Origin of the sequence: Microbacterium gorillae, from assembly GCF_050990725.1 — a bacterium.
Lineage (GTDB): Bacteria > Actinomycetota > Actinomycetes > Actinomycetales > Microbacteriaceae > Microbacterium > Microbacterium gorillae_A.
Window position 1 is genome coordinate 3,989,128 of sequence record NZ_CP158844.1, and the last position, 461,373, is coordinate 4,450,500.

A 461,373-nucleotide genomic window follows, 5' to 3' on the forward strand; every position below is an offset into this window, starting at 1 on the left:
CATCGCGTGTGTGGCGGCGAAGCTCACGGCGGAGTGCGCGGCGTCGATGGTCCAGGTGCCGGCGATGGTGTCGAACGCAGGAAGTGTCATATCAGGTACCCCTCAGGTGGAAGTTCGTGTGCGCGCGAGCAGCGCGTCACTGGGTGTGAACGAGGCTACGCGAACATCTATTCCCTCGCATGCAATTTTCCTGATTCTCTCCGACGGTTCATCGGATTCACCCCTATACGTCACAGGGCCACCCCGGTGCGGGGTGGCCCTGTGACGTATGTCGAGCACGGGTTACGCCGTGAGCTGCTCCAGCGTCATCCCACCGGTGAGCTCGTCGAGGATGTCGTCACCCGGACGAGCCTCCTCAAACGGAGCCGCGATCTCGGCGCGCTCCAGCAGTTCGGTGATACGACGCTTGCGCGCGCGCGTGATCAGCGTCACGACACGACCGGCGTTGCCGGCTCGACCGGTACGACCGGAGCGGTGCAGATAGGTCTTGTACTCGTCGGGCGCATCCGCCTGAACCACCAGATCGATGTCGTCCACGTGGATTCCGCGCGCGGCCACGTCAGTGGCCACCAGGACGTTCGCCCGACCCGAGGACATCTTCTGCAGATTGCGAGTGCGCTTGGCCTGGTTGAGGTCACCGTGCAACGCCACCGCCGAGATTCCCGCATCCTCGAACTGCTCGGCGAGCATCTCCGCGTAGGCGCGCGTACGCGTGAACACGATCGTCTTGCCCTCGCGGTCAACCAGCTCCGTCAGGATGTCGGCCTTGTCGCGGTGCTCGATCACCAGCACGCGGTGCTCGATCGTTCCAGAGTTCTGATCCTCACCGGCGACTTCGTACACGGCGGGGTTCACGAGGAACTCATTGACGAGAGCCTCCACCTCAGTGTCGAGGGTGGCAGAGAACATGAGCTTCTGGGCACCGTCAGCCACCTGGCGCAGGATGCGCTGCACCGGCTCGAGGAAGCCCAGCTCGCACATGTGGTCAGCCTCATCGAGAACCGCCACCTGCACCTGGGAGAGATCCAGCTTGCCCTGGTTCACCAGGTCCTCAATACGACCAGGCGTGCCGATGATGATGTCGACACCCTTCTTCAGCGCACCCACCTGGCGCGCCTGCGGAACACCGCCGTAGATCTGCGTGGTGAACAGGCCCACCGAGCGCGCGATCGGCTGGATGGTGCGGTCGATCTGCAGCGCAAGTTCGCGCGTGGGAGCGAGGATGAGCGCCGACGGCGCACGACCGAACTCGCGCTTCACGCCGGCCTTCGCCCGCAACACCGACTCGACGAGCGGGGCACCGAATGCGATGGTCTTGCCCGAGCCCGTTCGACCACGACCCAGAGTGTCGCGTCCCTCAATGATCACGGGAATCGTGGCCGCCTGAATCGGGAACGGACGCTCCGCGCCCAGTTCGCCGAGCACGCGCACGATGTTCTGGCCGAGACCCAGGCTGTCGAAGGTGACGTCAGCCACATCATCTGCCGTCACGGTCTCCGCGTTCAGACGCTCGCGGACGACGTCCTCGCTGTCCTGGAACGGGGCCTTCTTCGCGTCGGCGTTCCAATCCGAGCGGTTGTTGGAGGTGCGCTGCGGACGCTCGTCGAAGGAACGACGCGGACGGTCATCGAACGACCGCGCGGGCCGCCCGTCACGCTGCGGACGCTCATCGCGCGAGAAGCGGTCGCCGGAGCGCTCGTCCCGCGAGAAGCGCGGAGCGCGATCGTCACGCTGCGGACGCTCATCGCGGTTGAAGCGGGAGCCGCGATCCTCGAAGGACCGCGCCGGGCGCTCGGTGCGCGAGAAGCGGTCCTCCGAGCGAGGAGCGCGGTCGTCGCGGTTGAAGCGGGCACCACGGTCATCACGGGACGGACGCTCGTCACGAGAGAAGCGTGAACCACGATCCTCGAAGGACCGCGCCGGGCGCTCATCACGGGACGGACGAGTACCCCGGTCCTCGAACGAACGCGTCGGGCGCTCGGTGCGCGAGAAGCGGTCACCCGAACGAGCCGGGCGCTCATCATGAGAGAAACGGTCACTCGAGCGAGCCGGACGCTCATCGCGCGAAAAGCGGTCACCGGCACGAGCACCACGGTCATCACGCGAGAAACGGTCACCCGAACGAGCACCACGGTCGTCACGAGAGAAACGATCACCGGCACGAGCACTCCGGTCGTCACGCGAAAAGCGGTCACCGGCACGAACACCACGGTCGTCACGAGAGAAACGGTCACCCGAACGAGCACCACGGTCGTCACGAGAGAAACGATCACCGGCACGAGCACTCCGGTCGTCACGAGCGAAACGGTCACCCGAACGAGCACTCCGATCGTCACGCGAGAAACGGTCACCCGAACGAGCACCACGGTCATCACGCGAGAAACGGTCACCCGAGCGGTTGTCGCCGCCACGGTTGCCGCGGAAGTCGTCGTCGCGGCGAGCACGGTCGCTGCCGGAGTACCCGTCGCGGAGGTCACCGCGGGGCGTACGGTCATCGCGCCCCGTGCTGATCCGGGCGGCCTCGTCGCGGCCTGCCTTCTCGGCGGAGCTCCAGCGACGCTTGCCGGTGGCCTCAGCGGGATCGGAGTAGCCGCGGTGACCTCGACCGATCGTCTTGGCACCCTTGGACGCCTTGGCGCGATCGCCGTAACGCGGGTCGAAGTTCTTGGGGGCGCGTCCGCCCTGTCGGGTGTTCTTGGGCATGCGTGATTGACCTGTTTCGTAAGTATCGCCAGCGGAGTGGGGCGTCACCATAAGACGCTCACCATCGGCCACCGAAGCTCACACAGATCCGTGCAGACGGGGCACGGTGCTCGAAGCCGACGTTCCAGGGTACATGCACGTCCTGAACGACACCTGTGGCCCCCATCCTCTCGCGCGGCACGATCCGAAGGGGTCCCGAACTTTCGACAGCTCTCGGCCCGCCGCAACCACCGCGACCTTTACGCGCGCCGAAAGCGAAATGAATCGTGTCATCCGCCGTTGCCCCGCGCGACGCTCCCCTAACATGGGGCGGGTGAGCCTTGACCCCACCGGTACCCAGATCCACCTCAGCATCGAGCGTGACGGCCGTGTCGTCACGGCGGACATCGGACAGGTGGGTGCCGTGCTGCGCGGAGTCACCGTCGACGGCGTCGATCTCGTTGCACGCTTCCCCGAGGGAACGCCCGCGCCGAGCTGCTCGGGAACCGTGCTGGTGCCGTGGCCGAACCGCATCCGCGATGGAAAGTGGACGCACGAGGGTGAGGCGCACCAGCTCGCGATCACCGAGCCGAAGCTGAACAACGCGATCCACGGCCTGCTCCGCTACACGGCTTATGTCGTGAGTGAGTCGGATTCCTCTGTCACCCTGCGCGCCAACGTGGTCCCGCAGATCGGCTACCCCTTCCTCCTCGAGACGGCTGTCACCTACGCCCTCACGGCCGAGGGCGTCACGGTCACTCACGTCATCCGCAATTCCGGCACCGAGAGCGCACCGATCGCGATCGGAACCCACCCGTTCATCACCGTGGGCAACGCGCCCGCCACCCAGCTGACCGTGACCTCCACCGGGGCCGAGCACATCGTCGTCGACGAGCGTCTGCTGCCGGTCGAGACGGCGCCGGTCACGCCGGAGCTGGATCTTCGCGGCGGACGCATCCTCGCAGACCTGCACCTGGACACCGCCTACGCGTCGCTCGCCTTCGATGAGGACGGTCGTTCACGCCACCGCATCACCGACGCGGTCGGCAACTCCACCGTGCTGTGGCAGGACGAGCATTTCGGATACGTGCAGTTCTACACCGGTCGGGACTACCCGGGTCAAGACGTCGCGCTGGCCTGCGAGCCGATGACCGCCCCCGCCGACGCCTTCAACTCCGGCGAAGGCCTCATCTGGCTTGCCCCGGGCGAGACGTTCACGGGCTCCTGGGGCATCTCCTACGAGCCCGCAGCCTGATCTGGATCGAGACAGAGTTGGAAAACGCCGCTCCGAGGTGACTCGGGGCGGCGTTTTCCATCTCTTACGGGCTACTCGCCGCGAGCTCGGCGTTCACGACGCGTCAGCGGGTGGTCCTCATCGGCGGGTTCCTGACCGGTCAGACGCAGGTTGGCGGCCTCCGAGGCCGGAACCGTGTGGCCCGCCTCCTCAGCGGTCTCTATCGCGGAATCGACCGTGGTGGTCACCGCGCCGGTGCGCATCGGGCCACTCGGCTCGACATCGACGGCAACGCCCTCCCGCTTCGCACGGCGACGTTCCTTCGCACCTTCGACGAGGTTGTACAGCGTCGGCAGCACCAGCAGCGTCAGCACGGTGGAGGACACCAGGCCACCGATCACCACAATCGCGAGCGGCTGCGAGATGAATCCGCCGTGACCCGTGATGCCGAGCGCCATCGGCGTGAGCGCGAAGATCGTCGCCAGGGCCGTCATCAGGATCGGGCGCAGACGCATCGACGAACCGGTCAGGGTCGCGTCATGGGTGCTCAGTCCGCGCGTGCGGTACTGGTTCACCAGGTCCACGAGCACGATGGCGTTCGTCACCACGATACCGATGAGCATCAGCACACCGATCAGCGACGCCGCACCGAGCGGCACGCCCGTGGCCAGCTGAAGCAGCACGGCACCGGTCGCCGAGAACGGCACCGAGATCAGCAGCAGCAGCGGCTGGCGCAGTGACTTGAAGGTCGCGACCATCACGATGTAGACGATGAGGATGGCCGCCAGCATCGCGAGCCCCAGCTGGGAGAACGTGGTGGTCAACTGCTCCGTGGCACCGCCGATCGAGTACGCCGCGCCGTCGGGCAGCGACACGTCTTCGAGGGCCTTCGCCACGGCACCACCGGCGGCGTTGAGGTCATCGCCGGACGGTGTGACACTGACCGTCGCGGTGCGCTCGCCGCGGGCGGTGGTGATGGACGCCGGACCGTCGGCCTGATCCACCGCCGCCAGCGTCGACAGCGCCACGGGACCCATCACGGTGGGAACCAGCGTGTTGCGCAGTTCCTCGATGGTGACCGGCGGGTTGCTCGCTGCGACGTACACGGTGACCGTGCTGCCGTCGATCTCGACGCTGCCGGCCTGCTGCGGGCGCATCAGACTCGAGACGATACCGCCGACGGCCGCCTCGCTGAGTCCCGCGGCCGCCGCCTTGTCGCGGTCGACGGTCACGGCGATGTACGGCATCGAGGCAGCGAGATCACTCGTGACCTGGCCCACGCCGTCCACGCCCTGCAGCTTCGCCACGACCGCGTCGGACGCCTCCTGCAGCGTGCCGGCGTCGGGCGCGGTGATCTCCACCGTGATGTCGGAGGAGCCGATGCCCTGCGATGCCGTCATGCTGATCTCGCCGACGTCGCTCAGGCCGTCGACGGCCTTCTGCACGTCAGCTCGGACCTTCTCCTGGTCGGCGTCGGAATCAGTCGTGATCGAGTAGGTCACACCGCCCGACCCGCCGGAGAACGCGTCGCGCAGGGCCGAGCCGGAGGAGCCGATCGACACCTGCACCGTCTTCACACCGGCGACGTCGATGACGGCCTGCTCCACCTTCTCGGCCGCGGCCTGCTGCACGTCGAGGCTGGCCGCCGTGCCGACCTTCTGCGACATCGTGAAGGTGTTCTGGCCGGAGTCGCCGAACGTGGTGAGCTTCATCAGCGGCGCGAGGGCGAACGTGCCGCCCATGACCAGCACCGCGATGAGCAGGGTCACCCCGGAGTGCTTCAGCGTCCAGCTCAGGATCGGCAGGTATGCCTTCTGCAGGCGCGACGGCGGCGCCGCGGGATCCTCCGGATCGATGGGAGCGCCGTGCTCGTCCAGCACGGGCTTACCGGGCTTCATGAACCAGTACGCCAGCACGGGAACGATGGTCAGCGCCACGAACAGCGAGGACAGCATCGCGATGGTGATGGTCATGGCGAACGGGCGGAAGATCTCGCCGATCATGTCGCCGACGAACGCCACCGGCAGGAAGACGGCGACGGTGGTGATCGTGGACGCGGTGATCGCGCCCGCGACCTCGCGCACCGCCAGCAGGATCGATTTCGTGCGGTCCGCGTCGCCCACGAAGTGCCGCTTGATGTTCTCGATCACCACGATCGAGTCGTCCACCACGCGACCGATCGCCATCGTCAGAGCACCGAGGGTCAGGATGTTCAGCGAGTAGCCGAACGCCTGGATCCCGATGAAGGTGACGAGCACGCTGGTGGGGATGGAGATCGCGGTGACCAGCGTCGAGCGCACCGAGAACAGGAACAGCAGGATGATGAGCACCGCGAACACCAGGCCCAGCAGGCCCTCCTGCGCCAGCGACTCGATCGACTGCGTGATGTAGGGCGCCTGATCGAAAATGACGGTGAACTTCGCGCCGCCGAGCTGCTGCTCCAGATCCGCCAGCGCGCCGTTCACGGCCTTCGAGACGTCGACGGTGTTGGCCGACGGCAGCTTGCTGATGGCGATGGTCAGTGCGCTCTGACCGTCAACGCGCGACAGCGAGGTGACGGGGTCCGTGGCTTCCACGACCGTGGCGACATCGGCGATGGTCTTGGTGCCCGCGGCGATCTGCTCCGCCGAGGTGGGAACCAGCGGCAGGGCGGCGATGTCCTCGACAGAGGTCAGCTTCGCACCCGACTGCACCGTGAGGGTCTGACCGTTCTCGGTGATGTCACCGCCGGGGAACAACGTGCCGTTCTGCTTGAGGGCATCCGTGATCGCCTGCTGCGAGTAGCCCGCCTGGGCCAACAGCGCCGGGTCCGGAGTGATCGTGACGCGCTGGCCGGATCCACCCACGATGGAGGCCGAGGCCACGCCATCCAGCTGCTCAAGCTTCGGCACGGCGATGGCGCTGAGCTGATCCTGCAGCTTGGCGGCGTCCTGACCGTCGGTGCCGACCGCAAGCTGAATGACCGGAAGATCATCGAAGGAGATGGACAGCACCTGCGGCTGCACGCCGGTGGGCAGCTGCGATGAGATGCGGTTGACCGCCTGCTGCACCTTCTGTTCGGCGGTGCCCAGGTCGGTGCCGTAGGTGAACGACAGCTGGACCATCGACGCGTTTGTGGTGCTCGTCGCCGTGCTGGACTCCAGCCCGGGCACCGATTGCACGGCGGTCTCGATCGGGGTGGAGACGTCGGCACTCACCACGTCCGGGGATGCGCCGGGGTAGGTGCTGGCCACCAGCAGCGCGGGCAGCTGTACCGACGGGAACAGTTCCTGCTTCAGATTGACCAGTGCGAGCCCGCCGAAGACCGCCGCCACGATCGTGATCAGGGCGATGAGCGCGCGGTTGTACAGGCTGAGGACGGCGAGTTTCGACACGGACTCTCCCTGAGAGGGCCCACGCCGTCAGCACGGCGGGGGCGATTATCGGGTCGCGCGAGCGCGCGGTGTCAGTATCCCATGGGGATCGTGCACGATTCCCAGTCGCACCACAGCCTCAGAGCGCCCCGGTGACGGCAAGGCCGGCGGCCGCGGCGCCGAGACAGAGCACGAAGGTTCCGATGGTGTTGCCGGCAGCGGCGATCCATCGCTGGGTGTTCAGCATCGACGCGGCCGCCGCGCTCACGGAACTGAAGGTGGTGTAGCCACCGAGAAGTCCGGTCCCGAGGATCCAGCCGGCCTCAGTCGAGCCGAACAGACCGGTCACGATTCCCAACACGAACGACCCGCTGACGTTGACGACAAGGATCCCCCACGGGAATCCGCGGCTCCATGGCATCGTCAGCGCTTCGATGATCCAGCGCAGCACCGCACCCACGCCGCCGGCGAGACCGATGAGAAGCAGCAACAGCGCGCTCACGAGCCCCTCCCGCCCCGCCCGAGCCGCAGCCCGGCGAACGCCGCAAGCACGCCGAGCACGACGGTGAGCACGGCCGTCCAGAACCACAGCGGGCTCGCTGCGTGGACCGCGAGCGCGCTGTACGTGGTGAACCCGCCGAGCAGACCGGTGCCGAGCAGCAGGCGCAGCCGACGATCGCGTTCATTGGAGGCACGACGCAGCATCACGCCGGTGAGCAGGCCGAGGGCGAGCGCACCGACAACGTTCACCACGAGCAGACCCCAGGTCTGCCACCACGGTGCGGTCGGCAGCAATAGCAGTGTGCGCAGCACCGTACCGACCGCACCACCGACGAAGACCAGCGCGGCATCCGTCCAGGAGAGCGCGGGGCGTGGCATGTCCCCACGGTACTTCCTCCCGTTTCATCGTGCGCGGACCCGAGGAGGCCCGCCCGGGTCCACGCACGTTCAGGAGAGGTTGGCGCGAACGTACTCGCGGAGCGCGTCGCGCACGAAGGTCGCGCCGGCCTCTCCGCCGTAGTTGGCGCCGAAGCGCGGGTCGGCAACGTACATGTCGCCGAGACCACTCAGATATCCGGCGAGGTCTCCGCCTTCGGCCGCCGGGGTGCCCGGGATCGAGGTGAGCCAGGCGACGTGGCGAGCGGCCAGTGCCTGCGCCACCGCGGAGGTGGGCTCCTCCCCCGCTTCAGCTGCCGCGATCCAGTCGCTGCCGAGCTGAGCCGCACGCTCCTGCCAGGCCGCGCGGTCGTCGGCGCTCATACCGCGCCACCACCGGTCCGAGGAGGCGTACGCGTCCTTTCCCCATCGCTCCTCGACCTCGTCGCGATACTGCGTGTGGTCGAATCCGTCCAAGGCTTTTTCAGCCATCAGGGTCTTTCCTTCCTGTCGGGCATGGATCGTGGTCTGCACCGCCCGGATCTGCCGGTCCAGTCGCTCGCGCTCCGCCTCGAGCAGTTCGAGGTGCGCGCTGAGCGCGGCGTGCTCCGGCACGTCGCGGTCCAGCACGTCTGCGATCTGCGGCAGCCCGAGTCCGAGCTGGCGCAGCAGCAGAATGCGCTGGAGCCGCACGAGCGCGTCCTCGTCGTAGTGCCGGTATCCGTTGGCGGCGATGCGCGTCGGCGGCAGCAGCCCGATGTCGTCGTAGTGACGCAGCGTTCTGCTGGTGGTACCGGCGAGCTTCGCCAGGTGCTGAATCGACCAGTCCATGCGTGTTCTTCCTTCCGCATACGACGGTAAAAGCTTCCGTTGCGTCAATGTCAAGCGAACTCAGCCTGAGAATTCTCCGATCGGATGCAAACTCGCGATATATCGTGTTACTGTTCCAACACGCGATATATCGCGAACAGATTCAAGGAGAACATCATGGCCGAGAAGTGGCTCATCCAGCCGGGTCAGACGCGCGTGATCGACGTCGCCGCGGAACCCCGCATCAAGATCGGACTCGTCGGAGGACAGGTCGACGTCGTGGCACACGACGAGCCCACCGTGCGCATCGAGGTGCACGACGTGACCGTCAAGGACCTGCGCATCGAGGTGACGGACGGTCTGATCGAGATCGATCACCCGCAGCTGCGCTGGGACAACTTCCTCGAGGTTTTCCGCAACTTCGGCAGCGGCGGACCGAAGGCGGAGGTCTCCGTGGCAGTGCCTCGCGACATCGCCCTGACACTCGGCGTGGTCAGCGCCGGAGCACTTGTCACCGGCCTCGTGCGCGACGCGAAGGTCAACACCGTGACGGGCGACATGCTCGTGGACGGCCACGACGGCAACCTGACGGCCAACGCCGTGTCCGGCGAGATCCAGGTGCGCGGGCTCAACGGCGACTTCGGCGCGAACAGCGTCTCGGGTGACGTCGCCGTCACCGGACGCCTCCGCAAGGTGCTCGTCGACACGGTCTCCGGCGATGTCTCGATCGACGGCGAGGGCGAGCTCTACACGGTGAACGCCAACACCGTCTCCGGCAATGTCACCGTGCGCCTGGACGAGGGACGGCCCGCCAACTTCGTCACCCGCACCGTCAGCGGACGCGTGCAGATCGACGGCGTGCTGCGCTCGAAGTCGGGCCCCTCGAACGTCACCGATTCGGTCGGCGACCTCAGCGGATCGTTCCTGGATCTCAACACGAACACGGTGTCGGGAGACATCACCGTGCTGCGGCGTCGCGTCGACACAGCGGCGTTCCCCGACGCGGGCTCTCACGCCCGTCACGACATCCCGACGGGTGAGCCGTTCCGCGCCAGCGAGGCGGACGCTGCGGTGATCGGCTCTTCCGCCGGCGCCGACACCGACTCCGCAGCCGGCGACGATTCGCCCGCCAGCACCAACTCCCCCACCAGCACCGACGGCGAGGTCCGCTGATGTCCCCGGTGTTCTCACACGGCGACCTGCGCCTATACCTGCTGCGCCTGCTGGACGAGGAGCCGCGTCACGGCTACGACCTGATCCAGGCACTGACGGATCGGACCGGCGGCACCTACACGCCCAGCGCTGGCACGATCTATCCGCGCCTCGCGAAGCTCGAGGACGAGGGCCTGGTCACCAAGACGGTCGACGGTCGCAAGACCGTCTACGCGATCACGGACGCCGGTCGTGCCGAGGTCGCCGCTCGCGCGAATGACCTCGAAGACATCGAGTCCGGTCTCGCCGACTCGGTGCGGCTGATCGCCGACGGCGTCCGCGCCAGCGTCAAGGAGGCGATGCGGAGTCTCAACGCCGACCTCGCCGCGGCAGCCCGCAGCGAACGTGAGCAGGCTCAGTCGGCACCGCCCGCGCCGGGCTCCCGTGGCGAGAGCCGCCAGCAACTGCAGCGGCTGGACGCCGTGGTGAACGAGTTCCGCGGCCGCGTGCGCGCCGAGACCCGGACCTTCGTCGCCCGCGGCGGCGTGCTGGATTCCGCGGTAGTCGATCAGCTCGCGGCGTCCCTCGACGTCGCGACGCACGACATCATCCGCGCCCTCCACCGCTGAGCCACCCCGGTTCCTGAGCGCACTTCGTGTCGTCCCGTGGTGAGAGGCGAAGTGCTCGCTCGGGGCCGGCCCCGGCGCCAAGGCTCGGGTCAGGCCTCCGGAACCAGGGGCTGGTCTGCGGGGATGGGCTTCGCGTTGGGCACGACGAGGATGCTGCGCGACTGCCGATGGCTGAGCCGGGCCGCGACCGAGCCGTTGAAGAACTCACGCAGCGACTCGCCGAGCCCCGGTCGGCGGGTGCCGACCACGATCAGCGAAGCGTCGAGGTCATCCGCCAACCCCGCGATCGCGAGGGCGGGGTCTCCGGAGAGCTGTCGCACCGTCCATGTGACGTCATGATCGACGAGAACATTGGCGCACTCCAACTCGACCGCTTCCGCGTCAGCCGCCACGGCAGCGGACGCGAGTTCGATGTTAGCTGTCGGCACCATGCCGGTCGGATCATCGAAACCGAGGTATCGACCGACGTCGACCGTGACCACCACGAGCGGAACACGGAACAGCTCGGCGAATCGCGCGGCTTCCTTTACGACACGCGGCTGCTGGCCCGCGACCAGACCGACGACAACCGCGCCGCGCAACTCTGCGTCGCTACGCTCCCCAATAGGACGGTTCTCATTCATCGTTCCTCCTCCTTCCGCCGGAAGGATGCCTCCGGCAGCGGTTCGGACGGTGCAACCGCCGGGGGCGGCGGCGCCGCGTGATATCCTGGATTTTACTCTTACCGGTCCAGTAACCGGTCCTGTGAAACCGTCGGACAAGTCAAATCTGTCCGCATTTGACTCGTGAGGGGGTCTCGCATGGGGCGTGGCCGTCAGAAGGCAAAGCACACGAAGCTTGCCCGCGAACTGAAGTCGTTCAGCCCATCGGTGAACTATGCCGCGCTAGAGCGTGAGCTGGGCGCCGAGCACGACTCCGAACCGGAGTACGTGGACAAGTGGGCCGACCAGTACGAAGACGAAGAGGAAGACGAACTCGAGAAGGCCTAGCCTTCCGTGTCTTCCACGCCGAGTGGCGCTCCTCGCGAGCGTCCACTCGGCCTTTCGTGTATCGAGGCGCGCTCGGGTACGGCGTGGTCTCACTTTCCGCACCGAGACCCCGTTTGCGGGACATCTGCTGAGACCACCTCAGGGTCTGGTCTCAACAGATGAGCCGAGGTGGTCGCCGCACAGCGCCTTCTGAGACCAAGGCTCAGAAGGCGCGACGAAGCGGGATCAGCCCTCGGTGACCGGCGGCTTGGCCGACCACGGGAACGCGATCCAGCGATCCGTGGTCTTCCACGTGTAGTCGGGCTTGATCACCGAGGTCGGCTTGGTGAACAGCACCACCGAGCGCGCGTCCACGGCCAGGCGCTCGGCAGCGACACCGTCGCCGTCCGCATCCACCGGGATGCCCTGCGTGCGGATCATTCGCATCACAAGGTCGAGCGTCTTGCCGGAGTCCGCGACATCGTCAACGACGAGCACGCGCTTGCCCGGAAGCTCGGATGTGTCCATCAGCGGCGGGAGAATCACCGGCTCGACGAGCGTCTCGCCCACGCCGGTGTAGAACTCCACGTTGAGAGTCCCCATGGCCTTGATGCCCAGGGCATAACCGAGCGCACCCGCCGGCAGCAGTCCCCCGCGCGCGATGGCGATCACCAGGTCGGGCATCCATCCGGACGCCACCACCGTGCGCGCGAGATCGCGTGCCGCCTCACCGAATCCGTCCCAGGTGAGGACTTCCAGTTCACGATCCGCCGCGACGTCATCGAATGCCATGGGTCAATCGTAGTCGCCGCTGCTCAGCGCCCGATTTCCGTCAGTCTGGCCTGCACGATCGATCGGATCGCCTCGGGCGGCAGCGGCGCGTCAAGCGCGAAATGGAGTGAGCCCTTCGTCGAGCCGATCACGCCGGGAAGATCACCATCCGCCAGCACACGTGCGACGACGTCGGCCGAATAGGGATAGACGCCGATGTGCTCCTTCGTGTGCATGATGCTGATCACGCCCTTGCCGTCGAGCGCGAGCGCCGGCATGCCGTACTTCAGCGTCTCCACGGCGTCGGGCACGCTATCGCGGACGACCGCGTACGCGTCGCGAATCAGCTCACGCGCCGGCGACGGCAAGCCCGCGACGTAGTCCTCGACTGTTCCCATGCGCCCCATGGTGGCACGCGAGTGCAGCGCGGGACCATGGAAACCCTGACGTGCCAGCGCAAGAACCGCACGACAACGCCTCCCGGCGCACGGTGCGTTCCGAACACGGTCACCCCTGCCACCGCGACTGGCCGACCGGTACGCTTTCGATCATGGTGACTGCCACTCTGATCGCGCACCTCGACGGACTGGACCCGAATAGGGCCGTAGTCGCTCATCACGACGGACTTCACGCCTTCGATGGACAGGTCCTCCGGCACTGGGACGTCAGCGGCGAGGTCCATCATCGTGACGTCGCGGCGCCGGGAGCAAAGCTCCTCGCCGTTCGCGAGGACACTGCCGTGCTCAGCGATGACACGGGGACGATCCTCGACCGTGCGGGCTCCGACTCGGTCCGTGTTCCCGTCCATCCGGATGCGGCCGTACCCATCGGCGACGGCTGGCTTCTCACCGAGCCACGCGACCGCGACGCATCGGGATGGTCGCAATCCCACGCCATCCTCTGGGTGGACGCCGCGGGTCAGGTTCGCGCCGAGCACAGCGTAGACGTGTTCGGTGCCCACCCGTCCGGCACCGCACATCCCTCCGAGCCCGCCGCTCTCGTCGAGTTCCCGATGGGACAGGATTGCACCCTGCTCGCGGCGGTGCGCGTGGTGGGCGATGAACTGCAGGTCACCGAACTCCTCGCGGACGAGGATCCGGTGATCGGCGGGTTCTCTCCAGACGGATCCACCTTCCTCGTGCTCCCCTACCCGTCTGATCCGGAGACGGCATCGATCGCATCCTGGCCGTCGGGGGATGTCGTCGCCCAGCTGGACGCGGCGGACCTCGACCTCGATCAGGGATTCGATCTCAGCGGTGGCTACCTGGGAGCGAATCGCGTCCTGCTGCTGGCGACAGAGATGGGTCCGGTGGTCGCGACCGGCGATCTGTCGGATGCCAGTCTGATCGAACTGAACGGCTGGGACGAAGTCGCCGACGAGGAGGCCTGGATCTCACAAGTGTTCCCCCTCGGTGAGGACACATTCGTGGTCGGAGTCACCGAGGGACGCGAGGCCACCGCCACACTGTGGCGGATCAACTGATGACGATCAGCCGCCAGGAACGGGCGGCAGCTCGATGATCTCGTCCACCCGCGTGTAGCGCGGACCGGCCAGACGCCCGATCGGATGAACGCGGTCGTGCAGGATGCGGTCACCGCCCCAGACGTCATCGCGCACGTGCCAGCCCACCACCGTTCCGACGACGAAGTTGCCGCCGGTCGGCGAGAACTGCATCACACGATCCAGACGGCACTCCATCGCAACCGGGACATCGGCCAGCCGCGGCACAGACACGGCCACACTCGGGGTGAGCGGAAGACCCAGCTGCTCCGGTTCTCCGATCTCGGCGGCGAACCCCTCCGAACTGGCGTGAAGCACCTGCAGCATCGACTCGTCGGCGATGTTGACCACGTACTCGCCCGTGGCACGGATGTTGTGAAGAGTGTCCTTGTCGCGCGTGGAGCCGTCGGCAACGCGCTGCTGGATCGTCACACCCAGCATCGGTGGATCGATGCTCACCCACGTGAACGCGCTGAAGGGCGCAAGGTTGACCGGATCAGTGCCGGAGGTGATCCACGCGATCGGTCGCGGCATCACCGACCCGACGAGCAGCCGATACCCACCGCCTCGCGGGAGTTTCGTCGCATCGATGTACACGTGACAGCCCTTCGTCGATTCCCGCCCCGTACAGCTGCCGCGCCCTCGAAGGTCAGCTGGACTTGGAGGCTTCGACCCAACTGAGGTACTCGTCAGTGACGTCGTCGGTCACGTACTCGCCGTTGAAGCAGCTGAGGTCGAGCTGGGTGATGTCGGAACCTTCGAGGATCGCGTCGCGCAGGTCGTCGACCTCCTGGTACACGAGGTAGTCGCAGCCGAGCTCCTCGGCGATCTCCGGAATGGTACGGCCGTGGGCGATCAGCTCCTGCCGCGACGGAATGTTGATGCCGTACACGTTGGGGTGGCGAACCGGAGGCGCAGCAGAGGCGAAAGTCACCGACTTGGCACCGGCGTCGCGTGCCATCTGGATGATCTCCTTGCTCGTCGTGCCGCGCACGATCGAGTCGTCGATGAGGAGGACGTTCTTGCCGGCGAACTCGCTCGGCATCGCGTTGAGCTTCTGCCGCACGCTCTTCTTGCGAACCGCCTGCCCCGGCATGATGAAGGTACGACCCACGTAACGGTTCTTGTAGAAGCCCTCGCGATACTCGATCCCCAGCTTCCGCGCGACCTCCATCGCGGACGGACGGGAGGAGTCCGGGATCGGCATGACCACGTCGATCAGACCCTCGGGAACGTGACGCGCAATGGTGTCGGCCAGCTTGTCGCCCATGCGCAGGCGCGATTCGTACACGGCGATGCCGTTCATCACCGAGTCGGGACGCGCGAGGTAGACGTACTCGAACGCGCACGGTGCCAGCTGCGTGTGAGTCGCGCACTGCTGCGAGAACAGGTTGCCGTCCTGGTCGATGAAGACCGCTTCACCCGGGGCGACGTCGCGCACCACGTCGTAGTCGCCGTTGTCGAGCACGAGGGATTCGCTGGTGACCACCCACTCGTCCTGGTCGCCGGCGCGGCGCTTGCCCAGGATGAGCGGACGAATGCCGTACGGGTCGCGGAAGGCGAGCAGACCGTAGCCGGCGATCACGGCGATCGCCGCGTACGACCCGCGCACACGCTCGTGCACGCGACTGACGGCGTCGAAGATCTGCGTGGCGTCCAGTTCGGGCCCGGACTTGGTGTTCTGCAGCTCACTGGCCAGCACGTTCACCAGCATCTCGGTGTCGCTGGAGGTGTTGAGGTGGCGGCGGTCGCTCTGGAAGATCTCCTGCTCGAGCTCACGCGTGTTGGTGAGGTTGCCGTTGTGCACCAGCACGATGCCGTACGGCGCGTTCACGTAGAACGGCTGGGCCTCCTGCTCGTTGCTGGCCGCGCCCATCGTGGCGTAGCGAACATGGCCGAGGCCGATGTTCCCCAGCAGCGTGCGCATGTCGCGAGTGCGGTATCCCTCGCGGACCATGCCCCGCAGCTTGTGCACGTGCACGTGTCCGCCGGTTTCTGCGGTCGCGATGCCGGTGGAGTCCTGGCCGCGGTGCTGCAGCAGCAGCAACGCGTCGTAGATGTCTTGGTTGACGGGGCCTGCTCCGACGACGCCGACGATGCCGCACATTTTCCGGGGGGTTTCCTTACTTCGTTACTCAGCGGGCGTAGGAGCCGACCAGGCGCACTGCGCCTCCGTCGACGCCCTTGGCGCCCTGTTCGAACTCGCCCGCCGGGCGGTTCGTGGTGTGCACCGTTCCGACCTGCCAGGCGGCGATGCCGGTGGCCTCGATCGTGCGGATGGCCTCGGCGGCGCGCGATGCGTCGACGACGGCGAAGAAGCCGACCCCGAGGTTCCAGGTCCCCTCGGTGGACTCCAGCGAGGTGCCGGCGATCTCGTTGAGAACACGGAAGACCGGCGACGGCGACCACGTGGAGCGGTCGACCTCGGTCCAGGAACCCAGCGGCAGAACGCGCGCCAGGTTGGCGGCAAGACCGCCACCGGTGACGTGGCTGAGCGCGTGCACGCCGTCGCCGATCGCGTCGATGAGGCCGAGGAGCGGGGTGGTGTACAGGCGCGTGGGCTCCAGCAGTGCTTCGCCCCAGGTGGTACCGAGCTCGGCGGAGTTGTCGCCGTAGGAGATGCCTGCGCCGGTGATGATGTGGCGCACCAGCGAGAAGCCGTTCGAGTGCAGACCCGACGATGCGAGCGCGAGAATCACGTCACCGTCGCGCACGCGCTCGGCGCCGAGCACGCGGTCGGCCTCGACCACACCGGTCGCGGCACCGGCCATGTCGTAGTCGTCGGCGCCGAGGAGACCCGGGTGCTCCGCGGTCTCGCCGCCGACCAGGGCTGTTCCCGTGGCCGCGCACGCCTCGGCGACGCCGCGAACGATCTCCGCGATCCGCTCCGGGAACACCTTGCCGCAGGCGATGTAGTCGGTCATGAACAGCGGCTTGGCACCCACCACGACGATGTCGTCGACGACCATTCCGACCAGGTCCTGCCCGACGGTGTCGTGCTTGTCGATCGCCTGCGCGATGGCCACCTTCGTGCCGACGCCGTCGGTCGAGGTCGCGAGCAGCGGACGGCGATAGCCGAGCAGAGCCGATGCGTCGAACAGGCCTGCGAATCCACCGACCCCACCCAGCACCTCGGGCCCGTGCGTGGCGCGAACGGCCGACTTCATGAGTTCGACCGCGAGGTCTCCGGCAGCGGTGTCGACACCGGCTGCGGCGTAGGAGTTGGGGGTGGAGGACGAGGAGGGTTCGGCGGTTTCTGCGGCCACGAGCCAAGTCTAACGGGAGGTGAACGCGCCGCGGACCGCGGGTGAGCGAGCGCACTGAGCCTGCGTGCTCAGATGAGCAGCATGCTGTGCGACGGCGCATGGAAGACTCCCTTCGGAGGGAAAATGCCGATCTTCACCGATGCCGATCTCGCGGGTCTGTTCGATGACTCCGCCTACGGGTTCGAGAAGTACACCGAAGCGTCGCCGACCGACGAGCTCGTGGCGGAGGTCGAGGCGGAGCTGGGATATCGGCTCCCCGCCGCCTACGTGGAACTCGCCCGCGTCCGAAACGGCGGAACGCTGGCGCGCAACTGCTTCCCCACCACCGGTGTGCACGTGTGGGCCGACGACCATGTCGCCGTCACCGGCCTGTACGCCATCGGCCGCACGGCCACCTGGTCGCTTCTGGGAGACCTCGGCTCCCCCTTCATGCAGGCGGAGTGGGGCTATCCCGACATCGGCATCTGCTTCGCCGACACCCCGACCGCCGGGCACAGCGAGTTCATGTTCGACTATCGCGCGTGCGGGCCGCAGGGCGAGCCGGCGGTCGTGATCGTCGACCAGGAGGACGACTACCGCATCTCGTTCATCGCGCCCGACTTCCAGACGTTCATCCGCGGCCTGGTGCCCGAGGACGACTTCCTCGACGACCCGGACGAGACCCTCGCCCACGAGCTCGAGACGGTCGACAACGGCACCTTCTCCCCCATCGTGCAGCGCGGTATCGCAGCTCTCGGCCCGGTGCTGAAGGACGCGGACGCCAGCATTCGCGCGATCGGTCGGCGCATCGTGCGCGAGAAGGGCTTCTTCGCGCTGCATGCCGACGGCGAGTCGCACCTCATGTACGCGACGATGTTCCTGCTGTACTCGGCTCTCACCACGGCGACCTCGATGGAGGACTTCCTCGACGAAGATCCGGACGATCGCACCTACGATCACCCGTGTTACGTGATGATGATCCCGTCCTCCTACGTCAGGGAACGGTACGGCTTCACCACCGGCGGCTGGGCGCGCGATTTCGTCGTGGACTGGTGGAACGCGCAGGTGCAATCCGGCGCAATCGTGGAAACCGCCGAGGGATATCGATTCTCCGAGGAGACGGAGCGCGGGCTCGTGCGCCTGCTCAACATCTACACCGCACTGTGATCAGTACGGGCTGTGAGCGTCAGTCCTCGGTGAAGGTCTCTCGCTCGATGGTGACAGTGTGCGTGCGCCGACCGACCACCTTGTCGAGGATGAGGGCGACGATCGCGCCGACCGCCACGCCGCACACCGCGCAGAACAGCGCGAGGAAACCGAACACCGCGCCGGGCGAGTAGGTCACACCGATGGCGCTCGGCGTGCTGGTGCCGTCGAACGCGAACGTGAGGATCGCCGCCGTGATGAGTCCGAGTCCGCCCCCGAGCACCAGGAACACGCCGTACTTCGGAACCCGTCGGATGCGGGCCTCAGACACAGCGGGAGGAGTGCGATCGGCGGACATGCCTCCATTCTGGCACCGTGCACCTGTGCGTTAGCTTCGCCCTTTCGAGACGGCATGTCCGCAAACGCCGGAAGGCGGGGGATCGCTCCCCCGCCTTCCGTTTTCCGTTCGGGATCAGACCGAAGCGACCGCCAGACGACGGCGCACGATCACGCCGGCACCCAGGGCGATGAACCCGAGCGCGGCCCAGAGCAGAGCCGTCGGAGCCTCCGAACCGGTCACGGCCAGCGACGCGTCCGTAGACGAGTCGCACGGGACCTCTGCGCCGAGCGAGAACGAGAACGACACGGGGTCGAGCGCGTCACCGGCGTTGTAGAAGCCCATGAAGGCCGCGGCACCGGCAGCGGTCAACGTCGCGGGGGCGCCGTCCCAGCTGAGGCCGGACGAGCTCGCAGCGGACAGGTTCAGAGTCGCGAAGGCGACACCCGACTGGTTCACCGCGGCCTTGCCGCCGTAGCCGGCCGACACCACATCCACGTACAGGGTCGCCGACGAGGCGCCGTTCAGCACGATGCGCGGGTTCGACAGGGTCAGATCCAGCAGGCCGCTGTGGCCCGTGAAGCTGGCGGAACCGGAGTAGCTCACACGGCCGCGGTCGTCCTTGGCGTTGTAGGCGCCCGAGGCCGAGCCCCATCCGATCGAGGAGGAGCCCTTCGCGATCGAGCCGTTGATGTAGTTCACGAAGCTGGCCTTCACTCCCCACTCGAAGCTGCCACCGGTGATCTCCTGCGCCGTGCATACCGGAGCGGCCGGAGTGGTCGCCTCGGGCGCCGGGGTCGGCTGAACCGCGGCCGCCACGGTGATGGTGGAGCGCTTCTCGATGTCTCCCGAGGTGACGATCACGGTGTGCTCGCCCGCCGGGAAGTCGGCCGGGAGGGTGCCGGTCACGCTGAACGCGCCCGCCTCGTCAGCCGTGGTGGTGCCGAGCGTGAACGGCTCGGAGTGGATGGTCACCGTGATGGGCGCGCCGGCCGGGAAGCCGACACCGGAGACGGTCAGCTCACCTCCGGGCTTGACCACGGCGGCACCCACGCGGACCGCCGGCTCCAGGGCGACATCCTGGATCTCGACCGCAGCGAAGGCGTCCAACGAGCGGTTCGTGATCGACAGGGCGTGAGCGGCCGACGTCGCGAACTGGTAGCTCGCCTTCGGGTCGAAGGTTCCCGCCGGCACCGTGAAGGTGGCGGTGAAGGAGCCGCCCGTGACCTGCTGCGGGGTGATCCACTGCACGTCCAGCCAGCCGTCCTGCGGGAAGGCCGTCTCACCCTGCCAGAGCGAGGTCTCACCCAGACCGATGTAGACGCCGTTCGCCGCGGCCGCACCGGTGTAGCCGGTCCCCGTCACCGTGATGACGTTCTCGACGTTGGGATCCAGGGCGCCCGCGGGCGCCACGCTCAGCTCCGGGCCGTCCGTGCTCGGCGCGGTGGGCGTCGGGGTCGGCGTTGGCGTGGTGGGGCCGGGCGTGGGCTGCGGGGTGGACCCGGACTTCACGGACACCGCGGTGCGGGTGTCCAGCGTGCGATCCGTGACCGACAGGCCGTGAGCCGCAGACGTGCCCACGATGTAGGACTTGCCTGATTCGAGGGCCCCGGCCGGAACCGTCAGCGTGGTCGTGAACGAGCCGTTCTTCAGCTGGGAGGGCATCACCCAGGCGAGGGCCAGCCAGCCGTCCGCCGGGAACGCACCCGACGTCCAGTTGGAGGCTTCCCCGAGACCGAGGTACACGCCGTTGGCTGCACCGGCACCGGTGAACCCGGTTCCAGAGACGGTGACGACGTTCTCCACGGCCGGGTCGAGGTCGGTCGACGGCGACAGGATGACCTGGGGCCCGTCGGTCGGCGTCGTCGGCGTGGGAGTCGGCGTCGGGGTGGTCGGCGTGGGCGTGGGCTCCGGCGTGGAGCCGGACTTCACCGACACGGCCGTGCGGGTGTCGAGGCTGCGATCCGTGACCGACAGACCGTGCGCCGCCGAGGTGCCCACGATGTACGACGTTCCCGCCGTCAGCGCACCGGCCGGAACCGTGAGGGTCGTGGTGAATGCGCCGTTCTTCAGCTGCGACGGCATCACCCAGCCCAGTGCTACCCAACCGTCGGCCGGGAAGGCGCCCGAGGTCCAGTTCGACGCCTCACCCAGCGCGAGGTAGACACCGTTGGCGGCACCGGCACCGGTGAACCCGGTTCCGGACACGGTGACGACGTTCTCGACAGCGGGGTCGAGCGGTGCCAGCGGCGTGATGATCACGGCGGGCTTGGTGCCCGGCGTGGTCGGCGTCGTCGGCGTGGGGGTGGGCTCCGGAGTGGTCGGAGTGGGCGTCGGCTCCGGCGTGGAACCGGTCTTGACCGACACCGCGGTGCGGGTGTCGAGGCTGCGGTCGGTGACCGACAGACCGTGTGCCGCCGACGTTCCGACGATGTAGGACGTTCCCGCCGTGAGGGCTCCGGCCGGAACCTTCAGCGTCGTGGTGAACGCGCCGTTCTTCAGCTGCGCCGGCATCACCCAGCCGAGCGAGACCCAGCCGTCCGCCGGGAAGGCACCCGACGTCCAGTTGGAGGCCTCACCCAGCGCCAGGTACACGCCGTTCGCGGCACCTGCGCCGGTGAATCCGGTACCGGACACCGTGACGACGTTCTCGACCGATGGGTCGAGGTTCGACGCCGGCGAGACCGTCACGGAAGGCTTCGCGCCCGGAGTCGTCGGCTTCGTGGGCGTCGGAGTCGGAGTCGTCGTGGGGGTGGCCGTCGGAGTGGGGGTCGGAGTGGTGACCGCCTTCACCGTGACGGGGGTGCGGGTGTCGAGCGTGCGGTCCGTGACCGACAGGCCGTGCGCCGCGGACGTGCCCACGATGTACGAGGTTCCCACCGTCAACGCACCGGCCGGAACCGTGAGGGTCGTGGTGAACGCGCCGTTCTTCAGCTGCGACGGCATCACCCAGCCGAGCGACTCCCAACCGTCCGCTGGGAAGGCACCCGACGTCCAGTTGGACGCCTCACCGAGGGCGAGGTAGACACCGTTCGCCGCGCCGGCCCCGGTGAACCCGGTACCCGAGACCGTGACGACGTTCTCGACCGACGGGTCGAGGTTCGACGCGGGCGAGACCGTCACGCGAGGCTTCGCGGTCGGCTGCGTCGGTGTCGCGCTCGGCGTGGGGGTCGCGGTCGGCGTGGGGGTCGCGGTCGGCGTGGGGGTCGGCGTCGGCGTTGCCGTCGGGGTGGCCGTCGGCGTGGCCGTGGGCTCCGGGGTCTTCGCACCGCGGTAGTCGACGGCGACGGAGAGCTCCTGCGCGGCGTTCACCACGCCACCGGCGGCGTAGGCGTAGACGCCCCAGTTCCCGCCCGCGAGCGCGGTGTCGAACTTCTGCGCGGTCAGCGTCAGCGAGAAGTCACCGGTGGACGACACGATGGCCGCCTGCGCCTCGACCGTGGCCCGATACTGCGCCGGGACGGTGTCCAGCACCGCCTGCGACATGGCCCAGCGCTGGTCGGCGATCTTGCGTGCGCTCGACGGCGCGGATGCGGACGGCTTCCAGTCGGAGAGGAAGGAGCCGAGCACCACATAGGTGCCCTGCGGACCGACGGGCAGCGGTGCACCGCGTCCGCCGACGTTGCCGTTGGGGTCGAAGCCACTGCCGCGGACGACGAGCGCGTCGCCGTCGTAGAGGGGCTGACCGGTGTACGGCGTGGTGCCGTCGGCGAGGAACACGGAGATCTTCGGCTCGTAGACCGGCGTCACCGGCTTGGCCGTGACCTCGATGGTCGCGGCAGCGGAGTCGGACGGCAGGAACGCCGTGGCGTCCTCGGGAGCGAAGGACGCCGCGAAGGTGTGGGTTCCGACAGCCGGTGCGACGGTGAAGACGGCGACGCCGTTGCTGACCGCCGTGCTCTGACCGTCGCTGAGGGTCACGGTGCCGGCTGCGGCCGGAGTGACGGTGGCCGTCAGCGTGGCGCTGGCGCCCTCGACGATCGACGCGGCGCTCGCGACGAGCGTGGTCTGCGTGGCCTCAGCGGGCTTCGGGAACAGCGCGTCCCAGTCGATCGCCACGTCGGTGCGCGAGTACAGGGTCGCCGCCGTGGGCAGCGAGCGGGACGGCCAGGTGATGACCTCGTACGCCTGAGCGCGATCCAGCGATGCCGCGTCCTGCGAGAGCGTGCCCGAGATGGTCCCGTCGGGCGCGATGTTGGCCGAGATGTTCGGCACCGAGCCGCCCATGTCGATGCTCGCCAGATCCGAGCCCTTGACGATGAGCGCGGCGTACAGGTGCGGCGATGCCTGGCCCGGCAGGGCCTTGATGTCCTCATACCCGGTACCGGACACGGCAACGTCGATGCGGGTGTCGGGGACCTCCGTCGCCACGGCGGTGAGCGTGCGGTTGTCAGCCGCGGCCGACGCCGGGGTGGCGAGACCGATGACGGCGGCCGCGGCCACCATCGCGCCGGTCAGCGCTGTCGCGAGCGCCCGCATGACAGGCACCCTTCTCCTGGTCTTCACGTCAGGACCTTTCTCTTCTGGTGCTCCCGCGTGCTGCGCGCAGGGTCGGGGTATTCATCAGACTTTTGTTAGCCTAACCTAACTAATCGGTCAGGTGAAGCGAAGTGTCAGGCGTGACGACGCGGCAGGATGATCGGTCGGCCCGTATCGGGATCCGCCATCGAGCGCACCGGGGCGCCGTAGACCTCGGCCACGCGCTGCTCGGTGAAGACCTCATCGGGGCTCCCGTGCGCGACGATCACGCCGCCTGCGAGCATCGCCACCTCGTCCGCATAGGCGGCCGCCACGGAGAGGTCGTGGAGCACCACCACCACCGCGCGGCCGGTCGCGGCCAGGTCTCGCGCGATGCGGAGCACGTCCTCCTGGTGTCGGAGATCCAGCGCCGCGGTGGGCTCATCGAGCAGCACGATCGCGGTGTTCTGCGCGAGCACCCGCGCCAGCGACACCCGCGCCTTCTCGCCGCCGGACAGCGCGGGAAACGGTCGGTCCACGAGGTGCGCGGCATCCACGCGGGCAACGGCCTCGTCGATGATCGCGGTGTCGTTGTCGGACGCCGGCCACGGCGCACGCCCCATCTCGACCACCTCGCGGGCGGTGAAGGAGAACGTCACCTGGTTGGCCTGCATGAGGACCGCACGCGTGCGGGCCAGCTCCTTCGCCGCCCAGGTGCCGAGCGGGCGATCATCGAGCAGAACCTCACCCGCTTGCGGGCGCACATCCCCGGTGAGCACGCCCAGCAGCGTCGATTTGCCTGCGCCGTTGGGGCCGACGAGGGCGAGCACCCGACCGTAGGGCACGTCGAGGTCGACGCCGTCGAGCACCGCGGCGCCCCCGAGGAGCACGCGGACACCACGTACCGTGATCGCGCTCATGCCCAGCCTCCCGCCCGGCGGCGGTTGCGACGGATCAGCCAGTAGAAGAACGGTCCGCCCACGAGCGAGGTGAGCACGCCGATCGGCAGATCCGTGGCAGGCACCAGGGTGCGTGCCAGCAGGTCGGCGAGCACCAGGAGCGCCGCGCCGAGCAACGCGGACGCACCGATCAGCAGGCGGTTCGAGGGACCGAGGATCATCCGCACGATGTGCGGGACGACAAGCCCCACGAAGGAGATGATGCCGACGAACGCCACCGCGGCTCCGGTGAGCAGCGCCACCAGCACGATCGACAGGATGCGCAGACGCTCGACGCGGACGCCGAGGTGCGCCGCGGTGCGGTCGCCCAGCGCGAGCAGGTCGTACTGCCGCGCCAGCAGGAGCGCCGCGATCACCGCTACCCCGCCCACCAGCGCGGAGACGCCCACTTCACCCCAGCGCGAGCCGTTCATCGATCCGAGCTGCCAGAACACGATCTGCTCGCGCGATCCGGAGTCTCCCACCGTCATGAGAAGCGCGAGTCCGGCACCGGCGAAGGCGTTGACGGCGATGCCCGTGAGCACCAGGGTCACCGATTCGGTGCGCCCCTGCGCTCGAGCGGTCGAGTACACGACGACGGTGGCCACGAGCCCTCCTGCGAACGCGAAGACCGCGGTGGTCCATCCGCCGAGGAACGTGAGGCCGAACGCGATCGATGCGGCAGCCCCCAGTGCGGCACCCGAGGACACGCCGACGACGCCGGGTTCGGCGAGCGGGTTCGCGAACACCGCCTGCATGACCGCGCCCGCGACGGCGAGGAGCGCACCCACCAGCAGCGACATCGCCACGCGCGGGAGGCGGATCTGCCACAGCGTCTGCTCGATGAGCGCGTCGTCGGGCGCCCACCCGTTCGGGACTCCGATGCCCCGCAGCAGCGAGCCGATCACCTCGGTGGGTGCGATCGCCAGCTGTCCGAGACCGGCCGAGAGCACGATTCCCGCGAGCAGCAGGGCGGCGGACACCGTGAACAGCACGACGATCCGCGACTGCCGGCGTGCGACGAGACTCGGAGCGCTCACGATGCGTCCGGGGCGTAGATCGCACGCGCCAGCGCATCCAGCACCTCGGCCGAGCGGGGGCCGAAGGAGAGGATCTCGCCGTCGGCCATATCCACGATGCGCTTGTGCTGTCCGGCCGTGGTGAGGGCGATCGCCGGTTTGGCCTGCAGCAGCCCGTCTACGCCGCCGACCGAATCCAGGCCGCTCGTCATCACGAGGATGAGGTCGGGGTCCGCGGAGACCATCGCCTCATCGGTGAGGGGACGCATGCCGCCCCAGCCGAGCTCGCCCGCGACGTCCACGCCGCCGAGTGCCTCGATGAGCTGGTCGGCACCGGACTCGGAACCGAAGAGGTAGTAGACGCCCGATGCTCCACGCAGGTAGAGGAACACCATGCGGAGGCGGTCACCCTCGGCCTGGGGCGCGAGCGCCGCGATGTCCGCGCGCGTTGCGTCGAGCGCATCGGCGGTGCGCTGCGCGAGCGCTTCACCCGCCTCCGTCGCCCCGTAGACGGCAGCGACGGCGCGCGCCATCTCGATCGCGCCGTCGTAGGAGGCGGTGTCCTCGAGGAAGACCACCGGGATTCCGACGTCGCGCAGTTGCGTCACCACATCGTTCGGTCCGATCGACCCGTCGGTGATCACCAGCGTGGGACGCAGGGCGATGACCGCCTCGGTGTTGATCGTGTGACCGCTGCCGGTGATCACCGGGAGCTCCTCGACGCCGGGGAAGGTGGAGGAGATGTCGCGACCGACGAGCGTGTCGCCGAACCCCAGCCCCCACACGGTGGCGGCGAGAGAGCCGGCGATGTCCATCGCGATGACGCGGGACGTGTCGGTGACGGTCACATCGACATCGCCGGATCGATCGTGCGAGACCACGGTGGTGGGCAGGCTCTGGGCGGGAGCCTCCATCACGGGCTCGATCGCAGAGTCAGGGAGGCGCGCCGTGCTGGCGCCTTCATACGCCTTCGGATCGGCGAGCGGGGTCACGTCCGCGAGCGGCACGCGCTCTGCCGCCGTGGCGGCGCCGGTGGCATCGGCATCGGCGCCCGCTGCCGGGGTGCACGCGGCGAGGGAGAGTACCAGCGCGACGGCGGCGAGAACGGTGACAAAGCGACGCATCAGCGCTGGTCGCCCCCATCGGCGGAGTTCGCGCTGCGTCGGCGCACGACAAGCGTTGTTCCGACGGCGGCGAGCACCACGACGACGCCACCGCCGACGGCCCACGGCACCCAGCCGGTGTCGGCCGCCGCGTCGGTCACGGGCGTGGCGGTCGGGGACGCTTCGGTTGCTGCCGTGGGCTCAGCGGTCGGCGTTGCTTCAGCCTCCTCCTCGGCCGGCGCGCATGTCGCGTGCACGGTCAGCGCGATCGGGTCGAACGCTGTACCGGCGTCGTAGTTGCCGAACGCCGCGAAGCCTTCCGGCGTGATCGCGGTGGGAAGCTCCGTGCCGGCGATCGTGACGTCCGCATCGGTGCGCGTGACCGTGGCAGACGAGAGGTCGATGTCCACGAACGGAACCTGCGTCGCCGTGTGCACGGTGTTGTCGCCCGCGAGCGCCTGCTCCATCGGAACGCTGGAGATATCGAGCAGGAGTCGCGCGGTGCCCGCACCAGTGATCTGCAGAGTCGGTGCGGACACGCTGGTCTGCAGTAGGCCTTCATGACCGGTGAAGTGGATCGCGCCGGGGAAGGCGACGTTCCCCGTGGCGGCGTCGGGGTCGTAGGTTCCAGTGCCGCCCGTGAACGAGAAGTTCGGGGTGGTGTAGCTCGCGCCGCCCTCCGTCTGCCACTCGCCGTTGGCGATCGTCCCCGAGATGTAAGAGCGGAACGACTCCTTGAAGCCCCAGGTGATGTCTGCCGCGTCGACCGTGCACGCGCCTGCGGTGACCACGGCCGTCGCGGGGGATGCCGTGACGACCGATCCCGCGCCGATGCCCAGAGCTGCCGCCAGCAGGAGCGCGGGAATCGCGCGCCTTCCCGTGGTGCGAGGGCGCGAGGGAACAGCGGCGAGCGAGCGCATGACGACTCCGAATCGGGATGGGGGATCTTCATAAGACTAAGGCATGCCTAACCTTTGCTCGAATCGCCCATGTCGGTGGGCGGGGCTAGCGTGGCAGTATGCCGACCCCGAAAATCGAGACGACCATCGGCCGTCGCGCGCTCGCTGCCGTCATGGACGGCTCAACGGCACGCACGGATCGCGCCACCGCTGTGCGCTATCTGCTGCAGCTGCTCGTCGAGAAGGCCCCCGGAAACTCCGTCGAGGTGCGCGTTCCCCCGTTCGGCGCGGTCCAGGTGATCGAGGGTCCGCGGCACACGCGAGGAACGCCGCCCAACGTGGTGGAGACGGATGCCGACACCTGGATCGCGCTGGCCACCGGCGCCCAGTCCTGGGGCGAGCTGTACGGTCAGGGGCTCATCAGCGCGTCCGGCGTGCGCGCCGACCTCTCGCCCCTGCTTCCGCTGCGACCCTGAGGTTCACGGGCGGTAACGCGCGACAGGTCGCCGGATAGGCTGGGACGCGTGAAGATCCTGGTGCTTGGTTCCGGTGCTCGTGAGCACGCCATCGTCCTCGCTCTGCGTGCGGAGAGCACCGAGCACGAGCTGTTCGCCGCCCCCGGCAATGCGGGCATTGCGCGCGACGCCGCTGTCGTCCCTGTGGACGCGAACGATCCGGTCTCGGTCACCGATTTCGCGCAGACCCACAGCATCGACCTGGTGGTCGTCGGCCCCGAGGCGCCCCTCATCGCAGGCGTGGCCGATCGCCTCCGTGCCACCGGCATCCCCGTGTTCGGGCCGAGCAAGGCCGCGGCGGCGCTGGAGGGATCCAAGGCGTTTGCGAAGCGGATCATGGAGGCCGCGGGCGTTCCCACCGGACGCGCCGTGCGCGCCGCATCCGCCACCGAGGTGACCGCGGCACTCGACGAGTTCGGTGCCCCGTACGTGGTGAAGGCCGACGGACTCGCGGCGGGCAAGGGCGTCATCGTGACGACGGATCGCGATGCCGCCGTCGCGCACGCCGAGGCGTACCTGCCGGGTGGCCCCGTCCTGATCGAGGAGTTCCTGTCCGGTCCCGAGGTCTCCCTGTTCTTCCTGTCGGACGGCGACACGGTTCGTCCGCTCAGCCCGGCGCAGGACTTCAAGCGCGCCGAAGACGGCGACGCCGGCCCCAACACCGGCGGCATGGGCGCGTACTCGCCGCTGCCGTGGCTCACTGAGCAGTTCGGCTCGGAAGCCGCGTTCGTCGACGAGGTCGAGAAGACCGTCGCCCTCCCCGTCATCCGCGAGATGGACCGCAGCGGGACCCCGTTCATCGGGCTGTTGTACGCGGGCCTCATCCTCACCGACGCCGGCATCAAGGTGATCGAGTTCAACGCACGATTCGGCGACCCGGAGACCCAGGTGGTCCTCCCCCGCCTCACCACTCCCCTGTCGCGACTGCTGTTCGCGGCCGCGACCGGCACCCTCGAAGACGAGCCACGTCCGGAGTTCTCCGATCGCAAGGCCGTCACCGTCGTCCTCGCGAGCGAGGGGTATCCGGTGAACCCGGTCACCGGTCGGCCGATCACCGGCCTCGCCGATGCCGAGAGCGTCGCCGATGTGCACATCGCGCACGCCGCCACCAATGACTCCGGCGGAGCGCTGACGGCCACCGGCGGTCGCGTTCTCAACGTGGTGGCCACCGGCGACTCGTTCTCCGCCGCCCGCGCCGCCGCCTATGCCGCGATCGAGCGCATCGGCCTGGAGGGTTCGCACTACCGCCACGACATCGCCGCCCGCGTCGCCGGCGACTGACACCCGAGAAACCCATGCAAGTCCGAGACACCCTGCGTTGCGGGGTTTCTCGGACTTGCTTGGGTGTTTCGCGGGCTACGAGCGCGCGGCAGGGATCGACGACGGACGCTGCATGAAGCACACCGCGACGACACCGATCAACAGCACGAACGCCGGCAGCAGGATCGTCTGCGACATTGCCGTGGCGAAGGGCTCCGCAACGGCCGGCGGGATCGCTCCGGTGGACGTTCCGAAGCCGCTCTCCGATGCTCCGGGCAGGTTCGCCTCGAGTCGAGCCTGCATCAGTGCGGCGATCGCGGCCGAGCCGATGACGGAGCCGATCTGGCGCGTGGTGTTGTAGACGCCCGATCCGGCGCCCGCGAGCGCGCGCGGCAGGTTGCGGTTGGCGGTGGTGGCCAGCGGCCCCCACATACCTGCCTGGCCCACGCCCATCACGCCGGCGATGATCAGGTACACCCACAGCGGGGTGTCGACACCCATGGTCATCGAGTAGGCGAAGATCGCGATCGCCACCAGCAGCAGTCCCGGGATGAGCAGGACGCGGGGGTCGGTACGATCCAGCAGCTTTCCGGCGAAGGGCGCGAGCACACCCGAGACGACGGCCATCGGGATCATCAGCAGCGCGGCCTGTGTGGGGTCGAGCCCCCGGGCCACCTGGATGAAGAACATCAGCGGCACGACCATGCTGGTGACGGTGAAGCCGACCGTGGTGATCGCGAGGTTCGCCACCGAGAAGTTGCGGTCCCGGAACAGTCCGAGCGGGACGAGCGGCTCGTTCTTGGTACGCGCCTGCATGATCACGAAGACCACGAGCAGCGCGACGCCGACGAGGATCATCGCCCAGACCCAGCCGTCCCACGACATCTTCTCGCCCTCCTGCAGTCCGAAGACCAGCAGGAACAGGCCGACGCCGGAGACGATGACACCAGGGATGTCGAAGGAGTGCGCGTGGCGCTCCAGCTTGGGCACGAGGATCCACGCGGCGATGAAGGCGATGACACCCACCGGGAGGTTCACGAAGAAGATCCACTCCCAGCCCCAGCTGTCCACCAGCAGACCGCCGGCGATCGGGCCCACCAGCGAGGCGACACCGGCGGTGGCGCCCCAGAGTCCCATGGCGGCGCCGCGCTGCTGCGGCGGGAAGAGGCGGGTGATGACGGTCATCGTCTGCGGCGTCATCAGCGCGGCGCCCAGACCCTGCACCGCGCGCGCGGCGATCAGCATGCCGAGCGACTCGGACAGACCACACCACAGCGAGGCGAGGGTGAAGACCACGAGCCCCGAGAGGTAGAGGTTCTTCGGCCCGAAGCGGTCGCCCATGCGGCCCGTGACCAACAGCGGGACGGCGTACGCGAGGAGATACGCGCTGGTGACCCACACCACGTTGTCGAGGTTGTTGGTGTCGGGATCCAGGGCGGTCTTGATGGCGGGGTTGGCCACCGAGACGATGGTGGTGTCCACCAGGATCATGAAGAATCCGATGACCAGGGCCCAGAGGGCCGGCCACGGCTTGACCACGCGGTTGGAGCCGGTGGTCACGGGTGCGGACGCGGTCATGCGTCGTCCTTTCCAGCGATGAAGTGTGTCGATGTGCGATGTGCTTCCGACGGCGCGCCCCAGTGCAGGACACCCGACGCGAGATCCGCGCACAGGGATTCGGTGAATTCGATGTCAGCATTCAGCAGGGCGATGGCTCGCTGAAGTTCGACGAGATACTGCCGGTCGACGGGTTTCGCCAGGGCACCGGTGAAGCCGCCCTGGTACTCGTCACGCAGCGTGGTGAGTTGGTCGATGCGCTGCCTCAGCAGGACGACGACCTCCTCGCGCGGCAGGTTGTGAGCCTCCGCCAGTGCCACGGCGAACTCGTCGGGGCGATCGGTGGATCCCAGGCGCTCGCGCACCCAGTTCACGATCTCCGCGGCGCCCGCGGGCAGCAGCGTGTACGTGGTGCGTTCGGGCCGGTTTCCTTCGCGGTCGGTTCCCGCCTCGGTGATCCATCCGTCGCGCACCAGCCCGGCGATCTGGTTGTAGAAGGTGCCGTTCTGGATGGACACCAGCCGGTTCTCCCGGCGATGGCGCAGCAGCCGCATCATCTCGTACGGGTGCATGTCCCTCTCGCCCAGCAGCGCGAGGATCATGATCCCGAGCGGGCGGACGGGTCGTGTGCTCATCGTCTGATCGCCTCCAATTAGTACAGATGGAATAGTACACCTGTAATTCTTCCGAGGAACCACCCTCTCGAAAGTTAGGTGACCCTAAGCTGGATGCATGACCGATGTTCAGCCGCGTTTTCACCGCGAAGTCACCCGATACGACCTCGTCAGCCGATCCCTCACCGTGTCGCGTGTCGAGCGCGTCGCCCCCGACATGATCCGCGTGACGCTCTCCGGAGCGGAGCTCGCCGGATTCGCCAGCACGGGGCCTGCGGATCACGTCAAGGTGTTCTTCCCCGACGCCGACGGCGTCTTCCACACGCGGCGCCCGGACGCCGAGCCCACGGGACCCGTGATCCTGCGCGATTTCACGCCGCTCCCTCATGACGGCGAGCTCGCACTCGACTTCTACACGCATGCCGATCCGGGTCCGGCGGCGGCGTGGGCGCAGTCGGTGAGCGTCGGTGATGCCGCGCGCATCGCCGGCCCGCGCGGCTCGCGGGGCGTTCCCGCCGACGTCTCGCGGGTCATCCTGTTCGCCGATGAGACCGCTGTGCCCGCTGTATCACGGTGGCTGGAACTGCTTCCGGCATCCGTTTCGGTCGAGGTCATCGCGATGGTCGGCGACGGAGATTGGGTGGCCGACTACCTCGGGGCGACCACCGCGTCGGTGAATGTCGTGGGTCGCGACGCGGACACCGCCCTGGCCGCTCTGTCCGCCCTCGCCCCGATCGACGAGTCCACGTTCGTCTGGGCCGCCGGCGAAGCCACGCAGCTCATCCCGATCCGCCGCCACCTCCGCCGCGAGCTCGGCCTGCCCAAGGAGCAGGTGGTCGTCGACGGCTACTGGCGCCGCGGCGCCGCCGACTTCGACCACCACGCCCCTCTCGACCCCACCGACCCCGAGGAGTGAGTAACCGCGAGACTTCCATCTGTGGGCGACAATCCACGCGTTGCGCCGATTCTCGCCCACAGACGCAAGTCTCGCGGGCTATGGGTACACGCGTAGGATCGACGCAGCCGGATCGTCGCGATCGGATCGTCGCGATCGGATCGTCGCGATCGGATCGTCGCGATCGGATCGTCGCGATCGGATCGCGGGCATTGCGGCGACTCGCATGGCTCGCAACACGGGCATCGTTCTGGACGAAGGCGCGGTATCGGTGCCAGGGTGTCGATCACGTCGATGTCAGCGCCGGTCGCACAGACAACCACCAACGACAACGAGGGGAGGCGTGATGGCACGCCGACCCACGGTGTACGACGTCGCGAAGCTCGCGGGGGTGTCGACAGCGACGGTGTCCTTCGCGTTCCGACGCCCCGACGAGGTCCGCGACAGCACGCGGGAAGCGGTGCTGCAGGCTGCGCGCGAACTTGGCTACGTGCCGAGCGGAGCCGCGCGGGGCCTCGCGCGCGGCGGGACCGGAGTCCTCGGACTGCAGTCGTTCGACCTGCTCACCGAGTCCGACATCCTGTCTCCGGAGGCGCAGCACCCCAACGATGGCCCGCCCGACCCCCGCGTCTTTCCGCTCTACGTCGACGAGGTCCAGCGGGGGTTCGAGTTGGAGTGTCGACAGCGCGGACGATCCGTGCACATCAGCAATGACCCGCGCACGCCCCAGGACGTCACCGATCACGCAGGACGCGTCGACGGGCTCGCGGTCTTCCCCAGTCGAGCCGGGCTGAGCGGTGTGGCCGGCGTGCTCGAGTCGGTCGTCCGCACGGTGCCGATCGTGCTGTTCAGCATGGGCGGAGTCAGCGCCGACGACGCGTTCCACCGCGTGCAGGCCGACAACGATGGCGGTGCCCGCGCGCTGATCGCTCACCTCGTCGATCATCACGACGCGCGCCGCCTCACTTTTCTCGGCGACCTCGCCGCCCCGGACTATCAGGAGCGATTCACCGCGATCACCGACGAGCTCGCGACTCGCGGGCTCGCGCCACCCGCTGCTCCCCTCACCACATCTCCTCACACCGCGACAGGTGACCACACCGCGACCGACGACACTGCCTCGGAAGGTCTCCCTGCCGCGAACGACGCCGCCGATATCGCGGCGATCATCACGGACATCTCGGTGACGGACCTTCCCGACGCCTTCGTGTGCGCGAGCGACCAGATCGCCATCGCGCTCATCGAGCAACTCACCCGACGCGGCGTCTCGGTGCCGGCCGATGTGATCGTCACGGGGTTCGACGGCATCCTCGCCAGCCGAGTCCTGCACCCCACACTCACCACCGTGCGCCAGCCGATGGCCGACATGGGACGAACCGCCGCGCGGATCCTCATCGAGGAGGCCGAGAAGCGCAGCGGCAGCGGGCGAACCGTGATCCTGCCCACCGCGCTCGTGCTCGGCGAGTCGTGTGGCTGCGAATCGATCACGGCCGCCTGACCGACCAGCCAGCGGATCGACGGGCCACCGGATCTCGTGACCCGCTTGCATCAGCCGCAGGATCGGGCGATACTCAAGAGGATCTAAGCGCGTAGATACCTGGGGATCGCATCTCGACATTCCCGCGCGAGACGCGCACCGATGCCCCTCGCGAGCGTCGAGACCCGTTCTTGAAAGGACTCCCGTGACCTCCTTCCCCGACTCCTTCCTCTGGGGAGCAGCGACTGCCGCTCACCAGACCGAGGGCAACAACATCGGCTCCGACTGGTGGGAGATGGAGAACTCCCCCCGGATGCACATCGCCGAGCGCAGCGGTGACGCCGCGGACAGCCTGCACCGCTACCGCGAGGACATGCAACTGCTCGCCGACCGCGGGTTCGACATGTACCGCTTCAGCATCGAGTGGGCGCGCATCGAGCCGGAGGACGGCCAGTTCTCGGGGGCGATGCTGCAGCACTATCGCCGCATGATCGAGACAGCGTTGGAGCTTGGCCTCACCCCCAACGTGACCCTGCACCACTTCACCAACCCGCGCTGGTTCGCCCACGGCGGCGGCTGGCATCGCGACGACGCCCCCGAGATCTTCCTGCGCTACGCCACACGCGCCGCCGAGATCCTCGACGGTGTCGAGTGGGTGGTCACCATCAACGAGCCGAACATGGTGGCGGTCATTCATGACTTCGAAGCCCCGAACACGTCCGACGAGCCACCGGCTCCGGACGCGGTGGTGACGCAGAACCTGATCCGCGCCCACCACCTCACCGGGGCCATGCTGCGCGAGCGCGGTCACAAGGTGGGATGGACCATCGCCAACCAGGCGTATCACGCGGTTCCCGGTTACGAGGCCGAGACGCTCGCCTACCAGTACCCGCGCGAGGACATCTTCCTGGAGGCCGCACGCGGCGACGACTGGCTGGGCGTGCAGGCCTACCTCCGCACCTTCATCGGCGAGGGCGGCCGACCGCAGCCCATCCCGGAGGGTGTGGAGCGCACGCTGACCGGATGGGAGTACTTCCCCGAGGCGCTGGGGATCGCGATCCGACACAGCGCGGAGGTGGTGGGCGACGTGCCCATCATCGTCACGGAGAACGGCATGGCAACAGCGGACGACCAGCGTCGTATCGACTACACCACCGTGGCGCTGCGTGATGTCGCTTCCGCGATCGCAGACGGCATCGACGTGCGCGGCTACCTGCACTGGTCGCTGCTGGACAACTACGAGTGGGGATCGTTCCGCCCCACCTTCGGCCTTGTCGCCTTCGACCCGGTGACCTTCGAGCGGCTGCCGAAGCCCAGCCTGGACTGGCTGGCCGGCGTCGCCCGCACGGGCCGGATCGACTGACCTGACGTCGGGGGTTTCGTGCGCCGCCGGTGCGGCGTACGATCCCCGGCATGGCTCACGAGCGCGCGCACGAGATCTTCGACGGCCTGACTCCGCAGTTCACGTCGCTGCCCGACGTGGCGCTCGGGCGCATGTTCGGCACCGTGGGGCTGGGTGTGCGCGGCAAGATCTTCGCGTTCGTCAGCAGCGGCGGCGATCTGGTTGTCAAAGTGAGTGAGCAGCGCGCGGAAGAGCTCGTCGCCGACGGCACGGCGGAGCGGATGAAGATGCGCGGTCGGGAGATGCGGGAATGGCTTCGCCTCCGCATCGAGCAGGACGAACTGTGGGCACCACTGATGAGCGAGGCCCACGACTTCGTGGACAGCATCACGCCACGCTGATCAACGACTCACACCAAGGTCACCAGGCCAGCAGCTTCGCGGGTCGCAGGACGATGAGGGCTGAGAAGCTCTCGATGATGTCGTCCAGCGGCATGCCGTAGTCCGCGATCGCCTCGCGGTACTTCGCCTCGTATGCCTCTCGACGTGCCGCCATCCACGCGCCGGTTCCACCCTCACGCAACTCCACTTCGCCACTGAGAATCACCACATCGTCACCGAACGGACCACCCGCGTTGAGGTGGAACTGCGCAGCCGAGCCCGCCCGCAGGTGTTTCGCCTTCGCCGTATCCGGGCGAGTGATGATGGTCAGCTCGCCGCCCTCCCAGAAGAACCACACCGGAACCGAGCGCGGCGCCCCCGCCCGGTCCACCGTCGAGATCCACCCGACCAGCTCCCGCTCCAGTGCCGCCAGCGCCTTCGCGTGCACCGGATCCGTCTTGTCCCACACCAGTTCGCTCATGTCATCGCCTCCGTGGCCCACGATACGAGGGGGCACTGACAGTGGCACGGTCGGAAGACGGGATAATGGTGGCGTGAGCACCGCGCGCGAGATCCCCGGCTGGAAGCACGTCTACTCCGGAAAGGTCCGGGACCTCTACGAGCCCGCCGACGGCCCGGCCGACCGGATGCTGGTGGTCGCCTCCGACCGCGTCAGCGCCTTCGACTTCGTGCTCTCCCCCGCCATCCCGGAGAAGGGCGCCCTCCTGACGAGTCTCAGCGGCTGGTGGTTCGACCAGCTCGCGGGTGCCGATGGCGGCACGCCCGTCGCCAACCACCTCACCGGCGAGGAGCCCCCGGCCGAGGTCGCAGGTCGCGCGATGGTTGCGAAGAAGCTCACGATGATCCCGATCGAGTGCGTCGTGCGCGGGTACCTCACCGGCTCCGGCTGGAAGGAATACCAGCAGAGCGGCTCCATCTGCGGCGTCGCGCTCCCCGCGGGACTGAGCGACGGCGACCGCCTCCCCGAGCCGATCTTCACGCCGGCGTACAAGGCTCCCCTCGGCGAGCACGACGAGAACATCACGTTCGAGCAGGTGGAGGAGATCGTCGGCGAAGAACTCGCGGCCGATCTGCGTGACCTCTCCCTGGAGATCTACCGCCGGGCCGCGGCCACCGCGGAGGCGCACGGGCTGATCCTGGCCGACACCAAGTTCGAGTTCGGCCACGATGCCGACGGCGCGCTCACGCTGGGCGACGAGGTGCTCACCAGCGATTCGTCGCGCTACTGGGACCGCGCGGCCTGGGAGAACGGAACGACACCGGCCGAGCGGATGGCGAGTTTCGACAAGCAGATCGTGCGCGACTGGCTGGCCACCCACTGGGACAAGGCCGGCACCCCGCCCGAGCTGCCGGCCGACATCGTCGCCGAGACCGCAGCACGCTACGGCGAGCTGCTCACCCGCCTGCAGGCCTGATTCTCACTCGATGAGCGCGAGTGCCGTCTCGATGCTGCGCGCGGCCTCGACAGCATCCACCCGCGCGAGCGCGAAGCCCGCGATCATCAGCCCCGTGACGGCGTCCGCGAGCTGCGGGACCTCCGGTGCATCACCGCGCGCTGCGCGCAGACCGCGAACAACGGCGTCGTGGAGCTCTGCGCGATAGTCAGCGATCACCCGTGAGACCTCCGGGTCGCCGGCGATCGGCGCACCCGCGGTGTTGATGAGAAGGCAGCCGCTCGTGGCGGGCATCGAGCCGAGATTCTGGAACGCCGCACGCAACCCGGTGAGGTAGTCCGCGAGCGCGCGCGGTTCGACCTCCGCTACCGTCAACGGCCGCAGGCGCGGCCGCACCACTTCGGTCAGATAGCTGTCGACGGCGGCGTCGAACAACCCCCGCTTCGACCCGAACGCGTTGTAGATGCTGGACCGACTCAGCCCGGTCGCCGCCTCGAGTTCGGGGATCGAGGTGCTCTCGTATCCGCCCCGCCAGAACAATGCCCGAGCCGCGCGCACGGCCGTATCGCGATCGAAGTTCTGCGTGCGTGCCATGCGTTCCCACCTTTTGTAACGACCTGTCCAGTATATACTGAACAGGTCGTTACAGAATCGACCCGACAGAAGGAGTCCCCATGGTGATCGCAGGCTTGATCCTCGCCGGCATCGCAGCGCTCGTCCACGTCTACATCTTCGTGATGGAGTCGCTGACCTGGACAACGCCGCGCGTCCGCGCCACCTTCGGCCTGACCGAGCAGCAGGCTCACGCCACCAAGGAGATGGCGTTCAACCAAGGCTTCTACAACCTGTTCCTGGCGATCATCGCTGTCATCGGCGTCATCGCCTTCCTGCTCGGTGCCTCGGCGCTGGGCGCCGGGCTCGTGTTCGCGGGCGTCGGTTCGATGGCGGCTGCCGCACTCGTTCTCCTGCTGTCGAGCCCCGACAAGCGAGGCGCCGCCCTCAAGCAGGGAGTGATCCCCGCCGTTGCCGTGGTCCTGCTGGCCATCGGTATCGCGCTCTGATCACCGCCAGCTCCATCAAGAAAGAGAGTTCCATGTCCACTGCGCTCAGCACCCAGATCCGTCTCGCGAAGCGACCCGTCGGCTGGCCGACGCACGAGGATTTCGAGATCGCCGAGGTCACGTACGACAGCCCGGCAGCCGGCGAGGTGCGGGTGCGCAACGAGTTCGTGTCCGTCGACCCCTACATGCGCGGTCGGATGAACGACGTCCGCAGCTACGTCGCCCCGTACGCCCTCGGCGAGACGATCCTCGGCGGCGCGATCGGTCGCGTGGTGGAGTCGAATGCTCCCGAACTCGCGGTCGGCACGCTGGTGTCGCACCAGCACGGCTGGAGCGATGTGGTACAGGCGCCGGCAGCCACGTTCCGTCCGGCACCGGAGCTGGACGGCGTCCCGTCCTCGGTCCGACTGCACATTCTCGGGATGACCGGACTCACCGCCTACGTCGGCCTCACGGCGATCGCCGGGATGAAGCCCGGCGACACGGTGTTCGTCTCCGGTGCGGCGGGGGCCGTGGGCACGGCGGTCGGCCAGATTGCGAAGCTCTTGGGAGCGGGGCGCGTGATCGGCTCCGCCGGAAGTGCGGAGAAGGTGGCGCTGCTCACCGAGAAGTACGGCTACGACGCGGCGTTCAACTACAAGGACGGCGATGTGCGCGCTCAGCTCGCGGCAGCGGCACCCGAGGGGATCGACGTGTTCTTCGACAACGTCGGCGGCGATCACCTCGAGGCCGCGCTGGACGCGTTCAACGACGGCGGACGCGCGGCGCTCTGCGGCGCGATCGCCGAATACAACACGACGGGTCGCGTTCCCGGCCCCGACAACATGGCCAACATCATCACCCGCGGTCTCACGCTCACCGGATTCACCCTCGCGAACTACCTCGGCGTCGCACCGGAGTTCTACGACAAGATGGGCGGCTGGTTCGCGGCCGGCCAGATCGCGTACGACGAGACGATCGTCGACGGCATCGAGAACACCGTCGACGCCTTCCTCAACATGATGCGCGGCGCGAACACGGGCAAGATGCTGGTGCGCGTCGCCCCGGCCGACAACGCCTGACCAAACCGGCCGACGCCTCACCGGCGTCGGCCGTCCCGTCACTCCGGCACGCGGATCATTCGAGCTGCCGTACCCAGAGGATCGCTGAGAAGGGCTTCGGCATCCTCCGGTTCAGTCGCAGTTCGCGCAGATGCCCGTCGCAGGAAGCACCATGAAGCAGGTGGGGCAGAACGCATCCTGACGCTCCACTTTCGCCACACGGGGCGCGCGGGACTCGGCGGCGGCACGCGGTACGCGAGGCTCCGCCGCACGCGAGGACGACGAGCCCCCGCCGCGGATCGGTGCCAGCGCGGTCACGGGCGCGCTCTCCCGTACCGGCAGCTCGATGCCGCGCGGGCGGCCGTCCTCTTCGCGGTACGCGATGTAACCGCGGCCGATGAGGTGCGGCGGCTTTCCCGAGCGCGGCTTGGCGCCGATGTATGCGCGGCTCGCGGGGATGAAGAACTCACGGTAGTTGCGGTTCACGAGGAACTCGCGAACGGCGGGAAGGTTCTCCACGGGGATCGGGAAGCGCGCGAGCGCGGCGTCGAAGGTGGGGAACGTCTCGGCCGTCTTGGCGTCATCCGGTGTGGTCACGACGTAGCCGAGCGCGCCCAGCTGGCCGCCCGCGCCGTTCAGCCCGGCGGTCACCTGGCGGCTGGTCAGCGGCTCACCGTGCTGGTGTCCGTAGGCGCTGGCGAACAGCGCGCGCGTGTCGTAGCGACCGGCGCCCACGATCACGAACGACTCGTTGACCTCCGGAAACCCGTACTTCAGCAGGAACAGCTCCCGACCCAGGGACGTGAACTCGGCGATCGCCGCTTCGACGGCGGCCCGGTCGGTGAGAGAGGAATAGGAGGGCATAAGAAAACGCTAACGCGTCCCGCGACCCTCGAGATCGTCGGGCGGTGCCTCCTACCCGCCCACCCGTCGCGTACAGGCAATCTTCAGGTTCGGTAAAGTGAGGCAGCGGTTCCGTCCTTCACCCCTGAGGAGTCCCTCCATGCCCCTGTGGTCCGTCTACGGCAACGGTCGCACCGTCGCACCCGGCGATGTCGTCAAGCCCGAACAGCGCCTGAGCTGGCCCGCCACGATCGCCATGGGCGGCCAGCACGTCCTCGCGATGTTCGGTGCCACCTTCACGGTCCCGATCCTCACCGGTTTCCCGGTGGCGACCACCCTGCTCTTCAGCGGCATCGGCACGATCCTCTTCCTGCTGCTCACGCGCAACAAGCTGCCCAGCTACCTCGGTTCGTCCTTCGCGTTCCTCGCCCCGGTCATGGCCTTCAACGGCGGCGGACGCCTGGAGACTCCGGAGCAGATCGCGATGGCCCTGGTCGGCATCGTGGTCGCCGGTGTGGTACTGGCGGGTATCGGCTTCCTGATCCAGGCGGTGGGAGTGAAGTGGATCGATCGCTTCATGCCCCCGATGGTCGCGGGAACGATCGTCGCCCTCATCGGCCTCAACCTCGCGGGTGCCGCGTGGAACAACTTCAAGGTGGCCCCGCTCACCGCCGTGATCACGCTGGCCGCCATCGTGCTCTTCAGCGTGGTGTTCCGCGGGTTCCTGGGCCGCATCTCCATCTTCCTCGGCGTGATCGTCGGCTACATCGCCGCGGTGATTCAGGGCGAGGTGGACTTCGAGACGGTCGCAGCAGCGGACTGGGTGGGCCTTCCGCAGTTCCACCTGCCGGCCTTCACCGAACCCGCCGCGTGGTCGGGTGTGCTGATGTTCCTGCCCGTGGTGCTCGTGCTGATCGCCGAGAACGTCGGCCACGTGCGCGGCGTCGCCGCCATGACCGAGGACCCGTCGATCAACCAGTCCACCGGCAAGGCGCTCTCCGCCGACGGCATCTCGACCGCCATCGCCGGTATGTTCGGCGGCTCCGGCACCACCACCTACGGCGAGAACATCGGCGTCATGGCGGCCACGCGCGTCTACTCCACCGCCGTGTACTGGGTGGCTGGTCTCGTCGCCATCGTGCTGGCACTGTCGCCGAAGATCGGCGCTCTGTTCAACACCATTCCGAGCGGCGTGCTCGGTGGCGCCACGACCGCTCTGTACGGCCTCATCGGCGTGATCGGCATCAAGATCTGGGTGGACAACCGCGTGGACCTGTCTCGTCCGGTGAACCAGCTGACCGCGGCCGTCGGCCTCATCGTCTCCATCGGCGGCTTCTCCGCGGTGTTCGGCGGCATCGAGTTCGGTGCGATCATCCTCGCGACGGTGGCGGTGCTCGCGATCTACCACCTCGGCAACCTCATCGCCCGCGCCCGCAAGACCGGCGCCGACGATGGCGGTCCGATTCCCGCGGTCGGTCCCCTCGGCGGCGACCCCGAGAACTGACGCCTCAGACCAGAGAACGACCCCGACGAGACTGCTCGTCGGGGTCGTTCCGCTTAGTCTTCGTCGAAGCCCTGACACCCTAGTCTGGATCGGTGACCGACCTCCTCGCCGCGTACGACGCCCATCTGCGCACCGCCGCCGAAGTTCTGGGTGCCACCTCCGTGGAACGCTTCGGCCCGCTCTGGGTGGCCCGCTATGAGGGCGGGCGACTGTTCGTGACCTACGCGGAACTGGATGCCCCGGCTGCGCGGGTGGCTGAGGTCGCCGCACTCATCGCGAGTGACGCGTCGATCACGCAGGCCGAGTGGAAGACACGAACGCACGACGATGCTCCGGGTCTCGAAGACGCCCTCACACGCGCCGGCTTCGTGGCCGACGAGGTCGAGTCCGTGATGCTCGGCGACGCCGGCACACTCATCGATGTCGCCGCTCCCGCGGGTGTGATCGTGCGGCAGATGACAACGCCCACCGATATCCGTGCTGCACTCGACATGCAGGACGAGGTGTTCGGCGGCACCCCCTATGCCGAGCGGCTGCTGCCCGAGATCCTCGAGCGCCAGGCTCGCGGCGAGGCCGTGGAGGTGTGGGCCGCGGAGGTCGATGGTCGAATCGTCAGCGTGGGGCGCATCGACCCGATCCCCGGCACGGCCTTCGCTGGGATCTGGGGCGGGGCCACGCGTCCCGAGTACCGCGGTCGCGGCATCTACCGCGCCCTCACCGCCGCCCGCGCCCGTTCCGCGATCAGCCACGGCGTGCGCTGGATCCACTCCGACTCCACCGAGTTCTCGCGTCCGATCCTGGAGCGCGCGGGCCTCGTGAAAGTGACGGAGACCGTCCCATGGACGTGGGAGCGCACCCCCGCCGCCTCCTGACTCGCCCGCCTCAGACGGAGTCGCGGACCACGAGCTCCAGCTCCACGAAGCTGGCCCGCGGCGGGCGCTCCCCGGCGAGCAGCTCGATCAGCCGCTGCGCCACCAGATCGCCGAACACCGGCTGGCGGATCGTCGTGAGCTTCGGCGTCATCTGCGCGGCGACGGGAGCGTCGTCGAAACCGATCACGGCTACGTCCTGCGGGATGCGCAATCCGGCCTCGTGGAGCACGGTCACGGCACCCTTGGCCATCAGATCGCTGGCCGCGAAGACCGCATCGGGCGTTCCGGCGGCGAGGATCTCGCGCATCGCGGCTTCACCCCCGCGCTCTGAGAAGTCGCCGAAGGCGACCGTGCCCTCGGCGAGCCCCGCGTCGGTGAGCGCCTGTCGGTATCCGCTCAGTCGGTCGATACCGGCGGGCATGTCGGCGGGGCCCGCGATCGTGGCGATGCGGCGATGACCGCGCTCGATCAGGTGCGCCGTGGCGAGGCGACCACCCTCGACGTTGTCCGCGTCCACGTAGTAGTCCGCCGCATCCGCGCGCTTGTGCGTGGGCCGCCCGCCGAACACCACCGGCACCACGTCGGCGATGCGGTCCACGAAGGCGTCACGGGAGTGGTGCGACACCACGATGACTCCGTCGACGCTGCCGCCGCGGAGATAGGCGATCGTCCGCTCAGCGGTGTTCTCGCCCGCGAGCACCATGGTCAGCACATAGTCGGACTCCGTGAGCCGGCGATGCACGTCGGCCACCACCGCGGCGATGAAGGGGTCGCCGAAGAATCGCGACACGTCTTCCGGCACGACCAGGGCGATCGCCTTCGTCTGCCGGCTGGCCAGCGAGCGCGCCAGCTGATTGGGAACGTACTTCAGCTGCGCGATGGCGGCGCGCACGCGCTCCTCCGCTGCGGCGCTCACCGACGGGGAGCCATTCACCACACGGGAGACCGTCGATCGCGAGACGCCGGCCGCGGCCGCAACCTCCTCGATGGTCGCGGGAGTCGACGGTTCCGCCACGTGGGCCTCTTTCAGCTCAGAAGGTAGGGCGGAACACCGGTCGGCGTGGGGACATCGATCGATCGTTCCGCAATGATGCGACGATACTCCAGCGCGCTGTCCTTCAACGCCCGCTCCTGGGTCTCGTAGTCCACGCGGACGATGCCGAACCGCTTCTCGTACCCCCACGCCCACTCGTAATTGTCAAGCAGCGACCAGTAGAAGTAGCCGCGCACATCGACCCCTGCATCGCGTGCATCCAGGATCGCCGCCACGTGCCGACGTAGGAACTCCACACGTTCCGCGTCGTGCACGCGCGTGACGCCGTCCTCGACGACAGCCTCGTCGTCGTAGGCGGCACCGTTCTCCGTGACGAAGAGCGTTGTGTCGGTGGGCTGGGCGTACTCATCCCACACCCGGTGCAGCAGACGGGTGAGTCCCTCCGGCTGCACCTCCCAGCCCTGCCCAGTACGCGCAAGGCCCCGGTCCACGTGGAAGATGTTCCCGTCCGCGGGGAACGGCGACCGCGTCTCGCGAGACGTCGGCGCTTCGTTCTCCGGTGCCGGGTTGTCGGTCGGATCACCCGAGACGAACTCGCCGTGGTAGTAGTTCACGCCGAGCGTGGTCAGAGTGGCAGCGATGGTGTCGAGGTCACCGGGCTGCACCGCTGCCTCGAATCGTGCCACGGCGTCCGCATCGACACCGCGAACATCCTCCACGATGTCCGCCGGGTATGCGCCGCGGAACACCGGATCCAGGAACCAGCGGTTGAACTGCCCGTCGATGCGGCGCGCGGCATCGCGGTCGGCGTCGCTGTGCGGGTCGAGAGGATCGGCCACCGTGAGGTTCAGGGTGATGCCGAGGTTGAGCGACTCGTCCCGCCGACGCAGTTCGCGAACCACCTGACCGTGCCCGAGCAGCAGGTGGTGAGAGGCGAGGAGCCCCTCCGCAATGGACGTGTGGCCGGGAGCGTGCGCCCCCGCGGTGTAAGAGAGGAAGGACGAGCACCACGGCTCGTTCAGCGTGGTCCACACTTTCACCCGATCACCCAGGGCGTCATGCATCGTGAGCGCGTACTCGGTGAACAGCTCACTGGACTCGCGAACTGTCCAGCCACCACGGTCCTGGATCGCCTGCGGCATATCCCAGTGGTACAGCGTGAGCCACGGCAGAATGTCGGCGTCCAGGAGCTCGTCCACGAGGCGCTTATAGAAGTCGAGGCCGGCCTCGTTCACCGCGCCGCCGTCCGGCCGCACGCGCGACCACGACGTGGAGAAGCGGTACGTCTGCAGACCGAGCTCCTTCATCAGCGCGACGTCCTGCGGGTAGCGGTGGTAGTGATCGCACGCCACGTCGCCGTTCTCCGCGTTGATGACGGCGCCGGGAACCCGCGAGAACGCGTCCCAGATGGACGCGGTACGACCGTCTTCGAAGGCAGCCCCCTCGATCTGGTACGCGGCGGTGGCGGCACCGAACAGGAAGTCGTCCGGGAAGGAACGAGCGGCAGTGGACATGAAACCCCCGGAGAGATCGAAACGGCGACAGCTGTGGCACGCGCTGGGAGCGCTCCCATATCCTCTCATGGCAGGCCGGAACCGCAACAGCCGACCCGATGCCCGCGGTCGAACGCGTCCGAGCCCGCGGGTAGACTGGTGACGACCGCCGTTCGCGTCCACCTCGGAGCCACAATGCCCACCATCGTCGTCGACGTCATGCCGAAGCCCGAACTCCTCGACCCGCAGGGCAAGGCGGTGAGCGGTGCCTTCGCCCGTCTCGACGTCGACGCCTTCACCGGTGTGCGCATCGGCAAGCGATTCGAGCTGACCGTCGAGGGTGAGGTGACCGAGGAGATCCTCGCCACCGCCCGCAAGGTCGCCGAAGACGTGCTCAGCAACGCCGTGATCGAGGACGTCGTGGGCATCGAGGTGGTCGAGTGACCGCTCGCATCGGGGTCGTCACCTTCCCCGGCTCGCTGGACGACCGCGACGCGCAGCGCGCGATTCGCCTCGTCGGCGCCGAGCCGGTGGCCCTGTGGCACGCCGACCACGACCTGCAGAACGTCGACGCGGTCGTCCTTCCGGGCGGCTTCAGCTATGGCGACTACCTGCGCGCCGGCGCGATCGCGGCCCTCGCGCCGATCATGACCGAGATCAAGGACGCCGCCGGCAAGGGAATGCCCGTGCTCGGCATCTGCAACGGCTTCCAGATGCTGGTGGAGGCCCACCTGCTTCCCGGCGGTCTGATCCGCAACGCCCACCAGCAGTTCATCCGTCGCGACCAGCGACTGCGTGTCGAGAACGCCGACACCGCCTGGACCAACGCCTTCTCCGCGGGCGATGAGATCATCATCCCGCTGAAGAACGCCGACGGCGGCTACATCGCCGACGAGGAGACCCTGAAGCGCCTGGAGGGTGAGGGTCGGGTGGCGTTCCGCTACACCGGCATCAACCCCAACGGATCCCTCAACGACATCGCCGGTCTCACCAACGAGGCGGGCAACGTGGTGGGCCTCATGCCGCACCCGGAACATGCTGTGGAGCCGGGCTTCGGCCCGAACACCCCCGCGGCCATGCGCTCCGGCGAGGACGGCATCAAGTTCTTCGAATCCGCGATCGCAGCGATCGCCCGCGTCGCGGCCTGATACCGAACGACGAACGGCCCTGCTTCGGCAGGGCCGTTCGTCGTTTCAGAGCGCGTCGTGTCAGACAGTGCCTGCCGGAGGCCAGACGCCGATGATCACGGCCATGACCACCACCGTGACCAGCTCGTGCGCCACGTTCATGAGCGTGAGCGCCGGCGGGCGCCTCTCGAAGGCGTCGTGGGTGATGAAGCGGGCGGCCGTGAAACCCGCCCACAGCAGCACTCCCGTCACAAGAGCCGACACGAGGTAGCTGCCCTCGTAGAAGTGCCAGGCGATCGTGGTGGAGCCGGCCAGCACCCAGGACGTGATGAAGCTCACCACGACGGTCACGAGGATCGGCATCACGGCACTCGCCCCCTCGCGATGCGGATCGACCTTGGCCAGCGCCATCCATTTCGTGCCGAACACCTTCGGCGTGTACCAGACGCTGCCGACGATCATGGTCGACAGCGTCGCCAGGATGACGGTCCAGTAGTTGATTTCAGGGACCATGCTCGTTCTCCTCGGGTCGGGATGACGCGAGCATAGCGATCCCCGGGTGCTGATGGGGGTCGAATCGGAATAGGGTCGAACCATGTCGAAGCTGAGCGTGTCCGTGCCCACCGAACGACTCGAGCGGGACGTGCACGCACGCCTCACTCCGGAGCAGCTCGAGTCGATCGATCTGTTCCTGTGGGACATGACCGACCCGACACCCCGCCAGCGCATCGATATCGTGGTTCCGCCCTACATGACGGCGCGCAAGGCGCTCCCCCGCCTCGCGGATGTCACGACGCAGCTCGTGCAGAGCCAGTCCATCGGCTGGGACGATGTCCCGAACCACCTTCCCGCGGGTCACGTGTTCGCCAACGCGGCCAGCGTGCACGAGACGGCGACCGCAGAGCTGGCCCTCGCGCTGACGCTCGCGGTGCAGCGACGCCTGCCGCAGTACGTGCGGCAGCAGGATGCGCATGAGTGGCAGGGTCGGTTCGCGAACGGGCTCGCGGACTGCCGCGTGCTGCTCCTCGGCTACGGCGGCGTGGGTAAGGCCACGGCCGCGCGACTGGATCCATTCGAGGTGGAGGTCATCCCGGTCGCGTCGTCGGCACGAACCGAGGACGGTCGCGAGGTGCACGCGATGAGCGAGCTGCCCGATCTCCTGCCGACGGCGGACATCCTCATCGCGACCCTGCCCGACACCCCCGACACCCGCGGCCTCATCGACGACGCGGTCCTGTCGGCGCTGCCCGACGGCGCGCTGGTGGTCAACGTCGGACGCGGACCGATCATCGACACCGATGCGCTCGTGGACCACCTGCGGCGCGAGCGGATCCTCGCGGCGCTCGACGTCACCGATCCGGAGCCGCTGCCGGCCGACCACCCGCTGTGGTCCGCGCCCGGCGTGCTAATCTCCCCCCACGTGGGTGGCGCGTCCGCGGCCATGCAGCCGCGCATCGCCAAGCTCGTCGCCGACCAGATCACCCGCATGCTGGACGGCGAGGAGCCGCGCAACGTGGTGTACTCCAGCTGACGTGAGCACCTACGTCCCGTTCGAGTGGTCCGAGGCCGGCACCACCGTGTGGATCACTCGCGGCGGGAAGCTCGTGACGGTCGTGGGCGGGGCCGACGCCCGCCGTCTCCTGGCGCGCCTGGGTGCCTCGGATGAGAGCGATCAGGCCCTGTTGCAGCGTGCGACGGGGAACTACAAGCGAGGCAACGAGCGCTGATCGCGTTCCTCTGCGCGCGCTATGAGTGCGTGATGGATCCGTCACGGAGAGCGAATTTCCGAGCCGATTCTGGGGATTCGAGCGTGACCATGTCGGAATGACCGCAACGACCACCCTCGCCCACCTCTTACAGGAAGCGCGAGAACAGCGCCTCGGGTGCCACCCGCGGGCCCGTGAAGAATGGGATCTCCTCGCGCACGTGGCGGCGCGCGCCGGTGGCGCGCAGCTCGCGCATGAGGTCGACGATGCGCACGAGCTCGTCGGCCTCGAACGAGAGCAGCCACTCGTAGTCGCCGAGTCCGAAGGACGCCACAGTGTTGGCGAGGACGTCGCCGTAGTCGCGCGCCGCGGCACCGTGCTCGCGCAGCAGGCCCGCCCGCTCGGCGTCGGGAAGCAGGTACCACTCATACGAGCGCACGAACGGATAGAGGCAGATGTAGCCGCGCGGGGCGTCGCCGGCGAGGAAGGCAGGCACGTGCCCGCGGTTGAATTCCGCGGTGCGATGCACACCCACGACCGACCAGACCGACTCGAGCCCACCGTCCGCAGCGTCGATGACGGCGCGGTATGCGGCCTGAAGATTCTCGACCGTCGGCCCGTGCCACCAGATGAGAACGTCAGCGTCGGCACGGAAGCCCGAAACGTCATACGTTCCGCGCAACGTGACGTCGTGCGCCGAGGACTCCAACGCCTGCACCACGGCCGCCGATGCCCCCTCACCGGAGCGGGTGGCGCGGAACACCGCGTACATCGTGAACACGGTGGACGCGTTGACCGCGTCGGCAACGGCCGAATGGTCGACCACGGGACGGACGGGGGCGCTGTTGTCGCTCATGAAATCTCCTGCAGGCTCAGTCTTCGACACGCGTGAGCACCTGCCCAACCTATCATCAGATGAAGCCGTTCATCTGATGATCCGGCGTCCTTCAGTCACCCTGTAGGTGTGGTTGAATCGCGGGAGGAGGTACCCATGTCACAGCCGTCCGGCAGTGCTCTCGCGCGCCAGACTCTCGCACGCCTGAAAGCGCGGATCTCGTCCGGCGAGTGGCCCGTGGGATCCCGCATTCCCACGGAGCCGGAGCTCACCGAGGAGCTGAACGTCGGTCGATCGACCGTGCGCGAGGCCGTGCGGTCCCTCGCCACGCTCGGCATGGTCGAGACGCTCACCGCGCGCGGCACGTTCGTCCGCTCGCTGACTCCGGCACCTTCTCTCCTGCTCGACGCCCTGGCGGCGTATCACCCTGCGGAGCTGATCGGAATCCGACGCGCGCTCGACGTCGAAGCCGCGCAGACGGCTGCCGCCAACTGGACGGCACCCCTGCTGGAGACGATGGAATCCACCATCTCGGCGGAGATGGAAACGGTGCGCGAGGGCAAGGGATCGGTGCGCTGCTCGCTGTTTCACGGCGTGATCGCGCAGGCGTCCGGCAATCGTCTTCTCTTTGACCTGGTCCAGAACCTCTCGATGGCACTCGACTCCTCCGGCCTCGGCGATCGAATCGCGGGCGACGTGGATCCGGTGGTGATGCTGGCTGATCACGACCGCCTGCTCACCGCGATCCGCGCGCGCGACGTCGCCGCGGCCGCACACCTCATGGCGCTGCACGTCGACACTCAACTGCGCACTCTGCAGGAGTCGCCGGTGATGACGGAGCTCGCCTCGCTGCGCTCCGAGGACTGAACCACCCTCATCGCGTGAAACTGGCTCCTCTCCGCGACGGAGAGGAGCCAGTGTCACGCTCGGGAGGATCAGCCGCCGTAGTACGCTCCGAAGCTCAGCAGGCCGAGAGCCCCGCTGATGCCACCACTGATTGCGCCGAGAACGACGAAGATGCCCGTGACGATCCACGCGATCTTCCGATTCTCCAGGTAGCCGTACAGCGGCGCACCCTGCTTGTCGCGCTGCGATCCGACCAGCGTGATGATGAGGTCGATGAGCCACCACAGGCCGAGACCGCCGAAGGTGATCAGCTTGAGGATTCCGGTGCCGATCTTGCCGAGGTAGAACCGGTCGATGCCGAGACCGCCGAGCAGCCACGACAACAGCCAGGTGACGACGAAGGACTTCTGGCCGGGGTATTGAGGGGCAGACATGGGGTGTCCGATCGTGCGTGGGCCCCGAGACTGTGCGCGGGCCCGTGGCAGATGCACAGCACCGCGAGTGTACAGCCCACGCGGGGCCGTTCATAGCACCGCGATCAGGCGAAGACGGCGTGCACCGACTTCTCGCCGAGCGCAGCGCGCCCGCCCAGACCCTCGATCTCCAGCAGCACGGCCGTGCCGGCGACGACGCCGCCGAGCTGCTCGACCACACCGTGCGCCGCATGCAGCGTGCCGCCGGTGGCAAGCACGTCGTCCACGACCAGCACGCGTGCGCCCGCGGGGATGTCGGCACCGACCTCGATGGTCGCCGTGCCGTACTCCAGGTCGTAGGTCACCTGCGCGGCCGGCTTCGGCGTCTTACCCGCCTTGCGGATCGGCAGCACGCCGGTGCCCGCGATGGCCGCGGCGGCACCCGCGAGCACGAAACCACGCGCCTCGACTCCCGCGACCAGGTCGAACTGTCCGGTGAACGGCTCGATCAGTGCGTCGATGGTCGCTCGGAACGCCTGCGCGTCCGCAAGGAGCGGAGCGATGTCACGGAAGAGGATGCCCGGCTGGGGAAAGTCCTGCGTGAGGCGGATGAGGGAGAACGCGCGGTCCAGTTCGACGGAAGTCACGTCCAACCACGATACTCGCTGCACCTGGGAAGCACGCCTCGATTCCGCACCGTGACGCGAGCCGTGATCGAATCGATTCGAGATCTGGGAGCGGCGACGCCTCATTTCCGGGGTGCGTGCACTACGGTGGTGCGCATGAGCACCACGCCCGAGCACGTCGCCACCGGTTCCGAGTGGTGGCGCACCGCCGTCATCTATCAGATCTATCCGCGCTCCTTCGCCGACGCGTCCGGCGACGGCATCGGCGACCTGCCCGGCATCGAGAGTCGTATGGACGCACTCGCTCAGCTGGGTGTGGACGCCCTGTGGCTGAGCCCGTTCATGGTCAGCCCCCAGCGCGATGCCGGCTACGACGTGGCCGACTACCGCGATGTCGACCCGCTGTTCGGCACCCTCGCCGACTTCGACGCGATGCTGGCCGCCGCCCACGAGCGCGGGATCAAGCTGATCGTCGACCTCGTCCCGAACCACTCGTCCTCGGATCACGCGTGGTTCCAGGCGGCGCTGGCTGCGGCACCGGGCTCTGCCGAGCGCGCGCGCTACATCTTCCGCGATGGCAATGGTGAGAACGGCGAACTCCCACCGAACAACTGGGAGTCGGTGTTCGGCGGTCGCGCCTGGACCCGGGTCACCGAAGCAGACGGAACGCCGGGCCAGTGGTACCTCCACATCTTCGACAGCAGCCAGCCCGACTTCGACTGGAGCAACGAGGAGGTGCGTGAGGAGTTCCGCGGCGTGCTGCGCTTCTGGCTGGACCGCGGTGCCGACGGCTTCCGCGTCGACGTCGCGCACGGACTCGTCAAGGCCGACGGACTCCCCGACTACACCCCGCCGGCCGATGGCGACTCGATGGGCGGCCAGGAGCCGGTTCCGTACTGGGGCCAGGAGGGCGTCCACGACATCTACCGCGACTGGCACAACGTGCTCGCGGAGTACGAGGGTGACCGCGTGCTCTGCGCCGAGGCCTGGCTTCCCACGCTCGACGAGACCGCCCTGTGGGTGCGCAACGACGAGATGCACCAGGCGTTCAACTTCCTCTACATGTACGCCGGCTGGAATGCCGATGCCCAGCGTGAGGTGATCAGCGAGTCGCTGCGGGCGTTCAACGCCGTCGGCGCCCCCTCAACGTGGGTGCTGTCCAACCACGACGTGGTGCGCCACGCCACGCGTCTGGCTGTCGAGTTCGAGAACGCGCAGGGCGCGGGAATCGGCCCGAACACCCCTGGCCCGCGTCCGGATGCCGCCCTCGGCCTCCGTCGTGCGCGTGCCGCCACGACACTGATGCTCGCCCTTCCCGGCTCCGCCTATCTGTACCAGGGTGAGGAGCTCGGGCTTCCCGAGGCGATCGATCTGCCCGACGAGGCCCGTCAGGACCCGTCGTTCTTCCGCACCAACGGCGAGCGCTACGGTCGCGACGGCTGCCGCGTGCCGATCCCGTGGGAGCCCGAGGCGCCCGCGTTCGGGTTCAACACCACGGGCGAGAGCTGGCTGCCGCAGCCCTCGGAGTACGCCGACTTCGCACGGTCCGTCGAGGAGAAGGATGACGCCTCGACGCTGGAGCTCTACAAGAACCTGCTCACCGAGCGCCGCGCGCACGGCCTCGGCTCGGGCACGCTGACGTGGAAGGACACCAGCAGCGCCACGCTGCTGGCGCTCACGAACGCCGACGTCGAGGTGATCGTGAACTTCGGTGCAGACGAGATCCTCGTCGACGCCGATCGTGTGATCCTCTCGTCGGAGCCGCTGCTGGTCAGCTCGGAGAACCAGGCGAAGGTCCCCGCCGACGTCACGGTCTGGCTCCACGCCTGAGCCGGCCCGAAGCGCCCGTCGCTAGAACCCGCCCTGGGGACGACGGGCGCTTCGTCGTTTCGGGTGCCGCCCTGTGAGCGCATGAACATGCGCCGAACCCATGACCACTTCTGGCGATCGCTCTTGGATTCGGCCCACCCTCATGCGTTCGCAGCACGATAGTGTGACGCGAACGACGAACCCCGATCCTCGGAGCGCCATGACCACCGATATCGAGTCTCTGCTGCGGATCCATGCGCTGGTTGACAGTCAGGATCGCCGCATCGCGGTCGCGCCGACGCCGTCACGCGACTTCTCCCTGCACTGCAACGGGGATTTCATCGGCGGCATCTACGACGATGTGCTGTGCGTCGTCGCCACTCCCGCGGCGAGTGCGCTCCTGGATGATCCGGCACCGGTGCTCCGCGGCTCGTCGCCCACCGCACGTCATCGGATGCTGGAGGTACCGCCGGAGCACGCCGCGGCAGTCATCGATGCCGCCTGGAACGATGGGCATGGCGGCACGACCGTGCTGTGGGACATCGAGGGCATATTCGAGGCGGAGTCGATGAATCGCGACGTCGTCGTCCGACTCTACGACCAGTGTCGCGAGTTCCTGACGCTCTGCTTCGACCACGGGCTTCTGCGGCGGTCACCGACTGATGCCGAGGGCCGCCTGATCCGCCTGCGGATCCGACAAGCCGACCTAACCCCACGCGGCGCCGTCGTGTTCGACGACCTGCTCGATCGCTTCCTGGCATTCCTTGATCGCGGCGGCAAAAGCGCCCTCCCGCCCATGGTCGGCAAGTGGGTCCGACAGCTCACGCTTTCAGACTAGAGACCGAGGGCCCGCGCCGACATGTTCATGGGCGTGAGCTGATCCGTACGCGACGATGCCCGCCCCGGAAACGGGGCGGGCATCGTGCTTCAGCGGATCAGTACGCGCGGGCGACGATCGCGACCAGATCCGTCTCGGGGTTGTGCGGGTCGGGCATGTTGCCGTCGCGGGTCTGCAGGCAGCGCACCGTGATGGCGTCCTTGTTCAGCTCCTTCTCGCCGGCCTCGCCGAGCACGGCCCAGTCGATGACCGCGAAGCCGGTCTGCGCGGCCTCGCGCGCCTCCTCGATCGTCGACACGTGCTTCGTGCGCTCGTCCAGGCGCTTCTGCGCCGCGGCGAACATGTCGGCCTGGATCTCGTCGAGCAGAGCGGGCAGGCGCGTGGCCACCTCGGCGAGCGGAAGCTGCTGCTTGCCGCCCTGGTCGCGGCGAGCGAACGTGATCTGCTCGGCGTCAAGGTCGCGAGGGCCCACCTCCACACGGACCGGGACGCCCTTGAGCTCCCATTCCGTGGCGCGACGGCCGAAGCCCGTCTGCGTGCGGTCGTCGAGCTTCGCGCGGACGCCCGCGGCGGTGAGATCGGCCACGATGGTGCGGGCCGCCTCGATGGTGCGCTCGTCGTCCTTCACGACGATGACGACCACCTGATGCGGCGCGATGCGCGGCGGCAGCACAAGTCCGGCGTCGTCGCCGTGCGACATGATGAGGCCACCCATCATGCGCGTGGACGAACCCCACGACGTGGTCCATGCGGTCTGCGCGGCACCGTCGGTGTCGGAGAACGTGATCCCGAACGCGTTGGCGAAGTTCTGACCCAGCTCGTGCGACGTGGCCATCTGCAGCGCCTTGCCGTCGCCCATCATGGCCTCGCAGGTCATGGTGTTGATGGCGCCGGCGAAACGCTCGGACGCGGTCTTGAAGCCGGGGAGCACCGGGATCGCGAGCACGTTCTCCAGGAAGTCCTTGTAGACGTCGAGGTGGATGCGACGCGCATAGTTCGCAGCGTCCTCACGCGTGGCGTGCGCGGTGTGGCCCTCCTGCCAGAGGAACTCCGTGGTGCGCAGGAACACGCGCGGGCGCATCTCCCAGCGGACGACGTTGGCCCACTGGTTCAGCAGCATCGGCAGATCGCGGTGCGACTGGATCCACTTGGCCATCACCTCACCGAACAGCGTCTCGCTGGTGGGGCGGACGACGACGGGTTCGGTCAGCTCCTTGCCACCGGCGTGGGTGACCACCGCGAGCTCGGGGCTGAAGCCTTCGACGTGCTCGGCCTCGCGCTCCAGGTACGACTGCGGGATGAACAGTGGCAGGTAGACGTTCTCCGCACCCGTGGCCTTGATGCGCGCATCCATCGCGGACTGCATGCCCTCCCACATCGCGTAGGAGTACGGTCGCATGACCATGGTGCCGCGCACCGGGCCGTTGTCCGCGAGCTGCGCCTTCTCGAGGATGTCCTGGTACCACTGGGGAAAGTCGTTCTCGATCGACGCGAGAATCTTCTGTCGTTCAGCCACCTACCCAGGGTACCGGTGCACCGCCCGCGCCCCACATTCCGGGGATCAGAGAATCACGACGCCGGTGGGGGCGTCGAAGCCGCGGAGGCGGGCGTAATCGTCGATGCTACGCACCACCGCGCGGGCGACGACCGCGCTGGATCGCGGCCGCTCGGGCGAGGGCTCGTTGGTCACCGTGACGCTGACCTCCCCCAGCCCGCCCGACGCGTGAATCGTGTGGCGCGTGCGCACGGCGGTGGGATCCGCCACGACCCGTGCCGTCGCGATGTCCCAGGCGTCGGCTGCGAGCGCGACCGCAGCGGCGACGTTGGCGGATGCCGGGAAGCGCCGGGTCACGGCGGTGGCGAGATCGTCGTCCAGCACGATCTCTTCCGTCCCCGACTGCAGACGCTGACGCAGCGCGACGTCCATCCAGGGCTGCACGAGCGTACCGGGCAGCTTCCTGCTCTCGACGCTCACCCGATCCAGCACACCGCCGACTCGAAGCGCGCGCACCTGATCGAGCCCGCCGATCGCTCCGGTGCAGACGATGAGTCGGCCGGAACCACCGGCAAGTCGCTGTCGGAGGCCCGGATCGGCCAGCGCACCCACGGACAGCAGCAGCACGTCCGTACCGCGCTCGAGGACGGCGGGTACACGTTCCGCGACAGCGGTCTGTGTGGCCGCTTCGATGAGCAGGTCTATCCCGTCGGGGATCACATCCGCACGACCGAACGCCCCGACCACCTCGTACGGTCGCGAAGCCAGCTCACCCCGCACCGTGCAGGTAATGTTCCCGTCGCCGAGGAATCCGATCCGCATGCGCGTCATGTCCCCATCCTCACCCACCCACAACGAACCAGTGAAGCGCCAGCGGACATCACCTCACAACACCCGAACACAGGAGTCCCATGCTTCACGCCCTCGCCGCCGTCGCGATCGCTGCCACAGCACTCACCCCCACAGCACTCACCGAGCCGCCCGCCACGGAACACTGCGCGGTGGAGATCATCGCCACAGCGGATGAATCAGTGTCCGCTGAGGACGTCGTGTGCTTCGACACCGAAGCCGAGCGCGACGACTACGTCTCCGCTCAGACCGCGTCGCCACTGAGCCGCGCAGGTTCGGTGAAACTCGGAACTGCCTACAAGGGCACGAACCTCACGGGGTCGAGCCTGGCGTTCTGGGGAACCGGCACCTGCGCGAGTGCCACCTACGGGTTCGCAACGCTGGCATCAGACTGGGTCACGGGGATGCGATCGATCACGGGCTCGGGATGCAGCGTGTGGGTGTACAGCGCCGCGAACTACGGCGGCAGCAGCATCACCTGCCTGCCGACCTGCAATTCGCTGGGCTCGGTGACGGGTACGGCGAAGTCACTGGTATTCCGCCCCTAGTGAACTCAGCGTGGCCCCGTCGTGGCTGCGACGGGTGCCAACTGGAGCGCCGTACAGATCTCGGGCGCATCGGACGGCACGACGACGGCCGTGCCGTCAGGGGCGACGCACACCGTCAGCGGAGGCACCGGGAAGGGGTCCTCCGGCGGCACCGACAAGGGGTCGAAGTCCGGTTCGAATGCGCCTTGCTCCCACATCAACGTGCACAGCTCCAGCGCGTCGGTAGGCACTCCCGGGTTGAACGGCTCCGACATCGCCACCGCAGTGCCGTCGAACCCTCCGTCGGCGTTCCGTCTCGCCTCGCTGGCGCACATGGCGATCGACGTGTCGACGACCTCTGCCGGAGCCAGCACCCGTAGTCCGGCGATGGCGACACCGCCGACGGCGACCAGCGAAAGCACCGAACCGATGAGGACACGGCGGCGGCGCGTGCGGTGCGCACGGACGGGCTCGGAGGCGACGTGCTCGGCGAGCGCGTCGCGCATCGCGTTCAGTCGGGCGGGAGAGATGTCCCTCTCATCGTTCATCCGCATCCTCCTCTCTCCAAGGTATGTCCGCAGGAGCCAGGATGGTTCGCAATCGACCCCGCGCACGGTACAGCCGCGATTTCACGGTCCCGACGGGAAGCCCGAGTGCCGTCGCCGCGTCAGCGACGGTGTACCCCTCCAGCATCACGAGCTGAACCACCACCTGGTCACGCGCGTCCAGCGATGCGAGGGCCTGCCGCACGCGTCGCCGGGTCTCCTCGCGGGCGATGTCCTCGCCGACGCCATCGGCCACGTCGGGCTCGTCGGCGCCCGGCGGCAGCTTCGCCAGCATCACGCTGTAGCGACGCTTGGCGCGCGTGAGGTTACGGCACACGTTCGTGGTGACGACGAACAGCCAGGGCAGCAGCGAATCATCGACTATCCGCACCTTCTTGCGCAGTCGCCACAGCTCAAGGAAAACGACCGCGGTCGCTTCCTCCGCCAGATCGAAGGAGTCGGTCTGGCGGAAAGCGGCTGCCAGCACGCGCTTGCGGTAGCGGTCGAAGATCTCGACGAAGGCTCGTTGAGATCCCGATGTCGCTGCCAGCCACAGCGCCGCGTCCGAATCCCCCTGCACCGATCCAGCGTACGAACGGCCCTACGGGGAAGCAAATGACGCCGCGTCGCGCCGACGACGGCCCGGCAGCGCGAGAAGAAGCCCGAGCACCAGCACCACCGCACCGAAGCCCGCCGCGACGGCCGCCGATTCGGGCGGGATGTCGAGGTACACGGTGATGCCCAGGATCCGCGCGAGACCCCAGGGCAGGAGCCCCAGTTGGTCGTTCCAGACCGTCAGCGCCTGTTCCAGGCCGACCATCGCGATGATGGCCGCGGGAACCGCGAGCGCCGCGCCGATTCCGGAGAGCACCACACCGGTGGATCGCCGCGACCCGAGAGAGTGCGCCAGCGCGATGGCCGCGGTGACGAACACCCAGACGAACAGCGCGAAGGCCACGGTGATGTAGGCGGTGCGCCGGGTCGGATCCGTCCAGAACGCGAACCAGTACCCGCCGGGTCCGGTGACCGCCAACGCCGCCAGCGCCAGCACGCAGCGCGCGATGATCACACCGCCGACCGCGGCGATCATCGGCCACGCGCTGCGCCGAGCCAGAAGCAGCAGCACGCCGCAGAACAGCGCCCACGCACCGAGGATGAGAAGCAGGTGAACTCCGGCGAGCAACGAAGTCTGCACCGCCCGCGTGGCCACGAGCAGCACGGCAGGTACCACCACCAGCCACCAGCGAGTGCCGCTTGACAGCCCGGCAGCGAGGTCCGCCGCCCGCCAGGGTGTGATGGCCGCTCGAAGCTGCACGGCCGGGGCCGAACGACGACGCACCAGCGCCACGAGCAGCCAGGCGGCGCCAGCCGCGAGCAGCACACGCGCCGCCCACGACATCGCGAGGTCACGATCCGCGCGCTCCACACCCAGCGCCGCCGCTTCCAGGTTGAAGGCCGGGTAGTCGACGGACGTGCCGTACTGCGCCAGGTGCGCGGCGGCGATGTCCTCGTACTCATCGCGAGCTTGTTCCCACGCGGCGTACTCGTCCGGGGAGAGGGTGTCGTGCCAGGCGGCCTGATGCAGGAACATGCTCCGGTAGGCACCGAGGAGCTCCAGCGTGCTGCGCTCATAGGCCAGAGTGTCGACGAAACGCTCGCGCAGGTCCGGGTCGCGCCACGTACCGGCGTCCGTGCCGGTGACCAGATCCTGCATCTGCGTCACGGTATCGAGCGCATCGGCACCGCCGTCGATGGCGGTCGTGAGATCGTCCCGCGCGATCGCGTAGATCACATCCAGGGCCGCGGAATCTCCGGTCAGGATGTCCCACTCGAAGATCCACATCATGGGCGGCGGCTCCAGCCCGATCGCGAAAACGCGCTTCTCCGCGAAGGGCTCGATGTACATCCCCGTCTTGATCGCGTCGCGCGAGAGAGCCATGGCCTGCACGATGGCGGCGACCGTGTCGGGATCATCCGAGAACCACTCCCGCGCCCACCCCGCCGTGATCGCGGAGGGATCGGTGTCGGGGTCGCGCGCCAGCCGCACGGCCAGCCGGGAGTTGAGGTCGGCGAGCTGCCAGAAACCGGCCTTCTGCACCAGGATCATCGGCCCCGCACGCCAGGGCCCGCCGTCCTGTTCCCACACCCAGACGCCCTCGATCCGCGGGTTGCCGGCCAGCAGCCGCTGCAGTGCCCACTGGTACTCGGCCCCGAGGTCGTTCGGGAAGGCGCCGTTGTTCTCGAACTCGCGGCGGCTCTGGAACTCCACGATCCGCCGCTGCTCCCCGCCGAGCAGTGTGTCGTTGAGCGGAAGCCAGCTGTAGAAGTCGCCGAGGGTGTACTTGGTCGAGACGATCAGCGCGGGAGAATCGATCCCGGCCAGCACCTCGTCGTAGGAGTCCACGTTGGTGTGCATGTCGCCCACGGCACCGACGCCCACGCTCCAGGTGCGGAAGATGACCTCCCGTCCGGATTCCTCCGCCTGGCCCGAGAGGGCGGTGAGCATGGCGCGGACCCCGTCGACGGTGGTCACGGCGAGCGCGGAGTAGTAGTCCCAGCCCGGCAGGTCGTAGATGCGCCCCGCCTCGCCGATGCGGATCAAGACGCCGTCGAGGGCGGGCGCGGCCTCGTACAGCTCGTCCAGCGCGGCGGTGTAGACCTCCCAGAGCTCGGGGTTGGCCACGTCGAGCGATCCGAACCGCTCCCGCAGGTACTGCTCCAGCGGCTCGGTGAGGGTGAGCATGTCGGTGCGGAGGAACACCTTCACGCCGAGTTCGGCGGCACGATCCCACAGCGGGACGAAGGCGTTGCGGATCGCGATCGCCCGATCGACGTGCGGGTCGCCCGCGGGATAGACCGGATCACCCTCCAGACCCGCGAAGGTGACGAACTCGATCAGTCCGGGGAAGGCGATGGCGTTGTACCCCTCCGACACGATGCGGGTGAGGTACTCGTCGAAATCGGTGGTGGCCCGTGCGAGCGCCTCGGTGTCGACATAGGGAGCATCGGCGCGGAATACGTCGGCGAACGCCTTCGACGCGTGCGAGTAGTCGGTGCCGCCCTCCCACTGCGCGGGATCCGCCACCACGCCGACGGCACCCAGATCGGCCATGCGGAGGGGCAACCGGGAAGTCACGTCGTGTCCCGTCATCGACGCGATGTCCCGCCCCTCGCGGACCGCCGCGGCGAGGTCATAGATGCCGCGGGCGGCACCTGCCTCGCCGGCCGCGGTGAGGCTGAGCGCCGCGGGATCACCGTCGATGCGATAGGACTCGTCGGCGGGATCGGAGCCGACGCTCAACTGGAGGGTCGCCTCCCCTGCGGTCGCGCGATCCTGGAATGCGTCGTCCAGCGCTGCCGCCGCGGCGGTGAGTCGCGGACCGGCGACGGCTGTTGTGATGCGAATCACGGGCGGCACGGTGGCAGTGACAACCGGGTCGGTGCGCGCCGCTTCCTGCATCGGCTCAGAAGGCTCGGTGCGGATGCCGAGCGCATCGCCGACACCGAAGGCGACCGCCCCGCCGATCAGCAGGGCGACGAGAAACGCACCGATGACCCCGATCGCGCGGAAGCGTCCCCTCGACTGTCGCGTCTTCGCTCGCACAGCAGCACCCTAGCGGCGACGGTGCGGCTGAGAACAGATGCTCACGCCCGTGGAATCCGCAGCGTGCGCACCTCGAAGGGCGCGAGCGACAGCGACGAACTCGTGCGGGGATTCACGAGTTCGTCCTCAATCAGACTGATCTCACGCACGCCCGCATGCGCGAACGAGACGCGGATCTCACCGGTGGTGCGTTCGCCCAGCGCCTCGTAGACGCGCACGATCACGTCGCCGGAGCGGTCGGCGGCCAGCTTCACGGACGACACGACGATGCCGCGACCCGTGACGGTGACGAGCGGTTCGACCGGGCCGGCGCCTGACACGGTCGTGGCCGGGGCGTTCAGCTCGATCCCCGCGGCGGTCGCCGATTCGGCGTCGGCACCGATGACGAGGCCCGTGGTGATCACGTGCAGACCGTGGTCGGTGTCAGGGTCGGGGAATCGCGGCGCGCGCAGCAGTGAAAGGCGCACGGTGGTGGTGACGCCGGACTCGTCGGAATCGCGCGTGGTGTCGTAGCCGTAGAGCGAATCGTTCACCACCGCCGCGCCGAAGCCACGCTCCTGCACCAGCACGAAGCGGTGCATCGACGTCTCGAACTTCGCCGCCTCCCACGATGTGTTCACGTGCGTGACGCGCGACTGGTAGCCGTACTGGGTCTCGGCGTCGGTGGTCTGCGCCTGGATCGCGAGCGGGAAGGACTGCTTGAGCAGCTTCTCGGTCTCTCGCCAGTCGATCTCGTTGCGGATCAGGAGCGTGCGCGAGCCCGGTGCCAGCGTGATGACCTGCGTGATCGAGGATTCCGAGAAGCGCCGGTGCAGGCGCACCGTCGGGTGTCCGTGATCGCCGAGTCCCCAGGTGAACGTGACGACGTCCCGCAGCTCCGTGGCGGTGTTGCGGTAGTACCGGTCGATGTCCCACGCGTCCCACTTGTTGGGGAAGTCCTGGTGCAGCTGCAGCAGGTTCGCGGGCTGACCCGACGGAATCGTCTCGCGCCCGGTGACCAGATCCACGGCGGAGACGATGAGCCCCTCACGGGAGATGAGCACGCGCACGAGGTCGTTGCTGAGCTCCACCACCTCGTCCTCTTCGCCGTACCCGATCGCGACTCGCCCGGCGGGGCCCGTCGCTGGTGCGGCCGCGAGCGCCTCCGCACCCACGCGATACGGCGTGAACACGAGCGTGACGTCGCCTGTTCCCGCAAGAGCGGTGCGTGCAGCGTCGGCGAGTGCCGTCGCCTCCGCCACGACGTCGGTGAGAACGGCGACCGCCTCCCGATGCACCCACGCGATCGAGGTGCCCGGCAGGATGTCGTGGAATTCATGCAGCAGCACGGTCTCCCAGAGCCGGTCCAGAGCGTCATAGGGGTAGTCGGCGAGGCCCCGAACCGCCGCGGTGCTCGCCCAGAGTTCGACATCGAGCAGGGCGTGCTCGGCGCGTCGGTGGAGGGCTTTGGTCTGGTGCTGGCTGGTGAGCGTTCCGCGGTGCAGCTCGAGATACAGCTCGCCGACCCAGACCGCCGGGTTCGCGAGTTCCGCACGCGCCTGCTCGAAGAACACGTCGGGCGACTCCCATCGCACCGTCGCGGAACCCTCGAGGTTCGCGAGTCGCTGCTGCTTGCCGACCATCTCCCGCGTGGTGCCGCCACCGCCATCACCCCAGCCCACGGGTGCGAGCGAGCGAGTCGCGACCCGGTTCTCCTTGAACTGCCGCGAAGCCTTGGCCACCTCCTCTCCGCTGAGTTCGGAGTTGTAGGTGTCCATCGGAGGGAAGTGCGTGAACATCCGCGATCCGTCGATGCCCTCCCAGAGGAACGTGTGATGCGGGAAGACGTTGCGCTGATTCCAGGAGATCTTCTGCGTGAAGAACCACTCGAAGCCGGCGCGACGCATCAGCTGCGGCAGCGCCGGCGAGTAGCCGAAGGAGTCGGGCAGCCACACGCCCTTCGAGCGCACGCCGAACTCGCTCTGGAAGAAGCGCTGGCCGTAGAGGAACTGGCGAGCCAGCGACTCGCCGCTCGGCATCACGGTGTCGGATTCCACCCACATGCCGCCGAGCGGCAGGAACCGCCCCGCGGCGACGGCGGCTCGGACCCGCTCATACACCTCGGGACGATGCTCCTTGATCCACTTGTACTGCTGCGCGGAACTCATGCCGTAGACGAACTCGTCGGTCTCGTCGATGAGGTGCGCCATGGTGGACGTGGTGCGCGCCACCTTGCGAATCGTCTCGCGCACCGGCCACAGCCAGGCGGAGTCGATGTGGGCATGACCGATCGCCGAGATGTGGTGCGCGCTCGCATGCGCGGGACGCGCGAGCACGTCCGCGAGCCGGGCTCGCGCTTCCGTCGCCGTTTCGGAGATGCGCTGCAGATCCAGCGCGTCGAGCGCATCGTCGAGGGCTTGCAGGATGCGCATCCGGCGCGGTTCGGTGGCCGGAAGCTGCGCCTGCAGGTCGAGGAGGACCTCCAGATCCAGCGCCAGCTCGAAGACCTCGGGTTCGAAGACGGCGAGGTCCATGGTGCGCAGGTGATACAGCGGACGCGTCGACGTGGTCAGCACGTCGCCATCCCGAGTGGGGAGGAAGGGGTGGTAGTCCAGCAGCACGGGGTTTGAGGCGGCTTCGAGGAAGAGAGTGATCTGCTCGTCGCCGTGGGCCTCCGAGGCGATGGGAACCCACTGGTTGCGGGGGTTGAGGGACTTCACCGGGGTCAGATCCGGGCGGTACACCAGCGCCTCCTGCTGGAATCCCGTCATGTTGACGTCGAAACCCAGATCGAGATGTGCTTCGACCCGCTTGCCAGCCCAGTCCGCGGGGACCGTGCCGCTGACCTTGAACCACGTCGTCCCCCACGCCGGCCCCCAGGCGCTGCCGACCTCGTGCGGCGCGAACGGCAGGGCGAGACCCTCGGCCGGGGCGATCGGCTCACTCGGCAGGGTGTGCGCCTCGACCGTCAGTGGCACGCGAGCGGAGTAGATCGCGGGGCGAACCCGCTCGTCGAGCACGCGGGTCACCCGCCCCACGGTGAGCGAGGTCTCGTCGTGCATGTCTTCCTCTCGACAGCGTTGGCGTGGAGCGCGATGCGGGCCCGTCGGCTCGCTAAACCGATCAAGTACAGTGATCCTATGGCAGCCGCGAAGCGCGTGACCATCACGGATATCGCCCGAATCGCGGGGGTTTCACCGGGGGCTGTCTCGTTCGCACTCAACGGCAAGCCCGGTGTCAGCGAGGAGACCCGCGAGCGGATTCTGCAGGTCGCGCGGGAGCAGCACTGGCAGCCGTCTCAAGTGGCCCGCTCCCTGGTGGGCGCGCGGGCGAACGCGGTGGGTCTGGCGCTCAATCGACCGGCACGCTCGCTCGGCACCGAGGCGTTCTTCACCGACCTGATCGCCGGGATCCAGGCGGGGTTGAGCGATGTTCGGATCGGCCTGCAGCTGCAGCTGGTGTCGAGCCTGGAGGAAGAGCTCGAGATCCACCGGCAGTGGCATGCCGCGCGCCAGGTGGACGGGGTGCTCGTCATCGATCCGCTGGGTGACGATCCTCGCATCGATGCGCTGCGCGAGCTGCAGCTGCCGACGGTTCTCGTGGGCTCGCACGTCGCGACTCCTTCCGCGCTGTGGGTGGATGACACGGAAACCGCGGCCACCCTGTTCGGCCACCTCCGCGGATTCGGGCACTCGCGCATCGCATATGTTGCCGGGCCCGCGGTGCTCCAGCACACGCAGCTGCGCGCGAGCGTGCTCGGAGGTTGGGTGATCCACACGGACTTCTCTCCTGTCGCTGCCGGAGAGGTGACCCGAGGGCTGCTGAACGCGCATGGTCGCCCCACCGCCATCGTGTACGACAACGATGTGATGGCCGTCGCGGGCCTCCGCGCGGTGCAGGAGATGGGGATGGGCGTTCCCGACGACGTGTCGCTCGCGAGCTTCGATGACTCGGTCATCGCGGGGCTGGTGCGGCCGTCGATCACCGCGATGACCCGAGACACCTTCGAACTCGGCGAGCGCTCCGCGCGGCTGCTGCTGCGGCAGATCGAAAGCGACGTGACACTGGCGGGAGAGGCGGGGCCGGCACCGGTGCTCACGGTGCGGGAGAGCACGGGGCACCCGCGGGCCTGAGTCGGTTCAGCGCGGGAACGGGCCCCACTGATCGCGCAGGATCTCCGGGTCGTGCGCCCAGACGGCTCGCGTGGCTTCCCGCCAGGTGCCGTTCGTCCCGTCGGCGGGAGGCGCGGGAACGGCATAGTCATCCGAGAGATGGTGACGGACGACGGCGACCGGAACATGAAGTGCTGCCGCCGTTTCCTCCGTGGCCAGCCCGTCCTCGTCGGCTGTGAGGATGGCGAGATGCAGGACCCGCTCCTCCAGCGACGCAGCGACCTCTGCTCGCTCGCGGGCGACACGATGGGCGACGACCATGCTACGAACGCCGACTCCTCGCTCACTCCGGAAGCTCCCAGAGCTCGATGGGCAGACCCTCCGGATCGTGCAGGCGGGCGAATCGCCCGAACTCCGTCGCCCATTCATCTCGCGTCTCCACCTCGATGCCCGCGGCGGCCAGGCGACCCACCAGCGTGGACAGATCGGTCACGCGGAGGTTGAGCATGAACGGCTGGGTGGGGTCGAAGTAATCACTGTCCTGCGGGAACGGCGCGAATACGGTCATGCCGGCCTGCTGGGTCCACACCGCGTCCTCGCCGGCATCGATGCCGAGGTGCTCGCGATACCAGGCGGCGCGGGCCTGAGGGTCGCGGCTGCGGAAGAACAGGCCACCGATTCCTGTCACTGTCATGGCGTCATGGTAGCGCCGCGGGGCCCCGGTCGCGACGTACACAGATGCGGATCTCAAGTTATCCACATCCGTTCTATTTCGTACTTTTGTTCTACGGGTTGCGAGATCATTGGGGTATGACGTTAGAACTGATAGCGGGTCCCCCGGCAGAGGCAGGTTCCTCCGGAACGCGGGCCGACCCAACCTACGCACGCATACGACGGCACGTGCCACCCGATGAGGCAGATGTGCAGGTGAAGCGCGCCTACGTCGACGCGATCGTGGCCGTGACCCGCTCGCGGGCGGCCACCGATGCACTGGAGGCCGCGCTGCTCGCCGACCTCGTCACGCTCTCCGGGGCTTCCGGTGCGTCGTCCCATTCCGACCTGGAACTGCGGTCGCTCGCAGCCGAGGTCGGCGCGGCGATCCATGTGAGCGATCGCACGATTCAGCGCCGCATGTCGGACGCCTATGGACTGGTCCACGACTTTCCCGATATCCACACGGCGCTCGCAGAGGGGGAGATCACCGCAGCCAACGCGCGGGTCGTGGTCGACGTCGGAGCACCGATCGAGGCGGGCGAGGCACGCGACCGCTATGTGGCGCGAGCTCTGCCGCTGGCGCGGGTGGAGTCGCCCAACCGGCTACGTGCGATGTTGGCGCGCATCGCGGAAGAGGTGCGGGAAGTCGGAATCACCGAGCGTCACCGGACCGCGTGCGACGCACGCGTCGTGTGGGTCACCGATGACCCGGACGGCATGTCGACTCTGCACGCATACCTCCCGTCCGTGCTGGCGCACGCCGTGAAGAGCCGCCTCGACCAGATGGCCCATGAACTCCGCGACGCCCGGCGTCGGCCAGCGCGCGGTGGTGAGGGCGCTGGTATCGGTGGCGTGGGTGCTGCGGCGGCGGCGGCCGGCGAGGCTCTCGCGGGTGCCGCTGGCGCAACGGGTGCCACTGATTCCGCCGGCGTTACTGGCGGCACTGGTGCTGCTGGTGCCGCTGGCGCCGCTGCGATCGACGCCGTCGATGAGCGCACCGTGCACCAGATTCGGGCTGACCTCCTTGCAGACCTCCTGCTCACCGCCACGCCTACGACCGAGAACTCCGCGCTCGGGTCGATTCGCGCGACGATCGCCGTCACGATTCCGGTGCTCACCCTCGCCGGCCGAAGCGACGACGGCGCGGAGCTCGACGGCGCCATTCCGATCGACGCCGACACCGCTCGAATCCTCGCTGGGGGCGAGCCGGGATTCGACCGGGTGCTCACTCACCCCATCACCGGCGCCGTGTTGGCGACCGATCGGTACCGCCCCACGGCGCAAATGAAACGCTTCCTCACCCACCGCGACCAGCACTGCCGACACCCCGGATGCCGGGTTCCGATCCGAAACACCGACATCGACCACAACGAGGAGTGGGCCGACGGCGGCAAGACCGACATCAACAATCTCGCCCCGCTGTGTCGCCGCCATCACACGCTGAAGACGAGCGCCGGGTGGAAGATCACCCCTCACGCGGACGGTGTCCTCGAGTTCCTCACTGCGCTGAAGTACCGCCACGTCGAGCTGCCCGAGCCCCGTTCGGTGGCGTTCGTGGCGAGCCCGGCTCAGGTACCCGAGGACAAGGCCAGCGACGACGGTGAACCTCCGTGGTGAGTGCGGCAACCGGAATCGCGTTCCCGACTGCATCGTGATCGACCACGCCGGCGGCGGCACTCCCGCGGAATGGGGAGAGGCGGTCGAGGTCGGACGCCACCTGCGCCCCGGAGCCGACTACACGATGACCGCGACCGCCGGAAGCTACGAAGTAGCCTGCCTCCGACGATGACGGCGCACTACGATTCCTCGTAGCAGCCGCGGACGAGAACAGGGAGCTCCGGAGATGACCGACGTTCGAGAGGTGGCCGGCCTCGACGCCGCACAGGCGCGCGAGCTCACCGAACTCACCATCAGCGCCCGTGACATCGATCCCGCCAAGCCGGTGACCTCGCTCACCGGTTTCGGCGCCCTGCCGCAGCTGCGGCGGCTCGAAGTGTGGGGGCTGGGCTTGGAGTCCCTCGACCTGACAGGCGCGGATGCGCTCGAAGAACTCGTCGCGAGCGACAATGCGCTCACCCGGATCGACCTCACCGCGACGCCGCGTCTCACCTCCCTCGCCATCGGACGCAACCCGCTGGGCACGATCGATCTGCGTCCCGTGCGGGAGCTTCGCGAGTTGCGCTGCGACAGCAACGGCCTCACCGAACTCGACCTGTCCGCCGTACCGGAGCTGCGTGATCTGCGGTGCTTCGGCAACCGCCTGACCTCCCTGGACCTCACCGCGGTGCCGGAACTGCGACGACTGCACTGCGAGGACAATCTCCTCACCGAGCTCGACCTCTCTGTCCTCCCGCATCTTGAACACGCCGGCTACAGCGGCAACCCGATCACCCCGGTCACCGTGAAGCTCGGGCGGGCGGGGACGTTCTCATCGCTCTGCGGCGCGGACTTCGAACGCACCCGCCGCATCGACGGCAGGAACGTGTTGATCACGGTCGCGACGTCCGACCCGGCGGTGGTGGAGGGCTTGCGCGACACTGTCAGTCGCGCGATGGGCGCGCTCACCGACCTCACAACCCAGGCGCGACTTCTGCTCGCCGGCTCCCACCCCGACGACGACACCGGCATCCCCCTCGCCAGCATCGCCTTCCGCACCGACGGATCCGTGCAGCTGGGCTTCGATGCGGGCGAATCTCCGGCGGGCGAACTCGAGATCGGCGTCGTGTTCGATCGCGACCTGCAGCGCGACAGCGAACTCGTCTACGAGGTCTACTGAGCGAACCCCGGACGGTTTCCGGATCGCGGGCCCGCGCGGAGCGAATCCGGTTCACGCGCATCCACGAGCGGCCGGCCCATCAGGAGTCCGGGAAGTCCGCGGCCATCCGTCGTGAACGTGAGAACGAACGTCACCACCCAGAACGCGCCGGAGAGCAGCTCGCCCGCCCCCGGGACCAGCGCCAGCAGCGCGGCGCCCGAGATGCCGGACAGCAGCCGCAGCACGCGCGCCGGGAACTCCTTGCCCGCACCGCGGTACGCCAGCTGCACGCTGTGGTCTCCCACGGATCGGCCGGTCGCGAGGATGAGAACAGTCCAGATCACCAGCGGCAGCAAATTCGCGACGGTGGATGAGATCAGCGTCTGCTGCTCCGTAGGACGTCCACCGGAGAACAGCGAGAAGGCGAGCTGCATCACGACGGCAGCGCCCGCGCCGATCACCCAGAATGACAGCGCGTCGCAGACCATCGCCAGCAGTCGACGCCCCCGGGTCACGGGTCGCGGTTGATCCGCACCCGGCAGCTCCTTACCACCGCGCAGTCGAGCCGGAATCACCAGGCCGATCACGGCGCCCATGAACGCGCCCGCGGTGTTGGTGATCAGATCCGAGACATCGAAGAACCGGTAGGCGCAGGCGTAGATCCCCCAGACACCGGTCAATTGGGTCAACTCGATGAAGAGCGACACCGCGAACCCGACGGTGGTGGCCAGCACGATTCCGCGACCGGCCAGCGCCCGGATGAAGAATCCGAGCGGGACGAACAGCAGCACGTTCAGTGCCAACTGCAGCACCGCTGCGCTGAGCAGCACGTTGCCGCCCTCCCCGATCGCCTTCTGCACATCGTGCACCGCGTCCATCGGATTCAGGATCGCTCCGGCGCAGTACTCGATCGGCCCGTCGGGCAGCGGCAGCAGCGTGTAGGTCCAGATCGCCCAGAAATACACCAGCGCTGCCGACCAGAGCAGGAACATCCCTGCCGTCAGACGCCCCCGACGGCGGTACACCCGTGCGACGAACGGGACGAAGAGGAGGATGCCGAGCAGTCCGCCCGCCCCCAGCGCGATGATTCCGGACAGAAGTTGATTGCTCATGACACCTCTATCCTCCCCGCCCCGCCTCGGCGACCGCGTCGCCCGTGCGAGGTAACCGCCTCATTCCCTCGACGTATCCCCGCACGCACATCCCCCGCCCCCACGACGGATCGGCCGGGCGTCAGGATCTCGTGAGGATTCCCGGAAATACGCATCACGAACTGTCAGGAACGCGTAGGTTCTACCTCCGTGGTCAATGACACTCGCGATCCCGCCAGTCCCAGACCCAGCGCCAAGCGCTGGATCCTCGGGGAGCCGCTGACGTCCAAGCAGGCGGACGATCAGCTGCTGCCGAAGAAGCTCGCGCTGCCCATCTTCGCCTCCGATGCGCTGAGCTCGGTCGCGTATGCGCCGCAGGAGATCATGATGATCCTCCTCCTCGGCGGCGCGGCCTTCCTCACCTTCGCGCCGTGGGTCGCCGCGGCCGTCGTCCTGCTGCTCATCGTCGTCGTGCTCAGCTACCGTCAGCTGATCCGCGCGTACCCCTCGGGCGGCGGCGACTACGAGGTGGCATCGAAGAACCTCGGCGAGAAGGCAGGCGTCGTGGTGGCCGCGGCTCTGCTGGTCGACTACGTCCTGACGGTGGCGGTGTCGGTCGCTTCCGGTGTGGACAACATCATCTCCGCCCTCCCGGCGCTCAACCCCTGGCGAGTGGAGATCGCGATCGGCTTCGTTGTGCTGATCATCCTGATGAACCTCCGCGGCGTGCGTGAGGCCTCCTCGGTGTTCGCGGTGCCCACCTACGTGTTCATCGGATCGGTCGGAGTGATGATCATCGTCGGCCTCGCCCGCACCGTCCTCGGCGATGCGCCGGTCGCGTCCAGCGCCGACTACACGTCGCAGGTGCATTCGCTGACCAACGCGGCCGTGGTCCTGCTGGTGCTGCGCGCCTTCTCGTCGGGCTGTTCGGCCCTCACCGGGGTGGAGGCCGTATCCAACGGCGTGCAGGCCTTCCGTCGCCCCAAGATCCGCAACGCCCAGACCACGCTCGCCATCATGGGGACGATCGCGGCCTGCCTGTTCGCGGGCCTCGTCGCGCTCGCCCTCATCAGCGGCATCCACTACGCGGAGAATCCCTGCGATCTGCAGGGCTTCGACTGCACGCAGCCGCAACCGAGCCTCATCGCGCAGCTGGCCGCCGCGGTGTTCGGCGGCGGATCGATTCCGTTCTTCATCATCCAGGCGGCCACCGCGTGCGTGCTTCTCCTCGCCGCCAACACGGCGTTCAACGGCTTCCCACTGCTCGGCGCGGTGCTCGCCCGCGACGGCTACGCGCCGAAGGCGCTGAACACCCGCGGCGACCGCCTCGTGTTCAGCAACGGCATGATCCTCCTCGGCATCGGTGCGATCGCCATCCTCCTGGTGTTCCAGGCCAACCTGACCACGCTGATCCAGCTCTACATCATCGGCGTGTTCGTGTCGTTCACCCTCGGTCAGATCGGAATGGTGCGGCACTGGCGCCGCGTGCTGCGCGAGATGCGCGAAGAGCTTCCGGAAGGCAGCGAACACCAGCGCAGCACCGACTTCACCCGGCACGAGGCCGTCAAGGGACTGATCATCAACTCCGCCGGCGCGACGATGACCACGCTCGTGCTGATCATCGTGACCGTCACGAAGTTCACCCACGGGGCGTGGCTGGTGTTCCTCGCCATCCCCGTGCTCACCCTCCTGATGATCGGCGTGAATCGCTACTACCGCGACGTGGAGGCGGAGATCGCCGTCACCGACGTGCCCCACTTCGGAGCGCAAGGGGACGTCGCGATCGTCCTGGTCAACCGCGTGCAGAAGCCGGTGCTCAAAGCTCTCGACTACGCGCTCGCCGCCAACCACCGCACGCTGCTCGCCGTCCATGTCTCCGCGGACGCCACCGAGACCGACACGCTGATCACCGAGTGGGAGCGCATGCGCATGCCCGTGCCCCTCACCGTGATCGAGTCGCCGTACCGTTTCTACGCCGCCCCGGTCGCGAAGTTCATCAAGCAGTTCCGCGAGAAGCACGGCCCGTCCGTCGTGACCGTGTATCTGCCGCAGTACATCGTCGGGCACTGGTGGGAGAGCGTGCTCCACAACCGCAGGGCGAAGCGCATGGCCCAGCAGCTGATGCTGGTCCACGGCGTCACGATCACCCTCGTGCCGTGGCTGCTGGACTCGTCGGAGATCATCTACGGCCGGAGGTCCCGCGTGCTGCCCGGACAGGAGCGCTCCGGTCAGCCCTACCCCGCTGCCACGCCGCGTCGCGCCACACGCGCGGGTGGGCCGCCGGAACAGAGCTGAGCTGGTCTCGCACGTTTGGTCCCTGAACAGCGCCACATCGCGTTCGTGAACAGCGCTAGTTGCCTGATGCTGACGCATACCCGAAACTCACCGCCACGTTCGTGAACCTTGTCACATCGCGTTCGTGAACAACGTCGCTTGCCCGACGCTCACGGACACTCGAAACTCATCATCGCGTTCGTGAACCTTTTGCGTGCGGGCGGACATCTCATCCACAGGGGGTCGCTTTTCCGAGGATGAGGACAGGACATGGCACGCGCCCTTCGCCACCCCGCAACGATGATGGTGCTCGCTGGACTCGCGGTCCTCGGCCTCGCACTGTGCTGTCTGGGTGGAAGCGTCGCCTTCACGGCGATCGCGTCGGATGCAACTGTCAACGAGCCGCCCGCGGCGGCGATCGTCTGCGTGATCATCGGCGCCGTCGCCTTCGCTGTCGGAGTGATCGGCGCGTGTATCGCCGCGGTGGCGTCACGGCGGGCAGCAAGGCCCACGCATGAGCTCGCGCCAGAGCGCGGAATGTCGGAACCCTCTGCGTAGGATGTGAGCGTCAGAGGCGAAGGGGATCGCAATGATGCCGCATCAGGGAGCACCGGCACCGGGGTTCTCTCCCGGCGCGCCTGTCGATCCGCGCGGCAGCCATCAGCGCCCGCTGATCTTCGGTGGGCCCGGCCTGTTGTCCGCTCCGGTGAAGCGGCGCGGACCTCGTGGGTCCACGGTCGCGACGGCGATCGGCACCGTTCTCCTCGTGCTGGCGGGATGCGGCGGCATGTGGGCGGCATCCGCCACCGCACGTGCCAACATGCTGCCCGGTGCCCCCGTCGAAGAAGTCGCGACCACCCTCGGCGAGCATCTCGATGCCGACGATGACGCGTGGACGGATGACCTCGTGCCGACGCTGGCCGCGCAGTTCACCGCGGCGGGTTCGCGGCCCGGCGTCGGGGATGAAGCAGCGCTGGATGCGCTCGGCGTCACACGCAGCACCGAGATCACCGTGGCCCCGTGGCGCGCGGACGGAGATCTGCTCGACAAAGACCGACCCGCCGACGTCTCCGACGCGTACCTCGCCACGACACTCACGTTTGCCGACGGATCGAGCACCGTCCTCAATGCCCAGGGCCTGTTCGTTCGGGCGTTCTTCTACGACGGATCCTCGACGCCCGAGCAATCCCGCGTCGGCGAAGACCCGACCGCGGTAGCCCCATGGGCGCTGGGGTCCCTGGTCGCCTCGCATCCGCAGTCATCTGTCGTCACCGAGAACGAGAGCTGCACCGATCCGATGAGGGCCATGGTGGCGCTCTCGACGGTGGCACGCACGACCGGAACCCTCGCGTCGACCTGCGCGCTGGGCGGATCCGACGTTGCCGTCGCGGCGGGATTGGACGCCGCCGCTGTCGCAGCTTCCTTCCCGGTGCTCGGCGACTACTCCGAACTGGCCCAGATCCCGGCGCTGCCGGGGGATCCCGAAGACGTCGGGCTCGTGCAGTATCGGTTCACGGCCGGAGAGCAGAACCTCGTGGCGGTGCTCGTCAGCACTCGCGACGCCGGCTGGGCGTTCGTGGGTATCGCGGGAGCGCAATCGTGAGGGGCGGCGCGAAGGTCGTCTGGGCGGGTGCCGGCATCGTGGCGTTGGCCATCGCCGGTGCGTTCACCGCCATCACCTGGCCGCACGAGGTGAAGGTCGGCACTGTTGCCGAAGTCCCGGGCATCGTCGCCTCACAGCCACCGCTGCTCCCCGATCGCGATTCGTCGGGAGACGGACAGCACCAGAGCATCTGGGACGGGATGAACCAGGCGCTGCTGGCGAAAGACCGGGCCGCCTTCTTGTCGCACACCACCGGCGATGCCACCGCGCAGCTGGCCACCTGGTGGGACGGCACCAGCACCATCGGTTGGGACGTGGCCGCGATCTCGCCCTGGGATGACTACACCGTGATCCTCGGCGCCCAGCTCGCCTTCGCCGCGCACCCGGAGCGCGGGAGCGGTGCAGAAGACGCCGGACTCCAACTGATCCAGGGGTTCTACTACGACGTCGAGTGGGAGGGCAACCTGATCTCGTCGATCACGCCCTACCTGGAGCCGATGCCGTGGGACGAAGGGCCGCTGTATGCGGTGCGTTCCGAGCACGTGGTGCTGTTCGGCGCGGCCGACGAACAGGGGCTCGTCGACGCCAACCTCGCACAGGCCGAAGCCTCCGCGCAGCTGGCTCTGGATGAAGTGCGCAAGCTCGGCGGCGACGTTCCCATGGACGGATTCGTGGCCGCGATCACCGACGACTCCTCACGACTGTCGCGCTGGCAGTTCGGTGCGGGGCAGCAGTGGGACATGGACGTGGCCGGGTTCGCCATGCCCACCTTTCGTCCGCCGTCCGCCGCACCCTGGCTGGATCCGCGCATCGCCACCGGAGACGCCAGCAGCGGCACCATCGTGGCGGTCGGCCCGCTGAGCGTCGACCAGCGTCCCGAGACCTTCACCCACGAGTTCCTGCACGCCCTGCACCTGACGGCAGCTCCCACCAGCGCGAGCCAACCGTCGATCGCGGTCATGGAGGGATTCGCCGAGTGGGCCACCGCCGATGCCGGCGCCGGCGAATTCACCTACCGCATTCCCGACGTCAAGGACGCCGTCGCGCGCGCCGGAACGGGTGCCTTCTCGGACGAGGCCCTGCGGGCATCCGACGCCTGGCTGGGCTACGGCGCAGCCGGCTCTGTCTACGGTTTCGTGCAGGCGAGTGGCGGCGACGCCTGGCGGCTCGCCGTCGATGCGCAGCGATCGGGCGAGGATCTGTTCACCGTGGCTCAACGGCAGAACCCCGCGCTCACCCCGGAAGCCTGGCAGGCCTGGGTCGCCGCCCAGTAGGACCACCGAAGCAGGCAGGACCCGCCGCCACCGAAGCAGGCAGGACCCGCCGCCACCGAAGCAGGTAGGAAGGCCTCCGGAACCGGAAGCCCGCGTCGCGTGAGGGCGGCGTCAGGGAACCGTGCGCCGCTGTGTGGATTCCGTGAGGGCCCCGTGCACCGTGCATGAGCGGGCGGAAGCATCGAAGCATCCGTTCCGATTCGAAGGAAGATCATGCTCGATGTCTTCTCCGTCCTGCTGACGATCGCGTGCTTCGCGCTCGTCGCTCTGATCGCGCGACTGGTGGAGAAACGATGATCGCCCTCACGGTGATCGCCGCCGTCCTCGCCGTCGCCTCGCTCGTCTACCTCGTCGTCGCGCTGTGGAAGCCGGAGCGCTTCTGATGCTGACCCCCGCCCCGGTTCCCCTGTTCTTCCCTACGGAGCTCGCCTGATGCCCGCCACCGTCGCCGCGATTCTGCAGGCGCTCGCCCTCGTCCTTCTGCTCGTCGTCGTCCACCGTCCCATGGGAGATCTGCTCGCGCGGGTGTACACGGGCCGCCGCCACCTGCCCATCGAGCGCGGCACCTACAGGTTGCTCGGGGTGGACGGGGACGCTCAGCAGTCCTGGCCGATGTACCTGCGCGGGGTACTGGCCTTCTCCGTCGTCGGCATGCTGCTGGTCTACCTGCTGCAGCGGACGCAGCAGTGGCTCCCGGCATCGCTCGGCCTGCCCGCCGTGTCGGAACCCGTCGCCTTCAACACCGCCGCCTCGTTCGTCGCCAACACGAACTGGCAGTCCTACTCGCCCGAAGCCACCGTCGGATTCGTCGTCCAGGCATGCGGCCTCGCCGTTCAGAACTTCGTATCGGCGGCCGTCGGCATCGCCGTGGCGGTCGCACTCGTGCGTGGATTCGCCGCACGCGGCACCGGCGTGATCGGCAACTTCTGGGTTGACCTGATCCGCGGCACCTACCGAGTGCTGTTGCCGATCTCCGTGATCGGCGCCACCATCCTCATCGCGGGCGGCGTGATCGAGAACCTCACTGAGGTCACGACAGCGCAGACGCTCGCCGGTGCGACCCAGTCCATCCCGGGCGGTCCGGTCGCCTCGCAGGAGGTCATCAAGCTCCTCGGCACCAACGGCGGCGGCTTCTTCAATGCCAACTCCGCCCATCCGTTCGAGAACCCGGCACCGTGGACCAACCTCTTCCAGTGCTTCCTGATCCTCCTCATCCCCTTCTCACTTCCCCGCACCTTCGGCGTGATGGTCGGCGACCGTCGCCAGGGCTACGCGATCACGGCCGCCATGGCCACGATCTTCGTGGTCTCGCTGGTCGCGCTCTCGCTGCTGGAGGCCGGCGCCGCCGGCACCGCCCCGCAGCTCGCCGGCGGTGCTATGGAGGGCAAGGAGACGCGGTTCGGCATCTTCGGCTCGGCGCTGTTCACCTCCGCCTCAACCCTGACGTCCACGGGTGCGGTCAACGCGATGCACGACTCGTACACGGCCCTCGGCGGCATGATGCCGATGCTGAACATGATGCTCGGAGAGATCGCACCGGGCGGCGTCGGATCGGGCCTGTACGGCATGCTCGTAATCGCCGTGATCGCCGTGTTCGTCGGCGGACTGCTCATCGGGCGCACGCCGGAGTACCTCGGCAAGCGCCTCGGGCCGCAGGAGGTCACCCTCGCGAGCCTCTACATCCTGGTCGTCCCGACACTCGTCCTCGTCGGAACCGCGCTCAGCTACGCGATCCCCGGCGTGCGCGAGGAGATCACCGGCTCGGCAGTCCTGAACCCCGGTCCGCACGGCCTCAGCGAGGTGCTGTACGCGTTCACCTCCGCGGCCAACAACAACGGATCCGCGTTCGCCGGACTCACCGCATCCGGGCCCTGGCTCGCCAACGCGCTCGGCGTCGCGATGTTGCTCGGCAGGTTCATCCCGATTGTGTTCGTGCTTGCTCTCGCCGGCGCGCTCGCCACGCAGACACCCGCTCCCGCAACCGTCGGGACCCTGCCGACCCATCGTCCGCTCTTCGTGGGCCTGCTGATCGGTGTGGCCGTGATCGTCACCGCGCTCACCTACTTCCCCGTGCTCGCACTGGGACCGCTGGCAGAAGGACTCGCCTGATATGACGTGTTGTCCGGTTTCGCCGCAGATCATTCCCTCGCGAGAACACTCGCCTGACATGACGTGCTGTCTCGCTCCCGCTGCTACACACACTCCCCTCGTAGAAGGACTCTCCTGACATGGCTGTGGTCACCGATCACCCCACCGCAACGCCTCACGCGGCGCCGGCACGAACGTTCAGCGTGCAGCAGCTGCGCGCCGCGCTCCCCGGCACCTTCCGACGACTCGACCCGCGCACACAGTGGCGCAACCCCGTGCTGATGCTGGTGTGGGTCGGCGCCGCCTTCACCACCGTGCTGGCCATCGCCGAACCGTTCCTCGGCGGCGACGGACCCGCGGGCTTCACAGCCGGGATCGCGGTCTGGCTCTGGCTGACCGTGCTGTTCGCGAATCTCGCCGAGTCGGTCGCCGAGGGCCGCGGCAAGGCTCAGGCCGACAGCCTGCGACGCACCCGCGCCACCACCACCGCTCGACGCGTGGTGTCGCCGGATGCCACCGACCCCGGCGCCTTCGCTACCACGATCACGGAGGTGGCGTCCACCGATCTTCGCGTGGGTGACCGCGTGGTCGTCGAGGCGGGCGAGCTGATCCCCGGCGACGGCGATGTGGAGTGGGGCATCGCGACCGTCGACGAGTCCGCGATCACCGGCGAATCCGCGCCGGTCGTGCGCGAATCCGGCGGCGACCGCTCCGCCGTGACCGGCGGCACCCGCGTCCTCAGCGACCGCATCGTCGTGCGCATCACCGCGCAGCCCGGCGAGACCTTCGTCGATCGGATGATCGCGCTCGTCGAAGGTGCCGCGCGCCAGCGCACCCCCAACGAGATCGCGCTGAACATCCTGCTCGCGAGCCTCTCGTTCGTGTTCGTGGTGGTGGTCGTGACGCTGAATCCGATCGCGTCCGCCGTCACCTCTCCCGTGTCGCTCGCGGTGCTGATCGCGCTGCTCGTCTGCCTCATCCCCACGACCATCGGCGCGCTGCTGAGCGCCATCGGCATCGCCGGAATGGACCGCCTGGTCCAGCGCAACGTGCTGGCCATGTCGGGGCGCGCGGTCGAGGCAGCCGGCGACGTCACCACGCTGCTGCTCGACAAGACGGGCACGATCACCTACGGCAACCGCCGTGCCGTGCGATTCCTCCCGCTGCCTGGCATCGCGGAGGACGATCTCATCCGCACCGCCGCGCTCAGCTCTCTCGCCGACCCCACCCCCGAAGGCTCGTCGGTGGTCACGCTCGCAGAGCAACTGGGTGTGCGGGCCGAGGAAGACGATGCCGCCGTGATCGTCCCGTTCACCGCGCAGACCCGCATGAGCGGCCTGGACCTGCCCGACGGCACCCGCATTCGCAAGGGCGCCGGATCCGCGGTGCGCACCTGGCTGACGACCGAGGGCGTGACGCTCTCCACCACGGCGGACTCGGCACTCACCGAGCACACCGACGCGATCGCCTCCGATGGTGGCACCCCGCTGGCCGTCGCCGTGCTGCGCGCGGACGGCTCGGGCGATGTGCTCGGTGTGATCCACCTGAAGGACGTCGTGAAGGAAGGACTGCGCGAGCGGTTCGACGAGCTGCGCGCCATGGGCATCCGCACCGTCATGGTCACGGGCGACAACCCGCTCACCGCGCGCGCCATCGCACGCGAGGCCGGCGTCGACGACGTGCTCGCCGAGGCGACACCCGAGAACAAGCTGGAGCTGATCCGCAAGGAGCAGCAGGGCGGCCGCATGGTGGCGATGACGGGAGACGGCACCAACGACGCCCCCGCACTCGCCCAGGCGGACGTCGGCGTGGCGATGAACACCGGCACCTCGGCGGCGAAGGAGGCGGGCAACATGATCGACCTGGACTCCGACCCCACCAAGCTCATCGACATCGTCCGCATCGGCAAGCAGCTGCTGATCACCCGCGGCGCACTCACCACGTTCTCGCTGGCCAACGACATCGCGAAGTACTTCGCGATCATCCCCGCGCTGTTCATGACGGCGTTCCCCGGCCTCGCCGCGTTGAACATCATGGGGCTGCATTCGCCGGCCTCCGCCGTGCTGTCGGCGATCATCTTCAACGCGATCATCATCGTGATCCTGATCCCGCTGGCCCTGCGCGGCGTGCGGTATCGGCCCGCGAGCGCCGCCTCCCTCCTCGGCCGGAACCTGCTGGTGTACGGGCTCGGCGGGCTGATCGCGCCGTTCATCGGGATCAAGCTGATCGACCTCGTCGTCAGCCTCATCCCCGGCTTCTGACCCCCGTCATCTTCACCGTCAACATCCCTCACTTCTGACACGGAGATTCACTCATGTCTGTTCGCACCAGCATCCGCACTCATGCCACCGCCGTTCGCGCGATGCTCGTTCTCACCGTGATCCTCGGACTCGCCTATCCCGCCCTCATGCTGCTGGTCGGACTGGCGATGCCGGCGCAGGCGAACGGCTCGCTCGTACGCGACGAGGACGGCACGGTCGTCGGATCCGCCCTCATCGGTCAGTCCTTCACCGACGAATCGGGGCAGCCGCTGCCGCAGTACTTCCAGTCGCGGCCATCCGCGTCCGACTACGACGCGCTCGCGTCGGGCGGCAGCAACCTCGGCCCAGAGAATCCGGAGCTCGTCGACGCGATCACCGAACGACAGGCGGCCGGGGCGAGCACGACCGACGCGCTGACGGCATCGGGATCCGGCCTCGACCCCGATATCTCGCCGGAGAACGCGCTGTCCCAGGTGCCGACGGTCGCCGCCGCGCGGGGGCTCTACGAGTCGGTCGTGCGCGACCTCGTGCGGTCTATGATCAGGCCGAGGGACCTCGGATTCCTCGGCGAGGAGCGCGTGAACGTGCTCGAGCTCAACCGGGCGCTGGACGCGTCGGCACGATAGCGGAGGACGACGGATGAAGCGGGGAACCCAGCGGGTCCTGCTCGGACCGGCCGCCGGCATCGAGCACGGTCCGGGGGCGCGAGCGGAGGCGACACGATGAAACGCGGGAACCTGCGCGTGCTGCTGGGTAGTCTCCAGCAGACGACACCAGCGCGAGCGGAGGCGACCCGATGAAACGCGGAAACCTGCGCGTGCTGCTGGGTAGTCTCCAGCAGACGACACCAGCGCGAGCGGAGGCGACACGATGAAACGCGGGAACCTGCGCGTGCTGCTGGGCGCTGCTCCTGGTGTCGGCAAGACGGTCGAGATGCTGACCGAGGGGGCTCGTCTGCGCGACGAGGGTCGCGACGTGGTCATCGGCATCGTGGAGACGCACGGCCGCGCGATGACCACGGCCCGCACCGAGGGGATCGAGCAGATTCCCCGCGCGCGTGTGGAGCACCGGGGCGTCGCCCTGGACGAGCTGGACCTCGCGGCGGTGCTGCGGCGTCGCCCTGAGGTCGCCCTCATCGACGAGCTCGCCCACACCAACGCTCCCGGGTCGACCAACGCCAAGCGCTGGCAGGACGTGGAGGACCTGCGCGACGCGGGCATCGACGTGATCACCACCGTCAACGTCCAGCACATCGAATCGCTCGGCGACGTGGTGCGCCGGATCACCGGCGTCTCGCAGGCCGAGACGGTCCCCGATGCGGTCGTGCGCGGCGCCGATCAGATCGAGGTCATCGACGTGGCGCCGCAGGCGCTGCGCGATCGTCTCTCCGCCGGATTCGTCTACCCCGCCGAGCGCATCGACGCGGCCCTGTCGAACTACTTCCGCCTCGGCAACCTCACCGCCCTGCGGGAACTGGCACTGCTCTGGCTGGCCGACGAGGTGGAGAGCTCCCTCGCCCAGTACCGCGAGCAGCAGGGCATCGACGCGCCCTGGCAGACCCGCGAGCGAGTTGTGGTCGCGCTCACCGGCGGGCCCGAGGGTGACACCCTGCTGCGCCGCGGCGCACGCATTGCCGCACGCGGTGCCGGCGGTGAACTGATCGCGGTGCACGTTTCGGGTCAGGACGGGCTGTCCGCGTCGGATCCGACGCTGCTGGCCGCACAGCGCACCCTGGTGGAGAGTCTCGGCGGCACTTTCCACACGGTGGTGGGCGACGATATCCCCCGCGCCCTCGTGTCCTTCGCGCGCTCGGTCGAAGCCACGCAGCTCGTGCTGGGCGCGAGTCGACGGGGTCGCCTGGCTGCAGCTCTCACCGGCCCAGGCATCGGAGCCGCCGTCATCCGCGAATCGGGCGAGATCGACGTCCACATGGTCACCCATGGTGAGGCCAACGGCGCGACTCGGCTCCCCCGAATGGCGCGCGGAGCGCTCAGTCGCCGCCGCGTCACGCTGGGATTCATCGTCGCGCTCATCGGCGGACCGGTGCTCAGCTGGCTGCTCACCGCGTTCCACACCGAGGCGGCGATCACGTCGGAGGTGCTCGGCTATCAGCTGCTGGTGGTGGTGGTCGCGCTCATCGGCGGGATCTGGCCCGCGCTGTTCGCGGCTGTGCTCTCCGGTGTCACCCTGGACTTCCTGTTCGTCGCGCCGCTGTACAAGGTGACCGTCGCTGATCCGCTGCACGCCCTGGCCCTGGGTCTCTACGTCGTCATCGCGATCCTGGTGAGCGCGATCGTCGACCAGGCCGCTCGCCGGCTGCGATCCGCGAAGCGATCGGCTGCCGAATCAGAGCTGCTGGCAACCGTCGCCGGCTCTGTCCTCCGTGGCGAGAGCGCGGTCCCCGCCCTGGTCTCGCGCACCCGTGAAGCTCTCGGTGCCGCAGGCGTCCGGCTGGTCTCCCCCGAAGGTGCCGTCCTTGCCACCGACGGCGAGCCGGTTCGCGGAACGGAGGAGCCGGACGTCCGCGTGCAGATCGGCTCCGGCCCCCAGGCCGTGCTGGAGGTACACGGCGCACGGTTGGACGCGTCCGAGCAGCGCCTGCTCGGTGCCATCGCCGCGCAGCTGTCGGGAGCGCTGGAGAACGCGGAACTCACCGAGCAGGCACGCCGGGCCGGCGCGATCGAAGCGGCCGATCAGGTGCGCTCCGCGCTCCTCTCCGCGGTGAGTCACGATGTGCGTCGGCCCCTCGCCGCAGCCGTCGCGGCCGTCGGCGGACTGCGCGCAGCGGGTGAGCGCCTGGAGCCCGCGGATCGCGCCGAGCTGCTGGAGACCGCCGAGGAGAGCCTCGGCACGCTGTCTTCGCTCGTCACCGATCTCCTCGACGTCTCGCGCGTGCAGGCCGGTGCACTCGCGGTGCGACTCGAGCCGACCGACGTCAGCTCGGTCATCCTCGCCTCCCTCGACGAGCTGCAGATCACGCCAGCAGACCTCGAACTGCTGCTCGATCCGGCGCTTCCCCCGGTGGCGGCCGACGCCGTGCTGCTGAAGCGCGTGCTCGTCAACGTGCTCGCCAACGCGCAGCGTCACACACCCGGCGGCACGCGGATCGCGCTCAGCACCAGCGAGCTGCGCGGGACGGTGGAGGTGCGCGTCATCGACCACGGCCCCGGAGTTCCCGCCGATCGACTCGGCGACATCTTCCTGCCGTTCCAGCGCCACGGAGACACCGACAACAGCAGCGGACTCGGGCTCGGGCTCGCGCTGTCCCGTGGATTCACGGAGGGCATGGGGGGCATGCTCACTGCCGAAGCCACCCCGGGTGGCGGGCTCACGATGGTGGTCTCGCTTCCGGCAGCAGACACAACACGCACTGTGACCGATTCACCGACCTCACCGGAGCACGCATGAAACTTCTCATCGCCGACGACGACCCCCAGCTCGTCCGGGCTCTGCGCATCACCCTCGGAGCGCAGGGCTACGACGTGGTGACCGCCGCAGACGGCGAGGAGGCGGTGGCGCAGGCCGTGGCCGAGCATCCCGACATCGTGATGCTGGACCTCGGCATGCCGCACCTGGACGGAGTGCAGGTCATCCATGCTCTCCGCGGCTGGATGACGGCCCCGATCATCGTGGTCTCCGGTCGCACCGGATCTGCCGACAAGGTCGATGCCCTCGACGCGGGCGCGGACGATTACGTCACGAAGCCGTTCCAGATGGACGAACTGCTCGCGCGTCTGCGTGCCGTGTCCCGCCGCGCTCAACCTGCGCTCACACCGACCGATCCCGTCGTGCGATTCGGTGCCGTGGAGGTCGACCTGGCCGCCCACGTGGTCACCCGCGACGGCGGTGCGGTGCACCTCACCCCCACCGAGTGGCGGATGCTCGAGTTCCTCGCCCGTCACCCGGGTGCTCTCGTCACCCGCCAGGCGCTGCTGAAGGAGCTCTGGGGCACGGATCAGGTGAGCGATACCGGCTACCTCCGCCTGTACATCTCGCAGCTGCGCAAGAAGCTGGAGCGCGACCCGTCGAACCCGGTCCACCTGCTCACCGAGTCGGGGATGGGGTACCGGCTGATCCTCGACGCAGCGTGATCCGGGACGCGGGCTGGACCGGGACGGAGTCTGGACCGGGACGAAGTCCGAACCGGGACGGAGTCTGACACGGAACGAAGTCTGAACCGGGACGAAGTCCGAACCGGGACAAAAGTCTGAACCGGACGATGCGTGATGACGGACGCGGGCTGATTCGGGACGGGGCTCAGCTTGACGCTGGTGAGTGGGTCGGTGCCACGCGTATGAATCTGCGGGCGGCCCGCTCGCCAGCGTCCGCGAGCGCCGCTCCCAGTGCGGCGTGGAAGCCTTGCGTGGAGTGACGATCGGCGGCCAGCTCCGCCGCCGCTGCCGTGTTGTCGACGATCGCGGTCCAGTCGGTCGCGACGCGTTTCAGCGCTGTGGCGAGAGCAGTCACATCGTCGGGTTCGATTGCAACCGCCGTGGGGACTCCCGCGATCGCCTCGCGCAGCCCCGCTCGCGCGGCGACGATCACCGGGCGTCGAGCCAGCACAGCCTCCACCGCCACGTTGCCGAAGCCCTCATCGAGTCGTGACGGCACAACGAGCACGTCGATGTCGGCCAGGCTGGAGGCGATATCGGAGCGGAACCCGAGGAAGCGAACCCGGCCAGCGATCCCGAGCTCGGCTGCCGAGTCGCGCAGCTCCCGCTCATACCACTCGTACCCGGGGAACACGGCACCGACGAGGTCCAGTCGAGCGTCCAGACCGTCATCGATCAGTGCCGGAAGCGCGCGCAGCAGCAGGTCCACGCCCTTTCGCGGCGAGAGTCTGCCCAGGTAGCCGATACGCAGCGCCCCGCGGAGCTCCGATCGCGGCGGAACGACGGTCGAGGGCGCTGGCACCGGGTTGAGCACCACCCGTGCCCGTAAGGCCAGTGCGGGTTCGCACTGCAGGAGTGCATCGCGCGTGAACCGGCTGTTGCAGACGATCACGTCGGCAGCACGTGCCGGGAACGCCAGGGTCCGACGCACCAATGTTCCAGCCGCCGTCTCAGCTTCGTGCAGATGCAGGGCGACGGCGGAGCGACGCCGAGCCAGCAGGCTCCACAGCGGAAGCGTGATGGTGGACACGTAGACCAGCTCGGCCCGCTGCTCGGCGATCTCGCGCCGAACCCGTCGAAGGTCGCTCCGCGCCAGGCGCAGCAGGGTCGGCCATCCCGACGGCTTCATGAGCGCTTTGCGCAGCACGAGCATGTCGCATACGCGAACGTCGGCACCGGCCGCACGCAGCTCTTCGGACAGCGGACCATCCTGCGGCAGCAGCACCCGGACGGCGGCGCCACTCGCGAGCATCCCCCGGATTGCTTCCGCGAAGACACGGTCCGAACCGTACTGCTCCGCGCCCGGGTGAACGGCAAGGATTCGGGTGGGCAGGCGAGACGAGGGCATCGGGACAGGATCGCAGGATCGGCCGGACGAGAACGAAACACATCCACAGCCAAACCTATGAACGTGGAGTCAATAGTTGACTTTTCGAACTGTCCACGCAATGATGTTTCAGACGGAAGGATCAGGACGATGCTCAACACGACGAACACCGAGGACGCGCGGTTCCCCGCGGCACAGTCCGCGGGAGAAATCGCCGTGATGAGCGGAATGTTGGCCCTGCTGGAGGCGGAGCGACGCGTGCGGGTGCAGATGCACACAGCGCTGAAGCTGTCTTCGGGTGAGCTGGCGGCGATGCAGACGGTACTCCTCGCGGAGCCGCGCGGCGTCGTCCTCCGTCAACGCGAGCTCGCCGAGCTCCTCGGAATGAAGCACAGCGCGATGAGCACGATGATCGATCGGCTGGTGGGTCGCGGCGACATGGTTCGCGACGCCCACCCGGACGATCGTCGGTCCATCGCGCTGCGCATCACCGAGCAGGGCGCAGAACGCGTCGCGCGGACGATGGGAGAGGTGCAAAACGCCATCCTGTCGCGTGCGAGCGAGCTCACGGAGGAGGAGCAGCAGGTCGTTGCTCGCTTCCTCCACTCCGTCGCGGAAGATCTGACCGATCTTCGCGCGTGATCACATCATCGGGAAAGGGACATCATGGGATTCATCGCTTGGATCATTCTGGGTTTCATCGGCGGCGCCATCGGTAAGGCGATCGTCGGAAAGTCGATGGGCTGGATCGGCACCCTCATCTGCGGTCTCCTCGGTGGCGTCGTGGGTGGCTGGATCGTCGGCTTGATCACCGACAGCGACAACGTCATGACGAGCTTCTTCTCGCCGTGGTCGTGGCTGGCGTCGATCCTCGGATCCGTCATCGTCGTCTGGATCGTGTCGCTGATGACCGGCAAGAGCCGCAAGGAGGCCTGACGCCCTCGTCGGAGAATTTCGGAAACGCGGTGCCGCGGGTGAGCCTCACCCGCGGCACCGCCGTGTTTGGGCAGATCCATCTGCGTGCCGCCGCGAACCACGGCCACGACGAGGCGCATCACGGCCCCGTGTCCTGACAAGACCGGCGCCGCTCTCACGCCTGCACGACCACCCGGTCACGCAGCCGTCTGTTGTGAACGGAGGAAATTGTCGCCAAACGAGGACGAATTCCTGCCGAAGGAGTCAGTCTCGCAGCTTCGTCCTAAGCTCACGGCATCAGAAGCCCACACGAGCGTCGGGCAAGAGAACTACTCTGCTGACACATCCGCCCTCTGCACCCAGCCGCAAACCACGTCCACGGCGGAACGGACCAACGCTACTTCTCCGCGGCCGAACGCCGTCACTGAGCACGACCGACCACCCGGTCACCGAGCCGTCTGTTGTGAACGGAGGAAATTGTCGCCAAACGAGGACGGATTCCGGCTGAAGGAGTCCTTCTCGCGACTTCGTCCTCATTCTCGCGACATCGTCCTGCGTGTGCGTCGAGTGAACGAACGGGGCCGGCGAATCGCTCCTCCGAGCGAACCACCAGCCCCGTCTCGCGTGTCAGGCCCGCGAACGACGCCGAGCGACCAGCACCAGGCCGGCGAGAGCGGCACCCACGCCGACCCACAGTGGCAGCAGATCGAGCGCGGAACCGGTTCGTGGCAGGCTGGCGCTCACACTCACGGTCGGGGTGCTGGACGTCGCCGGGGACGTCGGCTTCACGACCGGAGCAGCCGTCACTATGACCGGCACGGTTCCGGCTGCCTCGCCGTCAACCAGCACGACGATACGGTGACTGCCGACCGGGATCCCAGCGGGAATCACGGCGTCCAGCGTGAACGATCCGTCGACGCTCGTCGTCACGGTGCCGAGAACCACGGGGTCGGAGTGGAGCTCGACGGTGGCAAGCACATGCGGAGCAAAGCCGATACCCGACACCGTGATCGCACCGCCCGGGATCAGGTCGCCGGAGACGGTCACCGAGGCTGCGCCCGGGGTGGGCTCCGGGGACACGGTGATGGTCGGCGCCGGGGAGGTGGTGGCACTGGGCGAAGCGGTGGGCTCCGGCGTCGCCGTGGGACTGGGAGAAGCAGTGGGCTGAGGCGACGACGTCGGGCTGGGCGAGACGGTCGGCCCCGGAGACGATGTCGGGGTCGGCTCAGGCGAGGACGTCGGGCTGGGCGAAGCGGTCGGCTCCGAAGTGCTCGTCGGCGTCGGCGTGCCCGTCGGTTCCGGAGAACCCGTCGGCGTCGGCGTCGCAGTCGGCGTGCCCGTCGGAGTCGGAGATGCGGTCGGCTCGGGCGATCCGGTCGGCTCCGGAGAACCCGTCGGCTCCGGAGAACCCGTCGGCTCCGGAGAACCCGTCGGCTCCGGAGAACCCGTCGGCTCCGGAGAACCCGTCGGCTCTGGTGAACTCGTCGGCGTCGGCGTCGCTGTCGGCGTACCCGTCGGCTCCGGGGTCACCGGGTGCGCGAGGCGGTACTCCGTCATGTACGCGAGCTTGCCCGGCTTCGCCTCGCTGTACGGCTGGGAGAGCTTGGCCCACTCGCCCTTCGTCTCCTTCTTGCCGTCGTTCCACTCCGCGAGGACGCTGAGGTCCCCCGCCGTGTACCCGGACTGCGGGTCGACAACCGCATCCGTTCCGAGCGCCACCTGCGCCTCGCTGATCTGACGCACGAGCGCAAGGGAGGCAGCCCAGTCGTCCTGGTTCCATCCCGCCACGTCGATGTCGGTGCGGGTGCGCAGCCAGGTGCCCCAGTAGAACTCCTGGAACGGCACGGCTCCGTCGGCGGTGTAGCCGATGTCGCGCGCGAAGTAGAGGATCGACCGATAGCGATCGTCCTGGAAGTTGGCGAGTCCCACGTTGGCGGGGAGCTGGGCGGGGGTGATCGCGTTGCCGTTCACATCGCGCAGCCACGTCCACTTGTTGTCCTGCATCGCCTGCCAGAAGTCCGCCTCCGACAGCCCCGAGAGATTCCCGAGCACCCGCAGCCGAACGTGCACGTCAGGGCCTGCGTTCTCCTGGAACGAGGTGAGCGTGTGGTGGCCGTCGGTCAGGTACAGCGTGCCGCCGGGGCCGATCACGACCGTCTTCATCGGCTCGATGGTCGCGGTTGTCTCCGACCCGACCGGCACCGTGCAGGTGAAGGTGCTGGGATCCAGCAGCGTGGCGTCGGGCTCAGCGGAGGCCGCGTCCTCCTGACCGTTGGCCTCACACCAGTCGGCGAAGCGCTTGTTGACCGCGTCCTTGCCGATCGCGGAGTCGTATCGTCCGAGCTTGTAGAACACCTCGTCGTAGCCGAGGGAGGGCTGGGTCGGGTGGACGTCGCCGACTCGAACGTCGAGCAGCGTGTCCAGCTCAGCGCAGAGCGCGCGCGGATCGCCGACAGCGCACGACGAATCCTTGACGTCGGTGGGGGCGTCGACGGCGTGGGCGGGGGACACGGGGAAGCCGAGAAGCACGGCGGCCGCGACAACGGCACCTGCTCCGAGCGCGGCGAGGGGACGGGCGATCTTCACTCCTCGATGCTGTCCACCTCACGTGAGCGCCGGATGTCCCCCTGGTGAACTCCTGGTGTCGGGGACGCGCATCTCGCAGCTATGCGTTGCCTATGCTCAGAGGAGTGGCACTGCGCCGCCCGCACCCGAGAAAGCTCCGTCGATGAACCGTACCCGCCCGCTGCTCGTCGTCGCCCTCATCAGCGCGACGCTCACTCTCCCCGCCTGCTCGGCAACGACCGAGTCGCTGCCCGTTGCCGAGGCGACACCGATCGTCGCCGAAACAACGCCAACGCCAACGCCAACGCCGGAGGCCCCACTCAGCCTCGTCGGGGAATGGAAGACCACGAACTCCGCCTCCGAGACGTCATGGCAGACCGCAGTGATCACCGACACGACGATCACGATCACGTGGGTGAGCGATGGGGGAAGCACCACCGCGCTGTACTGGGCGGGGAGCTATCTTCCGCCTTCGGATGCGACGACCACGTACTCCTGGGAGTCCGCAAACGACACCGCGCAGACGTCGTCCGCGCTGATGGCATCCTCCGATCCTGCGAAGTCCTTTCACTACGACAACGGTGTGCTGAGCTACGAGGCATCCGCGCTCGGCGTCACGAAGACCGTCACCATGGAGCGCGTCGGCTGAGCGAGAAACGCCCGGGTTTCTCGCCCGGGAACGGGTGCGGGAGAATCGAAGGACCATGACTTCTGCGCCGTTGGATCCTTCCGCCCTCCGCACCGACGGCGCCGCCCCCGAACCCGACGCGGTGTACGAGGCGTTCGTCACCTGGGCGGAGTCGACCGGGCTCTCCCTCTACCCGGCGCAGGACGAGGCGATCATCGAGATCGTCTCGGGCAACAACCTGATTCTGTCGACGCCCACCGGCACCGGAAAGTCGCTCGTCGCGATCGGCGCGCACTTCGCCGCACTCGCCGACGGCCGCCGCACCTACTACACCGCCCCGATCAAGGCCCTCGTCAGCGAGAAGTTCTTCGCCCTGGTCGACGTCTTCGGTGCCGAGAATGTGGGCATGGTCACCGGCGACTCCTCGGTGAACGCCGAAGCTCCCATCATCTGCTGCACGGCGGAGATCCTCGCCAACCTTGCGCTGCGCGGCGGTGCCGACGCCGAGGTGGGGCAGGTCGTGATGGACGAGTTCCACTTCTATGCCGACCCCGATCGCGGCTGGGCATGGCAGGTGCCGATCCTGGAGCTGCCGCAGGCGCAGTTCGTGCTGCTGTCGGCCACGCTCGGCGACGTCACCGATCTCGCCGCCGACCTCACGCGTCGCACCGGACGCGAGACGGCCGTCGTCACCGGCGTGGAGCGCCCGGTCCCCCTGCACTTCTTCTACGAGACCGCGCCGATTCACGAGACCATCGACGAGCTGCTGCACACCGATCGCGCCCCGGTGTACATCGTCCACTTCTCCCAGGCAGCCGCGATGGAGCGGGCACAGGCACTGCTGTCGGCGAAGATCGCCAGCCGCGAGGAGCGCGACGCCATCGGTGAGCTGATCGCCGGCTTCCGCTTCACGACGAGCTTCGGCAAGACGCTGAACAAGTTCCTCCGCGCCGGCATCGGCGTGCACCACGCCGGCATGCTGCCCAAGTACCGCCGCCTCGTGGAGCAGCTCGCGCAGCGCGGACTGCTGAAGGTGATCTGCGGCACCGACACGCTCGGCGTCGGGATCAACGTGCCGATCCGCACGGTGCTGCTCACGGCGCTGACCAAGTATGACGGCACGCGGATGCGTCAGCTGAACGCGCGCGAGTTCCACCAGATCGCCGGACGTGCGGGCCGCGCGGGGTACGACACGGCGGGCACCGTGATGGTGCAGGCTCCCGAGCACGAGACCGAGAACCTCGCGGCCATCAAGAAGGCGGGCGACGACCCGAAGAAGAAGCGCAAGGTCGTGCGCAAGAAGGCTCCCGAGGGATTCGTGTCCTGGGGCGAGCCGTCGTTCCAGAAGCTCATCGGCTCCGAGCCGGAGACGCTCGGCAGCAGCATGCAGATCACCAGCGCCATGCTGCTGAACGTGATCGGCCGCGGCGGGGATGTGGTGGGTGCGGTGCGCTCCCTCGTCTTCGACAATCACGAACCACGACACCGCCAGTACGAGCTCGCGCGTCGCGCGCTCGGCATCTACCGCACGCTCCGGGAATCGGAGGTGGTGGAGGCCGGTCCCGACGGCCAGCCCCGCCTCACCGTCGATCTGCAGCCGAACTTTGCGTTGAACCAGCCCTTGTCCCCCTACGCCCTCGCCGCGTTCTCGCTGCTGGATCCGGAGTCGGCGACGTACGCGCTAGACATGATCTCGATCGTCGAGTCCACGCTGGACGACCCGCGCGCGATCCTGAATCAGCAGGAGTTCCGCGCGCGTGGAGAAGCTGTCGCGGCGATGAAGGCCGAGGGCATCGAGTACGAGGAGCGGATGGAGCTGCTCGAGCAGATCACCTACCCGAAGCCGCTCGAAGAGCTGCTGGAGGCGACCTTCGAGACGTTCGCATCGGCACAGCCCTGGGTGCGCGATTTCGAGCTGCATCCCAAGTCGGTCGTGCGCGACATGTACGAACGCGCGATGTCGTTCGGTGAGTATGTCGCGTTCTACCAGATCGCCCGCAGCGAGGGGGTGGTCCTCCGCTACCTCTCCGACGCGTATCGCGCCGCCCGGCAGACGATCCCCGACGAGCTCAAGAACGACGAGTTGTGGGACATCATCGAGTGGCTCGGCGAACTGGTGCGTCAGGTCGACTCATCGCTGCTGGACGAATGGGAGCAGCTCGTCTCCCCCACCGCGTCCGATGGCGACGACGACGCCCCGATCGTCCCACCGGCACCGAAGCGGCTCACGGCGAACACGCGCGCGTTCCGAATTCTGGTGCGCAACGAGCTGTTCCGTCGCGTGCAGCTGGCGGCGCGGGAGGACATGACCGCGCTGGCGGAACTGGATCCGGGTTTCGACTGGGAGGGCGCCCTCGACGCGTACTACGCCGAGCACGACACCATCGGAACCGGTCCCGACGCGCGCAGCGTCGCGATGCTGCTGTTCGAGGAAGGGCCCACCGAGTGGCGCGTGCGGCAGATCCTCGAAGACCCCGCGGGCGACCACGACTGGGGCATCTCGGCCGTGGTTGATCTCGCCGAATCGGACGAGGCCGGCGCCGCCGTCCTCCGCCTCACCTCCGTCAACCGCCTCTAGCAGCGGTGGCGTCAAGAAGACGCACTCTTCACGTCCAACGTGACATTGGATTCACCTTGCCGCGGTCCACGGCCAGCAGACTCCGGATTCTTGCCGATCCTCATAAACTGCGCCCTGTTTTGCCGTCGAACATCGCTCCAGACCCGCGCCGGCGGCGGGATCCTGGAAGGGATTCAACCGCGGGACGTGCCGACGAAGGCGCGTACGCGGGCCACGCCACACCGCAGGAGCCACACATGGACCGCAGCACCACCACCTTCGACGCCGACGCCCTCGACTTCGCCGCCACGCCGGCCTGGTACGACCGTCACCCCTCGCAGGCCGAGGGCGCCGACTTCTGAGTCGCCCCCACGACGTAGCGCCCGTCACCTCCTCGGAGGTGACGGGCGCTTTTCAGTTACACCGGGAAACGCCGAGGGCGGCAGCCGGATGACTGCCGCCCTCGGTGTGTGATCTCAGTCGATCAGGCCTTCGAGCCCTGGCGACGGATGATCATGAGCGCACCGGCGCCGAGCAGGAGCAGCAGGGCCGCTCCGCCCACCAGGCCGCTGACATCGGGCGCACCCGTGGTCGGCAGCGTGGCGCCGCAGGCCGCGGTGCGGAACTTCGTTGCCGGACCCTCGATGCCGTCGCGGGTCTGCGTCGCCGAGTAGTCGGTGTTGCAGGCCAGCTTCGAGATGTTGATGCTCCAGGCACCCTTCTCGTCGACGGTGCCGCTGGCGACCTTCTTGCCGTCCTTGTCGCGGATGGTGACGGTCGCGGTGGCCTCACCCTTTCCCGACACCGTCTCCTTGGTCACCTCGGTGACGGTCGGGGCGGTGGGGACGCTCGGAACCACGGCGCAGTCAGCGGTGGTGATGGTGGTTGGGGCGCTCTCGACACCGTCCACGATCTGCACGACCGCGTAGGTGGTGCCGCACTCCAGGCCGTCAACCGACCAGGTGCCGTCAGCGCCGGCCGTGGTCGTAGCCACGACCTTGCCGTCGCCGTCGCGGACCTCGATGACAGCCTCCGGGAGGCCGACGCCCTCAGCGCCGTCGTCGGTGATGGTGGTCACCAGCGGGGCACCCGGCACGCCGGGCTCGACGCAGTCAGCGGTGGTGAAGGGCGTCTCGGCGCTGTCCACGCCGTCGACGATCTGCACGGCGGTGTAGTCCGTGCCGCACTCCAGACCGGAAACCGTCCAGGTGCCATCGGCAGCGACCACGACCGTACCGACGACCTTGCCGTCAGCATCGCGAACCTCAACCGTGGCGGCCGGCGTACCGGTACCCGCAACAGCGGTTTCGGTGGTCGACGTCACGGCCGGAGCGGCCGGGGTCACGACGCAGTCAGCGGTGGTGAAGGGCGTCTCAGCGCTGTCCACACCATCCACAATCTGGACCACGGTGTAGTCCGTGCCGCACTCCAGACCGGAAACGGTCCACGTGCCGTCAGCAGCAACCACGACCGTACCGACGACGTTGCCGTCAGCGTCACGAACCTCAACGGTCGCCTCCGGCGTACCCGTTCCGTTCGCAGCGGTCTCGGTGGTGTCCGTCACGACCGGAGCCGTCGGAGCAACCACGCAGTCAGCGGTGGTGAACGGCGTCTCAGCGCTGTCCACACCATCCACAACCTGCACCACGGTGTAGTCCGTGCCGCACTCCAGACCATCAACGGTCCACGTGCCATCGGCAGCAACCACGACCGTACCGACGACGTTGCCGTCAGCGTCACGAACCTCAACGGTCGCCTCCGGCGTACCCGTTCCGTTCGCAGCGGTCTCGGTGGTGTCAGTCACGACCGGAGCCGTCGGAGCAACCACGCAGTCAGCGGTGGTGAACGGCGTCTCAGCGCTGTCCACACCATCCACAACCTGCACCACGGTGTAGTCCGTGCCGCACTCCAGACCATCAACGGTCCACGTGCCGTCAGCAGCAACCACAGCCGTACCGACGACGTTGCCGTCAGCGTCACGAACCTCAACGGTCGCCTCCGGCGTACCCGTTCCGTTCGCAGCGGTCTCGGTGGTGTCAGTCACGACCGGAGCCGTCGGAGCAACCACGCAGTCAGCGGTGGTGAACGGCGTCTCAGCGCTGTCCACACCATCGACAACCTGCACCACGGTGTAGTCCGTGCCGCACTCCAGACCGTCCACGGTCCAGGTGCCGTCAGCAGCAACCACAGCCGTACCGACAACGTTGCCGTCAGCGTCACGAACCTCAACAGTGGCCGCGGGCTCGCCCGTGCCCTCTGCGGTCGTCTCCGTGGTCGTGGTCACGACCGGAGCGGCCGGGGCGACGACGATGTTCTGGTCGATGCTCGAGTACTGCGAGGTGTAGCCGTTGGCGTCCACCGTCTGCACGCGGAGGTAACCCGACGTGTGCGCGGTGTCGACCGTGACCTTCTGCCCGGCGGTGACATTGTCGACCGAACCGAGGTACTCCTCGGCGTGGTCATCGGCCGTCCAGTACACGTGCAGCGTGACCGGGCCGACGGCGGGGTTGTTGCCCACCTCGGGTGCCGGCTGCGTCGCCGTGAAGGTCGCCGTGGAGCCGTTGTAGATCACGCTCTCAGCGCGGAAGGTCTGCACACGGTTGTTTGCCAGTGCGCCGTTGTTCCACATGAACCAGTAGCCGAGGTTCTCGGTCTCCGGGTCGAAGCTGCCGCGGGTGTTCGGGCCGAAGGTGTTACCCGTAATCAGGGTCTTGCCGACCGCGTTGTCCGTGATCGGCGCCTGGGTCGGGATGTTCGGGTTACCGCCGAAGCCATCGATGTGGTTGTTCAGCACGCTCCAGCCGACGGTGGCGTCGGGAGTTGCCTCGCCCGCGAAGCCCCACACGTACACGGCCCAGTGGTTGGCCATGTTCGCCGGAAGGTCGACGTTGTCGCCGCGCTCCAGGTGCTGGATCAGCTCGTTGTCACGCACCACGTTGTTGGTACCGGGAGCGATCAGCGCGATGGCCGACTTGCTGATGTCCGCGTGGAAGTCGTGGATCTTGTTGTTCTCGATCACGACGTTCTCGGCGTTGGAGCCCTGGACGCGGATGCCGTCATCTGACCACGGTGTGTCGAAGAAGTTGTTCGACACCGTGACATCCGTCATGACGGACGCGCCGGAGAGGCCGAGGCTCAGTGCGCCGCCGTTCGGCTCGCGCACCTCGGTGAACGTGTTCCCGTCGAACAGCGCATCCGTGACAGTGCCGTTCATGAGGATTCCACGCGTGAAGGACGAGGTGTTGTTGGTGTACTCCAGACCGGTCCACGTACCGCTGTTCGCGCCGATGATGCGGGAGAGCGGCTGCAGACGCGAGATGCCCGTGAAGGTGTTGCCGTCGAACACGGTGTCGGTGAACGACGATGTGTTGCCTGCACCGCCCTCGAACATCACCACGTTGCGCTCCGGACCCGTACCCTGCGTCATCGTGTTGTTGCTGAACGTCAGCCCCGTGGTGGTGACGGCCGGGTTGAAGTAGAACGTCGGCGTGGTGAAGATCTCGTCCGCGCTGCCGAAGTCGCTGTTCGTGACGGAGAGACCGTTGACGATCGCGCCGTCCTCGATGTCGATGTGCCCGTAGGCGGACTCGACTCCACGGCTGGTGATGTTGTCGATCGTGATGTTGGTCACGGTCGTCGGGTTCGCCTGCGATCCGTCGATCAGGATCGAGGACCACCACTGGCTTGCGAACGTGCTGTTGGTGATGCTCACGTCCGTTGCCCCGTTGAGGAGAGCAACACCCACCTCGGCAATGGCGCTGTCCGTGTCAGCGAAGGTGACGTTGTCGACCGACACGTTGGTGCCGTCGATCGCAAGTCCCGCGGACCCAGCCTTCAGCTTGCTCAGGTTGGAGAGCGTGACGTTGTCCGAGTGGACGTAGATGCCTGCGAAGTTGGCATCGACGTTGGTGTCGATGCCGTCCAGGTTGGTGAAGTCGATGGTGACTGGAACGTCGGCGTCGATGAGATAGCGAGCGCCAAGCGGACCCGCCAGCTCGTTACCCACGCCGATCGGCTGATCCCACATCTTGCACACGAAGCCCGGGTGCGTGATCGGGCCGGTGCCAGCGAGGGCAGCCGCGAATTCGATCTTGACGCCGTCCGGGTTGGTCGAAGCGTTCGCTGCGGCGAGAGCCGCACCGAATGACCCGGGGTCCTGACAGTTGGTGAGGTTCGTGACCGTGATCACGTCTTCCGCGGCGCTCGCCGCGGTCACGGGAAGGACGACGCCGGCGATGACAGTGGCGAAGCCGGCAGCGGCCGCACCAGTCCTCTTCAGAATCGTGCGGCGCCCCCGCGCTCGCTCTCTTTTCGGGACCCGGTGGCTCACTTGCGCTTCCTTTCGATGCGCGCGTCGCCACGACCCACTCCACGCGCACGCGCGTGGAGCTATTGAGGTTTCAGAGCCCTGGACCGACAACTGTCGCAGGGTGAGGGGTGCGGGGACACGCTGGGGTAATTCGAGTTGTCTCACATGAATTTTGCAGAGTCCCACGTCACCGCGTGTACAGACCACAACCGATTGACCCCAACATAGGGGTCATACACATCACCACGGGTGGGGCTTGTAGTCCTTCAGGAACACGCCGTACAGATCCTCACCTGCGACCCCCCGCACGACCGGGTCGTACACGCGCGCGGCACCGTCCACGAGATCGAGCGGGGCGTGGAATCCCTCCTCTGCGAGGCGCACCTTGGTGTAGTGCGGGCGCTCGTCGGTGATCCACCCGGTGTCCACCGCCGTCATGAGGATCCCGTCCGTCTCGAACATCTCCCCCGCCGAGGTGCGGGTCAGCATGTTCAGTGCGGCCTTCGCCATATTGGTGTGCGGGTGCCCCGGCCCCTTGTACCGGCGGGCGAACTGGCCCTCCATCGCCGACACGTTCACCACGTACGACCGCCCGGCCGCCGCCATCGCGGGCCGGAGGCGGTTGATGAGGATGAACGGTGCCGTGGTGTTGCACAGCTGCACCTCGAGCATCTCCAGCGGATCGACGTCGCCGATGTTCTGCACCCACGTGTTCACGCGCTCCACGTCGGGAACGAGGCCACCGGCATCGATCGCGGTGCCGTCGTGGTGCTTCGCGAGCGATGACGAACCGGGGGCCATCGCGAGGCGGGTGAGCTCGTCGGCGGTGATCGCCGGAGCTCCCACTCCCACGGTGCCCGCGAGCGAGGCCACGGACAGCAGCGGATGCTCGGCGACCGATGCCTGCAACGCGTGCGGGTGCAGGTCGTTCGTGTGACCGAAGGTCTCCATCTCGGGCAGCGGGCCGTCTGGCAGCGGCTGCAGCTCGGCATCCGCGAGGAGCGAGTAGGCTCCCGGCGAACGACGAACCGTCTGTGCGGCGTTGTTGATCAGGATGTCAAGGTTGCCCTGCGCCGCCACGGAGTCGGCCAGCCCCATCACCTGCGCGGGGTCACGCAGGTCGATGCCCACGACACGAAGCCGGTGCAGCCAGTCGGCGGAGTCCTCCAGCGCCGAGAAGCGCCGCACGGCATCGCGAGGGAAGCGGGTGGTGATCGTCAGGTGAGCACCGTCGCGCAGCAGGCGCAGCGCGATGTGCATCCCGATCTTGGCGCGACCGCCCGTGAGCAGCGCGCGCTTGCCGGTGAGGTCCGTACGCGCGTCCCGACGGCTGTGGTTGAACGCCGCGCACTCGGGGCACAGCTGGTGATAGAACGCGTCGACCCGCGTGTAGGGCTGCTTGCAGATGTAGCAGTTGCGGGGCTTGCGCAGCTCGCCGGCCGACGGCGCGGCAGTGCGCGTGGAGATGTCGATCCCGCGGGTCTCATCGTCGATGCGATCCGGCGACCCGGTTGCCGTCGCCGCGACGACGGCACGATCGGCTTCCGCGATGGACTCCCGGATCTCCTTGCGACGCGCGCGCTTGTGCGCCCGGAACATTCCGGCAGTGGCGCGGCGGACGCGGATGAAATCGGGGTGCGTCGGGTCGAGCTCGGTGGTCTGCGCGAGCACGCGCAGCGCGATCTCCAGCTCTTCGGGGTCGAGACCCGGCTCGAGGGCGCGCTCGGACGCGGCGGAATCAGGGGTGGACACCCGTCGATTCTAGGCGGGGAGCCTGAACGAACGTCCGTCGCCGCGACGCCAAGAATATGCACAACGCACACTTGGGTGAACGCGGCGTGAACATCCCGAGGCGATCCTCGGAAATCGCCTCGGGCGCCTCCAACGGAGGAGAACACTTGCCGACGTGACTGCCGAATTACTGATCCTGATCCTTGTGATCATCACCGCCGTGGGCTTCGATTTCACCAACGGCTTCCACGACACGGGCAACGCGATGGCGACCTCGATCGCGACGGGTGCACTGAAGCCCAAGGTAGCTGTGACGCTCTCCGCGATCCTCAACCTGGTGGGTGCGTTCCTGTCCGTGGAGGTGGCAGCCACCATCACCAAGGACGTGCTGACGATTCAGACGCCCGAAGGATCGCTGGTGCCTGGCCTGTCCGCAGAGACCGCGATGATCATCATCTTCGCGGGCCTCGTGGGCGGAATCCTCTGGAACCTGCTGACCTGGCTGCTGGGTCTGCCGTCGAGCTCGTCGCACGCCCTCTTCGGCGGCCTGATCGGTGCGGGCATCGCGGGTGCCGCCACCGTCAACTGGGCGGGCATCCTCGGCAAGATCATCATCCCAGCGTTCCTCTCGCCGGTGATCGCCTGCACGGTCGCGGCCGTCGGAACGTGGCTGATCTACGCGATCACCTCGCGCGTTCACGCCAAGCACCGCGAGGTCGGATTCCGCTGGGGTCAGATCGGCACCGCATCGCTCGTCTCGCTCGCGCACGGCACCGGGGATGCGCAGAAGACGATGGGCGTGATCGCCCTCGCCCTCATCGCGCACGGCGCACTCACCACCGAGCAGATCCACGCGGAGGGTCTGCCCATCTGGATCATCTTCGTCTGCGGCGTCGCGATCGCCCTCGGCACCTATATGGGCGGCTGGCGCATCATCCGCACGCTCGGCAAGGGCCTCGTGGAGATCGACTCCCCGCAGGGCATGGCTGCCGAGGCGGCGTCCGCGTCGATCATCCTCACCTCGTCCGCGATGGGCATGGCGCTGTCGACTACGCACGTCGCCACCGGCTCGATCCTCGGCTCTGGAGTGGGCAAGCCCGGTGCCACCGTGCGCTGGGGCGTCGCCGGCCGGATGGCGACCGCGTGGCTCATCACGATGCCGGCCGCCGCCATCGTCGGCGCGATCTGCTACTTCATCGCCGCCGGTATCGGTGGCCTCCCGGGCGCGCTCGTGGTGTTCGCCCTGCTGCTGGCCGGTGCCGGTGCCATGTTCGTGCGCAGCCGCCGCCAGAAGGTGGACCACAACAACGTCAACGCGGAGTGGGACGGCAAGGTCGTTCCCGACGCCGCTCCGGCCGCCCGCTGACCCGCATTCGAAAGAGAGACGACATGAGCATCGATATCGCTGAGATGGGGATGGCGGCGCTGCGCGTGCTGGCGCTGGGTCTGGTCTTCGGTGCGGGCCTTCCCGCGCTGTTCGCGGTGGGCATGCGCCTGCAGTCCGCCGGCACCGGCGAGGTCGACGGCGAAGCGCCCGGTGCCCGCCGCCCGGCGCTGCTCGTGAGCGGCTACGCGATCTTCGCGATCGTGGTGCTGGTGGCCCTGGCCGCGGTGCTGTGGATCACGCGCCTGAGCATCTACCACTACTTCGGCATCTCCCTCTTCGGAGCGGGGCAGTGAGCACCGGCCTGCTGTCGCAGGTGCTCGGCTGGCTGCGCGCCGGCTACCCGGAGGGCGTGCCACCGAAGGACTACACACCGCTGCTGGCGCTGCTGCGGCGGACGCTGTCGAACGAGGAGTTCGCAGAGGTCCTCGTGGCCTTGGAGCGGGCGGATCAGGACCCGGTGCGGCTGTCCCACATCCGCGAGGCCATCACCCGCGTCACGCGGGAGGAGGCGGCGGAGGATGACGTGCGGACCGTCGCCGCACGCTTGGCCGCCGCCGGCTGGCCGCTCAGCAACGGCGCGATGCGCGAGGCTGCGGCCGCAGCCGCGTCCGACGCGGAGCCGGAGGAGAGCGTCCTCGCGCAGGTGCTGCGCTGGCTGAGCGCGGGCTACCCGCAGGGTGTGCCGCCGGTGGATCGGATCCCGGTGCTGGCGCTGCTGCGTCCGCGGCTCACCGACGCCGAGATCCAGATGGTCTGCGACGTGCTGATCGCGCAGGCGGACCCGGGCGAGCAGCTGTCGACGGTGGACGCGCAGGTGCTGCTGTCGAAGTCGCTCAACGAGCTGCCCTCCGACGAGGACATCGAACGAGTGCGCACCCGGCTCGACGCCGTCGGCTGGTCCCTGGTCTGAACAGGCGCGCGAGTCAGCTCACGCCGCGCATCGCCTTCAGCACCGGCTTGGCACCGAGCGCGAGGCAGACGCCGATGACGATGGCGATGAGTCCGAGGGTGAGGAAGTACGGCGTCTCGTTGTCCACGTCGTAGAACTGCGCCAGCCACCCTGCCACCGCGGTCCCGAGCGAGACCGACAGGAAGAACAGCGCCACCATCTGCGTCTGGAACGCCGCAGGCGCCAGCTTCGTAGCCACCGACAGGCCGATGGGTGAGAGCAGCAGTTCGGCGACGGTGAAGACGAACAGGATCCCGATCATCGCGAGCAGAGGCGTCGAGTTCGCCCCGCCACCGGCGAAGGGCAGGAAGAGCAGGAACGCCGCACCCATGATGAGGGTGCCGAGGGCGAACTTCACCGGCGTCGACGGCTGACGCGTACCAAGCTTGGTCCACAGCACCGCGAACACGCCGGAGAGCAGGATGATGAAGATCGGGTTGATCGACTGCACCCACGACACCGGCATCGTCCAGCCGAAGAGGCTCCGATCCAGCTTCTGGTCGGAGTAGATCGTCAGCACGGTGAACTGCTGCTGGTAGAGCGACCAGAACGCCACGCTCGCGATGAACAGCGGGATGAAGGCGACTACCCGCGAGCGCTCCTCACGCTGAACGCGACGGCTGGAGAGCATCAGTGCGAAGTACGCGACCGTGGCGACCACGACGGTCACGATCACCGTGAGCGACAGGTTGTCGACGCGGATCACGCCCAGCAGCACCAGCGCGACGATCAGCACGATCGCTCCGGCAGCGATCAGTGCCCACAGCCCGTAGCGGTTGCGCGGCAGCGGGTTCGGCACGTGGCGAGCGGCGTCGGGCAGGGCGCGCCGGCCGAACGAGTACTGCAGCAGTCCCACGGCCATCCCCACGGCGGCGAGACCGAAGCCCCAGTGGAAGCCGAGCGTGCTCTGCAGCAGCCCCGTCAGCAGCGGACCGAGGAATCCGCCGAGGTTGATGCCGAGGTAGAAGAGGGAGAACCCGCCATCTCGACGGGTGTCGCCCGCGGAGTAGAGGGTTCCGACCACGCTCGTCGCGTTGGCCTTCAGCCCGCCGGAGCCGAGCGCGACGAGCACGAGACCGATGCCCACGCCCCACACGCCGGGGATGAGTGCCAGCGCGATGTGGCCTGCCATGATCACGATGGCACTGGTGAACAGGACGCGTTCGGCACCGACCACGCGATCGGCGAGCCACGCCCCGACGATCGTCGAGAGGTACACGAACCCGCCGTACGCGCCGACGATGCCGGCAGCGACGCCCTGCGGGATACCGAGCCCGCCGTCGGCCACCGCGTAGTACAGGTAGATGAGCAGGATGCCCTGCATGCCGTAGAAGCTGAACCGCTCCCACATCTCCACGCCGAAGATGTTCATCAGCGCGAGGGGCTGGCCGAAGAAGCGCGTGTCGTTCTGCCGCGGCTGCGTGGGGGCGGAATTGTCAGGCATCATTCCAGGCTACGCCTGACATGCACGGTGCAGAACAGCGCCCGTGGCGGGATCCCCGTCAGGCCGCGATGCCTCGGAGCAGCATGCGCACCGTCGTGTCCACACTTTCGGCACTGACCGGCGTGCCGAGGAGGGCGGCATAGCTCGCCAGCGCGACGAACTGGTCCGCCACGACGGCCGCGTCCACCCCCGGACGCAGCTGCCCGACGTCCTGCGCCAGCGTCAGTCGGCGATCCACCCACGCACGAATCGGAGCAGCGAGCCGCTCGTTGAGACGGAGCCCCAGAGCGGCATCGGTTGCGGTCACGACGATGAGTGCGCGGGCGAGTTCGGTGCTGGCCGCGTCGGCCTGCTGCGAGTACATGGTGGCGAACCAGGTGTGCAGGTCGGCCTCGAGATCGTCCGTCATCGGCACGGCGACTTCCATGCCGGGGATCTCACCTTCCAACAGCGCCTCACCGAGGATCGCTGCCTTCGACGGCCACCAGCGGTAGATGGTCTGCTTCGCGACTTCGGCCTCCTGTGCCAGGCCCTCGATGGTCACCGCAGCGTATCCCTCGGCGGCGAGCGCGCGACGCATCGCGGCCAGAACCGCCTGACGGGCTTTTTCACTGCGAGGACGAGGCACTTGCCCAGACTACTGGGCGTACTCTTGAATAAGTAGACGCACCGTTGCGTTATCGCTCTCGAGCAAGGAGACATCATGGCTTTGACCGCACACTCCACCATCGGGGACTGGCTGAACGACTCCGTCGGCGGCCCCCTCGTCCGCGCGCTGTTCGAGCAGAGCGGCACCGACGTCGCCCAGCTCACCCCGGTGCTGTCGCTTCCGCTGCAGCAGCTGGTCGCGATGAGCCAGGGCGCGATGCCGCAGTCGGTCGTCGACGACCTGGTGCGCGCCGCCAACGGTGGCGAGCTTCCCGAGGAGGCTGCGGACGCGGGTCCGCAGTTCACACCCGGACGCTTCGCGGGTAAGACCGTCATCGTCACGGGTGCGGCCTCCGGGATCGGCCGCGCAACGGCGGAGCGCATCGCGCGCGAGGGGGGCCGTGTGATCGCCTCGGACATCGCCGCCGACAAACTCGACGCCCTGAAGTCCGACCTCGCCGACGCGGATATCGTCACCGTCGCGGGCGATCTCACCCAGCAGGACGCGATCGACGCCGTCATCGCGGCCGCGGGTGAGCGGATCGACGCGCTCGCCAACATCGCCGGCATCAACGACGACTTCTCCCCCGCGGGTGAGACCAGCGACGCCGTCTGGGACCGCGTGATCGCCATCAACTTGACCGCGCCGTTCAAGCTCATGCGCGCCGTGCTGCCGATCATGGCGGCCGCGGGTCGCGGCTCCGTGCTCAACGTCTCCAGCGAAGCAGGATTGCGCGGCAACGCCTCCGGAAACGCCTACACCGCCAGCAAGCACGGGATCATCGGCGTCACCAAGTCGGCGGCGTTCATGTACGGCCCGCAGGGGATCCGCGTGAACTCCGTCGCCCCCGGCGGCGTGGCCACCGGCATCCCGATGCCCCCGAACATGTCCGAGTACGGTTCGGGCCGCCTCGCCCCGTTCCAGCAGGCGATCCCCACGGTCGCCACCGCCGAGCAGCTCGCCGCCTCGATCACCTTCCTCCTCAGCGACGACGGCGTGAACATCAACGGCGCCATCCTCACCTCCGACGGCGGCTGGTCCGTCCAGTAAACGCGGCCCGTTCCGGATCGACCCGCACCCCCACCCTCCGCTCCCTGAGCGAGCATCAGCGAGACGAAGGGCCTCCGCTGGCGCGCATTCTCATCCGCCCGCCAGCCGTCGCTTCGTGTACGCGGTGGCGATGTGGGTGTGCGGGTCCTCCGGCCACGGATGCTTCGGATACCGCCCGCGCATCTCCGCGCGCACCTGCGCGTACGGTCCGGCCCAGAACGAAGCGAGGTCGGCGGTCACCGCCAGCGGACGTCCGGCCGGCGACAACAAGTGAAACAGCACCGGCACGCGACCGTCCACAACGCGCGGCGTCTGCGTCAGCCCGAACATCTCCTGCAGCTTCACCGACGCCACGGGCTGCCCCGCGGGATCATCCGGCGCCGGGTAGACCAGACGCACACTGGATCCCGACGGCACGCCGATGCGCTCGGGCACCAGTTCATCAAGCCGTCCCGCCTCTGGCCACGGAAGCAGGCGTCGGAGCGCGGGCAGCACATCGACGCGCGACGCCGACGCCCCGGACGCCAACGCCGTGATCTCCGGCGCGAGCCAGCCTCGTGCTGTCGCTGCGAGCGCGGCGTCCGACACGTCGGGCCAGGGCGAGCCGAGTTCCCGATGCAGCAGCGCCAGCCGTCCGCGGAACGAGACGGCGGCATCCGACCAGGTCAGCGCGGCGAGCCCGTCCCGCTCCAGCACCCGCAGCACCGCGGCGCGGGTATCGTCATCGGCGCGCGCCTTCATCGGCGTGCTCGACAGCACGATGTCGCCGAGCCGCTTGTCGCGGCGTACCACGACCCGCCCGTCCACGAAGCTCGCCTCGATGCGATCCGTGAGCAACGTGGCACCGGCGACCAGCGCGATCTCCTCGTCGATCGCCGCAGCCGAGCGGATGACAGCTCCCGTCCCCGCCGCCGCTCTGCCCTGCGCTCGGCCGACCTCCGCGACAGCCAACCAGGGCGCGGAGGCCAAGGCACCCGTCACTCCCGCGCGCGTCCCCAACGCGAGCTGAAACACCGCCCCGCCGTCCGCATCGCCCACGCGTCGAGCAATGCGTTCCGGATACGCGAGCGCCACGACAGTGCCCACCGCGATGTCGAGAGAGGTCGAAGAAGCGTTTGCGCCGGGGGCCACCTCGACCAATCCACGGAAGCGCCGCGTCTCCCGCTGCCATTCTCGCGTCCGCGGATGCCGTCCGTCCCGCAGCGCCCGCAGCGTGGCCGACAGGTCAGCATCGTCCACACGGATCTCCCCCGCGATGAGGGCGATGATCTCGGCCGCGGTCTGTGCGCCGACCAGATCTGCCCCGTCGAAGAGCGCCCGCGCCAACCGTGGGTCGGCGGGAACACGCGCGAGGCGTTCGCCGCGGTCCGTGGCCCGTCCGTCGGCGGTGACCGCGCCGAGCGATTCCAACGTGCGCTGCGCATCCCGCACGGCATCTGCGGGCAGCGCGTCGGGCATCCGCAGGCCGCGGCCACCCGGCGATCCCCAGCACGCCAACAGCAGGCAGGCCTCGGTGAGATCGCTGGTCAGGACCTCCGGTGTGGGGAAGGCGGGAGCCGCAGCGTAGGTCCGCTCGTCCACGCAGCGGATCACCGTTCCGGGTCCGAGTCGCGCCGCTCGACCGGCCCGCTGCACGGCCGCCGCACGCGACGTGGGAACCGTGACGAGACCGGTCATCCCCCGGGCGGCATCACGCCGAGGAACCCGCGACAGACACGTGTCGACGACGACGGTCACACCGGGAACCGTGAGCGAGGATTCCGCGATCGACGTCGCCACGATGATGCGCGGTCGATCCCCCGCCGCGCGCCCCGCGACGGCTCGATCCTGTTCCGACGCGCTCACCTGCGCGTGGAGCTGAAGAACCTCGGTCTCCGGGGCGAGCGCCGCCGCCTCGCGAGCGATAACGCTGACCTCAAGCGCACCCGGGGCGAACACCAGCACATCCGCCGACGGATCCCGCGACAGCGCGCGCGTGTGCTCCGCGACCGCGGTCGTCGCCACATGGTGCAGGAACGCCGGAGTGACGCCCCGCTGATCCAGCCGATCTGCTCGCGCGGGTGCCCACCGCTCCTCCAGCGGATACGCCACCGCCGCGTGCGAGACCACGGGTGCCGGTGAGTCGCCGCCCAGCAGCGTGGCGAAGCGATCCGCGTCCAGCGTCGCAGACATCGCGACGAGCACGAGGTCCTCCCGCAGCTCGCGCACCTCACCGAGGAGCCCGATCAGCAGGTCCGTGTCGAGGGCGCGCTCGTGCACCTCGTCGAGGATGACGGCATCGACGCCGTCGAGTTCCGGATCGGCGAGCAAGCGACGCAGCAGGATCCCCGGCGTCACCATCTCGATCCGCGTCGCAGCACCCACATGACGCTCGCCGCGGACGGTGAACCCGACGCGTTCGCCCAGCCCGCTGCCGTCCAGAAACGCCAGCCGACGCGCCGCCGAGCGTGCAGCGACGCGACGCGGCTGCGTCACGATCACGCGGCCCGATACACGGTTCGCCACCAGCGGTGGCACGAGCGTCGTCTTCCCCGAACCCGGCGCAGCGGAGACGACCAGAGCGTGCGATTCGTCAAGGACGGTGGAGATCTCGGACGCCGCAGTGACGAACGCCAGTCCCGCACCGATCCTCGAGATGTCGAACGCCCGCATCCCCTCATCCTCCCAGCACCCGTCACGTGCGATCCTGAACCCACCACACCGAGGCACGACACGACAGCAAGGCGGCTCCCATGCAGTATCTGTTCGGCAACGTCGTCGCGGTCGTCGTGACCATCGCGATCGCCGCCGTCGTCGGCGCGGTGCTGCGCCGCGTTCTGGACGGGCAGCCGGCGCGGTGGCGGAGCTTCCTCGTCGCCCTCATAGCCCTGCTTGTCGTTGCCGGCGTTGCGGAGCCTGTCGCCGTGCAACTCGGCGTCACCGCGAGCGCGACGCCCACTACCCAGGCCGTGCTGTGGTGGCTGTTCATCATGCTTCTCGTGGTGCTGGGCATCGGCGTCGGCGCGTTGGGCGTGCTGGTGATGGGCGAAGCGCTGCTGCCGACCGGACGCTACGGCACCTTCGCCGACATCGCGCGGTCTCTGGCGGGTGGCGCGCGCCGCTCGGTGCGCTACCTCTCCCTGCTGCGCGTCACCGCGGCCAGTCGGCTCTGGCGCTCCGCGCGAAACGGTCCCGACTCCCCCGAGTTCGCCGCCGCCATCACGCGCACTCTGAGCGATGCCGGTCCCACCTTCGTGAAGATCGGACAGGTGCTCTCCACGCGCCCGGAGCTGGTCTCCCCGGCCCTCGCCGAGAGCCTGGCCACCTTGCAGTCCGATGCGCCCGCCCTCCCCGTCGACGTCGTCGAAGCGGAGCTGACGCGCGCGTGGGGTCGCGCGCCCGGCACCGTGCTCGCCGAGCTGGATCGCGTCCCCTTCGCGGCCGCCTCTCTGGCGCAGGTCCACACCGGACGGATGCCAGATGGCACGGAGGTGGTGGTGAAGGTCCGCCGCCCCGGGGCCGTGCAGCAGGTGACCGTCGACACGTCGATTCTGCGGCGCTTCGCCGTCAGCGCCGAGCAGCGGTTCGGCTGGGCGCGCGACGTCGGTGCCGTTGCTCTCGCGGAGGGGCTGGGTCGATCTCTCCTCGGCGAACTGGACTACCGCTCGGAGGCCCGGAACGCGCGAGCGTGCGGCGCGGCTCTCACCGGCGACCCCCTGATCACCGCACCCACGGTCATCGCCGATCTCACCCGCGAGAACGTGCTGGTGATGGAGCGATTCCACGGCACGAAGCTCGCCGAGGCAGCTCACACGCTAACCGATGAGCGTCGTGCTGACCTCGCCGACGCCCTGCTGTCGCGAGTGGCCACGAGCATCTTCGTCGACGGCGTGTTCCACGCCGATCTGCACCCGGGCAACCTGCTGCTGCTGGACGATGGTCGCATCGGCATGCTCGATTTCGGGGCCATCGGCGTGATCGATCCGGAGACCCGCCGCCAGCTCTCGCTCCTGCTGCTGGCCCTGCTCACCGGCGACGACCTCGCCGCGGCGACAGCGCTGACCCTCGCCTTCGATCTCGGCCCCCGGCAGCAGCGCGGCTCGGCCGACACGATGCGGCGCGAGCTGGGTCGGCTCATGACGCTGCACCTCGCCGGCTCTCCGGACTTCACCGCTCTCGTCGCCGACCTGGTCCGATTCCTCTCGCGCAACGGGATCGTCGTCCCGGGTGATGTCGCCGGCGCCTTCCGCACGCTCGCCTCGCTCCAGGGCACCCTGCACGCCCTCGTTCCGGGATTCGATGAGATCGCCGCGATGCGCTCCATCCTGCCGACCCTCATCCACCGCTCACTGGATCCGATGCTGCTGGCCCAGCATGGGGCGATCGAAGCGGCGCTCGCGCTGTCGATCGCCCGCCGACTCCCGGAGCGCATCGAGCGCGTCTCCGACGACCTCGCCAGCGGTCGTCTGGTGGTGCGCACCCGCGCGTTCGCAGACTCCGACGATCGTCACTTCGCCGCCTCCCTCGTGACGGATGCGGTGTCGGGAATTCTAGCCGCGGTGCTGATCGGCGTCGGCGCCGGCCTGTTCACCGTGGCCGATGGTCCCCAGATCGGTCCCGGCATCGGCCTGCTCCCGCTCGTCGGCGCGATCGTGGGCACGGCCGGCACAGCGCTGGCGTTCCGGCTCCTCGTGCGCCTGTTCCGCCGCCGTTCCTGAACCCCCTGCGCCCACCAGATTCACCCACCTGCCCGCGGTATCCTGGAAGGCCGTGCGGTGCACCCGGTGCCGCGCGGATTTCGGCCGAGGGGGAGCAGCGATGAGCGACATCACCGCTGAGCTCGCCCGCATCTCCGCGGCCACCCAGAGCCCCACGCTCCGGCTGCTGCGCACGAAGCGCGCGCCGTTCGTGCTCACCGTCTTCCGCGAGGTGTTCGACCAGTCGGCGAAGTCCGTGAAGGCCGACCGCGTACACGTGCGCGTGGACGCGTTCCTCGCCGAAGCGCGGGAAGGCGGCTACGACGTCCCGCAGGGCGACGGCCGTTCCCTCTGCACCGCCTGGATGAACGCCCGCTGGATCAATCGGGTTCATGACGACGACAACGATGAGGCGTACGAGCTCACCTCCGCGGCGCTCGGCGCACAGCGCGTCGTGGAGAGCCTGACGGCCGATCGCGCGCTGCTGAGCGAATCGCGACTCACGATGATCGTCGACGGTGTTCGCCGCCTCGCCGGTGAGGCGAACCCCGACCGCGACGCCCGCATCACCGCGCTCGACAAGGAGATCGCCGCCCTCACCGCGGAGCGCAACCGCCTCCAGGCCGGCGGCGAGCTGCACCGCGCCGGTGACGGGCGCATGCTCGAGGGCTACCTCAACATGCGCGATCTCCTCGGCCAGCTGCCGCGCGACTTCCGCCGGGTGGAGGAGTCTCTCGACGCGATGCGTCGTGACCTGATCAAGCAGTTCCGGGCCGAGGATCGTCCCAAGGGCGAGGTGCTGGAGGAGTATCTCAATCGCAGCGCCCAGCTCTCCCAGGAGACCGAGGAGGGGCGGGCGTTCGAGGGCGCGTTGGCGATTCTCAACGATCGAGAGCTGCTGCGCGCGTTCCAGGACGATCTGGCCACCATCCTCGATCACCCCTTCGCCGGCGAGGTCCGTGCCGAGGACGCTCGCGTGTTCCGCCGCTCCACCGATGTGCTCCGCCGCGGACTGCGCGACGTGCAGCACACGCGCACCCGGCTGCACCGCGTGCTCGGCGAGCACATCACCAGTCACGATTCCGCCCAGGACCGCGAGGTGACCCGCCTCCTCGCTGCCCTGCACGATGAGCTCTCCGTGTGGATGGACACCGCCCGCGTGCGCGACACCGTTCCGGCGCTGTGGGAGCAGCCCGGACGCCTCGATGTCGATCACGTCAAGGAGAACTTCCACTCGCCGGCGCACGATCGGCCGGTCGCGCGACTCGACCCCGACGCGGGCGAGGCGCCCGAAGGTCCCGACTTCGCCGACGTCCGCCTCCAGGGTGGTCCGCTCACCGCCGAAGTGCGGGCGGCACTAGCCGAGGGTCTTGCGGACGGCGCCGCGACCATCGGCGAGGCGTTCAACACCCTGCCCGCCGACCTCAGCCGACCGGTCGAGCTGTTCGGCCTGATGCAGATGACGGCCGATCTCGGCCGCGACGACGACACGGAGACGGTGCGCACGCACCGCCCCGACGGAACACCCCAGACGTTCGCCATCCCCCGCATCACGGCGGACGCGAGCGCACTGCACGCCGAGGAGGACGCATGAGCGACGACACCCGCGTGGACATGTGGACAGACGAAGACACGTCCGTGGACGACGTGCCCGATATGGCGGAGGGCTTCGCCCCGGCACCAGACGCCGACCCGGATGTCGCCGACGCCTCCGCCTTCGAAGGGACGGACTCGCTGGAGGATGCGGCGCTGGAGGGTCGCTCCGCCCTGTGGGACGGCGATTCCGGCATGCTCACGATCGCCCAGCGCCGCGCCCTGGTCCGCATTCTGAAGAAGCCGACGATCACCGCCACCGCCGATCCCGAAGCCTGGGCCGTGCTGCGGGAGGATGAAGCGCTCATTCGCTCCCGCCTCAACGATCTGTTCCTCGATCTGCGCATCGACCCCAACGGCGTCGCCTTCAAGTTCCAGATCCGTTCCGAGACCGACTCGCCGGTGCCTCCGCTGCTGCACGAGGCCACCTACACGCGCGAGGAGACGGTGCTGCTGCTGCACCTGCGCCAGCGTCAGCTCACCGAGCGGGCGAACGGCGTCGAGCATGTCTCGGTCGGCGCCGAGGAACTGCTCGAGCAGATCGCGCTCTATCGCCCGCAGGACGCCGGAGACAAGGCGGGCGACCGCAACCGCGCGCAGAAGGCGATCGAATCCGCCGTGCGCCTCGGCGCTCTCGCTCGTACGACGGATCCCGACCGCTATCTCATCACGGCCGTCATCGAATCCGTGCTGCCGGCCCAGAAGCTGCCCGCCCTCCTGGCCTGGTTCCGCGAGGAGAACCGGCCCGGTGCCCACGAACACGATGACGCGCCCGAGTCGGCAGCACCCACCGAGGAGGACGCCGAGTGAGCACCCCTGCACTTTTCGAGGGCTTCGACGACGCCACCGCGCAGTGGCGGCTCACCACGCTGCAGCTGGTGAACTGGGGCGGTTTCCACGGCCACCACAGCATCGATTTCGGCCATGACGCCACGCTCATCTCCGGCGGCTCCGGCACCGGTAAGAGCACCATCCTCGACGCGTACCTCGCGCTGATGATGCCCACGAACGTCCCCTTCAACGGGGCCTCGAACGACGCCACCACGGGACGCGCCCGTAGCGCGACCCAGCGCAACGTCCTCAGCTACCTGCGCGGGAAGATCGACTCCACCCGGCAGGGCGACGAGATCACCGACACGGTGCTGCGCGGCGGCGACGCCCCGATCTGGGGCGCCATCGCTGCCACCTTCACCGACGACTCAGAGCGCATCCTCACGGTGCTGCGCACGTTCATCGCGCCCGCAGGTGCCACGAACGCGGCCGATGTCCGCATGCGCATGTTCACCGTCGCGGCCGACGTGGACCTGTCCGAGCTGGATCGGTACGCCGAGACCCGCTTCGACGTGCGACGCATGCGTGAGACGCTGCCGAGCATCGAGACGCACGAGACGCCGGGCAAGTTCCTGGAGTACGTCACCACGCGACTCGGCATCGGCGGTGTTGACAGCGGCGACAACGCGCTGCGCCTCCTCGCCCGCGTGCAGGCGGGTCACCAGGTGCGCACGGTCGACCGGCTGTTCAAGGAGCTCGTACTGGAGCGACCGGCCACCTTCGGCGCGGCCGATCGCGCGCTCGAACAGTTCCGCGCCTTGAACCAGACCTACGAGGACATCCGCATCGCGGAGGAGAAGCAGCGGGTGCTCTCCCCCATCCGCGAGCTGTTCGCCGAGCGACGCGATGCTCTCGCACGCACCGAGCGGCTCGATCGTCTCGGCGTGAACGCGCATGAATCGGCGTTCGGGCTCTGGAGCCTGCTCACCGAGCGCGATCTGCTGGATCGCGATGAGAGCCGCACGCGCATCGAGAAGGAGCGTGCTCAGGCCGAGAAGGCTGCCGCGGACGCGCGCATCTCCGCGCTGAACGCGCAGCTGGAGGTCATCGACCAGGAGATCCGCGACAACGGCGGTAACGCGATGCAGGTGCTGGAGTCGCAGCTCGAGCAGGCTCGCGCCGATCTCGCGCGCAAGCAGCTGAAGAGATCCGAGTTCCTCGACAAGGTGCAGGCGCTGTCCCTGGAAACACTTGACGCCGACTCCTTCGCCGAGCTGCGCGCCGTCGCGCAGGCGCACACCGGATCGTCCTCCGACTCGTTCATGGCTCTGCAGTCGGAGCGCGACCGCGTGGTCGCCGCCCGTGGTCGCGTGGAGGCGCGACTGCAGGCGTTGAAGGAGGAACGGGCTTCCCTCGGATCCCGCGCGGGCCGCGTGCCGGTGGAGCACGATGAGGCCCGCCGTCGCATCGCGGCCGCAGCGGGGGTGGATCCGCGGGATCTCCCCTTCGCCGCCGAGCTGATGGACATCGCTCCGGAGTTCGCCGAGTGGCGTCGCGCCGCGGAGGACACGCTGCGCGGAGTCGGGCTCACCATGCTCATCGACGAGCGTCGTGCGCCGCAGATCCGTCGCGTGATGGACACGTTCGTCGCCGGTCAGGCCGGGGAGCTCGGCTTGCGCCTGCAGAACCAGGCCGTCCCCGTCGACGTCCCGTTCCGCCGCCCCACGGACACCCGATACGTCTCCGGTCGTCTGGTGTTCCAGGAGGGGCCGTTCACCGGGTGGCTCGCCGAACACGTCGCGAGCGATGCGATCGATCACCTGTGCGTGCAGGACGCGGCCGATCTCGAGGCGGAGGAGCCGACGGTCACGATCAACGGGCAGACGCGCCGCGGCTCTCGCGGTGCGCACGGTCGCGCGCTGCGCCAGCGCGACGTCCTGGGGTTCTCCGGCGAGGCCCGCATGTCGGAGATCGCCGAGGAGGCGGTCGCCCTCGACGGCGAACGCACCGCGCTGGCTGCGCAGCTACAGGAGTGCGACGAGCGTCTCGACGCACACAACCGCCGCTCGGCGGCATTCGGCATCGTGCTGTCCACCGCGTGGGACGACATCGACGCGGCGACCGTTGCAGAGCAGGTGGCGGGCCTGCGTGAGCAGTACGAGGCGCTGACCACCGACTCCGACGCGCTCCAGCAGTTGCAGGCACGCCGTGCGGAGCTCGTCGCGGAGCGCGAGGACCAGCGCGCGGTGTCGGTCATCGCCGGCAAGTCCGCGATCGAGCTCGACGCGGAGTGGGGTCGCGTCGTCGACCGCAAGGACGATGTGGCCACACTGCTCGACGCAATCGAGCGTCGGGAATCGGCAACTCTTGACGAGGCAGACCGCGCTTCTCTCGCCGCGGAGTCCGCGCGCTTGGGCGGCGACTTCACGCGTGCCGATCTGCCGCGCGTCATCGCGTTGGTTCGCGAGGCCGTCTCGACGGATCTTGCCGCTGCAGAGCAGGCGGCGGCTCGTGCCGAGCAGGCCCTGATCCGCAGTTTCGAGATGTTCGACTCCCGCTGGCCCGACCTGAACCGCGGATCGGGGGTCGAGGCGTTCGAGGAGTATGAGGCGATCCTGGATGAGATCGTGCGCAACGGTCTGCCGCAGCGCCTGGAGGCGTTCCGTCGAAGCTTCCAGAAGTGGTCGGGCGACGATCTGAAGCTGCTGAGCGACCAGTACCAGCGCGCTCTCGATGCGATCGATGAGCGACTCGATCCGATCAACGACATCCTCCGCGGCACCCCGTTCGGCGCCGGCGGGCAGGACCGGCTGCGCATCGAGGTGCGCCACTCCACGCCCGAGTATCTCGCGCGCTTCCGCCGCCAGCTCGATCGCCTGAGCTCCGCCTCCCTCGAATGGAGCGACGCAGAGGCCGAGGCGCGATTCGTCGAGCTCCGCGACTTCATGACCCAGATCGATGTCGGCGTGAACGGCTCCACGCTGGAGCGCGATCGCCTCCTCGACGTGCGACAGCACATCGAGATCTCCGCCTCGCGCGTCTCCTCCGACGGGCGCATCGTGTCGACGTACACGGACATCGCCGGCAAATCCGGTGGCGAGACGCAGGAGCTGGTGGCGTTCATCGTCGGCTCGGCCCTGCGCTACCAGCTGGGCGACGAGCGCCGCGCCAAGCCCCGCTTCGCCACCGTCATCCTCGACGAGGGCTTCGTGAAGTCGGACTCCGAGTTCGCCGGCCGCGCGGTCACCGCCTGGCGCGACCTCGGCTTCCAACTCATCATCGCCGCCCCGCTCGACAAGGTCACCGGCCTCGAACCCCACGTCGACGTGATGTGGTCGGTCACGAAGTCCGCCGAGATGAAGTCCTACATCACCCCCTTCCGCCGCGTCACGGTGTAAGTACAGGCGATATCCGCAGCCTGGGCCGGGATCGTCCGTATGCGAGCGCTCACCACCACCCTTGGCCAGACCAGATGATGGGCACCAAGACGCACAGCACGACCTCGGCAAGAACACAGGCAATGACAAGTACCCAGGCCGTGATGAGTGGACCTCGCGGCTGAGCCTTTCGTGCGTGTCGGCGTGCGATTCCCGCAGCGACTGCCAACGGAACGGAGACGACAGCGAATGGCGCGAGCAACGCCGCCGACCACGCGAAGCTGATCCATGGAACACGCTGTCGTGGAGCGTCGTTCCACTCTTCCAATCGCTTCACGGTCTCACCAAGCTTGACCCATGCCACGTCCAGAAGCGGCGCTGTATACCGATGGTCCGGCCGAGGGATCGCAACACTCAACACGGCGATGATCGCTGGCAATGGGACGGCAAGACCAACGAGAAGGGCTTGTGAAATGGCGTTCGGAGCGGACTGCACAGCACCCACCGCAACTGTCGCGCCGAGAAAGACACTGAGCAGCATCGGCAGTACGAGAAGGCTCAACACGTCCAACGCCTTGAGGCTAACGATGGCTCGCCCGAGGTCCGGGCTGGAGCCGAAGAAGGCGATGACGACGAAAGTCGCCGCGATCGCGTAGAGCAACCCCGTCGCAAACTGATCCGCAGCATAACCCGCCGCAACGCTGAGAATACTCACTGCGACCCCGGCGACACTGCAGCCCTGCCACCAGAGTGCCCTCATGGGATGTTCGCGGTGCCGCCCGCGGATACGCGCGCGCTGAAGGCGTGCAAGCAGGATCTGTTGAGCACGACGTTCTCGATACAGATCGAATCGCTGCGCATCAATGTCGGCGATTGCAGAGGCGTCTACCGCCAGTACCAGTGTGATGAGCGCGCCGATCGGAACCCCCAGAAGATCCACCAGAGTCGCAGGGTGTCCGCCACCCAATCCTTGGAGCGCGGATGAGATCGCGTTCATCCCGACGAACACCGCGCCAGCCCCCACCAGTGAGGCGATAGAGCCCCAGAACTGGCGTTGGGCGATCAATTGGGCAGGCCGGAGAGCTTCCGGGTCTCGAGGCATACGCACCAGAACTTGGAGGCCCAGCGAGATAGGTAGCAGAGCCAGCAATGCGGCACCGGCCGAATCCGCTGAGATCCACGTGAAATCAATCGAATTCTCGCTACCTTGTATCCAGCTCACAAGAATCAGGAGTCCCATGCTTGCCCAGCCGATTATGCCCGCGAATCCTGACTGGCGCGCAGCCTGCAGCAGTTGCGCCTCATATCGGTCGGATTCGCGCAATACTTCGCGAGCGGTTGGGCTCTTCTCGTCTTGAGCGCTTCGCGAACGGCGAAACCAATTTCTGAATGCCATACCGTCACACTATGGCTCACAACGAAGTCCGCGGTTCGATCTCCCCAGCGATGAGCAAGTACACCGGTGCGAACAGAAGAATACCCTGAGAAGCACGCCCATTCTGTCGCCCAGCGCGGCCAGACTTGCATTACCCATAAATTAGATGCGTATGAGAGTCTGCTCGGATCCGTGAGAAATTTTCAATTTCGCATCGCTCCTCACCGCGCAGATGACCGACGCCGTGTAGATGTGACCGTTCCTCCCCGGTCGAGCGCTGTGGAGAGCCCTGTCCCGACACCCGCGAGTGCGTCTAACTTGAGAGCATGCTGTCTCTCCCCCGCTCCTGGATTCACGCCGCGGCATGCATCACTGTGGCGGCGTTGGCACTCGCCGGGTGTAGCGCCGAAGCGACGACTGCGCCGACACTTGCTGCAATCACCCCGACCTATCACCCGTCGACGCCCACGCCAGTGTCCGATGCGGATGCGGAAGCGGCGATCGCTGCGTACATGGCGTACATAGACATGGGAAACGCAGTTGACGCCGGAACGGCTACGCGAGAGGACGTCCTTGAACTAACGACCGGTCACCAAAAGCAATTTGAAGTTGACCTCCAGGATGCACTCGACAGTCGCGGCTGGAAAATCTCGGGGACGTCTGAGGTGGCGTTAGCAACCCTCAATACGAGGGAATCGCCGCTCGATGGCACTGTCTATCTCGATGTGTGTCTAGACAGCCGCAACGTGCATGCATACGATTCCGGCGGCAATGAAGTCGTGCTCGATCGACCGCCCGGGATGCTCGCCATCACTGCCGAGCTGACCTCACAGAACTCCGGCCCGTGGCTTCTCAGCAATAGCGAACCGCGAGAGGAAGGGCCCTCATGCGAGTAAACATGGGCCTCGCAATCGTCGCGTTGGCCACAGCGACATGGCTGTCACCGACGAGCGGTTCCGCAACTTGCGGGCAGGGAGTCTGCTTCGACTACAACCCCGGCGATGACGGCAATGGGGTCGACGTCGGAGGAGTCACCACACCTGATGACCCCGGTGAGCCTGTCTCCGCCCCCGACACCGATACGGACGATGGGACTGGTGATGGTGATGGCACGCCCGCGGACCCCGTGCCGGCCCCGCCCGGGCCCGGCGACCTCTGCTGGGACAACCTCAGCCCGCTCGCCTGCCCGAACCCGGGAATTCCCGAGCCCACGCCCGAACAACCCACCTACCCCGACACCATCTACAACACTGACCTCATCACCTTCACCCCGCACGACCCCACGGCCACCGCCCCCAACGAAGCCATGGCTCTCGCCAACACACCCCTGCCGATGACGCTCACCACGACAACCCACACCGTCACCGGATCTCTCCTTGGCCATCCCGTCAGTGTCACCTTCATCCCCGCCGGCTACACGCTCGACCACGGTGACAACACCGCCCCCACCTACACCGCCGACAACCCAGCGACGATCACTCACACGTACACGACCCGCGGCATCTACCCCACGACCATCGCCACCCACTACACCGCCACCGTCACGTTCCCCGACAACATCCCCAGACCGGTCCACGGCATCATCACCACCACAACCCTCGGGCCCACCGCCCACATCCTCACTGCCCGCACCGCACCCGTCCGCACCACCTGCAACACCGCCCCCGCTGCGCCCGGTTGCTAACGCCCGACACCGAACTGCTCTTACGAACCGCAGCGCCCCGCTCCTTGATCAGCGTCCTTTGAGACCAGCCCCCCCCTGAGCCCTGAGCCCGAGCCCGAGCCCCGAACCCCGAACCCCGAACCCCGAACCCCGAACCCCGAACCAGGGTGGCCTCCCCGAAGAACGACGAAGCGCCGGCCCTCGAGAGGACCGGCGCTTCGCATGCGGGTCAGATCACTCGCGCGGGGCGGTGACCGAGATCAGCGCCGCGGTGTCATTCTGCATCGACTTCTTCACCGAGATCACGGTGCCGTAGCCCACGCCCGAATCGGCGGGGTTGCCGGTGCCGAGGGTGGTGAAGCCGAGGTCGAGGCCGTAAACACCGGTGGCGGGCGAGCCATCGGGGTTCACCACGCGCGTCGTGTACGGCGCGTCGCCGACCGACGGGACAACCACCGACGCATCACGCATGCGGTTGTACAGCTGACCGTCGCGCAGCTCGAGACCGGCAACCCAGCCCTTGTCGTCGGTGAAGGTGCTCACCGCGGGCAGCGGGCCGAAGTCGGTGCAGGCCTCGTTGTAGTTCGCATCCACCAGGCAGTCGCGCAGCGGATAGGTCGCCTGCACACCGAAGGCAGCGTTGGACGACTGGGCGCGGCTGGAGATGTTCTTCAGCAGCGACGGGTCGAGCGCCGCTTCGGCACCGGTGCGGCGCAGCGGATCGAAGTGGCTGTCCACGAGGAGCAGACCGCCCTTGGCGCCGTAGCTGGGCAGCGCGGTGAGGTTCGCGGTGACCTGGTTGGAGCTGCCGTAGGTGGTGTCGCGGTACCAGACCAGCGCGCCAGGCGCGTTGTAGGCGACTTTCTCCACCTTCCAGGCATCGTCGCTGTACACGGTGGTGTAGCCGTACTTCAGACCCTTGTCGAAGCCATCGAGGTTACGCCACTCCACCAGGTAGTACTGCGCCTTGATCTGCGTACCGGTGTCGCGGACCCACCCAGCACCCGTGGTGTCCGTGAAGGTGCCACCGGCAGCCGTCCACCCGTTGTCTCCCGACTCGACGTCGTCGCTCCAGAGCGTGGTGCCCCCGGCGGTCAGCGAGAAGTCGTCGGAGAACCAACCGCGATCCATGTACGCGGCATCCGTTGCGTACCGCAGACGGATCTGGATGTTCTGCCCCGCGAAGGCGGAGAGATCCACGTTGTCGTGACGCCAGCCGTCGGTGGTACCCGTGAGGCCGTACTTCTTGCCGCCGAAGTCGGCCATGCGACCGTTCGGGTCGGAGTAGCCGTCGTCGGTAGAGACGAGGTTGCCGTTGTCGTCGTAGACCTTCTGCTCGCTCCAGGTGCTGCCACCATCGGTGGACACCTCGACGAAGCCGTAGTCCCAGTCCTCCTCGATGACGAAGTTGTTCCACATCGAGAACGTCGCACCCGCCGGAACGCTGTCGATCGAGCGCGCCAGCGTGACATCGGCCCACGCCTGATCAGCGTTCGAGTACCACATCTCGGAACCGCTGTGCGGCTCCGCCAGCACGATCTGCTTGTCGGGCAGGTTCACCTTGATGCCATCCTTGGTGCCCTTCGCGGGACGCGAAGTCTGACCGACCTTGATGGTCTTCGTGCCGTCTCCTGGGTTGACCTCCTCGAGATCCACCCATCCGAGCACCCACTTGTCCCAGATGCCCATGTGGGTGGGCATCGACTGGAAGATGGGGCCGGAGTGCGAACCCGAGCTCATCAGATCCCAGAAGTCGATGTCGGAGTTGCCCGCGTTCGAGGTGTCGTACAGGTCAGGGAGACCGAGATCGTGACCGTACTCGTGCGCGAAAACGCCCACGCCCGAGTTCTCCGGCTGGACGATGTAGTTCTGGATCTTCAGATCCGTTCCCGGGATCGGTGCGCCGCCGGTCACGTCGGACGAGTGCGCCCAGATGGCGTACGTGCCTTCGGCACCGCCACCACCGGACTTGTCCTCGCCCGCGTGGACGAGAACGACGTGGTCGATGATCCCGTCCGGCTCGTTCACGTTCCCGTCGCCATCGAGGTCGCCCTGGTCTTCGATGTCGTAGTCAGCCCACGGGAAGTCGGGGCTCTGCGCGGCCAGTGCCGCAACGGCGTCGATGGGCAGCTGTCCCGGGCCCAGCGGGTTGTCGGGGTGGCCCTGCATGTCCTGCATCGGGCCGGCCTCATACTCACCGGTCTCGGGGTTCAGATGGCAGACGGTGGCACCGTAGTACCCCTCCGAGTGCGGCACCTTGACCCATGCCGTGGCCTGTCCCGTGACGGTGTACGCGCCGCGAGACATCTCCTCGTACATGTTCTTCATCGTGTAGCCGGAGATGTCGAAGCCGGGCTTGCCGTCGGGACCGGTCAGATCCGTCCGCACGCGGTCCGTGATGCCGGTGCTGGAGAAGAGCATCTTATTGAAGTGCTCGCTCGAGAAGTCGGGCACCCACATCGTGTTGTTGTCGGGGTGCGAGGCATCTGCCGGGTTCGGAATGCCGTTGTGCAGGGTCGGTCCCTGCACATCACCGGCCTTGCAGTCCGTCGCCCCGAAACTCGTCGGCACTTGGAGGTCGGAGAAGTCGTCGGTGCCATCGAACTCGACCAGGATGGTGAGCAGCTTCGCCTGCTGGGTGGTCTTCGACTGCTTCAGATTCTTCGGGCTCTTGCCGGTCTTGACCGCTTTCGCCTCCGTGGCCGCGAGCTGACGAGCCGCGACGGGGTTGCCCTGTGCGTGCTTCTGATCGTTCTCCTTGGCACGCTCGATGGCGGAGGCGCTCACGGCACCACGAACGTTGCCGTTCTGGTCGGCCACGACGTGATCGTCGGAGGCGTCGAACGCTCCCTCCACGCGCGGTTCGACGTAGTTGATGTAGTGATCGTCAAAGCCGTCGCCGGTGACCGCGGCCGAGCCGGTCGCTGTCGAGGCAGGCGCGGGGTCTGGTGCTGGCGCAGCATGCGCTGGCACTGCTCCAAACGCCGCCATACCGGCGACGGTGAGCGCGAACGTCGACGCCGTTGCCGCGACACGTCGTCGTGTCCGAGCTGTCTGTTCAGACATTGCTTCTCCCTTCAGGCACCGTCGCGCAGGTGGCGCAGCGGTACGGGTGTTGCGCGCCGATCAGGCACGCAGAAACAACAAATACCGCTGAAACCCTGTGCGTGAGAATAGGGTTCGCTGAAGATGAAAAGACCCTAACGTTGGCGTGCGCAGTGCACACGGCCACGACGCACCCGGAGAAGGTGCCCGGGTACGACGAAAGCCCTGACCGGCGTTGGTCAGGGCTTTCGTCATTTAAAGGGAGTCCGGCGGTGTCCTACTCTCCCACAGGGTCCCCCCTGCAGTACCATCGGCGCTGAGAGGCTTAGCTTCTGGGTTCGGAATGTGACCAGGCGTTTCCCTCTCGCTATGGCCGCCGAAACACTATTGATGTTTCAATCAGCACAACGAGTCATTCGTTGTGTGTTCTCGACCGTACATCGAGAACCACTCAGTGGACGCAAGCAAGTTCATGCCACCCACCCACGGATGGGGGGTGTTTATCAAGTCATCGGCTTATTAGTACCAGTCAGCTACACGCATTACTGCGCTTCCACATCTGGCCTATCAACCCAGTAGTCTGGCTGGGAGCCTCTCACCCGAAGGTATGGAAATCTCATCTTGAGGCCGGCTTCCCGCTTAGATGCTTTCAGCGGTTATCCATCCCGAACGTAGCTAACCAGCGGTGCTCTTGGCAGAACAACTGGCACACCAGAGGTTCGTCCAACCCGGTCCTCTCGTACTAGGGTCAGATCCTCTCAAATTTCCTACGCGCGCAGCGGATAGGGACCGAACTGTCTCACGACGTTCTAAACCCAGCTCGCGTACCGCTTTAATGGGCGAACAGCCCAACCCTTGGGACCTACTCCAGCCCCAGGATGCGACGAGCCGACATCGAGGTGCCAAACCATGCCGTCGATATGGACTCTTGGGCAAGATCAGCCTGTTATCCCCGAGGTACCTTTTATCCGTTGAGCGACAGCGCTTCCACAAGCCACTGCCGGATCACTAGTCCCGACTTTCGTCCCTGCTCGACTTGTCAGTCTCACAGTCAAGCTCCCTTGTGCACTTACACTCGACACCTGATTGCCAACCAGGTTGAGGGAACCTTTGGGCGCCTCCGTTACTTTTTGGGAGGCAACCGCCCCAGTTAAACTACCCACCAGGCACTGTCCCTGAACCGGATTACGGTCCGAAGTTAGATATCCAGAGTGACCAGAGTGGTATTTCAACAACGACTCCACACCCACTAGCGTGAATGCTTCACAGTCTCCCACCTATCCTACACAAGCCACACCAAACACCAATACCAAGCTGTAGTAAAGGTCACGGGGTCTTTCCGTCCTGCTGCGCGTAACGAGCATCTTTACTCGTATTGCAATTTCGCCGAGTTCGCGGTTGAGACAGTTGGGAAGTCGTTACGCCATTCGTGCAGGTCGGAACTTACCCGACAAGGAATTTCGCTACCTTAGGATGGTTATAGTTACCACCGCCGTTTACTGGGGCTTAAATTCTCAGCTTCGCCTTACGGCTAACCGGTCCTCTTAACCTTCCAGCACCGGGCAGGCGTCAGTCCGTATACATCGTCTTGCGACTTAGCACGGACCTGTGTTTTTAGTAAACAGTCGCTACCCACTAGTCTCTGCGGCCACCAAACGCTTTCGGAGCAAGTCCTAATACGCCGATGGCCCCCCTTCTCCCGAAGTTACGGGGGCATTTTGCCGAGTTCCTTAACCACGATTCTCTCGATCTCCTTGGTATTCTCTACCTGACCACCTGAGTCGGTTTGGGGTACGGGCAGCTAGAACCTCGCGTCGATGCTTTTCTCGGCAGCATAGGATCACCCACTTGATACGCATCGTGTCTCAGCCTGTATAAGTGACGGATTTGCCTATCACTCAGCCTACGCACTTGCACAGCGACAACCATCGCGCTGCTGGGCTACCTTCCTGCGTCACACCTGTTAATACGCTAACCGCACCAGAACGGGGTCGTACGCTAGGCCTCCAGCCATCACCCGAAGGATCCGGTCAAGAGGATTCAGATACTTAGCACTACTGGATTAGCTTGGGCGGTTCTTCGCCGGTACGGGAATATCAACCCGTTGTCCATCGACTACGCCTGTCGGCCTCGCCTTAGGTCCCGACTTACCCAGGGAAGATTAGCTTGACCCTGGAACCCTTGGTCTTTCGGAGGACGTGTTTCTCACACGTCATTCGCTACTCATGCCTGCATTCTCACTCGTGTAGCGTCCACGGCTGGATCACTCCGCCGCTTCACTCGCCACACGACGCTCTCCTACCCATCAACACGGCTGGACCACGAAGGCCTACCAAAAATGTCAATGCCACAACTTCGGTGGCGTGCTTGAGCCCCGTTACATTGTCGGCGCGGAATCACTTGACCAGTGAGCTATTACGCACTCTTTCAAGGGTGGCTGCTTCTAAGCCAACCTCCTGGTTGTCACAGCAACTCCACATCCTTTTCCACTTAGCACGCGCTTAGGGACCTTAGATGGTGGTCTGGGTTGTTTCCCTCTCGACTATGAAGCTTATCCCCCACAGTCTCACTGCTGCGCTCTCACTTACCGGCATTCGGAGTTTGGCTGACGTCAGTAACCTTGTAGGGCCCATCGGCCATCCAGTAGCTCTACCTCCGGCAAGAAACACGCAACGCTGCACCTAAATGCATTTCGGAGAGAACCAGCTATCACGAAGTTTGATTGGCCTTTCACCCCTATCCACAGCTCATCCCCTCAGTTTTCAACCTAAGTGGGTTCGGTCCTCCACGACGTCTTACCGTCGCTTCAACCTGGCCATGGATAGATCACTTCGCTTCGGGTCTAGGACACGCGACTCAATCGCCCTATTCAGACTCGCTTTCGCTACGGCTACCCCACACGGGTTAACCTCGCCACGTATCACTAACTCGCAGGCTCATTCTTCAAAAGGCACGCTGTCACACCTACCAGGGGTGCTCCAACGGTTTGTAAGCAAACGGTTTCAGGTACTATTTCACTCCCCTCCCGGGGTACTTTTCACCTTTCCCTCACGGTACTTGTCCGCTATCGGTCATCTGGGAGTATTTAGGCTTATCAGGTGGTCCTGACAGATTCACACGGGATTTCTCGGGCCCCGTGCTACTTGGGATACTCTCCACGCCAATACACGCATTTCGACTACGGGGTTGGCACCCTCTATGACTGGCCTTTCAAAACCATTCGTCTATACGCTACTGTCACGTCGAAGTCTCGGCAGAAACTTCCGGTGAGTCCCACAACCCCCAACGTGCAACACCTGCCGGCTATCACACACGCAAGGTTTAGCCTGATCCGGTTTCGCTCGCCACTACTAACGGAATCGCGGTTGCTTTCTCTTCCTGTGGGTACTGAGATGTTTCACTTCCCCACGTTCCCTCTACCCGCCCTATATATTCAGGCGGGAGTCACTAGGTCGGCACGCCGCCCAGCGGGGTTTCCCCATTCGGACACCCTCGGATCAAAACTTGCTTATCAGTTCCCCGAGGCTTATCGCAGATTGCTACGTCCTTCTTCGGCTCCAGATGCCAAGGCATCCACCGTTTGCTCTTAAAGACTTGAATACATGAGTTAAGAAATGATCAGATCCAAAGATCTGACACTTTCAAAAAACAATCCACACGGGCCGAAACCCATACGGATCATCTTTAAGATGCTCGCGTCCACTGTGTAGTTCTCAAAGTACGGGCGGTACTCCCACCTCCCCCGACACACGGTCAGAATCAGCAGAAGCCCAGAGGAATGAAGCAATCCATACGGATCACATCCGGTCCCTCAGGACCCAACAGCGTGCAGCCGCCTGCTAGCATCCCCCACCGTTCCAGATCCGAAGACCGTACTAACTGGAGTCAGCTGCGCTGACGGCATGTCAAATGTTCCACCCATGAGCTCCCAGCGAGAAACATTCGCTCTCGATCTGGGTTCTGGAGGACCGGAGTCCTCAGATGCTCCTTAGAAAGGAGGTGATCCAGCCGCACCTTCCGGTACGGCTACCTTGTTACGACTTAGTCCTAATTACCGATCCCACCTTCGACGGCTCCCTCCACAAGGGTTAGGCCACCGGCTTCAGGTGTTACCGACTTTCATGACTTGACGGGCGGTGTGTACAAGACCCGGGAACGTATTCACCGCAGCGTTGCTGATCTGCGATTACTAGCGACTCCGACTTCATGAGGTCGAGTTGCAGACCTCAATCCGAACTGGGACCGGCTTTTTGGGATTCGCTCCACCTCACGGTATTGCAGCCCTTTGTACCGGCCATTGTAGCATGCGTGAAGCCCAAGACATAAGGGGCATGATGATTTGACGTCATCCCCACCTTCCTCCGAGTTGACCCCGGCGGTATCCCATGAGTTCCCACCATAACGTGCTGGCAACATAGAACGAGGGTTGCGCTCGTTGCGGGACTTAACCCAACATCTCACGACACGAGCTGACGACAACCATGCACCACCTGTATACGAGTGTCCAAAGAGTCCTCTGTTTCCAGAGTGTTCTCGTATATGTCAAGCCTTGGTAAGGTTCTTCGCGTTGCATCGAATTAATCCGCATGCTCCGCCGCTTGTGCGGGTCCCCGTCAATTCCTTTGAGTTTTAGCCTTGCGGCCGTACTCCCCAGGCGGGGAACTTAATGCGTTAGCTGCGTCACGGAATCCGTGGAATGGACCCCACAACTAGTTCCCAACGTTTACGGGGTGGACTACCAGGGTATCTAAGCCTGTTTGCTCCCCACCCTTTCGCTCCTCAGCGTCAGTTACGGCCCAGAGATCTGCCTTCGCCATCGGTGTTCCTCCTGATATCTGCGCATTCCACCGCTACACCAGGAATTCCAATCTCCCCTACCGCACTCTAGTCTGCCCGTACCCACTGCAGGCCCGAGGTTGAGCCTCGGGATTTCACAGCAGACGCGACAAACCGCCTACGAGCTCTTTACGCCCAATAATTCCGGATAACGCTTGCGCCCTACGTATTACCGCGGCTGCTGGCACGTAGTTAGCCGGCGCTTTTTCTGCAGGTACCGTCACTCTCGCTTCTTCCCTGCTAAAAGAGGTTTACAACCCGAAGGCCGTCATCCCTCACGCGGCGTTGCTGCATCAGGCTTTCGCCCATTGTGCAATATTCCCCACTGCTGCCTCCCGTAGGAGTCTGGGCCGTGTCTCAGTCCCAGTGTGGCCGGTCACCCTCTCAGGCCGGCTACCCGTCGACGCCTTGGTGAGCCATTACCTCACCAACAAGCTGATAGGCCGCGAGCCCATCCCAGACCAAAAAATCTTTCCAGACAATGACGATGCCGTCTTGTCTCGTATCCGGTATTAGACGCCGTTTCCAGCGCTTATCCCAGAGTCCGGGGCAGGTTGCTCACGTGTTACTCACCCGTTCGCCACTGATCCACAGAGCAAGCTCTGCTTCACCGTTCGACTTGCATGTGTTAAGCACGCCGCCAGCGTTCATCCTGAGCCAGGATCAAACTCTCCGTGAAAAAACAGCTGCAACACCCCAACCGGAAAAAGGCCGGAAGCATTGCGAGTTTGAAACTGACCAAAAAAGGATGTCAAAACTGACAACCATAAATTGATCCAAAGGAATCTCACCCGGCCGAACAAAAAGCTCGACCGACGAGGTTATTTGGCATTTGACAAGTGCACGCTGTTGAGTTCTCAAGGATCGGATACTCCCACACACCACCCTTCCGGGCTTCGCTGCGGGGCAACTTCTCTAACCTAGACCAGAACCAGCAACACGTCAAACCGACACGCCGCAAGCCACAGTCCAGGCAACCACCCACAACAACAACCCCGACACAACAGCGCCAGGATCATCATCGAAGGGGATCGTTCACCAGCTTGAGGGGAGCCGGACCCGAAGGCCCTCCGCTCTACCCTGTGGGGCGAACAAGAACTAACCTACGCGGAACCCACGCACACGACAAATCCCGATGAACAACGGGCGTGTCGCGCACCGGCTCAGGACGCGAACCGATCACAGGCCGCGCGCAGCGCGCGACGCGTGCCGGGTTCAGCGGCCGAGTGACCGGCATCCGGAACCACGATGAACTCCGCCTCCGGCATCGCCTCACGCAGAGCCCATGCCGTCATCATCGGCGTGCACATGTCGTAGCGCCCCTGCACGATCACCGTAGGGATGTGTCGGATGTGTGCGGCGTCATCGATGAGCTGGTTCTCGCGAAACCATCCGCCGTGCATGAAGAAGTGGTTCTCGATACGCGCGAACGCTACCGCTCGGGCCGCATCAGCCATGTCGTCAACGGCGTCCTGGTCTCGGAGGAGGTTGACGGTGCCGGCCTCCCACTGCGACCACGCCACCGCCGCGGGCAGATGCACCGCCGGGTCCGAGTCGAAGAGTCGGCGGTGGTAGGCCTCGATCATGCGGTTGCGCTCCACCGGAGGGATCTGCTCCTCGTATGCGCGCCAGTAGTCGGGAAACACCGCAGCGGCGCCACCCTCGTAGAACCACTCCAGCTCCTCACGCCGCAGCGTGAAGATCCCCCGGAGCACCAGCTCAGTCACCGCATCGGGGTGTGTCTGCGCGTAGGCGAGGGCAAGGGCGGATCCCCAGGACCCACCGAACACCTGCCACGCAGCGATTCCGAGGTTCTTGCGCAGCAGCTCCATGTCCGCCACCAGGTGCCACGTGGTGTTGTGACGCATGTCGGCGCTGGGATCACTCGCGTGCGGTGTGGACTTACCGGCACCGCGCTGGTCGAACAGCACGATGCGATACTTCTCCGGGTCGAAGAAGCGTCGCTGCCACGGCGAGGTACCGGATCCCGGGCCGCCGTGGACGAATACCACGGGCTTTCCCTCGGGATTGCCGCTCTGCTCCCAGTAGATGCGATGGCCGTCGCCCACCAGCAGCTGACCCGTCTCATACGGCTCGATCGCCGGGTAGAGGTCTTCGTCGAAGCCCTGCTCGTCAGTCATGTCGTTCCCCCACTGGTGCGCTGTCGGCGCGCACCGGTCATCGTCGCTCCTCGGAGCGGTGCTCTCAGAGCGGGCCGTCGAAAGTGTCGCAGGCGTTGATGCCCTGCTGGTATCCCGTCCAGAACCAGGTCTGGCGCTGCTCGCTGGAACCGTGCGTCCAGGTGTCCGGGTTCACGTACCCGCTGCGGCTCTGAATGTTGTTATCTCCCACGGCTGCGGCAGCGTCCAGCGCGTCCTTGATCTGCGCCTCGGTGGGCTCCAGGAAGTAGGGCTCGCCGTTCTTGTCCTTCGTCAGCGTGAGGTCCTTGATCCACCCGCCGGCGAAGCAGTCCGCCTGCAATTCTGTGCGCACGCTGTTGCTGTCGGCACCGGTGCCGTTGTTCGGATACTGCTCCATGATGCCGATGAGGTTCTGCACGTGGTGGCCGTACTCGTGACCCAGAACGTAGACCTGAGCGAGGTCCCCAGCGCCGGCGCCGAACTGCTGGCGCATGATCTCGAAGAACGACGGATCGATGTAGACGCCCTGATCCGGCGGGCAGTAGAACGGGCCCATCTGATTGCTGGCGGTGCCGCACGCCGACTCCGTCGTGCCCTCGTAGATCACCGCGGTGGGCTTGACGTAGCCGTCCATGTTGGCAGCCCAGAACTTGTCGAGTGACAGGGTGGAAGCAGCGAGGCGGCAGTCGTCATTCGCGTTGGCATCGGCACCCGTCTTGCAGTCGGCGATAGCACCAACCGTGGGTGCCGCTTCCTGCTGCTGGGTCTGCCCACCCGTGCCGACGATCCCACTGAGATCCACCTGACCGTTCGTGAGGATCGCCACCAGCGCCACCACGATGGCTCCGAGGCCGACTGCTCCGCCTCCCACCACCATGCCGGTACGACGGCCACCGCCGCGACGCTGCGCGGTGTTGTCGCTGACATCAGCATTGGGGTTGAACGTCATGGGTCAAAGGTACTCGCCCGAGGCCCCATCGCACGGAACGATGCACACACATTCTGCGCCGGCACGAGGCGGTTCCCGCCACGAGCGCCCCTCTAAACTGAAGAGGTCGGCGTGTGCGATGCCCTTTCCGCAGACGCCTCGGGAGGAGGGTCCACATGTTCACGCCCCTGTCCAACTTCCCCGAGATCGACCATCTCATCCCCTTGTTCGCTCAGATCGATCTCGACCTGACGATCATCCTCGTCGTCGCGGGGATCCTGATCATCGCGCTGGTGACGGCGCTGGCACCGAAGGTGGGCGTCGCCGGACCTCTCGTGCTGGTCGCGCTCGGCATCGGGATCACGCTGATTCCGGGGACTCCGAATCTGTACCTGCCGCCGGACTGGATCCTCATCGGCATCCTGCCGCCTCTCCTGTACGCCGCCGCCGTGTCTCTTCCCGCGATGGAGTTCCGCCGAGATTTCAGTGCGATCGGCGGACTCTCGGTCCTGCTGGTGCTGCTTTCGTCTTTGGTACTCGGACTCGTCTTCAGCCTCCTGATCCCTGACGTCGGGTTCGCGGTCGGCGTGGCGCTCGGTGCCGTGCTGAGTCCGACGGATGCCGTCGCCACCTCGATCGTGAAGAAGCTCGGCACCTCGCCCCGTGTGGTGACGATGCTGGAGGGCGAGAGCCTGCTCAACGACGCCACCGCGCTCGTGCTCCTCAAGACGGCGATCGCCGCTGCCGCCGCGCCGTTCGCACTCTGGGGCAGCATCGGAACGTTCAGCTGGGCTGTGGTGATCGCCGTCGGAATCGGTGGAATCGTCGGCTGGGTGAACCTGCGGGTTCGCGCGTGGATCCCGTCGACCACGGCCGCCACCGCCATCAGCTTCGTGGTCCCGTACGTCGCCTACCTCCCGAGCGAGCACCTCGGTGGCTCGGGCCTCGTCGCCGCCGTGGTGGCCGGCATCGTCACGGGTCAGGGCGCCGCTCGATACTTCACCGCCGAGCAGCGACTGAGCGACCGCGTGAACTGGCGCACGATCGAGCTGATGCTCGAGGGAGCGGTCTTCCTCATCATGGGCCTGGAGCTCAGCTCCGTGATCAACAGCGGTGACGAGGACATCCTCGGCAACGCCGCCTTCCTCGCGTTGCTCGCCTTCCTCGTAATCATGGGGATGCGAACCCTCTACGTGATTCCGCTGGTGTGGTTGCAGGGACGGCGAGCGAAGCGCGGTGAGACGATCCGCCCGCATCTGGAACAGGCCCGCGATCGGTTCCAGAACGTCACGGTCGAGCAGGTCGCCGAGCGCGGGGCCCGGAATCCCGAGCGCCGCCTGGCGAGCTTCCGCCGGCGCATCTCCCGATCGCTCGGCGATATCGCGTACCTCGAGTCGTCCCAGCTGGGCTGGCGTGAGGGCACGCTCATCGTCTGGGCGGGGATGCGCGGCGCGGTGACCCTGGCAGCGGCGCAGACGCTGCCGCAGGACACCCCGAACCGCAGCCTGCTCATCCTGATCGCCTTCCTGGTGGCCGTCGGCACGCTCCTCGTGCAGGGTTCCACGATCAAACCGCTCATTCGGGCCCTGGGGCTGACCGGAGCAAGGGATGACGCAGACTACGCCGAGCGGCTCGCCGAGCTGAACGCTTCCCTGCGTGAGGCGGCATCGAAGGCGCTCGCGAACCCCGACCTGCATCGTGAGGACGGCCGTCCGTTCGACCCCGAGCTGTTGGCCGCGGCGCGTGAGCGCATGGTCGCCCCGCCCAATGAGGCGGAGGGCGCCACCATGGATGAGCTGCGCGCGATCCGTCTCGTGATCATTCAGGCGCAGCGGCAGCGGCTCACGTCAGCACGTTCGAACGGTCGCTACAGCACGGCGATGCTGCGGCGGGTGCTGGAGGGATTGGACGCCGAGGAGCTCAGCATCCGCGCGCACCTCCCGGAGGGATGACGACAGGGGCGCCCCGGCTCCGACGCTTCACCCCGGGTGCAATGTCGGTGGTGTCAGGCACAATGGGAGCACACGACGAACGACGGAGAAGGACATGACGGACGGCGCGACGGCGGGCACGGACTTCGGCAACGACACGGGGCTGATTCCGGTGGCGCACACGGCTGCGGAGTGTCCCAAGTGCTTCTCGGAACTGCAGTCGGACAGCACGTGGTGGCGGGCTCGCCCCGAAGGGTCACGACTGGTGGGGCTCGTGGTGGTGCGTGACGACATGCCTTCCCTCATCGACCAGCGCGAAGACCTCTCCCGTTTCGGCGTGCCCATCGAGGGATTCCGACACCCGGCTCCGGAGACGCTGGAGTCCTGGGAGCAGCGGCTCACCCGGTTCTTCGGTACCCTCCGACGCGGTGACGTCCTGGTGATCTCCTCAGTTCACGCGCTCGGTCGCGATCTCTCCGAGGAACAGCGGACGATGGCGGAACTGCGTCGCCGCGGCATCATCATCAAGGTGCTCAGCCACGGGGCGAAGCACCTCGCGGACGCCGTTCGGTAGATCGCGGGCTGCCGAAACGCCTCGCCGCTCCCGTTCAGGGCGCGCAGATGCGCGCGGGCTCGGTGCTCGCGGCGCCGTTGTCTCGCAGGATACTGACGGCGATGCATACCTGGACGGCACTGCCGCGCGGCACCGTAACCGTGGGTGTATCCACGATCTCCGACTCCTCGTCGCGACCTGCGCTCACCAGATTCCACAGGTAGCGGTCGCCGGGAAGAGCGTCCGGATTCGTCCACGTGAACACCACCGCATCGCCCTCGACACGACCGGCGACATCCTCGGGTGCGGGAACAGCCGACACGACGATGTTCTGCGGTGCCGCACTCGGTGACGGATCCGGGACGCGAACGGACGCCGCGAGGATGCTCGCGGCAGTGACCGCCGCGAGGAGGGCGACCGCCGAGGTGATGATGGCCACCCGTCCCCACGGCTTCGACCAGAGGGACGGTGCCGCGGAGGACGTGCGACGGCGAAGCTGTCGCGGTTCGACGTCCACGGCAGCACGCGGGGCGGGAACGTCGACAGGATCAGCACCGGAGTGGGGAGGCGCCAGCGCGGCTTCCCCGGCGCGGGGCGTGATGCTCGTGACGCTGCGCACGCGGGTCAGGCCGTCGGCTTCGGCGTCCTCGTCCTGACGATCCGGTGCGTCGTCGATGATGTCAATCACGGTGACCGCCATCGACAGCTCGATCTGCACCTTCTGCAACGCACGCGCGAAGGCGAGTGCCGTCGAGTGGCGGGCCGCGGGCGACTTCGACAGCGCTCGCAACAGCGTTCTCTGCAGCGAGGCAGGCACGTCCGAACGCGGAACCGGCTGCGCCGGCGTCCGCTCGATCCGGTCGATCAGTTCAAGACTGTTGGCGGCACGCTCAGCCTCGAACGGGCTGTGACCGGCGAGCACGGTGTAGAGCGTGGCCGCGAGCGCGTAGATATCGGCTTCGGGACCGCCGAACGGCTGATCGGCGAACATCTCGGGCGCGGACCAGGGGATCGAGAGACCGGCGGCGGTCTCCAGCGCTGAGGTCGATGCGATGCCGAAGTCTGTGAGAGCCGGATGGTCGTACTCCGTGAACAGCACGTTGGCCGGCTTGATATCGCGATGCATCACGCCGGCACGATGCACGGTCTCGACGGCAGCCGCGATCATGATCCCGACGCGCAGGGTCTCCGACACCGACAGCGGACGGACCCGGTATCGCGCCTGCAACGTCGGACGCGGGGCATACTCCATCACAAGGTACGGACGCCCGTCCGGGGCCTGCCCCACGCCGTACACGGTGACGATCGAGGGGTGCGTGGACAGCATCGCCATCACATTGGCCTCGGCGGCGAACTCCGCGAGCGCGGACCGACTCATACGGTCGGTGTGCAGCACCTTGATGGCCACTCGCCGCCGAGGCATGTGCTGTTCGAAGAGATAGACGTCGGCGAACCCACCCGAACCGATCAGCTCCACGAAGGTGTAGCCGGGAAGCTCGGGTGGCGGTGCCGCGCGACGTCGGGAACTCACGGAATGTCCTCGAACCTGAGCGTCACGTCGTCACCGATGTCCAGCACGTCCCCGGAGAGCACCATGGTGGGCTCTCCCGGGTGCAGTCGCAAGGGGCCGTCGCCCTCGCGCAGCAGCATCGTGCCGTTCGTGGTGTTGAGGTCGGTGACCGTCATCGCCTCACCATCCCGACGGATCTCGACGTGATTGCGGGAGATGTCGTGCGTCGGGCTGGCAACGGTGATGAGCTCGGGGATGTCGTCGCTCGTACCCTGGTCGATCCGCGGGCGGCGTCCCACGATGAGCGGACGATCGAGCCCGAGAACCGCGCCGGTCGACAGGACCACCCGCCCCGTGGCCGGGGTGCGATCGCCGTCGAGGTCGATACCGAACTCCGCAAAGAAGTCGGGGGCGTCCAGGAAGCCGGCCGAAGTCTGCGCCGCATCGGGGTCGGTGTCCGGCACCATGCCGGCCGCACGCGCGGCATCCAGGAAGGACTGCTCGACCGTGTGGCCATCGTGATCACCGGTGACACCGTGTGGGGTCATGTCGTGGTGCCCGGTCGTCGGGTCACCCTGCTCTTCGGCGACCGCGTGTTCGCCAGCATCCGCGCCGGCTTCGGTGTCGCGGGCGTCATCCTCGAGTTGATCCGTGGCATCGTCTTCTGTGATGCCCTCGTCCAGGGCGCCGTCTTCGGCCTCGGCACCATCGAGCTCGGTGCCGTCGAGCTCGGTGCCACCGCCCTCTCCCTCACCGTCGTCCACCGCGCTACCGTCCGCGGCATGATCATCCGAAGCGCCCTCCTGCTGGTCCGGGTCGCTCGGTTCGGCGTCAGTCGGGGTGGGCGCGTCGATGGCCGCGGCATCTGCTGTCGTCCCGACGGATGCGGCACCGGCGGCGGTTTCGGTCGGGTGCTCCTGCGTGCCCACCGCGACCAGGCCGGTGCGTGCGATACCGGAGACCAGCGGCAGCAGCGTCTCATCGATCTGCGACTCCGGCGGCGTGACCAGCAGCGCCACGTGGGCGGGCAGTTCCTGCTCCACCCAGGTCTCCATGCGTCCACCGGTGATGAGTTCCTGACGGGTGCCATCGTCGTAGACGACGCGGACGTCACCGCGCACCGCGATCCGCAGGTCCGCGCCGTGGCGGATTGCAATGGCGAACGGAGGGACGGCGGACAGCGGTGCGCCGGCCGTGGCCGTCATCGCGTCGATCACGGCAGCGATGCGACCGGAGTCCAGTGCCGTCCACACCCGCTCGAGGGTGGCGACGGTCACCTGGCCCGGAAGGAGAACGAAGCCGTTCTCCTTCGCGACGACGTACCAGTCGCCGGTGGCGTACTGCAGGGCGCCGATGGTCGTGTGTGTGCTCATCGTGATGAGTCCTTCCCCAGATGTGGGCTCTCGCCCTGTCCCATTCCCCATGATGTCGACGAGGACGCGACGGGCCGCACCCTCTGCGCCCCGCCCCAGCGGGTGCCCGGTGCTGTGTCTTCGTCCTCTTCGGACAGCGACACATCGCGAGCGTCGACGACGATCACCGTGATGTTGTCCCGACCCCCGGCCGGCGGTTCGTCTACGGCGGCCGCTCCGTGGAGTGCCGCAGACATGAGATGTGTGACCGCGCTGCGCGGGTCCGTCGTGCTGGTGAGGATCGTGGCGATCAGGTCGTCACTGACCTCGCTGGTGAGCCCGTCGCTGCACACCAGCAGTCGGTCACCAGGCGTCGCTGGAATCATCCAGATGTCGGCGATCCCGTCGCTGCCTGCGCCGATCGCACGGGTGATGACGTTCCGCGCGGTTCGGGCGGCGAGGTCAGGACGGCTGCTCGCGATGAGTTCCTGCACCATCGAGTGATCCACGGTGATCTGCGTCAGACGGCCGTCCGCCAGCCGGTAGGTGCGCGAGTCGCCCACATTGGCGATCAGCCAGTAGCCGACGCCGTCCACGTCCGACACCGCGACTCCGGTCAGCGTGCTTCCCGCGGGCCGCCCAGCTCCGCCGACCTGTTCCACGCGCACCCGTGCTCTCGTCAGCGCGCTCTGAAGCTGATCCACGGACACGGATGACTGTGCGGTGAGGCGCGCGCACTCGGCGACGACGATGCCGCTCGCCACATCTCCCGCGGCATGGCCGCCCATGCCGTCCGCCACCAGGAACAGCGGCGGCTGGGCGATGTGCGAATCCTCGTTGCTGCGTCGGCGCAGACCCGGGTGCGTGGCGGAGGCCCAGTCCACGATGATGGGAGCGGCGGCGGTCACGATGTCACCTCCACGCGAGCGCGGCGCGAGCCGATCTCAAGCAGATCACCGGTCTGGAGCCGGGTGAACTCCCCCGGTACGACCGCCGTGGTCACGCCTTCGCGGCGGATTCGCACGCCGTTCGTCGAGTGCAGATCGACCAGCCCGATGTCGGCACCGTCGCGCTGCACGCGGAAGTGCGACTTCGACAGCGAGAGCGAATCGTCGAAGACGACCGCGAGCCCGTCGTCGTCCTGACCGATCGGATTGCGTCCGAACACCGTCTCCCGCTCCACCTCGCACAGTGTGCCGTCATCCCACATGATGGTGACGAAGGCCGATGCGTTCTGGAGCAGCTGCACGGTGACGGTCTCCGCCGCCGAGGGACCCGACAGCGTCACCGCGGGCACCCGCGTGGAGTCGCTCCGCGGCGCATCCGGGGCAACTTCTGGGGTGGGGCGCAGATCACGGGCGGGCGGGGAGACGACGATGGCGGGTCGTGGCGCGCGCCCGGAGCGCGGCGTGATCGTGAGCGGCGGCGCAGGAGGACGCGTGATGGCGGGCGGCTCATCGGCGGCTCGAGGACGCTCACCTCGCGCGGCCTGCACGGGTGCCAGGGAGCTCAGCTGCTCGCCCCGCGCCCGCCTCGCGTTCCGGGCGCGCGCCCGCTCGGCCCGCACCCGATCATCGGTGATGCCGGGAACGCTCTCGATGACCACACCCGTCCGCTCCGGAGGTTCGGTCGTGAGGTAACGGCTGACGCGGGACACGGGCACATCGCGGATCGGCTCGACCGGGCTCGCCTCAACGCTGACTCCTGCGAGCCACTCCTCGGCGCGCTTCTCTTCCTGCAGCACGGGCGGCACCACCGGCATCCGCCTGTTCTGCTGCACCATCGACGCCGCCGCGATCCGGTCGTGCCAGCCACGCCCACCCCTGCGGTCGAACAGCGGAGTGAAGAATCCGATCACCACAGCGCAGAGCACGAGAAAGACGGCGTTTCGCGCGAGCGCACGGGCGAAGCCGACGGGGCGAAGATCATGCGCGCCGATGAGTCGGATGCCGACGACGCGCATCCCGAGTGAGCCCTTCCCGGCCTGGAGAGCGCTGTGCACGAGCAGCCAGGCCGCGGCGACAGCCGCGACCACCAGTCGCGTGTGCCCGGTGCCCGCCAGGATCATCGCCGTTGCGATTCCCCCGATGAGGATCGCGGGAATCACCGCGTCGATCACGCACGCCAGAACCCGACGAGCGATGCCGGCGGCTTGCCGCTGCGTCATCCTCGCCCCCTTCCAGCTGCCGCAGATCGTGCGGACGTGTCGTCGTCGGGCCCCTCACCACCGCGTGTTCGCCCCCGCGCGCCGATCACGGAACGCAGACTGATCCTCGCACGCATCCGACGACCACGACCGACCGAGCTGCGCATTCCGTGGACAACTCTTCCGGCTTCCTGCCAGAACGCCGCCGCCTCGACGGCATCGACAGGCACCGGCCCGTAGATGCTCGCATCGGCACGACGCGCGAGCGGGACGACCGCGACCTCCGGGAAGGCCCGCTGCAGCGCCTGCGCCGTCTCGATACGAGTGGCGCCGCCGTGAACCGGAGCACGCAGGTCGACGGCGCGATCCACGATCTCGTCCCAGCCGCCGGCGATGCGCGCGGGCGCGCTGGGCGACCGCTGACGCCGCCGCCGCCGGATCGCCTTGACGAGCAGCACAATGACCAGCGGCGTGAGAAGCACTGTTCCCGCACCGACACCCGCCGCCGTGAGGATGATCGGTGCCCAGTCGGTGAGCGTCTCCTCCGGCTTTTCCTTCTCGTCACCGCTATCGTGATCGTGCGGCGCGGTCGGGGTGTCGTCGACGGCCTCCTGCGGCGGAATCGGAGGCTGCAGAACCTGAGGCTTGGGATCGGTCCGTGGCCGCGGAGCGGACTCCCGCGGCACCTTGTCCGGCGGCGGTGCCGCGTCGAAGGCGACCCATCCGTGGCCGGCGAAGGCGACCTCGACCCAGGCGTGCAGGTTGTCACCGGTCGCGACGAACGGATCGAGCCCTGCAGCATCGCCCGAGGGGTACCAGCCCATGACCACCCGGGCGGGGATGCCGAGTTGCGTCGCCATCAGCATCATGGTCACCGCGTACTGTTCATCGTCTCCGACCATAGGGTCGTCGCTGAGGAAGTCGTGCAGGCGGACGGCGCCGTGCCCGGAGAGCGACGGTGCATCGCCCTCGAGGCCATGGCTGAAGTAGCCCGTCGACGACAGCCAACCGGCCAGCGCCTCCACCTTCTCCAGCGGCGTGACGGCGTCGGCGGTGGCCTGCGTTGCGAGAGCCGCGATGTCCTCGGGCACGTTGGTCGCCGGTGGGATGCGCTCCGACGCGAACTGCGCGTCCGCGAGGGAGGTCTGCGACGGCAGCGGTGGGATCGTCGTCTCGAGCGTGTAGGCCACGCCAGGTGTCAAACCGCTGGTGTTCAGCGCGGTCTGCGTCTGATCGTTGTAGAAGGTGCTGCGCCGCATCGACGCATCGGTCGGCACTGCTTCACCGTCGTAGGTGAGCTGCTGCACGGCACCCACGGTCGGCAGCCAGATGCCGGTGTAGTCGCCGACGAGCACGTCCACACGTGTCAGCGACGTCGCCTCCGGATCCCCGGCGGACAGCGGGAGAAACCGTCCCGAACCAGAGACGACGTCATCGGAGGCGTGCAGCACGAGCCCGTCATAAGCGTCCAACGCCGCCAAGCGGACGCGAGCTCCCGCCGGAAGACCCGTGACCGTGAACTGCGCGGTGTCGGCATGATCTCGTATGTAGGCGCGGAACGACTGCAGCGGACTCGTGTAGTCGTAGGGGTTGAGTGGTGGCACAACGTGGTCCCGCGCGACGACGCGATCGGTGCGACCGCCGTCGAAGAGAACCGCCCCGCCGACGGATCCCCCCACCAGAGCGACGAGGAGGACCGCCGCCGATGCCACCATCCGCTGACGACGAACGGCGCGCAGATGAACGGCCGTGGTCTCGGTTGCGGCCTGGAGCAGGTGCCGTGACGGATCCAGGGCGTGGCGGATGCCCAGCCACGCGATCACGACCACCGCGAATCCAGCCCCGACGTACACCGGCAGTGCCGCGGTACGAGCACCGAACAGAGCCACCGCTGTGGCGCTGAGGCCGAGCGGGATCAGAGTCCATGCCGCCGATCGCAGCCGCAACGCCAGAGATGTCGACGTCACCGCGCAGACGAGCATCAGGATGAACGGCACCAGCGCGTGCTCGGCGATGTCCAACGGCAGCCCTGCGGTGACGAACGCCTTCCATGCGGTCACCGCCCCCGTGGCGAGCGCGAAGAAGCTGTCCACCGTGGGGATGGCGAACAATGTTGTCGTCGGCAGCGCCGCGGGTGCGCCGATCAGAAAGTAGCCCACGATCGTCGCAAGGGTGACGAGTGGGAGCGGCCACCGGCGGGCTGCGGCGAGCAGGGCGATGGCGATCCCGAGGGCGGTGCCGATCCCGACCGGTACGAGAAAGCCGAAGCCGTCGAAAACGGGCTGGAAGCCCCATCCGATCGTTCCGCACAGCAGGATGATCGCGACGAGATCGATCACCGTCCGCCGATCCCGCGGCCGTACACGCGCGTCGCGGGCGGGGGTCATGACAGCACCCGTCGAACAGCGCGGGGAAGGTCCTCAAGGGTGGGGACATGAACGACGTCGGCCGCCCCCACGCGTCGCCTGATGCTGTCTGCCTCAGGGTCGGCGACGACGACGAGTGTGCGCACACCGACGGGCATGCGACCGCACGCGGCTTGCAGCACAGCCGGGGATGCCTGTGCTCCGCAGACCAGAACCACCAGGGCCGCCTGATTCGCGTGCGGCGCGATACGCACCGCGAGCGCGTCGATTCCGCCACCGCGGGCCGGAGAGAGCGAGATGAGCGAGAACTCATCCAGCAACCGCCCCTCGCTGGTGTCGGTGAGCACGCGCTCCCGCATCAATACAGCGAGATCGCGCGAGTCGGCGAGCGCGTGCATACCGAAGGACGCGGCGATGCTCACGGCGAGTTCGAATTCGTCGGGGTCGCTGTAGTCGTCGGGGTGCGTACTCAGCCCGACGACGAAGCGGGATCGGCGGGTCTCCTCGTACTGACGAACCAGGAGTTCACCGACCCGCGCGGAAGAACGCCAGTGCACGTGACGGAGATCATCGCCCGGGGAGTACTCGCGCAGCGCGTGGAAGGAGACGTCGTCGCGGGAGAGGTCGGAGGTCGCGAGTCCTTCGAGGTCGCGCACTCGACCGAGCGACAGCCCCGTGAGCGCAACAGTGACGGGGTGGACGTACAGGGTGTGGGCATCGTCCCGGTGCGAGATCCGCTCGAACAGACCCAGCGGGTCGCCGCGCAGCACGCTCACCGGTCCGACCGCGAGTGTGCCGCGCACGGTCGTGGGGATGGAGAAGAGATCGTCGCGTGTCTCTCCCGCCGACATACGAGGGACGTCGAAGGCACCGCGGCCCGGTCCGACGGGGAGCACGAGCCGTGCCGGCGGCAATGTGCGCGCGGTCGGGTTCGTCACCGTGAGACTGCCGTAGGCCCGCTCTCCCGCGACCACTCGCGAGCGGTTGAGCGCGATCCGGATGTCATAAGCGGTGCGGCCGATGAGAAACAGCGCCGACTGGATCACGACCAGCGCGGCCACCAGCGCTGCGGTCGCGAACTCTGCCCATCCGAGCAGAACGGCCCCCACCCCGACCCCGAGCGAGCACGCCAGCAGCAGCCAGCCCAGGGGGCGCACGGTACGAAGGGTGGCCGCCGCAGATGTCACGCGCGTGCGTCGCGAGTGGGTGGTGTCTCCGGTCGGGGTCGCCGTGTCGTCGAGCTCAGCACGAGTCGGCCGCGCCCACGGGTTGCGGGTGCGGCGAGCGTCTGCAGGACGAGACGGCGTGGCGGTCATTCCGGGGAGTTCCGATGCAGCGGAGCATCCACGGTCGTGATCACGCGCGCCAGCACGGCGTCGGCGGTCATGCCGCTGTATTCGGCTTCGGGGTCGAGCACGATACGGTGCTGCCACACAGGGCCGAGAAGCGCCTTGATGTCGTCGGGGATCACGTAGTGCCGCCCGAGCGACGCTGCCCGCACCCGCGCGATCCGCACCATCGCGATGGCGGCGCGCACGGACACACCGAGACGCACCGAGCCGTGGTCACGCGTGGCTTCGGCGAGCATCGCGACATAGCGCAGCACGGCGGGTTCGACATGGACGGTCGCGGCGAGCTCTGCCATATCCGACACGGCGTCGGTGGTGATCATGGTGGACAGCGTTCGCTGGGAGTCGCGTGTGCCCGTGCCACTGAGGATCTGCTCGGTGGCATCGAGATCGGGGTAGCCGATGGAGGTCTTCACCAGGAAGCGATCCAGCTGCGCCTCCGGGAGCCGATAGGTGCCCGCGGTCTCGATGGGGTTCTGCGTGGCGAGGACGAGGAAGGGACGGCCCACGGCGTGGGCGACGCCGTCGATGGTGATGCGCCCTTCCTCCATGACCTCCAGCAGCGCCGACTGCGTCTTCGGCGACGCACGGTTGATCTCATCCGCCAGCACGATCGAGGCGAACACCGGCCCCCGGTGGAACTCGAACTCCTGGGTTCGCTGGTCGTAGATGGTGACGCCCGTGACGTCGCTGGGCAGCAGGTCCGGCGTGAACTGGATCCGGCTGCTCGTCCCTTGCACCGTCGCAGCGAGCGCCTTCGCCAAACTCGTCTTGCCGGTTCCGGGAGCGTCCTCCAGGAGCACGTGTCCTTCGGCGAGCATCGCCTGCAGCACGAGGGCGACGATGTCGGACTTTCCGATGAGTGCCTGCCCGACATGGGCGACGAGGCGCGCGAACGCATCGGCGAACCACGCGGCCTGCTCCTCACTCATCGGGGCGGGAGTGTCGCCCGGCGCAGGGGGAGGGTGTTCTTCGTACATGTCGGGTAGGTCCTTGTTGGATCGGGTGGGGTGCTCGTCGGATCGGGTGGGTGCAGCGGGTGATCGGTGTCAGCCGGACTTCGGTGTGGTGGAGCAGCCTTCTCCGACAATGCAGGCGTTCGACCAGCTCCGAGGGGAGTATGGCGAAGATGAGTCCCACTCCGCCACCAGCCAGATCTCATCCCCCACTGCGCCGTAGCACTCGGGCAGCTTTTCGGCGCTGTTCGGCGACAGGGAGCGCTGGTAGCGGATGAGCGAGGCGTTGTTCACGATGCAGTCCCAGAAGACGATGCCCGCCGTGTCCCCGGTCAGGACCGACATGTTCTCCCCTGCTCGTCCGTCGGGCAGCGTGATCGCGGTGTTGGGACGCAGCGTGAGCGGCATCGGCGCGTCAGGGTCCACGCCCGTGCGAATCTGAATGGTGGTCGGCTCCCCCTTTGCGCCGACGGCGTCGACCGCCCAGAAGCTGACCGAGCCGACGAAACCCCAACCGACGTTCACGACGGTGGATCCGCTGGGCAGCTCGGTCATCAGCTGCCTGCCGGTCACCTGCCACAGCACGTTGTTCACCGCGGCGCCGTTGCTCCGGCCGGGCGACCAGGTGAGCGTGACGTTGGTGCCGTCGACTACTGCGGTCGCGTTCGGTGGAGCCGGCGGCCCGGAGGGGACGACCGTGTTCGAGCTCTCCGATGCCGGTCCGGGATACCGATTGCCGTTCACGACGGTGACCGCACGGACCTGCACCCAGTACACCGTGCCGTTGTTCGCCGCGATCGAGCCGCCCTGGGTGCCGTCCGGCAAGAGCTTCCAGGGGGCACCGTTGAGCGCGTACTCGTACTGGATCTGCGAGGGATCGGCGCCGTTGCCCGCGACCGCGGGGAAGGATTGCACGCGCACCTGGCTGTCGCCGGAGACGAGCCTGATTCCGGTGGGCTGGCCGGGCGTCGCGATGGCGTTCACCGGTGCGGACTGGGGGCTCGCAGGACTCGATCCACGCTCGTTGACGGCGACGACCGAGAACGCGTACTGCTCCCGGGTGCCGGCCGCGTAATACTGCAGGGAGGTGGTGGTCGCGGAAAGCTGCTCGATCTCGGCGCCGCCACGGAACACCGTGACCCGGTAGCCGGTGATCGGCGAGCCGTTGGCCGCCGGGGCGGCCCACTGCGCGGTGAGCGTTGCGCCCGTGTCCTGCGGAGCACCAACCACGACGGTCGGTGCTGCGGGCGCGCTGGGCGGACCGGAGGGAGTGACCGGACCGGACTGCGCCGACCAGTCGGAACTCAGCCCGGCCTCGGTCACCGCCTGCACACGGAAGCGGTAGGGAACGCCGTTCTGCAGCCCGGTGAACGTCGCGGTGGTCGCGCTGACCGTCTGCAGCGCGCTCCCGGTCGGAGGTGCCGGGGAGATCTCCACGTTGTAGGCGCTCGCTGAGCCACCCGGAGCCACCCACCCGGCGATGATCATGCCGTCGGCCGCGGTGACGGACAACTGTGTGGGCGCATCGGGGCGAGTCTCGGGCCGCACCGTGTCGGACAGCGCGGAGGCCGCAGAGGTTCCGACCGCGTTCGTCGCGGTGACCTGGAAGCGGTAGTCACGCCCGGCCTGCAGGGACCCGATCGTGCAGGCCGTGGATGCGCACGGCACGGTGACACTGCCGTCTTCCGACGAGACGGTGTACCCGGTGATGGGCGACCCGTTGGACTCCGGTGGGCTCCAGGACAGCACCACGGAGTTCTCGGTGAGACCTCCGACGGTCGGCCGGCCGGGCGCCGACGGACGATCACGGACCGTCACGGTCAGCAGACCGTCGACCTGCCGCGCCGCGTCATCGGAACCATCGGCGATGCGGTAGCGCGCGGTCAGCGTCCCGACGAAATCGTCGTCCGGCGTCACCGTGACCTCGGCACCCGCGAATGACACGGAGCCCGCGCCCGCCAGGCGCGTGACGCCGACGACCCGCAGAGGGATCTCCGGGTAGGGGTTGGTGTCGTTCGCGGTGACATCGATGGTGCGCGCAACGCCCGCGACGGCGTCGCTGATGACGTCGGCGACGGCCACGGCGAGCGGACGTTCGGTCCGCGTGGTGCGAAGCTGGAAGGTGGCGGCGACGGGATCGGACTTGCCGTCGGTAGCGGTCACCGTGATGCTGCCGACGAGTCCCACCACGCCATCGGCTGCCGCCGACACCGACAGCGTTCCCCCGGTGATCGCCGCGGTGATCCCCGCAGGCGCCGCTCCCACCAGGGCATAGCTCATGGCGGCGAGATCACCCTCATCCGGATCACGCGTGAGAGCAGTGAGGGAGAGTGTCGCGGGTGCCTCGCCGCGCGGGATCGTCATCGTCGCGCCCGAGAAGGTGGGCGGGGTGTTGGCCGCGTCGGTGGGCACCACGGTGATGGGAATCGACAACAGCGCCGTGCGTCCGGCGGGGTCGTCGGCGGAAGTGCCGTCAGTGACGAGGACCGTGAGTGCATCCGATCCGGAGTAGTCCGCCCGCGAACGGTACTGGAGCGTCCGATCGTCGACGATCAGTCCGCTACCGTCATCGTGCAGGGCCGAGACCTGGTCGCGATCGGCGATCATCACGGACAGACCTCCCTCCGCCCGAACGTAGTCCGCGAGCGCCACAGTGACCAGTTCGCCCGAACGCACGGTGACGGCGCCGGCCGTGGCGGACAGCTCGGGTCGGAGGTCGTCGACGGCGGGAACGAACAGGAACGCCGAGTCCTCCAGCCCGTCGGCATCGGTCACCGTGTACGGAATCAACTGGCGCTGCGTGCCCACCGTGACACGTACGCTCTGGTCAGCGAGCAGCTCTGCGTCGGTCACCTCAGGAAGGGAGACCGTCAGCGCGGCACCCGTCCCGTCGGGGTCGGTGTCGTTCGCCCGGACGTCCACCGAGACGATGCGATCGTCGGGGACCTGTTCGAGCCGGATGCGATCGTCGCGAGCCAGCGGCGGCTGCAGCGGCACCGTGCTGTCCACGGTGAGGTCGATGACGCCGACGGCGGTGGCACCACGGGTGTCCTGCACGGTGTACTGCAGCGCCGTACGGATCTTCTCGCCGTCCGGGAGAGCGGGAGTGGTGACGACCACGCGTGAGCCGTCTACGTGTGCTTCCAGCCCGGGAATGTCCGTGGGCACGACGAGCGCGTCGGCGATCAGCGACAGCGGGGTATCGCCATCGGGGTCGCTGTCGTTGTCGAGAGGACTCACATCGATCACGCGTTCCGGGGCCGCGATCACGTGGTCGGTCACCGCGAACGGCTGCTGATTGTCGGGAAGCGCGCCGGCGATTCCCACCCGCACCGTGGCGATGGCCTCGGCTCCGAGCCGATCGCGCACCCGGTACGTGAACAGATCGGTGCCCGCGGAATCGGGGAACGCCTCGTACTCGATGCGATCGTCGGCGGTGGCGATCACGCGTCCGCGCGTGGGGGCGCTGGCGATTCCCACGAGTTCGACGGAATCGCCCTCGGGGTCGATCCCGTCCAGCGGAACCGGGATCGGGACGACACCGCCGGCGATGACCCGCGCGGTGAGATCGCGCGGCATGGGGGCGGCGTTGTCCGCCTCGTCCACGGGCACCACCTGGAAGGTGACGTCACCCGCGACGCGCTGCCCGAGGGCATCGGTGACCTCATACCGGGCTCGCACATCGCCCGGCTGGCTGCCGGCGCGGAACCGCACCGTGTCTCCGGAGACGAACAGGCGATCGGCCGCATCCGCCGGCACGATGTCCTGGAGGTCCCGCGAGAGCGTCAATGCCGAGTGGATCGGCGAAGAATCGTTGTCGAGAACGTGCGCGGTGGCGGCGTCACCCGCACGCACCACCACGACGTCGGGCACCACCTGGGGTGCGGCCTGATCGGTGGACGGCTGCAGCGGAATCACGATGACATCGCCCTCGGCCGACTGTGCGCCGTTGGAGATCACGTAGCGCACCCGCGTCTGCTGCGCGAGGCCGGTGTCGGCGATGCGCAGGGTCTGGTTGTTGACCAGCGAGATGGAGATCCCGGGATCGTCCGTCGCGATCGACTGGACCACCAGGACCCCACCCGCAGGGTCGATGTCGTTGTCGAGAACACCCACCAGCACTTCGCCGCCGACGGGCAGCAGCGCCGTGTCCTGCACAGCCACGGGGGTCTGGGCCGCCGCTGAGGTATCGGTGACATCGACGCGAACGACGCCGGCCGCCGATGCCGAACCTGCCGAGACGCGATAGGTGACGTACCGCGTGCCCGGGGAATCAGCCTGGAAGCTGAACGAACCGTTGAGATAGTCGGGCACCACGGTGGCGGTGGCGTGCTCCTGGACGAGCGCCAGCTTCAGCGGATCCTGACCTGCAGAGACGTCGTTCGCGAGCGGAGACACGATGACCTGCTCACCCACCCGAGCGACGACATGATCCGGGTTGGTGACCGGCGTGGTGCTTCCTGGAGCACGAACATCGAACCGCAGCACGCCCGAGGCGCTTGCCGTGCCGTCCGACAGGACGACCTGGACATCCACCGGGCCGCTAGTGCCGCCGATGGCGCGGAAGGTCACGCGTCCGTCCGGGGTGAACGACACCTCGTCTCCGCCTGGGACCACGGCGGATTGGAGGTAGATGTCATCCCCGTCCGGGTCGCGCCAGTCCGGCAGCACGTTGTAGGTGACAGCGGCACCGGCTTCCACCGGGATGATCTGGTCGGCGCGCACCTGTTCGGGCGCACCGTTCTGTGAGGGCGGATGGATCGTGACGGTCACCATCGCGCTGTCGATGCCGCCACGACCGTCGTCGACGGAGTACGGGACGGTCATCGTGCCCGTGGCGGAATCGGCGACGTCCAGCTGCAGAGCCTGCGCGTTGAGGATCGGAGTCAGCGGGCCGAGCTGCGTGGAGGTGCTGTCGACGCTCACGGTCAGCACGTCGCCATCCGCGTCGCTGTCGTTCTCGAGCACCGGCAGGACGGTGGCACGGCCCGCGCGCACTCCGTAGAAGTCGTCATTCGCCACCGGAGCGGTGTTCTGATCTCCGCGTTCGGGCTGCGCCTGCTCCGGAGTATCGCGGGCAGACTCACCGCGCTCGTCGCTTTCGCCGTCGGGCGGGGTGAGATCGTTCCAGTTGTCGATCCGCTGCAGCGCGGAATCCAGCATCCACGCGACACCGTTGACCGTGTCATTCAGGAGAACGGCCTGCCGGTTCACCCGAAATGTGAGTGCAACGTCTGGACCGACGCCCTCGATGGTGGTGTCGACGAGCTCCGCATCATCCGCACATTCCCTGAGGAACGCGGCGGTGCCGCCCCATGCCGCGTAGGTGCACCCGGACATGCGCACCGGTGCCGCTGGGCTGCCGCCCGGGGTGGCCGGCGCTCGCTCGATGATGTCGCCGCCATCCAACGGGACAGTCACCACCGCATCCGGTGACGAGAGTCGGACTGCGGCATCGGCGTCGGAGGGCTGTTGCGGGACGAGCGCGGCAGCGTCGACGTTCTCGGGCAGTGCGGCGAGTGGCCCCGTCGCGGCGTACAGAGTCCGCGATGTGCGATCCAGGACCACGGGCTCCGAGCCGACAGCCGTGATGGCGAGTTCGTCGTTCGCGTCGATCCCCTCCAGCGCGCGCTGCTGGACTGTTCCCACACTTCCCAGCGCCGAGACCGGGATCGAGAGGAGCTCCCCTGATTTCGCCGACGCCGCATGCACCGTACCCGCCCGATCGACCACGACGACCGAACCGGGATCCAGGGTGCGCTCCACTGGCATCGACGAGGAGAAGCCGGCGAGAGCTGACGCCGCCATGACCCACAGGTCGCCGGTGGCGGTGTCGTGGACGCTGACCGTGGTGCCACCGAGCGAGATCTGCGCCGTCGGCGGCACGGCCACCGCGTCTCGCACCGTATAGCTCACGGGGTCCAGCACGCCGACCTGTCCGGGCGATGTGACGAGCACGGTGGAGCCCGACTGCAGCACGTCGTAGTCGTTCGTCTGCGAGCGGGCCACGCCGTCGAGGACCGCCGCGCTCGGGTTGACGTGACCGACGAGGAGAGCGCTCTGCTTGGTGATCCAGACACCGCCATCGTTGAGATCGATCTCGGCGGCCGGCGTCCCGTCGGAGGCGATCGCCATCGTCGCCACGGTGGCCACCGCGGCGATCATCGCAACAGTGGTGGCGATGGCCGTGCGGCGTCGGCCCATCCACGTTTTCGCCGTCCCCACGCGGCACCCCAGCTTCCCTTCGCACCGTTCCCCGCGGACTATTCCGCAGCTTTCCCCAAAGCGGAACGGTCAGATCAGCCTACCCGGCGCGGCAGACATTCGTGCCGCCGCTCAGGCCAACTGTCCACAGGGTGATGCGGACGTCAGTTCGGAACTGTCGGACCCCACGGGGAAGTTGTCGCGGAACAGGCGCTGCGGGTCGACTCGCTGCTTGATGCGTCGGAGCCGAGCCAGCACGCGCGGCGGGAATGCCTCCTCGATGCGCTCCGGCCGATCCGAGGCCTCAAAGCTCGTATAGAGGCCGAGAGAATGGCGGCCCAACGGCCCCCACATCAGGTCGAGTCGATCCGCCTCGCTGCCGAATGCGGCGATGGAGAACTGCGCCTCGCGATGAGCGAATGCCGTCTCGTCGGCGTCGACATCCGATGCCGCACCGCCGAGCGCGCGAATCTGGAAGAAGTACGTCTGCCCGCTGCGCACCAGCGCTGCCGCCGCTGTCGCGACGTCGGGCGACAGATCACGAAACAGCCCCGACCGGGTGATGGGCGATCCCTGCCCCTGCTGCGGTCCGTCATCCGCGCCGGCAATCACCTGCGCGTAGGTGGTGATCTGTGCGGACTGATCGAGAATCGGTGCGACCTGCGCGAACGGCTGCAGGCGCGACAACACCGTGTCGGGGTCGGACTGATCCACCACGATCTCGGCGATCGCGATGAAACGACCACCGCGCTGCGGCGCAACGGTGAGGAAGGCCGTGGTGTCACGCGGAGATTCGGTCACCACCCGACCCCACACCGTGAACAGCTCCTCGAGGTCGCCGGCGTCATAGATCAGCCGTGCGTGGCCGATGGGCCCGACCTCGGCCGCCTCGAAGTCGAAGTGGGTGACCACGCCCATGTTGGCTCCGGCCCCGCGCACGGCCCAGAACAGGTCGGCATCGTGCTCGGTGTCCACGCGCTGCACACTGCCGTCGGCGAGCACGATCTCCGCCGCACGGAGTCGATCGATGGTGAGGCCGTACTCACGTGTGAAGTAGCCGACGCCGCCGGCTGTGGCGAGTCCACCGACGCCGACGCCCCCGGAGTCGCCGGAGGAGAGCGCCCATCCGTGCTCGCCGAGCGCGGCCGCCACTTCGCTCCATCGTGCTCCGGCGCCGATACGCACGAGTCGACGCTCCTCGTCGAGCACTTCGATGGCGTTCAGCGCACGCAGGTTGATGACCAATCCGCCATCGTTGGTGCTCTGACCGCTGATTCCATGCCCCGCACTGCGAACGGAGAGCGGCACATTCGAGTGTCGTGCGGCGAAGCGAACGGCATCGGAGACCTGGGCCGTGTCTGCGGGCAGCAGCACGAGTGCGGGGCTCCCCCCACGCGTGTACGTATTGCGCACATCGGCGTAGTCGAAGTCTCCCGGCTCGATGGCTCGCAATCCGGCGGGGACGTCGTCGTAGGCGATACCGGCGACGCGGGCGGCGCGTGCGGTACGAGAGCGTGGGTCGGCAGCCGCCGTGCCGCGGGCACCGCGCTCATGCTCCACCAGTTCGCGGACGGCCGGTGCCACCTCCTGTCCGAAGCGGTGCAGCGTCTGCGGGTCGTCGGAAGCCAGGATGAACGTACTGACGCCACTGTTCAGGGTCAGCGCGGCCAGGCGATGCACCCAGGATCGGGTGTCGGCCTCGGGCCCGATGTTGAGCAGGCGCCGGATCTGCTGGGGTTCGCGCCCCGCCTTGTGCGCGGCCTCATCGATGCGCGCCATGCCCTCGTCGAGGTCGCCCGGCTGCATCATCGACTCGGACGGCAACCAGCCGTCTCCCTTGCGCCCGATGAGTCGCAGCATGCGCGGCTTCAGTGCACCGATCCAGATCGGGATGTCGTGCGCGGGGCGGGGACCGCGCTTCGCACCGTGTACCGGGTAGGCCGAGCCGTCGTGGAAGACGCCGCTGCGCTCATCGGTGCGCCACGTCTCGCGCACGATGTCGATGACCTCCTCCAGCGCGGTGACGGCCTCGCCCGGGGTGCGTCGGGGTCCCCCCATCGCCGCGATGGCATCCCAGAAGGCTCCCGCGCCCAGGGCGAGGTCGAACCGACCCCCGGAGAGGAGATCGAGCGAGGCCGCGGCGCGCGGCAGGGTCGGCATGCGGAGCGGCACATTGACGACGTTGGCGGAGATGTGGATGCGCTCGGTGACCGCCGCGACATACGACATCAGGGTCCACGTGTCGAGGAACGCGGGTTGATAGGGATGGTCCTGGTAGGTGACCAGATCGAGCCCTGCGGCCTCCGACACCTGGGCCAGCACCACCGGATTCTGTGCCGGCGATGCCGTGGGGGTGATGAAGCTTCCGAAGCGGAGGTCGTGACCGTAGTCCATGGTGCTCCTCGTCTGTCGACCCGCGCGTCGGCTCTCTCAGGCTATGCCTGCACGGAGGGGGCGAGGGTCGTCGCGCGGTGGCAGCCCCGCACGTGATCGTCGACCATTCCGGCGGACTGCATGAGGGCGTACATGGTGGTGGGGCCGACGAAGCGGAATCCACGACGCAGCAGCTCCTTGCTCATCGCCTTCGACTCCGCGGTCTGTGCCGGGACATCCGCGAACGACTCCGGAGCAGCGTGCGTCTCGGGCGCGAACGACCACATCAGCTCGTCGAACTCCCCGGGGGCCATCTCGATGAGGACGCGGGCGTTGCCGATGGCCGCATGGATCTTCGCGCGGTTGCGCACGATGCCGGCATCCCCGAGCAGGCGCTCGACGTCGTTGTCGTCGTAGCGGGCGATCTGCTCCGGGTCGAAACCGTGGAAGGCAGCACGGAAGTTCTCGCGCTTGCGCAGGATGGTGATCCAGCTGAGTCCGGCTTGGAAGCCCTCGAGCGTCATCTTCTCGAAGAGGCGCTGGTCGCCATGCATCGGCTGACCCCACTCCTCATCGTGATAGCGGGTGTAGATCTCCTCCTGTCCGGCCCAGGCGCAGCGCGCAATTCCGTCGGTACCCGTGATCACATCCGCCATGGCCTCCACGGTAGCGGTGGGGTGGGACATTGAGTTCGTCGCCTCAGGTTCCGCTCGTCCGGGAAGCTCGTGTCGTGATCGCGCTCCGTGCTCCTAGGCTGGGGACCGTGCGTGCAGAACAGGTGACGGCAGCGGTGGCGGAACACGGTGAGGGTCCAGTGTGGTGGCCCGCCTGGGGCGGACTGCGGTTCGTGGACGGCAGCCGCGGCGACGTGCTGACGCTGCTGCCGGACGGCGACGTCGCGCGAATGCACGTGGATGCGTTCACCGGATTCCTGCGTCCGCGCAGCGATGGAGGCTGGGTGGTCGGAGGTGAGCACGCGCTCCTCGGTGCCGATGATCCGCAGGCTGTTCCCACGCCGCTGGTGCCGCTGCTGACAGATCCCGCCATCCGCCTGAACGATGCCGGCACTGATCGCGCCGGTCGCCTGTACGCCGGGTCGATGGCCTATGAGGGAACGGCCGACGCCGCACAGTTCTGGCGCATCACGGGTGCCGTCGTGCGCGTGCAGTTCTCCCCCGTCACGATCTCCAACGGCTTCGATACCTCCCCGGATGGATCGCTGGGCTATTACGTCGACACCGCGACGGGTCGTGTGGACATGTGCGACGTGACCGCCGATGGCCTCGTGGACCGACGGCCGTTCGCCGTCATCGACCCGACTCTCGGACATCCCGATGGGCTGACCGTGGCCGCGGACGGATCGGTTTGGGTGGCGCTGTGGGACGGCCACGGTGTGCTGGGATTCGACGCCGCCGGCGTGCTGCGCGAACGCATCGAGGTTCCCACGGCGCGCACCACCGCGTGTGCGTTCGGCGGCGACGATCTGCGAACGCTGTACATCACCAGCTCCCGTCAGGGCCTCACCGATGATCCGCTCGCCGGAGCGTTGTTCGCGGCCACCCCCGGCGTCGCGGGCCTGCCCGTCACCCCCTACGCCGGGTAGCCCGGAGCTACACCGTGGCCCGGCGGACGCGCTGGGTCTGGGTGCCGAGGCCCTCGATCTCGATGCGCATCTCGTCGCCATCCTGCAGATACGGGAATCGACCCGACAGCGCGACGCCCTCGGGGGTACCGGTGTTCACGAGGTCACCCGGCTCCAACACCATGTACTGGCTGAGCTCCCACACCAGCTGCGCAACGGAGAACACCATGTCGGCCGTGCTCGAGTCCTGGCGCGGCTCGCCATTGACGAAGCTGCGCAGGCGGAGCGCCTGCGGATCCACCTCATCGGCAGGGACGAGCGCCGGCCCGAGCGGGTTGAACGTCTCGGCGCACTTGCCCTTGGACCACTGCCCGCCCGACACCTCGATCTGGTACTCACGCTCGGACACGTCATTGGACACCACATATCCGGCGATCACGTCCATCGCGGCCTCGGGGGACGCGAGATAGCGCGCACGACGCCCGATCACCACGCCGAGTTCGACCTCCCAGTCGCTGCGCTGCGAATCCGGCGGCAGCAGTACGTCATCGTCGGGACCCACCACGGTGTTGGGGTGCTTGAAGAAGATCACCGGACGCTCGGGAGGAAGAGAGCCCGACTCGGCGGCATGCGCGGCGTAGTTCATCCCGACGCAGACGACCGCCATCGGACGCGCGATCGGGGCACCGATGCGCAGCTGCTCGCCCTCGGGTTCGGCGGGCAGCTCTCCGGCTGCCAGCGCGGCGCGCGTGCGGGCGATCCCGTCGGATGCGAGGAAGGCACCGTCGATGTCTGCGGTCAGCGACGCGAGCGAGCGCAGCACGCCCTCATCGTCGCGGACGAAGGGACGCTCTGCTCCGGCTGTGCCCAGACGCATCAGCTGCATGGTGACTCCTGATCTCTCGCGCGGCATCGCGCGTTCGGCCGCGCCGTCGTGGCGCGAGGTTCGGTGGTTGGTCGCATGTGCGCTGGCGCTCGATCTCGGCGATGCCCAGCGTGTCGGATTCAGCTGTCGGATGCGACCCGGACGTAGTCGCGGTTCACGATGGCGGCGCCTTCGCTTCCCGACAGGAAGTCGATGACGTTCTGGGCGGCATGGATGGGCAGGTCGACGAGGGCCTCCGGCGAGTACCACGCCGCGTGCGGGGTGAGCAGCACATCGTCACGGCCGCGCAGCGCGCTGTCTGCAGGCAGCGGCTCCGAGGCGAAGACGTCCAACGCAGCCCCGGCGATCGTTCCCGCATCCAGCGCCGCGACCAGCGCGTTCTCATCGATGAGCGGCCCGCGGCAGGTGTTCACGATGACCGCGCCGGGGCGCATGGTGGCCAGCGCTGCCGCGTCAATGAGGTGATGGGTCTCGGCCGTCAGCGGGACGTGAAGGGTGAGCAGGTCGGCGGCCGCGATCGCGTCGGCGATGGTGGCGACCTCGCATCCGGCGGCGGTGATGGCGTCGGCCGGGGCGTAGGGATCGGCCACCAGAACGCGGAACCCGATGCCACGCAGCGAGCGCGCCACGAGCGAGCCGATACGGCCGAAGCCCAGCACCGACACGGTGGTCGTGGAGGGACGCACCGCGGCGGGGTGCGCGTCGACGGCCTGCCATGTGCCCTCGCGCACGGCGCGATCGTAGGAGGCGAGACCGCGAGCCTCGGCCATGATCATCGCCACGGTGTGAGCTGCGACCTCTTCGATGCAGTAGCTCGGGGTGTTCGCGACGGCGATGCCGCGCGCGGTCGCCGCATCCACGTCGATCATGTCGTAGCCGATGCCGAGCCGGGAGATGATGCGCAGATTCGGCATGGTGTCCATAACGTCCGCCGTGATTCGCGCCCACTGCACGACGAGTGCCTCGACATCGGCCCCCGCGGCGGCGAAGGCCTCGGGGGTGGCTTCCACGGCGCGCACGGCATCGATGCCTGCGGCGGAGAGGGCGTCCTCGACAGGGGTGCCGGGAAGGTCGCAATCGGTCACGAGCACACGAGAGGCTGTCATGCGGAAAATGCTATAGCATTTCTGCATGACAGCACGACGTTCTCTCATCACGGGTGCGAGTTCCGGCATCGGAACCGCTGTCGCCCTCGAACTAGCGACCCAGGGTCACGCTCTGTGGATCACCTACACCGGCCGGCAGGAGGCGGCAGCAGAGGTCGCGGCGCGATGCCTCGAGGCCGGAGCCGCCGAAGTTCGCGTCTCCCGGCTCGACCTGCGTGATGCCGCGTCCGTGGAGGCGCTGGTCGCGGAGATCACCGAGGCCTGGGGCGACCTGCACGTGCTGGTGAACAACGGCGGCGTCTGCCCGTACACCGCCTACCCGGACATCGACCTGGACGAGTGGGACTTCGTGATGGAGACCAACGCTCGTGGCACGTTCTGGCTCACGCGTGCGGCGCTCCCCCTGCTGCGGGCCGCCGAGGGCGACCGCAGCGTGATCAACGTCGCGTCGATCGCCGGTCAGGTAGGAGCGCTCGCGACCGGCATGCACTACGCCGCCAGCAAGGGGGCGATCCTGGCGCTCACCCGCAGCTTCGCCCGTCACCTCGCTTCGGAGGGCATCCGCGTCAACGCGGTGACGCCCGGCGCGGTGGACAGCGCGATCACCGCGAACCTCACCCCCGAGGCGCGGACGAAACTCGAGTCCGGCATTCCGCTCGGCGCGTTCGGACAGCCGGAGGACATCGCCTGGATCATCGCCGGTCTGGCATCCCCACGCGCCGCGTTCGTCACCGGCGCCACCTACGACGCTAACGGAGGCACCCGCATTGACTGACCGCACCGCACACGACACCGTCCTCGCTCAGCTCGACGCCTTCAACGCGCACGACCTGGACGCGTTCGTCGCCACCTATGCCGACGATGCGGTGATCACCGGCGTCGCCGCCGAGCCGATCGTGGGAGCCGCAGCGATTCGCGCCTTCTACGAACCGCGCCTGCAGAACCCGGAACTGTCGTGCGTCATCGACTCCACCGTGCTGTTCGGTGATCGCTGGGTTGTCGCGCGCGAGTACGTGATCAACGCGGGTGTGTCCACGGAGACGATCGCGACGTTCGACGTCGTCGCCGGTCGGATCTCGCGCGCGTCAATGCTGAAGGCGTAGGGTCCCCGGCGCGGACTCCGGTGCGCCGAGGCGGCGATGCACGCGCGTCGTCGCCGTGTCGCGAAACGAGGACATATTCACCAAACGAGGACGAAACCCGCACACACGCACTCCGCAGGCGTCATCGTCCTCGTTTCGAGGCGGCCCCAACCTGGCCGCCCCCGCTCACCGCGCAACCCATTCCGGCGGTGACGCGACCAGGACCCGAGCACGAACGAGTGTTGCGGCATGTCGCGAAATGAGGAGATTGTCCCGAGATGAGGACGAAACCCCCGTGAGCGCACTTCTTACGCGCCAGGATCCTCGTTTCGAAGCAGACCGCTGACGTGGGCCGGCCGGAGGCAGGGCTCAGCCACGGGAGGGATAGTGCACGGCGATGGAAGGGCGGAGGGAGAGATCGCCGAAACCGGAGGTCCACCCGCCGTCCACGGCGATCGACTGCCCCGTGAGGTACGGCGTCTCGTCCGACAGCAGGTACGCGGCGAAGGCGGCGACCTCTTCGGCCGTGGCGATGCGGCCCATCGGCGGACCCTCCGCCAGCGCGCGCTCCTCGGCCGCGGGATCCGCGGCGGCGGCGATCTGCGCCTCCAGGTGCGGGGTGCGAACGCCACCGGGAGCGAGCGTGTTGCAGCGGATGTTCGCGCCGCCGTAGGTCACGGCGACGCTGCGGGAGAGAGCGTCGATCCCGCCCTTGGTGAACTCGTACGCGGTGTACTCCGGATGTCCGGCGCGGCCGTGGATGGAGCCGATGTTCACGATCGCGCCGCCACTGGACTGGGCGAGGAACGTGCGCACCGCCACCGAGCAGCCCCAAATGTAGCCGAGGCCGTTGATGTCGACGATCTCGCGCACAGCGTCGGTGTTCAGCTCATGCAGCGGCGTGGCCCGCGTAATGCCGGCGTTGTTGACCCAGCCCGCGAGCGGCGCGCGCGCCGTCGCTTCGGTGGCAGCTCGCTCGTGCGCTGCGATGTCGGAGGAGTCGCCGAGGACAACGGCGGCCACGGCGCCGGATTCGAGGCTGCCGGAGCCGGCGGAGCGCTCCAGTCCCACCACGATCCAGCCGTCGGTGGTCAGCCGCTCGGCGATCGCGCGGCCGATCCCTTTGCCGCTGCCCGTCACCACGACGCTGCGGTGTTCCTGATCGTGTCGCATGTCAGTCCTTCCCGGGGTGAGTGAAGTCGAAGCGCGCGGGATCGAGGGAGAACCCGAGACCCGGCACGGTGGGCGGCGTCACCCGGCCGTCGAAGTGCGGGCCGCCCACCACCAGAGTGGGTGCCGGATCGTAGGGATTGCCGCCGCGCGCGAAGGTCTCGACCTCGATGCCGAGGTGTGAGGTCACCTCCGGATACACGTGACCGGACACCGGCACTCCACGATCTCGCGCCCAGGCGATCAGCTCACGCGCCGGCGTGATGCCGCCCACTGCGATGACGTCCAGCCGCAGCACGTCAACGTTCCCGTCGGTCACGAGTCGTCGCAGCACCTCCGGGTCTGTGACCTCGTCACCGACGGAGATCGGCAGTCCGCTCTCGCGGCGGATGCGAGCGCAGCCCAGCGCATCCTCCGGAAGCAGAGGATCCTCCAGCCAGTCCAGCGTGATATCGCCCCACTGTCGGATCTCCGCGATCGCCTCGTCGGCGTCACGCCAGCCGAAGCCGACGTCGACAACGAGACCGGTCTGTGTGGGCAGCTCATCGTTCAGGATTCCGATGAGCTCGCGCATGTATGCCGGATCCGGCATACGCGAGATCTTCACCCGCTTCCAGCCCACCGCCTGCGCGAGCACCTCATCGGCGACCTCGCGTGGCGCACGGTCCGCCGACGGATACGCCGCCACCAGCATCGCGTCGCGCGGGTCGCCGCTCTCGCCGATCAGCTGCCACACCGGAACTCCGGCCCGCTGTGCCGCGACATCCCAGGCCGCCACGTCCACGAGCCCGATCGCACGACGGACGAGCCCCACACGACCCACGATCGCGCTGCCGCGGAGCATTCGCTCCCACGTGGCGGCCGGATCGTCCGCGTCGGCACCCACCGCATGAGAGGCGACCAATCGACGTACGATCTCGGCCATCGGCGCCTCGCGGCTGAGGCAGTACGCATGGCCGGCGAGACCGGCATCATCGGTGACACGCACGGCGGAGTACTCGCGCCGGGTCACCGTCATCGCGCCCAGACGCAGCGGCTGCGGCAGAGGGAGCACCGCGGTGGCGGCGCTGACATCGACGAGGGTCATCACTCGGGCTTCTTCGCGAGGGGCACGCCGTAGTCCACCATGAACCCGCCGTCCACGTACAGCGTCTGTCCGTTCATGTAGCTGGCGTCGTCGGAGACGAGAAAGCTGACCGCCGCGGCGATCTCGCTGGCGTCGGCAAGCCGACCCGCGGGGATGCGCGCCAGGATCGTGGCCGGGTTGAGCGTGCCCGCGGCCACGCCCTGCTGGAAGACGCCGGTGTCAACGTATCCCGGGGCAACCGCATTGACCCGCACGCCGCGGGCCGCCCACTCGGCACCCGCCGTGGAGGTGAGACCGATGACCGCGGCCTTGGTCGTGGCATAGGGCGCACGGCCCGCCGACCCCCGGGAGGAGATCGAGGAGATGTTGACGATCCGACCCCCGCCGTTCGCCAGCATCCGACGCCCCGCCGCCTGCAGGCACGCGAAGACGCCGTGCAGGTTGACGTTCACCACGGCCGACCACTCATCCCAGGTGAGGTCCTCGATGCCACGGTGGCGCTGGATTCCGGCGTTGTTGACCAGGACCGCGATGGGACCCAGCTCCGCCTCGATCTCACCGAACACGCGATCGACGGCCACCGGGTCAGTGACATCCAGCTCACGCCAGAGCACGCCGGCGGGGTTCTCCTCGGCGGTGAGCCCCGGAACCCGGTCCGCCGCAACGACACGGTAGCCGTCCGCGGCGAGGCGCTGACCGATCTGCCAGCCGATGCCGGCGGCTCCTCCGGTGATGACGGCGATGGGTGCGGATTCGGTCATGAGGGGGTCCTTCTTTACTGCGGGAAGTTCTGTACTGCGGGATCGATGCTCAGATGAGCGAGGTGACGAGATCGGCGGCGTGGGCTTCCAACCGCGCCAGCGAACCCGCCGCGAGCGGGGTCTGCCAGGCCTGATAGGCGCCGCGCTCATAAGCGTCGTCACTCGGGAGGTAGACGAAGCCCGGGCCGTTGCTGAGGTTGGCGACAACGACGGCGTGGTCGGGGAAGCGCGCGCGCAGGGCGGTCTGCAGGTACGAATACGCCTCGCCGGGGTGCGCGACCAGCACGGCCCCGCCGAGCCGCCACACCCAGACCGGGTGCTGCACGGTGGGCCCGTCGATGTAACCCTCCCGCAGATTGCGCGCCCGCAGTAGCCGCTCCTCGCGGCTGCGGGCGTCGATGTCGGCCCACTGCTCGGCCAGTTGGTCCAGCGACGGAAGGTCGACCAGATCCAGCTCGACCGCGGCGTTCGCTACCGCGACCGTGGAGTCTACCGCCACCGGAGTCGCCTGCCACATGCCGAGCGGTGCGCCGGATTCAACGACGCCGGTGAGCTGCAGCGCGCTCCCCGGCACCGGAAGCGACGCGAGCGCCGCCAGCACCGCGTGACCAAGGGAGCTGCCGTGACGATCCGCCACCGCGAGATCGCCGGTGTACTGCTCGCGCGGAGCCAGCTCCCCCGACGCCCCCTGCAGGAATGCCACCGGCGCGCCGGTGGCGTCTTCGACCAGATCGCGCATCGCACCGACGTAGTCCGGCGAGATCAGTCGGTTCTGCCAGCTGAGCGTGGTCGGGTGGCAGGCGTAGTTGACGATCGTGGCGAGGGCAGCCCCGTCCCGCGTGAGGCGGCCCACGAGGACGGTGTCGTCCGCGGTCTCCTCCGGCGCGAACGCCACGAGGGCGCGGCCGTCCAGGGTGAGCTCGCGGTTGCCGGCGAGCGAGCACCGTCCGACCGTCCACTCCAGTCGCGCCGTCGCGAGTGCACCGATGGCCTCGCGAGCGGCATCGGAGGCCTGAACGGCGAAGTGCTCCAGGTAGTCCGGGATCAACTCCCCGCCCTCGAGATGCGCGTCCGCGGCACACAGCACCGGGCCGGCATGCGTGTGGCTGAGGGAGATGATCAGACGCTCGGCCGGCAGACCGGTGGTGGCGAGCACGGCGGAGCGCACGCCGATCTCATCCGCCACCCGGCGCCACCAGGTGGCATCCGCGGTGATCAACACGACGGGCTCGTCACCCGACGAACGGAACGCGATGGCGGTCAGCGTCATGTGCCGATGCTGCCCTTCCGATGCGTTCCAGTCCGCCGGGCCCCAGTTGCGTGCTCGGATGCCGACCGGCGGGTCGATCACCCGACGCGCGACGCCCGCCTCCAGATCGGCAGCGGGCACCGGGATCCGCTCGTTCAGACCGGTCATGCCCGTCCCTTCGTCAGCAGCGTCGTGGTGGAGGCACCGGTCCGCTCGTCGAGCTCCGCGGCCAGACGACGACGCTCGCGTTCCTGCGCCGGATCAGCCACGGGAATCGCCGCCATCAGCGACCGGGTGTACTCGTGCTGCGGGTCGGCGAACAGGTCGTCGCGCGAGCCCATCTCCACGATTCTGCCCTGCTGCATCACCGCGACCGTGCTCGACATGTAGCGGATCACCGCGAGGTCGTGACTGATGAAGAGGTAGGTCAGTCCGAGCTCGCGCTGCAGCGCCCGCAGCAGGTTCAGCACCTGCGCCTGGATCGAGACGTCCAGCGCGGAGACCGACTCGTCCAGCACCATGAAGTCCGGCTCCAGCGCGAGGGATCGTGCGATCGACACGCGCTGGCACTGCCCGCCCGACATCTCGCGCGGATAGCGCTCGGCGAACTCGTCGCCGAGGCCCACCAGCTGCAGCATCTCGCGCACCTTCTCGGCGCGCGACGCCGTCGTTCCGATCCCGTGCGCCTTCAACGGCGCCGAGATCAGCTGGCTCACCGTCTGCCGACGATTGAGCGCGGAGAACGGATCCTGGAACACCATCTGCATGCGCCGGCGGAGCTGTCGCAGCTCCCCGCCGCCGATGCGATGCGGGTCGACGCCGTCGAACTCCACGGCGCCGCCGTCGATCGGGTTCAGCGCGAGCACCGCCTTCGAGACGGTGGACTTGCCGGATCCGGATTCGCCCACGAGCCCGAAGGTCTCCCCGCGGCGCACATCGAAGCTGACGCCGTCCACCGCCGTGACCACGCGGCCCGATCCGAGCCGGAACCGCTTCGTGACGTCGCGGACCGACAGCAGCACGTCGCCGGGTTCGCGTGGCGGCAGCGACTCGGCGACGATCGCATCGGTCCCGCGCTCCAGCACCTCCACCGCCGTGGGAATCGGCCGATCCACGTCGATGGTGAGATCGACGACTGCACCCATGAGCGCCTGCGTGTACGGGTCCTTCGGTCGGGCGTACACATCGTCGACAGCACCGATCTCCACGGTGCGCCCATGACGGAGCACCTGGATCCGCTCGCAGAATCCGGCGGCGATACCGAGGTCGTGCGTGATGAGCACCACCGCCGTGCCGTACTCCGCCGCCATCCGATCCAGCAGATCGATGATGCGCGACTGCGTCGTGACGTCGAGCGCCGTGGTCGGCTCATCCGCGATCAGCAGCTTCGGTCGGGACGACATCGCCATGGCGATCATCACGCGCTGGCGCATGCCGCCCGAGAACTCGTGCGGATACTGCGCCATGCGCTCTTCGGGATACGGCACCCCGACGTCGGTGAGCAGCTCCACGGCGCGCGCGTGCGCGGCCTGTCGCGAGACCCGATCGTGCAGGCGCACGGCCTCGATCAGCTGTGCTCCGATGGTCAGCACCGGGTTGAGCGAGCTCATCGGGTCCTGGTAGACCATCGCGATCTCGCCGCCGCGCAGCTTCGCCATCTCCCTTTCGCTGAGGGCCAGCAGGTTGCGCCCCTGGAAGCGGATCTCGCCGCCCAGTCGCGAACCCGGGTTGAGGCGCATCACCGACAGGGCGGTCAGCGACTTGCCCGACCCGGATTCGCCGACGAGGCCCAGCTTCTCCCCCGGCGCGACCTGCAGGTCGATGCCCTTCACGGGGGTCGCGGAGCCGTAGGAGACGGTGAGTCCGCGGATGTCCAACACGGGTTCCACGCTCATCAGCGCACCCCCTTCTTCTCGCCGCCGCCGAGTTGGTCGGCCAGCACGTTGAGCAGCCAGATGGTGATGAAGATGAACAGGGCGGGGAAGATCACGTACCCGATCGACTGGTACATCTTCTGGTAGCCCTGCTGCACGAGCGTGCCCCAGGTGGCTTCCGGCGGCGCGATGCCGAGGCCCACGAAGCTGAGCGAGGCCTCCAGCAGGATCGCGTTGGCCGCGTTGATGGCCGCCTGCACCACGATCGATCCGCGCACGTTCGGCAGCACCTCGGTGAGCACGAGTCGCGGTCGCGAAGCGCCGAAGGCGACCGCCGCGGTGAAGTAGTCCTCCTTCAACTCGCTGAGCACCGAGGAGCGCACCAGCCGCGCGGTCGTCGGGGTGAGGAGGATCCCCACGATGACGGCGAGCTTGACGGGATCGGCGCCGAAAGCGGAGACGAAGACCAGCGCGAAGAGGATCTGCGGGATGGCCATGACCGTGTCGGCGAGGCGCATCAGCAGCTCATCCAGCCAGCCGCCGAGGAAGGCCGCCGCCATTCCCCAGATGAGACCGAGCAGCATCGCCAGCACCGTGGCACCCAGCGCGATGAAGATGGTGAGCTGACCGCCGAACAGGATGCGGCTGAGCAGATCGCGTCCCAGCTCGTCGGTGCCGAGCAGGTGTGCGCCGCTGGGACCCACGAGACGGTCCGGCGACTGCGCGGAGGGGTCGTAAGGAGCCACGATCGGCGCCAGCACGCTCGCCAGCACGATGAGTCCCAGCACGATGATCGCGAGGATCGTCGGCACGGAAAGTCGGCGACGACGCGCGGCCGGAGCCTGCTTCGTCGCGAGGGTGAGTGTGTCAGCCATGACGCCCCTTCGTCCGGAGGCGGGGATCGAGGACGCCGTAGAGCAGGTCCACGATCAGGGTGGTGAGGATGAACATCGCGGAGATGAGGAGCACGACGGACTGCAGCACGGCATAGTCGCGCTTGAAGACCGCGTCGATCGCGAGCGAGCCGAGGCCCGGGATGCCGAACACGTACTCCACGATGACCACGCCGCCCAGGGTGTAGCCCACGATGAGACCCAGCATGGTGAGGCTGGGGATGAGGGCGTTACGCAGCCCGTGCCCGATCACCACGCCCCACCGCGACTGGCCCTTGCCGGTCGCGGTGCGGATGTACGACGAGTCCAGCACCTCGATCATCGAGGCCCGCAGGTAGCGGATCAGCAGCGGCGACGCCGCGATGGCGAGGGTGAGCGCCGGCAGCACCATGCGCACCAGGTTCTCGCCCGGGTCCTCCTCGAACGGCGTGTAGCCGCGCGCCGGCAGCACCTTCGTCTGCACGGCGAACACGATGATCAGCGCGATGCCGATGAGGAACTGCGGCAGGGCCATTCCCACGGTGGAGAAGGCGGTGACGATGCGATCCACCACGCCCAGCGGACGCAGCGACGCCAGCACGCCGAGCGGCAGCGCGATGATCACGGCCAGCAGGATGCCGAGGAAGGTCAGCTCCAGCGTGGCCGGCAGGCGCTGGCCGATCAGCTCGGTGACGGAGAACTGGTTGAAGTAGCTCTGCCCGAAGTCGCCGCGGACCAGCCCGCCGATCCAGGTGAGGTACTGCTGGATCACGGGAGCGTCGAGTCCTGCCTCCTGGCGGAGGCGCTCGATCATGGCGGCGTCCACGCCCGGAGTGGAGCCCAGGCGCGTGATGACGGGGTCTCCGGGCAGCAGTCTCAGGACGATGAAGATGATCAGCGAGGTGGCGATCAGCATCGCGATGCTGATCGCCACCCGCCGTGCGGTCTGTGCGATCACTTGAGCGCCGCGCCCTCGAGGTGGAGCTGGCCACCACCCTCGACCCAGACGCCGGTGACCTTGTCACCCGTGGCGGTGACCACGGTGGACTGCAGCGGCACGATCAGCGGCACCTGCTGGTTGATGATCTCCTGCACGGTGCCCCACTTCTCAGTACGGGCCTTCTCATCCGGCTCTGCCATGGCGGCGGAGAACGCGGCGGTGAAGTCGTCGTCGGTCCAGTTGCACTCGCAGCGGCCGGGCAGGTAGAAGTTCAGCGAGTACGCGGGCTCGGTGGGCGTGGACTGGAAGTTCGGCACGATCGTAGCGGGGTAGCTCTTGCCCGCCGGGTAGAACTTGTCCACCCAGGTTCCGATGTCGTTGTTGTCGATCTTCAGCGTGATGCCGATCTCCTTCAGGCTCGCCTGCAGGATCTCGCCGCTGGTGTTCCACTCCGGGTACTGACCGGCCACGCCCCACCACGTGAGGGTGTCGCCCTCCTTCACACCGGCCTCGGCGAACAGCTCCTTCGCCTTGTCGAGGTCGTAGCTGTAGTCGATGAGGTCGCCGCCGAACCAGGAGTTCTCGGCGTTGAGGGCGCTGTTGGTGGGCGAGACCACGCCCTGGCCGGAGTAGGCGGCGTCGAGGATGGCCTGCCGGTCGGTCGCATAGGCGAGCGCCTGACGAGCCCGCACATCGTTGAAGGGTGCGGAGGTGGTGTCCATCTCCCAGGACGGCCACTGGCTGGGGCTCTTCGGGCGCACCATCACCATGTCACCACCCGATTCGAGCTGTGCCACATCGCCCTGCGGCACCGACCAGAGCACATCGATGTCGCCCGAGCGCAGACCCGTGACGGCCGCGGTCGACTCGGCGGCCTTGACGATGGTGATCTCGTCCAGCGCGGGCTTGTCGCCAAAGTACTTCTCGTTCGGCACAAGCGTGACGCTGTCGTCGGGGGTGAACTTGGAGACCACGTACGGTCCTGTGCCGACGGGGTCCTTGTCGATCGAGTCGACCTTCGACGCATCGATCATCTTCACCCACACCAGCGCGGCGGGGAAGGTGGCCACCGGCTCGGACAGCGTCACCGTGAGGGTGGTCTCGTCCGTGGCGGTCACGTCGGAGATCATCGCGATCTTGTTCTTCTCCTGCGTGGCGGTGTCGGGATCCACGTAGTAGTCGAGGGCGGCCTTGGCGGACTCGGCGGTGAAGGGGGTGCCGTCGGAGAAGGTCACGCCGTCGCGGAGGGTGAAGGTCCAGGTCTTCTGATCGTCCGACGCCTCCCATTTCTCGGCGAGGTCACCGACGACGGCGCCGGACTCATCGGTCTTGGTGAGGCCGTTCCAGAGCAGCGGGAACAGCACCTCTTCCCAGGCGAAGGTGCGAATGGCCGGATTCAGCTGCGGAATTCCCTGCGCGGCTGCGACAGTGAGTGTGCCGCCGGTGGCGGGCTCGCCGCCCTGTCCCGCGCCGTTGTCGGAAGTGCCCGCGGAGCAACCCGCGATGGTGAGCAGGGCGGCGACCAGCGCGCCGGCCAGCAGAAGACGTCCTCGTTGCATTGCAGGTTCCTCGCCTCTCGGGTTTTCGGGTGACTCCCCGGAAGTGCTGTGCGGGGGAGCCTGTTCGCTATAGCATGTAGCAAAACCAGCCACGTGTCCAGTGTCACAACTTTCCGCTGGGGCAGTGCACCATGGAGAGCGCGACCGTGCGGGACGCGAGCGCAGAACAGGGGAACGATGCAGACGGTGTCAGACCAGAACGTCGCCAAACAGGTGACCGAGGAACTTCGCGACGCCATCTACGCGGGCGAGCTCAAACCCGGCGAACGACTGGTCGAACGCAAGCTCGCGGCTCGCCTGGGCGTCAGCCACATCCCCGTCCGCGAGGCGCTGGCACGGCTCGCGGAAGAGCGACTGGTCGAGCGGGAGCCGCGCCGCGGTGCGCGGGTGGCCCGCATGACGCGCGCCGATCTGGATGAGATCACCTCGCTGCGCATCGTGCTGGAGCAGTTCGTCGCCGAACGCGCACAGGAGCGCTGGAACGACGATGCACGGAACCGGCTCGAGACGATCCTCGACGCGATGGATGCCGCGGAGCCGGGCGATACGGCCGAGATCTTCCGTCAGGACCGCGCCTTCCACGAGACGCTGTCGGAGCTGGCCGAGCACCGTCTTCTTTCGGACATGTCCACGAGGTTGCAGGGGCGCATCGCGTCGTTCCTCCTCGCCACCACGTCCGAGCTGAGCGCCGACCAGCAGCACGCACACACGCAGAGTCACCGGGTCATCGTGGACGCGCTCGCCTCCGGGGATGCCACGCACCTGCGCGAGGTGATCGCGCACCACATCGTCGAGGGCGCCGCCCGCATCCCGCTCGACGATCCCGACCGAGAGTAACCGCGTCAGAAGTAGTCGGCGGCGCCGAAGTGCCGCGGGTGGGTGAGGCGGGGCTCGCGGGTCAGCGCGCGCACCATCGCCGTGGTGTCGGCTTCGTCGATCGCCGCGTGGGCGAAGCGGGCGATCGCGTCGTCGAGCTCCGGCAGCGCCGGGATCGCGATGCTGCACGAGGTCACCCCCGCCGCAGCCCAAGAACCCGCGACAGCGGACAGCACCTCATCCGCACTGTGATCGGGAGCGCAGGCCAGCTCGTCGATCACGCCGACGCCGTCCTCGACGTGTTCGATGGCGTAGGCGCCCTCCGTGCGATGCAGGGTTGTGCCGCTGAGGCGGAACGCTGCGGCGCGGAAGTCGAGGTCGCCGCGGCTCGGTGCCAGAGACACACGACCGGTGCGCGAAGCCCGATAGATGGCATCGACCGCACGCAGACCCTCCTCGTCGGTCGCCACCGAGTTCACGTCTGCCACACCGTCGATCGCAGACCACGCACCGCTACGGACCCGACGCATCGGCAGCTGCCTGAACCCGCTGGAGCGATACACGCCGGGGGTGTCCGTAAAGAGCAGCGCCCACTCCCGACCTGCAGCACGAGCATCGTCCAGCGAGCGTTCGACCATGCGAGCCGCAGCACCGCGGCCTCGCGCCGCCGGTGCCACCGCGACGCTGCCGATCGCGTGCACGGACGCGATCCGGTCGTCCTCGTGCAGCGTCTTCGGCATCCCGTACACCGATCCGACCACCTGGCCCCCGAGCACCGCCACCTGCGTGTGCGCATGGCGGTCGGCGTCGAGCAGCCACTGGTCAGGGGCCAGCGGCGGGGTGAATGCGGCCGCCCACAGCGCGAACAGCTCCGGCTCATCGGCGAGCGCGGCGTTGCGGAAGGTCAGGTCAGTCATGGAGTCCTTCTTCAGAGACGGTGCTGCGCAGCAGCCGGGCGGCAGTGACAGCGTTGGCAGCGGCCGCACGGGACAGGGACCACGGATACGGCGTCGTGCCGGTCAGTGCCGCGTCCGCCACCGCAGCCGCCAGTTCCGCGAAGCCGAACTGTGCCCCGTCGGTGAGCACGGCGCTGTGGATCCCCGCGTCCGTGAACACGTCGAGCTCGTAGCGATCATCACCCGGAAGACCCGAGACGGTGAGCTGAACCGGAACCTCGGATCCGTCGTGGCGTACGCGCGCGGTGGCCTGCACCAGGTCCTTCGACGTCCGCGGATCCATCCACGACAGCTCGCCGTCGATCGCCAAGAGCGACGCCTCGGGCAGAACGGCATCGACCAGCTGCCAGGCGTGCGAACCCACCGACAGCAGGGTTCCGCCGCCGTCGGCGGGGTCATCCTGCCACTCGCGGCCGGGGGATCGGAAGGGCGCGGCGTCGTGGTGGGCGAGGACGCGGACACCGAGGATCCGCCGACCACGGATCTCCGCCGCCAGCGCCCGCACCGCGGGGGCGAAGGCGAGCGGTGTGGCCGTTCCGAACTCCCCGCCCAGAGAGTCCAACGCCGCGACATGATCGGAGGTCGCTGCCACCACCTTGTTGACGAAAACCGTCGGAACCGAGCCGATCACGGCGGGAAGCAGCGCAGGCACGAGCGCCGTGCGCGTGGTCACGATGACGGCATCCGGAGCGAGCGAAACGAGCTCCGCAATCGTCAGTTCCGGCACCCCGAAGCGTGTCGCGAACTCCCGCCGGCGCACGGGGTCATCGTCGTCCGCAATCCCGACCAGCTCCGCACCCAGCGCCCGCAGGTTGGCCGCGTCGATCGCCGGATGCGCGTGGGCGACACCGAGGAATCCGATGCGAACGCTCATCTCGAATCAGGCCATCGTGGCGATCTGCTCACGCGTGACGGCGTGCTGCAGCGGCCGACCGGCGAGATACGCCTCGACCTCATCGGCCACGATGCGCCCCTGGTGCAGGCGACCCTCCACCGTTCCCGCCGCGCGGTGCGGAGTGAGCAGCACGTTGTCGAGCGAGCGGAACGGGTGATCCACCGGCAGCGGCTCCTGATCGAAAACGTCGATCGCCGCATCGATACGACCGGTGCGCAGCTCCGCCAGCAGCGCGTCCTCGTCCACCAACCAGGACCGCGCCGTGTTCACAAGCCCCGCACCGTCCCGCATCAGGCCGAGCTCGCGAACGCCGATCATGTGGTGCGTCTGCGGGAGCGAAGGAGCATGCAGGGCCACGATGCGCGCCGCACTCATCCCCTCGTCCAGATCCACGAGACGCGCGCCCAGCGCCGCTGCCTCTGTCGCATCGATCGTCGGGTCCACCAGCAGTGGCTCGGCACCGAGAGCCCGCAGCAGCGACAGATACGAACGTCCGGTGCGCGAGGCGCCGACGACGGTGATCGGACAGCCACCGATTTCGTGCTGCGCCCCCGGCTCCACGGCCGCCTCCCATCCGGCGCCCGCGTGCATCGCGTGGTCGAGCCGGTGCACCCGATGCAGCAGCGACAGCGTGAACGTCAGCGATACCTCCGCCACGGGCCGTGCCATCGCTGCTCCGGTCTGCGAGACGCGGATGCCCGCATCCCACAGCGCATCCGTCACGAGGAAGTGCACACTCGCGCCACTGTGCGCCAGCAGCCGTAGGCGCGGCATGCGCGCGAGGGTTGCGGCATCGACGGCGGCGGCGCCCCATGCCGGGATGTACACCTGCGTCTGAGAAGGGTCGGCGACCTCGGCCAGCGCGTCTACACGCACCAGCGCACCCGCCGGATCCGCGCCGTCCGCCACCGCGAGGGCGACGGCCGCGGCTTCCAACCTCGACCAGCTCTCTGCGCTGAAGAACTCTCCCACCAGAGGGGTCGGAACGGCGACGATGATCCGGGGTGCGCTCATGCCAACCACCTTTCCAGATGCTCGGCGACGAAGGCATCGTCGGCGAGATCCGGATAGGCGAGCCTCGTGCGAGCGATCTCCTCCGACTGCCCCGGCGACAGCGACTCTGCGGGATCCAGGCACCACGTGCCCTCCAGCAGACCCTGCTGCCGAAGCACCTCGTGGACGCCGGCGATGACGCCGTGGAAGTCGTGCCCCGGATCGAACACTGCCTGGTTCACGTCAACGAGATCGGCGGCGCGCGCCGTCAGCATCCGCAGCAGCGCGTCGTCTCCGGCCATCGCACGGTGCACCTGATCGAGCATCCGAACGGCGGCGTGCGTGCCGACCGCCCACTGCCCGAGCAGGCCTCCCACGAAACGCAGCGTCCGCGTCCCGGTCGGCGAATCGACCGTGTACGTGGCGAGCAGGTCGGCGAGGATCGCATCATCGTTGCCGGTGTACAGGGCGATCTCACTGGAGCGACCCGACTCGGCCACGCCCCGTACCAGCTCCAGCGTGCGGTAGCGGTCGAACGGCGCCGCCTTCACAGCCACCACGGCATCGATCGAGGCGAACTCACGCCAGAACGCGCGGTCCAGCGTGGGACCGCCGATCGCGCTCTGCAGGTAGAAGCCCACCAGCGGCATCACCTCGCCGATCGCGCGGGCCCGGTCGAGGAGCTCGGCGGGCGTCGCGCCGGGAACGCGCGGACTCACGAGCACCGCGTCGTACCCCAACTCGTGCGCCAATTCCGCCTCGGCCACCGCCTGCGCGGTGTCGCCCGAGACGCCGGCGATGCGGATGACCGACGCATCCGCGTGCGCCTCGGCCTCCTCGATGGCCAGCCGCAGCACCGGCTCGAACAGTCCGTGCTCGGGGTCGCGGATCTCGAACTGCGTGGTGTGCACGCCGACCGCCACACCTCCGGCACCGGCGTCGAGGTAGTACCGCGTGAGCGCGCGCTGGCGCCGCTCATCGAGGGTGCGCTCGGCCGTGAGTGCCAGCGGGTGGGCGGGGATGACCGCACCACGTGCGAGGGTCGCGGCGGCCTCGGGACGAAGAGCGTGCATCAGAACTTCCCGTCGCGAACGGCCCACTTGGTGGGCTTGGCGATGGTGGGAAGTCCGGCCTCGAGCCACGCGGTCTGCCACCGAACGAGGGTGTCGGCGGACACCGTCGGGTAGCCGAACAGCGCCATGCACCGGCTGGAGTCACTGAGCAGAGCGGTGGCCTGCGGCTCGTCGACGAGCGTCACGTCGCGCCCCGCGAGCGCGCCGATCCGACGCGCGATGGCCGCGACGCTCAGCGTCTCGGGACCGGTGAGGTTCACCGTGAACACGTCGGAACTCGCGTGACGCAGGCTCCGCAGCACGACCTCGTTGGCGTAGCCCTGCCACACCACGTTGACGTTGGCGGTGGCGACGGAGACCGGCTCACCCGCCAGCACGGCGGCGGCGATGTCGGCCACCACGCCGTAGCGGAGGTCGACGGCGTAGTTGAGGCGGATGATCGAGACGGCGGTGCCACGCTCCTGCGCACCGAACTCGAACACGCGCTCCCGTCCGAGGCAGGACTGCGCGTACTCGCCGATCGGTGCGGGCGTCACGTCTTCGCTGGCACCCCCGGAGGAGGCCGGCAGGAACGGATACACGTTTCCGGTAGAGAGCACGGAGATCCGGCTGTCACGGTAGCGGCGGGCCACGCGATCGGGCAGGGCGGCATTGACCTCCCACGCCCACGACGGGCTGGTGGCGGCGCCGAACTTCGCGCCGATCATGAACACCACCTCCGCGGCGTCCGGGAGCGCGGAAAGGTCATCGGCCTCGACCAGGTCGAACGGCACGACGGTCACGCCGGCGCTCTCCAGGCGTTCACGCAGGGCGGCGTCTCCGAAGCGCGACACGGCGTAGACGCGGTCGTCGGTGCGACCCGCCGCGTTCATCGCGTTGCGCGCCAGCATCGCCAGCGTGGGTCCCATCTTGCCGCCCGCACCGAGGATCGCGAGATCCCCGGATCCGGCCCGCATGTCCTCGATGAGAGCCGCACTCGGCTCGGCCAGCGCCGACTCGAGGTCGGCCTCGGAGGTGAAGGTGAAGTCGGTCACGACATTCCTTTCGATCAGCCCTTGATGCCCGCACTCGCGACGCCCTCTTGGACGTAGCGCTGCGCGACGAGGTAGGCGAGGAAGATGGGCAGCAGCGCCACGACGGAGCCGGCGAGCATCACGCTCAGCGGCACGCTCTGCTGCTGCAGGGACGAGATGCCCACGGTCAGGGTCCACATGTCGCTGGACTTGCCGACGATGAGCGGCCACAGGAAATCGTTCCAGTGCCACAGGAAGACGAAGATGCCGAGGGTGGCCAGCACGGGCTTGCACAGCGGCAGCACGATCCGCAGGAAGATGCGGAATTCCCCCGCGCCGTCGATGCGCGCCGCCTCGAACAGCTCGTCCGGCAGTCCCTGGATGAACTGGCGCATCAGGAACACCGCCTGCGCGTTGGCCAGCGAGGGCAGGATGAGGCCCCAGTACGTGTCCACGCCGCCCAGCCACGCCATGAAGATGAACGTCGGGATGAGCGTGACGTGGAACGGGACCATGACCATGGAGAGGAAGGACCAGAACATCACCTCCTTGCCCGCGAACCGCTTCTTCGCGAAGGCGTAGCCGGCCATCGCCGACAGGAACAGCACGATCACGACGGAGACCACCGAGTAGATCAGGGTGTTCCCGAGCCAGACCAGGAGATTCTGCCCGCTGAGCACCTGCTCGTACGACGAGAACGAGATGTTCCCCCAGGGCAGGAGCGAGCCGGGAAGCTCCACGGCCATGCCCGGCTTCAGGCTCAGCACGACCATCGCGTAGAACGGGAAGAAGCTGAAAACGGCGGCGATGCTCAGCCAGACCCAGCGACCGACGATCCCCCAGCCGGTCGGCTCGAGAGCGCGGTAGGAACGCTGACGACGCGGTGCGGTGGTGGCGCTCATTTCTGCTTTCCGATCACCAGGCGCTGGATGAGCGCGACGGCCAGGGTCATGATGAACAGCGCGACGCCGATCGCGGCCGCGTATCCGTAGTTGAAGTACTTGAAGCCCTGGTCGTACAGCATGTAGACGAGGGAGTAGCTGGCGTTGGCCGGGCCGCCGCCGGTCATCACATAGATCACGTCGAAGACCTGGAACGCCGCCGTCGTCTCGATGACGGCGAGGAAGAAGAACGTCGGCTTCAGGTGCGGCAGGAGGATGAAACGGAAGCGCTGCCAGGCGTTGGCACCGTCCATCAGAGCCGCCTCCTCGAGCTCGCGTGGCACGTCCTGCATGGCGGCGATGAGGATCATCATCCCGTAGCCGAATCGCGACCAGACGCCCACGATGATCAGCGCCGGGATCACCAGTACCGGGCTGCCGAGCCAGGATCCGCCGAGACCCAGCGGGGCCATCAGCTGCGACCACGGCCCGTCGGCGGAGAAGATCCACTTGAACACCGCTCCAGCCAGCACCAGCGAGGTGATGACGGGCAGGAAGAAGATCGAGCGGAAGAAGCGCGAGCCGCGGAAGGCCCGACGCACACCCAGCGCCATCACGGTGGACAGCGCCAGCGCGATCGGAACCGAGAACACCGCGAACAGCAGCGTCACCGAGAGGGCCCGCCAGAACAGCGGATCGGCGACCATGCGCTGGAAGTTGGCGATGCCCTTCCAGTCCAGCTCCCCCGAGATGTCGTAGTGGAAGAAGCTGAGGCCCACACCCACGATCGACGGCCCGAATCGGAACGCGATGAAGAGCAGGAAGGCCGGCAGCACGAACAGGAAGGCGACGCGCGCTTCGCGCCGCGAGAGCAGACGCGTCATGCGCGCTCCCGGTGAGAGTGCGGCTCGTGCCGCGCCCGCGGGCTCGGCGTCGATCCGCGGCGGTTCAGTGGTCTTCATCGACATGACGGACTCCCTGAGAGGTGGAATCGGGATCGGGAGCGCGCCGGATCAGCCGACGCGCTCCCGATGGGTCACTGCGTCAGCAGCGGGCCGGCGGCCGAAGCGGCGGCGTCGAGGGCGTCCTTCGCGGACTTCTGCCCCAGCAGAGCGCCCTGGATCTCCGGGGCGAGCACGCCCATCACGGCGCGCGAGCTGGTGAACAGCTCACCCACGGTGGCGGTGGGCACGTTCTCCTCCATCTTCGACATCACCGGGTCGTCGGCGTAGAGCGCACCGGTGGACTTCACGGCGGAGAAGAATCCGGCCTCGGTGAGGTACGGCTTGACGATGTCACCGCTGGTGGCGAAGTCGGCGAACTCGCCGGCCGCTTCCTTGGCCTTCGAGCCCTTCAGCAGCGCGAGGGATCCGACGGTGCCGTAGGCCACGGCCTCGTCCTTCTTCAGCGGCGGCAGCACGACGATGTTCTCCGCGCCCCAGAAGGACTCGACCTCGCTCGGGACGTTCGTCCAGGAGCAGCCCACCTTGCCCTTGGCCAGAGCGGTCTGCTCCAGCGGCAGGTTGGTGCTCAGCGCATCGGGCTCGATGGCCTTCTCCTGCGCCAACGTGGAGATGAACTCCAGCGCCTCCTGGCCGGGCTTGCCGTCGAACTCCACCGCGGAGCCGTCCTTGTTGAAGACACTGCCGCCGGCCTGCCACAGCAGCGGATAGAACGACATGTTCAGCGTGTTCTCCGGAGCTGCCGGGTAGTTGATGGCGTACATGCCCTTCTCCGTGAACTTCGGAGCCATGGCCAGCACGTCGTCCCACGTGGAGGGGTAGTCCGTCACGCCGGCTTCCTTGAAGGCCGCCGCGTTGCAGATCAGCGGGTTGACGCTGGTGAGGATGGGCGCGCCCATCATGTTGCCGTCGATGGTGACGGACTCGGTGACGTTGGGCAGGATGTCGGACTTCTGCTCGTCGCTCAGGTACGGACCGATCGGCTCGATCGACTTCTGGTACGCGGCGAGCTGGTCGGGGATGAGGTAGACGAGGTCGGGACCCTTGCCCGCGGCGATGGCCGTCTGCAGTCCCTCATCGCGGTTCGCCCACGGGAAGATCTCGTACTTCACCGTGATGTTCGAGTGCTCCTTCTCGAATGCGGCGACGGTCTCATCCCAGAACGCCTTGTGCTTGGCCTCGTCGGCGATGACCGGGTACAGCCACACCGTGACCGTCTGGTCACCGCCTGCTGTGGCGTCGCCCCCCGATCCGGCATTTGCGCCGCAACCGGCCAGCAGTCCCACGGCGGCGAGTCCCGCCGTGGCTGCGATCAACTTCTTCACGCGCATGGTGCTCCTTTGCTCACGCCCCGGTGCTGAGGGGGACGGGACTATTATGACAATGCGATGTGATATTTCGTCAAGACCTTTCTTGAAACTCTTGACCGACGTGGTTTCGACTGCTGTCATCGAAGAGTCGTCTAATCACACTCGTGTGGTAATTTTCCGGAAACGATGCAAAGGAGCGCCGATGCCGACCGTGGCCGAGCAGACGATCGTCGCCCGTACCGCGCTACGTCTGCGCGACGGGGGGCCGACCACGGCAACCGACCTCGCGCGCACGCTGGAGATCTCGCGCACCTCGGTGGAGAACGCGCTGGCCCAGCTGCAGGACGCGGGACTCGTCGCCGACGCGCAACCACTCCCCGGTCGTGGGGCTGGCCGTCCCGCCCGCCACTACGGCTTCTCCGCGAACGCGGGGCTGGTCGCGGGTGTCGATGTGGGCGTGCACAGCGTGCGCGTGGTGCTCTCTGATCTCGCGGGCGTTGTGGTCGCGCACGAGCGAGCGCCGGGACTGGATCCCGACGATGACGCCGCCACGCAGCTCGATGCCGTGGTCGCCGCCATCGACGCGGCGGTGGCTGCCGTACAGACGCCACACGGCGGCCTACGGGCGGTCGGGGTGGCCCTTCCCGGCATCGTCGACGACGCGGGGCGTGTGGTGGCCTCGGTGATCCTCACCGCCTGGCCCGGTGTCGATGTCGCGCGGCTGCTGCGCGACCGGCTCGGCTGCCCCGTGGTGCTGGACAACGGCGTGCGCCTGGCGGCGGTGGCCGAGCACCACCTCGGTGCCGCACGGCTCGTGGACGATGTGCTCTACCTCTCGGTGGGCGCGCGCATCGCGGCCGGCATCATCCTGGACGGACGTCCGCGTCGCGGCCCGCACAATGCGGCCGGCGACATCGGCCGTCTCGCGTTCCGCGGCATCGATGAGGACACCGGGCAGATCGCCTGGCGCACGGCCGACAGCGGCGAGGAGGTGTTCGCACTCGCAGAGTCCGGCCACGCCGAGGCGCGTGCCGAGCTCACCAGCTTCATCGACGAGCTGGCCCGCGGCATCGCCACCCTCGCGATGACCATCGACCCGGCGGTGGTGGTGATCGGCGGCGGCATGTCTCTGGCCCGCGAGGCGCTGCTGGCACCGCTGCGCGCCGCCGTGACGCGTCGCATCCGCATCCCCGTCGACCTCCCGATCGTCGCCGCCCGCCTCGGCGGCGAAGCGGCAGCGCACGGGGCTCTGGTGTTCGCCTTCATCCGCTGCGCCGAGGACGTCACGGGCCTCCCCGACCTCCCTCCACCTCCCATCGCTCCCCTCGAGGACCCGGCTCTCGCCGTCGTTGATCGCTGATCTCACCTCGTACACCAGAAGGATCCCCATGTCGCATCCCCTCCCCGACCTCACGGTCGGTCTCATCGGCGCCGGCGGCATCTCTGCCGTCCACGCCGACGCCTGGCGCGCGCTCGGTGCGCGCGTGCTCGTCCATTCCGTTGTCGGTGCGCAGGAGCTCGCCGACGCGTACGGCTTCACGGCTGTCGCCACCCTCGACGACGTGCTCGCCGAGGCGGACATCGTCGACATCGTCACCCCGTCCGGCACCCATCGTGAGATCGCCCTGCGCGCGATCGAGGCGGGTCTGCACGTGATCTGCGAGAAGCCGCTGGCTGCCACCACGGAAGAGGCGCGGGAGGTCGCGGATGCCGCGGAGCGCGCCGGAGTGCGCCTGTTCCCGGCGCACGTGGTGCGGTACTTCGCCGAGTACCACGCGCTGCGCGAGCAGGTGCGCGCCGGGCGCATCGGTCGCGTCGCCACGCAGCGCTTCACCCGCATGGGGCAGGCGCCGTCGACGCGCTGGTTCTTCGATGAGGCGAAGGGTGGCGGGGTCGTGCGTGACCTCATGATCCACGACCTCGATCAGGCCGTGTGGCTCGCGGGAGATGTCACCGAGGTGTACGCCGTGCAGCACCCGGCGAGCGTGAACGGCCAGGTGCCGGTTCCGGTCACCGCCCACGTCACGCTGACGCACGCGAACGGCGTCCTGTCCCATCTGCAGGCCACCTGGCTGAGCCCAGGCATGCCCTTCCGCACCTCGATCGAGGTTGCCGGCGAACAGGGTCGGCTGAGCTTCGCGAGTCGCGATGACGCCACCCTCGTGGCGGACGTCGCCATCGTGGATGATGCGGGCTACATGCCGCCGATGTCGGCGCAGGAGAGCCCCTACTACAGCGAGATCGCAGGGTTCGTCGACGCGATCCGATCCGGTGGCGAGGCGCGGGTGTCGCCCGCCGACGGCATCGCGGCCGTCGCCCTCGCCGAGGCCGCGATGGCCTCGATCCGCTCCGGTCAGCCCGTCACCATCTCGGAGGTCTCCGCATGACCCGCCGCCTCAAGGTCGCCGTCCTCTCGTTCGCCCACACGCATGCGCTGAGCTACGTGCACGCCTTGCAGCAGGATCCCGACATCGAGCTGATCGCCACGGACCCCGACGGTGCCACCGCCCCCGACGACGCTCCCCGCGGTGCGAATCTGGCCGCTCAGCTGGGCGTGACCTATGTCGACAGCTATGACGAGGCCTTTGCCTGGGGTCCGGACGCGGTCGTGGTGGCGTCCGAGAATGCCCGACACCGCGACCTGGTGCTGCGCGCCGCGGAGGCGGGTGCTCATGTGCTGTGTGAGAAGCCGCTGGCCACCACGGTGGCCGATGCCGAGGCGATGCGCGACGCGTGTGCTGCCGCCGGCGTGCTGCTGATGGTCGCCTACCCCGTGCGCTTCGCTCCGGAGTTCCGCGATGCGCTGGCGCAGATCCGCAGTGGTCGCCTGGGCCGCGTGATCAGCATCACCGGCGTCAACAACGGCAAGCTGCCGCAGGATCGGGCCTGGTTCACGGATCCGGAGCTCGCCGGGGGCGGCGCGCTCGTGGATCACGTGGTGCACTGCGCCGACCTCATCGACGAACTATTGGGCGAGCGGGCCGCCACCGTCCGTGCGGTCTCCAACCGCATCCTGCACGCAGATCGTGACTTGGAAGTCGAGACGGGCGGAATCGTCACGGTGCAGTATCCGAGCGGCGTGATCGCCAGCATCGACTGCTCCTGGAGCTGGCCGATGAGCTCACCCACCTGGGGTGGTCTGACGCTGCAGGTCGTGCTGGAGCTGGGCACGCTGACCGTGAGCCCGTTCCGTCGTGGTGTCGCCGGTCACGATGCCACGGGCGAGACGTGGACTCCGGTCGGCGCGGATCTCGACGCGCTGATGCTGGCGGAGTTCCTCGACGCCGTGCGCACGGATCGGACACCGCAGCCGGATGCCGCCGTCGGCATCCGCACGCTGGAGATCGTCGACGCCGCCCGCACCTCCGCCGCCTCCGCCGGCACCCCGGTTCCGCTCGCGTAAACCAAGTCCGCGAGACTTCCGTCTGTGGGCGACAATCCACGCGTTTCGGTGATTCTCACCCACAGACCGAAGTCTCGCGGGTCATGGGATGGGTCAGGACACAAAGGTTCTCAGACCACGTCGGGGGAGTCGGGGGCGGAGGTCTCGCGGCGGGTGGTCTGCGAGCCCGACGCGGGATCGACGGTCGTATTGGCGACCGTTCGCGTCGTGCGGCGACGCAGCAGCAGGGCGATGCCGATGATCGTGATCACCACTCCCGCCCCCATCAGCAGGTAGCCGACCAGGTCCAGATCGATCCAGTCGACCTGGATGTTCAGCGCGAACGCCAGCACAGCGCCGACGACGAACAGGAAGATGCCGAAACCGATACTCATGTGAGCCTCCTCATCCGGGTCCGGGCGGACCCTCATGCGGCCGACTCGCCACGCTAACCCGAGCGCACCCGCGCACCACCCCCCTTGCGCGCTCCCCCGGGTTCTGGCATACGAAAAGCTCCGGCGCGACTCAGGCGCGGGCGGCGGACTTCGTAGCCTGCTTCTGCTGCTTGTGCAGCACCTTCTCATCGATCGGCGCCTCGCCGGACGCCCGCAGCGCGGCATAGTAGGCACGGGCCTCGTCCTGACGGATCTGCTCGATACCGCTGGCGATCGGAGCGCGCAGGTGCTCGGGCTCGTACGCGAACGCCCCGACCAGATCCAGCGCGTGCGGACGCAGCCGCGCGCAGAGTCGATCGATGTAGCGCGACACCGACGCTGCGCGCTGCGTCGACAGGCGCCCGTTGATGATGTACCAGGCGAGGTGCTTCTCGATGAGACCCAGTCCGAACAGGTCGCGCACCCAGGTGAGCACCTCGCGGGTGCCGTCGTCCGGTGCCGTGGCCAGCGCGTCGGTGAACGCCTCCCACTGCAGCAGCTCGCCGTGGGCGCGTGCCGCCTCCATGAGCTCCGTCTGGTTCTCGTTGAACAGCGCGAAGCTCTCCGCCGGGCTCAGTTTCTTCCCGCCACGCATGCGCATCGCGATGTCGGCGACCATCTGCTGCACGCGCTCCTGGAGGAGCTCATGCTGGTCGTCCCCGCGGAGCCCCAGCTCCACCGAGCGGGCCGTCGAACCGAAGTCCGCGACCGCCTGGCCGAGACGGCGAAGACCCGCACCGTGGAACACCTTGCCCGCGGTCTGCCCGACGGCGAACGCCGCCAGCTGCTTGGGATCCTTACCCGCCACCTGCTGCCCGTACTCGGTCAGCAGGCGCTTGCCCACGAGCTGCAGCAGGATGTTGTTGTCACCCTCGAACGTGGCGTAGATGTCGAGGTCGGCGCGGAGACCGGTGAACCGATTCTCGAACATGAAGCCGGAGCCACCACACGCCTCGCGGCACTCCTGCAGGGTGTCCAGCGCGTGCCACGTCGACAGGGGCTTGAGTGCAGCGGCCAGCGTCTCCAGGTCCTGCCGGTCGTCATCGCTGGCGGCGCGACCACTGAAGACGCCGTCGAACTTCTTCAGGAACTCGTCGTGCGCGAAGATCTGCGCGTAGGTGGTGGCGAGGCGCGGCAGCAGGCGACGCTGGTGCTTGCCGTAGTCCAGCAGCACGGTCTCGTCGGTTCCCGAGCCCTGATCGAACTGGCGGCGCTGCGTGGCGTAGGTGATCGCGATGGTGAGCCCCACCGCGGATGCCCACGATGCGGCGCCGTCCAGCGACACGCGCCCCTGCACGAGCGTGCCCAGCATCGTGAAGAAGCGGCGTCCGGGGCTGGCGATCGGGCTGGAGTAGGTGCCGTCGGCCGCCACATCGCCGTACTTGTTCAGCAGATTGGTGCGCGGCACGCGGACGTGGTCGAAGGCGAGCCGACCGTTGTCGATGCCGTTGAGGCCGCCCTTGAGTCCGTCGTCCTCGCTGGAGACGCCGGGCAGCAGCTGGCCGTTCTCGTCGCGGATCGGAACGTAGAAGCAGTGCACGCCGTGATTGACGCCGTTCGTGATCAGCTGCGCGAACACCGTGGCGGCGATCCCGTCCTTCGCGGCGTTGCCGAGGTAGTCCTTCCACGCCGCACGGAACGGCGTGTTGATGACGAACTCCTCCGATTCCGGGTCGTACGTGGCCGTGGTGCCGATGGAGGCGACATCGGAGCCATGTCCGATCTCGGTCATCGCGAAGGCACCCGGGATGGACATGTCCATCACGCCGGGAAGCCACGTCTCGTGATGCACTTCGGTGCCGAGGTGCAGGATCGCCGCACCGAACAACCCCCACTGCACACCCGATTTGATCTGCAGGCTGGGATCGGCGAGCACCAGCTCCTCGAAGCCCGCGATGTTGCCACCGTGGTCATCGCCACCACCGAGCCGCTTCGGGAATGCACGATGCACGGCCTTGTTGTCGACCAGCACGTGCAGCTGGGCGAGCACACGCTCCCGGTGCGCGGCCATGCCGAGGCTGTCGTCGCGCCAGAGCGCCGGGTCCTTGACCAACTCGCGAGCCTGGCGACGCACGTCCGCCCAGGTGCCCATGAGCATGTCGGTCACGCGGTCCACGTCGATGCGGGGCTCGCCCGCTGCGGGGGAATTTGCGGCGTGTACGTACACGTCGGGATCAGTCATCGATACTCCTCGTGTGAGTCCTCGGTCCGCACGGCGGACCTCACCAACACGCTAGGCGCACGTCTGGCGACGGCAAAGCATGTTGGACTGAGTGTACAACTTTGTGACACTCAGTCTCACGCCGCCTTTGTGGATTCCGCACATCCACAGCCCCGCGATGGCGACTCGTGCCGCCCACTAGACTGACGCCTAGTCCACCGCGACCCCACTCATGATGACGCCACCCACCGCCCGTCTTCCTGCCCCGCAACGACGCGCTCTGATCGTCGACGCGGCCACTGACGTGTTCGTGCGCGTGGGCTATCGTGCCGCATCCCTCCGCGACATCGCGACTCGTGCCGGCATCAGCCACACCGCCCTGCGACGGCACTTCGCATCCAAGGGCGACATCCTCCTCGCCATTCACGAGCAGTACGAGGCAGACACTCTCGCGGCGCTCTCTGATCAGGGTGGGCTAACGGTCGACGAGTGGATGGTCGCTCTCGCGGATGAGGCGAGCAGCGACGCGGATCGCGTGCAGGTCTTCACGGCCCTCGTCGGGGAGGGCACGTCTCCCAGCCATCCCGCCCACGACGCCGCTCGTCGATCGTATGAGATGCGACTCGCCGCCGTCGTTGATGCACTGGAGCGTGGAGTCACCGAGGGTGTCGTCTCCGCGGACCGCGCCACCACGTCACAGGCTGTCCGCCTCCTCGCGCTGTGGAACGGAGCTCAACTCCTGCAGCAGTACCTTCCGGAACTCGTTCACACCCCGCAGCTGATTCGCGACGAGAGCATCCGCATGCGTCGTCCCGCACCGCCCCGACGAGCACCCGAGCCGACGGACGCATCAGCGCCCACTGGCACCGCGCCGTCGGGTACCTCCCGGCGGGATGGCATCATTGACGCCGCCACGTCGCTACTTCTGTCGCACGGCTACAGCGGCACCAGCATGCAGGCTTTCGCGGCCGCCGCGGGCATCGCCAAGGGCACCCTGTTCCACCACTACGCCACCAAGGACGAACTCGTCCGCGCCGTGCTCCAGCGCAGTGCAGAGATGGTGGACTCGTTGACCGACGACGATCGTGAGGTTCGTGGCAGCGATCGACTGCGCACGCTTCCCACCCAGTGGCGAGCGGTGTGCAGCGAGGCGTCCGACCTGGTCGGCCTGCACGTCGTGCTGAGCGCGGAGGCCTCAAGCGCAGGACACCCGCTGCACGCGGACTTCCGCGATCACTTCGCCGACCTGGTGTCGCATTGCACCGGCGCTTTCCGCGATGCGGACGACGATCACGAACTGCGAGAAGCGGGCGACCCGGTAACCGAGGCTGTTCGCCTGGTGGCCCTCTGGGAGGGACTGCAGGTCCTCTCCCGTTTCGACACGTCGATTGACGTCGCGACCGAAGTGGCGGCGCACCTCGACGAACTGCTCGTCGCTCACGCGAATGGCCAGGGGACGAATCAGGCGTCGGATCGGAATCCGGACGCCTGATTCGTCGGTCACCCGAACGGGCTCGACCTGGCGGTGCGATGCCACATCGCGGCAGAAGCATGGCTGCGGAGCCCCCCGACTCGTTCGGCGCCATGTATCGTCGACCCCACCCTGACGGGAGGGGTAGTCTCGATCTTCTGTTGTGCGATGAGCTTCCTACTCTCCCCCGAGAGCCGACCGCTTGGAAACATGATATCGACCGCGCGGTGACAGCGGAAGGGGCTTCCTCTCACGCGCCGGCGATGACCGCCAACACCGCCTCGCCATAGGCGTCACGCTTCTTGGCGCCGATTCCGGTAATGCCGTCCAGGTCTGCGAGAGACGCGGGTCGGTGTTCCGCCAGCGCACGCAGCGTCGCGTCTCCGAACACGATGTACGCCGGAACACCCTGCTCCCTGGCCTGTGCGCCACGCCACGCACGCAGCGCCTCGAACAGATCCCGCGCGTCGTCCGGAAGCTCATCGGCGGCCGATGCTTTCTTGCCGCGACCCGCGCTGGAGGTGCGTCCGAGGACATCACGGCGCAACAGCACGGAGCGCTCGCCACGCATCACCTCGGCACTGCCTTCACCCAGTGCGAGTGTGCCGTACTCACCCTGCGCCATCAGGAGTCCCTGCGCGAGGAGCTGACGAACCACGGATCGCCAATCGGCCTCCGACAGATCGGCACCGATGCCGTAGGTGGCGAGTTCGTGATGCCGGTACTGGCGAATGCGATCGGTGGATGATCCGCGCAGGATGTCGATGAGCTGACCGGCACCGAACGCCTGATTGCGCTCGCGCTTCAGCCGCACGATCGTCGACATCAGCTTCTGCGCTGCCACCGTGCCGTCGAACGTGTCGGGTGGGGTCAGACAGGTGTCACAGTTGCCACACGGCTCGGAGTCCTGGCCGAAGTACGCCAGCAGGTTCTGCCTGCGGCACTGCACGGTCTCGCACAGCGCCAGCATCGCATCCAGGTGCTGCTGCTGACGGATCTTGTGGGCGCGGTCTCCCTCGCCCTGATCGATGAGACGCCGCTGCTGCACCACGTCGCCCAGTCCGTACGCCATCCACACGACGGAATCGTCGCCGTCGCGGCCGGCGCGACCAGTCTCCTGGTAATAGCCCTCCACGGATTTCGGGAGATCGATATGGGCGACGAAGCGCACGTCAGGTTTGTCGATGCCCATGCCGAACGCGATGGTCGCAACCACCACGACGCCGTCCTCACGGAGGAAGCGGGACTGGTTGGCCGCGCGCACCTCGGCCGGCAGACCCGCGTGGTAGGGCAACGCGTCGATGCCCTGCTTTCGCAGGTGCTCGGCGGTCTGCTCCACGGCCTTCCGGCTGAGGGCGTAGACGATGCCGGCGGCCCCCTCCGGCTGAGAGCGGATGAACTGCACCAGCTGACGCCGCGCATCGATCTTCGCCTCGATGCGGTACTGGATGTTCGGCCGATCGAAGCTGGCGACGAAATGCTCGGCGCGCGGCAACCGCAGACGCTCGGTGATCTCGCGGTGCGTGGCACGCGTGGCTGTGGCGGTGAGGGCCATCCGCGGAACACCGGGGAAGACGTCACCAAGGTCTTCCAGCGCGAGGTAGTCCGGTCGGAAGTCGTGGCCCCACTGCGCGACACAGTGGGCTTCGTCGATCGCGATGACGCTCAGTGATCCGCGCTGCAGGAAGGCGCGGGTGGCCTGACCCGACAGCCGCTCCGGGGCGACATAGAGCAGATCCAGCTCGCCGGCGAGATAGGCGCGCTCGACCGACTGCCGCTCCTGCGGGGACTGCGTCGAGTTGAGGAACGCGGCCCGCACGCCGTTGGATTGCAGGGCATCCACCTGATCGTGCATCAGGGCGATCAGAGGAGACACCACGAGGCCGGTGCCCTCGCGCACCAGCGCGGGGATCTGATACGTGAGCGACTTGCCGCCACCGGTGGGCATCAGCACGATCGCGTCGCCGCCGTCGATCACGTGCTGCACGATGGCGCCCTGGTCGCCGCGGAACGCCTCGTAGCCGTACACGGTGTGCAGCGCCTCGAGCGCGGACGCGTACTGGGACGGGCGTGACTTCGGCATCGCGACCGGAGGTGGCGCGTATCCCGTGGGGGCGGGTGGCCCGCCCAGGAAGTCGAGGTCGACGGGCGGCTCGTCGTACGGATCGTACGGCGGTTCGTCGTCGTAGGGGATGTCCGCGTAGGGGTCGTACGGAGGCTGGTCGGCGCCCGCGCCGGAACGGGAGGCGGGATGGGAGAAGGCCGAGGAGCTCACCCCCGCGAGTCTACCGACGCCCTCCGACAGCGGGCCCGGACCCGGTCCACCGGGGATGAAATGCCGCCGTACGTGGGCTGGGGAGGATCAGAGCCACTTCCCGGCGATCGTGCGAATGGTGTTGGCGTTGCGGTTGGTGGCCGGTTCCAGGAGCTTCGCCGCGCGCAGCGGGTCGACCTCTCCGGGCTTGTAGCCCTCACCCAGCAGGGCGTGGATGGAACGGCCGCGCACCACCATGCGGTTGCGCTCGTCGGACAGGGCCTCCACGCGCGACGCGGTGTCCGCGTCGAGCGGTTCGCGGCGGAGGTAGACGTAGTGGCGATGCAGAGCCGGGTCGTCCAGTTCTTCCACCGCGCGCGTCACCTCGCGGTATTCGTCGGCGGTGAACAGCATCACCGGCACCACGAATCCGCGGTCCGCCTCGAACGCCCGCTCCAACGCCGCTCCCACCGCTGCGGTGTCGGCGTCGGTTCGCAGGAACACGTTCCCGGTGTTGATGTAGGTCGCGACGTCCGTGTACCCGAGTTCGGCGACGATGCGACGAATGTCGGCCGCGGGGAACGTCCGCCCGCCCACGTTGACCGCCCGCAGGAACGCGATCATGTCGGTCATGGAACGATCCTGCCCGCGGTCACCACGGGGATGACGATGTTCTCGAGCGTGATCTCATACCCCAGCCCGTCGTACAGCGCCCGGGCACCCGCATTGTGGCCGAACACGTTGAGGGCGAGGTGGGTTGCCCCGGTCGCACGGGCCACGTCCTCCGATGCCCGCATGATCGAAGAGCCGTAGCCCTGCCTGCGATGCGCGGGTGACACGATGATGTCGTAGATGAACGCCTGTCCCCCGCGATCGGCGATCCACACCATACCCACGGGCACGTCACCGTCGCGGGCCGTGAGAAGCTGCTGCCCCTCGGTCTGGCGTCCAGCCGGAAGCAGCTGAGCGAACGATTCGCGAGCCACCTCCAGCGCGGCGACGAGATCCTCCGCTCCCGCGTTCGCGCGTTCCTGCGCGTACTCGGCGACGGCACCGGCGATCCATTCGTCATACTCCGCGTCGGTGAACGGCGACAGTGCAACGCGCCCGTCAGCGCGCGACGGGCCATCCAGCGCGAGCCGCATGTTCGTCGCGACGATCGACTCGTCTTCGGCCCGCAGCGCCTGGGTGATCGGATCCCCCGCGAGACGGTTCACGCGGATGCGCGTGGCACCCGCGCGACGCGCCCAGGCGCGCAGGCCGTCGAGGCCACCGATCGCGTGGGCGGGATCCTCCGCGGTGGTGGCTACCAGTTCGCAGGTGTCTCCGGACTGGGCGATGACAACCTCGCCCAGCTCCCCCGCGACATCGCCCAAGAGCACGCCATCGCCTCCCGCGCTGAACAAGCGGGTGATGAGCTGGCGCTGCTGCTCGGCGAACTCGGCTTCGTCGGCGATCACGCCGGCGTGCGCGTAGGCGGCCGCTCGTCGCTCGGCCAGTTCCGCAATGGTCGCGGGAGACGGGGGAGGAAGCCGCACAAGCGTGTACATGGCCTCACATTACGCGTTCCTGCACGCCCACAGCGCGCCCGAAGACTATCCACAATCCGCGTCCCGTCGGGCCACAGCGACGAATTGCCGAGAATACTGGCCCTGTGCCCACAACAGTCCGACAATGAAGGGGTGCCGGCCATGACCGAACCGCAGATCTGGACCGCGCTGGGCATTCTCGCCGCAGCGCTCACCGCCATGATCACCCTGTCCACGCAGTTCATGATGCGCACGATCAGCTCGCAGTTCGCCGCCGTGAACACGCAGTTCGCCGCCGTGAACACGCAGTTCGCCGCGATGCAGACGCAGCTGAACGACAAGTTCGCAGCGGTGAACGAGAAGTTCGCCGCCATGAACGAGACACTCGACCGGCGATTCGACGAGGTTGACCGACGATTCGATGAGGTCGACCGACGATTCGGTGTGGTGGAGAGTCGATTGGACAGGGTGGAGCGTCGACTGGACGGGCTCGACGCCGACGTCCAGGCCATCACCCGACGAATCCTCCCGGACTGACACCGCTCGCGCAGGACGGCCTGCGCCATGGCGCCCGTTACGATCGCGAGGTGAACGTGCGCACGCCAGGAGAGAGAACACGACCCATCGTGGCGGGCATCGTCACCGCGCTCGTCGGTTTCACCTCGTCGTTCGCCGTGGTGCTCACCGGTCTGCACGCGGTGGGCGCCTCGGATGCACAGGCGGCCAGCGGGCTGCTGGCTCTGAGCATCACGATGGGGCTCGCCTGCATCCTGCTCAGCCTGCGCACGCGGATGCCGGTGACTTCCGCCTGGTCCACCCCCGGTGCCGCCCTGCTCGCCGGAGCGAGCGCGGTGGATGGCGGCTGGCCCGCGGCGATCGGCGCGTTCGTCATCACGGGTGTGCTCATCGTGGTGACCGGCATCTGGCCGTTCCTCGGCTCCCTCGTGACCCGGATTCCCACGCCCCTGGCACAGGCGATGCTCGCCGGAGTGCTCCTCCCCCTGTGCGTCGCTCCCGTCACCGGAGCCGTGACGAATCCCTGGGGTGTGCTGCCCGTCATCGTGGTGTGGCTGCTGGGGCTGCGCTTCCTCCCCCGGTGGGCGGTTCCGCTGGCGTTCGTGACGGCGGCGGTGGTCGTGGTGATCGGCATCGTGCAGACCGGTGTGGCAGTGGATCCCGCAACGCTGCTGCCGCGTTTCGAGTTCGTCACGCCGGCGTTCACGGCGGGCGGGATCATCGGAATCGCGCTGCCGCTGTTCATCGTGACCATGGCGTCGCAGAACATCCCGGGCGTCGCCATCATGCGCTCTTACGGGTACGAGGTGCCGTGGCGCTCCGCGATGATCACCACGGGTTTGGGGACCGTGATCGGCGCGCCGGCGGGTGGCCACGCCATCAACCTCGCGGCGATCAGCGCGGCATTGGCCGCCAGCGACGAGGCGGGTCAGGACTCGTCGCGTCGATGGATCGCCGGGGTCACCACGGGTGCCGCGTATCTCGTGCTGGGTGCCGCCTCGGCGGTGTTCGCCGCGCTCGTCGTGCTCGCACCGGCGGGTGTGATCGCCGCGGTCGCGGGCCTCGCCCTGGTGGCGTCGTTCGCCTCCGCGGTGCACCAGGCGATTGCGGAACCCGAGCTGCGCATCCCCGCCGCGGTGACCTTCATCGTGGCCGCATCAGGAATCGCTCCGTTCGGCATCGCGGCGGCGTTCTGGGCGCTGCTGGTGGGCCTCACCCTGCACCTCGCCCTGCGGCGGCGCTGAGCACCGTCCCGACGATCCCGCGTCCCCCTCATCCGCCGTCTGCGTGCTCCGGAGTGTGCAGCCGGGCGAGGAATCGGTCGGCTCGCGAAGGCTGACGACCGCGATCCAGCAGCGACACCGCGATCACGGTGATCGTGGCGAGCGGGATGGTCCAGGCCGCCGGCTGATCCAGCACGGAGGACCACCAGGAGCTCTTCGGCACGAGCCCGCCCATGAGAAGAGCACCAGCACTGGTCACAGCCCCGACCACCATGCCCGCGACCGCACCGCGCGCGGTGAGCCGACGCCACCACACCCCGAGGATGAGCACCGGCGTGAGACTCGAAGCGGCGAACACGAACACCACGCCGACGCTCGAGACCAGACCACCGCCGATCGTGAAGAACGAGAACACCAGCGGAATGATCGCGCAGAGCACCGCGGAGAAGCGGAAGGAGCGCACGGTGCCGCCGAACAGGTCCTGACTGACCACGCCCGCGAGCGCCACGACCAGTCCGGACGACGTCGCGAGAAACGCCGCGAAGGCTCCCGCCACCACGAGGGCGGTCACTAGCTGCCCCAGCAGTCCTGGCAGCACCCGGGCCGGCAGCGCGAGCACGGCCGTGTCAGCGACTCCGGCCACGGCGAGATCGGGCGCGGCGATACGGGCGATCAGGCCCATCGCTGACGAGACGGCGTAGAAGGCGCTGATCAGCACGATGACGATCACCGTGGCTCGACGAGCCGAGTCGCCGTCGGGACTCGTATAGAAGCGCACCAGCACGTGGGGCAGGCCAATGGTGCCGAGCAGCAGGGCGATCAGCAGCGAGGTCGTGCGGTACAGATCGGCTCCGGCGGGACCGGCGTGCGCGGGGAACACGAGCTGCGGATCGGGCGGGGCAGGATCGCCGGCCAGCACGATCACCAGGAGCACCACCGGCACCAGCAGCGCGAACAGCTTCAGCCAGTAGTGGAACGCCTGCACGGCGGTGATCGCCCGCATGCCGCCGCCCGCCACGGCGCCGGCCACCACGACGGCGACCACGGCCGCCCCCACCCACAGCGGGAGTCCCGCGGCGACGTTCAGTGTGATCGCGGCGCCGTGCAGTTGGGGCACGATGTACAGCCAGCCGATGATCACCACGACCAGGCTCGTGATGCGCCGCGCCGTGCGCGATTGCACCCGCGCCTCGACGAAGTCGGGAATCGTGTAGGCCCCGGAGCGACGCAGCGGAGCGCCGACGAAGAGCAGCACCAGCAGGTACCCCGCCGCGTAGCCGATGGGGAACCAGAACCCTTCGGCGCCGGCGAGCAGCACCAGTCCCGACAGGCCGAGAAACGTGCCGGCCGACAGATACTCGCCACTGATCGCGGACGCGTTCCACACCGGCCGCACCGTGCGGGACGCGACGAAGAAGTCGCTCGTCGTACGCGAGAACCGCACCCCGGCGAATCCCAGGATGATCGTCACCAGCAGCACCACCGCCACCGCGACAAGCACCAGCGTCTCGGTCATCGCAGGTTCTCCCGCAGCGCACGGTAGCGGCGTTCATTGCGCCGCGCGGCCGCGGCGTAGATCAGCGCGAACACCAGGATGATCGGGTAGAACCCGAAAGCGTGCACCAGCCACGGCAGCGGTACACCTCCGATCACAAGCTCGTCGAGTCCCGGCACCGTGGCCAGCAGTACCGCGAGCGCCCCGGCCGTCACGACGAAGCCGAGCACACAGCCGAGCGCGAGTCGCAGTTGGGCTCGCACCAGGCCGCGAACGTAAACCGCTTCGGGTTCGGCCACGGCGCGTCCACCGACGGTGACGGTGCGCATCAGCTCGGTCTCCGTCTGCGGCCGCGAGGATCGTCCGGGCGGGTCGGCGCTGACACGCACGCGTTCGGTCATGGGCGCGTCAACCTGTCGCGAACGTCCGAAAGGAGTCGCCGGCTCACCGGCAGCTCGATCTCGGGAAGGGAGACCGTCGGCGCCTGCCCGCCGAGGCGTGCGGCGACGATCGCGTCGATGTGCACGAGATAGGAGCGGTGCACTCGGAGGAATCCGGCACCCGACCAGCGCTCTTCCAACTCGGAGATCGGGATGCGCACCAGGTGTCCGCCACCGGGGGTCCACAGCCGCGAGTAGTCGCCCTGCGCCTGCACCCACCGCACCTCGCTGCGGCGTACCAGCCGAGTCTCCCCCGCGATCGTGACAGGAATGCGCTCATCGGCGAGGGCGGGTTCGGCGGGACCGTGCGTCTCGATGGCACGTCCCACCGCGACGCGCAGTCGCTCCGGACGCACGGGCTTGAGGAGGTAGTCCACCGCAGCGACATCGAAGGCCTCCACAGCGCGCGCCTCATCCGCCGTGATGAACACCACCGCGGGCCGCTGCTGGAACTGCTGCAGCGCACGGGCGAGGTCCAGACCCGACAGGCCCGGCATGTGGATATCGAGGAACACGATGGAGACCGGCGCTTCACTCAGCAACCGCAGCGCGTCGGCACCACTGCGGGCCAGGCGGATGTCGCCGATGCGCTCATCGGCTCGCAGCAGCGCCGCGAGCTCGTCCAAGACGGGCTGCTCATCATCGGCAATGAGGATGTCGCAGGTCACGGTGCCACCGTCTCATGCTCCGGCTGCGAGCGGGGAACGCGAATGCGCACCAGCGTCCCGGCTCCCACCGCCGTCTCCACCACGATTCCGTCGCCATACAGTCGGCGCAGCCGCAGATCCACGTTCCGCAGGCCGACATGGTCGGATTCGGCGCCGCTGAGCAGTGCCCGCGCTCGTTCGGGATCCATGCCGGCGCCATCGTCCTCCACCGTGATCTCGGTGTGAGCGCCCAGATCCTCGCTCGCGATCGTGAGGCGCCCGCCACGCTCGCCGGGCTCCAGCCCGTGCTTCACGGCGTTCTCGACGAGCGGCTGCACGGCCAGGTACGGGATCACCGTGGTGAGGGTCTCCGGCGCGATGCGCAACCGAACCGTCAGCCGGTCACCGAACCGCGCCCGCTCCAGTTCCAGGTACGAGTGGATGGCGCGGAGCTCGTCGGCGAGCGTGGTGAACTCGCCGTGGCGGCGAAACGAGTACCGCGTGAAGTCGGCGAACTCCAGCACCAGTTCGCGTGCCCGCGGCGGATCGGTGGTGATGTACGAGGCGATCGCGGTGAGGGCGTTGTAGATGAAGTGCGGGCTGATCTGCGCGCGGAGCGCTCGCAGTTCGGCTTCGGCGAGTGCCGCCCGCGACGAGTCGAGCTGCCCGAGTTCGAGCTGACCCGCGAACCACTCGGCCACCTCTCCCGTGGCGCGCACGAGCGGGGCGCGCACCGGATCGGCGAAGGCGATCACGGCTCCCCACACCGCTCCGTCCACGAGGATCGGAGCGCCCACCGCTTCCCCGTCCTCGGAGGATCCGCGCTGGCGCGAGTACACCTGGCGCCGACCGGCGGCTGCCACCTGGTCTGCGATCGTGCGCGCCGTCTCGGCGAGCCCCGCCGCAGGACCGTCGAACACGATCTCGCCGTCCGGGCCGACAAGAGCGACCGCGCGACTTCCGAGCAGGGTTCGGACGTGCCGGGCAGCGCGGGCGAGATCGGTCGCGCCGGACTTGCGCAGATCCGCCGCCGCCTTCCGCGCGGTGTGCAGCGTGCGGTACGTGGCGCGCTCCTCCTCCGAGCCGAGATCGCGGGATCCGCGAGCGAGCCGACGCGTCAGCAGCAGCACGATCACCAGCGCGGCGCCGATGACCGCGCCGATCACCAGGAGCACGGCGTCGGGCATCCTCCCATGGTAGGCGCGCTGATCAGCAGCACCGCGAGCCGGGGTTCGCGTCCTGCTCCGCGTACCGGCGACGCCAGAACTCCCGCTCCGACATCGGCTCGGAGTCCGGGTGCGTGCGGCGGTGATGTTCCACGTACGTGGCATACGCCGTCTCGCCCATGAGGTTGGTGGCGTACCAGCGCACGGCGCGTGCAGCCGCGGTGAGCGCGCGCCCGGTGCGGGAGAGTATGCCCTCCCGCACCGGACGAATCGTGAGCGCCATCAGTGCCCCGACGAGACCGTGGGGCGCTGATCCGCCGGCAGTTCCTGCCACTGCTTCTCGATCTCCCGCTCCGCGCGGGTGGCGATGAAGCCGTCGGGCGCGAACCGGCGCGAGGCCACGGGTGCGTCCTCGTGGTTCTCGCCGCCACCGTCCCGCAAGCTCTTCACGGCGGAGCCGACCGCGACCACCATCACGATGATCGCCAGCACCACGAAGATGACGCTCAGCACACCCTGCACCATGGTGTTGCGCACCACGGCCTCCATCGCCTCCACCGTCTTCGCCGTACCGAAGGATGTCTGCCCGTCTGCGAGCGCGGCACGGAAGGCGGCGTTGTTGGCGAAGTAGCCCACCGCGGGCACCGGCGAGAAGATCTTGTACATCGAGGCGGTGACCGTGACCACGGCGGTGAACGCCAGCGGAACCGCCACGATCCACAGCCACTTCACGTAGCTGCGACCACGCTTGGCGACGATGGCCAGCACCACCGCGAGCGCGATGGCCGCCAGCAGCTGGTTGGCGATGCCGAACAGCGGGAAGAAGGTGTTGATGCCGCCCAGCGGATCGGTGACGCCGAGGATGAGGATCGACCCCCAGCCCGCCACCATGATCGCCGTGGTGATCCAGACACCCGGACGCCAGGTGACGTCCTTGAAGCGCGGAACGACGGTGCCGATCGCGTCCTGCAGCATGAAGCGGGCGACACGCGTACCAGCGTCGACCGCGGTCAGGATGAACAGCGCCTCGAACATGATGGCGAAGTGGTACCAGAAGCCCATCATCGCGGTGCCCCCCAGCGCCTGATGCATGATGTGGGCGAGACCGAGCGCCAGCGTCGGCGCTCCACCGGTACGGGAGATGATGCTCTCCTCCCCGACGTTCTCAGCCGTCTGCGTCAGCAGCTCCGGCGTGAGGTTCACTCCGGTGATGCCGAGGGAGTTGACCCAGGCGACCGCTCCCTCGACGGTGCCGCCGGTGGCAGCGGCGGAGGAGTTCATCGCGAAGTAGATGCCCTGGTCGATGGAGACTGCGGCCACCAGCGCCATGATCGCCACGAACGACTCCATGAGCATGCCGCCGTAGCCGATGAAGCGGGTCTGGCGCTCCTTCTCCACGAGCTTGGGGGTGGTGCCCGACGCGATCAGCGCGTGGAAGCCGGAGAGGGCACCGCAGGCGATGGTCACGAACAGGAACGGGAAGAGCGGACCGGAGAACACCGGCCCCGTCTCACCGGAAGCGAACTGGCTGATCGCCGGCACTTCGATCGCGGGCATCACGATGACGATCGCGCCGGCGAGCACGACGATCACGCCGATCTTCATGAAGGTCGACAGATAGTCGCGCGGTGCCAGCAGCAGCCACACCGGCAGCACGGCCGCCACGAAGCCGTAGATGATGATGCCCCAGGCGATCGCCTCCTTCGGCAGGTGGAACATCGCGTAGCCCCAGTCGGTGCTGGCGACCCAGCCGCCGGCGACGATGGCGGCGATCAGCAGCACGAAGCCAATGATGGAGATCTCGGTGATGCGTCCCGGACGCCAGTAGCGCAGATACACACCCATGAACAGCGCGATCGGGATGGTCATCGACACGGAGAACACGCCCCACGGGCTCTCACCGAGGGCGTTCACGACGACCAGCGCGAGGATCGCCACGATGATGATCATGATCAGCAGCGAGGCGACGATCGCCGCCGTTCCGCCGATGCGACCGAGCTCCTGCTTGGCCATCTGGCCGATGGTGCGACCACCGCGTCGCATCGAGAAGAACAGCACGAGGTAGTCCTGCACGGCGCCGGCGAACACCACGCCGAGGATGATCCAGATGGTTCCGGGCAGGTATAGCCCATCTGGGCGGCGAGCACGGGGCCGACGAGCGGACCGGCACCGGCGATGGCCGCGAAGTGGTGCCCGAACAGCACGCGGCGGTCGGTGGGCGTGTAGTCTTTGCCGTCGTTCTTGTACTCGGCGGGGGTGGCCCGGCGGTCATCCGGACGCGTGATGAACTTCTGGATCACCTTCGAGTAGAACCGGTAGGCGATCAGGTACGTGCACACCGCCGCGAACACGAACCAGACGGCGTTCACCGTCTCGCCGCGCACGATCGCGAGCATCACCCAGGCGACGCCGCCGAGCAGGGCGATCGCCGCCCAGAGCAGGATCTTCGGCAGGGTCCACTTCGCCTCGTTCTCCCGCGTCTCGGCGGGAACCGCCGTGGGCGGCAGCGCGGGATCGGTGACGATGGTCGCCCCTCCGCTGTCGGCGCCGCGTGCGCCGGATTCGTCCGTTGCCATCGTTCTCGCTCCATCTCCGCCGCCTCGTCGCGACCGGGTCAGCGTAGGTCGGTCTGCGGAGGGGGATCTCGCCGTCACGATCAACCGCCCGAACCTGCGACGAGCGGTAGGTTCCGCGCGACGAACGGACGATGAACGGAGTCGGGAACATTCCGCGCACGGGGCGAGTTGACTCCCGAAACGACGGGAGAATCATGACCGAGCAGATCGAGATCACGCGCGCCGATGACCGCCAGCGGTACGAGATCCACGTGGACGGCGCGCTCGCGGGATGGGCGGAGTTCCGCGACACCCCCAGTGGCAAGGTGCTCTTCCCGGCCACCGAGATCGACCCCGCGTACGGCGGGCGCGGTCTCGGGTCGCGCCTGATCGACGCGGCTGTTCGCGATGTGGCGGATCAGGGCCGCGTCGCCGTTCCGCGCTGCCCGTTCGTGGTGGCGTACCTGCGCAAGCACGAGATTCCGGGACTCGTCGTCGAGTTTCCGACGGAGGAGGAGGCTGCAGCGCACGCCGCCGAACACGCCGCGAAGCGCTCCGGTGGCGCGGATGCTGCTTCGGTGCAAGGCTGATAGCATCTGCCGGAAGGAAGCACATGTCGGACATCACGGACGAGATCACCGTCAGCCGCAATGAGGACGAGGGCCGCTACGAGATCCGGGTGGGCGATGAGCTCGCCGGATTCACCGAGTTCGTCGCCACCCGCGACGGCAAGCTGGTCTTCCCGCACACCCTCATCGACCCCGCGTTCGAGGGTCGCGGGCTCGCCACCCGCCTGGTCGCCGCCGCCATGACCGATGTGGCCGCGCAGGATGGCACCGTCGTGCCACTGTGCCCCGTAGTGGCGCACTACCTCCGCAAGAACGAGGTACCCGGCCTCACGGTCGAGTTCCGCGGCGACGCGTCATGAGCCGGCTGGACGCCGCACCGGAGGAGGCCGAGACTCCGGTCTCGTGTGACGGCCCGCGCGCGGATCTCTACGACGCCCGTGAGGTTCCGCTGGGCGGTCTGCGCGCGATGGAGGTGCGTCGCGCACTGCCGCAGCGCCCTCTCCCCACGGTGGGCGCCTGGTGCTTCCTGGATCGCTTCGGTCCGCAGGAGGCGGTGATGCGCGTCGAGCCGCACCCGCACATCGGGCTGCAGACGGTGACCTGGCCCTACTCGGGTGAGATCCGGCACCGCGACGTGCTCGGCAGCGATGTGGTGATCACGCGGGGCTCTCTGAACCTCATGACCAGCGGTCGTGGGATCGCGCACTCGGAGTATTCGGTGGGCGAGGACGCCACGATGCTGGACGCGCTGCAGCTGTGGGTGGCGCTGCCGGATTCGCGCCGACATGGCGAACCCGCATTCGAGAAGCACGATGACCTGCCGCAGGTTCACCTTCCGGCGGGCGATCACGGCACCGGCGACGAATCCACCGCGGTCGTCACCGTCGTGCTGGGCACGTTCGCCGGGGTCGACTCACCCGCGAGCGTCTACACGCCGATCGTCGGTGCAGAGATTCGTCTCCCCGCCGGTCGACGCGTGCGACTCCCGCTGGAGACGGCGTGGGAGTACGCCATCATCCCCGTCACCGGCGAGGTGATCGTGGAGGCCGACCCGACGACGGTGGCCGCGCCGGATCAGCTGCTGTACCTCGGCATCGATCGCGACGGGATCGAGGTGGCGGCCGAACAGGACACCACGCTGTTCCTGATCGGCGGCGAGCCGTTCGAGGCGGAACTCGTGATGTGGTGGAACTTCGTGGGTCGGACCCACGAGGAGATCGCGCAGGCGCAGGAGGACTGGGCGAACGAGGACCCGCGTTTCGGTGGGCGGATCGTGGGTCACGGCGACGAGCGCGTGCCCGCCCCGCCGATGCCGAACGTGCGCCTCACGCCGCGCCAGCGCCGCCCGTGATTTTCTCCGGTCGGGGCCTGGTGAGGGTGCACTAACCTGGATCAGTGAGCCCGAAACAGCGCATCTCCACGCGCGTCCTGCTGATCTGTGCCGCCATCGGCGTGGTGACCGGACTTGTTTCCGCGCTGGCCGGAGCACTGAGCGGACCGACGATCATCGTCGCTCCCGTGCTCTACGGCATCGTCCTCACCGCGCACGCTCTTCCGGGCGTGCTGGCACAGGCCGTGTTGCGGGAGCCGTGGGTGGCGTTGATCACCCACCTGCTCGCGGCGCTCGTCGCCTCCGCCACGCAGCCGGCGTTCATCGGCAGCTACCTCGCCGCGGTCGTCATCATGGGCGGCGTGCAGGAGGGGTGGGCGGCCATCGGTCGCTACCGCCGCTGGAGCGCGGGCTGGCTGTGCACCGGCGGAGCGATCCTCGGCGTGATCCTCGGGCTCACGGCCGGGCTCATCATCGGCATGAAGCACCTGCCCTGGTGGGGGACGATCCTCTCCGTGGCGCTTACCATCATCGGCGGTGTGGTGTGGTCGCTGGTCGCCGTCGCCGTCGGACGCGCGCTGGGTCGCGCAGGACTCACCCGGACTCACCGTGGCTGACATCCTGATCCGCCGCGCCCTCCCTGCCGATGCGGACGACCTCACTCGCATCGAGGAGGCCGCCGACGCCCTGCTCGTCGAACTGCTGGCACCGCCGTCCTGGCCCGAGGTCGAGCCGGGCGAGGTGCGCCTGTCGATGCCCGGTTTCGCACTCATCGCCGAGGTCGACGGCGACCCGGTCGGCTTCGCGCACGTGCTGGAGATCGACGATCACGCCCATCTCGAGCAGCTGTCGGTGCTTCCCTCGCACGCCGGCGTCGGAATCGGACGTGCACTGCTGTCGGCGGCGATCGACGATGCGCGCTCGCGCGGCCACGTGTTGATGACGCTGCGGACCTTCGCCGAGGTGCCGTTCAATGCGCCGTTCTACGCGTCCGCCGGATTCGTGGTGACGGAGCCCGACACGGACTTTCTTCGCGAGCTCGTCGGTATCGAGACCTCCCTCGGCCTCACCGACCTCGGTCCACGGGTGCAGATGTCGCTGACGCTCAGCCCAGGGCGATAGCGTTGTGAGGTAAGCCTTACCCATCCCGGACTGGATACCGTGCCCCTCGACGCCGCCGATCTCCCGCTGCTGCGGGTACGCGATCTGTCGATCCTGCACGAGGGCAACGCCGCGCCGGCACCGAACGGTGTCTCCTTCGACATCCGTGCCGGCGAGGTGGTGCTGCTGCTCGGTCCGTCGGGGTCGGGGAAGTCGACACTCGCCCTCGCGCTCAACGGGCTCATCCCGCACGACATCCCGGCCGAGGTGTCCGGATCGGTGACCGTCCAGGGGCTCGACGCCGCTGCCGTCACGCCCGCGGAGCTCTCCTCCCACATCTCGATGGTGTTCCAGGATCCGGACGCACAGCTCGTCACGGGAACGGTGCTGGATGAAGTGGCCTTCGGTCCCGAGAACCTGCTGGTCCCGGTCGACGAGGTCCTGGCGCGCGCCGAGCGGGCGCTCCGCCGCGTGCACCTGTGGCATCGCCGGCAGGACAACCCCGACACGCTCTCCGGCGGTGGGCGGCAGCGTCTCGCGATCGCGTGCGCGCTGGCCATGGGCTCCCCCCTCATGGTGCTGGACGAGCCCACCGCAAACCTCGATCCCGCCGGGGTCGAGGAGGTTTATGCGCTACTGGCCGAGATCGTGGCGGAGGGCGATCGATCCATCCTGCTGGTGGAGCACAATCTCGACGAAGCGATCGGCTTCGCGTCGCGGGTCATCGTGCTCGACGCGGCGGGTCGGATCGCCTTCGACGGGCCTCCAGGGAAGGTGCTTGGCGAGCACGCACACGAACTCGCTGAGCTGGGCGTCTGGCTTCCCACGCCCATCCTTGCCGGTCTGCACCTCCGCGAAGCCGGCGCGCTGTCGGGCGAGCTGCCGCTGGATGCACCCGCGCTCCGGGCCGCCCTGCCCAGTGCCGTCTCGTCGCCGGCGACCTCCACAGAAGTGCTCGGTGCGGACGCGATCGTCGAGGTGAACGGGCTCAGCGTGCTGCGCGGCGGGCAGCGCATCCTCGACGACGTCTCCTTCCGCATCCCGCGCGGCTCCTTCACGGTCGTCGTCGGCGGGAACGGCGCAGGCAAGACGACACTGGTGCAGGCGCTGGCCGGGGTGGTGCGCCCGCCGAAGGGCGCGATCCGCATCGACGGGATCGACGCCGGCCGGGCTTCGGCACGGGTGCTGTCGCAGCATGTCGGCTTCGTGTTCCAGAATCCGGAGCACCAGTTCATCGCGCCCACCGTGTACGACGAGCTCGCCTACGCCTTGCGCCAACAGAAGCTGCCGGAGTCGGAGGTGCGCGCGCGCGTCGACGACGTCCTGGCGCGATTCGGACTGGCCGACAAGGGCGAGGTTCATCCGTTCCTGCTGTCGGGCGGGCAGAAGCGACGGCTTTCAGTCGGCACGGCGCTGATGTCGGCGGCCCCCGTACTGGTGCTGGACGAGCCCACGTTCGGACAGGATCGTGCTCGCGCGGGTGAGCTGCTCGATCTTCTCGACGAGCTGAACGCCGCGGGGACGACGGTGATCATCGTCACCCACGACATGCAGCTGGTGGCTGATCGTGCGACGCACGTGGTGGTGGTGCACGGGGGTCGCGTTCTCACCACCGGCGGGGCGCGCGAGGTGTTCGGCGACGACGAACTGCTGGAGACCACCGGTCTGCGGCTGCCCGCACTGCCCGCGGCGGTCCGCTCGGTGCCGGGATACGCGCACGTCTGGGGTATGGCGGACCTGCTCGCCGCAGCCAAGTCGGGAGTCGGGTCGTGACCGCGGCGCCGATCACCGGAGGGATCGCCACCGACCCGTATCTGGCCGGCGAGCCCGCCCCGTCGTGGCGTTACCTCCACCATCTCAATCCGCTGGCGAAGCTGGCGGCTCCGATCCTGCCGATCATCGCGCTGCTGTTTGTGCGCGATGTCGCGACTCCCGCGGCGCTCATCGCGCTGACCTATCTGATCCTGCTCACCGGTCAGCGCCTGTCGCGCGGCCTCGTGCTCCTGCTGGTGCTCGCGCCCGTCGCGATCGCCCTGCTGGCGGTGGGCCTCGCGCTGTGGACGGATCCGGGGACTCTGGAGCGCGTCGGCGACCCCGTCGTGTCGATCGGTTCGTGGCACCTGTACTCGGGCGCGCTGATCTCGGGCCTCGCCAGCTCCCTGCGACTGTCGGCGATGCTGATCCTGGCGCTGATCTGCGGTGCCGCGACCACGGGTCCCGACCTGGTGCGCTCAGCGGTGCAGCACCTGCGTCTGCCGTACCGGATCGGGTATACCGCTCTCGCCGCCTACCGTTTCATCCCACGATTCCGTCACGAACTGGACGTCATTCGCGCTGCGCACCGGGTGCGCGGTCGCAACGCCGGGGGCGGACCCTTCGCGGCGTTCGTCCGCGGGTGGGGGTACGTGCTTCCGCTGATGGCGGGGGCGATTCGTCACGCCGAACGTGTCGCGCTCGCCATGGACTCTCGCGCCTTCGGGGCTCACCCCACACGCACCGAACGCCACCTCGTCCCCTGGCGCACCCGCGACACGGTTTTCCTCATCGTGTTCACCCTCGCGTGCGCCGCGATCTTCGCCGCCGGCGCCCTCACCTGACACGCCCCGGCACGGCCCCTGTGCTCGCTCTCGCCGTTGAGGCACAACGTCACACAACGCCCGCGAGACTTCCGCCTGTGGGCGAGAATCCACGCAACGCGGCGATCCTCACCCACAGTCGCAAGTCTCACGGGTAAATGAAACGCAGATGTTGCGCTGCGCGCGAACGACGAGGGCGCGGCGCCACGATGGTCGGTGTGGGGCCGGTTCCCAAGCGATGTCGTCAAACGAGGATCATGTCGCCAAACGAGGACGATTCCGCCGGTCACCGTCCTCATCTCGACGCTTCATCCTCGTTCCATGACAACGGAGCGACGAGGACCACACCGCGACGCGCTTCGTCCATCCCACCCACCGGGTCGTCAAGAGAGGGGAACGGCACCGAATGAAGGACGACTCACGGGGTTCCGTCGTCATCTCAACGCATCGTCCTCATCTCGGGACACGTGGAAGGCCCCTGGCTGACGTCGCGGCCATCCTCTCGCCCCGGTCGCGGACAGCAACGCTGTCCTCGGACGAGGCCGTGACCCCACACCATGCCCGCGAGACTTCCATCTGTGGGTGAGAATCCACGCAACGCGCCGATTGTCGCCCACAGACGGAAGTCTCGGGGGTGACAGGACACGGGGTTCCATGAGCCGAGGCAGACGCGGGGGCGGCACGCGGAGAGTCAGGCGCGCGAGGTCGGTCGCGGACAGGACGGCACCTCGAGGCGCGGAACCGCCGGCACGTCTCGGAGATAACAAGACGCGGGGGCGACCCTGGGCGTGTCAGAGGCGGGAGAAGCGGCGGCGGTAGGCGGTGGGGGTGGTGCCGACGGTGCGGGAGAAGTTCTGCCGGAGCACGGCGGCGGATCCGAACCCGGCGCGCGTCGCCACAGACTCGATGTCGTCGTCGGTCTGCTCCAGCAGGCGCTGGGCGAGGCCCACGCGCTGGCGGATGATCCACGCGGCGGGGGTGGTGCCGTACTCGCCGACGAAGCGTCGGGCGAAGGTCCGATCCGACATATGGGCGCGGGCCGCGAGGGAGGCCACGCTGATGTCGTCGTGCAGGTTGTCGATCGCCCACTCGGCGACGGGTGCCAGCGACAGCTCGGCCGAGGGCGGGATCGGACGAGAGATGTACTGTGCCTGCCCGCCCTCGCGCTGCGGGGCGACCACCATCCGACGCGCGACGGTGTTCGTCAGCTCCGCACCGATCGTCTGACGCAGCAGGTGCAGGCAGGCGTCGATGCCGGCCGCAGTTCCGGCACTCGTGATGATCCGCCCCTGCTGGACATAGAGGGCGTCGGGATCCACATCGATGGCGGGGTGCATCTTCGCGAGCACATCCGCATACATCCAGTGCGTGGTGGCGCGTAGGCCGTCCAGCACTCCGGCGGCGGCGATGCGGAATGACCCGCTGCAGACGCCGACGATCCACGCGTCCCGTTCGGCGGCGGCGCGGATCACGTCGAGCACCTCGGCGGGTGGGGTGCTCCACGTGGCCCGGGGCACGGGGAGCACCACGAGCACGTCAGCCTCCGCCGCCACGTCGAGCCCGTTCTCGATGTCCATCGTGAGTCCGATGCTCGTGCGCACGGGGCCGGGAACGGACGTTGCCACACGGAAGTCGAAGCTCGGCACACCGTCATCGGTGCGATCGAGGCCGAACACCTCGCAGGCGATGCCGAACTCGAACGGTGTGAACCCCGGCTCGACCAGCGCGACCACGCGCCGGATGTACTCGCTCATGCTTCCCCACTTTGGCAGAATTCGTTCGAATGATGGTTATCCCGACACTCGTGACAGGATAACCACGATCATAGCCTTTCTGCCATGACCTTTCTGCTCATCGTTCTCGCCCTCTCCGTCGTCGGTGTCGTGAGCACCGTGCGCGAGCTCCGCCGCGACGGCTACCGCGCGGTTCCCACCGACCCCACACGCGTCCCCTGAGCACGCGAGAAACCCCTCCGCGGCCGAGAAACCGTGCAACGCGGGGTTCTCGGACTTGCTTGGGTGTCCCGCGGAGCGGGCGTCTACGCAGCGGTGACGCGAGTGTAGATCTCCAGCATCGCGGCGGTACGCGACGACTGACGGAAGCGCTCGGCGATCTCCGGATTCACACGGACGGCGCGATCCGCGGTGATGTCATCCGCGGCCGTGCGCAGCGCATGCGCCAGAGCCGATGTCGACAGCGGCTCCGCTACGGGCCAGAATCCCGACTCCAGCTCGGCCGCGATATCGGGGTCGCTGACGACGGCCGGGGTTCCGAGCGCGGCGGCCTCGAACGGCGTCATCCCCTGGGTTTCGAACCCGACCGACGTCTGCACCACCGCGTCAGCGGCCGCGAGGCGAGCGAGGGTGTCGCGGTACGCCAGCCGGCCGAGGAATCGGACGTCCGCGCGCGGGGCACGACGCGCCACCAGTCGCTCGGCCGCCCGTCGCTGCGCCCCGCCGCCGATGATCTCGACCTCCGCGCGCATTCCGGATTCGGCCACGGCCTCCAGGAACGGCAGCAGGCGCTTCTCAGGACTCATCCGACCGACCCACACGAAACGCGGCAGACCCGCCGCACGCGGAGCACGCGTGGCGAGCGCGGCATCAAGGACGGCGTCGTCGATGCCGTTCCAGACGACATCCACCGGTCGGAACACCCCGTGCTCCTCGAGCCGACGAGCGAAGTGCGCGGACGGCGCCGTCACGGCGGCCGCCCCAGCGGCAAGCCCGGCAAGAAAACGCCAACCTGCGGATTCACCAGACAGCCCAGACTCACCAGACAGCCCAGATTCACCCGCATCAGCCCGTCCCCCCGGCACCGGCAGCATCCACCGCTGCCACCGCACGAGTGCCGCGAGCACCGCGGGCGCCAGGGGCGTGACGGCTTGAATCCCCACATCGACGCGGTTGTGCATCGTGTGAACGACGGGAATCGCGTGCCGACGCGCAAAGCGGTGCCCGATGAACGCGCCCCAGAAGTCCGCCTGCACATGGACGACGTCCACCGCGGGCCGACTCGCGAGCGCACGATCGACGAAGGCATCCGTGCGGGCACCGGGCCAGGTCATCGAGTACTCGCGATCGAGCTGAATGGGAATCGACGGCAGCTCGACGTAGGCGGCGTCACCGAAGTCGCGGCCGTGCATGCGCGGTACCACCACCGTCACCGTGTGGCCGGCGCGCTCCAGGAACTGCCGCTGCAGCCTCATCGACACCTGGGCGCCGCCGGAGGATTCCACGTGCTGGTCGCCGAAGAAGACGATGTGCATCGTCACTCCGGGATGGGCTCGCCGCGGTACAGCGCCTCGAACGTATCGAGAGTGCGGTTGATGTCGTGAATGGAGACACCATCGAGCGACGCCTGCTGCATGCGCAGACGCTCTTCCGGAGATGCGGTCAGCACCCGCGTGATCCGGTCGCGAGCGGCTTCGACATCGCCCGGGGGGAACAGGTAGCCGTTCTCCCCGTCATGCACAAGGTGCGGCAGAGCCATCGCGTCAGCCGCGACCACCGGAAGGCCGGAGGCCATCGCCTCCATCGTGGAGATGGACTGCAGCTCGGCGATCGAGGCGATCACGTAGAGGCTCGCCCGCGAGTACAGTGCCCGCAGCTCCTCATCGCTGGCGTGGCCGTGGAAGGTGACGACGTCTTCCAGCCCGAGCTCACTGACCAGCGACTCAAGACTGTGACGCTGGTCGCCGCCGCCGACGATGTCCACGGCGGTGCGCAGCTCCGGATCCAGGCGCGCGATGGCGCGCAGAGTGACGTCGACCTGCTTCTCAGACGTCAGACGCCCCACGATGAGCAGGCGGTTCTCCGCACGCGGAGTGAGATCCGGCGTGTAGAAGCGCCGATCGATGCCGCAGCTGATGGGGATCACCCCCGTGAGCCCGGTGGTGCGCTCCAGGAAGTCAGCCGCCTTGCGCGTGGGCGTCGTGACGGCACGCGTCATGTCGAACGTGCGGCGCGCGTCATCCCACGCGAACTTGAGGAAGATCTTGTCGAGAAGCGGGGGCAGCGTCGTGAAGTCGAGAATGTTCTCAGCCATCACGTGGTTGGTCGCCACGACGGGGATGCCGCGCTTGCGTGCCTCACGGGCGAGTCCGCGGCCGATGACGATGTGCGACTGGATATGGACGACATCCGGCTTGACCGAGTCCAGCACCTGACGCGCATAGTGACGCGAACGCCACGGCCACACGAAACGCAGCCAGTCGTGCGGGGGCCAACGCAGCGACGGGAGCCGATGCATGAACACCTCGGCACCCTCGATGGTCTCGAAGTGCGGTTCGCTCCTGCGGTAGGCGGTGCCCGGAGCCATCACGTGTACGTCGTGTCCACGCTCGGTGAGTCCAGCGGCCAGGCGCTCGGCGAAACGTGCAGCGCCGTTGATGTCCGGGGAGAAGGTGTCGGCACCCATCACAATGCGCAACGGACGATCGGTGTGGCTCACGCCGTCGGAAGCGGAGCCCTCGGGTGCGGGGGTCGCGGGTTCGGTCACGGGTGGGGGTCGCCTATTCTCTGCGGTCGAGCGGCCGCAGTCGCGTCCCCCACTGTACCCGCTGACCTGCACGCCAACCGGGAGCAGACATACAGGGTGACGCAACCTGCACGGGACGCACAGCCTGGGGAGGAGCCGATCGCCTAGCCTGTGTTCATGCCACGCCTGTTCGCCGAAGCCGATGCCTCGCGCTGGGTCCCCGTCACGGAGTCCTTCGGGTTGCGCGGACGCCGTCATCGCAAGCAGGCCATCCGCATGCTGATGGCACAGATGAACCGCTCGATGGGCATCGAAGAGCGCGGTGGTGGCCGCTTCACGGCGTGGGCGATGAGCCAGGCCGCTCCGATGCTCATGCGCAAGGCCGCGGGTCGCGTCCTGGTGTGGGTGTGGAAGGACGACCCCGAGCTGATCGTCGCGATGGCCACGCTGCAGGAGGCGACGCCGCAGGCTCGCACGGCGCGCGCCATGCGACCGATCGAGTACGACGACACCGAGTCGTTCCCGCACCCCACTTTCGGGGTGGGCGAGCGTCTGATCATGGACACCCCGGGCGGTGATCAGCCGCCCTTCGTGAGCTACAGCTTCGACCTCGGCACGCACCTGGTGGAGGTCACCGCGATCGCCGGCGACGCGAATCGGTTCCGCACCGTGCTGGGCGATCTGGATGCGCTCGCCCGCGAGCTGCGGCTGGTGGACGATCTCACCGTCGGCGAATCCGCGGGCGTGCTCCGCCTGCCACCCGCCTGAGAACCTCAGCCGAGCCCGGCGTCGAGCCCCGCACGCAGCAGCGCCTCCGCGATGCGCGCCTGCTCCTCCACGTCCCCCGCGACGGAGATGTCGGTGCTGACGACGTAGGCGGGGAACTCCACGATCGCGACCGCGACCGGCATCTCGGTTCCCGTTGCCGTGCTGGCGAACACCACGGCCTGGCCGGTGAAGCCGGACAGCGGACGCGGAGTCTGATCCGTGAGTATCGAGCGTGAGCCGTACGAGACCTCATTGAATGTCCCCTCGGTCCCCTCCTGCACGTTCAGCGAGGCGCTGCCACCGCTCGCCGTCGTGTACTGGCAGGAGATCCCGATCAGGTGCTCGGTGGTGACCGGCTCTCCGAAGATCTCGGTGAGCTTGTCAGCGCTCAGCAGCGGACAGAGGTCCTCGTCGAAGACGCGCGGCTCGTCGTCGGTCGTGGGATCATCGGCGGGCGCGGGATCCGCGGCGGTGGTCGGGTCCGCCGCCGCGGTTACCCCCTCCCCCACGGTCGCAACGTCGGGAGACGAGCTGGTCCCGCAGCCAGTGAGGACGAGCGCCGCGCCGAGAAGGATCGACGCGGCAGTACCGAAGCGGGACATGAGGTGCTCCTCTCGGGCGAGTGACGCTCTCGGGCGAGTGACGGGAGCAATGATCCTCAGCGCACCTGCACGGCACTATGGGGAATCGGGGTAACTTCCCGGTCCCGGAACCCGCCGCCGCTGAGAAACGGGGCTACTGTCGCGCCATGGACAGACGCGAGGTGATCGCGGCGGCGAGCGCGGCGATCGTGACAGACGATGCCGATGGTGCCGCGGTCATCCTCGCGAGCCAACGCGGAGCAGTCGCCGACGCCATGCGGGCGTTCGCCGCGTACTGGAACGCCGACTATGCGGCATGTGCACGATTCGCCCGGCGCGCGCAGGCATCGGCACGCGACGCACAGGAGCGAGCGCTCGCCATGGCCGCCACGCTCTGGGCTCGCGCGGGAGGCGTGCCCGATGTGGAGGTGCCCGATCGCGACGCCATCCTCACCACGGCGTCAGAGCTGCCCGAGAACGAGGCCGTCTCCACGCTGGTGCGGGCGTTCGTTGCAGACAGCGCCCTCATGACCGGCCGCCTTGATGTCGCTCAGGCCGTGGTTCCCGCTCCGACGGAGACGACCGCCTGGCGCGACAGCGTGCTGGAAGTGCCGTTGCACGGTATCTCCGTGCGGGTCGCGATCTTCTCAGGTCGGGTCGACCAGGCTCGGGCGATGCTGCCCGGACTGCGCGACGTCGGCGAACGACACGGACTGATGCTCTGGCCCCTGGCCTGCGAAGCCATGGTGGCCGCCATGGCCGGCGATGTTCAGACGGCTCGGCGAGGAGCAGAGGGACTCCTGGCCCTCGACCTGGACGACACGACCTTCACCGGCCGCGGCGCCCTGATGCTGGCGGCCTACGGTGCTGCTGCGGCCGGCGACGACGCGGAGGCGGCGGCGCTGGCGCGGCGTGCCGGGGGAGATCGGGACCTCAGCCTGCTCGCCGCAGCGGATCGTGCCATGGCGGTGGACTTGATCGTCGCCGACGCGATCTCCCGCGACGATGATCGCGAAGTCATCCGCGGTGAGCTCCTCCTCGCAGACCTCGACCGCACCGCGCTCATCACCCTGCCCACGCTGTTGCGCACCCGCGCCCGGATCCTGCTCCACCGCGGCGATACGGCTCAGGCTGCAGCCGTCGCCGAGTTATCCGCGGATCTAGCCGGCGTCGCCGAGCGCCGCCTCGAACACGGCGATGCGCGCATCATCGCCGCACGCGCGCTCCTGACCGCCGACCTGCCAACGGCAGCGCGGCTCCTCCGCGACGAGGTGCGCGCGGCCGACGCCGCCGGCGAGCACGCGCTGCGCGAACGTGCGAGGCGCGTGCTGTCGGCGGCGCATCGTCGGCTTCCCCCGCCGCCGACGGCCTGGGCCGCCCTCTCTCCGCGCGAGCGCGAGGTGCTCGACCTGCTGCGTTCCGGTCACGACGAGGACGCCATCTCAGGTCGCCTGCACCTGCAACGCTCCACCGTGCATCGTCACCTCACGCGCGCCATGTCAGCGTTCGAAGCGTCCGGTCGAGTCGCCCTGCTCAACGCCGCAGGGGCGACGGGAGAACGCCGCCCGCTGCCGGAACTCACCGCCCGCCAACGGACCGTCACGGAGTTGATGAGCACAGGCCTCATCAACTCCGCGATCGCCGAGGTTCTGGGCGTCAGTTCCAAGGCGGTGGAGGCGCATCTCGCCCAGGCCATGCTGCGCTGCGAGGTGCCCACCCGCCTCGCGCTGGCCCACCGCTGGCTGCTTCGCGATTGACCCCGCGCATACGAACGGGCGGGCCGACGAATCGACCCGCCCGTTCCTCCGTGCCCGTTATCCGGCCGTGGCGTTCTCGTAGGCGCGCATCGCCGCCTTCTGAGCGTCGGCGAGCGCCTGCTCGGGCGTCTTGTCGCCGAGCAGCGCCGCGGTGATGGCGTTGTTCAGCTCGTTCTGGATCTCCTGACCGGCCGGGGAGGAACCGAACGACTGACCGTAGTCCACCACGTCGTAGTACGCGGAGATCACCTGGTCGAAGTCGGCGTTACCGCTGGGCTTGACCCACTTGTCCCGCAGCGCCTTGTCCGCGTCCGGCGAGCCGGTGAACAGACCCGTGTTGATGCCGCCGTCCTTCGCGCGGGTCTCGCCGCGAGCGTCGCCGGCCGCGTCCCAGGCCGCGTCGGAGGTGAGGTTGATCATCCACGCGCACGCCGCGGCGGGGTTCTTCGCGCCGGCGGGGATCACGAACGCGGTGCCCGAAGCCACCGAGAACGGCTCACCGTCGGCATTGCGGAACGGCACGGCCTCCAGCTGCAGCTGGTCCACATAGGTCGAGAGCACGTTGGGGTACCACTGCGCATTGATCTGCGCTCCCACCTGACCCTTTACATACTGGTTGTCGTCGCCGAACGTGTCGAAGGAGTCGGTGAAGCTCTTGACGGCCGCGTAGCCGCCCTGTGCGTCGGTGATCTTCTTCAGCAGCTCGATGCCGGCGATGTTGCTCGGGTCGTCGAGGGTGGGGGCACCCTTGTCGTCGTTGAGCTTGCCGCCGGTGCCGAGGATCCACATGCCGCCCTGGCCGGTGGCGACCGGGTCGAAGCCGAGGCGGCTGGGCACGCCGCCGCTCTCCTGGTACATCTTCGCGATCGCCGCGAGCAGCACGTCGGGCTTCGAGGTGTCGATCTCATCGGAGGTGACGCCCGCTTCGGCGAGCACCTTCTTGTTCACCAGGATGGCCGGCGGCTGGTAGAACTGCGGCACCGCCCAGATGGCGTCGTCGTAGGTGACGTCGTCGACGACGAACGGATACCAGTGATCGCGCGGCGACACGTCCTGTGCGGTGAAGCACTCGTCCAGCGGCATGATCAGTTTCTGCGCCGCGTAGGTGGTGACGTAGCGGCGGTCCATCTGCACCACGTCGGGCACATCGCCGCTCGCGAGCCGCGTGGTGAACTTCTGCGCGTCGAAGGCGGTGGCATCCAGATCCACCGTCACGTCGCTCAGCTGCTCGGCGGCGTAGTCGACGCGGGACTGGCCCACATCGTCGGCGTTCTCAAAGCCCCACGCCTTCAGCGTGCCGGTGGGCTTGGCGGAGAAGTCCACGCCGGCGGCCGCGCCGTCGTCGCCTCCCCCGCCGCAGCCGGACAGTACGACAGCGGACGCCGCAGCCATCGCGGCGATTCCGAGAATGCGCTTGCGCATGTCATTCCTTTCGTTGGGCGTTCTTGCCCGCCATGCTGTGGGAACCTTCCCACAGCGTTGTGTCGTGATCTTGAGTTGTCGCGGGAGGCGGGACTCAGCCCTTGCGCCCCTGTGTGGCCACGCCTTCGATGAAGTACCGCTGACCGAAGGCGAAGAGGATGAGCATCGGCAGCGTCACGATGAGCGACGCGACCATCACGTACTGGTAATCGCCGTGACCACCGGCCGTGGGACTGTACTTCGTCATCGCGTAGGCGATGCCCAGCGGAGCGGTGAAGTCGTCCACCGACCCGGCGTTCAGATAGATCAGCGCCGCCTGCAGGTTGTTCCAACTCGCCTGGAACTCGAACAGGAAGACGATGATGAACGAGGGGATCGACAGCGGCATCGCGATGCGCCAGAACAGTCCCCAGTAGCTGGCTCCGTCCAGGCGCGCGGCCTCGAAGAGCTCCTTCGGCAGCCCCAGATAGAACTGTCGCTGCAGGAAGATGTAGAAGGCCGAGCCGAACAGGTTCATCCCCCACAACGGCACCCAGGTGCCGAGCAGACCGGTCTCCTTCCAGATCAGATAGATCGGGATCATCGTGACCGCGCCCGGCAGCATCATCGTGGCCAGCACGAGCCCGAACAGCAGTCCGCGACCCGGGAATCGGAAGTAGGCGAAGCCGAAAGCCACCACCGAGCTGGACAGCGCCACCGCGGTCGCGGCGAGCAGAGCGATCCCGATACTGTTGCCCATCCAGCTGAGCAGCGGGAGCTCGCTCCACACCTGGGCGTAGTTGCCGGGCGTGAACGTCTTCGGGATCAGCGCGTTGTCGAACACCTCCCCGCGCGGCTTGAGGCTGGCCGCCAGCAGCCACGCGAACGGATAGAGGAACACCAGACCGAAGCCGATGAGCAGGACCGCGAGCACCACACGACCCGCGAAGGTCTGCGGCCGGGCGATGTTGCGACGCCAGCGGGAGCGACGCGGCACGGTGACGGCGACGGTCTCGAGCTCCCGGCCGGGCTGTGAGGGAAGAGGCAACTGCTGCAATGGGGCGGACATCAGCGATCTCCCTCGTAGTAGACGAACTTGTTGCCGAACTTCACCTGGATGACCGTGATGATCATGATGATCACGAACAGCAGCCAGGCCATGGCGGCGGCGAAGCCGAAGTTGAACTGTCGGAACGCCTGCTGGAAGAGGTAGATCGCGTAGAACAGCGAAGCCTCGGGGGACGAGTTGCTCTGGTCGCGCCAGAACAGGATGTACGCCTGGTCGAACACCTGGAACGCGGCGATCGAGAGCACGATCACGTTGAAGAAGATCGCACCCGAGATCATGGGCAGCGTGATGGCGAAGAACTTGCGAACGGGGCCGGCGCCATCGAGCGAGGCGACCTCATAGAGGTCAGCGGGCACGTTCTTCAGCGCGGCGAGGAAGATGACCATCGTCCCCGCCACGGTCCACAGGGTCATCAGCACGATGCTCGGCTTCACCCAGGCGGGATCCACCAGCCACTGCGGCCCCTGGATCCCGAAGAATCGCAGGAACTGGTTCACGGCACCGTTGTTGCCGTTGAGCAGCAGGAAGAACATCGACGCCGTCGCCACCGCCGGAGTCATCTTCGGCAGGTAGTACAGCGTGCGGAAGAAGCCGGCACCGCGGCCGACGCGGTTCAGCAGCATCGCCAGAAACAGCGCGACGATGATCTCCAGCGGAACGGCCAGCACGGCGTAGAACAGCGTGTTGCTGAGCGCGACGCCGACGCGCGGGTCGCTGAACAGGTTCGCGTAGTTCTCGATCCCGATGGGCCGAGCCGTATTGGTTGCCAGGTTGTAGCTGCTGAAGGAGATGTACAGGCTGTAGATCATCGCACCGGCGGTGAACACCAGGAACCCGATGATCCAGGGCGAGATGAACAGGTATCCCGCCAGCGCTTCACGCTTGTTGTAGTGCTCGCGCGGCTTGCGGAGCCGACTGCGCACCGAGGGCTTCGCGCTCTTCGGCGTGGCCGCGGCACTCATGAGCGTCCCCGTCTCCGTGAGCGGATCAGGCATCTCGTGTCTTTCATCGCAAACTCCCGTCGAAATGTGGCATCGTTACCACATGGCTGTGACTATACGATGCGACCTCCGGTCGTTGCAACCATGCCCCGATCGAGGCACGCCCGTCCGGGGGCTTGCATGATCTCCGCCGATGTGGTTGTCGTCACCGCCACCGCCGCGGGCGTGTGCGCCGCGGTCGCGGCCGCCCGCACGGGAGCGCACGTGGCCCTGCTGGAGCCCGGAACCCATGTCGGCGGCATGACCAGCGGCGGTCTCGGGTACACCGACGTGGGCGATGTGCGGGCACTCGGCGGCCTCGCCGCCCGCTTCCGCGCCGAGGTGGCGGAGCACTACGGCGTTGCACTCGGCCACTATGCCGGCCCGGAACCGCACGCGGCCGAGGAGATCCTGCGCCGCTGGCTCGATGAGGCGGGCGTCGAGCTGATCGAGGGCACGACGGTGACCAGTCTGGAGCGGACCGCGGGTCGCATCACGGCGCTGACGCTGGCCGACGGGACGCGTGTCGAGGGTGCGGTCTTCATCGACGCGGGGTACGAGGGCGATCTGCTGGCGCTCGCCGGAGCGAGCTGCGCGATCGGGCGCGAAGATCGCACGCTTCACGGCGAGCGATTCGCCGGCAGGCGCGAGGTGATGCCCGGCAGACACAGCATGCCGGACGGCATCTCCCCGTTCCGCGACGACCCCACCGGCACCGTCCTCGGGCCACTGCTTCCCCAGATCCGGCCCGAGCCGCTCGCCGATGTCGGCTCAGGCGACGGCGGCATCATGTCCTACGGCTACCGGGTGTGTCTGTCTCAGGCGCCGAACCGCATCCCGTTCCGACGCCGAGACGGCTACGACGAGTCCTACGCCGAGCTGGGACGCCGATACTTCGCCGACGCTGCACGCCGCGGGGAAGAGTTCGCCGCCGGTCGGTATCTCGGTCTCGAGCCCAACCTCCCCGGCGGGAAGGCCGACGGCAATTCGCTCGGGCCCTACTCGCTGAGCGTGCTCGACGGCAGCGCTTGGCGCTATCCCACCGCCGATCCGCGCGAGCGGGAGAGGATCCGTCGCCATCATCGCGACCACGCGGAGGATCTGCTGTGGTTCCTCGCGAACGACCCGGCGGTCCCGGCGCGCGTGCGACGGGAGATGCAGACGTGGGGACTCCCCGCGGACGAGTTCGCCGACACGGGTCATCTCCCCCACCAGCTCTATGTCCGCGAAGCACGTCGCCTGCAGTCGGACACGATCCTCACCGAGCACGACCTGCGCGCGGGACGCATCCCGCACGATGTGGTGGCCCTGGGCTCGTACCACCTGGACATCCGGGAGGTGCAGCGCGCCTGGCGGTGGGTGTACGAGCATCCCGACCCGGTGGCAATGGTGGTCTCGGAGGGATATCTGTCGGTCCGCGTACCGATCTACGGCATCGGCTACTCCGCCCTCACGCCGCGACGGGAGGGGTGCGAGAACCTGCTTGCCGCAGTCTGCGTCTCGGCGTCGCACGTGGCGTTCTCCTCGATCCGCATGGAACCGCAGTATCAGATGCTCGGCGAGGCCGCCGGCACCGCGGCGGCACTGGCCGGCAGTCGCGGCACGGCGGTGCAGGACGTCGACGTGGACGAGCTCCAGTCCCGACTGCGGGATGCGGGGGCTGTGCTCACTCGGCCACGCGCACGGTGATGCCGGCCGCGCCCAACGGGGCGAGGAGTGCCTCGTCCGCTCGGGAATCGGTGATGAGCATGTCGATCGCGTCCAGCCCGGCGATGCGCGCCGTCGCGGACGCGGACAGCTTGCCGGCATCCGCGAGAAGGATCGTGCGGGCGGCCTGCTGGATCAGCACCCGCTTGATCGAGGCGTCCAGGGCGTTGGCGCTCCAGAGCCCGCGCTCGTCCACGGCCGTGGCCGACAGCAGCGCGACATCGCAGCGCACTTCGCGCATCGCCTGTTCCGCGAGGGGACCGGCGAAGCTGCGCGTGTCGGGCTGATAGTGGCCGCCGATCGCGATCAGTCGCGGCGAGCTCTGGCGCGTGAGGGTCTCGATCACCGGCAGCGAGTGGGACACGATCGCGGGCGACGGCAGCAGTTCCACGACGGCGGCGACGGTGGTGCCGGCGTCGAGGGCGATGGTTCCTGCCGCGGCGACCTCCTCCGCCGCACACCGGGCGATCGCTCGCTTCTGCGCTGCCCCCAGCTGATCCCGACGCTCGAACGGAACGGCGTCCGTCACGGCCGTCGCTCCACCCGCGACGCGACGAGCGAGCCCGTCCGTCTCGAGCATCCGCAGGTCCCGACGCACGGTCATCTCGGACACCCCGAGCAGCAGGGCAGCCTCGGCCGAGGACAGGTAGCCACGTTCGGCGATCTCGCGCTCCAGCCGAGCGCGACGCTCCGGTGCATCGGCGTATCGCATGCGACCTCCCGGTTGTTTCTGATCGGACATGTTTGCATTCTTTGTTCAAAATGTAACAAACTGTGGGCGTGACACTGGTCTTGGGACTGGATATCGGGAGCACATCGACGAAGGCCGTCCTCGTCGATGTGCGGAATGGTGTGCGCCTCGTGCACGCCGCGCGCCGATCCACGCCCGATGACGTCGACGCACTGATCGCCGCGACGGCCGCCGCAACACGCGAGTGCCTGACGCACGCCGATACTCCGGTGGTCGCGGTGGGAATCGCCGCGATGGCGGAGAGCGGTGCCGCTCTCGATGCGAGCGGACGCCCGATCACTCCGCTGCTCCGCTGGGATCGTGGTGTCGATCGGCGACACCTCCAGCGCCTGCTCGATCGTGACCCGCAGCTTCCCGCCCGCACCGGCGTGCCCGCCACTACCAAGCCCGCCGCCGTCACGCTCATCGCCCTGCGGGCGGAGCGACCGGACATGTTCGCCGCCCTGCACCACTGGTCGGGTGTGGCCGAGATCATCGCGCACGCACTCACGGGCTCGCGCGCCACCGATCTCACGCTTGCCGCGCGCACCATGCTGCTCACCGATGACGGCTGGAATGAAGCACTGCTGCGTGATCTCGGGCTCGCGCCGTCGGCGCTCGCCCCGATCCGCGTACCCGGCGAGCGCGCCGGGCGCACCGGCCCGATGGCGGCGGTGTTCGGACTTCCGCCGGGAGTCCCGGTGCACGTCGTCGGCCACGACCACGCCGTGGGTGCCTGGGCCGTGGGTGCACGCGTCGCCGGCGATGTCGCCGACTCTCTCGGCACCTCCGAAGCCGTGGTGCGCATCACCGACACCGTCGATCAGGCTCGCGCCGTTACCGAAGGATTCGCGGTCTCGCGGACCATCGACGGCTCCGCGGTCACGGTGCTCGGCGGCAATCCCAGCTGCGGCGCGCTGCTGGCGGACGAGGAACGCCGCAGGCCCGGCACGCTCCGACTCCTGCGGGGCATCGACGCAGATGCGTGGGAGGCGAGCCCGATGACGGTGCTGCCCTATCCCTCGGGGAGACAGTGCCCGCAGCCCGACCCCACGGCTCGGCTGCGCGTGATCGGCGAGGGCGACGAGTCCGATCGCGCACGCGCCGTGCTCCAGTCTCTGGTCCTGCAGGCACGGTGGATCCGGGAGAGCATCGACGACCTTGCCGGCTCCCCTGCCGCCTCGCTCACGGTCCTCGGCTCTCTCGCCGACCGTTACGAATGCTGGGCTCCGCTCATCGCGAGCGCCGGTGTCCCCACCCGTCAATCCGTCGCCCTGGAGCCGGTTGCCGCCGGCGCCGCGCTTCGTGCCGCGGTCGTCGAAGGCATCGCCTCGCCGGAAGTGACGCTGCCGGTCCGCGTCGTCACCCCCGCGTCCGGCCCCGGCCTTGACGAGGCCTTCCACCGCTTCCTCACCGCGGCTCGCGCGGTGTCCGTTCTTCCCGAAGGAGAATCATGACCACTCTCGATGCCCTCGCCCGCCCCGACGGCGGATTCGCCATGGTGGCGATGGATCAGCGGGAGAGCCTGCGCCACATGTTCCATCTGGCCGGGCACGGCCGCCCCGCCGACGACGTGCTGATCGATTTCAAGACCGCCGTGGCCGACGTGCTCGCACCGATCGCCTCCGCCTTCCTCGCGGATGCCCAGTTCGGTTTCGACACGGTTCGCGCAGCGGTTCCGGACAGCACCGGTCTGATCCTCGCGGTCGACGCCCTGGATCAGGCCGACGGTGGACCGGTGGAGGACACTGACATTGACGATGCAGCGTTCGCCCGAGTGGACGATGGTGTGGATGCGGTGAAGCTGCTGCTCATCTGGCGGCGGGACGAACGGCGCGAAGCCCGCGTGGAGATCGCGGCGCGTTTCATCGAGCAGGCGCGCTCTCGCGGGGTGCTGTCGGTGCTGGAGCCGGTGGTGCGCGCGGCACCGAGTGAGGCCGACTTCGACGTGGACGCCGCCATTCGCGAAGCCGCACGCGAACTGTCGCCGTTACAGCCCGACCTGTACAAGTCGCAGGTCCCGCTGGCCGGCGCCGGCACTCCCGCCGAGCAGCGGGCCGCGAGCGCGGCGCTGAACGCCTGCATGAGCACGCCGTGGGTCGTGCTGTCACAGGGGGTCGAGCGCGACCGTTTCGCGGACGCCGTGACCGCGGCCTGTCAGGAGGGGGCAAGCGGCTTCCTGGCCGGGCGCGCCCTGTGGAGTGATGTGGTGGGGGCGTCGGATCTGCGCGGAGAACTGGCCCGGCGCTCCGCTGATCGGCTGCGGGCGCTCGCCGATGTGGTCGATCGCCACGCCCGTCCGTGGCGAGACGCGGTGGCGGTTCCGGGCATCGGAGGCGCAGCGTGAGCCCCGTCCGCGTGGGTGTGCTGCACACCGTACCGGCGCTCGTTCCGGTCTTCGACAACCTGCTGCGCTCCCGACGGCCGGATCTGGATACTCCCGGCATCGGAGGCGCAGCGTGAGCCCGGTCCGGGTCGGTGTGCTGCACACCGTACCGGCGCTCGTTCCGGTCTTCGACGATCTGCTGCGCTCCAGACGGCCGGATCTGGATGTCGTACACGTCGCCGATGCGTCACTCCTGTCGCGCGCCGTATCCGGGGGGATCACGGACGACGTCCGGGCGGACCTGCGCCATCATCTCTCGGCGCTGCGGGAGGCCGGCGCGGCGGCGATGCTGGTGACGTGCTCGTCGATCGGCGAGGCTGCCGTTGACGCCGCCGCGGAGGTGGGGGGCGATCTCACGCGGGTCGATGCCGCCATGGCACGCGACGCCGTCACACGCGCGGCCGCAGATGACGCCGGGCGGGTGCTTGTGGTGGCCACCCTCACGGCCACGCTGGGGCCGACCACACGGATCGTGCAGGCTGCCGCAGACGCCGCGGGGGCGGAGGTTACGATCGTCTCGCACCTCGTCGACGGCGCGGCAGCTGCCCGAGCGGACGGCGATCAGGACCGGCATGACCGCCTCATTGCCGACGCTATCGCGAGCGCCGGCGAGACTGACGTCATCGTGCTCGCCCAGGCCTCGATGGCATCAGGAGCGGGTGGTGACCCTCGCGTGATGACGTCCCCGGTCTCCGGTGTCGAGGCCTTCCTCGCGGGCCTGTCGGCGTCGCCCGGGCCTAAACTCGGCGCGTGACTGCCGACACTGAGATCCTGCTCTGCTGCATGTTGTGGGCTCACGACGGGGAGGCCCTCGGGCTCTCCGTCTACGAGGATCGTGTTCTTGCCCTTGTGGCTGATCACGGCGGCGAGGTGCTCCAGCGCGCGGTGAGCGACGGGGCCGAGGGCCGTCCGCATGAGGTTCAGCTCTATCGTTTCCCCCATCAGGCTTCGCTGGACGCGTATCTCGCGGACCCCGCCCGCCTGGCTCTCGCCGACGAGCGGGATCGCACGATCGCCAGAACAGAGCTGTTCCCCGTCACACTCCGCTGACCGGGATCAGCCGACGGTGAGCGCGATGACGCCGTTGGCGATCACGCCGACACCGAGCAGGAGCACCAGCGCTGAGGCGAGGACACCCATGAGACGTGCGGTCCGCTGTCCTGCCGCCCGGCGGAACAGCGAGCCGATGGCTACCAGTGCGAGCTGCCATCCCAGTGAGGCACAGCCGGCGGAGAGGACGAAGACGATCGGCGTCGCCACGGAGTCAGCGGGTGCGCTCACCGCTCCGCCCAGCGCGACGAAGTAGACGAGGGTCATCGGGTTGAGCGCGGTGAGCCCCACAAATCGGAGGTAGGTGGCGGTGACAGGCCCGCCGGTCGTGAAGGGCTCCGCCCGCGCTGGCGCAGACGGCCTGGCGACGCTGTCGCGCAGCTGCCTGACCCCGATCAGGATCACCAGAAGTCCAGACGCGAGCAGGAAGCCGCCGCGGTGACTTTCGATCAGTCCGGCCAATAGCGTCCCGGTGGCGGTGGCGACCGCGCAGTAGATCAGGTCGGTTGTCGCGATTCCGAGGGCACCCGCGACACCGCGGCGCCATCCGCTGACCAATGCCTCGCGGAGCAGCATCGCCCCGATGGCACCCAGTGGCATCGCAACCCCGAGCCCCGCCAGTGCACCCGCACCAGCTGCACCCCACACTTCACTGACCATCCAGTCAGTGTGCGGCGGGCGCATGAAGTGCGCAGACATACTCGCAGCGTGACGGGGAATCTGGCGGTCGAAGCCGTCGGATGGAGCAGAATTGTCGGCCCAACTACAGGATCATGCAGTCATCCTTTGACTCGCCGAAGACGCAGTCCGTGGTGCTTGAACAAGCCGACCACGGTCATCCGAGACGAGTTGCTCGACGAGGCTGGACCTGCTGTGGCCGGCGAGACGAGCTGACGTCCGAGACGAGACAGGCCAAGATCACTGCAGAGACGAACCACGCTCACCAGAGAATCAGTTGCGATCACCTACGAGACCGGTCGCAGTGATGGAAGTTCGCGGCGGTGGCCTCCGAGGATGCGGCGGTGAACAGTCGCCGCACTCGCGTCGAGCGACCGCGCTGCCCGTGGGCGATGCCTCCCTGCGTGACGCAGGCACGCGGGCCCAGATGAGCGCATTCCCGGAATGATGCGAATATCGCCGTTGCCACAACACCCGGAGGATGAACTGGCATACGTCTCGCGCTCGCCAATCCAACGGTGAGCGAAGTGAAACGGTGGCGCACTTGACCGCAGGACAACGGACAACGGACAACGGGACGCCGGGCTATGAATCTTCCGGCCTGAGCGCCGGTGTGGGCTAGAACGGTGGCGGGCCGTCCGGAGGTCGGTACGTTCTCGATGCCGTCGATGGACTGTTCGCGTTGTCCGCTCGGGCGTCGCCTGTCACGGACATGGGGTCGTCTGTCGGGCTGGCGGTGAATGTCACGGTGCGGTGGGGCGGGGTGTCGATGTACTGGTAGCCGAGGGGGCTGGTCCAACGGAGAACTCCGCCGCCGAGGTTTTCGACCATCCAGGCGGAGTTGTGCTTCAGAACGTGATGGCGGCGGCAGAGGTGAGCGAGATTGTCGATGCAGGTCTCGCCACCGTCCTCCCATGCCTGGGTGTGGTCGAGGTCGCACTGATGAACCGGGCGGCGGCATCCGGGGAATCGACAGTGCTCATCACGAGCGGCGAGGAACCGACGCATCCCGGTCGACGGGGTGTACCGGTCAACGGCGAGGATGTCTCCGGTGGTCGCGTCGGTCATGATTCGGTCCCAGCCGGGCTGATGTGCTGCGAGGGTCCGTACGCTCTCTGCGTCCACCGGCCCGACGCCGGCCAGGACGGCACCCGTGTTGTCGAGTCCGGCGAGTGTCGTCACGGGGACGGTGACCTGCACCCGACCGCGGATGGCGGCGACAGCGTCCGACGTCGTCGTCGGTGCAGCACCCAGCAGCAGATCACTGACCACATCCGCCGCGATCTGCTGCAGCGTCCGCGCGTCACCCGCGCCCCCGTCACTGGCATCAGGGGCGACGCCCGCACGTGTGCCACCGGCGGAGCCCGCCGGTACATCGGCGCCATCGGCACAGGCGTGGGCATCAGAGAGGGGCGCGTCGTCCGGGTCGTGTTTGATGGCGCGTGCCATGCCCATGATCCGGTCGTAAGCGCCGTGCGCGAGCAGTGTCGGCAGGAACACAGACAGGTTCGACATGCCGTCGCTGTCCTCGGTGAGGGTGATGGAGCGCGCCTTACGGGCCTCGCGATGGCGATCGTAGAGCGTGACCGGCATGACGTGCTCGGCCAGCACCGCGAGCATGTTCTTCAACCGCCACGGCGTCGTCGTCTGCGCTTTGGCGACGGCCTCGACCTCGTACGCACTCCGAGCCGCGTCATCGGTGATCCCCGCCCCGGCCCGCACGATCACCTTCGCGTGCGCGGGCGTGATCAACCCGCCATCCAGTGCCGCATGGGTGGCCGGGAAATGAGTGACGAGCGTGTAGGCATCATTGAACTGACGCTGCACCTGCAGGTCGCTGAGGCTCAACGCGGCACCGAACTCCGCGGCCACCGAACGCACCGCCAACTCCATCGATGATGACGAGCGCGTCACCGGGCCATCTGGGTCCGTCGCGTGAGCCAACACCCGCGACCACAGCGATGCCTGCGCCGCCGCAAGCATCGCCGTCACCCTCTGCAGGCGCCGAGCCTGCTCCAACAACCCCGCCAGCTCCCCTCCTGGACCATCGACCGCGGTCGACGCTGAGGGAACTCCATGCTCCGGCAACCTCGCGGAAGTGGCGGACATCTTCGTCAGCATTCCGGACACCTCGATCACAGTGGCGGTGCTTGTTCCACCCTCTGCGACTGGTGCCGATGCTGCCGTTCTGACCATGCTTCATTCTCCCATTGTTCGAATCTTTGTTCTATAGATTGCGATGAATTTTCGATGAGATATACATGAGAAAGTTCGACCGGCGCCTGTGAATGCCGCCCCCTCCCGCGACCGCGGGTGCAGCTCACCCCCAGTGCGCCGCACCGCACTGCACCGCGGTGCATCGCAGCTCCACCCCAACGCACCACAAGCGATCCGGACGCATCCCACGACTGATACCCCCCCCCCCCGCCACGTCCACGGCGCATCGCCGATGACAGCTAGGGTGTCTGCAACCGGCGTCGACGACCCGAACAGGACAGCCGCGAGGGAACGAGATGCGATGAGCAAGCAGCGAACATGTCCGTCGTGCGGACGGCCCCACTACGGCAAGCGCGAATGCCGGCGCTGCACGCAGCGCAAACGCTACGAGGCGATCATGACGCTGACGCAGGAGCAGGCAGCCGGCCGCCTCACGGAGTTGAGTGCGCAGCGAAAGAGTCACCGCAGATCGGAGCCGTCCGCCGAGGCTGTCGACCTGGTCGCGCTCCGAGACCTCGACAGTCGCGCCTTCGCCGATGCACCGCACGCGGAGGACAGCCCGTCGTTCCTCTTGAAGGACGCCTCGCCCGCGACCAGGGATCGCTTGTTCGCATCCCTCAAGGACAGCCCCGGAGCGGCAGCAGGAAACGCACTGCACGCGCTGGCGTTCATCGGCGACGATGCGGTGGCATCGCGATTTCGAGCGTGGGAGCAGAGTCCGCCGTCCTGGCGAGAGCGCCTGTACGTCGGCCCGGAGGTGTACGCCCTGCAGGCCGATTGGGAGCCGACCGCCGACGGCACACGTCGCGATCTGACCTTTCCCGCCGCGGTCGCCTTCCAGCCGAGTGAAGCTCCACCGGATGGTGACGTCATCGGGGGAACAGCCGACGGCCGGTGCCCCCGATGCGGCGGGACGCTCACGAATGCAGTGACCATCACGGGAGCGCACCCGCGCTTCCTCGCGTTCGAGCTTGGGGGAGTGGTGTCCATCCCCGTGTGTCCATCGTGCTCGATGCTCACGGAAGCGAACGGAGACAGCGTCTGCGACTGGGTCCGATACGAGACCGACGGAACCAGCCGGATCGAGTCCACGAGCGCGATCGAGCCCGAACTCGGGGGCCCAGAGTTCTCCCTGCCCGTCACGTGGACACCCGCCACCGAGTACGCGGGCGGCTCGGCTACCCACTCCATCGACACCGGGCTCTGGCGAACTCACGCCGACTGCTATGAGGTGCCCGTCGTCGGCGGTCACCCGCTGTGGTTGCAGGACGCAGAGTATGCACGTTGCCCCGACTGCGACCGGCGCATGCGCCACCTCGCCTGGATTCCCCTCCACTGCCTCAGCGAGGACGGCGAAGAAGGCATCTGGTACGTGCAGATCTGCACCGACGACCGAGTCGCGGTCGTCGTCTATCAGCAGACCTAGGCCGGCATGGCGAGGTTCAACACGCTGACGAGCCACTGTCCCCGCAATGCCGACGGGAGCTTCTCCGTGGCAGACAGCAGCGCCGGATCACGGAGCGCGATGACGATGCGGTCGGTATCGACCCGCAGCAGCGTGCGAGCATCGCGGGGCTCAACTCCAGCGCGATCGTCAGCAACTCAGAGACGGCTCGAATCCGCGCGGCGGCCTCGATCTCCGCGCCGCATGCCAGGGCAGCCGCCAACTGCGAGATTCGAGCGGTCTCGTCCACGCTGAGGCTGGACGATGTCTCGATCCCCCGATGCGACGGCGGCTGCCCGAGGAGCGCCTCCACCCGTCCCCAATCGATCCCCGTGATGCCCTCCACAGCACCCGGCGTCATCGCTCCCCCGTCGATCAGATCATTCAGCTGCTCGATCGGCCCGTGCTGGACATGGCCCCTCACCCCACTCGCACGCCCCCTCCGCCCCGCGGCTAATCTGTACGCCATGGACAGCCAGGACGAGAAGATCCTCGGTCTTCTGCAGGAGAACGCGCGCCGTTCGTTCAGTGAGCTTGGACGCATGGTGGGACTCAGCACGAACGCGACCGCCGCGCGGGTGCGACGCCTGGAGGCCGAGGGCGTCATCCTCGGCTACACGGTGTTGACCGGCTCGGATGCTCCGGGACTACGCGGTGGCCTCGAGGTGTTCATCGACGTCCGGTTCGATTCGGTGACTGATGACGAGACCTTCACGACCAACATCGCGCCGATCGAGCAGATCGTCGACGCCGTGCACGTCACCGGGCCGTACGACTACCTGCTGCGGGCCCGCGTTCGCGATACCGGTGCACTCGACCAGCTGCTGCGCCGTCTGAAGCGGGACTGCGGTGCGGCGCAAACGCAGACCCGCGTGGCGCTGCGCTCCTGATCCCCTACACCTCTGGGAACGTTGTCACATACAATGTGAGCATGAGCTCCGCGCCTTCGCTGACGAGTGCGCCCGACCGGATCACGGTGCGCACACCCTCCTACTCCCTCTCGTGGAAACCCGGCCCCGACGGCCTCCGGCGCTCGCCGTACTTCGAGCTCTCCGCCGCGGACGGCACCCGCTGGATGCGGTTGTGCGCACTCTCCAGCGCACACACGCGCACCGCGCGCGACGAGAGCATGCGCCACCACGAACCCGAAGTGGCAACACACGACGACGCGATCGTCATCCGCGTCCGCACAGAATCCGCGGCATGGGATGCACGCGTCCTCGAACTGCGCTGCACGAACGACGCCGTGGAACTCACTCTCGAGGCGCACGGTGATGGCGACCTCACTGACATCACGATTCTCGGCGGCGACGGCATCCTCCCGACGGGAGCCTCCGGCGTCTTCCGCTCCGGTTTCGACGCGCAGTCGCTCTACGTTCCCAGCCCCACCGAGCCGGTCGCCTTCGTGCGTCCGATCTGGTCGGCCGCCTCGCTCGGTGTGGTGGGAGACGCCGACCCCGGCCGCCTGAACGGCGTGTTCTCGCCGCCTCCGCTGGCAATCGCCTTCGGCCGCGCACCCGTGACGGACCCCTTCACCCCTCCGCCGGGCCCCTGGCTGGCCGCCTGGCTGCGAGACGACGTCGCCAACCTCGGCTTCACGACCATGCGCTTCGACCCGGTCGATGACGGCGCGCTGCTGCGCCTCTCGTTCGAAGGCCACACCGCGGTCCACGGCGTGTGGCGCTCGCCCACCGTGGTCCTCTCGCCCGTCGATGCCCCGGCGCAAGCCCTCAGCGGCTACCGCGATGACCTCGTCGCCCATGGCTTCGCTCCCACCGCGGCACACACCCCGTCACCGTGGTGGCTGGAGCCGCTCTTCTGCGGCTGGGGTGCACAGGTAGCCCGCGGCGGCGCCCCTGCCCCGGACCTCTGCCGGCAGGACATCTACGACGAGTTCCTCGCGAGACTCACGGCCGCAGCGCTCGATCCCGGCACGATCGTCATCGACGACCGCTGGCAGGCGCAGTACGGCACCGCCGAACCCGATACCGACGCCTGGCCCGACATGCGCGGCTGGATCGCCCGCCAGCACGAGCTGGGCCGACGGGTCTTGCTGTGGTGGAAGGCCTGGGATCCGGCGGGCCTCCCGGCATCCGAGTGTGTCACCGATGCCGCAGATCGCCCGGTGGCGGTCGACCCGGGCAGCCCCGCGTATCTCCGCCGCCTCGACAGCATCGTGGACAGGCTGCTGTCGCCGGGGGGCCTGAACGCCGACGGCTTCAAGGTGGACTTCACCCAGCGCACGCCCAGCGGAACGATGCTGCGCTCCGCCCCCGACAGCGACGGCGTGTGGGGCATCGCCGCGCTGCACCGGCTCGTCTCGCGACTGCACGGGGCCGCGAAGCGGACGAAGCCCGACGCGCTTGTCATCACCCACACCGTGCACCCCTCCTTCGGCGATATCGCCGACATGATCCGCACCAACGATGTGCTCGAGCACGACACCACCGGCGCTCCCGTCTCCGTCGCAGCCCAGCTGCGCGCCCGTCACGAGATCATCGCCGCCGCGCTCCCGCACCACCCGGTCGACACCGACCAGTGGCCCATGCCCAATCGCGACGAGTGGCTCGACTACGCGCGCACGCAGGTGGGTCTCGGCGTTCCCGCGCTCTACTACATCGAGCAGGTGAGCCAAGCGGAGCCGATCGATGCGGAGCACCTCGCCGAGATCGCGCGCACCTGGAGCGACTACCGCGAGAGCCGACGATGAGCACCCCGGTCGAGGTGGCACGCGGCGTCTGGCGCATCGCCGACACCTGTGCGGTCTACCTCGTGGTCGATCCCGCGGTGCCCGAGGGCGAACGCGATGCGGTGGCGATCGACTTCGGCGCAGGACTCGCGCTGGAACACCTCACAGAGCTCGGGATCCGCCGGATCACCGACGTGCTGATGACTCACCATCACCGCGACCAGGCCCAGGGACTCCCCCTCGCGGCGAGCCACGGAGCCCGCATCCACGTGCCGCCCGTGGAGCGGGAGCTGTTCGACCGCGTCGACGAGATGTGGGACTCCCGGCAGCTCGACAACGACTACAACCTGCGCCAGGACCGCTTCTCCCTCCTCGAGCCGGTACCGGTCGACGCGGTGGTCCCGGAGTACCGCACGATGGACGTCGCGGGCGTCACGCTGCGCGTGCTCCCGACCCCGGGTCATACGATCGGCTCCGTCTCGTATCTGCTGGATCGCGACGACGCACGGATCGCGTTCTCCGGAGATCTCATCTACGCACCGGGGAAGGTCTGGTCGCTGGCGGCGACGCAGTGGTCGTATACGCAGAACGAGGGCCCGGCGATGACCGTGCTCAGCGCGCGGATCCTCATCGCCGAGGGTGTCACCCGCCTCGCACCCTCGCACGGCGAGGTGATGGAGGACGCCGCGGGCGCGCTGGACGCGCTGGCCCGCACGATGCAGGAGTACGTCGATTCCCGGCGGTCCTACCCGTGGGACCTGCAAGCGCGACTCGACGATCCGTTCGTCGCCCTGACCCCACACCTGCTGCTGAATCGCACGTCGATGTCGTGCTCGTACGTTCTGCTTTCCGAGACCGGTGAAGCGCTGATCATCGACTACGGCTACGACATGACGACCGGGCTCGCGCCAGGGCAGGAACGTGCCGCGCGGCGTCCGTGGCTCGCCTCGCTGCCCGCGCTCCGCCGCGACTACGGGGTGATGCGGATCACGGTGGCACTGCCCACGCACTATCACGACGATCACATCGCCGGCATGCCGCTGCTGCGGGAGATGGAGGGCACCGAACTGTGGATCCCGGAGAACGTGGCTCCGGTGATGGCCGATCCCTGGCGTGAGGATCTGCCCTGCCAGTGGTACGACCCGATTCCGGCGGATCGCGTGCTGACGCTCGGCGAGCCGGTGCACTGGAACGAGTACACGATCACCCCGCACCCGCAGCCCGGGCACACCCTGTACGCGGTGGCGTACGAGCTGGAGGTGGACGAGCTGACCGTGGTCTTCACCGGCGATCAGCAGGAGGGTCTCGGCGGACGCGACGGACGCCGGGACATCATGAACTACCAGTACCGGAACCTGTTCCGCCTCGGTGACTACGGCCAGAGCGCGGCGCTGTACCGGCGACTCGCGCCGGGACTGCTCGCAAGCGGCCACTGGGAGCCGCGCTGGGTGGACGATGCGTACCTCGACTACCTCGCGGAGTCTGCCGAGCTGGTCGACGCGCTGCATCAGCGCCTTCTCCCCCTCGAGGACGTCGCGATCGGTCCCGATGGACAGGCGGCACGACTGCTCCCCTACCGTCGCCGAGCACGGATCGATGACGAGCTGGAATACACCGTGGAGGTGCGCAATCCCCTGCCGCACCGCGCCGTCGCGCGGCTGAGACCGGTGCTGCCGATAGGCTGGCGCTCGTCCCAGCCGGAGGTCGAGCTGGAGCTCGATCCCCGCGAGGAGGCCGCCGTGCAGTTCATCGTCACACCCTCGACCGGGGGCCGACGCCGACGCGTCGCCGTGGACGTCACCATCGGTGATCTCCGTCTCGGCCAGCATGCCGAGGCTCTCGTCGAGGTCGACGAACCGTGAGCGGGCAGCGCCGCTCCCCGGTGACCCGCCCGACGATCCGCGAAGTCGCGGAGGCCGCGGGAGTCTCCCGATCCACCGCTTCGCGCGCGATGTCGGGCAACGGCTACGCGGCCCCCGAGGTCCGCGAGCGCGTACGCGCCGTGGCCAAGGAGCTCGGTTATGTGGTGGACGCCACCGCGCGGAGCCTGAAACAGCGCACGAGCCGCTCCGTCGGCGTTCTGGTCTCCGACCTGCGCAACGTCTTCTATGCGGAACTGGCCTCCGGCATCGGTCAAGAGGCGCGCGCTCACGGTCGCACGCTCGTGCTGGTGGATCTGCATGGCGACAGCACGGGTGAGATCGATGCCGCGGAGGCGCTCGTCGCCTCACGCGTGTCCGGCGTCATCGCCACCCCCGTGACCCGTGGCCTGAGCGAGTATCTGACGCGCATTGGCGTTCCGTTGATCGAGGTGGACCGCCGTTTCGATGCCGATGGCACCGACGCCGTGGTGGTGGACAACCGTGCCGCCGCTCGCGACACCACCAGCAGACTCCTCGCCGCAGGGCACCGCCGCATCGCGCTGCTGATCGATGAGACCGAGTGGACAACGGGTGACGAGCGACAGCGCGGCTATCTGGACGCCCTGGCCGCCGAGCGTATTCGCCCAGACGAGTCGCTGGTCGTGCAGGCGGGCTGGGACGCCGGTGAGGCTGCCGCTGCCGCCCACCATCTGCTCTCCCTGCCGAACCGTCCGACCGCCGTGTTCGCGGCCAACAACGTCCTCACCGAGGGGACCTGGCGCGCCGCGGCGGAGCTCGGCTTGCGCATACCGGAGGACGTCAGCGTGGTGGGCTTCGACGATGCCCCGTGGATGAGCATGGTGCGTCCGGGGGTCTCGACCCGCCAGCAGGACGCCGGAGCGCTGGGCGCGACCGCCCTGCGCGCGCTGCTGGAGCGCATCGATACCCCCGATGCGCCGGTGCGCACCCTGGTGCTGCCCACCAGCTTCCTGGATCGCGGATCCATCGCTCCTCCCGCCGTCTGAGCCGGATCCGAACCGATTCGGATCTTGTGGCGGCACATCGTCTTGCTATGATGTGGGAACGATGTCACACTGGGCGTTCATCGCTCACCGTGGAGTCCGGAGGAACGAATGGCAACGCAGCAGCCCGTGCTCGCGCTGGACATCGGCGGCACGAAGCTCGCCGTCGCGATGGTGTCGGCCGACGGCGGCACCCACGGGTTCCTCTCGGAACCCACGCGCAAGGAGCGCGGCCCCGAAGCCGTGATCGCGCACCTGTTCGACATGGGTCGCCGCAGCATCGCGGCCGCCGGTGTCGGCGCCCCCGCCGCGGTGGGGATCAGCTGCGGCGGGCCGCTGGATGCCGTCCGCGGCGTGCTCACGAATCCACTGCACCTGCCGGGCTGGATTGATGTGCCCATCGTCGCGCTCGCGTCCGAATTCTTCGGCGTTCCCGCGGTGCTCGAGAACGACGCGACCGCGGGCGCTCTCGGCGAGTACCGCTACGGCGCGGCAGCCGATGCGGACACCGCGCTGTACCTCACGCTGTCCACGGGCGTCGGGGGCGGTGCCGTGATCGACGGCATGCTGCACCGCGGCGCGGCCGGCAACGGCGGCGAGTTCGGCCACCTCACGGTGCGACCCGGCGGACGGCTCTGCGCCTGCGGTCGTCGCGGCTGCCTGGAGGCCTACGCGTCCGGGACCAACATCGCCGTGCGGGCGAACGAGCTGCTCGCCTCGGTCCACACCCCCTCGTCGCTGCGCGATCTCGACACCGTGCGTGCGGAGGACGTGTCCCGCGCCGCCGCGGCCGGGGACACGCTCGCCGCCGCCGTGTGGGATGAGACCACCGCGCTGCTCGGGCAGGCCGTCACCGATCTGGTGAACCTCTTCGAACCGCACGTGGTAGTGCTCGGTGGCGGCGTCACCCGCGCCGGGAAGCTGCTGCTCGATCCGGTGCGCGAGACCGTCCGCACCACCGCCATGCCCCCCGCGGCCGCGGCCGTCGAAGTCTGCCTCGCCGGCCTCGGCGACGAGGTGTGTGTGGTGGGCGCCGGCGCGCGCGCCCTCGACCTCGTCCGCACCACGACATCGCCCACGAAGGATTCCGCCCATGTCTGACTGGCTCGACTCGCAACTCGGCACGCACATCCGCGTGGCCGAGGACGCCACCGATCTGCTGGATGACGTCCGCGCGATCGGCGCGGTGCTCATCCGCGCCTTCGCCAATGGCGGCACCCTGTACACCTTCGGCAATGGCGGCAGCGCCGCCGACGCGCAGCACTTCACCGGTGAGCTGATCGGGCACTACAAGCGCGACCGACGCCCGCTTCCCGCCGTCACGCTCACGACGGATGCCACCGTGTCGACCTGCATCGCCAATGACTACGCGTTCGAAGACGTGTTCTCCCGCCAGGTGGAGGCGCTCGCCGGCCCGGGCGATGTGGTCGCTGCGTTCACCACCTCCGGCAAGTCCGCCAACATCGTGCGTGGGCTCAGCGCCGCTCGCGATGCGGGAGCCACCACCCTGCTGTTCGCGGGGGGCGACGGCGGCGCGTCCCTCGCGCTCGCCGATCACGCTCTGCTCGCACCGAGCACCCAGACCCCGCGGATCCAGGAGCTGCACACCTTCCTCCTGCACGCGCTGTCGGAGATGCTGGACGCATGGGCCGCCGGAGAGGAGCCGTCATGACCATCGACCACGAACGCGCGCCGATTGCGAACGCCCCTTCGGGAGCGCAGCCCGCCTTCCTCGCACACGTCTCCCGTCCCGCCGCCACCCCCGATCGCACCCTGCATATGATCGGCAACGCTCACCTGGACCCGGTGTGGCTGTGGCCGTGGCAGGAGGGGTATCAGGAGGCGCGCGCCACCTTCGCGAGCGCCCTGGATCGCATGGACGAGTATCCCGACTTCGTGTTCACCTGCGATCAGATCGTGCTGCTGTCGTGGGTGGAGGAGCAGGATCCGGAGATGTTCGCGCGCATCGCAGAGCGCGTCGCCGAGGGCCGCTGGGTCAACGTCGGCGGCTGGTGGGTGGAGCCGGACTGCAACATGCCGATGGGCGAGTCGTTCGCGCGCCAGGGTCTGTATGGCCAGCGCTACCTGCACGACCGCTTCGGCACGATCGCCACGGCCGGCATGAACGTGGATCCGTTCGGTCACAGCGCGAGCCTGCCGCAGATCCTGCGCGGACAGCGCATCGACTCCTACTGCTTCCTGCGACCGGGCCCGCACGAGGGCGACCTGGACGGCACGCTGTTCCATTGGGAGTCGCCGGACGGCTCGCGCGTGCTCGGGTACCGGATCCCGTTCGAGTACTGCAGCCCGCCGGGAGACGTCGCGGGCCAGACGGAGAAGTCGCTGGGCCAGCTGGATCGATCGCTCGGCGAGGCGATGGTGTTCTATGGCGTCGGCAACCACGGCGGTGGCCCGACGAAGGCCAACATCGACTCGATCCACCGCTACGACCGGATGGGAACCTTCGGGAGGATGACGATGTCGTCACCACGCGCGTACTTCGACGAGATGCTCGCCCGCGGCGACGCGTTCCTCGACTCCCTCGCGGTGCGCCGCGACGACCTGCAGCACCACGCCCCCGGCTGCTACTCCGCGCATTCCGGCATCAAGGCGTGGCAGCGGCGCGCACAGTATGCCGTGCTCTCGGCGGAGCGCTGGGCGGCCATCGACACCGTGCTGACGGGTGCCGACTACCCGCGCGACGACTTCGAGCGCGCGTGGAAGCAGATCCTCTTCAACCAGTTCCACGACATCCTGCCGGGTTCGGCCATCGAGCCGTCCTACGACGACGCGCGCGATCAGCTCGGCGAGGCTGTCGCTATCTCCAAGCGCATCATCACCCGCGTGCACAACCGGATCGCGCGGCGGATCGACATCCCGATGGACCCCGCCACGCAGCCCATCGTGGTGTTCAATCCGCACCCGTGGCCGGTGTCGGTGGAGGTGGACATGCAGTACGGCGTGCAGCCGAACGGCGTGCGCGTGGTGGATCACGACGGCACCGAGGCGCTGTCGCAGGCCACGCAGTCCACCGCCACGACGGGCGACCGCGGGCGCGGTGCCGTCACGTTCCGCGCCGATGTGCCGGCTCTCGGCTACGCCCTCTACCGTCTGCTCCCGGGCCCGGCGCGGGCAACTCGATCGGCGCTGTCCGTCTCCGACGATGGCACCGTGTTGGAGAACGATCACGTCCGCGTGGAGCTCGACCCCACCACGGGGGATCTGATCTCGCTGCTGCACAAGGCGTCGGGGCTCGACCCGGTGGCCGGCACCCGCGGCGCCCCGCGCACCGCCATCTGTGAGGACCCCACCGACACCTGGGGCCATCGCGTCATCTCCTACGCCTGGCCCGGGGCCGCGATGACCCTCGACCGGATCGTGGTGCGCGAGACCGGCCCGCTGCGCTCCCGTGTGCGCGTCGAACGCGTCTGGGGCGAGAGCCGCCTGATCGAGGAGTACCTGCTCACGCACGATGCTCCGGCGGTGCGGGTCGACGTGACCCTCGATTGGCGCGAGAAGGCGCACCTGCTGAAGCTGCGCTTCCCGGTGGCTCTCACCGATCCCGCCGCCACGTACGAGATCCCCTACGGCACGATCGAGCGTCCCGTGGACGGTGCCGAAGAGCCGGCCCAGTCGTGGGTCGACCTCACCGGATCGATCGACGGTTCCCCCGCCGGTCTCACCGTGGTGTGCACGAACAAGCACGGCTGGGATGTGTCGCCGGCCGGTTCCGCCGGCGGAGACGTCCCGAGCATCGGGATCACGGCGGTGCGCAGCCCGGTCTACTCGTGGCACGACCCGCGCCTGCTGGATGCGGAGGGCATCTACTCCTTCCAGGATCAGGGCGTGCAGCGGTTCTCGCTCGAGCTGATCCCGCACGCCGGCAACTGGCGCGCGGCGCAGCCCACGCGGCGGGCCACCGTGCTCGGCGCGCCGGTTCGCGCCCAGCAGGAGTCGTTCCACGCGGGCGATCTCGCGCCGGTGCACGGCTTCGTGGATGACGGCGCAGGCGCCGTGATGGTCAGCGCCGTCAAGGGCAGCGAGGATGTGCCGGAGGGCGCACCGGCGGACCTCATCGTGCGTGCGGTGGAGACTCTCGGACGGGAGGGGGAGGCTCGTGTCGAGCTGCCTCTCGTGGGCCGCACGATCACGGAGTCCTTCCGCCCGCACCAGGTGCGCACGTTCCGGGTGCCGCTGGACCCGGAGGCGGCGATCGTGGAGGTGGACCTGCTGGAGTGGCCCCTCGACGACGGGCCGCGATGACCGGGCGCAACCCGCGCTCATGACGCGCACCGCCGCACCCATCATCCACGTCCTGGACGCGAATCCCGCGGACTTCTCGATCGCCGTGGCGCCCGCGAGCGACGGCGTCTTCGTCGTGCGTGCCGCCTTCCACGGCGACGCTCCGGTGGAGGCCGCACTGCGGGTCTCGATCGAGCTGGCCGACGCACGCGACCCGTGGTGGCTGATCCCCGGCGCCTTCCTCGGCGACAACCGCCCGGCCGACAACGACCGGATCTTCCCGCGATTCGTGGCCGGCGCGTCGAACGCCGAGCACCACGCCGCGTTCGTCAGCGACGAATGGCATTTCCGCTCCGATCGTGCGGCGACGCCGATCGTGATGGTCTGGCCCGAGCCGGGGGCGGCAGGGCTGGCGCTGTCGGCACCGCCACGCACGGCGCTCGGCCTCACCGGCTTCGGGTTCGCGCTGCGGGACGGGCGCGCCGTGCTGTCGGCGACCTTCCCGTCGCGTGAGTTCCCCGTCACGTACTACGGCGACGCCGTCCCGCGTCCGGCGGAGCGGTTGACGCATCGGTTCCAGCCGGGTGACACCGTGGAGGTGTCGGTGCGCGTACACCCGCTCTCGGCGGATCGGCACGACTACGCTCGCGTGCTCCGCGAGTTGCACATGCAGACGCGAGATTCGGCGCCGCTGCGCCCGTGGATCGGGGTCTCCGCCGCGGCCGAACTCGCCGCGAGTGGACTGCTGCGCTGGCACTACGACCCGGATCCCGGCGTGCTGCTGGAAACCGTCGGCTTCGATCGCGAGGTCAGCGGTCGCGACGGAAAGAGCGTCGATCGGCAGGCGATGCACGTGGGATGGGTGTCGGGGATCCCGTGGGCGTACGCGATGCTGCGCCACGCCATCCGCACCGATGATGCCGAGCTGCGCGGGGCCGCCCAGCGAGTCATCGACTTCTGCACCGCCGAGCTGTCTCCCAGCGGGACATTTTGGGGCGTCTGGTATCGCGACTCCGGGTGGACGCAGAGCTGGACCCATCATCGTCGCGGACTGCACAGTCGGACTCTCGGGGAGGCGACGCAGTTCCTGGTGCGCGCCGTCGAACTCACCGGGGATGCCTCCTGGCGTCGCGCCGTTGTCTCGAATCTGGATGCGGTGGTCGCCCGGCAGCGCCCGGATGGAGCGCTCGGAAGCATCCACCACGCGGAGACCGGCGAGGTGCTCTCGTGGCAGGGCAGTGCGGGACTCGCCTGGGTCGCGGCGTTGGCGGACGCATCGGCCTGGGATCCGCGCTATCTGCCCGCCGCCGAGCGTGCCGGCGATCACTACGCCGCGCTGGTGCACGCGGAGAATCTGCACGGCGCCCCGGAGGATGTCGATCTCGCCCCCACCAGCGAGGACGGCTACGTCGCCGTGATGGCGTACCTGGCACTTCACCGCGCCACGGGACATCCGCGGTGGCTCGATCTTGCTCGCCGCGCCGCGGACTTCGCCCTGACGTTCCGCTACTCCTACGACGTCGCCTTCGCGCCTACCTCGATGCTGGGCGTCTACGGCTTCGGCACGCGTGGCGCCGATCAGGCTTCCACCTCCAACCAGCACCTGCACGCGTACGGACTGGTGATGACGCGGGAGATGCTCGAACTCGCCGAGGTGACGGGCGACGACTACTACCGCGAGCGCGCGCTGGAGTCACTGGCGTGCTTCCGCCAGTTCGTGGCGCGCTTCGACGGTGATTTCAACGCCTATCGCGGCATGGTGACGGAGCGCTACTACCAGACACTGTGCTTCCAGCCGCCCGGGATGCTGCTCACGCTGTCGCACGCGTGGAGTGCCGGGGTGCTGCTGCTCGGGTGTGAGGACGCCCTCGCCGCCGGCATCGCGTGACTATCCGTCGTGCGCCCGTGAACGATTCCCTGACTCCGGCCTCCGGTTCTTGAGCGCTTTTCGTATCGCTTCGCGGATGCTGAGCGAGGAGAGTGCGACGAGACAGAATGCGCTCGTTCGGGTCTCGCCCACGGCGCTTGCATAGAGCCGCTTCTCCAACAAGCCCCTCGCCGACAGGGCGACTCGGACGGACGCTGGTACTTCCGCTGAGTCGAGGAGGTGCGGTGTGGAAGTGATCCTGGTCCCCGGTCTGTGGCTGGACGCGTCCAGTTGGCAGGACGTGAGCGATCGCCTCGCCGCCGCGGGCCACGAACCACACGCGCTGACGCTGCGCGGCCTGTCGTCGCGCACCGCGGATCGCACCGGGATGATGCTCGCCGATCACGTGGCCGAGATCGTCGGAGCCATCGACCGCGCGTCGGGCCCCGTCACACTCGTCGCGCATGCCGAGGCCGGTGGGCTGGTGCACGCCGCCGTCAACCGACGACCCGACCGCGTCGCGCGGGCGGTGTACGTCGGCGGATTTCCCAGCGCTGACGGCACCTGCGTCCTCACCGGGTGCGCACCGTTCTCACCGCACGCCCGTGGACGTCGTCCGGAAACCGACCCCGGTCTCGCGGCCCTGCACGACCGCGCCGAGGAGAACGGGACGCACGCCGTCGACTCGCTCCAGCGCCTGACCGACCCGCGCCGCTACGACATCCCGGTCACCGTGATCGCCACCGAGTTCCGCGCCGACGACGTGCGCCGCTGGACGGCCGCCGACCAGGATCCGGCGCGTGAGCTTCGGCGGATCCGCGACGTGACGACCGTCGACCTTCCCGCGGGACGCTGGCCTCAGATCGAGCGGAGCGCGGAGCTCGCCGAGGCGATGCTCGCCACGCTCCCCGCCGTCACCGTTCCGCTCGCGTAGCCCAGGTCGAACGCCGACCGCGCCCCAAGCCGCGGCTCCACAACAGACCTGGGTGAGCTGACCCGGGGCGGCACTCGACTCAGGCGTCGACCACCTCCGAGGCTCCCACCTCCACGATGCGTCCCGTGGCCGCGGACTCGTACGCGGACAGGATCACCTCCAGCACGTCGATGCCCTCCTCGTGGGTCTGGATCGGCCGGGTCCCGCCGCGGATGCTGTCGGCGAAGTGCGCGACTTCCGCGGCGAACTCGTGCACCAGCTCGAAGGACACCGTGACCGGCTCCTCGCCACGCAGGCGCGACGTCAGCGTCGTACCGTCGGAGGTCAGCGAACCCTTCTCGCCGACGAGCGAGAACTTCTCCGTGCCCACCGCAGGCTGGTACGCCCAGCTGGTGGTGACGTGTCCCACCACGCCGTTGTCGTACCGGACGAGCACCTGCGCCGAATCCTCCCCCTCCATGAAGGCGAGGCGATGACGCGAGAGCATCGCGGTCACGGCCACCGGCGATCCGCCGGCGAGATGCTGCAGCAGGTAGAGCGGGTGGTAGCCCGTGTCGATCAGCTCGCCGCCACCGGCCGTCGCCGCCGTCGCCCGCCAGCCCATGCTCTCCGGCGTGAAGTCGTTGTAGAAGCTGTCGGTGGTGCGAACCTCGTAGACCCGGCCCAGCGCTCCGCTGTCGATCATGGCCTTCGCGGCGGCGACAGCGGGCTGGAAGAGCTGATTGTGCGCGCACATCACGGTGACGCCGGTGCGCTCGACGGCCGCGGTGATCGCAGCCGCCTCCTCCCGTGTGAGACACAGCGGCTTCTCGCACAGCACGTGCAGTCCGGCATCAGCCGCGGCGATGATGGCCGCCGCGTGCAGGTGGTGGGGCAGGCAGATGTCCACGGCGTCGATCCCACCCGCGGCGATCATGTCGCGATAGTCCGCGTAGATCTGGACGCCCGCATCGTCGCCACGGCGCCGCTCCGCACTCTCGCGCACCGGATCCGCGATCGCCGCGAGGACGACGCGCTCCGGGTGGTGGCGGTATCCGGCCACGTGGGCTCCCGCGATGCCGCCGGCCCCGATCAGTCCGATGCGGAGGGGCGTGGTCTGCGTGCTCATTCGGATCCTCCCTGATCCTGTTGTGTGGTGGTGATGTAGGCCGAGCCGGTGACGGAATGATCCGACGTGGTGACAGCCTGCTCCCCCGTGGTGACGGTCTGCCCGGTTTCCGCCGCCATGTTGGCGGCGACGATGAGGGCGGTGAGATCGATCGCGGCGCGGAGGTTCGCACCGGTGTCGGCCCCGCGGCGAATCGCGTCGATCCACAGATCGAAGGGTGTCGTTCCCGCCTCGGCGAGCGGCACGGGTGTCCAGTCCTCGCCGAATCGGCCACCCTTGCCGATGAGCCCATCGCGGGCGAACCCGTGGAGGAGCGTCGCCTCGGTGCCACGCAGTTCGAGGGCGAAGGCTCCGGGTGTGGTGACGAAGCTGGCCTCGGCCACGCCAATCGCACCATTGCCGTAGCGCGCTGTGACGACCGCGTTGTCCTCGACGGCGCGGCCGGTGACGTGCCCGTAGCTTGCGGAAACCTCACGTGGCTGCGCACCGAGGAACCTTTGCACGAGGTAGGCGGGGTGACACCCGAGGTCGGCGAAGGCGCCACCGATCGCCGCAATCGGGTCGGCGAAGCGCTCGGGCAGCCACCCACGCAGCCATCCGTCGTGGGCCATCCGAACGCGGACGTAGGTGAGGTCGCCGAGCGCTCCAGACTCGACGAGGTTGACCGCCGTCCGGATCACGGGCTCCGCCAACCGCGGGAGCGACACCACCAGCGCCGTCCCGCTCTCCTGCGATGCGCGCACCAACGCCTCGCATTCGGCCACCGTGGGCGCGAGCATCTTCTCGGTGAACACCGGGACTCCCGCGGTGAGCGCCGTTCCGATCACGGCGCTGTGCGTGCTGGTCTCGGACGTCACGGTGATGGCGTCGACGTCGAACCGCGCCAACAGATCATCGAGGCTGTCGGCCACCGGGACGCCCAGTCGTTCACCCGCCTCGCGAGCACGATCGGGGTCGTCGTCCCAGACCGCGGCGACGCGGGTTTCGGGATGTTCCGACGCCTGCCGGGCGTAATCGTGGGCATGGACGTGCCAGAAACCGGCGATGCCGATTCCGAGCGCCTGTTCGGGCATGCGTGCACTCCTTCGTGACTCGCTCGCAATGTGGCAACGTTACCACATTCGTTCCTCTCGACGTGTGGCGAGTTGACGGTGCGTTGCGTCGCACAGGTGCGGCGAATCCAGGAGGATGCGCCGAATCAATGACCGATTCGGCGTTCAGGTCATGGATTCGGCGCATGTTCATGGACTCACACACCCCCCCGCGTCCGCAGGCGATGCCCGCGCGGCCCCGCGGACCGCCGGAGAGTTACGTAAACTCGCCGGATGGCGCGTTCAGCGCGGAGAGAGGAGCAGCGGCGGACAGTGAGGGCACGGACGATCTTCGGCGTGCTGCGTCTGACCGCCGCGGGCGTGTGCCTCACCGCGCTGGTGCATCGGCTGTTCTGGGGGCTGAGCTCCCACACCACCGCGGGTGACAACTTCTTCGCCTACCTCACCGTGCAGTCGAACTGCGCGCTGGTAGTGGTGCTGATCATCGGCGCTGTGCTGGCGCTGCGTCGCCCGACGGATCCGCGCTGGTTCAGCGTGGCCCTGTCGCTGGTGCTCACCTGGACCATCACCGCAGGAATCGCCTTTGCGCTCATCGTCTGGCAGGCCGGAATCCGCGGCATCCGCGTCGATGTGCCCTGGTCCGACCAGGTGCTGCACTTCTTCCTGCCGGCGTGCACGGCGGTGGCGTGGGTCCTCACTCCGGGCCACCGCAGGGTGAGCTGGTGGATCGTGCCGACCTGCCTCGCCTTCCCGCTCGCGTGGGGCGGTGTGACGTTGTGGCGCGGTCCGCTCGTCGGCTGGTATCCGTATTATTTCCTCGACCCACGGCAGGTCTCCGGACCGGCGGAGTTCCTGATCACCTGCGCAGCAGCCCTGGCGATGTTCGCCCTGATCGCGACCCTGATCGTCCTAGCCAGCCGAATTCATCGCCCCGGACATCCGCCCGCCGCGATCTGAACGAACGGGCCCAGCAATCGGAGGAGTGCGTCGGTCTGGCGAGGGCGCATTCATCGGTGCTCTCGTTCAAGACGCGGCAAACCGGCATCGGCGCGACCAGCGCGGTCAGCCAACACCACCAGCATCGCTAGCACAACCAGCACGAGCGCTGACCAGCACGACCCGCGCCGTCGACACGACCCGGGCGACCAGAACCAGCCGGGACCGCACGACCAGCACCATCACCGAGCAGCGCCAGATCGCCCCCGTGATGCTGCCGATCCGCCCACTCAGGGCGTCGGCGACTCCGTCGCGCCGAGGAACGGCGCGAGGGAAGCGAGTGCCGCCGTGCGCGCGTCATCGTCGCCGAGCTTCGCGAACTCCCCCGCTGCTGCGCCGCCGATGAGCCCCACCAGGATGTTCTCGCCAGTTACGGGAGCGAGGTTGAGCCAGGTCCGGATCGTGGCGTCACCGCCGACCGTGTGCCACAGGGACGCGTCCGTCTCGATCACCGGCTCGTCGAAGCGCAGCCAGACGGTCTCGATGAGACCCATCCCGAGGTCTGCGATGGCACCGCGGTGCGCGAAGGGCAACGCGGGCGAGAACTCGATGCCGTCGGTCTTCAGCACACCGAGCGGAACCGTCACCAGCACCCGGTCGAACGACAGGGACTCCCCCGTCGCCACACCGAGGCTCACCCCCTTCTCGTCGTAGGCCACCCGGCTCACGGGCGACGACAGGCTCACCTTCGCTCCGTCGAGCAGATCCTCGAACAGTGATCCGAGGTCGCCGAGCACGGCGGTGCGCTCGATGGGCGGCATCACCGGAGGGAACCAGGACGAAACCTGGTCGGCATCCGCTCCGGACATTGTCGACAGGTACGCGAGCAGCGCCGTCAGGGCGGGGTCATCGGGGTCCGCGCCGGCTTCGACCAGGGCGTCAGCCAGTGATTCATCGGTCGCGCGGGACTGCGCCGCGGCGATCGCATCGGTGAGCGGCTTGGCCGACACAACCTCGAGGTCGTCGCCCTCCGCTGAGCGCCAGAGGGCTCCGGACAGCGTCTCGGTTCGGAGGTCGATCGACTCCGGCCGATCGACGACCTCGTCGAGGGCATCGTCGACGAGCCACCCGCCGAGCTGCACGGGAACCGGCCACTCGTCGTCGTCCACATGCGACTGGACGCGCCCGCCGACCCGATCGCGAGCCTCGAAGACGGTCAGCTCCAGACCACTCGCAGCAAGGCGAGCCGCCGCAGCAGCACCGGCGAGCCCGGCACCGACGACAGCGACGCGATCGCCCGTGGTCGACGCGTCCAGCAGCGTCTCCGCGGCCGCGACACCGGATCGAACCGCCGCCGGCATCGTCCCCGGGGCTTCTTCGTCCGTCGCCTCACCCGCGAAGAACAGACGATCGAGCACCGGGACAGTCAGCGCTGCGCGCACGCTTTGCTGCACACCCGTCGGCGTGAAGCTTGCCGCGCCGAGCGAGAACGGATCCTCCGACCAGGAGCTGCGAGCGAAAGCCGACGGCTCGATCACGTTCGGGGTCGTGGGCTCGGGGGCCGGGGTCGTGGAGGTCGGATCGGGCGTGGGTGAGGGCGCCGGCTCCGGGGTGCAGGAGGCCAGAAGCACCCCCAGGACACCGGCTCCGGCGCCGACCAGCAGAGTGCGCCGCGTGATCCTCATCGTGTCGCAACGATACCCGTCCCGACGCGGTCACGGGAACGTCGGCCCGTTCGATAGATTGAGCCCGAGCGCAGCGGAGGGGGCCACATGTTGACGATCGCGCACCTGAGCGACCCGCACCTGGATCTGTCGGAGGCACGCCGCCATCGATTCGAGGCCGTGCTGCGAGAGGTCGCCGCTCTGCCGAGCGTGGATGCGCTCCTGGTGAGCGGAGATCTCGCCGATCATGGCCTCGCCGAAGAATACGCGAGCGTGTTCGCGGAGCTTCCCGACGACGTTCCCCAGCTGGTCTGCGCCGGCAACCACGACCTGACGGCACCACTCAGCGCGGCGCTGCGAGACGTGGGCCGTTCCGGGCGCATGAATGACACGCTGGTGATCGGCGACCTCACGATCATCGCTCTCGACTCGCACATCGACGGCAGAGACGACGGTCTGCTCACGCCGGAGACGCTGGACTTCGCGCGCGGTGCGATCGCGGCCGCTCCGGGGTCGGTGGCGCTGATGATGCACCACCCGCCGGTGCCGATCGGGCACCACGTCGTGGACGAGCAGTACGCCCTCGCCAACCCGGGTGACCTGGCGGCGATCGTTCGGGACAACCCGGCGGTGGCCGCGATCTTCACCGGTCACATCCACGCGGCGTTCACGACGACGTTCGCGGGGGTTCCGGTGTTGGGGGCGCCGGGGATCGTGTCGGCCATGCGGCTGGGGAGCCGCGTCAATCCGATCGCCGATCCCGACGCGTTGCCGGGCTTTGCGCTGCACACCGTGGAAGGCGCTGCGATCCGCACCGTGTTCCACACGCTCTCGCCCCGCGCGCTCAGCCGGGGCGATTAGTCCTCGTCGAGGTGGCTTTCGCGCAGGTGCGGGGGTCGCCAGATCATGACCTCCGTCGCGCGCCGCACGCGGCGTCCGGCGCGCAGGGTGATGACGGATCCTGTCGTTCCCGCCGCGAACACGCGTGCCCCGGGCCGGCTCTCCGCGTCGGCCTGGAGCTGGGCCTGGAGTTGAGAGACCTCGCGGCGCAGTGACCGCACGGACTGCTCCAGATCGAGAATGCGGGCGATGGCCGGGAGGCTCATCCCGTCGGCCGACATCTGCGCCACCTCGCGAAGCTGACGGATGTTGTTCACCGAGTATCGGCGCGAGCCACCGCGGGTGCGCCCCGGGATGACCAGTCCCATGCGGTCGTACTGACGCAGGGTCTGGGGGTGCATGCCGGCCAGCTCCGCGGCAGCAGCGATCGCGAAGATCGGCGCGTCCTCGTCCATCTGGTCCTGGTTCATGTCACCCCCGTTCCCGGCGTCGTGTGTCGGTCATCGCGCGATTCAGCGCGCTTTCGCGAGCAAGTCCGCTCGCGGGTTCTCCTTGGGTTCCGCCTCGGCGAACTTCTCCAGCGCTTCCTTGGCGGCGGCATCGAGGTGAGACGGGACCACGATCTGAACCTCGGCGAGCAAGTCGCCGGTGCCCTTCGCTGATTCCACGCCGCGGCCCTTGACGCGGAGCACGCGACCAGAGGGAGTTCCGGCAGCCACCTTCAGCTTCACCGGATCGCCGCCCAGCGTGGGCACTTCGATGGTGGCGCCCAGGGCCGCCTCCGTGAAGGTCACCGGCACGGTCACCCGCAGGTTCAGCCCATCGCGGGTGAACACCGGGTGCTTGCGCACCGAGACGGACACCACGATGTCGCCGTTCTCGCCACCCGACGAGGACGGACGACCGCGCCCACGCAAGCGGATCTTCTGTCCGTCCTGCACGCCCGCCGGGATCTTCACCTTGAACGGCTTGCCGTCCTCACCCTGCAGGGTGATGGTGTCGCCCTTCACCGCTGTAGCGAAATCGAGCGTCGTGCGCGCCGTGACGTCGGCGCCCTTCTGGGGCCCCGGCCGGAAGCCGGCCTGACCACCGAAGCCGCCGCCCCCGCGGTTGAACATCGAGAAGATGTCGTCGAAGTCGGCTTGCTGCTGACCTCGACCGCCGCGGTTGAACATCGAGAACACGTCCTCGAAGCCCCCGCCGGCAGAGCTGCCGCCACCGGGAGCCTGGAAGCGGGCCCCGGAGCCCATCGCCCGGATCTGGTCGTACTCCTCACGCTGAGTCTTGTCGCTCAGCACGGTGTACGCCTCGCTGATCTCCTTGAACTTCGCCTCCGCTGCGGAGTCCCCCGGGTTCGAGTCCGGGTGGTACTTGCGCGCCAGCTTCCGGTAGGTCTTCTTCAGGTCGGCTTCGGACACATCCTTGGACACGCCGAGCGTCTTGTAGAAATCCTTCTCGAACCAGTCGTTGCTTGCCATATGTCCCCTTTTCGGCCTACTCGGCCGGGACCGAGACGACCACCTTCGCGGGACGCAGCTCCACGTCGCCCAGGCGGTAGCCCACCTCGACCACGTCGAGGATGGTGGACTCGGTGGCACCCGGAACGGGCTGCTGGAAGATGGCCTCGTGCTGCTGCGGGTCGAAGACGTCGCCGACGGTGCCGTACGACTCCACGCCCTGACGCGCCACGATCGACCGGATCTTCTCGGCGATCACGGCAAAAGCGCTGCCCTCAACCAGGTCACCGTGCTTCTCCGCGCGGGCGATGTCATCCAGCACGGGAAGCAGGCCCTTGACCACGTCGCCCGTGGTGCGCTGCTTCTCGATCTGACGCTGTTCCTCGGTGCGACGGCGGTAGTTGGCGTACTCCGCGGTGATGCGCTTGAGGTCGTTGAGGTGGATCGACTCGATGTCCATGACGTCGGCGGCGGCCGCGTCGTCGGTCTGGGCTGCGCCCAGGATGTCGTCGATCGTGAGTTCCTCGTCCTGCGAAGCGGGGTCGGAGGCGTGAGCCTCCGACCCCTGCTCGCCGGACGGGGCTTCGTTGTTCTCGAAGTCCTTGTCGTCCGTCATGTCTTTACTTCTTCTCGTCCTCGTCGTCCACGACCTCGGCGTCGATGACGTCCTCTTCGGGGTTCGGCACGTCGCCGTTGCCCGGGCTGGTCGCCGTCGGGTCGCCCTCGCCACCGGCAGCCTGGGCGGAGGCGTAGAGCGCCTCACCCAGCTTGCCCTGGCTCTGGCTCAGCGTCTCGAACGCCTTCTTCACGGCGTCGTCGTCCTCGCCCGCGAGCGCGGTCTTGACCGCGTCCACGTCGGCCTGGACGGACTCCTTGACGTCGGCGGGAAGCTTCTCGTCGTTCTCCTTGATCAGCTTCTCGACGGAGTACGCGAGCGTCTCGGCCTGGTTGCGGACCTCGGCGGCCTCACGGCGCTTCTTGTCCTCGGCGGCGTGCTCCTCGGCCTCGCGCACCATGCGGTCGATGTCCTCCTTGGGCAGCGAGGAGCCACCCGTGATGGTCATCGACTGCTCCTTGCCGGTGCCCTTGTCCTTGGCGGACACGTGCACGATGCCGTTGGCGTCGATGTCGAAGGTGACCTCGATCTGCGGGATGCCACGGGGAGCCGGGGCGATGCCCTGCAGCTCGAACGTGCCGAGCGGCTTGTTGTCGCGGGTGAACTCGCGCTCGCCCTGGAACACCTGGATCGCGACGGACGGCTGGTTGTCGTCTGCCGTGGTGAAGGTCTCGCTGCGCTTGGTGGGGATGGCCGTGTTGCGCTCGATGAGCTTGGTCATCATGCCGCCCTTGGTCTCGATACCGAGGCTCAGCGGGGTGACGTCGATCAGCAGGACGTCCTTGCGCTCGCCCTTCAGCACACCGGCCTGGATGGCGGCGCCGACGGCGACGACCTCGTCCGGGTTGACGCCCTTGTTGGCGTCCTTGCCGATCTCGCCCTTGACGAGCTCGGCGACGGCGGGCATACGGGTGGAGCCACCGACGAGGACCACGTGGTCGATGTCGCTGACCTTGATGCCCGCCTCACGGATGACATCCGCGAACGGCTTCTTGGTGCGCTCGAGGAGGTCCTTGGTGAGGTCCTCGAACTTCGCACGGGTCAGCGTCTCCTGCAGGTTCGCCGGGCCGTTCTCGGTGAGCGAGAGGTAGGGCAGGGAGATGGTGGTGGACATGGAGCTGGAGAGCTCCTTCTTCGCCTGCTCCGCGGCCTCCTTGAGGCGCTGCAGGGCGATCTTGTCGTTCGCCACGTCCACACCGGTGGACTGCTTGAACTGCGTGATCAGCCAGTCGACGATGCGCTGGTCCCAGTCGTCACCACCGAGGCGGTTGTCACCGGCGGTGGCACGCACCTGGATGGTGGAGAAGTCGTCGTCCTTGCCCACTTCGAGCAGCGAGACGTCGAACGTTCCGCCACCGAGGTCGAAGACCAGGATGAGCTCGTCTTCCTTGCCCTTGTCCAGGCCGTACGCCAGGGCGGCAGCGGTGGGCTCGTTGATGATGCGCAGCACGTTGAGGCCGGCGATCTCACCGGCGTCCTTCGTTGCCTGACGCTCAGCGTCGTTGAAGTACGCGGGAACCGTGATGACCGCGTCGGTGACGGTGTCGCCGAGGTACTGCTCCGCGTCGTGCTTGAGCTTGCCGAGGATGCGCGCCGAGATCTCCTGCGGCGTGTACTCCTTGCCGTCGATCGACTGCGTCTTCCACGACGTGCCCATGTGGCGCTTCACGGACGCGATGGTGCGGTCCACGTTGGTGACGGCCTGGCGCTTGGCGGTCTCGCCGACGAGCACCTCTCCGTCCTTGGTGAAGGCGACCACCGAGGGGGTGGTGCGGAATCCTTCAGCGTTGGCGATGACCTTGGGCTCGCCACCCTCGAGAACGGAGACGACCGAGTTGGTCGTACCGAGGTCGATGCCTACTGCACGTGCCATGTGTTTTCCTTTCGTGCCGGGGGATTTCCCGATCCTCCAGCGGTGGCTCGCCCGTACCGGGCCGCAGCCGAAATCTATGGTCCGCTTGCGCGGAATCGGGACTTGAGTCCCGATGGCTCAACCCTAGAACACGACCCGAATTCGTGTCAAGTCGAAGTTGAGTCGACACGACTCAACTTCGGGTGAACACTCAGTATCAGACGGATTTCGCCAGCTGCTGCAGTGCCACGACGCCGAAACCGGCGGCCACGAGGCCGGCCAGGACGACGATCCTCGCCAGCACCGGCAGGGTCGATCGACGAATCGCCAGCCAGCCGATGCCCGCGAGCGTCACGATGTAGATCCACGAGGAGATGCGCAGTGCCAGGTGCAGATCCATCCACCCGATCCAGGCGGCTCCGATCAGCGCGATCGGAAGCCCCACGGTCCACAGCGCGCCCAGACCCGCGCGCAACATGATGTGCAGTTCGCTCCCCCGCGCGACCGTGCGATGAACGATGAGGTGAGCGATGTAGTCCGACAGCGTGCCGGCTACAACGATACCGATCACACCCATCAGCAGCGCGAGGAAGGCGTGCCGGGGCTCGGCGTGCGTTCCGGACTCAACAACGCGGACGATGGCGAGACCCGTGAACGTGGCGTACAGGCGTTCGCGGAAATACGGCACCGTGCCGGGTGGGAGTTCCCAGTCTTCGTCTCTGCGTGACCGAAGCTCCTCTCGCATCACGCGCTTGCTCCGCCGTCCCCGTTCGCTGCTCATCCCGTCATCGTCGCAGGTCGGTGGCGGATGTGGTTCGTTTTGGGGTTTGGGGCGAGGTGGCGGAGTCGGGCGGCGCAGGTGATGCGTGGAAGGAGTGCCGGGACGCCGAGCCAGGAGCTTAGCGCCGGAGCGTTGCCGCGGGCACCGTCTCGAAACGAGGACAATGTCACGAAACGAGGACCGCCACCCGGCGTACCGTCCTCCGTCGGAGTAAATCTCCTCCGTTCGAGACACCGGCATCACCGCACGCACGTCACCGGAGTCCCCCACGCTTCTCATCCCCGATCACCTGACCGGCTCACCGCCACCCTTCGAGGCAGAGCCGCGGCGCCGCGCTCAGCGGCGGTCGAGGGCGGGGATGCGGACGAACAGCATCAGCACCAGACCCGCGGCGATCACGATGATGATGCCGAGGATGCCCCAGTAGATCGCACCCATCGCGGCGACGAGGATCGTCCAGAGGCCGGAGGCCAGGAAGCTCGCGACCCGACCCGTCGTGGCGTAGAGGCCGAAGACCTCCCCCTCCCGACCGGCGGGGGTGACGCGGGCGAGCAGCGAACGGGATGCCGACTGCACCGGACCGACGAGGGCGGAGAGCACCATGCCGCAGATCCAGAACACCACCTGTCCGGCGTCGTGCAGGAGGAAGACGGCGAAGCCTGCGACGCACAGCGCGGTGAGCGCGCCGATGATCACCGGGCGCGGGCCGAATCGGTCGTCGAGTCGACCGGCGATGATCGTCCCGATTCCAGCGATGAGGTTCGCCGCGATGCCGAAGATGATCACCTCGTTCGCCGAGAAGCCGAACACGCGGGCCGCAATCACGGCACCGAACGTGAAGACGCCACTCAGACCATCGCGATACACGGCGCTGGCGACGAGGAACCAGAACGTCGGGCGAGAGTCGCGGAAGATCGAGCGGATGTGACGCCAGAGGTCCACATAACTGAGGAAGAAGTTGCGACGAACGACGCTCTGGCGCGGAGTCTCCGGCACGTTGAGCAGCAGCGGAATGGAGAACACGATCGCCCACACCGCGCATCCCACCGCGATGATCCGATACGGGAGGCCATTGTCGGTGGACAGGCCGAACCAGTCGAAGCTGTTGCACAGCACCACGATGACCAGAGCGATGATGCCGCCGACGTAGCCGAGCCCCCATCCGAGACCGCTGACACGACCCACGGTCCGGGGGGTGGACACCTGGGTGAGCATCGCGTTGTAATTGACGCCCGCGAGCTCGCTGAACAGCGTGCCCGCGGACACGAGCATCACGCCGAGCAGGAAGAAGTTCGGCGAGCCCTCCACGAAGAACATCCCGGCCATCGTCGCAATCAGCAGCGTCGTGTAGACGATCAGCCAGCGCTTGCGACGACCTGCGGCATCGGCGCGTTGCGCCAAGACCGGCGCGAGGATCGCCAGCAGGATGCCCGCGGCTGTGGTTCCCAGACCCAGCTGACTGCTGAGCGCGGCGAGTGCCGCGTCCTTCGCCTTGTCCCCGTCTGGCAGCGCCGCGATCGACGGATCGAGGAACGTGTCACTCACCAGATACAGCGCCGTGAACACGAACGTGAGGATCACGCTGTTGAACGGCTGCGTCGCCCAGTCGTAGATCGCCCACGACCACACCTGTTTGCGCGGGATGGTGCGATCGATGTTCTGATCGAGCGCCAGCGCCGGCAACGCGTCGGTGTCGACGCTCGTCGGGGGCGTGTGGGGAGTCTCGCCGGTCATGCGCTCACCTTAGTGGTCGCCGGGGTCGCGTCGGTGAACCTCGTTCGTTGCGCACCATCGCCCCCTCATGCGCGGGCGATCCATCGCACGCGACCGGTCGTGAGCTCCACGCTGCGGCGCGCGAGTCGCGGATCAGTCGCGAGGCCAGGCGGCAGCGAACTTGCCGAGGAGCCGGATGAACTCCGCCTGCTCCTCGGGGGTGAGCGCAGCGAGGGCCGTTCGCACGGTGTCGTGCCGATGCCCACGCATGCCGCCGGCGATCGAGCGACCTCGGTCGGTGAGCACCACGCGGGTGCGTCGTGCATCATCCGGATCGGCCTCGCGCTGCACGAGTCCCAGCTGGACGGACTGCTGGACCAATCGCGACGCGCGCGGCTGGTCGACGCCCACGGCGTCGGCGATCTCGGACACCGTCAATGACCCCGATGCGGCGGCGAGGACTTCCAGGAGACGGAACCGCGCCGGGCCGCCGAGACGTCCGCCCATCGCGGGCATCCATTCGGCTGCACGCGGGTCGGCGCCGCGACCGCCGAAGGGTCCCCACTCGGGACCGCCGCGATGCGCACGACCACGATCCCCCTCCCGAGCGTGCGCCTCATCGTGATGATGCCCGCCGTCGTGACCGTGCGCAGCGCCAAAGACATGCGCGCCGTCATGGCCGTGCGGCCCGCCGGGCCCGAAACCGTGCGGCCCGCCGGGCCGAGGGCCACGACGACCGCGGATGCGACCAAGCGCAGCGACGATCGCCTCGACAGGATCGGTGGGCTGCTCGTCCGTCATGGAAAAAGTATATATGTCACTTGACAAGCTTCTGAAATACATGTCACACTACATTCACTTGTCATCTGACATACATTCGAGCTTCGGCTCCCGAAAGGACTTCTCATGAACACCCCGAACAGCACACCACTCGGCGAGCGATCGCTCGCCTTCCTCATCCGCGCCGCCGACCAGCTCGTCCGCGCGGAACGTGCCGACATCCTCGCCTCCGAGGGCGTCCGTCGCCACGACCTGCGCCTCCTGCACCGACTCGCCGAAACAGAAACAGACGCGCCGCAAGCGGACACGACCCCGGTCGAGGACACAGCTCCACAGGCGACCGTCAGCTCCGACATTCCGGTGCACGGGACGATCGGCACCGAGCCGCCCCTCGACGGCGTCGCCACAAGCGACGCCGCTTTGAACGCCTCGTCGACGCCGGCGGCAAGCTCAACGCATGAGCACCGCGGCCACCACCGCCCCGGACACCGAGGGCACGGAGGCCCCGGCCGCGCGCGCTTCGGAGGCCTCCGTTTCCGCCACCTCCTCATGCGGGGGTGGATCGCATTCACCGATGGCCGCCCGACGATCACTGCCGAGGGCCGAGCAGCCCTCACTCGCATCGACGACCGGCTCACGGCTTCACGCTCGCGCATCGAGTCGGTGCTCACACCCGAGCAGCTGACCGTCACCACGGACGCGCTGTCCTCGATCGTCGAGGACCTCGGAGGAGAGGAGCGACTGCGTGATGTGCGCCGTCGCCGTCGACTCCTGCAGCACCTGCGCGAAGGCGGACCGCGTCACGGCTTCGCTCACCACGGCTTCGGCGGACGCGGCATGCGCGCTGCGGACATCGGACACGGCGCGTTCGCGGGCCATGAGCATGGCGATTGCCATCGCCACGGGAGCTCCGGCGGCTGGCACGGTCACGGTGATTCCCACGGAGAGCGCGGATTCCACGGAACACGCGGATCCCACGGAGAGCGCGGATTCCACGGACGGGGCCGCGCGCACGGCGCCGAGGGCTTCGACTCCGCACACGTCGGCGGACCCCGCGCTCATTTCGCACGGGATGAGTTCGAGGACGCGTTCTCGGCCGACCGCCCCTTCCGAGGCCGCCCCGCACCCTGGACACACCGTCATGCCGACGACGCCGACCATCGCGCCTTCCGTCACGGCGACGGCCACCGTCACGGCGACGGCCACAGCATCTAACCCTCACCGCACATAACGACGGCGGCTGCCCAACCACCAGTTGCAGCCGCCGTCGTCGCCTCAGCCGAGCAACAGCGCTTCGGCGACTGCGATCGAACGGGCATCGTGACGGTCGGGGCGGCGTTCGCAACCTCACGCCTCACCTTCGTCAGAGGGAAGAGATTCCTCGTGGGGCCGCTGGGAGTGCAGGTGATCCCCGGATCGGCGATGATCATCTCGCTGTGCCTGTTGCTGCGGCAGCCGCGAGGGCCGGAGTTCCCTTTCCAGGCCGATCCTCAGTACCTCACCTCGTGCTGCCAATGTTCGCACCCGGCATCCTGTCCACGTCGTCTCCTGGCCTCCCAAGCGGCGCCGTCACGGGTACGGCACGAATCCGGCACCGCCGTCATCACGAACGGCGGTGCCGGACATGTCTCAGATAACGGACCCACCACGATGGGAGAGACATGGACACTCACGACCGCCTGGATCAGCTTCTTCAGCGCTCAGCACCGCCGGACCTCACGGTCGACGACGATCTGACCCGGGCCCTGAATCAGACGACGCACGATGCGCGAGCGCAGGTGCTCGCCGAGAAACCTCGCGCCCGCCGCACGCCCCGCGTGCTCGCCGGACTCGGGCTGGCGATCGTACTGATGGGAGGCGCTGGCACCGCAGTCGCGAACGGCGGTTTGTCCTGGCTGCCGTGGGCGCAGGATCCCGACGCGGTGTATGCGTTCACGCTGCCGAGCGGGCGCGAGTGCGAGCTGCGGTCTATGGTCGTCGAGCCGAGGGAACCGGCGGGCGACTGGGACGGGTTCGTAGCCAGCGTGGGCAATCTCGACGTGGACGAAACATTGGTCGAGAGTTGGGCGGATCTCATCCGGTCCGACCCAGAGACTCGGATCCAGTTCGTCAACGCCGACGGCGAGTGGGAGGATCCCGAGCGCGACGTGCCACCAACGGAGGACGACATCTACGCCATTGCGCATCGGGTCGCGATGAGCGAGACGGTCGCACGGCTCGCCGAGCAAGCCAAGGTCGGTCTTGCGTTCGACGGCGACGAGCAACTGCTGTGTGAGGCTGTGGCACCGTGAGGTCGGTCGCAGATCACACACAGCTCCTCACCGCCGCACTGCGCGACTCGAACGGGGATCTCCTCCGTTACCTGCATCGTCGCGTCGGAGCAGACGATGCACCCGATCTCCTCGGCGAGACGCTCCTCATCGCCTGGCGGCGGGTCGATGACGTCCCCGCGGATCCGCAGCAGGCGCGGATGTGGCTGTTCGGCCTGGCGCGCGGCACGCTGTTGAACCACGCCCGGGGTCAGCGCCGCCGCCTGGCACTGGTTGACCGGATCCGCTCGCACGTCACGTCGGCGGTGGCCGCGCCAGCTGACGACGGCGGAGACGTTCGCGATGCGATCGCACGCCTGAAGCCGGAACTCGCGGAGATCATCCAGCTGGTCCATTGGGATGGCTTCACGCTGGCGCAAGCGGCAGAGATCATCGGCATTCCGGCGGCGACAGCGCGGTCGCGGTATGCGCGGGCGAAGGAAGAACTGCGCGCAGCCCTGGGCGTGACCGTCTGAACGAACGACAGCGGCGCACCCCGGATGGATGCGCCGCTGTCGTTCGGCTCAGTCCGCGAGTGCGGCGGCCATGCGGCGCACGGCCTCGCGCAGGATCGGGCGCGGCGTGGCGAAGATCATGCGGACGAAGCCCTCGCCGGGGCCGCCGCAGTCGATTCCGTCGGTGAGCGCGACACCGGCGTGCTCACGGAAGAACGCGGCCACCGATCCCTCGATCGGCAGATCGCGACAGTCGAGCCACGCGATGTACGTACCCTCGGGCATCGTGTACCTGATCCCGGGAATCAGCTCGGCCAGATCGTCTCCGAGGGTGCGGCGATTCTCGTCGAGATACGCGGTCACCTCATCCAGCCATGCGCCACCCTCCTCGTAAGCGGCGATGTTCGCCACCACACCGAGCGTGGACGCCCCGGGCGCGCCCGCACCGAACGCGGCGGTCCACGTGGCGATATCGGCATCGTTCGTGAGGATCACCTGCGCGCACTTCACACCCGGCATGTTCCACGCTTTGGAGGGCGAGGTAGCTGTGACGGTGTGCGCGGCTGTGGCCTCGGACAGCGAGGCGTAGGGGATGTGCGAGGCGCCGGCGTAGACCAGCGGCGCGTGGATCTCGTCTGCGAACACCCGACCGCCGTGACGCTCGACGATGCTCGCTACGCCCTCCAGCTCTTCGCGGGTGAAGACGCGACCCACCGGATTGTACGGGTTGCAGAGGATGAGCAGCCCCGCGCCGTCGGCGAAGGCGGCGTCGATGCCGTTGAGATCAAGGCTGTAGCGGCCGTCCTCGACGAGCATCGGGACCTCGATGATCTCGCGGCCGAGCGACGGCGGGATGGTGAGGAATGGCATGTACGCGGGGGTCGGCAGGATGATCTTCGAGCCGGGAGCTGAGAACTTCTCGATCACGATCTGCAGGGCCGTGAGCACGTCGCCCACCGGACGAACGCTGGTAGCCGGCACGTCCCAGCCGTAGCGATCACGCTGCCAGGCAGCGGTGGCCTCCCCCAGCCGATTCGCGAGCGTCGGCGGCAGATAGCCGAGCAGCCCGTCATCGATGGCGCGATGCATCGCGTCGCGGACGGCAGGTGCGGTCCCGAAGTCCATCTCGGCCACGAACATCCCGATGGTGTCGGGGAATCGCGTCCATTTCAGACCCCCGACAGAGCGGAGGGAGTCGAGGTCGATGCTGTCGAATTCGGAGGTCACGGTGCTCACCTCTCGATTCTCCCCCGTCTGCGACGGCGAAGCACCGGCCACCCGCGACGAAGTGGCCGGAGAGCTACTCTGCGGAGGCGAACTCTCGGCGGTGAATGATCACGCCCCGCCAGCAGGCACACCCGAGGCTTCGGTCAGCTCGCCGAAGCGCCCGCCGTCGCGACCACGGCAGCCGATACAGCAGCGGAAACCGCTGCGATCGTGGCGGCTTCCGCCGCCTGCACGGCAGCCTGGACTGTCGCTTCCACGGCCTCCGATGCGAGGTTCACCTCGCGGATCTCCTTCGCGCGCTTGACCACATCACGCAGCGACCGCGTCTCGTCCTTCGCGACCACTCGCAGCTGGTTCAGTGCCTGCAGGATCGAGATGACGGCTGCCTGGTGAGCGGTGGGATCGCGATCGAGGATCAGAACCTCCCGCAGCCCCGTACGCAACGCTGCCTCGTGGGCGGCGTCGGCGGTGGGCCATTCGGTGCGCGGGAACAGGCCCAGCACGCGACCGCCCCGACGCTCCAGCACGCCCCGCTCGACCAGTCGCGCGGCGACGAGGTCACGCGTCGATTCGCCGTCGATCTTCGCGAGCGTACGAACCATGACCATCGCGTTTCGCGGCTTCGCGGCGACCGTCTCCGCGGCCGCGCGCAGCAGCGGATCGTCCGTGGTCGCATCGGGCGTTGCCGTCACCGTGGGAGAGGAGAGGAGGCCGGCACGGGGCGACAGCTCCACCAACCCGGCACGCGCGAGATCCATGAGCATCGCGCCGCCCATCGCCAACCCCGGGTCCACGCCGACCGACAACGTGCCCCGCTGATCGTCCAGCAGCAGAAGCAGCAGATCCTCGACCACCAGCCACGGCGGGGTGCGCGTCGTCTCGTCCATGATCCGACCCTAGGCGGAGACATCCGCCAGCGGATCCCCCTGGCGGCTGATCTTGCACGTTCATGGATCCATCGCACGTGAGCCCCGGCAAGACATGGCACGTAGTGACGCCAGCCCGGCTCAGTAGCCGATGAACTCTTCGACCTCGCCGAAGTCCGGGGCATCGCGCACCTCGAGCTGCGCGGGGAGCGATATGAAGTCCACCACGCGCACCGCGTTCGCCCCTTCCCGCCACAGCGGGGCGGGGGCATAGAGCGTGACCTGCGGGCCGATGCGGTCGTAGCGGCCGAGGAGAAATCCGTTCACCCACACCCATCCGGCGCCGCCGCCAGGCAGCGCGATCCAGGCGTCCGCGACCTCCGTCACCTGCACCTCGGCGACCGCCACGCCGTCCGCACCGGGAGCCTCGGGAGCGTTCCACGCGGATTCCGGAAGCAGGGTGTGCGACCACCCGTGCACCAGGCGCCGCTCCAGACGCACACCGGTGATGCCCTTGTGCTCCCCCAGCCGGTAGCCGTAATTGATGCGTCCGAGCGCTTCCACGACGATCACGAGCTCAACGCGACGGGCCGGACCCGCGAGCATCGTGGACACCGCACGATCGCGTTCCAGGAGAGCGACCCGCTCGCCGTCCACGTAGATCACCGCGCGGTCGTGCAGACCGTCGATGGACAGCTCGACGTCGCCAGGCAGATCGGCAACGGTGCGATACGCCACAACGCCGTCGGGCTGTCCGAGCTCCTCGAAGGTCTGCGGCATCGGGGTACGGAGGTCGCCATCCGTGGCGTACGCGAGCACGACGTCGTACAGCGACGCGACCGGAGTGAGCGGCACCGCCTGCGGACGCTGGAACACGGGAGCCTCGGGAATGGACGGCAGCTCTGTTGCGTGGAAGGGCGCGAACGCCGCCCGAAGCGCATGAAACTTGTCGTTGATCGTGCCGTCTTCGCCGATGGGCGCGTCGGAGTCGTAGCTGGTGACGGTGGGCTGCAGCACGCCGTCCCAATTCGCCCCAGCCCAGAGCCCGAAGTTCGTCCCGCCGTGCGCCATGTAGAGACTCACCGATCCACCGAGCTCCAGCAGTTCGGTGACGGTGCCCATCATGCTCTCCGCCGATCGCACGTGGTGCTTCTCGCCCCAGTGATCGAACCAGCCTCCCCACAACTCCCCGCAGATCAACGGAGCGCCCGCAGGGCGCAGCGCGTCGGCGAGCGCAGCGCCGGTGCCGAACGTGAACGTCGGGGTGGCGGACTCCAGCACCGATCCGCTGTTCAGCATGTCGGCGCGCGTGCCGTCGGCGGTGGTGAGCAGCTCGACGATTCCGCGCTCCCGCAAGCCCGTAGCGAGGTGCTCCAGGTAGGCGCGGTCGGAGCCGAACGATCCGTACTCGTTCTCGACCTGCACCGCGACGATCGGTCCGCCCTGCGATGCCTGAAGCGGAGCGATCCGAGGGATCAGTTCGTCGTACCAGGCGTCAACCGCGGCCAAGAACGACGGATCCGACGAGCGAAGGCTCCGCGTGCGCGCCGTCAGCCAGCTGGGCAGTCCGCCGTTGTTCCACTCGGCGCAGATGTACGGGCTCGGACGCAACAGCACGTCGAGGCCCACGTTTCCCGCGAGGCGGATGAAGCCGGCAAGGTCGTGCCAGCCGTCGAACGCGAACTCGCCCTCCCGCCGCTCGTGAAAGTTCCACGGGACATAGGTGTCGACGGTGTTGGCGCCCATTGCTGCGAGCCGGCGCAGGCGGTCCTCCCACTGCGCCGGGTGCACCCGGAAGTAGTGGATCGATCCGGAGAGGAGGCGGTACTCCGCACCATCGCGAAGCAGGACGCCATCACCAACGGTGAGCGCGGGGGCGGTCATGGAGTCTTCCATTCTGTGTCGTGGTCTGTGTGGCGGCACTTCATCTCGCTCCGCGGTTCCTGTCCACGTGGGGGTGGGATCGGCGGGCATGAGCGGCGGCACGCCGTCTCTCTCCGCTCGCTCAGCACCCGGCGTGTGAGTCAACGCTCCCCCGGGACCTCAGGTGAGACGTCATCGCCAAGCGTTCCGGTTGAATCGACACAATGTTTGCGCTCACATTATCGCCGACATCGTCCCGCACGCAAGGCGCGCGAGGCCTACCATGGGGTCATGCCGCGAAGACCGTCGCCCGATCGCGCCCCGAACCAGGTGGACGTCGCGCGGCGCGCCGGCGTCTCGGCGCAGACGGTGTCACGCGTGATGTCCGGGCAGGACACCGTCCGACCCGAGACCGCGCAGCGGGTGCTCGCCGCCGTTGATGAGCTCGGCTACCGTGTGCACGGCGCGGCCGCAGCGCTCGCGACTGGGCGCACCCGGATGCTGGGCGTGATCGTCGTCTCCAACGTGCAGTACTCGTCGGCTGTGATCAGCGCCGGCATCGAGGACATCGCCACCGACCGCGGCTACACGGTGACCACCACCGCCGTCGCCAAGCACTCACCGGTTGCGGCCTTCATCGACGCTTTCGACCGCCTGGAGCGACAGGGCGCCGAGGGCATCATCCTCGTCGCTCCCTTCGAGTTCGAAGACGAAGCGATGCAACAGCGCCTCGCGCGCACCCCTACGGAACGTGGCGATCGGCGCGCCGGCGTCGTCGACCAGGACCTCATCGCCCGCCTCGCGACCGAGCACCTCCTGGATCTCGGCCACGACAATGTCTGGCACATCAGCGGCGACGAAGGCTGGGCCGAGACGCACAAACGACGCGACGGGTGGGCGCGCGTGCTCCGCGAACGCGGGATCACCCCACCACCGACGATCTCCGGGGACTGGACCCCGGAATCGGGATACCGCGCCGGACAGGTGCTGGCGGGGATCGCCGAGGCCACAGCCGTCTTCGTGGCGAGTGATGAAATGGCGTTCGGCGTGATCCGCGCACTTCACGAGGCCGGACGCATGGTGCCCGACGACGTCTCCGTGGTGAGCGTTGACGACATCGATCTTGCGGCCTACGCCTCCCCCGCCCTCACGACGGTGCGCCAGCCGTTTCGTTCGGTCGGTCGTGATGCCGCACTGCGGGTGATCGCGAAGATCGAGGGCCGCGACCCGGAAGCCGAGGACTTCGACATCACGGAGCCCACCCTCATCGTGCGCGCCTCCACGGCGGCCCCGCCGCGCTGACTCTTCGTCTCCCGGCAGCCCGCGCGCACCGATCCGAACGCCGCCCTCAGTCCCACGAGCTCGCGGCATGTTCGCCGGGCTCGGGGTGCCGCAGCGTCCGCGGGGCGGGCCACTCCAGCTCGATCATCTCGGTCGGCGCATCGATGGCGTCGAAGTCATCGGTCTTCACCACGACGCGCTCCGGAGTGACCTCCACCAGCCGCACCGCCCAGGCGCGGCCGTCCTCGCGATCGAGCACCCACTTGTCGGCGAGCCAGCTCAGACCGATGGAGTCCAGTGATGCCTCGGCGTCCAACCAGTCGACAACTCCGGGCACCTCCCGGCCGAGCAGATTCACCGCGACCCAGGCGTCACCTTCGGGGCGGATCCAGCCGAGCAGCTCGCGGTCTTCGGCACGCCGATGCTCGGTCCAGTCATCTGGGATCATGTGCACATCGTAGGCGGAGCGCCGCCTCCGATCTCAGTGCACGTACTCCATGAGTTCGAGCCCGAGAATCCGCAGCGCCTCGGCCACCTGCAGGCGATGCGCCGACGACAGGTCGTCGAAGGCGACGGTGACGGCGTATGCGACGCCCGCTCGCGGTCCGGCCAGCACGCCCGCTTCGCTGCGCACACCGTCGGCACGGCCGGTCTTGTTGACGAACAGCAGACGATGCTTATCGTCTTCGTGATCGTAGGGATCGAGTCCCGTGGCCGCCCCCACCATGCTGAGGTCGGTGGCCAGATTCAGCCATTCCCCGACCTGTGCGCTGACGGCAGCGTCGACCGCCGCGCCGTTGACGATGAGCGTCATCAGCTCGGCGAGCTCGCGCGTGGTGCCCAGCGCGAAGTGCGGAGCGTCGTCGGGGCCGCGGCTGTCGCGGTGCTCGTCAAGCACCGCCAGATGAGCGAGGCCCAGCTTCTCCAGCCGAGCGCTGACGGCCGGCAACCCCACCTGCGCGAGCAGGGCGTTCGTGGCGGCCTGATCCCCGACCGCCGCGGACAGCACGGCGAGGTCGGACAGCGCCAGCTCGTCTGCGCGCAGGTGCGCCCAGAGCCCGCGGGACACCGAACCGCTCAGCGCGGAACGCGCGATCGTCGTGGCGGGATCGAGTCGGCCGTCCTGGAAGGCGGCGGCCACCTCCACGAGGATGGCCACCGATCCGACGTCCGCCACCGGAAGCGACACGAAGTCGTCGCCGGCGAACACCACCATGTCGTTGTCGAGGTCGCACACATGCGCCGACACCCGTGCACCGGCGCGCGCCAGGTCACTGAGTGCCGCAAGCGTGGAGTCGAAGGAACGCTTCGTGGGGCCACCGCGCCGGCGCGACACCGGTGCTGGCTGCGAGGCGCGACTCGAGCGGCGGGTGGGGCGCACCTCACCCGCGTCGTCGCTCGAACCCGCGGCCTCGATCATCCGCTGCTGCTTCCTCGTCCGGCTCACGGCCGAACGGTCACCAGATGGTGACACGCTCGTCGGCCGGCAGGAAGAGCGCGTCCTTCTCGGTGACCTCGAACGCGTCGTAGAACGCGTCGACGTTGCGAAGGATCTGGTTGCAGCGGAACTCGTTCGGCGAGTGCGGGTCGACCGTCAGCAGACGGACGGCCTCGGCCTCGCGGATCTTGAGCTGCCACACCTGACCCCACGACAGCAGCAGACGCTGCACGCCCGTGTAGCCGTCGATGACCGGCGCCTCTGAGCCCTCCAGCGAGAGCTCGTACGCGCGGAGCGCGATGCCGAGGCCGCCGAGGTCACCGATGTTCTCACCGATGGTGAGCGCTCCGTTGACGTGGTGCTCCTCGCCGAGGCCCTGCGGGGTGAGCTGGTCGTATTGCGCGATGAGGGACGCCGTGCGCTCCTCGAATGCCGCGCGATCCGCGTCGGTCCACCAGTCCTCGAGCTTGCCATCGCCGTCGAAGCGGCTGCCCTGGTCGTCGAAGCCGTGGCCGATCTCGTGACCGATCACCGCGCCGATGCCGCCGTAGTTGGCCGCTGCATCGCGATCCAGTTCGAAGAACGGGAACTGCAGGATGGCCGCCGGGAACACGATCTCGTTCATCAGCGGGTTGTAGTAGGCGTTGACCGTCTGCGGCGTCATGAGCCACTCGTCGCGATCGATGGGCTGACCCACCCGGCGGACCTGCCGGTCGTGCTCGAACTGGTTGGAGCGCAGCACGTTGCCCAGCAGGTCGTCCGCGGCGATCTCCAGTCCGTCGAACTCACGCCAGACGTCGGGGTAGCCGATCTTCGGGGTGAACTTCGAGAGCTTGTCGAGCGCCTTCGCGCGGGTCTCGGGACCCATCCAGTCCAGCGTCTCGATGCTCTGGCGGTAGGCCTCGATGAGGTTGGCGACCAGCGTGTCCATCTGAGCTTTCGCCGCCGGGGGGAAGTGACGCTCGACGTAGACCTTGCCGATCGCATCGCCGAGCGCGCCCTCCGCGAGCGAAACGCCGCGCTTCCAGCGGGCGCGGATCTCGGGCACGCCGGTGAGCGCGGTGCCGTAGAAGGCGAAGTTCTCCTCGACGAAGGCGCTGCCGAGGTACGGCGCTGCGGCGTGCACGAGACGCCAGCGCAGCCACGCGCGCCAGTCGTCCAGGCGCTCGGCCACGAGCAGCGATCCGAGCGACTCGGCGAAGCTCGGCTGGTACAGCACCACTTCGGCGAATGCCTCGGGCTGAGCGACGGCCACCGCGTCACGCCAGGGCGTGAGATCGACACCCGCGGCCTGCTGCAGCTCGTCCCAGGTGCGCAGGTTGTAGGTGGCCACGGCATCCCGGCTGCGGACGTTGTCCCAGTGGTGGGAGGCGATCTCGGTCTCCAGCGCGAACACGCGCTCGGCCTGCTCGTCGGCGTCCGTCACACCCGCGAGGCGCAGCATCGCGGCGACATGAGCGCGGTACTGATCGCGCACCTCGGCGAAGTTCTCCAGGCGGTAGTAGCTCTCATCCGGCAGGGAGATGCCGGACTGCACCAGGAACGGGACGTAGCGCTCCGGGTTTCCCGGGTCGGGCTCGACGAACAGTCCGAGCAGCGACGCGACGCCCTCGCGGTCCAGCGTGCCGAGCAGGCTCAGCAGCGACGGGACATCGGTGACCGCGTCGACGCGGGCGAACTGCGCCTGCACCGGAGCGTTACCGGCGGCTTCGATCGCCTCCTCGTCCATGAAGGAGGCGTAGATGTCACCGATCTTGCGTGCGGTGGTGCCGGGCGCCGCCTGCTGCGACTCCTCCACGATCTCGCGCACGTGCGTCTCGGCCGCCTCGGCCAGCAGCATGAAGGATCCCCAGCGGGCCTTGTCTGCGGGGATTTCGGTGCGATCGAGCCAGGTTCCGTTGACGAATCGGTATAGGTCGTCCTGCGGCCGGATGGTGGGGGAGAAGTCTTCCGAGAGCAATCCAGAGCGCAGGTTTTCCGTCATGTCGATAAGGATATGTGCCCCGTCGGACATCGAGACTGTGAAGCACCATTGCATCTGATCTGCGCCCGCGACAAAGGCCGGTACTGCCAGAGCGGTCTCGCGACGCGCCGGGGCTGGTATGCCCCGTGCACACGCGTGCCAGAATCGACATACCTCCCACCCCTCAAGGAGTGTCATGTCCCCCGAAGCTCCTCCGACCGCGCCCCGGGTTCTGGTCGTCGACGACGATGCCGACGTCGCCCTCCTGGTCAAAGTCCTGCTCGAGCGTCGTGCCGGTGCCGAGGTGGAGATCGCCGCCAGCGGTGAAGCCGCTCTGTCCCGTGTCAGCGCGTTCCGGCCCGATCTCGTCGTCACCGATATCGAGATGCCGGGTCTCAGCGGACTGGAGCTGCTGGCGGAGCTGCGCCGGCGCATGCCAGGTGTTCCCGTCGTCGTCATGACGGCACACGTGTCGGTGGAGTATGCGGTCTCGGCGCTGCGAGCCCAGGCCGATGAGTTCCTCACAAAACCGCTCGACAACGCGCGCCTGGTAGAGGTCGTGCAGCGCCTGGCCGAGGAGGGCCGTGCGCGTCGCGGTCATCGCCGCGAGGTCGTGCTGGCGGTGGGCGCGCACCCGGATGACGTGGAGATCGGCGTCGGCGGGATCCTTGCGGCTCACGCCGCCGCCGGGGACGAGGTCACCATCCTCACCCTGTCTCGCGGCTCTCGCGGCGGCAACGCCGACAGCCGCCAGGGCGAATCGCTGGCCGCCGCCGAGTTGCTCGGCGCGCGGCTGTTCCTCAAGGACCTGGTGGATACCGAGATCTCCGGCGGCGGTGCGACCGTACGCCTCATCGAGGAGGTCGTCGCCGAAGTGCAGCCCACGGTGGTCTACACCCACAGCGTTCACGACCGGCATCAGGATCATCGCGCGGTGAGCGAGGCGACCACCGTCGCCACACGACGCGTGGGCACGGTCGCCTGCTATCAGAGCCCCTCGGCCACGATCGAGTTCCACCCGACCCGCTTCGTGCGCATCGAGGACTACCTGACACGCAAGCTCGAACTGCTGGCGTGCTTCGGCTCGCAGACCGTGTCCCGCGACTATCTGGCATCCGATTTCGTGACCGCCACCGCACGGTACTGGTCGCGGTTCGGCGGCGGGTCCGCGGTGGAGCCCCTGGAGATTCTGCACGAGACCGCCGAATTCAGCCGCGTGCACGCGTACGCCGAACAGGAGGCATGATGCCGATCCGCGTCCTCGTCACCGGTGCGGGCGGTCCTGCCGGTGTCGCCGTCATCCGTTCCCTGCTCAAGCGCAGCGACGTCACAGTCTTCGCTGCCGACATGGACGGCTGGGCGAGCGGCATCTATCTGGTGCCCGCGGAGCAGCGACGTCTGGTCCCGCCGGGTGCCGATCCGGACTTCGTTCCCGCGCTGGCCCGACTGGTGGCGCAGGATCGCCTGGACGTGGTGATCTCGACCGTGGATGTCGAACTCATCGAGCTCGCGGATCGTCGCCGTGAACTCGCGCCGGCCGTGCTGGCGGCGCCGACGGCCGATACGCTCGCGTGTGCCCTGGACAAGCTGGCCCTGGCGCGGCGCTGCCAGCACACCGGGCTCGTGCCGCGCACCGAGCCGGCCGGCCCCGACGCCCTCGCGGTCGACTGGACCTTCCCGGTGTTCGCCAAGCCGCGCCGCGGCGCGGGCAGCCGCGGCATCCGTCTCGTTCCCGATCGCGCGGCGCTGGAATCGCTGCCGACCGACGCCGACCTCATCGTGCAGGACTTCCTGCCCGGCGAGGAGTACTCGGTGGACGTCATCGCCGATCACGACTCGCGGGTGGTCGCCGCGGTACCGCGCACCCGCACCCGCGTCGACTCCGGGGTGGCCATCGCCGGCCGCACAGTGCATGATCCGGAGCTCGAAGATGCAGCTGCGCGTATCGCGGAGGCGATCGGACTGGTCGGCGTGGCCAACGTGCAGCTGCGTCGTGATCGCGACGGTCGAGCCGTGCTGCTGGAGGTCAACCCGCGCTTCCCCGGGGCGCTGCCGCTGACTGTCGCCGCCGGTGTCGACATTCCATCCCTCGTGGTGGACCTGTTCACCGGCGTGGAGCTGCCGGATCGCCTGCCGTTCCGGGAACTCGCCACCGTGCGCTTCTTGGAGGACGTCATCCTCGACCCGTCGGACCTGCTCGAGTCGGCCCACGCCGGACACCAGGACGACTGATGATCGAGCTCCTGCGCGGCGATCATCACGTGCATTCCACGTTCTCCGATGACGCTGTCTCCACGCCGGAAGAGAATGTGGCTGCGGCGCACGCCGCCGGACTGCGGGAACTTCGCCTGGTCGATCACGTCCGGCAGAGCACCACGTGGGTGCCCGACTATGTCCGTACCATGCGAGCGCTCGTCGTTCCCGAGGGGCTGGAACTGCACACCGGGGTCGAGGCGAAGATCCTGGATCGGGCCGGGACGCTCGACATCCCGTCGCTGCCGGACGGTGTGGACCGGATCCTCATCGCGGACCACCAGTTCCCGTCCATCGAGGGCCCGCTCGGACCCACGGAGGTGCGGCGCCGCATCGCGGAGGGGTGGGCGATCGCAGATGTGCTGGACGACTACGTGGCAGCGCTCCTCGCGGTGATGCAGCGGCATCCGGGCAACCAGCTCGCACACTGCTTCTCGCTGCTGCCGAAGCTCGGCATCGAGGAATCCGCGGTGGGCGTGGAACGCCTCACCGCGTGGGCCGAAGCCGCGCGCGACACAAGCACCGTCGTCGAGGTCAACGAGAAGTGGGCGTGTCCGGCACCGGCCGCGCTCGCCGCGGCTCGGACCGCCGGCGTGGAGCTCGTGGCAGCCACAGACAGTCACACCGCCGCCGATGTGGGCCAGTACGCGCGGGTCCGCGAACTCATCGAGGATCTGCCGTGAACGGCTTCGACCTCGCGCTCATCGTGGTGCTGCTGGTGTGCGTGTTCCTCGGCACCATTCCGGTGCTGTCGTCGGCCTACCAGTTCCTGCTGCTTCCGCTGCACGCCGTGCGTAACCACTACCGCAGTGCCCGACCGCACACCCCGCGGGTCGCGGTCGTCATCCCGGCGTGGAACGAGGGGCTGGTGATCGGCTCGTCCATCGACCGCCTCCTGACGCTGGACTATCCGGAGGACCTGCTGCGGATCTTCGTGGTGGATGACGCTTCCACGGATGACACCCCGGACGTCGTCCGCGAGCGCGCCGCTCGCCACCCCGGCCGCGTGGTGCATCTGCGTCGCGAGGTGGGCGGTGAGGGCAAGGCGCACACGTTGAACCACGGGATCAGCCGGATCCTCGCCGACGATTGGGCAGACGCCGTGCTCATCATGGACGCCGATGTGATCTTCGCGCACGACTCGCTGCGCAAGATGGCCCGTCACCTGGCCGACGAGCGCGTGGGAGCGGTCACGGCCTATATCGCCGAGGGCAGTGCCGATCGCAACTATCTGACGCGCTTCATCGCGATCGAGTACGTGATCTCGCAGCTGGCGGCACGACGCACGCAGAACGTGCAGGGCGCGATCGCGTGTCTGGCCGGCGGCGCGCAGCTGCACTCGCGCGCCAACCTCGAGGCGATCGGCGGGCGCATCCCGACGGGCACGCTCGCCGAGGACACGATGACCACGTTCGAGGGTCAACTCCACGGTCGCCGCATGGTGTTCGAGCCGCACGCCGTGGTCCTGGCCGAAGAGCCGCGCACGATCGATGCCCTCTGGAAGCAGCGACTGCGCTGGGCGCGCGGCAACGTGCAGCTGACGTCGATCTACAAGCGGCTGTGGTTCCGCCCGAGCCGCGAGCACCGGCTCGGCAGCCTGTCGTTCGGACTGGTGTGGTTCAGCATCCTGCTGCTGCCCGCGTTCATGCTGCTGGCGTCGGCCGCGCTGCTCGTACTCCTCATGCTGCACAGCGACATCGCGGAGGCCGCATTCCGCTACATGTGGATCTTCACCGCCTGCGTGTACATCTATCTGATCGCGTTCTCCGTGCAGCTCGACCCGAGGGTGGGGTGGCGCTCGTGGCGTGAAGCGGTGCTGTTCCCCGGGATCGGTGCCGTGCTGCTCATGCTCGCCGCCCTCTTCCCGAATCTGCCGGAGTTCATCGCACAGACCGTGTTCGGCGTGACGCTCGGGCATCAGGGACAGATCACCCTGCTGGTGATCTTCTACCTCTGGGGACCCGTGTCGATGCTCGGCGCCTGGGTCGCGAGATACGCCGAGCGGCTGCCGGGCGGCCGGTTCCTCGCGGGCCTCATGCTCTATGTCTTCGGCTACGGATCGCTGCTGTGTGCGATCACCGTGGACTCGTACATCAAGGAATGGCGGCGCGCGGATGCGTCGTGGGTCAAGACCGAGAAGGTCGGAAGGGTCGCCGCATGAGCGCTCACTCACCCCGTGATGCGGAGAGGGACGCGCGGGACATCGCGCGAGATGCCCGCCGTGAGCGGCTGCTGATCCCCCAGGCGCTCGTCGCGCTGATCGTCGTGGCGGCCGTGGTCGTCCTGCGCGAAGTGCTGCTGCGATGATCCCCCGACCACTCGCCCTCGTGGTGGAGGACAGCGAGGATCAGGTGGAGCTGCTGCGGCGCTATCTCGGTCGCGAGGGCTTCGACACCTTTGCGGCCCTCGACGCCGAGGCGGCGATCGCGGCGTTGGACGACATCTGCCCGCAGGTGGCGATCATCGATCTGCTGCTGCCGGGCATCTCCGGCGCCGAGTGCGCGCTGCGAGTGCGCGAGCGCTTCCCCGACTGCCGGCTGGTCATCAGCTCGGTGCTGGACGAAGCGGACTACCCCGCGGCCGACGCGGCGCTGCCCAAGCCCGTGCGGGGATCGGAATTTCACGACATGATGCAGCGGATGTACCCGTGAGCGGCCTGCGTTCGGAGCGGACGCGAGGGCGCTGGTACGGGCTGATCGACGACCCGAATCCGCTCGTCAAGCAGCTGCCGACGATCGGCGCGGTCCTCATCGCGCTGCTGCTGGTGCTGGCCGTTCCGGGTCTCGACTTCAGCAACCTCCTCCTCGCGCTGATCGGCATCGGAGTCGTGGCGCTGGCAACCGTGGGCGCAGCCGTGATGAGTCGGCGGGGCTTGTCGGACGGGTGGTGGGTGCTCGCGATCCCGATGGTGGACATTCTCGCCATCGGCCTGTTCCGCGCGGGGACGGGCGGGACGACATCGCTGTTCGGCTCGCTGGTGCTGTTGCCCGTGGTGTGGCTGGCAGCGACCCCCGGGCGCCGACACGTGTTCATCGTTGCGGTGCTCACCTCCGTCGCCCTGCTCATGCCGTACTTCGCGACGCCGCCCAGCAACGCTGTCGACTGGCTCCGCGGAGTGATCTCGCCGCTCGTGTTCGCGGCCGTCGCCGCCGTCGTCAACGAGCTGTCCCGCCAGCAGCGGCGGAACCTGCGAAGAGCGGAACGGCTCGTGGCCGAACGCACGCGTGCCCTGCGCGAGAACCAGGAGATCGTCCTGCGCCTGCGGGAGTCGGAGCAGCAGTATCGCGGGCTGCTGGACTCGTACGAGAGCCTGTGGGCGTCCGTCACGGCGCAGGCGATGATCGCCACCGACAACGACGGCGCAGTGGTGTCGTGGAACCCCGGGGCACGCCGTCTGTTGGGGCACACCGAGGAGGCGGCGCTCGCCGGTGTCGGCATCGAGCACCTCTTCCCTGCGGGTTCGCTCGCGGGCTTCACGGGCGGCGGATCCCCGTCCCCCGTCGCGGCCCTGTTCGCGATGGTCGACGGCGGCGCCGAGGTGGACGGCGACATCGACGCGGTCACCGCGAGTGGCTCGATCTTCCCCGCGCGCCTCACCGTCACCCTGCGTCGCGATGGCGCGGATCGGCCGATCGGGTACCTCCTCGTGCTCAGCGACGAGACCCGTACCGCCGAGATCGCTCGCATGAAGGACGAGTTCGTCGGGATGATCTCGCACGAGCTGCGCACCCCGCTGAGCTCGATCGTCGGCTTCCTGGACCTGTTGCAGACCGACCCGGCGAGCCCGCTCACCGACGAGCAGCTCGGCTTCGTCGAGGTGATCGAGCGCAATGCGCAGCGGCTGCTCAAGCTGGTGGGCGATCTGCTGTTCACGGCACAGGTGGAGTCGGGACGCTTCCCCGTCGAGCGCACGAGCATCGACCTCGCCGCCGTGGTCCGGTCGGCGGTCGCCTCCGCGGGGCCGCAGGCGGTGCGCGATCGGATCGACCTGCACGTGAAGGTGCCGGACGAGCCCGTCACGATCTCGGGCGACGCCGGCCGCCTCGGCCAGGCTGTCGACAACCTGCTATCCAACGCGCTGAAGTTCACGCCGGCGGGCGGCTCGGTGACGGTGGAGGTGGCTCCGGAAAAGGATGCCACGGTGGTGCGTGTTCGAGACACCGGCATGGGCATTCCGCTGGACGAGCAGAAGAAGCTGTTCACCCGCTTCTTCCGCGCCTCCACCGCGACCCGCAACGCCGTTCCGGGCGTGGGGCTCGGGCTGACGATCACACGCGCGATCGTGCTCGCCCACGGCGGCGAGATGAGTGTGACGAGCGAGGAGGGCGTCGGCACGGAGTTCCGCATCCGCCTCCCCCGCCCCCGCTGACACCCGTCGCGTGTCACGTCACCCCATGACCCGCGAGACTTCCCTCTGTGGGCGAGAATCCGCGCAACGCGGCGATTGCCGCCCACAGACGGAAGTCTCGCGGTGCCGAATAGGGTGGATTCGTGGCAGACACCCTCAATCGCGACATCCTGAGACTCGCGCTGCCCGCACTCGGCGCCCTGATCGCCGAGCCGATGTTCCTCATCATCGACTCCGCCCTTGTCGGTCATCTCGGTACCACACCGCTGGCGGGACTCGGGATCGCCTCTGCCGTGCTGCAGACCATCGTGGGGCTCATGGTCTTCCTGGCCTACTCCACGACCCCCGCGGTCGCCCGCCGCTTCGGCTCCGGAGATATGCGCTCGGCCGTGTCCGTCGGCATCGACGGCATGTGGCTGGCTCTGGGCCTCGGCGCGATCCTGGCGCTGATCGGCTACGGCGCCACTCCGTTCCTGGTGCAGCTGTTCGGACCGACGCAGGCGGTGGCGCATCAGGCCGAGCAATACCTCGGGATCTCGATGTGGGGACTTCCCGCGATGCTCATCGTGTTCGCAGCCACCGGTCTCCTGCGCGGCATGCAGAACACGCTCATCACCCTGTGGATCGCGGGCGGCGGTTTCGCGCTGAACGCTCTCCTCAACGCCCTGTTCATCTACGGGTTCGGCTGGGGAATCGGCGGCTCGGCGTTCGGCACCGTTGTCGCCCAGTGGAGCATGGTGGTGGCATATGTGCTCATCGCGGCACGACTGGCACAGCAGCACGGAGCCTCCCGACGCCCGCAGCGCGAAGGCGTGCGCGGGTCGGCGAAGTCCGGCGGCTGGCTGTTCCTGCGCAGCCTGAGCCTGCGCATCGCGCTCCTGGTGACGGTCGCGGTGGTCACGGGAATCGGGACCGATGAGCTCGCCGGATACCAGGTGGTCTTCACCATCTTCTCCACTGCCGCGTTCGCGCTCGACGCGCTCGCCATCGCGGCGCAGGCGCTGGTCGGCAAGCAGCTCGGGGTGGGGGATCGACGCGCGACACAGGCGGTGCTGCGCCGACTGCTCAGCTGGGGGCTCTGGTTCGGCGTCATCGTGGGGATGGTCATCGGCGCACTCTCGGGCGTGATCGGCCTGCTCTTCACGGGCGACCCGGCGCTCGCCTCGCTGATCCAGCCGGCTCTCATCGTGCTGGCCGTCTCGCAGCCGATCTGCGCGATCGTGTTCGTGCTCGACGGCATCCTCATCGGCGCGGGAGACGTCCGCTATCTCGCCATCGCCGGAGCGCTGACGCTCGTGCCGATGGTGCCGGCGCTCGTGCTCGTCAGCGTGACGAATCCTGCCGACGCCGCGGGACTCGCTTGGGTGTCGGTGTGCTTCTTCGGCGTCTACATGATCGCGCGGCTGCTCACCCTGGGCTGGCGTATCCGCGGCACCCAGTGGATGAACGCCCCGGCCTGACCCCGCGAGCGCAGGGGATCCGCCCCGTCGCGCCCTCGACCTCACCCGGCCGGCACCCGCGGAGAGCTGGAAAACGCATCGGAAACTCGCCGCGGAGAGGCGATTTCCATCTTCCGACTGCGTCGACGGTCCGCTCGGGGCGGGTCGGCGGGATTCGCGCGGTGGGTCGGGTTAGCGTGGCTGCATGCGCCGCCCCCTCGCCTCCGCAGCTCTCACCCTCGTCGCGATCGGCATCGTGGGATGTACCGCGACTGCAGCGTCCGATGACAGTGCGCCGGCCACCGGCACACGGGTGCCGACTCCGGATCCGGCGATGACCGCCACCGCGCCCCCGTCCTTGGATCAGATCGATCTGTCGTACTGGTCCGCTCAGGTGTTCGGCACCGAGGTGCCGCTCTGGCGCAAGGACGAAGTCATCGCGCCCGGACACGAGGAGGAGGCGGACGTCTCGGGCGACGCGGACGCACGCATCGATATCGCCTGCACCGGGTTCGGCGCGGCTACCGTGACCGTTGTGGTGACGACCGCGGGCAGCGCGGCCGCTCCCGAGTCGCTGACGTGCTCGCCGAATCTGGACCCCGAAGCCACGGTGTTGAGCATCGACGTCGCCGGCGGAACAGCCACCACCGTGGCGATGTCCGCGAGCGCCGAGGCCGGAGTCGCGATGCAGTCCGTCGCCCGGTAGGTCCCGTCGTCTCGCTCCGCGTGCGGTGAGCGACGAGCGTTGCTCGCGCGCGCAGCGACGTGACAACGCACACGGGACGCCGCCGTATCAGTCCGCGTAGCGGCGGCACCACTCGTACATGACCACGGCCGCGGCGGCGCTGGCGTTGATCGATCGGGTCGATCCGTACTGGGTGATCTCGATGAATCCGTCCGCTCCGGCGAGCGCCTCCGGAGACAGGCCGGGGCCCTCCTGCCCGAACAGCAGCACGCAGGCCTCCGGGAGATCCGCGCGGTTCACGGGCAGCGCGTCACCCACGTTGTCGACCGCGATCACCGGAAGACCCGCGCCTCGAGCCCACGTCAGGAATGACGCGACGTCCTCGTGGTGCACGACGTGCTGGTATCGGTCGGTGACCATCGCGCCGCGACGATTCCAGCGACGGCGACCGATGATGTGCACGGTATCGGCGAGGAACGCGTTGGCACTGCGCACGATGGAGCCGATGTTCATATCGTGCTGCCAGTTCTCGATCGCCACATGGAACGGATGGCGGCGGGTGTCGAGGTCCGCCACGATCGCCGCCATGCTCCAGTAGCGGTAGCGATCGATGACGTTCCGGGTATCGCCGTCGCGCAGCAGCTCGGGGTCGTACCAGGGGTCCGTCGGCCAGTCGCCTTCCCAGGGCCCCACACCGTACGTACTCCGCTCCGCGGTCTCCTCGCTCACCCCTCAACGCTAGTCCGTGTCTCGGTGGCCGCTCGCACCGCCCAGGACACATCGGTGCGATCAGGATTTTTCGGCAGGCCTAAAAATGTGGCGTAGGGTTTTAGGCATGCCGAAAACACTCGACGCCCCTCCCACCCGTGTCCCCCGCTCCGGCTGGCTGCTGGGCCCGGCGCTGGTGGCCGGCATCGCCTACCTCGATCCCGGAAACGTCGCCAGCAACATGTCCGCCGGTGCCGAGTTCGGGTTCCTCCTGGTGTGGGTCGTCGTGCTCGCCAACCTGATGGCATGGCTCGTACAGTACCTGTCCGCGAAGCTCGGCATCGTCACGGGCCAGAGCCTCGCCGAACTCATCGGCGCACGCATGCGACGCCGCCCCGCACGCATCGCGTACTGGCTGCAGGCTGAGCTCGTCGTGATGGCCACGGACATCGCCGAAGTGATCGGCGGGGCGATCGCGCTTCACCTACTGTTCGGGGTACCGCTGATGCTCGGCGGCCTGATAACGGGCGTCGTGTCCCTCGGACTCCTGACCCTCGCGTCGCGACGCGGGATCCGCCCCTTCCAGCGCGTGATGATCGGGATGGTCGTGATCATCGCGATCGGGTTCAGCGCGGGGATGCTGCTCGCTCCGCCCGACGCGGGCGACGTGATCGGCGGGCTGGTTCCCCGCTTCGAAGGGAGCGGATCGGTGCTCCTGGCCGCGTCAATCCTCGGTGCCACCGTCATGCCACACGCGATCTACGCTCACTCGGCGCTGGTGCGTGACAGATTCGGTGCCGACCACGGAAGCCGCCCGGCCGTGGGAAAGCTGCTGCGCGCGACCCGGTGGGACGTCTCGATCGCGATGATCGCCGCGGGCAGCGTCAACCTCTGCATGCTGCTGCTGGCCGCGACTCACCTCGCGGGCGTCGAGGGCACCGACACGATCGAAGGGGCCCACGCCGCGCTGTCGGCAGCGATGGGACCGGTGATCGCGACGCTGTTCGCGGTGGGGCTGCTGGCCTCGGGACTCGCGTCGACCTCGGTCGGCGCATACGCCGGCGCGGACGTGATGCACGGCCTGCTGAAGGTGGACGTGCCGGTACTGCTGCGCCGTACGATCACGCTCATTCCGGCGATCATCGTGCTGGGACTCGACATCGACCCCACGTTCGCCCTGGTGCTGAGTCAGGTGGTGCTCTCGTTCGGCATTCCGTTCGCGGTGATTCCGCTGGTGCGCCTGACCTCCCGACGCGACGTCATGGGCGCACAGCGCAATCATGTCGTCACCAGTGCGCTGGGCCTCCTGGTGGCGGCGGCGCTGATCGCGTTGAACGTCATGCTGCTGTGGCTCACCTTCAGCGGTGGGTGACCCGATTCCCGAACCGGCACAGAACCTGATTGACTGGACTCATGCGTCGGTCGCCGCTTCCCCGGATCGCACGCGGCTCGGCCGCGGCGTCCATCGCGACCTTCACCGCACTCGTCTCGCACGTTGCTGCCGGCGGGTCCATGCCGGCCGCGGCAGGACTGATCGTGCCGCTGCTGCTCTCTGCGGCGGTCTGCATCTTGCTCGCGGGTCGGCAGCTGTCCGCCATCCGCCTCAGCATCGCCGTGGTGATCAGTCAGGCGATCTTCCACGCGCTGTTCGTGCTGGGTGCAGGTTCCGTCATCGGCGGCCACCTGCACGGCGCTGACCTCGCCGCGGCGATGGCGGCCTCGTCACCGATGACGATCGTGCCGACGACGGCCGCCATGTGGTTCGGCCACACGGTGGCGGCAGGACTCACCATCACCGCCCTGCACCGGGGCGAGAGCACGGTGCGATCCGCACTGGGGCTGGTGCGCGAGATCGTCGCGGCCTCCGCACGGCGCGTGCGCCTGATCCTCGGCGCGATCGCCACTCGACTTCCCGTGCGCACGCCGATCCCGGCCCCGCGTCGAATCTCCCCGCGCCCGGCTCCCCTGCTGCGCGCCCTTCGTCGGCGCGGTCCGCCCCTCCCCGTCGCGGGTTTCTGAACCGTCCGCGAACATCCCTGCGTCAGCGTGCGCTGAATCTCCCGCTTCCGCGAATGAACGTCGTGCGAAGCGGGCAGGTCGTGGCGGCGCACGCGTGCCGCTCCGTCGGTCCCTGAGCGGGTGACAGTGAGTCGAAAGGCTCGCTCAGCTCGCGACACAGGCGCAGTCGGGTAACGCTCGCGGCCACGCTTCACGAAGGTGAGGCGAACGTCGTGGCTGACGCCGCCGCCATTGCGCGGAGAAAACCCGCCCCGGTGCAGCGCGTCTGGTCGATTCCGGGCCCGCGCGAGCGGACCCGGACGGGCCGGCGGAATTCGACTCGCCTCGTGATCTGACGCGCCGGGAGTTCCCGGCGGGATGTGTCGTCACGGCAGCCCTTCGCCTGACTGCAGCGCGGTTCGCGCAGCTCAGCCGGGGCGATCCTCGTCGTCCCCGTCGGTGCGATCCACGCCGTCTCGACCTCGTGGCCCGTGTCCTCCCAGAGGTGCGACCCATGTCGTCCCCGTCGGTGCGGTCCGCAACGGCAGAAGCATGCCGTGAGTCCAGACCGAAGGCCCTGCAACCCGGCAGATCCACCCTGGGCCCCGCCGGGGACCAGTCCCACTGACCCCGAAGGCCCGCACCCCGTGCTCCGCTCCATGGCCGAGCACTCACCCGTCGTGCGTTCGCGCACCATCCTCCGCCGGCACTCCCGGCATCACCGAAAGGCCCCCATGTCCACCTCATCTCACACCAGCGGGCGCGTACTGCGCACCGCGATGGCGGGCGCGATCCTCGCGATCCTCACCGTGTTCGCGCTGCCCACCGCAGCGTCTGCGCACGATCAGCTCGTCTCCTCCGATCCGGCTGCAGATGCGCAGCTCGACACCGCACCCACCGTCGTCACACTCGAGTTCTCGGCCGCCATCATGGACACCGGTCTCGCGATGACCGTGGTGGATGCCGACGGCGCCGACCACCTCGTCGACGAACCCGTCGCGGATGGCACCACCGTGACGGCCAACCTCGACACGCTCCCCGTGGGCGGCTACCAGATCCGGTGGCGCGTGGTGTCCAGCGACGGCCACCCGATCAGCGGCTACGTCCCGTTCACCGTGGGCGACGCCGAACCTCTGCCGACGCCCACCGCCGGGGACGACTCGGCCGGTGACGGTGCCGCCACGGGTGACACCGACACGGGAGAAGAAGACACCGCCGCCGGTGATCACGAGCACAGCACGACTCCCGACAACACCCAGGCGGTCACCACGTCAAGCACCGATGCCTCGGCAGCGTCGGACGACAGTGCTGTCCTGCGCACCGTTCTGATCGGTGCCGGGGGTGCCGTCGTCGCGGTCGGCGTGCTGGTGCTGATCCTCGTCCTGAACCGCCGCTCGCGCCGCAACACCGACAACACCACTGACACCACGAACGGAAAGTCCCACTCATGAACACCCTCTTCTCTCGCTCCGCGCTCGTCACGGTAAGCGCCCTCGTCCTCTCCCTCGGCCTCGCCGGGTGCGCAGGTTTAGCCGACGCTGCCCCCGCCGCCAGCACCTCCAGCTCCGCGTCGCACGCGGAGACGGCCCTCACCCTGACCGACGCGTGGACGAAGGCCGCGAAGACGGGCGACATGACCGCCGCATTCGGCACGCTCAGCAACCATGGCGACGCCGATCTCACCGTGACGTCGGCGGCCGTGGAGCTCTCGGGCACCGCAGCCGCTGCGGAGATCGAACTGCACGAAACCGTCATGGACGCGTCGGGGAACATGACCATGCGTCCGATCGACGGCGGCTTCACCGTCCCGGCGCACGGGTCGCTCACCCTGGAGCCCGGCGGCAATCACATCATGCTCATGGGCCTCGCATCCGATCTCGTTGCGGGCGACGAGGTCTCCATCACGCTCACGCTGTCCGATGGATCCACGCTGGTGGTGGAGGCGCCGGTGAAGGACTTCACGGGTGCCAACGAGAACTACAGCGGTGACGGCATGAGCGGAATGGACCACGGCGAGCACACCTCGGACCCCACACCGTGACCACGAGCGACCACTCCCTCACGCCGCGCCGACGCCTGGCGAGCCGGCGGCAGTTCCTCCTCGGAGGGGCTGTCGCCGGCGTGGGGGCCGCGGTCGCGATCGGGGCGGACCAGCTGCTGGCCCGTCCCTCCGCACCCGCGGCGCTCCCGGAAGCCGAGCAGCTGCACGGCAGCGAAACGGTGATGTTCCACGGGAAACATCAGGCTGGTATCGACACCCCGCCGCAGGCACACGCGACGTTCATCGCCCTCGACCTGCGCGAACACGTCGATCGGGATGACCTGCGACGGCTCATGCGCGTGCTCACGGATGACGCCGCCCGGCTCACTGCCGGGCGGGCGGCCTTGGCCGATACCGAACCCGAGCTGACCGTCGCGCCCGCGCGGCTGACCGTGACGTTCGGCTTCGGCCCCGCGTTCGTCGCCCGCGCCGCGGGCACGGCGCCCGGCTGGCTTGCGCCGCTTCCGGCGTTCAGCATCGACCGATTGCGGCCGGAGTTCAGTGACGGAGACCTGCTGCTCGCGATCGCGTCGGACGATGCCGTCACCCTGGCCCACGCCACCCGGATGCTGCTGAAGGACGCCCGCTCCTTCACGTCGGTGCGCTGGAGTCAGTCCGGGTTCCGGCGTTCCCGCGGGACGGAGGCCTCCGGAACGACGATGCGCAATCTGTTCGGACAGGTCGACGGAACCAGCAACCTCGTTCCAGGGACGGCCGACTTCGATCGTCTGGTGTGGATCGACGAAGGCTGGCTGGCCGGCGGCACGAGCTTCGTGCTGCGGCGGATCGAGATGAACCTCGATACGTGGGATGAGGTGGATCGGGCCGGGCGCGAGCAGTCGATGGGTCGCTTCCTGGATTCCGGCGCGCCGCTGACGGGAACGAAGGAGCACGACGAGCCGGACTTCGAGGCCACCACCTCACTCGGCTTCCCGGTGATCCCCGACTTCTCGCACGTGCGTCGGGCCCGTAGTGACAACCCGGATGAACGCATTCTCCGACGGGCATACAACTATGACGAGGCTCCGATCGGCGATGCCGTGAGCCGGTCCGGGCTGTTGTTCGGCTCGTTCCAGGCTGACGTGTCACGGCAGTTCACGCCTCTGCAGCGCCGGCTCGACGAGCTGGATCTGCTGAACACCTGGACCACGCCCATCGGATCGGCCGTCTTCGCCATCCCGCCCGGATGCGAGGCCGACGGTTACATCGGCGAGACGCTTCTGGAGGCGTAGCCCCGACTTCATCGTGCGCCGTCGGCCCCTCCGCCCCGGGAGGGTGCGCCGATTGCGCACGATGAAGCGGGCTAGATTTGTCACGTGGCATCCCCTGCGGTCGACGACTATCTGAAGACCATCTACGCGCACACCGAGTGGCAGAATGATCCGATCACTCCTTCGGTGCTTGCCGGCGCTCTCGGCATCGCGCCCTCCAGCGTCACGGAGATGGTGAAGAAGCTCGCCGCCGCCGGTCTGGTCTCGCACCAGCCGTATGGTGCGATCCGGCTGACCGACGGAGGCACGATCCGCGCGCTGGGCATGCTCCGCCGCCACCGTCTGATCGAGACATGGCTCGTGCGTGAGCACGGCTATGCCTGGCACGAGGTGCACGACGAGGCCGAGGTGCTGGAGCATGCGATCAGCGACCGCCTGCTGGAATCCATCGACGAGCAGCTGGGTCGCCCCCGATTCGATCCGCACGGCGACGCCATCCCCGATGCCGCGGGCCACATCGAGCGCGAGCCTTTCGTCCTGCTCGGCGATGCGCACATCGGGCACCGGGGACGGGTCCTGCGTGTCAGCGATCGCGATCCGGACCTGCTGTGCGCCATCGAAGACGCGGGGATCCAGGTGGGATCAGAGTTCGTGGTCGGATCCCCGGTGCCCGAGGGTGCCGAAGTCGCCATCTGGCTGACCGTCTGACGCTCTGCCGGGATCGACCCGTGCGATGCGCGCGCAGGGCGCATAGGGTCGAGGGGTGATCGAACCCATCGCTTTCCCTGCCGTCAACGCCGACTGGACCGCCTTCACCACCACGCGCTATGACGATCGTCTGGCCGAGGCGGTCGCACTCGCCGAGCAGCTTAAGGACGGTGCCGACCGCACGTCCCACGAGGTGCTGGAGCTGTGGAACCGCCTCCAGATCGCGCTGATCAGCGTGGTTTCCGAGGCTTCCCTGATCTCTGAGACGCATCCCGATCGCGACATCCGGGCGGGCGCCGAGGAGCGGGTCACGCGTGCCGGCGCCATCGAGGCGCAGCTCATGGCCGATGCCGACCTCGCCGCGGTGTTCGCGGCCACAGACGTGGAGGGCCTCGACACCGATGCGGCACGACTGCGCGAGCATGTGCTGCGTGACTTCCGCCGCGGAGGCGTCGACCTCGACCCGGCCACGCGCGCCGAAGTCACCCGACTCGCCGACCGCGACACGGAGCTGAGTCTCGCTTTCGGCCGCAATATCCGTGAAGGCCGACGCGAGATCCGCGTCACCCCGGAGTCGCTCGCCGGGCTCCCGCAGGATTTCATCGACTCCCACCCGGCGGACGAGGAGGGTCTGGTGACCATCTCGACCGACTATCCGGACCTCATGCCGGTTAGAGAATATGCTCGTGATCGCGCCACACGTTTGGCTATCTCGACCGCGTTCGGCGATCTCGCGTGGCCGGAGAACGACGCGGTGCTCGCCGAACTGCTCGACGTTCGCGAGCGGCGTGCCCATCTCCTCGGATACGGCAACTGGGCCGACTACGAGACCGAGACGCGGATGGTCGGGTCCTCCGCGAATGTGGCTCGGTTCCTCGATGAGGTGGACGAGGCCTCGCGCGACGCGATGATGCCCGAGTACGAACTGCTGCTGGAGCGGCTGCGCGAGGACGACCCGGCCGCCACCGAGGTACTGGCCAGCGACCTCCCCTACCTCCTCGGCACGGTCCGCCGCGAGCGCTATGACGTCGACTCGCAGGTTGTGCGGTCCTACTTCTCGTTCGACCGTGTGCTGGAAGGACTGCTGGACACCTCGGCACGGCTGTTCAGTCTCACCTATATTCCGACCGCGGCATCCTCCTGGCACGAGGACGTGCGCACCTACGACGTCTTGCAGGGCGATGAGCGCATCGGACGCATTCACCTGGACCTGCATCCGCGTGATGGCAAGTACAACCACGCAGCCTGCTTCCCGATCGCTCCCGGTGTCACCGACGTGGTACTTCCCGAGGCCGCGCTGGTGTGCAACTTCTCCCGCGGCGCGATGGAACACGACGAAGTCACGACCTTCTTCCACGAGTTCGGGCACCTGGTGCACGCCATCCTGGGCGGCCGCCAGCGCTGGGCGCCGTTCTCCGGGGTCGCCACGGAGTGGGACTTCGTGGAGGCGCCCAGCCAGATGCTGGAGGAGTGGGCGTGGAACCACGACGTGCTGCGAACCTTCGCGCACAACGATGCGGGAGAGGAGATCCCGGCCGCGCTGGTCGATCGGATGCGGACGGCGGACGCGTTCGGACGCGCCCTCGGTGTCCGCACGCAGCTGGGTCACGCGCGCACGTCCTTCCACCTGCACGTGGATCGTCCCGCCGACATCGCCACCGCCGTGGAGGGGTACTACGAGTCCGCCAGCCCGGTGCGGCGACTGCCGAACACGCACTCGTATGCGGGCTTCGGGCACCTCACGGGATACGGCTCCTGCTACTACACGTATCAGTGGAGCCTCGTCATCGCCCGCGATCTGCTCACCGGCTTCGATGCGGATCTGATGGCTCCCGGCCCCGCCCAGCGCTACCGCGACATGATTCTGGCTCCCGGCGGCTCCCGCGATGCCGCGGACCTCGTCGAGGCCTTCCTCGGCCGTCCCTATTCGGTGGACGCCTATCGAAGCTGGCTCACTCAGGGCTGATCCCCGCCCAGAACGCCCCGGCCCGGCATCGCCCTCCTCCGCCAACACCATTCCCCGCGAGACTTCCGTCTGTGGGCGACAATCGGCGCCACGCGCTGATTCTCACCCACAGACGGAAGTCTCGCGGTGTCTGCGACCGCGGTGACGGGCACGGGGACGTATGTCGAACGCGGCCGGGTGGCGTTCAACCGAGCGGAGATCTCATCGATTACGCCAGCGTGCGAAGCGCCGCCACCACACGATCCCAGAATGCGGAGACGTCAAGCGCGGTGACGACGTGGACGTTCGGCTCGCGTCGCAGCATGCCGTCGAGATCGACGCTGGTGGCACCGCGGGTCTCTGGCCCGACCAGCTCGACGTCGAGCCGGGTGTGTACCGACGTGATGGTCTCCGGTGCCGCGAGCACCGCGACCGCAACCGGATCGTGCAGCGGGCCCTCCGGCATGCCGAAGACCTCGTTGTTCGTCGCGCAGAAGAAATCCAACAGTTCGGCGCCGAACCGGCCGGTGTTGTTCGACACCGCCGCCACGCGCTCGCGCACCTCGGGAGTGACCAGTGCGGTGTGCGTGACGTTCAGGCCGACCATCGTGAAGCGAATCCCGGATCGCACCACGATATCCAGCGCCTCCGGATCCACCCACGCGTTGAACTCGGCGTACGGTGTGACGTTGCCGCGCTCCGTGGATCCGCCCATCCACACGATCTCGCGGATGCGCTCGTGCAGTTCGGGATGATCGCGCACCAGCAGGGCGACGTTCGTGATCGGACCGGTGGCGATGATCGCGACCGGCTCGTCGGAGGAGGTCAGGACGTCCACCATCAGAGCGGTGGCATCCCGGGAGTCGAGCTCGAATCCGGCGGGTGGCAACTCCGGGCCGCCGAGGCCGTTCTCACCGTGGATCCACTCCGCCGTCTCCAGCTCGCGCTCCAGCGGCTCAGCCGCACCCGCCGCGACGGGGACATCCGTGACACCTGCGACCGTGAGAACCACGCGCGCATTTCGCTCGGTGTGCGAGAGCCCGGCATTGCCGCCGACAGCAGTCACACCGCGAACGTCCAGGCGATCGCTGCCGAGCGCCAGCCAGAGGGCGAAGGCGTCGTCGTGTCCGGGATCGCAGTCGATGAGCACGGGGATCGGTGTCGTCACCTGCCCATCCTCCCACCGCTCGGGCGCGGCCTGCGGCCGAGGTCTAGTTCGTTCGCAGTCACGCGTTCCGCACCGTTGTCCGGCCCGAGCCTGTCGCCAACGGAGGACATTGTCGCCAAAAGAAGACGCACACTCGGATTTGGTCCTCCATTCGCGACATCGTCCTCCGTTGAAGCCGGTCGCCGCTCGACCGGACGCCGGCGGAATCGCCCGGGCGACGGCCCGCTGCCCTCAGCGAAGCGAAACGCGGCCGCCCTCAGCGCCCGAAGCGAGCGAAGGGCCACACCGTGCGCGTCGCGTCTTCACAGAACGCCCACGCCGCCGCACCGACCTCCGGCTCAGCGCTGATCGCCGTCAGCGGGTTCCGGGCGTCGCGGTCGGTGATGCGCGGCTCTCCGCGCAGCCGTCCGACCGGACCCACCATGTCGCCAGGTCCGACCGCGGGATCGATGAGGGCGCGCACCTCGTTCGTCGCCCCCGCCTCCTTCGACTGCGCGATCGGGGCCTGCAGGTTGGCGAAGAATCGCTTGAGGCGCGAAGGTTGATTCACCCCGGCGATTCCCGCGGAACGTCCCCCCAACGAGTAGCCCGGATGGGCGATCACGCTGGCCACTGGCACGTCGGCCGCGCGCAGACGTCGGTCGGCTTCGGCCGCGAGCGCCTGGACCAGGAACTTGGACTGCACGTACGCACGCGCCACCTTGTATCCCGCTTCGAGCTCCGGCGCGAGGTCCCGGGACCGCCACGACGCCACCGACACGGACCCCAGCCACACCATACGCGCGCCGGGGGTGCGGAGACCGGTGCGAGCGAGCGCCGGAAGAAGCTCACCCCCGAGGGCGAAGTGACCGAGCACGTTGGTCTGCAGCACCAGTTCGTGCCCTTCGGCCTCTTCACGCTGCTTGGGCGGATGCACAACGCCGGCGTTCAAGATGATCCCGTCCAGCCGCTCACGTGAGCGCAGGGTGGCCGCCGCAGAGCGGATCGATCCGCCCTTGGTGACGTCAAGGAGGATCGACTCAGTCGATGCTTCTGGCACCCGACGCATGATGGCCGCACGAGACGCGGAGAGGCGATTCGGATTGCGACCGCTCAGGATGACGTGAGCCCCGGTGCGCGCGAGCTGTGCTGCGGCGAAGAAGCCGAGCCCCGCGGTGGCACCCGTGATGAGAAACACCCGCCCCGTCTGATCCGGCAGGTGCTCCGTGTCCCAGGCAGGATCCGTTCGCGCCACGGTGCCACAGTATCCCGCTCGGCGTGCTCGCTGCGGCATACGCACCGGCGTCGCGACATCCGCTCTGCCGCATCGCATCGCGACCGGACCTCGCAACGCACCACGCAAGCTCGTGGGCACCCGAGACTCAACACGTAGCGGCCCCCGGACGCACGGGCCTCACCGCACACCGTGGCGTTCGCGACAGCGCATTCTCCCCGCGCGCGCACGGATCGCCATCCCTCGCTCTCGCACCGCGGTCGTGATGCACCACTCAGCGCGCAGTCCCGAATCCGCACAATCGCGGTGCCCACGACAGCGCACTCTCCGCTCGCGCTGCAGTAGCCCGCGCACCGTGCGGGGCGAGCCCTCAGCGGACGCCGGCCCCCGGACGCGAGGTGCGAAACCGCCGTCGATACGTCGTCGGAGAAACACCGAGCGCAGACACCAGATGGGTGCGCAGCGATGTGGGCGTCGCATATCCCACCGCAGCCGCGATGTCGCTCATCCCCAGGTCGGTGCGCTCCAACAGCTCTCGGGCCGCCGTCAGCCGTTGGCGCGTCAGCCACTGGCGCGGCGAAAGTCCCGTCTCACTGCGGAATCGGCGCGTGAAGGTCCGCTCGCTCATCAGCGCGTGGCGCGCGAGCTGCGTGATGGTGAGCGGCTCATCCAGGTGTTCCAGCGCCCAGGCACGGGCGCGACTCGTCGAAGCGTCAGCCACCTCCGGGACCGGCCGTTCGATGAACTGCGCCTGTCCGCCATCGCGATGCGGGGCCACCACGCACCGCCGGGCGACGCGATTCGCGAGTTCGGCTCCGTGATCCACCCGGATCAGGTGCAGGCAGAGATCGATGCCGCTGGCGACGCCGGCCGACGTCAGGATGTCGCCGCCATCCACGAAGAGGACGTTCTCGTCCACGGTGACGTGCGGATACCACTCGCGAAACAGCTCCGCGCACTGCCAGTGGGTCGTGATGGTGCGCCCAGCAAGCAGCCCCACCGAGGCGAGAGTGAACACCCCGGTGCAGATGGACACGATCCGTGCTCTCCGGGGGATCAGGGCCAGCGCCGCGCGCACGTCATCGGTAGCCTGACGCCGCAGGAGCGATGTGTCGATCGGGGTGACGATGACCGTGTCCGCGTCGGCCAGAGCTCGCGTTTCGGTGGTGGGAACCACATCGAATCCGGCGTTCGTGCGAATCGGGCCACCGGTCGGGGTGACGAGGGAGACTTCGTAGGCGCCGTCGGCGGCTCCGAAGACCCGCGCGGGGATGCCGATCTCGAACGGATACGCGCCGTCCTGGGCGAGGACGACCACGCGGTGCGGCGAATGGGAGCGCATGACCCGATTCTATCGATCGGTTCTGAACCAGCCACTGCCGATCAGCCGCTCGAGGGCCAAAGTTCGACAGTTCCGGGCCAGCTCTCCGACGATCCGGCCGTCGCCCCCACGCCCCGTGGAACTCTGAGCGCATGAACGCAGAGACCAACACCATGATCGGATTCTCCGAGTCGCTCGCGCCGGGCGCATTCGAAGCACGGCAGGGCGCGATCCCCGTGCCCGAGTCAGGCGAACTCGTCGTCCGCGTGGAGGCCGTGTCGGTCAATCCGGTGGACGTGATGCGCCGCTCCCAGCCGCCGGCGGGCGACTTCGGCATCCTGGGCTACGACGCGGCCGGGGTCGTGACGGCCGTCGGTGCGGGCGTCGACGGATTCAGTGTCGGCGACGAGGTCTTCTACGCCGGCAGCCTGGCGATGGCGGGAAGCAATCAGCGATTTCAGCGCGTCGCGTCCCGACTGGTGGGCCACAAGCCGCGCAGCGTGACGTTCGGCGAGGCCGCCTCGCTCCCGCTCACCGCGCTCACCGCGTGGGAGACGGCGTTCGATCGGTTCGGGCTGAAGCGTGAGTCGGCCGGTGACCTTCTCGTCGTGGGCGCCACGGGTGGCGTGGGCTCGATCCTGACGCAGCTGGTGCGGACCCTGGCACCGGAGGTGCGGGTGATCGCCACCGCGAGCGCGGCGAACGCGGACTGGGCCCGCACCATGGGTGCCCACGAGGTCGTCGATCACCACGGCGACCTCGCGTCTCAGGTCCAGGCGCTCGCGCCGCGAGGCGTGTCCTGGCTCTTCACCGCGCATTCGTCGGGTCAGGTGGAGACTTATGCGCGGGTGGTGGCACCGTTCGGAACCATCGTCGCGATCGACAACGGCCCCCGCGACGTGTCGCCGCTGATGCAGAAGAGCATCGCCTGGCTGTGGGAGCTGATGTTCACCGATCCCCTGTTCCTGCCGGATTCCCGTCACCAGCAGTGGATCCTCGATCAGGTCGCCGGCCTGGTCGATTCGGGTGTCGTCCGCGCCACATCGACCACGAATCTCGGAACGATCAGCGCCGATTCGCTGGAGCGCGCACACGCTGCGATCGCGACCGGACGTACGGTCGGCAAGATCGTTCTGGAGGGCTGGGCGGACTGACCGACGGGACGCGCCATATGCTGGGCACATGGCGCGTCCCGAAGACATCGAGTGCTGGCTGACCGACATGGACGGCGTGCTCGTCCATGAGAACTCGGCGATCCCCGGCGCCGCCGAACTGCTGGCGCAATGGCAGGCCGCGGGGATCCCGTTCCTGGTGCTCACCAACAACTCGATCTTCACTCGTCGCGACCTCAGCGCCCGCCTCAAGCGCAGCGGCATCGTGGTTCCCGAGGAACACATCTGGACGTCGGCGCTCGCGACGGCGGAGTTCCTCAAGCAGCAGCACCCGGGCGGCAGCGCGTTCGTGATCGGTGAGGCCGGACTCACCACGGCCATGCACGAGGCGGGCTACATCATGACCGACACGAAGCCGGATTACGTGGTGGTCGGCGAGACACGTCAATACTCGTTCGAGGCCATCACGCGCGCGATCCGACTCATCGACGGCGGCGCGCGATTCATCACGACCAACCCCGATGCCACCGGCCCGAGTCGCGAGGGTCCGCTGCCCGCCACCGGCGCCTTCGCGGCGCTGATCACGAAGGCCACCGGCAAGGAGCCCTATGTGGTCGGCAAGCCCAACCCGATGATGTTCCGCACGGCGCTCAATCAGATCGGCGCTCACTCGCTGAAGACCGCGATGATCGGCGACCGCATGGACACCGACATCGTCGCCGGCATCGAGGCGGGGCTGCACACGATCCTCGTGATGACGGGCATCAGCGACCCCGCCGAGGTGGAGCGCTACCCGTTCCGTCCGTCCGAGATCATCGACTCCGTCGCCGACCTCGTCGGCCGCTGAACCCGCGAAGGAAGAACATGCGCGTCGCCCTGCACTCCGTCCTGCGTCCCGGTGCCGAAGCCGAGTACGAAGCCGATCACGCCACGATCCCCGCCGACCTCGCGGAGACCTTCGCACGCATCGGCATCCACGACTGGACGATCTGGCGCAGCGGTCGCGACCTCTTCCACCTGGTGGAGTGCGACGACTTCGCCGCCGCGATCCGTGCACTCGCCACGGACGAGGCGAATGCCCGCTGGCAGGCGTTCATCGGTCGCCATGTGGATCACTTCAAGACGTTCCGTGACGGCGACGACGAGCAGGCGATGCCCGAGGTCTGGAGCCTCGCCGCGCAGAACGCAAGCTGACGCCGAACACCTCGCGGACCCAGCGAGGGGCACCGACACGGGTCCCCGGACGCGCTGTCAAAACGCCGCGGCGCGCCGGGTCTCGGGGCCCTGGACTAGCGGCGACGCCCCCGCGTGTGACAGTGTCGGCTGCACAATCGAATCAGAGTCAGGGGGACTCATGAAGCGCAGGGTCACGCTCGCGGCAGCGGCACTCGTGATGACGACGCTCATCACGACAGGATGCTCGAACCAGACGGCAGACGGCACGGACACGGCGGACAGTGCATCGCCATCGGCTGCCGGAGAAGTCGCCACGTTGGCTCCAGATTCCGCGGGAGCAGAAGTCATCACGGCGAGCGCCGGCGACGCACTCACGTGCGGACATGCGCTGGAGATCTCCGGGACCGCGTGGAGGTCGGAGTTCCGGCTCGCGAACGGTGACATCGATGAGGCCGGGTTCTCCGCCGTCGAGCTCGTCCTGCGGGATTCGTGGGCCACGATCGTGACAGGAGAGGCGCACGGGGAGGTTACCGCCGCGGCCACCACGGTCAGCAAGCTTGCGGCGGACGGTGCGGATCTGAACGGCGAGGAGTTCCAGACGGCCACGCAGCGCCTGGCCGACGCGTGCGCCGCGGGAGGCATTGCACACGCGGTGCGTGCCCTTCCCGGGCAGGGTGGCTGAATCGCCGCCCGCACGACGACGACCGAACCGCCGTCACGCCCGACGGCGCACCGGGTCACGTCGCGAGCGCAGGAACATGCGCCGCATCCATGCGCATTCCGGCACGACACTCATTCATTCACCGCACGCTCATGCGCTCGCGACATCAGCGCCCGCGCGCGGCGAGCCACGCCCGTGGGGCGATACTCATCGAGCACCACCGCGCAGCCGTCCTCGTCGATCGCGAACACCGAGATCCAGTCGGCGGACTCGTGGATGTAGTACGGCGCGATCATCCGTCCGGCACCGTCGATGCACGTGTCGGCGCGGAGATGGAGCCAGCGGTCGTCGATGAGGCGCTCACTGGACACGATGGCCCACGGCTTCGGCATTGCGGTCATTCGTCGAACGTAGCCGAAGGCGCTGGATACCCTGGGGTCATGCTCCCCGGACTCGATGCCGTGAACTTCGAGCCGCTCACGCGTCCGCTCGATGCCGCGGCCGTGCGCGAATCCGAGCGCCGTTCGGGAGTCTCACGGCTGGGCGGCGTCGCCGCCACGGGTTGTGCCGTGCTGGTCGTGATCGTTCTCGGTCTGCTGTTTGCCGGATGTTTCGCGCTGGGAACGCTGTCGGGGGGATCGCCGTGGTGGTGGCTGCCCTCCGGAGTCGTCCTCGTGCCCACGCTGCTCTTGGTTGTCTGGTTGGTGCGTCGCGAAGTGCACTCCTTTCGCACTGGGCCCGAGACGCGCTGGCGGTTGGCTGAGTTTTACGCTGCCAACGAGGTAGAGCCCATCGCGGAGATGCCCGATCCGCTGTATCGCAGGTACTTGCTGGTGGACGACTCCCTGCCGTCTCCGCGACTTCTCAACGTGAGCCGGTGGTGCGATGGTGCCGTGGAGGTGGGACGGATCCTCCACACGCTGCCGGGGCGCAATGGCATGCACACGGTCAAGAACTGCGCATACGTGCGCATACCGCTCGGGTCGTCAGGCCTGGATTTCGTGCTCGACGCTGGCGCGAAGAATGCCCCGTGGCAGGGCGGAACGCTGACCACCGTCGGCCACATCCGCGAAAGCGCCGAACTGGAAGCGGCAAACGGCACGAGGTTCACTCTCTGGACCTGGCGTCAAGACCTGACTCGTGCCACTGCTCTGATGGATCCGGAGTTGCTCGAGCTTCTCAGCCGCTTCACGGCGGATCTGGTGATCCGCGATGGGCTCGCGCAACTCATGTGGAACACGCCGCTACAGTTCGCTGACGAAGCGCGGTGGCGTTGGATCTTCGAGGTTGCGGGCGCGTTGCGCGCACGACTGGGGTGATCCATCCGCTGTCGCGCGGGCCTGCCGCCGGGGGCATGTCGGCCCCATCGCATAGCCTCGACATGTGTCTCTGACGTTGCAGGAAGCCCGTGTCCGTGCCGAGCTCATCAGTGAGGTCGACACCGTCGCCCACTTTGATGTGACCTCGACCGATCGGTACGCGTTCGATGTCACGATCTCCTTCTCGTGCGCGACGCCCGGGTCGTCGTCGTTCCTCGAGCTCGTAGGGGCTGAAGACGTGATCGTCGACGGAGTGCCGGCGTCGTACGACGGACAGCGCATCGTGCTGAGCGATCTGTCCGCCCGCAACGAGGTGCGGGTTCGGGCGACGATGCCCTACGTCACCGACGGCGACGGCATGACGGCGGTCACCGATCCGGCCGACGGTGAGCGGTACGTCAGCGCTTACACCGCGATGGATATCGCCCAGCGGGTGCTGCCGTGCTTCGATCAGCCCGACCTCAAGTCCACGTTCACCGTATCGGTCACCGCGCCGTCGAACGCTACCGTGCTCGCAAACGGGCGGTTCGACCGCCGCGAGGAAGACACGTGGTTCTTCCGTCCGACGCCCGCATTCTCGTCGTACATCTTCTTCTTCTGCACGGGCCCGTTCGTCTCCATCGAGTGGGACGAGCCGTACGCGCTCGCCGAGGGCGGATCGCTGCCGTTCGGCTGGCACGCCCGCGCCTCCCAGGAGCCGCAGCTGCGGCGCGAGATCGATCGACTGCGTGCGATCACGTCCGCCGCGTTCGCGTATTACACGTCCGCCTTCGACGAGCCGTATCCCTTCGAGGACTACCAGCAGGTGTTCACGCCGGGCCTGAACTGGGGAGCGATGGAGTTCCCCGGGTGCGTATCGTTCCGCGACGAGTACCTCACTCCCGGCGAGCCGACCGCGGTGGAGCAGGCGGGTATGAACTCCGTGATCGCGCACGAAATGGCGCACATGTGGTTCGGCGACCTCGTCACGTTCCGGTGGTGGGAGGACTCGTGGCTGAACGAGTCCTTCGCCGACTACATGGGCTACGAGGTCGGCGGTCGCGCCAGCGGGACGTCCCTCTGGACGGCGGCGGCCTTGGGTCGCAAGCCCACGGCATATCGGGCCGATTCGCGTCGGTCGACGCACCCCATCGCGGAGGACGCGGAGAACCTCCCCGATGTGGATACCGCGTTCTCGAACTTCGACATGATCACGTACGCGAAGGGCAACGCGGTGCTGCGTCAGCTGGTCACGTGGCTCGGCGAAGAGGACTTCCTGCGCGGGGTCAACCGTCACCTGTCCGCGCATCCCTTCGGCAACGCGTCGCTGGCCGACTTCCTCGGCGCGCTCGACTCCGCCACAGACCGCGATGTGCGGGCGTGGGCGGATCTCTGGCTGCGCACCACCGGGTTCGACACGATCGTCGTGACCCGCGACGGGGATGTTCCGGTCCTGACGCGCGTCGGCTCGCGCCCGCACCGATTCCATGTCACCGGGTTCTCGGAAGACGGGTCGGTGGTGCAGGAGGAGCTCGTCGATCTCGCCGATGAGCCTGTGCGCCTTCCCTCCTTCGCGGGGCTCGTCGTCGTGCCGAATTCCGCCGACGAGACCTACGCCGAACTGCACCTCGACGCCGAATCGCGCGCGGGTCTCGAGCAGGTGCTCGGCGCGATCGCATCGCCACTCACGCGCGCTCTGCTGTGGTCCACCGCGGTCGCCGAGGTGGAGCGTGGCGCACGCACGGCGGCATCCCTCGTCGCGCTGGCCGGTTCGCAGCTGGTGGGCGACACCGACCCGACCGTGTTCGAGGGTGCGAGCGCGGCTGTGCTGCGCACTGCGATCACGCACAGCCGTCGCGACGACCTGCCCGCGGTGCTGGAGCAGCTCGCGGCTCTCGCCGACGCGGTGCTGGCTTCCGGTGATCCGCTTCGCGAGGCAGCCGCGGCCCGGCTGTTCGCACGAACCGCCGTCGATGCCAGGGCACTGCACGAACGTCTCCAGTATGCGGAGGATCAGGCGCTGCGGTGGCTCCTCGTGGCACGGCTGGCCGAGCTGGGTGACGCGTCGGCGATCGATCCGGAAGCCGCCCGCGACAACACCACGTCCGGCGCGCACGCCGCCATCCGCGCCCGCGCAGCCCTGGCGGACACAGCGGCGAAGGCGACCTGGGCCGAGCGGCTGGTCAGCGGTGAACTCACCAACCGCGAGCTGAGCTCGGCCGCCCTCGGCCTCTGGGGAACGGGGCAAGCGGATCTCGTCGCGCCGTGGATCGTGAACGCGCCGCGGGAACTCGCTGCGCTCGCGCAACGCTCCGGTCAGGCGATGGGCAAGCTGATCGCCGCCGCTCTGCCGTTCTATCCGCTCGCCGATTCGGGCGAGGCGTTCGCGGCGGCGCTGCGCGCGTCGATCGATGCGGGGCTTCCCACCGTGGCTGCCCGCGGGTTCAACGATCACCTCGACGACGTCGAGCGCGCCCGCGCCGCGCACGCGCATCGGCGGTAGTCCGACGCGTTGGGGCCCGCGGACTGGGGACGACGACCGTCGGCGTATCTCAGTGCACTCCGTCGGTGCTCGAATCGGCGCGCCATGACGCGAAACGAGGACATTTTCGTCAACGGAGGATGAAACGCGGCCGAGCGTGGAGAGTCGGACGATATTTCCTCGTTTCGTGACGCCCGCCCCCATCCATCGACGTGAATGCACCGACTCCAGCCGTGACCTGCCTCGCGGTATGGCACCCCGCCAGGTCTCAGCCGCGCCGGGAACGTCCACGCGACCGTTTGCGGACCGCAGCCGTCGGCGGGCGGCGTGCAGCAAGGCGGTCTGTCGGCGTCGACCCCGGCGCGCCATGACGCGAAACGAGGACATTGTCGCCAACGGAGGATGAAACGCCGCCGAGCGTGGAGAGTCGGACGATATTTCCTCGTTTCGTGACACTCGTTTCCGTCCAGCGACGCGAACCCACCGACTCCAGCCGTAACCTGCCTCGCGGCATGGCACCCCGCCAGGTCTCAGCCGCGCCGGGAACGTCCACGCGAGGACGGCGCAGGCCCGCGCACGGAGTGCTCGATCCTGGATTTCGCGCACAACGCTCCGCGGTTTTGCGCGAACCCTCAACTCTCTTCTCAAACGATCAGGCCTTTTCGCAACCGAGCACCCCGCGGGAGCGATCCCGTCGACACCAGACCCCTCGCGATCCCTGTCGCTCACTGCGATCGCGGCGGCTCTCGGCGCACGCGAATGTCCACTCCAACGCGGTCCTGTTACCAAACCGTGACATAACGATTCGACGTGACGGGTTGCATTTTCCTCCCAGGCTTCGTCCAGGTCCCACAAAAGACGGCCGTTGAGGCTCGCTGAGTCGCACCCGAGCGACCGTGCCACCCTCCCTGAACCGGCGCGCCCTGACCCCCTGTCCGCTGGAGATCATGACTTCTTTCGCTTCGACCGATCCCGCCCTCGCGTCGCGACGCACTTATCGCGACTCACACCGACCGACACGTCGCCCTCACCGGCTCCGCACAGTGATCGCGATCGGCCTGGGCGTCGTCACCGGCCTCGCCGCCGGAACCGCGCCGGCCCTCGCCTCGCAGGAACCCGCTCGACTGGCCGCATCACCGGAGGTCATCAGCCCCGTCGCGCCGATCAACACGGACATCCTGGCGTCCGTCGACAACTCCCCCGCCTCCGAGGTGTTCGATGCAGCAGAGGCGGCCATCGCGGATGCCGCCGCCGCGCGCGATGAGGTGACCGCCTCCGGTCTCACTGTCACCGTGCCCGCTCCCGACTCGTCGGCGCTGAGCACCGTGCTCGTCGATCACGCAGAGGTTCGCACCCTTCCCCGTCAGCTCGTGCTGGGCGTCACCGACCACATCACCGCGGAGACGACGGAGCTGGCAGCTCAGACTGCGACGTACCGCGCCGGGCTCGCCGATGCGCAGGCCCAGCATGATGCCGAGGTCCTCGCCGCGCAGCAGGCCGCAGAAGCCGCGGCCGCCGCAGCAGCACAGGCCGCAGCCGAAGCGCAGGCCGCCGCGAACACCCCCGAGGGTGCCAAGGCAACCGCGCGCGAGCTCGCGTCGTCGCTGTACGGCTGGGGCGAAAGCCAGTTCTCGTGCCTGGAGTCGCTGTGGATCAAGGAGTCCGGCTGGAACTACCAGGCGTATAACCCGAGTGGCGCCTACGGCATCCCGCAGTCGCTCCCCGGCGACAAGATGGCCACCGTCGCCGACGACTGGGAGACCAACGCCACGACGCAGATCACCTGGGGCCTGCAGTACATCAACGGCAGCTACGGCTCTCCGTGTGCCGCCTGGAGCCACTCCCAGGCCACCAACTGGTACTGACTCACACACCTCCCGCGAGACTTCCGTCTGTGGGCGACAATCGGCGCGTTGCGTGGATTGTCCCCCACAGACGGAAGTCTCGCGGGTTATGGGTTGCGGCGCCGGAGTCGCGAGTTAGGGGTCGGCGGGCCGAGGTCACGAGCTATGGGCTGCGCGGCAGGAGACGCGGTTACTGGTCGCGGGGCCGAGGTCACGAGGGATGGATCGCGGGCCGGGGCCGCGAATTACGGGCGACCTATGGGTTGCGGCGCAGGGGCCGCGAGTAATGGGCTGCGGGACGAGGCCGCGAGGGAGAAGTCGCGGGGTATTCGGGGACGTATTCTGAGCCGGTGAGTGCTGAGATCCCCGATCCGACCGACGAGCGCACAGAGATCGCGTGGCCGCTGCGCACCGAACGCCTGCTGATCCGCCCGGCGACTGCCGCGGATGCTGCCGCCGTCTGGAAGTACCGGAGTCTCCCCGACGTGTACGAGTGGATCACCGCTGCACCGCAGTCCTTCGTCGAGTTCGAGTACCACTTCAGCGCCCCGGAGCGCCTCGCCCTCACGCTCATCGTGGAGCTGTCGGGCGACGAGCCTCAGGTGATCGGCGACCTCATGCTGCGACGCAGTGACGCCTACGCGCAGGCCGAGGTAAGAGACCGCGGCCGCGATGCCGAGGTCGAACTCGGATGGGTGCTGGATCCCGCGTACACCCGCCGGGGATACGCGACCGAAGCCGTGCACGCTGTCATGAACGCGGCGTTCGATCAGCTCGGAGCCCATCGCGTGATCGCCGCCTGCTTCGCCGCAAACGAGCCCTCGTGGCGCATGATGGAGCGGCTCGGGATGCAGCGCGAGGAGTACAGCCGCGCCAGCTCGCTCCATCGCTCCGGTGAGTGGATGGACAGCATGACGTACGCGATCCTGTCCACCGATCCGCGCTGAGGCGACGGACAGCGGACACAGAGCGCGCGCGGTATCGCCGTGTCCGAGGCGGTTCACCTGCGTCGACACGGCTCGTGTGTGTTCTTTCACGCCACCCCACCGACACCTCGACCCGCAGCGCAGCACGCTTCAATGTCGGAAGCCGCTGAGAGAATCGAGGCATGGCGGGGGCGGGATCGGACTGGAAGGATCAGCTCGCTCCTGCGCCCGATGAAGAGGAGTTCGCCACGGTCGGCCTCCTCTTCCAGCTCCGAACACTCACGCGCACCGGAGCGCAGTGGACCGCCCCGCAGGCCAAGCCGGCGGATGCCGTGCGCGCTCGGGGCATCCAACGACTCGCCGTCCGTCCCGCGCTGCGCAGCTCGGCAGGGAACTGGACCACCGGCCAGGTCACTTGGAGCTCACTGAAACACAAGCATGAGCGCCTGCACCTGGATCGGCGCCACGTGAACTGGTTCGGTCAGTTCGTCGCGCTGCATCGCAATCGCACGGAGGGATTTCGCGCGACGGAGTCGGACTGGCTCTACCTGGACGACTTCGCCAGTCCGCTGCTCTGGCCCCTGCTCGCGGAGGGTGCGGGCCTCGGCATCCCCTTCGTCACCGGCAAGCGCTCGACCGATGTCCGCGTCGCCGACACCGCCGAGGTCCACCTCGAGCTCGTCCGCGATGCGGGCACCGAGTCGCTGCGCCTTACGCCGGAGGTGCGGGTGAACAGCGAGTCGATCATTCCCACCGGCACCATCGGCGATCACGGTCTTTACCGGTGTGAGTTCCACGGCGGCCTGCACGTGCTGCTCGCTCCCGTCAGCGCGGAAGCCACCGACGTCCTCCGCTGGGATCAGCCCTTCCTCCGCATCCCGGGCGAGGATGTCACCGAGTTTCTAAAGCATTACCTCCCCGACCTCGCCGCACGGCTCCCCGTCACCGGCCGCGGCGTGAAAGTCCCCGACATCACCACTGCCACGGTGCTGCAGGTGCACTTCGACGATGACGCACTCACCACCCGGTGGGGCACGCGCACCGGCACACGATGGAAACCACTGGCCGATCCACCGGAACTGGAACTTCCGATCCCTCTCCAACCTCGTCTCGAGGGTGCGGAAGCCGCAGCATTCGTCACCGAGAGCATCCCGGTCATCGAAGCCTCGGGGATCATCGTGGAACGCCACGGCGAAGACCCCGGGTACGTGCATCGCCGCGACGATCCCACGCTCCAGTTCAGCGCCGTGCCCCGCGAAGGCGACAACGACTGGTTCGATCTGGGCTTCGTGGTTCTGATTGGCCCGTACACGGTCGCTCTCAAAGACATCTTCACCGCGCTCAGCCGCGGGCGCGACAAGCTGCTCATGGTCGACAAGAGCTGGCTGTCGCTGAATCATCCCGTGTTCGACGCGCTGCGAGAACTCATCGACGAAGGCACGCAGCTGCGCGAGTGGGAGACCGGCGCCATCGTTCCCCGCACGCGCGCCGACCTCTTCGAACCCTTCGAGGACACCTCTGACCAGACCCCGGAGGCGCGAGAGTGGCGTCGCGCTGCGCGGGCGCTCACCCAACCGCCCGCACCGATCGACGCTCCGCCGCTGCTGCAGGCCGATCTTCGGCCCTACCAGCTGGACGGCTTCCGCTGGCTCGCCCACCTCTGGGATCACGGGCTCGGCGGGGTGCTGGCCGACGACATGGGACTCGGCAAGACGGTGCAGACCATCGCGCTGCTCGTCCACGCGGCAGGAACCGGATCGCCGTTCCTCGTGGTGGCTCCGACTTCGGTCGTGGGCGGCTGGTCGGACGAGATCGCCCGATTCGCTCCGCACCTGCGGGTCGCCGTGATCGCCAGCACGAAGGATGAGATCCCCACCGACACCGACGTCGTGATCACCTCCTACGCGATCCTCCGTCTCGAGGCCGATCGTCTGACCGCGCGCACGTGGGCGGGTGTGGTGCTCGACGAAGCGCAGTACGTGAAGAACCCCGGCTCCCAGGTGCACGAGGCGGCGCGGCAACTGAACGCTCGGATGACCATCGCGCTCACCGGCACCCCGCTGGAGAACTCGCTCACCGATATCTGGGCCATCTTCCGCATCGTCGCGCCGGGTCTGTTCGCGTCACGCATCACGTTCGCGAACCGATTCATCAAGGCGCACAGCGCGGAGCGCATCGGCGAGCTGCGTCGTCGCCTGCGGCCTCTTCTGCTTCGACGCACCAAGGCCAACGTCGCCTCCGAGTTGCCGGAGAAGTCGGAGCAGATCGTGCACGTGGACCTCGATCCCGCGCATCGCGCGCTCTACGACCGATACCTCCAGCGCGAGCGGCAGAAGCTGCTGGACCTCGTCGAAGACCTCGACCGCAACCGGTTCATCGTGTTCCGCTCCCTCACCCTGCTGCGCCTGCTCGCCCTCGATCCCCGACTCATCCCCACCGAAGGCGAAGAGGCGCCGCAGGAGATTCCGTCGGCGAAGCTCGACGAGCTGATCGACCGCATCTCCGACCTCGCAGCCGAAGGACACCGGGCGCTCGTGTTCAGCCAGTTCACGGGCTATCTCGCGCTCGTGCGCGAACGACTCACCGCGGCGGGAATCGATCACGAATACCTGGACGGCGCCACCCGACGACGCTCCGCGGTGATCGAGGACTTCCGGGCCGGCGAAGCTCCCGTTTTCCTCATCAGTCTGCGCGCGGGCGGAGTCGGACTCACCATCACGGAGGCGGACTACGTCTTCCTCCTCGATCCGTGGTGGAACCCCGCCGCCGAAGCTCAGGCCATCGACCGCACGCACCGCATCGGTCAGACGCGGCCGGTGATGGTCTACCGGCTGGTCGCGCGCGACACCATCGAGGAGAAGGTTCTCGCCCTCGGCGAGCGCAAACAGCGGCTCTTCGACGAGGTCATCGACGGCGGCGACCTCTTCGCCGGCGAGCTCACAGCGTCCGACATCCGTGGCCTCCTCGGCTGATACACCCCCGGTCGCTGCCAGGCGGCGCAACCCACCGGCGCGATCCCGCGGCGCAACCCGCCGGCGCAATCCGGCGGCGCAATCCGGGCAACGCCGCCGCTGGTCTCAGAAAGTGCTCGTCTACCGCCACCATCCGCCACTTATTGAGACCAACCTGTCGACTGGTCTCAACAATTGTCGGACCGCGGGTTCCCATGAACATCTTGTGAGACCAGAACGCAAAACACCTGAGCAGCAACGCCCGACGCCGATGCTTCGATACTCCGCCTCGCCACGACGCCCCTCGCCACGACACCCCTCGCAACGACACCGACGACGGACGCCCAGCGAGCGTCATCCCCGACGCCGGCGACCTGAGCGATCCCGACGACGGAACCCGGCGGGGTCACCCTCGACCCCGGTGAACTGAGCGCCGCCGACACGTCGCGCATCGCTGGTGATGTCGGGGACCCCACGACCGCCTTCCTCCGCGAGCGCGGGGATGCCGGTGGCAGGTCGCGACGCGCCCAGCAACGAAGGAGTGTGCTCGCACGGCAGCCGAAGCAGCCGTCGTCCCGACAGGCACCGAAGCGGCGCTGTCGCCCGCGCTGCCACCCAGCGTTCACGGCGACGGGGATGCTCCAACTCATTCTTTACCATTTTCAATCAATACACACCAATACCAATCGGTAGTCACTCTGGAGTTGACGGACGCCTATGCACCCCGGCATGCTGAAAACTCCACTGATCATCCGGGTCAACCGCCGCATCGTCGCGTAGCGCCCCCTCGACGCCGAGGAACTCCCATGACGTTCACCCTCAATAGAGAACAGAACATCACAAAAGAAACCAAACCTCGTCGAATCTCCGACGGGATGTTCGCCGTTCTCCTGGCCGCTCCCGGTCTCGCGCTGCTGCTGGCGGTCGTGGTCTATCCGCTCGTCACCGCACTGGTGACCGCGTTCTTCAAGCAGAGCCTCGTGCTCCCTGGTCGCGAGTTCGTCGGCCTGCAGAACATCGTCGACATCCTCACCGGCGACTTCGCCCGGCTGCTGGGTCAGACCCTCGTCTTCACGCTGGGAACGACGATCTTCCCGTTCATCATCGGCATGGCGCTCGCCCTCGCCCTGAACACGCGGATCCCCGGCGGCAAGACGCTTCGCGGACTGATGCTCCTGCCGTGGCTCATCCCCGGCGTCGTCGTCTCGTTCCTCTGGATGTGGATCTTCAACGCCAACTACGGCGTGATGAACGCTCTTCTGCAGGCGCTCGGCGTGATCAGCGAGCCGCAGGCGTGGCTGGCGCAGCCCACCACGGCGATGATCGCCGTCATCGTCGCCAAGACCTGGCAGTCGTTCCCCTGGATGATGGTGATGCTGCTCGCGGGCCTGCAGACCGTGCCGAAGGAACTGCACGAAGCGGCCGAGATCGACGGCGCCGGCACCATCCGCCGCTTCTTCTCGATCACCGTTCCCCAGATCCGCGGCATCATCGGCCTCGTCCTGCTCCTGGAGTTCATCTGGAACTTCCAGCACTTCGACATCATCTACGTCCTCACCGGTGGCGGCCCCGCCGGTTCCACGCAGACCTTCGCCACGGCCGTCTACGACACCGCCTTCCACGGCTTCGACCTGGGCCACGCCGGCGCGCTCGGCCTGCTCTGGATGATTCTGCTGATGGGTCTCGTCGTCGTGTACGTGCGCTTCTCGGAGAAGGGGGAGAAGTGATGACCATCACCGAACGTCCCGCCCCCGCCACCATCACGGAGATCCCGATGAGTACCGCCACCCCGCGCCAGCGTCGCGCCAACCCACTCCGCTCCGAGAGTCGCGGCGTCCGAATCAGCGCGTGGATCGCCGTGATCATCTGCGGCGGCTTCGCCCTGCTGCCGATCTACTGGCTGCTGGCCACATCCCTCACCCCGCGCACCGAGGTGTTCGCCTTTCCGCCGCGGCTGTGGCCCAGCGAGATCTCGTTCGAGGCCTACGCCTCCCTCGTGAACAACCCGACGCTGTTCACGTATCTCGGCAACAGTGTCATCGTCTCGGTGGTCACCGCCGTGCTGTCGGTGCTGGTGTCGGCGTACATGGGCTACTCGTTCTCGAAGTTCCGCTACCGCGGACGCCGGTCGCTGATGTACTTCGTGCTGGCCTCGCAGATGTTCCCGCAGGCGCTCCTGCTGGTCACGCTCTACACGGTATTCGCGGCCTACAACCTGCTGAACACCTACACCGCGCTGGTGCTGTCGTTCACCACGTTCACGCTGCCGCTGTGTGTCTGGATGCTGAAGGGCTTCTTCGACACGATCCCGGACGAGCTGATCGAAGCAGCCCGCGTAGACGGCGCCTCACGACTGCGGATCATTCACTCGATCATCCTGCCGCTGTCGGCGCCGGGACTCATCGCGGCCGGACTCTTCGCCTTCGTCCGCGGCTGGAACGACTTCGTGTTCGCCCTCACGCTGGCCGGTCCCGACAAGCAGACCCTGCCTCCCGGCCTGGTCAACACCTACATCGGCGAAGCCTCCACGGCCTGGCCCGAGTTGATGGCCGCCTCACTCGTGGTGTCCCTGCCCGTCGCCATCGCCTTCATCGCCCTGCAGCGCTTCCTCGTCGGCGGTATGACCGCCGGCGCGGTCAAGGGCTGATCCCACCCATCGCAAACACACCCTCGAAGAGGAGGACTCATGTCCGAGACCCCCGTGCTCCGCACACCCATCACCCGCCGTCAGGCCCTCACCTGGCTCGGCCTCGGCGCCGCAGCCGCCACGCTCGCCGCCTGCGCTCCCACCGGATCCGGCGCGGCACCCGGCACCGCTCTGTCCACCGGCAGCGCCGCCAAGCCGACGGATTTCGCGTTCGCCAGCTGGTCGCTGACCGAGGAGGCGTCGGCGCCGGCCATCAAGGAGCTGCTCGCCGGATTCGAGTCGAAGGACTCCATCTCGATCAAGCAGACCTCCTTCCCCTACAACGAGTACTTCAACCAGCTGATGCTGCAGGTGCGCGGCGGTCAGTTCACCGGCGCAGCGCACGTCGACGTGGCGTGGCTGGCGTCCCTCGCCGCGCTCGGAAAGCTCGCCGATGTCTCCGCGTTCACGAAGGGACGCGGCTACACCGACTCCGCCCTGGAGGCTGCGCAGTACCAGGGCGTTCAGTACGCCTTCCCGTGGACGATCGGCGCGATCGGCCTCGTCACGAACTCCGAGATCCTCGGCAAGGCGGGCATCGACGCGAACGCCTTCCCCACCTCCATCGACGACTTCGAGGCCGCCCTGCTGAAGCTCAAGGGACTCGGCAACGGGCTCATCCCGTACGCGGCGTCGACGAAGGCGGCACAGCTGAAGGACATCCTCATTTGGATGCAGACGTTCGGATCGACCCTCGTGAAGGACGGCACAGTCACCATCGGCGACGACGCCAGCATCGAGGCCGTCACCTGGTACAAGAGCCTGTACGACCAGGGCCTGATCGCCGCCGACGTGGATCGCTTCGATGCCCGCTCGCTGTTCGCGCAGGGCCGCACCGCCATCTACGACGATGCTCCCGTCGGCCGCAGCTCGGTGCTCAAGGACTCGCCGGATGCGAGTCTCGCCGACAAGCTCGTGCCCGTCTCGCGTCCGGTCCTGAAGTCCGGCGACACCCCGCGCGCGCTGGTCTGGGGTGGCGCGATCGCTGTCATCACCGGCGCAGGTTCGGAGACGGCGGCGGAGTTCGGCCAGTGGGCCACGAGCGACCTCGACACCGTGCTCGCCGACTACGCGAACCGCGGTCTGCCGCCGGTGACCACAGAGGCGCTCGCCTCCGACGCCGTCACGTCCGATGCGTTCGGCTCCCTGTTCAGCGAGCGCATCACCGCGACGGCGACCACCAACCCGTTCTGGCAGTACCCGCAGTACGCGCAGATCGAGAGCACCATCGCCGAGAAGGTGCAGGCCGTGCTGGTCGGCTCCGCGACCCCCGCCGACGCGATGAAGGCCGCGGGCGAGGCCGCACAGAAGCTGATCGCCTGACCCGGTGCCCGCCGACGCCGCGCGTCGGCGGGCACGCCCCCGATTTCGCACCACCGCTGCATCGTCCACAGAGACGGCAGCATCCCGTCCCGAAAGGACACCGCCATCATGCGCACCCAGACCGTCGAAGCCGACATCATCGTCGTCGGAGGAGGCCTGGCCGGTGTGAGCGCAGCCGTTGCCGCAGCGCGGCAGGGCCGCTCCGTCGCCCTCATCAACAACCGCCCCGTCCTCGGTGGCAACTCGTCCTCGGAGGTGCGCGTCTGGGTCTGCGGGGCCACCGCGCACGGCAATCAGCGCTGGGCCCGCGAGAGCGGGATCATCGGCGAGCTGTACGTCGAGAACCAGTTCCGAAACCCCGAGGGGAACCCCGTCTACTGGGACGACGTCGTGCTGGACACGGTGCGCCGCGAGCAGAACATCCGTCTCTTCCTCAACACCGAGGTCTCCGAGGTGGAGGCGTCCGGTCCGGAGGACGCGCGCCGCATCGATGCGGTCACGGGGTGGACGATGGGCAGCGAGATCCGCACCCGCTTCACCGCGCCCATCGTCCTGGACTGCACCGGTGACGGTCTGGTGGGGGCCATCGCGGGCGCACGCCACCGCCTCGGCAAGGAGGGACGCGCCGAGTTCGGCGAGGAGTGGGCGCCCGAGGAGCCGGCGCGCGAGTTCCTCGGCTCCACGCTCCTCTTCTACACGAAGGACGTCGGCCGTCCGGTCAAGTACGTGGCGCCCGAGTCCGCCATCGACATCTCGCGCACGCCGATCCCGACGTCACGCGTCATCCGCTCCGGCGATTCCGGCGCGCACTACTGGTGGATCGAGTGGGGCGGCGAGCTCGACATCGTCGACGACAACGAGCGCATCCGTGACGAGCTGCGGGGAGTGATCCTCGGCATCTGGGACTACATCAAGAACTCTGGGCGCTTCGACGCCGACAACCTCACCCTCGAGTGGATCGGCAATCTCCCGGGCAAGCGCGAGTACCGCCGTTTCATCGGCGACTACACGCTGACCCAGCACGACGTGATCGATCAGACCGCGTTCGACGACGGCGTCGCCTTCGGCGGCTGGTCCATCGACCTGCATCCGGCCGCGGGGATGTACGCGGAGGGCGCGGGCGCGCTCCAGCGCTTCTCCGACGGTCTGTTCGAGATCCCCTTCCGTTCACTGTACTCGCAGAACGTGCAGAACCTGCTGTTCGCGGGTCGCGACATCTCGGCCACGCACGTGGCCTTCGGCGCCGCGCGGGTGATGGCCACGTGTGCCGCGATGGGTGAGGCGGCGGGCACCGCGGCGGCGATGTGCATCGAGCGGGGGATCACGCCGCGCCAGCTGCACGACGACGCGCGCGAGGACCTGCGTCAGCGGCTGCTGCGCTGGGACGCCTCCGTGCTGGGGGTGCGCAACGAGGATCCGGAGGACCTCGCCCGCGCCGCCCGGGTGACCGCGTCGGGGTATCGCCGGAGCATCGTCGCGGGCGAGCCCGAGACCGCGCGCGAGCTGTCCCTCACCGACGACCTGGGCATCGTCATCCCCGTGGATCCCGTGCTGGCATCGGTGCGGCTGTGGGTCGCGGCGTCCGAAGACACCACCCTCACGGTGGAGGTGTTCAGCACGGGTCGCCGCCAGAACGTCGTGCCGGCGCACCGCGAGCACGCCGCGACGGTGCCGGTGTCTGCCGGGCCCGCGCGGTGGATCGAGGTGCCCGCAGCCTTCGCACCGGAGGAACCGCAGAACGCGGTGGTGGTGCTGCGCGCCAACCCCGCTCTGACCGTGCACACCGACGCCCTCACTCCGGGCACGCTCACCCTGGTGCACCGCCTCGACAGCGACGACCAGAACGTGTCGATCAGCACCGATGAGCTCCTTGTGCAGTGGCCCACCAAGCCGTTGCGCGGGCGAGCCCTCGTGTTCCGCGCCGAGCCTGCGTCACGCGCGCTCGCCCCCGAGCGCGCCATCGGCGGCTACCAGCGTCCGTTCGGCGGCCCGAACCTGTGGGCGTCCGATCCCCTCGCCAAAGGCGATGCCGAACTCCGCCTGGACTGGGACACCGCGGTGACCGCCCGCGAGGTGCGCCTGGTCTTCGACGACGACATGGACCTGGAACTGAACACTCTGCACCACCACCGCAGTCCGGATGAGGTGCTGCCGCAGCTCGTGCGCGACTACCGCATCGAGATCCACGATGAGTCGGGCTGGCGGGTCGTGGCGGAGGTCGCGGACAACCGCCATCGCCACCGGATCCACCCGCTCCCCGACACCCCGTTCGACGCCCTGCGCGTCGTGGTGACGGCGACCAATGGTGCTCCGGAGGCGCGTATCGTCGCGCTGCGGGTGCAGTCGTGACGCGTGTGCCGGCCCGGCCCGCTACGGTGAGTGCAAGAGCGGCATCACGAGCAGCCGCATCGAGGAGCGGGGCAGTGAGCGCAGCAGCACAGGGTGATCTCCCCCAGCGCCGTCGGCGCACCGGAGTCATCGCCCTCGCCGTGCCCAACCTGGAGGAGCCGTACTTCGCCGAGCTGACCGCGCTGCTGTGTCGGCGCGCGAACGATCGCGGGCTTGCCATCCTCATCCAGCAGACCGAGGGCGACCACGAGCGGGAGGTCGACATCGCGAACGGTGTCGGGCTTCCCGAGACCGACGGGCTGATCCACATCCCGCGCGCTCTCACCGTGGCCGATCTCACCCGTCGCACCTCCCCCGGGCCGCTCGTGCTGCTGGGCGAGCACATCCAGATCAGCCCGTTCACGCACATCACGATCGACAACCGTCGGGCTGCCGCGGACGCCACCGCGCATCTCGCGGAGGTGGGCCGTCGCCGCGTGGCCTTCATCGGCCCGCGCGACTCGCGTCCGTCGGATGCGGCCGATCAGCGGTACGCCGGCTACCGCGAGGCGGTCGCCGCACACGATCTGGCAACGGACGCCGACCTCACCGTGTCGGTGGACGCGTTCACCGCGGCCGAGGGAGCGCGCGGCGTCGCCCAGCTGCTGGCCTTGGGGGTGACGTTCGATGGCGTTTTCTGCTCGAACGACTCGATCGCGTTCGGCGTGATCAGCGCGCTGCAGGGTGCGGGACTCCGCGTGCCCGAGGATGTGGCGGTGATCGGCATCGACGGTGTGCGCGCCACGGAGTTCGCCTCTCCACCGCTGTCCACGGTCGCACCGGACAAGGACGCGATCGCGTCGGCTGCCCTCGACGAGCTGGACCGCCAGATGCGCACCCCGCCCGGTCGCGATATGCCGGTGCAGCACGTGACGGTGAAGGCGAGTGTCATCGCCCGCGCCAGCACCAAGCGGTGAACGTCGGATTCGGCGTCGCTCCGGCGCGGCGCCGGGAGAGGCCGGGAACCCGCACGTCGGTTGTCAGTTCGCGCGGGGCATCGAGACTGCCAGTGGGTGAACCAGGAGGCGACAGGACCCGCGCGCGGACGACGCCTCCGGGCGCGAGGTCAGCACGGGCGCTTTTCCTCCAGCCCTCGCGTCAGGAGACGTCGGCCACGCGCACGTCGGCGATGAGCCCGCGCAGCACGTCCAGCCCGCCCTCGGGCATTCCGGAGTCGGTGATGATCCGATCGGCCTGGCCCAGCTCGATGACCGTGGTGAGACTCACGACGCCCCATTTGCCGTGGTCGGCCAGCAGCACGGCTTCGCGACCCGCCGCGGCGAGCGCGCGATCGGTCTCGGCTTCGAGCAGATTCGCCGTGGTGAGTCCGGCGTGCGCGTCGACTCCGGTGGCGCTGAGGAACACGATGTCGCAGTGCAGGTGCTCCAGCGCGCGAACGGCGACCGGCCCCACGAACGAATCGGCCGGCGTGCGCACGCCGCCGGTGAGCACCACGGTCTGCAGGTACGGTTCGTCGGCACGCTGCGGACGCGCGAAGAGATCGGCGACAGGAAGTGAGTTGGTGACGATGGTGAGGTCGGCGATCCCACGGAGCTCCTGCGCGAGCACCCAGGTGGTCGTGCTTCCGGACAGGCCGATCACCATGCCCGGTTCGACGAGCTTCATGGCCTCGCGAGCGATGGCGCGCTTCTCATCGATCATCCGCGCGCGTCGCGCTTCGATCGTGCTGCTGGCTGCGGCACCGTGCTCGATGGTCGCCCCGCCGCGAACTTTGCGCAGGCGTCCCTCGGCCGCGAGCGCGTCGATGTCGCGGCGCACGGTCATGGCGCTGACGTCGAGCTCCGCGATGAGTTCAGCGACGGTGGCCGCGCCCCGTCGGCGCACCGCGTCGATCAGCTGCGCCCTGCGTTCCTCGACGAGCACTCGGACTCCTTCTTCCACCTGCCTCGGCCAGTCTGCCATGCGCGTGCAGCCGAGCTCACCGACCCCGGAGGTACGTCGATGATCGCTCCCGACTACACGACTTGGTTCCCCGACGAGGAGATCGACGGGACGTACGGCTTCGATGAGGCGGCGCTGCGGCGCGTGGCCCCGATTCCCGCGCCGGATGGGTTCGCCGATCTTTGGCGGGGGTGGAATGCTCGGGTGCGCGCGACCCTCCCCCGTTTCGAGGTCGGAGAGTACGCGCCGTTCAGCGCCCACGAGGCTGCGGAGATCCACTACACCGCTGTCGACGGGACCGTGCTCGGCGGCTGGGTCGCACGTCCGCGCGATCGCGCGCCACGGGTCGTCGTGGTGCACTCGCACGGCTACGGCGGTCGGGAACGACCCGAGTTCGACCGCGTTCCCGACGACGCCGCCGCGGTGTTCCCTCTCGCGCGCGGGCTCGGCGCTCTCAATGCCGGCGTGGGCGCTCCCTCAGAGCGGGATGTGCACGTGCTGTTCGGCATCGACGATCCCGAGCGTTACGTGCTGGGGGCGTGCGTTCGGGATCTGTGGATGACGCAGAACATCGCCGACGAGCTCTGGGGCGAGCTGCCGCACTATCTGGTGGGTGAGAGCTTCGGCGGCGGTGTCGGCGCGCTGGCGCTGCCGTGGGATGACCGGTTTGTCGGTGCGACGCTCGTCGTCCCGAGTTTCGGACAGTATGACGAGCGGCTCGCCGCACCCTGCCACGGGAGCGGGGAGGCGGTGCGACGGTACGTTCGCGAACACCCCGAGGCACGCGAGGTGCTGCGACTGTTCGATGCGTCCACCGCGGCCGCCTTCGCCCGCGTGCCGGTGCGGGTCGAGGCGGCGCTGTGGGACACGCATGTCCCGCCGCCGGGTCAGTTCGGTGTGGCCGCGGGCTTCGCGGATCGCGAGCTCGTGGTGCTTCCGGCCGGCCACGCGGAGTACCCCGGGCTCACCGAGGTGCTGCAGCAGGCGATCGCGGGTAGCCGCGAGCACCTCCGCCGCAGCATTGCGCGCGTCAGCTCCGGGCCGCGCTGACACGGGAGTGGTGAGCGCGGCAGGGAAAACCGTCGTCGACTCCGTGCGCTGACGCGGAAAGAGCGCGTCAGCTCGATCCCGCCGACATGATCGTGTTGAACGAGAGCGCGATGATCAGCGCGTTCAGCAGGAATGACAGCACCGAGTGCAGCGTCGCGGTCCATCGCGTGCGGGTGTTCAGGATGTCGACATCCGAGGCGGCGAAGGTCATCCCGAGCGTGTAGGCGAAGTAGACGTGGTCTACGAGAGTCGGTGCGGGGGTATCGGGGAAGTCCAGCACACGTTCGGGCCAGACCGCCTCCGAGCGATGCGCGTACATCTGCGCGAAGCCCCAGTGCAGCATGCCCCAGGCGATGATCATCGCCCAGACCCCCACGACCTTCACGAGGAACGTGCCGCCGAGATCATCGGGGGTGACGCCGATGACGTCAGTAACGAAGGTCTTCTTGCCGAACAAGATGACGGTGAGCGCGGCGCTCACGCCGATGGTCACGGGGACAACGGTGAAGACGAGCGTGAGGATCGAGCGCAGCCGAACGAATGCCTCGGGCATGGGGGCTCTCTCCCCCACCGCCGTGGCTCCGCGTCGTGCCATCCTCCCCAGCACGACCATCGTGATGAGGGCGTACGTGGTGGCAAGGAAACACCACAGCATGAGTGGGGTGACCACATCGCCGCCCCACAACACGGCATATACGCCGACCGCGGCGATTCCCAATTGCACCACCCAGTGCAGGATCGTCTTGAGCATCCGCCGCGGCGGGCGTGGGGCACGCTGCTGGCGGCGGAGCTGTCGCTTCGAGACACGTGCACGGGTTCGGGCCATGCGACCAGTGAAGCGGACGATGCGGCAGCCCGACGCCGACACGCGCACGGTTTTCCGCCAGGTGGGCCGTGGTTCAATGACTCGACGGAGGAGGTCCCCATGGCCAAGCGCCCCAACCGCGCTCAGACGGAGAACCGCATGGCGGCAGAGGCTCGCGAGGCGGCGAAGCGCACGCAGGAGCTGGCGGCGAAGGGGATGCGCCGGCGGCGCATCATCATCTCCTCGAGCGTCGCGGCGGCGATCGTCCTGATCCTGGGCGGGGTGGCGCTGGGGATCGCGCTCAAGCCGAAGGACATCGTCACCACCGATGCCGGCCCGGCCAACATGGCGTCGTGGGGCATCGCGCTCACGGGCAGTGACGGCAACATCACGGCCGTGCGCACTGAGGCGACCGCCGCGACCGCGTCGCCGACGGCCACCGTGTGGACCGGCGACGACGCCGACAAGAAGCACGTGCAGCTCTACCTCGACTGGGCCTGCCCCGCGTGCAAGGCGTTCGAGGAAGGGAACGCGGAGCTCCTGACCGATGCCGTCGCCTCGGGTGAGATCACGCTGGAGCTGTTCCCGTTGGCCGTAGTGGATCGGGCTTACAGCACCGACTACGCCACCCGCGGTGCGAATGCCGCCGCCTGCGTGGCCGACATCGCCCCGGACTCGTTCCTCGACGTGCAGGAGCGTATGTTCGCGGCTCAGCCCGCGGAGGGCACCGCGGGCCTCAGCAATGAGGACATGATCCGCATCATCGGCGAGGCCGGCGTGACGGACCCGAAGCTCGCGACCTGCATCACCGACGGCACCTACCGCGGCTGGGTGGAGGCGACGACGAACCGCGTGGCGCAGGACGAGTCGCTGCGCACCACGATCCAGGGCCGCACCGCGTTCTTCACCCCCACCCTCGCCACCGACGGCAAGCCGTGGGACCGCGAAGGCACCGTCGCCGACTACCTCACCCGCTGACGCCCGCCCGGGCGATGCACCGCTGACGCCCCGCGACTCCCCTGCCCCCATCCCCGGGATCGCATCCCCGACACTCATGTCCCGCTGACACCCGCCCCGGGCTCGGCACGTCTCACCGTCGAGTCTCCGCGGCGTTCCTCATCCCGCGAGACTTCCGTCTGTGGGCGAGAATCCGCGCAACGCGGCGTGTGAAGTCTCAGGACATAGTGGACGTTGAGTCTCAGGACATAGTGGACACAGTTATTGGGGCGGTGGGGTGTCGATCTGGCGCGCGAGGCTGGTCATTGGTTTCGTGGTGGGCCAGGTGATTGTGACGATTTGAGTGCCTCGGGAATCGAAGACGGCGACCTCGTCGGTGGTGTGGATCAGCGTGACCCGTTGACCTCTCCATGCTTTGCCCAGAAGGAACTCGCGGCCGAGGTAGCTGATCTGACCCCCGCGACGCGCAACACGATGTTGGACGCTTTCTGAGGGCGCGTCCGCTGTTCGGGCTGCGGGCGTGGGGCGCTGCGTGACGATCGGGTCGCCGGGCGGCGCGATCTTTGGCAATGCATCGTAGAGTTCCGCAGGCGCGGTGCGTGGCGGGAGTGCCTGATGCGAGCGGTGATGGTTGTACCAGTCCCGATACTCGTCGAGCGCCCGCTGGAGCTCATCGATCGTCGCCGGATTGCGGGCGGCGATGAAGTTCAGCAGCGTCTGATGCGCTCGCTCGACCTTGCCCTGCGACTTCGGGTGCGAGGGCTTGCCGGTGATCATCTTCACGCCCAGATCACCGAGGAATATCTGCAACGACGTGACCTTGCCCGAGCGTGACATGTTGAATGCCGTCCCGTTGTCCGTGTGTACCAGCACCGGCCGCCCGTACCGGGCGATCGCCCACCGAAATGCGTCGACCACGACAGCCGCTGTTTCCGCCGGCCCGGGGTGCAGAGCGATGTTCATCCGGGTGCAGTCGTCGATGATCTCGATCACCACAACGACGTCACCCGTGGACAGCGTCACCTCCAGCCCGTCGGACTGCCACCGCTGATTCGGGAACTCCGATCGGATCCGCTGGTGTGATCCTTTTGGACGCTTCCTCTTGTTCCGCTCCACCAGGTGCTCACGATCCAGGATCCGCGCGATCGTCGACCGTGAGGGCACCGGGGCGAACCCTGCCCGATCCAGCACGTCCCGGATCGACAACGGCCCGTGATCTTTTCCCTGCTCCTTCAGCTCTCGACGCTTCACGATCACCGCTGCGATCACCGCGTCCGACACCGCGGTCGGACTCGAACGGGGACGCGTGCTGCCCTTGAACAATGCCGCCTCACCCTCGGCCGAGGCCCGCTTACGCACCGCATGGAACCAGGACCGGGAGACCCCGTGCCGCCGACAGAACGCATCAATCGCGCCCCGCCCAGCATCCTCGGGCCACTCCACAACAAGCTGACGAACACGATCAGGGATACGACTCACCCAGCAGATCGTCCACTAAGTCCTGAGACACCAGCATGTCCACAATGTCCTGAGACAGGATCGTCCACTATGTCCTGAGACAGCACACCGCGCAACGCGGCGATTGTGACCCACAGACGCAAGTCTCACGGGCCTCACCGCACCCCAGCCGACGCGCGAGGAGGTCGCGCGAGGAGGTCGCGCGAGGAGGTCGCGCGACGGGGGTTTCAGCGCTGGAGCCAGCGGCGCAGGAGGCGCGTGACGGCGGGCAGCACCCAGTACGCCATGATCGGCGTGAGCATCAGTGTGGTGATCAGGACTCGCAACACGAGCGGTAGCTCCGTGAATCCCGGGATGAACCCCAGCAGGAACGTCGCGAGCAGATTCATCGGGAAGAAGCCGAGCCAGATGGTCGTCGCCTGCTTCCAGCGCGGTGGGACGACCGGCTGAACAGCCACAGATCCGGTCGCGAGCGAGTGCGTCACGCGGGTCTCGATCCCCGTGGCCTGGGCCGCGTCGAACCAGCCCTCGATCCCTGTGCGTCGCTCCACGCGAACCTCGCGTGCGAAGGCGTTGCCGGAATCCAGCCACCACGTGCGCTGCGGCGATGTCTCCCATTTCTCGAGGGTTGCGATGTCGCGGAAGCGGTACAGCATGTACCAGAGCTCGCTGCTCTCGCCGGCGCGCACCCACCCCGATCCGAGGAAGCCCGGGAAGGTGGCGGCGAGATCGGTGCCTGCTTGCATCCAGCTGGTCGCTTCGATCGCGCGCTCGGGATCGATCCGGCGCTCGATCGCCACAGTGATGGGCTCAAGCGCGCTTTCTGTCATGCTTCCATTCTGAAGCATGAGCAGAGCGCTCAGGCCGCGCGGTGATCAGAGTGCAAACTGTCAAACACCGTATTCGCGCTGGAACCACTCCCACAGCTGCGCTGAGCATGCCGCCACGACCACGTCCCACTCCAGGAACGCGCCTTCATCCGCTGCATCCGACACGGAACGGATGACCCGGATCGGCACGCCGTACTGCTGCGCGACCCAGATGTAGACATACGTCTCCATGTCGATCAGCGAGGCACCCAGCGCCAGCACCGTTGCCTGACCCGCGGCGGTGTCGACGAAATGATCACCGGTCGCGATGACCTCCCCCGGTCGGCCCGTCTCCACGCGTGGCGGCAGCGTGACATGCTGACCGACCACATGGTCGCCGTCCCACACGTCGTGCTGCACCGCAGCCGCAATCTCGTGAACACCGCCCTGCAGCTCCGGCACGACAGCGCCCGCCGTGCCGAGGACCAGGATCTCCTCGTATTCACCGCGCTCGAGCGCCCGCGTGAGCCCGTGGGCGGCCTTGAGTTTGCCGGCCCCGGTCACGACGCGTTCGAATCCGTCGATGCGCTCCGGGAACGCGACGAGTTCGACATCCAGGGCAGCGAGGAGAAGCTTCATGCCTCCATCGTCCCATCTCGTGGGGGACGTTTTGTCCCCCAAAGATCCGACACGATCTGGCTGTCGCGGGTCCGGCGCGCTTGTTAGCGTTGAGTCATCGCACTGAGCAACACCGCGAATCGAATGCAGGGGGCTTCGAGGGTCGGTGGCGTTCAGGGGGGGGTGCGAGAACGGCCGGCCGCGTGGGAAACCACGCGAGCCGGCCTCGATCTTTTCCCGGTTAGCGCATCACCAGGATCGCGACCACCGCCGTCGCGGTGACCACGATCCACAGGAGCCCGCCCAGCACCAGGGGCCGCAGACCCGCGCTGCGGAAACCGGCGATGTCCGTCGACAGGCCGATCGCCGCCATCGCCATCGCGATGAGGAACATCGCCACCGCACTGATCGGCGCCAGAGCAACATCGGGAATCACGCCGACCGAGCGCACCAGCGAGGCGACGAGGAACCCGATCAGGAACCACGGCACCAGCGCGAGGATGCCGCGCGGCGTGAACCGCACGCGCGTCCCTTCACGACGCGCGGTGTGGATCGCGAGGCCCACGCTGATCGGGATGATCATCAGCGTCCGCACCAGCTTCACCACCACCGCGAACCCGAGCGCCGCGGCGCCGTAGATTCCCGCCGTCGCGACGACCGACGACGTGTCGTTGACCGCGGTACCCGCGAACAGACCGAACTCGTGCTGCGTGAAGCCGAGGAGGCGACCGAGCGGCGGGAAGATCAGGACGGCGAGCACGTTGAAGAGGAAGATCGTCGAGACGGCGTAGGCGATCGATGCGTTCCGCGCCTTGATCACGGGCGACACCGCCGCGATCGCAGACGCTCCGCAGATGGCGGTGCCGACGCCGATGAGCACCGCGAGATCCGATTCGACGCGCAGCAGGCGGCTGAGGATCCACGCGGCGAGCAGACACACGATGAGCGTGGAGATCATCACCGGGAACGATTCGACGCCCACCTTCGCCACCTGTGCCAGCGAGAGCTGACTACCGAGCAGCACCACGGCGATCTGCAGCACCATCTTGCTCGAGAACTTCAGGCCCGCGGCGAAGGGACCGCCGGGCCTGCGGATCAGCGCGATCACGACGCCGATCACGATCGCTGGCAGAGCGGATCCCACGAGCGGGACGAAGACGCCGATCACCGTCGCAACGGCCGCGATGCCTGCGGCCAGCAGCATTCCAGGGAGCTTCGCGGTCACGTCGCGCATCTGTGCCATTACTCCATCGTGGTCCGACGACGGCCTCGACGGTTGCCGCATCGCCGGACATGCAAGCCTCCCGTGACAGACTCGTGCCATGGCGACGAGCGAGTGGACGGTGCGGGATGCACGCGCCGAACTCGCGATGACGGCATTGCGCGCCCGGGCGTTCGCGATGCAGACGATCCTCGGCATCACGCTCGGCCTCGCGTTCACCGCATCGGCCCTGGTCTTCGTCATCGTGGACGCCCGCGGCGGAGTCATCGGCCCGCAACCGCTCCTCCTGCTCGGCGGCTCGGTCTTCCTAGCGATCGCGGGTCTGGTGATCGTGTTCACCCGCCCCTTCCGACGTCCGGGCATGCTCTCGATCAGCGCCGGATCGATCCGCTGGACAGACTCGCGCGGAGAGATCCTCGTCCCGCTCGCACACGTGCGCGGCATCACGGTGCGACGACGATTCATCCCGGGGATCGACGTCGAGACCGCAGCAGGGGCCTGGGGACTGCGGACGTCGGCGTCCGTGCTGGACGACGCACGCGACGACATGCGCCCGCTGTCGGCCCGCGCGCGGCGGTACCTCGATGCCGCCGGCTTCACCCCACGCACACGCGGCCAGGTCACCGAGTGGCGGCGCGACTGGCCCGCAGACGAGCCGGCCGTCGCCGGGCGACCGTAGGCGAAGATCCGGTCAGTCCCTCGACAAGGTCACGCGCGGCTCAGCGGAACGGTGCGGCCACGGCGTTGCGGTGATAGTCGAAGATCAGACTCGTGCGGGTGGACGCCACGCTCGGCTGCGCTGACAGGTGCTCCACCACAAAGGCCCGTACCGCGGAGGAGTCCGGCACGGCGATGTGGATGAGGAAGTCGTCCGCGCCGCCGAGGAAGAAGAGCTGGATCACCTGAGGCAGTCCCCGGATCGCATCGGCAAACGCCTCGATCGACTCCTGTCGCGAGCCGCCACGGAGCGTCACACCGATGATCGCCTGGAGTCCCCGCCCCAGCACGGCCTGGTCCACGCCGGCATGGAACCCGGTGATCACACCGCGCTCGGTCAGAGAGCGAGTTCGAGCGTGAGCCGTCGACGCGGCGACGCCGAGCGCGCCGGCCAGCTCAGCATTCGTCATGCGACCGTCGCGGGAGAGCAGCTGGACGATACGCCGGTCCGTGTCGTCCAGTTCGACGGTACGAACATCAGTGGGTCGAACAGGATTCGGCTCGGAACTCGCAGACGGTGCCATTTTCCGAATCCTACAGCCTCTGACCGAATCTCTTCCGACGATCCTTCAAGGGATCTCCCGTCGAGACGAATGTTCTGCGATCCTCGAAGCACGCGCAAACAGCGCGATCACGTCAGCCAATGGAGGCCATCATGCGCGTGGGGATCCCCGCCGAGGTCAAGAACAACGAGAATCGCGTCGCCATCACCCCGGCCGGCGTTGACGCTCTGGTCCACCGCGGACACGAGGTGCTGGTGCAGAGCGGCGCCGGTGTCGGCTCCAGCATCACCGATGACATGTACGTCGCCGCTGGCGCAACCATCGTCCCCACCGCGGGCGATGCGTGGGGCGCCGACCTCGTCGTCAAGGTGAAGGAGCCGATCGCGTCCGAGTACGGCTTCCTCCGCGACCAGGTCCTCTTCACGTACCTCCACCTCGCCGCCGACCGGCCACTGACCGAGGCGCTTCTCGCCGCCGGCACCACCGCGATCGCGTACGAGACCGTGCAGCTTCCCGATCGCACCCTCCCGCTCCTCTCGCCGATGAGCGAGGTCGCCGGTCGCCTGTCGATCGTGGTCGGCTCTCACACCCTCATGCGCGCGTCGGGCGGACGCGGAGCCCTGATGGGTGGCATCGCGGGAACGCCCAACGCGAAGGTCGTCGTGATCGGCGGTGGCGTCGCCGGTGAACACGCCGCGGCCACCGCGCTCGGCATGGGCGCCGACGTCACGGTGATCGACATCTCCCTCCCCCGCTTGCGCGACCTGGAGCGTCGTTTCGACGGTCGAATCGAGACTCGCGTGTCCAACCGCTGGGAGATCGCCGATCAGGTGAGCCGCGCCGATCTCGTCATCGGCTCCGTCCTGATCCCCGGCGCCTCGGCCCCCAAGCTCGTGACCGACGAGATGGTCAGCACGATGAAGAAGGGCGCGGTGCTCGTGGACATCGCGATCGATCAGGGCGGGTGCTTCGAGGGCTCGCACCCGACCACCCACGACGACCCGACGTTCGCCGTGCACGACACCGTGTACTACTGCGTCGCGAACATGCCGGGTGCCGTGCCGGAGACCTCGACCCGCGCGCTCACGAACGCCACCCTGCCGTACCTCGTGGCGCTGGCCGACAAGGGCTGGGAGCAGGCGTTCGCCACGGATGCCGCGCTCGCTGCGGGTCTGAACACGCACGCTGGTGCGATCACGAACCCCGCTGTCGCGGCCGCGTTCGCTCACTGACACGCACGCACCGGCACAGTCCCTGCCGCGAAGGTGCGGACACAGATCTCGCGGGATCCGAGCGAGCGAATCGCGCGCCGGAGGCTCGGTTCACAGATCCCGCGAGACTTCCGTCTGTGGGCGAGAATCACCGCAACTGCGGTGACCCGCGGATGGTGGAGGCTGTGTCTCAGGTGATTTATGGAAGAGCAGGGGAAGCGTCCTGAGCGGCGCAAGGGTCAGCAGTGGCATCCGGATCAGCGTGCGGAGGCGGTGCGGATCTATCGGGAGTCGAGGGGGCGCACGATTCGTGCGGTCGCGGATGATCTCGGGGTTCCGTTTCAGACGCTGTATCGGTGGGTGCGGACGGCTCGTGATATCGAGCTGGATCCGTCGGGGACGTTGACGGATGCTGCGCGCAAGCGTGTGCGGAAGTTGGAGGAGGAGAACGCTCGACTGCGCAAGGAACTCGACTTCGAGAAAAAAGCGCGCGCCTTCGTTCAGGAGATCTCTCGCCGGCGGAATGGTTCGCGGTGATCGATCGAATGAAGGCTGATTTCTCCATCCAGTACCTGTGCCGCAAGTTCGGTGTCTCCGAGTCGGGGTACCACGCCTGGAAGACGCGACCGCTGTCGGCGACAGCGCAGTGGCGGGCGGTGTTGCACGCGAAAGTGCTCGGCCTGTTCGTGCGGTCCTTGTATACCGTTGGGCACCGCAAGATCGCCGCTGACCTGAGGATAGATCACGGCTTGCCCGTGAACCCGAAGAGCGTCCTGAAGGCGATGAAGGCGATGAAGCTGATGCCCCGAGCCACCGAGGCGGCGTTCGAGCGGGCCGCGGCCCGGGCCCGGGCGAGCGCCGACCCGGAGGACCTCGTCGACCGTCACTTCTCCGACGTGCTGGAGCCGGGAATGGTGCTCGTCGGCGACATCACCTACGTCCGTACCGATGAAGGATGGCTCTATGTCGCCACTGTCATCGATCTGGCCTCACGTTCGGTGATCGGGTGGGCATCGGGTGCCAGACAGACCGCGGAGCTGGTCGTGACAGCGTTGCGACGAGCGTTGCGCAGCGGGCACGTCAAGGAGAACGCGATCTTCCACTCCGATCACGGCACCCAATACCGGTCGAAGCGATTCGCAGGGTTCTGCCGCAAGCACAGCATCCGAAGGTCGATGGGCAAGAACTTCCAGTGCTGGGATAACGCTGTCGCCGAGTCGTTCTTCTCCAAGCTGAAGCAGGAACGACTCCGCTGGCAGCGCTTCACCACCCGGGCGCAGGCCACGAACGCCGTCGCGGACTACATCCAGTACTTCAACACCGCGCGACGACACCAGAGCCTGGACTACGCCACCCCAGCCGAAAAGCTGACAGAACTCATCGCCGCGTAACCGGCAGAAAGGAAACGAGACACCAACTCCACGAAACGCGGGTCACGCTAGTTGCGCTGATTGTCACCCACAGACGGAATTCTCGCGGTTGTCTTCTAGCGCGAACCGGGACGGCGTCAGGCGGTGACCCAGGCGGGATCCGACAGGAGCTCCTGCAGCTCGTTCACGAGGCGCGAGGTGTGGAAGCCATCCGCCGCCGCATGGTGGATCTGGATCGCCAGCGGCAGCAGCGTCCGACCCTCACGCTCTACGTATCGCCCGAGGGTGAAGATCGGCGCCAGGTGACGAAGCCCGCCCTCGATCTGCAGCGTGAAGCCCGTGAAGGACGTCCACGGCAGGCTCGATACGTCGAACGAGTTCGGCGACGGAGCGCCCAGCGGGAAGAACGTCTCCGCGCTCGCCGCGGCCTGCAGGAGCGGCGCCGCGGCATCGTGGAATGCGCCGAAGTCGGCGTCGTACGCCACCGGAACGCACGCGAACGTCTCCCGCGCGGCATTGAAGACCGTGAACGCAGGATCTGAGACCGGCCAGATCGCCGGCGATCCGTCGTCGGTGATGGTCATGCGGAACTCGTCGTGCCGGTTCACGACGTTCGCGATGGCCCAGATCTGAGCAAGGTACGTCTTCCGCTCTGAGCGACCGAGCGCCTCCACGAACGCGGTGACATCCAGCTCCACCGTCATCGCATAGCTGCACGGCGACATCCGCCAGTAGTGCTCGAAGTGCTCGCGGCGCGGCCACGTGGCGAGGTCGACGGGAACGGGCTGTCTCATCCCTCCATGCAATCACGCACGGAGGGACATCGCGAGGCATCAGGCCGTGGGGATCACGATGATCGGGTCGCTCGTGGGCACACCGGTGGGCGATCCGCCCGCCTGCTCGACCGTCACCGCAATCGCATCGCCGGGCTTCATCGCTCCCTGCAGCTGAGCCGTGGTCGACCCGTCGGCCGCGTCGAAGACACCCGCGGACACTGCTCCGTCGCCACGGACGAACCACAGCTCGTACGCCTGGTCCGAGTCCAGCCGGTCGAGTCCGTCCGTCACCAGCACGGCCTCGCCGATCGACGCCGACCAGTGCGCGGTCGCCGTACCACCCGACTCAAGCGAGACGGTCCGCTCCTCAGCGTCCGGGGCGCTCTCGATGCGATCGAGGGCGACCACCGCGGCCGGACGCAGCAGCTGCGGCACGATCATCGAGGCACTCACCCCCAGGCCCACGAGGATCGCGAGGCAGGCCGCGAGCGCGAAGAACGCGCGACGGCGACGCGGCTTCGGTCGCGCAGCGTCAGCTGACGGCAGGGTCGGAGACTCTGCGGCTGAGAGGTCGGCCGACGGCACCGGCCCCTCGGTGGGCTGTGCGGCCACGGCGGACGGCACCGAAGACTCAGGAATCTCTTCGGACACATCATCGTGCCCCTGCTGCCGGCCGTCCTGCGGCGTCCCCGAGATCAGCGCCAGGAGCGCATCCCGCGCGCCCGCCGGGGGAGCCACCTCCACCACACCGTCGGCAAGCAACGCCGCCGTCTCGGCATCCGCATCGGCCACGAATCGCCACTGCGGATTCTCCGCCAGCGCCTTGCGGTAACGGCGCTCGTCGGCGTCGCTCAGCGAGCCGAGGCTGTGCCCAGCGGACAGTTCTGCGAACTCCGACTCGTTCATGCGTTCACCCCCCAGTGCGCCCGGAGGCGCGTGAGTCCATCTCTCATCCGGGTCTTCACCGTCCCCAACGGTGTTCCGGTGATTGTGGCGATCTCACTCTGCGAGTAGCCGCCGTAGTACGCCAGCACGAGGGTCTCACGCTGCGCTTCGGGAAGGGCCGCGAGCGTCTCGACGACCCGCTCCCCGATGATCGACATTTCGGCCTGCTCGGCCACGCTGTCGTGTGCGACATCCAGGTCGCGGAATCCGACGCGGGTGTCTCGATCCTCGCTGGCCTGCGATGTCCGGACCCGATCCACCGCGCGGCGATGCGCAATGGTCAGCACCCAGGTGCGGCCCCGGCCCCGGTCGGGCGAGAAACGCGCAGCGCTCTGCCAGACCTCCAGGAACACCTCCTGCAGCACTTCCTCGCTCTGCGAGCGATTCACCAGCACCCGCAGGATGAGGCCGAACACTCGGGCCGACAGCATGTCGTACAGCTGGGCGAACGCGGGCTGGTCGCCCGCGGCGATGCGTACGAGCAGCGCGGTCGACGGATCGTCGCCGCCGTCCTGCTCGGCATGCTCTACGTCGTCGATCACCATCATCTCCAGCATGCCCCACCTCCTCGCCTTCATGCACAATCCACGTCATTTCCGATGACCCAACGCCCGATCACCCGAAGGTGAAGGAGTAGACCTGTACGCCAGAAGGCACCGTCAGAGTGAACTCCCCGGCATCGCCCGAGCCACCGGAGAGCAGTTCATACGATCGCGGTGTGCCGCTCACGCTGACCGTCTGGGAGGCGCCGGACTGGTCCGTCACGGTGATGTCGCCGGACCCTGCCAGCACCACCCGCACTTCGCGGGCGTGGTAGCGCAGCCGCACGTCCGCCTCACCCGCGGCAGGCGTCGCGTATTGCGTCTGCACGTCCCAGTCGCCGGCGAGCGCGAACGTGTCCGCCGCCTGATCCGCGGGGAACGAGAACGACGCGACCCCGGCGCGATACGTCGCGCCACCACCGAAGTTGACGGCCTTCGTCGAGCCCAGGAATGTCTCCCGCGTGGTGGATCCGAGTTCCGGCGTGACGTCGGCCACGTCCGTCGCTGCGGGCAGTCGCTCCCCGGGATTCGCCTCCTGCAGCAGTTCGCGGATCAGCTTCTCCGTGGTCGCGTAGTTCCCCTCCCCGAAGGAGATGTGTCGGACGACGCCCTCTGCATCGATCAGGTAGTGGGCCGGCCAATAGCGGTTGCGATAGGCGGTCCAGGTCGACAGCGAGTTGTCCAGCGCCACCGGGTAGTCGATGCCGAACGAGCGCGCGCCGGCGGCCACGTTCGCAGGACTCTTCTCGAACGCGTACTCGGGAGAGTGGACGCCGATCACCCGCAGTCCTGCATCGGAATAGGTCTTGTCCCACGCCACCACGTGCGGAATCGAGCGCTGGCAGTTGATGCAGGAGTAGGCCCAGAAGTCGATCAGCACCACCTCGCCGCGCAGGCTCTTCAGATCGATCGCAGCGCCATCCGGCGTGTTCAGCCATTCCTCGATCCCGCGGATCTGCGGAGCGGTGCCGCAGCTCTGCAATTCGGTCGCGTCGTTCGCGCACTTGTCGAGGTCGCGGTTCTCATCGGTGACGAGTCCGCCCAGCCCCAGCGACTCCCCCTGCGGCGAGTCCAGAAGGTCCTGCTGAACGCCGGCGGTGTAGTCGGGAAGCAACTGCTGGAGGTACTGCGGCAGGTTGAAGACGAGGCCGACCGCGAGCGCGATCATCGCGATGCCGGCGGTGATGCGCAGCCCGCGCTCCCGGGTGCGGAAGGCGCGGATGCGCTGCACCACACCACGACCCGCGAGCGCGAAAACCAGCAGCGGCACCGCCACCCCGACCGCGAACGACACGGTAAGCACCACGGTGTCCACGCCGATCCGACCGGTGGCCCCCGCCACGATGATCGCCGCGAGCACAGGTCCGGCGCACGGAACGAACACCGCCCCGAGCGCGAGACCGACGCCGAATCCGCTCCCGCGATTCTCCACGTTCCGACGCGGCACCCACTGGAACGGCTTCTCGATGAGCTGCTCGAAGCGCGGCACGATGAGCCCGATCCCCAGGATCAGCAGCACGGCGATTCCCGCCCAGCGGATCACGTCCTGCGGCAGATTCAGCAGCCCCAGCACAAGGGATCCGAGCAGGGTCACCAGGCTGAAGCTGAGCACGAGCCCGGCGATCACCAGGTACGGCCGCGACCGGCGCGCGGGAATCACCCCGCCGTCCGTCTCGAAACCCGCGGACTGTGCACCGCCCGTCAAGAAGATGACCGGAAGCACGGGGAGGATGCACGGGGAGATCCCCGTGATGAGACCGCCCAGCACACCGATGATGACCAGATCCATGGCTACGCCTTTCGTCTCGAGTAGTTCGGATGCGGGGGTGATTCGGATTGGTCGAAAGAAATTTGAGATTCTTCCCATCCGATCCGCGAGGCACTCCGAAGAACCCTCGACGCCGCGGGAATGCCGCGACGAAACACACGGAGGTTGATGATGTTCAGCACCAAGAAGAAGTTCGCCGCAGCCGCATCGCTTGGTTTCGCTGCGGTGCTCGTCCTGTCCGGCTGCACGACGGGATCGAGCTCCGCAGGATCGTCGAGCGCACCGGAAGCGAGCACGCCGGCGGCATCGTCGATGCCCACGAAGGCGGAGACGAGCGCTCCCGCGATGACGATGGATCCCGCAGCCGACCTGGTCGGCCCCGGATGCGCCGACTACGCCAGCGCGGTTCCGGACGGCGCGGGATCGATCCAGGGCATGTCGCAGGATCCGGTCGCGGTGGCCGCATCCAACAACCCGCTGCTGAAGACGCTCGTGGCGGCGGTCAGCGGCCAGCTCAACCCGGACGTGAACCTGGTCGACACGCTCAACGGCAGCGAGTTCACCGTGTTCGCGCCGGTCGATGACGCCTTCGCCAAGATCCCGGCAGAGACGATTGAGGGCCTGAAGACTGACTCGGCGACACTGTCGTCGATCCTCACCTACCACGTGGTGCCCGGTCAGATCGACCCCTCGATGATCGTCGGCACCCACAAGACCGTGCAGGGCGCTGACCTCACGGTCACCGGAAGCGGCGACAACCTCATGGTTGGCGACGCGAAGGTGATCTGCGGTGGCGTCCACACCGCCAACGCGACCGTGTACCTCATCGACACGGTCCTCATGCCTCCGGCGAGCTGAGCCAGCCCGAGAGCTCCCGCTGAGAGGAGAACGGCCGCGGACCCCTGGGGGGTGTCCGCGGCCGTTCCGCGTTTCATTCCGTGGCTCGCGCTCCGGAGTCCACCATGTCGACGAGGTCGGTGCCCGCGCGAAGGAGCGCGGCCGAGCGAGCGGCGATGCTCTGCAACCGGCCCCGGAGGGCGACGCGCGCATCGGCCGGGTCGCCGAGCAGGCGGAGAGACGTCATCACGCGACGGACGTCGGGGATTCGATAGCCGCCGGCGCGGAGAGCGGCGACGATGCGGACGTCTCGGACGGCATCGGGCGGGTAGCGGCGTGCAGCGCGGGGCGCGTCTCGGAGCGGGGCGATCAACCCCTCATGTTCCCAGAACCGCAGCGTCGAGGAGTGCACACCCAGCGCGTCCGAGAGCTCGCCGATGCTCATCACGTCGCCGCTCACGGGCGCGGCCTCGTGGGCGCTTTCCGTCAGGATGCCATCGAGCGCGTGGAGCGCCGCCGTCGTGTTGTCGTGGTCGCGCGCGAGTTCGACATGCAGCGCGATGATTCGGGCCATCGCCTCGCCGTGTTCGGCACTGCGCAGCCCGCGCATTGTGGCGCGAGCGAGCACGGGCCCCACGGCGATCGCCAGCTGGCGATACGCCCGCAGCGCGATCACATGGATGTCGGCGAACTCCCGGTAGCCGTTGGGCTGGCGTCGGGCGGGCGGTATCACGCCGATGCGCTCAAGATCGCGAACCTGCTGCACCGAGTAACCCGCGACGGCAGCGAGACGCTGTGTCGTGTATCGCACGCAACCCTCCATACGCACTTCAATTTCACACTTGAAGCATGACGATGGAACAGATCCTGACAGAGGTTCGAACGTACGACGGATTGCTCGAACTCGCTCCGCTGCCGGGAAGCGGACATCCCGCGATCTCGTGGGGCGATCACTACTTCTATTACGCCCCCGATGGGCAGGTTCCCCGCAACCGACAGCCCTACGCGACGATCGTGACGAAGAACTACCCCGATGACACCGCGTCGCGCCTCGAGGCTGATGACCGCTGGCGACTCAACATCCACATCGGCTCGGCTCTCTTCACCGATCTGCTCGGCTATCCGCCCGAGCAGATCGAGAGATCGGGTGTGGACTACGCGGTCGCCGACGCGTTCCTCCCACATCCGCTGTACGGTGCCTTCGGATGGGTGTGCATCGTGAACCCCGGGCCCGCGACCCTCAGCCGCGCGTTGGTGGTCCTGCGCGACGCACACCAGGCCGACCGACGCCGAGTCGAGCGTCGGCAACAGCGCACCGATTCTGCGGCGCGCGAGTAGGAGATCAGACCCGCTGCAGACTCACACCGTCGCGGCGGCGAGGAGTTCCAGGATGTGGGAGTAGGGCCGACCCGTCGCGCGAGCCATGCCGAGCTCACACGTGCGGTTGCACGACGCATGCGCCGTGGCATCGAGTTCTGCGACTTCCGCTGCCTCCGCGGCCGTTGCCGATGCGGTGAGCTCCGGGTGCAGCATGCCGCGGTCACCTGCGAAGCCGCAGCAGTTCCACGATGCGGGGACGTTCACGACGTCCGCCACAGCGTCGGCGATCACACGCACGTCCGGGTCGATCCCGAGCTGCACCGAGGAGCACGTGGGGTGCAGCGTGAGCGAGTCGATCCGCTCGGACACCGAGAGCTTCGGCAGCACTTCGCGTGCGACGAACGTGGTCGCGTCTTCCAAGCGGAAACCCTGCCCGTCGAGCATCCGATGGAAGCCCTCGGTGCAGCTGGACGCGTCGGTGATGATCGGGAGTTCGCCACCGCGGGTCGCCTCGCGGACAGCCGCGACGACACGGTCGGCCATCAGGTCGTGTCCGGCCTGGTAGCCCTTCGACGACCACGGCGTGCCGCAGCACATCGAGCCGATCCCGTCGGGGACGACGACCGCGACGCCGGCGCGGTCGAGCAGGGTGAGCAGGGCGCTGGTGGCACCGGGGCCGTCGCCGTCCGGCCCGAACATCTCGTTCACGCACGCGGGAAGGTACACCGCGCGCACCTCGCCCGAACCGCGGATCCCGCGAACCTTCGATCGCGAGGCGCCACCGCCCGGCAGGTCGGCCGAGTATTCGGGCATGACGTCGGCACCCAGCACCGCACGGCCGATCTTCGTGACGCCGGCGACGAGTCCCACGGGCATCGCGTCGGCCACCGTCAGCGCGGCGGAGGCGACCGTGGTCATCGGCCCCCAGCCCGCGGCTGCGGCCTTCCAGCCCGCGGCCAGCACGGGATTGGCCTCTTCGCGTCGCAGGCGCTTGACCAGTGCACCGGTGTTGATCAGCACGGGGCAGTTGGTCTGACACATACCGTCCACGGCGCAGGTCTGCACGCCGGAGTAGTCGTAGTCCTTCTCCAGTTCCGCCACCAGCGCCTGATCGCCCGCTTCCTCAGCCACGGCCATCGCGCGGCGCACCACGATGCGCTGACGCGGCGTGAGGGTGAGGTCCTTCGACGGACACACCGGCTCGCAGTAGCCGCACTCCACACAGCGATCGGCCTCCGCCTCGATGGACGGCGCCGGTTTCACGTCGGCGAGGTGGACCTCCTCCTCCGTGATGATCACGCCGGGGTTCAGGACGCCGAGCGGGTCGCACAGGCGCTTCAGCTGCACCATCACGTCGTAGAGCTCGTCGCCGTACTGACGGCGCACGAACGGCGCCATCACGCGACCCGTGCCGTGCTCGGCCTTGAGGTTGCCCTCGGCGTCGAGGATCACCTGCACCATGTCCTCGGTGAAGCCCAGGTAGCGCTTCTCGCTGGCTGCGTCGCCGAACCGGTCGGTGAGCATGAAGTGGATGTTGCCGTCCTTCGCGTGCCCGAAGATGACGCTGTCGTCATAGTCGTAGCGGGCGAAGAGCTCCTGCAGGGACTCACAGGTGGCGGCGAGACGCTCGACCGGGACGACGACGTCCTCGAGCAGCGCGGTGGTTCCCGGCGCACGGGCGCCCGCGACCGAGGCGTAGAGCCCCTTGCGGAACTTCCATGCGGCGGCGCGGCGAGCGGCATCGCTGGAGAACATCGCGGGGTCGCGCAGATCGAATCCGGCCAGCACGCGTTCGCCCGCCGCCGTTCCCAGCGCCAGTTCCTCGGCGGAGTCGGCGTGGTACTCGACGAGAAGCGCGGCCTGAGCGTCCACGTCGAAACCAAGGATGGCATCGGGCACGCCGGGCAGCTTCTGCCCCACCCGCAGCGAGGTGGCATCCATCAGCTCGAGCGTGGCGGCTCCGGTCGCGACGAGGTCGGGCAGCGAGCGGGTCGCCTCGTCGAGGTTGCGGAACACCGCGAGCGTGGTGGCCATCTCGCGTCGGATCGGCACAGTGCGGAAGGTGGCCTCCGCGACGAAGGCGAGCGTGCCCTCGGAGCCGATGACGAGATGCGCCAGCAGCTCGGCCGGGGAATCGAAGTCCAGGAACGCGTTGATGCCGTAGCCCATCGTGTTCTTCAGCGCGAACTGGCGGCGAATCAGTGCCACGGACGCAGGATTCGATCGCACGCGGTCGCGCAGTCGCTCCAGCCCGGAGACCAGCTCGGGTTCACGAGCACGCAGCAGCTCGTCCGCATCTGCGGCTCCGGTGTCCACGATCGTGCCGCTCGGCAGCACCAGCACCAGGGATTCGATGGTGCGGTACGAGTTCTCCTCGGTGCCGCAGGCCATGCCGCTGGAGTTGTTCGCCACCACGCCGCCGATGGTGCAGGCGACCTCGCTGGCCGGGTCGGGACCAAGGCGATAGCCGTGGCGGTTCAGCCGGGCGTTGACCGAGCGGAGCGTGGCACCGGGCTGCACCCGCACACGCTTTCCGCCATCCAACACCTCGATGCGACGGAACTCGCGGCGCGTGTCCACGAGGATTCCCCCGCCGGAGGCCTGACCCGACAGGCTGGTTCCGCCGGAGCGGAACGTGACGTGCGCGGCGCCGGCAGATCCCCGCAGGATCGCGGCCACCTCTTGGGCGTCTTTCGCGATCACGACAGCATCGGGAACATACAGGTAGTGCGATGCGTCACTCGCGTACGCGTACCGATCGATGGCGCGGGTTCGGATCCGATCCGCCTCCGCGACAGCGGCCAGGACTCCCGCGGGAACGCCCGCAGGAGCTTCGGAAACCCGATGTCCGGACATCGATCCTCCAAGATTGTCAGACAAGTATGCTGTGCAGACGATCATACGCAGTCGGTACACTCAGTTTCCACCGGGAGGAGCGACGTGTCAGCAGCGGATCTGGGCGTGGTGTCGGTCGTCGACGCCGTCACCGCCGACCTGCGCACGCGGATTCTGTCCGGCGCCCTGGCATCGGGACAGCCGCTCGGGGAGGTCGACACAGCCACGCACTACGGCGTCGCGCGACCCACCGTGCGAGCCGCGATCGAGGCGTTGGTGGGGGCAGGGCTGCTCACGCGCGGCGCGCACAAGAGCGCGCGCGTCGCCGAGCTCGGGGCCGCAGACGCCGCGGACATCTACTCCACCCGCGAGCGCATCGAGGCGGAGGTGGTGCGCGAACTGGCCCTGCGCCGCGCGAGCGCCCCCGAAGCCGAGCGCGCCAACGCACTCCTCACCGATATGGCGGGGGAGGACCCCCTGACCATCGTGGACGCCGACATGCGCTTCCACTCCGCACTCGTCGACGCGGTTGGCAGCCCGCGCACGTCGCGGGTCTACCGCATGCTGGCGGATGAGGTGCGGCTGTGCATGACCCGCACCCAGAGTGCCGATCTGCTGACCGTGGCCGACATCGCTCATGAGCACGATCGGATTCTGGGCGCGATCGCGGACGGTGATGCCGATGGCGCTGCCGCCATCCTCCGTGATCATCTGCAGCGAGCACGCGAACGGCTCGTCGCGCACCTGGAGTCCGCGGTCTGATCCAGGCCTGTGGATGGTCGCTGAGCCCACACCGCGATCCTGCGTAGAGTTCTGAAACCGCGCGCGTGATCTCGAAGCGCGCGCGGTACGCGTCATGGGGATGACGGGTGACCCGCGGGGGCGGGCACGGTGTGATGTGGGGACACGAACGTGCAGGGGATGCAACGATGACCGCGCTGGAGCGCGGAACCGGACACCGACTCGACGCGCGCCGAGGACACCTCGATGCCCGAGCGCTCGCGCGAGGAGGGTGGCCGGGAGTCGCCGACGGGATCGATGAGGATACGATCCCGCGCAGCGCACAGGACTCCGACGCGCTCATCGACATCCCGGCGCGGCCGATCCACGCGCTCGTGGACGGGCGCGATTCAGATCGACACGGCGACGATCACGGCAGTGCGGATCACGCCCGCGCGCATCACGCCGGTCCAGACCGGAGCGTACCCGGCGGGCTCGAGAACGACCCCCTGCACGGAGCCGACGCGCACGTGACAGACCAGCCCGGAGCCGATCGTCACGAACGAGGATCCGATGCACCCCGCTCGCCGACGACGCCGTCAGCGCCCACTACGGGTACGGCGCTCGACATCCGCCGCCGCTGGGAGCGCCGCTACCGTCGTCGCCTGCAGTGGACGGACTTTGCGGTTGTTCTCGTCGCCACGCTTGCGCCGCGGGCGCTGCTGTTCTTCCCCCTCCCCGGCCTTCCGCTGGCGGAGGCCGTCGACATCCTGACCGGCGCATTCGCTCTCCCTCTTCTCGTTGCGACGTGCTGGCTGATCGCGCTGGCCCTCTTCCGCTCCCGAGAGGCCGCGGTCTTCGGCAGCGGGACCACGGAGTACGCGCGTGTACTCGGCGCCACGGGGCTCGCGTTCGGCGCTCTCGCGGCCGCGTTCGTCGTCGTGCAGGCCGACGGTATGCGGCTGCAGCTTCTGGTCTCTCTGCCGCTGGGCCTGTTCCTGCTCCTGCTCGGGCGATGGGGCTGGCGGCGCTGGCTGCTGCACGAGCGACTGTTCGGCCACTATGTCTCGCGCACCCTGGTCGTCGGCGAGATCCGCGACGTCGAGTACGTGATCGAGGCGCTGCACCGCGACGGACAACGAGCGCACCTGGTGGTGGGAGCCGTGCTCACCGGCGCCCCGGACACCCACCACCGCGCCTCACTGGAGGTGGATGGCCGCCCCTACCCGCTGGTCGGCACCCCGCACACCGCAGCACGCACGGCTGCGGAGCTCGCGGCCGACACCATCATCGTGGTCAGCCAGGACGATGCCGACCCCTACTACGTGAAGCGGCTGTCGTGGGAGCTGGAGGGAACCGCCTCCGAGCTCATTCTCGGCAGTCGGCTCGCCGACGTCGCCGGCCCGCGGATCTCGCTGCGCCCGGTTGACGGACTTCCGTTGATTCAGGTCCGGATCCCGACCTTCGACGGCGGTCAGTTCGTCCTCAAGCGGGCACTGGACATCGTGGTGGCCCTCATCGGGCTGGTCGCGGTGGCGCTCATCACCGTGCCGTTGGCGATCCTCATCCCGCTGGATTCGCGCGGGCCGCTCTTCTATCGGCAGGAACGGATCGGTCGGGACGGCAAGTCGTTCCGGATGGTGAAGTTCCGCACCATGCGCGTCGGAGCCGATGCGGAGGTCGCCGCACTCATCCACGCGAACGACGGGGCGGGGCCGCTGTTCAAGATGCGCGAGGATCCGCGCGTCACGCGCGTCGGTCGCGTGCTGCGCCGACTCTCGCTCGATGAGCTGCCGCAGTTCTGGAACGTGCTGAGGGGCGACATGAGCGCCGTAGGTCCGCGTCCGCCACTGCCCGAGGAGGTCGTCACCTACTCCGGCGTGGTGTCGCGCCGACTCTACATCAAGCCCGGGATCACGGGCCTCTGGCAGATCTCCGGACGCAGCGACCTGACCTGGGATGAGAGCGTGCGCCTCGACCTGCGCTACGTGGAGAACTGGTCCCTGCTGTCCGACCTCATCATCATGTGGCGCACCGTCCGCGTGATGTTCTTCGCACGAGGAGCCTACTGATGCCCGCACCGCTGTCCCTCGCGATGATCGGCACCCGCGGCGTTCCCGCCGCCTACGGCGGCTTCGAGACGGCCGTGGAGGAGATCGGTGTGCGTCTGGCCGAGCGCGGGCATACGGTCACCGTCTACTGCCGCGGCTCGCGCCACCGCGCGAAGCGCTATCACGGCATGCGGCTGGTGCATCTGCCCGCGCTGCCGGTGAAGCAGGCGGAGACCCTCAGCCACACAGCCCTGTCCGCGCTGCACGCGGTCGGGCGCAGGCCCGACGCCGCATTCGTCTTCAACGCGGCCAACGCGCCGTTCCTGCCCCTGCTGCGGCTGCGTGGGATACCGACGGCCCTGCACATGGACGGCCTGGAGTGGCGGCGGGCAAAGTGGAGCGGACGCGGGCGCGACTACTACCGCTGGGCCGAAGGGCGAGGTGTGCGCACCGCCGACGCCCTGATCGCCGATGCTCCTGGAATCGCCGATTACTATGCGGCGGAGTTCGGGGTCCCTACAGAGCTGCTCCGGTACGGCGCTCCGATCCTCGAGCACGATACGTCGCCGTCCCCGGCGCTGCGGAAGTACGACCTACAGCCGGACGGATTCCACCTCGTGGTCGCCCGGTTCGAACCGGAGAACCACGTGCGCGAGATCGTCGACGGGTACCGTCGCTCGGACGCTCGCCTCCCGCTCGTGGTGGTCGGATCCGCCCCGTACGGTGCGGCTTACACGGCCGAAATCCAGCGGATCGCCGGTGACGACGCACGCATCCGGCTACTCGGCGGCGTCTACGAGCAGAGCCAGCTCGACGACCTCTACCGCCACGCACACACCTACCTGCACGGTCACTCCGTGGGCGGCACCAACCCGTCGCTGCTGCGCGCGATGGGCGCGGGCACCGCCGTCATCGCCTACGACGTCGACTTCAATCGCGAGACGCTGGACGGCACCGGATGGTTCTTCCGGGACGCCGACGGCGTGGTCGCCGCTCTCGCCGATGCGGAAGCGCACCCCGAACGGGTCCGCGAGGTCGCCGCCTCAGGACAGCACCGCGCCCGCACCGCTTTCCGCTGGGACGATGTCGCCGACGGTTACGAGGCGCTCGCCCGCGAACTGGTCGCTGGGCGCACGATCCATCCACTCGCGAAGCTGCTGCGTCGCCAGGCTCCCGAACGCGTCGATGCCTGAGCCGGTGTCAGACCTCGCTGCGCTCGCGCGTCGCCACGTCGGCACCCTTGCGGGGCGCGTAGACCACCAGGGCGTGGAACACGTAGCGCACGACGAACGCGATCACCAGCGTGACGGCGGCGACGAGCACCGGGGCGAGGTGCCAGGTCTGCACGGCCAGCCAGATCACGAAGATGCGGACCACGGCCTCGACGGCGTTGAACGTGAACGACTTGAAAAGTCGAGACCATACCGTCGAGGCGTCCTCGCGCATGTCGCGGAACACGAATCGCTCGATCAGCAGGAAGTTGCCGATGATCGTGAGCACGGCCGCGATGATCGCCGCCCACACATAGCCCATGCCGAGCCCCTGCAGACCGGCCATGATGCCGAGGTTCGCAAGCGCGCCGATGCCACCGATCACGGCGAACGCGCTCATCCGGCCGAAGCGCAGGTAGGCGAGCTGAGTGAGGAAGCGGAAGCCCTGCTTCAGCGACGCCTTCGACTCTCCGGCATGACGACCGGCGAAGTTGAACGGCACCTCGGCGACGTTCAGGTTCTGGCGAGCCAGGATCTCGAGCAGAATCTTGAATCCACGGGGCTTCAGTCGCTGCGTGTCGATGCGCGTGCGATCGAGCAGGAAGAAGCCGGTCATCGGGTCGCTCACCGTGTGCAGGCGGATCGGGAACATCGCCTTGGTCACCAGGGTGGACATCCGCGAGACGAAGACGCGCATGCGATCCGAAAGGCCCGCGGCGGTGCCGTCCCCGGTGTAGCGCGAGGCCACGACCACGTCGTAATCACCCTCCTGCTGCTTCGCGAGCAGCGCGGCAATGGTCTCCGGCGGGTGCTGCAGATCCCCGTCCATGACCACGCACAGATCGGAGTGCGCTGCCGCGATGCCTTCCAGCACGGCGCCACCGAGGCCGCCGCGGGGCTGATCGCGATGGATCAGACGCACCGGGATCGTCGCGGTGCGCGCCACATCCTCCACGCGCTGCGGAGTGTCGTCGGTGGAGTCATCGACGAAGATGACCTCCACGGCGGTGCCGCGCATCGCGGCGCTCACGCGACGGACCAGCTCGGCCACGTTCCCCGCCTCATTGAAGGTGGGAACGATGATGCTCAGCACGGGCGTGCCCGCTCGCTCTTCGGTCACGCGTCACTCTCCGATGGCCGCGAGGATGCCCGAAGCCAGGGCGTGCGCGGCTTCCCGCACCTCCTGCAGTCCCGCGCGGTGCGCACGAAGGGCGGCATGGTGGACGTCCGGGATGTCATTCGGATCGTTGCTCTTCCTGAGGGCCAGAAGTCGGCGATGAGATGCGGCACCGGTGAGACCACGCCGCTCATGAAGGATATCCGCATACTCTGCGAGGTCCATCGCGCTCTCCCCATCATCGCCACCGAGCGACACGGCTTCGAGAAGAGTGAAGGTGCGCGCGCGAGCCGCGGGAGCGCGCAGCGCGATCGCCGATCGCTCCTCCCGGGTCGCCGTGATGATGAGGTCGGCGCGTTCCAGCGTGCGCTGCGCGATCGGCGTCGAGACGAAATGGGCACGGTAGTCGGCGAGGAGCTGAGGATCCATGCTCTCGGCCAGAACCTCGGTCGCCACCGGGCACAGCGGCCCGCCACGCGAATCCGTGCCGGCACTGCCCACCCGCCAATCGTCCTGGCGAACAGCCGCCTCCAGAGCCGCGATCATCGCGCCCGCCATCACCGGCGAGCGGCACTCATTCGCATGGCAGACGAAGAGTATGCGGTTCCCCATGCCGCGCCATCCTTTCCGCCACGGTCCCATCCGGATCGTTTGTCCCAGTCGATCGGAGAACCCGAGGCATGACCCTACACGACTACGCCGCAGCGATTCGCAGCCATGCGATCGTCATTCTGCTGCTCCTCGTGCTCGGCGGAGCGGTGGGATTCACCACCGCACAGTTCCTGCCGGACCAGTACCGATCCCAGGCGTCGGTGATGGTCATCGCCGACCGCGGTGACACGACCAGTGAGCTCGTCCAGGGTGCCACCTACGTGCAGAGTCTGGTGCAGACCTACACGGTGCTGGCATCCTCACCGCTCGTGTTGGATCCCGTGATCACCGAACTCGGCCTCGACACCACCCCGAAGGAACTCGCTGGCCGCGTGTCCGCGTCGGCACGCCTCGGGACCGTGGTCATCGATCTGCAGGCGGTGGACGAGGACCCGCAGGCAGCGCAGCGCATCGCGAACGCCGTGGCCGCCGAGCTCAGTGTGGCGGTCGAGAACGCCTCGCCGCGGGTGTCGGGTGGCGATGCCGCGGTGCGGGTCGACACCATCGCAGCCGCGACGCTGCCGACGGCGGCTTTCGCTCCGGACACGCGCGTGTTCATCGGCGGCGGGGTGCTGCTGGGACTGGCCCTGGGTCTGCTCGCGGCCGTGGCGGATCGTCGATTCAGCGCTCGTTTGGCCACGCGTGCCGACATCGAGACGCTGACTGACACACCCGTGCTGGGCGAGGTGGGTCATGTCGCCGACGGGCGCACCCTCGCGAGCACCATCCGTGTCACGCCGGACGGTGCAGTGGCCGAGGCGATGCGACAGGTGACGGCGTCGCTGCGGTTCCTGGATCTGCAGCAGAAGCACCGCGTGCTCATGATCACGTCGGCCGATGCGGCTGAGGGGAAGAGCTCGGTGAGTCTTGCGCTGGCGCTCACCCTCGCGGAGATGAACCATCGCGTGCTGTACCTGGAGGCAGATCTTCGTCGGCCCTCCGCAGCGGAGTTCACCCAGCTGGAGTCCGCGGTCGGTCTCACCTCCGTCCTTCTCGGTGAAGAGACGCTTGACAGCGCTGTTCAGACCTGGGCGGTGCCGACTCTGCGCGTGCTGACCAGCGGCCTGCTGCCACCGAACCCCGGTCAGGTGCTCGCCACCGACCAGCTGCGCGCGGTGGTCGAGCAGGCGCGGGCGAACTACGACTACGTCATCGTCGACACGGCACCCGTGATCGCGGTGAGCGATGCGCAGTGGCTGCTGCCGATCGTGGACGGCACGATTCTCATCGTCCGTTCGGGGCGCACGCCACGGGCGAACCTGCAGCGCTCGCTGCGAGCTCTTGCGGTCGGTGATCGACGCGCCCTGGGCATCGTTCTCAACGACTCCCGTACCGCGGTCAGCAGCGTGTACTACGGCGATGACGAGCCGCCGGCTCCGCGCGGGCGCCGATTCCTCGGGTGGGTGCGCCGACGCCTGTGAATGCACTCGCCTCGATTCTCGCCAAGGCCGCCACGACGCTTGTCGCCTTCGTGTGCGGCATCCTCACCGTCCGCGTGATCACGGGCGACGCGGGCGAGGCGTCCTACGCGCTCTTCGGCGCTCTCACCGCGCTGCCGTCGCTCGTGACTTTCAGCGATCTGGGCGCGGGTGCCGCGCTGGTCGGCTCGGTTGCATCCAGCGACGATCCGCGGCGAGATACGCGGGTCCGCGATCAGCTGACGTCCGTCGAACGGATTCTCTGCGCCTTCGCGGGCATCGTGCTGATCGCGGGGATCGTGATGCGACTGACCGGCGGATGGCGGCTGCTGCTCGGCTCCGCCGGGGATCTGCCCGGCGCTGAGGACGCCGCGCTGGTGTGCTGCGCCCTGTATGCCGCCACCGTTCCGCTGGGCGTATGGACGCGGCTCCTCCTGGGTGCCCGGCGCAATCACATCGTGATCCTCGTGCAGGGACTCGTCTCGCCTCTCACGCTCCTGCTCGTGTGGGCGTGGACGCATTTCCGTGGCGACGCCGCGTTCCTTGCGGTGGGGTCCTTCGTCGCCGCGCTCACCGCGGCCGGCGTGGGGTTCTTGGTGACGACGCTCAGCCTGCGCCCCCTCATGGGTATGGCACTGCGGCGCGTCTCGCGGCCCCGGCGTTATCCGGGCGCGCGGGTGATGGACATCGGCTGGCCGATGCTGGCGCAGCTGATCTCACCGCCGCTCGCGATGGCGGCGCAGCGCTACGCCGTGGCACAGCAGGGAACTGTGACGCGGCTGGCGGAGTACAACGCGGCCGCGCAGGTGTTCTTTGCGCTGATCGGTCTGATCTCGGCGGCGGGCGTCGCGCTGTGGCCTTTCTGGGCCCGGGCCCGCGCCCGGGGCGAGCTGCGGCGTGGGCCGGGGCTTCTGTCGGTGGCGTTCGGCGGTGGTACGGCCGCGGCTTCGCTGTGTGTCGCGCTGATCGGTCCGTGGCTGTTCGGCTTCGCCACCCACGGGGTCTTCGAGGTGGGCCTCGGCACCATTCTGGCGTTCGGGGCGATGGCCACCTGTCAGGCGGTGCTGTATCCCGTCGGCATGTTCCTGATGGATCCCGCGGGCATTCGCTTCCAGGTGGTGCCGACGCTCGCGATGGCAGTTCTGAGCCTCATCGGCGCGGTGCTGCTGGTGCCGACGCTTGGCGCTGCCGGTCCACCGCTCGCCAATGCGGCAGCCGTGCTGGTGTGTCAGATCGTGCCGTACGCGATTGCGATTCATCGCCATCGCGATCGGCTGATGCCGGCCGGCGGGAACGGAGAGGCAGGATGACGGCATCGAGCGGCGCACCTCGGACTCGATCAGCCGTGTCCAGCGGAGCCGGGCGAGCACGGGCTGCGGCGGACGTGGTTATCCGATGACGGAGATCGGCACTTCATCGGGCGTGCGCACGGGGGCAAGTCGGGCCGTCGCCGCTGTTGCGGCCGCGCTCGTCGGGATGCGGTTCTCTTTCGGCCCGGGTATCACCCTGCCGATCATCGCTGCGCTCCTGCTGCTGCCAGTGTGGTGGCCGGCGCTGCGGACGTTCCGGTGGGCACGACCGCTGATGGTCCTCGGTGTTCTGGCTCTCGTGAGCGGCGCTGTGCTCTCCCTGGTGTTCGCCGGTGACCGCGCGGTCGACTCGTCGCTGCTGGTGCGGGAATCGCTCACCCTGCTGTCGATGCTGTCCGGCATCGGGCTGCTGCTGTGGGCCCGCACCCAGCTGGCGACCTCTCACCTCGCAATCGCCTTCGCTCTCGGGGCGCTGGTGAATGTGGCGATCACCGGCGGCAACACCACCAATCTCTGGAAGTTCTCCCTCTCCTTCCCCCTCGCCTTCCTCGCGCTGGCTCTGGCGATGCGCCGGAGTCGATGGGGCGAGCTCGTGGTTCTCGGGGTCGTGGCGGTCATCTCGGTCGCGGCTGATTCGCGATCCTTCTCCTCGTTCGCACTCATCGCCGGGGCTCTGGTGCTGCTGCAGCTCGTACCTCCTCGTCAGCTCCGATCGCGTCCCTGGCTGACGCTCGGGGGGCTGGCGCTGTTGGGGATCACGGTGTTCCTCGTGATCCAGACGCTGCTGGTGGAGGGCGTGCTCGGTTCCGCGGCCCAGCAGCGAACCCAGGCGCAGTTGGACGCGAGCGGTTCGCTGATTACGGGCGGCAGACCGGAGCTCGGTGCCGCGATGGCGCTGCTCGGTGCGCAGCCCCTCGGGTACGGCAGCGGAACTCTGCCGAACATGTCGGACGTCATCATCGCGAAGAACGGCATGGAGGCACTGAGTTACGATCCCGACAACGGTTATGTCGATCGGTATCTGTTCGGCGGACACTTCGAAGTTCACTCCGTGCTGGGTGATCTGTGGATTCGGTTCGGACTCCCCGGCGCGCTGTTCGCGCTGCTCCTGCTCGCCGTCGCGGTCCACGCAGCGGCCGTACGGGTTTCGCTGCGGCGCGGTTCGGCGCTGCTCGCATTGCTGCTCGCCCTGGGGGTGTGGGACATGTTCTTCAGCCCGCTTCTCACGAGTTACAACACCCTCGCCCTGCTACTGGCGTGTGCCCTCCTCTCGAACGCCGAACGCGCCCGCCTCCCCCGTGCTCACGTCGGCGTCACACCGCCGTCGTTCCCCCGCCGCGCCTCTGACGCATGCCCCGACCCGCACCCTCACTCCACACGCCCCCGCTCCGGACACGCCATAGTGCCAGACACGCCATAGCTCCGCCCGCGCCTCCGCTCCGCACGCGCCTCCGCTCCGCACGCGCCGCGAACCTGATGCGCCATCGCCTTGCGCGGGCGCCCGCCGCCTCCCTGGCCACCACACCATCACCCGTGAAACTTCCGTCTGTGGGCGAGAATCAGCGCAACGCGGCGATTGTCGCCCACAGACGGAAGCCTCGCGGACAACACGAGGGGCCGGGACCAACCAGAGCCGGGGCCAGCCGGGGCCGGGGCGGGGCCAGCCGGGGCCAGGGCCGGGGACGGAGGCAAGGGCCAGGGCCAGGGCCAGCCAGGCCAGGGCCCCGGGGCCAGGGCCAGCCAGGCCAGGGCCACCGGGGCCTGTACCAGGGGGCGGGGGGCCGTGGGCTGGCTAGGGCAGCACGGCGTTGGCGTGGAAGTCGGTGATCGTCAGCTGGATGCGTGGCGTGGTGGCCGCAGAGGACATCGTGCCGCGCAGACCCACACTTCCGCGCTGTTGGAAGCCGTCGGTGCGGTCGGTCGCCGACAACTGCCACGTGCTGGGTTCGAGCTCACCGTCGCGCCACATGCGCGCAGAGATCGTCGTGGGTCCGGTCCCGGACACCTGGAGCCGCACGTGGATCAGCTCGCCGGGCCGGTACGCACCCGGGAGCACGGCGCTGGCGCCGCCCAGCGCGGCCTCATCACGAAGGATGTACAGACGCAGGGTACCGTCGGTCTCCACACGCACACGTCCCTGATAGGCGCCGGTCGGTGTCTGCCTGCCCACCACCGTCAGCGCGACAGCGCCAGTCCCGGTCGGTACAGCATCGGCGCGGAACGATGTCGATACGGTCACCGCGTCACTGACCACCGCGGGAAGCAACGCGGCGCGCGTCCACGACGGCTGCAGGAGGATGCCGGCGGCTCCCGGCGTGACACCGAACGCGCCGTCGCCGCCGGTCACCTCCCAGGGCCCGCCCGTGTCGGCGAGACCCCATGTGCCGGTCGCCGTCCGGGCGAATGTGTCCGCGGCCAGCACCTCCCCGGTCGGCGGTGCGGTGACCGCGACGGTCCGCGACCGGGTGTCTGTCGCACCATCGGAGTCGGTGACGGTGAGCGTCACCGTGTACTGGCCCTGCTGCACGTACGTGACCTGCGCGACGGCACCGCTCCCCCGCGTTCCGTTGCCGAAGTCCCACGTGTAGTCGGCGATGGGGCCCTCCTCGTCGGAGGAAACAGACGCATCGAAAGACGCCGTCAGACCGTCGGTGGCGACGGCGAAGTCCGCACGCGGTGGGTGATTCTCGCCGGCGGCTACCGCCGGACGGCCGTCGGTCACCTGATAGTCGTCGAAACTGAGGTTGGTGATCGACACGGTCGAGAGCGAACTGGACGACCCGGCGAGGCCGACGGGACCGGCGGTCTGCAGAGCGGCTGTCGAATCGGTGGCCGTGAGCTGCCACTCTGCGGGCTCCGCCGTGCGGCTGAACCACATCTTCGCCGCCAACTGGGTCGGCGAGGTTCCTCGAACACTCAGCGCGACATTCACGTCGTCGCCGGGTGTGTAGCCGGAGATCACGATGCTCTTGCCGCCCAGCGGGGTCTCTCCCTGCAGCAGATAGAGCCGAACCGTCCCACCGGGTTCGAATCGGAGGCGTGCGGAGTAGACCGCTGATCCCACCACCCGCCCGAGGACCATTGCGCTGACCACACCGCCGGCCGATGCCCGATCCACGGAGGCGCGTACGGTACTGATGCTGTCCGTGGTGGCGATGCCATCGAGCAGCACACTGCGGGTCTGCGCGGGAGACAGCGCGACTCGCCCACGCCCGTCGGACACCCCGAACGCGGCAGCGCCGCCGCTCGTGAGCCACCGCCCGCCGACGGCGGCGTTGCCCCATCCGGCGGTCTCGGTGCGTCCGAAGGCGTCGGCCGCGATGATGTTCCACTCCGGCGTATCACCCGCACTCACCACGACGCGGGTCCAATCCGTCGCGGTGCTGTTTCCGTGCGGATCCGCCACCACCACGCGATATTCCTGAGTGGAGCCGGGCTCCAAACCGGTGTCGCGATAGGTGAGCGTCGGACGATCCCACCGGGTCGATCGCGACGACGTGGTGAAGACGGGCGTCGCGGTTCCTCTCCGCTCCACCGTGTAGGTCAGTACGGCGTCATCCGGGTCGTGATTGCTGGTCCAGGTGAGCAGAGCCTCCCCGCTGCTGGTACTCGCCACGTGCACCGCGAAACCTCCGCCCGTAAGCACCGGACCCTGTTTCTCTGGAGCAGCGGTGCCGGTCGCAAAACGCACGAGTCCCTGTTGCGGAACACCCTGCACGGACAGGAACTCGCCGCCGTAGAGCACGTAATCCCCAGCCGAAGTCACGGTCCAGGTGGCCTGATTCTGGCCGGTGAAGGTCCCTGGCTTGAAGATGGGGTACCAGTGCAGCAGCGTGGCCGCAGGCTGACCACCGAAATTCGCGTAGGTGGGCACCCGGTTGTCGGCGAGCACACGTCCGGTCGGCTCCATGAGGAAGGCCAGACCGTGGTTGTGGAACTCCGGATTCTCATCCGGGAAGCCCCCCTCGATGGTTTCGCACGCGTGCGTGTGGGCCGCGTCGTAGAGCAGGCCGCCGAACAGCGCGACGTCATACACGTCCCCGTGGCAGTCCTCCATCGTGATGAGGCTGCCATCGCTCCACGAGGCACGGAATGTTCCCTCCAGCCCGCCACCCTCGAAGGAGTAGCCGCTGCCGTAGACGCTGGTGGCGTCGGAGGTGAGTCCCATGAATCCGGTCGCGGATCCGGCATTGCGGATGACGGCGTTCATCGCCCAGGGGAGCGTGGCACCGGTCTTGGCATCAAGCGCGGCGATACCCCGACCCGGCATGGTGGAGCCGTTGGCCGCCTCGAAACTTCCGGCCACGACGATCTTCGACCGGTCCGGTGAGACGATGACACTACGGCCGATGCCACTGCCGGTGAGCGTCGCCTGGAAGGGCAGCAGCTTGCCGGTCAGCGTGCTCACGGCACCCACGCGAGCCCGCGGTTGGTTGTTGAGTGTGCTGAAGCCGCCGATGACGTACAGGGTGTCTTCCGTCACCGCGAGTCCGTACACGCCCGCATTGGCGCCGACGCTCAGCGGAAGGACGGTGCTGTTCGCCGTATCAAGGGCAGCGATGCGGTAGCGCGTCTCCGTCCCGATCTGCGTGAACGCGCCGCCGAGGTAGATCGTCCGCCCGTCGGGCGAAGGCGCGAGCGCGTAGATCGCGCCGTTCACGGGAACCACGAATCCGTGGTCCAGCTCACCGGTGCTGAGACGATAGCGCAGCAGATTCTGGCGCGGCACCTCGTCGGTTCCTGCCGGCGCACCGGCAGGTCTCGCACTCGTGAACTGCCCGGCCACGTACACCCAGTCGCCGACGACGAGCTGCTTCCACACCACGCCGTTGATCTGCACGGTGGGCAGCGGATCCGCCGTCACGGTGGTCGGCAGTTCCAGCGCGGCGGCAGCGGCAGCGCCGGAACTGCCGTCATCCACCGCGGGATCGGCCTCGGCGACGCCCGTTTCTGCCTCCGCTGCAGAGGGATCCGCCGCGGAAGGTTCCGTTGCGGATGGATCCGTTGCAGCAGGCACGACATCGGAATCCACGGCGGCGGAACCCACGGCGGCGCTCGCCACCGACGCTTCTGACCCCGCGTGCTGTGTCGCATCCGCGAAAGCCGGTGGGGCCGCGAGCGCGCCGATGAGCACTGCTCCCACCGCCATGGCGATGGGTCGGGAGAGCGCGCCTCTACGTCGGTCGCGAGAGCGGAGATGCGAACTTCGGGCGGATGAAGACAGACGTGACACGTGAGCGAACCTTCCCCGGATTCGTTCGGTCGGCTCCCCAGCGGACCGAGGCGGACTCGGAAAGCCGCCTCCCGGCACCCTACGGGCTGGCGCGAGGCGGTTTTGACTCCGTCGTGGTTCCTGTGGATTACTCCGCCGCTGACGCGGATTGCGGCGCCCCAGTCAGTCCTCGAGCGACCCGCGGAATGTCACCGTTGCAGCACCGGGAAGATAGTCGACACCGATGAGCACGTCCCCGCGCGCATCCTCGGCGAGGAGGAACACATAGCTCGCCGTCGCGGAATCACCCACGGCGAGCTCGCCCACGAATCCGCCGGAATCCGCGGACTGGATCGGCAACGCGGGCGTGCGTTCATCCCCCGTGTAGAGGTTCACCGCGACGTAGTCCATGTTCATGGGTGCATCCGTGGTGTTGGTGATCTCAACGGTGACCTTGATGCCGGCGCCCGATACCTCGCCGGGCAGCTGCGCGACGACATCGAGTGCCTCGGTCCCCACCAGCGCCACGCTCGCGCCGTCGGCGCCCGTCGCCGTTTCCGTCGGTGCGACGGGCTCCTGCTCCGGTGCGATCGGCTGCTCCTGCGAGCCCTCGGGCGGCTGCGGCGGCGGCAAGGGCGCGATGGACTCTGCCGGCTCCGGCTCGGCCATTGGCGCAGGGGCTGGCGACGTGGCGATCGGAGACGACGAACCGGACGGAGCCGTCGTCGCATTCGCGACCCCCGCGGCATCGCCGTTGCCTCGCAAGGCCAGGATCACAATGATCACCGCCACCGCGGCGACCACACCAAGCGCGGCCAGGATGATGCGCACGCCGCGACCTCGGCCGCCAGCCGCTTCCTCGTGAGCCGCCATCACTGCGCCACACTCGTCGCCACGAAGTCGCTCACGCTCCACGTGAGCTGCGGCGTGGTGATGCCGCTCGACATGGAGCCGCGTACGCCCACCGATCCTGGCTGCTGCAGGCCGTCAGTGCGATCCGTACCCGTCAGCTGCCAGGCGGTCGGCTCGGGTGTTCCCTCCGCCCACATCTTCGCCGCAACCGCGGTCTCACCCGTCCCGGTGACCTGCACCTTGACGTGGATCGCCTCGCCGGGCCGGTACTTGTCCGGCAGCACGAGGCTGGCACCGCCCAGTGCCGCCTCGTCACGCATCACATAGAGACGGACCGTGCCCCCGACCTCGATGCGCACGCGCGCCTGGTATGCGCCAGTGTCGGTCTGGCGGCCGACCAGGGTCAGCGCCGCGGCACCGGCCCCTTCCGGAACCGCATCGGCGCGAATCGTCGCAGAGACGACGACCGCATCCGACTGCACGGCAGCCAGAGCCGCTGACCGTGTCCACGACGGAGCGAGCGTGATCCGCCCAGCTCCGTCTGCGACAGAGAACGCCGAGGCTCCGCCTTGAGCCCACCACTCGCCACCGGTATCGGCCACTCCCCACCCTTCGGTGACGTCACGGGCGAAGGAATCCTGGGCGAGAGCATCACCCACGGGCACCGCGGTCACCGACACCACGCGCTCCCGGGAGTCGGTGGCGCCGTCCGAGTCGGTGACCGTCAGCGTGACGGGGTAAGACCCCTGCTCGGCGTAGGTGTGTTCCGCCACCGCGCCCTCACCCGTCGTGCCGTCCCCGAAGTCCCAGCTGTGCTGAGCCAGCGGTCCCTCAACGTCCGTCGACCCGCTCGCATCGACAACCACGCGAAGTCCGTCGGTTGCGGTGGTGAAGGCTGCCGCGGGGGGAACGTTCTCTCCGGGGGCCACCGCGGGCCGGCCGTTGTGCACCGAGTACTCGCTGAAACGCAACACCGAGCGCGGCACCGTCGACAGTGAACTCGAGGAGCCCATCAGGCCGACGCTGCCCGGGCCCTGTAGTTCATCCGTGCTGTCCGTCGCCGTCAGCTGCCACTCGACAGGCTCGACAGTGGACACGAACCACATCTTCGCCCCCAGCTGCGTGGGGGATGCGCCGCGAACGCTCAACCCGACCATCACGTCCTTGCCCGGCGTGTAGCCGGACAGCACCACGCTGCTCCCGCCGAGCGGCGTCTCGCCGCGCAACAGGTACAGGCGTACCGTGCCGCCCGGCTCGAATCGGACGCGGGCGGAGTACACATCGGAACCCACCGCGCGGCCGAGCACGGTTGCGCTGGTGACCCCACCGGCCGCAGCCACATCGGTGGAGACCCGCACCGTCGTGATGGCGTCCATCGTGGACACGGCTTCCAATCGCGCGGTGCGCGTCAGCGACGGTGCCAGCGTGATGAGTCCGCCGTCGGCCGTGCTGAACGACGTGTTCCCTCCCCCGGAAGAGGTCCACACACCACCCACGGCGGCATCGCCCCATCCGTCCGCGGCCTGACCCGCGAAATCGTCCGCCGCAATCACCGTCATCGCCGGCGCCTCGGGCACGACAACCGTCACATCGCGTGTCGTCACAGCCGTCTTGCCCTCGTCATCCGTGACCGTGAGCCGAATCGTGTAGGTGCCGGAAGCCGGGTACCAGTACTTCAGGGCGAGCCCGCTTCCCGTGACGCCGTTGCCGAAGTCCCAGTCGTACGACATCACCCGCCCATCGCTATCCGCGGATGCCGATCCGTCCACGGCGACCATGCCGCCGTCCACGTTCGCTGTGAAGCTCGCGGTCGGTGCCACATTGAGCGCCCCCGACGCGGCGATGACCACGCGGGTCCAGTCACTGCGCGTGCTGTTGCCGTGCGGGTCTGAGACGACGACGCGGTACTCGTAGGTGCTGCGCGGGGTCAGGGCCACATCACGGAACGAGAGCGCAGGCCTGCTCCACCGAGACGATGTCGACGTAGTCGTGTACAGCGGCGTGGGACTATCGCGGCGCTCGACGGTATAGGTGAGTTCCGCATCGTCGTAGTCGTAGTTGCTGTTCCACTTCAGCAACGCCTGCCCCTTCTTGGGACTGGTGATCGTCACGGTGAATGCGGCGCCCTGGATGAGCGGCCCCTGGGCATTCGGCGCCACCTCCGGCGTGCCGAAACGGACAAGTCCCTGCTGCGAAGTGCCGTTCACGGAGAGGAACTCACCGCCGTAGACGACATAGTTGCCGCCGGCGGCCACGCTCCAGCCGGCCTGATCCTGACCGGTGTAGGTCCCCGGAGTGAAGTGCGGGTACCAGGGCAGCAGCTTCGCCGACGGTTGGCCACCATATGACGCGTAGGAACCCGCCTCGGTGCGGTTCGGCAGGATCTTCACCGTGGTGGGGTCCATCGTGAACGCGAGAGCGTGGTTGTAGAACCAGGTGCCCTCCTGCGGAAAGCCCCCCTCGATGTTCCCGCAGAAGTGCGTGTGGGCGGCCTTGTACACGACCCCACGGAAGCGGACGATCGAGTAGCTGTCGCCGTGGCAGTCTTCCATCGCGACCAGGGTGCCGCCCCAGTCTGCGTGGAAGGAGCCCTCGAGGCGCATGGCCGCCTGCGAGTACGCGGTGCCATACACGCCCGACTCATCCGAGCTGAGGCCCATGAATCCGGAGGAGGATCCGGAGCTGCGGAGCACCGAGTTCATCGCCCACGGCAGGCTCGCGCCGGTCTTCGCATCGAGGGCGGCGATGCCGGCCCCCGGATTGGTCAGACCGTTGGCTCGCTCGAAGCTGCCGGCGACCACCACCTTGGCTCGATCAGGTGATACGACGATGCTGCGGCCGATTCCCGTGCCCGATAGCACTGCCGTGAACGGGAGCAGAGAGCCGGTGAGAGTGCTGACGGCACCGACGCGTGCACGGGCGACGTTGTTGACCGTACTGAACCCACCGGTGAGGTAGAGGGTGTCCTCGGTGGCCGCCAGCCCGTAGACCGTGGCATTGGTGCCGACGTTCAGCGGTGACAGCGTGCCGGTGGCGACATCGATGGCGGCCACGCGGTAACGCGTCTCGGTTCCGACGCGGGTGAATGCACCGCCGAGGTAGAGGGTCGATCCGTCCGGTGATGCCGTCGAGGCGTTCACGGCACCGTTGACGGGGAGATCGAAGTTCGGATCCAGCTCCCCGGTGATGATGTTGTAGCGCAGCAGGTTGGACCGTGGCGTCTCGTTCTGCCCTCGCGCGGAGCCCGCGGGACGCGCGCTGGTGAATTGGCCCGCGGCGTACACCCAGTCGCCCACGACGGTCTGGGTCCACACCACTCCGTTGATCTGCACGGTGGGCAGCGGGTCAGCCGTCACCGGGCTCGCCGCCACCGGTGGCGGCACTTCGTCGGCCCGCGCCGCCCCTGCGTTCGTCCCGACGAAGGTCGAGATCAGAATCGACGCCACCGCGCTGAACGCCAGCAGAACAACAGCAGGATGACGATGCGTGACGGCGTGCGCGCGCAGGCGTGCGAACGACAATGAACGAGTCACAGAAGCGACCTTCCCCAGGACATACACGGTCAACTTCCCAGCGGACCGGAAGGCTCATGAGAGCCATCTCATGAACCCTACGTGTTTGTGATCCGCCGGTTCCGTTCGCGGGCACGATTGTGGATTACTCGCTCGTCCGCGTGTGGATAACCTCACGCGCGACGTTCACGGCGCCGCACTGGTCGCACGGAAGTCCGTGACGGTGAAGGCGATGCGAGGCGTCGTGACCGCACTCGACACGGAACCGCGTACCCCCACGGCACCCGGCTGCTGCATGCCGTCCGTGCGATCGGTTCCGGTGAGCTGCCAGGCGGCGGGCTCGGGAGTTCCGTCCGCCCACATCCTGGCCGCGATCACGGTTTCCCCCGTCCCGGAAACCTGGAGCTTTACGTGGATGGGCTCGCCGACCCGGTAGCGATCCGGCAGCACCAGGCTTGCGCCGCCCAGCGCAGCCTCGTCTCGCATGATGTACAGACGAACCGTTCCGCCGGCCTCGATGCGCACGCGCGCCTGATATGCCCCCGTGTCGGTCTGACGTCCGACCAGTGTGAGCGCTGCGGCCCCGGCTCCCTCCGGAATCGCGTCGGCACGCAGTGTCGCACGAACGACCACGCGGTCCGACTGCACCGCCGCGAGCAGCGCCGATCGAGTCCACGACGGTGCCAGAGCGATCCGCGCCGCGCCGTTCGACACCGAGAAGACGGAGTCACCGCCCTGCGTCGACCACACGCCTCCGGTGTCGGCGAGTCCCCACCCGTCCGTGGCCTCCCGCCCGAAGCCGTCCTCAGCGAGGGTGTCGGTCGCGGGTGGTTCCGTGACCGATACCACCCGCTCCCGGACGTCGGTCGCGCCGTCGGAGTCGGTCACCGTGAGGGTGACCGTGTAGACGCCCTCGGCCGCATAGACATGCTCGGCAATCGGACCCTCACCCGTCATCCCATCCCCGAAGTCCCAGTCGTAGTGGGCCAATGGCCCCTCAGCATCCGTCGCGCCCGTCGCGTCGACCACCACTCGCAATCCGTCTGTCGCGGTCGTGAACGCCGCCATCGGGGGATGGTTCTCTCCCTCGGCGACGGCGGGACGCCCATCGGTGACCGAGTACTCGTGGAAGCGGAGGACCGTTCGCGGCACGGTCGACAACGAACTCGATGACCCCATGAGACCGACGCTTCCCGGCCCCTGCAGCGCATCCGTGCCGTCGGTCGCGGTCAGCTGCCAGTCGGCCGGCTCGATCGTCGACGCGAACCACATCTTCGCGCCCAGCTGCGTGGGAGATGCGCCACGAACGCTCAATGCGACGACCACATCCGTCCCCGGCGTGTACCCCACCAGCGTTGTGCTCATGCCTCCCAACGGCGTTTCACCCCGGAGCAGGTACAGTCGCACCGTCCCGCCCGGCTCGAACCGCACGCGAGCCGAGTACGCCTCGGAACCGACGACGCGGCCCAGTACCGTCGCACTCGTCACCCCACCCGCGGACGACACGTCACTGGACACCCGCACCGTCGTGATGGTGTCCATCGACGACACGGCGTCCAGCCGAGCGGTGCGCGTGAGTGACGGCGCCAGCGTGATCAGACCAGCGTCGGCGGTACTGAACGATGATGCTGCTCCGATGTGGCTCCATGAACCCCCGCTGGTGGCGTCACCCCAGCCGTCCGCACCCCGACCGGCGAAGTCATCAGCTGCGATGAGATTCATCGCCGGCGCCTCGGGCACAACCGCCGACACCGTCCGAGTCGTCGTCGTTTTCTCCCCCTGATCGTCGGTCACGGTCAGCCGAACGGTGTATTCGCCGGTGGCCGGATACCGATACTGCAGGACCGGACCGGAGCCTGTGACGCCGGTGCCGAAGTCCCAGTCGTACGACACGATTCGTCCGTCGCTGTCTGTCGACGCCGACGCATCGACAGACAGCGTCCCGTCGACCACCGACGCCGTGAAGCTCGACACCGGTGCGTTGTTCTGGCCGCTGACTGCAGACACCACGACTCGGGCCCATTCGCTGCGGGCGGTGTTTCCCGCCGCGTCGGACGCCGTCACACGGAACTCCTGTGCCGCGCCAGGGGCGAGCGCCACGTCGCGGTACGAGAGGGTGGGCAGCTCCTGCCAAGACGACGAGGCGGTGGTGGTGAAGACCGGCTCGGCGACGCCTCGCCGCTCGACGGCATAGGTGAGCTCCGCATCATCCGGATCGAGGTTCGCCCGCCAGCTGATGAGCGCCTGCCCCTTGTTCGGGCTCGTGACCGAGACACGAAAAGCCGATCCGCTCTGCTCGGGACCCTGCTTGTTGGGAGCCACCGCTTTCGTGCCGAATCGAACGAGACCCTGCTGTTTGACCCCGTTCACCGCGGTGAACTCACCGCCGTACAGCACGTACTCTCCTCCGGCAGTGACGTGCCAGGCCGCCTGCGAGAGACCCGTGTAGGAGCCCGGTGTGAATCGCGTGTACCAGTGCAGGAGGTGTCCGGACGGCTGACCCGCGAATGACTGATAGTAGGTCGGGCTGATGGAGTTCTCCGCGATCGTGCCCGAGGCCTGCGACAGGTCCAGTGCGAGCGCGTGTCGGTAGCCCCCGCCGAGCACGGGTGCCCCGGCGACGTTCCCGCAGTAGTGCGCGTGGCTCGCCTTGTACGCCACGCCACGATAGTGGACGATCGAGTAGCTGTCGCCGTGGCAGTCCTCCATCGCGACGAGCGATCCGTCCGCCCAGTTCGCGTGGAACGAGCCCTCGAGTCCCAACGACGTGCGTGAATACGCGGTGCCGTAGACCCCGGTCTCATCGGCGCTCAGCCCCATGAATCCGCGATAGTCACCCGTGTTCCTGATGGTGGCGTTCATCTGCCAGGGCAGGCTGGCACCGGAGCCGGCATCCAGCGCGGCGATGCCGGCGCCCGGATTCGTCTGTCCGTTGGTCCGCTCGAAACTGCCCGCCACCACCACCTTGCTCCGGTCGGGCGATACGACGATGCTGCGCCCCACCCCGGTACCGGTGAGCACCGCGGTGAAGGGCAGGAGCTTTCCGGTGGTCGTGCTCACCGCACCGACTCGAGCACGCGCCACGTTGTTGATCGTGCTGAAGCCGCCGGTCAGATACAGCGACTCCTCCGTGACAGCCATGCCGTACACGGACGCGTTCGTCCCGACGTTCAACGGCGTCACGGCTCCCGTCGCGACGTCGATGGCCGCCACGCGGTAGCGGGTTTGCCCTCCGACCTGTGTGAACGCACCGCCGATGTACACGGTATGACCGTCCGGTGACACCGTCGATGCGTTCACCGCTCCGTTGACCGGCAGGTCGAAGTCCGGGTCCAGTTCACCCGTGCCCAGGTTGTAGCGCAGCAGGTTCCGCCGAGGCGTGACCCGCTCCCCGGGCGCCGCCCCCGCCGGACGCGCGGTGGTGAACTGTCCACCGACGTACACCCAGTCGCCCACGACGGTCTGCGTCCACACCACTCCATCGATCTGCACGGTCGGCAGCACATCCGCGGTCACGGTGGCGGGTGCGGATGGCGCGACATCCGTACCCGCAGAAGCGGAAACAGCGAGAGGTACGGCACCGGCAGCCGTGGGCGCGCCGAGGAGACCGGCCACCAGCGTCAGAGCGAGCCCGACCGTCGGCCACCGGCGGGCCTGTCCGAAAGTGCCTCTGCGCATGCGCGCGGGCAGCGAAGAACGATTCACGAAGCGACCTTCCCCAGGTGATCCCCCGATCGACTCCCCAGCAGATCGGTCGGCTCATGAGAGCCATCTCACGAACAGTACGCGCTGATCGCGGGCTGCCTGCCCCGGATAGCCCTGGTTGTGGATTACTTCGTTGCGCGCCTGTGGATGGTTCCGCTCAGCGCTGGTTCGCGCGACGAACAAGCTCAGCACGCGCGAGGCGGCGACCATCCCGCAGGCCCCGGTATGCAGCTCGCAGCGGGGGCAGCGGACGCAGGAACTGGCGCCGCCCTCCGCGCAGCAGGATGGCGCGCGCGCTGGCGGTGGAACTCGCCAGCCAGCTGCGGATGCCCTCGTCATCGAGGTGCCGGGCGGCGTAGAGGAGGCGGTTGCGGATGTTGAAGTAGTAGTAGAGCTCGCTCTTCGCCTCAGAGCGCTGTGTGCTCGCTCGGTGAGTGGCGCCCTCGTCATGGATGGCGATAGCCCCCGGCACGACCGCGAGCGCTCCGCCGGCGACGCGTACCCGATGCGAGAAGTCGACGTCCTCCCAGTACAGCTCGAACTCCTCGTCGAATCCGTCCACGAGATCCCAGATCTCTCGCGTCACCCAGAGCGCGGTCCCTGCCAGCCACTCCTCTCTTTCGGCGCCCGGGAACCGGTCACGGGCTCGCCGGCCGCGAGTCTCCCCCGTGCCGAGGTACAGATCGCAGCCGTCGAACCACGTGCGTCCGTCGGGAGTACGGATCACCGGTGACACCAGCACCCTCCGATCGCCCGCGGTCGCTGCGGCCAGCGCCTCGGCCGCTGCGGCGTCGAGGCTGGCGTCCGGGTTGAGCACCAGCAGGTCCGTGGCACCGTCGCGCCAAGCCTCCCGCGCACCCGCGTTGACGCCCGCACCGAATCCGCGGTTATCCGGCAGTGCGATCAGTCGCCACCGTTGGCGCTCGGCCAGTTCCTGGACCCGCGCCCGTTCTGCCGCCGAGTGCAGATTGTCCACGACATACACCTCGGCGTACGGCATCGCCGCCGCCGTCGCCACCAGGTTCTGAGACAACAGCCCCGCCGATGCGTAGTTCACGACGATGATCGCCACACTGCGCGTCACGTCCCATCCCTTCGTCCCCGAGCGGTCTAGTGTATTGAGGCAAACCGGGAGGGTCATGCGCGTCCTGTTCGACGGCTACTGGTGGGATGGCGACGCCCGCGGTACGCGAGCCGTACAGCGGGAGATCATCCTTGCCTGGCATCGCAGTTTCCCTGGGGATGAGCTCTCGGTCGCGCTGCGTCCCGACTCCTCCGCTGTGGATCTTCCTGCCGGAGTGAGCCGCGTCGCCGTACGGCTGCGACCCCATGCCCTCTCCAACCTCGTCGAGTTGGGACGACTGGCGCGACGCGTACGTGCGGAAGCCCTCGTGGTGCACGATTTCACCCCGCTCGGCGGATCGACGGCGACGATCGTGCACGATGCGATGCATCGCGACCACCCGGCGTGGTTTCCGATGTCCCAGCGGATCTACTCCTCCGCGATCCTGCCCAGCGCACGGTTCGCCGCCATCGTGGCCACCGGGACCCGCAGCGAAGCGGCGCGCATCGAACGCCATGAGTGGGTACTCGCTCCGGTCACGAGCATCGGGGTGGCCGCCCGCACATCGTTGACCACCGCATCGCCGATCCGTCCCGCGATCGTCGCGGACGTGTCCGATTTCGCCGTCACCCGGGGACGGCTGGGTACGCGCGACGGGATCGACGACGCCGTCAGCGCCGCACTCGCGTCCTCGCGGGTCACCCCGGAGAGCCCTCTGATCGTGGTCGTCGACTCGTCGCGCCGATCCGTCGAGGCGCGCCTCAGCGCCCGCCACCGCGCCGCGCGGGACACCGGTCGGGTGCGTTTCTCCGGGCGACTGACACCCGCGGAGCTGAGCTGGATGCTGCGGCACACGGCGGTGGCACTGACCCTCGCCCCCGATGAGAACATGGCCCTCCCGGCGATGGAGGCCACGTGGTTCGACGCTCCCCTCGTCGCCTCCGATGTGCCTGCGCACCGGGAGGTCGTCGGTGGCTGGGCCCAGCTCGTTCCGGTCGGTGACGCGGCGGCAGCGGCCGCTGCGATCGATGCCCAGTGGCACGCCGCGGGCGATGAGGAGGCGCGCGAGAGAATCCTCGCTCGCGCGAACTGGCGCGCCGCGGCGCGTGAACTGCGAGCGGCGATCGTGTCGTCCGCCACCCGCTGACACGAGTTATCCACAGGCCACCGCTATCGACGGTGCCGGGTGATTACGCTGACCACTCGATGCGGGTGCCGTCGCCCCGCTTCGTGAGGGGAATCGTGACGAGCACGCGCACACACTGGCGTTTTCGCACCGCACTGGCCGAGCTGCACAGCGCTCAGAAGTCATCGTCCGGTGCTGCCGCGTACTCGCGGTTCATCAACCGACCGCTCGGTCGTCCGCTCGCCGCGGCGGCCGCGGCTGCAGGGCTCACGCCCACGCAGGTCACCCTGCTCAGCGCCCTGTGCACTTTCAGCGCGATCGGGCTCATCGCGGCAGTGGAGCCGAACGCGGTGATGTCCGTGGTGGTCGCCGCGCTCCTCGTGCTCGGGTACGCCCTCGACTCGGCCGACGGTCAGCTCGCGCGGCTCACGGGCACCGGCTCTGCCGCGGGCGAATGGCTGGATCACTTCTTCGATGCGCTCAAGGCCGCGACGATCCATCTTGCCATCCTGGTCTCGTGGACCCGCTCCGCCGAGCTCGCGCCCGCGATGCTGGTCGTCCCGCTCGTGTACAGCGCCGTGGCCTCCACCTACTTCTTCGGAATGATCGGTGCCGACTTCCTTCGTCGCGCCGCGGGTGCGATCCCGGGCGTGGGATCGGGCGCGGCATATCGGTCCAGTCCGCTGTACGCGTTGGCCGTCCTGCCCACGGATTACGGCCTGCTGTGCCTGGCCATGCTGCTGCTGTGGCTCCCCGTTCCGTTCGCCGTCGTGTACACGTTCATGGCCGCGGCCACCCTCGCGGTTCTCGCACTGGCCGCAGTGCGCTGGTATCGGTCGCTGGCCGCCCTGGGATCCGCCGTATGACGCGCCGCCTGCGGGTCATGCAGTCCTTCACGACTCCTCGCACCACCACGAACCCATACATCGCGATGCTCGCCGAATCACTCCGCGGCGAGCCCCGAGTGGAGTTGGTGACGTTCTCCTGGCCGCGCGCGCTGCTCGGCCGATATCAGGCGTTTCACTGGCACTGGCCGGAGGCCCGGTTGGCGTCCGGCTCTCCGCTGCGCCGTCATCTCAAGAAGCTCCTCCTCCGTCTCCTCGCCGAGCGACACCGGCGCTCGCGCCGCATCGGCGTGGTCCGCACCGCGCACAATCCGGACCTGCCGGACATCGCGGACGACGAGCGAGCGCTGCTCGCGCGTATCCAGGAGGACGCCGATGTCGTCATCCGGCTCAACCCCACCACGGCCGTGGACGCCGGCGCTCTCGTGCACGACATCCCCCATGGCGACTACCGCGCCTGGTTCGCCGGACATTCCCGCCCCCAGCGCCGACCGGGTCGTGTCGTCACCTTCGGTCAACTGCGCGGATACAAGGGCGTCGAGGATCTCCTGCTCGCGTTCGATGAGGCGCACGATATCGATCACGCGCTGTCCCTGACGGTGGCTGGCCGACCGACCTCGGCAGAGCTCACCGCGCGACTGCTGGCGGCCGCGAGCACGGGCGTCACTCTCGACCTGCGCTTCGTGCCCGACGAGGAACTCGTCCAGATCATCTCGTCGGCGTCGCTCGTCGTGCTCGCATACCGTGACCTGCACAACTCCGGCAGTGCGCTGGCCGCGCTGTCCCTCAACCGACCGGTGCTCGTACCTCGGTCGGCGTCCACCGACGCACTGGCCACTGACGTGGGGGAGGAGTGGGTCATCCGCTACGAGCGCCTCACCGGCACCGTCCTTCGGGAGGCCATCGCTGCAGCCGAGCTTCTGGCTGACGACGCCGCTCCCGACCTGTCCCGACGCGACTGGAGTGAGGCAGGGCGTCGGCACGCCGACGCCTACTACGCTGCCCGCGCGCACCGGAGGTCACGATGAGGATCGTCGTCGCGATTCCCACCTTCCGCCGCCCCGAACTGCTGGCTGCACTTCTCGCGGCGCTACCGCAGCGATTCGCCGAGCTAGACGCGCGAGATCAGGCGGCCGTGCTGGTCGTGGACAACGATCCGGGCGGCTCGGCGGCCCCCACGGTGGCGCTGTCCCCGCTCCCCGCGCGGTTCGTCGTCGAGGAGGGGGCGGGTGTAGCGCACGTCCGCAACCGAGCCCTCGACGAGGCGGACAATGCGATGCGCGCGATCGGCGAGTCAGGCGCCGACGCCCTCGTGTTCATCGATGACGACGAAGTACCCGAACCAGGATGGCTGCGATCACTCGTCGACACCTGGCGTGCGTACGACTGCGCCGCCGTGATGGGCACGGTGCGTTCGGTGCTTCCGGCGGGGCTGGACCCCTGGCTGGTGGCCACCGGCACCTTCCGTCGCGCAGCCCACCCCACCGGAACCGAGATGCCGGCGGCCGCGACCGGAAATCTGCTGCTCGATCTGTCCCGGGTGCGCCGCGTCGGTGTCCGGTTCGACCCGCGCCTGAGTCTCACCGGCGGCGAGGACACGCTGTTCACCCGCGCGCTCGTGCGAGCGGGTGAGCGCATCGTGTGGTGTGCGGAGTCGGTGGCCGTCGACACCGTGGTGCCAGAACGCCTGACCCGAGCCTGGGCGCGCGAGCGCGCCTACATGCGCGGCAACGCGACGGTGCATGTCGCCCTTCTCGAATCGACCGGCCCGTCTCAGCTCACGGCGCTGCGCTGCAGGTTCGCGATCGCCGGCGCGGCTCGAATCGTCAGCGGGCTGCTGCTGCGCGGCGCGGGGCGACTCGCCGCACGTCCCGAGACAGACGCCCATGGATGGCGGGTGCTCCATCGCGGTCGCGGCATGCTCGCCGGCGCGATGGGTCACGTTCACCGCGCCTACGCGCGCGATCGTCAGCAGACACGATGACGACGGAAGAAGGAATGATGCGCATCGGTTACGCCGCGGGGGCCTGGGACCTCTTCCACATCGGCCACCTCAACATCCTGCGTCACGCACGCGAGAACTGCGATCGACTGATCGTCGGAGTGGTGGACGACGCCATGCTCCTGCGCGCCAAGGGGCGTACGCCGATCGTGCCCACGGCGGAGCGCGCGGAGATCGTGCGATCGCTGAGCATCGTGGACGCTGTGTTCATCGAGACTCAGCCGGACAAGGTCGAGACCTGGCGGGAGGTGGGCTTCACGCACTTCTTCAAGGGAGACGACTGGCGTGGCACCCGCAAGGGTGTGCAGTTGGAGCAGAGCTTCCGGGCGGTGGGCGTCGAGGTGGTCTACTTCCCCTACACGACCCACACGTCGTCAACGCGTCTGCGCACGGCCCTGGAGTTGCTGGAGCGTCCCGTCCCCGCGCCCTGATCGCGTCTCCGCAGATTTCATCCGCACGGACTCTCAGGGCATGATGGACCCACGGCCCTGGGGAGGACCGGGCGGTCGCCATTGCGATGTCGGCCGTCATCGATGACGACATTGCGTCGCGCAAGGGGACTGACATGACGCGCTGGGGAGCGCAGCTGCCGCCCGATGGATCGGCGAACTCCGACCCGACCGGGACGGCTTCGGGCGAAGACGACGGCGATGTGCCGACCATCGATCGCGCCCAGCTCGCCGAGGAGCGTGCGTCCGCTGCTGCCGCGTCTTCCGATGATGTGGCGGTGGACGACGACGCCACGATCAGCCGTGAGGTTCTCGAACAGCTGCGTAACGCCCGTCGTGACGCCGGCCGCGATGTGCCCAACTGCGGAGTTGATCACGACGCGCATGATCACATGCATGATCACATGCATGATCACGTGGCCGGCGACGAGCTTGATCACGACATCGACATCGACATCGACATCGAAGAGACAGTCAGCCGAACGGAACTCGACGAACGCCGCACGATGGCAGAGCCGGCCGGGACGCCGTCTCCCCCACGACTGCGCCGCGATGCGCGGGCCGCCTCCGACACGTCCTCACCCGCCGAGCGCGCGGAGCGGGCGCACAATTCCGACACGATCGATGGCGCCGCCTACTTCCGAGACGCGAGCACGATTCCGTATGCCACGCTCTTGTCTCTGCGCGCAGCGCCTGCAGGGGATTCCGACACGACGCCTTTCGATGTGCGCACCGTCGACGAGAACGTCGCCACCCGCAGCATTCGGCTGCCCCTTCCCGCCGCCGAGCTCGCTCGTGTATCCGATGAGGGCGATGTCGAGGAAGACGTTCCCGAGGAGACCCTGCCCGCGCCGGTCACGCACCAGGTCGCCGTCTCAGTGCGAACGGGCGCCGCGTCACGCACATCCCAGCGGACGTCGACTGGACCAGACGACCCGACCGGATCAACGATCCCCGCTCCACGTCCTGCCGCCGAGAACACGGTCGGGGACGACGCCACGGACTCGGCACTCGCGCCCGCTCGTCCGCGCTTCGTGACGGCACCCCGGCGCATCGTGGCGCTGTGGATCGTCGTGGCGGTTGCGCTCATGATCGCACTGTCCGTCATCGTGAAGCCCGGTCAGGTCGGCTCGATAGCGGCCGGCATCAGCGCCGGTCGCGGCGAGACGAACATCCTGATGGTCCTCGCCGACTCTTCGAAGGACGCTGCAGACATCGCCTCCGGAGGCGGAGCGGACGCCCTCGCGGTCGCCGTGGTCGACTTCTCCGCGGACGGTTTGAGTGTGTCGTCGGTCTCCCTCCGGCCCGACACCTGGGTGGCCATCCCTGAGCACGGAGAAGGCACGCTTTCTGACGCGTTGGCTCTCGGCGGGGCGGAGGCGCTCCGGTCCACCCTGCAGGATTCCCTCGGCATCCGGATCGATCACACCATCGTGATCACCGAGCCAGGACTCGCGGCTCTCACGCGATCCGGCGATCTCGACATCGTCAATCCGTCGGAGGTCACCACCGATCGGTTCACGTTTCCGAGTGGCCCGCTCACGCTGAACCCGAGCACCGCCGTGGACTATCTCCAGTCCGATCCCCTCGATCTGCCCCGCCAGCAGGCAGTGCTGGATGGCGCCGCGCGTCTGCTGATCGGCTCCGGAGTGTCCAAGGATGCAGCGACGACGGACGCAGTGGCAGTGCTGCCGGCGTTCAACGACGAGGCGGTCGAGCAGCTGACCGCTCAGCTGCGTGCGGTCGACGCCAGCGGCATCGTGTATGGCATCGCGGCGACCTCTGATGCGGAGCGCGACTCCCGCTCGGTCGCCGCCCTGGACGGCGCGGCGTGGCAGAAGCTGCGCGCCGCCTTCGCCGCCGACGACGTCGCGAGTCATCTGCGGTCGGGAACGAGCCGGTAGCCTCGCGCGGGGCGTAGCCTGGATGCATGACCACTCCTGCACCTGACACGATCACGATGTTCGGCGCCGCCTGGTGCGGCGACTGCCGTCGCACGAAGAAGCAGCTGGACGAGCTCGGTGTCGCGTACACGTACGTGGACCTCGAGGCTGATCCCGCAGCAGCGGACGTCGCCAAGGACATCTCCGGTCGCACCAACATCCCCGTGGTGGTGTACCCCGACGCCTCGCACCACGTCGAGCCGAGCAACGCCGACGTCGAGGCGAAGCTCACCGAGCTCAACCTGATCTGAGTTCGTCACCGGTCGGTCCGCGATGGCGGGCCGGCCGTTGTCGCGCGTCGCCTGACGGCGTCGGATCCCGCAGATACACTGGCGCGATGAGCACTGGCGCTCCACACCCGACCCCCGACCCGCCCGTGACCGGCGAACACCGCCTGTCAGCGGGGACGATCGCGCGATACGCCGTGGGTTCCCTCGGCACCGGAGGTTTCGCGACCCTTCCCGGCCTCGTCCTGACGTACTACCTCACCGACAATCTCGGCGTCGCCGCGGCATTCGCCGGCGTGGTGATCACGATCGCCAAGCTCTGGGACGTCATCATCGACCCGGTGATCGGTGCGCTCACCGACCGCCAACGTGCCCTGACCGGGAGCCGCCGCGGCTACATGCTGATAGGTGCCTGTTCGCTGCCGTTCCTCTTCGCGCTGACGTTCGCCGTCCCGCCAGGACTGGCGCCGGTGGTCGGCGCGATCTGGGTGCTGATCGCGTTCACGGCGACCGCGACGGCCTTCAGCCTGTTCCAGGTGCCCTACATCGCCCTACCCGCGGAGCTCACCCCCGGCTATGACGAGCGCACCCGGCTGCTCACCTGGCGGGTCATCGTCCTCACCTTCGCGATCCTGCTGTTCGGCGCGGGCGGTCCGATTCTGCGCGACCTGACTGGCGATCCCACCAGCGGCTACCTCCTGATGGGTGCGGTCTCGGGCGTGACGATCGGCGTCGGGATGCTGATCTCGTCCACGGTCGCCGCCCGCGGCGTGCGGCAGGCATCGCGCCCAGACGCTGCGCGGCTGGACGTGCGGGCACACTACGTCGAGGGCATCCGAGCGCTTCGACGCAGCCAGCCCTTCCGTGCGCTGCTACTCACGTACGTGCTCCAGGCGCTCGCGACCGGCCTCATGCTGGCCGGCGCTCAGTACCTGGCGACGTGGGTGATGCACTCCGAGGCTGCGGTCACGCTTCTGTTCGCATCGCTGATCGCGCCGGCGCTCATCGCCGCCCCCGTCTGGGGCGTGATCGCGCGTCGCATCGGCAAGACGAGAGCTTTCCGGCTCGCCTCCACGCTGTTCATCGTCGCCGCCCTCGTCATCTCCGGTGCGGTCATCGCCCCCGGCGACTGGCTGTATGCCCCGGTGGCCCTTGCGGGCATCGCCTACGCCGGGATGCAGTCGCTGCCGATGGCCATGCTTCCCGATGTGATCTCTGCCGACGGGACGGCATCGGCGGGGGCGTTCAGTGGCGTGTGGACCGCGGGGGAGACCGTCGGCTTCGCGATCTCGGCGTCCGCGTTCACCGCGGTCCTGGCACTCACCGGGTACATCTCCTCCACCGCCGACATGTCGGTGACGCAACCCGACTCCGCTGTCGCGGGCATCGTCATCGCCTTCAGCGTGATCCCCGCCGTACTGACACTGCTGAGCCTGGTGAGCCTGTCCCGGTACCGGCTCACCAAGCACGACATCGACGCCGCCACCCCGGCCGCATGACAGCGACGAGGCATAGGCTGACCGAGGACCAGGAGGTTTCTTGTGAGCACACCCGCTGACGCAACGCCGGAGTCGAACGACGCAGCTGCGGCGCCGAAGCCCGCCCCGCAGCCCCGCAGCGCGCAGGGCACGAGCGGGAGGTCGAAGAAGGCTGAGGCGTCCGGAGCGACGACGACTCGCAAGCCTCGCGCATCGAGCGCTTCTTCGAGCTCGGCCCGACCGCAGCGCGCGAGAACTGCCGCTGGTGCAACAGCCACGCCGGCGCGTCCGTCACTTCCCGCGGAGACCGTCGCAGCCATCGACGCAGAGGTCGATGCCTTGCGGGTGGGTTCGGCTGTGTGGTCGACGCTCACTCTGACGCAGCGCGCCACCCTGCTTCGACGTCTGCATGCGAGCGTCTCTGCGGCGGCCGAGGACTGGGCCCGAATCGCAGCGGAGACCAAGGGGCTGGACGCTCGTCACCCCCTTCGCGGCGAGGAATGGTTGAGCGGTCCCTACGCCGTGCTCTCCGCGCTCGGCACGTATGAGCGCACGCTGCGCACTCTCGCCGCCGGGGGAAGCCCGCTGGACGGCAAGAACTTCTCGGTGTCGCCGAGTGGGCGGACCCGCGTGGATGTCTTCCCCGCGGACGGCGTGGATGCCACCCTGCTGTCCGGCTTCACGGGACAGGTCTGGCTGCGCCCGGGCGTCGATGCCGGCCAGGCGGTTCGGGGCGCCGGTCTCGCACAGCTCACGCCGCGCACGTCCGGTGGCGTGGGACTGGTGCTCGGTGCCGGCAACATCACATCGATCCCGGTACTCGACGTGCTGTACGAGCTGTTGGCCGCCAACCGCGTCTCGCTGTTGAAGCTCAACCCCACACAGGATCGACTGCTGCCGGTCTACCGCCGTGCGCTGCTTCCGCTGGTGGAGGCCGGGTTCGTCCGGATCATCTCCGGCGACGGTGCCGTCGGTGCGCACCTGACCGCCTCCGACGCTTTCGCACACGTGCACATCACCGGTTCGGCGGTGACGTTCGATGCAATCGTGTGGGGCACCGGCCCCGCAGCGGAGAAGAGGCGGAAGAACGGGCAGCCGCTGCTGCACAAGCCGATCACCGGCGAACTGGGCGGCGTCGCTCCGATCATCGTGGTGCCGGGCAAGTGGACGCAGGCCGATCTCGACTATCAGGCCGAGCATGTCGTGACGATGCGGCTGCAGAACTGCGGGCACAACTGCATCTCCGGACAGGTGCTGATCCTGTCCGCGGACTGGGACCAGCGCGAAGACTTCCTCGACGCCCTCCGTCGCGTGTACGCGGCAGCGCCGGACCGGCCGGTCTGGTACCCCAACTCGGCTCCGAAGCTCGCGGCAGCCGATGAGGCCTACCCGTCCGCGGAGCGGTTCGGTGAGCGTCGGCTCGTCGTCATCGGCGACGCGGACGATCCGACCGCGCTGGAGAACACGGAGTACTTCTCTCCTGTCCTCGGCGTCGTCTCGATCCCGGGTACAGGTCAGCAGTTCCTGAATGCTGCTGTGGCGCACGCGAACGAGAAGCTGGCGGGCACGCTCGGCGCGAATGTGATCATCGATCCCCAGGCTCAGCGTGCGCTCGGTGCTGGTTTCGATCGGGCGATCGACGACCTCCACTACGGAAACATCGCCATCAACGGCTGGACCGGATTCTCCTTCACCGCACCGACCCTCTCGTGGGGCGCTTTCCCGGGTCACACGCTGTCGGACGTGGGCAGCGGGATCGGCGTGGTGCACAACGGTCTGTTGATCGACCATGTCGAGCGATCCGTGCTCACGGGTCCGTTCCGTCCCTTCCCCCGCTCGCTGGGCGGCGGGGCGTGGACGATTCTTCCGAAGCCGCCCTGGTTCGTCACGAGCCGCACGGGTGCGCAGGTGAGCGAGGGCTTCACCCGCTTCCGTATGGACGGGAACATTCCGCGACTGGTGAAGACGCTGGTCCAGGCGCTCCGCAGCTGAACGCAGAACACCCACCCCGATCGATCCGCTCTGCGGTTCGGTCCTGGGTGGGTGTTTGTGTTGGTGTTCGTGAATACGACGAAAGCCCTGACCGGCGTTGGTCAGGGCTTTCGTCATTTAAAGGGAGTCCGGCGGTGTCCTACTCTCCCACAGGGTCCCCCCTGCAGTACCATCGGCGCTGAGAGGCTTAGCTTCTGGGTTCGGAATGTGACCAGGCGTTTCCCTCTCGCTATGGCCGCCGAAACACTATTGATGTTTCAATCAGCACAACGAGTCATTCGTTGTGTGTTCTCGACCGTACATCGAGAACCACTCAGTGGACGCAAGCAAGTTCATGCCACCCACCCACGGATGGGGGGTGTTTATCAAGTCATCGGCTTATTAGTACCAGTCAGCTACACGCATTACTGCGCTTCCACATCTGGCCTATCAACCCAGTAGTCTGGCTGGGAGCCTCTCACCCGAAGGTATGGAAATCTCATCTTGAGGCCGGCTTCCCGCTTAGATGCTTTCAGCGGTTATCCATCCCGAACGTAGCTAACCAGCGGTGCTCTTGGCAGAACAACTGGCACACCAGAGGTTCGTCCAACCCGGTCCTCTCGTACTAGGGTCAGATCCTCTCAAATTTCCTACGCGCGCAGCGGATAGGGACCGAACTGTCTCACGACGTTCTAAACCCAGCTCGCGTACCGCTTTAATGGGCGAACAGCCCAACCCTTGGGACCTACTCCAGCCCCAGGATGCGACGAGCCGACATCGAGGTGCCAAACCATGCCGTCGATATGGACTCTTGGGCAAGATCAGCCTGTTATCCCCGAGGTACCTTTTATCCGTTGAGCGACAGCGCTTCCACAAGCCACTGCCGGATCACTAGTCCCGACTTTCGTCCCTGCTCGACTTGTCAGTCTCACAGTCAAGCTCCCTTGTGCACTTACACTCGACACCTGATTGCCAACCAGGTTGAGGGAACCTTTGGGCGCCTCCGTTACTTTTTGGGAGGCAACCGCCCCAGTTAAACTACCCACCAGGCACTGTCCCTGAACCGGATTACGGTCCGAAGTTAGATATCCAGAGTGACCAGAGTGGTATTTCAACAACGACTCCACACCCACTAGCGTGAATGCTTCACAGTCTCCCACCTATCCTACACAAGCCACACCAAACACCAATACCAAGCTGTAGTAAAGGTCACGGGGTCTTTCCGTCCTGCTGCGCGTAACGAGCATCTTTACTCGTATTGCAATTTCGCCGAGTTCGCGGTTGAGACAGTTGGGAAGTCGTTACGCCATTCGTGCAGGTCGGAACTTACCCGACAAGGAATTTCGCTACCTTAGGATGGTTATAGTTACCACCGCCGTTTACTGGGGCTTAAATTCTCAGCTTCGCCTTACGGCTAACCGGTCCTCTTAACCTTCCAGCACCGGGCAGGCGTCAGTCCGTATACATCGTCTTGCGACTTAGCACGGACCTGTGTTTTTAGTAAACAGTCGCTACCCACTAGTCTCTGCGGCCACCAAACGCTTTCGGAGCAAGTCCTAATACGCCGATGGCCCCCCTTCTCCCGAAGTTACGGGGGCATTTTGCCGAGTTCCTTAACCACGATTCTCTCGATCTCCTTGGTATTCTCTACCTGACCACCTGAGTCGGTTTGGGGTACGGGCAGCTAGAACCTCGCGTCGATGCTTTTCTCGGCAGCATAGGATCACCCACTTGATACGCATCGTGTCTCAGCCTGTATAAGTGACGGATTTGCCTATCACTCAGCCTACGCACTTGCACAGCGACAACCATCGCGCTGCTGGGCTACCTTCCTGCGTCACACCTGTTAATACGCTAACCGCACCAGAACGGGGTCGTACGCTAGGCCTCCAGCCATCACCCGAAGGATCCGGTCAAGAGGATTCAGATACTTAGCACTACTGGATTAGCTTGGGCGGTTCTTCGCCGGTACGGGAATATCAACCCGTTGTCCATCGACTACGCCTGTCGGCCTCGCCTTAGGTCCCGACTTACCCAGGGAAGATTAGCTTGACCCTGGAACCCTTGGTCTTTCGGAGGACGTGTTTCTCACACGTCATTCGCTACTCATGCCTGCATTCTCACTCGTGTAGCGTCCACGGCTGGATCACTCCGCCGCTTCACTCGCCACACGACGCTCTCCTACCCATCAACACGGCTGGACCACGAAGGCCTACCAAAAATGTCAATGCCACAACTTCGGTGGCGTGCTTGAGCCCCGTTACATTGTCGGCGCGGAATCACTTGACCAGTGAGCTATTACGCACTCTTTCAAGGGTGGCTGCTTCTAAGCCAACCTCCTGGTTGTCACAGCAACTCCACATCCTTTTCCACTTAGCACGCGCTTAGGGACCTTAGATGGTGGTCTGGGTTGTTTCCCTCTCGACTATGAAGCTTATCCCCCACAGTCTCACTGCTGCGCTCTCACTTACCGGCATTCGGAGTTTGGCTGACGTCAGTAACCTTGTAGGGCCCATCGGCCATCCAGTAGCTCTACCTCCGGCAAGAAACACGCAACGCTGCACCTAAATGCATTTCGGAGAGAACCAGCTATCACGAAGTTTGATTGGCCTTTCACCCCTATCCACAGCTCATCCCCTCAGTTTTCAACCTAAGTGGGTTCGGTCCTCCACGACGTCTTACCGTCGCTTCAACCTGGCCATGGATAGATCACTTCGCTTCGGGTCTAGGACACGCGACTCAATCGCCCTATTCAGACTCGCTTTCGCTACGGCTACCCCACACGGGTTAACCTCGCCACGTATCACTAACTCGCAGGCTCATTCTTCAAAAGGCACGCTGTCACACCTACCAGGGGTGCTCCAACGGTTTGTAAGCAAACGGTTTCAGGTACTATTTCACTCCCCTCCCGGGGTACTTTTCACCTTTCCCTCACGGTACTTGTCCGCTATCGGTCATCTGGGAGTATTTAGGCTTATCAGGTGGTCCTGACAGATTCACACGGGATTTCTCGGGCCCCGTGCTACTTGGGATACTCTCCACGCCAATACACGCATTTCGACTACGGGGTTGGCACCCTCTATGACTGGCCTTTCAAAACCATTCGTCTATACGCTACTGTCACGTCGAAGTCTCGGCAGAAACTTCCGGTGAGTCCCACAACCCCCAACGTGCAACACCTGCCGGCTATCACACACGCAAGGTTTAGCCTGATCCGGTTTCGCTCGCCACTACTAACGGAATCGCGGTTGCTTTCTCTTCCTGTGGGTACTGAGATGTTTCACTTCCCCACGTTCCCTCTACCCGCCCTATATATTCAGGCGGGAGTCACTAGGTCGGCACGCCGCCCAGCGGGGTTTCCCCATTCGGACACCCTCGGATCAAAACTTGCTTATCAGTTCCCCGAGGCTTATCGCAGATTGCTACGTCCTTCTTCGGCTCCAGATGCCAAGGCATCCACCGTTTGCTCTTAAAGACTTGAATACATGAGTTAAGAAATGATCAGATCCAAAGATCTGACACTTTCAAAAAACAATCCACACGGGCCGAAACCCATACGGATCATCTTTAAGATGCTCGCGTCCACTGTGTAGTTCTCAAAGTACGGGCGGTACTCCCACCTCCCCCGACACACGGTCAGAATCAGCAGAAGCCCAGAGGAATGAAGCAATCCATACGGATCACATCCGGTCCCTCAGGACCCAACAGCGTGCAGCCGCCTGCTAGCATCCCCCACCGTTCCAGATCCGAAGACCGTACTAACTGGAGTCAGCTGCGCTGACGGCATGTCAAATGTTCCACCCATGAGCTCCCAGCGAGAAACATTCGCTCTCGATCTGGGTTCTGGAGGACCGGAGTCCTCAGATGCTCCTTAGAAAGGAGGTGATCCAGCCGCACCTTCCGGTACGGCTACCTTGTTACGACTTAGTCCTAATTACCGATCCCACCTTCGACGGCTCCCTCCACAAGGGTTAGGCCACCGGCTTCAGGTGTTACCGACTTTCATGACTTGACGGGCGGTGTGTACAAGACCCGGGAACGTATTCACCGCAGCGTTGCTGATCTGCGATTACTAGCGACTCCGACTTCATGAGGTCGAGTTGCAGACCTCAATCCGAACTGGGACCGGCTTTTTGGGATTCGCTCCACCTCACGGTATTGCAGCCCTTTGTACCGGCCATTGTAGCATGCGTGAAGCCCAAGACATAAGGGGCATGATGATTTGACGTCATCCCCACCTTCCTCCGAGTTGACCCCGGCGGTATCCCATGAGTTCCCACCATAACGTGCTGGCAACATAGAACGAGGGTTGCGCTCGTTGCGGGACTTAACCCAACATCTCACGACACGAGCTGACGACAACCATGCACCACCTGTATACGAGTGTCCAAAGAGTCCTCTGTTTCCAGAGTGTTCTCGTATATGTCAAGCCTTGGTAAGGTTCTTCGCGTTGCATCGAATTAATCCGCATGCTCCGCCGCTTGTGCGGGTCCCCGTCAATTCCTTTGAGTTTTAGCCTTGCGGCCGTACTCCCCAGGCGGGGAACTTAATGCGTTAGCTGCGTCACGGAATCCGTGGAATGGACCCCACAACTAGTTCCCAACGTTTACGGGGTGGACTACCAGGGTATCTAAGCCTGTTTGCTCCCCACCCTTTCGCTCCTCAGCGTCAGTTACGGCCCAGAGATCTGCCTTCGCCATCGGTGTTCCTCCTGATATCTGCGCATTCCACCGCTACACCAGGAATTCCAATCTCCCCTACCGCACTCTAGTCTGCCCGTACCCACTGCAGGCCCGAGGTTGAGCCTCGGGATTTCACAGCAGACGCGACAAACCGCCTACGAGCTCTTTACGCCCAATAATTCCGGATAACGCTTGCGCCCTACGTATTACCGCGGCTGCTGGCACGTAGTTAGCCGGCGCTTTTTCTGCAGGTACCGTCACTCTCGCTTCTTCCCTGCTAAAAGAGGTTTACAACCCGAAGGCCGTCATCCCTCACGCGGCGTTGCTGCATCAGGCTTTCGCCCATTGTGCAATATTCCCCACTGCTGCCTCCCGTAGGAGTCTGGGCCGTGTCTCAGTCCCAGTGTGGCCGGTCACCCTCTCAGGCCGGCTACCCGTCGACGCCTTGGTGAGCCATTACCTCACCAACAAGCTGATAGGCCGCGAGCCCATCCCAGACCAAAAAATCTTTCCAGACAATGACGATGCCGTCTTGTCTCGTATCCGGTATTAGACGCCGTTTCCAGCGCTTATCCCAGAGTCCGGGGCAGGTTGCTCACGTGTTACTCACCCGTTCGCCACTGATCCACAGAGCAAGCTCTGCTTCACCGTTCGACTTGCATGTGTTAAGCACGCCGCCAGCGTTCATCCTGAGCCAGGATCAAACTCTCCGTGAAAAAACAGCTGCAACACCCCAACCGGAAAAAGGCCGGAAGCATTGCGAGTTTGAAACTGACCAAAAAAGGATGTCAAAACTGACAACCATAAATTGATCCAAAGGAATCTCACCCGGCCGAACAAAAAGCTCGACCGACGAGGTTATTTGGCATTTGACAAGTGCACGCTGTTGAGTTCTCAAGGATCGGATACTCCCACACACCACCCTTCCGGGCTTCGCTGCGGGGCAACTTCTCTAACCTAGACCAGAACCAGCAACACGTCAAACCGACACGCCGCAAGCCACAGTCCAGGCAACCACCCACAACAACAACCCCGACACAACAGCGCCAGGATCATCATCGAAGGGGATCGTTCACCAGCTTGAGGGGAGCCGGACCCGAAGGCCCTCCGCTCTACCCTGTGGGGCGAACAAGAACTAACCTACGCGGAACCCACGCACACGACAAATCCCGATGAACAACGGGCGTGTCGCGCCAACCCGACGGACAGTCGCAGGTCACGCCGCGGCGTTCGCCTCTTCGATGGCTTCGACTTCCTTCTCCCACGCATCCTTGCCCAGTCGGTACCAGAGGTAGAACGCGAAGCAGGCGAAGACGACCCACTCGGCGGCGTAGAACAGGTTGAGCCAGTTGATCGGCGACGACGACTCGGGTGCCGGCGACACGATGGGGTCGAGGTCTCCGAAGGGCTCCGCCGACGTGAGGTACTGGCGATAGACGTCGATGCCATCGGCGTCGTGCCAGAGGTTCAACAGGGCAGCGGTCGACATCCGACTCATCTCGGTGATGGCCTGACTCCGCGAGGGTGCCATGGCCCCCTCGTCGGAGATGAGGCGTCCACGCACCTCCACGTTCTGGGGAGGAGTCGCGTTCAGCGCGACGGCGGCCGCATCGGCCACGCTCCGGTCCGGCGTGAATCCCACGGCGACGGCGATGGACGTCGGGGCGCTTGCACCGGCGATGCGGAACTGCCCCGCCACCCAGTAGCCGGCCTCTCCCGAGTCGTACCGACCGGAGATCACGAAGAAGTCGTCCGCGGCGAACGATCCACGGACGGACACCCGCTGCCCGACGAGCGGCTCCGGCAAGTACTCCCCCGGCTGCACCACGTCGGTGATGGGCTCCACCTGTTCGGTGACACCCTGCGGAAGCGGATCGGTGTCGATCGCCCGCGCCAGCTGCCACTGACCGAGCCAGGCGAAGACACCCGCCACCACGAGGCAGAGCGCCAGCATTCCCAGCCAACGCGCACGCAGCAGGACCTCCCGCAGCGTGGGCGGGAAGATCGTGGCGGGGGCGTTGGACACGGGAACCTGCACTACAGAGGGCTCAACCCGCGGCGTACGGTGCGACGACGACCTCGACCCGCTGGAACTCCTTGAGGTCGGAGTATCCGGTGGTGGCCATCGATTTCTTCAGCGCACCGATGAGGTTGGCCGTTCCGTCGGACACCGACGAGGGACCGTAGAGGATCTCCTGCAGGGGTGCCACGTGGCCCACCGACGCACGACGGCCGCGCGGCAGCTGCGGGTGGTGGGACTCCGGGCCCCAGTGGAATCCCTGACCGGGCGCTTCCTCGGCGCGTGCGAGCGCGACCCCGAGCATGACGGCGTCCGCACCCATGGCGATCGCCTTCACGATCTCACCGGACGTGCCGACGCCACCGTCGGCGATCACGTGCACGTAGCGTCCGCCGGACTCGTCGAGGTAGTCGCGACGCGCTGCAGCGACATCGGAGATCGCCGTGGCCATCGGCGCGTGAACGCCGAGCGTCGCACGAGTGGTGCTGGTCGCACCGCCGCCGAAGCCGACGAGTACACCCGCCGCCCCCGTGCGCATGAGGTGCAGCGCGGGAGTGTAGGTGGAGACGCCGCCGACGATCACCGGGACGTCAAGGTCGTTGATGAACTTCTTCAGGTTCAGCGGCTCGGCCACGCTCGAGACGTGTTCGGCGGAGACCGTCGTGCCGCGGATGACGAAGAGGTCCACGCCCGCGCGGGCGACGGTGTCGTAGAACTCCTGCGTCCGCTGGGGGGTGAGGGAGCCGGCCACGGTGACGCCGGCGGCACGGATCTGCGCGATGCGGTCGCGGATGAGCTCAGCCTTGATCGGCTCCGCGTAAAGCTCCTGCATGCGGCGGGTGGCGTCCGCGTCAGGCAGGCCAGCGATCTCATCGAGGTGCGGCTGCGGATCCTCGTAGCGAGTCCACAGACCCTCCAGATCGAGCACGCCGAGGCCACCGAGCTGACCCAGCTGGATCGCGGTGTCCGGACTCACGACCGAGTCCATCGGTGCCGCCATCACGGGGATGTCGAAGTGGTAGGCGTCGATCGACCAGGCGGTCGACACGTCCTCGGGGTTGCGGGTGCGCCGGGACGGCACGACCGCGATGTCGTCGAACGTGTAGGCACGGCGCGCACGCTTGCCTCGGCCGATCTCGATCTCCATGGTCACCCGCTCAGCCTACCCGGGTCGCCTGAGAGCCGATCACTCGGCGGCCAACGCTGACATCACGCTCACCCGACGTCCGGACAGCGCTGGGATCACGGTGGCGGCCATGATGAGCACCAGCGCGGACGCACCGATCGTCGCGATCGGACCGAACGCGATGCGGATGCCTGACGCCCCCACGGCAACGCCGATCAAGACGACCGAGAGCACGATCACCGCGACGGCGAGGAGCACCGAGGTGACCACAAGGATCGCCGCTTCACAGATTGCGACGCGCAGTAGCGTTCCCGGCGCGGCACCCGCGGCCGTGAGCAGCGTGCGTTCGCGCTGACGATCGCTACCGGTGGTGTAGACCGCCGCCGCGGCACCGACGATCGCCACCAGAAGCGGAGCGCCGAAGAGGAGCACGAGCTGCGAGGTGTCGATGGAGAAGTCGCCCCACGAGTTCGACGGGGCGGCGGCGAGCGTCATTCCTGCCGCGTACAGACCACCGACGAGGGCGATCGCGGCCATGACCGGACCGATCGCGGCGGTGGATGCGCTGGCACGGGCGACAGCGCTGTGACGCGCCAGGTACCAGGCGGTGAAGCGGGCGGGCACCAGGGCGGTCCATGCCCGAAGCACCCCCGCGTAGACGAGCGGTCCGCCCACTGCGAGCGCGGCGGCGAACAGTGCGGGAAGCAGCGGAGCCAGGCCCGTGATCGCTCGGTGCCCGTCGCCGCGCATGCCGAGTGGGAGCGCGATGGTTCCCGCGACGGCCAGCACACAGACGACGGCGCGCGCCCAGCGTCCCCATCCTGAGGGCACGGGCTCGGGTTCACGCAGGATCCGCACCGGCGACGTGCGAGACGCGGCGCGGGCACCGCGAAGGCCTGACAGGACGATCACCCCCGTGGTGACACCGACCGCCCAGGCGACGGACGACAGCTGGAGGACGGGCTGCGGCAGCCCGTCGCCGAGGGTGGAGAGACCGTAGTCGTACACCGGCGCGTAGATCGCCAGTACGAGGAGACCGCCCACGAGCGCGCCGACGAGCGCGGTCAGCAGGATCTGGGCAACGCTCACGAGGAAGACCTGACCCGGCAGGATGCCCACGATCTGCCAGAGCGCGAGGGAGCGCCGACGCAGGTTCATGACCAGCACCGAGGCGGAACTCGCGACGATGAGCACCACGATTCCGGTGAAGATCAGAATGGTGCCGAACAGGCTGGAGAACAGCTGATCCAGGTTCCCATCGGCGGGGCGGGGCTGCGCGGCGAGTCCGAACGCGAAGGTGAGCGCTGTGCTGACGGCTGCGCTGACCGCCGCCAGGCCGAGCCAGAGTCGGAAACCGCTGACGAGGTCGGTGATGATGAGCCGGATCATCGCAGTGCGCCGGCCGGGTCTCCGTGAACGGCGGCGAAGATGTCGGCCGCGACGGGAGCACGGAGTTCGCCGTGGACTGCGCCGTCCCGCAGCACGATCACACGATCCGCCCGGGCGGCCGCGTCCAGGTCGTGCGTGACGAGGACGACCGCGCTGCCGGTGCGCGCCGCTTCGGTGAGCAGGCCGAGCACCGCGGTGCCTGCGGCACCGTCGAGGGCCCCCGTGGGTTCATCGGCGAACACGACGCGCGGCCGTGCGGCGAGCACGCGCGCGATCGCGACGCGCTGCTGCTGGCCGCCGGACAACTCCCCGGGGCGATGTGAGCCGCGGTTCTCAAGCCCCACCGCCGCGAGCGCTGCGGTGACGTCCGCCAGACGCACTCGTCGTCCGGAGAGCCGCGCCGGCAGAGCCACGTTCTCCCGCGCCGACAGCGAGGGGATGAGGTTGAAGGACTGGAAGACGAAGCCGACGCCGCTACGACGCAGACGCGCGAGGCGTCCACGCGAGAGCTTCGCCGGATCCTCACCCAGCAGCAGCACGTGCCCTCCCGTCGGGGGCTCGAGGCCGGCAAGACAGGAGAGGAGCGTGGACTTCCCCGACCCGCTGGGACCGACGATCGCGACGAACTCGCCTGGGCCCACCGTCATGTCGATCCCGGAGAGCACCACGGTCTCGGTGCCGCCGCGGCGCGCAGGTGCATAGGACTTCACGAGATTCTGGGCGACGACGACGGGGCAGGGCGAAGGCAGATCGGAGGACATTCCTCCACTTCATCGATCGAATCGGCTCGGTGACAGTGAGCGGGGTCGGCATCGGGGGTAGAGCTGGCTCCACTCTTTCCGTCCTGACCGCGGGATTCGCCGCTGCGTCCCTATCGTGGAGTGATGAGTGCGACCGTCTGGGATGAGGTGCGACGGTTGCCGCACCGCTTCCTGCTCGGCACCATGCCGTGGCGTGCGGTCGGCTACCTGGTGTTCAGCGTGGTGTGGGCGCTGTTCTGGCTTCTCCTGACGATTCCCACGCTCCTTCTCATCCCGCTGTGGGCACTCATGATCGGCACGGTCGAGCGCCGACGGACGCGGTGGCTCGGCTTCGCATTCCAGCCTTCCCCGCACGTGCGGGTCCCCCGCTCGGAACGGCGTCACTGGCTCAACATCCGTCTGATGGAGCCGGCCACGTGGCGCGAGGTGGGGGCGTTGTTCTCGAACCTCGTGTTCGGGCTCCTCTCGCTCCTGCTGGTGGGCACCGAGATCACCGTGCTGGTGCTGTGCGTCGCCTTCGTCTGGCTCCCCATCAGCGAGACCGGACGCGTCGTCACGTTGTGGGGCGACGTGAGCTGGGCTCTCACGCCGGAGAGGGTGCCGCTTCTGGTGCTCGCGTTCATCGTCATGCTGGTGGTCGGTGGATATGCGAACGCTGTGCTCGCGGGGGCGCAGGCGTCGCTGCTGCGGCTGCTGTGCGCACCGCGCGATGCCGAACTGCAGGCACGCGTCGAGCAGCTGACGGCGGCCCGCGCCACGCTGGTGCGCGCGCTGGATGAGGAGCGGCGGCGGATCGAGCGCGACCTGCACGACGGCGTGCAGCAGGAACTGGTGGCGCTAGGGGCACGGCTGGCGATCATCGAGCTGGAGGCGGACGCGCTGGCGGGAAACGGGACAGCCGATCCCCTGCTGCGGGCCGTGGGCACCGCGCGCAGCGCCGCGGATGCCGCTCTCGACTCCCTCCGCCGCACGGTTCGCGGGTTGCATCCCGCGGTACTCAGCGATCGGGGGTTGACGGCGGCGTTGCAGGAGCTCGCCGGTCGCGCTCCGGTGCCGCTGCACCTGCATGTGGAGGTGCCGCGCTTGCCCGCGGCAGCGGAGACCGCCGCGTACTACCTGGTCACGGAAGCGCTCAGCAACGCGGCCAAGCACTCCGCGGCCTCCGCGGTCACCGTTCACGCGCACATGGAGCACGAAGATCTGGTGATGACCGTGTCCGACGACGGCGGCGGTGCGGTGCGGGAGGGCCACGGCACCGGCATCGCGGGACTTCGCGAGCGCGCCGCGAGTCTGGGCGGCACGCTGACCGTGTCGACGACCGGTGGGCGCCGGTCGGGCGTGCTGCTGTCGATGCGGATTCCGGTGCCGGGCTATGAAGAAAGGGATCGTCGTGCGAATCCTGCTGGCTGAAGACTCCGCGCTCATGCGCGAGGCCCTGATCGCGCTGCTGGAACGGCTCGGTCATGAGATCGTCGGTCGCGCCGGGTCGGCGCCGGAGCTTCTCGCCGTCTTCGCCGCGCTCGATCCGGCACCCGATCTGGTGATCACCGATGTGCGCATGCCTCCGGATCTCACCGACGACGGACTGCGCGCGGCGATCGAGCTGCGCCATGTGTCGCCGGAGCAGCCGATCCTCGTGCTGTCGCAGTACATCGCCGAGAGCTACGCCCAGGACCTGCTGACGCTGCCCGGCGGCGCGTTGGGCTATCTCCTCAAGGACCGCATCGCCCACGTTCGCGACTTCGAGCGCGCGCTCACCGGCATCGTCTCCGGGGGCACGGTGATCGATCCCGAGGTGGTGCGCACGCTGCTCGCGCGCACGATGCCGGGGCCGCTGGAGGGTTTGACGCCGCGGGAACGCGAGGTGCTGGCGCTGATGGCCGACGGATTGTCCAACTCCGATATCGCCGCCGCGCTCGTTCTGTCCGACGCGGCCGTCAGCAAGCATGTGGGCAACATCTTCCTGAAGCTCGGGCTGTCGCCCGTGGACGAGAACCGACGCGTTCGTGCGGTGCTGGCTTACCTCCAGGCCCGCTGACGCAGGTCCTGGGAACCGACGCGTTCGCGCGGTGCTGGCTTACCTCCAGGCCCGCTGACGCAGGTCCTGGGAACCGACGCGTTCGCGCGGTGCTGGCTTACCTCCACCGCTGACGCCAGCGGCGGGCGCTGTCCGGTCAGAGCCCCTGGGTGTTACGCCCTCTGATACCGCCCCGATGCGACGGCGCGGGCGCGGGCCTTCGCCGCCTCCTCCTCGCGGTTCTTCGGCGGTGCTGTGGTGACGAGATCATCCAGCAGGTGCTGCGTGATGTGAGCGATCTCCGCCACGGCACGGTCGAACGCCTCCTGGTTGGCGCGCGAGGGCTTGGTGGTGCCGGCGATCTTGCGCACGTACTGGAGCGCGGCGGCGTGCACCTCCTCCGACGTGGCGGCGGGTTCGAAGTTGTGAAGGGTGTGAATGTTGCGGCACATGCCCCGCACGATACGCGCCGCCACCGACGGTGACCAGAGGTTCGGCGTCGTCGCGCACAACTGGCTCCTCCCCCTCGGGAGGAGCCCGTTGTACGCCTCGGGGTCAGCGAGCGCGAACCACGCGCGCCTCATCCCACACCGGCGTCTCGGTCTCGTACACCGACCCATCCGAACCGAAGACGAGGAACCGGTCGAAGCCTCGAGCGAACCAGCGGTCGTGCGTCACGGCGAGAACGGTGCCGTCGAAGCGGCGGAGCGCGTCTTCCAGCTCTTCGGCCGAGACCAGATCAAGGTTGTCCGTCGGCTCGTCCAGCAGCAACAGAGTGGCGCCGCTCAGTTCGAGCAGCAGGATCTGGAATCGCGCCTGTTGGCCGCCGGAGAGCCGATCGAAGTGCTGCTCGGCCTGCAGCACGAGCCCGTAGCGATCCAGCGCCGCACTTGCCGCCTCGCGCGGCATCCCGTCGCGATCGTCCTCGCCGCGATGCAGGATCTCCAGCAGCGTGCGCCCCGTCCACTCCGGATGAGCGTGGGTCTGCGCGAACCACCCGGGCACCACGCGAGCGCCGAGGATCGCCCGCCCGGTGTGGTCGACGGGAGCCGCTCTCTGTCCCGCCGTGGTGAGGTGGCCGAGCGTGCCGTCGGGATCGGTTCCACCGCGAGCCAGCAGTCGCAGGAAGTGGCTCTTGCCGGATCCGTTGGAGCCGAGCACGCCCACGCGATCGCCGAACCAGATCTCGGTGTCGAACGCCTTCATGAGCCCCGTGAGTTCCAGGTTCGACGCGATCACCGAGCGCTTCCCGGTCCGCGCACCGCGCAGGCGCATGTCGAGGTTCTGATCGCGGGGTCGCTCCTGCGGTGGCCCGGCATCCAGGAATCGCGCAAGGCGTGTCTGCGTCGCGTGATAGCGGGAGGCCATATCGGCGTTGTTCGCGGCCTGGACCTTCAGCGTGGCGACGAGCTTCTTGAGCTTTTCGTGCTGCTCGTCCCAGCGCCTGCGCAGTTCGTCGAGCCGATCCATCCGCGCCTCACGAGCCGCGTGATAGGTCGCGAACGACCCGCCGTGCACCCACACGGAAGCGCCGGACGGACTCACCTCGAGGGTGGCGATCCGATCCGCTGCGCGGGCCAGGAGCTCACGGTCGTGGGACACCAGCAGGACGGTCTTACGCGTCTCGCGCAGCTGTTCCTCCAGCCAGCGCTTCCCGGGTACATCGAGATAGTTGTCCGGTTCGTCGAGCAGGAGCACCTCGTCGGGACCGGCCAGCAGCGCCTCGAGAGCGAGACGCTTCTGCTCGCCACCGGAGAGCGTCGACAGCTCGCGGTACTGGGCGCGCTCGAAAGGCAGGCCCATCGCGGCCATCGTGACGCGATCCCAGACGGTCTCGTACTCGTAGCCGCCGGCATCGGCATACTCTGCGATCGCCGTCGCGTAGCGCATCTGGGTGTCGGTGGTGTCGTTCTCGATGAGCGCGAGCTCCGCAGCAGCCAGCGCTCGCGCGGTGCCGCGGATCGTGGTCGGCGCGACGTCGACGAGGAGCGTGTGCACCGTCGGCGGGTTCGCCGGGTCGGCGTCGCGCGTGTGTCCGATGAACTGGTCCATCACCCCCAGCCCGCCCGCCATCGTGACGGCGCCCGAATCGGGCTTCTGCTCACCGCGGATGATGCGCAGCAGCGTCGACTTGCCCGCACCGTTCTCACCGATGAGGGCGGTGGTGGTCCCTTCGCCCACGCGGAAGGTGACCTCGTCCAGCAGCGGACGTCCGTCCGGCAGCGTGAGCGAGACGGCATTGATATCGATGTAACCCACGGGAAACCCTTCTGCCCGTGTACCGAGCCTTCCAGGCTACGTGATCCCCGGGCGTGTCGCGAAATGCGGGTCGTCGAGGTACGGCTCGCGGATGCGTAGGCTTCGGGGATGCATCCTTCGGTGGCACCGTTCGCGTCGGGCAGGATCGAGCGTCCCGACGGGGCGCAACTGTACTGGGAGACCTCGGGGAACCCGCACGGTCGCCCAGCCCTCTATCTGCACGGCGGTCCGGGCGGCGGTCTTGGCCTCGGCGGCTACCGTCGTCGATTCGACCCGGACCTCTATCTGATCGTCGGAATCGATCAGCGGGGGTGCGGGCAGAGCACGCCGTGGGCGATCGACGACCTTGACGCGCTGGAACGAAACACCACTCCCGTTCTCATCGAAGACATCGAGGCGGTCCGCGCGCACCTCGGGATCGACGCGTGGCTCCTGCACGGCGTCTCGTGGGGGTCGACACTCGCGCTCGCCTACGCCCTCGCCCACCCTGACCGGGTGACGGAGCTTGTTCTCACCGCGGTGACGACCGGGAGGCGAGCGGAGATCGACTGGATCACGGAGGGCGTCGGCATGGTCTTCCCCGAGGCGTGGGACGCCTTCGCGAGCGGGACACCGGCGGGGCGGCGGGTCGTCGAACACTACGCAGCCCTCCTCCGCTCACCCGACCCTGCGGTGCGGGCTGCCGCGGCGGATCGATGGGACGACTGGGAGAGCACGCACATCTCGCTCGACCCGGCGTGGCAGCCCGGTCCGCTGCACGTCGACGCGCGCCAACGTCAGAACTTCGCGACACTCGTCACCCACTACTGGGCACACGACTGCTTCCTGCCGTTCGAGATCCTCTCTCGGGCGCACGAGCTCAGCGGCATACCCGGTGTCCTGATTCACGGCCGCCACGACGTCAGCGGTCCGGCGATCACACCCTGGCTGCTGCACCGCGCCTGGCCGGGCAGCCGGCTACAGATCGTCGAGTCCGAGGGTCACGGTGGCGCGATCGAGATGGACCTGACCACCCGCGCCATCGACGACTTCGCTCGCTGACCTCAGCGAGCGCCGGCGGGATGAGTGGCACCGGGTGATCGATCGCCGCCGCTCAGGAGCAGGACAGGGTGGAGCCGTTCTCCAGGGTGTGCACGCCGGGACCGTATTCCGCGCAGGCGGTGAGCAGGGGAATCGCGACCACGAAGACGAGGAAGAGGATCAGGGCGATCCACAGCAGCGTGACCAGGGCGCCGATCACGATGGCCAGCACGGCAGGAATGTTGCTCGTGCCGCGCCGCTTCGACATCACCGTGCCGACGATCCCCATCACGAACCCGACGGGGGCTATCACCACGCTGAGCACCAGCGCGATGATCCCCAGGATCACGCCGGAATCAGTCGTGGTCCGTGGCACGGGATGACCGGCCTCGCCCTCGAACGGCAGGGTCATGAGCACCTCCGAGCCGCGTGATTCCTGTCGCCCCAGTATGTCGCACGCTGGCCACTCCCGCCTCGCACGAACGGACTTGCCGTGCTAATTTAGGCAAGCCTCACCTACATCATATGAAGGCATCTCCCTCACACTGCGAAGGATTCATCGTGCGCCTGTCACGTCTACTCGGCCTCACCGCCACCGCAGCGCTGCTCACCGCGAGTCTCGCGGCCTGCTCCACGTCCGCCGCGACGCCCTCCGACGACTCGTCGACCGCCGACACCGCGAGCGCCGACACGTTCCCCGTCACCATCGAGCACGTCTACGGCACCACGACGATCGAGAAGAAGCCCGAGCGCGTGGCAACGGTCGCGTGGGGCAACGCCGAGGTGCCGCTGGCGCTCGGCGTGGTTCCGGTCGGCATGGCGAAGGTCACGTGGGGCGACGACGACAAGGACGGCGTGCTGCCCTGGGTGGAGGACAAGCTCACCGAGCTCGGCGCCGAGACCCCCGTGCTGTGGGATGAGACCGACGGCATCGACTTCGAGGCCGTGGCCGACACGCAGCCTGACGTGATTCTGGCCGCGTACTCGGGTCTGACGCAGGAGGACTACGACACCCTGTCGAAGATCGCGCCGGTGGTGGCCTACCCCGAGGTGGCGTGGGGCACCTCGTATCAGGACATGATCCGTCTCGACGCGAAGGCGCTCGGCCTGGCCACCGAGGGTGACGCGCTCATCGCCGATCTCGAGCAGCAGGTGGAGACAGCGCTCGACGCGCACGCCGAGCTCCGCGACAAGAAGGTGCTCTTCAGCTACATCGACGCTGCCGACATGAGCCAGGTCGGCTACTACACGAAGGCCGACACTCGTCCCGGCTTCCTCCACGACCTCGGCCTTCCGGTGCCCGCCATCGTGGAGGAGACCGCGGACAGCGACCAGTTCTACCTCACCGTCAGCTCGGAGCAGGCGCAGAAGTTCGACGACGTCGACCTCTTCGTGACGTACGGCGCCGCCGGATCCGACTTCGTGGCACAGCTGCAGGCCGATCCGCTCATCGGCAAGATCCCCGCGGTCGCCGCGGGCGCTGTCGCCGTACTGGAGAGCGACACCCCGCTCGCCGCGTCCGCGAACCCGTCGCCGCTGTCCATTCCGTGGGGCATCGACGACTACTTCACGCTGCTCGCGGGCGCACTGAAGAAGTAACCACCCGCTCGTGACCTCCACGCTGACCCCACCCGCATCGGTCGCCACCGTGCTCCGGCGACCGATGCGGGTGCGTCTGCTTGCTCTCGGCGGCGGCGCTGTGCTGCTGGTGTTGCTGTGCGCGTCGTCGGTGGCCTTCGGTGCGGCCGACGTCACGCTGAACGACATCATCGGAGCACTGTCGGGTCAGTCGGACACCCTCGCGCAGGCCGCCGTCGTGAAGCGCATGCCGCGAACGGTGCTCGCGATCCTGGTGGGCGCGGCCCTCGCCATCTCTGGCACCGGCATGCAGGCCGTGACCCGGAACCCGGTCGCGGATCCCGGAATCCTCGGCGTCACGAGCGGCGCGGCCCTCGCCGTCGTGTGCGGCATCGCGTTCGCCGGAGTGACCGATCCGACCGTCTCCATCGTGCTGGCCGTCATCGGCGCGGCTCTCGCCGCAGCCTTCGTCTACACGGTGGGCTCCCTCGGTCGCGGCGGGGCCACCCCGCTCAAGCTGGCCCTCGCCGGAGCCGCGACCACCGCCGCCCTCACCTCGCTGGTGAGCGCGATCCTGTTGCCGCGCGTCGACATCCTGCAGTCCGTGCAGTCCTGGCAGATCGGCGGCGTGGGCGGCGCGACGTGGCATCGCATCGCGATCCTGACCCCGGTCCTCGTCATCGGCGCTCTGATCTGCGTGGCGAGCTCCCGCGGCATGAACTCACTCGCCCTGGGAGACGATCTGGCCACCGGGCTGGGTGTCCACGTCGCCCGCACGCGACTCATGACGACCGTCGGGGCCGTGATCCTCGCGGGTGCCGCAACAGCCATCGCCGGCCCGATCGCGTTCGTCGGTCTGGTCGTCCCGCACGTCTGCCGCATGCTCGTGGGTACGGATCATCGCTGGCTCGTCCCGTTCGCCGGTCTCGCCGGTGCCTGCCTGCTTCTCGCGGGTGACGTCCTGGGTCGGGTCATCGCGCGTCCCGACGAGATCCAGGTGGGTGTGGTCACCGCCGTGATCGGCGCGCCGTTCTTCATCTGGATCGTGCGTCGCCAGAAGGTGCGTGAACTGTGACGGCTATCCAGACTTCTCCACGCACCTCGTCTGCGGCGACGGCTCGCGCCGCCGTCATCGCGGGCCGACGATCCCGCAACCGTCGCCGCGCCCTGGCGATCGCTGCCCTGGCGCTGGCGCTGTTCGCCGCCGTGGCCACGAGCCTGATGATCGGGCAGACCTTCTACTCCCCGGTACAGGTCATTCGCGTGATCCTCGGCGAGACCGTGCCTGGCGCCTCCTTCACCGTCGGCGAGCTGCGACTGCCCCGCACCCTCACCGCCGTGCTGGCCGGAACCGCCTTCGGCCTGGCCGGCGCGACATTCCAGACGATGCTGCGCAACCCGCTCGCGTCTCCCGACATCATCGGCATCTCGTCGGGTGCGAGCGCGGCAGCCGTGATCGCGATCGTGGTGCTGGGCCTCAGCGACACCGGTGTCTCGCTGTTCGCCCTCGGCGGTGCGCTGCTGACGGCACTGGCCATCTACTTCCTTTCCCACCGCGGCGGCTTCTCCGGCACCCGCCTCATCCTCATCGGGATCGGCTTGGCAGCCATGCTGAACGCCGTGGTCTCGTTCGTGCTGTCCCGCGCCGCATCGTGGGACATCCAGACCGCGATGCAGTGGCTCACCGGGAGCCTCAACGGCGCCTCGTGGGAGCGCGTCGTCCCGCTCCTGGTCGCCTGGATCGTGCTGGCGCCGATGATGCTGGCGACCGGTCGCTCGCTGCGCATCCTGCAGCTCGGTGACGACTCGGCGGCCGGACTCGGCGTGCGCGTGCAGCCGACGCGCATCGTGCTGATTCTCGGTGCGGTGGCGCTGCTGGCCTTCGCGACCGCCGCTGTCGGGCCGGTGGCGTTCGTCGCGTTCATGGCGGGGCCCATCGCCGCTCGCCTGGTGCCCACCGGTGGTTCGCCGCTGCTGCCCAGCGCGCTCGTGGGCGCGGTCCTCGTGATCGTCGCCGACCTGATCGGCCAGTTCGCCTTCGGCACCCGCTACCCCGTGGGCGTGGTGACCGGCGTGCTCGGTGCGCCGTATCTGATCCTGCTGCTCATCCGCACCAATCGCGCCGGAGGCTCGCTATGACCGTCGCTCACTCCCTGTCCGCCGACGCGCTGACGCTCTCGTACGGCAGCCGCACGATCGTCGACAGGCTGGACCTGCAGATCGCCCCGGGACGTGTGACGTCCATCGTCGGCGCCAACGGCTGCGGGAAGTCCACGCTGCTGCGTGCGCTGTCCCGACTTCTCTCTCCCGTCAGCGGTCAGGTGGTGCTCGACGGTGCGGCGCTGCACACGCGCTCCACCCGTGAGGTGGCGCAGGTGCTGGGCCTGCTGCCGCAGAGTCCCACAGCGCCGGAGGGAATCGCGGTGGCAGATCTGGTCGGTCGCGGAAGACACCCGCACCAGCGCGCCCTCGCTCGATGGAGCGCGCACGACTACGACGTGGTGGCGGATGCCCTGGAGGCGACGCGCACCACGGATCTCGCGGATCGGTCGGTGGACGAGCTCTCGGGCGGCCAGCGTCAGCGCGTGTGGATCGCGATGGCGCTGGCGCAGGAGACCGACATCCTCCTGTTGGACGAGCCGACCACCTACCTCGACGTGGCGCACCAGGTGGAGGTGCTGGACCTGCTGACCGATCTGTCCGTCGATCGCGGCACCACCATCGTGATGGTGTTGCACGACCTGAATCTCGCGGCGCGCTACTCGGATGAGCTGGTCGCGATCCGCAACGGTCGTGTCCACGCCGCCGGTGCACCCGCCGACATCCTCACCTCCGAACTCGTCGAGGACGTGTTCGGGCTGCCCAATCAGATCACCATCGACCCCGTCTCGGGCAAGCCGATGGTCACGCCCATCGGGAGGCACCATGTCCGTTGAGACCACCACCGAGGCGACGCCGTTCGTCGTGATCCGCGCCGAGGTGCGCAGGGTCCAGCGCGTGTCGCCGAACTTCGTCCGCGTGACCTTCGGCGGCGACGCCCTGGATGACTTCGCCACTCCGGGCGCCGTCTTCGACCTGCGCATCAAGCTCATCTTCCCGCCCGCGTCGGGTGTGCTTCCGCAGTTCGACGGACGTGACGGCTGGTACCAGGGGTGGCTGGCCATCGACGAGGCTGAGCGCGGTTCGATGCGCACCTACTCGATCCGCGATCTGCGGGTGACGGAGGCCGGCACGGAGATGGACGTGGACTTCGTGCTGCACCTCGCGCCCGGCCTCACCGGACCCGCGTCGTCGTGGGCGAACCAGGCGTCGGCGGGCGATGAGCTGATCATCGCGGGCCCGCGTCGCGGGTACGACTGGGGCGGCATCGAGTACGCGCCCGGCGACGCGACCTCCGTCCTGCTGGCCGGCGACGAAACTGCGGCTCCGGCTATCGCGCGCGTCTTGGAGGACGCCCCGGCGGACCTCCAGGGCATCGCGTTCATCGAGGTGCCCGAGGCCGCCGACGCCCTGCCGATCGCCGCTCCCGCGGGCGTGGAGGTGCGGTGGCTACCCCGCGGCGACGCCCCGCACGGGACGCTGTTGCTGCCCACGGTGTTGGAGCATCTCGGCGCCGCTCCCGCCGTCGAGGTGCAGGACGTCGAAACCGAGAGCACGGTGTGGGAGACGCCCACCTTCTCCGGCCTGGGTGAGGAACTCGACGCGGCGGCACCGCACGCGGATCGCTACTTCTGGATCGCGGGCGAGAGCGGTGTGGTCACCACCCTGCGCCGTCACCTGGTGAAGGACGTGGGCATCGACCGCACGCAGGTGGCGTTCATGGGCTACTGGCGCCGCGGCGTCGCGATGAAGGGCTGAACACGCCTCGCGAGGGCGCAGACTGGGTGCATGGGAATGTTCACGCAGAAGCCGGAGGAGCCCGCCGAGTGGGCAGGACTGCCCTCCGAGCCGATCCGTCGCGACGACACGGATCTCGAGCCCGCGGTCGGCGACGAGTTGCTGCTCGACGGGACCGCGAGCTCTCTGAGCATCGACCTCACCGCCTACACGGTGGAGATCGAGGCGGGCGACGCAGAGTAGGCCGCCCGCCTCGCCGTCACGGCAACGCAGGACCGCCGGGGCCGGCGCCAGGAACGGGATAGTAGACCGGTGGCTGGTCGTCCCAGGCCGAAGGCAGCATCAGCAGATCGTCGTAGTGGTGCATGGCGATGCCACCGAATGAAGCCTCTCCGGCGAAAGCCGCGTAGGTCTTGTCGAGCTCGCCCTCCAGATACGTACGTCCCTCCTCCCAGAAGGTCACCGTCTCCGGGTCTCCCGTTCCAGCGAGGTCCTTCGTCTCGATGCCGATCACGACCGAGTCGGGTTTTCCGATCTGGTTCGCATAGTCGATCTCGTGCTGCGCCTGCGCGATGATTCCCGCGCCACCATCGGCCGAGTCACGGTAGTCCATGATCGACACGTAGTCGGTCAGGTCCTGAATGTGATCGCTCAGCGGTTTGGTCTGCCCGTTCCATGTGACGGACGTACAGCAGGCGGACGTATCCAGCCAGCGCGGGATCGCCGGTCCGACGAGGACGGGCAGTCCCGACGCATCGCGGCGGGCGATGAGAGTGTCGAGCACCTCGAGCCAGCGCTGCGGCAGTGTGTTTCCCGGCTCTTTCCATTCGGTGAGGCTGTACGGCTCGATATCCACGTTGATTCCGTCGAAACGCGCCGCCTCGGGGACGGACAGGTTGTAGTCGAGGACCTTCTCGAACTCATCGACGGCGAAGTGCTCGAACTGCTCGAGCGCTCCGAGGTACGGCGGCCTCGTTCCTCCCGCGACCGTGGCCTGGACGTGGTAACCGCGGCTCCGCGCCCAGGTGACGAAGGCAGCCACTTCATCGCGCGAGTCGCGAAGCATGTCGGTGGTGCCGTACCGATCGACGCCGAGGTAGATCGTGCGAATGGGGTCCGACCCGAAGGTGGTCGTATCGTCCATGACAGCGCCGAGTCGGTCCCGTGCGGCCGTGTCGAAAACGGCCTCATATGAGGCGCGCTCCCAGATCCACATGGCCCGGTCCTGGTGGTAGCGCACCGGGGCCTGCGCCGTCGCGCCCCCGAAGGACACGTACGTGGTCGCCGACTCACCAGTGAGTCCAGCGGAGTCCACGACCCGTGCTTCGATGCTGGCGAATCCGCTGCCGGCGAGGGGGAAGTCCGTCACATAGCGATACCGCCCGCGCCGATCCGCGCTCTGCCAGTCGCCCCCGTTCACTCGAACCTCAACGGTAGTGATGCGGCGGTTCCCCCTGACATCGAGCGCGACGTTCAGCGTCGACCCCGAGACGGCACCCTCGGCGGGCGAGGTGATGGTGACCGTCGGTTTCGCCGCAGCGGGGTTGTGGACGTCGACGGCGATGAAGTTCGACCACGTCGTGTAGAGGGTCGTCAGATCGCGTGCACGCACCGCGAGATCCAGCCGTCCGTCGACCTCGGTGAGATCCACATCAACGCTCCACGTACCGACGGTGCCGACGACCGGAATGGGAATCAGTTCCTGCGCTCCCACCACGAGGGTGAGCTCCGAAGTGTTCGCGAAGGTCCCCGAGACCGTCAGCGTGGATCCGGCGACAGAGTCACCATCGGTGGGTGTCGTGATCAACAGCTCGGTCTCGACGGCCTGCGCGGGCGCGGCCGTGCCGAACGCACCACCACCGCCGATCAGGAGCACCGCCGCCGCGAGCGCGGACAACCAGCGTGTACGTCTCATGTCCTTCTCCTTCCGCCCCGCCGATGCGAGGCTCGATCACTCACGACGCACGTCAGCCCTTGACGGCGCCGGCCATCATCCCGGCCCCGAGCCGGCCCTGTACGAAGAGGAACAGAATCACCACGGGCACGGAGATCAGCGTCGCGCCGGCCATGATGCCTGCCCAGTCGGTCGCCGACAGCTCACTGCTGAACGTCTGCAGCCACAGCGGCAGCGTCGCGTTGCCGGGCTTCGTCATCACCACGAGCGCGAGGGTGTACTCGTTCCATGCCTGGAGGAACGAGAACACAGATGCGGTCACGATTCCGGGGCCGAGGAGAGGAAGCGTCACCCGGGTGAACGCGCCGAACCGGCTGCATCCGTCCACCATCGCCGCCTCCTCCAGTTCGACCGGGATGCCGTGGATGAACCCGCGCAGCAGCCACACGGTGAACGGGACGACCGCGCCGATGTACAGCAGCGACAGACCGCCGACGGTGTTGAGCAGACTCCAGCCGTCCAGCATCCGGAACTGGGAGATGAACAGCGCCTCCGTCGGGATCATCTGCACGATCAGTACCAGCATGATGATGAAGCCGCCGCCCCGGAAACGGAACCGGCTCACGGCGATGGCGGCGAAGAATCCGAACAGCACTGCCACGACGACGACCACGGCGGTCACGCCGGCGCTCATGCCGAGTGCCGACCAGAAGCTGCGATCTGCGAGGATGCCGGCGAAGCTGTCGATGCTCAGCGGGAATGGGAAGAACCGCGGGGTGCGGGAGAACAGGTCGTCGTTGTCGGAGAACGCCGTGTTCACCATCCAGTAGATCGGGAACACGAGGAAGACGGCGGCAACCACCGCGACCGCGTTCCACGCCCGACGCCGTGCGGAGTCGCGGCTGCCGATGGTACGGCGCACCCCGGGCGGGGCGACGGCGGGGATGTCGGTGGTACGGGTCATCGTCGACGCACTCATTCCGCGGCCTCCTTCTGCTGCGCGAACATCTTCGCGATGTACTTCCAGGTGAGCAGCAGCGTGAGCAGGAGCACGATGGTGGCCAGTGCCGACGCATCCCCGTACTCACCCTGACCGATGCCGATCCGGTAGATGTAGGTGCCGAGGAGGTTGGTCTCCTCGATCGAGACGCCCGCCTGCTGCAGCACGTAGATCTGCGTGAACACGCGCAGATCCCACACGATCTGCAGCAGTCCCACGATCATGACCGCGGGTGTGATGAGTGGCAGCGTGACGTTGCGGAACCGCGTCCAGGGTCCGGCGCCGTCCAGTTCCGCGGCCTCGAGCACCTCATCGGGGACCTGGGTCAGCGCCGAGTGGATCATGAACACGATGAGCGGCAGGCTTCCCCAGATCACGGTGATCGCCGCCACGGTCAGCACGCCCATCGGCGTGGACGTCCAGGGGAATCCCGCCATGTCCGGGAAGCCGATGCGGGCGAGGATCCAGTTCACCAGCCCGTATCGGGCATCGAACAGCCACTGCCAGATCACCATGGTCACCAGCGCGGGCGTCGCCCACACGAGCAGCAGAGTGACCTGCAGGGCGATGCGGGCCCACCTGCTCACCTTCGTCAGCAGCAGGGCGATCAGCATGCCCACGATCATCGACAGCGAAGCGCAGACGGCGCAGAACAGCACCGACCGACCGAACACGATCCACATGTTCGGATCCGTGAGGATGCGGGCGTAGTTCGCCAGCCCCACCCACTCGGGCTCGGCTCCGAACTGCTGGGCGAGGCCGAACTTCTGCAGCGACATCACGAACTGCTGCAGCAGCGGCCACCCGAGCGCGATCAGCACGGCGGCCAGCAGCGGCGCGATCAGGAGGTAGGGGAAGAGCGCTCCCCGCACGCGCCGCGTGCGCGGGCGGGGAGCGGGCTGCACCGGTGCTGCTTCTGCAGCGGGTGCGATGTCGATCACGGGTGTGGACATGATCAACCGGCGTTGAGGGTCTCTTCGATCTTCGCGCCGATGCGCTTGACCACGCTGTCGATGTCCTCGCCCTTGGCGATCGCCGAATAGAGGTCGACGGGGATGTTGTTCCCCTCGACGATCGCCCAGTTCGGCGCCGGCGGCGTGAGCTGGCTGGTCTCGGCGATCTGGCGCTGCAAGTCCGCGTCGACGATGCCGTCTGGGATCGCGGACGCGTACTTCGTGTTGCCGGGGACCCAGCCGGAATCGGAGGCGAGTTGGCTCATGAAGTCCTCGCTGAGGATCAGTTTCATCGCCTTCTCGGCAAGAGCCTTCTTCGACGAGTTCGCCGCGATCGCCACGTTCGAGCCGCCGAGGAACTGGTGGCTCTCACCGCCGGCCTCGACCGGAGGCAGCGCCATGACACCGGTGACGTCTGCCAGCTCCGGGGAGATGCTCTTCTGCGCGAAGACCCGGTAGGAGAACATGGCGACTTCGCCGTTGTTGTACGGCACCCAAGGGTTGCCCGCCGTCTCCTTGGCGTCCAGGGCGCCCAGCGCCGAGTTCTGCCACATCGTCTGCATCTGCGTGAGCGCCGCCTTCGCCTCAGGGGTGTCCAGTCCGCTGACCCAGGCGTCGCCCTCCTTCTGCGCGTAGTTCGCACCGTGCGAGAAGAGCCAGCCCTCCAGCCCGTGCACATCCACGACCGGGAAGTAGATGCCCTTGAAGTCCGGAGTGCCGTCGGGGTTCGCCGCCTGGACCTTGGCGGCCGCGGCGACGAGGTCGTCCAATGTCTTCGGGGCCGCGATACCCGCCTTCTCGAGAAGGTCAGTGCGATAGAACACCACGCTCGTGCCGGCGTAGAGCGGGTACGCGTACGTCTTGCCGTCCAGCGTTGCGGCCTCGACGAAGGAAGGGATCAGGTCGTCGCCGCCCACCTCGTCGTAGAGGTCGGAGATGTCGGCGAGCGCGCCGACGTTGGCGAAGGTCGCGGTCTTCGTGTTTCCGATCTCGACGATGTCGGGGGTCTCCGACTTGCTGGCGAGCGAGGTCTGCAGCCGGGACACGATGTCGTCCCAGGGCTGCATCTCGACGGTGAGGGTGGAGCCGGGGTTCTGCGTCGCGAATTCCTTCTCCAGCCACGCGACGGCATCTTCCGAGACCGAGTCCTGCATCAACCACACGCGCAGGTCTCCGGTTTCCGATTCGCCGGTGCCGCCGGCACCGTCACCACCGGAACTGCAACCAGTGACGGTCAGTGCGGCAGCCAGCGCGGCCGCCGCAATCAGAGTGCGTCTTGCCATTCTCGTTCCTCCAGGGTCTTCCTTGACTGGCTCCGCGGAGCCCGACGGACGGGTGGTTGGCCGATCCTCACGCTATCGTGCAATCGGTTGCATTACAAGAGATACATATTCATGAACGATGAGACGTCGCTCATCTAGCGGAATCGCCCGGGCGTGTCGTCGCAGCGCGCCGGGACGGCTATGGCCGGTGCTGCATCGCGTTGCACGCTTCAGGAGCGTACGGTCGCGAACCTCGAGACAGCCTCCAAGACGACGATCGGTGCGATCATCTGCTCCTCGGGGATCGGCTCCACACCCGTCTCGAGCATGCGAACGAACGCGTCGACTCCGGGCTGGACGTAGTCATGACCCAGCACGATGTCGCGGCTCACCACACCGTGACGACCCACCACGGTGGCGCGGAACGGAACTCGCGCATCCCCCTCCGGGCGCACGAACTCCAGCGTCACCAGGATGCCGTCCACTCGATAGCGGGCGACGAGTCCGTTGCGCAGCGGTTGAACGTCTATCTCCTCGGGGGCGCCGGGCACGAGGCGCTGTGCGACATCCGTGATGTGGATCCCATAGAAGAAGATGCCGCTGTACTCGCTGCTGGCATCGGCGGGTCCCGTCACAGTGAGCGTCTGCAGCTCTCCCGTCGAGCTCGACCCGGCCACAACGGCGTCCGTGTCCGACACCCAGCGCAACGCCGACGATGAGGTCAGGAGGGCACCCCCACGACGGGCAGCCGCGACGGTCTCCCTCGCATCGGCCACGCTCGCCGCCAGCGGCTTGTCGACCCAGACCGGCGTGCCCGCTTCAAGAAATGGCACGGCCAGGGAGCGGTGTAGCGCACCGTCGCGTGAGGTGACGATGAGGGCGTCGATCTCACCCATGAGCTCCGTCGCGTCAGTGACGATTCGCTCGACGCCGCCCAGCGCGGCCAGTTCATGGGTGCGCTCGGACTCCCCGGCGACCAGCGCGATGACGCGCGCGCCCACTCCGGAACGATCCGGGGCATTCAGGTAACGGATGATCTCCTCGGCATGGCTGTTCTCGATGCCGACGATGGCGACGTGCTTCACCTTGATGCTCCACTCTTCGCTGCCTGGCGCAGATCCACCGGCTGACCGGTGCGCGCCGATTCATAAACGGCCAGCACGACCTGGAGAGCGAGCCGGCCGTCATCGGTGCCGATCGCCGGTGACCCACCGGATGCGATCGCGTCGATGACGTTCTCGTATTGACGACGGTGCGCCACGTCCACGTCACTCCACCCCGGAGGCACGTCGGACTCCACCAGCGACTCAGCCGCGGGCGCGGACACGGTGGCCGAGGCGAAGAACGAGAGTGCGTCGTTCTCCATCACCGCCGTTCCCGCCGAGCCGTGCACCGCAAGACGAACCGGGAGTCCCGGATATGCGGCGGTGCTGGCGAGCAGCAGGCCGATCGCGCCACTCTCGAACTCGATCACGGCACCCGCCACGTCCTCCACTTCGATGCCGTCATGTGCCAGCCGGCCGGTGCGGGCGCTCACGGAGGTCGGGGTGCCCAGCATCCACAGCAGCAGATCCAGCGCGTGGATGCCCTGATTCATCAGCGCGCCCCCACCGTCGATCGCGGCGGTTCCGCGCCAGTCGCCGGACTCGTAGTAGGCCTGCGGCCGGAAGAAGGCAGATTCCACGACACCCGAGGTCACTCGACCGAGTGCGCCCTCGTCGATGGACCGACGGATGAAAGACGCGACAGGTTGGAAACGACGCTGGCTGATCACCGAGACGACGCGACCGTGCTGACGCTCGGCGGCGCGGATGCGATCGGCCGCGGCGAGAGTGATGTCGATCGGCTTCTCCACGATCACGTGCACACCGTTCTCCAGGGCCTCAACCACGGCATCGGCGTGGTACGCGCTGGGCAGGCACACCGCAGCAAGATCGACGCTTTCGGCGCGATACGCCTCGGGCGCGGAGCGGTGGTAGGCGACGTCGTATTCGGCGGCGAGAGCCTGCCCCCGTGACTCGTCGAGATCGACGACAGCCACCAGCTCGGCACCGGGCGCGAGTGCCGACACCAGCCGTGCGTGCACAGCACCGATCACCCCCGCCCCGACGATGGCGATACGCAGCGGTTCAGTCATGATCTCTCCTGTCGCGTGGCTGAATGATCTCTGGCACGGGTCCACGACAGTGGCGCACCACCCTGGCTCGCGGATGCCTGAGCAAGAAGGGCCAGTCGTGTGGCGGTGACGGAGGCGTCCGTGTCGACCTCGGGCACACGGCCGTCGCGGAACGCGTCGAGCGCGTCCTCCGCCGGACGGCGCGGGGCAGGCAGCTCGAGCTCACGCAACGGCTCGTCCGCCGTCGTCAGCTCGACGCGCCCGCGGGCCCAGAAGATCTCCGCCGTGCCGGATGTGCCGACCAGCCGCATCCGATAATCACCGTGGATATCAGAAGCCTGCGGTGTGAGCCAGCTGACCTCGCTCGTGATCACAGCGGTGGCGGTCACCAGCGTGGCTGCGCCGTATCGCGCGAAATCGGGGTGGCCCTTCAGAGGAGCAGCCGTCGCGCCCGCTACCGTGCCCGCATCGGCAGGTGCGAACAGCAGCGCGGCATCCAGATCGTGCACGGCGAGATCGCCGATGATGCCGCCGTACTCCGCGGTACTGAAGAACCAGTCGGGCCGGGACGAGGCGTTGAGCTTGTGCGGTCCGGAAGAGGTCACGCCCACCACCTCGCCAAGTGCACCAGCCCGGACGGCCGCGAGCGCCGCTCGGGTCTCGGGATAGCCTCGCTTCTCCAAGAGCAGGCTCACAGTTCGGCCGGTGCGCGCCGCGGCCTCTTCGATCGCGTCCAACTGGGCCAGCGTGGTGCACAGCGGCTTATCGACCAGGACGTGTGCACCCGCCTCCAAAGCCCGGACCACATCGGAACCGCGATCGCCGTACACACCGGCGACGACAGCGAGATCCACGCCCTCGTCCAACAGCTGTTCCGGGCGATCGCAGGCCAGCACCCCGAAGCGGTCGGCATGCTGCTGGGCTATCGAGCGGTCGCGATCCTGAACTCCGATCAGCCGGAAGTCATCGCGATCATCACGACCGAGCTCGTCGAGGACGTAGTCGACGTGCGCATGGGCCGCGCCGATGATCGCGATCTGAAGCATGGGCGACAGCAAACCATGCGACCGGTTGCATTGTCAACCGTCAGAGCGTCGCGCCGCCTCGGTCGTCGATCGCACCACCAGGTGAGTCGCGATGGTCACCCGCTCCTGCGATCGCTCACCGCTGGAGAGCACACCCAACAGCAGTTCCGCCGCCGCTTCGCCCGCGGCGGCTGACGCGGCAGAGATCGTCGTCAACGCCGGGTTGGTCCCGGATGCGAGTGTGTCGTCGCAGCCGATCACGCTGATGTCGCGGGGGACGTCTACGCCGCGCAACGACAGCCCCGCCATGACGCCCTGCGCCACCACGTCGTCGAAGGCGATCACGGCGGTCGCGCCGGAGTCAAGCACGCCACCGACGGCGTCACGTCCGCCGGCCGAGCTCGGCCGCCCGAGCTCCTGGATGACAACCTCGAGATCAGCGCGTTCCGCAGCCCGCTTGAGCGCAGCCCGGCGCTGCTGATCGGACCAGGACTCACGCGGGCCGGAGAGATACACGACCCGCTCGTGGCCCAAGCGGCTGAGGTGAACGACAGCTTCGTCAAGGCCACCGCTGGGGTCGATGAGAACGCGCGCCAGACCGTCGATATCGCGATTCACGAGCACAACGGGGCGCGACGCGTCGAGCTCGCGGATCCGCTGCTCGTCCAAGCGCGGCGCCCCCAGCACGAACCCTTCGACCTGAGCGCTGAGACGCGAGGTGAGATTCGCCTCACGATCGGCGATCTCGTCCGAATCCCCGAGGAACACGGCGTAGCCGGCGGCATCCGCGAGAGTCTGCACCCGCCGCACGAGCGGCGGGAAGAACGGGTTGGCGATATCCGGTACCACCACGGCGATGTTGCCGAATCGACCCGTGGACAGCGCCCGTGCGGCGTGATTGACGACGTAGCCCAGTTGATCGGCGGCAGCCCGCACACGCCGCACCGTCTCAGGGTTGAGAAGTTCGGGGCGGCTGAAGGCGCGAGAGACGGTGGATCGAGACACACCCGCCACTCGCGCGAGGTCGCCGATTGTCACCGCCGCCGATGCGGTCTTCCTGTTCGCTGCCACGTCACACACACTAAGCCCGCATGCCGACAGGCGGAGCGCGATATCCCCCTCCGACATCCGCGGTCGACACCCGGCATGCGCGGCGAGTGGTTGACTTTGCAAGCGGTTGCATTAATCTTGCTCGACATGAGCACGCCCTCGTTTGCCCTGCACACCCATCCGGATCGCATCACCATGGGTGCAGCCGCCGCTGCTTCCGCCGCGGCGACCCTCCGCGCCGCCATCGCCGAACGCGGGTCCGCCCGCATGATCGCCGCCGCCGCGCCCAGCCAGCTCGATGTCTATCGCGCCCTTGTCGCGGAGCCCGGGATCGACTGGAGTGCGGTGACGATTCTGCACATGGACGAGTACGTGGCGCTGGACCCGGAGGCGCCGCAGCGTTTCAGCGTGTGGCTGCGCACCCATCTCGTGGACGCCGTGGGCGATGCCCGCTTCCTGCCACTGCGACCGGAGCTGGGCGTGGCGGAAGCCGTCGAGCGTTACAGTGCCCTCCTCGCTGAGGGACCCATCGATCTGGTCTGTCTCGGCATCGGGGTCAACGGTCACATCGCCTTCAACGACCCGCCGGAAGCTCGTTTCGACGACCCGGCGGCCGTGCGGTCGGTGCGTCTTGACGAGGCCAGCCGCATCCAGCAGGTGGACGACGAGTGCTTCGATACCCTGAGCGATGTGCCGACCCACGCGCTCACGCTGACCATTCCCGCGCTCCTCGCCGGTGCGCATCTCGTGTGCGCCGTTCCCGATCGTCGGAAGGCCGAAGCTGTTCGCGCGCTAATGGAGGAGCCGGTGGATCCGGCGTGGCCCTGCACCGTCCTGCGCCGCCATCCCCGCTGCGAGGTCCACGTCGATGCGGACGCCGCGGCGCTGCTTCCGGTGGCGGGATGAGCTCCCAGGTTCTCCGCGGTCGCGATCCTCGGACTGGCGCAGGCATTGAGGTGGTGGTGACCGACGATCGCATCGCCGCTTTCGCCGCGTGGGAGGCGACGCCGGATGCTCCGTGGATCGCTCCCGGGCTGGTCGACCTGCAGGTCAACGGTCACGGTGAGGGTGACGTGAATGCGTCCGATCCGAATCCGGCGCACATCATCACGATGGCGGAGAGTCTCGCCGCGGTGGGCGTGACGCGCTTCCTGCCGACGATCATCACCGCGTCCCCTGCCGACATGCTGGCGCGAATCCGCGCGGTGGTGGCAGCGATGGACCACCCGCTCGTCGCCGCGATGGTGGCAGGCATCCATATGGAGGGTCCGAGTCTCTCCCCCGAAGACGGACCGCGCGGGGTCCATCCTCTCGAACACATCCGGCCACCGGCGATCGCCGAGCTGGAGGGGTGGCTGCAGGCTGCCCCCGGCTTGATCCGCATCGTCACGCTGTCGCCCCACCACGAGAGTGCTGTGGAGGCGACCCGCTTCCTGGCTGCGCACGGTGTGCGAGTGGCCGTGGGTCATACGCACGCCGACGACGATCAGATCCGCGCAGTGGTCGAGGCGGGTGCATCGCTCTCCACGCATCTCGGCAATGGCGCGCATGCCGTGCTGCCGCGCCACCCCAACTACCTCTGGAGCCAACTGGCCGAGCCTCGCCTGGCGGCCGGACTCATCGCCGACGGACATCATCTTCCCGACGCCACGTTGCGCACCATGCTCGCGGCGAAGCGTCCGGGTCCGGACGGCGACCACGGCGCATTCCTGGTGAGCGATGCCGTCGCCACACCCGCCGCCCTCCGAGACGGTGGTGTGTCCACGGTGGGCGGCGGCGTCGAGATCGCCGCGGACGGCGCGCTGCGTCATCGGGCGACCGGATTCCTCGCCGGCTCGATCCAGACGCTCGACGTGGGCGTCGCCACGATCGCACGCCTCACCGGCTCGCTCGCGACCGGGGTGGAACTGGCCGCTACCGCTCCTGCACGGCTGCTCGACGGTGATGACCCCTGGCGCGTCGGTGCACGCGCGGACATCCTGCGCTTCACGTGGCGATCCGGCGACGCTCGCATCAGCCCCGTCTCGGTGCACATTGCGGGGCGCGAGGTCTGACCCGCAGGAGGCACTTAGCGGATCGTCACACCCGTGTCGCGCGCAGGGTGTAGCTGAGTGGCATCCGCTCCGGACGGTCGGCAAGCGCGAATTCGCCGTTGTCGCGCTCGACCATTTGGCCCGGGAGCGCCTCCCACGGCACACTGTCGTGCTCGACCAGCAGGTCGATGCGCAGTCCCGCATCGATGAGAGCCGTCACGATCTCGCCCAGCCCGTGGTTCCACTCGTAGGTGCGGGCATGTTCGATCGGCGCGGTGACGTCGACATAGGTGCTGTCGTCGTCGAAGACGAGGGGCTCGTCGTGCTCCCAATACGAGTAGTGCAGGTGCACGTCGTCGGCGCGCCTCTCGTCCACGGTGAACAGCACCGGATGCCCCTCCCGGATGAAGAGGAATCCGCCGGGCTTGAGTACTGAGGCCACCACACGCGCCCAGCCGCGCACATCGGGAAGCCATCCCAGCGCCCCGATGCCGGTGAACACGAAGTCGAAGGTCTCACCGTCGAGGACCGTGGCGGCGTCGTACACGTTGCCCTCGACGTAGCGGACGTCGTCGCCGGTTTCAGCCACGAGCAGTCGGGCGGCGGCTATCGCCTCACCAGAGAAGTCGAGTCCGGTCATTCGCGCACCGCGGCGCGCGAGCGAGAGCGTGTCGGTGCCGATGTGACACTGCAGATGCACGCCACGCAGCCCGTCGACGTCCGGCAGCAGCGGGATGTCGAACCGTACGACATCGCTCAGCAGTTCGCGATCCTCGACATAGCGGTCCACCGCGTACCCGCTGCCGTCACGCGCGGCGTGCAACACAGCGCGATCGTCCCAGTTGGCGCGGTTGGCGTCGAACTGCTCGTTCATGTGCGTCCTTCCGCCCGGCGCCTGCCGAGCCGATCAGGCTATCAGGAGGGAATGGGTTGGCACGTCCTGGCAACGAGTCGGCAGCAGGAGTGATTGTGAGCCACCATCGTCGTCGGCGGGCCACCATCGTCGTCGGCGGGGGACCTCGTGCAATCGGCGGCGAGCATCATCGTGATGTCGGTGACGTGGCACCGCCCACTTCACCGCGGCACGTAACCACACCGCTTCACCGCGGCACGTAACCACACCGCTTCACCGCGGCACGTAACCGCAACACTTCGCCGCCCGGAGATCACCATGGCGGTTCACCATGGCCGCTCACCATGGTGGTTCCCCGTCGCTGGAGGTGCCCGGATCGCTGTTGCGGTGGCTGCCACCGCCGCCGGATTCGGTGGGGATGGTGAAGGTGACGGTGCGGGGTTCGGGGTCTTCGATGTAGTGGTATCCGGCCGGGGTGATGTACTCCACAACCCCGGCAGGGTGTGGGGTGATCTTCCAACCCGCGCTGGTCTTCAACGTGTGATGCCGGCGACACAGCGGGGCAAGATTCCCGACGTCCGTCTTCCCACCCTCAGCCCATCCCTCATTGTGGTCGATATCGGTATACCGGATCGGGACACGGCACCCGGGGTGTCGACAGTGCTGATCCCGGTGAGTGAGGAAGCGTTTCATCTCCGCCGTCGGCCGATACCTGTCCGTGGCGAGCACAGCACCGGTGATCGGGTGGGTGAGGATCCGATCCCACCCCGGCATACCTCCCGTGAGGAGGCGGGCGGTGTCCGCATCGATCGGGACCGCACCGTCCAGCTCGGCACCATCGTCTCCGGTTCCGATCAGGGTGAGCACCGGGATCGTGACCGCGACGGTCGCGTGGATGGAGCCGATCGCCGTGTCCACGCTGTGGGGAGTGTTCGTCAGCAACAGGTCGGCGAAGATATCGGCGCGCATCTGATCCACCGTCCGCGAATCACGGAACTCACCCACACCCGCACCCACACCCGCGCCCGCGCCACGACTCCCGTTCGTACCGGGGCCCGTGCCCGCGGCGGCCTTGGCGTTGTCCGCATCACGCAGGGCGTGCGCCATCTGATCCAACCGATCCTTCACCCCGTGCGCGAGCACGGACGGCAGATACGCGTGCAGGGTCGACATGCCATCCAGGTCATCCGTCACCCACACCGCCCGGGCACGGCGCGCCTCACGATGACGTTCCGTGATGCCCACGTCCCGAACCTCTTCCGCCACCCGCGCCAGCATCCCCCTCAACCGATTCGCAGACTGCACCCGAGCAAGCGGCAACGCACGCCCCACATACTCCTCACGCGCAGGACCCGGCTCGATCGGGACGCCATGCTCCAAGATCTCGCGAACATGCCGGGAACTGATATCACCCTGCGACAACGCAGCATGCACCGCCGGGAAGTCATGCACCAACTGATACGCATCCGACATCCACCGCTGAACCGTCCGATCACTCACACGAACCGCCGCCCCCACCTCCGCAGCAAGCGACCGCAACCCCAGATCGGACTCCGACGACCGCCCCAACGTCGCACCCGAGAGCTCGACCAGATCCGCGAGCAGCGCCGCCTCCAACGCATCCGTCGCCGCCCGCGACCGCGTCACCGCCACGATCGCATCCACATACGCCCGCACCACCTCGACATTCGGACCGTCGGGCGACGAACCACCGCGCGGAGTCAGCCCGGGCGACTGACTCGCTGCGCCACGGTCATGCGAAGTTGGGCCTGCGGGATCAGAGGCGGTCTCACACGGCGGGTCTTTCACCGAGACGTTATGTTCTATGTTCATGGCACCATTATTCCAACAGCACTAGAACACATATTCGAACATCGATGATATGTGGATAACTCGCATCGCCACCGAGACGCACGCCGCGATGTCCGCCACAGAATCAACAGCTGATTGCGTGGATGTCGGTGGTCTCGGCCATCATGGAGGCGTCACAACACAGCAGAGGAGCACGATGGCGACACTCGATGACGCGCTCGCACGGTCCCTCGCGCTGCGGCGCCTGCAGAAGGATGACGTTTCCTGGAAGCTGATGCGTGCGGAGCTGGCACCGGTGATTCTCGGCATCCTCGGAACGCACCTCGGGGGCGAAGTTCGACGGATGCCCGTGGCCGAGCTGGTCGAGGCGGTCGATGCAGACCTCGACGGTCTCCGCGACCTCGGTTTTGACCTGCCTCTCGTCGCGCAGGCATACTGCAGCGCGTGGCGAAGTGACGGCTACCTCATCCGACGCCCGTCCGATGACTCTCGCGGCGAGACGTACGAGCTCTCCGCCGCGGCGCTGGGTGCCCTCCGTACGTTGACAGCGCTGGCCGACCCGCGCCCCGCCATCACCGAGTCCCGACTCACGAGCATCGCGCACCAGCTCTCGGCGCTTGCAACGGATACCGATCCCGACCAGACCCGTCGACTGTCCACTCTGCTCGCTCAGCGTGAAGCCCTCGACGCCGAGATCAGCCGCGTGCGGGCCGGAGACATCACGATCCTGGACGATGCTCGGGCCACCGAGCGCACCCGCGAAATCCTCAAGCAGATCACCGAGCTCCCGGGAGACTTCGCTCAAGTGCGCATGCGATTCGAGGGCCTGAATCGCCTGCTACACGAACGACTCATCGAATCCGAGGACAGCCAGCGCAAGGTCCTGGGCGATGTCTTCCGCGGCGTCGACCTCATCGCCGACAGTGACGCGGGGCGCAGCTTCAGCCACTTCCTGCGACTCGTATTGGATCCGGAGGTGGGGGCCGAGTTCGATCGGGACATCGATCGCGTGCTCGACCGGGACTTCGTCGACGAGCTGGAGCCCGCGGAACGACGTGCGCTGCGACGCCTCCTGCCAACGCTGAAGCGAGAGGGAAGCGACATCCACAGCGTGATCACCGCCTTCGCGCGGGGGCTGCGCCGCTACGTGCAGTCCCAGCAGTACCAGCGCGATCGAGCACTGCGCGGCACCATCCGCGAAGGTCTCGCCGCGGCGCTGCGAGCAGCGCCGCACACGAAGCCCTATCGGCCGACGCAGATCGACATCGAGCTCAGCGGCGTTTCACTCAGCTCCATCGGCGCGCTGCGCCCGCATGACCCCTCTGACTTCGTGGTCACAAGCACAGTGAGCACGAATGCTGCCGTCGATGTGGACTGGCAGCAGTTGCGCGACGCAGCCCGCGACACCGAGATCGACTTCGACGAGCTGAGCGCCAACGTCCGCGCGGTGATCGACGAGCTGGGAGAGCCCACGATCGCCCAGATCCTGGAGCGCTTCCCCGCAACTCAAGGGGTCGGCTCGGTGATCGGGCTTCTTGCTCTCGCCGACGAGTCCGCGGTGGCGGAGATTGGCGACGAACACATCAGCTGGGTGGGCGCCGACGGCTCTGGCCGCACCGCTCCCATTCCCCGCCACCGCTTCCTGAGGACTCCCGCATGACCGACACAGCCACTCATGACGACACCGGATCTGTTTCCCCAACGGCCCTCTGGACCGGAGACCGCGGATCCCTCGCGGAGAACTCACGACGCGTTCTCCTGGCGCTGATCAAGGGTCCCTACGTGTCCAGCGACAAGGGCAACCTCTGGTCCGCGCTGCTTGCCGATCAGTCGGCCATTGAGGAACGCCTCAACGATCTGTTCCTCGACCTCGTCATCGACCCGGTCCTCGGTTTCGCGTTCGTCCGCAACGTGCGAACCGATGAGCTCGCCATCCCGACCGCGGTGCGGGCAGAGACCCTGACCTTCCTCGATACCGCCATGTTGCTCGTACTGCGACAGATCCTGCTGCATGCGGAAGGCGAACGGCGGGTCATCATCGGGCGCGACGAAGTCTTCGAACAGCTCGCGGTGTATCGCGGGGCCGACCGTGACGAGACGGACTTCGGCAAGAGGCTGAATGCGTCCTGGCGCAAGATGCGAGATTCGCTGCGCATCGTGCACGCCACGGATACCGAAGATCGGGTGGAGATCTCGCCCGTGCTCGCGCTCATTGTCACCGCAGACACGGTGCGGCAGCTGGCCGCGGAATACGACCGGATCGCCGCCGCCGGCGAGGAGGAGGACGCGTGAGCATCGCAACCGGGCAATGGCGCCTCTCCCGCATCGAACTCGTCAACTGGGGCACCTTCACGGGCCACACGGTGATCGATGTCGCACGGCGAGGTCACCTGTTCACCGGCCCGAGCGGATCGGGCAAATCATCTCTGCTGGACGGCATCGCAACGGTCCTCACTCCCCGCGTGTGGGTGCGATACAACGCGGCTGCACAGGATCAATCCGCCCGCGCCGATGATCGCAGCCTGGTCAGTTACATCCGTGGGGCGTGGGCGAAGCAGGCCGACGAGGTGGAAGACCGCGCCATCAGCACCTATCTGCGCACCGGTGCCACCTGGAGTGGGCTCCTGCTGCGATTCGAAGACGAGGCAACGGATCCCGTCACCCTGGCGCGCCTCTTCCACCTTCGCGGGGGTGGAGCCGACGCCGCGGACGTGAGGGATCTGGGTTTCATCGATCGCTCGTCCCCCGATCTGCTGGCGTTCCAGTCATTCGCCACGTCCGGGCTGGATGCCCGCGGAATCAAACGAGCGTTCCCCGATGCGCTGGTGACCACCAGCGGTGCGCACAAGACCTATTTCTCCCGCATCACGCGACTGCTCGGCATCGGCTCCACCGGCGCGCTGCAGCTGTTGCATAAGACACAGTCAGCGAAGAACCTCGGCAGCCTCGATCGGCTGTTCCGCGAGTTCATGCTCGACCAGCCACGCGCCTTCGAGCGCGCCAAGGAGGCCGTCGCGCAGTTCCAAGACCTCAACGAGGCGCACAAACTGGTGGTTCGCGCCCGTGAGCAGGTCGAACAGCTTCGCGACCTCGAGCCGAGCGCCAGCGCCTATGAGGCCGCGGCCCACGACCTCGACGAGGCTCGACGGCTTCAGGCGCTGTTGCCCACATTCCAGACCCGACTCCTCCTCCAGGAGACGCGCAGCGATCGTGACGCCACACGGGTGGCCCTCGCCGCCGCGCAATCGGCGGAGCTCTCGGCATCGGAACGTCGCGATGCCGCGGATGCGAGCTTCGCCGCTGCGGACGCGGCCGTCCGCGATGTCGGAGGTGATCACGCGGATCGGGCACGGGAACGGCTCGACGACGCAAAGCGCCACGTCGCAGAGGTTGCCGCACGCGCTGGGCGTACCGCCGAGGCGCTGCGCTCTGTGGAGGTGGATGTTCCGACGGACGCGGAGAGTTACGCGGCGCTGCGTGATGCGGCCGAGCGCGAACTCGCCGAGAGCGCAGATGATCCGCGCCTCCACGAACATGACGCCAACCGCGCTTATATCGAGGCACGCAACGAAGTGCGCCGTCTGGACGAGGAGATCCTCGAACTGCGCCGGCGCCCGACGAACATCCCCGCGAACCTGCTGCGCGCGCGAACGCTGATCGCGGAGCAGCTGCGAATCAACGAATCCGTGCTGCCCTTCGCCGGTGAACTGATGGATGTACGCCCGGAGTATGTCGAGTGGACCGGTGCCATCGAACGCGTGCTGCGGCCGCTGTCGACGACGCTCGTCGTGCGCGCCGACCTCCTGCCCGCGGTGCGACGCACGGCCGACGCACTCTCACTCGGCGCTCGGGTGGTGTTCGAGGCTGTCCCGGCGAGTGTCGATGACCCGCGACGAGTGGAATCTGAGACCTCGCTCGTCTATCGAGTGCGGGTGGCCGACGGCCCGTTCCACACCTGGCTGAACGGGCGACTCTCCGAGCAGTACGACTACGCGTGCGTCGACTCGCCAGACGACCTGGACGATGTGCCGCGCGGCCTCACGATTCGCGGGCAGGTGAAGACGTCGGCTCGTCGCTATGTGAAGGACGATCGGTTCCGCGTGGATGACCGCGAACAGTGGGTCATGGGCACGGATAACGAGGCGAAGGTCGACGAACTCGTCGCCCGTCGCCAGCGTGCCGAGGCGGATCAGCAGGCGGCCGACGCACTCCTGCAACGCGCGCAACAGGAGCAAGCTCGCATCGTCCGCCGACGCGAGGTTCTGCTCGCTGTGCTTCGGCAGCCGTGGCACGAGCTGGACCTGGCGTCCGCGAACCATCAGGTTGACGAACGCGCGCGTGAGCTGCGCGAGCTGACCGACGGCAATGCGCAGCTGTCCGATGCCGTCGCGCGAGCCGACACCGCACGCCAGACTCGCGACCGGGCCCGCGATGCCGCAGCGGAAGCGATCGCGCGCGTCCGGCAGCTGGAGGCCGAACTCGTGTCGCTCCGCGCCGATGAGGTTCGCCTGCGTGATGAGCTCACCGCACTCTCGCCGCTGGAGACGAGTGACGCTCAGATCCTGGCTGCCCGATTCCAAGGTGTCCAGCGCCAGATCAACCGCACCAACGTCAACGCGATCGGCTTCACGGTCCAAGCGCGCCTCCGAGCGCAGGCTGACGAGGCATCGGTCACGCTCGCTCGCTCTCGTTCGGAGTTTGAGCGGCGTGCGCGCGACTTCGTGGGCACGTTCTCCGAGACCGCGGCACGCGTTGAGCCCTCGATCGACGATAGATCCGGCTTCGCCGCGCTGCGCGCCGAGATCGAGTCGGTGGGATTGCCGCAGCACGAGGCCGCCTTCTTCCGACTGCTGCGTGAGAAGTCGCGAGACGCCGTCGGGTTGCTGCTGGATGACCTGAGAAGCGCTCCCAAAGAGGTGCGCGATCGTATCGAGCCGGTGAACCAGTCCCTCAGCCGGTCACCTTTCGACCGGGATCGCACCCTCTCGATCCGTGTCAGGGATAACCGATCACCCGAGGTCACCACCTTCATCACGGAGTTGCGCTCCATTGTCGACGGCAGCTGGGACCACAACGAGGCGGAGACCGCCGAGGCACGATTCGCGGTGCTGGCCGACGTGATGAACAGATTGGCTTCCTCCGAACGAGACCACGTCCAGTGGCGTGCCCGATGCCTGGACACGCGTGAGCACGTCACCTTCCAGGCGCGAGAGCTGAATGCCGCGGGAGACGTGGTCGCCGTCCACGACTCCAGCGCGGGGCTCTCGGGCGGGCAGAGGCAGAAGCTCGTCATCTTCTGCCTCGCCGCCGCGCTCCGCTACCAGCTGACTCAGGACGAGGCCGACCTGCCACGTTATGGAACCATCGTGCTGGACGAGGCGTTCGACAAAGCGGATTCCGCGTACACCCGGATGGCGATGGACATCTTCGAGGAGTTCGGCTTCCACATGATCTTGGCCACGCCCCAGAAGCTGCTGACCACCCTGGAGCCGTACGTGGGTGCCGTCACCGCCATTTCCAATCCGACCCGCGCGGAATCACGCGTGGCCCACGTGGCCTGGCACGACGACGACGGCCCGACGGCGACGAGCTGATGCCCGCCCCGGTCAGCGTTTCCGTGGCACGCGAGCGGGCCCGAGTTCGGGTCAGCCGATCGCTCGCCGACTGGATCGCGCGCGGAGGTGCCGATGCTGCGCTCATGCTCCCCCTGCACCCGCCGACGGAGCGAGCCGTGCTGCGCGACGGTCAGGACGTCACGCGGCGGTGGAAGGAATCCTGGGAGGGCATTCCCGGCGTCGTCCTTGCCACGCGATCGTGGGCATCAGTGGGCACGCAGACCGTGCCGGAACGACTCGAGCTTCACGGCGCTGATGCGATTGCGACATTCGCCGGCCGCGCCTCGCTCGAGGCGTGGAGTCGGGCACGGAGCGCGGCCGAAGCCATCCGGGCTGAGCTCGACACCGATTCGAACGCAGCCGCAGCCGACGCCGTGTCAGCGGCTCTCGCCTCCCACGCGCGGCGCCTCAGCGACCTCGAGAAACCGACCGCGACGACGATCGGGAGCGCTGCGCGATGGCTCGTCGACAACCCGGCCTCCGGTCTTCGCATTCGGCAGGTCCCGATTCCCGGAGTCGACACCAAGTGGCTCGCCCAGCACCGCGCCCTCGTGAGCGCGCTGTACGGAGCTCTCACCGGACGCCCCGGGCTGGATCTCGTCGCGGCACCCGAGCTGGTGCGAATGAGGATTCTCGACGAGAAGCTCTGGCCTGCGGGGCCGCGACACCTCTCAGCCCCCGCGGCCGAGTGGAACCGCGTCGATCTGCGCCCGCACACGGTTCTCGTGGTGGAGAACCTCGAGACTCTGCTGGCTTTGCCGGATCTGCCTGGCACCGTCGCGGTCCACGGACACGGGTACGGCACGAGTGCACGGCTAGTCGACATCGAGTGGCTCGGAACTGCGCCTCAGCTGCTGTACTGGGGCGATCTCGACTCCGACGGGTTCGGCATCCTCAACCAGCTGCGCGCCGCGCTCCCGCGCTTCGAGTCGGTCCTCATGGATGAGCAGACGCTTCGCGATCACGAGGCGTTGTGGACCGTGGATCCCACGAAACCCGCGTCACTGGAGCTCACACACCTGGCACCGCGCGACCTCGCGGTCCGCGCCTTCCTCGCGCAACAGCACGACGCCGGAGAGCCCCGCCTCGAGCAGGAACGCATCCTCTGGCCGTACGCCATGCAGCGCCTGCACGACGTGATCGGGCCGTCCGACGGGGCGGGACACGCCAGATAGACTGAACCTGCTCGCCCACCCTCGAAATCTGGAGTGCAGCCGCGTGACTTCCGCCGCAGAATCCACCGCCCGCCCCGTCGCCGACACCGTCGAGAACGCCATCGCGACGCCGGAGAAGGAACAGCCGTACGCGGCGCTCGGGCTGAAGCCTGATGAGTACGACAAGATCCGCGAGATCCTGGGCCGCCGTCCCACCTCTGGCGAGCTGGCCATGTACTCCGTGATGTGGTCGGAGCACTGCTCCTACAAGAGCTCCAAGATCTACCTGAAGAAGTTCGGTCAGAAGGTCACGCCGGAGATGAAGGAACGTCTCATGGTGGGCATGGGACAGAACGCCGGCGTGGTGGACATCGGTGAGGGATGGGCGGTCACCTTCAAGGTGGAGTCGCACAACCACCCCTCCTACATCGAGCCCTTCCAGGGCGCCGCCACCGGCGTCGGCGGTATCGTCCGCGACATCATCTCCATGGGCGCGCGCCCGGTCGCGGTGATGGACCAGCTGCGCTTCGGTGCCATCGACAACCCCGACACGGCCCGCGTCGTGCACGGCGTGGTGTCGGGCATCTCCTTCTACGGCAACTGCCTCGGCCTGCCGAACATCGGCGGCGAGACCGTCTTCGACGCCGTTTACCAGGGCAACCCGCTGGTGAACGCCCTCGCTGTCGGCGTGCTCCGCCACGAGGACCTCAAGCTCGCGAACGCGACCGGAGCCGGCAACAAGGTGGTGCTGTTCGGCGCTCGCACCGGTGGTGACGGCATCGGCGGCGCGTCCATCCTCGCTTCCGACACCTTCGCCGACGGCGGACCCACGAAGCGTCCCGCGGTCCAGGTGGGCGACCCGTTCGCGGAGAAGGTGCTGATCGAGGCCTGCCTCGAGCTGTACCAGGGCGAGCTGGTCGAGGCCATTCAGGACCTCGGTGCCGCAGGCATCTCCTGCGCCACCAGCGAGCTGGCCGCCAACGGCGGCTCCGGCATGCGCGTCGACCTCGACGACGTGCTGCTGCGCGACTCCTCCCTCACCCCGGAGGAGATCCTGATGTCCGAGTCGCAGGAGCGCATGATGGCGATCGTCGACCCGGCGAAGCTCGACGCGTTCATCGCGGTGCTCGACAAGTGGAACGTGGAGTACTCGGTGCTCGGCGAGGTGACCGGAGACGGACGCCTGCAGATCTTCTGGCACGGCGAGGAGATCGTCAACGTCGACCCGTCCACGGTCGCGGTCGACGGTCCCGTCTACGAGCGTCCGGTGGCCTACCCCACCTGGATCGACGCGCTGCAGGCCGACTCTGCGTCCGCACTCCCCCGGGACAACGCCCCCGAGGCGATCCGCGAGCAGATCCTCAAGGTCACCTCTGCTCCGAACCTGGCCGACCCGAGCTGGATCACCAACCAGTACGACTACTACGTGCTGGGCAACACGGCCCTCAGCTTCCCCGACGACGCCGGCATGATCCGCGTGGACGAGGAGTCGGGTCTGGGCTTCGCCATCGCGACCGACGCCAATGGTCGCTACTGCCAGCTGGACCCGTACCAGGGCGCGAAGCTCGCGCTCGCCGAGGCCTTCCGCAACGTGGCCGTGACCGGCGCGATCCCGGCGGCCGTCACCGACTGCCTGAACTTCGGCTCCCCGGAGAACCCCGAGGTGATGTGGCAGTTCGGTCAGGCCACCGACGGTCTCGCCGACGGCTGCGTGGAGCTGGGCATCCCGGTCACCGGCGGCAACGTCTCGTTCTACAACCAGACCGGCGACACCCCGATCTTCCCGACCCCCGTGGTCGGCGTGATGGGCATCATCGACGACGTCGCGCGTCGCATCCCGTCAGGCTGGCAGGACGCCGGCGAGAACCTGTACCTGCTCGGTGTGACCAGCGACGAGCTGTCCGGCTCCGAGTGGGCGGCCACCATCCACCAGCACCTCGGCGGTCGTCCGCCGGCAGTGGACCTCGTGGGCGAGAAGCGCCTGGCCGAGACCCTGCGCGCCGGTGCTGAGCAGGGTCTGGTCTCCTCCGCGCACGACCTCTCCGAGGGTGGTCTCGCACAGGCGCTCATCGACGCGGTCACCCGCTTCGGCGTCGGTGCCCGCGTGTGGCTGAGCGAGATCATCGAGCGCGATGGCGTGGACGCGGTCACCGCCCTGTTCTCCGAGTCCACGGGTCGTGTGATCGTCTCGGTCCCCCGCGAGGAGGACGTGAAGTTCCGCGGTCTCTGCGAGGGTCGCGGCTACCCGGTGCTGCGCATCGGTGTGACCGACACCGAGGCCACGCTGGAGATCCAGGACATCGCCACCTTCTCCGTCGACGAGCTGCGCTCCGCCAACGGCAACACGCTGCCGAACGCGTTCGGTGCGGTCATTCCGCAGGGCGTCTGATGACGAACAACGCCATCCCGCCGGAGTTGGAGTTCGCCGATGACGGCGACGACATGCGCCAGCGCGACCGCCGGCTCAACCGCACGCGGCTGGTGGCGTGGATCGTCATCGGAGCACTGATCCTCACCGGCGGCGGCGCCACGGTGCTGGCGCTCATCTTCGGCTGACACACGCGTCAACGGTGGGTCGGGATTCGTCCCGGCCCACCGTTTCGCATTCTCCGGCTTGCGGGCGGGTGGAGGATGGAAGGGTGACAACGCCCGCACCGCTCACTCCCATGCCCGCACCCCAGTACGTGATGAGCGCGGAGGGCCATCGCATCGCGACGTACTCGTGGGGAGACGACACGAGTCCCACCGTGCTGGCGGTGCACGGGTTCGCGTCCTCGATGCGCGACACCTGGGTGGACACCGGATGGGTGCGCGAACTGCTGCGGCGCGGGTTCCGTGTGATCGGCGTCGACCTGCGGGGCCACGGCGCCAGCGACAAGCCGCACGATGCCGACCAGTACAGCATGTCGGCGCTGGTGGCGGACCTGTTCATCGCGCTCGACACGTATCTTGTGGATGAGGCCGCCTACCTCGGGTACTCGCTCGGCGGACGCGTGGGCTGGCAGTTCATGACCGCTCACGCCGAGATGATCACGCACGGAGTGCTGGGCGGCATTCCGGACGGCCGGCCGCTCGGACGCCTGCAGTTGGACGAGGCACGCGCCCACGTGGACACCGGATCGCCGATCCCCGACGAGATCACCCGACGCTACGTCACCCTTGCTCAGCGGCTGCCGAGCAACGACATCCGTGCTCTGCTGGCGCTGGCCGAGGGCCTGCGCCTGCACGAGGATCTGCCGCCGATGGATCGCCCGCCACAGCAGCCCACGCTCATCGCCACCGGCACGGACGACCCGATCCTGGACGACTCGCGAACCCTCGCCGGCGTGCTGCCGCAGGGCTCGTTCCTGGAGATCCCCGACCGCGACCACGTCCACGCCCCCGGTGCGCGCGTGTTCCGCACCGAGGGTGCCGCGTTCCTCGCTTCACGCTCGGGGCTCTGACCCGCGTCGAGGGATCGAAGCCATACCGCCGACGGGCGTCTTCGGTGTGCCTTCCGTCTTCCCGCCGGATCACGCGAAAAGTAGCGACTCCAGCATCTCTCGTCCGTGCGACCAGTCGCCGAGATCGCTGGCCGAGTTGATGTGACCGAGCGCCCCGACCATGCGCAGATCGCTTCCCCACACGGACGCGAGGCTCTGGGCCACGTCCAGCCGGCAGTACGGGTCGTTGCTACTCGCGACGACCACGCTCGGGCAGGGCAGGGACTGCCGAGCAGCGCTGACGAACGTCGATGCGGCTACCGCGGGGAACGCATCGGCGGAGGGATCGGGAGGCGCGACGAGGAACACGCCTCGAACGGATCGGCGCGCGGAATCGGACAGCCAGGTCGACGCCGCCCAGCACCCGAGACTGTGGGCGACCAGCACGACATCGCTCGTGCGCGTCTCGATGTCCGCGACGGCACGATCGATCGCTGCAACCCAATCCGCCAGGTCCGGCTGAGTCCAGGACGCCGGCTCGATCCGGACCGCTGCACGGTCCCACTGTCGCTCCCACGCCGTCTGCCAGTGCGTATCGTCGGATCCTCCGATACCGGGGATAGTCACAAAGCCAACCACGCTGCAGCTCTCCTTCCTTCGCTGGCCGCAGCCAACCGCGGCGAGCTCACGATCGAGCATGACGGAAGCGCTCGATCGGCGCACTCGGCGCAAGTGATAACGAAGCAAGAGGGGCAGAACGCGATGGAACCGCTGGATCGGATCGACCGTCAAATCATCGAGCTGCTGCAACGCGAAGGCAGACTGACCGGCGCTGAGGTCGGTCGTCGTGTGGGGCTGTCCCAACCGGCGGCCAGCGCTCGAATCCTGCGCCTGGAGAAGTCGGGGGTCATCACCGGCTACCGCGCTGTCATCGATCCGGCCGCCGTCGGCCTGAACATTCGCGCCGTCGTTCGCCTGCGTACCACCCACGCGCAGCTCGGCCCCGCTCTCGAGCTCGCGTCGCGAACCGGCGAGATCACGTCGACGCTCCGAGTCACAGGAGAGGACTGCCTCATCTTCGACGTGCACTGCCGAGACGCGGCTCAGCTTGAGAGGATCGTCGACTCGCTGGCACGCTTCGGCCCGGTCACGACCGCGCTCGTGCTGCGTGAGTGCCCGTCCGCACCGCTCCTGCCGGCGCCGTCCCGGGAGTAGCGTCCGTACCGGATGTCCTTCGCGCCGCTGGCGTGGGTGTCCGGTGTGCTTTAACCGTCCGCGGTCTCACCAAATGCTGACGCCCCCATCCGCAACTGCGTCTTCTGAGACCAGTCGTCGCACTGGTCTCAGAAGGCGCGGTGAGCGACACCGGAAACAGCAGCACCTGAGACCGCACGGCAGACGAAGAAATGCGGGGCCGGGAGTTCATCCCCGGCCCCGCATCATTCCCCCGGGGCTCTCGCGTCCTACCCCCACCGGGTGGGACGGTCGCTCCCCTTCGGACGGGCGGCTGCGCGGCCGACCGTTGCTGATTGCTCAGCGGCTTTCTTTGTTAAACAACGAAAGTCTGCGCCCTACGATAGACAGGTCGACCGATCCGCGCAAGCCGACCCCGGAGGTGAAGCGATCATCGGACACTCCAACCACGAGGAGATGCGGCGTGCCAACACGCGACGCATCTTCCAGCTGATCGCTGACGGCGGCGAATACGAGACCCGCGCGAGCCTCTCGCGTCGAAGCGGACTGACGGCGGCGACGGTGTCATCGATCGTCGCCGACCTCATCGACACCGGCTATGTCCGGGAGGCGGGACTCGCCGAGAGCACGGGCGGCAAGCCGGCGATGCGCCTGGCATTGGACGGTGAGCAGCACCGCGTCGCCTCCGTCGTGCTGACCCGTCATGCGTCACGTTTCGTGTTCAGCAACCTCATCGGCGAGACGCTCACCGAGCCGGTCTCGCTGCCCGCCGTCGGGTCGCCCGACGATCTGCGGACCGTGCTGACGGAGGTCGCCGACCACGGCGGAACGGAGCTGCTCGCGGTCGGCGTCGAGGTGCCCGGAGCGGTGGACAACGATCGCATCCTGCAGTGCGTGCAGCTTGGCTTGGAGGATATCGACGTCCGAGCACTCGCCGCAGACGTCACGCCGGCACCCGTGTACCTCATCAACGATGCGGACGCCGATGCCCTGCGCGAGTTCGCCTTCCGCAGCACCGACGCACCCAATGTCCTGTGCTTGAACATCGGCGACGGCGTGGGCGCGGGCATGGTGATCGACGGCGCGCTCTATCGCGGCGAGCACGCCCGCGCCGGGGAGCTCGGGCACGTGCGCGTGGACTTCGGCGACGATGCCCTGCCGTGCCCCTGCGGCCAGGTGGGATGCCTGGAACGATACGTCGGCTTGCGATTCGTGTTCGATCTGCCGCTGGAGGAAGACCTCGACGCGGTCGACCTTGAGGGACTCGCGTCCGATCCGGTGCACGCCTCGTCCGTGGACCGCATGGCGCTGCGACTCGCGAACAACGTGCGTCTGCTGTCCGCCGTGCTGGACATCGAGACGGTCGTTCTCGGGGGCGCGCTGCCGCGCCTCGGTGACGCCGTGCTGGAGAAGGTCCGCCGGGCAGCGGAGTCCCTGAGCCCGGTGGGGGCGACGACCATCGCGCTCGACTATGCGCGCATCAGCCCGGAGGATCGTTTCCGCGGCGCCGCGCAGCATGCGGTGCGCGAGCGCCTCGGCATCGTCCGCAGCTGAGCACACCCGTCACCCAGCCCGGTTGCTGAGCGCCTTTCTTGGCGCGCACTTCGGTGTTGACACGCGCCCACTTCCATGGTTCATTAGTCGAGTAACTAACCAACACACCGGAGGTGGACGTGATCGACGACGGGAAGCCGATCTTCGTGCAGATCGCCGAGATGGTCGAGGACTCGATCGTCGACGGCAGCCTGCCCGAGGGCAGTCAGGCACCGTCGACGAACGAACTCGCCGCCTTCCACCGCATCAACCCGGCCACGGCCGCGAAAGGAGTGAACATGCTCGTCGACAAGGGTGTCCTCCTCAAGCGCCGCGGTGTCGGGATGTTCGTGGCCGAGGGCGCTCGCGACGCCCTCCTCACCGAACGCCGCACGGCGTTCGCCGACCGTTTCATCGGCCCGCTGCTGGCCGAGGCCGACAAGCTCGGCCTCACTGCGGCAGACGTGGCCGCACTCATCCGTTCCCGCGCCGGGGAGAGCATCTCCGGCACAGACGAAAGGACAACCCGATGACCGCCGTCATCGAGACCCGGGACCTCGGCAAGACCTACCGCGAGACAGTCGCGCTGGCCGATGTCACCCTCTCCCTTGAGAAGGACACCATCTACGGACTGCTGGGACGCAACGGCGCCGGCAAGTCCACCCTCATGTCGATCATCACCGCCCAGAACTTCGCCAGCACCGGCGATGTGCGCGTGTACGGCGAGGATCCATACGAGAACGCTCCTGTGCTCGGGCGCATGTGCTTCGTCCGCGAAAGCCAGAAGTACCCCGACGACTTCAAGCCGGGTCAGGCGTTCGCCGCCGCACGCATGTTCTTCCCGAACTGGGATCAGGCACTCGCCGACGACCTGGTGAAGTCCTTCCGCCTGCCGATGAATCGACGCATCAAGAAGCTCTCCCGCGGTCAGCTGTCCGCTGTCGGTGTGATCATCGGTCTCGCGGCCCGCGCGGAGATCACGTTCTTCGACGAGCCGTACCTCGGTCTCGATGCTGTCGCCCGTCAGATCTTCTACGACCGGTTGCTGGAGGACTACGCCGAGCGTCCGCGCACGATCGTGCTGTCCAGCCACCTGATCGACGAGGTCGCGAACCTCCTCGAACACGTCATCGTGCTGGATCAGGGGCGCGTGCTGATCGATGCCTCCGCCGACGATCTGCGCGGCCGTGCCGTCACTGTCGTGGGCGACGCGTCCGCGGTGGCCGACTTCACCAGCGGACGCGAGGTGCTGCACACCGAGAGTCTCGGTCGCGTCACCTCCGCCACCGTGCTCGGAGCGCTCGACGCCGCCGAGCGCGACCGCCTCATCGCCGCAGGTCTGGACATCGCACCGGTGTCGCTGCAGCAACTCGTCGTCCGTCTCACGCAGAAGGAGGAGGTGCGCTGATGGACCGCATCCTCAAGGTCGTGCGCCTGCAGAACCTCAACAAGATGACCTTCATCGGCATCCCGCTGATCATCCTCGCCGGTTGCTTCGTGCTGTCGCTGGGCATCTTCGCCATCATCCCGGTCACACCGGCACTGGGGTACAAGTTCGCCGGCGGCGCCCCGGTCGCCCCGATGTGGTACTTCATGGGCGCCGGCATCTACGCCCTCGTGCTGACGTTCCCGTTCTCGCAGGCGATGAGTGTCACCCGTCGGGACTTCTATCTCGGCACGATGGCCATCGCCGTGCTCTCCAGCCTCGGCATGTCCCTGATCTTCACCGTCGGCGGCTACATCGAGGAGGCCACCAACGGGTGGGGTCTCAACGGCCGCTTCTTCCGCATCCCGGGACTGTGGGACGCGAGCCCCTGGCTGCAGGCACTGACGTACTTCACCGCCATGATGCTGCTGTTCACGCTCGGATTCGTGTTCACCGTCATCTATCGGCGGTGGGGTCGCACGATGATGCTGGTCGTGCTGCTGGGCATCATCGCGCTCCTGCTGGCGCTCGGTTTCGTCGCCATCAAGTTCGGGTTCTGGGTCGCGATGTTCGAGGGGATCGCGTCGATCGGCCTGTGGGGCTGGACGGTGATCGGCCTGGCACTCACCGTGGTGTTGGCGGCGCTGTCATACCTGCCGTTGCGCCGCATGATCGCGTGACATCCGTCACGACTCCGTGACGCTCACCCCTCCCTCGATCTAGGCTGAAGCATGGACTTCCTCGACCTCTTCGACAAGTACTGGTGGATGATCTTCCCTCTGTTCGGGCTTGCCACCGCCGCGTACTACACGTTCGGCGGGGGCAAGAAAGAGGAGCGGGAGCGCCACGAGCGCAAGTTGGAGCTGATGGCGGCGAAGCGCGGCGAGTTCCCACCCGGATTCCTGGAGTCGCGTGCGGCGACGCCGGCGACAAACGAAGACGTCACCCGTGAGAACGTGCAGCGCCTCATCGACGAACATGACGACGTTACCGGACGCTGGCTGGACTATGAGCTCGATGTGGCCAAGACCATCGCCTTCCCGGCGATGAGCGACGGACGAGAGCCGCTGACGGCGGCCTTCCTCCGGGCCAAGCGCGTGGCCGACCGGCTCCGGCCGGTCACGGCGGATGCGTGGATCACGCCGGAGCAGTTCGCCGACTACCGTGAGGCGGTCACCGACTTCGCCGTGAAGTTCGACGTGGCCGAGCAGAACGCTCGCCGTGTTCGGGACACCGGGTTCACCGAAGAGGAGCGACGGCGCCTGGAGCGCGCCCAGCAGCTGCTGAAGACAGCGGTGGACAAGTCGGCCACGGCGGCGGAGCGGCAGGTGGCGTACCGCCGGGTGCGCGAGGAACTGGACGGACTCCTCGTGCTGTCGGACGAGGCGGTGAGCATCCTGGAGACGCGGGTGGGCAAGGAGATCACGAGTGGGCCCCGTCCCGCGGGCGACACGGACGCGACCCACAGCCGCGTTCCGCTACAGCCGCCGGCACCGCCTGCCGCGCCGTGAGCAGTGCACATGAGGGAGGCCGGGGCTCACACCCCGGCCTCCTTCATGTGTCGCATCAGACCTTCGCGGGTTCGCCCTCCGAGGCCTGCGCCGGCGTCTCCGCCTCCTCGTCAGCGCTGTCGTCCGCGAATGGCAGCCCCTCGCGCTGGGCGTTGTAGAGGTCGACGTCGAGGATGCCCTCGCGCTTCGCGACGATCGTGGGAACGAGCGCCTGGCCCGCGACGTTCACCGCGGTGCGGCCCATGTCCAGGATCGGATCGATCGCGAGGAGCAGGCCCACGCCGTCCAGCGGCAGGCCCAGGGTCGAGAGCGTCAGCGTGAGCATCACGACCGCACCCGTCGTACCGGCCGTCGCGGCAGAGCCGACCACCGACACCAGGATGATCAGCAGGTACTGCACGAAGGACAGCTCGATGCCGTAGAACTGTGCCACGAAGATCGCCGCGATAGCCGGGTAGATCGCCGCGCAGCCGTCCATCTTCGTGGTGGCCCCGAGCGGCACCGCGAAGGAGGCGTAAGAGCTCGGCACACCGAGGTTGCGCTCGGTGACGCGCTCCGTGACCGGCAGCGTGCCGATGGACGAGCGGGAGAAGAACGCGACGGTGACCGCCGGCCACACACCCGTGAAGTACTGCTTGATGGAGAGGCCGTGGGTCTTGATCAGGACCGGGTAGACCACGAACAGCACGATCGCGAGGCCCACATAGATGGCACCGGCGAACCAGGCGAGCGAGGTGAGCTTGTCCCAGCCGTACTGGATCACCGCGTTGCCGATGAGACCGAAGGTTCCGATCGGGGCGACGCGGATGATCCACCACAGCACGCGCTGGATCACCTTGAGCAACGACTCGGTGAAGGCGAGGAACGGCTCAGCACGACGCCCCACCTTGATCGCCGCGATTCCGACGGCCACCGCCACCACGATGATCTGCAGCACGTTGAAGCCGATGCTGGTGGTGGCACGACCGGCCTCGACGTCGAGCGAGGTGGAGGCGGTGAGGCCGAGGAAGTTCTGCGGAACAAGACCGGTGAGGAAGTTCCACCACGTGCCCACGGCGTACGGGTCGGACGGGGTCAGACCCTCGCCGGCGCGCGCACCGGGCTGCACGGTGACGCCGAGCACGATGCCGATGATCACCGCGATGAAGGCGGTAATCGCGAACCACAGCAGGGTCTGACCGGCCAGGCGCGCGGCATTCTGCACCCGACGGAGATTGGAGATGCTCGCCACGATCGCCGTGAACACCAGGGGGATCACGGCGGCCTTCAGCAGGGTGACGTAGGAGGAGCCGATCGTGGCCAGCGTGGCGGCCAGTCCGTTCGCGCCGCCCGCCTCATCCGGCCCCAGCTGCTTGCCGATCAGACCGGCGACGACACCGAGGATCAGGGCGACGAGGATCTGGAATCCGAACGATGTGAGGAGCTTGCGTACCGGCCCGCGGGTATCGGACGCCTTCTGTCGAGCTGTTGTCTGGCTCATGGGGGGATGGTCCTTCTCGGCTGGAGCTGACCGCAGAAAAGCGCGGCATCAGCCACCGTAGGAGCCTCGGCCCGTGCTCGCCCGCCGAGGTGCAACACAGCGTCACGGCAGGTCACGCCCGCCGAAACACGAGAAGTTCAGTCGGCCGGCGTCGCCCGCGGCCGCAGTTCCGATGCGCGCGGCGGCAGACTCAGCGGCAGCGGGAGGGTGGGCTCGGGAAGGCCGTAGAGGCGATGCAGCCAGCGCCGCGCGTCTTCCAGGGGGTACGTGTCGCCGAACACCGCGAACTTCACGAACACGCCCTCGAGCGTGCTGCGCAGCATGACCTCTTCCAGACTCGGGTCCGCGGCACCGCGGCCGCGGAAGATGGCGCGCACGGCGTCTTCCGCCGCAGCGGCCCCGACGGCATGACGCTCTTCCGATTCCGCGAACAGGCGATGCGTGGCCGGCTGCAGCTGCATCGCCAGGACGGCTCGCTGCAACGGCACCGCAAACGCCGTGGCGAGAAGGGCACCGTCGATCACCGCGGCGAGCGCCTCGTCGGGCGTGCCCTCGACCTGAGAGAAACCGATCACCGTTTCGAACCAGCGGTCGATCACGGCGGAGATGAGCTGATCCTTGCCCCCGAAGTGATAGCTGACGAGTCCCTGCGCCACACCCGCACGACGCGTGATCTCCGCGATGCTCGCCCCCGCGACCCCGCGCTCGGCGAACAGCGTGATCGCGGCTTCCAGGAGGGCTTCTCGCGCGCGCTCTCGGGCTTGCCTGTTGTGCTCTTCGGAACGTGCCATGCGGCCACCTCCTCCTGCAAGACCGTCGAGCTTTCCCCGCGAAGCTCTGCCGTATACGTTAATCACTGAACGATCGTTCAAGCTAAGTCTTTCCCCCGGAGATGTTTCATGCGCCCTGTCGCCCGCCTCGACCTCAACGATCTCGGCTCCATCCTCGAATGGCTCGTCGCCCAGTGGTGGGTGTGGGCGATCGTCGGCGCCGTGGTGCTGTTCTTCCTCGTGATCTGGATCCTCCCGGCGTCGAAGGTCAAGGCGGACGAACGCTTCTCCACGAACGATCGCGAAGCGAACGAGATCGCGCTCGGGTTCCTGCAGATCGTGAACCTCCCCTCGGGCCACTGGAACGATCCCACCGCCTCCGCGCTGGGGGATCGCGAGAAGAAGGTGCTGATCGAGCAGTGGAGTGTCTACAACCGCCAGGACTGGCTCGACAACATCGAGCGCCTGATGACCGTGCGCCGTCGCCGGGAGATGTGGGTGCTCTACCTGGCCGTGCGCGCACAGCTCGGTGAGCGCCTGGGCCGCGCGCCCAAGGCGAAGGAATGGCTGAACGCGATCGTCACCGAGGGCGGCGACAAGCGCGATGCGCGCACCTTCGTCACGTCGATCGAGTACACCGAGGCGCAGATCCGCAAGCGCGTGGGGAAGGACATCGTGACCCCCGACCTGTACGTGAAGACCCTTGACGGTTACGCGTTCGGGCAGGCCGTCGGCATGACGACGTGGGGCGTGGCGCTCGGGTACGGCGACATCCCCGAGGCGCGTCAAATCATCCACCGCATCAACGAGGAGGCGCGCCCCGCGTTCTCGTCGTGGGCGGACTTCGGTCTGAGCTACAACGTCGGTCGTGTGATGCATTGGAGCGACGGCAACGTCGACGAGAAGTCGTTCGAGAAGTTCGAGGGAAGCAACGACTTCCAGGCGGCGGCCACCGCGAAGCGCAACGGCCCGTGGACCACGCTGCCGTGGAGCCTGTAAGCGTCGACCTCGGAGCGCTGCGGCACAGCGCCGGGCTGCGGGACATCCTCACCTACGAGAGGATGTGTCGCACCCCGCTGTATCGCCGCTTCCTCGTTCTGCTCGTTGCGGTGCTGCTGTTCGCCGCCGCGATGCTCGTGGGGCTGTGGTGGCTCCTGAGCTCCGACTTCCTGACGGTGGCACCGATTCTCGGGCTCTTCGTCATCGGCTACACGGTGCTCGCAGCGCTGTCGTTCGTCTGGCATGCGGTGCTGCTCGGCCGCCGCGTGAAGATCGCCGCCTTCGCCTGGAGCAACGGCTGGGCCTACGCCGACTCTCTGGAGGACAACCGTCGCCCAGGCGCCGCGTTCGCGCGCGTGGCGCACGGGCAGGAGCGGGCCGTCGTGGCCTGCGATGACCCGCGGATGCCGTTCGAGCTCGGCATGCACCACTCCGTGGCTCGCGGACAGAACGGCGCGACGATCCAGCGCCCGTTCGGCTTCATCGAGCTGCCGCTGCCGACATCGGTGCCGCACATCGTGCTGGCGAACCGGCGCCGCAGCATCATCCCGACGCTCGGGCTGGGTCGCGGTGCCGCGCGGCTGGATCTCGAGGGCGATTTCGCGTCGGTGTTCCAGCTGATCGTTCCGGAGGGCTACCAGCGCGATGCGCTCTACATCTTCACGCCCGACCTCATGGCGCGGGTGATCGATCTCGGATCCGGCGCGGAGATCGAGCTGGTCTCCGATCGCCTGTACGTCTATCTGCCGGCCGGCACGCGCTTCGATCGCCCGGACACGATGGCCGCGGCCGTCACGCTCGCCGAGGAGTTCCACCGCCGGTTCGCGGCGCGCACCGAGCAGTACCGTGACGATCAGGCCGGCGAACTCGCGGCGCGGGCGGGCGTGGCCGTGGGCCTGCGCGGTCAGCGCCTCGGCGGAAGCGGGGTGTCGGTGATGGCGATCGCGGGCACGGTCGGTGTGCTCCTGTTGTCGGCAGGTGTGATGGCGTTCTCGCTGTTCGGCGGCGACATTCTCCGCACATTCACCGGCTGACGCGCGTCGGATCAGCCGCCGAGGTTCAGGCGGACGACCTGCTGGAGCGTGTCTTCGGTGAACGTGGCCGTGGTCCCCGTGCCGTCGACGGTCGCGACGAGCGAACCCGGGTTCCCGCCGACGTAGGTGCCGTGCGTCAGCGTCTGGCCGCGCTCTGCCGTGATGTTGCACTCGTGGAACGTCCGCTGCCACTGGAAGCTGACGCTGGCGGAGGCACCGTCCGGAACGGGATCGCCCGGGCCGCTGCGCTGCTGCAGCAGGATCACCGTGTACGCGCCCAGCGGCACACCCTCGAGACCCACGACGTCCTCCCCGTCAGCGGGGATCTGCGCGGCCCAGCCGACGCGGCCGGTCGCGGCGTCCACGAGCGCGATCGTGATGGGTTCCGGGGCCGAGTAGTCGGTCTGGCAGTTGGTGAGCGCGTCCTGCAGCGGAACGTCCTGCTCGATGTTGCCGCTGTCCTCGATGAGCTTGATCTGCGTCGGTGCCGTGAGGTACGCGTTGTAGAGGTCGTGGATGCTGCCGAGGTCCACCGCGAGGGTTCCGGTCGGACCCGCGGGCATCGACGACGCGGTCGGCTCGGTCGATGTGGCGGCGGACGGCGGGCAGTCGGCGGCCATCGCAGGTGCCGGGGACGCGAAGACGCTGCCGCCCGCGAGGAGGAGGATGCCGATCGCGAGGGTGCCTGCGCCGGCACGGCGACGCTTGGACACGATCCCGAGCACCACACCCAGGACGATGATCACCACGGCCCCACCCACGAGAAGCGGAAAGGCCGGATTGCTCGTGAACCCCGGAGGGCAGACAGCGATGATCATGGGTCCCCTTTCGCGGCGCCATCCCGATGCGACGCCGCCGATCCACCCTACGCGACCCACGTGCACCGCACACGTCACCGAGACCCCGCGGGTGCTCAGCAGGCCTCGGGAACGACGAAGGGCGAGTCCGTGCGGACTCGCCCTTCGTGCGTTGCGGGTGCTTACCAGCTGGACTTGGTGACACCGGGCAGCTCGCCACGGTGTGCCATGTCGCGGAAGCGAACACGCGAGATGCCGAACTTCGACAGGTGGCCACGGGGGCGACCGTCGATGACGTCGCGGTTGCGGACGCGCACCGGCGAAGCGTTGCGGGGCAGCTTCTGCAGACCCACGCGAGCGGCCTCGCGCTCTTCGTCGGTCGACGACGGCGACACGAGGGCCGCCTTCAGCGCCAGACGCTTCTCGTTGTAGCGAGCGACGATGACCTTACGCTGCTCGTTCTTCGCGATCATGCTCTTCTTAGCCATGGATCAACGCTCCTCTCGGAATTCGACGTGCTTGCGGATCACCGGGTCGTACTTCTTGAGAACGATACGGTCGGGGTTGTTGCGACGGTTCTTGCGGGTCACGTAGGTGTAACCCGTGCCAGCCGTCGAACGGAGCTTGATGATCGGACGTACGTCCTGTGCCTTCTTCGCCATTAGAGCTTCACACCCTTCGCGATGAGGTCCTTCACGACGGACTCGATGCCACGGGCGTCGATCACCTTGATGCCCTTGGCGGACACGTTCAGCGTGATCTTACGACCCAGCGACGGGACGAAGTACGTCTTCTTCTGCACGTTCGGGTCGAAGCGGCGCTTCGTCCGGCGGTGCGAGTGGCTGATGTTGTGACCGAAGCCGGGAACAGCTCCAGTCACCTGGCACACTGCGGCCATGGTGTCTCCTTCTGTACCGTGAAGCCGGACGGCTTCACCCAAGATCCCTTGTCTGCTCCCACGCCGGTATCCGCCCGGATGAGCGGAGTGAAGAGTGGAAACGAGCTGCGTGCTGGAGTGCGCGCAGACAAAGAGCAATCCTAGCACGGCGGAAACCATGCACCGAACCGCCTCGAAAACGGCGACGCCGCGAGCCCGGTATGGGCTCGCGGCGACGCCGTGGATCGGATCAGATATCGGTGGACGAGCCCGACGAGTCGACGCTCGCACCGTCCGCCTCACGACGGGCACGGCGCAGGCGGGCGATGATCAGCGCGGCACCGCCGGCCACGATCACGACGACCGCGATGATGCCGATCGTCAGCGCCTGCGATCCGTCAGAACCGGTGGCCGCCAGCGTGGGCTTGGGTGCCGGGTTGCTGGGAACCGCGGTCGGCACCGGGGTCGGAGCCACCGCGCAGTCGACCGTGACGGGAATGGTCACGTGAGAGCCGGAGGGCTCCACACTGATCTCTACCTGCGCGTCACCAACAGCACCCGCAGGAGCGGTGAGGGACAGCACTGCCGTGTTAGGCGTTGCGGGGTCCACCACGGCAGTACCCAACTCGGGGAATCCCACGCCGTAACGCAAGGTCGCAGTCACGGACTGGTTCTGCACGTAGCCGAGCGACGCCAGATCGAAACCCGAAACGGTGATGCTCTGACCAGTGCAAGGCAGGAGCTGGTTGGACACGAGGCCCTGAACTTCGATGCCGTTACGACGGTTGTCTGGGACGATCGGAGCGCCCGTGTCACCGGAGACCATCCGGAACCATGCCGGGAAGGCGTCGGTATCGATGATGCCGACACTCTGGTTTCCCTCGTTGTCGAGCAGCGCACGGAAGTTGTCGCCACCCGCGGCAAGGAATGAACTCATCGCCACGTTGAGCTTGTCCCCGGGAGGGAGCGGTACGCCGTAAAGCGAGATGCCCGTGATGCGATCGCCCTCAGGCCGCGACGAATCGTAGGTGTAGGTCAGGTTGTCAGACAGACCCAGCTGCAGGTACGGGCGCGAGGGGATCGAGCCGTCGACGTTGCGCTGCCACTGCTGCTCGAGCGTGGCTTTCAGCGTCTCCGTGGTGATCGTCACGACGTTGAGGTCGTTCGCGAACGGGACGACCGTGGCGGCTTCCTTGTACGTGATCTTGCCGTCATCGTTGATCAGGTCCGCGCGCACGCCACCCGGGTTCATGAGAGCGATATCTGCGCGGACGTTGCCGCGTGCGTTGATGACCTCGACCATGGACTGCGCGACGAGGTCGCTGAGGTTGGATGCGTTGGCCCGGTCGTCGGGTACCGAAACGGTGCCGGAGGTGACGCCCGTCGCGGGGTCGACCGTGATGGAGCCCGGCTCGTACTGCTTGGCGCGCGTGATGTCGCCCGTCTGCGTACCGACCACCTCGTTGCCGAGCACGTCGGCCTTCGCGACAGCGTCGGCCACGATCTGTGCCACCTGCTGAACGCGCGGGTCAGACTTCAGGTCGTCGGGGATCGCGTCCGCGGCCAGCGTCGGCACTACCGAGGACGACGATGCGGTGACCTTCTTGTCGGCGTCGAGGGTGAGCACGACCTGGCCGATGTAGCCGGCGTAGGAGCCCGCCTGCACGACCGGGCGCGTACCGCTCTGGCCGGGGATCGGCGCGTCGTACGCGTACGTCTGGTGCGTGTGCGCCGTGTAGATGGCCGCGACCGAGGCGTCGGTGTCGTTCACGATGTGCGCGAACACCGCGCTCTTCTCGTTCTCGTCGAGGGGCACGTCGGACTGCGGTCCACCCTCGTGGTACGAGGCGATGAGGACGTCCGCCTCGCCGTTGCTGGCGTCACCGTCGGTGAGCTGTGCCGCGACGCGGTTGACCGCCTCAACGGGGTCGCCAAAGGTGAGGCCGGCCACCGAATCCGGCGACGAGAGCGCCGGAGTCTCCTGGGTGACCGCGCCGATGACGGCCACCGTCGTGCCGTTGACGTCGAAGATCGCGTACTCGTCGAAGGGGTGCGCGCCCGTCGAGTCGGTGACGTTGGCCGCGAGGTCGGGACCGTTCGTGGCGTTCTGGATCCGACCGATCGCGTCGTCATAGCCGTGATCGAACTCGTGGTTGCCCACCGTGAAGCTGTCGACGCCGAGGGCGTTCAGCGCGTCGATCGTGGGCGCGTCCTTCTGGATGGCCGACTCGAATACTGAGGCGCTGACCGCGTCGCCGTTGGACAGTACCAGCGAGTTGTCCTCACCGAAGCCCTGCTGCGCCTGCAGCACGGTGGCGGCGAAGCGCTCCGCGTCCAGGATGCGGCCGTGGAAATCGTTGAACCCGATCAGATTCAGCTGCGTGGTCCCCGCGGTCGGGGTGATCAGCTCGGGGGTGTCAACACTCGCCGACGCGGCCGCAGGCAGGGCGAGAGCGAGAGCAACCGCGGCTGACGCCGAGATCGCGCACGCACGGACGATGGATTTCTTCACGGAGACTCCTCAGCAATCGCACGGACGGGTCCACTCTCGCAGATCGGAGGCGATCCCGCACCCCGTTTCTCGAGTCTGTGAGCGGGTATCCCGAAGAGTGGTTTCAGCCCGCTGCGGCGGCCTCGACAGCACCGCGCCCGGCGCGGAACACCGACACCGTCGGGTCGCCTGCGAGGAAGAAACGCCACGGGTATGCCGAGGTGCCCGCGACGCCCGCGACGCCGACCCGCGGACCCGTCGTGATCCCCGGCGCCAGGTCATTGCGCAGGCGCAGCGAGACGCGTCCGCCGCTCACGGCATCCACGCCATCATCGGCCGGATGACGAAGCCCGATCGCTTGACCCAAGCGCCCCGGACCGCGGGCGAGATCCCGATCGGCGATGGTGGGAGCGCATCGCACGGCACCATCCGCGCCAGGTTTGCGCTGCTGACGTCGCCGCCGCGCCAGGTCCACGCCTTCGACGACCTCGCCGCCGCGAAGCAGCACACCACCGGCGATGCCGTCCGGCCCGCACACCACGTTCACGCACGAGTGGATGCCATGGCTGAGGTAGATGTAGAGGTGTCCGGGTTCACCCCACATCGTGGCGTTGCGCTCGGTACGCCCCATGCGCGCATGCGAGCCCGGATCGGGAACGTCACCGGTGCCGCGGCCGTGATACGCCTCGACCTCGGTGATGCGGATCGCCACGGCTCCGTCGACGGTCTCTACGCGCAGGACGCCGCCCAGGAGCCGGGGCGCCACCTCGAGGGGCAGCCCCGACAGCTCCTCGCGAGTGGCGAGGTGCAGGCCGTCAGCGACCCGCGTCATCGGCCCCGTCGGGAGCGTCGGCCGCGGCTCGTGCGGCGGCCGCGCAGTCAGCGCACAGGCCGAAGATGTCGACGACGTGCTCGGCCTGCTCGAAGCCATGCGAGGCGGCGACGTTCTTGGCCCACTGCTCCACATCGGTCGCCGCGATCTCGACCGTCAGCCCGCACGAGCGGCAGATGAGGTGGTGATGGTGGCCGGAGGACGAGCAGGCGCGATAGAGCGACTCGCCCTCGGGGCTCTGCAGGGAATCAGCCTCGCCCGCCTTGGCGAGACCGGCCAGCGTGCGGTAGACGGTTGCCAGGCCGATGCCCGTGTTCTCGTCGCGCAGCGTGGCGTGCAGGCTCTGAGCGCTGACGAAGCCCCGCACATCGCCGAGGGCTTCGCGCACCCTCTCGCGCTGCCACGTGTTCCGCTGAGCCATGCTCAGATCCTATCTCCGGAGGCTGCCGTGAGGCCCGAGTTTCCCCCACGGCGCAATCAGAACGGACCGCGCTCGCACCAGGACAGATCGAATCCGGGAAGGTTGCCGATGACCTCGCCGCTGGCGACATCGATGATGACGGTCCGCAGGGTGGTGGGCATCGGGCGGTAGGCGCCGTCGGACGGATTGTTGGCGTAGTCGGGCGCCACCAGCGCCGCCACCTGCGACCCGCTCGGGGACGCACAGGCCTGCAGGATCGGATCCCCGGCCACCCGACGGTACAGTTCGCGCAGCTGGCCCGACGCGTCCGAGACCGAGATCACGCCGGCGGTGGGCATCCCGGCGGCGTCGCGTTCGGTGTGATGCCACAGGGTGGTGGCCGGCGTCAGCGGGAGAATCGCATCGACGGTTCCCGCCAGCTCGGGAAGCACCAGCGGCTCCTCGGTGCCGGAGCGAAGATCGAGCGCCACCCAGCCGTCCACCTTGTCGACGATGGCCTGGTACGTCCCGCGCGACAGTCCCTGCAGCTTGATCGCCGTGCCGAAGCGGACCGGTTCGGATCGGCCGGAGGGGTCCACCAGCATGAGGTCGCCGCTAAAGGGCACCATCAGCACGGCATCCGAATCGGGGACGAATGCCCAGTCGTCCACACTGGGCGCCTCCCCGCCCGTGGACACGGCGGTGACCGTGTCGTCGGTGAGCGAGGTCAGGAACAGCTGGCTCTTGATGCCCGTGGTCTCGGTGAGTTCGCGATCGGAGTAGGTGAAACCGATGCGGCCCGACCGCTCGGACACCTGCAGTTCGCCGAGGTAGCCGATCCCGGGGAGAGTGATGCGACGGCTGTCGCCGGTGGCAGGGTCCACGATCAGCAGCGCCGCCCGATCGTTCTCCATCACCGAGACGACGAGTTGCCCGTCGAGCTCGCGGAAGTCCTCGATCGCCGGGTGGAGGAAGACGATCTTCGCGTTCTCCCCATCGATGTCGGACCGAGTGATGGTGTCGGCGCCCGTCGTGCGTTGCAGCACGTAGATCTGTGACTTCGGCGTGCTCACGGTGGTATCCAGGGTGGCGCTGGGACCGCCGCCGACGCCGCGGACATCGCTGATCGTGATGCGGTAGTCGGTGTCTTGATCCAGCGGCACGGTGAAGCGCACGCCGACGCTGCGGCCCGAGGTGTCGACGGTGAAGTCGGCAGCCGGCGACACGCTCACCTGCGCAGGATCGACGGCCGCGAGCGCCTGATCGGTGGTGAAGATGACCCGAGCGCCCGCCGTGTCGATCGCGGCGGCAGGATCCGCGCTGACGGCGGTCTGCCGCGGGCCCTGCTGGAGTGCCACGACAGACCCCGCCCCGACGAGCACGGCCAGCAACACCACGACACCCGCGAACGCGATGAGGAACCGCCCGCGAGACCTGCGCTCAGTACTCATACGGGTCCGTCGGCTGGTCGATGGGGGTGACCGCAGTGGGCTGGATGAGGAGCACGCCGCTGCCGCTCTGCTCCACGGTTCCGGTGACCTCCACCCACTGGCCGGTGGCGAGGTCGATGTCGATGCTGGCGGTGGCGGCCTGCACCGACACGGTGACGGCGGCGGGCTGCGCATCGATCACGCAGTGCGTGACCACGAGGCGCGTGAGCCGGATGTCGTCGCTGCCATCCGCGGCCGGTGCCACGAAGCCCACGAGGTTGACCGGGGTGCCGGCGAGTGCAGCCGGATTGGAGGTGCCCGCGAAGGCGGCGGCCCAGTCACCGACCCCGAACTTCGCGGAGTCGGCCGTCGTAGCCAGCGCCACGACGTCCGCACCACCGAACAGCGGCGGAGCGCCGAGATCGCGCTCCATCGCCAGCTCTGCCGACAGGGCGGCGGGTGGGAGCAGGAGCGCCGGCACCATCACGGCCGTCGCCAGCACGCCACCCGTCACGGCGGCAACCCCCGACACGCGGCGCCGAAGGCTCGGCGACGGTGCGGCGTGCGTGACTGGCTGGGACTGCGCTCGCAGCTGTGCGCGGGTCAGCGGCGCGGCCGGAGGAGCCTGTTCGGCAGGCACGTGGTCGTGCTCATGGGCGTCGCCGTGATCATGGCCGTGATCTTCCTCCGCACCGAGCGGCAGGGCGAACGACCCGGCCGCAGCCAGCAGTCCGAGTACCGCCATGCCCACGGTGAACCACGCGCCATCGGGGTTCACGTACATCGCGAGCCGCCCGGTGACCGCAAGCCCCACGGTGATCACGCAGACGAGAGAAGCGAGTCCGACCCCCAGCCACCGGGAGTCGATCGCGTGCAGCACGCGGGAGCGTTCAGCCGACAAGGTTCACCCCCAGGGCGATCGCGAAGGCGCTGAGGATGACGACCACCACGATCCCGGCAAGAGCGCGAACCGAGAAGGTCGTGCGCATCAGCGCGAGCATCTTCACGTCCACGATCGGCCCGACGAGCAGGAACGCGATGATCGATCCGGTGGAGAAGGTCGTGGCCATCGACAGCGCGAAGAAGGCGTCCACGTTGGAGCACAGGGCCACCGTGAGCGCGAGGACGATCATCGTCACGATCGAGAGCACGGGGTTGGAGCCGATGGCCACCAGCACGTCGCGCGGGATGAGCACCTGCACGGCGCCCGCGATGGCGGAGCCGATCACGAGAGCGGGCATGACGGCGCGCAGTTCGATCACGAGTTGCGCGAGCGAACGGCGTCCGCGGCTGCCCGTCACGGCGTCTTCAGCGCGCTGGTCGAGACGGAAGCGCTCGGTGAGGAGCTTGTCGGGATCGTCCTGGCGCGAGTAGAGCCAGCCGATGAGGTTCGCGATGACGAATCCGCCGATCACGCGCACCACCAGGATGCCGCCGTCCCATCCGAAGGCCGCGTGCGTGGTGATGATGACGATCGGGTTGACGATGGGGGCGGCCACCAGGAATGTCAGCGTCTCCGCCGGCGCGAAGCCGCGCCGCAGCAGTCCGCGCGCGAACGGCACGTTTCCGCACTCGCACACCGGGATGATCATGCCGAGCAGCGACAGCGTGAGCCGACGCGCCCACGCACGACGCGGCAGCATGCGCTCCAACACACCCGGCGGCAGCCACACCTGCACCGCGATGGAGAACAGCACGCCCAGCAGGACGAACGGCATCGACTCGATGAGCACGCTGAGCGACAGCGTCAGTCCGTCCTGGAGGCGCCGTTCCACCGGGAAGGCGAGGAACTGCGGCACCAGCAGATTGACGATGACGAGCGCCGCGACCACGCCGAGCCCGATGATCAGCGCATACCCGGCTCCCCCGCGCTTCTCCGGTGCACGACCGAGCGCCGCCCGATCCGAAGATCGTGCGGTGCCGGCGGGGGCAGACATCATGAAACGAGCCTAGGCGGCCGCTCCGACAATCTCTCGGGAGTTCCCTTTGATTCGCGCTCGCCGCTCGGCGGGCCGACCGATGATCCGGCAGACCAGGTAGATGAGGAACGAGACGGTGGTGATGTACGGGCTCACCGGCAGCGTGCCGGCAACGGCGAGCAGGATGCCGCCGACGGCGGAGACCACGCCGAAACCGGCGGCCAGCATCGGCACGAGGATCGGACCGGTGGCCACGCGCATCGCCGCCGCGGCCGGCGTGACCACGAGGGCCATCACGAGCAGCGCGCCGATGATGTGCACGCTCACGGCCACGATCAATCCGAGCAGCAGCATGAAGACGAGTGACACCGCGGTGGTGGGAACACCCCGGGCCGCGGCGGACTGCGGGTCGAGCGAGTCGAACCGCAGCGGACGCCAGATCAGCACGAGCCCCGCCAGCACGACGAGCCCGATGGCAGACAACCACACCACCTGACCCTGATCGACCGACACGATCTGCCCGGTGAGCAGGCTGAAGCGGGTGGCGCTTCGACCGTTGTAGAGCGAGAGGAACAGGATGCCGAGGCCGAGACCGAAAGGCATGAGCACGCCGATGATCGAGTTGCGATCGCGGGCTTTCGAGCCGAGCAGGCCGATGATTGCTGCCGCGACAACCGAGCCGATGATCGAGCCGGTGACGACATCGGCCCCGATGAGAAGCGCGGCCGCGGCACCTGCGAAGGAGAGCTCGCTGATGCCGTGCACCGCGAAAGCCATATCGCGCTGCATCACGAAGATGCCGATGAGCCCGCCCACGAGTCCGAGGATCGCGCCGGCCCAGAGGGAGTTGCCCACGAGACCGAGGATCTCGCCGTAGTAGGGCAGTCCACCCCAGAGCGCTTCGCCGATGTCATCCCAGTTCATGCGTGGTCCTCGTGATGATGATGCGCGGCCTCTGCGGCGTCGGGCGCACCGAGCACCACCAGTCGGCCGTCCGAGTTCAGCACCGTGACCGGGGCGCCGTAGAGATCCGACAGGGTCCGGGAGGTCAGCACCTCGGACGGCTCGCCGAGAACGAACCCACCGTGCGTCAGATAGAGAATGCGGTCGACGTGCTCGAGCACGGGATTGATGTCGTGCGTGACCAGCAGCACGCCGGCCTGATGCTCGCGCCGATACGTGTCGATCAACGAGACGACGGCCCGCTGGTTGGCGAGGTCGAGGCTGGTCAGCGGCTCATCGCAGAGCAGGAGTCCCGGGTCGTCCGCGAGCGCCTGGCCGGCGCGGAGCCGCTGCTGCTCGCCGCCGGAGAGCAGGCCCACGGGGCGATCGGCGAACGCTGTGGCACCAACCGCCTCGATCAGCCGATCTACTCGCTCCCGATCGGCCCGCCGCGGGAGCGGAATGCCGAAGCGGTGCCCGTTGACCCCGAGCGCGACGAGGTCACGGCCGCGCAGCGAGGTATCCGCCGGGAGCGGGCGCTGCTGCGGGATGTAGCCGACCTTGCGATTGCCGTGGCGCACGACCCGCTCCCCCAGCACCTCGACCGTGCCGCGGCTCAGGGAGTCGAGACCGAGAACGGCCCGCAGCAGGCTGGTCTTGCCAGCGCCGCTCGGGCCGAGCACGGCGACCAGTTCACCCGGCTCGACCGTGAGGTCCAGCCCCGACCACAGCTCCCGATCGGCGCGGTGCATCGCGCCGCCGGTGATCCGCAGCGGTGTCGTGGTCAGTGGTGATGCAGCACTCACGCGCCGCGTGCCAGGTCGGTGGTGAGGGCGGTGACGTTGGCCTTCATCCAGCTGAGGTAGCTCTGCCCCTCGGGCAGCAGCTCGGCGAACTCCACCACGGGGACGCTCTCCTTCTCGGCTTCCTGCGACACCTGGGTGGTCTCGGATCCGCCGGTCTGCGCGTTCACGATAACAGCGCTCAGCTCACCGGACTGGATGATCTTGAGGGAGGCGAGCAGCGTGGCGGGCGGAACGTCCTGACCCTCCTCAACCGCCTCGGAGAACTCCGCGGGCGTCTCGTTGACGAGACCCATGCGATCCGTAAGCCGCAGCGGCACAGGCTCGGTGACGAAGATGCTCTTGCCGGCGTACTGCGTCTTGGCCTCGGCGAGCTGCGTGTCGAGTTCGTCGATTCCCGCGCCGAACTCCGCCGCTCGCTGCGTGAAGTCGGACGCGTGCGCCGGGTCCAGCTTGCCGAGTTCGGTGGCGATCTGATCCGCCACAGCGCGCATGATGTCCGGGTCGTACCAGACGTGCTCGTTGAACGCAGTGTCGTGGTCGTGATCCTCAGCCTCGTCGGTCGCGTGGTCGTCCGCGCTCTCCGTCGCGTGGTCGTGGTCGTCAGCCGACTCGGTGGCGTTGTGGTCGTGGTCGTCCTCGGTGGCGTGATCCGAGTGGTCGTGCTCGTTCTCCAACTCGTCCGGAGCGTCCGGAGCAAACTCAGCCGCGACGATCACGGGCGCCCCGTCCGGGACGAGGCTCGGCATGTAGGAGTCGTATCCGCCGCCGTTCATGACGAACAGGTCCGCGTGGCTAGCCAGCAGCTTGTCGCCGACAGCGACCTCGTACTCGTGCGGATCCTGCGCGGCGTTCGTGATGATCGCGTCGACCACCACGTCGCCTGCGCCGACCGCCGAAGCGACATCAGCGTAGACGTTCGTGGTGGCCAACACGTGGGGACGCGGGTCGTTCGTCGCGTCGTCCGTGGACACCGCAGATCCGGCGGCTGTCGAGCAGCCCGCGAGGGCGACGATCGAGAGGGCGAGCGGAGCGATGAGGAGGGCGCGACGGGAGGTCATGCGCCCACACTATCGCTAATGAGAATCGTTCTCAAATCAGACATTCAACCCGTCTGATCGCCCTGACTTCTCTCTGCGGTGCGGCTTCGTGTCCGCCACCGGCTACGGCATGAACAGCGCGAAGCACGGTCCGATCAACGTGACCCAGAACGCCCCGCCGATGATCACCATTCCCAGCCCGATCGATCGCGTGGCCCGCCCGATGGTGAGCAGGCACCCGACGATCGGAAGAATTCCGGTGATCAGAAGCCGGATCGGGCCGGTCCCGCCCGGGATGTCGTGGATCAGGAAGGCGATGATGATCACCAGCACGGAGATCCCGACACCGATGAACACCGCTCCGGTGGTGATCGAGGTCTTCTGTGGGCCGTACTGCGGTGTGAACGGCGTGTTCTGGATGTACGGATTCGGACCGGCTGCCGGCGGCGGATTGGAACCCGGGGGCGGGAAGCCCTGCGGCGCGTGCGCTGGCGGCGGGTATCCCGGAGTCGCTGCGCCTGTGTTCGGCGGGTACTGGCCCGGATACTGCACGGGAGTTCCCGGTGTCGCAGGCCAGGGCGGAGCCGGCGCGGCATTCGGCTGCGAGATATCCCCGGGCGGAGGTGCGCCCGGTGTGTACGGTGCGGCGGGGTCCGGCGGACGGACCTCGGGATCCGGCTGCTGAGACGGGTCGGGCTGATCAGACGGTGACGACATCACGCACCTCCGTGGTTGCGAACAGGCGTCCGCGGCGGGCGAGCCACACGACGCGCGCCACGAACAGGGGAATGGTGAGCAGCAGGAACAGCTGCGGACGGGTGAGCCCGGCGAACGCGACATCGTTGCCACGGACGAACTCGACGAAGAAGCGGAAGACGGCGTAGGAGCCGATGTACACGGTGAGCATCTCGCCGGGCGCGAGCACGCCGCGACGAAGCCAGAACCACAGCACCGCGAAGGCGATGAGGTGGAACGCGATCTCGTACAGGAAGCTCGGGTGCAGTCCGACCCCCGCCGGAGATCCCAGTCGTGCTGCGGTCTCGGCGTCCAGCACGATGCCCCAGTCGCCTCCGGTCGGCGTGCCGGGGCGCTCGGTGAAGAAGCACCCGAAGCGCCCGATCACCAGAGCGAGCGCGACAGCTGGGGCGAACAGATCGCCGGTGCGATCGGGGTAGCGCACGAGTCGTTTCGCGATGTGAACGCCGAGCCAGGCTCCCACGAGCGACGACAGGATCGACGCGTTGCCACGCATCAGCTGCTCGACGAGGCTGAGGTTCTGCGAGGGATCCAGGTGCTGCGCCCAGGTGCCCAGCCGCGAGAGCACTGCGGCCCCCATCATCGCGCCGGCCACGAGAGCCCAGATCCGCGGATCGCGGACGCGGTGCCGCCGCAGCTGCAGCAGGAAGACGCCCCCGCCCACCAGCATGCCGATGCCCTCGAAGAACACGTGCGTGTCGATCGCGGGCCCGAAGCCGAGGAGCTGGTCGAGGGTGGGGAACACGTCAGCCGCCCACCAGGGAGCGGATCACAGTGACCCAGCCCCAGATCCAGAAGGGGGTGGCCGCGACAGCCAGCACGGCGACGGCGATGAGGTACGCAAGGACGACGCGGGTGTCCCCGAGTTTGCACCGCGAGCGCGTGAGGCCCGCGCGTCGGGCGCGGTCGTAGCCCCGTATCGCGACCACGGCGAAGACGAGGAGCGCGATCGGCCCGAACACGCATGTCAGGAGCGCGATGGTGGTGAACACGCACAGTCGGAGCGGGTCGAACGGGAGTCCGACCTTCTCGTCGTACTGGCGAAGCGGCGGCGAAGCATGCATGTCAGGCCACCGGCGCGCCCACGGGGATCACGGGCCCGAGTCCGACGGGTGCGGCGTTGCGTGCGGTCGCCGTCGAGATGCGCTGACGTGACAGGGGCGCCCACGCCTGCAGGGCGCAGAACGGGGCACACTGGTGCGCGCGCGTCTCATCGTTGACCGTGGCCACGTGCACGCAGCACTGGGTGAGGCGCTCCTCGACCATCGTGTTGATGTCCATGAACGGCTTCACCGTGATGCGGAGCACCCTCTCGGCGAGCATCTTCCGCAGCCGCTTGTGCTGACCGGGGAGCACCGAGGTGGTGAGCTGCGTGAGAGTGCCGATGCCGATGTCGCAGTTCATGCAGATGTCGCGCCAGATGTTCGCCATCGACGGGTGGGTGAGGCTGGACTGCTCGCTGAACAGATCCAGCAGCGAGTTCTTGACCGCGTCCTTCATCTTCACGTTGATCTCGCTGTCGGCGATGCGGTTGGCGAGCATGTCGGGGTTGAGGTCGAGGAAGGTCTTCAGCTTGTCGTGGCCCATGATGCCGGTGAGCGACTTCCACTGGTGCGAGTCGTCGCGCAGGAAATAGCCCACCGAACAGCAGTGCGGGTGTGAACACGGCAGTGCCGTGAGATCGCGCCAGGTGATGCGTCCCTCGGTCTGCGGTTCCAGACGGCGCAGCACGCCGCCGTGGGTCAGCCGGTCGTTCGGGTCGATGCCGGAGTTGCGTCCCGAGCCGAACACCGGCTGGATCGTCACACCACCCACGTAGGGCGTGGCCATCGCGGTGGCGATCACCGCGCCGATCTCGTCGTCGTTGACGCCCTTGGCCGCGGTCATTGTGAGCGTCATGAAGACGCCGGCTGCGCTCAGCCGATCGACCGCTCGCTGCTTGAAGCGCCGGATGTCCGCGCCGCGATGGAACTTCGAGGACTCCGGCTTCTCGCCGTCGTACTGCAGATAGACCTCGACGCGTTCGCGGTGCTTCTTGAGGAAGGCGACGAACTCGTCGTCGTTCGCGATCCGCAGGCCGTTGGAGTTCAACAGCACCCGGACGATCGGGCGGGCGACCAGCTGCTCGATCAGCTGCTCGAGCCACGGGTACAGCGTGGGCTCGCCGCCCGACAGCATGAGGACGTCGATGCGGCCATTCTCTTTGGCGAGACGGTCGTCGACGGACGCAAGCACCTCCTCCAACGGCGCCGTCGCGGTGGCTGCCGGCCCGGATTCGGCGAAACACGTGGGGCAGCGCAGGTTGCAGTGATCGGTGAGGTCCTCCAGCAGGATGCACGTGTGCTGCGTCTGCATGGCCGGCATGCCGTCCAGGTAGGCGCTCGGCACCGGCTTGAAGTTCGCCGTGGTGTCGGGCGCGTGCCATTTCGTCGGAGCGGTCCACTGCTCGAGATACGTGAGCATCTCCGCCGACTCGTCGTACAACGTGCGCACCAGTCCGTGTACCTCGCAGCCGCGCTCCAGCCAGACGGAGTCGTCCTCATAGGCGGCCAGCCAGCCCGTGAGTCGCTTCACCTCGGCGAGGTCGCGGTCGGGATCCTCGTCGTGACACAGCGGACAGAACGCGTTGACGTAGCGGTGGATGCGGTAGTTCCGCAGCTGCCCGGCGACTTGCTCCGCCATGGATGACCCCCTCGACCCGGGGCACGACATCGCCCCTGCGAGCACGGTATCAGCGGGTCGGCGGCGATGCCACGGATGCGTCGGCGATGGGGAACGTTGTCCACACAGGGAGGCTGCATAGCCTGAGCGCATGGTTGACCAGACGAATCCCGCCGAGCTCGTCGAGTACCGGGCGGCATGGGCGCAGCAGGCGGCGCAGGTGCTCGACGCTGTCGCCACGGCGATCGCGGGCCTTCCCGGACAAGAGAGTGCACGGCTCGATCACATCGGCTCGACAGCGGTCCCCGGGCTCGCCGCGAAGCCATTCGTGGATCTGCAGCTTCGGATCTCCCCGCTGCCGGCCGAACACGATCTCGTGCTGCTCCTCGAGCCCCTCGGGTTCGTGCGGGCTCGCGGATCGCGTCCGGATTCGCCCGGGGTGGATCGTGATCTTCCGCGCGGCTCGCTCCCGGCGGATCCTCGGGTGTGGCAGAAGCTCCTCTTCTGGAACGAGGAGGAGCAGGTCATCCTCCATGTCCGACGCGCGGACTCGCCGTGGGGGCTGTACACGGCGTGGTTCCGGGACTGGCTTCGCGCGAATCCCGAAGCCCGTTCCCGCTACGAGAAGATCAAGCGCGCCCTCAGCACCCAGCAGGTCGGCAAAGCGGACTACGACGACTACACGCGGGGCAAGACGCAGTTCTTCGACGAGGTTCAGGCGGAGTTCGAGTCCTGGGCCGCGCACAGCGTGCGCTGATCGCGGATCGAGATCGTCTGCAGAAAAACGCCCGTTCTTCTCGACCCGCTGGTCACAGCCATCGGCGAGCGGCGGTTAGCGTTGCTCCACGCGATGCGAATCGCCGTGCAGCGCTGCATGAAGGAGGAGCCATGTCCCGCACCCACATCCGTGATTTCCACGGGGATGATCTCGATCAGCTCGTTCGCCTCTGGGGTGCCGTGACGGAGGACGCGCAGGTGCCGATCTACTCGCTCGCGGAGGTGATCGCGTCCTGCCAGGCCGATCATGCGGTCGTCGCGATGCGCGATCAGGAGCTCGTCGGTGCGGCCGTGGGACGCGCGGCGCACGCGCAGGGATGGATCGTCTTCTTCGGTCTCGCCGCACCCGACCCGGACGGCACCTTGTCGGCCGGCCTGCTCGACGCGCTGGAGCGGCGGATGGCCGCGCTGGGGCTGGCGAAGCTCTCGGCGCTGGTGCCCGAGTCTCAGGGTCTGGCGCCGTTCACCGATAACGCGTTCTCCGTTCATCGATCGGTGCGCTATCTGGAGCGCGCGATGCCCGTGCAACGACGGGAGCTGGACACGCTCAAAGAGGTGGGCGGGCGGATCCTGCCGCGCAACCTCTGGCGCAAGGTCGCCGGGATGACACACGAGAAGACGCTCCTCGAGGAGCGGTTGGTCACGCCGCTCTCGCGCCCGGATCTCGCCGAGCGCTTCGGCGTGGTACCGCCGCGCGCGGTGATGCTGTTCGGCCCTCCCGGCACCGGCAAGACGACGTTCGCACGGGCCGTGGCCTCGCGTTTGGACTGGCCCTTCGTCGAGCTCTTCCCCTCGCGGTTGGCCGACGGTGGAGGTTTGGCGGGTGCTCTGCGGTCGAGCTTCGAGGCCATCGCCGACCTGGAGCACGCGGTGGTGTTCATCGACGAGGTGGAGGAGATCGCCGCGCACCGGGGCGGAACTCCGCCGTCGCCCACGCAGGGTGTGACGAACGAGCTGCTCAAGCAGGTGGCCGAGTTCCGCGAGCACGAGGGCAAGCTGCTGATCTGCGCGACCAACTTCGTGCGCGCGCTCGACGCCGCGTTCCTGCGTCACGGCCGCTTCGATTACGTGCTTCCGATCGGCCTGCCGGACGCGGATGCGCGTCGGGCGATCTGGAGCCGCTACATCCCGGCGGAGGCGGTCACGCGCGTGGACGTGGATCTGCTGGTCGAGGAGAGCGACGGCCTCACGCCCGCGGACATCGAGTACGCCGCCCGTCGGGCATCGCAGGATGCCCTGGCGCGGTCGTTGCGGGACGACGGGATGAATGCGGTGCTGGGAACCACCGACTACACGCGGGCTCTGGCGGGCACCCGCGCCACGGTATCGCCCGAGGCGATCGCCGAGTTCACCGCCGACATCGAGACCCTGGCCCGGCTCTGAGCGTCATCGGGCAGCCGCTCAGCCGACCGGAATCGCCCGCAGCGTGACGCGAGCCGCATTCGGACCCACGACAGAGCCCACGATCGCGGCACCGTACCGGTCGTACTTGCGGTGATACGCGGCGTCGATGTCGACATTCACCGGGTCGGACGCGGACACCTGCTCGAAGGTGACGCCCTGCACCACACCGCGCGCGCTCAGCGTTCCCGCGAGCGAACGCAGCGCGCGGCGATACCAGAGGCCCTCGGGACCGCGTGCGGAGCGGACATAGAAGTCGGTTCCCACGCGCACGCCCCAGATGACCACTGGGTCATAGTGGGCGCCGTCGGCGCGTCCGATCTCGATGTCCAGCTCATCGCCGTCGTCCAGCGCGGTGAGCGCCGCCTCGTCCCATGCCGCCATGCGCGCCTCCGATCGGTTCGCCTTCGACGCTAGCGGCGGCGATCACAGCGAACCAGGCCCTGGCGGTACCCGCTCCGGTGCGGTAGTCGTGAAACGACGAAGGGAGGGGATGTTCCCTCCCTTCGTCTCGGGGTTCAGTCCAGCAGCAGAGCCGGCTCCTCGAGGATCGACGCGACGTCAGCGATGAAGCGGCTCATGCCGTCGCCGTCGATGACACGGTGGTCGAAGCTGCCGGAAACGGTGGTGACCCAGCGCGGGCGGACTTCGCCGTCCACGACCCACGGCTTCTGCGTGATCGAGCCGAGGGCAACGATGCCGGCCTCGCCGGGGTTGATGATGGGCGTTCCCGCGTCCATGCCGAACACACCGATGTTCGTGATGGTGATCGTGCCGTTCTGCTGGTCCGCCGGCGCCGTCTTGCCTTCACGAGCGGTGAGCGTCAGCTTCTCCAGCGCCTTGGCGAGCTCGCGCATCGAGAGGCTCTGCGCGTCCTTGATGTTGGGGACGATGAGCCCGCGCGGGGTGGCCGCCGCGATGCCGAGGTTGACGTAGTTGCGCACCAGGATCGAGGCGCCGTCCTCCGCATCGACCCACGCGGCGTTGACCATCGGGGTGCGGCGGGCGGCCCAGATCACGGCACGGGCCATGATGAGCAGCGGGGACACCTTGATGTCCGCGAAGTCGGGCGACGCCTTCAATCGCTTGACGAGCTCCATGGTGCGGCTGGCGTCGACGTCCTTCCACACCGTCACGTGCGGGGCGGAGTAGGCGGATCGGACCATGGCGGCCGACGTGACCTTCCGCACACCGCGCACCGGAATGGCCTCTTCGCGGTCGCCGACCACCAGGGGTGCCGGTGCCGAGGCGGCGGGAGCGGCGACCGGGATCGTCTCCTCGCGCTGCTCCCCCCATTCGGGCGTCTGGATGTTGCGGAATACGCTCGCCTGCTCGGCATGGCCGATCACGTCGGCGCGCGTCACCTCTCCCGCCTCGCCGCTGCCACGCACCTCGGCGAGGTTCACGCCGAGGTCGCGGGCGAGCTTGCGGATCGGCGGCTTCGCGATCACGCCGACCGACTGGGTGACGGGTGCCTGCGCGGGCTTGCGGCGCCGCGAGCGCACCTCACCGCCGGTGCCGTAACCCACGAGCACCGAGCCGCCGGCGTCTTCCGGGGTGGGCGCCGCCGGGGCGGCAGGAGCGGATCCGTCGTCGACCGTGATGATGGGCGTTCCCACGTCGATCGTCGTGCCCTCGCCCACCAGCAGGTCACCGACCGTGCCGGCGAAGGGCGACGGCAGCTCGACGAGGGACTTGGCGGTCTCGATCTCGCACAGCACGTCGTTGACGGCGACGGTGTCACCGGGGGCGACGCGCCACTGCACGATCTCGGCCTCGGTGAGGCCCTCGCCGACGTCGGGAAGGTTGAAGGTCTGCATGTCTGGCTCCGGGATCAGTACGCGAGTGAGCGGTCGACGGCTTCGAGGATGCGATCGGCGTCGGGGAGGTAGAGGCCCTCGAGCTTCGCGGGCGGGAACGGGGTGTCGAACCCGCTCACCCGCAGCACGGGTGCCTCCAGCGAGAAGAAGGCTCGTTCCATCACCGTGGCAGCCACCTCGCTTCCCACGCTGACGTTGCCGGGCGCCTCCTGACCGTAGACCATGCGGCCGGTCTTGCGCACCGAATCCAGCACTGGCTGGTAGTCGATGGGAGACAGCGAACGGAGGTCGATCACCTCGCAGCTGACGCCCTCGGACTCGGCCTGCGCGGCGGCCTGCAGCAGCACGGTCACCATGGCACCGTGTCCGACGAGGGTCACATCGGTGCCCGAGCGCGCCACGCGAGCCTGGTACGGGGTCGCCGCAGCGGGCTCTCCGAGGTCCACCTCGCCCTTCGGCCAGTAGCGGCTCTTCGGCTCCAGGAAGATGACGGGATCATTGCCCGCGATGGCCTGCTGGATCATCCAGTAGGCGTCGTTCGGTGTGGACGGGGAGATCACACGCAGGCCGGCGGTGTGCGCGAAGTACGCCTCCGGGCTCTCCTGGTGATGCTCGACCGCGCCGATGTGCCCGCCGTAGGGGATGCGGATCACGACCGGGAACGACTGCGTGCCGTCGTGACGGTTGGTGAGCTTCGCCAGCTGGGTGGTGATCTGATCGAAGGCGGGGAAGACGAACCCGTCGAACTGGATCTCCACGACGGGACGGAACCCGGCCATCGCAAGGCCGATCGCGGTGCCGACGATGCCCGACTCCGCCAGCGGGGTGTCGAGCACGCGGCTCTCGCCGAACTCGTCCTGCAGACCCTCAGTGATACGGAAAACGCCGCCGAGCGGGCCGATGTCCTCACCCATGAGCAGCACGCGCGGGTCGTCGGCCATCGCGCGACGCAGGCCCGCGTTGAGGGCCTTGCCGAACGTCATCGTCTCCACGGTCATGCTCGACCCTCCTCGAAGGATGCCTCGTAGTCCGCCAGCCAGGCGCGCTGCTCGGCCATCAGCGGGTGCGCGTCCGTGTAGACGTGCGTGAACATGCTCTCCGCCGTGGGCGAAGGCAGCTGAGTGGTGCGCTGACGCGCGTCTTCGGCGGTCGCGGCGGCCTCCTCGTCCACGTCGGCGAAGAACGCCGACTCGGCGCCGCGGCTCTCCAGATACGCGCGCATGCGAGCGATCGGATCTCGCTCCGCCCAGGCCGCCTCTTCATCGCGCGTGCGGTACTTGGTGGGGTCGTCGCTGGTGGTGTGTGCACCGCGGCGGTACGTGACGGCCTCGATCGCACGGGGTCCATCGCCGGCGCGCGCCTCGTCGAGGGCGCGGCGGGTGACCGCGAAGCTCGCGAGCACGTCGTTGCCGTCCACCTGGATGGAGGGCATGTAGCCGGCCGCGCGTCGGTACAGCGGCGTGCGCGACTGGCGTGAGACGGGGACGGAGATGGCCCACTGGTTGTTCTGCATGAAGAACACCTCGGGGGTGCGGTAGCTCGCGGCGAAGACCATCGCCTCGTGCACGTCGCCCTGACTGGAGGCGCCATCGCCGTAGTAGACCAGCACGACCTCATCGCGCTCGATGTCGCCGCTGGCGGCACGGCCGTCGAAGTTCAGCCCCATCGCGAAGCCGGTGGCGTGCAGGGTCTGGCTGCCGAGCACCAGCGTGTAGATGTGCGTGTTGCCGTTCTTCGGGTCCTTCGGGTCCCAGCCGCCGTGGCTGAGTCCGCGCATCAGCTTGATGATGTCGAGCGGGTCCACGCCGCGGATGGTCGTGACGATGTGCTCGCGGTAGGACGGGAAGATGTGGTCCTGCGCGCGCGACGCGTGGGCGGAGCCGACCTGCGCGGCCTCCTGCCCGAACGACGGCGGCCACAGGGCCAGTTGGCCCTGTCGCTGCAGGTTGGTGGCCTGCTGGTCGAAGGCACGGCTGATCACCATGTCCCGATAGAACTGCTCGAGATCGAACTCGGTCAGCGCGTCGATGAGAGGCAGGTACTGCTCCGCCGCGGCGGTGGGGGCGATCGTCCCGTCCGGGTTGAGGATGCGCACCACATCGGGCGAATCGGCCGGAACCATTCCTGCCTGGTTGGGGGTGTCCAGGATGTCAGTCACGTGGCCAGCCTACGAGCGCCCGTATGCGTTCTGACGCATCATTCGGCACCCGAAAAAGATGCTTTCACGTCCATCTATCGGCACCGATGGACAGCGGATCGGCGGGTGGGCGAAGCTGGTGATCCCGATGAGGAGAACGATGATGAGCGATGAGAGCGCCCCCTCGGTCCTCGCCCCGTCCGAAACCGAACTCGCGATGACAGTGGCGGCATTGCGGTCAGCCGATCCCGCGGAGCGCGACGACATCGCCTATCCACAGCTGGTCCGATGGATTCCGCTTCTGACGGACGCACGTCGGCTCGCGCTGGGCGACACGATGGTGACGAGATTCACCGACCCGGAGGTGCAGGCACGGACCTTTGCTGCGCTGGTGCTGGCCAAGGTCGTGGCCGCTGGGACCCTTCGCGCAGAGTGGATCGCCGCATTCACGCGGTGGTACCGCGACGAAGATGATCTGCGTGGCTACGACAGCGCCCTCGGTTGGCTGCACGCCGTGGCGCACGGCTCCGATCTGCTCGCCGCGCTCGGCCAACATCCGGCAGTCGATCCCGTGCCACTTCTCGCGCTGGGGGCGGCACGGTTGCTGGAGCCCACCGCCCATGTCTTCGATGCGATGGAAGACGACCGCCTCGGATTCGCGCTGGCCCTCACCCTCACGCGTCCTGAGTTGACCGAGCGTCAAGCAGTGGACTGGCTGGACGTCATCGCAGAGCGGTTCGAATCAGGTACTCCGGGGCCGGTCCCGGCGGAGATCTCGAACACCATGCGCACGCTGCGCGTGGTTCATCTCCTCGCCGCGCGCGGTGTGCGGCCGCACTGGGGCGAGCCGGAAGTGCTCGCGCTACCGCACGGGGCAGCCGTCGGCGAGCGGATCGCCGAGGTTCTCCGAATCGCAGCGCCCTATCCGGGCTAGGCGCCCGGTGCCCGTCAGCCGTTGAGGAGGGGGAGGGCGCGGGCGGCGAGATCGATGACACGGTCGATCGACTCCTCCTCGCCCACCGAGATCCGTACGCCCTCGCCCGCGAACGGGCGGGTGATGATGCCGCCGTCGGCGAAGAGCTCCGCCACCGCGAGCGCCGCGGCACCCGCGGGGAGCCAGAGGAAGTTCGCCTCGGTGTCCGGAACGGTCCAGCCGGTGGCGCGAACGCCGGCGACGAGACGCTCGCGTCGATCCACCAGGATGGCGACACGCTCGAGCAGCTCGTCTTCCGCGTCGAGGCTGGCGAGGGCGGCCGACTCCGCCTGTGCCGTGACTGAGAGGGGGATGGCTGTGGAGCGTGCGGCGTCGAGCACACGCGGGTGACCCACGGCGTAGCCGACGCGCAGACCGGCGAGCCCGTAGGCCTTGGAGAACGTGCGGAGCATGATCACGTTGGGGTGCGCCGCGAGGAAGCCCGCGTCGCGACCGTTCACGGCATCCGACGACGTCACGAACTCGGCGTAGGCCTCGTCGAGGATGACGAGCACGTCGGACGGCACGTCCGCGAGGAACTCCTCCACCTCGGTGCGGGTGAGCACGCCTCCGGTGGGGTTATTGGGACTGCAGACGATGATTGCGCGCGTCCGGTCGGTGATCGCGGCGGCCATAGCCGGCAGGTCGTGACGGAAGTCCGCGGTGAGCGGCACCTGGACGCTCTGCGCGCCGGCGACCAGCGCGAGCCCGGGGTAGGCCTCGAACGAGCGCCAGGCGTAGATGACCTCATCACCGGGTGCCGCAACGGCCAGCAGCAGCTGCGCGATGATCGCCACCGAACCCGAAGCGATGTGGACGCCGTCCGGCGTCGTGTCGTACCGCTCGGCGATCCGCGCTCGCAACCGAGCTGCCGTGGCGTCCGGGTAGCGGTTGATCGTGGTCTCGGCCTGCAGTGCGTCAATCAACGACGGCAGCGGCGGGAACGGATTCTCGTTGCTGGAGAGCTTGAAAGCGTCCGCGCCGGCAGGCTTGCCCTGCTTGTACGGCGGGAGGGAGGCGATCTCGGGACGGATCTTCACAGGGGCGGCAGCTGCGGCATCGGTCACCTGATCACTCTACGACCCACGCCATGCCGACCCCCTGCCGTCGTTCATGTGGACATGTCACACTTCCTCGTATGCGCTTCATCATCCGAGTCGTCGTCAATGCCTTCGCACTGTGGGTCGTGAGCCTCATCCCCGCTCTCACGGTGACGATCACGGCATTCGCCCCCGGTGAAGACCTGCAGAAGGTGCTCACCCTGCTGGCCGTGGGTGCCGTCTTCGCCGTGGTGAACTCCGTGATCGGCACGGTCATCCGCGTCGTCGCCTTCCCGCTCTACGTGCTCACCCTTGGTCTCATCTCGTTCGTGGTGAACGGCCTGCTGCTCTGGATCACCGCCTGGATCACGAGCTTCTGGGGCTGGGGACTGGGCGTCGGCGAATTCTGGTGGGGCGTGGTCGCGGCCATCGTGATCTCGCTGATCAACTGGTTCTTCGGCATCCTGCTGCGCCCGCAGAAGAAGAAGCGCAGCTGAGATCGATCCGAGCCTCATGATCGTGGCTCCCGCTCCGCCCCGAACTCGTACGCAGTGACGCGCTCTGCCTGAGCAAGCCGAGCGAGCTGCTCACGTACCGCGTTCATGCGTGGATCGTCCGATCCGTCCGCCCACCGGGTGGTCTCCAGGTAGCGATCGAGCGAATGCCCCGGCAGGCCGGCATCCTCCGCCGTGACCTCGGGGTGGGCGGTGTCTCGGATCACCATGCTGTCGCTGCTGCCGTTCTGTCCTGGGAAGCCACCGTCGGCGAGCAGGACGACCGGATCGTCGTCGTGCCGCACAGCCACGTGGAGCGTGTCTGAGCCCATCTCCCCCTCGACGGGGCCACCCAACGTGTACTGACCCTCCACCTGGTATCGCGGATCCATGGCCAGATGCTCGGTGATCATCGCGCCCTGCGAGTAGCCGTAGTTGATGATCGAGTCGCCCGGCTGCACGCCGACTTGACGCATCGCCTCCGCGACCGCTGCGGACGATGCCGACTGGTTGCCGAAGTAGAGCTCGAGGTTGGATTCGCCGTCGAACGCCTCAGTCGGGGAATCCTCCCGGGTGCCGGTGACATAGACCGCGAATGTGTTCTCGCCGCCAGGCATCTCGTACTTCTCGATGCGAATTCTCGCGTCATCGGCGGAGTTCGGGATCCGCGAGAAGGCGTCGGTGAGGGATGCCGGTGCCCGTGCGGGCTCCGGCGGTCGCGTCTGAGTGACGGTGACGGCGGGCCCTGAACCGTGCAGCATGGTGCCCGCGGCGATCCGGCCGCGCCGGGTGGCATGGACGATGCCCTGCAGCGCCCAGAGAGCAGCCACCGCGCTGACGCCGAGCGGGCCGGCTCCACGGAACACCTGACCGATCAAGCTGCGCGAATCCCGCCCACGCCAGCTCGCGATGAGCGCATCGGACTGCAGCACGCCGAGGTACGCCGTTGCCGAGAAGCCACTGAACAGGTCACGAATGCGCTCGTGGATCGCGTCGGCATCGGCACCGGGCTGCTGCAGCGCCAGGCGCAGTTCGGTGATCTCATAGATGATCGCCGCGTTGCGCAGATCGGTCGCGAGCGTGTTTCCCTCATCGATCGCGCGGCGAGTGCGCACCGCGAGATCCGCACCATCGGATGCGATCCCGACGATGCACGCGGAATCGATGATGCCCGCGGCGTGCAGCAGGGCGTCTGTCGCGTCAGTCATGACGCCGGTGGCCGCATCCGCCCGTTGCGCCGCCGCGCGGAGTTCATCCGGATCGACCGTGATGGCACCGCCCGACGAGATGCTGGGCCCGCTCACGGGGCACATCCGTCGCTCACCTGGGACTCGGCCCATGCCAGCTGCTGCTCGTGCACCTGGGTGAGTCCGATCAGCGCCGCCACCTCTCCCAACCTGTCTTGGGCTCGGTCGTGGTAGCTGCGCGACGCGGGCGACTCCCACGACGTGATCCGCACGAGCGCACTCCACGCGGCGCCGGCCTGTTGCAGCAACAGGCCGGCGCGGCGAACCTGCGCGCGGGCGGCTCGGATTCGGGAACGGGTCTCTTCAGCGGTGAGGGTCGGTGTGCTCATCTCCCGATCGTCGAAGAAGCGCCAGGGCGATGGAGCGTGAAGACCTCGATCTTGAGTAGTGCAGGACACTTTCCTTGTTGGGGAGGAGCAAATGCGCGGATCTTCGGCAGAATGTGCACATGGCCGATGCATCCGCACCGTTTCGGCTCGTGTTCGTGTGCACGGGCAACATCTGCCGCTCCCCCATGGCCGATGTGGTGATGCGCTCACTCGCGCAGCGCGCCGGCCTGTCAGAGCGGATCGCCTCGACGAGCGCCGGAACGGGTGACTGGCATGTGGGTGAGCGCGCCGATCGTCGCACGCTCGATGCTCTGGAGCGACGCGGCTACGACGGCAGCGCGCACCGCGCGAAGCAGTTCACCGCCGCCGCATTTCAGGCGAACGACCTCGTGGTGGCGCTGGATCGGTCGCACGAGCGCATCCTGCAGAACTGGGCCGCAGACGAGGATCAGGCCGAGAAGATCGCCCTGCTGCTGTCGTTCGATCCCGCCGCGTCCGGGCAGGACGTCCCGGACCCGTACTACGCGGGAGACGAGATGTTCGACGAGGTGCTGGAGATGATCGAGTCCTCCGTTCGCGCCCTCTTCCACCAGCTCGAACCGGCCCTGCGAACGCCCACCGCCCAGCTGAGGCGCATCGACGGATCGGTATGATCGAGGGGTCGCATTCGCGGCGTGTCCCGCCTCTTCATCAGGAGAAACTGCCGTGGCCGCTCTTCCGATCCAGCCCCTCAGCCCGCTCGACGGGCGCTATCGTGCGGCCGTCGCTCCGCTGTCTGAATTCCTCTCCGAAGCGGGCCTGAACCGCACCCGTGTCGAGGTGGAGGTGGAGTGGATCATCGCCCTCACCGACCGCTCGATGTTCGGCACGTCACCGCTGAGCGACGAGCACAAGAGTGCTCTGCGTGCCGCCTACCTCGACTTCGACCAGGCCTCCATCGACTGGCTCGGTGAGAAGGAGGCGGTCACCCGCCACGACGTGAAGGCGGTCGAGTACTTCGTCCGTGACCGGCTGTCGCAGCTGGGCCTGGACGCGATCGCGGAGCTCACGCACTTCGGCTGCACCAGCGAAGACGTCAACTCGCTCTCCTACGCCCTGGTCGTCCAGCGCGCCACCCTGCAGGTGTGGCTGCCGGCGCTGCGAACCGTGATCGAGGCGCTGCGTACGTTCGCACACGCCAACGCCGATGCCGCGATGCTCTCGCACACGCACGGTCAGCCCGCGACGCCGTCCACCATGGGCAAGGAACTCGGTGTGTTCGCGTGGCGGCTGGAGCGCATCGCGAAGCAGATCGAGCAGAACGAGTTCCTCGGCAAGTTCTCCGGGGCCACGGGCACGTGGTCGGCGCACGTCGTGGCCTCCCCGGAGACCGAGTGGCCCACCGTGGCTCGCGAGTTCGTCGAGTCGCTGGGGCTCGGGTTCAATCTGATCACCACCCAGATCGAGTCGCACGACTGGCAGGTGGAGCTCTACGACAAGATCCGCCACGCCGGCGGCGTCCTGCACAACCTGGCCACCGACATGTGGACCTACATCTCGATGGCCTACTTCGCGCAGATCCCGGTGGCCGGTGCCACCGGATCCTCCACGATGCCGCACAAGATCAACCCGATCCGCTTCGAGAACGCCGAGGCGAACCTGGAGATCGCGGGCGCGCTGCTGAACTCGCTGTCGACCACGCTGGTCACCAGCCGCATGCAGCGTGACCTCACCGACTCGTCCACGCAGCGCAACATCGGTGTGGCGTTCGGCCACTCGCTGCTCGCGATCGACAACCTCACCCGCGGCCTCACGGAGGTCTCCCTGTCGCAGCACGTGCTCGACGCGGACCTCGACGGCAACTGGGAGATTCTCGGCGAGGCGATCCAGACCGTCGTGCGCGCCGAGGTCGTCGCGGGTCGCTCGACGATCAGCGACCCCTACGCCCTGCTCAAGGAGCTCACCCGCGGCCACAAGGTGGGTGCGGCAGAGATGCGCGCGTTCGTGGAGGGTCTGGAGATCGGCGACGAAGCCAAGCAGCGCCTGCTGGCGCTCACGCCGGGCACCTACATCGGTGTCGCGGCGGAACTCGCCCGCGGGATCTGATGCCCCTGACACCTTCGCAGGAGTCGCTGGTCCACACGTGGATCGGCGATGCCTCGCTGGTGGCGGACATGTCGTGGAACCTCGACACGGTCGTGCTGCACGTCCGAACCGCGACGGGCGATCGGATCGTGAAGGCGGCGGGTCCGAAGGCGCATCATCACCTGCTGCGGGAGATCGCCGCGCACGAGGAAGCGGCCCAGCCGCTCATCGAGGCGGAGCGGACGGGTCGGATGCTCCACGCGGACGCCGACGCCGGAGTGATCCTGCTGGAGTACCAGGACGGGATCCTCGTGGAGGGCTCACCCGCCGAGTACGCGGCGGACACGTACCGGCAGGCGGGCGAGCTGCTGCGCCTGCTCCACGGTCAGGCATCTCGCGTCGATGACGACCTCGAAGCCCGGGAGAACGCGAAGGCGCTCGCGTGGCTCGATCGTCCGCACCGCGTGTCATCGACCGTCGCCGACGAAGCGCGACGGATCCTGAACGCGGCACCGGCACGGCCCGCGCGCGTCGTCCCCACCCACGGCGATTGGCAACCCCGCAACTGGCTCATCGACCGCGGAACCGTGCGGGTGATCGACTTCGGCCGCTTCGCCTGGCGTCCGCCGCAGACCGACCTCGCTCGCATGGACGCGCGACAGTGGCTGATCGCTCCTGGACTGGAGGCCGCCTTCCTCGACGGCTACGGCGATGACCCGCGCGACGACACCTGGAACCTCGAGAAGCTGCGTCAGGCGATCGCCACTGCGGTGTGGGCGCACCAGGTCGGCGACGAAGCCTTCGAGGCGCAGGGACACCGCATGCTGACCGCGGCGCTCACCGCCTTTTGAGGGCCCAGATTGCCGCGGAATACGCGGTGGCGACCCCGGGTTGCAAGTGGTGCCACAATGGCAACGACACACACGTGCTCCGGGGTCGGTGAAATTCCGAACCGGCGGTCAAAGTCCGCGACCCGATGTCTCTCGAGGCGTCGGTTGACCTGGTGGGATTCCAGGACCGACAGTCACAGTCTGGATGGGAGAAGCACGGATGTGACGTGACGGACGCGCACCCGCGCACCGCGCGTCCATCTCCCCCGGAGCCGCCGCAACGGAAGGGAGAACAATGGACATCCTGCGGTGGCTCATCGACGCGTTCAACGCGCATATCGACTTCGGCAACGGACAGACCCTCGTGGTTCGCGAGGTGGTGGGCAACATCTTCGGCCTTGCCTCGGCTCTGGGCGGCATGAGGCGCAAGGTCTGGGCCTGGCCGGTGGGCATCATCGGCAACGCGCTGCTGCTCACGGTCTTCCTCGGATCGATCCTGGATCCGGCCTCCACGCTGCCGCATCTGCTGGGCCAGGCGGGACGTCAGGTGATGTTCATCGCCGTCTCGATCTACGGATGGGTGCGCTGGCGTCAGACGAAGGGACAGACGGGCGAAGCGGTGGAGCCGCGCTGGGCGAGCTGGCCCACGCGCATCGGACTGGCCGTGGTGATGGTGGCAGGAACCGCCGCGCTCACCCCGCTGTTCCGCGAACTCGGCTCCTACGACCCGGTGTGGGCGGACGCCTGGACGTTCGTCGGATCACTCCTGGCCACCTACGGCATGGCGCGCGGATGGACGGAGTTCTGGCTGATCTGGGTGGCGGTGGACATCGTCGGCGTCCCGCTGCTGTTCTCCGCCGGGTACTACGCCTCCGGCCTCATGTACCTGTTCTACGGCTTCTTCACGCTGGTCGGCTTCTTCGTCTGGTGGCGGCGGAGCCGACAGACCGCGAGCACGATTCAGGTCTGACACGCACGAGCGCCCTGGCAGATCCGCCAGGGCGCTCGTGTCTGTTCGGGGCGGAATCAGCCGTGATACTTGTCGTCGGGTCGCGGCTCGGCATTATCGGTGCCGGCAGCGGTAGCCTCGCCGGGCTTCGAGTCGAACAGCACCGGACGGTCGATGATACGCGTGACCTCGGAGGGCTTCACGGCGAGCAGCAGCAGCGAGATGCTGAGCAGCACGACGATGAACGCGATGCCCGCGGCGATCAGACCGCCGATGGCGGCGTGGGACACGATCTCCTGGTGCACCTCTGCGCGCCGGGCATCCGACCAGCCAGGCTTGGTGGGGTTCTGCAGCAATCCCATGGACACGGCGGTCACCACTCCGGCGAAGATCGCGCAGATGGCCGCGAGACCCAGCATCTGCGCGGGGCGCATGAGGTCTTTGCGGGTGGTGGGCTGTTGGTCAGTCATTGTCTGCCTTCCCGGTCACGACGACCGCGGCGGGCTCATCCGAGGGGAGGGGCCGCGCGGGAGAGAATCCGAGGATCGCCTGGTGCACGGCGACGATCGCCGCATAGCCGCCGAAGACGCCCACGAGGATGGTGACGCCGGTCAGCGTGAACTCCTGGTCCGCGTCCTTGATGTAGTACGGCAGCTCGAAGCCGACGTTGATGAACAACGCGGAGACGCCCAGCACCAGCGTGATCACGCCGACGGTGATCTCGTCGCGCGCATTGCTGCGTCGTTCCGGCACGCGCCGATCGCGCAGGCCCCAGATCAACTCGATGATCCCCGAGATCAGCGCCCACGAGATGATGAGCACGCTGAGCAGAACCGGGCCGCGGAACACCGTGCCGGCGGCGATGCCGGCGATGACGCCGACCACGGCGAGCAGGATCGCGGGGATGCGCCGTCCGGTGGGGTAGACCAGCCAGGCCGCCAGCCCCCAGACGAGACCCGTGGCGACGGCGAAGCCACTGAAGACGGAGAGGCCGACGGCTGCGGAGTGATCACCGGTGAAGGTGATCATCACGGCAGCGAGCGCAGCGATGGCGGCGCGCGCGAGAGCGACATGACGTTCGGTGAACGTCGGGGTGCTTGCGGAGGACATAGGCCTTCTCGATCAGGGCGAAACGGAAGCCCCGCCAGTCTAGCTTCCGAACATCTGAACAAGGGTTGGGAGGCGGGGCGCCCAGAACAGCGCGCGCAGCGCAGAACGGGAGTTAGATGGATGACGCGGGGGTGGATCGCTCGCGGAAAGAGGAGAAATGCAGATCGGAATGGTCGGCCTCGGCCGGATGGGCGCGAACATCGTGCGCCGCCTCATGCGCGACGGCCACGAGTGCGTGGTCTACGACGTCAACCCGGAATCCGTCGACGCCCTCGCGGCAGAGGGTGCGACCGGCGCGAAGACGCCGGAGGAGTTCGTCGCTGCCCTGCAGACCCCGCGCGTCGCGTGGTTCATGATCCCGGCCGGCATCACCGGCGCGGTGGTCGACCAGTTCGCCGGGCTGATGGAATCCGGCGACATCATCATCGATGGCGGCAACTCCAACTACAAGGACGACGTGCGCCGTGCCGCGAAGTACGCACCGCGCGGTCTCAACTACATCGACATCGGCACGTCGGGCGGTGTGTTCGGGCTCGAGCGCGGCTACTGCTTGATGGTAGGCGGCCCCGACGAGGCCGTTGCGCACATCGACCCGATCCTGCGCACGATCGCCCCGGGTTCCGGCGAGGTGGAGCGCACGCCGGGCCGTTCCGGTGATCTGTCGCCCGAGGAGATGGGCTACCTGCACTGCGGTCAGACCGGATCGGGTCACTTCGTGAAGATGGTGCACAACGGCATCGAGTACGGCATCATGGCGGCGTTCGCGGAGGGCCTGAACATCCTCCAGCACGCCGACGCCGGTAAGGACGAGGCGGAGCACTCGGCCGAAGTCGCTCCGCTCGAGGAGCCGCAGTTCTACCAGTTCGACATTCCGGTGCCGAAGGTCGCCGAGCTCTGGCGCCGTGGATCGGTGATCTCCTCCTGGCTGCTGGATCTGACCGCGGCCGCCCTGCAGCAGAACCCGCAGCTGGACGGCCTCGCCGGCCGCGTCTCCGACTCGGGCGAGGGCCGATGGACTGTCAAGGCGGCCGTCGATGTGGGCGTTCCCGCCCCCGTCCTCTCCTCGGCGCTGTTCGAGCGCTTCGCCTCGCGCGACGAGGATCACTTCGCGAACCAGATCCTCTCCGCCATGCGCCAGCAGTTCGGAGGTCATCAGGAGCTGCCCGCAGGCGACGTCCTGGAGGCCGGCGGGCGCAAGTCTGACGCCCAGTCCTGAGTCATTTGTGAAGAGGCGCACGACACGTCGTGCGCCTCTTCCCTTTTTTCAGAGCCGGGCGTACATTGGAGCAACTTCACCGGCGAAGGGAGTGCTTATGGCACCGGATGATATGAAGACGGGCGACGCCTGAGGGCGAACCCGCACCCGAGAACACACGGCTGAACACTCGAAGAACCGACGCGAGAGATCGCGAATCGGGGCGAACCGACGACTCGCACACTCTAGGGCCGTCCGCTCCAGCGGAAACGAGGATCAGCCTCAGATACAGAAGGGGCACCGGGATTCCCGGTGCCCCTTCCTCACGTCTCCGCGTCGGCCTGCCGGTGCTCGGTATAGGCGCGGACGAGATCATCGACGACTGACTGCGGCAGCTGACCCTGACTCAGAGCGACGAGATGCTGGATGGGGATCCCGCGCACAGGTGCGAGGAAGGTCTCATCGCGTCCGATATGGCGCAGGAGGTCGTGCACCAGGTAGCCGCCGATCGGATCGCCCAGCCAGTCGGCGACGGTCGACTCCGCACTGAGGATCATCTCGTCTGCCACGACACCGAGCCTACGGCTCACGCCACGGCGACGGCCGGAGCGGCGGCAAGAGCCCGGCGGTGCTCACGGAAGATCGCCACCACGGTGGCGAGCAGTCCCCCGACGAACCAGAGCGACAGCACGGTCCAGGGTGCCGACACATCGGCATCAGGGAAGTACGACAGGTCACGCAGCAGCGTGGCGGCCGCTCCCGGGGGGAACGTCTGACCGATCGCGCCCCATGGTCGCAGCAGGAACTCGACGGGCATCGTGGCCGCAGACAGCGGGTTGGCGAACAGCATCATGACCACCGCACCGACAGGGATTCCCGGCGTTCCCAGCAACCCGTACAACCCGGTGACGGTGGCGGAGATCGCCCCGACAGCGAGGCTGAGCGCAAGCGCGTTCAGGGCGTAGGACCCCTGGAGCGCTCCGAACCAGCCCTGGAGCACGCCGGCCAGCACGAGCCCCGCAGCGGCGGAATACACCACCACGGCGAACAAGCGGCGGGCGGCGCCCTTGATGAGGATCGAGAGCAGCACGCCGCCGAGCAGGCCGCCCAGCACGAGCGGGAAGGCCGCCACGGCGAGCCCGGTGCCTCGTTCGTCGGTGTCGGCGAGCGGGACCACATCGGTCACCGTCACCGTGACGGTCGGAATCGTGAAGGGCGTGGCCGCGCCTGCGGCGGGAAGCTGCGGCGCCTGACCGGCCTGAACCGCCGCCAGCGCCTGCTGCAGCTGGGTGGCCGCCTGCTGTTGCGCAGCGGCGACGCCCGCCTCCACCTGGGTTCGGATCTGTGCGTCGACGCCGGCCTGGATCTGCGTCGCGACCCCCTGCAACAGCTGCGCCACGGCCGTGTTGGCGGCAGACGCGATGAGGACCTCGGGAGCGGTGGTCGCGTCGGCGCTCAGCACGATGGCGCCATAGGCCTCGCGTCGCTCGATGGCCGCGACCGCGGCCGCGCGATCGTCGTACTCGGTGAGCTTCACGGCACCGTCGGCCTGGTCTGTTACCTGGTCCTCGATCGCGGTGAGCTGCTCCCCGGACCCGACGATGCCGACCGGAATGTCCTTCGGGGACGCCGTGACGGAGGGCCACGCGAAAGCGAGCAGAATCACCCCGATCACGACGGACAGCGCGACACCGATGCCGGCGGCGCGCAGCAGCGGGGTGTGGAAACGCGGATCGTGCGCTGTGGCGTTCATGCTTGCCTCTCAAAACAAAAACGAATGTTCGTTCTGTACAGTGCTCCTCAGCGATAGGGTTGTCAACACGGGAGGTGCCGATGCCGAAAGTCAGTGACGAGCACCGCGCAGCACGGCGCGGCGCGATCATCGATGCCGCCATGCGGGTGTTCCTGCGCAACGGCTACTCGCGCACCTCGATGGCCGACATCATCACCGAATCCGGACTGTCGGCGGGCGCCATCTACGGCTACTTCGACGGCAAGCAGGCGCTGGTCCACGCCGTCGCGGAGCGGGTGCTGGGAGCACGCATCGCCGAGGTGCAGGCGCTATCGGGATCGGATGCCCCCCACCCGTCCGCCATCATGCGCGCCGTGCTCGAAGGCGTTCGCAACGAGCCGTTCAGCGGTGTGGTCGTGCAGCTCTGGGCGGAGGCGGCGGCCGACGATCATCTCCGTGCCGGACTCACCCGCGTCTTCTCCGAGCTGCGGGCCACGCTCGTCGCCGTGGTCACCGCGTGGGGCGAGGCGCACCCGGAGGTGATCCCCTCGGGCGTCGAGGACTGGTCGCGACGCGTGGGCATGGTGATCGCCGGGCTCGGCCCCGGCTTCCTGCTGTTCCGCTCCCTGCTGGAGGACTTCGACGAGGAGGCGTACCTGTCAGGCATCGCCCTGGCTCTCGGGATCGAGCCCGTCGCCCTCGCCGACGAGGCACCTCAGTCGTCGTAGACGAAGTCTCCGGAGGCGTCGCTGAACCGCGCCGTCTGACCCACTTCCGCGATCCGCACGAAGCGCTCGACCCACGGGAAGCGCGACACGTACGTCGACAGGGCCCAGATCTCGAAGTTCGCCGCGTCGTCCATGTACTCCGGGGACTCCAGGCCGGTCACCGATCGGAACTCCCGCGGCGCGGCCGTGAGCCAGCGCGGCGGATACTGCTCGTGCAGTCGCGAGACGATCACCGGAGCGTCCGGTCGATAGCCCGGCGCCTCCTCCGGCGACACCACTCCGGCGCGCGTGACGTCGAGCAGATCGTCGATGGAACCTGCGCGCGTGGCGAGTCCATCCCACCCGGCGTGAGCCGCGAAACGCGCCTCGTCGTCGGTGAGGAGGCGCAGCGTGCGCACGTGTCCCACCGTGCGCCGCCCCTCGCGGACGTCGTCGAATCGCGTTCCCCACCGCGAGCCCGTCGCCAGGATGGCCGAGATGCGGGTTCCGTTGAGAAACGGCACGTCATTACGCCACGGGACTTCCAGCGGCGGGACGCGACGGTTCTGCGCGATGTCGTCGCAGACGATCGAGAACGCGACGAAGGCGGCACCCTGCTGGTCCGGCAGCACCTCGATCGCGAGCTCGACCCGCTCCCCTGTGTCGGTCTGCAGGCGAGAGACGCCAGAGGTCATGAGCGTGATCGGCCCGTTCTTCGGCCGCTTCTCCACCACCTGGATGGCGCCGCCGATCCGCTCGTCGAACGGCAGCGGGGGTGTTCCGAGAGCGTCGAAGACATGGCGAGGGAACGCGTCGTTGCCGGACTGGAGCGGCAGATCCGTCATGCGTCGGCCCTCGGCTCGGAGAAGTAGACGAGCTGGTAGGTGGTGGCCAGCAGCGCGCCCCCCTCGCTCCAGATCTCGCCGCGCTGTTCGAACAGTCCGCGTCCGTACCGCGACGCTCCGGCCCGCAACAGCAGGTTCGGGCCGGCCGCGGCAAGTTCGTCTGCGGACGCGTGCAGATACGTCGTGAGAGTGATGGTGCTGGCGCGCACCGCGGGACCGCGACGACGGAAGACGCGGGGATAGAACGCGTCGCTCGCGGCGATGAGCGCCGGCGCGTCCCAGGATCTCTCCTCGGCGTGACGGAGCCAGAACATGGCGTTGGCATCGTCGGCGAGCGGCGCTGGCGGTATCGGGATCTCGCCGGCCACGAAGCGCATGCGGTAGTTCTGCAGCCACTTGAGCGGGAACGGAATGCGAGTCTCGGCGTAGGCGTCGGGTGCGTCCACATCGGGCATGACAGCCTCGGTGTCCGCCCACGTGTCGCGATCGACACCGGTCACGGCGGTGGCTGTCACGACGACATCGGCACCCTGACGCGCAGTGATGGTCCAGTGCTGGCTCGTGCGATTCGTGCGCACCGGCTCGGCGGCGATGCTCCACTCACCCGGTGCGAGCGGAGCGGCGAAGTTCACCGTGATGGCGACGACCTCTCCCTGCACGTCGGGGTGGGTGAGAACGGCGGAAGCAACCGTGGCCGCGGTGATCCCGCCGAACGGGCCCACCATGTTCTCCCACTGCGGATGGGTTCGCGCGGTCGCGGCTCCCGCATCGGTTCGGGTGACGGCGATCGCTTCATCGAGAACATGCACCATGTCCCCGACCCTATGCCGCGGAGCTCGCGCCGAGCCAGTCGTCGACGGTGATGGATCAGACGAGCACCGTGAGCGCGTTGAAGGCGGCGTGTGCCGCGACCCCCGCCCACAGCGTTCGCGTGAGCACGGACACGAGACCGAAGACCAGACCCGAGATGGTGGCCGTGACCGCGTTGGCCAACGACCACTCCAGGTGCGCGAGGCCGAACACCCCGCTGATCACGATGAGCGCCACGGCGATCACTGCCACGCGGATCCGTCGACGCGATGTGGTGGCGATCACGATGGCCGCGATCGCCATCACCGGAGCGCGGTAGAGCAGCTCTTCGGGAAGCGGCGCGTGGATCGCGAGATAGGTGGCCTGTGACCACAGCGGCGCGTCCGTCAACGCATCGGTACGGGCATCCGGGCCGTTCAGGGTTGCGGCCAGCGCGGGAATGCGGATGACCGCGAGCGCGATCATCAGCGTCGCGGCTCCACTGACCGCACCCACGCCGAGGGCCACGAGCAGCCGCCGCCCGCTGAGAAACGCCAGACCCAGCACCGGTCCCAGCAGCCGACGCCACAGCACACGCGAACGACCCCACATCCGACGCAGGAGCCGGGGACCCGGAGACACCACTCGTGCCGCGGCGATCGCCGCACCGCTGGTCACGGACGCCAGGCTCATCACCAGCGGGACGAGCAGCCGTGCGGTGTCGGCGACGGAGCGCACGCCAGGAAGCGACGTCGCCATGGCTTCGCACACCGCTGCCGCCACCATCACGAGCGCCGCGGCGAAGAACAGCATGACGACAGCGTCCGTCACCCGGCCCCAGAGCACGGCCAGCCGCCGCGGGATCAGGGACGCACGACGGCACCCTGCGCTGTTGTCACCTCGGAATCCTCACGGAACGAATGTCAGCTCGCGCGGAGCCAGTCGTCGAAGGTCGGCCCGAGCAGGTCGGCATCCGCACCCGGCAGGATCCGACCGTCGCGGATCGCGGCACCCCACGCTCCGGGGAGCGGCACTTCGACGATCCGTCGCCGCTCGCCGTGATGGGTCGCCCATCGTCGGGACAGGTTCGCCATGCGCTCCTCGCGCGGACCGGCGATCTCGCGGGCGATGCCCTGCGGACCGGTTTCGAGCAGGTCCACGATCCGCTCGGCGACGACCGACGCAGCGAGCGGCTGCGAGCGCATCTTGGGAACGAGGGAGACGCCGCCGATGCGAGCGGCATCCAACACCTGACCCGCGAACTCGTGGAACTGTGTCGCCCGGAGAATCGTCCAGGGGACCGGGCCGCCCCGCACGATCCGCTCCTGGGCGGCCTTGCCCGCGTAGTAGCCGAACGGCGCTTCGGGGACGCCCACAACCGACAGCGCGAGGTGATGCTTCACGTCCGCGACAGCCTCGGCGTCCAGCAGCGTCCGCGTCACGGTTCGGAAGAAGCGGATCGCGGCGTCGGCCGCCGTTGCCGAGACGGAGGAGACGTCGACCACCGCGTCCGCACCACGGAGGTCCAGCCGCGCGCCCGTCAGGAGATCCACACCCTCGGCACGCGACAGGGAGAGCGCCTCGTGCCCGCGGCGGCGGGCTTCGGCCACGATGAGCCGACCCACCGTGCCGGTGCCGCCAGCGACCGCGACGCGCACGTCAGTCGCCCGCTGCCGCGTCGAGGGCACTCTCGAGATCGGCGATGAGGTCGCGGACATCCTCGAGCCCGATCGACAGGCGCAGCACATTGGCGGCCGGGCGCGCTTCGGGCGGAACCGGCCGATGCGTGAGCGCCGCCGGATGCTGGATCAGAGAGTCGACCCCGCCCAGCGAAACCGCGTGCGTGAACAGCGCCACGTGCTCTGTGACCCGCGCCGCGGCCGCATATCCGCCGACCAGCTCCACGGCGATCATGGCGCCGGGTCCGCGCTGCTGGCGGGCGAGGATGCCCTGCGGGTCGCCGTCCAGCCCGGGATAGTGGACGCGAGCGACGGCGGGATGGTCCTTCAGACGCTGCGCGATGATCTCGGCGGAAGCCTGCTGCGCGCGGATGCGCAACGGCAGCGTCGGAAGTCCCCGGTGGAGCAGATAGGCGGCGAGCGGGTGCAGCAGTGCACCCGTGATCGCACGCACCTGACGCAGCTTGACGGCCGTCGCCTCATCGGTCGCGATGACCCCGCCGATCACGTCGCCGTGTCCGCCGAGGTACTTCGTGGCGCTGTGCAGCGAGAGGGCGGCGCCGTGATCCAGCGGATTCTGCAACACGGGGGTGGCGAAGGTGTTGTCGACGAGCACGGGCACATCACCGGCTGCCTCGACCACCGCGGCGATGTCGACCAGCTCGAGCGTGGGGTTGGCAGGCGATTCGATCACGACGAGCGCGGTGTCCTCACGCACGGAGGCGGCCACATCCTCGGCGGTGCAGAAGGTGACCTCCGTCGCGAGCAGCGAAGTCCCGAGCAGGTGATCGGTGCCGCCGTAGACCGGGCGCACAGCCACCACGTGCCGACCACCGCCGGCCGTGAGCGCCAGGATCGCCGCCGTCATCGCGGCCATCCCCGACCCGAAGGCCACTGCCGCCTCGGCGTGCTCGAGCTTCGCCAAGGCCTCCTCGAACCGAGCGACCGTCGGATTCCACAGTCGCTGGTAGACCATGCCGCCGGCGGGGTCGGGATGACCTCCGGTGGCCAGAGCCTCATAGGAGTCGCCGCCGTGCTCGATGTCCGGCAGCGGGTTGGTGCTGGACAGGTCGATCGGCAGAGCGTGTACGCCGAGGGCCGCGAGATCGTCGCGCCCGGCGTGCACCGCCAGGGTGTCGAGGTGGAGTTCGTGGGTCATACCCCGATCCTGCCCGATCGCCGCCCGCACGTCAGGAGGTCGGCTCGGACACCGGAGCGCGTCGGCGGGCGATGGTGCCGCTGATCAGCGCGGCGACCAGGCACAGCACGGCGGCGGTGATCCAGGCGACGGTGTACTGCCCCGTCTGGTCGCGGACGATGCCGGCCAGCGTGGCCGCGAACGCCGCCCCCACCTGATGCGCCGCGAAGACCCAACCGAACACCAAGGGTCCGCGTTCACCGAACAGCTCGCGACACAGGGCGATCGTCGGCGGAACGGTGGCCACCCAGTCGAGCCCGTAGATCACGATGAAGATCACCAGGCTCGGCTGCACCGTTGCCGAGAGCAGCGTGGGCAGCAGGAACAGGCCGACACCCCGGAGCGCGTAGTAGGCGACCAGAAGGATCCGCGGGTTGACCCGATCCGTGAGCCACCCAGACAGCACGGTCCCGGCGATGTCGAAGATGCCCACCACGGCAAGCAGCCCCGCGGCGGTGGTCTGCGGCATGCCGTGGTCGTGAGCGCTCGGGATGAAGTGTGTGCCGACGAGCCCGTTGGTCGTGGCGCCGCAGATCGCAAAGCCGATCGCCAGTGCCCAGAACGCGCGGCTGCGGCTGGCTTCGCGCAGCGCGCCGAGTGCAAGACGGACGGCATTCCCGCGTGGGGCGGACGGAGCGGCGGGGCCCTCGGCACCGTATGCCCACACCCCGATATCGGATGGGCGATCCCGCAGCAGCAGCACGACCACCGGGACCACGAGGAGAGCGCCACCGGCGATGATGAGCGACGCGATCCGCCAGCCGAGATCTTCGGCGGTTGTGGCGATCACGGGCAGGAAGATCAGCTGGCCGGCGGCGCCACCGGCGGTGAGAATGCCGGAGACCAGTCCACGGCGCTTCACGAACCAGGTGTCGGTGACGGTCGCCGCGAACACCAGGGCCATCGAGCCGGTGCCGAGCCCGATCAGCAGACCCCAGGTCAGCAGCAGCTGCCACGGAGCGTCGGCGAACACGGTGAGCGCGGACCCGGCCGCAATGACCAGGAGTGCCGCGGTGGTCACCCGGCGGAGCCCGAAGCGCTGCATCAGCCCGGCGGCGAACGGCGCGGTGAGGCCGTAGAGCACGAGGTTCACGGTGACGGCGAGGCTCATCTCCGTCATGGACCAGCCGAACTCCTCGTGCAGCGGCACCATCAGCACGCCGGGCGCGGCACGGAATCCAGCTGCGCCGATCAGTGCCACCAGCGCGGCACCGGCGACGAACCAGGCGGGGTGGATGCGCCGAGGGCTCATCGCGTGCTCCCCACGGCGACGCGGAACGGCGCACCCATGCTCGGACGCATCCACGTAGTCGACTCCGCGTCGAGCGGAGCGACGCAGGCGGGACACCAGTCCGCCGAGACAGCCTCCACCCCGCACCGAGTGCAGCTGATCCGCAGCCCGCCATCGTTCGGTGGTTCGACCGCTCGGGTGAACCCCGCGTAGGCGTGCAGGATCGGAAGGGTTCGCTCCCCCGTCGCCGTCAGCCAGTACCCGCCGCTGTCGTGACGTTCGACGAGACCGGCCTCGGTCATCGTCCGCAGCCGACGAGACAGCACGCTGTCGGCCGCGCCGGTCGCGTCCCGAAGCTCATCGAATCGATGGCGTCCGCTGAACAGCTCCCGCAGGGTGACCAGCACCCACGGATCGGCGAGCACATCGGCGGCGCGGGCGATGACGCACCCGGCGTCGGACCAGTCGGAGCGAAGAGGCATGGGGCTACTTTCTTGAAGAAAGCAGCCCCATGTCAAGCTCTTCGATGCGTCAGATCTGGATCTGCCCCGCCACCTGGGTCAGCTTGTGACGGGCGAGCGCGAGATTGGCCCGCGAGCGATCGAGAACGAGATAGACGAACAGACCCTCGTTTCCGGCACTGTGGAGCACGTTGATCAGGTGGTACTGCTGATCCAGCGTGATGAGGATGTCATCGATCGTGGCGGTCAGACCCAGATCGCGCATGGTCTGCAGTTTCGCGCGCACCACGTTGGAGTTGCCGGCGGCGGCGATACCGAGATCGAAGCCGGGGTGACCCCCCTCCGCGAGCGCCATCCCCGATCCGGAATCGACGATCGCTGCGCCCGTCGCTCCGTCGATCGACAGGAGGTCCTGTACTGACTGCTCCAGATTTGCCATTCTTGCTCTCTCTTCTTCGGTGCCGAGACGGCCGGACGACCTTCGCCCATGGTTCTCCGGCAGTGCCGGATCGGACTCGAGAGGGACGGGATCGGCATCCTGATCGGACTCGGCCCGGGTGTGCGACATGCCATCGGAGAACACCGGAACACCGATGCCCGATTCGACGGCGACGTGCGCCGCCGCGCGCCGAGCCGGCTCGGCAGGCCCACTCAGTGCCGCGGGGAGCGCGGAAGACGCGACGGGCGACGCGAACAGGGCCTCGATCATGCTGAGCGAGTCGTCTTCGGTGGCCATTCCCGCGACAGTGCCACCACTCGCCTGTTCGTCGTCGTCGCGCCGACGCCGGTTGAATAGCGCCATCAGGCTCCCCTTCACCCACCACACGCACCCATCGTTCGATTGCGAATCGCGACGAGTTCCCCAAATGCCGATCGAGTATCCCCGACTCGATCGAGCCGACTCTAACCCCCGCGCGGCACCGGCGTTCTGGGCCTGTGGATAGGTGGAGAACAGGGAGCCCACCCGAAGGCAGGCCCCCTGTCCGATCTCACTCGACGAGCTTGCCCGCGACGTCCGAGGAGGTCTGTGCCAGAGCCAGCTCGCGGAAGGAGTCCGGCGCCTCCGGCAGCGCCTCGAACACCACACCGCCGTCGGGAGTCCAGACCATGTTCCCCTGCAGTGCGGGATCGGTGTCGGGGAAGTCGGCGCGGTTATGGCAGCCGCGCGTCTCGCGCCGCTCGATGGCGCACTCGAGCGTGGCGCGTGCGGCCAGGAGCGAGCCCAGCAGATCGTACGCGTGGGCGAGGTCGTCGTACCCCGCGATGTCGGGGTGGGCGGAGACATGGGATGCACGCTCCTCCACCTCGGCCAGACGCCGCAGACCCTCACGGAGGCCCTCCTCGGTGCGCACCACGCCGGCGTGCTCGGTCATGATGTCGCGGATCGCCCGCTGCAGCACCCGCGCGCTCTCGCCACCGGCGGGATCCAGCAGCCGCGCCATCTCCTCGCGGGCCTCGGCCACGGCCTCGGCCGAACGGTGGATCCGCGTGCGCGAGCGCGCGTACTCCGCCGCGGCCTCGCCGGTGATGCGTCCGTAGACCATGAGCTCGATGAGCGAGTTCCCGCCCAGTCGGTTCGCGCCGTGCAGCCCGCTGGACGCCTCGCCGATGGCGTAGAGGCCATCCACGCCGGTGCCGTGATCGGCGGCATCCACCCAGACGCCACCCATCGAGTAGTGTGCCGTGGGCGCCACCTCCATCGGCTGCTGCGTGATGTCGAGCATCTGCAGGTCGATCATCGTGCGATACAGCCGCGGCAGCTTGGTCATGATCGTCTCGCGGGGCAGGTGCGAGACATCGAGCCAGACGCCGCCGTTCGCCGTTCCGCGCCCCTCTGCGATCTCGGTGTAGTTGGCCAGCGCCACCCGGTCGCGCGTGGAGAGCTCCATCCGCTCCGCGTCGTAGCGAGCCATGAATCGCTCGCCCTGCGCGTTGGTGAGGATGCCGCCCTCGCCGCGCGCCGCCTCCGAGACCAGGGTGCCGGCCATCTCCACCGGCTCGAGGATGCCGGACGGGTGGAACTGCACGAGCTCCGCATCGCGGATGCGGGCACCGGCGAGCGCGGCGAGCCGGAACGAGTCGCCGGTGTTCTCGTCGCGACGCGAGGACGTGTAGCGCCAGATCCGGTTGTGTCCGCCCGCGGCGATGATCACAGCGTCGGCGTGGATGATCACCGGAGTGCCGTCGACCACGTCGAACCCGTATGCGCCGAAGACCTGCCCGTCGGCGACGAGGAGCCGCGTCACATAGACGCTGTCGATGATGGGGACGTCCAGTTCCGCAGCCCGACGCAGCAGCGTCCGCTGGATCTCCAGGCCGGTGTAGTCGCCGGCATAGGCCGTGCGTCGGTACGTGTGCGCACCGAAGAAGCGCTGGCTGATCCGGCCGCCCTCCTCGCGAGCGAAGGGCATACCCCACCGCTCCAGGTCTTCGATACCGCGCGGCGCATTGCGGGTGACAACCTCGACGATGCCCGGATCCGCAAGGAAGTAGGACTCCCGGAGGGTGTCGGCGGCGTGCTGCTGCCAGCTGTCTTCGGGATCCATCGTGGCCAGCGCGGCGTTGATGCCGCCGGCGGCGAGCGTGGTGTGCGCGTCGTGTTTGCGACGCTTGCCGACGGCCAGCACGTCGATGCCGCGCTCGGCCAGCTCGATCGCAGCGCGGAGCCCCGCACCGCCGGTTCCGATGACGAGGACGGAGGTGGTCAGTTGCCGCTCGGCGCGAAGAGTTGTGCTCATGCCATCGACGCTAGGAGCGTGCGGAGAATTACTCCAATGCATAGTTCTTCTGATTCCCATACGCTTTGCGTATGCAGCTCGCTCACCTCGTCGCCTTCGAAGCGGTAGCGCGCAACAGGCACTTCACCCACGCCGCCGATGAGCTCTTCCTCTCCCAGCCCTCGCTGTCCCGGCAGATCGCGGCGCTGGAAGCGGAACTGGGCGTGAATCTGTTCACGCGTGGCCGCACCGGAGCAACGCTCACCACCGAGGGAGAAGCCCTCCTGCCGATCGCACGACGCATGCTCGCCGATGCGGAGGCAGCACGTCAGGAGATGGACGAGTTCGCACAGTTGCGGCGCGGTCGGGTGCGACTGGGGGCGCCGCCGACCCTGTGCGTGTCGATCGTGGCGGATGCGCTCGCACTTTTTCGGCGTGCGCACCCGGGAGTGGACGTGATCATCCGCGAGGCCGGATCGCGCGAGCTGGTCGAGGAGCTGGCCGGCGGCGCCCTGGATCTGGCGCTGACGGTGACGCGACCGAGCGTGCCTGACGATCCCTCAGTCGTCTCGGAACCGTTGTTCACCGAGGAGCTGGTGCTGGCGTCCCCGGCCGCACGCGAGCCCGGCGGGTCGACGCCAATCACGCTGGCGGAGCTGGCAGCGATGCCTCTGGTGATGTTCCACCGCGGCTACGACCTGCGCCTCGCGACGGACGCCGCGTTCGCCTCCGCCGGTCTCGTGCCCACGATCGCCGTCGAGGGTGCCGAGATGGACGCGGTGCTGCGTTTCGTCGAACGAGAGGTGGGCGTGGCGGTGGTGCCACAGACAGTGCTGTCTGGCCGTCCGGCGCTCCGCGGCGATCGCCTGGCCGCCGACCTCCGCCGCACCGTGAACCTCTCTCGCCGAGTGGGGGTTCCGCTCGCCGCGGCCCCTGCCGCCATGGAACGTTTCCTGCGTGCGGCGGCCCCGCCGGATTCGGATCTCACCGGCCGTTATCCCACCGTCACCTGAGCGTGGCCGAGCTGTGATCGGACGGCAATCCGATCGTGATCGCAGGCCATAGCCCCGGGGGTGGGCGGCGATCTAGCGTGACGGCATGACGATCACGCAACGACGCCGATCGCTTGCCGCAGCACTTCTCACGGCCGCGATCCTGCTTACCGGGTGCTCTGCATCGAGCTCGGATTCGGCCGGTTCAGCGGCCCAGCCGGCCGGCGTACAGCCCGCCGACGCCCAGCCGGCGGCAGCCGACGCCCCTGCTGACGCCGCCGAGATCATCACCGGCACGATCTGGATCACGGCGGCCGATCCCATCGACGCGTCGCGCGCTGCGACGGAAGCCGTTCTCGCCACCGGCGGGCGCATCGAAGATCGCGACGAGTACGCGTCGCCAGACCTCGCCGAAGCGCATGCCACCCTCACCGCCCGCATTCCGGTGGCGAAGATCGACGACGTGCGCGAGACGCTCGCGACCATCGGGACCGTCACGCAGACGCAGCTGGCATCGGAGGACGTGGGCACCGCGCAGCGCGACCTCGAGGCGCGGGCAAGTTCCCTGCGCACGTCCGTGGAGCGCTACGAAACGTGGCTCGCCGCTGCCACCACGCCGAAGGATCTGGCCGAGCTCGAGGAGTCGTTGAGCGACCGGCAGACCAAATTGGAGAGCATCGAATCCGAGCTGCGAGCCATGGCCGACAAAGTCGCCATGAGCACGATCACCCTGATCATCGGCGGAAATGGCGGACCCGACTCGTCGAAGCCGGAGACGGTCGGCGACGCCCTCGCGGTCGGGTGGAACGGGTTCGTCGGGTTCTGGTCGGACACTCTGCTGAACCTGAGCGTCGCGCTCCCCTGGCTGGTGCTGCTGGCGCTTGCCGGTGCGGCGACCTTCGTCATCATGCGGCGGCGGCAGGCACGCGCCCGCGCAGCGGAGGCGGCACGACCCCCGGCGCGCGTCGCCCCGGCCTTCGTCCCCGCCGAGACGCCACTCCCCCCGGAGTCCCGCCGGTAACAGGCGGCCGCGCTTCAGGACCCACACCGCCTCCGGCGGCTCTCGCCAGCCATTGTCATGAGACGGCGTGTCACGTACACTGAACCTCAGTCTCACCTATCGCCCTGAGGAGCATGTCGTGGCCGACGCATCCGAGTACCGCGCACCCATCGAGGACTACGCATTCCTGCTGACCGAACTGTTCGGCGAGGACATCGTCCACCGCGCCACGGACGGCGCGCTCTCCGCCGAGGACGGCGTCGAGGTGCTCACCGGTGCCGGCGACTTCGCAAGCGCGGTGCTCGCCCCGCTGGAGACAGTGGGCGATCGAGAGGGCGCGCGGTTCGAGAACGGTCAGGTGCACCTGCCCGAGGGGTTCGCCGCCGCGTACCGCCAGTTCGTCGAGGCAGGCTGGGTCAGCGCGGAAGCGCCGGAATCCGCGGGTGGTGACGGACTGCCCGGCGCGATCCGCGCCGGTCTCGGCGAGATCTGGAACGGCTCCAACGCCGCGTTCGCGCTGTGCTGGCTGCTCACCGCGGGACAGATCCACGCCCTCGACGCGCACGCATCGGATGAGCTGCGCGAGATGTACCTCACCCGCCTCGTCTCCGGTGAGTGGACCGGGACGATGAACCTCACCGAGCCCGAGGCCGGTACGGATCTCGGCGCCATCCGCACCCTGGCGACGCCCCGCGGTGACGGCAGCTGGGGCATCTCCGGGCAGAAAATCTTCATCACCTGGGGCGACCACGATGTCGCTGACAACATCGTGCATCTCGTGCTCGCACGCACGCCCGATGCTACCGCCGGTGCCAAGGGGCTGTCGCTGTTCGTGGCGCCCAAGTTCCTGCCGAACCCCGACGGATCGCTCGGCGCCCGCAACGCCGTCACCACCGTTTCGATCGAGCACAAGCTCGGCATCCACGGCTCCCCCACCTGCGTGCTGTCGTACGAGGACGCCACTGGATACCTCGTCGGCGAGGTCGGCGGAGGCCTGGCCGGCATGTTCATCATGATGAACTCCGCACGCGCCGGCATGGGATTCCAGGCCACGGGCATCGCCGATCGCGCGCAGCAGCTCTCTCGCGCGTATGCCGCCATGCGCGTGCAGGGGCCGGTGCTGGATCGCCCCGCGGGCGCGACCATCGCCGAACACCCTGACGTTCGTCGCCTGCTGCTGTCCACGTCCAGCGAGATCTTCGCGATGCGCGCGCTCGGCGTCTACTCCGCCGATCTGCTGGATCGCAGCGAGCATGACGCGTCGCTGCGCGCGATGGCGGAGTTCTTCGTCCCGATCCTCAAGGGTTGGACCACGGAGGAGGCGCTGCGTCTCACCAGCGATGCCATCCAGGTGTTCGGCGGCATGGGCTACATCGAGGAGACCGGCGCCGCCCAGCACTATCGCGACGCGCGCATCACCCCCATCTACGAGGGCACCACGGCGATCCAGTCGAACGACCTGGTCGGTCGCAAGACGATCCGCGACGGCGGTGCCACCGCCGCCGCGCTGCTCGCGTCGATCGAGGGCACGATCGCCGAGCTCGGTGCACTGCCCGACCCGGTCGCCACGCGCACCGCGCGACGACTGGAGCGCGCCGTGGAGGCAGCACGCCAGGCGACGACGGATCTCCTCGGCTTCGCGACCTCGCCTCGTGACGCCGCGGCTGTCAGCGTTCCGTACCTGATGCTGCTGGGCACGCTTGCCGGCGGCTGGATGCACGCGCTCGCCGTCATCGCGGTGTCGCGTCACGAGTCGCCCGCGGCCGGGGACGCCGATCGCCTCACTGCCGCAGACTTCTACGGCGCCCACCACCTCCCCCGTGTCGCGGCGTACGCCGAGGCCGTCGCTGCGGGCGAGATCGGCTGACGCCGCACACTCCTCGCCGCCGAGGCGGAAGACTGGTGTGCATGTGGAACACCGACTCCCGACGCCTGCGTTCGCTGCTGTCCGCCACGGATCCGATCACGTGGGTGCTCACCGGCGACTCCATCACGCACGGCCTCGTCCACACGCAGGGTGCCCGCAACTACGTCGACCACCTGCATGAGCTGGTGCGCGGAGATCTCGGGCGCTCCCGCGACGCGATGATCAACACGGCGATCAGCGGCTGGCGCACGGCTCAACTGCTCGCGGACTTCGACCACCGCGTCGCGGGATGGCGGCCGCAGATCGTGACGCTGATGATCGGCACCAACGACTGCTCCTCGTCGGGCAAGGTGCCGCTGATCTCCGCGGACGAGTACGCCGCCTCGTTGGAGGACTTCGTCACGCGCGTCCGACGTCTGGACGCGATCCCCGTGCTGCTCACCCCGCCCCCGGTGGATGAGCTGCACGCGCCGGAGCGCACTCGTGTGCCCGAGTTTGCCCAAGCGATGCGTGCCGTGGCGCGCACGCATCGGGTGATCCTGGTCGATGTCTTCGCTCGCTTCCAGGAGCGAGGCCGGGACCGGATCGACGGCGTTCCCTGGCAGCTGCTCGCCGATCCGTTCCACCCCAACGCCACCGGCCAGGCGCTCATCGCGCTCGAGCTGGCAACCGCGCTGGGACTCGCCCGCCGAGACTCCGCGACCCTCGCGCGCCTGCGCGGCCTCGTCGGCGATCAGCGCTGACCTCGGTCGCAGCGCTCAGCGCGACCGCGAGCGCACGAAACGGGTCTTCCCCGCCGCCTGTCCGTCGAGCACCTCGGCGGGAGCACGCCCCTTGCCGACTGGCAGGGCCGCGAGCGCCCGCTCCTCGTCCATCAGGAAGACCGTCTCCGTCGACTTGATCGAGGGCCACTGCGCGAGCTGCACCGAGACGAGCAGGTGAATGTCCGTCACGTCGGTGGCACGAACGAGAAGCATCGCGTCGTGCTCACCGGTGATCACGGCGAAGTGCTCCAGCTCCTGGATCTCTCCGAGCGAGGCCCGAAACTCCGCCCAGCGGCTCTGCTCGATCGTGACGAACACAAGGGCTGAGACGCCCAAGCCGACGGCACGCGGGTCCACTTCGGCGGTGAATCGCGTGATCACACCCGACTCCACCAATCGCTCGAAACGCTGGTAGGCGTTCGATCGCGAGATGCCCAGCTCGGCCGCGAGCGCGTTGACCGACATCCGCCCGTCTTTCCGAAGCAGGTCGATCATGGCGCGATGCGTCTCATCGAGCTTCATTCTGTCCTCCCAGACAACATCGAAACGGGCAAAATCTGGACGAATTGTCGGATTTAGCGGGCGATGCAGAAACGTTACGTCGATTCTATGGACTCGGTTGGTACGAAACGGTGGGATTGCAGAATAATCTCAGGTACCAGACGACGGGGAGGTGGCCGTGGCTAAGTACGTGCTGAAGCGGATCGCCTTCATGCTCGTCGCACTGTGGATCATCGCGACGCTGACCTTCTTCATGATGCACGCGATCCCGGGCGGTCCGTTCACGTCCGATCGCAACCTGCCGCCCGCGGTGGAGGCGGCGCTGCAGGCGAAGTATCACCTGAACGACCCGATCATGGTGCAGTACGGCAACTACATGCTCGGTCTGCTGCGGCTGGACCTCGGCCCCTCGTTCAAGTACGAGGGCATGCAGGTGAACGAGCTCATCGGCTCCGGCTTCCCGATCTCGGCGCAACTCGGCGTCCTCACCGTTGCTTTCGCGCTGCTCATCGCCCTCCCCCTCGGCATCATCGCCGCGGTGCGCAACGGCCGCTGGCAGGATTTCATCACGATGGTGCTCGCCACCATCGGTGTCGCCCTCCCGTCATTCGTGATCGCGACACTGCTGATGTACGTGTTCTCGCTGAAGCTCGGTGTGCTCCCCGCGTTCGGACTGGACAGCCCGGCGGCATACATCATGCCGATCATCGCCGGCAGCGGTTTCGCGCTGGCGTTCATCACCCGGCTCGTACGGGCGAGCCTCCTGGAGGAGCTCGGGCGGGACTACATCCGCACGGCGAAGGCGAAGGGCCTGCGTCCCAGCGCCATCGTGCTGCGTCACGCCCTGCGCAACGCGATGATCCCGGTGCTGGCCGTGCTCGGACCGATCCTCGCAGGGCTGATCACGGGCTCGTTCGTGATCGAGAAGATCTTCGCCATCCCAGGCCTCGGCCAGCACTACGTGAACTCAATTTCGAACCGCGACTACACCGCCATCATGGGCGTCACCGTGTTCTACGCCGCGATCCTCATCGCGATGATGTTCCTGGTCGACATCCTCTACAGCCTCATCGATCCGCGGATTCGGCTGAAATGAGCGAGCGCAGGATGGAGTTCGTCTCATGACTTCGACGACCACAGCCCCCCTCGACCCCTGGGCGCCGGCCACACGAGCACCGCAGGATGCGGAACAGCTGCGCCGACCCAGCGAGTCCTTCGCGCGCCGGGCGATCACCGGCTTCCTGCGTCGCCCGTCCGCCGTGACGGGCGTGGTGGTCGTCGTCATCATGGCGCTGTTCGCGCTGATCGGTCCGGCGCTGTCGCCCTACTCGTACGACGAGCAGAACCTCGACCACGTCAGCCTTCCGCCCGTGATGCAGGCCACGGAGGTGGACGGGCGGTTCTTCGTCGCGACGCAGAACCTGACGCTGGTGGAGCTCGACGGCGGCGGTCACCTCGTGGGCACCTTCGGCGGCGGCGAGGACGACCCCGTCGCCAAGCGGATGACGTTCGACGTGGGCGGCGGTGAGGAGCTCACGATCAACTACCGCGTGAAGCCGCCGACCCTGATGCAGGACGGCAAGACCGTCACGAACTCCACCACCATGTGGAACACCGATCATGTGCTCGGCACCGATGGTCTCGGTCGGGACATGCTCACCCGGCTCATGTTCGGCCTGCGCATCTCCCTGCTGATCGCCCTCATCGCGATGGCGGTGAACCTCGTGATCGGGGTGATCTACGGCGGGATCTCGGGCTACATCGGCGGAAACGTGGATGCCGTGATGATGCGCATCGTCGACATCGTCAGCACTATCCCGCTCATCCTCTACGTCGTCCTCATCCAGGTGCTGATGGCCGGCTCCAGCGGGTTCCTGAGCATCGTGATCGCGCTGTCGACCGTGTACTGGGTCGATATGGCCCGCGTGGTGCGGGGACAGGTGCTCACCATCCGCCAGCGCGAGTTCGTCGCCGCCGCGAAGACCATGGGAACGAGCGACGCGCGCATCCTCGGCCAGCACATCATTCCGCACGTGACCGGCTCCATCGTGGTGACGGCGACCATGCTCATCCCCTCCGCCATCTTCATCGAGGCGTTCATGAGCTTCATCGGCCTCGGCGTCGCGCCGCCCATGGCGAGCCTGGGCACGATGTCGAACGACGCCCTCGCGACGCTGCGCTCGGCGCCGTTCCAGTTGTTCATCCCGGCTGGCGCGATCTGCATCCTGATGTTCGCCTTCAACTTCATCGGCGACGGTCTTCGCGACGCCCTCGACCCCCGGCAGAACAGGTGAATGCCATGAGCGCGAACGTCCTCGAGGTCGACGATCTGCGTACCTCCTTCTTCACCCGAAAGGGTGAGGTCAAGGCGGTGCGCGGCGTCAGCTTCGATCTGGCTCCGGGTGAGATCCTTGGCATCGTCGGCGAGTCGGGCAGCGGCAAGAGCGTCACGGCGATGTCGATCATGCAGCTGCTCGCGCACGGCGGGAAGATCGTCGGCGGATCGGTCCGCTTCGACGGCAAAGACCTCGCGACGCTCTCCGACGCGCAGCTGCGCGCGGTGCGTGGCAAGCGCATCTCGATGGTGTTCCAGGACCCGATGTCGAGCCTCAACCCGCTGATCCCGGTGGGCAAGCAGGTGCGCGAACTCCTGGACACGCACGAGAAGATGTCGAAGGCGGAGGCCAAGGAGCGCGTCCTCGAGCTGTTCCGCATGGTGCGCATCCCCGAGCCGGAGCGGCGGTACTCGTCGTACCCGCACGAGTTCTCCGGCGGCATGCGCCAGCGCGTGATGATCGCGATGGCGCTCGCCTGCAAGCCGGAGGTGCTCATCGCCGATGAGCCGACCACGGCACTGGACGTCACCATCCAGGACCAGATCCTCCGCATCCTGCGCCGCCTGCAGGCGGAGCTCGGCATGAGCGTCATCTTCATCACGCACGATCTCGGAGTCGTCGCCGAGGTGTGCTCACGCGTCGCGGTGATGTACGGCGGGACGATCGTGGAGGAGGGGACGCTGGATGAGATCTTCTCCCACACGGCCCACCCCTACACGCTCGGCCTGCTCGCCTCCGTTCCCCGCATCGACGGTGATCGCGAGCAGCGCCTCGAGTCGATTCCGGGTACGCCGCCCGATCTGATGTTCCCGCCGCAGGGCTGCGCGTTCGCAGATCGCTGCGCCTACGCGCGCCAGATCTGTCAGACCACTCCGCCGCCGGCCACTCGGCTGTCCGACACCCACGTGTCGCACTGTCACCTGCTGTCGCCGGAGGCACCGGCGGAGAACAACCCGCTGACCGAGGTGAGGAGCGCTCATGCTTGAGGTGGAGGGCCTGGTCAAGCACTTCCCGGTGAGCGGGAAGCGCGGAGCCGTCGTGCACGCCGTGGACGGGGTCAGCTTCTCGGTGGGCGCCGGCGAGACGCTCGGGCTGGTCGGCGAATCGGGTTGCGGCAAGTCGACCGTTGCGCGCACCGTCATCCGGATGTACGAGCCGACCGCGGGAAGCATCCGGCTGGAGGGCGTCGACATCGCGCGCATGAAGGATCGTGAGCTGCGGCCGATCCGCCCGAAGATCCAGATGATCTTCCAGGACCCCGCATCGTCGTTGAACGATCGCATGACGGTGGGCGAGATCATCGCGGAGCCGCTGATCGCGCAGCGCATCGTCCGCAATGCGCGCGCCGCACGAGACCTCGTGGGCGACATGCTCGAGGCCGTCGGCCTGTCGGGACAGCACGTCTCCCGGTATCCGCACGAGTTCTCCGGCGGCCAGCGTCAGCGCATCGGGATCGCGCGGGCGCTCATCCTCAACCCGCGCGTGGTCATCGCCGACGAGGCGATCTCCGCGCTGGATGTCTCCGTGCAGGCGCAGGTGATCAACCTGCTGCGCGACTTCCAGGAGGAGCGCGGGATCACGTACCTCTTCATCGCGCACGACCTCGCGATGGTGCGGCATGTCTCCGATCGCGTCGGGGTGATGTACCTCGGCCAGCTGGTGGAGCTCTGCGAGAGCGAGGAGATCTACCGCAACCCGCTGCACCCGTACACACAGGGTCTGCTGCGCGCCGTGCCGATCGCTGATCCGGCCGCATCGAGCCGTCGCGTCGAGGCATCCATCGACGGCGACCTCCCGAGCCCCATCACGCCGCCCAGCGGATGCCGCTTCCGCACCCGCTGCCCGCTCGCACAGGACATCTGCGCGAACGTCGTGCCGGAGATGCGCGATGTCGGCGACGGACATCAGGTCGCCTGCCACATGGTCTCGTGACGGGTTCGCGCCCGTCACACAGCAACACCAACATCGAAGGAGTAACGCAATGAAGAAGCTCGCTCTGGGCGCCACGGCGCTCGTGGCGGTCGCGGCCCTGCTGCTCAGCGGCTGCTCCGCCGGGGACACCGGCGGCGGAGGCGATGACACAGCCGCGGCCGACCAGAAGATCGTGTTCGCCGTCAACGAGGAGGCCGACAGCCTCGACCCGGGAGTGACGAGCAACAGCTTCGCGTCGCCCGTCATCATGAACACGTTCGAGCCGCTCGTCACCTATGACGCCAAGAACGAACTGGTGGGCGGCCTCGCCGAGAGCTGGGACGTGAGTGCCGACGGCCTCGAGTACACCTTCCATCTGCGTCCCGACCTGAAGTGGTCCGACGGCAGCCCCCTCACCTCCGAGGACTTCCGGTACTCGTGGTTCCGCGTGCTCGACCAGGATCTGGCCGGACAGTACGCGAACCTCCTCACCGACTACATCGTCGGTGCCGCGGAGTTCTACGCCGGAACGGGCGACGAGTCGGCCGTGGGCATCTCGGCCCCCGACGCGGACACGTTCGTCGTGAAGCTGAAGACGCCGACGCCGTTCTTCCTGCCGATGCTGAACATGTACCCATTCAACGCCGTCAAGAAGGACGTCGTTGAGGGCAACGCGGACACCTGGGCGAAGAAGGCTGACACCTACGTCAGCAACGGCGCCTTCATGGTCAGCGACATGACGTTCGGCAAGAGCATCACGCTGGTGAAGAACCCCAACTACTGGAACGCGGACAAGGTGAGCCTCGAGGAGATCACCCTGCGCGTGATCCCCGACCAGGCCACCGCGCTCACCGCGTTCGAGTCGGGTCAGGTGGACGGCATCTCCGCGGTCCCCACCGATGATCTGCCCCGCCTGAAGACCGACAGCGAAGACCTGTACACCGTCCCGCAGTTCGGCACGAGCTACTTCATCATGAACCTCACCAAGGCCCCCTTCGACAACCCGAAGGTGCGCCAGGCGCTCAGCCTCGCGATCGACCGTCAGGCGCTGATCGACAAGGTGCTCCAGTCCACCGACAAGCCGGCCACCGGCATCGTCGCGCCCGGCTACGTGCTGGACGGGAAGGACTTCACCGAGGACCGTCCGGACTGGGGCATCAAGCCCACCGGCGACATCGAGGCCGCGCAGAAGCTGCTCGCCGAGGCCGGCTACCCCAACGGTGAAGGCCTGCCGCCGATCGAGCTGTCGTACTACACGGATGACACCGTGAAGAAGGTCACCGAGGCGCTGCAGCAGATGTGGAAGAAGAATCTCGGCATCGACATGACCATCACCACCCAGGAGTGGAAGGTCTACTACGACGGCATCAAGGCCGGCAACTTCGACATCGCGGCGATGGGCTGGGGCGGCGACTACCTGCACCCGATGACCTTCCTCGCCGGATGGGCCACCGGCTCCGAGCTGAACAACGCGAAGTACTCCAACCCGGAGTTCGACGCGCTGCTCACCCAGATCAACTCGGAGACCGACGCCGCGAAGGGCGCCGAGCTGATGCACCAGGCCGAGGACATCCTCGTCGGCCAGGACAGCGCCCTCATCAACACCTACTACCGCGCGCGCAACGTGATGTTCGCCCCCACGGTGGAGGGCTGGACGCTGACCCCGCTCAGCACGCTCTACTTCAAGGGCGCGCAGGAGGTCGCCGCGCAGTAAGCGGCTGACACGACAGCGGGGCGGGGATCACGGATCCCCGCCCCGCTGTGTTTTCGTCGTCAGGACGGGTCGATCTCCACACCCGGCTTCACGGCGCGACCGAGGGTGAGCATCAGACGGTTCGCGTTGTTGAAGAACGACGCACCCTGCAGCACGTCCAGGATTGACAGCGTGTCGAACCCTTCAGCCTGCAGCGCCTCGACGTGCGCAGTGGTCAGCGCGATCGGGGTCTGCGTCAGCGCGATGGCCGCGTCCTTGACGGCGTTCCAGCGCGGACCGAGGTCCGCGTCGACGCCCTCCTCCAGAAGCCGCGCGATGTCCTCCTCGCGGCGAGAGAGCTTGCCGGAGAAGCGCGCGTGCACCGACGCACAGAACACGCAGCCGTTGACGCGCGAGGCCACCGCAGCCGCGAGCTCGCGGTCGGCACGGGGAGCGCCCGCGTCCTCGTTGTAGAAGATGCCCTTGTCGGTGCGCGTGCGGTTGTAGAGCAGCTCGGGATCCCGCGCCAGCAGCCGGAAGTACGGGCTCGCCGCTCGACGCTCGTCGTCCAGACCGTCGATCTGGCGCTGTGTGAGCTCGTCACGCGTCGGCGGCTTCAGCCAGGGCACCCAGCCCACCTGCTCGGTGGTGAACACGTCCGGGTGGGGCAGCTCGTAGGTGAGAGCCGCGGTCTCGACAACGCTCATGCCGCCACCGCCTTCAGCACCGTGAGCGCGGCGATGACGCGCTGCTGGAAAGCGAGGAAGGCGAACACCTGCGAGAGCGTGACGATGCCGTCGATGCTCCACCCGGCGTTCAGCAGCAGATCGTGCGACGAGCCGTCGGTCTCCCGCAGCCGGTAGGTCACGAGGTGGGCGTGAGCGAGACCCGCAGCAAGGCGAGGCTCGATGCCGTCGACGTCTTCGGCCTGCAGCCGCAGTCCGTCGGTGTTCTCCCCGGCGAGACCGGGCTCGGCGTAGTGGCCGAACGGACCAGACGTGACCCAGCGCTCGGCGGCGGCCAGCACGGCCTCCGCCTGCTCGGGAGCGACGCGACGAGCCTCGCCCGCGTAGTACGCGGCCGTCGCGTCGTCCGCCGTCAGTCGCGTGACGAACGCGGCCAGCAGCCAGCGGTCGCTGACGACGAGCTGCGAGTCGTCGATGGGCTCGAAGATCGACTCGAAGTACTTCTGCGCGTACTCGCGCGTATCGGGCCGACGACGACGCACGGCGTCGAGGTCGGCGGGCACGGACGCGATCTGATCGATCACGTCCACGGGCAGCGATGACATGGATTCTCCAAGGGTTTGTGTGGGTCAGCGGATGGGGGATCAGATCTCGAACAGGTCGAGCACGACGCGCGGGATCGCGTCGAGCAGGGCCTGCGTGTACTCGTGCTGCGGGTCCTCGAACACGGAGCGCACCGGACCCTGCTCCACGGCCTCACCGCGCCGCAGCACCGTGACGGTGTCGGAGAGACGGCGCACCACGGCGAGGTCGTGGGAGATGAAGACGTAGGTGAGGCCGCGTTCGCGCTGCAACTCCTCGAGAAGGTCGAGGATCTGCGCCTGAACGGTGACGTCGAGCGCGGACACCGGCTCGTCGAGGATCACGACACGGGGGTTCGGAGCCAGCGCCCGAGCGATCGCGACGCGCTGACGCTGGCCTCCGGAGAGTTCACGCGGACGGCGATCGTGGTAGCGCTCATCGAGGGCCACTCGATGCAGCAGCTCGGCCGCCTGCACGCGCGCGGCGCGTCGGTCGGCGATGCCGAAGCGGATCAGCGGCTCCGCCACGATGTCCAGCACGCTCATCGTGGGATCCAGCGATGCGTAGGGGCTCTGGTACACGTACTGGGCGTGGCGCCAGAACTCCTTCCGCTCGCCGCGGGCGAGCGTGGTGGCATCACGGCCCGCCACCACGGCGGACCCGCTCGTCGCCGACTCGAACCCCATCAGGATCCGCGCGATGGTCGACTTCCCCGATCCGGACTCCCCCACGATGGCGTGCGTGGTGCCGCGCGCCACCGTGAAGGACACGTCGTTGACGGCGGCGACCGCGTCCTTCCCGCGCTGGGCGCCGAAGCGCTTGACCAGACCCTTCACGACGATCTCGGGCTCCGCGTCGGTCAGCGGCAGCGGATCGCGGAATGGCGGGGTGTTGAGCGCGGGCGCATTGGCCACGAGGGTGCGGGTGTACTCCCCCGCGCGTCCGCCGAGGATCACGTCGATGGGTCCGTCGTCCTCCACCACGCCATGGCGCAGCACGATGATGCGGTCCGCGCGCTCCGCTGCAACTCCCAGATCGTGGGTGACCAGAAGCACGCCGCTGCGGTCCTCGCGACGGATCTCGTCGATGAGGTCGAGCACGCGGCGCTGCACGGTGACATCGAGGGCGCTGGTGGACTCGTCGGCAACGATGAGCGCGGGCCGCAGCGCGACCGCGCCGGCGATGAGCGCGCGCTGGCGCTGACCGCCGGACAGCTCGTGCGGGTAGGACTGCGCGATGCGCTTCGCGTCGGCGAGTCCGACACGCTCCAGGAGCACGTGCACCTCCTCGTCGATGCGGTCCCGCGAGCGCTCGCCGTGAATGCGGAGCACTTCGCCGATCTGCCACCCGATGGGCTTGAGCGGGTCGAGCGACGCGGTCGGATCCTGCGGAATCAGGCCCACCTCCTTGCCGAGCAGACGCTCCAGCCGCTTGCCCCGCAGTCGCGTGATGTCGGTGCGACCGAGGGTCACGGATCCGCGCAACAGCTTGGCCCCCTGCGGCAGCAGGCCGATCGAGGCGAGAGCAGCGGTCGTCTTGCCGGAGCCGGTTTCGCCCACCAGCGCCACGGTCTCGCCGGGCTGAATGGTGATGTCGATGCCGTCGACCGCGATCACCCGACCGCGTCGCGTCTCGTAGCCGACGACCAGATCGCGAACTTCCAAGGCGCTCATCGGCGCACCCCCAGGGACTGACTGATGCGGTTGGACGACAGCACGACGAGCAGGATCACCAGGCCCGGGAACGCGGTCACCCACGGCGCGGAGCTCAGCAGGTTGCGTCCCTGCGCGATGATCATTCCCCACTCGGGATCCGGCGGCTGGACGCCGTAGCCAAGGAAGCCGAGCGTGGACAGCGCAAGGATCGCCCCACCAAACTGCAGCGCGAACAGTGCGAGCACGGGAAGCAGCGAGTTCGGCAGGATGTGGCGGAACAGCACGGTGACGAATGACCCGCCGGAGCTGTAGGCGGCCTCCACGTACTCGGTCTCGCGGACCATCACCACCTCGCTGCGCACGAGGCGTGCGAATCCGGCGATGGATCCGATGCCCACCGCGATGGCGGTGTTGATCGTCCCGGTACCCAGGAGCGCGACCAGCGTGAGCGCCAGCAACAGACCGGGGACCGCCAGGAGCACGTCGACGATGCGCATGATGATCGTGTCGACCACGCCGCCGACGGATCCGGAGATCGCACCGAGGAGCACGCCGAGGCCCAGGCCGATGGTGACCGCGATACCGGCACCCAGCAGCGACTCGCGGGCTCCGAAGATGACGCGCGCGAGCTGGTCGCGCCCCACCTGGTCGGTGCCGAAGGGGTGGGCGACACTCGGGCCGGTGAGGCCGCCGGCCACGGGGTCGTAGGGTCCGGACGGAGCCAGCCACCAGGGCGCGATGGCCCACACGACGACCACGGCGATCACGAGCCAGGCCAGGATGAGCGTGATGGACGGCAGCGCGATGCGGCGCTTCTCGATGCGATGGGCGACGCGCACCGCCTCGGTGCCGGATGAGCGCAGGGTCACGGCGGCGGTCATGCCACCACCTCCTGTCGGGTGTCGAGGGAGCGGGATTCCGTCGCGGTCCACTGGCGCCGCAGCCGGGGATCGAGGATCGGGTAGAGCAGATCCACCAGCAGGTTGACGGTGACGAACAGGGCGGCGGCGATGATCACCACGGCCTGGATGACGGGCAGGTCCTGGGACGCGACGGCGTCGGACATCAGCCGGCCGATGCCGGGTCGGCCGAACACCGTCTCCACCACGACCGAGCCGGCGAGGATGTCGGCGAAGATCAGGCCCGCCATCGTGAGCGTCGGCAGCAGGGCGTTCTTCGCGGTATGACGCGAGAGCACCCACCACCGACCGGCACCTTTCGCGTGCACCACCTGCACGAACGGCCGACTCTGGGCGTCTTCGAGGCTGCGCAGGAAGATCTGCGCGAGCGGGGCCGAGATCGGGATCGCGAGCGTGATGATCGGCAGCACGAGGGCCTGGACCGGGTTCGGGTTGATCATCGGAACCCAGCCGAGCTGGAACGAGAACACCTGGATCAGCAGCAGACCCACCCAGAAGGAGGGCAGCGACACGAGCAGCGACGGGATCGACTGGATGAACCGGCGCAGCCAGGCGAAGCGGGCGAATCCGGCGAGCAGGGCGAAGACACCCGCGAGGACCACGGCCAGCACGAAGGCCGGAATCGCGACCGAGAGGGTCTGCGGCACTGCGGTGGCCAGGCGCTCGCGCACCGGGACGGCGTTCTGGATCGAGTAGCCGAGGTCTCCCTGCAGCGTCCCGATCACCGCGTTGAGGTACTGGATAAGGGTGGGATCATCCACGTGGTAGTACTGGCGGATCGCTTCGATCTCCGCCGCCGAGAGTCCCATCTCCGGGCTCTCGAACTTGATCATGATTCCGTCGCCGGGGAGGACGGAGAGCAGGAAGAAGGTGGCGGTGTAGGCAATCCACAACACCAGCAGCGCCTGCAGCACCCGTCCGATCAGATAACGTGCCATCGTCTCTTCTCCTTCCTGCTCTCCGTCGGTGACCTACTGCTGCAGCCAGACGTCGGTCAGGTCGACGCGACCGACCGCCTCCCAGCTGAGACCGTGCACCTTGCTCTGCGCCGCGTAGGTCTGCGGCAGCTCGTAGAGCGGGATGACGTAGGCCTGGTCGATGAGGTACTCCTGCGCCTCGGCAGCCTTCGCGTAACGCTCCTCCGTGGTGGGCAGGCGGGTGATGTCGGTGAGCAGGGCGTCCAGCGTGGCGTCAGCCGTCTCGGCGGTGAAGCCGAGGGCGTTGCGGTTGGACTTTGAGCCGAAGTTCGACCAGATCACGTCGGGGTCGACACGACCCACGTGCGTGATGGCGACCGGCTGCTGCAGCGGGTCTTTGGACCCGGCCGTGGCGGTGGCCTGGTCGGGGGTCACGATGTTCAGCTGCACGCCGGCGAGCTTCCACTGCTCGGCGATCAGCTCGTCCAGCTGCTGGTTGAGCGGGAACACCGCACCGGGCCACGTGGTGAGCTCCAGCTTCACGCCGTCCTTCGCGCGGATGCCGTCGGCGCCCTCCACCCAGCCGGCCTCGTCGAGGAGCTTCTTGGCGCCCTCGAGGTCGTAACCGAGCTTGTCGGAGAGGTCCACGTAACCCGTCGCACCGTGGCTCAGCACGGAGGTGGCGACGTCGAACTTGCCGAGGTAGATCGTCTTGACGGCGGTCTCGACGTCGGTCGCCTTCTGCAGCGCCTGACGCACCTGGATGTCGGCGAGGAGCGGGTTGCCCGGACGCAGCGCGAACTGCGGGTTCACGCCGTTGGTGGGCGCGTAGTAGACCGTGCTGCCGGCCGCTTCGATGTTGGCGACGTCGTAGACCTGAACCGCGCGGATCGCGTCGGCCTGGCCGGACGTCAGGGCGCCGATGCGGACGTTGTCCTCGGGGGTGACGATCACGCTGATCGCGTCGAGGTAGGCGCGGCCCTGGTGCTCGTCGGCGGCCGGAGCCCAGTCGTAGTCGTCGCGGGCGGCGAGGTCGTACTGCTGCTCGGGCACCACGTTGGAGACCGTGAAGGGGCCCGAGGCCACGTAGTTGTCGATCTGGCACTGCTCTTCGTAGGGCAGTTCGGCGGTGGATTTGGCCACGATCGTGGCTCCC

The 461,373-nt window shown here is 68.0% G+C and carries 395 protein-coding genes, 6 rRNA genes, 1 pseudogene and 1 riboswitch (2 of these 403 cut by a window edge); of the genes and pseudogenes, 192 read left to right on the forward strand and 210 right to left on the reverse strand.

Translation table 11 applies throughout. The features are described from left to right. On the reverse strand, nt 1–90 hold the beginning of the coding sequence (locus ABTV68_RS18485) for a YceI family protein (RefSeq protein WP_433675138.1). The gene continues 459 nt to the left of window position 1, outside the view; the window shows 90 of its 549 coding nt (coding positions 1–90); the start codon lies at nt 88–90; its stop codon lies beyond the left edge, outside the window. A 192-nt stretch (nt 91–282) separates the two neighbouring features. After that, nucleotides 283–2,703: a DEAD/DEAH box helicase gene (locus tag ABTV68_RS18490; RefSeq protein WP_433675139.1), complete on the reverse strand. Its 2,421-nt coding sequence runs from the start codon at nt 2,701–2,703 to the stop codon at nt 283–285. Nucleotides 2,704–3,016: 313 nt separating this feature from the next. Between ABTV68_RS18490 and ABTV68_RS18495 the strand changes: the two genes are divergently transcribed. Further along, complete coding sequence (locus tag ABTV68_RS18495; protein ID WP_433675140.1) at nt 3,017–3,937, forward strand: aldose 1-epimerase family protein; 921 nt, start codon at nt 3,017–3,019, stop codon at nt 3,935–3,937. 71 nt (nt 3,938–4,008) lie between these two features. Here the strand turns inward: ABTV68_RS18495 and ABTV68_RS18500 are convergent, their stop codons facing one another. The 4 genes from ABTV68_RS18500 to ABTV68_RS18515 all read right to left on the reverse strand — a co-directional run bounded on the left by ABTV68_RS18500 (nt 4,009) and on the right by ABTV68_RS18515 (nt 8,976). Continuing rightward, on the reverse strand, nt 4,009–7,290 hold the full coding sequence (locus ABTV68_RS18500) for an efflux RND transporter permease subunit (protein WP_433675141.1): 3,282 nt from the start codon (nt 7,288–7,290) through the stop codon (nt 4,009–4,011). A gap of 118 nt (nt 7,291–7,408) precedes the next feature. Then, nucleotides 7,409–7,771 carry a fluoride efflux transporter FluC gene (locus ABTV68_RS18505; RefSeq protein WP_433675142.1) on the reverse strand — a complete coding sequence of 121 codons (363 nt, stop codon included), beginning with the start codon at nt 7,769–7,771 and terminating at the stop codon, nt 7,409–7,411. Next, entirely contained in the window at nt 7,768–8,148 is a 381-nt protein-coding gene (locus ABTV68_RS18510; protein WP_433675143.1) for a CrcB family protein, read from the reverse strand. The genes ABTV68_RS18505 and ABTV68_RS18510 overlap by 4 nt, the downstream gene beginning before the upstream one ends. A 69-nt stretch (nt 8,149–8,217) precedes the next feature. Beyond that, entirely contained in the window at nt 8,218–8,976 is a 759-nt protein-coding gene (locus ABTV68_RS18515) for a MerR family transcriptional regulator (protein WP_433675144.1), read from the reverse strand. A gap of 156 nt (nt 8,977–9,132) precedes the next feature. On the opposite strand from ABTV68_RS18515, the gene ABTV68_RS18520 reads away from it, so the two are divergent. Both ABTV68_RS18520 and ABTV68_RS18525 read left to right on the forward strand, forming a co-directional pair. Next, nucleotides 9,133–10,128 (forward strand): DUF4097 family beta strand repeat-containing protein, encoded by a 996-nt coding sequence (locus tag ABTV68_RS18520; protein WP_433675145.1) that lies wholly within the window; start codon nt 9,133–9,135, stop codon nt 10,126–10,128. After that, nucleotides 10,128–10,736 carry a PadR family transcriptional regulator gene (locus tag ABTV68_RS18525; RefSeq protein ID WP_433675146.1) on the forward strand — a complete coding sequence of 203 codons (609 nt, stop codon included), beginning with the start codon at nt 10,128–10,130 and terminating at the stop codon, nt 10,734–10,736. Before ABTV68_RS18520 ends, ABTV68_RS18525 begins: the two co-directional genes overlap by 1 nt. A gap of 89 nt (nt 10,737–10,825) precedes the next feature. Here the strand turns inward: ABTV68_RS18525 and ABTV68_RS18530 are convergent, their stop codons facing one another. Beyond that, nucleotides 10,826–11,359, reverse strand: a complete 534-nt coding sequence (locus ABTV68_RS18530; RefSeq protein ID WP_433675147.1) for a universal stress protein — start codon at nt 11,357–11,359, stop codon at nt 10,826–10,828. 177 nt (nt 11,360–11,536) lie between these two features. Here ABTV68_RS18530 and ABTV68_RS18535 point away from each other — a divergent pair, with 177 nt between their 5' ends. Continuing rightward, the gene (locus ABTV68_RS18535) at nt 11,537–11,725 is read left to right on the forward strand and encodes a DUF3073 domain-containing protein (RefSeq protein WP_231092902.1); all 189 of its coding nucleotides are present in this window, start codon (nt 11,537–11,539) and stop codon (nt 11,723–11,725) included. Between the two features lie 225 nt (nt 11,726–11,950). On the opposite strand, the gene ABTV68_RS18540 is transcribed toward ABTV68_RS18535, so the two are convergent. After that, nucleotides 11,951–12,496, reverse strand: a complete 546-nt coding sequence (locus ABTV68_RS18540; protein WP_433675148.1) for a phosphoribosyltransferase — start codon at nt 12,494–12,496, stop codon at nt 11,951–11,953. A gap of 23 nt (nt 12,497–12,519) precedes the next feature. Next, entirely contained in the window at nt 12,520–12,873 is a 354-nt protein-coding gene (locus ABTV68_RS18545) for an iron chaperone (protein ID WP_433675149.1), read from the reverse strand. 152 nt (nt 12,874–13,025) lie between these two features. On the opposite strand from ABTV68_RS18545, the gene ABTV68_RS18550 reads away from it, so the two are divergent. Next, on the forward strand, nt 13,026–13,958 hold the full coding sequence (locus ABTV68_RS18550) for a hypothetical protein (protein ID WP_433675150.1): 933 nt from the start codon (nt 13,026–13,028) through the stop codon (nt 13,956–13,958). Nucleotides 13,959–13,964: 6 nt separating this feature from the next. On the opposite strand, the gene ABTV68_RS18555 is transcribed toward ABTV68_RS18550, so the two are convergent. Genes ABTV68_RS18555 through purM form a run of 3 tightly spaced genes read right to left on the reverse strand, consistent with a single transcriptional unit; the run spans nt 13,965 to nt 17,143 of the window. Next, complete coding sequence (locus tag ABTV68_RS18555; RefSeq protein WP_433675151.1) at nt 13,965–14,573, reverse strand: flavin reductase family protein; 609 nt, start codon at nt 14,571–14,573, stop codon at nt 13,965–13,967. Nucleotides 14,574–14,625: 52 nt separating this feature from the next. Beyond that, complete coding sequence (purF, locus tag ABTV68_RS18560; protein WP_433675152.1) at nt 14,626–16,083, reverse strand: amidophosphoribosyltransferase; 1,458 nt, start codon at nt 16,081–16,083, stop codon at nt 14,626–14,628. A 28-nt stretch (nt 16,084–16,111) separates the two neighbouring features. Continuing rightward, complete coding sequence (gene purM, locus ABTV68_RS18565) at nt 16,112–17,143, reverse strand: phosphoribosylformylglycinamidine cyclo-ligase (protein ID WP_433677642.1); 1,032 nt, start codon at nt 17,141–17,143, stop codon at nt 16,112–16,114. A gap of 222 nt (nt 17,144–17,365) precedes the next feature. Between purM and ABTV68_RS18570 the strand changes: the two genes are divergently transcribed. Further along, entirely contained in the window at nt 17,366–18,388 is a 1,023-nt protein-coding gene (locus ABTV68_RS18570; protein ID WP_433675153.1) for an SMI1/KNR4 family protein, read from the forward strand. Between the two features lie 19 nt (nt 18,389–18,407). On the opposite strand, the gene ABTV68_RS18575 is transcribed toward ABTV68_RS18570, so the two are convergent. The 6 genes from ABTV68_RS18575 to ABTV68_RS18600 form a co-directional block, all read right to left on the reverse strand. Next, nucleotides 18,408–18,725 carry a potassium transporter Trk gene (locus tag ABTV68_RS18575; RefSeq protein WP_433675154.1) on the reverse strand — a complete coding sequence of 106 codons (318 nt, stop codon included), beginning with the start codon at nt 18,723–18,725 and terminating at the stop codon, nt 18,408–18,410. 114 nt (nt 18,726–18,839) lie between these two features. Then, nucleotides 18,840–23,183: an HtaA domain-containing protein gene (locus tag ABTV68_RS18580; protein WP_433677643.1), complete on the reverse strand. Its 4,344-nt coding sequence runs from the start codon at nt 23,181–23,183 to the stop codon at nt 18,840–18,842. A gap of 134 nt (nt 23,184–23,317) precedes the next feature. After that, entirely contained in the window at nt 23,318–24,082 is a 765-nt protein-coding gene (locus ABTV68_RS18585; RefSeq protein ID WP_433675155.1) for a heme ABC transporter ATP-binding protein, read from the reverse strand. Next, nucleotides 24,079–25,101: a FecCD family ABC transporter permease gene (locus ABTV68_RS18590; protein ID WP_433677644.1), complete on the reverse strand. Its 1,023-nt coding sequence runs from the start codon at nt 25,099–25,101 to the stop codon at nt 24,079–24,081. Before ABTV68_RS18590 ends, ABTV68_RS18585 begins: the two co-directional genes overlap by 4 nt. A 35-nt stretch (nt 25,102–25,136) precedes the next feature. Then, nucleotides 25,137–26,243: a heme/hemin ABC transporter substrate-binding protein gene (locus ABTV68_RS18595; protein WP_433675156.1), complete on the reverse strand. Its 1,107-nt coding sequence runs from the start codon at nt 26,241–26,243 to the stop codon at nt 25,137–25,139. Continuing rightward, the gene (locus ABTV68_RS18600; RefSeq protein ID WP_433675157.1) at nt 26,243–27,142 is read right to left on the reverse strand and encodes an HtaA domain-containing protein; all 900 of its coding nucleotides are present in this window, start codon (nt 27,140–27,142) and stop codon (nt 26,243–26,245) included. The genes ABTV68_RS18595 and ABTV68_RS18600 overlap by 1 nt, the downstream gene beginning before the upstream one ends. Before the next feature lie 98 nt (nt 27,143–27,240). On the opposite strand from ABTV68_RS18600, the gene ABTV68_RS18605 reads away from it, so the two are divergent. Both ABTV68_RS18605 and purD read left to right on the forward strand, forming a co-directional pair. Next, nucleotides 27,241–27,597, forward strand: a complete 357-nt coding sequence (locus tag ABTV68_RS18605) for a sterol carrier family protein (RefSeq protein WP_433675158.1) — start codon at nt 27,241–27,243, stop codon at nt 27,595–27,597. Between the two features lie 48 nt (nt 27,598–27,645). Beyond that, nucleotides 27,646–28,917 (forward strand): phosphoribosylamine--glycine ligase, encoded by a 1,272-nt coding sequence (purD, locus tag ABTV68_RS18610; RefSeq protein ID WP_433675159.1) that lies wholly within the window; start codon nt 27,646–27,648, stop codon nt 28,915–28,917. 75 nt (nt 28,918–28,992) lie between these two features. Here purD and ABTV68_RS18615 read toward each other — a convergent pair whose 3' ends face one another. Further along, nucleotides 28,993–30,474, reverse strand: coding sequence for a DHA2 family efflux MFS transporter permease subunit (locus ABTV68_RS18615; RefSeq protein WP_433675160.1), 1,482 nt, complete (start codon nt 30,472–30,474; stop codon nt 28,993–28,995). Continuing rightward, nucleotides 30,471–31,088: a PadR family transcriptional regulator gene (locus ABTV68_RS18620; RefSeq protein ID WP_433675161.1), complete on the reverse strand. Its 618-nt coding sequence runs from the start codon at nt 31,086–31,088 to the stop codon at nt 30,471–30,473. Before ABTV68_RS18620 ends, ABTV68_RS18615 begins: the two co-directional genes overlap by 4 nt. Nucleotides 31,089–31,185: 97 nt before the next feature. Between ABTV68_RS18620 and ABTV68_RS18625 the strand changes: the two genes are divergently transcribed. The 4 genes from ABTV68_RS18625 to ABTV68_RS18640 all read left to right on the forward strand — a co-directional run bounded on the left by ABTV68_RS18625 (nt 31,186) and on the right by ABTV68_RS18640 (nt 35,182). After that, a complete protein-coding gene (locus ABTV68_RS18625; protein ID WP_433675162.1) occupies nt 31,186–31,983 on the forward strand; it encodes a siderophore-interacting protein in 798 nt (265 codons plus the stop codon). Nucleotides 31,984–32,308: 325 nt separating this feature from the next. Then, nucleotides 32,309–33,460, forward strand: coding sequence for a LacI family DNA-binding transcriptional regulator (locus ABTV68_RS18630; protein ID WP_433675163.1), 1,152 nt, complete (start codon nt 32,309–32,311; stop codon nt 33,458–33,460). Nucleotides 33,461–33,644: 184 nt separating this feature from the next. Continuing rightward, nucleotides 33,645–34,802, forward strand: coding sequence for a glycoside hydrolase family 1 protein (locus ABTV68_RS18635; RefSeq protein WP_433675164.1), 1,158 nt, complete (start codon nt 33,645–33,647; stop codon nt 34,800–34,802). A 50-nt stretch (nt 34,803–34,852) separates the two neighbouring features. Next, entirely contained in the window at nt 34,853–35,182 is a 330-nt protein-coding gene (locus ABTV68_RS18640) for a TfoX/Sxy family protein (RefSeq protein ID WP_433675165.1), read from the forward strand. A gap of 19 nt (nt 35,183–35,201) precedes the next feature. Here ABTV68_RS18640 and ABTV68_RS18645 read toward each other — a convergent pair whose 3' ends face one another. Then, nucleotides 35,202–35,642, reverse strand: coding sequence for a pyridoxamine 5'-phosphate oxidase family protein (locus tag ABTV68_RS18645; protein ID WP_433675166.1), 441 nt, complete (start codon nt 35,640–35,642; stop codon nt 35,202–35,204). A gap of 73 nt (nt 35,643–35,715) precedes the next feature. On the opposite strand from ABTV68_RS18645, the gene ABTV68_RS18650 reads away from it, so the two are divergent. Next, on the forward strand, nt 35,716–36,597 hold the full coding sequence (locus tag ABTV68_RS18650; RefSeq protein WP_433675167.1) for a phosphoribosylaminoimidazolesuccinocarboxamide synthase: 882 nt from the start codon (nt 35,716–35,718) through the stop codon (nt 36,595–36,597). Nucleotides 36,598–36,600: 3 nt separating this feature from the next. Here ABTV68_RS18650 and ABTV68_RS18655 read toward each other — a convergent pair whose 3' ends face one another. Then, entirely contained in the window at nt 36,601–37,170 is a 570-nt protein-coding gene (locus ABTV68_RS18655) for a TetR/AcrR family transcriptional regulator (RefSeq protein ID WP_433675168.1), read from the reverse strand. A gap of 80 nt (nt 37,171–37,250) precedes the next feature. On the opposite strand from ABTV68_RS18655, the gene ABTV68_RS18660 reads away from it, so the two are divergent. Continuing rightward, nucleotides 37,251–37,637: a DUF1304 domain-containing protein gene (locus ABTV68_RS18660; protein WP_433675169.1), complete on the forward strand. Its 387-nt coding sequence runs from the start codon at nt 37,251–37,253 to the stop codon at nt 37,635–37,637. 32 nt (nt 37,638–37,669) lie between these two features. Then, complete coding sequence (locus ABTV68_RS18665; RefSeq protein ID WP_433675170.1) at nt 37,670–38,698, forward strand: NADP-dependent oxidoreductase; 1,029 nt, start codon at nt 37,670–37,672, stop codon at nt 38,696–38,698. 111 nt (nt 38,699–38,809) lie between these two features. Here ABTV68_RS18665 and ABTV68_RS18670 read toward each other — a convergent pair whose 3' ends face one another. Continuing rightward, nucleotides 38,810–39,541, reverse strand: coding sequence for a hypothetical protein (locus ABTV68_RS18670; RefSeq protein ID WP_433675171.1), 732 nt, complete (start codon nt 39,539–39,541; stop codon nt 38,810–38,812). A 139-nt stretch (nt 39,542–39,680) separates the two neighbouring features. On the opposite strand from ABTV68_RS18670, the gene ABTV68_RS18675 reads away from it, so the two are divergent. Together ABTV68_RS18675 and ABTV68_RS18680 are read left to right on the forward strand one after the other, a co-directional pair. Next, entirely contained in the window at nt 39,681–41,024 is a 1,344-nt protein-coding gene (locus ABTV68_RS18675; RefSeq protein WP_433675172.1) for a uracil-xanthine permease family protein, read from the forward strand. 92 nt (nt 41,025–41,116) lie between these two features. Further along, nucleotides 41,117–41,896: a GNAT family N-acetyltransferase gene (locus tag ABTV68_RS18680; RefSeq protein ID WP_433675173.1), complete on the forward strand. Its 780-nt coding sequence runs from the start codon at nt 41,117–41,119 to the stop codon at nt 41,894–41,896. A gap of 10 nt (nt 41,897–41,906) precedes the next feature. On the opposite strand, the gene ABTV68_RS18685 is transcribed toward ABTV68_RS18680, so the two are convergent. Further along, on the reverse strand, nt 41,907–42,911 hold the full coding sequence (locus ABTV68_RS18685) for a LacI family DNA-binding transcriptional regulator (RefSeq protein ID WP_433675174.1): 1,005 nt from the start codon (nt 42,909–42,911) through the stop codon (nt 41,907–41,909). Nucleotides 42,912–42,922: 11 nt separating this feature from the next. Further along, the gene (locus tag ABTV68_RS18690; protein ID WP_433675175.1) at nt 42,923–44,404 is read right to left on the reverse strand and encodes a GH1 family beta-glucosidase; all 1,482 of its coding nucleotides are present in this window, start codon (nt 44,402–44,404) and stop codon (nt 42,923–42,925) included. Nucleotides 44,405–44,578: 174 nt separating this feature from the next. Here ABTV68_RS18690 and ABTV68_RS18695 point away from each other — a divergent pair, with 174 nt between their 5' ends. Together ABTV68_RS18695 and purQ are read left to right on the forward strand one after the other, a co-directional pair. Continuing rightward, the gene (locus ABTV68_RS18695) at nt 44,579–44,827 is read left to right on the forward strand and encodes a phosphoribosylformylglycinamidine synthase subunit PurS (protein ID WP_231092999.1); all 249 of its coding nucleotides are present in this window, start codon (nt 44,579–44,581) and stop codon (nt 44,825–44,827) included. After that, a complete protein-coding gene (gene purQ, locus ABTV68_RS18700; RefSeq protein WP_433675176.1) occupies nt 44,824–45,531 on the forward strand; it encodes a phosphoribosylformylglycinamidine synthase subunit PurQ in 708 nt (235 codons plus the stop codon). Before ABTV68_RS18695 ends, purQ begins: the two co-directional genes overlap by 4 nt. A gap of 60 nt (nt 45,532–45,591) precedes the next feature. Here the strand turns inward: purQ and ABTV68_RS18705 are convergent, their stop codons facing one another. Next, nucleotides 45,592–46,023, reverse strand: a complete 432-nt coding sequence (locus ABTV68_RS18705) for a DUF1761 domain-containing protein (RefSeq protein WP_433675177.1) — start codon at nt 46,021–46,023, stop codon at nt 45,592–45,594. Between the two features lie 82 nt (nt 46,024–46,105). Here ABTV68_RS18705 and ABTV68_RS18710 point away from each other — a divergent pair, with 82 nt between their 5' ends. Both ABTV68_RS18710 and ABTV68_RS18715 read left to right on the forward strand, forming a co-directional pair. Next, nucleotides 46,106–47,041 (forward strand): 2-hydroxyacid dehydrogenase, encoded by a 936-nt coding sequence (locus tag ABTV68_RS18710; RefSeq protein WP_433675178.1) that lies wholly within the window; start codon nt 46,106–46,108, stop codon nt 47,039–47,041. A gap of 1 nt (nt 47,042) precedes the next feature. Next, nucleotides 47,043–47,237 carry a hypothetical protein gene (locus ABTV68_RS18715; RefSeq protein WP_433675179.1) on the forward strand — a complete coding sequence of 65 codons (195 nt, stop codon included), beginning with the start codon at nt 47,043–47,045 and terminating at the stop codon, nt 47,235–47,237. A gap of 127 nt (nt 47,238–47,364) precedes the next feature. Here the strand turns inward: ABTV68_RS18715 and hemQ are convergent, their stop codons facing one another. Continuing rightward, a complete protein-coding gene (gene hemQ, locus ABTV68_RS18720; protein WP_433675180.1) occupies nt 47,365–48,072 on the reverse strand; it encodes a hydrogen peroxide-dependent heme synthase in 708 nt (235 codons plus the stop codon). Nucleotides 48,073–48,207: 135 nt separating this feature from the next. Between hemQ and ABTV68_RS18725 the strand changes: the two genes are divergently transcribed. Beyond that, entirely contained in the window at nt 48,208–48,918 is a 711-nt protein-coding gene (locus ABTV68_RS18725) for a FadR/GntR family transcriptional regulator (RefSeq protein ID WP_433675181.1), read from the forward strand. A 68-nt stretch (nt 48,919–48,986) separates the two neighbouring features. Here the strand turns inward: ABTV68_RS18725 and ABTV68_RS18730 are convergent, their stop codons facing one another. Both ABTV68_RS18730 and ABTV68_RS18735 read right to left on the reverse strand, forming a co-directional pair. After that, the gene (locus tag ABTV68_RS18730; RefSeq protein WP_433675182.1) at nt 48,987–49,331 is read right to left on the reverse strand and encodes an NINE protein; all 345 of its coding nucleotides are present in this window, start codon (nt 49,329–49,331) and stop codon (nt 48,987–48,989) included. A gap of 104 nt (nt 49,332–49,435) precedes the next feature. Further along, on the reverse strand, nt 49,436–49,957 hold the full coding sequence (locus ABTV68_RS18735; RefSeq protein ID WP_433675183.1) for an adenine phosphoribosyltransferase: 522 nt from the start codon (nt 49,955–49,957) through the stop codon (nt 49,436–49,438). 135 nt (nt 49,958–50,092) lie between these two features. On the opposite strand from ABTV68_RS18735, the gene ABTV68_RS18740 reads away from it, so the two are divergent. Together ABTV68_RS18740 and ABTV68_RS18745 are read left to right on the forward strand one after the other, a co-directional pair. Next, complete coding sequence (locus ABTV68_RS18740) at nt 50,093–51,766, forward strand: glycoside hydrolase family 13 protein (RefSeq protein ID WP_433675184.1); 1,674 nt, start codon at nt 50,093–50,095, stop codon at nt 51,764–51,766. Nucleotides 51,767–51,965: 199 nt separating this feature from the next. Beyond that, nucleotides 51,966–52,583: a hypothetical protein gene (locus ABTV68_RS18745; protein ID WP_433675185.1), complete on the forward strand. Its 618-nt coding sequence runs from the start codon at nt 51,966–51,968 to the stop codon at nt 52,581–52,583. Nucleotides 52,584–52,680: 97 nt separating this feature from the next. Here the strand turns inward: ABTV68_RS18745 and proS are convergent, their stop codons facing one another. Together proS and ABTV68_RS18755 are read right to left on the reverse strand one after the other, a co-directional pair. Next, entirely contained in the window at nt 52,681–54,099 is a 1,419-nt protein-coding gene (gene proS / locus ABTV68_RS18750; protein WP_433675186.1) for a proline--tRNA ligase, read from the reverse strand. 45 nt (nt 54,100–54,144) lie between these two features. Continuing rightward, nucleotides 54,145–54,909: an aspartate dehydrogenase domain-containing protein gene (locus ABTV68_RS18755; protein ID WP_433675187.1), complete on the reverse strand. Its 765-nt coding sequence runs from the start codon at nt 54,907–54,909 to the stop codon at nt 54,145–54,147. Nucleotides 54,910–54,989: 80 nt separating this feature from the next. Here ABTV68_RS18755 and ABTV68_RS18760 point away from each other — a divergent pair, with 80 nt between their 5' ends. Continuing rightward, nucleotides 54,990–55,475, forward strand: coding sequence for a hypothetical protein (locus ABTV68_RS18760; RefSeq protein WP_433675188.1), 486 nt, complete (start codon nt 54,990–54,992; stop codon nt 55,473–55,475). Nucleotides 55,476–55,480: 5 nt separating this feature from the next. On the opposite strand, the gene ABTV68_RS18765 is transcribed toward ABTV68_RS18760, so the two are convergent. From ABTV68_RS18765 to ABTV68_RS18780, 4 genes are read right to left on the reverse strand one after another with little or no spacing between them, the layout of a single operon-like run. Then, on the reverse strand, nt 55,481–56,002 hold the full coding sequence (locus ABTV68_RS18765) for a hypothetical protein (protein WP_433675189.1): 522 nt from the start codon (nt 56,000–56,002) through the stop codon (nt 55,481–55,483). Continuing rightward, nucleotides 55,992–56,579, reverse strand: a complete 588-nt coding sequence (locus ABTV68_RS18770) for an RNA polymerase sigma factor (protein WP_433675190.1) — start codon at nt 56,577–56,579, stop codon at nt 55,992–55,994. Before ABTV68_RS18770 ends, ABTV68_RS18765 begins: the two co-directional genes overlap by 11 nt. 21 nt (nt 56,580–56,600) lie before the next feature. Beyond that, nucleotides 56,601–59,603 carry a hypothetical protein gene (locus ABTV68_RS18775; protein WP_433675191.1) on the reverse strand — a complete coding sequence of 1,001 codons (3,003 nt, stop codon included), beginning with the start codon at nt 59,601–59,603 and terminating at the stop codon, nt 56,601–56,603. Nucleotides 59,604–59,644: 41 nt separating this feature from the next. After that, nucleotides 59,645–62,644: an alpha-mannosidase gene (locus ABTV68_RS18780; protein ID WP_433675192.1), complete on the reverse strand. Its 3,000-nt coding sequence runs from the start codon at nt 62,642–62,644 to the stop codon at nt 59,645–59,647. 78 nt (nt 62,645–62,722) lie between these two features. Here ABTV68_RS18780 and ABTV68_RS18785 point away from each other — a divergent pair, with 78 nt between their 5' ends. Continuing rightward, nucleotides 62,723–63,715 carry a LacI family DNA-binding transcriptional regulator gene (locus ABTV68_RS18785; protein ID WP_433675193.1) on the forward strand — a complete coding sequence of 331 codons (993 nt, stop codon included), beginning with the start codon at nt 62,723–62,725 and terminating at the stop codon, nt 63,713–63,715. A 6-nt stretch (nt 63,716–63,721) separates the two neighbouring features. Here the strand turns inward: ABTV68_RS18785 and ABTV68_RS18790 are convergent, their stop codons facing one another. Next, complete coding sequence (locus tag ABTV68_RS18790) at nt 63,722–64,015, reverse strand: hypothetical protein (protein WP_433675194.1); 294 nt, start codon at nt 64,013–64,015, stop codon at nt 63,722–63,724. A gap of 22 nt (nt 64,016–64,037) precedes the next feature. Next, the gene (locus tag ABTV68_RS18795; RefSeq protein WP_433675195.1) at nt 64,038–64,388 is read right to left on the reverse strand and encodes a VOC family protein; all 351 of its coding nucleotides are present in this window, start codon (nt 64,386–64,388) and stop codon (nt 64,038–64,040) included. A 227-nt stretch (nt 64,389–64,615) separates the two neighbouring features. Here ABTV68_RS18795 and ABTV68_RS18800 point away from each other — a divergent pair, with 227 nt between their 5' ends. Both ABTV68_RS18800 and ABTV68_RS18805 read left to right on the forward strand, forming a co-directional pair. Beyond that, nucleotides 64,616–66,025 (forward strand): DUF222 domain-containing protein, encoded by a 1,410-nt coding sequence (locus ABTV68_RS18800; protein ID WP_433675196.1) that lies wholly within the window; start codon nt 64,616–64,618, stop codon nt 66,023–66,025. A gap of 226 nt (nt 66,026–66,251) precedes the next feature. Beyond that, nucleotides 66,252–67,184: a leucine-rich repeat domain-containing protein gene (locus ABTV68_RS18805; protein ID WP_433675197.1), complete on the forward strand. Its 933-nt coding sequence runs from the start codon at nt 66,252–66,254 to the stop codon at nt 67,182–67,184. Here the strand turns inward: ABTV68_RS18805 and ABTV68_RS18810 are convergent. Further along, nucleotides 67,178–68,275 (reverse strand): VanZ family protein, encoded by a 1,098-nt coding sequence (locus ABTV68_RS18810; protein WP_433675198.1) that lies wholly within the window; start codon nt 68,273–68,275, stop codon nt 67,178–67,180. The genes ABTV68_RS18805 and ABTV68_RS18810 overlap by 7 nt on opposite strands. A 189-nt stretch (nt 68,276–68,464) precedes the next feature. Here ABTV68_RS18810 and ABTV68_RS18815 point away from each other — a divergent pair, with 189 nt between their 5' ends. The 10 genes from ABTV68_RS18815 to ABTV68_RS18860 all read left to right on the forward strand — a co-directional run bounded on the left by ABTV68_RS18815 (nt 68,465) and on the right by ABTV68_RS18860 (nt 81,845). Next, entirely contained in the window at nt 68,465–70,549 is a 2,085-nt protein-coding gene (locus tag ABTV68_RS18815) for an APC family permease (RefSeq protein WP_433675199.1), read from the forward strand. A gap of 249 nt (nt 70,550–70,798) precedes the next feature. After that, nucleotides 70,799–71,086 carry a hypothetical protein gene (locus ABTV68_RS18820; protein WP_433675200.1) on the forward strand — a complete coding sequence of 96 codons (288 nt, stop codon included), beginning with the start codon at nt 70,799–70,801 and terminating at the stop codon, nt 71,084–71,086. 31 nt (nt 71,087–71,117) lie between these two features. Further along, a complete protein-coding gene (locus ABTV68_RS18825) occupies nt 71,118–72,131 on the forward strand; it encodes a hypothetical protein (RefSeq protein WP_433675201.1) in 1,014 nt (337 codons plus the stop codon). Further along, nucleotides 72,128–73,405 carry a hypothetical protein gene (locus tag ABTV68_RS18830; protein WP_433675202.1) on the forward strand — a complete coding sequence of 426 codons (1,278 nt, stop codon included), beginning with the start codon at nt 72,128–72,130 and terminating at the stop codon, nt 73,403–73,405. Before ABTV68_RS18825 ends, ABTV68_RS18830 begins: the two co-directional genes overlap by 4 nt. Nucleotides 73,406–73,698: 293 nt before the next feature. Continuing rightward, entirely contained in the window at nt 73,699–73,788 is a 90-nt protein-coding gene (gene kdpF / locus ABTV68_RS18835) for a K(+)-transporting ATPase subunit F (RefSeq protein ID WP_433675203.1), read from the forward strand. 49 nt (nt 73,789–73,837) lie between these two features. Continuing rightward, nucleotides 73,838–75,514, forward strand: coding sequence for a potassium-transporting ATPase subunit KdpA (gene kdpA, locus ABTV68_RS18840; protein WP_433675204.1), 1,677 nt, complete (start codon nt 73,838–73,840; stop codon nt 75,512–75,514). Between the two features lie 119 nt (nt 75,515–75,633). Further along, a complete protein-coding gene (gene kdpB / locus ABTV68_RS18845) occupies nt 75,634–77,754 on the forward strand; it encodes a potassium-transporting ATPase subunit KdpB (RefSeq protein ID WP_433675205.1) in 2,121 nt (706 codons plus the stop codon). A gap of 53 nt (nt 77,755–77,807) precedes the next feature. Further along, nucleotides 77,808–78,380 (forward strand): K(+)-transporting ATPase subunit C, encoded by a 573-nt coding sequence (gene kdpC, locus ABTV68_RS18850; RefSeq protein WP_433675206.1) that lies wholly within the window; start codon nt 77,808–77,810, stop codon nt 78,378–78,380. A gap of 244 nt (nt 78,381–78,624) precedes the next feature. After that, entirely contained in the window at nt 78,625–81,162 is a 2,538-nt protein-coding gene (locus ABTV68_RS18855; protein WP_433675207.1) for an ATP-binding protein, read from the forward strand. After that, nucleotides 81,159–81,845 (forward strand): response regulator transcription factor, encoded by a 687-nt coding sequence (locus ABTV68_RS18860; RefSeq protein ID WP_433675208.1) that lies wholly within the window; start codon nt 81,159–81,161, stop codon nt 81,843–81,845. Before ABTV68_RS18855 ends, ABTV68_RS18860 begins: the two co-directional genes overlap by 4 nt. 166 nt (nt 81,846–82,011) lie before the next feature. Here ABTV68_RS18860 and ABTV68_RS18865 read toward each other — a convergent pair whose 3' ends face one another. After that, nucleotides 82,012–83,214 carry a glycosyltransferase family 4 protein gene (locus ABTV68_RS18865; protein WP_433675209.1) on the reverse strand — a complete coding sequence of 401 codons (1,203 nt, stop codon included), beginning with the start codon at nt 83,212–83,214 and terminating at the stop codon, nt 82,012–82,014. A gap of 129 nt (nt 83,215–83,343) precedes the next feature. Here ABTV68_RS18865 and ABTV68_RS18870 point away from each other — a divergent pair, with 129 nt between their 5' ends. Both ABTV68_RS18870 and ABTV68_RS18875 read left to right on the forward strand, forming a co-directional pair. Beyond that, on the forward strand, nt 83,344–83,835 hold the full coding sequence (locus ABTV68_RS18870; protein WP_433675210.1) for a MarR family winged helix-turn-helix transcriptional regulator: 492 nt from the start codon (nt 83,344–83,346) through the stop codon (nt 83,833–83,835). 24 nt (nt 83,836–83,859) lie between these two features. Next, nucleotides 83,860–84,129, forward strand: a complete 270-nt coding sequence (locus ABTV68_RS18875; RefSeq protein WP_433675211.1) for a GlsB/YeaQ/YmgE family stress response membrane protein — start codon at nt 83,860–83,862, stop codon at nt 84,127–84,129. 606 nt (nt 84,130–84,735) lie between these two features. Here the strand turns inward: ABTV68_RS18875 and ABTV68_RS18880 are convergent. After that, nucleotides 84,736–86,694 (reverse strand): ParB-like protein, encoded by a 1,959-nt coding sequence (locus ABTV68_RS18880; RefSeq protein WP_433675212.1) that lies wholly within the window; start codon nt 86,692–86,694, stop codon nt 84,736–84,738. A gap of 142 nt (nt 86,695–86,836) precedes the next feature. On the opposite strand from ABTV68_RS18880, the gene ABTV68_RS18885 reads away from it, so the two are divergent. Both ABTV68_RS18885 and ABTV68_RS18890 read left to right on the forward strand, forming a co-directional pair. After that, on the forward strand, nt 86,837–87,322 hold the full coding sequence (locus ABTV68_RS18885; RefSeq protein WP_433675213.1) for a hypothetical protein: 486 nt from the start codon (nt 86,837–86,839) through the stop codon (nt 87,320–87,322). A gap of 55 nt (nt 87,323–87,377) precedes the next feature. Then, the gene (locus tag ABTV68_RS18890; RefSeq protein WP_433675214.1) at nt 87,378–89,879 is read left to right on the forward strand and encodes a DEAD/DEAH box helicase; all 2,502 of its coding nucleotides are present in this window, start codon (nt 87,378–87,380) and stop codon (nt 89,877–89,879) included. 463 nt (nt 89,880–90,342) lie between these two features. Here the strand turns inward: ABTV68_RS18890 and ABTV68_RS18895 are convergent, their stop codons facing one another. Both ABTV68_RS18895 and ABTV68_RS18900 read right to left on the reverse strand, forming a co-directional pair. Beyond that, the gene (locus ABTV68_RS18895; protein WP_433675215.1) at nt 90,343–94,074 is read right to left on the reverse strand and encodes an Ig-like domain-containing protein; all 3,732 of its coding nucleotides are present in this window, start codon (nt 94,072–94,074) and stop codon (nt 90,343–90,345) included. A gap of 333 nt (nt 94,075–94,407) precedes the next feature. Next, complete coding sequence (locus tag ABTV68_RS18900; RefSeq protein ID WP_433675216.1) at nt 94,408–95,919, reverse strand: SDR family NAD(P)-dependent oxidoreductase; 1,512 nt, start codon at nt 95,917–95,919, stop codon at nt 94,408–94,410. A 154-nt stretch (nt 95,920–96,073) separates the two neighbouring features. Here ABTV68_RS18900 and ABTV68_RS18905 point away from each other — a divergent pair, with 154 nt between their 5' ends. Genes ABTV68_RS18905 through ABTV68_RS18915 form a run of 3 tightly spaced genes read left to right on the forward strand, consistent with a single transcriptional unit; the run spans nt 96,074 to nt 98,195 of the window. Next, nucleotides 96,074–97,264 carry an anion permease gene (locus ABTV68_RS18905; RefSeq protein WP_433675217.1) on the forward strand — a complete coding sequence of 397 codons (1,191 nt, stop codon included), beginning with the start codon at nt 96,074–96,076 and terminating at the stop codon, nt 97,262–97,264. Between the two features lie 23 nt (nt 97,265–97,287). Then, nucleotides 97,288–97,578, forward strand: coding sequence for a hypothetical protein (locus ABTV68_RS18910; RefSeq protein WP_433675218.1), 291 nt, complete (start codon nt 97,288–97,290; stop codon nt 97,576–97,578). Then, complete coding sequence (locus ABTV68_RS18915; RefSeq protein WP_433675219.1) at nt 97,575–98,195, forward strand: DUF3349 domain-containing protein; 621 nt, start codon at nt 97,575–97,577, stop codon at nt 98,193–98,195. The genes ABTV68_RS18910 and ABTV68_RS18915 overlap by 4 nt, the downstream gene beginning before the upstream one ends. Before the next feature lie 13 nt (nt 98,196–98,208). Here ABTV68_RS18915 and ABTV68_RS18920 read toward each other — a convergent pair whose 3' ends face one another. After that, on the reverse strand, nt 98,209–99,681 hold the full coding sequence (locus tag ABTV68_RS18920; protein WP_433675220.1) for a peptide MFS transporter: 1,473 nt from the start codon (nt 99,679–99,681) through the stop codon (nt 98,209–98,211). 55 nt (nt 99,682–99,736) lie between these two features. Next, entirely contained in the window at nt 99,737–100,306 is a 570-nt protein-coding gene (locus ABTV68_RS18925; protein WP_433675221.1) for a TetR/AcrR family transcriptional regulator, read from the reverse strand. A gap of 75 nt (nt 100,307–100,381) precedes the next feature. Here ABTV68_RS18925 and ABTV68_RS18930 point away from each other — a divergent pair, with 75 nt between their 5' ends. Further along, nucleotides 100,382–101,377, forward strand: coding sequence for an SDR family NAD(P)-dependent oxidoreductase (locus tag ABTV68_RS18930; protein ID WP_433675222.1), 996 nt, complete (start codon nt 100,382–100,384; stop codon nt 101,375–101,377). Between the two features lie 90 nt (nt 101,378–101,467). On the opposite strand, the gene hrpB is transcribed toward ABTV68_RS18930, so the two are convergent. After that, a complete protein-coding gene (gene hrpB / locus ABTV68_RS18935; RefSeq protein WP_433675223.1) occupies nt 101,468–104,029 on the reverse strand; it encodes an ATP-dependent helicase HrpB in 2,562 nt (853 codons plus the stop codon). A gap of 80 nt (nt 104,030–104,109) precedes the next feature. Here hrpB and ABTV68_RS18940 point away from each other — a divergent pair, with 80 nt between their 5' ends. From ABTV68_RS18940 to ABTV68_RS18955, 4 genes are all read left to right on the forward strand, one after another. Then, nucleotides 104,110–106,074 (forward strand): ABC1 kinase family protein, encoded by a 1,965-nt coding sequence (locus ABTV68_RS18940; protein WP_433675224.1) that lies wholly within the window; start codon nt 104,110–104,112, stop codon nt 106,072–106,074. 100 nt (nt 106,075–106,174) lie between these two features. Next, entirely contained in the window at nt 106,175–107,647 is a 1,473-nt protein-coding gene (locus ABTV68_RS18945; RefSeq protein ID WP_433675225.1) for a DUF3375 domain-containing protein, read from the forward strand. Then, on the forward strand, nt 107,644–108,456 hold the full coding sequence (locus tag ABTV68_RS18950; RefSeq protein ID WP_433675226.1) for a DUF4194 domain-containing protein: 813 nt from the start codon (nt 107,644–107,646) through the stop codon (nt 108,454–108,456). Before ABTV68_RS18945 ends, ABTV68_RS18950 begins: the two co-directional genes overlap by 4 nt. After that, entirely contained in the window at nt 108,453–111,815 is a 3,363-nt protein-coding gene (locus ABTV68_RS18955) for an ATP-binding protein (RefSeq protein ID WP_433675227.1), read from the forward strand. The genes ABTV68_RS18950 and ABTV68_RS18955 overlap by 4 nt, the downstream gene beginning before the upstream one ends. A 49-nt stretch (nt 111,816–111,864) precedes the next feature. Here the strand turns inward: ABTV68_RS18955 and ABTV68_RS18960 are convergent, their stop codons facing one another. Then, nucleotides 111,865–113,190: a hypothetical protein gene (locus tag ABTV68_RS18960; protein ID WP_433675228.1), complete on the reverse strand. Its 1,326-nt coding sequence runs from the start codon at nt 113,188–113,190 to the stop codon at nt 111,865–111,867. 305 nt (nt 113,191–113,495) lie between these two features. Here ABTV68_RS18960 and ABTV68_RS18965 point away from each other — a divergent pair, with 305 nt between their 5' ends. After that, nucleotides 113,496–114,065, forward strand: coding sequence for a hypothetical protein (locus ABTV68_RS18965; protein ID WP_433675229.1), 570 nt, complete (start codon nt 113,496–113,498; stop codon nt 114,063–114,065). 2 nt (nt 114,066–114,067) lie between these two features. Next, entirely contained in the window at nt 114,068–114,853 is a 786-nt protein-coding gene (locus ABTV68_RS18970; RefSeq protein ID WP_433675230.1) for a hypothetical protein, read from the forward strand. Between the two features lie 213 nt (nt 114,854–115,066). On the opposite strand, the gene ABTV68_RS18975 is transcribed toward ABTV68_RS18970, so the two are convergent. From ABTV68_RS18975 to ypfJ, 6 genes are all read right to left on the reverse strand, one after another. Then, nucleotides 115,067–117,898 (reverse strand): immune inhibitor A domain-containing protein, encoded by a 2,832-nt coding sequence (locus ABTV68_RS18975; protein ID WP_433675231.1) that lies wholly within the window; start codon nt 117,896–117,898, stop codon nt 115,067–115,069. A 243-nt stretch (nt 117,899–118,141) separates the two neighbouring features. After that, a 5S ribosomal RNA gene (rrf, locus tag ABTV68_RS18980) occupies nt 118,142–118,258 on the reverse strand. Between the two features lie 118 nt (nt 118,259–118,376). Further along, nucleotides 118,377–121,477 (reverse strand): 23S ribosomal RNA (locus ABTV68_RS18985). Nucleotides 121,478–121,869: 392 nt separating this feature from the next. Continuing rightward, a 16S ribosomal RNA gene (locus ABTV68_RS18990) occupies nt 121,870–123,392 on the reverse strand. The 16S, 23S and 5S rRNA genes sit together here, the layout of an rRNA operon. Before the next feature lie 484 nt (nt 123,393–123,876). Beyond that, the gene (pip, locus tag ABTV68_RS18995; RefSeq protein WP_433675232.1) at nt 123,877–124,854 is read right to left on the reverse strand and encodes a prolyl aminopeptidase; all 978 of its coding nucleotides are present in this window, start codon (nt 124,852–124,854) and stop codon (nt 123,877–123,879) included. Between the two features lie 64 nt (nt 124,855–124,918). Further along, nucleotides 124,919–125,803 carry a KPN_02809 family neutral zinc metallopeptidase gene (ypfJ, locus tag ABTV68_RS19000; RefSeq protein ID WP_433675233.1) on the reverse strand — a complete coding sequence of 295 codons (885 nt, stop codon included), beginning with the start codon at nt 125,801–125,803 and terminating at the stop codon, nt 124,919–124,921. Nucleotides 125,804–125,958: 155 nt separating this feature from the next. Between ypfJ and ABTV68_RS19005 the strand changes: the two genes are divergently transcribed. Together ABTV68_RS19005 and ABTV68_RS19010 are read left to right on the forward strand one after the other, a co-directional pair. After that, the gene (locus tag ABTV68_RS19005; protein ID WP_433675234.1) at nt 125,959–127,734 is read left to right on the forward strand and encodes a cation:proton antiporter; all 1,776 of its coding nucleotides are present in this window, start codon (nt 125,959–125,961) and stop codon (nt 127,732–127,734) included. A gap of 94 nt (nt 127,735–127,828) precedes the next feature. Next, nucleotides 127,829–128,287 carry a recombinase family protein gene (locus ABTV68_RS19010; protein WP_433675235.1) on the forward strand — a complete coding sequence of 153 codons (459 nt, stop codon included), beginning with the start codon at nt 127,829–127,831 and terminating at the stop codon, nt 128,285–128,287. A gap of 34 nt (nt 128,288–128,321) precedes the next feature. Here ABTV68_RS19010 and ABTV68_RS19015 read toward each other — a convergent pair whose 3' ends face one another. From ABTV68_RS19015 to ABTV68_RS19060, 10 genes are all read right to left on the reverse strand, one after another. Then, nucleotides 128,322–129,797 carry a serine/threonine-protein kinase gene (locus ABTV68_RS19015; RefSeq protein ID WP_433675236.1) on the reverse strand — a complete coding sequence of 492 codons (1,476 nt, stop codon included), beginning with the start codon at nt 129,795–129,797 and terminating at the stop codon, nt 128,322–128,324. Then, on the reverse strand, nt 129,794–131,149 hold the full coding sequence (locus tag ABTV68_RS19020) for an FHA domain-containing protein (protein WP_433675237.1): 1,356 nt from the start codon (nt 131,147–131,149) through the stop codon (nt 129,794–129,796). Before ABTV68_RS19020 ends, ABTV68_RS19015 begins: the two co-directional genes overlap by 4 nt. Further along, the gene (locus tag ABTV68_RS19025) at nt 131,146–132,036 is read right to left on the reverse strand and encodes a PP2C family protein-serine/threonine phosphatase (protein WP_433675238.1); all 891 of its coding nucleotides are present in this window, start codon (nt 132,034–132,036) and stop codon (nt 131,146–131,148) included. The genes ABTV68_RS19020 and ABTV68_RS19025 overlap by 4 nt, the downstream gene beginning before the upstream one ends. After that, complete coding sequence (locus ABTV68_RS19030; protein WP_433675239.1) at nt 132,033–133,295, reverse strand: RDD family protein; 1,263 nt, start codon at nt 133,293–133,295, stop codon at nt 132,033–132,035. The genes ABTV68_RS19025 and ABTV68_RS19030 overlap by 4 nt, the downstream gene beginning before the upstream one ends. Further along, on the reverse strand, nt 133,292–135,661 hold the full coding sequence (locus tag ABTV68_RS19035; RefSeq protein WP_433675240.1) for a transglutaminaseTgpA domain-containing protein: 2,370 nt from the start codon (nt 135,659–135,661) through the stop codon (nt 133,292–133,294). Before ABTV68_RS19035 ends, ABTV68_RS19030 begins: the two co-directional genes overlap by 4 nt. After that, nucleotides 135,658–136,956 (reverse strand): DUF58 domain-containing protein, encoded by a 1,299-nt coding sequence (locus tag ABTV68_RS19040; RefSeq protein WP_433675241.1) that lies wholly within the window; start codon nt 136,954–136,956, stop codon nt 135,658–135,660. The genes ABTV68_RS19035 and ABTV68_RS19040 overlap by 4 nt, the downstream gene beginning before the upstream one ends. Continuing rightward, nucleotides 136,953–137,921, reverse strand: a complete 969-nt coding sequence (locus tag ABTV68_RS19045; protein WP_433675242.1) for an AAA family ATPase — start codon at nt 137,919–137,921, stop codon at nt 136,953–136,955. Before ABTV68_RS19045 ends, ABTV68_RS19040 begins: the two co-directional genes overlap by 4 nt. Nucleotides 137,922–138,038: 117 nt before the next feature. Next, a complete protein-coding gene (locus ABTV68_RS19050) occupies nt 138,039–144,149 on the reverse strand; it encodes an Ig-like domain-containing protein (protein WP_433675243.1) in 6,111 nt (2,036 codons plus the stop codon). Nucleotides 144,150–144,281: 132 nt separating this feature from the next. Then, nucleotides 144,282–146,543 carry an LLM class flavin-dependent oxidoreductase gene (locus tag ABTV68_RS19055; protein ID WP_433675244.1) on the reverse strand — a complete coding sequence of 754 codons (2,262 nt, stop codon included), beginning with the start codon at nt 146,541–146,543 and terminating at the stop codon, nt 144,282–144,284. 41 nt (nt 146,544–146,584) lie between these two features. Further along, nucleotides 146,585–147,178 carry a DNA-3-methyladenine glycosylase I gene (locus ABTV68_RS19060; protein ID WP_433677645.1) on the reverse strand — a complete coding sequence of 198 codons (594 nt, stop codon included), beginning with the start codon at nt 147,176–147,178 and terminating at the stop codon, nt 146,585–146,587. A 107-nt stretch (nt 147,179–147,285) separates the two neighbouring features. On the opposite strand from ABTV68_RS19060, the gene ABTV68_RS19065 reads away from it, so the two are divergent. After that, nucleotides 147,286–148,125, forward strand: coding sequence for an SMP-30/gluconolactonase/LRE family protein (locus ABTV68_RS19065; RefSeq protein WP_433675245.1), 840 nt, complete (start codon nt 147,286–147,288; stop codon nt 148,123–148,125). Between the two features lie 7 nt (nt 148,126–148,132). Here the strand turns inward: ABTV68_RS19065 and ABTV68_RS19070 are convergent, their stop codons facing one another. Then, nucleotides 148,133–148,990, reverse strand: a complete 858-nt coding sequence (locus ABTV68_RS19070; RefSeq protein WP_433675246.1) for a fumarylacetoacetate hydrolase family protein — start codon at nt 148,988–148,990, stop codon at nt 148,133–148,135. Nucleotides 148,991–149,109: 119 nt separating this feature from the next. Then, the gene (locus ABTV68_RS19075) at nt 149,110–150,096 is read right to left on the reverse strand and encodes a C-terminal binding protein (protein WP_433675247.1); all 987 of its coding nucleotides are present in this window, start codon (nt 150,094–150,096) and stop codon (nt 149,110–149,112) included. A 25-nt stretch (nt 150,097–150,121) separates the two neighbouring features. Between ABTV68_RS19075 and ABTV68_RS19080 the strand changes: the two genes are divergently transcribed. Both ABTV68_RS19080 and ABTV68_RS19085 read left to right on the forward strand, forming a co-directional pair. Next, the gene (locus ABTV68_RS19080) at nt 150,122–150,871 is read left to right on the forward strand and encodes an SDR family NAD(P)-dependent oxidoreductase (protein ID WP_433675248.1); all 750 of its coding nucleotides are present in this window, start codon (nt 150,122–150,124) and stop codon (nt 150,869–150,871) included. After that, on the forward strand, nt 150,864–151,199 hold the full coding sequence (locus ABTV68_RS19085) for a nuclear transport factor 2 family protein (protein WP_433675249.1): 336 nt from the start codon (nt 150,864–150,866) through the stop codon (nt 151,197–151,199). Before ABTV68_RS19080 ends, ABTV68_RS19085 begins: the two co-directional genes overlap by 8 nt. A gap of 348 nt (nt 151,200–151,547) precedes the next feature. Here the strand turns inward: ABTV68_RS19085 and ABTV68_RS19090 are convergent, their stop codons facing one another. From ABTV68_RS19090 to ABTV68_RS19125, 8 genes are read right to left on the reverse strand one after another with little or no spacing between them, the layout of a single operon-like run. Continuing rightward, on the reverse strand, nt 151,548–152,351 hold the full coding sequence (locus ABTV68_RS19090) for an SDR family NAD(P)-dependent oxidoreductase (RefSeq protein WP_433675250.1): 804 nt from the start codon (nt 152,349–152,351) through the stop codon (nt 151,548–151,550). A 1-nt stretch (nt 152,352) separates the two neighbouring features. Continuing rightward, complete coding sequence (locus tag ABTV68_RS19095; protein WP_433675251.1) at nt 152,353–153,435, reverse strand: mandelate racemase/muconate lactonizing enzyme family protein; 1,083 nt, start codon at nt 153,433–153,435, stop codon at nt 152,353–152,355. Then, complete coding sequence (locus ABTV68_RS19100; protein ID WP_433675252.1) at nt 153,435–154,196, reverse strand: SDR family NAD(P)-dependent oxidoreductase; 762 nt, start codon at nt 154,194–154,196, stop codon at nt 153,435–153,437. The genes ABTV68_RS19095 and ABTV68_RS19100 overlap by 1 nt, the downstream gene beginning before the upstream one ends. 49 nt (nt 154,197–154,245) lie before the next feature. Continuing rightward, on the reverse strand, nt 154,246–155,613 hold the full coding sequence (locus ABTV68_RS19105) for a hypothetical protein (protein WP_433675253.1): 1,368 nt from the start codon (nt 155,611–155,613) through the stop codon (nt 154,246–154,248). Continuing rightward, nucleotides 155,610–157,340, reverse strand: coding sequence for an ABC transporter ATP-binding protein (locus tag ABTV68_RS19110; protein ID WP_433675254.1), 1,731 nt, complete (start codon nt 157,338–157,340; stop codon nt 155,610–155,612). Before ABTV68_RS19110 ends, ABTV68_RS19105 begins: the two co-directional genes overlap by 4 nt. After that, the gene (locus tag ABTV68_RS19115) at nt 157,340–158,194 is read right to left on the reverse strand and encodes an ABC transporter permease (protein WP_433675255.1); all 855 of its coding nucleotides are present in this window, start codon (nt 158,192–158,194) and stop codon (nt 157,340–157,342) included. The genes ABTV68_RS19110 and ABTV68_RS19115 overlap by 1 nt, the downstream gene beginning before the upstream one ends. Next, the gene (locus ABTV68_RS19120; protein WP_433675256.1) at nt 158,187–159,149 is read right to left on the reverse strand and encodes an ABC transporter permease; all 963 of its coding nucleotides are present in this window, start codon (nt 159,147–159,149) and stop codon (nt 158,187–158,189) included. The genes ABTV68_RS19115 and ABTV68_RS19120 overlap by 8 nt, the downstream gene beginning before the upstream one ends. Next, a complete protein-coding gene (locus ABTV68_RS19125) occupies nt 159,146–160,690 on the reverse strand; it encodes an ABC transporter substrate-binding protein (protein WP_433675257.1) in 1,545 nt (514 codons plus the stop codon). The genes ABTV68_RS19120 and ABTV68_RS19125 overlap by 4 nt, the downstream gene beginning before the upstream one ends. Before the next feature lie 177 nt (nt 160,691–160,867). On the opposite strand from ABTV68_RS19125, the gene ABTV68_RS19130 reads away from it, so the two are divergent. Next, nucleotides 160,868–161,527, forward strand: coding sequence for a GntR family transcriptional regulator (locus ABTV68_RS19130; protein ID WP_433675258.1), 660 nt, complete (start codon nt 160,868–160,870; stop codon nt 161,525–161,527). Between the two features lie 5 nt (nt 161,528–161,532). Here ABTV68_RS19130 and ABTV68_RS19135 read toward each other — a convergent pair whose 3' ends face one another. From ABTV68_RS19135 to ABTV68_RS19170, 8 genes are all read right to left on the reverse strand, one after another. Further along, nucleotides 161,533–162,423 carry a GNAT family N-acetyltransferase gene (locus ABTV68_RS19135; protein WP_433675259.1) on the reverse strand — a complete coding sequence of 297 codons (891 nt, stop codon included), beginning with the start codon at nt 162,421–162,423 and terminating at the stop codon, nt 161,533–161,535. Then, entirely contained in the window at nt 162,416–163,336 is a 921-nt protein-coding gene (locus ABTV68_RS19140; protein ID WP_433675260.1) for a hypothetical protein, read from the reverse strand. The genes ABTV68_RS19135 and ABTV68_RS19140 overlap by 8 nt, the downstream gene beginning before the upstream one ends. Nucleotides 163,337–163,342: 6 nt before the next feature. Further along, nucleotides 163,343–164,371 carry a hydroxyacid dehydrogenase gene (locus tag ABTV68_RS19145; RefSeq protein WP_433675261.1) on the reverse strand — a complete coding sequence of 343 codons (1,029 nt, stop codon included), beginning with the start codon at nt 164,369–164,371 and terminating at the stop codon, nt 163,343–163,345. Beyond that, nucleotides 164,368–165,423, reverse strand: a complete 1,056-nt coding sequence (locus ABTV68_RS19150; RefSeq protein ID WP_433675262.1) for a dihydrodipicolinate synthase family protein — start codon at nt 165,421–165,423, stop codon at nt 164,368–164,370. The genes ABTV68_RS19145 and ABTV68_RS19150 overlap by 4 nt, the downstream gene beginning before the upstream one ends. Next, nucleotides 165,423–166,457 (reverse strand): NAD-dependent epimerase/dehydratase family protein, encoded by a 1,035-nt coding sequence (locus ABTV68_RS19155; RefSeq protein WP_433675263.1) that lies wholly within the window; start codon nt 166,455–166,457, stop codon nt 165,423–165,425. Before ABTV68_RS19155 ends, ABTV68_RS19150 begins: the two co-directional genes overlap by 1 nt. Before the next feature lie 14 nt (nt 166,458–166,471). Further along, the gene (locus tag ABTV68_RS19160) at nt 166,472–167,338 is read right to left on the reverse strand and encodes a carbohydrate ABC transporter permease (protein ID WP_433675264.1); all 867 of its coding nucleotides are present in this window, start codon (nt 167,336–167,338) and stop codon (nt 166,472–166,474) included. Then, nucleotides 167,335–168,285 carry a carbohydrate ABC transporter permease gene (locus ABTV68_RS19165; RefSeq protein ID WP_433675265.1) on the reverse strand — a complete coding sequence of 317 codons (951 nt, stop codon included), beginning with the start codon at nt 168,283–168,285 and terminating at the stop codon, nt 167,335–167,337. Before ABTV68_RS19165 ends, ABTV68_RS19160 begins: the two co-directional genes overlap by 4 nt. A 68-nt stretch (nt 168,286–168,353) precedes the next feature. Next, a complete protein-coding gene (locus ABTV68_RS19170; protein ID WP_433675266.1) occupies nt 168,354–169,610 on the reverse strand; it encodes an ABC transporter substrate-binding protein in 1,257 nt (418 codons plus the stop codon). A gap of 181 nt (nt 169,611–169,791) precedes the next feature. Between ABTV68_RS19170 and ABTV68_RS19175 the strand changes: the two genes are divergently transcribed. Genes ABTV68_RS19175 through ABTV68_RS19185 form a run of 3 tightly spaced genes read left to right on the forward strand, consistent with a single transcriptional unit; the run spans nt 169,792 to nt 172,992 of the window. Next, nucleotides 169,792–170,949 (forward strand): ROK family protein, encoded by a 1,158-nt coding sequence (locus ABTV68_RS19175; protein ID WP_433675267.1) that lies wholly within the window; start codon nt 169,792–169,794, stop codon nt 170,947–170,949. 28 nt (nt 170,950–170,977) lie between these two features. Beyond that, nucleotides 170,978–171,976 carry a Gfo/Idh/MocA family protein gene (locus ABTV68_RS19180; RefSeq protein WP_433675268.1) on the forward strand — a complete coding sequence of 333 codons (999 nt, stop codon included), beginning with the start codon at nt 170,978–170,980 and terminating at the stop codon, nt 171,974–171,976. Then, a complete protein-coding gene (locus ABTV68_RS19185) occupies nt 171,973–172,992 on the forward strand; it encodes a Gfo/Idh/MocA family protein (protein ID WP_433675269.1) in 1,020 nt (339 codons plus the stop codon). Before ABTV68_RS19180 ends, ABTV68_RS19185 begins: the two co-directional genes overlap by 4 nt. 110 nt (nt 172,993–173,102) lie before the next feature. Here the strand turns inward: ABTV68_RS19185 and ABTV68_RS19190 are convergent, their stop codons facing one another. Together ABTV68_RS19190 and ABTV68_RS19195 are read right to left on the reverse strand one after the other, a co-directional pair. After that, nucleotides 173,103–173,366, reverse strand: a complete 264-nt coding sequence (locus ABTV68_RS19190) for a DUF6458 family protein (RefSeq protein ID WP_433675270.1) — start codon at nt 173,364–173,366, stop codon at nt 173,103–173,105. A 130-nt stretch (nt 173,367–173,496) separates the two neighbouring features. Further along, on the reverse strand, nt 173,497–175,587 hold the full coding sequence (locus ABTV68_RS19195) for an acyl-CoA dehydrogenase family protein (RefSeq protein ID WP_433675271.1): 2,091 nt from the start codon (nt 175,585–175,587) through the stop codon (nt 173,497–173,499). 214 nt (nt 175,588–175,801) lie between these two features. Here ABTV68_RS19195 and ABTV68_RS19200 point away from each other — a divergent pair, with 214 nt between their 5' ends. Further along, complete coding sequence (locus ABTV68_RS19200; RefSeq protein ID WP_433675272.1) at nt 175,802–177,058, forward strand: TetR/AcrR family transcriptional regulator; 1,257 nt, start codon at nt 175,802–175,804, stop codon at nt 177,056–177,058. A 229-nt stretch (nt 177,059–177,287) separates the two neighbouring features. Here ABTV68_RS19200 and recQ read toward each other — a convergent pair whose 3' ends face one another. The 3 genes from recQ to ABTV68_RS19215 form a co-directional block, all read right to left on the reverse strand. Further along, entirely contained in the window at nt 177,288–179,120 is a 1,833-nt protein-coding gene (gene recQ, locus ABTV68_RS19205) for a DNA helicase RecQ (protein WP_433677646.1), read from the reverse strand. A gap of 279 nt (nt 179,121–179,399) precedes the next feature. Beyond that, a complete protein-coding gene (locus tag ABTV68_RS19210; RefSeq protein ID WP_433675273.1) occupies nt 179,400–179,924 on the reverse strand; it encodes a DUF1697 domain-containing protein in 525 nt (174 codons plus the stop codon). Further along, on the reverse strand, nt 179,921–180,841 hold the full coding sequence (locus ABTV68_RS19215) for a GNAT family N-acetyltransferase (RefSeq protein ID WP_433675274.1): 921 nt from the start codon (nt 180,839–180,841) through the stop codon (nt 179,921–179,923). The genes ABTV68_RS19210 and ABTV68_RS19215 overlap by 4 nt, the downstream gene beginning before the upstream one ends. Before the next feature lie 141 nt (nt 180,842–180,982). Between ABTV68_RS19215 and ABTV68_RS19220 the strand changes: the two genes are divergently transcribed. Both ABTV68_RS19220 and ABTV68_RS19225 read left to right on the forward strand, forming a co-directional pair. Beyond that, a complete protein-coding gene (locus ABTV68_RS19220; RefSeq protein ID WP_433675275.1) occupies nt 180,983–181,357 on the forward strand; it encodes a hypothetical protein in 375 nt (124 codons plus the stop codon). A 56-nt stretch (nt 181,358–181,413) separates the two neighbouring features. After that, nucleotides 181,414–182,580: a benzoate/H(+) symporter BenE family transporter gene (locus ABTV68_RS19225; RefSeq protein WP_433677647.1), complete on the forward strand. Its 1,167-nt coding sequence runs from the start codon at nt 181,414–181,416 to the stop codon at nt 182,578–182,580. Nucleotides 182,581–182,608: 28 nt separating this feature from the next. Here ABTV68_RS19225 and ABTV68_RS19230 read toward each other — a convergent pair whose 3' ends face one another. From ABTV68_RS19230 to ABTV68_RS19255, 6 genes and pseudogenes are all read right to left on the reverse strand, one after another. Then, nucleotides 182,609–184,075 (reverse strand): cation acetate symporter, encoded by a 1,467-nt coding sequence (locus tag ABTV68_RS19230; protein WP_433675276.1) that lies wholly within the window; start codon nt 184,073–184,075, stop codon nt 182,609–182,611. Continuing rightward, complete coding sequence (locus ABTV68_RS19235; protein ID WP_433675277.1) at nt 184,072–184,455, reverse strand: heavy metal transporter; 384 nt, start codon at nt 184,453–184,455, stop codon at nt 184,072–184,074. The genes ABTV68_RS19230 and ABTV68_RS19235 overlap by 4 nt, the downstream gene beginning before the upstream one ends. Beyond that, a complete protein-coding gene (locus ABTV68_RS19240; protein WP_433675278.1) occupies nt 184,452–185,162 on the reverse strand; it encodes a LytR/AlgR family response regulator transcription factor in 711 nt (236 codons plus the stop codon). The genes ABTV68_RS19235 and ABTV68_RS19240 overlap by 4 nt, the downstream gene beginning before the upstream one ends. After that, nucleotides 185,159–186,328, reverse strand: a complete 1,170-nt coding sequence (locus ABTV68_RS19245; protein ID WP_433675279.1) for a sensor histidine kinase — start codon at nt 186,326–186,328, stop codon at nt 185,159–185,161. Before ABTV68_RS19245 ends, ABTV68_RS19240 begins: the two co-directional genes overlap by 4 nt. Nucleotides 186,329–186,350: 22 nt before the next feature. Continuing rightward, on the reverse strand, nt 186,351–186,590 hold the full coding sequence (locus ABTV68_RS19250) for a YbdD/YjiX family protein (RefSeq protein WP_433675280.1): 240 nt from the start codon (nt 186,588–186,590) through the stop codon (nt 186,351–186,353). After that, nucleotides 186,590–188,883 (reverse strand): annotated as a pseudogene (locus ABTV68_RS19255) (carbon starvation CstA family protein). Before ABTV68_RS19255 ends, ABTV68_RS19250 begins: the two are co-directional and overlap by 1 nt. Nucleotides 188,884–189,077: 194 nt before the next feature. On the opposite strand from ABTV68_RS19255, the gene ABTV68_RS19260 reads away from it, so the two are divergent. The 7 genes from ABTV68_RS19260 to ABTV68_RS19290 are packed head-to-tail and all read left to right on the forward strand — an operon-like array spanning nt 189,078 to nt 194,459. Then, entirely contained in the window at nt 189,078–189,452 is a 375-nt protein-coding gene (locus tag ABTV68_RS19260; protein ID WP_433675281.1) for a GNAT family N-acetyltransferase, read from the forward strand. Between the two features lie 23 nt (nt 189,453–189,475). Continuing rightward, nucleotides 189,476–189,790: a GNAT family N-acetyltransferase gene (locus tag ABTV68_RS19265; RefSeq protein WP_433675282.1), complete on the forward strand. Its 315-nt coding sequence runs from the start codon at nt 189,476–189,478 to the stop codon at nt 189,788–189,790. Continuing rightward, nucleotides 189,787–190,782, forward strand: coding sequence for a pirin family protein (locus ABTV68_RS19270; RefSeq protein ID WP_433675283.1), 996 nt, complete (start codon nt 189,787–189,789; stop codon nt 190,780–190,782). Before ABTV68_RS19265 ends, ABTV68_RS19270 begins: the two co-directional genes overlap by 4 nt. Before the next feature lie 44 nt (nt 190,783–190,826). Further along, the gene (locus tag ABTV68_RS19275; protein ID WP_433675284.1) at nt 190,827–191,378 is read left to right on the forward strand and encodes an ECF transporter S component; all 552 of its coding nucleotides are present in this window, start codon (nt 190,827–190,829) and stop codon (nt 191,376–191,378) included. Beyond that, nucleotides 191,371–191,883 (forward strand): GNAT family N-acetyltransferase, encoded by a 513-nt coding sequence (locus ABTV68_RS19280; protein WP_433675285.1) that lies wholly within the window; start codon nt 191,371–191,373, stop codon nt 191,881–191,883. The genes ABTV68_RS19275 and ABTV68_RS19280 overlap by 8 nt, the downstream gene beginning before the upstream one ends. A 39-nt stretch (nt 191,884–191,922) precedes the next feature. Next, the gene (locus tag ABTV68_RS19285; protein ID WP_433675286.1) at nt 191,923–193,635 is read left to right on the forward strand and encodes an ABC transporter ATP-binding protein; all 1,713 of its coding nucleotides are present in this window, start codon (nt 191,923–191,925) and stop codon (nt 193,633–193,635) included. Beyond that, nucleotides 193,632–194,459: an energy-coupling factor transporter transmembrane component T family protein gene (locus ABTV68_RS19290; RefSeq protein ID WP_433675287.1), complete on the forward strand. Its 828-nt coding sequence runs from the start codon at nt 193,632–193,634 to the stop codon at nt 194,457–194,459. Before ABTV68_RS19285 ends, ABTV68_RS19290 begins: the two co-directional genes overlap by 4 nt. A gap of 770 nt (nt 194,460–195,229) precedes the next feature. On the opposite strand, the gene ABTV68_RS19295 is transcribed toward ABTV68_RS19290, so the two are convergent. The 3 genes from ABTV68_RS19295 to ABTV68_RS19305 form a co-directional block, all read right to left on the reverse strand. Next, nucleotides 195,230–196,192: a helix-turn-helix domain-containing protein gene (locus tag ABTV68_RS19295; RefSeq protein ID WP_433675288.1), complete on the reverse strand. Its 963-nt coding sequence runs from the start codon at nt 196,190–196,192 to the stop codon at nt 195,230–195,232. Nucleotides 196,193–196,476: 284 nt separating this feature from the next. Beyond that, complete coding sequence (locus ABTV68_RS19300; protein WP_433677648.1) at nt 196,477–197,706, reverse strand: glycosyltransferase; 1,230 nt, start codon at nt 197,704–197,706, stop codon at nt 196,477–196,479. 2 nt (nt 197,707–197,708) lie between these two features. Continuing rightward, entirely contained in the window at nt 197,709–198,938 is a 1,230-nt protein-coding gene (locus ABTV68_RS19305) for a glycosyltransferase (protein WP_433675289.1), read from the reverse strand. 156 nt (nt 198,939–199,094) lie between these two features. On the opposite strand from ABTV68_RS19305, the gene ABTV68_RS19310 reads away from it, so the two are divergent. Beyond that, on the forward strand, nt 199,095–199,685 hold the full coding sequence (locus ABTV68_RS19310; RefSeq protein ID WP_433675290.1) for a hypothetical protein: 591 nt from the start codon (nt 199,095–199,097) through the stop codon (nt 199,683–199,685). Between the two features lie 5 nt (nt 199,686–199,690). Here ABTV68_RS19310 and ABTV68_RS19315 read toward each other — a convergent pair whose 3' ends face one another. Then, complete coding sequence (locus ABTV68_RS19315; protein ID WP_433675291.1) at nt 199,691–200,287, reverse strand: hypothetical protein; 597 nt, start codon at nt 200,285–200,287, stop codon at nt 199,691–199,693. A gap of 146 nt (nt 200,288–200,433) precedes the next feature. On the opposite strand from ABTV68_RS19315, the gene ABTV68_RS19320 reads away from it, so the two are divergent. Continuing rightward, nucleotides 200,434–202,023, forward strand: a complete 1,590-nt coding sequence (locus ABTV68_RS19320) for a LuxR C-terminal-related transcriptional regulator (RefSeq protein WP_433675292.1) — start codon at nt 200,434–200,436, stop codon at nt 202,021–202,023. Nucleotides 202,024–202,080: 57 nt separating this feature from the next. On the opposite strand, the gene ABTV68_RS19325 is transcribed toward ABTV68_RS19320, so the two are convergent. The 3 genes from ABTV68_RS19325 to ABTV68_RS19335 form a co-directional block, all read right to left on the reverse strand. Beyond that, nucleotides 202,081–203,445 carry an extracellular solute-binding protein gene (locus ABTV68_RS19325; RefSeq protein WP_433675293.1) on the reverse strand — a complete coding sequence of 455 codons (1,365 nt, stop codon included), beginning with the start codon at nt 203,443–203,445 and terminating at the stop codon, nt 202,081–202,083. Between the two features lie 94 nt (nt 203,446–203,539). Then, nucleotides 203,540–204,493 (reverse strand): carbohydrate ABC transporter permease, encoded by a 954-nt coding sequence (locus ABTV68_RS19330; RefSeq protein WP_433675294.1) that lies wholly within the window; start codon nt 204,491–204,493, stop codon nt 203,540–203,542. Then, on the reverse strand, nt 204,493–205,455 hold the full coding sequence (locus ABTV68_RS19335; RefSeq protein WP_433677649.1) for a carbohydrate ABC transporter permease: 963 nt from the start codon (nt 205,453–205,455) through the stop codon (nt 204,493–204,495). Before ABTV68_RS19335 ends, ABTV68_RS19330 begins: the two co-directional genes overlap by 1 nt. A 159-nt stretch (nt 205,456–205,614) precedes the next feature. On the opposite strand from ABTV68_RS19335, the gene ABTV68_RS19340 reads away from it, so the two are divergent. Continuing rightward, nucleotides 205,615–207,162: an FAD-dependent oxidoreductase gene (locus tag ABTV68_RS19340; RefSeq protein ID WP_433675295.1), complete on the forward strand. Its 1,548-nt coding sequence runs from the start codon at nt 205,615–205,617 to the stop codon at nt 207,160–207,162. Here ABTV68_RS19340 and ABTV68_RS19345 read toward each other — a convergent pair. Next, entirely contained in the window at nt 207,140–207,922 is a 783-nt protein-coding gene (locus ABTV68_RS19345; RefSeq protein ID WP_433675296.1) for a DeoR/GlpR family DNA-binding transcription regulator, read from the reverse strand. The genes ABTV68_RS19340 and ABTV68_RS19345 overlap by 23 nt on opposite strands. Nucleotides 207,923–207,960: 38 nt before the next feature. Here ABTV68_RS19345 and ABTV68_RS19350 point away from each other — a divergent pair, with 38 nt between their 5' ends. From ABTV68_RS19350 to ABTV68_RS19365, 4 genes are all read left to right on the forward strand, one after another. Further along, nucleotides 207,961–209,367, forward strand: coding sequence for an FGGY family carbohydrate kinase (locus ABTV68_RS19350; RefSeq protein ID WP_433675297.1), 1,407 nt, complete (start codon nt 207,961–207,963; stop codon nt 209,365–209,367). Next, nucleotides 209,364–210,257 carry a hypothetical protein gene (locus ABTV68_RS19355; protein ID WP_433675298.1) on the forward strand — a complete coding sequence of 298 codons (894 nt, stop codon included), beginning with the start codon at nt 209,364–209,366 and terminating at the stop codon, nt 210,255–210,257. The genes ABTV68_RS19350 and ABTV68_RS19355 overlap by 4 nt, the downstream gene beginning before the upstream one ends. A 112-nt stretch (nt 210,258–210,369) precedes the next feature. After that, nucleotides 210,370–211,050: a hypothetical protein gene (locus ABTV68_RS19360; RefSeq protein ID WP_433675299.1), complete on the forward strand. Its 681-nt coding sequence runs from the start codon at nt 210,370–210,372 to the stop codon at nt 211,048–211,050. Beyond that, complete coding sequence (locus ABTV68_RS19365) at nt 211,047–211,346, forward strand: hypothetical protein (protein ID WP_433675300.1); 300 nt, start codon at nt 211,047–211,049, stop codon at nt 211,344–211,346. The genes ABTV68_RS19360 and ABTV68_RS19365 overlap by 4 nt, the downstream gene beginning before the upstream one ends. A gap of 6 nt (nt 211,347–211,352) precedes the next feature. Here the strand turns inward: ABTV68_RS19365 and ABTV68_RS19370 are convergent, their stop codons facing one another. Both ABTV68_RS19370 and ABTV68_RS19375 read right to left on the reverse strand, forming a co-directional pair. Beyond that, on the reverse strand, nt 211,353–212,006 hold the full coding sequence (locus tag ABTV68_RS19370) for a LysE family transporter (protein WP_433675301.1): 654 nt from the start codon (nt 212,004–212,006) through the stop codon (nt 211,353–211,355). Nucleotides 212,007–212,642: 636 nt separating this feature from the next. After that, nucleotides 212,643–214,133, reverse strand: a complete 1,491-nt coding sequence (locus ABTV68_RS19375) for a DUF222 domain-containing protein (protein ID WP_433675302.1) — start codon at nt 214,131–214,133, stop codon at nt 212,643–212,645. 505 nt (nt 214,134–214,638) lie between these two features. Between ABTV68_RS19375 and ABTV68_RS19380 the strand changes: the two genes are divergently transcribed. Next, complete coding sequence (locus tag ABTV68_RS19380) at nt 214,639–215,667, forward strand: hypothetical protein (protein ID WP_433675303.1); 1,029 nt, start codon at nt 214,639–214,641, stop codon at nt 215,665–215,667. Between the two features lie 16 nt (nt 215,668–215,683). Here the strand turns inward: ABTV68_RS19380 and ABTV68_RS19385 are convergent, their stop codons facing one another. Then, on the reverse strand, nt 215,684–216,229 hold the full coding sequence (locus tag ABTV68_RS19385) for an HTH domain-containing protein (RefSeq protein ID WP_433675304.1): 546 nt from the start codon (nt 216,227–216,229) through the stop codon (nt 215,684–215,686). Between ABTV68_RS19385 and ABTV68_RS19390 the strand changes: the two genes are divergently transcribed. From ABTV68_RS19390 to ABTV68_RS19430, 9 genes are all read left to right on the forward strand, one after another. Further along, nucleotides 216,153–216,575, forward strand: a complete 423-nt coding sequence (locus ABTV68_RS19390; protein ID WP_433675305.1) for an Lrp/AsnC family transcriptional regulator — start codon at nt 216,153–216,155, stop codon at nt 216,573–216,575. The two genes, ABTV68_RS19385 and ABTV68_RS19390, sit on opposite strands and share 77 nt — an antisense overlap. Nucleotides 216,576–216,616: 41 nt before the next feature. Then, nucleotides 216,617–218,395: a hypothetical protein gene (locus tag ABTV68_RS19395; protein WP_433675306.1), complete on the forward strand. Its 1,779-nt coding sequence runs from the start codon at nt 216,617–216,619 to the stop codon at nt 218,393–218,395. After that, entirely contained in the window at nt 218,392–220,236 is a 1,845-nt protein-coding gene (locus ABTV68_RS19400) for an MBL fold metallo-hydrolase (RefSeq protein WP_433675307.1), read from the forward strand. The genes ABTV68_RS19395 and ABTV68_RS19400 overlap by 4 nt, the downstream gene beginning before the upstream one ends. Next, nucleotides 220,233–221,261 carry a LacI family DNA-binding transcriptional regulator gene (locus tag ABTV68_RS19405; RefSeq protein WP_433675308.1) on the forward strand — a complete coding sequence of 343 codons (1,029 nt, stop codon included), beginning with the start codon at nt 220,233–220,235 and terminating at the stop codon, nt 221,259–221,261. Before ABTV68_RS19400 ends, ABTV68_RS19405 begins: the two co-directional genes overlap by 4 nt. 108 nt (nt 221,262–221,369) lie before the next feature. Continuing rightward, complete coding sequence (locus ABTV68_RS19410; RefSeq protein ID WP_433675309.1) at nt 221,370–222,359, forward strand: ROK family protein; 990 nt, start codon at nt 221,370–221,372, stop codon at nt 222,357–222,359. Then, on the forward strand, nt 222,352–222,930 hold the full coding sequence (locus ABTV68_RS19415; RefSeq protein WP_433675310.1) for a D-sedoheptulose-7-phosphate isomerase: 579 nt from the start codon (nt 222,352–222,354) through the stop codon (nt 222,928–222,930). The genes ABTV68_RS19410 and ABTV68_RS19415 overlap by 8 nt, the downstream gene beginning before the upstream one ends. Then, complete coding sequence (locus ABTV68_RS19420) at nt 222,927–225,521, forward strand: alpha-mannosidase (protein ID WP_433675311.1); 2,595 nt, start codon at nt 222,927–222,929, stop codon at nt 225,519–225,521. Before ABTV68_RS19415 ends, ABTV68_RS19420 begins: the two co-directional genes overlap by 4 nt. Before the next feature lie 19 nt (nt 225,522–225,540). Then, nucleotides 225,541–227,388, forward strand: coding sequence for a hypothetical protein (locus ABTV68_RS19425; protein WP_433675312.1), 1,848 nt, complete (start codon nt 225,541–225,543; stop codon nt 227,386–227,388). A 226-nt stretch (nt 227,389–227,614) separates the two neighbouring features. Continuing rightward, nucleotides 227,615–228,301: an esterase/lipase family protein gene (locus ABTV68_RS19430; protein ID WP_433675313.1), complete on the forward strand. Its 687-nt coding sequence runs from the start codon at nt 227,615–227,617 to the stop codon at nt 228,299–228,301. A gap of 79 nt (nt 228,302–228,380) precedes the next feature. Here the strand turns inward: ABTV68_RS19430 and ABTV68_RS19435 are convergent, their stop codons facing one another. Both ABTV68_RS19435 and ABTV68_RS19440 read right to left on the reverse strand, forming a co-directional pair. Next, nucleotides 228,381–229,409 carry a Gfo/Idh/MocA family protein gene (locus ABTV68_RS19435; RefSeq protein ID WP_433675314.1) on the reverse strand — a complete coding sequence of 343 codons (1,029 nt, stop codon included), beginning with the start codon at nt 229,407–229,409 and terminating at the stop codon, nt 228,381–228,383. Then, nucleotides 229,406–230,482 carry a Gfo/Idh/MocA family protein gene (locus ABTV68_RS19440; RefSeq protein WP_433675315.1) on the reverse strand — a complete coding sequence of 359 codons (1,077 nt, stop codon included), beginning with the start codon at nt 230,480–230,482 and terminating at the stop codon, nt 229,406–229,408. The genes ABTV68_RS19435 and ABTV68_RS19440 overlap by 4 nt, the downstream gene beginning before the upstream one ends. Before the next feature lie 291 nt (nt 230,483–230,773). On the opposite strand from ABTV68_RS19440, the gene ABTV68_RS19445 reads away from it, so the two are divergent. Continuing rightward, nucleotides 230,774–231,418 carry a Pr6Pr family membrane protein gene (locus tag ABTV68_RS19445; protein ID WP_433675316.1) on the forward strand — a complete coding sequence of 215 codons (645 nt, stop codon included), beginning with the start codon at nt 230,774–230,776 and terminating at the stop codon, nt 231,416–231,418. Nucleotides 231,419–231,687: 269 nt separating this feature from the next. Here the strand turns inward: ABTV68_RS19445 and ABTV68_RS19450 are convergent, their stop codons facing one another. Beyond that, nucleotides 231,688–233,082, reverse strand: a complete 1,395-nt coding sequence (locus tag ABTV68_RS19450; protein ID WP_433675317.1) for an FAD-dependent oxidoreductase — start codon at nt 233,080–233,082, stop codon at nt 231,688–231,690. A gap of 87 nt (nt 233,083–233,169) precedes the next feature. Here ABTV68_RS19450 and ABTV68_RS19455 point away from each other — a divergent pair, with 87 nt between their 5' ends. Continuing rightward, entirely contained in the window at nt 233,170–233,922 is a 753-nt protein-coding gene (locus ABTV68_RS19455; RefSeq protein ID WP_433675318.1) for a metallophosphoesterase family protein, read from the forward strand. Here ABTV68_RS19455 and ABTV68_RS19460 read toward each other — a convergent pair. The 7 genes from ABTV68_RS19460 to ABTV68_RS19490 all read right to left on the reverse strand — a co-directional run bounded on the left by ABTV68_RS19460 (nt 233,919) and on the right by ABTV68_RS19490 (nt 241,121). Then, nucleotides 233,919–234,371, reverse strand: coding sequence for a heat shock protein transcriptional repressor HspR (locus ABTV68_RS19460; RefSeq protein WP_433675319.1), 453 nt, complete (start codon nt 234,369–234,371; stop codon nt 233,919–233,921). The two genes, ABTV68_RS19455 and ABTV68_RS19460, sit on opposite strands and share 4 nt — an antisense overlap. Nucleotides 234,372–234,413: 42 nt before the next feature. Then, nucleotides 234,414–235,379, reverse strand: a complete 966-nt coding sequence (locus ABTV68_RS19465; RefSeq protein ID WP_433675320.1) for a DnaJ C-terminal domain-containing protein — start codon at nt 235,377–235,379, stop codon at nt 234,414–234,416. Nucleotides 235,380–235,395: 16 nt separating this feature from the next. Continuing rightward, nucleotides 235,396–235,974 (reverse strand): nucleotide exchange factor GrpE, encoded by a 579-nt coding sequence (locus tag ABTV68_RS19470; protein WP_433675321.1) that lies wholly within the window; start codon nt 235,972–235,974, stop codon nt 235,396–235,398. A gap of 4 nt (nt 235,975–235,978) precedes the next feature. After that, entirely contained in the window at nt 235,979–237,847 is a 1,869-nt protein-coding gene (gene dnaK, locus ABTV68_RS19475; protein ID WP_433675322.1) for a molecular chaperone DnaK, read from the reverse strand. A 196-nt stretch (nt 237,848–238,043) separates the two neighbouring features. After that, a complete protein-coding gene (locus ABTV68_RS19480) occupies nt 238,044–238,607 on the reverse strand; it encodes a hypothetical protein (protein ID WP_433675323.1) in 564 nt (187 codons plus the stop codon). A gap of 336 nt (nt 238,608–238,943) precedes the next feature. Beyond that, a complete protein-coding gene (locus tag ABTV68_RS19485; RefSeq protein WP_433675324.1) occupies nt 238,944–240,341 on the reverse strand; it encodes an MFS transporter in 1,398 nt (465 codons plus the stop codon). A gap of 132 nt (nt 240,342–240,473) precedes the next feature. Next, a complete protein-coding gene (locus tag ABTV68_RS19490; RefSeq protein ID WP_433675325.1) occupies nt 240,474–241,121 on the reverse strand; it encodes a MarR family winged helix-turn-helix transcriptional regulator in 648 nt (215 codons plus the stop codon). A 105-nt stretch (nt 241,122–241,226) separates the two neighbouring features. Here ABTV68_RS19490 and ABTV68_RS19495 point away from each other — a divergent pair, with 105 nt between their 5' ends. The 3 genes from ABTV68_RS19495 to ABTV68_RS19505 all read left to right on the forward strand — a co-directional run bounded on the left by ABTV68_RS19495 (nt 241,227) and on the right by ABTV68_RS19505 (nt 243,885). Next, nucleotides 241,227–242,315 (forward strand): hypothetical protein, encoded by a 1,089-nt coding sequence (locus ABTV68_RS19495; RefSeq protein WP_433675326.1) that lies wholly within the window; start codon nt 241,227–241,229, stop codon nt 242,313–242,315. Nucleotides 242,316–242,761: 446 nt separating this feature from the next. Then, on the forward strand, nt 242,762–243,391 hold the full coding sequence (locus tag ABTV68_RS19500) for a hypothetical protein (protein ID WP_433675327.1): 630 nt from the start codon (nt 242,762–242,764) through the stop codon (nt 243,389–243,391). Then, a complete protein-coding gene (locus ABTV68_RS19505; RefSeq protein ID WP_433675328.1) occupies nt 243,388–243,885 on the forward strand; it encodes an RNA polymerase sigma factor in 498 nt (165 codons plus the stop codon). Before ABTV68_RS19500 ends, ABTV68_RS19505 begins: the two co-directional genes overlap by 4 nt. 48 nt (nt 243,886–243,933) lie before the next feature. Here ABTV68_RS19505 and ABTV68_RS19510 read toward each other — a convergent pair whose 3' ends face one another. From ABTV68_RS19510 to ABTV68_RS19520, 3 genes are all read right to left on the reverse strand, one after another. Further along, on the reverse strand, nt 243,934–245,091 hold the full coding sequence (locus ABTV68_RS19510; RefSeq protein WP_433675329.1) for a MalY/PatB family protein: 1,158 nt from the start codon (nt 245,089–245,091) through the stop codon (nt 243,934–243,936). Nucleotides 245,092–245,234: 143 nt separating this feature from the next. After that, nucleotides 245,235–245,978: a GOLPH3/VPS74 family protein gene (locus tag ABTV68_RS19515; RefSeq protein ID WP_433675330.1), complete on the reverse strand. Its 744-nt coding sequence runs from the start codon at nt 245,976–245,978 to the stop codon at nt 245,235–245,237. Nucleotides 245,979–246,098: 120 nt separating this feature from the next. Further along, entirely contained in the window at nt 246,099–247,841 is a 1,743-nt protein-coding gene (locus ABTV68_RS19520; RefSeq protein ID WP_433675331.1) for a glycoside hydrolase family 35 protein, read from the reverse strand. Between the two features lie 270 nt (nt 247,842–248,111). On the opposite strand from ABTV68_RS19520, the gene ABTV68_RS19525 reads away from it, so the two are divergent. Next, nucleotides 248,112–249,122, forward strand: a complete 1,011-nt coding sequence (locus ABTV68_RS19525) for a LacI family DNA-binding transcriptional regulator (protein ID WP_433675332.1) — start codon at nt 248,112–248,114, stop codon at nt 249,120–249,122. Between the two features lie 46 nt (nt 249,123–249,168). On the opposite strand, the gene ABTV68_RS19530 is transcribed toward ABTV68_RS19525, so the two are convergent. Genes ABTV68_RS19530 through ABTV68_RS19540 form a run of 3 tightly spaced genes read right to left on the reverse strand, consistent with a single transcriptional unit; the run spans nt 249,169 to nt 252,523 of the window. Next, nucleotides 249,169–249,549, reverse strand: a complete 381-nt coding sequence (locus tag ABTV68_RS19530; RefSeq protein ID WP_433675333.1) for a hypothetical protein — start codon at nt 249,547–249,549, stop codon at nt 249,169–249,171. Nucleotides 249,550–249,582: 33 nt separating this feature from the next. Continuing rightward, the gene (locus ABTV68_RS19535) at nt 249,583–250,548 is read right to left on the reverse strand and encodes a serine hydrolase (protein ID WP_433675334.1); all 966 of its coding nucleotides are present in this window, start codon (nt 250,546–250,548) and stop codon (nt 249,583–249,585) included. Between the two features lie 10 nt (nt 250,549–250,558). Continuing rightward, the gene (locus ABTV68_RS19540; protein WP_433675335.1) at nt 250,559–252,523 is read right to left on the reverse strand and encodes a M13 family metallopeptidase; all 1,965 of its coding nucleotides are present in this window, start codon (nt 252,521–252,523) and stop codon (nt 250,559–250,561) included. Nucleotides 252,524–252,698: 175 nt separating this feature from the next. On the opposite strand from ABTV68_RS19540, the gene ABTV68_RS19545 reads away from it, so the two are divergent. The 9 genes from ABTV68_RS19545 to ABTV68_RS19585 all read left to right on the forward strand — a co-directional run bounded on the left by ABTV68_RS19545 (nt 252,699) and on the right by ABTV68_RS19585 (nt 261,248). Continuing rightward, the gene (locus tag ABTV68_RS19545; RefSeq protein ID WP_433675336.1) at nt 252,699–253,748 is read left to right on the forward strand and encodes a response regulator; all 1,050 of its coding nucleotides are present in this window, start codon (nt 252,699–252,701) and stop codon (nt 253,746–253,748) included. After that, a complete protein-coding gene (locus ABTV68_RS19550) occupies nt 253,748–254,734 on the forward strand; it encodes an ATP-grasp domain-containing protein (RefSeq protein ID WP_433677650.1) in 987 nt (328 codons plus the stop codon). The genes ABTV68_RS19545 and ABTV68_RS19550 overlap by 1 nt, the downstream gene beginning before the upstream one ends. Further along, a complete protein-coding gene (locus tag ABTV68_RS19555) occupies nt 254,734–255,438 on the forward strand; it encodes a PHP domain-containing protein (RefSeq protein ID WP_433675337.1) in 705 nt (234 codons plus the stop codon). Before ABTV68_RS19550 ends, ABTV68_RS19555 begins: the two co-directional genes overlap by 1 nt. Next, complete coding sequence (locus ABTV68_RS19560) at nt 255,435–256,916, forward strand: glycosyltransferase family 2 protein (RefSeq protein WP_433675338.1); 1,482 nt, start codon at nt 255,435–255,437, stop codon at nt 256,914–256,916. Before ABTV68_RS19555 ends, ABTV68_RS19560 begins: the two co-directional genes overlap by 4 nt. Continuing rightward, on the forward strand, nt 256,913–257,062 hold the full coding sequence (locus ABTV68_RS19565; protein WP_433675339.1) for a hypothetical protein: 150 nt from the start codon (nt 256,913–256,915) through the stop codon (nt 257,060–257,062). Before ABTV68_RS19560 ends, ABTV68_RS19565 begins: the two co-directional genes overlap by 4 nt. Next, on the forward strand, nt 257,059–257,406 hold the full coding sequence (locus tag ABTV68_RS19570; protein WP_433675340.1) for a response regulator: 348 nt from the start codon (nt 257,059–257,061) through the stop codon (nt 257,404–257,406). Before ABTV68_RS19565 ends, ABTV68_RS19570 begins: the two co-directional genes overlap by 4 nt. Then, entirely contained in the window at nt 257,403–259,124 is a 1,722-nt protein-coding gene (locus tag ABTV68_RS19575) for a sensor histidine kinase (protein ID WP_433675341.1), read from the forward strand. The genes ABTV68_RS19570 and ABTV68_RS19575 overlap by 4 nt, the downstream gene beginning before the upstream one ends. A gap of 122 nt (nt 259,125–259,246) precedes the next feature. After that, nucleotides 259,247–260,563 (forward strand): MATE family efflux transporter, encoded by a 1,317-nt coding sequence (locus ABTV68_RS19580; protein ID WP_433675342.1) that lies wholly within the window; start codon nt 259,247–259,249, stop codon nt 260,561–260,563. 184 nt (nt 260,564–260,747) lie between these two features. Further along, on the forward strand, nt 260,748–261,248 hold the full coding sequence (locus tag ABTV68_RS19585) for a hypothetical protein (RefSeq protein WP_433675343.1): 501 nt from the start codon (nt 260,748–260,750) through the stop codon (nt 261,246–261,248). Between the two features lie 87 nt (nt 261,249–261,335). On the opposite strand, the gene ABTV68_RS19590 is transcribed toward ABTV68_RS19585, so the two are convergent. Then, entirely contained in the window at nt 261,336–261,956 is a 621-nt protein-coding gene (locus ABTV68_RS19590; RefSeq protein WP_433675344.1) for a TrmH family RNA methyltransferase, read from the reverse strand. Between the two features lie 106 nt (nt 261,957–262,062). Here ABTV68_RS19590 and ABTV68_RS19595 point away from each other — a divergent pair, with 106 nt between their 5' ends. From ABTV68_RS19595 to ABTV68_RS19625, 7 genes are all read left to right on the forward strand, one after another. Then, nucleotides 262,063–263,307, forward strand: a complete 1,245-nt coding sequence (locus ABTV68_RS19595) for an Nramp family divalent metal transporter (RefSeq protein ID WP_433675345.1) — start codon at nt 262,063–262,065, stop codon at nt 263,305–263,307. Between the two features lie 41 nt (nt 263,308–263,348). Then, nucleotides 263,349–263,954, forward strand: coding sequence for a hypothetical protein (locus tag ABTV68_RS19600; RefSeq protein ID WP_433675346.1), 606 nt, complete (start codon nt 263,349–263,351; stop codon nt 263,952–263,954). Nucleotides 263,955–264,667: 713 nt separating this feature from the next. After that, entirely contained in the window at nt 264,668–265,384 is a 717-nt protein-coding gene (locus tag ABTV68_RS19605; RefSeq protein ID WP_433675347.1) for a copper resistance CopC family protein, read from the forward strand. Further along, nucleotides 265,381–265,974, forward strand: a complete 594-nt coding sequence (locus tag ABTV68_RS19610) for a copper chaperone PCu(A)C (protein WP_433675348.1) — start codon at nt 265,381–265,383, stop codon at nt 265,972–265,974. The genes ABTV68_RS19605 and ABTV68_RS19610 overlap by 4 nt, the downstream gene beginning before the upstream one ends. Further along, nucleotides 265,971–267,206, forward strand: a complete 1,236-nt coding sequence (locus tag ABTV68_RS19615) for a Dyp-type peroxidase (RefSeq protein ID WP_433675349.1) — start codon at nt 265,971–265,973, stop codon at nt 267,204–267,206. Before ABTV68_RS19610 ends, ABTV68_RS19615 begins: the two co-directional genes overlap by 4 nt. 84 nt (nt 267,207–267,290) lie before the next feature. After that, nucleotides 267,291–267,893, forward strand: coding sequence for a metal-dependent transcriptional regulator (locus ABTV68_RS19620; RefSeq protein WP_433675350.1), 603 nt, complete (start codon nt 267,291–267,293; stop codon nt 267,891–267,893). A 55-nt stretch (nt 267,894–267,948) separates the two neighbouring features. Then, a complete protein-coding gene (locus ABTV68_RS19625) occupies nt 267,949–269,859 on the forward strand; it encodes a M3 family metallopeptidase (RefSeq protein ID WP_433675351.1) in 1,911 nt (636 codons plus the stop codon). A 208-nt stretch (nt 269,860–270,067) separates the two neighbouring features. On the opposite strand, the gene ABTV68_RS19630 is transcribed toward ABTV68_RS19625, so the two are convergent. The 3 genes from ABTV68_RS19630 to ABTV68_RS19640 all read right to left on the reverse strand — a co-directional run bounded on the left by ABTV68_RS19630 (nt 270,068) and on the right by ABTV68_RS19640 (nt 273,561). Beyond that, a complete protein-coding gene (locus tag ABTV68_RS19630) occupies nt 270,068–271,006 on the reverse strand; it encodes a nucleoside hydrolase (RefSeq protein WP_433675352.1) in 939 nt (312 codons plus the stop codon). A 256-nt stretch (nt 271,007–271,262) separates the two neighbouring features. Further along, nucleotides 271,263–272,240, reverse strand: coding sequence for an SDR family NAD(P)-dependent oxidoreductase (locus ABTV68_RS19635; RefSeq protein ID WP_433675353.1), 978 nt, complete (start codon nt 272,238–272,240; stop codon nt 271,263–271,265). Between the two features lie 349 nt (nt 272,241–272,589). Continuing rightward, complete coding sequence (locus ABTV68_RS19640) at nt 272,590–273,561, reverse strand: GlxA family transcriptional regulator (RefSeq protein WP_433675354.1); 972 nt, start codon at nt 273,559–273,561, stop codon at nt 272,590–272,592. Between the two features lie 131 nt (nt 273,562–273,692). Between ABTV68_RS19640 and ABTV68_RS19645 the strand changes: the two genes are divergently transcribed. The 4 genes from ABTV68_RS19645 to ABTV68_RS19660 all read left to right on the forward strand — a co-directional run bounded on the left by ABTV68_RS19645 (nt 273,693) and on the right by ABTV68_RS19660 (nt 276,510). After that, nucleotides 273,693–274,694, forward strand: coding sequence for a zinc-binding alcohol dehydrogenase family protein (locus tag ABTV68_RS19645; RefSeq protein WP_433675355.1), 1,002 nt, complete (start codon nt 273,693–273,695; stop codon nt 274,692–274,694). A 28-nt stretch (nt 274,695–274,722) separates the two neighbouring features. Then, on the forward strand, nt 274,723–275,499 hold the full coding sequence (locus ABTV68_RS19650; RefSeq protein WP_433675356.1) for an HAD-IIA family hydrolase: 777 nt from the start codon (nt 274,723–274,725) through the stop codon (nt 275,497–275,499). 17 nt (nt 275,500–275,516) lie between these two features. Further along, entirely contained in the window at nt 275,517–275,846 is a 330-nt protein-coding gene (locus ABTV68_RS19655; RefSeq protein WP_433675357.1) for an L-rhamnose mutarotase, read from the forward strand. 160 nt (nt 275,847–276,006) lie between these two features. Beyond that, nucleotides 276,007–276,510, forward strand: a complete 504-nt coding sequence (locus ABTV68_RS19660; protein ID WP_433675358.1) for a hypothetical protein — start codon at nt 276,007–276,009, stop codon at nt 276,508–276,510. Between the two features lie 110 nt (nt 276,511–276,620). Here the strand turns inward: ABTV68_RS19660 and ABTV68_RS19665 are convergent, their stop codons facing one another. Next, on the reverse strand, nt 276,621–276,890 hold the full coding sequence (locus ABTV68_RS19665; protein ID WP_433675359.1) for a hypothetical protein: 270 nt from the start codon (nt 276,888–276,890) through the stop codon (nt 276,621–276,623). A 39-nt stretch (nt 276,891–276,929) separates the two neighbouring features. Between ABTV68_RS19665 and ABTV68_RS19670 the strand changes: the two genes are divergently transcribed. The 10 genes from ABTV68_RS19670 (at nt 276,930) to ABTV68_RS19715 (ending at nt 293,304) form a co-directional block, all read left to right on the forward strand. Next, nucleotides 276,930–277,808: a hypothetical protein gene (locus ABTV68_RS19670; protein WP_433675360.1), complete on the forward strand. Its 879-nt coding sequence runs from the start codon at nt 276,930–276,932 to the stop codon at nt 277,806–277,808. 64 nt (nt 277,809–277,872) lie between these two features. After that, entirely contained in the window at nt 277,873–280,290 is a 2,418-nt protein-coding gene (pepN, locus tag ABTV68_RS19675; protein ID WP_433675361.1) for an aminopeptidase N, read from the forward strand. 926 nt (nt 280,291–281,216) lie between these two features. After that, complete coding sequence (locus tag ABTV68_RS19680; RefSeq protein ID WP_433675362.1) at nt 281,217–282,134, forward strand: phospholipase; 918 nt, start codon at nt 281,217–281,219, stop codon at nt 282,132–282,134. 329 nt (nt 282,135–282,463) lie between these two features. Next, nucleotides 282,464–283,060: a GNAT family N-acetyltransferase gene (locus ABTV68_RS19685; RefSeq protein ID WP_433675363.1), complete on the forward strand. Its 597-nt coding sequence runs from the start codon at nt 282,464–282,466 to the stop codon at nt 283,058–283,060. A 161-nt stretch (nt 283,061–283,221) separates the two neighbouring features. Next, nucleotides 283,222–286,011 (forward strand): DEAD/DEAH box helicase, encoded by a 2,790-nt coding sequence (locus tag ABTV68_RS19690; RefSeq protein WP_433675364.1) that lies wholly within the window; start codon nt 283,222–283,224, stop codon nt 286,009–286,011. Between the two features lie 854 nt (nt 286,012–286,865). After that, nucleotides 286,866–287,717 carry a carbohydrate ABC transporter permease gene (locus tag ABTV68_RS19695; protein WP_433675365.1) on the forward strand — a complete coding sequence of 284 codons (852 nt, stop codon included), beginning with the start codon at nt 286,866–286,868 and terminating at the stop codon, nt 287,715–287,717. After that, a complete protein-coding gene (locus ABTV68_RS19700; protein ID WP_433675366.1) occupies nt 287,717–288,637 on the forward strand; it encodes a carbohydrate ABC transporter permease in 921 nt (306 codons plus the stop codon). The genes ABTV68_RS19695 and ABTV68_RS19700 overlap by 1 nt, the downstream gene beginning before the upstream one ends. A 39-nt stretch (nt 288,638–288,676) precedes the next feature. Beyond that, nucleotides 288,677–289,999, forward strand: a complete 1,323-nt coding sequence (locus tag ABTV68_RS19705) for an ABC transporter substrate-binding protein (protein WP_433675367.1) — start codon at nt 288,677–288,679, stop codon at nt 289,997–289,999. A gap of 108 nt (nt 290,000–290,107) precedes the next feature. Further along, entirely contained in the window at nt 290,108–292,348 is a 2,241-nt protein-coding gene (locus ABTV68_RS19710; protein ID WP_433675368.1) for an FAD-dependent oxidoreductase, read from the forward strand. Between the two features lie 74 nt (nt 292,349–292,422). Continuing rightward, a complete protein-coding gene (locus ABTV68_RS19715; RefSeq protein WP_433675369.1) occupies nt 292,423–293,304 on the forward strand; it encodes a LacI family DNA-binding transcriptional regulator in 882 nt (293 codons plus the stop codon). A 181-nt stretch (nt 293,305–293,485) separates the two neighbouring features. On the opposite strand, the gene ABTV68_RS19720 is transcribed toward ABTV68_RS19715, so the two are convergent. Continuing rightward, on the reverse strand, nt 293,486–294,271 hold the full coding sequence (locus ABTV68_RS19720) for a DeoR/GlpR family DNA-binding transcription regulator (RefSeq protein ID WP_433675370.1): 786 nt from the start codon (nt 294,269–294,271) through the stop codon (nt 293,486–293,488). A gap of 78 nt (nt 294,272–294,349) precedes the next feature. Here ABTV68_RS19720 and ABTV68_RS19725 point away from each other — a divergent pair, with 78 nt between their 5' ends. Then, a complete protein-coding gene (locus ABTV68_RS19725; protein WP_433675371.1) occupies nt 294,350–295,339 on the forward strand; it encodes an acetylxylan esterase in 990 nt (329 codons plus the stop codon). A gap of 67 nt (nt 295,340–295,406) precedes the next feature. Here the strand turns inward: ABTV68_RS19725 and ABTV68_RS19730 are convergent, their stop codons facing one another. Then, a complete protein-coding gene (locus ABTV68_RS19730) occupies nt 295,407–296,165 on the reverse strand; it encodes a DUF1345 domain-containing protein (RefSeq protein ID WP_433675372.1) in 759 nt (252 codons plus the stop codon). Between the two features lie 99 nt (nt 296,166–296,264). Here ABTV68_RS19730 and ABTV68_RS19735 point away from each other — a divergent pair, with 99 nt between their 5' ends. Continuing rightward, on the forward strand, nt 296,265–297,122 hold the full coding sequence (locus ABTV68_RS19735) for a DsbA family protein (RefSeq protein WP_433675373.1): 858 nt from the start codon (nt 296,265–296,267) through the stop codon (nt 297,120–297,122). A gap of 240 nt (nt 297,123–297,362) precedes the next feature. On the opposite strand, the gene ABTV68_RS19740 is transcribed toward ABTV68_RS19735, so the two are convergent. From ABTV68_RS19740 to ABTV68_RS19755, 4 genes are all read right to left on the reverse strand, one after another. Then, nucleotides 297,363–298,580, reverse strand: coding sequence for a DDE-type integrase/transposase/recombinase (locus ABTV68_RS19740; protein ID WP_433675374.1), 1,218 nt, complete (start codon nt 298,578–298,580; stop codon nt 297,363–297,365). A 206-nt stretch (nt 298,581–298,786) separates the two neighbouring features. Continuing rightward, complete coding sequence (locus ABTV68_RS19745; RefSeq protein ID WP_433675375.1) at nt 298,787–299,389, reverse strand: antibiotic biosynthesis monooxygenase; 603 nt, start codon at nt 299,387–299,389, stop codon at nt 298,787–298,789. Between the two features lie 60 nt (nt 299,390–299,449). Then, complete coding sequence (locus ABTV68_RS19750) at nt 299,450–300,007, reverse strand: nucleoside phosphorylase (protein WP_433675376.1); 558 nt, start codon at nt 300,005–300,007, stop codon at nt 299,450–299,452. A gap of 220 nt (nt 300,008–300,227) precedes the next feature. Further along, the gene (locus ABTV68_RS19755) at nt 300,228–301,229 is read right to left on the reverse strand and encodes a YeiH family protein (RefSeq protein WP_433675377.1); all 1,002 of its coding nucleotides are present in this window, start codon (nt 301,227–301,229) and stop codon (nt 300,228–300,230) included. Nucleotides 301,230–301,308: 79 nt separating this feature from the next. Between ABTV68_RS19755 and ABTV68_RS19760 the strand changes: the two genes are divergently transcribed. After that, complete coding sequence (locus ABTV68_RS19760) at nt 301,309–301,887, forward strand: hypothetical protein (protein ID WP_433675378.1); 579 nt, start codon at nt 301,309–301,311, stop codon at nt 301,885–301,887. A gap of 40 nt (nt 301,888–301,927) precedes the next feature. Here ABTV68_RS19760 and ABTV68_RS19765 read toward each other — a convergent pair whose 3' ends face one another. After that, nucleotides 301,928–302,449, reverse strand: a complete 522-nt coding sequence (locus tag ABTV68_RS19765) for an Lrp/AsnC family transcriptional regulator (RefSeq protein WP_433675379.1) — start codon at nt 302,447–302,449, stop codon at nt 301,928–301,930. Between the two features lie 131 nt (nt 302,450–302,580). Here ABTV68_RS19765 and ald point away from each other — a divergent pair, with 131 nt between their 5' ends. From ald to ABTV68_RS19780, 3 genes are all read left to right on the forward strand, one after another. Beyond that, entirely contained in the window at nt 302,581–303,660 is a 1,080-nt protein-coding gene (gene ald, locus ABTV68_RS19770; RefSeq protein ID WP_433675380.1) for an alanine dehydrogenase, read from the forward strand. 180 nt (nt 303,661–303,840) lie between these two features. Next, on the forward strand, nt 303,841–304,176 hold the full coding sequence (locus ABTV68_RS19775; protein WP_433674139.1) for a transposase: 336 nt from the start codon (nt 303,841–303,843) through the stop codon (nt 304,174–304,176). Nucleotides 304,177–304,184: 8 nt separating this feature from the next. Next, complete coding sequence (locus tag ABTV68_RS19780) at nt 304,185–305,030, forward strand: IS3 family transposase (protein ID WP_433674138.1); 846 nt, start codon at nt 304,185–304,187, stop codon at nt 305,028–305,030. 116 nt (nt 305,031–305,146) lie between these two features. On the opposite strand, the gene ABTV68_RS19785 is transcribed toward ABTV68_RS19780, so the two are convergent. Genes ABTV68_RS19785 through ABTV68_RS19800 form a run of 4 tightly spaced genes read right to left on the reverse strand, consistent with a single transcriptional unit; the run spans nt 305,147 to nt 309,061 of the window. After that, on the reverse strand, nt 305,147–305,803 hold the full coding sequence (locus tag ABTV68_RS19785) for a CatA-like O-acetyltransferase (RefSeq protein WP_433675381.1): 657 nt from the start codon (nt 305,801–305,803) through the stop codon (nt 305,147–305,149). A 39-nt stretch (nt 305,804–305,842) separates the two neighbouring features. Continuing rightward, nucleotides 305,843–306,691: an anti-sigma factor gene (locus ABTV68_RS19790; RefSeq protein WP_433675382.1), complete on the reverse strand. Its 849-nt coding sequence runs from the start codon at nt 306,689–306,691 to the stop codon at nt 305,843–305,845. Beyond that, entirely contained in the window at nt 306,688–307,287 is a 600-nt protein-coding gene (gene sigK, locus ABTV68_RS19795; RefSeq protein ID WP_433677651.1) for an ECF RNA polymerase sigma factor SigK, read from the reverse strand. The genes ABTV68_RS19790 and sigK overlap by 4 nt, the downstream gene beginning before the upstream one ends. Nucleotides 307,288–307,345: 58 nt before the next feature. Further along, nucleotides 307,346–309,061 carry a cytochrome c biogenesis protein CcdA gene (locus ABTV68_RS19800; RefSeq protein ID WP_433675383.1) on the reverse strand — a complete coding sequence of 572 codons (1,716 nt, stop codon included), beginning with the start codon at nt 309,059–309,061 and terminating at the stop codon, nt 307,346–307,348. 150 nt (nt 309,062–309,211) lie between these two features. Between ABTV68_RS19800 and ABTV68_RS19805 the strand changes: the two genes are divergently transcribed. Next, on the forward strand, nt 309,212–309,898 hold the full coding sequence (locus ABTV68_RS19805) for a fasciclin domain-containing protein (RefSeq protein ID WP_433677652.1): 687 nt from the start codon (nt 309,212–309,214) through the stop codon (nt 309,896–309,898). Between the two features lie 73 nt (nt 309,899–309,971). On the opposite strand, the gene ABTV68_RS19810 is transcribed toward ABTV68_RS19805, so the two are convergent. Continuing rightward, nucleotides 309,972–310,688 (reverse strand): MerR family transcriptional regulator, encoded by a 717-nt coding sequence (locus ABTV68_RS19810; protein ID WP_433675384.1) that lies wholly within the window; start codon nt 310,686–310,688, stop codon nt 309,972–309,974. Between the two features lie 38 nt (nt 310,689–310,726). Here ABTV68_RS19810 and ABTV68_RS19815 point away from each other — a divergent pair, with 38 nt between their 5' ends. Next, nucleotides 310,727–311,215 (forward strand): DUF6194 family protein, encoded by a 489-nt coding sequence (locus ABTV68_RS19815; RefSeq protein ID WP_433675385.1) that lies wholly within the window; start codon nt 310,727–310,729, stop codon nt 311,213–311,215. A 21-nt stretch (nt 311,216–311,236) separates the two neighbouring features. On the opposite strand, the gene ABTV68_RS19820 is transcribed toward ABTV68_RS19815, so the two are convergent. Then, a complete protein-coding gene (locus tag ABTV68_RS19820; RefSeq protein ID WP_433675386.1) occupies nt 311,237–314,053 on the reverse strand; it encodes an FAD-binding and (Fe-S)-binding domain-containing protein in 2,817 nt (938 codons plus the stop codon). 84 nt (nt 314,054–314,137) lie between these two features. Between ABTV68_RS19820 and ABTV68_RS19825 the strand changes: the two genes are divergently transcribed. From ABTV68_RS19825 to ABTV68_RS19835, 3 genes are all read left to right on the forward strand, one after another. Then, nucleotides 314,138–314,794, forward strand: coding sequence for a GntR family transcriptional regulator (locus ABTV68_RS19825; RefSeq protein ID WP_433675387.1), 657 nt, complete (start codon nt 314,138–314,140; stop codon nt 314,792–314,794). 167 nt (nt 314,795–314,961) lie between these two features. Further along, a complete protein-coding gene (locus ABTV68_RS19830; RefSeq protein WP_433675388.1) occupies nt 314,962–316,824 on the forward strand; it encodes a sugar transferase in 1,863 nt (620 codons plus the stop codon). After that, nucleotides 316,824–317,996 carry a DUF1972 domain-containing protein gene (locus tag ABTV68_RS19835; RefSeq protein ID WP_433675389.1) on the forward strand — a complete coding sequence of 391 codons (1,173 nt, stop codon included), beginning with the start codon at nt 316,824–316,826 and terminating at the stop codon, nt 317,994–317,996. The genes ABTV68_RS19830 and ABTV68_RS19835 overlap by 1 nt, the downstream gene beginning before the upstream one ends. A 7-nt stretch (nt 317,997–318,003) precedes the next feature. Here the strand turns inward: ABTV68_RS19835 and ABTV68_RS19840 are convergent, their stop codons facing one another. Next, nucleotides 318,004–319,134, reverse strand: coding sequence for a glycosyltransferase (locus ABTV68_RS19840; protein ID WP_433675390.1), 1,131 nt, complete (start codon nt 319,132–319,134; stop codon nt 318,004–318,006). A gap of 3 nt (nt 319,135–319,137) precedes the next feature. After that, complete coding sequence (locus tag ABTV68_RS19845) at nt 319,138–319,743, reverse strand: hypothetical protein (protein WP_433675391.1); 606 nt, start codon at nt 319,741–319,743, stop codon at nt 319,138–319,140. A gap of 68 nt (nt 319,744–319,811) precedes the next feature. On the opposite strand from ABTV68_RS19845, the gene ABTV68_RS19850 reads away from it, so the two are divergent. From ABTV68_RS19850 to ABTV68_RS19860, 3 genes are all read left to right on the forward strand, one after another. After that, complete coding sequence (locus tag ABTV68_RS19850; protein WP_433675392.1) at nt 319,812–321,203, forward strand: polysaccharide biosynthesis tyrosine autokinase; 1,392 nt, start codon at nt 319,812–319,814, stop codon at nt 321,201–321,203. Further along, entirely contained in the window at nt 321,200–322,510 is a 1,311-nt protein-coding gene (locus tag ABTV68_RS19855) for a lipopolysaccharide biosynthesis protein (RefSeq protein WP_433675393.1), read from the forward strand. Before ABTV68_RS19850 ends, ABTV68_RS19855 begins: the two co-directional genes overlap by 4 nt. A gap of 85 nt (nt 322,511–322,595) precedes the next feature. After that, nucleotides 322,596–323,930, forward strand: coding sequence for a hypothetical protein (locus tag ABTV68_RS19860; RefSeq protein ID WP_433675394.1), 1,335 nt, complete (start codon nt 322,596–322,598; stop codon nt 323,928–323,930). A 372-nt stretch (nt 323,931–324,302) separates the two neighbouring features. Here ABTV68_RS19860 and ABTV68_RS19865 read toward each other — a convergent pair whose 3' ends face one another. The 5 genes from ABTV68_RS19865 to ABTV68_RS19885 all read right to left on the reverse strand — a co-directional run bounded on the left by ABTV68_RS19865 (nt 324,303) and on the right by ABTV68_RS19885 (nt 336,875). Next, nucleotides 324,303–327,659: a PKD domain-containing protein gene (locus tag ABTV68_RS19865; protein WP_433675395.1), complete on the reverse strand. Its 3,357-nt coding sequence runs from the start codon at nt 327,657–327,659 to the stop codon at nt 324,303–324,305. 246 nt (nt 327,660–327,905) lie between these two features. After that, a complete protein-coding gene (locus ABTV68_RS19870; protein ID WP_433675396.1) occupies nt 327,906–328,595 on the reverse strand; it encodes a hypothetical protein in 690 nt (229 codons plus the stop codon). Continuing rightward, nucleotides 328,595–332,107, reverse strand: coding sequence for a PKD domain-containing protein (locus ABTV68_RS19875; RefSeq protein ID WP_433675397.1), 3,513 nt, complete (start codon nt 332,105–332,107; stop codon nt 328,595–328,597). The genes ABTV68_RS19870 and ABTV68_RS19875 overlap by 1 nt, the downstream gene beginning before the upstream one ends. 165 nt (nt 332,108–332,272) lie before the next feature. Beyond that, nucleotides 332,273–335,764, reverse strand: coding sequence for a PKD domain-containing protein (locus ABTV68_RS19880; protein ID WP_433675398.1), 3,492 nt, complete (start codon nt 335,762–335,764; stop codon nt 332,273–332,275). Nucleotides 335,765–335,948: 184 nt separating this feature from the next. After that, nucleotides 335,949–336,875 carry a glycosyltransferase family 2 protein gene (locus tag ABTV68_RS19885; protein WP_433675399.1) on the reverse strand — a complete coding sequence of 309 codons (927 nt, stop codon included), beginning with the start codon at nt 336,873–336,875 and terminating at the stop codon, nt 335,949–335,951. Nucleotides 336,876–336,930: 55 nt separating this feature from the next. Between ABTV68_RS19885 and ABTV68_RS19890 the strand changes: the two genes are divergently transcribed. The 9 genes from ABTV68_RS19890 (at nt 336,931) to ABTV68_RS19930 (ending at nt 346,916) form a co-directional block, all read left to right on the forward strand. Beyond that, nucleotides 336,931–338,001 carry a glycosyltransferase gene (locus ABTV68_RS19890; protein WP_433675400.1) on the forward strand — a complete coding sequence of 357 codons (1,071 nt, stop codon included), beginning with the start codon at nt 336,931–336,933 and terminating at the stop codon, nt 337,999–338,001. A gap of 95 nt (nt 338,002–338,096) precedes the next feature. Continuing rightward, entirely contained in the window at nt 338,097–338,846 is a 750-nt protein-coding gene (locus tag ABTV68_RS19895; protein WP_433675401.1) for a CDP-alcohol phosphatidyltransferase family protein, read from the forward strand. Beyond that, nucleotides 338,843–339,853, forward strand: a complete 1,011-nt coding sequence (locus tag ABTV68_RS19900; RefSeq protein WP_433675402.1) for a glycosyltransferase — start codon at nt 338,843–338,845, stop codon at nt 339,851–339,853. The genes ABTV68_RS19895 and ABTV68_RS19900 overlap by 4 nt, the downstream gene beginning before the upstream one ends. Then, nucleotides 339,850–340,809: a glycosyltransferase family 2 protein gene (locus ABTV68_RS19905; protein WP_433675403.1), complete on the forward strand. Its 960-nt coding sequence runs from the start codon at nt 339,850–339,852 to the stop codon at nt 340,807–340,809. Before ABTV68_RS19900 ends, ABTV68_RS19905 begins: the two co-directional genes overlap by 4 nt. A gap of 14 nt (nt 340,810–340,823) precedes the next feature. Further along, nucleotides 340,824–341,258 carry an adenylyltransferase/cytidyltransferase family protein gene (locus ABTV68_RS19910; RefSeq protein WP_433677653.1) on the forward strand — a complete coding sequence of 145 codons (435 nt, stop codon included), beginning with the start codon at nt 340,824–340,826 and terminating at the stop codon, nt 341,256–341,258. A 134-nt stretch (nt 341,259–341,392) separates the two neighbouring features. Next, complete coding sequence (locus ABTV68_RS19915) at nt 341,393–343,180, forward strand: LCP family protein (RefSeq protein ID WP_433675404.1); 1,788 nt, start codon at nt 341,393–341,395, stop codon at nt 343,178–343,180. Nucleotides 343,181–343,206: 26 nt separating this feature from the next. Beyond that, nucleotides 343,207–343,470 (forward strand): glutaredoxin family protein, encoded by a 264-nt coding sequence (locus ABTV68_RS19920; RefSeq protein ID WP_433675405.1) that lies wholly within the window; start codon nt 343,207–343,209, stop codon nt 343,468–343,470. An 86-nt stretch (nt 343,471–343,556) separates the two neighbouring features. Beyond that, nucleotides 343,557–344,945, forward strand: a complete 1,389-nt coding sequence (locus ABTV68_RS19925; protein ID WP_433675406.1) for an MFS transporter — start codon at nt 343,557–343,559, stop codon at nt 344,943–344,945. 42 nt (nt 344,946–344,987) lie between these two features. After that, nucleotides 344,988–346,916, forward strand: coding sequence for an aldehyde dehydrogenase family protein (locus ABTV68_RS19930; protein ID WP_433675407.1), 1,929 nt, complete (start codon nt 344,988–344,990; stop codon nt 346,914–346,916). A gap of 126 nt (nt 346,917–347,042) precedes the next feature. On the opposite strand, the gene rrf (ABTV68_RS19935) is transcribed toward ABTV68_RS19930, so the two are convergent. The 7 genes from rrf (ABTV68_RS19935) to ABTV68_RS19965 form a co-directional block, all read right to left on the reverse strand. Then, nucleotides 347,043–347,159, reverse strand: a 5S ribosomal RNA gene (gene rrf / locus ABTV68_RS19935). 118 nt (nt 347,160–347,277) lie between these two features. Further along, nucleotides 347,278–350,378 (reverse strand): 23S ribosomal RNA (locus ABTV68_RS19940). A gap of 392 nt (nt 350,379–350,770) precedes the next feature. Then, nucleotides 350,771–352,293 (reverse strand): 16S ribosomal RNA (locus tag ABTV68_RS19945). Nucleotides 352,294–352,793: 500 nt separating this feature from the next. Then, nucleotides 352,794–353,531: an SURF1 family cytochrome oxidase biogenesis protein gene (locus ABTV68_RS19950; protein WP_433677654.1), complete on the reverse strand. Its 738-nt coding sequence runs from the start codon at nt 353,529–353,531 to the stop codon at nt 352,794–352,796. Between the two features lie 94 nt (nt 353,532–353,625). Next, complete coding sequence (locus ABTV68_RS19955) at nt 353,626–354,744, reverse strand: GuaB3 family IMP dehydrogenase-related protein (RefSeq protein WP_433677655.1); 1,119 nt, start codon at nt 354,742–354,744, stop codon at nt 353,626–353,628. A gap of 39 nt (nt 354,745–354,783) precedes the next feature. Next, nucleotides 354,784–356,112: a hypothetical protein gene (locus ABTV68_RS19960; protein WP_433675408.1), complete on the reverse strand. Its 1,329-nt coding sequence runs from the start codon at nt 356,110–356,112 to the stop codon at nt 354,784–354,786. Beyond that, nucleotides 356,109–356,873 (reverse strand): ABC transporter ATP-binding protein, encoded by a 765-nt coding sequence (locus ABTV68_RS19965; protein ID WP_433675409.1) that lies wholly within the window; start codon nt 356,871–356,873, stop codon nt 356,109–356,111. Before ABTV68_RS19965 ends, ABTV68_RS19960 begins: the two co-directional genes overlap by 4 nt. A gap of 123 nt (nt 356,874–356,996) precedes the next feature. On the opposite strand from ABTV68_RS19965, the gene ABTV68_RS19970 reads away from it, so the two are divergent. Next, entirely contained in the window at nt 356,997–358,283 is a 1,287-nt protein-coding gene (locus tag ABTV68_RS19970; protein ID WP_433675410.1) for a histidine kinase, read from the forward strand. Then, nucleotides 358,264–358,911: a response regulator gene (locus ABTV68_RS19975; RefSeq protein ID WP_433675411.1), complete on the forward strand. Its 648-nt coding sequence runs from the start codon at nt 358,264–358,266 to the stop codon at nt 358,909–358,911. Before ABTV68_RS19970 ends, ABTV68_RS19975 begins: the two co-directional genes overlap by 20 nt. Nucleotides 358,912–359,063: 152 nt before the next feature. On the opposite strand, the gene ABTV68_RS19980 is transcribed toward ABTV68_RS19975, so the two are convergent. Both ABTV68_RS19980 and ABTV68_RS19985 read right to left on the reverse strand, forming a co-directional pair. Further along, entirely contained in the window at nt 359,064–359,342 is a 279-nt protein-coding gene (locus tag ABTV68_RS19980; RefSeq protein ID WP_433675412.1) for a DUF2277 domain-containing protein, read from the reverse strand. Nucleotides 359,343–359,445: 103 nt separating this feature from the next. After that, the gene (locus ABTV68_RS19985) at nt 359,446–361,149 is read right to left on the reverse strand and encodes an ABC-F family ATP-binding cassette domain-containing protein (protein ID WP_433675413.1); all 1,704 of its coding nucleotides are present in this window, start codon (nt 361,147–361,149) and stop codon (nt 359,446–359,448) included. 108 nt (nt 361,150–361,257) lie between these two features. On the opposite strand from ABTV68_RS19985, the gene pip (ABTV68_RS19990) reads away from it, so the two are divergent. Then, complete coding sequence (pip, locus tag ABTV68_RS19990) at nt 361,258–362,190, forward strand: prolyl aminopeptidase (protein WP_433675414.1); 933 nt, start codon at nt 361,258–361,260, stop codon at nt 362,188–362,190. A gap of 52 nt (nt 362,191–362,242) precedes the next feature. On the opposite strand, the gene ABTV68_RS19995 is transcribed toward pip (ABTV68_RS19990), so the two are convergent. Continuing rightward, nucleotides 362,243–362,581 carry a hypothetical protein gene (locus ABTV68_RS19995; protein ID WP_433675415.1) on the reverse strand — a complete coding sequence of 113 codons (339 nt, stop codon included), beginning with the start codon at nt 362,579–362,581 and terminating at the stop codon, nt 362,243–362,245. A gap of 149 nt (nt 362,582–362,730) precedes the next feature. Between ABTV68_RS19995 and ABTV68_RS20000 the strand changes: the two genes are divergently transcribed. From ABTV68_RS20000 to ABTV68_RS20025, 6 genes are read left to right on the forward strand one after another with little or no spacing between them, the layout of a single operon-like run. Beyond that, complete coding sequence (locus ABTV68_RS20000) at nt 362,731–363,768, forward strand: iron-siderophore ABC transporter substrate-binding protein (RefSeq protein ID WP_433675416.1); 1,038 nt, start codon at nt 362,731–362,733, stop codon at nt 363,766–363,768. Nucleotides 363,769–363,778: 10 nt separating this feature from the next. Then, complete coding sequence (locus ABTV68_RS20005; protein ID WP_433675417.1) at nt 363,779–364,822, forward strand: FecCD family ABC transporter permease; 1,044 nt, start codon at nt 363,779–363,781, stop codon at nt 364,820–364,822. After that, nucleotides 364,819–365,886: a FecCD family ABC transporter permease gene (locus tag ABTV68_RS20010; protein WP_433675418.1), complete on the forward strand. Its 1,068-nt coding sequence runs from the start codon at nt 364,819–364,821 to the stop codon at nt 365,884–365,886. Before ABTV68_RS20005 ends, ABTV68_RS20010 begins: the two co-directional genes overlap by 4 nt. Then, the gene (locus ABTV68_RS20015) at nt 365,883–366,683 is read left to right on the forward strand and encodes an ABC transporter ATP-binding protein (RefSeq protein ID WP_433675419.1); all 801 of its coding nucleotides are present in this window, start codon (nt 365,883–365,885) and stop codon (nt 366,681–366,683) included. The genes ABTV68_RS20010 and ABTV68_RS20015 overlap by 4 nt, the downstream gene beginning before the upstream one ends. Beyond that, nucleotides 366,673–367,605, forward strand: a complete 933-nt coding sequence (locus ABTV68_RS20020; RefSeq protein ID WP_433675420.1) for a siderophore-interacting protein — start codon at nt 366,673–366,675, stop codon at nt 367,603–367,605. The genes ABTV68_RS20015 and ABTV68_RS20020 overlap by 11 nt, the downstream gene beginning before the upstream one ends. Before the next feature lie 30 nt (nt 367,606–367,635). Next, a complete protein-coding gene (locus ABTV68_RS20025) occupies nt 367,636–367,827 on the forward strand; it encodes a hypothetical protein (RefSeq protein WP_433675421.1) in 192 nt (63 codons plus the stop codon). A gap of 16 nt (nt 367,828–367,843) precedes the next feature. Here ABTV68_RS20025 and ABTV68_RS20030 read toward each other — a convergent pair whose 3' ends face one another. The 8 genes from ABTV68_RS20030 to ABTV68_RS20065 all read right to left on the reverse strand — a co-directional run bounded on the left by ABTV68_RS20030 (nt 367,844) and on the right by ABTV68_RS20065 (nt 376,905). Beyond that, complete coding sequence (locus ABTV68_RS20030; protein WP_433675422.1) at nt 367,844–369,499, reverse strand: Ig-like domain-containing protein; 1,656 nt, start codon at nt 369,497–369,499, stop codon at nt 367,844–367,846. A 52-nt stretch (nt 369,500–369,551) separates the two neighbouring features. After that, nucleotides 369,552–370,457, reverse strand: coding sequence for a carbohydrate ABC transporter permease (locus tag ABTV68_RS20035; protein WP_433675423.1), 906 nt, complete (start codon nt 370,455–370,457; stop codon nt 369,552–369,554). Beyond that, nucleotides 370,454–371,431 carry a carbohydrate ABC transporter permease gene (locus ABTV68_RS20040; protein WP_433675424.1) on the reverse strand — a complete coding sequence of 326 codons (978 nt, stop codon included), beginning with the start codon at nt 371,429–371,431 and terminating at the stop codon, nt 370,454–370,456. The genes ABTV68_RS20035 and ABTV68_RS20040 overlap by 4 nt, the downstream gene beginning before the upstream one ends. 2 nt (nt 371,432–371,433) lie before the next feature. Continuing rightward, nucleotides 371,434–372,714: an extracellular solute-binding protein gene (locus tag ABTV68_RS20045; RefSeq protein WP_433675425.1), complete on the reverse strand. Its 1,281-nt coding sequence runs from the start codon at nt 372,712–372,714 to the stop codon at nt 371,434–371,436. Nucleotides 372,715–372,923: 209 nt separating this feature from the next. Next, on the reverse strand, nt 372,924–373,778 hold the full coding sequence (locus ABTV68_RS20050; RefSeq protein WP_433675426.1) for a Gfo/Idh/MocA family protein: 855 nt from the start codon (nt 373,776–373,778) through the stop codon (nt 372,924–372,926). After that, nucleotides 373,775–374,830 (reverse strand): Gfo/Idh/MocA family protein, encoded by a 1,056-nt coding sequence (locus tag ABTV68_RS20055; RefSeq protein WP_433675427.1) that lies wholly within the window; start codon nt 374,828–374,830, stop codon nt 373,775–373,777. The genes ABTV68_RS20050 and ABTV68_RS20055 overlap by 4 nt, the downstream gene beginning before the upstream one ends. Beyond that, the gene (locus ABTV68_RS20060) at nt 374,827–375,855 is read right to left on the reverse strand and encodes a Gfo/Idh/MocA family protein (protein WP_433675428.1); all 1,029 of its coding nucleotides are present in this window, start codon (nt 375,853–375,855) and stop codon (nt 374,827–374,829) included. The genes ABTV68_RS20055 and ABTV68_RS20060 overlap by 4 nt, the downstream gene beginning before the upstream one ends. 33 nt (nt 375,856–375,888) lie before the next feature. Beyond that, nucleotides 375,889–376,905, reverse strand: a complete 1,017-nt coding sequence (locus ABTV68_RS20065; protein WP_433675429.1) for a LacI family DNA-binding transcriptional regulator — start codon at nt 376,903–376,905, stop codon at nt 375,889–375,891. A gap of 75 nt (nt 376,906–376,980) precedes the next feature. On the opposite strand from ABTV68_RS20065, the gene ABTV68_RS20070 reads away from it, so the two are divergent. Together ABTV68_RS20070 and ABTV68_RS20075 are read left to right on the forward strand one after the other, a co-directional pair. Continuing rightward, entirely contained in the window at nt 376,981–377,790 is an 810-nt protein-coding gene (locus ABTV68_RS20070) for a 6-phosphogluconolactonase (protein ID WP_433675430.1), read from the forward strand. After that, entirely contained in the window at nt 377,787–378,938 is a 1,152-nt protein-coding gene (locus ABTV68_RS20075) for an N-acetylglucosamine-6-phosphate deacetylase (protein WP_433675431.1), read from the forward strand. Before ABTV68_RS20070 ends, ABTV68_RS20075 begins: the two co-directional genes overlap by 4 nt. 25 nt (nt 378,939–378,963) lie before the next feature. Here the strand turns inward: ABTV68_RS20075 and ABTV68_RS20080 are convergent, their stop codons facing one another. Both ABTV68_RS20080 and ABTV68_RS20085 read right to left on the reverse strand, forming a co-directional pair. Next, nucleotides 378,964–379,791: a class I SAM-dependent methyltransferase gene (locus ABTV68_RS20080; protein ID WP_433675432.1), complete on the reverse strand. Its 828-nt coding sequence runs from the start codon at nt 379,789–379,791 to the stop codon at nt 378,964–378,966. Nucleotides 379,792–380,109: 318 nt separating this feature from the next. Beyond that, entirely contained in the window at nt 380,110–381,603 is a 1,494-nt protein-coding gene (locus tag ABTV68_RS20085; protein WP_433675433.1) for a DUF222 domain-containing protein, read from the reverse strand. A gap of 175 nt (nt 381,604–381,778) precedes the next feature. On the opposite strand from ABTV68_RS20085, the gene ABTV68_RS20090 reads away from it, so the two are divergent. The 7 genes from ABTV68_RS20090 to ABTV68_RS20120 all read left to right on the forward strand — a co-directional run bounded on the left by ABTV68_RS20090 (nt 381,779) and on the right by ABTV68_RS20120 (nt 391,794). Continuing rightward, nucleotides 381,779–383,242 carry a DUF3375 domain-containing protein gene (locus tag ABTV68_RS20090; protein WP_433675434.1) on the forward strand — a complete coding sequence of 488 codons (1,464 nt, stop codon included), beginning with the start codon at nt 381,779–381,781 and terminating at the stop codon, nt 383,240–383,242. Next, nucleotides 383,239–383,874: a DUF4194 domain-containing protein gene (locus ABTV68_RS20095; protein ID WP_433675435.1), complete on the forward strand. Its 636-nt coding sequence runs from the start codon at nt 383,239–383,241 to the stop codon at nt 383,872–383,874. Before ABTV68_RS20090 ends, ABTV68_RS20095 begins: the two co-directional genes overlap by 4 nt. After that, the gene (locus ABTV68_RS20100; RefSeq protein WP_433675436.1) at nt 383,871–387,176 is read left to right on the forward strand and encodes an ATP-binding protein; all 3,306 of its coding nucleotides are present in this window, start codon (nt 383,871–383,873) and stop codon (nt 387,174–387,176) included. Before ABTV68_RS20095 ends, ABTV68_RS20100 begins: the two co-directional genes overlap by 4 nt. Beyond that, on the forward strand, nt 387,176–388,372 hold the full coding sequence (locus tag ABTV68_RS20105) for a Wadjet anti-phage system protein JetD domain-containing protein (RefSeq protein WP_433675437.1): 1,197 nt from the start codon (nt 387,176–387,178) through the stop codon (nt 388,370–388,372). The genes ABTV68_RS20100 and ABTV68_RS20105 overlap by 1 nt, the downstream gene beginning before the upstream one ends. A 43-nt stretch (nt 388,373–388,415) precedes the next feature. Further along, nucleotides 388,416–390,740, forward strand: coding sequence for a phosphoribosylformylglycinamidine synthase subunit PurL (gene purL / locus ABTV68_RS20110; RefSeq protein WP_433675438.1), 2,325 nt, complete (start codon nt 388,416–388,418; stop codon nt 390,738–390,740). Then, nucleotides 390,740–390,907 (forward strand): hypothetical protein, encoded by a 168-nt coding sequence (locus ABTV68_RS20115; RefSeq protein ID WP_433675439.1) that lies wholly within the window; start codon nt 390,740–390,742, stop codon nt 390,905–390,907. Before purL ends, ABTV68_RS20115 begins: the two co-directional genes overlap by 1 nt. A gap of 83 nt (nt 390,908–390,990) precedes the next feature. Then, nucleotides 390,991–391,794 carry an alpha/beta fold hydrolase gene (locus ABTV68_RS20120; RefSeq protein ID WP_433675440.1) on the forward strand — a complete coding sequence of 268 codons (804 nt, stop codon included), beginning with the start codon at nt 390,991–390,993 and terminating at the stop codon, nt 391,792–391,794. Nucleotides 391,795–391,863: 69 nt separating this feature from the next. Here the strand turns inward: ABTV68_RS20120 and ABTV68_RS20125 are convergent, their stop codons facing one another. After that, nucleotides 391,864–392,400 carry an RBBP9/YdeN family alpha/beta hydrolase gene (locus ABTV68_RS20125; protein ID WP_433675441.1) on the reverse strand — a complete coding sequence of 179 codons (537 nt, stop codon included), beginning with the start codon at nt 392,398–392,400 and terminating at the stop codon, nt 391,864–391,866. A 135-nt stretch (nt 392,401–392,535) separates the two neighbouring features. Between ABTV68_RS20125 and ABTV68_RS20130 the strand changes: the two genes are divergently transcribed. From ABTV68_RS20130 to ABTV68_RS20155, 6 genes are all read left to right on the forward strand, one after another. Then, nucleotides 392,536–392,988, forward strand: coding sequence for an Lrp/AsnC family transcriptional regulator (locus ABTV68_RS20130; RefSeq protein ID WP_433675442.1), 453 nt, complete (start codon nt 392,536–392,538; stop codon nt 392,986–392,988). Nucleotides 392,989–393,423: 435 nt separating this feature from the next. Next, nucleotides 393,424–394,521: an ROK family protein gene (locus ABTV68_RS20135; RefSeq protein ID WP_433675443.1), complete on the forward strand. Its 1,098-nt coding sequence runs from the start codon at nt 393,424–393,426 to the stop codon at nt 394,519–394,521. Between the two features lie 119 nt (nt 394,522–394,640). Then, nucleotides 394,641–395,033 carry a GntR family transcriptional regulator gene (locus ABTV68_RS20140; RefSeq protein ID WP_433677656.1) on the forward strand — a complete coding sequence of 131 codons (393 nt, stop codon included), beginning with the start codon at nt 394,641–394,643 and terminating at the stop codon, nt 395,031–395,033. Continuing rightward, complete coding sequence (locus ABTV68_RS20145) at nt 395,030–395,908, forward strand: ABC transporter ATP-binding protein (protein ID WP_433675444.1); 879 nt, start codon at nt 395,030–395,032, stop codon at nt 395,906–395,908. Before ABTV68_RS20140 ends, ABTV68_RS20145 begins: the two co-directional genes overlap by 4 nt. Continuing rightward, the gene (locus tag ABTV68_RS20150; RefSeq protein ID WP_433675445.1) at nt 395,908–396,606 is read left to right on the forward strand and encodes a hypothetical protein; all 699 of its coding nucleotides are present in this window, start codon (nt 395,908–395,910) and stop codon (nt 396,604–396,606) included. The genes ABTV68_RS20145 and ABTV68_RS20150 overlap by 1 nt, the downstream gene beginning before the upstream one ends. Before the next feature lie 51 nt (nt 396,607–396,657). Further along, nucleotides 396,658–397,437, forward strand: a complete 780-nt coding sequence (locus tag ABTV68_RS20155; protein WP_433675446.1) for a hypothetical protein — start codon at nt 396,658–396,660, stop codon at nt 397,435–397,437. Nucleotides 397,438–397,492: 55 nt separating this feature from the next. On the opposite strand, the gene ABTV68_RS20160 is transcribed toward ABTV68_RS20155, so the two are convergent. Both ABTV68_RS20160 and ABTV68_RS20165 read right to left on the reverse strand, forming a co-directional pair. Next, on the reverse strand, nt 397,493–398,917 hold the full coding sequence (locus tag ABTV68_RS20160) for a dicarboxylate/amino acid:cation symporter (protein WP_433675447.1): 1,425 nt from the start codon (nt 398,915–398,917) through the stop codon (nt 397,493–397,495). Nucleotides 398,918–399,054: 137 nt separating this feature from the next. Then, the gene (locus ABTV68_RS20165; RefSeq protein ID WP_433675448.1) at nt 399,055–399,708 is read right to left on the reverse strand and encodes a TetR/AcrR family transcriptional regulator; all 654 of its coding nucleotides are present in this window, start codon (nt 399,706–399,708) and stop codon (nt 399,055–399,057) included. 108 nt (nt 399,709–399,816) lie between these two features. Between ABTV68_RS20165 and ABTV68_RS20170 the strand changes: the two genes are divergently transcribed. Both ABTV68_RS20170 and ABTV68_RS20175 read left to right on the forward strand, forming a co-directional pair. Beyond that, on the forward strand, nt 399,817–400,686 hold the full coding sequence (locus ABTV68_RS20170) for a DUF1266 domain-containing protein (RefSeq protein WP_433675449.1): 870 nt from the start codon (nt 399,817–399,819) through the stop codon (nt 400,684–400,686). After that, on the forward strand, nt 400,659–401,720 hold the full coding sequence (locus tag ABTV68_RS20175) for a hypothetical protein (RefSeq protein ID WP_433675450.1): 1,062 nt from the start codon (nt 400,659–400,661) through the stop codon (nt 401,718–401,720). Before ABTV68_RS20170 ends, ABTV68_RS20175 begins: the two co-directional genes overlap by 28 nt. 11 nt (nt 401,721–401,731) lie before the next feature. On the opposite strand, the gene ABTV68_RS20180 is transcribed toward ABTV68_RS20175, so the two are convergent. The 17 genes from ABTV68_RS20180 to ABTV68_RS20260 form a co-directional block, all read right to left on the reverse strand. Then, nucleotides 401,732–402,538 (reverse strand): hypothetical protein, encoded by an 807-nt coding sequence (locus tag ABTV68_RS20180; protein WP_433675451.1) that lies wholly within the window; start codon nt 402,536–402,538, stop codon nt 401,732–401,734. Between the two features lie 161 nt (nt 402,539–402,699). Then, nucleotides 402,700–403,005 carry a 30S ribosomal protein S14 gene (gene rpsN, locus ABTV68_RS20185; protein ID WP_231092838.1) on the reverse strand — a complete coding sequence of 102 codons (306 nt, stop codon included), beginning with the start codon at nt 403,003–403,005 and terminating at the stop codon, nt 402,700–402,702. Nucleotides 403,006–403,008: 3 nt separating this feature from the next. Beyond that, complete coding sequence (rpmG, locus tag ABTV68_RS20190) at nt 403,009–403,179, reverse strand: 50S ribosomal protein L33 (protein WP_005051772.1); 171 nt, start codon at nt 403,177–403,179, stop codon at nt 403,009–403,011. Then, nucleotides 403,179–403,415 carry a 50S ribosomal protein L28 gene (rpmB, locus tag ABTV68_RS20195; RefSeq protein WP_055987914.1) on the reverse strand — a complete coding sequence of 79 codons (237 nt, stop codon included), beginning with the start codon at nt 403,413–403,415 and terminating at the stop codon, nt 403,179–403,181. Before rpmB ends, rpmG begins: the two co-directional genes overlap by 1 nt. 229 nt (nt 403,416–403,644) lie before the next feature. Continuing rightward, the gene (locus ABTV68_RS20200) at nt 403,645–405,906 is read right to left on the reverse strand and encodes a bifunctional metallophosphatase/5'-nucleotidase (protein ID WP_433675452.1); all 2,262 of its coding nucleotides are present in this window, start codon (nt 405,904–405,906) and stop codon (nt 403,645–403,647) included. A gap of 103 nt (nt 405,907–406,009) precedes the next feature. Then, nucleotides 406,010–406,717 carry a DNA-3-methyladenine glycosylase gene (locus ABTV68_RS20205; protein WP_433675453.1) on the reverse strand — a complete coding sequence of 236 codons (708 nt, stop codon included), beginning with the start codon at nt 406,715–406,717 and terminating at the stop codon, nt 406,010–406,012. Continuing rightward, nucleotides 406,701–407,138, reverse strand: coding sequence for a Fur family transcriptional regulator (locus ABTV68_RS20210; protein WP_433675454.1), 438 nt, complete (start codon nt 407,136–407,138; stop codon nt 406,701–406,703). The genes ABTV68_RS20205 and ABTV68_RS20210 overlap by 17 nt, the downstream gene beginning before the upstream one ends. Nucleotides 407,139–407,194: 56 nt before the next feature. Then, a complete protein-coding gene (locus tag ABTV68_RS20215) occupies nt 407,195–408,568 on the reverse strand; it encodes a hypothetical protein (RefSeq protein WP_433675455.1) in 1,374 nt (457 codons plus the stop codon). Next, nucleotides 408,558–409,448: a TIGR03943 family putative permease subunit gene (locus ABTV68_RS20220; protein WP_433675456.1), complete on the reverse strand. Its 891-nt coding sequence runs from the start codon at nt 409,446–409,448 to the stop codon at nt 408,558–408,560. The genes ABTV68_RS20215 and ABTV68_RS20220 overlap by 11 nt, the downstream gene beginning before the upstream one ends. Then, nucleotides 409,438–410,487 (reverse strand): permease, encoded by a 1,050-nt coding sequence (locus tag ABTV68_RS20225; RefSeq protein ID WP_433675457.1) that lies wholly within the window; start codon nt 410,485–410,487, stop codon nt 409,438–409,440. Before ABTV68_RS20225 ends, ABTV68_RS20220 begins: the two co-directional genes overlap by 11 nt. 9 nt (nt 410,488–410,496) lie before the next feature. Next, nucleotides 410,497–411,390 (reverse strand): metal ABC transporter permease, encoded by an 894-nt coding sequence (locus ABTV68_RS20230; protein ID WP_433675458.1) that lies wholly within the window; start codon nt 411,388–411,390, stop codon nt 410,497–410,499. After that, nucleotides 411,387–412,160, reverse strand: a complete 774-nt coding sequence (locus ABTV68_RS20235; RefSeq protein WP_433677657.1) for a metal ABC transporter ATP-binding protein — start codon at nt 412,158–412,160, stop codon at nt 411,387–411,389. Before ABTV68_RS20235 ends, ABTV68_RS20230 begins: the two co-directional genes overlap by 4 nt. A gap of 50 nt (nt 412,161–412,210) precedes the next feature. Beyond that, entirely contained in the window at nt 412,211–413,272 is a 1,062-nt protein-coding gene (locus ABTV68_RS20240) for a metal ABC transporter solute-binding protein, Zn/Mn family (RefSeq protein WP_433675459.1), read from the reverse strand. A 102-nt stretch (nt 413,273–413,374) separates the two neighbouring features. Further along, nucleotides 413,375–413,968: a hypothetical protein gene (locus ABTV68_RS20245; protein WP_433675460.1), complete on the reverse strand. Its 594-nt coding sequence runs from the start codon at nt 413,966–413,968 to the stop codon at nt 413,375–413,377. Continuing rightward, complete coding sequence (locus tag ABTV68_RS20250) at nt 413,952–414,752, reverse strand: prolipoprotein diacylglyceryl transferase (protein WP_433675461.1); 801 nt, start codon at nt 414,750–414,752, stop codon at nt 413,952–413,954. Before ABTV68_RS20250 ends, ABTV68_RS20245 begins: the two co-directional genes overlap by 17 nt. Before the next feature lies 1 nt (nt 414,753). Further along, nucleotides 414,754–415,071 carry a hypothetical protein gene (locus tag ABTV68_RS20255; protein WP_433675462.1) on the reverse strand — a complete coding sequence of 106 codons (318 nt, stop codon included), beginning with the start codon at nt 415,069–415,071 and terminating at the stop codon, nt 414,754–414,756. A gap of 1 nt (nt 415,072) precedes the next feature. Further along, entirely contained in the window at nt 415,073–416,689 is a 1,617-nt protein-coding gene (locus ABTV68_RS20260) for a radical SAM protein (RefSeq protein WP_433675463.1), read from the reverse strand. A 130-nt stretch (nt 416,690–416,819) separates the two neighbouring features. On the opposite strand from ABTV68_RS20260, the gene ABTV68_RS20265 reads away from it, so the two are divergent. Both ABTV68_RS20265 and ABTV68_RS20270 read left to right on the forward strand, forming a co-directional pair. After that, complete coding sequence (locus tag ABTV68_RS20265; RefSeq protein ID WP_433675464.1) at nt 416,820–417,425, forward strand: GrpB family protein; 606 nt, start codon at nt 416,820–416,822, stop codon at nt 417,423–417,425. 131 nt (nt 417,426–417,556) lie between these two features. After that, nucleotides 417,557–418,828 (forward strand): ATP-binding protein, encoded by a 1,272-nt coding sequence (locus ABTV68_RS20270; protein WP_433675465.1) that lies wholly within the window; start codon nt 417,557–417,559, stop codon nt 418,826–418,828. 18 nt (nt 418,829–418,846) lie between these two features. Here ABTV68_RS20270 and ABTV68_RS20275 read toward each other — a convergent pair whose 3' ends face one another. The 4 genes from ABTV68_RS20275 to ABTV68_RS20290 all read right to left on the reverse strand — a co-directional run bounded on the left by ABTV68_RS20275 (nt 418,847) and on the right by ABTV68_RS20290 (nt 422,788). Continuing rightward, on the reverse strand, nt 418,847–419,230 hold the full coding sequence (locus tag ABTV68_RS20275; protein WP_433675466.1) for a DUF2255 family protein: 384 nt from the start codon (nt 419,228–419,230) through the stop codon (nt 418,847–418,849). A 134-nt stretch (nt 419,231–419,364) separates the two neighbouring features. Next, nucleotides 419,365–420,666 (reverse strand): dihydrolipoamide acetyltransferase family protein, encoded by a 1,302-nt coding sequence (locus tag ABTV68_RS20280; protein WP_433675467.1) that lies wholly within the window; start codon nt 420,664–420,666, stop codon nt 419,365–419,367. A 14-nt stretch (nt 420,667–420,680) separates the two neighbouring features. Continuing rightward, complete coding sequence (locus ABTV68_RS20285; RefSeq protein WP_433675468.1) at nt 420,681–421,664, reverse strand: alpha-ketoacid dehydrogenase subunit beta; 984 nt, start codon at nt 421,662–421,664, stop codon at nt 420,681–420,683. After that, the gene (locus ABTV68_RS20290; RefSeq protein WP_433677658.1) at nt 421,661–422,788 is read right to left on the reverse strand and encodes a thiamine pyrophosphate-dependent dehydrogenase E1 component subunit alpha; all 1,128 of its coding nucleotides are present in this window, start codon (nt 422,786–422,788) and stop codon (nt 421,661–421,663) included. The genes ABTV68_RS20285 and ABTV68_RS20290 overlap by 4 nt, the downstream gene beginning before the upstream one ends. Before the next feature lie 178 nt (nt 422,789–422,966). On the opposite strand from ABTV68_RS20290, the gene ABTV68_RS20295 reads away from it, so the two are divergent. Then, on the forward strand, nt 422,967–423,737 hold the full coding sequence (locus ABTV68_RS20295) for a DUF2785 domain-containing protein (protein WP_433675469.1): 771 nt from the start codon (nt 422,967–422,969) through the stop codon (nt 423,735–423,737). A 14-nt stretch (nt 423,738–423,751) separates the two neighbouring features. On the opposite strand, the gene ABTV68_RS20300 is transcribed toward ABTV68_RS20295, so the two are convergent. Continuing rightward, nucleotides 423,752–424,843 carry a histidinol-phosphate transaminase gene (locus ABTV68_RS20300; RefSeq protein ID WP_433675470.1) on the reverse strand — a complete coding sequence of 364 codons (1,092 nt, stop codon included), beginning with the start codon at nt 424,841–424,843 and terminating at the stop codon, nt 423,752–423,754. Nucleotides 424,844–424,914: 71 nt separating this feature from the next. Here ABTV68_RS20300 and ABTV68_RS20305 point away from each other — a divergent pair, with 71 nt between their 5' ends. Next, nucleotides 424,915–425,313 (forward strand): phage holin family protein, encoded by a 399-nt coding sequence (locus ABTV68_RS20305; RefSeq protein ID WP_433675471.1) that lies wholly within the window; start codon nt 424,915–424,917, stop codon nt 425,311–425,313. A 14-nt stretch (nt 425,314–425,327) separates the two neighbouring features. Here the strand turns inward: ABTV68_RS20305 and ABTV68_RS20310 are convergent, their stop codons facing one another. Beyond that, nucleotides 425,328–426,614, reverse strand: coding sequence for a hypothetical protein (locus ABTV68_RS20310; protein ID WP_433675472.1), 1,287 nt, complete (start codon nt 426,612–426,614; stop codon nt 425,328–425,330). Next, nucleotides 426,611–426,886: a hypothetical protein gene (locus ABTV68_RS20315; RefSeq protein WP_433675473.1), complete on the reverse strand. Its 276-nt coding sequence runs from the start codon at nt 426,884–426,886 to the stop codon at nt 426,611–426,613. Before ABTV68_RS20315 ends, ABTV68_RS20310 begins: the two co-directional genes overlap by 4 nt. 119 nt (nt 426,887–427,005) lie before the next feature. Here ABTV68_RS20315 and ABTV68_RS20320 point away from each other — a divergent pair, with 119 nt between their 5' ends. The 4 genes from ABTV68_RS20320 (at nt 427,006) to pnuC (ending at nt 430,750) form a co-directional block, all read left to right on the forward strand. Next, nucleotides 427,006–427,539 (forward strand): low molecular weight protein-tyrosine-phosphatase, encoded by a 534-nt coding sequence (locus ABTV68_RS20320; protein WP_433675474.1) that lies wholly within the window; start codon nt 427,006–427,008, stop codon nt 427,537–427,539. Nucleotides 427,540–427,591: 52 nt separating this feature from the next. Then, nucleotides 427,592–428,971 carry an adenylosuccinate lyase gene (purB, locus tag ABTV68_RS20325; RefSeq protein WP_433675476.1) on the forward strand — a complete coding sequence of 460 codons (1,380 nt, stop codon included), beginning with the start codon at nt 427,592–427,594 and terminating at the stop codon, nt 428,969–428,971. After that, nucleotides 428,971–429,801, forward strand: a complete 831-nt coding sequence (locus ABTV68_RS20330) for a phosphotransferase (RefSeq protein ID WP_433675477.1) — start codon at nt 428,971–428,973, stop codon at nt 429,799–429,801. The genes purB and ABTV68_RS20330 overlap by 1 nt, the downstream gene beginning before the upstream one ends. Before the next feature lie 71 nt (nt 429,802–429,872). Continuing rightward, nucleotides 429,873–430,001, forward strand: a riboswitch (FMN riboswitch). Nucleotides 430,002–430,075: 74 nt separating this feature from the next. Continuing rightward, complete coding sequence (gene pnuC / locus ABTV68_RS20335; protein WP_433675478.1) at nt 430,076–430,750, forward strand: nicotinamide riboside transporter PnuC; 675 nt, start codon at nt 430,076–430,078, stop codon at nt 430,748–430,750. A 56-nt stretch (nt 430,751–430,806) separates the two neighbouring features. Here pnuC and ABTV68_RS20340 read toward each other — a convergent pair whose 3' ends face one another. Next, on the reverse strand, nt 430,807–431,199 hold the full coding sequence (locus tag ABTV68_RS20340; protein WP_433675479.1) for an amino acid transporter: 393 nt from the start codon (nt 431,197–431,199) through the stop codon (nt 430,807–430,809). Further along, the gene (locus ABTV68_RS20345) at nt 431,192–431,839 is read right to left on the reverse strand and encodes an acyl-CoA synthetase (RefSeq protein ID WP_433675480.1); all 648 of its coding nucleotides are present in this window, start codon (nt 431,837–431,839) and stop codon (nt 431,192–431,194) included. Before ABTV68_RS20345 ends, ABTV68_RS20340 begins: the two co-directional genes overlap by 8 nt. A 157-nt stretch (nt 431,840–431,996) precedes the next feature. Here ABTV68_RS20345 and gnd point away from each other — a divergent pair, with 157 nt between their 5' ends. After that, the gene (gene gnd / locus ABTV68_RS20350) at nt 431,997–433,055 is read left to right on the forward strand and encodes a phosphogluconate dehydrogenase (NAD(+)-dependent, decarboxylating) (protein WP_433675481.1); all 1,059 of its coding nucleotides are present in this window, start codon (nt 431,997–431,999) and stop codon (nt 433,053–433,055) included. A gap of 302 nt (nt 433,056–433,357) precedes the next feature. Here the strand turns inward: gnd and ABTV68_RS20355 are convergent, their stop codons facing one another. Both ABTV68_RS20355 and ABTV68_RS20360 read right to left on the reverse strand, forming a co-directional pair. Beyond that, nucleotides 433,358–433,603 carry a hypothetical protein gene (locus tag ABTV68_RS20355; RefSeq protein WP_433675482.1) on the reverse strand — a complete coding sequence of 82 codons (246 nt, stop codon included), beginning with the start codon at nt 433,601–433,603 and terminating at the stop codon, nt 433,358–433,360. 17 nt (nt 433,604–433,620) lie between these two features. Continuing rightward, on the reverse strand, nt 433,621–434,787 hold the full coding sequence (locus ABTV68_RS20360; RefSeq protein WP_433675483.1) for a hypothetical protein: 1,167 nt from the start codon (nt 434,785–434,787) through the stop codon (nt 433,621–433,623). A gap of 80 nt (nt 434,788–434,867) precedes the next feature. Between ABTV68_RS20360 and ABTV68_RS20365 the strand changes: the two genes are divergently transcribed. Then, on the forward strand, nt 434,868–435,494 hold the full coding sequence (locus ABTV68_RS20365) for a TetR/AcrR family transcriptional regulator (protein ID WP_433675484.1): 627 nt from the start codon (nt 434,868–434,870) through the stop codon (nt 435,492–435,494). Here ABTV68_RS20365 and ABTV68_RS20370 read toward each other — a convergent pair. The 9 genes from ABTV68_RS20370 to ABTV68_RS20410 all read right to left on the reverse strand — a co-directional run bounded on the left by ABTV68_RS20370 (nt 435,482) and on the right by ABTV68_RS20410 (nt 444,414). Beyond that, nucleotides 435,482–436,318: a suppressor of fused domain protein gene (locus ABTV68_RS20370; RefSeq protein WP_433675485.1), complete on the reverse strand. Its 837-nt coding sequence runs from the start codon at nt 436,316–436,318 to the stop codon at nt 435,482–435,484. The two genes, ABTV68_RS20365 and ABTV68_RS20370, sit on opposite strands and share 13 nt — an antisense overlap. Continuing rightward, nucleotides 436,315–437,130 carry an acyl-CoA thioesterase gene (locus tag ABTV68_RS20375; protein ID WP_433675486.1) on the reverse strand — a complete coding sequence of 272 codons (816 nt, stop codon included), beginning with the start codon at nt 437,128–437,130 and terminating at the stop codon, nt 436,315–436,317. Before ABTV68_RS20375 ends, ABTV68_RS20370 begins: the two co-directional genes overlap by 4 nt. A gap of 55 nt (nt 437,131–437,185) precedes the next feature. Beyond that, nucleotides 437,186–437,920, reverse strand: coding sequence for a lysostaphin resistance A-like protein (locus tag ABTV68_RS20380; protein ID WP_433675487.1), 735 nt, complete (start codon nt 437,918–437,920; stop codon nt 437,186–437,188). Nucleotides 437,921–438,030: 110 nt separating this feature from the next. Next, entirely contained in the window at nt 438,031–438,765 is a 735-nt protein-coding gene (locus tag ABTV68_RS20385) for an SDR family oxidoreductase (protein ID WP_433675488.1), read from the reverse strand. A gap of 1 nt (nt 438,766) precedes the next feature. Next, nucleotides 438,767–439,945: a trans-sulfuration enzyme family protein gene (locus ABTV68_RS20390; RefSeq protein WP_433675489.1), complete on the reverse strand. Its 1,179-nt coding sequence runs from the start codon at nt 439,943–439,945 to the stop codon at nt 438,767–438,769. Nucleotides 439,946–439,976: 31 nt separating this feature from the next. Beyond that, the gene (locus tag ABTV68_RS20395; RefSeq protein WP_433675490.1) at nt 439,977–441,236 is read right to left on the reverse strand and encodes an MFS transporter; all 1,260 of its coding nucleotides are present in this window, start codon (nt 441,234–441,236) and stop codon (nt 439,977–439,979) included. Then, entirely contained in the window at nt 441,233–441,697 is a 465-nt protein-coding gene (locus ABTV68_RS20400) for a winged helix-turn-helix transcriptional regulator (RefSeq protein ID WP_433675491.1), read from the reverse strand. Before ABTV68_RS20400 ends, ABTV68_RS20395 begins: the two co-directional genes overlap by 4 nt. A gap of 49 nt (nt 441,698–441,746) precedes the next feature. Then, complete coding sequence (locus ABTV68_RS20405) at nt 441,747–442,478, reverse strand: hypothetical protein (protein WP_433675492.1); 732 nt, start codon at nt 442,476–442,478, stop codon at nt 441,747–441,749. A 187-nt stretch (nt 442,479–442,665) separates the two neighbouring features. Continuing rightward, a complete protein-coding gene (locus tag ABTV68_RS20410; protein ID WP_433675493.1) occupies nt 442,666–444,414 on the reverse strand; it encodes an L-aspartate oxidase in 1,749 nt (582 codons plus the stop codon). Nucleotides 444,415–444,485: 71 nt separating this feature from the next. On the opposite strand from ABTV68_RS20410, the gene ABTV68_RS20415 reads away from it, so the two are divergent. From ABTV68_RS20415 to ABTV68_RS20430, 4 genes are all read left to right on the forward strand, one after another. Beyond that, complete coding sequence (locus ABTV68_RS20415; RefSeq protein ID WP_433675494.1) at nt 444,486–445,406, forward strand: LysR family transcriptional regulator; 921 nt, start codon at nt 444,486–444,488, stop codon at nt 445,404–445,406. An 85-nt stretch (nt 445,407–445,491) separates the two neighbouring features. Then, nucleotides 445,492–446,406, forward strand: a complete 915-nt coding sequence (locus ABTV68_RS20420; protein WP_433675495.1) for a DUF4349 domain-containing protein — start codon at nt 445,492–445,494, stop codon at nt 446,404–446,406. 118 nt (nt 446,407–446,524) lie between these two features. Further along, nucleotides 446,525–448,252 carry an acyl-CoA dehydrogenase gene (locus tag ABTV68_RS20425; RefSeq protein ID WP_433675496.1) on the forward strand — a complete coding sequence of 576 codons (1,728 nt, stop codon included), beginning with the start codon at nt 446,525–446,527 and terminating at the stop codon, nt 448,250–448,252. A 41-nt stretch (nt 448,253–448,293) separates the two neighbouring features. Next, complete coding sequence (locus tag ABTV68_RS20430) at nt 448,294–448,995, forward strand: SGNH/GDSL hydrolase family protein (RefSeq protein WP_433675497.1); 702 nt, start codon at nt 448,294–448,296, stop codon at nt 448,993–448,995. A 15-nt stretch (nt 448,996–449,010) separates the two neighbouring features. Here the strand turns inward: ABTV68_RS20430 and ABTV68_RS20435 are convergent, their stop codons facing one another. Further along, nucleotides 449,011–449,538, reverse strand: coding sequence for an Lrp/AsnC family transcriptional regulator (locus ABTV68_RS20435; protein ID WP_433675498.1), 528 nt, complete (start codon nt 449,536–449,538; stop codon nt 449,011–449,013). Between the two features lie 157 nt (nt 449,539–449,695). Here ABTV68_RS20435 and ABTV68_RS20440 point away from each other — a divergent pair, with 157 nt between their 5' ends. The 5 genes from ABTV68_RS20440 to ABTV68_RS20460 are packed head-to-tail and all read left to right on the forward strand — an operon-like array spanning nt 449,696 to nt 455,478. After that, nucleotides 449,696–450,613, forward strand: coding sequence for an ABC transporter permease (locus tag ABTV68_RS20440; protein ID WP_433675499.1), 918 nt, complete (start codon nt 449,696–449,698; stop codon nt 450,611–450,613). A gap of 25 nt (nt 450,614–450,638) precedes the next feature. After that, nucleotides 450,639–451,811, forward strand: a complete 1,173-nt coding sequence (locus ABTV68_RS20445) for an ABC transporter permease (protein WP_433675500.1) — start codon at nt 450,639–450,641, stop codon at nt 451,809–451,811. 5 nt (nt 451,812–451,816) lie between these two features. After that, on the forward strand, nt 451,817–452,839 hold the full coding sequence (locus tag ABTV68_RS20450; RefSeq protein ID WP_433675501.1) for an ABC transporter ATP-binding protein: 1,023 nt from the start codon (nt 451,817–451,819) through the stop codon (nt 452,837–452,839). Next, nucleotides 452,832–453,785, forward strand: coding sequence for an ABC transporter ATP-binding protein (locus ABTV68_RS20455; protein ID WP_433675502.1), 954 nt, complete (start codon nt 452,832–452,834; stop codon nt 453,783–453,785). Before ABTV68_RS20450 ends, ABTV68_RS20455 begins: the two co-directional genes overlap by 8 nt. Nucleotides 453,786–453,834: 49 nt before the next feature. Further along, nucleotides 453,835–455,478, forward strand: coding sequence for a peptide ABC transporter substrate-binding protein (locus tag ABTV68_RS20460; protein ID WP_433675503.1), 1,644 nt, complete (start codon nt 453,835–453,837; stop codon nt 455,476–455,478). Between the two features lie 59 nt (nt 455,479–455,537). Here ABTV68_RS20460 and ABTV68_RS20465 read toward each other — a convergent pair whose 3' ends face one another. The 6 genes in view from ABTV68_RS20465 to ABTV68_RS20490 are tightly spaced (at most 39 nt apart) and all read right to left on the reverse strand, a layout consistent with a single transcriptional unit that may run on beyond the window. Then, nucleotides 455,538–456,164 carry an alkylhydroperoxidase domain protein gene (locus tag ABTV68_RS20465; RefSeq protein ID WP_433675504.1) on the reverse strand — a complete coding sequence of 209 codons (627 nt, stop codon included), beginning with the start codon at nt 456,162–456,164 and terminating at the stop codon, nt 455,538–455,540. Further along, on the reverse strand, nt 456,161–456,748 hold the full coding sequence (locus tag ABTV68_RS20470) for a CMD domain protein (RefSeq protein ID WP_433675505.1): 588 nt from the start codon (nt 456,746–456,748) through the stop codon (nt 456,161–456,163). The genes ABTV68_RS20465 and ABTV68_RS20470 overlap by 4 nt, the downstream gene beginning before the upstream one ends. Nucleotides 456,749–456,787: 39 nt before the next feature. Then, nucleotides 456,788–458,398: an ABC transporter ATP-binding protein gene (locus ABTV68_RS20475; protein WP_433675506.1), complete on the reverse strand. Its 1,611-nt coding sequence runs from the start codon at nt 458,396–458,398 to the stop codon at nt 456,788–456,790. Further along, nucleotides 458,395–459,261, reverse strand: a complete 867-nt coding sequence (locus tag ABTV68_RS20480) for an ABC transporter permease (protein WP_433675507.1) — start codon at nt 459,259–459,261, stop codon at nt 458,395–458,397. Before ABTV68_RS20480 ends, ABTV68_RS20475 begins: the two co-directional genes overlap by 4 nt. Next, nucleotides 459,258–460,238: an ABC transporter permease gene (locus ABTV68_RS20485; protein WP_433675508.1), complete on the reverse strand. Its 981-nt coding sequence runs from the start codon at nt 460,236–460,238 to the stop codon at nt 459,258–459,260. The genes ABTV68_RS20480 and ABTV68_RS20485 overlap by 4 nt, the downstream gene beginning before the upstream one ends. A gap of 33 nt (nt 460,239–460,271) precedes the next feature. Further along, nucleotides 460,272–461,373 carry the 3' portion of a TIGR04028 family ABC transporter substrate-binding protein gene (locus ABTV68_RS20490; RefSeq protein ID WP_433675509.1) on the reverse strand. Its footprint extends 554 nt past the window's final position, so the window shows 1,102 of its 1,656 coding nt (coding positions 555–1,656); its start codon lies off the right edge, out of view — the gene reads right to left on this strand; the stop codon is at nt 460,272–460,274.

Bases quoted from the DNA above. Each gene is read 5' to 3' on its own strand.
- ABTV68_RS19300 (WP_433677648.1), bottom strand. From the start codon at position 197,706: ATGCACATCGTCTTCTTCGGCGACCAGCACGTGGAATCCTCCGGCGGC.
- ABTV68_RS20290 (WP_433677658.1), bottom strand. From the start codon at position 422,788: ATGGTTCCGGCCGATTCGCCCGATGTGGTGCGCATCCTCAACCCGGAC.
- ABTV68_RS20085 (WP_433675433.1), bottom strand. From the start codon at position 381,603: ATGAACATAGAACATAACGTCTCGGTGAAAGACCCGCCGTGTGAGACC.
- ABTV68_RS18730 (WP_433675182.1), bottom strand. From the start codon at position 49,331: ATGTCTGCCCCTCAATACCCCGGCCAGAAGTCCTTCGTCGTCACCTGG.
- kdpC (WP_433675206.1), top strand. From the start codon at position 77,808: ATGTCTGTTCGCACCAGCATCCGCACTCATGCCACCGCCGTTCGCGCG.
- ABTV68_RS18910 (WP_433675218.1), top strand. From the start codon at position 97,288: ATGAGCATCGATATCGCTGAGATGGGGATGGCGGCGCTGCGCGTGCTG.
- ABTV68_RS19605 (WP_433675347.1), top strand. From the start codon at position 264,668: ATGTCCACCTCATCTCACACCAGCGGGCGCGTACTGCGCACCGCGATG.
- ABTV68_RS20270 (WP_433675465.1), top strand. From the start codon at position 417,557: ATGTCCCGCACCCACATCCGTGATTTCCACGGGGATGATCTCGATCAG.
- ABTV68_RS19730 (WP_433675372.1), bottom strand. From the start codon at position 296,165: ATGGCCCGAACCCGTGCACGTGTCTCGAAGCGACAGCTCCGCCGCCAG.
- ABTV68_RS19340 (WP_433675295.1), top strand. From the start codon at position 205,615: ATGATCTCCGCCGATGTGGTTGTCGTCACCGCCACCGCCGCGGGCGTG.
- ABTV68_RS18600 (WP_433675157.1), bottom strand. From the start codon at position 27,142: ATGCGCTCGCTCGCCGCTGTTCCCTCGCGCCCTCGCACCACGGGAAGG.
- ABTV68_RS20020 (WP_433675420.1), top strand. From the start codon at position 366,673: ATGTCCGTTGAGACCACCACCGAGGCGACGCCGTTCGTCGTGATCCGC.
- ABTV68_RS19780 (WP_433674138.1), top strand. From the start codon at position 304,185: ATGAAGGCTGATTTCTCCATCCAGTACCTGTGCCGCAAGTTCGGTGTC.
- ABTV68_RS20430 (WP_433675497.1), top strand. From the start codon at position 448,294: ATGTGGAACACCGACTCCCGACGCCTGCGTTCGCTGCTGTCCGCCACG.
- ABTV68_RS19665 (WP_433675359.1), bottom strand. From the start codon at position 276,890: ATGACCGCAATGCCGAAGCCGTGGGCCATCGTGTCCAGTGAGCGCCTC.
- ABTV68_RS19370 (WP_433675301.1), bottom strand. From the start codon at position 212,006: ATGGTCAGTGAAGTGTGGGGTGCAGCTGGTGCGGGTGCACTGGCGGGG.
- ABTV68_RS19320 (WP_433675292.1), top strand. From the start codon at position 200,434: ATGGACAGACGCGAGGTGATCGCGGCGGCGAGCGCGGCGATCGTGACA.
- ABTV68_RS20285 (WP_433675468.1), bottom strand. From the start codon at position 421,664: ATGACCGTGGAGACGATGACGTTCGGCAAGGCCCTCAACGCGGGCCTG.
- ABTV68_RS19415 (WP_433675310.1), top strand. From the start codon at position 222,352: ATGTCTGACTGGCTCGACTCGCAACTCGGCACGCACATCCGCGTGGCC.
- ABTV68_RS19925 (WP_433675406.1), top strand. From the start codon at position 343,557: ATGAGCACTGGCGCTCCACACCCGACCCCCGACCCGCCCGTGACCGGC.
- ABTV68_RS19220 (WP_433675275.1), top strand. From the start codon at position 180,983: ATGACCGAACCGCAGATCTGGACCGCGCTGGGCATTCTCGCCGCAGCG.
- ABTV68_RS19030 (WP_433675239.1), bottom strand. From the start codon at position 133,295: ATGACGCAGCGGCAAGCCGCCGGCATCGCTCGTCGGGTTCTGGCGTGC.
- ABTV68_RS18890 (WP_433675214.1), top strand. From the start codon at position 87,378: ATGACTTCTGCGCCGTTGGATCCTTCCGCCCTCCGCACCGACGGCGCC.
- ABTV68_RS20395 (WP_433675490.1), bottom strand. From the start codon at position 441,236: ATGAGCCCTCGGCGCATCCACCCCGCCTGGTTCGTCGCCGGTGCCGCG.
- ABTV68_RS18960 (WP_433675228.1), bottom strand. From the start codon at position 113,190: ATGGCATTCAGAAATTGGTTTCGCCGTTCGCGAAGCGCTCAAGACGAG.
- ABTV68_RS19995 (WP_433675415.1), bottom strand. From the start codon at position 362,581: ATGACCCTGCCGTTCGAGGGCGAGGCCGGTCATCCCGTGCCACGGACC.
- ABTV68_RS18530 (WP_433675147.1), bottom strand. From the start codon at position 11,359: ATGAATGAGAACCGTCCTATTGGGGAGCGTAGCGACGCAGAGTTGCGC.
- ABTV68_RS20365 (WP_433675484.1), top strand. From the start codon at position 434,868: ATGCCGAAAGTCAGTGACGAGCACCGCGCAGCACGGCGCGGCGCGATC.
- ABTV68_RS19955 (WP_433677655.1), bottom strand. From the start codon at position 354,744: ATGGAGATCGAGATCGGCCGAGGCAAGCGTGCGCGCCGTGCCTACACG.
- ABTV68_RS20370 (WP_433675485.1), bottom strand. From the start codon at position 436,318: ATGACGGATCTGCCGCTCCAGTCCGGCAACGACGCGTTCCCTCGCCAT.
- ABTV68_RS18765 (WP_433675189.1), bottom strand. From the start codon at position 56,002: ATGAACGATGAGAGGGACATCTCTCCCGCCCGACTGAACGCGATGCGC.
- ABTV68_RS19250 (WP_433675280.1), bottom strand. From the start codon at position 186,590: ATGGCGCTCACGATTCGTCCGGTGCGGGAGGGCATACTCTCCCGCACC.
- ABTV68_RS19495 (WP_433675326.1), top strand. From the start codon at position 241,227: ATGAACACCCCGAACAGCACACCACTCGGCGAGCGATCGCTCGCCTTC.
- ABTV68_RS19455 (WP_433675318.1), top strand. From the start codon at position 233,170: ATGTTGACGATCGCGCACCTGAGCGACCCGCACCTGGATCTGTCGGAG.
- ABTV68_RS19195 (WP_433675271.1), bottom strand. From the start codon at position 175,587: ATGACTGATCCCGACGTGTACGTACACGCCGCAAATTCCCCCGCAGCG.
- ABTV68_RS18810 (WP_433675198.1), bottom strand. From the start codon at position 68,275: ATGAGCAATCAACTTCTGTCCGGAATCATCGCGCTGGGGGCGGGCGGA.
- ABTV68_RS19760 (WP_433675378.1), top strand. From the start codon at position 301,309: ATGGCGACGAGCGAGTGGACGGTGCGGGATGCACGCGCCGAACTCGCG.
- ABTV68_RS18865 (WP_433675209.1), bottom strand. From the start codon at position 83,214: ATGCCCTCGTCTCGCCTGCCCACCCGAATCCTTGCCGTTCACCCGGGC.
- ABTV68_RS19105 (WP_433675253.1), bottom strand. From the start codon at position 155,613: ATGACCGGTCTGAACGAGCGGATCCCGGTGCCCGCTGCCGATCTGGAG.
- ABTV68_RS20025 (WP_433675421.1), top strand. From the start codon at position 367,636: ATGGGAATGTTCACGCAGAAGCCGGAGGAGCCCGCCGAGTGGGCAGGA.
- ABTV68_RS18875 (WP_433675211.1), top strand. From the start codon at position 83,860: ATGGGATTCATCGCTTGGATCATTCTGGGTTTCATCGGCGGCGCCATC.
- ABTV68_RS18620 (WP_433675161.1), bottom strand. From the start codon at position 31,088: ATGAGCACACGACCCGTCCGCCCGCTCGGGATCATGATCCTCGCGCTG.
- ABTV68_RS19125 (WP_433675257.1), bottom strand. From the start codon at position 160,690: ATGCAACGAGGACGTCTTCTGCTGGCCGGCGCGCTGGTCGCCGCCCTG.
- ABTV68_RS19915 (WP_433675404.1), top strand. From the start codon at position 341,393: ATGACGCGCTGGGGAGCGCAGCTGCCGCCCGATGGATCGGCGAACTCC.
- ABTV68_RS19335 (WP_433677649.1), bottom strand. From the start codon at position 205,455: ATGAGTGCCGCGGCCACGCCGAAGAGCGCGAAGCCCTCGGTGCGCAGT.
- ABTV68_RS20215 (WP_433675455.1), bottom strand. From the start codon at position 408,568: ATGAGTACTGAGCGCAGGTCTCGCGGGCGGTTCCTCATCGCGTTCGCG.
- ABTV68_RS19830 (WP_433675388.1), top strand. From the start codon at position 314,962: ATGACCGCGCTGGAGCGCGGAACCGGACACCGACTCGACGCGCGCCGA.
- ABTV68_RS19700 (WP_433675366.1), top strand. From the start codon at position 287,717: ATGACCATCACCGAACGTCCCGCCCCCGCCACCATCACGGAGATCCCG.
- ABTV68_RS20230 (WP_433675458.1), bottom strand. From the start codon at position 411,390: ATGAACTGGGATGACATCGGCGAAGCGCTCTGGGGTGGACTGCCCTAC.
- ABTV68_RS20040 (WP_433675424.1), bottom strand. From the start codon at position 371,431: ATGTCCACACCCGTGATCGACATCGCACCCGCTGCAGAAGCAGCACCG.
- ABTV68_RS19040 (WP_433675241.1), bottom strand. From the start codon at position 136,956: ATGACCGCCACGCCGTCTCGTCCTGCAGACGCTCGCCGCACCCGCAAC.
- ABTV68_RS20245 (WP_433675460.1), bottom strand. From the start codon at position 413,968: ATGTCGTCACCGTCTGATCAGCCCGACCCGTCTCAGCAGCCGGATCCC.
- ABTV68_RS19470 (WP_433675321.1), bottom strand. From the start codon at position 235,974: ATGACGGACGACAAGGACTTCGAGAACAACGAAGCCCCGTCCGGCGAG.
- ABTV68_RS19080 (WP_433675248.1), top strand. From the start codon at position 150,122: ATGACAGCACGACGTTCTCTCATCACGGGTGCGAGTTCCGGCATCGGA.
- ABTV68_RS19670 (WP_433675360.1), top strand. From the start codon at position 276,930: ATGCTCCCCGGACTCGATGCCGTGAACTTCGAGCCGCTCACGCGTCCG.
- ABTV68_RS19060 (WP_433677645.1), bottom strand. From the start codon at position 147,178: ATGGCGGATGTGATCACGGGTACCGACGGAATTGCGCGCTGCGCCTGG.
- ABTV68_RS19660 (WP_433675358.1), top strand. From the start codon at position 276,007: ATGAAGCGCAGGGTCACGCTCGCGGCAGCGGCACTCGTGATGACGACG.
- ABTV68_RS20315 (WP_433675473.1), bottom strand. From the start codon at position 426,886: ATGAGCACACCGACCCTCACCGCTGAAGAGACCCGTTCCCGAATCCGA.
- gnd (WP_433675481.1), top strand. From the start codon at position 431,997: ATGCAGATCGGAATGGTCGGCCTCGGCCGGATGGGCGCGAACATCGTG.
- ABTV68_RS19215 (WP_433675274.1), bottom strand. From the start codon at position 180,841: ATGTACACGCTTGTGCGGCTTCCTCCCCCGTCTCCCGCGACCATTGCG.
- ABTV68_RS20415 (WP_433675494.1), top strand. From the start codon at position 444,486: ATGCAGCTCGCTCACCTCGTCGCCTTCGAAGCGGTAGCGCGCAACAGG.
- ABTV68_RS19640 (WP_433675354.1), bottom strand. From the start codon at position 273,561: ATGCGCTCCCATTCGCCGCACCGCGTGGTCGTCCTCGCCCAGGACGGC.
- ABTV68_RS20080 (WP_433675432.1), bottom strand. From the start codon at position 379,791: ATGAACGAGCAGTTCGACGCCAACCGCGCCAACTGGGACGATCGCGCT.
- ABTV68_RS20015 (WP_433675419.1), top strand. From the start codon at position 365,883: ATGACCGTCGCTCACTCCCTGTCCGCCGACGCGCTGACGCTCTCGTAC.
- ABTV68_RS19160 (WP_433675264.1), bottom strand. From the start codon at position 167,338: ATGAGCGCCACCACCGCACCGCGTCGTCAGCGTTCCTACCGCGCTCTC.
- ABTV68_RS18820 (WP_433675200.1), top strand. From the start codon at position 70,799: ATGGCACGCGCCCTTCGCCACCCCGCAACGATGATGGTGCTCGCTGGA.
- ABTV68_RS18825 (WP_433675201.1), top strand. From the start codon at position 71,118: ATGATGCCGCATCAGGGAGCACCGGCACCGGGGTTCTCTCCCGGCGCG.
- ABTV68_RS19050 (WP_433675243.1), bottom strand. From the start codon at position 144,149: ATGGGCCGACGCCGCACGGCCATCGCCACCACTGTTGCGATGATCGCC.
- kdpA (WP_433675204.1), top strand. From the start codon at position 73,838: ATGCCCGCCACCGTCGCCGCGATTCTGCAGGCGCTCGCCCTCGTCCTT.
- ABTV68_RS19020 (WP_433675237.1), bottom strand. From the start codon at position 131,149: ATGAGCACACACACGACCATCGGCGCCCTGCAGTACGCCACCGGCGAC.
- ABTV68_RS19815 (WP_433675385.1), top strand. From the start codon at position 310,727: ATGACGATGGAACAGATCCTGACAGAGGTTCGAACGTACGACGGATTG.
- ABTV68_RS18640 (WP_433675165.1), top strand. From the start codon at position 34,853: ATGGCTCACGAGCGCGCGCACGAGATCTTCGACGGCCTGACTCCGCAG.
- ABTV68_RS19165 (WP_433675265.1), bottom strand. From the start codon at position 168,285: ATGTCGATGAAGACCACTGAACCGCCGCGGATCGACGCCGAGCCCGCG.
- ABTV68_RS19400 (WP_433675307.1), top strand. From the start codon at position 218,392: ATGAGCACCCCGGTCGAGGTGGCACGCGGCGTCTGGCGCATCGCCGAC.
- ABTV68_RS18975 (WP_433675231.1), bottom strand. From the start codon at position 117,898: ATGTCTGAACAGACAGCTCGGACACGACGACGTGTCGCGGCAACGGCG.
- rpmB (WP_055987914.1), bottom strand. From the start codon at position 403,415: ATGGCCGCAGTGTGCCAGGTGACTGGAGCTGTTCCCGGCTTCGGTCAC.
- ABTV68_RS20360 (WP_433675483.1), bottom strand. From the start codon at position 434,787: ATGAACGCCACAGCGCACGATCCGCGTTTCCACACCCCGCTGCTGCGC.
- ABTV68_RS18855 (WP_433675207.1), top strand. From the start codon at position 78,625: ATGAAACGCGGGAACCTGCGCGTGCTGCTGGGCGCTGCTCCTGGTGTC.
- ABTV68_RS20030 (WP_433675422.1), bottom strand. From the start codon at position 369,499: ATGAGACGTACACGCTGGTTGTCCGCGCTCGCGGCGGCGGTGCTCCTG.
- ABTV68_RS19385 (WP_433675304.1), bottom strand. From the start codon at position 216,229: ATGCGTCCAAGCTCACTGAACGAACGGCGCGCGTTCTCCTGCAGAAGA.
- ABTV68_RS19180 (WP_433675268.1), top strand. From the start codon at position 170,978: ATGTCGCATCCCCTCCCCGACCTCACGGTCGGTCTCATCGGCGCCGGC.
- ABTV68_RS19190 (WP_433675270.1), bottom strand. From the start codon at position 173,366: ATGAGTATCGGTTTCGGCATCTTCCTGTTCGTCGTCGGCGCTGTGCTG.
- ABTV68_RS20405 (WP_433675492.1), bottom strand. From the start codon at position 442,478: ATGGCGCTATTCAACCGGCGTCGGCGCGACGACGACGAACAGGCGAGT.
- ABTV68_RS20275 (WP_433675466.1), bottom strand. From the start codon at position 419,230: ATGGCGGCATGGGACGAGGCGGCGCTCACCGCGCTGGACGACGGCGAT.
- ABTV68_RS18570 (WP_433675153.1), top strand. From the start codon at position 17,366: ATGCCGATCTTCACCGATGCCGATCTCGCGGGTCTGTTCGATGACTCC.
- ABTV68_RS20380 (WP_433675487.1), bottom strand. From the start codon at position 437,920: ATGCTGTTCTTCGCCGCGGCGCTCGTGATGGTGGCGGCAGCGGTGTGC.
- dnaK (WP_433675322.1), bottom strand. From the start codon at position 237,847: ATGGCACGTGCAGTAGGCATCGACCTCGGTACGACCAACTCGGTCGTC.
- ABTV68_RS18695 (WP_231092999.1), top strand. From the start codon at position 44,579: ATGCCCACCATCGTCGTCGACGTCATGCCGAAGCCCGAACTCCTCGAC.
- ABTV68_RS19130 (WP_433675258.1), top strand. From the start codon at position 160,868: ATGCAGACGGTGTCAGACCAGAACGTCGCCAAACAGGTGACCGAGGAA.
- ABTV68_RS19520 (WP_433675331.1), bottom strand. From the start codon at position 247,841: ATGACCGCCCCCGCGCTCACCGTTGGTGATGGCGTCCTGCTTCGCGAT.
- ABTV68_RS18580 (WP_433677643.1), bottom strand. From the start codon at position 23,183: ATGCGGGCGCTCGCGACAGCGCTGACCGGCGCGATGGTGGCCGCGGCC.
- ABTV68_RS19900 (WP_433675402.1), top strand. From the start codon at position 338,843: ATGACGCGCCGCCTGCGGGTCATGCAGTCCTTCACGACTCCTCGCACC.
- ABTV68_RS19110 (WP_433675254.1), bottom strand. From the start codon at position 157,340: ATGAGCGTGGAACCCGTGTTGGACATCCGCGGACTCACCGTCTCCTAC.
- ABTV68_RS18950 (WP_433675226.1), top strand. From the start codon at position 107,644: ATGAGCGACGACACCCGCGTGGACATGTGGACAGACGAAGACACGTCC.
- ABTV68_RS18585 (WP_433675155.1), bottom strand. From the start codon at position 24,082: ATGAGCGCGATCACGGTACGTGGTGTCCGCGTGCTCCTCGGGGGCGCC.
- ABTV68_RS19525 (WP_433675332.1), top strand. From the start codon at position 248,112: ATGCCGCGAAGACCGTCGCCCGATCGCGCCCCGAACCAGGTGGACGTC.
- ABTV68_RS20105 (WP_433675437.1), top strand. From the start codon at position 387,176: ATGCCCGCCCCGGTCAGCGTTTCCGTGGCACGCGAGCGGGCCCGAGTT.
- ABTV68_RS19540 (WP_433675335.1), bottom strand. From the start codon at position 252,523: ATGACGGAAAACCTGCGCTCTGGATTGCTCTCGGAAGACTTCTCCCCC.
- purM (WP_433677642.1), bottom strand. From the start codon at position 17,143: ATGAAGTCGGCCGTTCGCGCCACGCACGGGCCCGAGGTGCTGGGTGGG.
- ABTV68_RS18790 (WP_433675194.1), bottom strand. From the start codon at position 64,015: ATGGTCGTCGCCCATCGTGTCGCCCGCGAGCGAGCAGAGGTCGCTGCG.
- ABTV68_RS18515 (WP_433675144.1), bottom strand. From the start codon at position 8,976: ATGGACTGGTCGATTCAGCACCTGGCGAAGCTCGCCGGTACCACCAGC.
- ABTV68_RS20255 (WP_433675462.1), bottom strand. From the start codon at position 415,071: ATGCATGCTTCGCCGCCGCTTCGCCAGTACGACGAGAAGGTCGGACTC.
- ABTV68_RS19835 (WP_433675389.1), top strand. From the start codon at position 316,824: ATGCCCGCACCGCTGTCCCTCGCGATGATCGGCACCCGCGGCGTTCCC.
- ABTV68_RS18520 (WP_433675145.1), top strand. From the start codon at position 9,133: ATGGCCGAGAAGTGGCTCATCCAGCCGGGTCAGACGCGCGTGATCGAC.
- ABTV68_RS19210 (WP_433675273.1), bottom strand. From the start codon at position 179,924: ATGACCGACATGATCGCGTTCCTGCGGGCGGTCAACGTGGGCGGGCGG.
- ABTV68_RS19005 (WP_433675234.1), top strand. From the start codon at position 125,959: ATGTTCACGCCCCTGTCCAACTTCCCCGAGATCGACCATCTCATCCCC.
- ABTV68_RS19175 (WP_433675267.1), top strand. From the start codon at position 169,792: ATGCCGACCGTGGCCGAGCAGACGATCGTCGCCCGTACCGCGCTACGT.
- ABTV68_RS19970 (WP_433675410.1), top strand. From the start codon at position 356,997: ATGAGTGCGACCGTCTGGGATGAGGTGCGACGGTTGCCGCACCGCTTC.
- kdpF (WP_433675203.1), top strand. From the start codon at position 73,699: ATGATCGCCCTCACGGTGATCGCCGCCGTCCTCGCCGTCGCCTCGCTC.
- ABTV68_RS20320 (WP_433675474.1), top strand. From the start codon at position 427,006: ATGGCCGATGCATCCGCACCGTTTCGGCTCGTGTTCGTGTGCACGGGC.
- ABTV68_RS19600 (WP_433675346.1), top strand. From the start codon at position 263,349: ATGCGTCGGTCGCCGCTTCCCCGGATCGCACGCGGCTCGGCCGCGGCG.
- ABTV68_RS19355 (WP_433675298.1), top strand. From the start codon at position 209,364: ATGACCACTCTCGATGCCCTCGCCCGCCCCGACGGCGGATTCGCCATG.
- pip (WP_433675232.1), bottom strand. From the start codon at position 124,854: ATGACTGACGAGCAGGGCTTCGACGAAGACCTCTACCCGGCGATCGAG.
- ABTV68_RS18615 (WP_433675160.1), bottom strand. From the start codon at position 30,474: ATGACCGCGTCCGCACCCGTGACCACCGGCTCCAACCGCGTGGTCAAG.
- ABTV68_RS18965 (WP_433675229.1), top strand. From the start codon at position 113,496: ATGCTGTCTCTCCCCCGCTCCTGGATTCACGCCGCGGCATGCATCACT.
- ABTV68_RS19330 (WP_433675294.1), bottom strand. From the start codon at position 204,493: ATGTCCGCCCCATTGCAGCAGTTGCCTCTTCCCTCACAGCCCGGCCGG.
- ABTV68_RS20420 (WP_433675495.1), top strand. From the start codon at position 445,492: ATGACGATCACGCAACGACGCCGATCGCTTGCCGCAGCACTTCTCACG.
- ABTV68_RS19345 (WP_433675296.1), bottom strand. From the start codon at position 207,922: ATGTCCGATCAGAAACAACCGGGAGGTCGCATGCGATACGCCGATGCA.
- ABTV68_RS19465 (WP_433675320.1), bottom strand. From the start codon at position 235,379: ATGGCAAGCAACGACTGGTTCGAGAAGGATTTCTACAAGACGCTCGGC.
- ABTV68_RS19270 (WP_433675283.1), top strand. From the start codon at position 189,787: ATGAGCCGGCTGGACGCCGCACCGGAGGAGGCCGAGACTCCGGTCTCG.
- ABTV68_RS18675 (WP_433675172.1), top strand. From the start codon at position 39,681: ATGCCCCTGTGGTCCGTCTACGGCAACGGTCGCACCGTCGCACCCGGC.
- sigK (WP_433677651.1), bottom strand. From the start codon at position 307,287: ATGCTGGAGATGATGGTGATCGACGACGTAGAGCATGCCGAGCAGGAC.
- ABTV68_RS19805 (WP_433677652.1), top strand. From the start codon at position 309,212: ATGTTCAGCACCAAGAAGAAGTTCGCCGCAGCCGCATCGCTTGGTTTC.
- ABTV68_RS20260 (WP_433675463.1), bottom strand. From the start codon at position 416,689: ATGGCGGAGCAAGTCGCCGGGCAGCTGCGGAACTACCGCATCCACCGC.
- ABTV68_RS20465 (WP_433675504.1), bottom strand. From the start codon at position 456,164: ATGAGCGTTGTCGAGACCGCGGCTCTCACCTACGAGCTGCCCCACCCG.
- ABTV68_RS19095 (WP_433675251.1), bottom strand. From the start codon at position 153,435: ATGACCCTCGTCGATGTCAGCGCCGCCACCGCGGTGCTCCCTCTGCCG.
- ABTV68_RS19265 (WP_433675282.1), top strand. From the start codon at position 189,476: ATGTCGGACATCACGGACGAGATCACCGTCAGCCGCAATGAGGACGAG.
- ABTV68_RS19070 (WP_433675246.1), bottom strand. From the start codon at position 148,990: ATGCAGCTGATGCGTCTGGGCACAGCCGGAGCAGAGCGTCCCTTCGTC.
- ABTV68_RS19695 (WP_433675365.1), top strand. From the start codon at position 286,866: ATGTTCGCCGTTCTCCTGGCCGCTCCCGGTCTCGCGCTGCTGCTGGCG.
- ABTV68_RS20235 (WP_433677657.1), bottom strand. From the start codon at position 412,160: ATGCACCGCGCCGATCGGGAGCTGTGGTCGGGGCTGGACCTCACGGTC.
- ABTV68_RS19910 (WP_433677653.1), top strand. From the start codon at position 340,824: ATGATGCGCATCGGTTACGCCGCGGGGGCCTGGGACCTCTTCCACATC.
- ABTV68_RS19045 (WP_433675242.1), bottom strand. From the start codon at position 137,921: ATGAGTGAGGAGCAGGCCGCGTGGTTCGCCGATGCGTTCGCGCGCCTC.
- ABTV68_RS20305 (WP_433675471.1), top strand. From the start codon at position 424,915: ATGCGCTTCATCATCCGAGTCGTCGTCAATGCCTTCGCACTGTGGGTC.
- ABTV68_RS20115 (WP_433675439.1), top strand. From the start codon at position 390,740: ATGACGAACAACGCCATCCCGCCGGAGTTGGAGTTCGCCGATGACGGC.
- ABTV68_RS19135 (WP_433675259.1), bottom strand. From the start codon at position 162,423: ATGACTGACCTGACCTTCCGCAACGCCGCGCTCGCCGATGAGCCGGAG.
- ABTV68_RS19145 (WP_433675261.1), bottom strand. From the start codon at position 164,371: ATGAGCGCACCCCGGATCATCGTCGCCGTTCCGACCCCTCTGGTGGGA.
- ABTV68_RS18525 (WP_433675146.1), top strand. From the start codon at position 10,128: ATGTCCCCGGTGTTCTCACACGGCGACCTGCGCCTATACCTGCTGCGC.
- ald (WP_433675380.1), top strand. From the start codon at position 302,581: ATGCGCGTGGGGATCCCCGCCGAGGTCAAGAACAACGAGAATCGCGTC.
- ABTV68_RS18605 (WP_433675158.1), top strand. From the start codon at position 27,241: ATGCCGACCCCGAAAATCGAGACGACCATCGGCCGTCGCGCGCTCGCT.
- ypfJ (WP_433675233.1), bottom strand. From the start codon at position 125,803: ATGACGTTCAACCCCAATGCTGATGTCAGCGACAACACCGCGCAGCGT.
- ABTV68_RS20400 (WP_433675491.1), bottom strand. From the start codon at position 441,697: ATGCCTCTTCGCTCCGACTGGTCCGACGCCGGGTGCGTCATCGCCCGC.
- ABTV68_RS19870 (WP_433675396.1), bottom strand. From the start codon at position 328,595: ATGGCGGCTCACGAGGAAGCGGCTGGCGGCCGAGGTCGCGGCGTGCGC.
- ABTV68_RS19655 (WP_433675357.1), top strand. From the start codon at position 275,517: ATGCGCGTCGCCCTGCACTCCGTCCTGCGTCCCGGTGCCGAAGCCGAG.
- ABTV68_RS18705 (WP_433675177.1), bottom strand. From the start codon at position 46,023: ATGGTCCCTGAAATCAACTACTGGACCGTCATCCTGGCGACGCTGTCG.
- ABTV68_RS19420 (WP_433675311.1), top strand. From the start codon at position 222,927: ATGACCATCGACCACGAACGCGCGCCGATTGCGAACGCCCCTTCGGGA.
- ABTV68_RS19440 (WP_433675315.1), bottom strand. From the start codon at position 230,482: ATGCCCGAACAGGCGCTCGGAATCGGCATCGCCGGTTTCTGGCACGTC.
- ABTV68_RS18540 (WP_433675148.1), bottom strand. From the start codon at position 12,496: ATGGCATTCGATGACGTCGCGGCGGATCGTGAACTGGAAGTCCTCACC.
- ABTV68_RS19310 (WP_433675290.1), top strand. From the start codon at position 199,095: ATGCCACGCCTGTTCGCCGAAGCCGATGCCTCGCGCTGGGTCCCCGTC.
- ABTV68_RS19750 (WP_433675376.1), bottom strand. From the start codon at position 300,007: ATGAAGCTTCTCCTCGCTGCCCTGGATGTCGAACTCGTCGCGTTCCCG.
- ABTV68_RS19865 (WP_433675395.1), bottom strand. From the start codon at position 327,659: ATGGCGGTGGGAGCAGTGCTCATCGGCGCGCTCGCGGCCCCACCGGCT.
- ABTV68_RS18595 (WP_433675156.1), bottom strand. From the start codon at position 26,243: ATGCGTCGCTTTGTCACCGTTCTCGCCGCCGTCGCGCTGGTACTCTCC.
- ABTV68_RS20150 (WP_433675445.1), top strand. From the start codon at position 395,908: ATGGACCGCATCCTCAAGGTCGTGCGCCTGCAGAACCTCAACAAGATG.
- ABTV68_RS19755 (WP_433675377.1), bottom strand. From the start codon at position 301,229: ATGGCACAGATGCGCGACGTGACCGCGAAGCTCCCTGGAATGCTGCTG.
- ABTV68_RS19410 (WP_433675309.1), top strand. From the start codon at position 221,370: ATGGCAACGCAGCAGCCCGTGCTCGCGCTGGACATCGGCGGCACGAAG.
- ABTV68_RS18655 (WP_433675168.1), bottom strand. From the start codon at position 37,170: ATGGCACGCACGCAGAACTTCGATCGCGATACGGCCGTGCGCGCGGCT.
- ABTV68_RS19585 (WP_433675343.1), top strand. From the start codon at position 260,748: ATGCGCCGCCCCCTCGCCTCCGCAGCTCTCACCCTCGTCGCGATCGGC.
- ABTV68_RS18510 (WP_433675143.1), bottom strand. From the start codon at position 8,148: ATGCCACGCCCCGCGCTCTCCTGGACGGATGCCGCGCTGGTCTTCGTC.
- ABTV68_RS18490 (WP_433675139.1), bottom strand. From the start codon at position 2,703: ATGCCCAAGAACACCCGACAGGGCGGACGCGCCCCCAAGAACTTCGAC.
- ABTV68_RS20375 (WP_433675486.1), bottom strand. From the start codon at position 437,130: ATGGTGCATGTTCTCGATGAAGCGATCGCCGTCACCCGAACCGATGCG.
- ABTV68_RS18785 (WP_433675193.1), top strand. From the start codon at position 62,723: ATGGCAGCCGCGAAGCGCGTGACCATCACGGATATCGCCCGAATCGCG.
- ABTV68_RS19850 (WP_433675392.1), top strand. From the start codon at position 319,812: ATGACCCTACACGACTACGCCGCAGCGATTCGCAGCCATGCGATCGTC.
- ABTV68_RS19595 (WP_433675345.1), top strand. From the start codon at position 262,063: ATGCCGAAAACACTCGACGCCCCTCCCACCCGTGTCCCCCGCTCCGGC.
- ABTV68_RS20485 (WP_433675508.1), bottom strand. From the start codon at position 460,238: ATGGCACGTTATCTGATCGGACGGGTGCTGCAGGCGCTGCTGGTGTTG.
- ABTV68_RS20165 (WP_433675448.1), bottom strand. From the start codon at position 399,708: ATGGCACGTTCCGAAGAGCACAACAGGCAAGCCCGAGAGCGCGCGCGA.
- ABTV68_RS18710 (WP_433675178.1), top strand. From the start codon at position 46,106: ATGTCGAAGCTGAGCGTGTCCGTGCCCACCGAACGACTCGAGCGGGAC.
- pip (WP_433675414.1), top strand. From the start codon at position 361,258: ATGCATCCTTCGGTGGCACCGTTCGCGTCGGGCAGGATCGAGCGTCCC.
- ABTV68_RS19480 (WP_433675323.1), bottom strand. From the start codon at position 238,607: ATGAGCAGCGAACGGGGACGGCGGAGCAAGCGCGTGATGCGAGAGGAG.
- ABTV68_RS19230 (WP_433675276.1), bottom strand. From the start codon at position 184,075: ATGACCGAGACGCTGGTGCTTGTCGCGGTGGCGGTGGTGCTGCTGGTG.
- pnuC (WP_433675478.1), top strand. From the start codon at position 430,076: ATGGACATCCTGCGGTGGCTCATCGACGCGTTCAACGCGCATATCGAC.
- ABTV68_RS18725 (WP_433675181.1), top strand. From the start codon at position 48,208: ATGTCACAGCCGTCCGGCAGTGCTCTCGCGCGCCAGACTCTCGCACGC.
- ABTV68_RS19235 (WP_433675277.1), bottom strand. From the start codon at position 184,455: ATGACCGAACGCGTGCGTGTCAGCGCCGACCCGCCCGGACGATCCTCG.
- ABTV68_RS18885 (WP_433675213.1), top strand. From the start codon at position 86,837: ATGAACCGTACCCGCCCGCTGCTCGTCGTCGCCCTCATCAGCGCGACG.
- ABTV68_RS18920 (WP_433675220.1), bottom strand. From the start codon at position 99,681: ATGATGCCTGACAATTCCGCCCCCACGCAGCCGCGGCAGAACGACACG.
- ABTV68_RS18625 (WP_433675162.1), top strand. From the start codon at position 31,186: ATGACCGATGTTCAGCCGCGTTTTCACCGCGAAGTCACCCGATACGAC.
- ABTV68_RS19745 (WP_433675375.1), bottom strand. From the start codon at position 299,389: ATGACAGAAAGCGCGCTTGAGCCCATCACTGTGGCGATCGAGCGCCGG.
- ABTV68_RS19390 (WP_433675305.1), top strand. From the start codon at position 216,153: ATGGACAGCCAGGACGAGAAGATCCTCGGTCTTCTGCAGGAGAACGCG.
- ABTV68_RS19860 (WP_433675394.1), top strand. From the start codon at position 322,596: ATGACGGAGATCGGCACTTCATCGGGCGTGCGCACGGGGGCAAGTCGG.
- ABTV68_RS19950 (WP_433677654.1), bottom strand. From the start codon at position 353,531: ATGCTGGCGCTCTGCCTCGTGGTGGCGGGTGTCTTCGCCTGGCTCGGT.
- ABTV68_RS18670 (WP_433675171.1), bottom strand. From the start codon at position 39,541: ATGCCCTCCTATTCCTCTCTCACCGACCGGGCCGCCGTCGAAGCGGCG.
- ABTV68_RS19555 (WP_433675337.1), top strand. From the start codon at position 254,734: ATGATCGAGCTCCTGCGCGGCGATCATCACGTGCATTCCACGTTCTCC.
- ABTV68_RS20410 (WP_433675493.1), bottom strand. From the start codon at position 444,414: ATGAGCACAACTCTTCGCGCCGAGCGGCAACTGACCACCTCCGTCCTC.
- ABTV68_RS20130 (WP_433675442.1), top strand. From the start codon at position 392,536: ATGGAACCGCTGGATCGGATCGACCGTCAAATCATCGAGCTGCTGCAA.
- ABTV68_RS19965 (WP_433675409.1), bottom strand. From the start codon at position 356,873: ATGTCCTCCGATCTGCCTTCGCCCTGCCCCGTCGTCGTCGCCCAGAAT.
- ABTV68_RS18795 (WP_433675195.1), bottom strand. From the start codon at position 64,388: ATGACAGTGACAGGAATCGGTGGCCTGTTCTTCCGCAGCCGCGACCCT.
- ABTV68_RS18630 (WP_433675163.1), top strand. From the start codon at position 32,309: ATGGCACGCCGACCCACGGTGTACGACGTCGCGAAGCTCGCGGGGGTG.
- rpsN (WP_231092838.1), bottom strand. From the start codon at position 403,005: ATGGCTAAGAAGAGCATGATCGCGAAGAACGAGCAGCGTAAGGTCATC.
- ABTV68_RS20160 (WP_433675447.1), bottom strand. From the start codon at position 398,917: ATGAGCCAGACAACAGCTCGACAGAAGGCGTCCGATACCCGCGGGCCG.
- ABTV68_RS20265 (WP_433675464.1), top strand. From the start codon at position 416,820: ATGGTTGACCAGACGAATCCCGCCGAGCTCGTCGAGTACCGGGCGGCA.
- ABTV68_RS19380 (WP_433675303.1), top strand. From the start codon at position 214,639: ATGACGCTGACGCAGGAGCAGGCAGCCGGCCGCCTCACGGAGTTGAGT.
- ABTV68_RS19010 (WP_433675235.1), top strand. From the start codon at position 127,829: ATGACGGACGGCGCGACGGCGGGCACGGACTTCGGCAACGACACGGGG.
- ABTV68_RS19880 (WP_433675398.1), bottom strand. From the start codon at position 335,764: ATGCGCAGAGGCACTTTCGGACAGGCCCGCCGGTGGCCGACGGTCGGG.
- ABTV68_RS18860 (WP_433675208.1), top strand. From the start codon at position 81,159: ATGAAACTTCTCATCGCCGACGACGACCCCCAGCTCGTCCGGGCTCTG.
- ABTV68_RS20070 (WP_433675430.1), top strand. From the start codon at position 376,981: ATGCGCGGCGAGTGGTTGACTTTGCAAGCGGTTGCATTAATCTTGCTC.
- ABTV68_RS19980 (WP_433675412.1), bottom strand. From the start codon at position 359,342: ATGTGCCGCAACATTCACACCCTTCACAACTTCGAACCCGCCGCCACG.
- ABTV68_RS18740 (WP_433675184.1), top strand. From the start codon at position 50,093: ATGAGCACCACGCCCGAGCACGTCGCCACCGGTTCCGAGTGGTGGCGC.
- ABTV68_RS19650 (WP_433675356.1), top strand. From the start codon at position 274,723: ATGGCGCGTCCCGAAGACATCGAGTGCTGGCTGACCGACATGGACGGC.
- ABTV68_RS19485 (WP_433675324.1), bottom strand. From the start codon at position 240,341: ATGACCGGCGAGACTCCCCACACGCCCCCGACGAGCGTCGACACCGAC.
- ABTV68_RS19735 (WP_433675373.1), top strand. From the start codon at position 296,265: ATGGCCAAGCGCCCCAACCGCGCTCAGACGGAGAACCGCATGGCGGCA.
- ABTV68_RS20435 (WP_433675498.1), bottom strand. From the start codon at position 449,538: ATGAAGCTCGATGAGACGCATCGCGCCATGATCGACCTGCTTCGGAAA.
- ABTV68_RS18970 (WP_433675230.1), top strand. From the start codon at position 114,068: ATGGGCCTCGCAATCGTCGCGTTGGCCACAGCGACATGGCTGTCACCG.
- ABTV68_RS19785 (WP_433675381.1), bottom strand. From the start codon at position 305,803: ATGAGACAGCCCGTTCCCGTCGACCTCGCCACGTGGCCGCGCCGCGAG.
- ABTV68_RS18660 (WP_433675169.1), top strand. From the start codon at position 37,251: ATGGTGATCGCAGGCTTGATCCTCGCCGGCATCGCAGCGCTCGTCCAC.
- ABTV68_RS19090 (WP_433675250.1), bottom strand. From the start codon at position 152,351: ATGCGACACGATCAGGAACACCGCAGCGTCGTGGTGACGGGCAGCGGC.
- ABTV68_RS19035 (WP_433675240.1), bottom strand. From the start codon at position 135,661: ATGACCCCCGCCCGCGACGCGCGTGTACGGCCGCGGGATCGGCGGACG.
- ABTV68_RS19710 (WP_433675368.1), top strand. From the start codon at position 290,108: ATGCGCACCCAGACCGTCGAAGCCGACATCATCGTCGTCGGAGGAGGC.
- ABTV68_RS19435 (WP_433675314.1), bottom strand. From the start codon at position 229,409: ATGAGCACGCAGACCACGCCCCTCCGCATCGGACTGATCGGGGCCGGC.
- ABTV68_RS18645 (WP_433675166.1), bottom strand. From the start codon at position 35,642: ATGAGCGAACTGGTGTGGGACAAGACGGATCCGGTGCACGCGAAGGCG.
- ABTV68_RS20205 (WP_433675453.1), bottom strand. From the start codon at position 406,717: ATGACGCGGGTCGCTGACGGCCTGCACCTCGCCACTCGCGAGGAGCTG.
- ABTV68_RS20455 (WP_433675502.1), top strand. From the start codon at position 452,832: ATGCTTGAGGTGGAGGGCCTGGTCAAGCACTTCCCGGTGAGCGGGAAG.
- ABTV68_RS20145 (WP_433675444.1), top strand. From the start codon at position 395,030: ATGACCGCCGTCATCGAGACCCGGGACCTCGGCAAGACCTACCGCGAG.
- ABTV68_RS19295 (WP_433675288.1), bottom strand. From the start codon at position 196,192: ATGAGCGAGTACATCCGGCGCGTGGTCGCGCTGGTCGAGCCGGGGTTC.
- ABTV68_RS19645 (WP_433675355.1), top strand. From the start codon at position 273,693: ATGAACGCAGAGACCAACACCATGATCGGATTCTCCGAGTCGCTCGCG.
- ABTV68_RS20135 (WP_433675443.1), top strand. From the start codon at position 393,424: ATGCGGCGTGCCAACACGCGACGCATCTTCCAGCTGATCGCTGACGGC.
- ABTV68_RS20035 (WP_433675423.1), bottom strand. From the start codon at position 370,457: ATGAGTGCGTCGACGATGACCCGTACCACCGACATCCCCGCCGTCGCC.
- ABTV68_RS19500 (WP_433675327.1), top strand. From the start codon at position 242,762: ATGGACACTCACGACCGCCTGGATCAGCTTCTTCAGCGCTCAGCACCG.
- ABTV68_RS19245 (WP_433675279.1), bottom strand. From the start codon at position 186,328: ATGCCCGACGCCGTGCTCCTGGTGATCGGCGCGGTCATCGGCGCCGCG.
- ABTV68_RS19610 (WP_433675348.1), top strand. From the start codon at position 265,381: ATGAACACCCTCTTCTCTCGCTCCGCGCTCGTCACGGTAAGCGCCCTC.
- ABTV68_RS20330 (WP_433675477.1), top strand. From the start codon at position 428,971: ATGCCCCTGACACCTTCGCAGGAGTCGCTGGTCCACACGTGGATCGGC.
- ABTV68_RS20225 (WP_433675457.1), bottom strand. From the start codon at position 410,487: ATGATGTCTGCCCCCGCCGGCACCGCACGATCTTCGGATCGGGCGGCG.
- ABTV68_RS19775 (WP_433674139.1), top strand. From the start codon at position 303,841: ATGGAAGAGCAGGGGAAGCGTCCTGAGCGGCGCAAGGGTCAGCAGTGG.
- ABTV68_RS18745 (WP_433675185.1), top strand. From the start codon at position 51,966: ATGACCACCGATATCGAGTCTCTGCTGCGGATCCATGCGCTGGTTGAC.
- ABTV68_RS19450 (WP_433675317.1), bottom strand. From the start codon at position 233,082: ATGAGGATCACGCGGCGCACTCTGCTGGTCGGCGCCGGAGCCGGTGTC.
- ABTV68_RS19890 (WP_433675400.1), top strand. From the start codon at position 336,931: ATGCGCGTCCTGTTCGACGGCTACTGGTGGGATGGCGACGCCCGCGGT.
- purF (WP_433675152.1), bottom strand. From the start codon at position 16,083: ATGTGCGGCATCGTCGGCGTCGTCGGAGCAGGCCCCGTCAACCAAGAC.
- ABTV68_RS20340 (WP_433675479.1), bottom strand. From the start codon at position 431,199: ATGACTGACCAACAGCCCACCACCCGCAAAGACCTCATGCGCCCCGCG.
- ABTV68_RS19315 (WP_433675291.1), bottom strand. From the start codon at position 200,287: ATGTCCCGCTTCGGTACTGCCGCGTCGATCCTTCTCGGCGCGGCGCTC.
- ABTV68_RS20390 (WP_433675489.1), bottom strand. From the start codon at position 439,945: ATGACCCACGAACTCCACCTCGACACCCTGGCGGTGCACGCCGGGCGC.
- ABTV68_RS20240 (WP_433675459.1), bottom strand. From the start codon at position 413,272: ATGACCTCCCGTCGCGCCCTCCTCATCGCTCCGCTCGCCCTCTCGATC.
- ABTV68_RS19565 (WP_433675339.1), top strand. From the start codon at position 256,913: ATGAGCGCTCACTCACCCCGTGATGCGGAGAGGGACGCGCGGGACATC.
- ABTV68_RS20075 (WP_433675431.1), top strand. From the start codon at position 377,787: ATGAGCTCCCAGGTTCTCCGCGGTCGCGATCCTCGGACTGGCGCAGGC.
- ABTV68_RS20295 (WP_433675469.1), top strand. From the start codon at position 422,967: ATGAGCGATGAGAGCGCCCCCTCGGTCCTCGCCCCGTCCGAAACCGAA.
- ABTV68_RS20450 (WP_433675501.1), top strand. From the start codon at position 451,817: ATGAGCGCGAACGTCCTCGAGGTCGACGATCTGCGTACCTCCTTCTTC.
- ABTV68_RS18760 (WP_433675188.1), top strand. From the start codon at position 54,990: ATGCTTCACGCCCTCGCCGCCGTCGCGATCGCTGCCACAGCACTCACC.
- ABTV68_RS19920 (WP_433675405.1), top strand. From the start codon at position 343,207: ATGACCACTCCTGCACCTGACACGATCACGATGTTCGGCGCCGCCTGG.
- ABTV68_RS20090 (WP_433675434.1), top strand. From the start codon at position 381,779: ATGGCGACACTCGATGACGCGCTCGCACGGTCCCTCGCGCTGCGGCGC.
- ABTV68_RS20045 (WP_433675425.1), bottom strand. From the start codon at position 372,714: ATGGCAAGACGCACTCTGATTGCGGCGGCCGCGCTGGCTGCCGCACTG.
- ABTV68_RS20055 (WP_433675427.1), bottom strand. From the start codon at position 374,830: ATGACTGAACCGCTGCGTATCGCCATCGTCGGGGCGGGGGTGATCGGT.
- ABTV68_RS19570 (WP_433675340.1), top strand. From the start codon at position 257,059: ATGATCCCCCGACCACTCGCCCTCGTGGTGGAGGACAGCGAGGATCAG.
- hemQ (WP_433675180.1), bottom strand. From the start codon at position 48,072: ATGAGCGACAACAGCGCCCCCGTCCGTCCCGTGGTCGACCATTCGGCC.
- ABTV68_RS19550 (WP_433677650.1), top strand. From the start codon at position 253,748: ATGCCGATCCGCGTCCTCGTCACCGGTGCGGGCGGTCCTGCCGGTGTC.
- ABTV68_RS19260 (WP_433675281.1), top strand. From the start codon at position 189,078: ATGACCGAGCAGATCGAGATCACGCGCGCCGATGACCGCCAGCGGTAC.
- ABTV68_RS18930 (WP_433675222.1), top strand. From the start codon at position 100,382: ATGGCTTTGACCGCACACTCCACCATCGGGGACTGGCTGAACGACTCC.
- ABTV68_RS19490 (WP_433675325.1), bottom strand. From the start codon at position 241,121: ATGACGGACGAGCAGCCCACCGATCCTGTCGAGGCGATCGTCGCTGCG.
- ABTV68_RS20480 (WP_433675507.1), bottom strand. From the start codon at position 459,261: ATGACCGCCGCCGTGACCCTGCGCTCATCCGGCACCGAGGCGGTGCGC.
- recQ (WP_433677646.1), bottom strand. From the start codon at position 179,120: ATGCCGAAGTCACGCCCGTCCCAGTACGCGTCCGCGCTCGAGGCGCTG.
- ABTV68_RS19140 (WP_433675260.1), bottom strand. From the start codon at position 163,336: ATGAGCGTTCGCATCGGATTCCTCGGTGTCGCCCACGCGCATCCGGCG.
- ABTV68_RS19680 (WP_433675362.1), top strand. From the start codon at position 281,217: ATGACTTCTTTCGCTTCGACCGATCCCGCCCTCGCGTCGCGACGCACT.
- ABTV68_RS19820 (WP_433675386.1), bottom strand. From the start codon at position 314,053: ATGTCCGGACATCGGGTTTCCGAAGCTCCTGCGGGCGTTCCCGCGGGA.
- ABTV68_RS19100 (WP_433675252.1), bottom strand. From the start codon at position 154,196: ATGACCGAATCCGCACCCATCGCCGTCATCACCGGAGGAGCCGCCGGC.
- ABTV68_RS19725 (WP_433675371.1), top strand. From the start codon at position 294,350: ATGATCGCTCCCGACTACACGACTTGGTTCCCCGACGAGGAGATCGAC.
- ABTV68_RS19170 (WP_433675266.1), bottom strand. From the start codon at position 169,610: ATGCGCGTGAAGAAGTTGATCGCAGCCACGGCGGGACTCGCCGCCGTG.
- ABTV68_RS20155 (WP_433675446.1), top strand. From the start codon at position 396,658: ATGGACTTCCTCGACCTCTTCGACAAGTACTGGTGGATGATCTTCCCT.
- ABTV68_RS19185 (WP_433675269.1), top strand. From the start codon at position 171,973: ATGACCCGCCGCCTCAAGGTCGCCGTCCTCTCGTTCGCCCACACGCAT.
- ABTV68_RS18940 (WP_433675224.1), top strand. From the start codon at position 104,110: ATGCAGTATCTGTTCGGCAACGTCGTCGCGGTCGTCGTGACCATCGCG.
- ABTV68_RS18550 (WP_433675150.1), top strand. From the start codon at position 13,026: ATGGTGACTGCCACTCTGATCGCGCACCTCGACGGACTGGACCCGAAT.
- ABTV68_RS19150 (WP_433675262.1), bottom strand. From the start codon at position 165,423: ATGCACGCTCTTCGTCCCGAGGCCGCCGCGACCCTCGCACGTGGTGCG.
- ABTV68_RS18665 (WP_433675170.1), top strand. From the start codon at position 37,670: ATGTCCACTGCGCTCAGCACCCAGATCCGTCTCGCGAAGCGACCCGTC.
- ABTV68_RS20475 (WP_433675506.1), bottom strand. From the start codon at position 458,398: ATGAGCGCCTTGGAAGTTCGCGATCTGGTCGTCGGCTACGAGACGCGA.
- ABTV68_RS18870 (WP_433675210.1), top strand. From the start codon at position 83,344: ATGCTCAACACGACGAACACCGAGGACGCGCGGTTCCCCGCGGCACAG.
- ABTV68_RS19765 (WP_433675379.1), bottom strand. From the start codon at position 302,449: ATGGCACCGTCTGCGAGTTCCGAGCCGAATCCTGTTCGACCCACTGAT.
- ABTV68_RS19375 (WP_433675302.1), bottom strand. From the start codon at position 214,133: ATGTCCGCCACTTCCGCGAGGTTGCCGGAGCATGGAGTTCCCTCAGCG.
- ABTV68_RS20210 (WP_433675454.1), bottom strand. From the start codon at position 407,138: ATGGCTCAGCGGAACACGTGGCAGCGCGAGAGGGTGCGCGAAGCCCTC.
- ABTV68_RS18545 (WP_433675149.1), bottom strand. From the start codon at position 12,873: ATGGGAACAGTCGAGGACTACGTCGCGGGCTTGCCGTCGCCGGCGCGT.
- ABTV68_RS19790 (WP_433675382.1), bottom strand. From the start codon at position 306,691: ATGAACGAGTCGGAGTTCGCAGAACTGTCCGCTGGGCACAGCCTCGGC.
- ABTV68_RS19425 (WP_433675312.1), top strand. From the start codon at position 225,541: ATGACGCGCACCGCCGCACCCATCATCCACGTCCTGGACGCGAATCCC.
- ABTV68_RS19075 (WP_433675247.1), bottom strand. From the start codon at position 150,096: ATGACAGCCTCTCGTGTGCTCGTGACCGATTGCGACCTTCCCGGCACC.
- ABTV68_RS20180 (WP_433675451.1), bottom strand. From the start codon at position 402,538: ATGATCATCGCTGTCTGCCCTCCGGGGTTCACGAGCAATCCGGCCTTT.
- ABTV68_RS19690 (WP_433675364.1), top strand. From the start codon at position 283,222: ATGGCGGGGGCGGGATCGGACTGGAAGGATCAGCTCGCTCCTGCGCCC.
- hrpB (WP_433675223.1), bottom strand. From the start codon at position 104,029: ATGCGGGCGTTCGACATCTCGAGGATCGGTGCGGGACTGGCGTTCGTC.
- ABTV68_RS20345 (WP_433675480.1), bottom strand. From the start codon at position 431,839: ATGTCCTCCGCAAGCACCCCGACGTTCACCGAACGTCATGTCGCTCTC.
- ABTV68_RS20170 (WP_433675449.1), top strand. From the start codon at position 399,817: ATGCGCCCTGTCGCCCGCCTCGACCTCAACGATCTCGGCTCCATCCTC.
- ABTV68_RS19845 (WP_433675391.1), bottom strand. From the start codon at position 319,743: ATGGGGAACCGCATACTCTTCGTCTGCCATGCGAATGAGTGCCGCTCG.
- ABTV68_RS19055 (WP_433675244.1), bottom strand. From the start codon at position 146,543: ATGGACTACGGTCACGACCTCCGCTTCGGAAGCTTCATCACCCCCACG.
- ABTV68_RS19460 (WP_433675319.1), bottom strand. From the start codon at position 234,371: ATGAACCAGGACCAGATGGACGAGGACGCGCCGATCTTCGCGATCGCT.
- ABTV68_RS20460 (WP_433675503.1), top strand. From the start codon at position 453,835: ATGAAGAAGCTCGCTCTGGGCGCCACGGCGCTCGTGGCGGTCGCGGCC.
- ABTV68_RS19115 (WP_433675255.1), bottom strand. From the start codon at position 158,194: ATGGCTGACACACTCACCCTCGCGACGAAGCAGGCTCCGGCCGCGCGT.
- ABTV68_RS18755 (WP_433675187.1), bottom strand. From the start codon at position 54,909: ATGACGCGCATGCGGATCGGATTCCTCGGCGACGGGAACATTACCTGC.
- ABTV68_RS20445 (WP_433675500.1), top strand. From the start codon at position 450,639: ATGACTTCGACGACCACAGCCCCCCTCGACCCCTGGGCGCCGGCCACA.
- ABTV68_RS19800 (WP_433675383.1), bottom strand. From the start codon at position 309,061: ATGGATCTGGTCATCATCGGTGTGCTGGGCGGTCTCATCACGGGGATC.
- ABTV68_RS18780 (WP_433675192.1), bottom strand. From the start codon at position 62,644: ATGCACGACGAGACCTCGCTCACCGTGGGGCGGGTGACCCGCGTGCTC.
- ABTV68_RS19395 (WP_433675306.1), top strand. From the start codon at position 216,617: ATGAGCTCCGCGCCTTCGCTGACGAGTGCGCCCGACCGGATCACGGTG.
- ABTV68_RS18805 (WP_433675197.1), top strand. From the start codon at position 66,252: ATGACCGACGTTCGAGAGGTGGCCGGCCTCGACGCCGCACAGGCGCGC.
- ABTV68_RS19515 (WP_433675330.1), bottom strand. From the start codon at position 245,978: ATGGACGAGACGACGCGCACCCCGCCGTGGCTGGTGGTCGAGGATCTG.
- ABTV68_RS19545 (WP_433675336.1), top strand. From the start codon at position 252,699: ATGTCCCCCGAAGCTCCTCCGACCGCGCCCCGGGTTCTGGTCGTCGAC.
- ABTV68_RS19905 (WP_433675403.1), top strand. From the start codon at position 339,850: ATGAGGATCGTCGTCGCGATTCCCACCTTCCGCCGCCCCGAACTGCTG.
- ABTV68_RS20095 (WP_433675435.1), top strand. From the start codon at position 383,239: ATGACCGACACAGCCACTCATGACGACACCGGATCTGTTTCCCCAACG.
- rpmG (WP_005051772.1), bottom strand. From the start codon at position 403,179: ATGGCGAAGAAGGCACAGGACGTACGTCCGATCATCAAGCTCCGTTCG.
- ABTV68_RS19200 (WP_433675272.1), top strand. From the start codon at position 175,802: ATGACGCCACCCACCGCCCGTCTTCCTGCCCCGCAACGACGCGCTCTG.
- ABTV68_RS18690 (WP_433675175.1), bottom strand. From the start codon at position 44,404: ATGTCCACTGCCGCTCGTTCCTTCCCGGACGACTTCCTGTTCGGTGCC.
- ABTV68_RS18945 (WP_433675225.1), top strand. From the start codon at position 106,175: ATGAGCGACATCACCGCTGAGCTCGCCCGCATCTCCGCGGCCACCCAG.
- ABTV68_RS20060 (WP_433675428.1), bottom strand. From the start codon at position 375,855: ATGCTTCAGATCGCGATCATCGGCGCGGCCCATGCGCACGTCGACTAC.
- ABTV68_RS18535 (WP_231092902.1), top strand. From the start codon at position 11,537: ATGGGGCGTGGCCGTCAGAAGGCAAAGCACACGAAGCTTGCCCGCGAA.
- ABTV68_RS19960 (WP_433675408.1), bottom strand. From the start codon at position 356,112: ATGATCCGGCTCATCATCACCGACCTCGTCAGCGGTTTCCGACTCTGG.
- ABTV68_RS18575 (WP_433675154.1), bottom strand. From the start codon at position 18,725: ATGTCCGCCGATCGCACTCCTCCCGCTGTGTCTGAGGCCCGCATCCGA.
- kdpB (WP_433675205.1), top strand. From the start codon at position 75,634: ATGGCTGTGGTCACCGATCACCCCACCGCAACGCCTCACGCGGCGCCG.
- ABTV68_RS19705 (WP_433675367.1), top strand. From the start codon at position 288,677: ATGTCCGAGACCCCCGTGCTCCGCACACCCATCACCCGCCGTCAGGCC.
- ABTV68_RS20470 (WP_433675505.1), bottom strand. From the start codon at position 456,748: ATGTCATCGCTGCCCGTGGACGTGATCGATCAGATCGCGTCCGTGCCC.
- ABTV68_RS19325 (WP_433675293.1), bottom strand. From the start codon at position 203,445: ATGCGCAAGCGCATTCTCGGAATCGCCGCGATGGCTGCGGCGTCCGCT.
- ABTV68_RS20280 (WP_433675467.1), bottom strand. From the start codon at position 420,666: ATGCAGACCTTCAACCTTCCCGACGTCGGCGAGGGCCTCACCGAGGCC.
- ABTV68_RS19530 (WP_433675333.1), bottom strand. From the start codon at position 249,549: ATGATCCCAGATGACTGGACCGAGCATCGGCGTGCCGAAGACCGCGAG.